This window comes from Streptomyces sp. HB132 (assembly GCF_016909575.1).
GTDB lineage: Bacteria > Actinomycetota > Actinomycetes > Streptomycetales > Streptomycetaceae > Streptomyces.
On record NZ_JAFBGA010000007.1, the window covers coordinates 57672 to 432191 of the forward strand.

A 374520-nucleotide genomic window follows, 5' to 3' on the forward strand; every position below is an offset into this window, starting at 1 on the left:
TCGCCGAGGCTCCGCGGACGCAGGGCACCGGCCTCAGCTTCCCGGCGGACCACGTGCTGTGGGTGACCGGCGGCACGCGCGGCCTCGGGCTGCTCACCGCGTGCCACTTCGTCGCCCGGCACGGAGTGCGCAAGCTGGTCCTCACCGGACGTGAGGAGTTGCCGCCACGCGCGGAGTGGGCGGCGCACATCGCCGAGGACGGCCCGCTGGGCCGCAAGCTGCGCCCGCTGGCCGACCTGGCCGCCCAGGGCGTCGAACTCGAGGCCGTGGCTGTCCCGTTGGACGAGAAGGAGGCGCTCGCCAAGGTCCTCGCCGACGTCAGACTGCGGCTCGGCCCGATCGGTGGCGTGATCCACAGTGCCGGCTTCACCGACTTCGGGAACCCGGCGTTCGTCCGCAAGCCGCAGACCGGCATCGCACGGGTCCTCGCACCGAAGGTGTTCGGGCTGGACGCCATGCTGGAGTGCTTCCGGGACGAGCCGCTCGGCCTGTTCGTCCTGTACTCGTCGGTCGCCGCCGCCGTTCCCGCCCTCGCGGTCGGCCAGAGCGACTACGCGATGGCCAACGCCTACCTGGACGCGGTGGCCGAAGCCCGCCCGTACGGCCTCCCCCTGGTCAGCGTGCAGTGGCCGAGCTGGAAGGAAACCGGTATGGGGGAGGCCCGCAGCGCCGCCTACCAGGCTTCCGGCCTCGCCTCGCTCACCGACGCTCAGGGGCTGGCCCTGCTCGACCGCGCGTTGGAGAGCGGCGCCCGGGTCGTGATGCCCGTACTGCCGCGCCCCGGCGCCGAGTTCAGTGCCGAGCGCCTGACAGCACGGCGCCTGGACGCCGCGCCCGCCGCACCGGCCACCGCACCGCGGCCTGTGGCCGACGCGGGCGCGGACGTACGCGCCGCCGTCGGTGCGGTCTCCTCCTGGCTGCTCGACCAGCTCGCCGCGGAACTGCGCTTCGACCGCGCCAAGCTGGCCGGCGACGTTCCGGTCCATGACTACGGCATGGACTCGATCATGGTCTCCCAGCTCGTCCAGACCGTCGCCCAGCGTCTGGACGTCTCGGTCGACCCGTCGGCCCTGCTGGAACACCCGACGGTGGACGACTTCGCGGCGTACCTCGGCGAGGAACACCGGACCGAGCTGATCGAGGAGTTCGGCGTCACGTCTCCCGAGGCCGAGGCACGGCCGCAGTCCACGGCCCCGGCACCGTCGGAAATCCCGGCCCCGGCATCCGCCTGGGACTTCGACACACCCCCCACCGTCGACCGGCACGGCACCACCCACCGCACCCCTGACCCCCGAGCCGACGCCGTAGCGGTGATCGGCCTCTCCTGCCGCTTCCCCGACGCCGACTCCGCCGACGCCTACTGGGAGCTGCTGCGGGAGGGCCGTACGGCTCTGCGTCCCGTCCCGGACTCCCGCTTCGGCCGCTCCCTCGGTTTCCACGCCGGGCTGCTGCCTGAGGTGCTGCGCTTCGCGCCCGAGCGGTTCCTGCTGTCACAGGCGGACGTCGAGGCGATGGACCCGCAGGCGCTGCTCCTGCTGGAGGAGGTCGACAGGGCCGTGCACCACGCCGGTTACCGCCCGGCAGACCTCAAGGGCCGCCGTGTCGGCGTGTACGTCGGCGGCCGGGCCACCCACACCCCCGACCCGGCCGCCCTGGAACGGGCCAAGAACCCGGTCGTGGTCACCGGCCAGAACTACCTCGCGGCCAACATCTCCCAGTTCTTCGACTTCCAGGGCCCGAGCCTGGTGGTGGACACCGCCTGCTCCTCCGCTCTGGTCGCGATGGACACGGCCGTACAGGCACTGCGTACGGGTTCCGTCGAGTCGGCCGTCGTCGCCGGTGTGAGCCTGCTGGCGGACGACCGGGCGCACCAGGTGTTCGGGCAGCGCGGACTGCTCAACCCCGGCCCGGAGTTCCACGCGTTCGACGGCAGGGCGGCCGGCCTGGTGCTCGGTGAGGGTGTAGGCGTCGTCGTCCTCAAGCCGCTGGCCCGGGCCCAGGCGGACGGAGACCGGGTGCTCGCCGTTCTGGAGGGCATCGCGATCAACAACGACGGCCGCACCGCCGGACCCGCCACACCCAACCTGCGCGCCCAGAAGGACGTGATGGCCGAGGCGCTGGCGCTCAGCGGCCGCGCGCCGCGGGACGTCGGCTGGGTGGAGACCAACGCCTCCGGCTCGACCGTCACCGACCTGCTCGAACTGAAGGCGATCGAGAGTGTCTACGGCGCCGGCCCGACCCGGTCGTCGCGGCTCGCGCTCGGATCGGTGAAGCCGAACATCGGTCATCCGCTCGCCGCGGAGGGCATAGCCGCCTTCATCAAGGTGGCCCTGATGCTGCACCACCGGCAGCAGGTGCCGTTCCTCTCCGGCCAGCAGCCCCTGCCGCACTTCGACCTGGACGCCTCCGCGATGCACTTCCCGAGAGAGGCCCAGCCGTGGCCCGCGGGCGCGGACCGGGCCGCGCTCAACTGCTTCGCCGACGGCGGCACCAACGCGCACCTGCTGCTCGCCCCGGCCCCGGCGGACCACCACGCCGCTCGGGCGCCGCTGCCGCAGCCCACGTCGCAACGCACGGTCGTCATCCGCAGCACCGCCTCCGATGCGCCCGGCGAACCTGCCGGGTCGACGGCGGCCGGTCTGTTCTGGGACACGTACCGGTGACCGCGGCCCTCGGGGCGCCCCCGGTGGCCGAGACGCCCACCGGGCGCCTGCCGGTGGTCTTCATGTTCTCCGGGCAGGGCTCGCAGTACTACCGCATGGGCGAGGAACTCTTCGCGTCCGACGAGGTGTTCCGCACGGCCCTGCAGCGGTACGACGCCGTCGCCGCCGGGCTGCTGGGCGAGTCGGTCCTCGCCCGGATCTTCGACCCCGCCCGGCGCAGGAACGAGCCCTTCATCGACACACGGCTCACCCACCCGGCGATCGTCATGATCGAACTCGCACTGGCCGATACCCTGCGCGCGGGCGGCATCGAGCCGGACCACCTGCTCGGCTCCAGCCTCGGCGAGTACGCGGCCGCGGTCGTCTCCGGCAGCATGGACGCCGAGACGTGCCTGGGACTGCTCGTCCGCCAGGCGGAGGCGCTGCCGGGGGGCCCGCGCGGCGGGCTGCTCGCGGTCATCACCCGCCCGGGCGGCCGGGACCGGATCCCCGCGCTGCCCGGCTGCGAGGTCGCCGCCCGCAACTACCCCGGCCACATCGTGGTCGCGGGCACCGACACGGACCTGGACCGCGCCGAGGCCGCCCTGCGGGCGGCCGGCGTGCTGCACCAGCGGGTGCCGGTCGAGTACGCGTACCACTCCAGCCTGATGGACGGCGTCCTCGCCGAGTGCCGGGCCGTCTTCGACGGGGTGACCTTCGCCCCGCCACGCATCCCCTGGGTGTCGTGCGTGGACGGACGGCTCGTCGAGCGTCCCGGTGCCGACCACTTCTGGCAGGTCGCCCGCAGACCCATCGAGTTCGAGGGGGCCATGGCCGCGATGCGAGCCCGCGGCGACTTCCTCTACCTCGACCTCGGCCCCTCGGGCACCCTGCACAACTTCGTCCGCGGCAACCTCCCGGCGGATGACCGCTCCCGTTCGCTGCCGCTCCTCAGCCCGTTCGGCCACGACCCACGGAACCTCGAACAGGCCCGGACGCTCGCGGCACCGGCTCCCTCCCCCTCCACCACCCCCATCACTCATCCACATCCGGCTCCGGTGACGGCGAAGACGGCAAGGAAGGCACACGGCATGAAGGTCTACGGTTTCCCAGGTCAGGGGTCTCAGCAGCGCGGGATGGGCAAGGCGCTGTTCGCCAGGTACCCGCGGGAGACCGCAACCGCCGACCGCGTTCTCGGTTACTCGATCGAGGAACTGTGCGTCCACGACCCGGAGCGCCGCCTGGGCCGCACCGAGTACACACAGCCTGCGCTCTACGTCGTCAGCGTCCTGACCTACCTCGACCGGCTCGCCGGGGACGCCGAGCCCGCCGACTACCTGATCGGCCACAGCCTCGGCGAGTACGCCGCCCTGTGCGCCGCCGGAGTCTTCGACTTCGAGACCGGCCTGCGTCTGGTGCAGCGGCGCGGCGCCCTGATGGCGGAGGCCGGCGGTGGCGGGATGACCGCGGTGGTCGGCTGCGACGAGGCGACCGTGCTCCGGGTGCTCGCCGACTCCGGCCTCGACGAGCTCGACATGGCCAACTACAACGCCCCCGACCAGTTCGTGCTGTCCGGTCCGGCCGAGCTCGTCGACGCCGCCCGCGCCGCCTTCGAGGCGGTCGGTGTCCGCGCAGTCCGGCTCAACGTCAGCGCGCCCTTCCACTCCCGTCACATGCGGGACACCGCTGCGGAGTTCGCCCGCTTCCTGGACGGCTTCACCCTGCGGAACCCGGCCGTCCCGGTGCTCGCCAACGTGGACGCGAAACCGTACGCCCCGGGTGCCGTCACCGCGACCCTGACCGCACAGATCACCTCCCCGGTCCGCTGGACCGACACGGTGCGACGGCTGATGGGCCACGGCGACTTCGATTTCGTGGAGCTGGGCCCCGGCCGTGTCCTCACCAACCTGGTCGCCAAGATCAGGAAGAACGCGGAGCCGCTGCCCACTCCAGCAGCGGGGGAACGACTCGAGGAGCCGCTGCCCACTCCAGGAGCGGAACGACTCGGGAAGCCCCTGCCCGCCGTTCAGTCGCCGGCCCCCGTGCGACCTGCGGTCCTGGCCGCCCCGGCAGCTGACACCCTCGGGGCTGCCGGCTTCCGCGAGCGGTACGGTCTGCGGCGCGCCTACCTGCTGGGCTCCCTTTACGGCGGCATCTCGGGCCGCGAGATGCTGGGTTCGGCCGCCAAGGCCGGGTTGCTCGGCTTCCTGGGCACCGGCGGCCTGCCCCTCGACGAGGTGGACGACCTGCTGCGCGGCCTGACCGGAGAACTGGGCCTGGGCGGCTCCTTCGGAGTCAACCTGCTGTACCGGCACGGCGCCCCCGAGGAGGAGTCCGCACTGGTCAACCTGCTCCTGCGGCACGGCATCGACCTCGTCGAGGCATCCGGCTTCCCGCTGATCACCCCGGCGCTGGTCCGTTACCGCCTCAAGGGCGGACGGATCATCGCCAAGGTGTCCCGCACGGACGTGGCCGCCGAGTTCCTGGCCCCGCCGCCCGAGCGGCTGGTCGCCCGTCTTCTGGAGACGGGCGAGGTCACCGCGGAGGAGGCCCGAGCGGCGGCCGGCCGGCCGATGGCGGACGATCTGTGCGTGGAGGCGAACGGTGGCTGGCTGAGCAGCACGGCCGACCTGCTCACCCTGTTGCCCGCCGTGCTGCGGCTCCGCGACACGACCCCGACGGGCGGCGACCGGGTGCACGTGGGGTGCGCGGGCGGCATCGGCACGCCCGAGGCCGCCGGGGCCGCGTTCCTGCTCGGCGCCGACTTCGTACTGACCGGCTCGGTCAACCAGTGCTCCGTGGAGGCGGCCACCAGCGCGGAGGTGAAGGACATCCTTCAGGAGGCCCGCGAGTACGACGTGGACAGCGCTCCCTGGGGCGAACTGTTCGACCTCGGCGTCCAGGCCCGCTACCTCAAGCGGGGGCTGTTCTTCCCGGCCAGGGCCTCCCGGTTGCACGAGCTGTGGCGCCGGTACGGCTCGCTCGACCAGCTGGACGACGAGACCAGGAGCCAGGTTCTCGACCGGTACCTGGGCGGCGAGGCCCCCGCGCCCGCGGCGGCGGGCAGTGCCCCCGAGCAGCATCTGGCCGCTGTGCTCCGCGGCTACTTCACACGCGCCTTCCGCCTCGCCGTCAGCGGTGACCAGCGCTCACGCGTGGACTACCTGGTGTACTGCGGCCCCGCGATGGGCGCCTTCAACCAGGCGGTCGCGGACACCGAACTCCACCCGTGGCGAGCCCGCACGGTGGAGGCCATCGCCGACGCCCTGATGGACGGTGCCGCTGCCCACCTCTCCGCACGCCTGGGCAGCTTCGGCTGACCGGGTCCCGTTCGGGAGACCCGGCGGTGGCGTCCCGGCCGCTCCGGGGACGGAACCCGAACCCGGCACTGCCGGTACCGCCGATCGGTGTGGCGGTACCGGCTTCAGGCCCGTCCCGGATGTGATGAGGTCGCTCGGGGCGGCGAACGGTGCAGCAGGGGCCAGGACCCGGCTCACTCGGGGACGGGGCGCGTACTCCGCGATGATCAGGGCAGCACCGAGCCGATCCACGCCGTCGCCTGCTCGGGGGTGGCACGGGTGTCGACGCCGAGGACGTCGATGGTGCCCAACAGGCCGTCGGGTCCGCGAACCTGGAGGGTTCTTCGGGCGTGACCGCCCGTCCGGGGATGGACGATGACGGCGGCCGGGGCTTCGGCGGGCCCGTAGCCGCTGCTGTAGGTGAGGAGTTGGTGGACGTCGGCCGCGCTCACGCCGTGGTGGTCGTAGCGCTTGTACTTGGCGTCCACGGGCAGCAGCCCGCGCCGCCCCGTGTCGCGTCCCGAGAGGCTGAGCAGGAGGTCGGGCCGGAAGGCCGAGACGTTGCCCAGGTCTCCGCGGACGGTGATGCCGGTGCCGCTCCCCCCGGGTACGGCGTGGCCGCCGCGCGGGCCGACGGCCTCGGTGCCGAGCCGGCGGACGACCGCTTCCCAGAGCGCGGGCATGGCGAGGAGGAGACCGTCCGCCGTGGTGCCGTGGTCGGTGAGCAGGTCGGTCACGCCACCACCGCGCAGCAGCAGGCGGGCCCAGGTGTGGGCGGGCCGATAACGGGCATTCAGGCGTGTGTAGTGGATGCGGTCCAGCGCGCGGAGGGCCGTGCCGGGGTCCGAGGCCCGAGGGAAGGCGCCGGCCACGCCGTGCAGGGCGCGTGCCAGGTCAGGATTGGCGGTCAGACCGAGCGCCGCCTTCAGCGCGCTCCCCAGAACGCGGTTGTCCCAGATGTCCGCCTCCCGGTCGAAGGTGCGCACGTGCAGCTGGTCCAGTTGCCCGTAGCGGTGGGTGGCCTGGGCGGAGACGTCCAGGCGCCCTCGGAGCACGGGTTCGACACTCCGGCGGCGTACGTAGTCCCGTCGCAGACCCTCCCGCAACAGTCGCTCACACTGTGCGAGCAGGGCCGCGACGACCAGGTCGGCATGACCGTCGGGGCCGGTGTCCCACCGTCTGGCCGTTACCGGGACAGGCGTGCCGAGGGCGTAGGCCAGCCAGCTCATGAGCTGCTCTCCCGGAACGGCGAACTTGGGTGTGATGACCACGCGGACCCGGTCCAGGACCAGGACTCCGACGGTCGCGTCGGCTTTGAGTCGCCACCCGGCGCGTTCCCTGGTCAGGGTGAGGGAGCCCCGTGACTGGAGGGCGTGCAGGCGGTCGACGTCCCGCGGAGTGAGCTGATCCGGCTCCAGCGGGGCGGACTCGTACTCGCCGAGCTGGACCGGGGTGCGGTCAGGCATCCGGGCCGGGAACGCCGCTGGTGAACTCGGTCGCCAGCGCGTCCGCCAGATCCTGAGGGGGCATGAGGAGCGCACGCCCGGTCCCGGGGTCGACCAGGCCGCCGAGGATGCGGTGCAGCAGCTCCGCCCGCCCGAGGCAGTAGTCCTCCAGGAGCGGGATCACCTCGTGGTGGAAGGCGGCCGCCAGATCCTCCTCGGTGGCGAGCGGCTCACCGTCGCGGAGCAGGTAGGCGTGCCCGATCTGGTGGTCGGCGTCCAGATGACGGGCGATACGCGTGTTGAGGGACTCGAAGAACGCGGCCAGGTCCAGGGGGCCGACGGTTCCGGAGACGGCGTCCGGGTCGGGACCCACGGGCAGGAAGGCGAAGCGGCGGCGGACCGCGGCGTCCAAGTGGCTGATGCTCCGGTCGGCGGTGTTCATCGTGCCGATGACACGGACGTTCGGCGGTACGGAGAAGCGCCGCTTGCTGACGGGCAGGGCGAGCGGCAGATTCCGCTTGTCGAGTTCGAGGAGCGTGATCAACTCCCCGAAGATCCGCGGCAGGTCCCCGCGGTTGATCTCGTCGATGACCAGCAGAAACGTCTGGTCGGGGTGTGCGACGGCCTGGCTGCACAGACTGTGGAACAGGCCGTCGGTTAGGGCGAGGGTGAGCCCCGGGCCGGTGGCACTCAGGTCCGGCTTGAAGCCCTCGACGAAGTCCTCGTAGCCGTAGGAGGGGTGGAAGGTGACCAGTCGGACACGGTCGCCGTGCAGCATCTCGGCCTGTGCCTCGGCACGTTGGCCGACGTCTGCGCCGAGCGCGTCCGCGCGCCCGTCCAGGGCGAGGGCGGCGCCGAGGGCCAGCCGGGTCTTTCCCGTGCCGGGCGGCCCGTGCAGAATCACCTGTCCCTTGCGCTCCAGGGCGTCGAGGACGGCCTGTACGTCCTCGGGCAGCGCGACGGGCGTGCCCGCCTGAGCCCGACCTGCCGAGGAACCGTAGCCCGGGCCGGCGTCGTCGCGCGCTGTGAACCTGGCGAACAACGGCGGGTCGACCTTGGCGAAGGTGGACCGCCACCCGTGCTGGGGCTTCTCCAGTTTCTGCGCGTGGGAGAGCTCCCAGACCACCGGGACGACATGGTGGAACTCCGACCGGTCGGGGTCGTGGCGGTAGTGTCGACCCGCCCGGTGGCCAGGACCTCGTCCACTCCGCGGTTGGCCACGACCCGGTCTCCCGCCTCCAGATCCCGGAAGGCAAGCAGCCGGCGGGCGAGGGTCAGGCTGCCGCCGCTGCCGCGCGGCCAGTGCGCGTCGAGGGCCTGCTTCAGCTCGGTGTCGCTCTGGTACTGGCCGAGATCACCGAGATCGTCCCACCCGACGCAGATGAAATCGCCGTCGCGGCACTCCTTCCACAGACGGCCGCGCTCACCGGGGGCGATCTTCCAGATGGTGCGTTGCCTGGGATTGAAGTGCTTGTACAGGAAGCGCATCACCTCCTGTTCCGTCCAGCCCTCGAACTCCGCACGGTTCCGCACGAGTTCCCGCAGTTGACGATTCGTGCGCGAGGCGGGGAGGCCGGCCCGCGCCTCGCCGCCGAGCAGTGCGACGAATGTCCGCAGATGCTCAGCCGCGTAGATCGGCAGGAAGTGCTGTGGGAAGTAGGTCGCCAGGGACTTCGTGACCAATGTCGGCCCGAACCTCAGCACCTCGAGGTCCTCCAGGGCCTCGAAGTCTCCCGCCCCGACGGCGTCGAAGGCGCGGACGAACTGACCGCGCAGTTCCGCCCAGGCCTCCTGCGGATCCATACCCCTCAGCGGAGCTGCCAGCCGCCATTCACCGGATTTGTGGTGGTACATGATGTGCTTCGCGGCGCTGCCACCCTTGATGCTTCCCAGATGGGGAGTACCGAACTCCATGAGCCGGCAGTACGTCGGCCCGGGCCCGTGCGGCGCGGCCTGCCCGAGGGCGTAGCGCTCCAGGGGTAACTCCGCCCATTCCTCCAGCGGAAACCGGGACAGCACCTGCTTGCGCTCGTCCTCGGCGGCCGACTCCGCGTCCGCCACGGCGGTCCGGTCGAACTCGGCAGCTGCTGTGCGTACGTCAACCCCATTCGTCATGGAGGCCATGATGCCGGAGCGCGAGACGGCGTTCCCGTCGCCCGGCGAAGTCGGGCGACTTCGTGCGTGTGACGCACGGGGCCGGCACGATCGGCAGGGCGAGGTCGTTCCTGGACAGCGAACGCCGCGGCGACGGGAGAGACGGTGCGGGACTGCATCTACACCCTCAATACGAACAAGGACACCCTCGACGGGGAGCCGGCCCGCAAGGAGACCATGCGTCGCCTCGCCCACGACGGCCCGAAGTGCGAGTTCTGGCTCAGCCGACATGACCGCATGGAGCCCGGCGACCGCCTGTGGTTCTTCTTCAGCCGGCCGGAGTCGGCGGTGGCAGTGACTACCAGCGTCAGGACCTGAACAGGGCCGCCGACCGCAGGGGGCGGTCCGCATTGAAGCCGAGAAGTCGGTGGCGCAGGGGCATCCGGTGCCGGTCGACGTTTCGGGTGAGGACGGCACACACGCGATGACCATCATCGCCCAGGAAGGTGACATGCTTCAGGTGTACGGCCCCTGGGGCTCGACCACTTGGGTCAGCGAGGACGACTTCATCAACGGCCACACGGGCAAGGCTTCCAAAAGTGATCTCCCCAACGCGTACAGTGTCTGTCCTCCTCGGTAGCAGGGGCGGTGTCGCGATCGCGGCGGCCGTGCTCCTCGCTCTCACCACAGGCTGCGGCTCGGGCGCAGACGAACCGGCCGGCCGCTCCGCGAGCGCCACGAGCCACCCGGTGAAGGACACCACCATCACCGCCGGGCAGGGCGAGCGCTTCACGCTCACCGTCGACCAGAACGCCTCCACCCGTGAGTACTGGTACCTGGTCGATCCCGGGCCCGACAGCTCGGTGCTGGTCAGCCGCGGCCGGGACTACGCGTCGGACTCAGGCGACGAGCCGGTGGCCGGAGCCGGCGGCCGGCTCACCTTCACCTTCGAGGCCAAGGGCAAGGGGACCACCCGGTTCACGCTGCTGCACTGCACGTTCACCACGTGCCAGGGCAACACGTCCACGCTGCCCCCCGAGACGACCGAACCCTCCGCCACATCGGCCACGGGGGCGTCCTCCGCCTCCCCGGTTCCCGAGCGCATCACCTACACGGTCACAGTTGAATGAACCGCAGCGGAGCGGACAGCTGAGACGAGTTAGCGCTGTACAAGGAGGCCCACATGGCGGATCCCGCTCGGGCCCCCCACGTCAGTCGTGGCAGCGGCATTGGACGATGTGGCGGCCGTCGGTGGCTTCTTCGCCCTGCGCGTCGGAGGCCGTGACGAGGGCTGGCGTCCAGTGGGCGACTTCTACAGCTATGGCTTCGCCGACCTGTCCGCCGTCGTGGCCGACCGCTATCGCGCCACCGAGCCGCGTGTTGGAGTCTCCATCGCTCACCTCGGACACGCGGCCCGTCTCTGGTCGCCCGTGCCGGCCTGCGCGCTGCTTCACGGAATCGTGTTGGATCTCAGGGCGTTGCAACGCGCCGACGACAGTTCGGAGCTCCGGTTGCCCCGGCCCGTCGGCTGGTACACCGACTCGCTTTCCGGCAGGGCCGAAAGTCTCTACGCCGAGGTGATGCACCACCTTCACGCCCTGTGCACCGGCCTGCGCGTCAAGGTCGCTCCGCGCCTGCTGGACGGGAACACGGCGTCCGCGCTGGTCGGGTCGGCCGGTGTGCTGCTCGCGGCCCACCCCCATCTGCGTAATCCGCTCACGGGACTCGTGACGGAGCTTCTCGGCATGGGGCGGCTTGCCGGTACCGGACACCTGACAGGCCCGGACCTGGCTTTCCACCGTCGCAGTTGCTGCCTCTACTACCGCACTCCCACAGGCACCAAATGCGGGGACTGCTGTCTCGCAAGCTGACCCCGACCTCACCGGCCGGTGGATGCAAGCGTGGAGGCATTCCGTCAACTGAGCCGAGAGCGCTGGGTCTTCCGCGAGTCCGGAGCGACAACTGAATGCGTGTGCGTTCAAGTGGAAGCCGGTGGGAATCCGGCGCTGACCTCCAACGGTGTGCGGTCCGCCCGGGCCGCGAGTCGGCCACCCGGCCGTCGGATGTGGGACGCGGGCGGGGTGGAGCCCGGTGTGTTTCCTCGAACTCGCCGTGAGGAAATGGACGATGGAGGCGACCACGTCCGGGCCGATCAGGTCGGCGGAAAATCCTTCGTACGCAATCTGCGTCACCGATGCGGGGCGACGGCTGAGCCGTGCCCGTGACGGCCCGTGCCGGAGGTGTCGCGTAACCCTGCACGGCGAACAGTTCCGGCGCCCGCCGCCCGGATCACTCCTCACCCCTGTGGTCGTGTCCGCAGCGTCATCGGGTCTCGCTCAACCCTCGCAGCCGCTGTCGTGCCCGTCGGTCAGAGGCCCCGACGGCGGTGGCGCCGGCTTGGCGGGGCTCTTCGTGCTGCTCGCCCTCGGGAGGCGGGCATACCGCCGGGGGTTAAAGGAGCGGCAAAGTGCGCACGTCAAGAGCGAGTTCTCGACGTCTCGGGGGCGGCTTTTGGCCGTTCTGTCGCGTGCCGGGCCGACGCCGCTCGCGCGGGCCGATGGTCACCCTAATCTTCTACATGCTTGTAGAAGTTCCTTTGTTCGCTGTTCGCCGCCCATGCCGTCGGTGGGGTGAGCAGTTGACTGTCCGTGTTCACTTCAGGAGGAAATATGGCGACGATCGATCTCGACAAGGTGTTGGACAAAGCGTGGGCGGACAAGAGCCTGCCCGAAATTCTGGCTGCCCCGGTCGCGGCGCTCAAGGGGGTCTCGGACCGGGATGGGGAACTGCTCGACGAGGCGTTCGGAGTGAAGACCGTCGCGGACCTCGCCGACCTCAAGTATGTCCGCTGGGCGCAGGCCTTGGCGTCGCTGGACACGACGGCCGAGTAACCGCGCTCCCTCACGGTGCCGCGGACTCCCCTCCGAGGTCGCGGTGCCGGCTGGGGGTTCAGCTGCTCTGCCGGTGCGACGTGGTGCGTGCGGCAGACCGGCCTCGTTCGCCACCAGCGGCAACCGCGGTCCCTGGTTCCGGGATCGCCCGATCCGGAAAGGCTCCTGCATGTTCGAAGTCCTGAAGAATCTCAAGGACAAGGCCGACGACCTCGCCGAAGAGCACGGAGACAAGATCGTCGGCGGCTTGGAGAAGCTGGGCGGCTTCGTCGACGACAAGACCGACGGGAAGCACAGCGACAGGATCGACTCCGCGGTGGACACGGCCCAGGATTACATCGGGAAGCTGGGCGAGCGGAAGGGCTGATCGGCATTCGCCGACACGTGGGGCTGCCGGACGCGAGACGCCCACAGGAAGACCGTGTGGGCGGAGATCACGCACCCGTCGTGAGCCGGACCGTCCGGCGGGCACTGCACGATCAGGAGACGAACGCCCGCAGGGACGCGGCGAACGCGGTCAGCCCCTCGATCATCTGTGTCGGGAGCGGCTTCTCGCCGAAGTGGGCGATCCGGTTACGGATATCCTTCACCCGCTTCAGGCGGCCGATGAACTGCTCCCGGGGTATGGTCAGCCACTTCAGGGGCTCCCAGTTGCAATTGGTGCGATCGGTGTTCGGGCTTCTTGTTCGTCCCGCGGTCCTTCAGCGGATGCTCCACGGTCGGCCCCGCCGCAGCGCATCCGCTCCCTCACGGTGCAGCGCGGTCACCAGTGCACCGAAGCAGTGCGGGCTCATCCCGGTGAACGGGCTATCCAGGACGGTTCCAATGCCATGCCATGATCACATGAGGCATCGCCAGATCGTTTCATTCGTGATCAGCAGTCCTGGGGCTGACCCTTGACCTCAGAACCAGGTGATCACTGCGCGACCGCGGCCTGAGCGGGGTCCAACAACTGCTTGACTGTTGTTCTGCGAGTCCGTCCAGCTCCGTACGCCGGCACGAGCACCCCGTACGAGGCCGCGCCAGCCACTTCAGAATGGCGCAGCTTTCACAGAACGTCTGTCCTCACCGCCCGGCCCTACAGGCCGTCATGATGTGAAGTTCTCCAGGTTGCCTGTTCGCCGCACATCCAGCGTTGCGCAATGAAATCCGCCACCCAGCGAGCGACCGTGGCGCCACGGAAGAGGTGCACAACTGATTCCCCTTTTTTCCAGAATGCGAATGAGTTCGGTCTGTGACTTCTCAACGACCGCCAATTCTGGAGAAATGCTCAGGAAGTTCATCCCGATCCAAGGTGAGCTGAAGGGGTAACCAGAATATCCGATATCCACCGGCTCCGGTGCCATAATTACTTCCCAGTCACGCAGAACCTTCGGAATCGTCTTTTCGCTGAGGCGTGCGGGGTTTGCGAGTAACAGCCCCGGACGGAGCGCAGCAATTGTCGTGTCGATATGCGTCGACTTGTAGATGTTTTCGCATCGATGGACGCGATAGCTGTCGCCAAGGGCGGATTGGAGCCATGTCGCCCCGTTCAGATTGCCGGAATCAGACACCAGGTAAAGGATGTCACGGCCAAGGCGCAGGCAGTTGGCGGCATCAAATACCGGCTCTTCCTCAAGAACTGCGAGTAGTGACCGGTCCGTCCTGTTGTAGCCGGATTCCCTCAGCTCCGGTTTTGGCGCCGAAATCCAACGCGCACCACTGTTCATGTACTCGTGGAGTATCGGACGATATGCCAGCGATTCGTACTGTCGCGAGCGCAGTGACATAGGCGTCTCGATTATGGTCCGTCCGACGGCCAGGAGCGTATCGCGTGGGCAAAACGCATGCATCCCGTCGGACTTCCAGTCCGGAGTAGCGTACTCGCGTGAATGGTCACGTACGACCGGCCGGCGGACCTTTATTCCCTGATCCTCCAGGAAGGAGATCAACCCGGCGATGTCTTCCTCGGCCTCAGCTATGCATCGAGGGTCGATGGGGCCCTCGGGAATCGCCGACAAGTCTGAGCAGCGGATGGTGTGTTGTCCCTTGTCGGAATGTGGAACGCGAGCCCCGAGGGCAGTGCCGACGATCACCTCCTCCAGAGGACTCCATTCATCGTGGACTGACACCGGCGAGTTGGTCGAGTTGGTCATGCGGACTCGTTCCCTTCAGTGGAGATGATTGGAAGGAGGGGAACAACGGGTCGGGATCAAGGGCCGACATAACGGGCATCGGGTCGCACGAGTGGCTGCCCTGTGGCTCGTTCCTCGAGGATATGTGCTATCCACCCCACTATTCGGTAGCAGACATGCAGTGGTGTGGACAGGTCGATCGGCAGTCCGAGCGACTCGTAAAGGAGTCCTCCGAACAGGTCATAGTTCGGCTGGGCGCCGTTCTGTTTGGAGCGTGCGGCGTCATACATCGCCATGACCTTTTCGAGGCCGTCGATATTTCCTTCATCCCGTGCAACCCGTGTTGCGACCTCCCGGTACGGCGCCAGGCGCGGATCGCCCGCTCTCCCGTAGATCGCATGTCCAATACCGTCGACCAGCGCGCCCGCGTCCAAGCGTCGCTCCACGTAATCCTTGACGCCATCCCGCCCTTTCAACCCCGCGAGCTGTGCATAGGATGTTTCCGAAGCGTATCCGTGGCGTGCACCCGAGAAGACTCCGGCTGCGGCGGCAACCGCTGCATGAACGGTGGTGTGAGCGCTGTTGGCCACCATGCAGGCGTAGGTTGACGCAGTAGTGCCGTTATCCGCGTGAATAATGAAATCCTGGGTTATGGCGTCAATGTTCCTCTCGCTCTTCGGGAGGCCGAACATGTGCAGCACGTTCTTCACGTGCGAGTACTCCTGTTTGGGTGCCACAGGCTCCTTCCCTCGGCGAAGCATGTGATAGGCGCCGAGCAACGTGGGCAGTTGAGCAATGAGATCCAGGCCGGCTTCTTCAACCTCCTCCGGGGACTGCACGGAGAGACCATTCCGTGCCGCGGACACCTCGGCATTGAGTAATGAAATTGCGGATACCAGAGCAGGCAGGGGGTGCGAGCCGACGCGCGCACAGAGTCGCAGGGCCTCCAAAGCAACCGATGGAGTAGCCCTGCGCAGTGCGAGCTGCTGCTGAAAGGCGGATTCCTGGGCATCGTTCGGAAGCTCGCCGCGCAGAAGGAGGTACGCCACCTGTTCGAATCCTGCACCTGCTGCCAGGAGGTCGTTCAGGTCGTACCCGGAGTAGGAAAGAGACCCGTTACCCACGTCGCTATGCGCTATGGATGTCTCTGTGACGAGCAAACCTCTCAGACTTCTATTTACTTGCCGCGATCCTGTGCGTCCTTGGACGAAAGCAAAGATGCCCTGGACGGAGCGCAGCTCATGGTCGTGCCCGGGGTCGATCCGTACGTTCAGTCGGGTTTCCAGGGCGGTCACGACACAGATATGACCCAGAGAATCCCAGCTGCCTGGGTCATGTAGATGTGAATGATCAGATATGGTGCCGCGACCTTCACCCAGAGCTTGCGCGACCAGAAATTTCACCTCGTCCAATGACATCGGCGAGGGAGGATTCGCGGTGGGGTGCACGGATTTCTTCAAGAGTTCCACTATCGCGGGGCGGTCGGTCTTGCCATTTACATTCAGAGGCATCGCCTCCATCTCGCAAATTTTTTGCGGGACCATGTAGGGTGGCAAAAGTTTTCCAGCGGCGGCAACAGTCACCGTGGATCCTGTTGTTGCGGCCACGATGCATTTCGGTTCCTCCGGCGGCCAGGGGACGGCGACCGCGTCCGTTGCGCCCAACGCCCTCAGTGCGGCCTCGGTGTCACCGAGCTCGATACGGTAACCATTGATCTTCACCTGATGGTCGTTTCGGGCGATGTACGCGATGGTCCCGTCACCCAGTACTTCGCAGATGTCTCCGGTTCTGTAATATTTCACGATCTCGCCGCATTCGGACCTGAGTAAGAAATAGTTGCTGGTCCGGTCACCGCTCAAATATCCTGAGAATATTTGTGGGCCTGCGATGCACAGCTCTCCCCTCTCGCCTGTAGCCACTTCAAGTCCCGCTTCGTCAACGACGGCGGCACGGTGCCCTGAGTACACCTGGCCGATCGGAACGAGACCGTTCACGCATTCATCCGGCGAGATGCTTGAATTCCATACATATTCCGAAACCGAGATCGTGGCCTCAGTGGGTCCGTACATATTGATTACGGTTGAATTGTGTGCAGAGCGCTGCCAGGAAGAAGCGACGTACTCCGGAAGTGCTTCGCCGCAGAAGAGGCTGTACCGCAGGCTTGGTAGGCTTTTCGGGCTCAGGGCTGCGCCACGTATGAGGGTCTTGGCTACGGACGGAACGGAGAGCCATACGCTCACCTTGTTCTCATTGATGAAGTGAGCAGGGTCAGAGATGTCTTGTGGACGCATGGTGATTGCGTAGGCGCCCACCTCCCATGCCACGAATGGTCCGAATATCGACAGGTCGAAAGTCGAATCAAAGGTGAGTGCGAAAATATCCCGGTGATCCACGGTATATCGCTGCACGGCGGAACGCACATACGTCCGCACGTTCTTGTGGGAAATTGGCACACCTTTGGGTCGCCCACTGCTTCCTGATGTGAACATGATGTAGGCGATGTCGGAAGATGTTGGTTGTGCAATGTCGCCGAGCGGAAGCGGGGCCGTTCTTGCGAGATCGGTCGAGTCGATCACGGTGGCGCCGATTTTTCGACTCAGCGTCTCGCCCGGATCGTTCGGAAGAATCACCGCTGGTTTGTTTATGAGGAGACCGTAGATCTCACTCAGTTCTCTTACGGTCGCGCTGTCGGCGATAATGATCGAGATGTTGGATTGTGTGATCATGTCCGCCAGCCGTTGAGCCGGGAACTTCGGGTTCAAGGGGACGAATGTCAGGCCTGCCAACAAGGAGGCAATTTTTCCCACATGCTCGACCGGGCCTGCATGAACAAAGATTCCCACGCGTTGTGCCGGCTGTGAACTGAGGCACTCGCGCACTTGCGAGGCCCAGCGGCGCGCTTCTTCCAGTAATTGCGCATACGACCATGCCTGACCGTCATGCATCAGAGCCGTTCGGTCGGCGTGTTCGCGCGCGTTCCTGAGGAAGCCGGAGGCCAGGCCGGTCACATCGCGTCCGGAAGGGTCTCGATCGAACGAGCCGTCGCCCATCTATCTCACTGCTCCCGTGTTGTCCTTCGCCCTGGTGCTCCGGTAGGCGGCGTCCCTGGATCGGCCCAGGCCCTGGATCCGATTTGCTTCGAGGCGTGGCGATGACAGCTGCAGCGGGGGCTGATGCGGGCGCCGTAGGAGAAGAGTCCCGGCAAAGTGGTGCGCTGACCATAGGCCGTTTGAACCGGTCTGTAGCTCGATGGGCAGACTCCGGAGTAGTCAGCTTCGGCTGCTCCTGATGGACGGCCAAGACCGTGAGGTGCGTAGGCCATGCTGAGCGCCCCTGATCGGAGCCCGCGTTCCGGGCAAGGGGGGTGAGGGGCTTGACGGGGTCATGTCCCGAAGTCCCACAAGCAGGTTCGAGATCCTTCGCGACTGCCGCCTCCGGGGAACGCGGCCCCGCCGCCTCGAAGCTTCTTGTGGAGACAGGACCCGTGTGCGTCGGGGCCGTCGTCCTGCTGGCGAGGTGACGATGATCACGAGTGCTCCTGAGGGGAGCGCTGCGTAGGCTTGCGAGCGTCGTCGAGGTGGAGGCCGGGGGAGCGGGCGAGGTCCCCGTCGAAAACTGATGATGCGTCAGGAAAGTCGGCAAGTGGTCAGCATGAGTCCTTGGAAGCCCGGGAACAGCTTCCCGCACATGCGAACCGTTGTAGAGTGTGGAAACAGCACTTGACCTGCAAAAACGCAGGCAGGGAGCCTATGCCCAGGAGTACCCCAATGCTACGAACGATGTTCAAGTCCAAGATTCACCGAGCCACCGTCACCCAGGCCGACCTGCACTACGTCGGTTCCGTCACGGTCGACGCCGACCTGATGGACGCCGCGGACCTGCTGCCCGGTGAGCTCGTGCACATCGTGGACATCGACAACGGCGCCCGACTCGAGACGTACGTCATCGAGGGGGAGCGCGGCTCCGGCGTCATCGGGATCAACGGCGCTGCCGCCCACCTCGTACACCCCGGTGACCTGGTTATTCTCATCAGCTACGCCCAGGTCGAGGACGCCGAGGCGCGTGCCCTTGTGCCGAGCGTCGTGCATGTCGATGCCGGGAACCGCATCGTCGCTCTGGGGGCCGACGCCTCCGCCCCCGTGCCGGGTACGCGCACCGAGCGCAGCCCGCAGGCCGTCCCCGCGCGGAGCTGATCCGCAGGGGGCCGAGCGGGGCCCGGTCGCGTTCCGAGCTGTTTCCGGGCCGGGTGAGGGCACCCGGGGCGAAGTCGCGGTGTGTGCGTGTGGACTCGGCAGGCGAGGGCAGCCGCACGGGGAGACGGTGGAAGGAGATCCACCCGCCGGATCCACCGTCCCATCCGCCCGTCCGGATCCACTCGTCGCATCAGGAGGACCGAGATGACGCACCCCAGCCCCGATCCCGTACCACCCGCGCCGACGCCCCCGCCCGTTCCCGGGCCGCCGACACCGGTGCCCTCCCCGCCACCCGTACCGCCGGGCCCCGTGCCGCCCGGCCCTGCGCCCGACCCGATTCCGCAGCCGCCGAACCCGAACCCCGAACCGGTACCCGAGCCGGAGCCGTCACCCCAGCCGGCCGGGTGAGCTGGGCTCCCGAAGAACTCCTGACGAAATGATCTTCGAGGTGACTGGATCGCTCCGGGACTGATCCGGGGGTGCGGGGTGGCTCGGCCGAAGCCATGGCAAGTCGATGACGAGTTGTGGGCGGTGATCGAGCCGCTGGTGCCCAAGGTTGAGCGCCGGACCCGGCACCCCGGGCGCAGGCGGCATCCGGACCGGCTCGTGTTCCAGGGCATGGTGACCGCGGCTACGACCACGACAAGTACCGCCGCCTGGTCTGGGACCTCGGCGTGAAGCCGGTGATCGCCCGGCGCGGCACCGGGCACGGCTCGGGACCGGGCACCCGACGCCGGGTAGTGGAACGCACATTCGCCCACCTGCACTGGTTCCGCCGTCTACGGATTCGTTGGGAGATCCGCTACGACATCCACGAAGCGTTCTTGACCCTGGGGTGTGCACTGATCTGCCGGCGACGGCTTGCGCCCCTGCCCGGACGGGCTGACCGATAGCGCGAGGGTGCTGTCGTCTCACTCCCAGCTGGTCTCCGGGATGTGGTTGTGCAAGTGCGTGCCCCATCCGTCGCGATCATGCCTGGAGCAGTGCTCGGCAACCATGCCTTCCCAGGACCGATCCGGCCACCACAGAGCTCCGTGCTTCTCATGAAGATGATCGTGGAGAGCCTTCAGCGCAACCGGATCCGTGACCCGCGTGAAGACGTGGAAAGGCCACTTCTTCCGCCCGGTGAAGATCCGGGTCTGCCTGATCTTCCACCTATCCATGAACACCTCCATGTCGAGGCCGACATCATGCGGCATCCGTCAGGATCGCTCCCGGCGGTTGATCATTCTGTCAGGGGTCCTGAGGCCCCTCGTACAGTCCGGTCAGCGCGTCGGCCCGACGCAGACCGCTCTCCGCCGCCACCGAGTCCAGTGACTGCGCCTCGCGCACGACGGCGAAGCGAAGTCCGCCGGTTTCCCCCGCGAAGCCGTACACCGCGGGTCGTGGAAGGCTGTTGTAGGCCCACGGCGTGGAGAAGTAGTACGCACCCGTGTCGTACAGAGCCACGAAGTCACCCTCCCGCAGCTCCGGCAGTTCACGGGCGTGGGCCACGACGTCCCCGGCGAAGCAGCACGGTCCCGCGATGTCCTGGACCATCGTAGGCCCGTTCCGGGGACGGCCCTCCCCGTCGAAGGCGCCGACCCGGAGCGGCCAGGCATCGGGCATGAACACGGTTCGGGTGGCGATCTGCGCCCCGGCGTGGGTGAGCGCGATGCGGCGCCCGCCCGCGTCCTTCGTGTATTCGACACGCGCCCCGATGAAGCCGTTCTTGGCGAGCAGGGACCTGCCGAATTCGGTGACCAGGTCGTAACGCCCGTCGAACAGACCCGGAGCCTCCGCCCGGAGCGCCGCCACGTAGTCCGTGAAGGAGGGGCGTGCCTCGTCGTCTGCGAAGTTGACCGGCAGCCCGCCGCCGATGTCGATCCCGGTGATCCGGCGCGCTCCCAGTACCTCGTTGATCTCCTCGGCGAGCCGGTACGTCTCGGCGATGCCCCCGGCGATGAGCTCCAGCGAACAGCCCTGCGAGCCGACGTGCGCGTGCAACCGGGTCAGCCAGGGGCGTTCGGCGAAGGTACGGACGACCCGCTCCCGCGCGCCGGGGTCACGAAGGGCCACCCCGAACTTCGAGGTGGCCGTCGCCGTGCTCATGGCGCCGATGGAGCCGCCTCCGATCTGCGGGTTGACCCGCAGGCCGAGGACCGAGGCCGAGCCGGGGGAGCGGATCTCCTCGATCCGGCGGATCTCACCGAAACTGTCCGCGTTCACGGCGACACCGAGCGCCAGCGCCAGCCGCAATTCGTCGCGGGTCTTGGCGGGCGAGTCCAGGACGATCCGTGCCGGGGGGAAACCGGCCTCGACCGCGAGCCTCAGTTCGCCGGGGCCGGCCACCTCGCAGCCCATCCCGGAGTCGGCGAGCAACCGCAGCACCGGGATCAGCGACGCGGCCTTCGCGGCGAAGGTGTGCAGCACCTTCACGCCCGGCTCGGCCGCGAACGCGTCCCGCAGCGCGGCGACCCCGGAGCGGATCCCGTCCGCGTCCAGGAAGCCCGCGAGGGGCCGCTTCTCACCGAGCAGTCCTTCCCTCACCGCGATGCGGAGTGCCTCGGCGAATCTGTCGGAGCGCGATGCAAGGGGGGACGGGGACCCCTCGGTCGCCGCGGAATCCGACGGTGGCGTACGGCGGATGTCGTTGATGGCAGCCTCGCAGGTCGGCACTTTCAGGCGATGAGGGGGACCACTGCCTCAGGCGTCAGCATCCTGAAGGTGAACGCCTGATGGAAGTAGAGCCGGATGCTCAGGGCGTCGTGGTCCAGATAGCCGATGGACAGGTCCTGGCCCAGGCACAGCTCGAAGTCGCCGCCTCGGGTGGAGAGCAGGACCCCGCCGGTGACGGCGGGAGCCCACAGGATCGGCTCGTCGAGCTGGCGGGCCAGATGGGTCGCCACCGGATAGCCGTGGTCGGAGGTCTCGGTCGCCTCCGTGAACGCGTCGGCGCCCAGCAGCAGCCGGTACGGCCCGTCGACCCCCGCGAGCCGCAACCGGGTCAGGGCCTGGCTCACGGCCGCCGGATAGTCGCGCGCGTCCGCGGGCAGCGGAAGCGGGGTGTGCGACGAGCCGTCCCGCAGGCCCGTGATGCCGGCCGCCGCGTATCCGTCGATCACCGCCATGTCCTCGGCGAACGCGCAGGTGCGTGCCGCGTCCTTCACCGGCTGCCAGTCGCTGTCCTCCGATCCGCGTTCCACGTCGTCGACAGCCGCTCTGGTCACGGTGAAGGGCACCCGCCACTCGATGACCGGTGTCGCCGTGCGGGCGCGGGCGATGACGTCGGGGGTGGGCGGGTCGATGTCACGGAGATGCCCGTCACCGATCGCCGAGAGCCGCGGCCCCTGAGGGTCGCTGACGTCCACGACCCGGCGGCCCGCCACATGACGGCTGAAGGTCCGCCGTGCCTCTTCCTCGATCTGGTCCCAGGCGGCGTCGGTGACGGGTGCGAGCTCACGGTGCAGGTTGTTCATCGCGGTGCGCTTTCTTGCAGGCCGCCGATGCGCAGCGAACCGTCGTCGGCCACAGCCCGGGCAGGGGCGCGCAGCTGCGTGGGCTGAGGCTCCGGGGCGACCGTCGTCCCTGCGGGGGAGGGCGGCGGCGGGGGAGCGTCCAGGAAGCCGGCGCTGGGGGCGTGGAAGAGCGTGCCGGTGACCGCCGTGGAGAAGTCGAGAATGCGGTCGTGGGTGCCGGGCGGGCTGCCCAGGAACATGTTGCCGAGCATCTGCTCGGTGACTCCGGGGTCGGCCGCGTAGCCGATGAAGTACGTACCGAACTCACCCTGTCCGAAGCTGCCGAAGGGCATGTTGGCACGCAGGATGTCCCGTCCGGTGCCGTCGTCCGCGGTGACGGTGTTCAGGGCGACGTGCGAATCCGCCGGCTTGACGTCGTCCGGGAGCTCGATGTCGGTGAACTTCGTACGCCCGATGATCCGCTCCTGCTCCTCGGTGCTCAGCCCGTTCCAGCCGGTCAGGTCGTGCAGGTACTTCTGCACGACGACATAGCTGCCGCCTTCGAAGGCGGGGTCCTCCGGACCGACCATGGCCGCCGCCCTCGCGTCGTCGCCCACCGGGTTCTCCGTACCGTCGACGAAACCGAGCAGATCCCGGTGGTCGAAGTAGCGGAAGCCGTGGACCTCGTCCACGACCTTCACCGCATCGCCGAGCCGTCCGAGGAGCTGGGAGGCCCACTCGAAGCAGACGTCCATCTGCTCGGCGCGGACGTGGAACAGCAGATCGCCCGGTGTGGCCGGCGCACGGTGGACGGGGCCCCGCAACTCCTGGAAGGGATGGAGCAGGGCCGGCCGGGGGCCCGCGAACAGGCGGTCCCAGGCATTCGAGCCGAAGCCCGTCACACACGCGAGTCCGGCGCTCGGCACCCGGAAGCCGATCGACCGCGCGAACGCCGCGAGATCGGGCAGCACGTCGCGTACGGCGGGTTCGCCGCCCGGCTCGATCGTCGCGACCAGGACCACGGCGGCACTGGTCAGCGGTGCTACGAACGGCTGGACCACTACGGGTTCCGGTACGGCGTCGGGCATGGGCGCACTCCGTGGACGGTGGAACGGGCTCCCTGCCACTTATCCACACCGCGCCCCCGGTCGCACGCCGGACCGGACCGGCCGGGCGACACCCCGCGTCCTCAGCCGGCGGCGGTCTCCGACCGGTCACCGCCCCATAGGGTGTGGAAGGACCCCTCGCGGTCCGTACGCCGGTAGGTGTGCGCCCCGAAGAAGTCCCGCTGCCCCTGGGTCAGCGCCGCCGGTAGCCGCTCGGCCCGCAGCCCGTCGTAGTAGGAGAGCGCGGCGGCGAAGCCGGGGGTCGGCACGCCCTGCCGCACGCCCTCGGCGATCACCGCACGCCAGTCGTCCTGCGCCGCGCCGATCTCCTGGGCGAACTGCTGGTCGGACAGGAGGCTCGGCAGGTCGGGGCGGCTGTCGAAGGCCGACCTGATCCGGTCCAGGAACGCCGCGCGGATGATGCAGCCGGCCCGCCAGATCGCAGCCACGCCACCCAGGTCGATGTCCCAGCCGTACTGCTCGCCGCCCGCCCTGATCTGGTGGAATCCCTGGGTGTACGACACGATCTTGGACGCGTACAGAGCCTGCTCGACCCGGTCGGCGAACGCCGCGGCCTCGGCCTCCGGGAGCGCGGCCGGTGCAGGGCGGGGCAGACCGCGCGCGGCTTCCCGGAGGTCGGCGTGTCCGGACAGGGAGCGTGCGAAGACGGCTTCCGCGATGCCGGACACCGGGACTCCCAGGTCGAGCGCGATCTGGACCGTCCAGCGCCCGGTCCCCTTCTGCTCCGCCTGGTCCTGCACCACGTCGACGAAGGGCTTGCCGGTGGCCGCGTCCGTGTGGGCGAGCACCTCGGCCGTGATCTCGATCAGATAGGAGTCGAGGCGGCCGGTGTTCCACGAGCGGAAGGTCTCCGCGATCCGTTCGGGGGAGTATCCCGCGACGGACCGCAGCAGGTGGTACGCCTCCGCGATGAGCTGCATGTCCGCGTACTCGATGCCGTTGTGCACCATCTTGACGAAGTGCCCCGCGCCGTCGGGCCCGATGTGCGTGCAGCAGGGCGTTCCGTCGTCGGCCTTGGCGGCGATGCTCTCGAGGAGGGGGCCGAGCGAGGTGTACGACTCGGCCGAACCGCCGGGCATCATGCTCGGCCCGTTCAGCGCCCCCTCCTCGCCCCCCGAGATACCGGTCCCGACGAAGTGGATCCCCCGCTCCCGCATGGCCTTCTCACGGCGCCGGGTGTCCTCGAAGTGCGCGTTGCCGCCGTCGATGAGGACGTCGCCGTCCTCCAGCAGCGCGGCGAACTCCTCGATGACCGCGTCGGTCGGCTTGCCGGCCTTGACCATGATGACGATGCGGCGGGGCTTCTGGAGGGACGCTACGAACTCCTCGGCGGTCTCCGCGGGGACGAAGTCCCCCTCCTTTCCGTAGGCGTCGACGAGCGCCCGGGTACGTGCCCCGGTGCGGTTGTGGACGGCGACGGTGTGGCCGTGACGTGCGAAGTTGCGGGCGAGGTTGCTGCCCATCACGGCGAGTCCGGTGACGCCGATCTGTGCGGTGGCTTCGGACGAGGGGGCGGTGGTCATGCGGTGATCCACTCCTGTGCGATCGACGAGCTCTTGCGCCGGGAGAGCCCGCGCCGGGGACGGACGGGCGGCGCCCGGGCCGGTATCCGTACGCAGCCCGGTCATGTTCGCATGCCCGGCCCGCGAGCGGCCGATGCGCGCGGGAGCGTGCCGGGGCGTGTCATGACGATTCACCACGCTCCGCGGACGGCCGTGCGCTCGCGGCGCCCGGTCCGGCTCGCCGGAAGCTCCGGCGAGCCGGACCGGGCGTGATCGCGGTGAAGGCGACAGGACTTCCCGGTCTCACCCGGTCCGTTCAGCCGCGGTGACCGTCTTCGCACCCACGGTGTCGACGAGGAAGCCACCGGACTGGTGGTGCCAGAGCTTGGCGTAGGCACCGTCGGTGTGCAGGAGTTCGTGATGCGTGCCCTGCTCGACGATGCGGCCGTGGTCGAGCACGATGAGGTGGTCCATCGCAGCGACCGTACTGAGGCGGTGGGCGACGACCAGAGCGGTCCGGCCCTCCATCAGCTGCCACAGCGCCTGCTGCACGAGGGTCTCGCTCTCCGAGTCGAGTGCGCTCGTCGCCTCGTCCAGCAGCAGCACGGGGGCGTCGCGCAGGATCGCCCTGGCGAGTGCGACCCGCTGGCGCTGACCGCCGGAGAGCTTGACGCCCCGCTCGCCGACCATCGTGTCGAAGCCGTCGGGGAGTTCGTCGGCGAACTCGGTCACATGAGCCGCGTCGGCGGCGGCGCGGATCTCTGCGTCGGTGGCTCCCGGGCGGGCGAAGAGGATGTTCTCGCGCAGCGTGCGGTGGAACATGGCCGGTTCCTGCGGGACGTACGCGATCAGGCTCCGCAGGTCCGACTGACGCAGACGGCTGATGTCCTGACCCCCGATCAGGATGCGCCCCGACTGGACGTCCGCCATCCGCAGCAGCAGCCGGGTGAACGTCGTCTTGCCGCCGCCCGACCGGCCGACGAGCCCGAGTCTCGTCCCGCTCGGTACGTCCAGGTCGAGCCCTTCGAAGATGGGCCGGCTCCCGCTGTGGGCGAAGGTGACGTGGTCGAAGCGGACGTCGGCGGACTCACGGCGCACCGGCTCGGGCGTCGGCGGGTCGAGCACGGTGGGAGGGGTCAGGAGCAGTTCGGTGAACTGGGCGGCCTCCGTCATCGAGCTCTCGAGACGACGGTAGATCTGGTTGAACTCGAACATGATGCGGGTCGAACCGGTGTAGTAGGTGAACGCGACCACGATCGCCTCGACGTTGCCCCCACCCGCCCCGAACGACACGGCGAGCAGCAGACCGAGGCCGTTGGTCAGCACGGACAGGGGCGCGACCAGTGTGTCGATGCGCAGGTTCCCGTAGTCCCACGAGCGCAGCGTCAGCCGTCGTGACTCCGCCACCCTGCACCGGTGCTCCGCAGCCTCCCGCTCCTCGGCCGCGAACGCGCGCACGGTGTCCATGTTCGTCAGGGCGTCGGACACGTGTCCCGAGACCTTGGCGATCGCTTCCTCGCGCTCGTTGACCAGTTTCTGCCGACGGCGGATCAGGGGGGCGGCGCACACGGCGGTCAGTGTGATCATCGTCAGCAGGCCGACGACCAGGAGAGGGTCGTAGTGCCAGAGGATCACCGTGCCGAACAACAGCGGGGCGATGCTGCCCACGACGTTGAAGGTGAGCGTGTCGACGAACTCCTCGAAGCGGGAGGCGAAGCTCAGCACTCGCTTGGTCAGCGAGCCGGCGAAGTTGTCCTGGTAGAACGAGGCGTCCTTGGCGAACAGCGCGTCCATGCCGGTGATGTACAGGTGCTCGATACCCCGGGCGTCGACACGGTTGAGGCAGTGCACTCCCACCCGCCACGAGGTCTCCGCCAGAAGCAGTACCGCGGTGAACACAGCTACGTAGGGGAGTGCTTCGCGTAGGCCGATGGACCCGTTCTCCGCGATCCGGCCCACCAGCTTGGCCACGACCAGCGGCGCCAGGTAGGTGATTCCTATGTTGCCGAGGGCGGGGAGCAGAAGTGCCGGAGCCGACAGCCCGCGTTGGCGGGACAGTTCCTTCAGATAGTGGCGGAGTGCGAGCCGGACCGGGCCCCCGTCCGGTCCGGTGCCTTGTGGATGCTGCGATCCCATGCCGACCTCATGTCGTTGCGCGGGCGGTTTCCCCGGGCCCGACTCGGTGGTGGTCTCCGCCCAAGGGCGCAGCACAGCACCGGGCGGAAGCGCTCACCGCGCTTTTCCCCGCGAGGGGCCCGGGGAAGGAAGTCTTCCGTGGCCGTGCGGTCGGCGTCCAAGCGTTTTCGGGAACAACGGCAGTACACCGGTGCAGTCAGGCCACGCCGTCCGCGCGCCGTCGCACCATCCGGCGCGCGGTGTTCGCGAAGAGGGATCGATCTGCCCCCGAGCACGGGGGCCCGGGACGGACAGGTGGCCAGCTCGCGCACAGGTGTGCGACAGTCCATGCCGCAGATGAAGCCGGTGACGGCCTCTGCCGCCGAGGAAGCCGGTAGAGAGCGGGACGGGGGCGGCGCGCCGGGCGCTCCTTGCCCTACCCGAACAGGTCCTCCTCCTCGGGGATCAGATGCATCGCGGCTTCCTCCGCGGACGCGGCCGCACCGTCGATTCCCACGTCCTGCGCGGTGAGCGTGGACGGCACGTGCCCGTCACCCTCCTGCGTGAGCCTGCCCGCGCGGTCCGTCCCCACTTCTGTGTCGTAGAGCTCCCCGTCGCCGTCCGCCAAGTCGCCGGGACCGTCCTGGGCGGGGTCGGAGTTCTCGGGAACCTCCCTGGTCAGGCGCCTGTCGAGGGACTCGCCCGTGTGCTGCTCGGAGGCGGTGGTGCCTTCGTCGTCGACCGCCCAGGGGCGGTCGGGCGGGGAGTAGCCCTCATCCAGGACGTCGGCGATCCCGGACGTGTCCAGGGTGTCCTCCAGGTCCAGCAGGTCATCGGGGTCGGAGGCCTCCAGCTCCTGCGGCTGGTAGACGTCGTCCCCCCGGTCGCTGTCGCTCATGGCGTGTCCCTTCCTCCGGGTCCCCCTGTACGCAATTCCACTCCGGTCCGGCGAGGGGCGCAACGGAAGACGGCTCGGAGGCATCAGTGACGCTGCATCAGATGACAATGAAAACGATTGTCGATAACGTGGGTGCGGTCGGGCCGGACGGCCCCTGTCGGGGTGGCCTCTGCCTGCCCGCAATCCCAACCGCACCGTGAAGAGGGGGAGTTCGTGGCTCATCTGTTGGTGGTCGAGAGCTGGATCGGATCGATGAGCAGGCTGCTGCCGCAGGCCCTGGAGGAAGGAGGGCACGACTTCACCTTCCTCACCCGCGACCTGCACCACTACCTCCGATCAGCGCCTGAGGGGACGCGGCATCCACTGCTCACTGCGCGTAATGTCGTCACGGCGCCCACCAATGACACCGGCTCGCTTCTCCCGCAGGTGGAGCGACTGCACGGTGCGCTGCACTTCGACGGCGTGGTCACTTCCTGTGACTACTACCTGCCGACCGCAGCCCGGATCGCCGCTCTGCTGGGCCTGCCGGGGCCCTCGGTCGAGGCTGTGGAGAACGCCTGCCGCAAGGACGCCACACGTCGTGTCCTGGCAGCCGCGGGTGTCCCCGGCCCCCGCTTCGCGGTGTGCGCGGACGGAGCGGAGGCCGCCGTCGCCGCACGCAGCATCGGATATCCGCTGGTGGTCAAGCCGGTGGACCTCTGTGCCGGCATGTTCGTACGCAGGGTCGACGACGCGGAACAGCTGGCCGGCGCCTGCCGGGCCCTCGTGGCCTTTCCGCTCAACGCCAGGGGACAGCGGCGAGCGCCCCACATCCTGCTCGAGGAATTCCTCCGTGGCCCCGAGGTGAGCGTCGAGACCGTCACGTGCCGGGGAGCCACCCATGTCGTCGGGGTGACGGACAAGAGCATCGGTGGGGCACCGGCCTTCGTCGAGACCGGGCACATGTTCCCCGCCGACCTCGACCCCGACGGCCTCGCCGCCGCCACCGGCACCGCGGTGCGCGCCGGGGCGGCGCTGGGACTCGACGACGTGGTGGCGCACACCGAGATCAAGCTGACGGCCGACGGCCCCCGGGTCGTGGAGGTGAACCCCCGCCCCGCGGGCAATCGCATCACCGAACTGGTCCGCCACGTCACCGGGGTCGACCTCGCCGCCGCCTGCGTCGACGTGGCGCTCGGCCGCGAACCCGACCTCCGCCGCCGCGACACAGGACTGCGCAGTGCGGCCATCGGATTCCTGGTCCCCGACACCCCGGGCACACTCGCGTCCGTCGAGGGCGTCGAGGGCGTGCGGAACGCCGACGGAGTACTGGAGATCCAGGTCGCCGAGTCGGGCCGCACGGTGCGAGCTGCGGACAGCAACAACGCGTATCTCGGACACGTCATGGCCGGCGACGCCACCGGGCTCGGCGCCCGGCAACGCGTCGAGACTCTCCTCGCCGGCGTACGCCCCCTCCTGGTGCGCTCATGACGACGGTCTCGCCCGCCCCGGCCCCCTGCTTCGACGCACTCCTCGCCCAGGCCCTCCACGGCGAACTCGGCCCCGATCCACGCACCCGCCGTACCGCCGTGGCCTTCACGACGTCCCAGGCCGTACGGCACGAGGGGCGGCGCGGCGGATACCGCAACGAGGTCCTCAGCCTCCGCGTCGACCGCGCCGTCGGCTCCTGTGCGGTGGAGCCGGGCACGCTTCCCGCCGGAACCGTCGAGGAGTGCGCCGGTGCCCAGGTGGCCGCGCTCCTCGCCCACCCGCTGCTGCCGGTCCGGGTCGCGGCACTGGACGCCTACCTGGCGGACGTCATGCCGCACACCCCCTCCCAGGGCGCGCACCCGGTGACCATCCCCGCCGGAAACTCGCTGGAGCGCTCGCGGGCACGGGCCGCCGCCGTCGTCGACCTGCTGGACGTGTCACCCGGCGGCACCGTCCTGGTGGTCGGGGTCGTCAACTCCCTGTTGGCCGAGCTGCGTCTGCGCGGGTTCACCGGAATCCCCTGCGACCTGAAGGGCGGAACCACCGAGTGGGGCGAGCCCGTCCGCACGGACGCCCTCCGGGAGGTCGGCGGCTGCGACGCGGTACTGGCCTCCGGCATGACGCTCGGCAACGGCACCTTCGACCCGCTGCGCCGCAGCGCCCGCGAGCACCGAAAGCCCCTGGTCATGTTCGCCCAGACCGGCAGTGCTGTCCTGCCCCGCTTCCTGGACGCCGGAGTGGCAGCGGTGTGCGCGGAGCCGTACCCCTTCTTCTGGCTCGACGGCGGGCCCGGCACCATCCACCGCTACCGCGCGGACGACGGAGGCACCTCGTGACCACGGCATCCCTGCCCGCCCTCGCCCCCAACCGCGAGCTCCTCGCCCTCATAGGGCGTACCCCACTGGCCAGGATCACCACCCGACTGCCAACCGAACACCCGGGGTTCTGGGCCAAGCTCGAAGGACATGCCGTCGGCGGAATGAAAGCGCGAGCGGCCGTCTCCATGCTTCTGGGTGCCGAGGAACGCGGCGAACTGCTCCCCGGCGCACCGGTCGTGGAATCGACCTCCGGCACCCTCGGTATAGGACTCGCCTTCGCGGGACAGGCCCTCGGACATCCCGTCGTGCTCGTCGGTGACAGCGAACTGGAGCCCCCCATGAGGCAGTTGCTCCGTTCGTACGGGGCGCGTCTCGAACTCGTGGACCGCCCCGCCACGCGCGGCGGCTGGCAGGGCGCACGCCTGGAGCGGCTGCACGACGTACTAGCCCGACTGCCCGGTGCCTACTGGCCCGACCAGTACAACAACCCCGACAACACCGCGGGTTACGCCTCCCTCGCGGCCGAGCTGGCGACCCAGCTCGACACCCTCGACATCCTCGTCTGCAGTGTCGGCACAGGAGGGCACAGCGCAGGGATCGCCGGGCCGCTGCGCAGGCACTGGCCCGGCCTGCGCCTCGTCGCCGTGGACGCCAACGGATCCACCATCTTCGGCCAGACCGCCGGCCCACGGCTGATGCGCGGTCTCGGCAGCAGCATCCATCCGCGCAACGTCGCCTACGACGCCTTCGACGAGGTCCACTGGATCGGCCCCGCGGAAGCCGCCGACGCCTGCCGGCGGCTCGCCCGGGGCAACTTCGTCAGCGGCGGCTGGAGCACCGGCGCCGTCGCGCGGGTCGCCGCCTGGGCCGCCCGCACCCACCCCGGGGCAGCGGTCGCCACCGTCTTCCCCGACGGACCCCACCGCTATCTCGGCACGGTCTACGACGACGACTTCATGACCGCCCACCACCTGGACCCCGGACGCGCGGCCGAGCACCCCGTCGACGTCCCGCACCCCCGCACCCCGCAGACCGGGGGCTGGACCAGGTGCACCACAGTCACCGACCCGCTCGCCGGACGAAGCGGCAGGCAGCCGTGAAGCTCACCCAGCACACCGTGAGGCTCCTCCTCGCCGAGCCCCTGCGCATCTCGCGATCGACCATGACGGCCCGCGACGCCGTGCGCCTCACCGTCGAACACGAAGGTCTCAGCGGCCACGGCGAAGCCGTCACCAGCGTCTTCTACGGACTCGACACACCTACTCTGCAACGCCTCGCGGCCCGGACCGGTGAGCGGCTCACCCGCTTCGCCGGACCGGAGACCGCGCTGCACGCCCTGCGCGTCGGCGAACTCCTTCCGCCCGGCACCCCGGCCGCGGTGACCGCTGCCACCGAGGCGGCGCTCCTGGACCTCGTCGGCAAGCGCACCGCCACCGCCGTCCACAGCTTCCTCGGAGCCCCCGTGGCGCCGAGAGCGGCCACGGCCCGCACGATCTCCCTCACCTCCCCGGGGAGGGCAGCCGCCCAGGCCCGCGGCCTGGCCGAGGCGGGGTTCTCCGTCATCAAGATCAAGGCGGGCGACCGGGACCAGGAGGCCGACCTGGACCGGGTGCGCTCCGTCCGCGCCGCGGCTCCGGCCGCCAGGCTCCTCCTCGACCCCAACGGGGCCTGGTCGGCGGGCCAGGCACGCGCGCTCCTGCCGCGGTTCGCCGATCTCGGCATCGAAGCTGTGGAACAACCCCTCGCCCCCGGCGACCCAGAAGCCCTCGCACGGCTCGCCGCCCACTCGCCCGTGCCCGTCATCGCGGATGAGGACGCGGTCACCTACGAGGACGCGCGACGGCTCGCCGGACGCGTCCACGGCATCAACGTCAAACTGGCCAAATGCGGCGGCGTGCACGCCGCGCTCCGTATCGCCGCCCTGATCGAGGGCAGTGGCACAGACCTGATGCTCGGCTGCCTGACCGCCAGCACTCTCGGGATCGCGCCGGCAGTCCACATCGCCGACCGCGCCCGGTGGACGGACCTGGACGGGCACCTCCTGCTCGCCCACGACCCCTGGACCGGAATCGGCGGCGACGACGGATTCGTCGGTGCCGACGGATCGCCGGGGCTCGGCGTGCGGCCCCGTGCCGAGGCGGGGAGGGCGGTCTCATGAGGACCTGGCACGAGATCCGCGGATTCCCGCTCGCCGTGCGCCTGTTGCTGGTCAACCAACTGGGGGTCAACACAGGCTTCTACCTGCTCATCCCCTACCTGGCCACCCACCTCGGCGACAACCTGGGCATGTCGGCGGCCGTCGTGGGCATCGTCCTCGGCGTACGCAACCTGAGCCAGCAGGGCCTCTTCCTCATAGGCGGCTCCGCCGCCGACCGGCTCGGCGCGCGAGGCGTCATCATCGCCGGCTGCGCGATACGCACCGTCGGCTTCGCCCTCTTCGCGCTCGGCGACGGACTGCCCGTCCTGCTCGCGGCCTCCGTACTCAGCGGAGTGGCCGGCGCCCTGTTCAACCCCGCTGTCCGCACGTACCTCGCCCAGGAGGCGGGGGAGCGCAAGGCGGAGGCCTTCGCCCTCTTCAACGTCTTCGCGACCACCGGGGCCCTCATCGGCCCCGTCCTCGGCAGTGCCCTGCTGCTCGTCGACTTCCGGGCCTCCGCGCTCACCGCCGCCGGAATCTTCGCCCTGCTCACCGTCGCCCAGGCCCTGGTGCTCCCCGCCCGGCGCGTGCCACCGGCCACGAGCAGCGTGACAGCCGACTGGCGCGAAGCCGTCGGCAACCGCGCCTTCCTCGTCTTCGCACTGGCCATGGTCGGCATGTTCACCCTGGAGAACCAGCTCTATCTCCTACTGCCCGCCGCGGCCCGGCAGGCCACCGGCTGGGACGGCGCCGCCGGACTCGTCCTCCTCGTGGGGACGATCACGGGCATCGCCTTCCAGCTGAGGATCACCCGCGCGCTCCAGGACCGGGGGAGCAGAGGTCACTGGATCGTCACCGGACTGGTGCTGATGGGGCTCGCCTTCGTACCTCCGATGCTCGTCGCCGGCACGGACACACCCCCGGACGGTGCCCCGGACGCCACTCTGCGCGCCCTGCCCGTGCTGGCCGGTGCCCTCCTCCTGCACCTGGGAGTCATGACCGCGCAGCCCTTCGTCATGGAGCTGATCCCCGGCTTCGGGAGGCAGGCGCTCACGGGGACGTACTTCGGAGTCTTCTACGCCGTCTCCGGCATCGCCGCGGCCGTGGGGAACGCGGCTGTCGGCTGGGCCATGGACACCGCCCGGCCGGGCGGTGACAGTCCGGCCGCGCTGATCCCCTGGGTCTGCTGCGTCGCCGCCGGACTCGCCTCGGCCGCCGCCGTCACCCGGCTGCACCGCAACGGCACCCTGCCCCGGAAACAGCCCGCCCCCGAGGCGGTGACGGCGTGAAGCACCGTACGGGGAACCTGCTCACCGACCGTCCGGAACTCTACGAGGCCCGATTCCCCGACCCCGAGCGCCTCGCCGGGCGCTGGGCGGAGGACCTCCTGCGACGGCACGGCGCCGGCCCGGCCGTCCTGGACCTGGGCTGCGGGACCGGCCGCGACGCCGCCCGACTCCAGAGCGCCGGACGCCGCGTCACCGCCACCGACCTCTCCGGAGCCATGCTCACCCACGCCCGTGCCCACCACCCGGGGCCGACGTACGTACAGGCCGATCTCAGCCGGTTCGATTTCGGTCATGGAACCTTCGACGCCGTGGTGTGCCTGGACAGCTCACTGCTGTACTGCCACACGAACGAACAGCTCGACGGCTTCCTGACCTCATGCCACCACACGCTGGCGCCCGCGGGCCTGCTCGTCGCGGAGATGCGCAACGGCGCGTACTTCCTCGGCCGGGACGAACCTCCCGGCACGCCCGCGGTCTCCCGCTTCACCTGGCAGGGCACGACGTACCGGTCGACCACCACGCTACGCGTGGACCGGGCCGCCCAACTCCTGCGGCGTACACGCCGCTGGGCCGCCGACGACGGCAGCCCGCCCGTCGAGGAGCACTCCGCGTGGCGGCTGCTCCTGCCCCAGGAACTGCGCCACTTGCTCACCGTCCACGGCTTCGACGTCCTCGCCCTGTACGACGGCCCCGGACCACGCACCGAACCGGTCTGGCAGCCGGGAGCCGACCCCGGGACAACTGCCGACGGCGACCGGCTCCACCTGATCGCCCGGAAGACGGTCAGGATCTCCGCCGGCCATTCAGCACACCCAGCAACAGGAGAACAGTCATGACCGCATCAGCCGACAGACAGACATATTTCCCCGGCCTGCGCAGGCGCGGCTTCCTCGCCGCTGCCGGGGGAGCGGTCGGCCTCGGCGCGCTCACGCTCGCCGGATGCTCCGGGGGCGCCGACACGGGGGCTTCCAGTGCCACCGGGGCTTCCAGCGGCAAAGGGGCCGGCACTCCCCGGCGCGGCGGGCGGGTACGCGCCGCCTTCGCCGGTGGCGGCGCGAGCGAAACCCTCGACCCGCACCTGGGCAACCTCTTCGCCGACGCCGCCCGCAGCAAGGCCGTCTTCGACAAGCTCGCGGACTACGGCGCCGACCTGTCCGCGGTGCCGCGTCTGGCCAGGACATGGGAGCCGAACGCAGGCCTCGACCGCTGGACCGTCACCCTGCGGAAGGCGGAGTTCCACGACGGCAAGCCGGTGACCGCGGCCGACGTCCTGTACAGCTACCGCCGGATCGCCGACCCCGACAAGGCCTACCGTGCCCGCGCGTCCCTCGAACCCGTCGACCTGAAGGCCAGCCGCGCGACGGGGGAGCGGACCGTCGAGTTCGTTCTCAAGCGGCCGACGGCCGAATTCCCCAACGTGCTGGCCGCCTTCGGCACCTACATCGTCCAGGACGGCGCGGCCGAGTTCGACCGCGCACCCATCGGCTCCGGCCCCTTCCGCTTCGTCTCCTTCAGCCCCGGGCGCTCCACCGTCCTACGGCGCAACGACACCCACTGGGACGGCGCCCCGCACCTGGACGAGCTCGAGTTCCTCGTCGCCAATGAGGAGTCCGCCAGGATCAACGCCCTCCTCGGCGGCCAGATCGAGTACGCCCACGAGCTCGCCCCCGCCACCGGACGCGCCCACGAGAAGGCGGGCGGCATAGAGATCGTCCGGCTGCGCAACAGCGCCATGCAGGCCTTCGCCATGAAGACCGACCGCCCGCCCTTCGACGACCCACGGGTCCGTGAGGCCTTCTTCCTCATCGCCGACCGTCAGGAACTGGTGAACGGAGCCCTCTCCGGTGCGGGAGAGACCGGCAACGACCTCTTCGGCAAGGGATACGAGTACTACGCGGACGAACTCCCGCAGCGCGAACAGGACATCGGCCGTGCCCGTCGCCTCCTCCGGCAGGCCGGTGCGGAAGGCATGAAGGTCACCCTCGACACCTCCGCCGTCGCCGCCGGCTTCACCGAGGCCGCCGGGATCTTCCGTGACCAGGCGGCACGCGCCGGAGTCACCGTCGACGTACGGATGGGCAGCAAGGACTCCTACTGGAAGGACATCCTCGACTCCGGCACCCTGTGCTGCTACCGCTCCGGAGCCATGCCCATCGAGTCCCACATCTCCCAGCGGCTGCTCACCGACTCCACCACCAACGCCACCAAGTGGCAGGACGCGAACTTCGACACGCTCTACCGGCAGGCCCAGTCCACCCGGGACACGACGGCGCGAGCCGCTCTCTACGGGCGGATGCAGCGACAGCTGCACTCCGAAGGAGGCTTCCTCGTCTGGGGCTTCGGCGACTGGATCCTCGGCACCGCACGCTCCCTGCGGGGCGTCGCCCGGGAAGCACCCGCGAACACCCTGGACTGGGCGCGATTCGACAAGGTCTGGCTGGCGTGAGCGCACTGCGTTCCTGGATCGCCCGCCGGCTGCTCCTCGGCGCCGTGCAGACCGCGGCCGTCGTGCTGCTGGTCTTCGCGCTCACCGAGGCGCTGCCGGGCGACGCCGCGGTGGCCTTCGCCGGAGACCAGCCCGACCCTGAGCGGATCGCGGCCGTTCGCGAGGCGATGGGACTCGACCGTCCGGCACACGAGCGTCTGGCCGACTGGGTCACGGGCCTGCTCCACGGCGACTTCGGCACCTCCCTCACCTCCGGGCGGCCCGTGTCCGGGTTCCTCGCCGACGGGTTCGTCCCCACCCTGATCCTCGCCACGCTCACGGTCCTGCTCCTGGTCCCGGTGGGAGTGGGCCTCGGTGTCCTCGCCGCCCGCCACGAAGGGCGCTTCACCGACCGGCTCATCAGCTCCGCGACGCTCGGCGTCTACGCGGTGCCCGAATTCGCCCTGGGAGTCCTGCTCATGAGCGTCTTCGCCCTGCGGCTCGGCTGGCTCCCGCCGACCGCCGTCGGGTACGGCACCGGGCTGCTCGAGCATCCGTCCGTGCTCGTCCTGCCCGTCCTGGTGCTGCTCGCCCGTCCCGTCTGTTCACTGGCCCGACTGGTCAGGGCCGGCATGATCGAAGCGCTCGCCGCCCCCTACACCGCCCATGCGGAGCGGTACGGGGTCTCCGGGGCCCGCATCCGCTACACACACGCCCTGCCCAACGCCCTCGCGCCCGCCACACAGCAACTCGCCCGCACCATCGACTGGCTGTTGTGCGGCGTCATCGTCGTGGAGGCCCTCTACGTGATCCCCGGACTCGGCACCGTCCTCATGAACGCGGTGGCCGACCGCGACATCCCCGTCGTGCAGGGACTCGCGGTGGTCTTCGGGCTCGCCACCGTCGTGCTCAACCTGGGCGCCGACCTCGTCACCCACCGGCTCGCCCCACGCTCGGAGGTGGCGGCGTGAAGCGGCTCCGCGGATACGGTCCGGGGCTGGCCGTTGCCGCGATCCCGCTCGGCCTCGCCCTGGCCGGGCCGTTGCTCGTGGGGGAACCTCCGGCCCGCGCCGCCTCCTTCACCCCGGGCGACGGTCACCTGCTCGGCACGGACTTCGTGGGCCGGGACGTCGTGCACCAGGTCCTGCTCGGCGGGCGGCCCGTGGTCCTCGTCGCGCTGGCGGCCACGCTGCTCGCGTACCTCGTCGCCCTGCCGCTGGGACTGATCAGTGCGCTCACCCACCGAAAGTGGCTGGAGGAAGTGCTGATGCGTCCACCGGACGTGCTTCTCGCCGTCCCCTCGCTTCTCATGATCCTGCTGGTTGCCTCCGCCTTCCCTCCCGGAGCAGCGGGCCTGGCCCTTCTGGTGGCCTTCGTCTCGATCCCGGACGCGGCGCGGATCGTGCGCGCGGCCGCGGCGGAGGCGGCCTCCCGGCCAGCCGTGGAGGCGCTGCGGATGCAGGGGGAGAGCTGGTGGCGCCTCGCCGTGGGATACGTGGGCCGGTCCATCCTGCGCACCCTGGCAGCCGACGCCGGGATCCGGCTGACCGGGGTGCTCTACCTGGTGGCCACCGCGGCCTTCCTGGGCATCGGGGTCGCCCCGGACGCAGCCGACTGGGCCGTGATGGTGGACCGCAACCGCACCGGACTGCTCATCCAGCCCTGGGCGGTCGTCGTACCCGCCCTGCTGATCGTCGCGCTCACCATGGGCGGCAATCTTCTCGTCGACGCCGCCATGGAGAGCCGCGAACCGCCCCGGAAAGGCCGTCGCACATGAAGGAGAACCCCGTGCTCGTCACCGTCACCGGGCTGACCGTCGAGGTGGAGGGGCGGACGCTCGTGGACCGGGTGTCGCTGAGGATCCGGTCCGGCACCGTCACCGCCCTGGTCGGAACGTCCGGCAGCGGCAAGACCACGACCGGCCTCGCCCTGCTCGGCGAATTCCCCGCCGGCGCACGGGTGACGGGCGAGGTGGCCGTCCACGGCGCCCGGATCGGTTACGTCCCCCAGCATCCGGCGACCGTCCTCAACCCCGCACGCCGCACCGGAGCGCTGCTGCTCGACCTGGCACGGCAGCAGGTGCGGGACCTGCCCCGCCCGCGGCGCCGTGCCGCGGCCCGCCGCCGTGTCGAGGAAGCACTCGCCGACGCACAACTCGACGATCCGCGCATGGTGTCGAGCCGCTATCCGCACCAGCTGTCGGGTGGCCAGCAGCAGCGGGTCGTCCTGGCGCAGGCGCTGCTCCTCGGTGCCCGCGTCGTCGTCGCGGACGAACCCACCACCGGGCAGGACGCCCTGACCAGGCGTCGCGTCGTCGACCAGCTGGCCCGGGTCGCTGCCCGCGGCATCGGCGTGCTGCTGCTCAGCCACGACCTCGACGTCGTACGGGAACTGGCGGACGAGGTGGTGGTGTTGCGCGGAGGCCGAGTGGTGGAGCAGGGCCCGAGCCACCGGATCCTCGATGCCCCGGCACACCCCTGGACCAAGGAGCTCCTCGCCGAACCGAGGACCCTGCCGTACGCGGACCCCGGGCACGCCGGTGCGGAACTGCTGACGGTCAGCGGGCTCACCGCACGACACCGGACCGGCGGAGCCCGCGAGCCGGTGCTGAGCGTGGACCGGCTCATCCTCCGCAGCGGCGAGTGCCTCGCCGTCGTCGGGCGTTCGGGGAGCGGCAAGACCACTCTCGGGCGCTGCCTCGCCGGCCTCCACCGCGACCACACGGGGCACGTCCTGCTCGACGGCAAGCCGCTGCCGCGCAGCCTGCGCGACCGAAGCCGCGAGCAGTTGGCCGCCGTGCAGTACGTCTTCCAGGACGCGCGCGCGGCCTTCGACGAACACCGGCCGGTCCTGGACCAGGTGGCACGCACGGCGGTGCGCCTGCGCGGTGTCGGGCGCCGGGAGGCGACGGCCGAGGCCCGAAGGGTGCTGGCGGACCTGGGGATTGACGACAGCCTCGTCCGGAGGCTGCCGGGCCGGCTGTCCGGCGGAGAACTCCAGCGCGCCGCCCTCGCCAGAGCGCTCCTGGCCCGGCCCCGGGCGCTGGTCTGTGACGAGATCACCTCGGGGCTGGACCCGGTGACCCGGCGCTCCCTGCTGGACCTGCTGGCCGTCCTGATCCGCCGGGAGGACGGTCCGGGCGTCCTGCTCATCACTCATGATCTCGACACGGCGGCACCCGCCACCCGCGTCGCCGTGCTGGACGCCGGGGAGGTGGTCGAGCAGGGGCCCGCGGAGCAGGTCCTGACCGCTCCCCAGCACCCGTTCACGGTGTCGCTGCTCGGGGCGTCGGGGAGACGGGGAGCCGCTGTACGCCCCTGAGGCGGCATCCGGTGGAAGCGTCCGGACACACACCCGGTCCGCGGGCCGTACCGACGTCACGTCGACGCGGCGTTCGGCGAGGGCCGGCTGACGGAACCGAGCCGCCCTCGAAGGTCAGGGCCGTCGTCATTCCGGCCACGGCGATTCGAGGACGGTCCGCACGAAGTCCCCGCGTTCGAAGCCGGGAACGTAGTGCTGGAGGACATCGGCCTTCACGTTGCCGAAGGTCGTCTCCGGCTTCGGGCGGACCCCTTCGGTGAACGCGGCGAGAATGCGCCGCTTGAAGTCCGGCCGTGGATGGAGCGCGACGACCGCGGCGCGGTCGGCATCGGAGAGGTCCTCGTAACCGATCCCCAGGACGTCGTACTCCACACCGGCGGTCACCAGCGCCACCTCCGGCTCCATGAAGGCCGGGATACCCGGTGTGGTGTGCAGGGCGACGGCCGTCCACACCCGCCGCACGCTGTCCTCGGGCACCCCACGGGACTGAAGGAAGCGCCGCGCCTCGTCCGCGCTGTCCACCTCGAAGCGCCGGCCGCTGGCGCGGAAGCGTTCGCCGAGCCCGAGGTCGTGGAACATGGCGCCGACGTACAGCAGTTCCGGGTCGAAGGAGAGATCCCGCCGGCGGCCCCGCAGGGCTCCGAAGAGGAAGACCCGGCGGCAATGGTGGTAGACGAGGTCGTCGGTCAGGTCGCGTACGAGCTCCGTCGCCTCCTTCGCGAGCGCCGTATCGGGTACGTGCACTCCGGCCGCCGTGGGCGGATCGGTTGTCATGGCGTCACCGGGCTTCCTGTGCGACGGACGGGGAGGGGCGTCCCCAGGATCGGCATCCGGAGACGCGTCGCCTGGTCCGACAGGCCGTGGGTCCCCCGAGTGATGCGCACACGGGGGAGGGACGCGGGTGTCGCGACGCAGCCCGGCGTGCCTCCACCGCTCGCAGCCCGATCGCGTTGCGCCGACGGTGAACTCACGACCCGTCATTGGCATGGACCTGCCTGTCGAACTGGACTACAGTCCGTGGCGGCAACCCTGAGAGCGCTCTCAGGCGGCTCTCGGAAGCTTCCTGTTCCACCCCCACGATGCTGGAACAACAGAAGGGGCACTCCCTTGAGACATACGACGATGGTGCGGACCGGTCTCTCCGCACTGCTCATCATCGGCACCTGGGCGACCGCCGGCCTGACCCAGGCCGCCGCAGCCGACCCCCGGTCCTCCGCCGAACCCCAGGCCTCGGCCGGGATCATCACGGCCATGCAGCGCGACCTCGGGCTGACGAAGAGCCAGGCCGAGAAGCGGCTCACCGCCGAGAAGGCGGCGACCGCACTGCAGGGAAAGGCGCGGAGCGCAGCCGGGGCGTCGTTCGGCGGCTCGTGGTTCGACGCCGACAGCGGCCGGCTGACGGTCGCCGTCACGGACAGTGCCAAGGCCGGTGCCGTGCGGGCGGCCGGGGCCGATGCCCGCGTGGTCGACCACACGGCTCGGGAGCTCGACGCGACCAAGGAGCGGCTGGACGCACTCTCCGCACCCAGCGGCGTCAGCAGTTGGCACGTCGACCCGCGGGCGAACGAAGTCGTGGTGAACGTCGTCGCCTCCGAGCAGGGTGACAACGATGTCCGCGCGTTCGTCGCGAAGGCGCGCGAGGCCGGCCCCGTCACGGTGAAGCAGACCGCCGAGGCGCCGCGGACCTTCGCCGCGGGAACGGTCGGCGGCGACCCGTACTACACCGGCAACGTCCGCTGCTCCATAGGCTTCTCCGTCCACGGAGGCTTTGTCACGGCGGGCCACTGCGGTCAGGCGGGCGGAGCGGTCCGGGGCTGGGACGGCTCGGCCATCGGCTCCTTCCAGGGCTCGTCCTTCCCCGAGAACGACTACGCCTGGGTGAACGTGGGCAGCGGCTGGTGGACCGTCCCCGTGGTCCTCGGCTGGGGCACCGTCTCCGACCAACTCGTCCGCGGCTCCAACGAGGCCCCGATCGGCGCCTCGATCTGCCGGTCCGGCTCCACGACACACTGGCACTGCGGCAACGTTCTCGCCAAGAACGAGACCGTGAACTACAGCCAGGGTGCCGTCCGCCAGATGACGAAGACCAGCGTCTGCGCCGAACCGGGCGACTCCGGTGGCTCGTTCATCAGCGGCGACCAGGCGCAGGGCGTCACGTCGGGCGGCTGGGGCAACTGCAGTGGTGGCGGTGAGACCTGGCACCAGCCGATCAACGAGATCCTCAACCGCTACGGTCTGACCCTTCACACGGCCTGACGGGTGACTCCGCCGGGTCGCGGTGACCCGGCGGGCACATGACCGGTCTGCTGCGGCAGCGGGGTGGACCCCTGTCGCAGCAGACCGGGCCGGCCTGAACGGCGTCAGGCGGGCCTTGCCATGCAGTGAAGTCCCCGTCACCGGGGCGAGGACACCGTGCCGCCGTCGTGCAGTCCGGCATTCACCCGGAACGCGGCGTTCCGTGGTGCGCGCACCGCCAGCGTCGGGCTCTCGGACACACCGCGTACGGAGCCCGTGACCTCGATCCGCCGAACAGCGCGGCTGCCGGCGGCGAGTACGTACCAGGCCCCGGTGGGGGACTTCCAGTGGGTGCCCGCGACGACGTGCTGGCCGAACCGGCCGCACAGGGCCGTGTTCCGGCGGTCGGACACCACTTCGCCCTGTGCGGAGGGAGACGCGGCGGGCGGGACGAACTGCACGAGGACGCGGCCCGGCCCGCGCCAGGTGTCCGCCCGTGTGCAGACCCAGTCCGCCGTGGACCGGGCGCCGGGCAAGCGCTGCTGTGCGAACTTCCAGTTGTTGACAGCCCGAACCCCTGAATCGCTGAGGTCCTGTAGCGAACACGCTGTACGGGCCCAGTCGAGCAGGCCGTCGGTGCTCGTGGCCTCGCGCGGCTGCCTCGCCGGGGCGCCCGATCCGGGCCTGGGTGTGTGGGTGAGGTGCGCCGGTGCGAGATCGCCGAGATCCGTGACGAGGAACGCGTGCTTCTCCACGATCCTCTCCGACGACCGTAGTTGCATCGCGGGCCAGGAGTCGCATGCTCCACCCCTCTCCGGGCGGGGCACCGCCGCGGTGACTCCGTCGCCGTTCACGTCCAGCGCCCGCGCCGGCGCGTCGGGCGCGAGAAGGTCCCGCGTCGCGGACTCCGCCACCCAGGGCGCCAGCAGATACCTCACCGACGCGCCGCTGCGGCTGACGGCGAGTGCCGCCGCTGTGGTGACGTCCGCGTCGTCGACCCGCGCGAAGTCCAGGGCGGGTGCTCCTTCTCCGGACAGCGGTTCGGCGTACCGGACGACGCGCACCCCACCGTCGTGGAACAGCACCACGGTCTCGTCGCCCACCTCGCCCGCGAACAGCAGCTGAGGGGGCTGGGCGGGGGGCACGACGGCCGTGCCGGGGGTGGTGGTCACGGCGACGTCTGCCGCGGGGCCGGCCCAGGTGCCGAGAGCCCGCCCCAGAAGCCCGGCGTCGTCGGTGCGGCTTCCACGGGGTGGCCAGGCGCTGAAGTCCACGCGTGAGGTGTCCGCCCACTGACCGGTCGGTGTCCGCACCAGACCTGCGGGGTCCAGGGCTCCGCCAGGCAGCGTCCTCCGCAGGGCGGAGACCTGCGGCCGGGCCCCTCCGGCTCCACCGTCCGCCGAGAGTGCCAGCCCGCCGGCCACCGCGAGGAGCACCAGACAGGCCGCACCGGCACGTCCGCGGTGCCGGCGGCGCAGTAGGTCACTGGGGCGTGTCTGCACCGTGCAGGGGTCGAACTCGCCCGACCGCAGCATGCGCCGGACCCTCTCGTGGTCGCTTCCGGCGACGAGCGCGGCGGCCCGCACGGCGTCGGCCGGGTCGCCCACGCCCGCCTCGGCGAGCAGCAGCCGGGTGCCCTCGGCGGGCAGCGACTCCAGCAGCCGCAGACCCAGCGCCGCACGGACGGGGGCCGGAACGTCCGCCAGGGCGCGGTCCAGGGTGAACTCGTCCATCCCGCCGGCCCGAGGAAACAGCCTGAGCCCCCGCACCACCGGGACCGAGGGGCGCAACGCCGCCGGTGCGGGCACCCGCTCCGGCCACCAGCGCGGCCTCCGCCCGTACGCCAGCGCGGACCGCACGACCCGCAGGCGGACCCCGGCGTACGCGGGTGCGTGCGTGGCGCCGGCCGCGGGACCGCCGGACCGGGGAGCGGGGATGTCCTCGGCAGGTCCAGGTGCGGAGCGCGTCCTGCCGTACAGGGAACGCTGCACCACGGCGTGTGCGGCGAGCACCCTGCGGTGACGGCCGAGGCCCGGTGGCAGCGTGAGGTAGGCCAGGCGTACCAGACGCGGGTAGTGCTCGACGAGCGCCGCCTCGGCCTCCTTCACCCCGAGGTGTGTGCCGGGACCGATGCGGCGAAGCGGCGAGGGATGGAGCGGCATGGGGATGAGTGCCTTCCGAGCCGTGGGCAGAGAACCGTCACCCCGGCAAACGAGCCAATCGTGTGACGGTCACATCGGCCCCTTACCCGAGGCGCAGCGTCCTCCGCCTGCAGGCCCCGGAGGATTCGGGCCCGTCGGAACGGCGGTACCCACCGCGCCGGGCGTTCCCACTCCACTCCGAGTTGCGACGACGGCCGCCCGCCCCGGGAACGCGCTCACGTCTGTCCCACGGCACGCTCAGAGAGGCCCCTCGGTACCCTCGTCGCCCGAGCTCAGCTCCTCGGCACGCAGTGCCAGGTCCTGAAGCACATCGGCGGACGTCACGTCCTCCTGACCGGAGTCGTGGATCTGCGCGAGCGCGATGAAGGCCAGGGTGAACGCGCCGACCAGCTGTTCGACGGCGCCGCCGACCTCGCGCCCCACCAGGGCGGCCATCTCCTCGACGGTGGCGTCGGCCGGGATGGCGATGTGCGGCATCGTCTCGTTGAGAAGGGTCGTCACCATGTTCCCCCCGGCGTCCAGGTCGCCGCCGCCCGCGTCCTCCTCGGCATGGCGCTGCATCTCGCCCGCCTCCGTGAGGATGCCGATCACTCGCTTGAGGACTTCACTCTGCTCCATACGGCGAGCATAAGCGCCGGGGCTCCCACGCCATGATCGTCCTCCTGCCTCGTCCACCGGGCCGTCGGAGGGCCCGCACCGGTCACCTGACGGCTCCTGCGGTGAGCCCGGCGACGAGGTGGCACCGCGGCGGCGGGATTCCCGCGAGACGGCCGTGCCGACGACGACCGAGGCGGCCATGACCTGGTTCCAGCAGACGGTCGCCGCGATCAGCGAGCGGGACGATATGAACCGGGGTGTTCCGGGAAATAGAACCCTTCCTCGCTTAATTCAAGACATAATTTAAAATGTGAAGAAACTGGATCGCCGAGTGTCGGGGCCGGGGTATGTTGCCGGGGCGAAGGGGGCAACATGGCTGAGCGCAGCAGACGGACCGTGCGTGACCTGCGAAGGGGCAATCGGGCGCGGATCCTGCAACGGTTGTACTTCCAGGCTCCGCTGAGCCGTCAGGAGCTGGGTCCCGCGACCGGGCTGAGTTCCGGGTCCATCAGCAACGTGGTCACCGAGCTGGCCTCGGAAGGGCTCCTGGAGGAGGCCGGCATCGTCGACTCCGACGGCGGGCGTCCCCGCACCCTGCTGCGGATCGCCCCCGGCGGTGGGCTCTTCGTGGGCGTCGACATCGGCGAAACCCGGGTGCGCGTCGAACTCTTCGACCTCGCCCTGACCGAACTCGCCCGCACCGACCGCCTCCTCGCGCAGCACGGTTACGACGTCGAGCGGATCGTCGGCCACGTCCGCTCGGGCCTGGCCGACGTCCTGCGTGACGCGGGGGCGGACCCCCGCATGCTGCTCGGCATCGGTATCGGGGTGCCCGGCATCATCGAACGCGAGGCCCCGGTGGCCGCGGGCGGTCCGGGCACGGTCGTGCACGGACCGACCATCGGATGGAGCGCCGTCCCCTTCGAACGGCTGCTCCGCGATGTCGTGGACGTGCCGCCCGAGGTGCCGTTCTTCATCGACAACGGCGCGAAGACGCTGGGGCAGGCCGAGATGTGGTTCGGCGGAGGCCGGGGTGCCGGAGCGGCCGCCGTGGCGCTGATCGGCTCGGGAGTGGGCGCGAGCGTGAACCGGGGAGACGTCCTCGACGAGGACGTCTCGAACGCGGCCCTGGAGTGGGGCCACACCACGGTGCGGCTACGAGGCCGCCGCTGCCGTTGCGGTTCCATGGGCTGCCTGGAGGCGTACGCGGGCGCCGAGGCCATGCGGGAACGCTGGCAGGAGGCGGGGGGTCCGCTGTCCCCGGAGACCGACGACGAGACCGCCCTCGCCGCGCTGCTCGCCGCCGCCTACCCGCCACGGGGTGGCGCCGCCCCGGACCCGGTGGCGGTCTCGATCCTGGACGAGACGGCCGAATGCCTGGGCGCGGCCCTGGCCGACCTGGTGAACCTCTTCCTGCCCGAACGCATCCTGCTCGGTGGCTGGGCCGGCCTGCTCATCGGCCCGCACCTGCTTCCCGAGATCCGCCGGTACACCCAGGCGTACGCGCTGCAACACGCGATCGCCCGCACCACGATCGACCTGGGACACCTGGGCCCGGACGCGGTCACCGTCGGCGCCGCGACCCTGCCCCTCTCCGACTTCCTGGCACGCGGCGGCACCCGCCCAGCGCTGCCGCCGCCCCTGCCGGGCGCGGCCCCGGACCGGGCGGCAGCCGCCCGCGGGCGGGCCGCGGGGGGCCGAGCGGCCGGGGCGTCCTACGCCGAGTACTGATCCGCACCGGTCCGGCCGGGCGGACGTACAGCACGGCGGGCAGTCCGGTTTCCGTGATCAGGCCCGGCAGCGGGTCCTCTGCGTGGGCCGACACGTCAGCGCCCCGTCGGCGCTGCCCTGTCGCAGATGCGCCACCACCTCGTCGCGGGCCCGCGAGGTCTCCGCGAACACCAGCACCGGGTGCATCCGCCGGGGACGCAGATGTTCGACGACCCCTGTCACCACCCGGCCGGAGAACGGGTCGGCGAAGACCTGAGCGGTGAAGGACCCCGCATGGGCGGGTCCTTCACCGTCCGGCTCCACCCCGGCGCCCGGCACCACCAGCGCGACGGCAGGAGGGGAGCAGCCGGGATGGAGGCTCTCCCGGAGCGCCCGACGAGGTCCGGCCTGGGCTCGCGGGGCTCGCCCCCCGGGGGTGGTGCGCCGGGTGCACGGGTGGCGCGTGCTGACTGTTCACTTGTCATCACCCTTTGTGTGCACATAAGTTGGCCGCTTGCGACGTGTCCTACAGCAGTGGGGGAGCCCGATCATGGCCGCGACCGGACGGCACCGCAGATACCAGCCCAGCCGTATCAACCGTGCTTCGCTCACGGTGACGGTGGGAGGCGCCGGCATCGCGCTCCCGCTTCTCACGGCTGCCTCGGCAGGTGCTGCCACGACCGATGTGTGGGAGAAGGTCGCCGCCTGCGAGTCGACCGGCAACTGGCACATCAACACGGGCAACGGCCACTACGGGGGACTGCAGTTCACCCGGTCGACCTGGGCGGCCTACGGAGGTACGGCGTTCGCCGCGCGGGCCGACCTCGCGACCAAGGACCAGCAGACGGCCGTCGCCGAGAAGGTGCTCGACGGGCAGGGGCCGGGAGCCTGGCCGACGTGTTCCGTGCGAGCGGGCCTGAAGCAGGGCGGGAGCACGCCCGACCTCGCCCCGCAGTCGAAGCGCCAGGTGGCCGCCGACGCCCGTCAGGACGAAGCGGCGGAGTCCGGGGCTTCGGAGAGGACCTCCCGTACCGCCGGGGCGGCCAGGACATCACCCACCGCCGTGCCCGGCCTGCGTGACTCGTACACCGTCGCGCGCGGCGACTCCCTCTCCGGTATCGCGTCCGCCGAACAGGTCGAGGGCGGCTGGCAGCGGTTGTACTCGGCCAACCGCACCGTGGTCGGTGCCGACCCCGACCTCATACTCCCGGGACAGCGGCTGACCCTCGACGTGGCTGCCGCGCCCCGCACGGCCCCCGGGCAGAAGGCCGAGCCCGAGCGCGCCACCCCGAAGGCCCGGGAGAAGGCCGAGTCACGGACCGCCGCACCCGAGCCCAAGGCCACGGAGAGGGCGACTCCCGCGCCCGCCGCACCCAAGGCCACGGAGAAGCCCGCGACCGCCGCTCGTGAGCAGGCGGCGAAGCCCGCCGCCAAGCCCGAGAAGAAGGCGTCCAAGCCGCGTACCGGTTTCACCGCCCCCGTGTCGGCCCGCACCGGGACTCCGTACCACCAGGCCGGTTCATGGTCCAGCGGCTACCACACGGGTGTCGACTTCCCGGTCCCCACCGGCACCTCGGTGAAGGCTGTTGCGTCCGGGAAGGTCGTCTCCGCCGGCTGGGCGGGCGCCTACGGCTACGAGATCGTCATCCGCCACGGCGACGGCAGGTACAGCCAGTACGCACACCTCTCCTCGCTCCACGTGCGCGAGGGGCAGCAGGTCGGCAGCGGTCAGCGCATCGCACGCTCGGGTTCCACCGGAAACAGCACCGGCCCGCATCTCCACTTCGAGATCCGCACCGGCCCCGGATACGGATCCGACATCGACCCCCTGGCCTACCTCAGGTCCGGCGGCGCCAGCGTCTGAAGGCTTCCCGCCGGGCCCTCTAAGTCACCCCGGCGGGCCGAGCCGGCAGCGGGCCGTCCGGCGCGGAACTCCACGCGCCCGCCACCGTGGTCCAACGGCAGGGTCAACGGGAGGGAGAGCGCCGTGGGCGCCGGAAAAGGGTCCGGAAGGACCGCCGCCCCCTGAGGCACGGCGGGCTTGGCCGGTTCGGGCAGCACGACCGTGTGAGGCGCCCCCGCACCCTCGGCCGGGACGTCGGCGTGCCCCTCCGGCGTACCCTTCCCGGCCCCCGCTCCCTCCGGCGTCCGCCGGCTGCTCCGCGCCCCTTCCCGCGTCCGCCGTCCGGCTGCCGGCCACTCCTGGCCGTTCCGCTCCGCACCCACCCGCTCCGTGGTCAGCAGCACCAGACCGGCCGCCGCCAGCGCGCCGCAGCCGAGTGCGAGCAGGGTGCCCGTCATGCCGTAGCGGAACTGCTCCCCGAACATGGTGATGCCCACGGCTGCGGCCACGACGGGGTTGACCACGGTGACCGTCGCCAGCGGCGCCGTCAGCCCCGCGCCCCGGTACGCCGCCTGGGAGAGCAACAGCCCCGACGCCGCGAGCCCGGCGATGACCAGAAGGGTCGGCAGGCCTGAGGTCACCGAGCCGGATGTCCACTCCACGGCCACCGTCTTCGTGAACACCGACGCGATGCCGAAGGCGACGCCGGCGCCGGTGGCCAGCACCACGCTGCGCAGCATCGGCCGGTGCAGTCCCCGGGCGAGGACCATCAGCAGCGCCACGGCGCCGAAGGTCCCGGCCGCGAGCACCAACTGCTCCGGTCCGGCCAGCGTGTGCGATCCCGCGCTACCGGTGAGGGCCAGCAACCCGGCCAGGCCGACCGTGGCCATCAGGGCGCCACGCCACGCGGTCCGCCCCGCCCTGCGGCGGACGAAGAGCGCCGCCATCGGAAGCGCGAAGACGATCGTCAGGGCTCCGAGGGGCTGTACGAGGCTGAGCGGTCCGTAGGCGAGCGCCACGACGTGAAGCACGGCTCCCACACCGTTGAGCGCCACGGCGACCCACCAGGCGCCGTTGCGCAGCGGTGCGTACGGGCGGCTGTCACCGGCCGCGGCCACGCGCTCCTGCACGATCGCGCCGGCCGCGTACGCGACCGCGGAGACCAGGGACAGCAGCACGGAAAACGCGAGGGAACTCATGTACACCACGATGTCCCGTCGGAACCGCCGCTTCGTCGTCCTTGAGGCGGCGATTCGGCGTACTGCTCCAGTAGTACGTCCAGCACTCCTGGGTCCTCCTCTCGACGGTAGTCCTCCTGGCCCGAAGGCTCAGAAGTTCGTCGCGGAGGTCACCCGGTGCTGTTCTCCCGCTGCGCGGGGTTTCCGAAATCCCCGTCGAACCGGGACTGTGCCCGGGGCGTGGCGCCGGGAAGTCGTTCAGGTGCTGAGCGTGAACTCGGCGCGGATGCGCTTCCCGACGGGCACCCGCTCGGCCGTGACCCGGTCGCAGAGGGCGACCACGATCTCCATGCCGTGACCGCCGAGGCGCGCCGGGTCCGGTGAGTACAGCACCGGGAGCGCCGTGCTGCTGTCGTACACCGTGACGCTGATGCGCCGCGCGTCGCCCTCCAACTCCAGGAGGTACGGACCGTGGCTGTAGCGGTCGGCGTTGGTGACGAGTTCGCTGACCGCCAGCATCAGGTCGCTGCGGGTGTGCTCCCCGAGGACCGCGAGCCACTCCGCCACCAGCCGCGCGAGGAATCGGTCGGCGAGCGCCCGGGCCTGCGCGATGCATCCCGGCTCGCCGTCGAAGACCTCAGCGGTGAGCAGAACCTCCGTGGACGGGGGCCCCTGTAGGGGGCCGTCCGACCGTGAGGTGGCCTGTTCGTTCATGTGCTCCAGCCAAAGCGCCGCAGGGGAGGTCTCAGACCTTTTCTCGCCGTTCGTCTACCCGCGTCGAGAGATCCCACTCCGGGGGATCCCTCCAGATCTTACGCACGCGGAGGCAACCGGACCACGCTGACGAAGAAGTCGTCGATCTGGCGCACCGCCCCGATGAACTGCTCCAGGTCGACCGGCTTGGTGACGTAGGCGTTGGCGTGGAGCTTGTAGCTCCGGAGGATGTCCTCCTCGGCCGACGAGGTGGTGAGCACCACCACCGGGATTAGCGCCATGTCGGGGTCGGTCTTGATCCGCTCGAGCACCTGCCGGCCGTCGTACTTCGGCAGATTCAGGTCGAGGAGTACCAGGTCGGGGCGCGGCGCATCGGCGTACTCGCCCTGGCGGTACAGGAAGTCCAGCGCCTCCTGGCCGTCGCGCACCACATGGAGGGTGTTGCGGATCTTGTTGTCCTCGAACGCCTCACGGGTCATCAGTTCGTCGCCGGGGTCGTCCTCGACGAGCAGGACCTCGATGGGCTTGACGTCGTCGTTCACTGGGTGTCTCCCGACCGGGGGGTGAGTGGGGCGGGGGCGAGCAGCTCCGCCGTGGTGTGCGTGGGTGCCTCAGGAAGTACGGGCAGGGTGAAGTGGATCAGTGTGCCCTCGGCCGGTTCCGGGTCCAGCCAGATCCGGCCACCGTGGAACTCGATGATCTTGCGGCAGAGGGAGAGCCCGATGCCGGTTCCCTCGTACTCGTCGCGGGCGTGCAGACGCTGGAAGATGACGAACACCTTGTCGGCGAACTCCGGCGCGATCCCGATGCCGTTGTCGGCGACCGTCAGATGCCAGACGTCGTCCTCCCGGACACACCCGACGGTGATCCGGCACGGCACGTCGGCGCGGCGGAACTTGACGGCGTTCCCGATGAGGTTCTGCCACACCATGGTGAGCGACGTCGAGTCGCCGAGGAGCTCCGGCAGCGGTTCCTCGCGGGCGATGACGGCCCCGGCGTCCTCGACGGCCAGGGTGAGGTTGGAGAGGGCCCTGTCCAGTGCCGCGTCGAGGTCGACCGGCTTCCAGCTCTGCTGCACCCGCCCCACCCGGGAGAAGGTGAGCAGATCGTTGATCAGTACCTGCATCCGCTTGGCGCCGTCGACCGCGAAGTCGATGTACTGAAGGCCGCGGTCGTCCAGCACCGAGCCGTACCGCTTCTCCAGCAGTTGGCAGAAGGAAGCGACCTTCCGCAGCGGTTCCTGGAGGTCGTGCGAAGCCACGTAGGCGAACTGCTCGAGTTCGGAGTTGGACCGTCGCAGCTCCGCGGTCTGCTCGGCCAGCAGCGTCTCCCGCTCCTGGGACTCGGCCAGCTCCTCCACCAGGCGCCGGCGCATGTCCTCGGCCGCCGCCGCCACCGCTCTGACGTCCGAGGGACCGCGGACCTCGATCTTTCCCGTGAAGGCACCCGACCGCACCTTGTCCGACGCCGCTCTCAGAGCGTCCAGCGGCCGGCCCACCATGCGGTGCAGCAGCAGGCTGAGGGACACGACCGTCAGTACGAAGCCCGCCACCAGAGCGATGAGCACCCGGTCCCGAGTGGTACGCGCGTCATCGAGCTGGGTGCGGGCGTCGTCCCGGGCGTCGTCCAGATGACGCTGCTCGACGGTGTAGAGAGCGCGCAGCGTGTCGAACTCCGACTTGCTCCGCAGGATCGGAGCGGACGACGCACCGGTCGGTCCGCTCGCCCGCACCGCGGCGATCAGCGGCTCCGCCTGCAGGGTCCGCCACTCCCGCGCGGCCTTCTCGATCCGGTCCAGGTCGTCGACGTACGGCTGCTCGTTCCCGATCAGCTCACGCACCCGGGCCAGCCGGTCCCGCTCGGCCCGCATGCCCGACTCGTAGGGTTCGAGGAACGAGGTGTCACCGGTGAGCGCGAAACCGCGTACGCCGGTCTCCTGGTCCAGGAGCGAGTTCTGCAACTGGAACGAGGCGGAGCGGGCGGGCTGGATCCGGTCCACCAGGTCCGTTGTCCGGTCGGAGATGCGGGACAGTACGAGCCCGCCCACGACGAGGCACCCGCAGACCACCAGGACGAAGCCGCCCAGGATCAGATGGACCCAGTTCTGCACCGAAAGCCGGGCTATCCGTCCGGGCCGCTCGGAGGTCGTACGCGTGGTGCTCATGAGTCGGCCTTCCAGCCCAGATGGAGAACGGCGACGTCGTCGGCCAGACCGCCGTAAGGAGAAGCGCTCTCGGTGGCCTCGGCGATCAGCGCGTCGACGAACGCGCGCGGTTCCAGGGCGCCGTGCCTGCCGGCCATGGCCAGCAGGCCGTCCTCGCCGAGCCGCGACTTGGGCCCCGTACGCCCCTCGAACAGACCGTCGGTGAACAGGATGAGCTCACTGCCCGGCAGGAGTTCCAGCTCAGTGATCGACCAGCGGCCGGCACCGGGCAGGAGACCGAGGGCCATGCCCGCGTCCGGCTCGACCCAGCCGACGTCCGTGCCGCGCCGCAGCAGCAGTCCGGGGTGCCCGGCCCGTGCGATGAACACCCTGTCCCTGCCGGGCGGGAAGACGAGCGTGGTCAGCGTGGCGAACACATGGGGATCGGACCGCTCGGCGACGAGTATCCCCTCCAGGAGACCGATCTTCTCGCGCTGCGTGACTCCGGTCAGCACGGCCGTGCGCCAGGCGACCCGCAGACAGACGCCGAGGGCGGCCTCCGCCGCACCGTGTCCGGACACGTCGCCGATCACCGCGTGCACCGCACCGTCGGCGGTCTGCACCACATCGTAGAAGTCGCCGCTCAGCAGACCGTGGGCACGTCCGGCCTCGTAGCGTGCGGCCACCTGGAAGCCGTCGTCCAGCAGCAGCGGGATCGGCAGCAGGGCGCGCTCCAGGCGGGCGTTCTCCTGGGCGATCAGCCGACTGGTCCGCATCGCGGCGGCAGACCGCTCGGCGTGCTTGCGCTGCAGGGCGTAGCGGACCGCGCGGCCCAGCACCTCGGGATCGATCCGGCCCTTGACGAGGTAGTCCTGGGCGCCCTGCGCCACGGCGGACAGCCCGGTCTCCGACTCGTCCAGCCCCGTCAGCACGATGACCGCCGCGTCGGGAGCGGACTCGACCAGCTGACGGACGGCGTCGAGGCCGTTCACATCGGGCAGATGCAGGTCCAGCAGGACACAGACGGGCGTGTGGCAGCCCAGGAGGAACCGCCGCGCCTCGGCGAGCGTCTTGCACCACGTGAGCGGGGCGTCCAGTTCGCTGTCGGTGAGCATCTCCTCGACCAGCAGGGCGTCCCCGGAGTCGTCCTCGACCAAGAGCAGGACCGCGTCCACGTCCCAGACGGACGTGTCGGTCGGTGCCTTCTGCTGCTCCGGAATCCCGTTGAGTTCCTGCACACGCGCAGAGGTGTCCAACGGCGACTCGGCCACACTCCACCCCTTCCGACGGACGGCTCACCCATGGCCGTATCGGCAGGAATCATATGTGACGGAGGCCCGGCACCAGGCCGGGCCTCCGGTGATCCGTGTGTGCGCCGCTGATCAGGCCTCGACGCTCATGCCCGCGCGCAGACGCTGGACGATCCTGCCCAGCAGACGCGACACGTGCATCTGGGAGACGCCGAGCTCCGCGCCGATCTGCGCCTGCGTCATCTCCTGCCCGAAGCGCATGTTGACGATCTTCCGCTCCCGCTCGTCCAGCTGCCGCAGCAGCGGGGCCAGGGCGTGCAGATTCTCGACGCTTTCCATCCCCGGGTCGTCCTCGCCCAGGAGGTCGGCGTAGGCGCGCTGGTCGCTGCCCGATTCGCTGTCGGCGTTCGGGGTGTCCAGCGAGCCGGCGGAGTAGCCGTTGGCGGCGACCAGGCCCTCGATGATCTCCTCCTCGGGGAGATCGAGGTGCGCCGCGAGCTCGGCGACCGTCGGATCGCGGTCGAGCTTCGCCGACAGCTGCTCCTTGGCCTTGGCCAGCTCGACCCGCAGCTCCTGCAGCCGTCGCGGCACGTGCACGGACCAGGTCGTGTCGCGGAAGAAGCGCTTGATCTCACCGACGATGTAGGGCACCGCGAAGGTGGCGAACTCGACCTCGCGCGAGAGGTCGAACCTGTCGATCGCCTTGATGAGGCCGATCGTCCCCACCTGGATGATGTCCTCGGTGTCGTCACCGCCCCGGTTGCGGAACCGCGAGGCGGCGAAGCGAACCAGGGAGAGGTTCATCTCGATGAGGGTGTTCCGCGCGTACTGGTGCTCGTGCGTGCCCTCCTCGAGGACCTGGAGCCGGTCGAAGAAGAGCTTCGACATGGCCCGGGCATCCTGAGGGGCCACCTTGCCGGCGTCCTCGATCCAAGGAAGCCCAGCCGTGTCGGAAACCGCTTCCGCCTCGCCGCACCGCGTGGCCGCCGTGCCGATCGCTTCGGTGGTTCGCGCTGACATGGCCGTCATGGTGTCGCCCTCCCTGGTGTCCGCTGCAGTGACGAGCGCATTCCCGGGAATCCGGAAGTAATGCCACCGGATGCCGAACTTTTTCGCGGAGATTCCAGGAAGGGCCGGATGAGCACCGTCGGACGTGACGCTCGGTGAGTGCCGGGGGTGTTTCCGTGATCGGTCACCGTCTCCGGCGTCGCTGCCGGCCGCACGACCGCGGGCGCGTAGCGGCTTCCCCCGGTGGGACGGGAGCCGGAAGTGGCAGCCGAACGGAGCAGCGCACGACTCGTGGCAGACTTGACCGGGGCATTCCGCCCGTGCGCGCCTGCCCTCGCCGGCTCCCGGCCGGATCACTCCCCACTTCGAAGCCCGACAGCGGCATGAGTGACGAGTGACAGAGGAACGGCAATGACGGTGACAGAGGACAGCCGAGAGTTCGCTCCCGGTATCGACGAGTTCGGTCCCGGTATCGACCCGGAGCGGCTCGCCGTCTGCCTGAGCGTGCTCGACGAGCTCGACACCATCGAGGTCGACCACCCTGACGCCGTCGCCGTGCGGCGCGCGACCGCCGGTATCTACCGCACCGTGAAGCAGCGTCGCCGCCAGGAGCGGCGCGCGGCCAAGACCGCGCACGACAAGGCCGTCACCGAGGCCACGGCGACCGGTTCCGCCGAGCGCATCGACGACGAGACGCAGGGCGTCCTCCCCTCCTCCTCGGCAACCGCCGAGATCGCGGGGATACTGCAGCGCCCGAGGTCCTGCTACATCTGCAAGACCAGGTATGTGGAGGTGGACGCCTTCTACCACCAGCTCTGCCGGCAGTGCGCCGAGGAGAACCGCAGCCGGCGCGACGCGCGCACCGATCTCACGGGACGCAGGGCCCTGCTCACCGGCGGCCGCGCCAAGATCGGCATGTACATCGCGTTGCGGCTGCTGCGCGACGGTGCGCACACCACCATCACCACACGCTTCCCCAACGACGCCATCCGCCGTTTCAAGGCGATGCCGGACAGTGACGACTGGATCCACCGCCTGAAGATCGTGGGCATCGACCTGCGGGACCCCGCCCAGGTCGTCGCCCTCGCCGACTCGGTCGCCGCCGAGGGCCCGCTGGACATCCTGATCAACAACGCCGCGCAGACCGTCCGCCGCTCTCCGGAGGCCTACGGCGAGCTTCTCTCCGCGGAATCGGCGCCGCTGCCCGCGGGCGAGCTGCCCACCGCCCAGGTGATCGGCACGTTCGGCAGCGGCTCCGTCGACCGTGTCGCGGCCCTGCCGGCCGCCCGCAAGGAGGGCGAAGGCCTCAGCGCGCAGGACGTCACGGATCTCGCGCTGGTGACGGGCTCCGCCTCGCCTGCCCGCATCGCCGCGGGTACCGCCATCGACGCCGGCGGCCTGGTCCCCGACCTCCACGACACGAACAGCTGGATCCAGACCGTCGAGGAGGTCGAGCCGATCGAGCTCCTCGAGGTCCAGCTCTGCAACTCGACGGCGCCCTTCATCCTGATCAGCCGCCTGCGCCCGGCGATGGCCAGGGCCGCGGCGGACCGCGCCTACGTCGTGAACGTCTCCGCGATGGAGGGGGTGTTCGGCCGCGGCTACAAGGGCGCGGGACACCCGCACACCAACATGGCCAAGGCGGCGCTGAACATGCTGACCCGCACCAGCGCCCAGGAGATGTTCGAGAAGGACCGCATCCTCATGACGGCCGTCGACACCGGCTGGATCACGGACGAGCGGCCGCACCCCGACAAGATCCGCCTCGCCGAGGAGGGTTTTCACGCCCCGCTCGACCTCGTGGACGGGGCTGCCCGGGTCTACGACCCGATCGTGCGCGGTGAACAGGGTGAGGAGCTGTACGGCTGCTTCCTGAAGGACTACGCCCCCGCGGGCTGGTGAAGCCCCGACCGGCTCCATCCGGTCATCACCTCCCTCACTTCCGCCTCCTGCGATGACAGGTGGCGCGGCGGCGGACCCCGTGGGTACGGGGTCCGCCGCCGTTCTGTTGGCTGAAAGTGACCCGGGCCACACGTTCTGTCGAGCGGGACGGCGCTCATTTGGTTAGTCTGAGGGGAACGGACGCCACCAAGGGATCCACGAAGCTTCCTCGGCCGTCCTGGGACAGGTCTGTAAGCAGTCCGCCGTCCCCCCCCGTACCCGGCGCCACCGCGACCGAACTGTTTCTGCCCCTGCCCCGCAGAGGGTGGTCGACACGGTTCTCACAGCCGTGGCGTCGCCACCGCCCGGGGAACGCGACACGAAGGAGTCCGCGGTGACACCTGAGATGACGAAGACCGAGACGCGCCCGACCGAGCTCACCGGAGAGCGGGCCCGCCGGCCCGAGAAGCTCCGGAACATCGAGGTCTGGGCCAGGTCGGCACCGATCAGACTGGCCGGCTACGAGGATGATCTGGCCGAGCCGCACATCCTGCCCGGAATCGACTGATCGTCCCGCCTCGGTCAGCGGTACCCCTTGCCCCTGCCTCCGTCTCCGGACGGGGGCAGGGGCCTTTCCCGGCCACCCGCACGACCCGCGTACGCCGTCGTCCCGGCCGGGGAGGAGAAGCGCACCAGGGCTTCACCGGCTGTCGTCCCCCTCTTACGGGACGCCTCCACGCGGCCGCGGCGGAACGGGTCCGGCCACCGGCCTCATGAAGTCCCGTACGTAGGTCCGGTCCCACCAGCGCCCGGTGTTCCGCAACTCCCGGCTGTCGGTGAACCGGTAGTGGAAGACCCGGGCCCGGATGTGGGCGGGCGGTCCGCCGGGGAACGGATTGTGGCCCAGCAGCCGCAGGGTGTCCCGGTCACCCCGCAGCAGCCGCTCGACGAACGGACCGAACCAGGTGCGGGCGTACGCGGGGGAGAGCGCGGCGAACCACATCATCCAGTCCAGCCGCAGATGGTACGGCGCGAACTGGCGCGGCAGCCTGCGCGGATCACCGGGCTTACCCCGGAAGCCGTACTCGAGCCACCGCGTCCCCTCGTGGATCACCGCCTCCTCGGTGCCCTCGACGACCACCTCGAGCCGCATCCTGCTGATGCTCCCGAAGGCCCCGTAGGTGTTGACCAGGTGCAGCGGGTCGTAGGACCGGTTCATCGCCTGGCGGCGCGAGAGGAGGTTGCGGGCCGGGCGGTAGCTGAGTGCCAGGACGAGGGCGGCGACGGCCATGACCAGCACCTCGTACCAGAGGGGTGACCCAGGCTGGGCGGGGGGTGGTCCTGCCACCGGTGACCAGTCGACCGCGGCCAGGGCGAGGACGACGGTGAGCCAGTTCAGCCAGGCGAAGTTTCCCGAGAGGATCAGCCACAGCTGGGTGACCACCATGAGCCCGGCCGCGACACTCGCGACCGGTTGCGGGGTGAACAGCAGGAACGGCACCACGAGCTGGGTGACGTGGTTGGCGGCGACCTCCACCCGGTGCACCGGCTTGGGGAGCCGGTGGAAGAACCAGCTCAGCGGCCCCGGCATCGGCTGGGTCTCGTGGTGGAACTCCAGACAGGTCAGCCGGCGCCAGCACTCGTCGCCCCGCACCTTGATGAGCCCCGCGCCGAACTCCACCCGGAAGAGCAGCCAGCGCAGCAGCCAGAGCACCAGCACGGGCGCCGCGGTGTCGCCGTTGCCGAGGAATACCGCGAGGAAACCCGTCTCCAGCAGGAGCGACTCCCAGCCGAAGCCGTACCAGACCTGGCCGACCTGGACGATCGACAGGTACAGCGCCCAGGGCAGCGCCCACAGAGCCATCGCCGCGCCGAGCGGGACGTAGGCGTCGAGGCCGGCCAGAAGGGCCAGTGACACCGCCACGCCCGCCCAGGCGACCAGTGCGAAGAAGCGGTCCGAGTAGTGGAGGCGGAACAGGCCGGGCGCGGCCCGCCACGAGGTGCGCCGCAGGAGGTCGGGTACGGGGAGCATGCCGCGGGAGCCGATCAGCGCCCGGAACTGCAGCGCCGCGGCGAGGAACGCGATCAGATAGACGGCGGCCAGCGAGCGCTGGAAGATCAGCCTGCTCAGCCAGTAGCCGTCTGCGGTGAACCACTCCATCGCCTCCAGTATCCGGCGGACTCCGCCCGTCAGGCGGCCGACACCGTCCGGCGCAGCACCTTTCCGAGTCGGCGTGCGTACCAGTGCTGGGCGAGCGGCACGAGAGGACCCGCGAGCCGTGCGTACCAGGAGGCGGGCCGTGAGAACGCCATCACGGTGAACCACACCGTCCCGTCCTCCGCCAGCTCCACCACGAAGCTCTCCTCGCCGCACTCCGGATGCCCTGCCCGGGTGCCGTACGCGAAGCCGGTGCGGTCCTTCTCGTAGGCCGTCCAGACCACCGCACAGGGGGCGGTGATGCGGAGCGGGCCGATGCCCGCCGATACGTCGACGGTGACTCCCGCGGCCGCCCGTACGGCGGAGGCCCGTACCCCGGCGCCCGCGGCACGGTGCATGCGCCACTCGGTGACGGCGGCGCCGGCGGCCTCGAAGTCCGCCCGGCCCCTGCCGACCGCGGCACGGTGGTGCAGATGGTTGTAGCCGTCCGGGAGCGGTCCGAGCAGGGTGGCTCCGGCCTCGGGGTACGTCAGGCTGCTCATGCGGTCCTGCCTTCCGACGGGGTGAGTTCCTGGAGCCGGCGCCGCGCGAGCAGCGCGCAGAGGGCGAAGCCCAGCGCGTTGCCGAGCCCGTGCGTGGCCGCCATCCAGGTCAGGGTGGGGTGCGGCAGTCCGGTGGCCTCGCCGAGTGCCCAGCTCAGCGCGAGCACCATCGTCACGGCGAGCACGCCGGCCGAGACGGCGAGGAGTGCGCCGGTGACAGGGTCCCGCCCGTCGGTGCGGGCGGTGCGCCAGGTCAGGAGTGCGACCGTCCACATTCCGGCGGTGAGCACGAGGGCTCCGGCCAGTTCGGTCCGGTCCCCGGTGAAGTAGCCGACGAGGACGAGCAGTGTGCCGAGCGGCACGCTGAGGGCGGCGAACCGGCCGGCCGTCCCGTCCTGCGCCCTGCAGACGAGACCGGCGACGAGTGCGGCGGCGAAACCGGCGAAGTGGAAGTGGGGCACGGTCAGCGCCAGGATGCCGAGCCCGAACCCGAACAGCTCGTGGCCGGAGCGCTCGGCGACGAGGGCGAGCGCGGCGACCGAGGGGGCGACCAGCGCGGTGAGCAGCGCGGCCTCCGCCGGGCGCGCGCTGCGGGTACGGGCGAGGCGTCGCGGCGCGTGCGTGGCGAGGAGCAGCGTCCCCAGGGCGTAGCAGAGCGCGAGAGCGGCGGCGACTCCACCGCGCGGCAGCCACAGGGACAGTGCGCCGGGCGCGGCGAAGAGCGGCCACATACGCCGTATCCGGTCGAGTGAGGGATCGCCGACGAGCCCCAGGCCCAACGGGACGATCACCACCATGCCCAGCATCACGATCAGCCCGACCAGTACGGACATCGTGCCCACCCCCTTCACGTGCACGGCACACAGGCGAATTGAACATGTTCAATTCGCTTTGCCGCTGAGCATAGAGGGCGCGGTGAACGTGTTCAAGGCGCCGGTACGGTCGAGGAATCGGACAAATAATGGCAGAGTGGCGCACATGGATGATCGGGGAGCGGGTGCCCTGTCGCTCCCGGACGACTGGCCCGCCCACCCGGACCTCAGCCTCGCCCTGAACCGAATGGGCAGTTTCGACTGGGATCTGGACAGCGGCCTCATGCACATGGACGAGCCCGCACTCGACGTGTTCGACCTTCGCCCGGACGAGTACGACGGTCATCCTGCCGGGCTCGCGCAGCGAGTCCCCGCCGACGAGGCGATCCGGCTCGACGGCATGGTCTCCCAGGCGCTCAAGAGCGGCCGCAACAACTACGGCGCGTACTTCCGACGGACGCAGCGCGACGGTTCCCTGTGCTGGACCCATACCCAGGGGTTCATCCGCCGGGACGGCACCGGGCGGCCCCGCCGCATCATCGGGATCATCCGGGACGCCACCCAGGAGCTGGCCGAGTCGACGGCACGCCGGACCGTCGACGAGGAACGGCGCCGCCGTACCAGCCTGGTCGAGGGCACCACGGCGGCCCTGGCCCACGCCCGGACGGTCAAGGACGTCACCGACGTACTCAAGAGCTCCCACGGCCTGGCCAACCTCGGCGCCACCAGTCTGGTCATGGGACTGCTCGAGTCGGGGCGCATCCACCTGGTGGCGGACGGCCCCGAAGGGGCGTACGTGCAGGGCACCCGCTACACCCGGACCGACGAGCCCTATCCGATGAGTGAGGTCATCCGCACACTCACTCCGCGCTTCATCGAGACACCCGAGGACTTCGCGACCTCTTACCCCGTCCTGTGGCCGCACATCAGCCACCTCGGCATCACCGCCGCCGCGTACATGCCGCTCATCGCCCAGGCACGCCCGATCGGCGCACTCGGGCTCCTCTACGGCAACAAGGCCGGCTTCACCGGCGACGAGCGGAACCTGCTGGTGGCTCTCGGCAGTTCGATCGCCCAGAGCCTTCAGCGCGCCATGCTCTACGAGCAGGAGCACGATCTCGCCGAGGGGCTGCAGCAGGCGATGCTGCCCCGCCGCATTCCCGAGGTGCCCGGGGCCCGGGTCGCCGTCCGTTACCGCTCGGCGCGGCTCGGCAGGGACATCGGCGGTGACTGGTACGACATCATCCCGCTGCCCGGCGGCCGGGTCGGCGCCGTCATCGGTGACGTGCAGGGGCACGACACGCACGCCGCGGCCGTCATGGGCCAGTTGCGGATCGTCCTGCGTGCCTACGCCGCCGAGGGGCACAGTCCTGCCACGGTCATGGCACGGGCCTCCGTCTTCCTCCACGAACTCGACACCGACCGCTTCGCGACCTGTACCTACGCGGAGGCCGACATGACCACCGGGGTGGTGCAGTTGGTCAGGGCCGGGCACGTGGACCCCGCCCTGCGCGACGTCGACGGGAGCTGCCGCAAGCTTCCGGTCGAAGGCGGGCTGCCCCTGGGGCTCTCCGCGGAGTTCGGCCGGCTCGAGTACCCGGTCAGCACCGTCGATCTGGACCCGGGCCAGACGATGATCCTCTTCACCGACGGAATGGTCGAGCTGCCCGGCACCGACCTCGACGAAGGCACGCGGCTGCTGGTCTCCACGGTGCGCGACGGACCGCACGACCTCCAGAGGCTGGCCGACCGGCTCTGCGAAGTGGTCGACGAGCGCGGGGGCGAGGACGACATGGCGGTGCTGCTGCTGCGCCGCAACGCCGCCCACGCCCCCCACCCCGGCGGCCGGCTCCAGCAGCACGTCGCGCAGAACGACCCGGAGGCGCTCACCTCCGCCCGTCACATGATCCGGGCGGCGGTACGCGCGTGGGGGGCGAGGGACCGCGCCGACGAGGTCGAGCTCGCGGCCGACGAGCTGATCACCAACGCGCTCATGCACACCGACGGCGGCGCCATCGTCACCATCCGGGTGCTCACCGGATCCGAACGACGTCTCCGGGTCGACGTGGAGGACCGCTCCAGCGCACTGCCGCGCCGCAGGGACGCGGGGGAGTCAGGAGTCTCGGGCCGCGGACTCATGCTCGTCGACCGACTGGCCGACATCTGGGGAGTGGAGTCCCGGGGCAACGGCAAATGCGTGTGGTGCGAATTCCTGATCCCGGAGCACCGGTAGCGCCGCGGCCGAGGCCGCGCGAGACTGTAACAGTACGTAACATGTCCATACTTGACCGTAACCGGCCCTGCGGGATTGACTTCGATCCCGCCGTACCGCCGCAGACGACGCGAGGCCCCGTTGAGTACCGAGCTCCTGGCACCTCTTGATCTGGCTTTCTGGCACCTTGAATCCGATGCGCATCCGATGCATCTCGGCGCACTCGCGGTCTTCGACCCGGTACCCGGCGTGGCCCCGGCAGACCTGCTCGAGCTGCTCGGAGCACGGGCCGCCGCCATTCCCCGGCTGCGGATGCGGGTCCGTGACGTCCTGCTGCCCGTCGGCGGCGCCGCTTGGTTCACCGACAAGGAATTCGACGTGCACCGGCACGTGAGGCGGGTCGTGCTCCCCGAGGGCGACTTCATGGCGGAGACGGCCCGGCTCGCCGGTGAACTCATGGAACAGCCGCTCGGGCGCGGCCTGCCGCCCTGGCAGATGTACCTCCTCGACAGCCCGGGGGACGGACCGTTCGCCGTCCTCGTGAAGCTGCACCACGCGCTCGCCGACGGGATGCGGGCCGTCGCCATCGGCGCCGGCATCTTCGACCAGATCGCCTCCGCCGGTGCCGGCCGGGGCACGTTGCGCCGCCGGGCGCCCGTGCCGCCCCGCTCCTGGCTGCCCCGCCCGTACAAGGCGGCGGGGCTGGCGATGGGCCGGCTCGGGGAAGTCGGCAGAGCGCTGGGAGTCGGCGCCTCCGTCGTACGCGCCAGCCGCCTCGACCTGCGGGCCACCACGCCCCTGACCGCGCGCTCCAGCGGCACGCGCCGGCTCGCCACCGCCGAACTCGACGCCGAAGCGGTGCAGCGCATCCGGCGCACCGCGGGCGGCACGTCCAACGACGTGCTGCTCGCTCTCGTCGCCGGGGCGCTGCGCCGGTGGATGCTCGAGCGGGGTGACCCGCTCCCCGGCACCGACCCCCGTGCCCTGGTCCCCGTATCCCGGCGCCGGCCCGGTGGAGCGGCCACCGGCAACAAACTCTCGGCCTACCTGCTCGGGCTGCCCGTCTCCGAACCCGACGCCCGGGAACGGCTGCGCCTCGTGCGCACGGGCATGGACCGGAACAAGGCGGCCGGGCCCCTGCGCGGCGCCGGTGCCGTCGCCGTACTGGCCGACCAGTTGCCCGCGCTGGCCCACCGGTTCGGAGCGCCGCTGGCGGGGAACGCCGCCCGGATGCTCTTCGACCTGCTGGTCACCAGCGTGCCCCTGCCGCGCTCCGCGCTCTCGCTCGGCGGCTGCCCGCTGCGTGCCGTCTACCCCATGGCGCCGCTGGCCCGTGGACAGTCACTGGCCGTCGCCCTGTCCACGTACGGCGGGCGGGTACAGGTCGGACTGGTCGCCGACGGGAAGGCGCTGCCGGATCTCGACCAGCTGGCCTCCGCGATCCACGAGGAGCTGCGCGACCTGCACGCGCTCGTCCCCACGGTGCCCGCTCCGGCGTGAGGGCCGATCCGCCGGAACCTGTTGACGTGACTGATTGATCCGATGAATAGTCCTGTACGGACCATCAGGGATCACCGGCGGGGGCGGCAGAGGCATGCGGCGCATCAGGCTCGGACGCAGCACGGTCGAGATCACCGAACTCTCCTTCGGGGCGGCGGCCATCGGCAACCTCTTCACGGAGGTGGGGCCGGATCAGGCTGCCGCCGCCGTCGACGCGGCCTGGGACGAGGGCGTCCGCTACTTCGACACCGCACCGCACTACGGCCTGGGTCTCTCCGAACGCCGTCTCGGCGAGGCTCTGCGTCACCGGCCACGGGACGCGTACGCGGTGTCCACGAAGGCGGGCCGCCTGCTCGACCCGCTGACCCCCGCCGAGACGGCGGCCCGTGAGGGGCTGTCCGACGGATTCGCCGTACCGCACACCCACCGGCGCCGCTGGGACTTCAGTGCCGACGGCATCCGCCGCAGCATCGAGGACAGCCTCCGGCGCCTCGGCCTCGACCGGGTCGACATCGTCTACCTGCACGACCCCGACGAACACGGGGACGCGGCGTTCCGCGAGGGGTACCCGGCGCTGGAGAAGCTCCGCGCGGAAGGCATGGTCGGGGCCATCGGCGCCGGCATGAACCAGACCGCGATGCTCACCCGCTTCCTGCGCGAGACCGACGTCGACGTCGTCCTCTGCGCCGGCCGTTTCACCCTCCTCGACCACAGCGCCCTCGACACCCTGCTGCCGGAGGCGGCCGCCCGGGGCCGCAGCGTCGTCGTCGGAGGCGTCTTCAACTCCGGGCTGCTCGCCGACCTGCGACCCGGAACGACGTACGACTACGCCGCGGCCCCCGCGGCCCTCCTGGAGCGGGCCCTGCGCATCCGGGACGTCGCCGAAGGACACGGCGTCCCGCTGCGCGCCGCCGCCCTGCGCTATCCGCTGCGTCACCCGGCCGTCGCCGGGATCCTCGTCGGAACCCGGTCCCCGGACGAGGTCCGCGACGCGGCGGCCCAACTCCGCAGACCCGTCCCGGACCCGCTCTGGGCCGACCTGCACGCGGCAGGGCTGATCTGACATGGCGCCCCCGCCGGTCATCGACGCCCACCACCACGTGTGGGACCTCGCGGTGCGTGACCAGGAATGGATCACCGGCGCGGAACTCGCCCCCATCCGCCGCACCTTCACCCTCGACGACCTGGAGCCCGAGGCACGCGCCTCCGGGGTGTCCGCCACCGTCCTCGTCCAGACGGTCACCGTCGCCGAGGAGACACCCGAATTCCTCGCGCTCGCCGATGGGAGCACGCTCGTCGCGGGCGTCGTCGGCTGGACCGACCTCACCGCGCCGGACATCGCCGACACCCTCGCCGCGCTCCGCGCGCTGCCGGGAGGCGGCCGGCTCGTCGGAATCCGCCACCAGGTCCAGGGCGAGTCCGACCCGGAGTGGCTGCTTCGCCCCGACGTGCTGCGCGGGCTCGGGGCCGTCGCCGCCGCCGGACTCACCTACGACCTCATCGTCCGGCCCCACCAGCTGCCGGCCGCCGCCCGTGCCGCCGCCCTGCTTCCCGGGCTCACCTTCGTCCTCGACCACGCGGGCAAGCCGCCGGTGGCGCGGCGTACGACCCACCCCTGGGCCGACGGCCTGCGGGCGCTCGCCGCGCTGCCCAACACCGTCTGCAAACTCTCCGGCCTGGTCACCGAGGCGGACCCGCGGGCCTGGACGGTCGATGACCTGCGCCCCTACGCGGACACCGTCATCGAGGCCTTCGGCCCGGCCCGGCTCATGTTCGGCTCCGACTGGCCGGTGTGCCGGCTCGCCGCCGGGTACGCCGACGTCCTGGGCACGGCAAGCGAGCTGATCGGCGGACTCGGCGACGACGAACGGCGGTCCGTCCTCGCGGGCACCGCGAAGCGTGTCTACCGGCTGCGGGAGCCCGGAGCCTGAACACGCGGCCCGAAGGTGCGCCGTGCGTCCGGCAGGCATGCGCGGGGCCCTTGCGGCAGGCTGGAGTCATGCCCGAACTGCCGGAAGTCGAAGCCCTGCGGGACTTCCTCGACGACCATCTGGTCGGCAAGGAGATCGCGCGCGTCCTGCCGCTCGCGATCAGCGTCCTGAAGACGTACGACCCGCCTCCCGGAGCACTCGAAGGCGCCACGGTGACCTCCGTCGCGCGGCACGGGAAGTTCCTCGACATCGAGGCCGGGCAACTCCATCTGCTCATCCATCTCGCGCGGGCCGGCTGGCTGCAGTGGAAGGACGGCTTTCCCACGGCCCCGCCACGGCCGGGCAAGGGCCCGCTCGCCCTGCGGGCGGTCCTCACCGGCGGCGACGGATTCGACCTGACGGAGATGGGGACCACCAAGCGCCTCGCCGTCCACCTGGTGCACGACCCCGCGGACGTGCCCGGGGTCGCACGACTCGGGCCCGATCCGCTCGCCGACTCCTTCGACCGGGACGCGTTCGCGACGGTGCTCGCCGGGGCCCGCAGACAGGTCAAGGGAGCCCTCCGCGACCAGTCGCTGATCGCGGGCATCGGCAACGCGTACAGCGACGAGATCCTGCACGTCGCGAAGATGTCACCGTTCAAACTCACCACCAGCCTCGGCGACGACGACATCACGCATCTCCACCACGCGATGCGCACCACCCTCAAGGAAGCGGTCGAACGCTCCCGGGGCGTCGCCGCGGGCCGGCTCAAGGCCGAGAAGAAGAGCAGCATGCGCGTCCACGGCCGCACCGGGCAGCCCTGCCCCGTCTGCGGCGACACCGTGCTCGAGGTGTCGTTCAGCGACTCGTCGCTGCAGTACTGCCCCACCTGCCAGACGGGTGGCAAGCAGCTCGCGGACCGTCGGCTGTCCCGCCTGCTCAAGTAGCGGTCCCGCTCCCCGGGGCGCCCTCCGGCCGGCCGGAGGGCGCCCCGGGGAGCGGCCCGTGCGCCCGCTCCGCGGATGGCGCACCACCACGCCGAACTCCCGCGGAGCGTGCACGCGCGGTACCTCGCCAGGCCCTCCTCGAGCCTGCGGACGTCGGCAGCCCCAGCACTCCGGTTCGCACGTGCCCCGGCTTGCTGGTGCAGTTCGGCGGCACGCATGGTCTCCGGTACGTGACGAACCCGTGAACCGGCCATGTCATCGCGCCGGTCGAGCATCTAAACTCCGGCCTCATGCTGCGCGTACTCGCCGTCGACGACGAAGAACCCGCTCTGGAGGAACTGCTCTACCTCCTGCGCGCCGATCCCCGCATCCGGAGCGCGGAGGGCGCCACGGGCGCGACCGAGGCGCTGCGCCGCATAGGGGGTGCCGTGGACGCCGGACCCGAGGACCCCTCGGCGATCGACGTCGTGTTCCTGGACATCCACATGGCGGGGCTGACCGGACTTGACGTCGCCCAGCTCCTGGCGGGTTTCGCCGCACCGCCGCTCATCGTCTTCGTCACCGCCCACGAAGGCTTCGCGGTGCACGCCTTCGACCTCAAGGCCGTCGACTACGTGCTCAAGCCCGTCCGCCGCGAGCGTCTGGCCGAGGCCGTCCGCCGCGTCGCCGAGCAGGTCGGTGAGCGCTCCGCGTCCGTCCACGACACGGCGGCCGACCAGGTCGCGGTGGAACTGGGCGGCGTCATCCGGTTCGTGCCCGTCGCCGACATCGCCTACGCCGAGGCGCAGGGCGACTACGCCCGGCTGCACACCGCGACCGGCAGCCATCTCGTCCGGGTACCGCTCACCACCCTGGAGGAGCGCTGGCGCTCCCGGGGATTCGTACGCATCCACCGCCGCCATCTCGTGGCCTTGAGCCGGATCGACGAACTCAGGCTCGACGCCGGCAGCATGAGCGTCCGCATCGGGGACGCGGAGCTCGCCGTCAGCCGTCGCCACACCCGCGCCCTCCGCGACCTCCTGATGCGGCAGACCGGCCGCTGACCTGCCCCTACCGGGCGGCGGCCCTTCCCAGCCGGGCCCCGGGCCGCCTACACTCCGGGCCCATGTCCGCAGAGAGCACGCCCCGGCGCGAAGTGGTCACGGGCGAGCCCCGCCGGGTGCGTCCGCTGCCCCGTTACCGGGCCCAGTCGGAGATCGACGAGCAGACCGCCCTGGGCGGTGCCTACGTCCGCTCCCTGATGCGCAGCCAGCTCCGCGCCGGGCTCACCGTCTTCGCGGTGCTCGCGCTCGTGGCCGGAACCCTGCCCCTGGTCTTCGAGGCGCTGCACAGCAACGTCCTCGTCTGGGCGGTGCTCGGTTTCACCACCTGTCCGCCGCTGACCCTCGCCGCCTGGTGGTACGTGCGCCGGGCCGAGCGCAACGAGCGCGACTTCGCCAGACTCGTGGAAGGCATGCCCGCACCGTGAGCGCACCCGGCCATCCGTCGGCTGTGGTGGCGGTCGCCCTCGTCGTCCTCGCCACGGTCCTCGTCGGCGGGTTCGGTCTGCGGATATCCCGTACCACCTCCGACTTCTACGTCGCCTCGCGCACCGTACGGCCGAGGCTCAACGCCGCGGCGATCAGTGGCGAATACCTCTCGGCCGCCTCCTTCCTCGGCATCGCGGGCCTGGTGCTGGTGCACGGCCCCGACATGCTCTGGTACCCGGTCGGCTACACCGCCGGTTATCTCGTGCTGCTGGTGTTCGTCGCCGCCCCGCTGCGCCGCTCGGGGGCGTACACCCTGCCCGACTTCGCCGAGGGGCGGCTCGAATCACGCCAGGTGCGCCGGCTGGTCAGCGTGTTCGTCGTCGGCGCCGGCTGGGTGTACCTCGTGCCGCAGCTCCAGGGCGCGGGCCTCACCCTGAAGATCCTCACCGGTGCGCCCGGCTGGCTCGGCGACGTGCTCGTCGCCTCGGTCGTGGTGGTGGCCGTCGCGGCGGGCGGTATGCGCTCGATCACCTTCGTGCAGGTGTTCCAGTACTGGCTGAAGCTCACCGCGCTGCTGGTGCCCGCGATCTTCCTGCTGCTCGCCTGGCAGGGGGACGGGCGCCCCCGTGTCAGCTTCGACGCACAGGTCTCCGTCTTCCGCGCAGACCATCCGCTCTACGCGACGTACGGACTGATCGTGGCGACCTTCCTCGGCACCATGGGCCTGCCGCACGTGGTGGTCCGCTTCTACACCAGTCCGAACGGCCGCGACGCCCGCCGCACCACCGTCGCCGTCCTCGCCCTGGTCGGACTGTTCTACCTGCTGCCCCCGGTGTACGGGGCGCTGGGTCGCCTCTACGCGCCCGAACTCATGCACGGCGGGGACGCCGACGCCGCGGTGCTGCTGCTGCCCGCCCGGGTGATCGGCGGCCTCGGCGGTGACCTGCTCGGGGCGCTCCTCGCGGGTGGCGCGTTCGCCGCGTTCCTGTCCACGGCGTCGGGGCTCACCATGGCCGTCGCCGGCGTGATCACCCAGGACGTCCTGCCCTCGCGGGGCGTACGACACTTCCGGCTGGCCACCGTCCTGGCGATCGCCGTGCCGCTGGCCGGCTCACTCGTCGTCAGCCGCGTCCCGGTGGCCGACGCCGTGGGGATGGCCTTCGCGGTCTCCGCGTCGTCCTTCTGCCCGTTGCTCGTCCTCGGCATCTGGTGGCGGCGGCTCACCCCGCCGGGCGCGATCGCCGGTCTGCTGCTCGGCGGCGGCTCCGCGCTGCTCTCCGTGGCGATCACCGTCAGCGGCGCGGTACGCCCGCCGGGCTGGCCGCACGCGCTGCTGGCCTGGCCCGCCGTCTGGTCCGTACCGGTCGGCTTCCTCGCGATGATCCTCGTCTCCCTCGCGACTCCTGGACGGATACCGCCGGGCACCAACGCGGCCATGACCCGCTTCCATCTGCCGGAGGCACTGACCTCGGGGCGCGTACGGTGACCGGGGCCGGTATCGCCGTCATCGCCGTGCTCGCCCTGCTGCTGTTCGGTACCGGCTTCCTCCTGGGGCGCACCGCCCGGCCCGTGCGCACGAGCGACGTGGGCACACCGGTCGAGCACGCCACGTTCGAGACCCTGCACACGGCGTCCCTCGCGGCGCCGCCCTTGCGCGCGGGCCTCACGGAGGAGAGCGCGCGCAAGGCGGCCCGCGGGCTGCGTTCACTGCTCGGCACCGACGCCCTGTGCCTCACCGACCGCGACCGCGTGCTGGTGTGGGACGGCGAGGGCGATCACCACGGCAAGGCTGTGATGCACCACGTGCGGGGGCTCCTCGCCAGCGGCAGGGACACCGCCTTCCACAGTGACTGCGGCGATGTCGACTGCCCGCTCCGCTGGGCCGTCGCCGTCCCGCTGACGGTCGACCACCGAGTGCTCGGCACGCTCGTCGCCTACGCCTCCCGGGAATCGGCCGTGCTGGCCAGGGCAGCGGGCGAAGTCGCCCGATGGGTCTGCGTGCAGCTGGAACTCGCCGAGCTCGACCGCTCCCGTACGCAGCTCATCGAGGCCGAGATCAAGGCGCTGAGGGCCCAGATCTCCCCGCACTTCATCTTCAACTCACTGGCCGCCATCGCCTCGTTCGTGAGGACCGACCCTGAGCGGGCCCGCGAACTCCTTCTGGAATTCGCCGACTTCACCCGCTACTCGTTCCGTCGGCACGGGGAGTTCACCACCCTGGCCGACGAACTCCACTCCATCGACCAGTATCTGGCGCTGGTGCGGGCCCGTTTCGGTGAACGGCTCTCCGTGACCCTTCAGGTCGCGCCGGAGGTGCTTCCCGTCTCGCTCCCGTTCCTCTGTCTGCAGCCTCTGGTCGAGAACGCCGTCAAACACGGCCTGGAGGGTGCCGTCAGCCTTCCCCGGACCCTCGATGCGGCCCGGGCCGGGGACGCACCCATCCGCGTCACGATCAGCGCGCTGGACGCGGGCGCCGAGGCCGAGGTCGTCATCGAGGACGACGGCATGGGGATGGAGCCCGAGCGGCTGAGGCAGATCCTGCGCGGCGAGGGCGGCACCTCCACCGGCATCGGCCTCCTCAACGTGGACGAGCGGCTTCGCCAGGTGTACGGGGACGACTACGGGCTCGTCATCGAGACGGGAGTCGGAGCAGGCATGAAGATCACTCTGCGACTGCCCAAGTACCGGGCGGGCGTCCACGGTTCATGACGGGCTGCCGTCCGCCGCTCAGTACAGATGCACGGCCAGGTGTCCCAGCGGCAGCCCCAGCCGCCAGGCCGGGGTCCACACCCGTGTCTCGCCTTCCTCGTCGTCCGCCTGCTCCCACGGCGGCGGACCGATCGCGTCGAGGTCCGCGGCCAGCAGTTCGGTCTCCTCCAGCCACCGCCAGGTGGCTCGCGCCAGCGCGAGGTCGGGGTCCGGGCGCCCGGCCGGAGCGGTCGGGCGCTGCAACGCGTCCAGCCGCGCGCAGACCCAGCGCCTCCACGCGGCGCCGTACGCCGTGAGCAGCCGCAGTTCGTCCACGCGCGCCACAGGGAGCTCGTCGGCGACCGCCCCGTCGGACAGGAAGATCGTCAGGGCGAGTGCGTCGCGTCCCGCGCGGTACTCGAGGGTCGTCGGCTCCATCAGGTCGCCGGTCACCAGTACCTCGTCGGCGATGTACTCGGAGTACATCCAGGCCATCGGGACCAGCAGCCCGTCCCCACCGGTTTCCTCGTGATGTTCGGGACGCATCCCGTCTCGCCTCTTTCGTCGACTCGGCACCGGGCTACACGCAGCATTGAACCGGGGGCACGCGCCCCGCGTGGGCAGAAGGGCAGGATCCGTCGGGAGATTCGAGGTGCGATGACCGCCGACCGCGGCGACGAACCGCATGTACGGCAGCAGTTGGGTGCCTACGTGCTCGATGCCCTGGCAGAGGACGAGAACGGCCCGGTCGCCCGGCACCTCCAGCGGTGCGGGGCCTGTGCCGCGGCCTACGTGGAGATCGCGGACGCGGTGTCCCTGCTCGCGCTGCTCAGTGCCGAGGACCTGCTCGAATAGCCGGGCAGGTTTCGGCTCAGCAGCCTCAGGGCGTAGTAGGAGCGGGACTTGACGGTGCCCGGCGGTATGCCGAGGGCCTGCGCGGTCTCGCCCACGCTGAGCCCCCGGAAATAGATGTGGACGAGCACCGCGCGGTGCTCGGGGCTGAGCGTGCTGACCGCCTCGCGCACATCGAGGGCGTGGACGGCCGAGTCCGCGGTGTCCTCGTAGGCGGGCGCGCTCTCCAGAACCACGTCGCTGACCTCGGTCGGCCGGGCCTGGCGCGACCGCCGGGCGTCGATGGCAAGCCTCCTGGCGACGGTGAACAGCCACGGGCGCATCGAGTCGTAGGGAGCGTCGAACGCCTCCGGGTGCTGCCAGGCGCGGACCAGTGTCTCCTGCAGGAGGTCCTCCGCCCGCTGCCGGTCGCCGAAGGTCAGCCCCAGCAGGAAGTGGAGGAGCGCGGCCCCGTGCTCCCGCTGCAGCTCCGCGAGGGCCCGCTCATCGGTTGTCGCAGTGGTCATCGTGATCGTCCCTTCCCGAAGAGGCCCTGGCGCCTCGCTCCCTGCCTGGCGTATACGAACGCATCGGTACGCGTGGGAACAGGCGGTGCACCGAGGTGTGCGCCGAGCGGTCGCACGGAGCGGCGAGTGGTGCGGTGAACGGTCGGCGGTCGGCGATACGGCCGATTCAGGTACATCGCCTTCTTTGTCCTTGACTCACCAGTATGAATATATGTGTATTCATATGGTCGAAATGATCCGAACCGGGAGTCGTCCAGATGACGAAGCGCATCCGACAGGGCGCGGCGGTCGCCATCGCCGGTCTGCTCGCCACCGCAACGGCCTGTACCGGCCAGCAGCCCTCGCCCCCCGGGTTCGCCGGGCGACAACTCTCCGCCGAGCCGGGGGTCAACGGGGCGGGCGCCGGGGGCGATGAGGGCGCGCGCACCTTCACGCTGCTGGCCTCGGGTGACATCCTGCCGCACTCCGTGATCATCGACCGGGCCGCAGCCGACGCCGGTGGCAAGGGCTACGACTTCCGCCCGATGCTCAAGGGCGCCGCACCCGCCGTGTCGGGTGCGGATCTGGCCATCTGCCACATGGAGACGGCGTACGGCGAAAAGGGCGGCCCCTACACCGGATACCCGTCGTTCAAGTCGCCGCCCGAGGTGGCGACCGCCCTGCGTGCCACCGGCTTCGACTCGTGCTCCACCGCCTCCAACCACACCCTCGACGACGGCGCAGAGGGAGTCGGACGCACCCTCGACGCGCTGGACCGGGCCGGCGTCGCCCACGCCGGATCCGCCCGCTCCGCCGCGGAGGCTTCCCGCCCCACCCTGCTCAGGGCGGGAAAGGGCAAGAACGCCGCGAAGGTCGCCCACCTCGCGTACACCTACGGCACCAACGACATCCCGCTCCCCGCCGGGCGGCCCTGGGCGGTCAACCTGATCGACAAGGACCGGATCGTCTCGGACGCCAGGGCGGCCCGCAAGGCGGGCGCCGACGTCGTCGTGGTCTCCCTGCACTGGGGCACCGAGTGGCAGGACGCCCCCGACGACGTCCAGCTCGCACTCGGCCGCGAACTCACGGCCTCCGGCAGCGGCGAGCGCCCCGACATCGACCTGATCCTCGGCACCCACGCGCACGTCCCGCAGGCGTACGAGAAGGTCAACGGCACCTGGATCGTGTACGGCATGGGCGACCAGGTCGCGGGTGCCATGATCAACTACGAAGGGGCACGGGACCCACGCGCCAACGAGAGCTCGATGGGCCGCTTCACCTTCGGGCCGCCGGCGAAGCCCGGGCAGCGCTGGGCCGTCGAGAAGGCCGAGTTCATTCCGCAGTGGTTCGATCCCACGGCGGGGCGCGTCGTGTCCCTCGACTCCGGGGCATCCTCCACGGCCGGGCCGGACCGCGGCCGGCTCGGCGGGATCCGCGACCGGATCCAGCGTGCTGTCCTGAGCCGTGGCGCGGCCCAGGACGGTCTCGTAGCGGGGAAGTGACGACCGGCGCTTCCTCGGGCGGCGCTACGGCACGACGGTCACCGGCCAGCGCCCGGCCTTCACGAGCCGTACCGCGACCGAGCCGATGAAGCGGTGCCCGGCGGACTCCGACGCGCCCACGACCACGGCGTCCGCCTTCAGTTCGTCGGCCGCGGTCACCAGGCCGTTGTAGGGGTCGCCGTGGAAGGTGTGGAACTCCCAGCGGACGTTCCATGTGTCCTTGAGCCGGTCGGTCGCGGACCGGATCTCGTTCACCAGTCCCTCCGCGACCTCCCCGGTGGCCTCGGCCACCGGGGCTCCCAGGGCGGCACCGGCGGACATCACGGGCTGGACGTAGACGAGGGCGAGCATCGCGTTCTGCCGACGGGCGAGGCCCGCCGCGTAGGCCGCGGCCCGCATCGAGGACTCGGACCCGTCGAGTCCCGCGACGATCACCTTGGGGCCGTCCGTGCCGCGCTCGAACCGGTGGTGTTGCTGGTCTGTCACGGCCCCGAGGGTAGTCGCTCCCGCTTGCCGTGCTCAGGGCGCCTCCGCGCAGGCCGGGGACGTCCCCACCGCCCACCGCCCGGGCGCTCCATCCATCGGGTGCAAAACATCCGATATCCGGTGTCGGCGGCAGGAGCGGGTGTGACTCCGTGCGAGCAGTTGGTCATGAAACATGATCAGATTCCAGTGGAAAGACGCGTCGTGCTGCGCCTCGCCCTCGCACTGGGGGCCGCCGCGGCGGTGCACATGATCGCGGCGGATCCTGCCGGGACGCCCGTGCGGCCCGGCGGCGAACCCCCGGCTCCGGCCCCGGCGGCCGGACCTCCGGCCGGAGCGCAGGCGGGCCCGGGCTCCTATCGCCTGCGGCCCATGACCTCGAACACACCAGCTCGCTTCCGCCCCGCCCCGCCGCCCGTCCGTACCCGGCCGTTCGAGAAGCTGCCCGAACCGGGGAGCGACGCGATGGTGCTCAGCTTCGACGACGGCCCCGACCCGAGATACACGCCGGACATCCTCGCCACGCTCCGCCGGTACGGCGTGCGGGCGATGTTCTTCGTCTGCGGAGAGATGGCGGCCGACAACCCCGACCTGCTGCGCGAGATGGCGGACGACGGGCATGTGGTCGGCAACCACACCTGGTCGCACCCTCTGGTCCCGAAGCTCTCCCGGGGCGCGATCCGTGAGGAACTGGGCAGCACCAGTGAGGTGATCGAGAGGACGCTGGGCGCTCCGCCGCTCTGGTACCGGGCTCCATACGGCGCCTGGAACCGCAATTCCTTCGAGATCGGTGCCGCGTTGGGCATGGAGCCGATGGCCTGGACCGTCGACACGCTGGACTGGACAACGCCGGGAACCGACACCATCGTCCGCCGGGTCGAGAAGGGTGCAGCGCCCGGCGTCGTGGTGCTGTCGCACGATGCGGGCGGGAACCGGTCCCAGAGCGTGGCCGCCCTGCGCCGGTATCTGCCTGCGCTGATCGGGAGGGGCTACCGCCCGACGGTCCCGCACCGCTCCTGACCGCCGGCGGCAGGAGCCCGCAGCGGCTACCGCGTCTCGACCAGCCGGGCGAACACCACCACGTTCCCGTCGTAGCCGTCGGCCTTCGAGTAGCCGCCGCCACAGGTGATGACCCGGAGTTCGGCCTGCCCGGTGTCGCCGTACACCCGGGCTCCGGGGAAGTCGTTCTTGGCGAAGACCTCCACGCCGTAGATCTCGAACACCGCGACCCGGTCGTCGTAGCGGGACACCTCGATCTGCTGGCCCCTGCTCAGGGAGCCCAGTCCGTAGAAGACCGCCGGACCGGCGAGGTTGTCGACGTGACCGACCATCACGGAGGTGCCGCGCTGGCCCGGGGCGATGCCGTTCTGGTACCAGCCGGCGAGGTTCGGGTCCTGGGCGGGGGGTGCCTCGATCCAGCCGGCCGGGTCGAGGTTCACGTCGACGACGGGTGCGTCGACCTGGATCGACGGAATCCGGATGCGAGCCGCGGGGGCGTATGCGAGCGGCTCCACGGAATCGCCCCCGGCCGCGGGGGGCACTCCCGTGTCCCGTGGGCCGGCCACCGAAGCCGCGGCGGCCGGCTGCGGCGGACCGGGGGAGGTCTCCACGCCGTTGCGCATGAGAGCGAGGCCGGTGAGCATCACCAGGGCGATCGCGCCCCACGGTGTGCGTCTGCTCCGCTCGGCGCCCCACTGGTCCCGGCCCATGGTTCTCCCTTCGTCGCGACATCGCCACGCTAGGCGGACGTCCTCGCGGCGGCGATCAGGGAAGGGCGAACGGGTGGCGGCCGATCGGACCCCGCCTGCGGCGTCTTCTCTTCGGAGTAATGAGCGGATAAAAATTCTGACGGTCCGTGACCTGCGGCTCCGTCAGGTCCCTCACGCGGTGGACGGCGTGTCGGTTCACCGGGTGGAGCAGTGCCGATGTGCGGCATGTGCGGTATCTGGTGAGGGTTCGTCATGGGAGGCGTTCTCGTCGACTGATCCCGGAGAACATGACTCCGGGGCGCTTCCCGCTGGAGGTTCAAAGATGCGTGCTTCACGCGCTCTCGCGGTGACCGCGACCGCATTCGCGGCGGTCGGGCTCGCTGCCCCGCTGGCCGCCGCCGGCGGCGGCCCGGGCAGTAACCCGAGCAACTTCCCGACCAATGTCACCGTCAACCCGTCCTCGGTCTTCCAGGGCGCCACGATGCAGGTCAGCGCGGAGGGCTGCGGGCGTTCCGGCGGCCGGGTGTGGTCGAACGCCTTTCCGACGGTCAACCTGTCGCCGGGCCGGGTCGGCTACGCCACGGCGCGTATCCGGGACAACGCGACGCCCGGTCAGTACAGCCTGTCCGTGAGGTGCAACGACAACGACAACAACTTCGGCGGCGGCAACGGAGGCGACGGCGGCCAGGGCGGCAACGGCGGCCAGGGCGGCAACGGTGGCGACCGTGGTCAGGGCGGCCAGGGCGGCCAGGGCGGCAACGGCGGCAACGGTGGCAACGGCGGCCAGGGCGGCGGCAACGGTGGCCAGGCTGGCGGTAACGGCGGGCAGGGTGGCAACGGCGGTGACCCGTCGGTGGCGACCGCGCGCTTCACCGTCCTCCACTCCCGTGGCGCGCAGGGCGGCCTCGGCGGCTCCATGGGCCCCAGCTCCGTCGAGATGCAGGTCGGCGGCGGCCTCGCCGCGGCAGCGGCCGTCGGCGGTGCCGTCTTCCTCGTCCGTCGCCGGATGAGCAATGCGGCGATCTGACACGTCGAACCTCCTTCCCGGCCCGATACGCCCGTCGCCCCGAGTCCTTGACCAGGACCCGGGGCGACCGTCGTGCGTCTGTATGCGGTGCTGAGCCGTCAGTGCTGACGGCTCGTGCGGCGCTTGCGCAGAACGTAGAAAGCACCCGCAGAAGCGGCCGCCACCAGCGCGGAGCCGGCCGCGATCTCCGCGGGATCCATCGTGTCGACGCTCCCGCCGAGACCGCCCAGCACACCACTGGGGGAGGCGGTCGAACTGGTCGTGGGGGCCGTGGTGGGAGTGGCGGTGGGGGAACTGGTGGCACCGCCGGTGATCGTCAGGTTGGCCGACCGTGTGGTGGTGCCGCAGCGGAAGGTCACCTCGTAGACGGCACCCTGCCGCGCGTCCCGGTCGACCGTGGCGGTGGCCGACCTGCCGCTCGGGATGGTGGTCGTGTCGAACACGCCCGAGAACGCGGTCGCTTCGCTGGTGCACCCCACGGCGCCGAGGGTGACCTGGCCCCCCGGCGCGACCCTCGACGGAGTGATGGTCGGCGTGAACGGGGTGGACGTGCCGCCGTTGAGCACATCGGCCGATGCGGCCGGTGCCATCAGGAAGCAGGCGGCGGCGCCCAGCAGGGCGACGGGTGCGACACGTATCGCGCGCATGGTGAATCCTCCGGGTCCCGAGGGGCAGTCGCGGAACGGATTTCCGCGAGGCATGGATGCACCTCGATGCCGGAAACGGTAGAAGCGCCGTATATCACCCGCGATCGGTGTCAGGCGAATGGGGCAGCCATGTCCCCCGGCCGGCGGACCGGCCGGGGGACATGGCGCGGCGGGTGTGCTCCTATCGGCCGGCGGCGTGTGGGAACAGGTCCACGAAGGGGGCGGTGGTCGCCGAGATGCCCCGGCCGAAGGGGGCGTCGAAGTCCCAGATCAGGAAGAGCAGAAAGGCGATCAGCACGCTGAAGAGTCCCGCCAGCAACAGTTCACGGAAGGTTCTGCGGATCTGAAGCGTGAAGATCAGCCCGACCGTGACCACGGCCCCCGTGATCAGGCCGAACCAGACGACTCCGGGCATGGTCGCACCCGCGTTCTGCCCCCGGGACCCCCGGGCGTCGTCGACGGCGGCCACCTGGTCCACCAGCGGCTGGTACGCCTGCCCCTCGTGGTCCGTTCGGGGCTTGTACTCCGTCACGTCGGCCCGCACCCTGTCGAGAAGTCTGGTGCCCTCCTCCGTGAGACTGCCGTGGTCCGTCATCGACCTCCATTCGTCGCCGACCACGTGGGAGACGTAGGCGTCGACGTCCGCGCGGATCCGGTCGCGGACCTCGGCGGGGTAGACGGCCGACCGTGCGCTCACCTCGTGCAGGGCCTGCGCCTCCAGGCGTACCGACTCCTGGGCGGCGCTACGGCCCTCCCACACGCCCGCGATGGCCAGGCCGAGCACGATCGCGTACACCACTCCGATCATCATCGTCATGTACTCGATCACGTCGGGAGTCTCGGACGGGTCGTCGTCCTCGGGGATGCGCCGGTTACTGAGGACGGCGATGGTCAGTACGACAGCGCATGCCGACGCCATAGCGATGGTCAGAACAAGCCATTCCGACATGGGTTCCCTTCTTCGGTCAGCGGGACGAGCGGGGCCGCAGCACGGCTACGGCGAAGACGGCGGGCGCGGTGATCAGAAGGGTGAGCGAGACCAATGACGGCCCGGTCCGTGGTGTCTTGCGGGGAGGCTTTCGGTAGGTGGGGAGCGCGACGGGGGCCTGGGTCGGTGGTGCGGGGCGCGCGGTGGGTCGCGGTGACGCGGGTTCCGGTTTCGGTTCCGGTTCGGGAGGTGCGGGTGCAGGAGGAGGCGGCGGAGGTGGTGGAGGTGGAGGAGGCGGTGGAGGCGGGGGTGGAGGGGGTGGAGGTGGAGTGGGTGGAGGGGGAGGCGGGGGAGCGGGTTCGGGCTCCGGCTCGGGTTCGGCGATGACCGCCCCGCACCGCCCCTCGCCCGCCACGGCGACGGACGAACCGCCGTCCCCCTGCCCGATGGAGGCGACCGCACAGTCGTCACCGGCCGCCGGCGACGGGGCGGCGAGCAGCAGGAGCAGGGTGGCGGCCGTCAGCCGCCATATGCGTGATCCGTACACGCCGGGGAGCATGTTCCCCTCAGCCGCCGTACACGCGGAGGGGGGAGCTGATTCCCCTGATGGAGGGGACCTTCGGCAATTCGCGTTTACGCCCGCCGAAACTCGTACGGGCTCTCGTCGAACGTGTGGGGACCGGTCGGCCGTACCTGGGGCCACGAACGGCGCGGTCTCGCGTCCCGGCCGGCGGAAGGACGGCGGGAGTCGACGCGAATGCCTGGCGGAACGCCTCGCTCGCGGTGACGGCGGTGGCCCTGTTGGTGCTGACGACGGCGTGCGGTCAGGAGAGGGCTACCGCGTCCTGCGACGGCCGGGCCGTGGGAAACGCGGCTCCCGCACAGCAGGCGGCCGATGGCGCGTACGGCTCGGACGGCGGTGACGGGTCCGACGCCGCCGCGGGCGGGGCGCGGGAGGAGGCCGGGCAACTCGCCGTGTGGGACAGCAGGAAGCTGGGCAAGGTGCTGACCGGTAGCGAGGGGTTCACGCTCTACCGGTTCGACAAGGACACCTCCGAACCACCCACGTCGAATTGCGATGGTGAGTGTGCGAAGGCGTGGCCCGCGGTACCCGCTCAGGGCGCCGAAGCGCCCGCGGGCGCCGATGGCTCACTGATCGGCGAGGTCACACGGTCCGACGGAACGAAACAGCTGACCGTCGGGGGTGCGCCGATGTACCGCTATGCCGAGTACTCCGGGCCCGGTGACGCCAATGGGCGGGGTGTCGGCGGGACGTGGTCGACGCCGGCCGGCGCCGAGGGGCCCACCGGCGGTCGGCAGACCGCCCTCGCCGGAATTTCCGTCCGCAAGGACCCGGAACTCGGAGACAGCGTCGTGGACGGGCGCGGCATGACGGTTTACCGCTTCCAGAAGGACTCGGCATGCCGATGAAGTCCGCCTGGGCGGGCGACTGTCCGAAAATGTGGCCGGTCGTCGCCCCCGTGCCGAAGAATGATGTCGAAGGAGTCGCCACGAAGGGAGTTCGTCAGCCTCGACCGTCCGGACGGCACCCAACAACAATCCCTCGACTGCCGGCCGCTCTGCAGCCTCTCCGGGGACGCGAAGCCTGCAGACACCAACGGCCAAGGCGTCGGGGGCAGATGGTACGCGGTCTCGCCCGAGGCGAAGCCGGCCGGAGCGCCCGAGTAGCGTTCGGACCCCTATGTGATTCCGGTCCGTCGCCGAATGCGTACACGCAGCGACGGGACGGCCGCACATGCCTCCGGTGTGTGACCAATAACGGATCTCTAATTTCCGTTTCCACTCGCTCTCCTGGCGGTCGATCAGTAGCCTCTGGTCCACACTGACCATGAACATGGCCGGATCGCCGTAGCGACTTGTTGGAGACATCGATGGAGCGTCCCGCCTGGGCACCGCAGGGCATTGACATCTCGGTGCCGAGCGTGTCTCGCATGTACGACTTCTACCTGGGCGGTTCGCACAATTTCGAGGTGGACAGGGAAGCGGCCCGTAAGGCCATGGAGTTCATGCCGGGCCTGCCGAAGGTCATGCAGGCGAATCGCGCCTTTATGCGGCGGGCCGTGCACTATGCGACCACATCGGGAGTCAATCAGTTCCTGGACATCGGGTCGGGCATACCTACCTTCGGCAATGTTCATGAAGTCGCCCAGGCGGCCGACCCCGAGGCACGCATCGCCTACGTCGACCACGACTCGGTCGCGGTCGCACACAGTCAGGCGGTACTCGAGGGCAACGAGCGGGCCATCATCGCCGCCGCGGATCTGCGGAAGCCCCAGGAGATCCTGCAGAACCCGGAGATCACCGCCCTCCTCGACCTGGACAAGCCGGTGGCGCTGCTCCTGGTGGCGGTGCTCCACTTCGTCGAGGACGCGGACGATCCGTACGAGGCCGTCGCCGAACTGCGCGACGCGCTGGCCCCCGGCAGCCTGTTGGTCCTGACCCATGCCTCGTACGAGGGGATTCCGCTCACCCAGGAGGTGGCGGGCGGGACGGTCGACGTCTACCGGACCATCCGCAATCCGCTGATCATGCGTTCCCGGACGGAGATCAGCGGCTTCTTCGAGGGGTACGAGATGATCGAGCCCGGGCTGGTCCCCATGCCCGAGTGGCGCCCTGAGTCCCGCGAGGCACTCGCGCAGGAGGACCCGTTCACTTATTCGGGCTTCGCCGGGGTCGGACGCAAGGCGTGAGCATTCCCGCCCAGTCGTCCGGCGCCCCGGACGCGGAACCCGACGGCCCCGAGGGCCGGCTCCGGAGATTCGCCACCATCTGGAGCCGGGCGATCTTCCCCTCCACGGCCACCTCCATGACCCGCCCGGAGTTCGAGAAGCATCTGCTGCCGCTCGCCCGGGAGCTCAGCGACATCCTTCACACGCGGGTCTTCGACGCGACCCCCGCGCACCGTGTGGGAGGCGCGCTGGTCGCCGCGCACTGCACGGATCCCGACGCTCTGAGCTCCACGCTCGGAGTCGTCGACTCCTACCTGGTCCTCTACTGCGGCGGCAACGGGCCGGTGGAGCTGTCCACCGAGGACAGTCGGGCCCGGTGCGCCCGGATCCAGCACGCGCTCGCAGGGGGCTTCACCCAGGCCCTGCGTGAGCGGACGCTCGCCGAGCAGGAGGCGATCGCCCGCTCGGCGCTCACCGCCCGCTCGCACGCCGAGCAGGCGCTCCACGCCACCGAGGCACGCTTCCGCGCCGTGTTCAAGGACGCCGCCGTCGGGATCGGCATCGCCGACCTCGAGGGAAACATCCTGGAGATCAACGACACCCTCACCCGGATGTTCGGCGGGCTGGAGCACCACGTCCGCAGCCACAAGGTGAACGAGTGGGTCCACCCCGAGGACTCGCCCTACGTGTGGAAGTACTACGACGAACTGGTGCGCGGCGAGCGCGAGCACTACAGCGTCGAGAAGCCGTACTACCGCAACGACGGCACCGTGCTGTGGACCAACCTCACCGTGTCGCTGCTGCGGGACCCGGAAGGGCGGCCGGAGTACCAGCTGGCCCTCCTGGAGGACACCACCGAGCGCCGGCTGCTCAACCTGCGGCTGCGCTACGAGGCCACCCACGACGCGCTCACCGGACTGCCCAACCGGACGCTGTTCTTCGAACGCCTGGAGAAGGCCCTCGCCCCTCGGGAGGGCATGCGCTTCGGGCTCTGCTACCTCGACCTGGACGGCTTCAAGGCGATCAACGACAGCCTGGGCCACGCGGCGGGGGACCGGCTCCTGGTCGAGGTCGCCGACCGGCTGCAGAGTTGTGCCACGGCCCCCGGTGAGATGGTCGCGCGGCTGGGCGGCGACGAGTTCGTGGCCCTCACGACGGGCCCGCACACCCAGGACGACGTACACGAGCTGGCCGGGCGCATTCTTCTGGCGCTCGCCACGCCCATCCGTCTGGACGGCCGGGAACTGACCGTACGCGGATCGGTCGGTGTCGTCGAAGGCCCTTCGGGCGAACGCACCGCCGCCGAGGTGCTGCGGAGCGCCGACATCACGATGTACCGGGCCAAGGCCGCGGGAGGAAACCGCTTCGCACTGGCCGACGCCGAGGCCGACGCCCGCGCCATCACCCGCCACGGACTGACCACGGCGCTGCCCGCGGCGCTGGACCGCGGCGAGTTCTTCATCGAGTACCAGCCGCTGGTGCACCTCGGGGACGGCAGCGTGCACGGCGCCGAGGCCCTGGTGCGCTGGTGTCATCCGCAGCACGGCGTGCTCGGCCCCGACCGGTTCATCCCGCTCGCCGAGCACACCGGGCTGATCGTGCCGCTCGGTCGCTGGGTCCTGGAGGAGTCCGTCCGGCAGGCGAACTTCTGGCAGGAACGGCACACCGACGGCGGTCCCCTGCGGATCAACGTCAACCTCTCCCCGACCCAGCTGCACCACCCCAACCTGGTCGCCGAGACCGTCGACGTGCTGGAACGCTCCGGTCTGGAACCCGGCGCGCTCTGCCTCGAGGTCACCGAGTCCGCACTGATCGGCGCGGACGACGATCTGCTCAAACCGCTGCGCCAGCTGGCGGAGATGGGTGTCGACATCGCGCTGGACGACTTCGGCACCGGCTACTCGAATCTGGCGAACCTGCGCCGGCTGCCGGTGAGCGTGCTCAAGCTGGATCGTTCCTTCACCCAGGGCATGCAGCACCACCCGGCCGACCCCGTCGACCTGAAGATCGTCGAAGGCATCGTCTCGCTCGCCCACAGCCTCGACCTCGCGGTCACGGTGGAGGGAGTCGAGACGGGCGCCCAGGCGGAGCAGTTGCGACAGCTCGGCTGCGACACCGCACAGGGGTGGTACTACGCCAAGCCGGGTGCCCCCGACCGGATCCACGCGCTGCTGCTGGCGGACGCGGTCTGAGGACCCCGCCCTCTCAGTCGCCGGCAGCCCGACCCCGCCCGTCGGCGGGCAGGGGCACGACCGGCGGCCCCGACCCCAGCAGCATGCGCTGCAGCTCGCGGGCCGCCCGCGGCGGTTCCACGTCGCTGCGGTGCGCCAGCGCGATCGTGCGCCGCAGGCCCGGCGAGGCCAGCGGTGTCGTCCGGAGGTCCTGACCGGCCCGTACGGCCACCATGCGGGGGACGACGGCGATGCCGAGGCCTGCCCGGACGAACCCGAGTACGGCGTCCATCTCGCCGCCCTCCACCGTGAACGACGGCTCGAAGCCCTCCGCCCGGCACGCGGCGACGGTCAGCTCCCGCAGGTCGTAGCCGTGCCGGAACATCACCAGCGGTTGGTGCGCGAGATCGGCGACGCGCACGGAGCCCTCTTGTCCGGGCGCGGGCCTGGAAGCGGACGACACCACCACCAGGTCCTCGTGCAGCAACTCCACCGTGGTCAGCGCGGGAGAGGCGGCGGGCAGCGGCAGCACGAGCAGTGCGAGGTCGAGCCCGCCCCGGGCCAGCTGCCGTACGAGGTCGTGGGAGCCGCCCTCCTCGATCAGGAGCTGGATGCCGGGGTGCGCTCCGTGGAAGGCGCGCAGCACATCGGGTAGCAGGCCGGTGCAGACACTCGGGGTGGCGCCGAGCCTGATCCGGCCCCTGCGCAGCTGTACGAGTTCCTGTACCTCGTGCCGTGCGGTGTCCGCGTCGGCCAGGATCCTGCGGGCGAGGGGCAGCAGCGCCTCGCCCGCGTCCGTCAGCGCGATGTTGCCGCGTGCCCGGCTGAACAGCTCGGCGCCCAGTTCGTTCTCCAGGGCCTTGATCTGCTGGGAGAGGGAGGGCTGGGACACGTGCACCAATTCGGCGGCCCGGGTGAAGTGCCGGGCCTCGGCCACGGCCACGAAGTAGGCGAGCTGTTGGAAGTGCATGGGACCGACGATAGCGAACTACATAGAGAGTACCTATGGAGATGAGTCGATCCATGACTTGGACTGATGGTGCCCTTCACCTCTAGCGTCGTGTCCATGGCATTGGCAACGCGGACGGACCGACGGCCGTCCATGACGCGTACGCTCTGGGACTCGTCCGTCGGCAAGAAGACGATCATGGCTGTTAGCGGTCTGATCATGCTGGGTTATCTGGTGGTCCACATGCTGGGCAACCTGAAGATCTTCTTCGGACCTGACGAGTTCAACCACTACGCGCACTGGCTCCGGACCCTCGGCGAGCCCTTCCTGCACTACGAGTGGGCGCTGTGGATCATCCGTGTGGTGCTGGTGGCGGCCGTCGTACTGCACGCCGTCTGCGCGTATCAGCTGAGCCGACGTGACCTCAGGGCGCGCCCGACGGCGTACGTCCACAGGAAAGCGCGTTCGAGCTATGCCACCCGGACCATGCGCTACGGCGGCATCATCCTCGCGCTGTTCATCGTCTGGCACATCCTGGACCTCACGACCGGAACCGTGCACACCGGAGGGTTCCAGTCGGGGCGCCCGTACCAGAACGTGCTGGACACCTTCTCCACCTGGTACGGCAACGTCATCTACATCGTCGCCGTGCTCGCCGTCGGCCTGCACGTCCAGCACGGGTTCTGGAGCGCGGCGCAGACCCTCGGCGTGGGCAGCGCGACGCGGGACCGCGTCCTGAAAGGCCTCGCCAACGTCCTCGCAGTGGTGCTGACGACGGGCTTCGTATCCGTGCCCGTCGCAGTGATGACCGGAGTGGTGAGCTGACATGCGCGACTACACGAACTATCGCACCGGCGAGCCCGTCGTCGACACGAAGGCGCCCTCGGGCCCCGTCGCGGAGCGCTGGGACACCCGGCGCTTCGAGGCGAAGCTCGTCAACCCTGCCAACCGCCGCAAGCACACCGTCATCGTGGTCGGCACCGGTCTGGCCGGCGGTTCGGCCGGCGCGACCCTCGCCGAACAGGGCTATCACGTCGTCCAGTTCTGCTTCCAGGACTCTCCACGCCGCGCCCACTCCGTCGCCGCGCAGGGCGGCATCAACGCCGCCAAGAACTACCGCAACGACGGCGACTCGGTGCACCGCCTCTTCTACGACACCGTCAAGGGCGGCGACTTCCGCGCCCGCGAGTCCAACGTCCACCGCCTCGCCGAGATCTCCGTGGAGATCATCGACCAGTGCGTCGCGCAGGGAGTCCCCTTCGCCCGCGAGTACGGCGGCCTCCTCGACAACCGCTCCTTCGGCGGTGTCCAGGTGTCCCGCACCTTCTACGCCCGCGGGCAGACGGGGCAGCAGCTCCTCCTCGGCGCCTACCAGGCGCTCTCCCGGCAGATCGCCGCGGGCAACGTCGAGTTGCACGCGCGCACCGAGATGCTCGACCTGATCGTGGTCGACGGCAAGGCCCGCGGCATCGTGGCCCGTGACCTCGTCACCGGGAAGATCGACACCTACTTCGCAGACGCGGTCGTGCTGGCCAGCGGCGGCTACGGCAACGTCTTCTACCTGTCGACGAACGCCATGAACTCCAACGCCACCGCGATCTGGCGCGCCCACCGCCGTGGTGCCTATTTCGCGAACCCCTGCTTCACCCAGATCCACCCCACCTGCATCCCGCGCACCGGCGACCACCAGTCGAAGCTGACCCTGATGAGCGAATCGCTGCGCAACGACGGACGCATCTGGGTCCCGAAGGCCAAGGGCGACGACCGGCCCGCGAACCAGATCCCCGAGGACGAGCGGGACTACTACCTCGAGCGCGTCTACCCGGCCTTCGGCAACCTCGTGCCCCGCGACATCGCCTCCCGCGCCGCGAAGAACGTCTGCGACGAGGGCCGCGGCGTCGGTCCCGGCGGGCAGGGCGTCTACCTCGACTTCGCCGAGGCCATCGAGCGCATGGGCCGGAAGAAGGTCGAGGAGAAGTACGGCAACCTCTTCGACATGTACGCCCGCATCACCGCGGAGAACCCGTACGAGACACCCATGCGGATCTATCCCGCCGTCCACTACACGATGGGCGGCCTGTGGGTCGACTACGACCTCCAGACCACGATCCCCGGCCTCTTCGCCATCGGCGAGGCCAACTTCTCCGACCACGGCGCCAACCGCCTGGGCGCCTCCGCGCTGATGCAGGGCCTCGCCGACGGCTACTTCGTCCTGCCGTCGACCATCAACGACTACCTCGCCCGCAACCCGCACACCGAGGGGATCGACGCCGGCCACCCGGAGGTCACCGAGGCCGTCGCCGAGACCGAGGACAGGCTCAACCTCCTCCTCGCGGTCGACGGCGACCGCACCCCGGACTCCTTCCACCGCGAGATCGGCGAACTCATGTGGGAGTTCTGCGGTATGGCCCGCACCGAGGAAGGACTCCGCAAGGCCCTCGACCGGATCCCGCAGATCCGCGAGGAGTTCTGGCGCCGCATCAAGGTGCCCGGCACCGGCGAGCAGTTCAACCAGTCGCTGGAGAAGGCCAACCGCGTCGTCGACTACCTGGAGCTCGCCGAGCTCATGTGCCTCGACGCCCTGCACCGCGCCGAATCCTGCGGCGGCCACTTCCGCGAGGAGTCGCAGACCCCGGACGGCGAGGCCGCCCGCCGGGACGAGGAGTTCTCCTACGCCGCGGCCTGGGAGTTCAGCGCCACCGGCGACGCCCCCCTCCTGCACAAGGAAGACCTCGTCTTCGAGTACGTCCACCCCACCCAGCGGAGCTACGCATGAAGCTCACCCTGCGCGTCTGGCGCCAGCAGAACGCCGAGGCGCCCGGCGCCATGGCAACCTACGAAGTCGACGGCATCTCCCAGGACATGTCGTTCCTGGAGATGCTCGACACCCTCAACGAGGAACTCATCCTCGGCGGGGACGAGTCCGTGGCCTTCGACCACGACTGCCGCGAAGGCATCTGCGGCGCGTGCAGCCTCGTCATCAACGGCGACGCCCACGGCCCGGAGCGGACCACCACCTGCCAGCTCCACATGCGGTCCTTCGACGACGGCGACACGATCGACATCGAACCGTGGCGCGCGTCGGCCTTCCCGGTCGTCAAGGACCTCGTCGTCGACCGCTCCTCCTTCGACCGGATCATCCAGGCCGGCGGATACATCTCGGCGCCCACCGGGACCGCGCCCGACGCGCACGCCACCCCGGTGCCCAAGCCGGACGCGGACTCGGCGTTCGAGCACGCCGAGTGCATCGGCTGCGGCGCCTGCGTAGCGGCCTGCCCGAACGGCTCCGCGATGCTCTTCACCTCCGCCAAGGTCAACCACCTGGGCGTGCTCCCGCAGGGAGCGCCCGAGCGGGAGACCCGGGTGCTCGACATGGTCGCCACCATGGACGACGAGGGGTTCGGCGGCTGCACCCTCACCGGTGAATGCGCCACGGCCTGCCCCAAGGGCATCCCGCTGCCGTCGATCACCGCGATGAACAAGGAGTGGCTGCGCGCCAACCGCAAGGTGCGCCGCTGATCCGTCCCGACGCGGGGAGTCAGCCCGTCCGCAGCGCCTTCGCCAGGTACGCGGCCGTACGGCTCCCCGCCACGCGGGCGACCTCCCGCGGCGTGCCGGTGGCGACGATCCGGCCGCCCCGGTCCCCGCCGCCGGGCCCCAGGTCGATCACCCGGTCCGCACCGGCCACCACCGCCATGTCGTGCTCGACGACCACCACGCTGTCGCCCGCCTCGACGAGCCCGTGCAACTGGCGCATCAGCACCTCCACGTCGGCCGGATGCAGCCCCGTCGTCGGTTCGTCCAGCAGATAGAGCGTGTGTCCCCGCCGAGTGCGCTGGAGCTCCGTCGCGAGCTTGATCCGCTGTGCCTCACCACCGGACAGCTCCGGCGCCGGCTGGCCCAGGCGCAGATAGCCGAGCCCCACGTCGAGCAGGGCCCGCAGGCTGCGCTCCGCCGCCGGGGTCCCAGCCAGGAACCCGGCCGCCGCCTCCACCGTCAGGTCCAGCACCTCGGCGATCGTGAGACCGCGCAGGGTGACGTCGAGGGTCCGCGGGTTGTAGCGCGCCCCGTGACAGTCCGGGCAGGGGGTGTACGTACTGGGCAGGAACAGCAACTCGACCGAGACGAAACCCTCGCCCTGGCAGGTCTCGCACCGCCCACCCGCCACATTGAACGAGAACCGGCCCGCCCGGTACTTCCGCGCCCGTGCCGCCTCCGTGTCCGCGAACAGTCTCCGCACGACGTCGAACAGACCCGTGTACGTGGCCAGGTTGGAGCGGGGCGTACGGCCGATGGGTCTCTGGTCGACCTGCACCAGCCGGTCCACGGCCTCCAGACCCTCCGCCGACGCACAGCCCTCCACACGCGCGGGTTCCCCGGCAACGTCCGCCGGCTGCCGGTCGGCCAGCACACCTGCCAGTACCTGGCCGACCAGGGTCGACTTGCCCGATCCCGACACCCCGGTGACGGCCGTCAGCACCCCGAGAGGGAAGTCGGCGTCGACCCCGCGCACATTGTGCCGGTCGACCCCACGCAGCCGGAGCCACCCGGAAGGCTCGCGCGGCTCACGGACGGGCGGCGGATCCTCGTCGAAGAGGAACCGCCGGGTCGCGGATCCGGTGACCCCGGCGAGGCCCGCCGGAGGCCCGCTGTGCAGGACGCGGCCCCCGTGCTCACCCGCCAGCGGTCCGACATCCACCAGCCAGTCGGCCTGCCGCACCACGTCCATCTGGTGCTCCACCACGAACACCGAGTTCCCCGCCCGCTTGAGCCTGCCGAGCACTTCGAGCAGGGGCTCCGTGTCGGCGGGGTGGAGGCCCGCCGACGGCTCGTCCAGCACGTAGACGACACCGAACAGCCCCGACCGGAGCTGGGTGGCGAGCCTCAACCGCTGCAATTCGCCCGAGGACAGGGTGGGGGCCGTACGGTCGAGGCTGAGATAGCCGAGCCCCAGTTCCGTGACGGGCTCGATCCTGGCGAGCAGGTCGGCGGTGAGCACCCGCGCCGTGTCACTCGCCCCACCCTCGTCCAGCAGCACCGCCGCGAGGGCGGAGAGCGGGAGCGCGACGAGGTCGGCGATCGTGCGGCCCGCGAAGGTGACCGCCAGGGCCTCGGGGCGCAGCCGGCTGCCCCCGCACACAGGACACGGTGCGCTCGTCAGGAAACGCTCCGCCTTCGCCCGCAGCGACCGGCTCCTGGAGTCGGCGAACGTGTGCATCACATAGCGACGTGCGCTCATGTACGTGCCCTGGTAGGGACGCTGGATGCGGCCCGCGTCGCGCACCGGATGCACCGTCACCACCGGCTGCTCGTCGGTGAACAGGATCCACTCCCGGTCCGCCGCCTCCAGCTCCCGCCACGGCCGCCCGACGTCGTACCCGAGGGCGTCCAGCACATCGCGCAGGTTCTTGCCCTGCCACGCCCCCGGCCAGGCCGCGATCGCACCCTCCCGGATCGACAACGACGGGTCCGGCACGAGCAGTTCCTCGGTGGTGCGGTGGATCAGCCCCAGACCGTGGCACTCGGGGCACGCTCCGGCCGCCGTGTTCGGCGAGAAGGAGTCGGAGTCGAGCCGCGCGGCACCGGGCGGATAGTCACCGGCGCGTGAGACGAGCATGCGGAGGGAGTTGGACAGGGTGGTGACCGTCCCCACCGAGGAGCGTGATCCGGGCGCCGAGCGGCGCTGCTCCAGGGACACGGCGGGCGGCAGACCGGTGATCTCACCGACATCGGGTGCCCCGACCTGGTGGATCAGACGGCGGGCGTAAGGGGCGACCGACTCGAAGTAGCGGCGCTGGGCCTCCGCATAGATCGTCCCGAAGGCCAGGGAGGACTTGCCCGAGCCCGAGACGCCGGTGAAGACCACGAGGGCGTCCCGCGGGATGTCGACGTCGACATCCCGGAGATTGTGTTCGCGCGCGCCGCGCACCCGGACGCACGGATCATGGGGGGTGGACATCGGCGGCACGGCTCCGTCGGGGATCGGTGGTGTGGGCATGCTCCTGCCGGTGATCCTCCCTCACAGATCAGGACCACCGGCAGGGTGGGCGCCGGACCTACACCATCGGGTCCATGCCGCGGTCGTTCATGGAGCTCTCCTGCTCGCTCTGCTCCCGCAGGCGGCGGGCCTTGTCCTGGAGCCGCTGCCGCTGCTCCGGATCGGTGGCGCGTTCCGCGGCCTCGTTCAGTTCCTGTGCCTTGGCGCGCAGCTGCCTCACACGGCCGCCGGACTCACCTGCAACACTCATGATCACTCCTGGATCTGTGGGGGAGCGGACACCTTCAGCGAAACAGTGGCGGGTCCCGCCTGCATCTCGAGCGGCGACGCTCCGCCTCCCGCCCTGCCTGCGTGCCACGGTGCGGGTGGGGGCGCGGCGGTTCATCACCGCGGCCCGAGGGGGAGGAGAGGCGTCCTGGGCCGTTCCGCGATGAGCGATGAGCAACGGCGCGAGGCGCTCGGGCGTCGAGGGTTCAGACGTCCGCCGGCGAGAGTTCCTTGTCGATCTCGCGGAGGAACGCGTCAAGATCGTCCGGTGTGCGTGAGGTGATCAGGGTCCAGCCCCCGGTGTCGTCTCTGACCACCGGCTCGTCGACCCACGTTCCGCCCGCGTTGCGGATGTCCGTCCGCAGTGAGGCGTAGGAGGTGAGGGTCCTGTCCCTGACGACATCCGACTCGACGAGCGCCCACGGGCCGTGGCAGATGGCCGCGACAGGACGGCCGGCCGTCGTGAACGAGCGGACGATGTCCGGCGTGGCGTCCTGCAGCCGAAGTGTGTCGGCATTGAGGGTCCCGCCGGGCACGAGCAGCAGGTCGTAGCCGTCGGGGTCCACCTCGGGCAGGGTCAGGGACGGCCGGACGGTCTCCCCGGGGTCCTTGTCCCCGACGAGCGTGCGGATGGGATCGTTCGACATCGCCGCGATGTCCACGGTCGCGCCGGCGTCCCGCAGATGCCGCACCGGGACGACGAGTTCGTCCTGCTCGACGCCGTAGTTGGTCACGATCGTCAGCACACGGCGTCCGCCGAGGTCCTGATCCGTCATGTACCCGTCCTTTCGTCGTGTCCGCAGGCCGCGGTGAGCCGGAACTCCGGGGCACGCGGGTCCGGGCCGATCCCGACGAGATGCCCCGGTGCGGACGTCAGCCGTTCTCGTCGAGCCGGAATCCGACCTTGAGTCCCACCTGGTAGTGCGCGATGCGGCCGTCCTCGATGTGGCCGCGCACCTGCGTCATCTCGAACCAGTCGAGATTGTGCAACGTTTCGGAGGCTCTTGCGACGCCGTTCCGGATCGCCGCGTCGAGGCCCTCCTCGGAGGTTCCCACGATCTCGGTGACCCGGTAGGTGTGATTAGACATCTCGTGTCCCCTTTCGGTGGTTCCACGGTGCCTCACTCCGGGGCGGAGCGCGAGGCGTCGGAGTGCGGGTCGTGGCACGGAGGGCTTGACCTGCCTATTGGTCCATACCAAAATCCGGTGCACACGCCCGTGCGAGCGCCGCCCGCAGTCCCCCCACCCGGGTCCTGTCGTGTTGTCGTGCCGTTCCGCGGAAGGTGACCCCCCGTGAAGATGCGCAAATTGGCCGGAGCCGTCGCGCTCGTTTCCTCCGTGGCGCTGAGCGGCTGCGGCCATCTTCCCGGCGCGGGCGCCGACACCAGGACGGTGACGGTGTGGCTGATGAAGGGCAGCGCCTCCCAGGACTTCCTCGACCGGTTCAAGGAGTCGTACGAGTCCGAGCACCCCTCGGTCGAACTCGACTTCGTCCTCCAGGAGTGGGGTGGAATCGGCCCCAAGGTGCTGAAGGTGCTCGAGGGCGACGACGCACCCGATGTCATCGAGGTCGGCAACACCCAGGTCGCCCAGTACGCCGAGAGCGGTGGGCTGCGCGATCTCACCCTCGAATCCCTTCGCGACCTGGGCGGGGAGGACTGGCTGCCGGGGCTAGCGGAGCCGGGCAAGGTCGACGGCGGTCAGTACGGAATTCCCTGGTACGCGGCCAACCGCGTGGTGATCTACAACAAGGACCTCTTCGCGCGGGCGGGCGTCACCGCACTCCCCAGGACGCGTGAGGAGTGGGTGGCCGTCACCGAGCGACTGAACGCGGACGGCCGCCAGGGCATCTACCTCGCCGGTCAGAACTGGTATGTCCTCGCGGGGTTCATCTGGGACGAGGGCGGTGAACTGGCCGAGGACAGAGGCGGCGAATGGGAAGGGTCCCTGGGCTCGCCCGCCGCCCTGCGGGGCATGGACTTCTACAAGACGCTCCAGGCACTCGGCAGCGGGCCCAGGGACGCCGACGAACAGTCGCCCCCGGAGACCGACGTGTTCGCCGGGGGCACGGTCGCCCAGATCATCTCCGTACCCGGCAGCGCCGCGCTCATCGAACAGCGGAGCCCCGAACTCAAGGGGAAGCTGGGATACTTCCCGATTCCCGGAAAGAGCGTGAAGAAGCCGGGTGCCGTCTTCACCGGAGGATCCGACCTGATCGTGCCCGAAGGCGCCGACCAGCGGGGCGAAGGCATCGAGGTCGTCAAGGCCCTCGCGGGGGAGAAGTGGCAGACGGAGCTCGCCCGCGCCATGAGCTACGTGCCCAACAAGCCCGCACTCGCGGGGGTCGTCGAGGGCCAGGAGGGAACCGCCGCCATGGCGGAAGGCGCCACCGAGGGCCGTGCCACTCCCAACTCGCCCCACTGGCCGGCCGTCGAAGCGGACAACCCCATCAAGCCGTACATGACGGCGGTGCTGGAGGGTGGCGATCCGGCGGAGGAGGCGAAGAAGGCCTCCGACCGCATCACGTCCGGACTGATCACCGGCTGACGAGAGCCGGGAGGAGCCGGCCGTCCCGCCAGCCGGGGATTCAGCCGTCGCACATCCCCCCGCTCCACAGCGGTCATGTCGAATCCAGCCGGTCACGGAAGAAGTAGGGGAGCCGGACGTCGCACTCCCGCGACGGCCCGGCCCTCCGCCCGCCGACCACGTCCCCGGAGACATCCATGACCGTGCTGCGCCTGTCTTCCCCCGCTCCCGTCGCCGTACCCGCGCCGCGACCCGCCGGCTCCCCCTCGGAGTACCGGGTGTCCCTCGCCACCTGCCAGGACGACGTACGTGCCGCCCAGCGCCTTCGCCATCTGGTCTTCGCAGGGGAGCTCGGCGCCCGGCTGGACAGCGCCGAACCCGGCCTGGACAGCGACGCCTTCGACGCGTTCTGTGACCACCTGCTGGTGCGCGAGGCGGCCACCGGAGAGGTCGTCGCCACCTACCGGCTGCTGCCGCCCGAGGGGGCCAGGCTCGCCGGCGGCCTCTACGCGGAGAACGAGTTCGACCTCGGGCGCCTCGGCCCGATCCGGGACGACCTCGTCGAGGTGGGGAGGTCCTGCGTCCATCCCGCCCACCGCGACGGCGCGGTCATCGCCCTGATCTGGGCCGGGCTCGCACGCTACATGGAGCGCACCGGCCACACCTGGCTGGCCGGCTGCTGCTCCGTACCCCTTGCCGACGGAGGGGCGCTGGCCGCCCGGAGCTGGGACACCGTACGGACCCACAACCTGGCGCCCGAGGAGTACTGGGTCACGCCCCACCGCCTCTGGGACACCACCGGCCACCCGGGCGGCGGCGCGGGCGGTCGCGCCGGACTGCCGCCGCTGCTCCGCGGCTATCTGCGCCTCGGCGCCTGGGTCTGCGGAGCCCCCGCCCACGACCCGGACTTCGGCGTCGCGGACTTCTACGTCCTGCTCTCGATGGACCGGACCGACCCGCGCTACCTGCGGCACTTCCTCTCTCTGGCGCCGCTGCGATGAGCTCCTGGCTGCCCCTCGGCCCCTGCACCCCGGCTGCCTGTGCGCGTCATGAGGGCGTCAGGCGGGCGCCGCTGCCCGCCGTGGCCCTGCTCCTCGCCGGGTGCACGGTCGCCCTCCTCGGCGTGCTGTCCGTGCCCGCGGTGCTGCTCCTCGGGCCGTCACGGCGCGACCGGCTCACCCGCCGGTGGGCCCGCGCGGTGGTGCGGGCCTTCGGCGTACGCGTACGGGTCACCGGGTGCCCGGTGGACGGGCCGCGGCCACCGGCGGGCGAGCTCGTGGTCGCCAACCACGTCTCCTGGCTGGACATCCCGCTCGTGGCCGCCGTGCTTCCCGCCCGGATGGTCGCCAAGAGCGAGATACGCCACTGGCCGCTGCTCGGACCGCTCGCCGCCCTCGGCGGCACGCTGTTCATCGAGCGGGACCGGCTGCGGGCCCTGCCGCACGCGGTGCGGGCCGTCGCCGGGGCACTGGCCGCCGGATCACGGGTCGCGGTGTTCCCCCAGGGCAGCACCTGGTGCGGCCGGAGCGGCGGCGGCCGTTTCCGGCCCGCCGCCTTCCAGGCGGCGATCGACGCCGGCTCCGTCGTCCGCCCGGTCCGCATCAGCTACCGGACCACGGAGACGAACGCGGCGGGGGCCACCGCGTTCGTCGGGGACGACCCCTTCGCCGCCTCTCTGTGGCGCGTGGTGACCGCCGCCGGACTCACCGCCGAGATCCGGGTCCTGCCGCCGGTACCCGCGGACGGCGAGCCCGACCGGCGGACACTGGCGCGCGCGGCTCAGTCCGCCGTCGCCAGCGAAAGGGCGAACCTGCCCCCGGCATCCGTCCACCACTGATCCAGCCGCATCCCCGCCGCGGCCAGCTCGTCGCGCACCCGCTCCTCACGGAACTTCGCGGAGATCTCGGTACGCAGCTCCTCGCCCGCCTCGAACTGCACCACGAGGTCCAGCTCCCGGATCTTGACCGTCAGCGCCCGGCGGGCGCGCAACCGCATCTCCACCCACTCGTGGTCCGCGTCCCACAGGGCCACGTGGGCGAAGTCGTCGAGCGGGAAATCCGCCCCCAGCTCACGGTTCACCACCGCCAGCACGTTCTTGTTGAACGCGGCCGTCACCCCCGCCGCGTCGTCGTACGCACTCACCAGCGTCGCCTCGTCCTTGACCAGGTCCGTGCCGAGGAGCAGCCCGTCCCCGGGCTCGAGCCGCGCCCGTACGGACCTCAGGAACTCGGCGCGCTCCTGGGGCAGCAGGTTGCCCAGCGTCCCGCCGAGGAACACCACCAGCCGCGGCCCGGGACTCCTGGGCAGCTCCAGGACATGGGTGAAGTCGGCGACGAGCGCGTGCACGGAGAGCCCCGGGCGCTCCGCGAGAAGTGCCTCGGCGGCGCCCGCAAGGGCACTCTCACTGACATCGACCGGCACGTACGTGTGCAGGTCGGGCAGCGCGTCCAGCAGGTGCCGCGTCTTCTCCGAGGAGCCCGAACCCAGCTCGATCAGAGTCCGGGCCCCGGACGCCGCGGCGATGTCGCCGGCACGGGCGATCAGGATCTCCCGTTCGGCACGCGTCGGGTAGTACTCGGCCAGCCGGGTGATCTCCTCGAAGAGGTCGCTGCCGCGCGCGTCGTAGAACCATTTGGGCGGCAGCGTCTTCGGCTGCCGCGTCAGGCCGCTGTGCACATCGGCGCGCAGCGCCGCGTCCGTCGCGTCCGCGGGCAGGGTGCGGGTCAGCAGGAAGGGACTCACGCGGTGGGCTCCTTGAGCGGGGTCAGCAGGACATCAGTGCGCGTCGCGGCCAGCAGGGTGCGGTCGGGGACCTCACACCAGTGCGGGTCGTCGTCGTAGGGTTCCGAGGCCACCACCGTGCGGCGGCCCGGTTCGTGGAGATACCAGAGGGAGTCGCCCCACGTGGTCGCCACGATGGTGGAACCGTCGGTGACCAGCAGATTGAGACGTGAACCCGGTGCGGCGGCGCCGACGTCGAGAACCGTGTCGGCGACCGCCTGCGCTATCTCGTCGCCCTGCTCCGTCCGGTGGAGCACCAGCGCCCAGATCAGAGCCGAATCACTCCGCGCGGCCAGGGCGAGCAGCCGCTCGGGCGGTAGGCCCCCGGCCAGAGGCGCGAGGGAGCCGGGCCAGCCCCGCACCGCGCCGTTGTGGCTGAACAGCAGACACCCCTCGGCGAAGGGCGCTGCGGCGGCCTCTCCGTCCGCCCCGGCGAACGTCGCGTCACGGACCGCGGCGAGCAGCGCCGTGCTGCGAACCACGCGGGTCAGATCGGCGAAGGTCTCGTCGCCCCAGACCGGCCCGGAGCGGCGGTAGCGTCCGGGCACGCGGTCCCCCTCCGCGTACCAGCCGACCCCGAAGCCGTCGGCGTTGACCGTGCCGGACCGCTGGCGCCGGGGCTCCCAGGACTGGCGCACCAGCCCGTGAACGGGAGAGGTGAGCACCTCCCCCAGCGCCACGGAGGGCCCGAGATAAGCGATATGACGGCACATCACGCATCCCTCGCCGTACGGAAACCGGAGAAGATCTGGCGCCGGACCGGGAGGTCCCAGTTGCGGAACGTGCCGCGGCAGGCGACCTGATCCACGGCGAACGAACCGCCGCGCAGCACCTTGTGCCCGGGGCCGAAGAACACCTCGGAGTACTCACGGTAAGGGAACGCCACGAAACCGGGGTAGGGCAGGAAATCGCTCGACGTCCACTCCCACACATCGCCGATCAGCTGGCCCGCGCCCGCCGCGGACCGCCCCGCCGCGTACGCACCGGCCGGGGCGGGCCGAAGATGGCGCTGGCCCAGATTGGCCCGCTCGGGCGTCGGATCCTCGTCGCCCCAGGGGTAGCGCATCGACCGCCCCGACGTGGGGTCGTGGCGGGCGGCCTTCTCCCACTCCGGCTCGGTCGGCAGGCGCCGGCCGGCCCAGCGGGCGTAGGCCTCCGCCTCGTACCAGCTGACGTGGAGCACCGGTTCGTCCGCCCGCACGGGCTCGGTGACCCCGAAGCGCCGGCGCAGCCACTGCCCGGCGTCGCGGTGCCAGGACAGGGGCGCGGCCAGACGGTGTTCGCGGACCATCGCCCAGCCTTCGGGCGCCCACCAGCGTTCCTCGGTGTAGCCGCCGTCCTCGATGAAGCGAACGTAGGCACCGCACGTGACCGGGGCGGTGTCGATGTGGAACGCAGCCACCTCCCGCCGGTGCGCGGGGCGTTCGTTGTCCAGCGCCCAGGGCTCCGTGGAGGTCCCCATGGTGAAGGGGCCCCCGGGGACCAGCACCTCGGTGGGGAGCGTGACCGGGCCGACGGGTTCCGGCGGCTCCGGAGCGCTGAGCACCGCAGGACCCGAGCGGAGCTGATGGGTGATCAGCATCGTCTCGTCGTGCTGCTGTTCGTGCTGGGCGACCATGCCGAAGGCGAATCCCGCCCGTTCCAGGCGGCGGCCCCCGCCGTCCAGTGGAGCGCCGCCGAGGATGTCCAGGGCCCGGCCGCGCACGTCGGCGGCGTAAGCCCGTGCCTCCCCGGGGGGCAGCAGAGGGAGCGAGGGCCGGCTCGCCCGGGAGTGCTCGAAGGCGTCGTACAGTCCGTCGATCTCGGGACGGATCGCCTCGCGGCCCCCCACGGCCCGGAGCAGCCACAGCTCCTCCTGGTTGCCGATGTGCGCCAGGTCCCAGACCAGGGGCGACATCAACGGGGAGTGCTGCGCGGTGAGCTCGTGGTCGTCGACGCAGTCGGTGAGCAGGGCGGTGCGCTCGCGCGCGGTGAGGAGTGCTGCCAGGGCGCGTTCGCGCAACGCCTCCGCGTCGAGTTCCTGGCCGGTGTGCGGTGCGGGAGTGCCAGTCATCGGAGCAAGCCCTTTCCGTACGGTGCCTGTGCCAAGTCGGGCAGGTCGTCGGCCGGACATCGGCCCCGGGCCACATAGCGCTCGTGGAAGGCGGCGACCGTCCCGATGACGTGATCACTCGCCCCGATCCTGGGCAGCGCCTCCAGCGCGGCCGTGAAGCAGGCCGCTGCCGCCGCCGCCAGCTCGGGATCGCTCAGCCCGTCACGGGCGGCCGCCGTCCAGAGCGGATTTCGGGGCGCACGCGACGGTCCCGCGGTCTCGGCCAGAGGTTTCACGGTGCGATACACGGTCTCTGCCGCCTCCGGGTCGTCGAACAGCGCGGTGGTGACGGCCAGGGGCACCAGCCAGCCGTCGGTGCCGGACTGGGCGTCGATCATGCGCAGTTCCAGATGCCCTCTCGGGCGCACCGGGGGGAACAACGTCGTGAGGTGATAGTCCAGATCGGCCCGCACCGGCGGCCTCGGTCCGCCGCCGCGGATCCAGTCCCGAAACGGCAGACCGTCCGGAACGGCCCAGGGACCGTCGTCGTTCCGTACGCACATCACGGACGTCGCGAGCACATGGGTGGCCCAGGCGTCCCGCGGCGCGAGACGGCTCTGCGGCGCGAGTGACCTGGCCGGGTCGAGATGGGTCCAGAGCGCCTGCCGGGTCGATCGCCAGCCGGTGCGCCGCCCCTGCCTGAACGGAGAGTTGGCGAACGCCGCCACCAGCACAGCGCCCAGCAGGCCGCCGAGCTGCCAGCGCCGCCCGTAGCCCAGCGGGCCCGGCTCCTCCTCGCCCGCGTCCAGGCAGACCTGCACGGAGGCGGAGGAACACATCATGGCGCGGCCGGCGGGACCCGACCGGTCGAGCGCGGCCTCCATCGCGTCGTACCGCGGCTCCTTGAGGAGGCGGCGGGGCGGATGCCAAGGGTCCACACCAAGGCCGGCCAGGGTCAGGCCGGCCCGCCCGAGAGTGTCGCGTACGGACGCGAGATCGGCGGACATGGTGTCGACGCACTCCATGAGGGAGCTCGCGGGCCGGGAACTGAGCTCCAGCTGACCGCCGGGTTCGAAGGTCAGGGCGGCGTCCGGCGGGGCCGCGCGCACGGCGTCGGCCGCGGCGCGCAAGCGGTCGTGGGAGACAGCGGCCTCGGGATGTTCACGGTCGTGGATGAGCCATTCCAGCTCCACACCGACCGTCCGGGGCGGTCCCGTCTTGAAACATATGCCGCGGAGCAGATCCTCCGCCTCTTCCTCGCCGAGGGGCGCCGCGTCCACGGGCGGGCCGTGCCGGCCGAGAGTGTCCGGGGGCATGCTGGGCCTCCTTATTCGGGTGCTTGCCTCCCACCCAAACCCTTACCGGGAGTTCGCACAAGGGTGCCCCTGCGCGACGAAAACCGGTTGCGTCCATGCCGCCGGGACGTCCAGCATGCCCCGTATGCACCACACGGGGGAGCGCCGATGAGCGCACGACTGCGCGGCATCGCGAGAGAGACCGAGTCCATCGTCCTGGCCGGGCGCTACCGCACGCCCGAGGGGCGCGAGGTGTCCATCGAGCGGGCCGTGGCCACCGCGCTCCCCGGCACCCGTCTGTACGGCCCCGAGCCCGTGCCCGTCGCCGCCCTGGACACCGGCCGCACCCCGGTCGTCGAGGTGACGGACGAGACGAGCCTGCGGGCGGCACGCCGGCTGACGGGCGAGTCGGCGGCCAGGGTCGCCGTCCTCAACTACGCCTCCGCCCGCAATCCCGGCGGCGGCTATCTGAACGGAGCGCAGGCCCAGGAGGAGTCCCTGTGCCGTGGGTCCGCACTCCACTCCACGCTGCTGCGCGCCCCCGAGTTCTACGCGCACCACCGCGCCGAGCGCAGCGCCCTCTACACCGACCGGGTCATCCACTCACCGGGCGTGCCTGTCTTCCGCGACGACCGGGGCAGGCTGCTGGAATCCCCCCATGCCGTCGGGTTCCTCACCTCGCCCGCGCCCAACGCCGGTGTCATCCGCCGCCGGTACCCGGAACTGGTCCCTCGCATACCCGCCGCACTGGCGAGCCGCGCCGAACGGGTACTCGAGGTGGCGGCCGTGCGCGGGTACCGACGGCTGGTGCTGGGTGCCTGGGGCTGCGGCGTGTTCATGAACGACCCTGCCGACGTGGCCGGCGCGTTCCAGGCCCTGCTCACCGGCGGCGCGCGCTTTGCGGGCCACTTCGAACAGATCGTCTTCGGTATTCCGGACCGCGATCCCGACTCGGCCGTCAGGGCCGCCTTCACCCGCGCGTTCGGCGGTCACCTCCAGCCGTAGCGCTCCCGCAGCCGCCCCACGACCAGGTCGTACCTCACCCGGTCCAGCGCACAGGCCTCGCGCCGCATCCCGTCCTCGTGCACCCGCAGCACCCGGTCCAGATCCACCCAGGACGGCCGTCCCGAGCTGTCCCACGGGCCCGCCCCCAGCGCGACCCACTCGTGGTCCCCCTCGTGCTGCTTGCTGGACAGCTGCACGGCCAGAAGAGTGCCTCTCTCCTCCCGGGCCACGACGAGAACCGGCCGGTCCTTGCCACGCCCGTCGCTCTCCTCGAACGGCACCCAGGTCCACACGATCTCGCCGGGGTCCGGATCGCCGTCCCGGTCGGGGGCGTACGACGTGCGGACGGGACCCACCTCGCGGGGTTCGGCCTCCGTGGTGGCGGCAGGGCCGCTGCGGCCGGGGAAGTCGGTCGTGCTGTCGCTGCTGTGATTGGTGTGCTGGAACGTCATCGCAACACCGTAGAACCTGTACGGCCCAGTTCGTGGAGCGGGTCGGGGAAACGGGCCGCAGGCTCGACCTCATGATCACCTTCTCCGGCGTCGCGCGCCGGTCCCGCGCGGCCCTCGTCACCGCGCTCCTCACCGCTGCCGCACTGTCCACCGCCGCCGGCGCGGCACCCACCTCCCACCCGGCACCAGGGCCCCCGGCCCGTCCCGCCACGCCGACTCCCCGGACGGTGTCGGCGTGGCTGCCCTACTGGGACCAGGAGGGCGCCTACCAGGACGCCCTGCTCCACGCCGACCAGCTGCACACCGTCAGCCCGTTCTGGTACGAGGCCGTCTCGGCCGGCCGGATCGACGCGCACCCCGGCGCGGGCGAGCGCCGCATCATCGACGGACTGCACCGGGCCGGGACCAAGGTCGTCCCCACCGTCATGGAGACGATGAAGTCCGGTGCCCTGGCGGCGATCCTCACCAGCCCCGCCCGCCGCACCGAGCACGCCGACGCGCTGATGCGCACGGTCGCCACCCGCGACTACGACGGCCTCGACCTCGACTACGAATCCATCGCGGCCACCGGCGACGCCACCTACGTCTCCGTGCGCGACGGATTCACCGCACTGGCCACCGACCTCTGCCGACGCCTGCACGCACTCGGCAAGCAGTGTGTGATCACCGTCTTCCCGAAGACGGCCACGACAGGCCGCATCTGGGACTACGCGGCCCTCGGGCGTGTCGCCGACCGGATCCGGATCATGGGCTACAACCTGCACTGGTCGGGCGGGGACCCGGGACCGCTCGCGGACACCCGTTGGTACGACGACATCCTGACCCGCGCCACCGCACTGGTACCGGCCGCCAAACTGGAGATGGGCCTCCCCGCCTACGGCTGGGACTGGCCGGCGGACAGCACGAGCACGTCCGCCACCAAGCACGTCACCTGGAAGGAGGCGGAAGCACTGCGCGCCGCGAAAGGAGCCCCCTACCGGTTCGACGAGGTCTCCGGCACCCCTTACTTCACCTACGACGACGGCACCGAGTCCCGCGAGGTCTGGTACCAGGACGCGCGCGGGGTCGCCGTCCACCTTCCGGTGCTGCGCAAGCACGGCGTGAGCGGCACCGCGCTGTGGGCGCTCGACTTCGAGGACCCCGAGGTCTGGCCGGTGCTCGCCGGCCGGTGACGCCCGCCCCGTTACGGTGCCCCGGCCCACGGGCCGGGCGAAGGGGTCTGCGAGACTGCCGGACGCCATGAGCCAGTTACCCGAGCAGCCCGCCGGCATGTCCCTACCGACCAGCGCCGACGTGGCGCGGCTCGCAGGAGTGTCCCGGGCCACCGTGTCCTACGTACTGAACAACAACGCGACCGTACGGATCAGTGAACCGACCCGTCGCCGGGTCAGGGACGCAGCCGCCGGCCTCGGCTACGTCCCGCACGCGGCGGCCCGGAGTCTTCGAGCCGGGCACACGAGGACGGTGCTGCTGCCCGCCGCGCAGGCGCCCGCCGGGCCCCTGTACCAACGGTTCCTGACCCGGATCGAATCCGATCTGCGCCGACTCGACTACACCGTCGTGCAGTACGGCAGCCTGGGTCTCGACCCCGACGAGGCCGCCAGGGCCTGGGCGGAACTCCGCCCCGTCGCCGTCGTGACGCCCGGCGGCATGGCCCTCACCCCGTACGGCATAGGAGTGCTCACCCGCTCCGGCGCCAAGGCCGTGATCACATTGGGCCCGCAACCGGTGGCCGGTGCGCACGCCCTCGTCATGGACCAGCGCGAGGTCGGCGGCTGCGCGGTCCGCCATCTGCTCTCCCGCGGACGACACGGGATCGGAGTGGTCATGCCGCAGGAACCGGGCCTCGCCCTGTTCGCCGAACCACGCCTGGCCGGAGCGGTACGCGCCGCGGAGGACTTCGGTGTGAAGGCCCGGATCCAGCCGCTGCCCCTGCGGTACGACGAGGAATCGGCGGCAGAACTCGCCGCCCGCTGGCGGACGCTCGGCCTCGACGCGGTGTTCACGTACGACGACGAATACGCGATGCTGCTGATGAGAGCGCTCCAGGACGCCGGTGTCGACGTACCCGCCGAGACCGCGATGATCGGCGCCGACGACCTGATGCTCGGCAGGCTCCTGCGCCCCCGGCTCAGCAGCGTCACCATGGAGCTGGCGTCGGCCCAGTCACCGGCGGAGATGATCGACCGGCTGGTGCAGAGCCCCGGCGGCGCGCCGGAACGTCACTATCTGCTGCGGGCCGCGGCGGTCGCACGGGAATCCAGCTGACCCGGCCGACCGGGTGTCGCGACGTGCGCCGCAGGCGCCACGTGTCTAGCGTCGAGACCATGAGCCATCCGCAGAGCTACGAGATCCTGCTGTTCCCGGAACCGGAGGAGTCCAGCAGCGGGGCACCCGCGCCCGGCACCGCCATCCGCTCCGCGGTCGTGGCAGCCACCGGGGACACCGGGACTTCGGGCTACCCGCGCTACGCGGGGGACGGCATGGAGGCGGACGTCGACCCGGCCTCGCACACCGTGGAGGCCCTACTGGTGGACGGCGCGGAACTGGACTACGGCCTCACGGTCAGGATCGCCGAGCGCATCGGCGGTACGCAGGAGGCGGGAGGGGAAGCGGAGGCGGCTGAGGCAGGAGACGGCGGCGGAGCGCCGCAACCGGCCGCCGGACACGACGAGGAATCCCGGAGTTCCCCCTCCGCTTCCGCCCAGGACCGGCCCGGAAACGGCCGAGCCGGGTGACCGCCCCATGACGAAGGCCCGGCCTGCGGCCGGGCCCTCATCACGTCCGGCGAACATTCGGAAGGACTACTGCTGCTCCGGCTGCGCTTGCTGTGCCTGCTGCTCCTCGACGGACTTGCGCACTTCGTCCATGTCGAGGTTGCGCGCCTGGCCGATGACGTCCTCCAGCGCCGCCTCGGGAAGCGCCCCGGGCTGCGAGAAGACCGCGACGTTGTCCCGGACGATCATCAGCGTGGGGATGGACCGGATCTCGAAGGCGGCCGCCAGTTCCTGCTGCGCCTCCGTGTCGACCTTGGCGAAGACCAGGTCGGGGTGGCGCTCGGAGGCCGAGTCGTAGACCGGGGCGAACTGTCGGCACGGACCGCACCAGGAAGCCCAGAAGTCGATCAGAAGGAATTCGTTGTCGCTCACGACCTGATCGAAGTTTTCCTTGGTGAGCTCTACGGTGCTCATACTTTCTTACCTCTTCCTGGGACCGTTCGGACCTGTCCGGCACAACGGTGGCGTCACTTGCGGTATTCCGCCTGCCCATGTGGCCGCGGCGCACACCCCCGAGGACACTGTTCCCATGACTGATACTGATGGTGCGCGGAGCAGTGAGTACGACGTCGTGGTCATCGGGGCCGGCCCCGTGGGAGAGAACGTGGCGGACCGTGCCAGGGCCGCGGGGCTGAGCACCGCCGTCATCGAGTCCGAACTCATCGGCGGTGAGTGCTCCTACTGGGCGTGCATGCCCAGTAAGGCGTTGCTGCGTCCCGTCGTCGCGCGTGCGGACGCCCGTCGTGTCCCCGGGCTCAGCGCTGCGGTGCAGGGGCCGCTCGACGCGGACGCGGTCCTCGCCCACCGTGACTACGAGACCTCAGGTTGGAAGGACGACGGCCAGGTCGCCTGGCTGGACAGCATCGGCGCCGACATCTACCGCGGCATGGGGCGGCTGACAGGAGTCAGGCAGGTGTCCGTCACGGCCGCCGACGGTTCGGAGCGGCACCTCACCGCTCGGCACGCCGTCGCCGTCTGCACCGGGAGCCGGGCCGTCGTCCCCGCCCTGCCGGGCATCGCGGACGTGCGGCCGTGGACGAGCCGCGAGGCGACCAGCGCCAAGGAGGTGCCCGGCCGGCTCGTCGTCGTCGGCGGGGGAGTGGTCGGCGTGGAGATGGCCACCGTCTGGCAGGGGCTCGGGGCAGAGGTGACCATGCTGATCCGCGGTGAGCACTTGCTTCCGAAGATGGAGCCCTTCGCCGGTGAGCTGGTCGCGGAGGCGCTGGCCGAAGCCGGCGCACGGATCCTGACCGGGGTCTCGACGACCGCGGTGAGCAGGGCCGGCCACGACGGGCCGGTCACCGTCGAACTGGACAACGGCGAACGGCTGGAGACCGACGAGATCCTCTTCGCCACCGGCCGCGCCCCGCGCACGGACGACCTCGGCCTCGACACGGTGGGTCTCGAGCCCGGATCCTGGCTCACCGTCGACGACAGCTGCCGCGTCGAGGGCAGTGACTGGCTGTACGCGGTCGGCGACGTCAACCACCGCGCACTCCTGACCCACCAGGGCAAGTACCAGGCCCGCATCGCGGGAGCCGCCATCGCTGCCCGCGCGCAGGACACCCCCTTGCTGGAGACCGGCCGCTGGGGTGCCCACGCGGCCACCGCCGATCACGCCGCCGTCCCCCAGGTGGTATTCACGGACCCGGAAGCAGCCTCGGTCGGCCTCACGCTCGCCGAGGCCGAGGCAGCAGGTCACCGGGTCCGCGCCGTCGACCACGACCTGGCCGCGGTCGCCGGATCCGGCCTGTACGCGCAGGGGTACAAGGGCCGGGCCCGAATGGTCGTCGACCTGGATCGCGAGATCCTGCTCGGCGTCACCTTCGTCGGACCGGGCATCGGCGAACTCCTGCACTCGGCGACGGTCGCCGTGGCCGGAGAGGTTCCCATCGACCGTCTCTGGCACGCGGTGCCCGCCTACCCGACGATCAGCGAGGTGTGGCTCCGGCTGCTGGAGTCGTTCAGGGGTTGAGAACCGCCGTAGCCGGCCTTGAGGACCTGCCGCGCTCCCCGGCAGGCGTGTCTCCCGAAGAAACCGCTGGGCCCGGTCGCTTGATCCGCTGAATCCCAGCGCATGCGCCGGGCCCGGACCCTGATGTCCGGACATGAACAAGGACGCTCAGCGACTCTGGTACTCGTCGCAGAAGTGGATGGCGGCCGTATTCACCGCATTCTCGGGCGGTCCCATGGTGAAGGCCCTGGGAGGCGGCCACCGCGAGCCGGCGTTCCTGAACCGCCCGAAACCCGCTCACCTCGCAGATCGGGCGGAGTTCGGCGCCGTCGAGTCGGGCGACCGCGGTGCGGTCGGTGTCCGGCGACGGACCGACGAGCGGACGCCGCGCCGTCGGCGGTGTCCGTCGCCGGCACCGCCTCGCCACCCGTTGCGATTGACCAGGATGTACCAGGCGGTGGTGTCGACGTCGTCGCCTCGGCGGGCGCCGGCTTCACCGTGGTGAGCAGGCGGGCCGCGAGGGTCGCCGCCACTACGGCGGCGACCCCGGAAGCGTCAACGATGTTTTCCTGCAGGAGCGGGAGAAGCCGCACCGTGGGCCGTCAGCGATCGGCCCGTTCGTCTGTCCCAGGTCCCATCAGGTGTGGGCCCAGCGTTGGTTGCTGCTACTCGAGCAGGAGTAGAGCTGGATCAGGGTGCCGTTGGCGGTACCACTTGCGACGGCGTCGAGGCAGAGGCCGGACTGGACGCCGACGATGGTTCCGTCGGAGTTGAGGCGCCATTTCTGGTTGTCGCCACCCCAGCAGCTGTAGATCTGGACCTTGGATCCGTTGCCGGTGCCGGCGGCGTCCAGGCACTTGTCGCCGTAGACCCTGAGTTCGCCGGTGTCGGTGTACGTCCACTGCTGGTTGGTGCCGTTGTGGCAGTCCCACAGTTGGAGCTGGGTGCCGTCGGTGGTGTTGGTGCCGGGCACGTCGAGGCAGCGGCCCGAACCGACGCTTTTGATCGTTCCGGAATCGGAAGGAGGCGTGGTGGAGCCGCCGTTGAGCGCGTTGAGGACGGCGGTGTAGGCGGACTTCTTGCTGCCGTCGCCGTTGAACAGCAGCGGCGTGTCCTGCGATCGCCAGGAGTCGGTGTCGCGCACACCCCAGACGGTGATGCCGAGGCAGCGCGGAACGGCCAGACAGTCGTTGGTCACGTTGGCGTAGGTCGTGGGCGGGGCGCCCTGGATGTCGAGTTCGGTGACGGCCACGTCGACGCCGAGGGCGGCGAAGTTCTGGAGCGTGGTGCGGAAGTTGCTGTTGTAGGGGCTTCCGCTGTTGAAGTGCGACTGGAAGCCGACGCAGTCGATCGGCACGCCGCGCTGCTTGAAGTCCCGGACCATGGAGTACATGGCCTGGGTTTTCGCCCAGGTCCAGTTTTCGACGTTGTAGTCGTTGTAGCAGAGCTTGGCCGCCGGGTCGGCGGCGCGTGCGGCGCGGAAGGCGGCCTCGATCCAGTCGTTGCCGGTGCGCTGCAGGTTGGAGTCCCGCCGGGCTCCCGAACTGCCGTCGGCGAAGGCCTCGTTCACGACGTCCCACTGGGCGATCTTGCCCTTGTAGTGGCCCATCACGCCGTTGATGTGGCCGATCATCGCCTGGCGCAGTGTGCTGCCGCTGAGGCTCTGCATCCAGCCGGGCTGCTGGGAGTGCCAGGCCAGGGTGTGACCGCGCACCTCCTTGCCGTTCTGCACGGCCCAGTTGTAGACGCGATCGGCGGCGGTGAAGCTGAACTGGCCGCGCTGCGGTTCGGTGGCGTCGATCTTCATCTCGTTCTCGGCCGTCACCGAGTCGAACTCACGACCCGCGATCGTCGTGTACGTCGAGTCGCCCAGCTTGCCGGAGGCGATGGCGGTCCCGAAGTAGCGGCCGCTCTGCGCCGCTGCGGCTCCGAGCGTGCTCTCGGCGGCGTGTGCGGCCGGCGGCGCGACCAGTGCGGCGGCCGTAGCGAGGACGCCTACGACCAGCGCCAGCAGGAGGCCGCGGATCTTTCGGCGGATAACGGGTCTGGTAAGGGCATACGAGCCCATGGCTGTGCCTCCAAGGTAGGGATCACGGAACGGCTGAAGCGCGCGGATGAAGTCGTCCTCTCCCGCGTCGCGGACGGAGGGCGGGTCGGAATCCGTGCCGCACGGAGTTCCCGGACACCGCTGTACAGGGACGGGACGATCCTCGAGACAGGCACGGAGGTACTCCATCGCGGCTCAGCCGGGGGACCGTCACGCGGCGTTACTCACCTCTCCCACTGCGTGAAGAGCCAGGATGCGCTGGTGCCGGTCTCACCGGAACGAAAAGGGGTGGCGCGGGTGCGTTTTCGGCGCGCGGATCTGCGGAGAGGTTGTGCGTGGATCTGCCGCGCGGCACGGACTTCTCGGATGTGGTTCGAAATGTCGAGCTGTGATCGGCTTCTCAGACAGGAATGATTGAGGCTTGACGATGCATCGTCAATACTCTGGGTGCGAAAATTTTCTGTTCCGAGTTCGAAACTTTCGAAGCCAAGCAGGTTGATCGGCGGATCGCCGTTGCCTTCTTCGGCGGGTGCGTCGACGGCGATATGGGTGGCGTGATGCGCCTCTTCGGCTGCGTGACGTGCGATGTTGTGCGGCACGGGCGTGCGCAACGTTTCGGCGTCAGCATCGATACGTGCGAGAGGTGTTGACGCCGCCCTGTGGCTCCCTATCATTCAGGTTGCTCGACCCTTCGGCCCTCTTTCGAGATTTCGAACACATCGCTTCGCCGCTCAGCAGGACAACTCCGGGTCGTGCCGCCCCTGTGGAGTCGAATGTCATGCACGCGCCATCGTTTGATTCGCGCATCGTCCGCCGGACCGTGCCACCCGGGCGCTCGGCCGTCCAAGGCCCCACCTCCGACGCCCGTGCCGCCCGGAGGCGTCGGGCGCCGACGGTCCGAGGGAAGGCCGGGAAGGGCCGGTAAGGCACAAGCGGTCTGCCGTGGTGCCCACGGGCCTCTGCATGCCGCACCGCACCGACAGTCCGGACGCCTCCCTGCGAGGCCGGCCGGAACCTGCCACTCAAGGTTGAGGAAGTGCCCATGTACAGAGGGATTTTCAGCCGCAGACATCCGTCCGCGTTGCTCGCCGCAGCGGTTGCGGTCCTGGCCGCCTTGGCGGCGCTGCTCGCCGCCATCCCGGCTCAGGCAGCCTCGACCGGCGCCTTACGCGGTGTCGGCTCGAACCGGTGCCTCGATGTGCCGGGTGCCGCCCAGGCCGACGGCACGTACCTGCAGATTCACGACTGCTGGGGCGGGACCAATCAGCAGTGGACGCTGACGGACGGCAACCAGTTGACCGTGTACGGCAGTAAGTGCCTGGATGTTCCGGGCCACGCCACGACGCCCGGAACCCGCGTGCAGATCTGGACCTGTTCCGGCGGTGCGAACCAGCAGTGGCGGGTGAACGCGGACGGTACGGTCGTCGGTGTGGAGTCCGGGCTGTGCCTGGAAGTTGCGGGCGCCGGCACGGCCAACGGCGCCGCGGTGCAGATCGGGACGTGCAACGGTGCCAACAATCAGAAATGGGCCGGTCCGACCGGGACGCCGCCGACCGACGGTCCGTGCTCACTTCCGTCGGCGTACCGGTGGACGTCGACCGGCGTGCTGGCGCAGCCGGCGAACGGGTGGGCCGCGGTGAAGGACTTCACCACCGTGACTCACAACGGCAAGCACCTGGTCTACGCGTCGAACGTGTCGGGATCTTCGTACGGCTCGATGATGTTCAGTCCCTTCACGAACTGGTCGGACATGGCGTCGGCCGGCCAGACCGGGATGAGCCAGGCCGCGGTGGCTCCCACGCTGTTCTACTTCGCGCCCAGGAACATCTGGGTGCTGGCTTACCAGTGGGGGGCGTCGGCCTTCGTCTACCGCACGTCGAGCGACCCCGCCAACCCGAACGGGTGGTCCTCACCGCAGCCGCTGTTCACGGGCAGCATCTCAGGCTCCGACACCGGACCGATCGACCAGACCCTGATCGCCGACGGCCAGAACATGTACCTGTTCTTCGCCGGTGACAACGGCAAGATCTACCGGGCGAGCATGCCGATCGGGAACTTCCCGGGGAACTTCGGCTCTTCGTACACGACGATCATGAGCGACACCAAGGCCAACCTGTTCGAGGGTGTACAGGTCTACAAGGTCCAGGGCCAGAACCAGTACCTCATGATCGTCGAGGCCATGGGTGCGAACGGACGCTACTTCCGCTCCTTCACGGCCTCGAGCCTGAGCGGGTCGTGGACCCCGCAGGCCGCGAGTGAGAACAACCCCTTCGCAGGCAAGGCCAACAGCGGTGCCACCTGGACGAACGACATCAGCCATGGTGACCTGGTCCGCGTCAACCCCGACCAGACCATGACCGTAGACCCCTGCAACCTGCAGTTCCTCTACCAGGGCAAGTCGACCACCGCGGGCGGCCCCTACGACCAGCTGCCGTGGCGGCCGGGTGTCCTCACCCTGCGGCGCTGACCCCGCCGGTTCACGGTGACCGTGGTGTGAGGCGGTCCGCAGGCCCGTGGTCGAGCGGTTCAGGACTTTGCGCACCACCCGATGAGCGGCGCTCACCGTCGCGAGGAACCCCAGCCGTGCGTGTCGGCCGGGGTTCCTCCCTCGGCTCCGGTTCAGTCGTCCTCGAAGAGGCCGAGACGTAGGGCCGGCCCCGCAGCTTGGCCGCCGTGCGGTAACCACGGAGCGAGCCGTCAGCCGACACGACCCGCTCGGGAATGCGCGGCCAGTTTTCTTGTCGAGGGGCTGTGACTCCGGTGGCCGCACCCTCCGCGACCGCCGTCGGTTCGCACGGGTTGCGGAAACCGGTCAGCTCCGCTCGAGCGGAGGTGAACAACGGGTGCCCCCGACAGCCATCGGTCCCTTGTCTCCGGCGCGGCAAGGTCGGCTACGGCGTGTCTTTCGCGGCGGCTGCTGGAGGCGTATCGCGGGTAGCAGCGGGCGTCGAATACGAGCCGGGGGCGGGCACGGGCAGATTCCGCGGAGCGACCGGACGTCCCCCTGGTGGCTGCGGACGCCGCACATCGGCGTTCGCGGCTTCTTCCGGTTGCGCCGACATGCGGAGCCGGATGTTCTCGGCCCTTTCGACCCACGAAGCGCGGCCGCTGTCGAGCGGAGCCCGACCCGGTGTACTGAACGCACGTTCTCACTTCTGTGACATGTCTCATGGATCTGTCCGAGGTATTTCGACTCTCTGATCCGTCTGGCCCAGGGTGAGGGCGGCGTGGTGAATTCTCGGGGCGATAGAACTCCTACGTGGTCCGGCTTGTTTTCCCTCACTCATGTGTGCACCAATGGGCCGGGCGTCCCCGAAGACGCGAGGGCGAAGTCAATCCAGTGACTCGCGAAGAGATCTGACACCCAGCAAGAAATGCAGACCTCCTGCCCGTGATCCGACGCGGCGGTGCGGTGCTGACGCTCCTGTGCGAATCTCCCTCACCGGTATCTGGATTCTGTATGCCGATTCGCTGAGGGGTAGTCAAAGGGCCCCCAATTCCTTTGTTGCGGAATCCTCGAGCGGATCGGAGGTCCTGACGGCGGGCTCGGGCAGCGCGCACCACACCACGTGACAACGACCGACACCGAGGTGAAGACAGCATGATGACCAACAGCGGGACAGCCACAGCGCTCGTGGGCGGGTACCTCCTCGGGCGCACGAAGAAGGCCAAGGTTGCCATCGGGCTGGGAATGTTCCTGGCCGGCAAGAAGCTGAGTCCGGACCCCAGGCAACTGGGGCGGCTCGTTGCTGGGAGTCCGCTCCTGAGCGGACTCACCGACCAGGTCCGGACAGAGCTGTTCGAGGCCACGAAGGCGGCGGCCGGTTCGGCGCTGACCAGCCGCATGAACCGCCTCTCCGAATCGCTCGGCGAGAGGGTGCGGGGGCTGGACGCACCGCCGACGGACGAGGCCGCGCACGACGGGACCGCGCACGCGGAGGCGCATTCCGACGGGCCGGGGCAGGACGAACCGCGCGAGCGAAGGCCGCGCAGCCGCCCCAGGACGACCGCAGCCAGGACGAGCGATGCGGTGACCACTGCTACGGGCCCGGCCGAGCGGCGCACCCCGACGACTCGCGGCAACGATGACGGCTCCCGCACGAGCGGCCCCCGGGGCCGCGGTGCGGCGCCGAAGACGCAGGCCGAGGCCGGCCCTACAGGTAAGAAGGCCGCGACGGCCAAGGCTCCGCGCTCCGCGCGCAAGAACCAGGAGGACGACCGTGGCTGAATCCACTCTCACCGAGCTCAGGAAGGCCGTGGCCGGCAGCCCCGCGGCCGACCGTCTCAAGGACGAGCTGAAGAACTACCTCGAGACCCGGGCCCAGCACACCGTCTCCCAGCTCGGGCAGAAGCTGGGCGAGGGTGTGACCGCGCTGGGCGAAGGCGGCCAGGGCGGGGGCATGCTCAAGAGCCTCACCAAGGGCGGTCAAGCGCTCGCGGAGGGCAAGTCACCGGCAAGGGCCGCACTCGCCGCAGGCACAGAGAATGTCAAGGACAAGATCAAGGGTGTCTTCGGCGGCGGCGGGAGGAGCGGCGGCGGCAAGTCCAAGTCGGTGCTGATCAGTGAGGACATCGACGTCGGTGTCCCTGTCCGTGAGGCGTACGACCAGTGGACCCAGTTCCAGGAGTTCAGCACGTTCGCCAAGGGCGTCGTCAGCGTCGACAAGACGGACGACACCTCCAGCAACTGGACGGTGAAGGTCGCCAAGTCGACGCGGAGCTGGAAGGCGAACGTCACCGAGCAGGTGCCCGACGAGCGCATCTCCTGGACGACGGAGGGTGCGAAGGGAACGGTGAAGGGCCTCGTCACCTTCCATCGCATCACCGATGACCTGACCCGCGTGCTGCTGGTGATCGAGTACTTCCCTGCGGGCCTCTTCGAGAAGACCGGAAACATCTGGCGGGCCCAGGGGCGGCGAGCGCGACTCGACCTGAAGCTGTACCGCAAGTTCATCATGATGCGCGGTGAGGCGAGCGACGGCTGGCGCGGCGAGATCCGTGACGGGGAAGTCGTCGTCGATCACGACCAGGCCGTGGAGGAGGAGAACCGCGCCGAGGAGGCCTCGGCGGACGAGTCCTCCGGGGCCGAGGACGGTGACGAGGACTTCGAGGCCTCCGGTGACGAGTACGACGAGTACGACGAGTACGACGGGGAGTCCGCGGAGGACGGTGACGAGGACTTCGAGGCCTCCGGCGACGAGTACGGCGAGGAAGACGGGCCGGCGGAGTACGAGGACCGGGAGTACGACTCCCACGAGGGACTGCCTGATGAAGACGAGGAGGAACAAGAGGAAATTATTCCGCGGGGCAGGCGTGCTTAGGCGGCCAGGAGTGGGGCACACGGAGGTGGCACGACAGAAACCCCACAGTCGCCGATGGCACGACAGCCCGGTTTTCACCTGGTACGTGTTGTGCGGGAGGCATACGAGGTGTGGTGTCGGTCAGTCGTGACGAGGGGCCTGTACACATCGAATATTCGTAGAGATCGGAACTGAAATGATTCTCCTTGGCGCTATTCTGCTCATCATCGGCCTGCTGGTCGGAGTCTCCCTGCTGACGACGATCGGTGGCATTCTCGTCGTGGTCGGAGCGGTTCTGTGGCTTCTCGGCGCGACTGGCCGCAAGGTCGGCGGGCGCAAGCACTACTTCTAGCATTACCGCGGCCGGACGGCTCGTGGACGGGAACGTCTGCACCGTCGGCTACGCCCCGGGCGTGCGGGGGAGGCACGCTCTCCGAAGGTCACGCGGTCGCCGGTTCCGCTCGGTGTGAATCCCCGTGCGAACGGCCGGACCGTACGTCCGCGTGATCGGGCGGTGCAGATTTCCGCCGACCGTGGACTCGACTGCGGCAGGCGCCGCCGCCTCCGGCGGCAGCGCCCCCGCAAGTCCTCCACACCCTTTTTCGCGTAGCCGACCGGCCGGCGGATGCCGACTGCACCCGCTACCCGGAGGGCCGGCGTGACGACGGGCCCGCCCCGGCCGAGGCCGTGGGCGGGCCCGTCGTCACGCGGGTGGACGACCGGCGACACCCATCAGCCGTGTGGAAGGCCCTGCTCGCCCTGCCGGCCACGAGCCGCTCAGCTGACCGGGAGCCGAAGTCCGGCCCACGATCGAACCTCTCGGTGCGACGACGGGTGCTTATTTAGTCCAACACCCGCCCCTCCTTTGTCCATGGGCGTGCTCACCCCGAGCGGCGCATCTTGGCGTGCACAGATGCCGTCAAGCTCAGGAGAGCGCGCATGCACGCACAGGAGCCCGGACCGCGGCGCAGGACCGTGGTGGCCGCCACCGCACTGGCGGGAGCGGGACTGGCCCTCGGCGGACCCGGCGCCGCGCTCGCGGTGCAGCGGGAGACCGTGCTGCGCTCCCGCGAACTGGAGGTACGCGTCGACCCCGACTTCCCGCGCGTCGTCTCGTACACCGAACGGACCGGCGGGGCCGTACTGCACGGGCAGGAGGAGCCCGTCACCTCCGTGCTGATCGACGGGACCGCCCGTACCCCGCGGGTGGCCTCACGCTCGGGCCACGACAGGGCGTCGTACACCCTCGCTTTCGACGGCGGTACCGAGATCCGGGTCGAGATCCGAGTCGCCGGCCTCAAGGTCGACTGGCGGGTCACCGGCATCACCGACACACCGGCCCTGCGCGTCGGCACGTTCGAGATCCCGTCGCTCGCGTTCCTCTCCGTGCGCAGCGACCAGCCGGGCGCCGCTGTCCTCGCCGCACGTGTCCAGCTCGACAAGGCCACGAGCGGCGACACCCTGATCGAGCTCACGCCAGGAACCGCGCCCGACGCCGCGCCGACGGGCTGCGCGTACGCCGTCGTCGCCCACGACCGGCTCGGCGGCGCCGTGGAGACCAACACGACGTACGACAAGCCCGGCAGTGTGCCGGGCGCCACCTGGGAGAACGGGCGGTTGTGGCGACAGACCGTCAGGAAGGACGGTTATGTCAAGGCACAGCTCGTCTGCGGGCAGTGGACGCACCGTGCGGCGACCGCACCCCTGAACGCCACCGAACCGCTGCCGTACGCCACTGTGATCATCACCGGTGACCGCAACGGCGACGGGGTGGTGGACTGGCAGGACGCCGCCATCGCCTTCCGCGACATCATGGTCGACCCGCTGGGCGCCGACGAGCAGCACCTGCGGGTCGTCCCGCACATCCCGTTCAACTTCGCCAGCCAGGCCACCAACCCGTTCCTCGTGACGCTCGACAACGTCAAGCGCATCTCTCTCGCGACGGACGGACTGCGCCAGTACACGCTCCTCAAGGGCTACCAGTCGGAGGGCCACGACTCCGCCCACCCCGACTACGCGGGCAACCACAACGAGCGCGCGGGCGGCCTCGACGACCTCAACACGCTCGTGCGCGAGGGACGCAGGTGGGGAAGCGATTTCGGTGTCCACGTGAACGCCACCGAGTCGTACCCCGTCGCGAACGCGTTCTCCGAGAAGCTCGTCGACAAGAGCGACGAGCAGTGGGACTGGCTCGACCAGAGCTACCGCATCGACCAGCGGCGCGATCTCGTCTCAGGCGACATCATCAAGCGTTTCCAGGACCTCAGGGACGAGACCGACCCCGCCCTGAACATGCTGTACATCGACGTGTTCCGTGAGTCCGGCTGGACCTCCGACCGCCTCCAGCGTGCCCTGCGCGAACAGGGCTGGCAGGTCACCACCGAATGGGGCCACGGCCTCGAGCGCTCCTCCGTCTGGTCCCACTGGGCCACCGAGACCGACTACGGCGGCGACTCGTCCCGGGGCATCAACTCCCGGCTGATCCGCTTCATCCGCAACCACCAGAAGGACGTCTTCGCCGACAAGTGGCCCACGCTCCTCGGCATCCCGCGCACCGGCAACTTCGAGGGCTGGGTCAACAAGACCGACTGGAACACCTTCTACCAGCAGATCTGGACCGACAGCCTGCCCGCCAAGTACCTCCAGGCCTACCCGGTCAGGACCTGGGGCGCCCACGCGATCACGTTCTTCGGCCCGACGAAGACGTCCGTGGAAGACACCGACGGCACCCGTCGCATCACCACCGACGGCCGTGTCGTGTACGAAGGGGGAAGTTATCTGCTGCCCTGGGAGCCGCGCGAAGCCACCGACCCGCACCGGCTCTACCACTACAACCCGGCAGGAGGCAGCAGCACCTGGCGACTGCCGCGCGGCTGGGCCGGCCGGTCGGAGGTCGCCCTGTACCGACTCACCGACCAGGGACGCGCGTACGCAGGTGCGTTGCCCGTCCGCTCCGGCCGCGTCACCATCGACGCCGAGGCGAACCAGCCGTACGTCGTCCACCGCACCCGGATGCCGGCGAACCCGGACCCGGAGTGGGGTCAGGGGACGCCGCTCCGCGACCCGGGCTTCAACTCCGGTTCCCTGGAGGGCTGGGACGTGAGCGGCTCGGCGTCGGTCGAGCTCAGCGCCCTCGGCGACTACGAACTCGTCATCGGTGCCGGCCCGGCCGCGACCGTCGGCCGGCGGCTCGTACGCCTCGCGCCGGGCACCTACGCCGCGTCCGTACAGGTGGAGGTGGGGGAGAGGGCCGGGGAGCGGCGACGAGCCGCGCTGACCGTGCGCACCGCCGACGGAACCGTCACCGAGAACTGGACGCACTCCTCCACCGCCGTCAACCTCGTCGCGGCGGACCGCAAGCACGACACCCGCTTCCAGCGCATGTTCACGTACTTCAGCGTGCCGGACGGCGGAGGCCCGGTGGACCTCATCCTGCGCACCGGGGAAGGGAGCGCCAGGGTCCGCTTCGACAACGTGCGGATCGTCGCCGCGCGGCGCACCACCAGGGCCGGAGCCGTGGCCTTCGAGGACTTCCAGCACGTGCCCCAGGGCTGGGGCGTCTTCGTCAAGGGTGACGCGGGCGGCTCGACGGACCCGCGTACCCACATCGCCCAGCGGCACGACCCGTTCACCCGGCGCGGCTGGAACGGCAAGGCCATCGATGACGTCGTCGACGGGACCCAGTCGCTCAAGTCGCGTGGCGAGAACGAGGGCCTGGTCCACCGCACCGTGCAGCACACCGTCCGCTTCGAGGCCGGCAAGCGCTACCGGGTGACCTTCCGGTACGAGAACGAGAAGGCAGGACAGTACGCCTGGATCACCGGGGTCGACACGCCGGCCTCCCGCGAACTCGACCGCAGGGACCTTCCCGTCGCCACCTCGCCGACCGTGCTGAGTTACGAGTTCACCGCACCGCCGGAAGGTGAGACCTGGGTCGGCCTGCGCAAGACAGGCGACGACGCGACCGCGGAGTTCGTCCTCGACTCCTTCGAGGTGCGCGAGGCGTGACGGGCAGGTGGGGACGAGCCACGGGGTGGGCGAGGTGGGCAGGTCCTGTGCCGGTCTCCTCGTCCACCCCGTGCGCGCCCCTCAGCCGAGGGTCAGCAGACGGTCGCCCGAGTGCTCCAGCTCCAGGACCCACACCTCGTTCGCACCCTCACGGAGCAAGGGCCCGGGAACGTACAGGGACTGCTGGGGTCCCACGTTCCAATAGCGTCCCAGGCAGACGCCGTTCACCCACACGAAGCCGCGTTCCCACCCCGGCAGAGCGAGCGCGGCGTCACCCGCGCCGCACACGTCGAAGGCTCCCCGGAAGAGACCTGCCGCGCCCGTTTCCGGAGAGCGGAACGGAACCTCTCCCAGCGCGTCCGCGCCCTCGAAGGCGTCCAGGGCCAGCCCACGCGCCCGTACGCCGTGCAGGTACTGCCGCTCGTGCAGGACGCCCCCCGTGATCCCCTTCGGCTCGGCGAGACGCGGCCCGTAGTTGATCCGCCCCAACGACTCCACCCACAGCTCCACCGACGCCGGACCGGAGACCGGCTCTTCCAGCCCGGTGTACGAACAGGCCTCGGCCGGGCCGCCGCCCAGCACCCCCGCCCGGGCGCCGTCGACGTACACCACCGCCCGGTCCCGCAGCCCTGTCACACCCAGCGGATACGGCCGGCGTGACCCCGGCACGTCCACCCGGTAGCGGACCAGCCCCCGGTCCACCCCCAGCTCCTCGAAGGTCGGCGGCATCACCCACTCGGCCTCCGGGCCGCCGAGCTTGTCCATGACGTCACTCAGAGGTGCCCAGTCCACGAGCTCCGCGCACACCGGACCGGTCAGGGCGGCCGGCGGAGCCGGCACGTCGGGGAGTGGGACACCCTTCTCCCGATGAAGGGCGAGGATGTCCCTGAACAGCCAGAACTTCTCCGTGGGACGGCCGTACTCGTCGATGGGGGCGTCGTAGTCGTAGGACGTCACGGTCGGCTGGAGCTCCCCGCCGTGCAGTTCCCCGGCACGGTTCGCCCCCGACCAGCCGCCGAAGTTCGTTCCGCCGTGCGCCATGTAGATGTTGACGGACGCGCCGCACCGAAGGATCTCCTCCAACGCCGAAGCCGCGTCGGCGGGATCCCGTACCACCGGCTCCGCACCCCAGTGACCGAACCATCCGCACCAGAACTCCATGCACATCAGCGGCCCGTCAGGACGGTGCCGCCGCAGTGTCGCGAAACCCTCCCGCGCACCCGAACCGAAGTTCGCCGTCGCCAGGACCCCCGGCACCGAACCACCGGTCAGCATGTGGTCCTCCGGCCCGTCGGACGTGAACAGCGGCACCGTCACACCGAGCTCGCGCAAGATTTCCGCGAGGCGGACCAGATACACTTGGTCGGAGCCGTAACTGCCGTACTCGTTCTCGACCTGCACCATGATCACGGGCCCGCCGCGGTCGATCTGTCGCCGCACCACCTGCGGCAGCAGCCGCCGGAACCACCGCTCCACCTGCCCCAGGAACTCCGGATCGCGGGTCCGCACCCGAGTGCCCAGCGGCCCCGTCAGCCAGTGCGGCAGGCCGCCGTTCTCCCACTCGGCACAGATGTACGGCCCCGGCCGTACGATCGCCCACAGCCCCGCCGCCTCCGCAGCGTCCAGGAACCGCCCCAGCGCCTCCACGTCGCGACCGCGCCCCTGCCGCGGCTCGTGGAGGTTCCACGGGACGTACGTCTCCACGCAGTTCAGGCCCATGGCACGCAGCATCGCCAGCCGGTGCCCCCACTGGCCCTCGTGCACCCGGAAGTAGTGCAGAGCACCCGACAACAGCCGTACGGGCCGCCCGTCCAGCTCGAAATCCGCCTCACCCACCGTGAAATCAGCCACGGTCCCCACCTCTCGTTCCGCCACCACCCCACCTCACCCCCTGGCGGCGGAGCCGTCCATGGACAAAGATCAGCGCTGTTTGGACACAACGGAACGCCGGCGAACCGGTGCGGGGAGGACACGGACCGGATGTACCACACCTGGATGCGCTATTTCACGCCCGGTCCCGCCCACCGGAAGCTGGGCCTGGTCTGCCTCGGAGTCGGCCTCCAGCACGGCACGCTGCCCCCGGTCGGACCCCGCACCCTCGACCACCACGTCGCGGTCGTCATCAGCGCGGGCAACGGCTGGTACCGCTGTCCCGACGGCAGGGACACCCCCGTGGCCGCCCCCGCACTGATCTGGCTCGTGCCGGGCATCCCGCATCACTACGGTCCCGACCCCGACACCGGGTGGGACGAGAGCTTCGTCGACTTCAGCGGCCCGGCCACCGCCCCGTACACCGAGCTCGGCTACATCGAACCCGACCGCCCGGTCGTCCCCCTGGCCGGCACCGCGACCGTCCGCGCCGCGGTGAGCCGCATCACGCGTGCGGCCCGTCACGGCAACCCCCTCCTGGAAGTGGAGACGGGTGCCGCCGTGCACGAACTGCTCGTCGCCCTGCGCCGCGCCCGGGCCGATGTCGGAGCCGACGGGGACCCCGTACTGAACGCCCTCGCCCGCGACGCCTTCCAGCCCCTGTCCGTCGCCGAACACGCCTCCCGTCACGGGATGACCCCCGCCGAGCTGCGCACCGCCGTACGACGGGGCGCCGGATGCAGCCCCAAGGCCTACCTCCTCGGTATTCGCCTCGGCCGCGCCAAGGAACTCCTCGCCGCCACCGAGCTCCCCGTCGCCGCCGTGGCGCGCCGCGTCGGCTACGACGACCCCGCCTACTTCTCCCGCCTCTTCACCCGCCGCGTCGGGATGGCCCCGGTCCGCTTCCGGGAGCAGCAGGGCCGCGCGGTCCCCGGTGGCTGGAGCCATCAGATCCCGGACCCCGAGCACCCTCCGACCATCTCCACCCCATCGACGCGAGCCCTCTGACCACGGTCTCCGAGGCCGGCGCGGCGGGCCGCCTCCTCGATGGTCAGCCGGCTGCCGCGGTCGAACGCCTCCGCGAACTCGGAGGCACCCAGGGCGGCCCGCGCCGAAGCGGTGATGCGGTCGACATCGGCGCGTTCGGCGGGTGGCATCGGCGCCCCGGCCCCGCGGCGTGCGGCCGCCGCCGCACCCAGCAGGACGGCAGCGGTGGTGGCGGTCGGCCCGTCGCGGTGGAGGGCCGCCGCACCTGCGAGGCCTTCCAGGGAGAGCGCGAGGGCACGGGGCTCGGCGAGGACGCGGGCGATCCCCAGCCCCTCCGAGTGGTGGGCCGCCGCACCGCTCGCGTCGCCGCGGAGCTCGGCGACGAAGCCGAGCTCGGCCAGGAGCAGGTGGTCGCCCGCCGGCGACGACACATCGGCGTGACCGTCGCGGAGGCGCAGCAGGTACGCCTCGGCCCCGTCGAGGTCGCCTGAACGGCGCGCGCCGAGGGCGAGGCCCATCCCGGCGTGGATCTCTCCGTACTTGTAGCCCTGCCCGACCGCGATGCGACGCGCCTGTTCGTGCAGGTCACGGGCGCGGTCCCAATCATGGGCGAGCAACGCGAGGCGGCCGAGTCCGGAGAGACGCGCGGACACCTCCGCCTCCAGCCCCAGCTCCCGCGCCATCCGGAGCCCCTCGTGCTGGCGGCGCTCCGCGTCCCCGTGGGCGCCCTTGATCTCGGCGAGCGCGGCGAGCGGGGAGACTGTCTGCAACTCGCCCCAGCCGTCACCCAGTTCGCGGAAGAGCAGGGCGCTTCTCACCCCGTCACGGCCGAGAGCCGCGAGGTCTCCGGACACCAGCGCGAGCGTCGCGCGCAGGCCGAGGGCGGCCGCGGTGCCCCACGAATCCTGTGCCGTGGTGAACAGGGTGAGCGCACGGGTGTTCAGCTCACCGGCCCCGTCCACGTCACCCGCGCTGAACAGGCCGTACGCGCAGAGCCACAAAGCACGCGCGCGCCGTACGGGATCGGGAACAGCGTCGCGGGTGGGGTCGCCCTCCCCTGCTGTGCGACTGATCGCCGTGAGGGCGACCGCTGCGCGATCTCCGGTGAGCAGTGCGAAAGCACCTTCCAACAAGACGAGTTCGTCAGGTGGGGAGGGGTCCGAACACGCGGCCAGCACTGATCTCGAACTGCGGCGGGCCTCGGTGAGGCGGCCACGCAGGAGCCACCACCAGGCCAGAGCGGTGACCAGCCGGACCGCCTCCTCCGGTTCGCCCGCGCCCGCGCGGCGCACCGCCTCGTCGAGCGCCGTACGCAGATTCCCCGCCTCGGCGTCCAGCCGGGCCAGCCAGGACCGCTGGTCGGCGCCGCGCAACCGCGGCTCGGCGTGTTCGGCGAAGGCCCGGTAATGGCGCAGGTGACGGTCCCGTACGGCGAGGAAGCCCTCCCGCTCACGCAGCCGCTCGGTCGCGTACGCGGCGACGGACTCCAGGAGGCGGTAGCGGGGGCCGTGGGGCCCGTCCACCACGACCACCATAGACCGGTCCACCAGCCGGGTCAGGAGGTCGAGCACCTCCTCCCGGGGCACATCGTCCCCCGCGCAGACCGCCTCGGCGCCGTCCAGGTCGCAGCCGTCGCTGTGCGCGGCGAGGCGGCACAGGACGATGCGCTCGGATGTGCCGAGCAGCTCCCAGCTCCAGTCGATCACGGCTCGCAGCGTCTGCTGACGCGCGGGCGCGCCGCGCTGCCCGAAGGTCAGCAGTCGGAAGCGGTCGTGGAGCCGGGCGGCCAACCCCCGCACCCCCAAGGCCCGTACGCGGGTGGCGGCGAGCTCCAGGGCGAGCGGAATGCCGTCGAGGCGGCGGCAGATCTCGGCGACGGCCCGACGCTCGGGCTCGTCCGGATCGCACGGGAAGCCGGGGGCAGCGGCGGCCGCGCGCTCCATGAACATCCGGACGGCGTCGGCGGGCCGCAGGGGCTCGACGAGGAACACCGCCTCGCCCGCGAGACGGAGCGGCTGCTGACCGGTGGCCAGGACGCGTAGTCCGGGGGCGGTGCGCAGGAGCAGCTCGGCGAGTTCGGCGGCGGCGTCGACGACGTGCTCGCAGTTGTCCAGCACGAGCAGGGTGCGACGGTCGCGCAGGACGGCGGCGAGGCGGTGCGGCAGCGAGGGAGCGGAGGAAACCGTGCCTGGCAGCGGGCGAGGCGCGTGATCCCGGATGCCGAGAGTGGCGGCGACGACCTGAGCCAGGTCCGCGGGGGAGCCCCTGCGGATGCCGGAGAGCTCGACGAGCCACGTCCCGTCACCCGGCTCACCGGCCTGCGCGCCGTCCCGCTCGGCGGTGGCCGCCGCCACGGCCAGCCGGGTCTTGCCGACGCCGCCGGGACCGGTGAGGGTCACCAGCCGCTTCTCCGAGAGGAGCCGGGAGAGCCGGTCGAGGGCCTGACGGCGGCCGATGAGGGGGGTAAGGGGGACGGGGAGGTTCGAAGGGGTACCCGGCCCGGCCGCATCACCGGCGCCCCTGGCGGCCGTGGTGGCCACGGTGCTCGCCGTACCCACTGCGGGTACGAGGGACACTCCCGGCGTCCCGGCAGCCCCCGAGCTCAGCTCCGGATCCTGCCGGAGCACCGCCGCGTGCAGGGCGGCCAGTTCGGGGCTGGGATCGACCCCCAGCTCCCCGACGAGCCGCGACCTCAGATCGTCGTACGACGCCAGCGCCTCGTTCTGACGTCCCGCCGCGTACAGGGCCCTCATCTGGACCGCGCGCAGACGCTCCCGCAGCGGGTGGCGCGCCACCAGGTCGGCGAGCTCCCCGGTGAGGAGAGCGTGGTCCCGCGCCTCCAGGCGTGCCTCCGCCTGCTCCTCCAACACGGACAGCCGCTGCTCCGCGAGGCGTTGCACGGCCCCCCGTACGAACCCGAGGTCCGCGAAGTCCGCGTACGCGTGCCCCCGCCACAGGTCCAGTGCCTCGGTGAGCAGCGCGGCCCGTGCGCGTGGGTCCCGGACGGGGCGGGCCTCGGTCACCAGGGCGCGGAACCGTACGGCGTCCACCTCGTCGGCGCCGTCGAGTCGCAGCAGGTAGCCCGGGGGCCGTCGAACCACCCGGTCCCGGCCGATGACCCGACGCAGCTGGGACACCTTGGCCTGCAAGGCGGCCCGGGGCTTGCCCGGAGGCATGTCGCCCCACAGATCGTGGATCAGCCGGTCGGCGGAGACCGGCCCCTCGTCGTTCGCGAGGAGGTCCGCCAGCAAGGCCCGGACCTTGGCCTCGGGAACTCCCGCCTCGCGCCCCTCGCCGTCCCACACCACCAGTGGCCCGAGCACCCCAAACCGCATGGGAACCAACGTACATGTGCGGGCTTCCGGCAGCGCCGGCCTCACCGCCCCCGCCCGCCCGGTCGTCGGCCGGTCCGAAGGTTTCCGGAGGTTTTCCCGAAGTGCCCCCGTACAGAGTCGTCCCGCGGGCGGCACCGAGCACCGGCGAGGAACGAGCACCCCTGAAGGGAGCGGCACCCAGGACCACGCCCCACCCGTCCCCTCGACGCCCCACCCCTTCCTTTTTCCTTCCGCAAGACCTGGAGCAGACCCCATGAGCACCGAACCCGACACGGCGCCCGCCGCTGCGGCGGCACCTGACCCGCAGAGCGGAGACGAGGCACGCGAGAGACTTCCGCTGGTCGCTCTGCTCGCCCTGGCCACCGCCGTATTCGTCACCAGCCTCACCGAGACCCTCCCCGCCGGTCTGCTGCCCGCGATGAGCCAGGACCTGCGGGCGAGCGAGTCCGCGACCGGGCAGACCGTCACGGTCTACGCGCTCGGCACCGCCCTGACCGCGATCCCGCTCACAGCGGCCACCGCGGGCCGAGGGCGCAAGGCGCTGCTGCTCACCGCCATGGGCGGCTTCGCCGTCGCCAACACCGTGACGGCGGTGTCATCCGTCTACGAACTGACGATGGTGGCGCGGTTCTTCGCCGGTGTCGCGGCCGGTCTCGCGTGGGCCCTCCTCGCCGGCTACGCGCGGCGTATGGCACCCGCCCGGCTCCAGGGCAAGGCCATGGCCGTCGCCATGGCGGGTATCCCCGTCGCACTCGCCGTCGGCGTGCCCGCCGGTACCTTCCTCGGTGACCGGCTCGGCTGGCGGGCGGCGTTCCTGTCGATGACGGCGCTCACACTGCTGCTCCTGGTGTGGATCGTCGCGGCCGTACCGGACTTTCCCGGGCTGGGGCGTGGCGAGCGGCCGAAGATGCTGCGTACCCTGCGTGTTCCCGGAGTGGCCCCGGTCCTCGCCGTCACGTCCGTCTTCGTTCTGGCCCACACCGTCCTGTACGCGTACATCGCCACGTACCTCGACGACCTGGGTCTGGGCGGCAGCACGGGATCGGTGCTCCTGGTCTTCGGCGCGGCGTCACTGGCGAGCATCTGGATCGTCGGCGCGCTCATCAACCGCCGGCTGCGCGGCCTCACCGTCGTCGGCGCCCTGCTGGTCGCACTTGCCGCCGCGCTCCTCGCCCTCCTCTCGGACACCACCGCACTGGTCCACGTCGCCGCGGTCCTGTGGGGTCTGGGATGGGGCGGCGTGCCCACACTGCTCCAGACCGCGGTCGGTGACGCCGGCGGCGAATCCGCCGACTCGGCGCAGGCGATGCTCGTCACGCTCTGGAACCTCGCGATGGCGGGTGGAGGCATCACCGGAGGCATCCTGCTCGACGTGGTCGGCAGCGAGTCGTTCCCCTGGACGGTTCTCCTGCTCCTGCTGCCGGTGATCGCGGTCGTCCTGTACGCCCGTCAGGCGGGCTTCCCTCCCCGGCGGCCGGTGGCTCAGACCCAGGCGGCAGGCGTGGACCCCACGTGACACCTCGCAGGCGCGGCGACCGGAGGGCCGTGGTTTTGGGGGTCCCCGCTCGTGTGCGCCGTCTCGCCCCCGGGCCGCCGCACACGTTGTCGCAGATCATTCGCCAGGGCGTGAACACCACATGAAGCAAGGCCGGTCGCCCTGTCCGGAGGCGGACCCACCCGTGTGCACGCTCTGAGAGGCACCACGCAATCACCCGTCCCGCTGCCGGACTTCGCAGGAGGAGACCGCACCGTGCCCACGACCCGAAAGAAGCAAGTGCACCTCGCAGTGCAGCTGCCCGGCATCAACAACGTGATCGTCTGGTCGGACCCACGCTCCGGGAGCCAGATCTCCATCGACTCCTTCACCCGGCTCGCGCAGACCGGCGCTCCGTCGGCCTGAACGGCTTCCGCCTGCGTCCCGGCGCCCTGCCGCACGATCTGACGGCGATCACCCGGGGACTCGTCCCGGAGCTGCAACGGCGGGGGGGCCCTTCCGAACGGAATACGAACACACCACACTCCGCAGTCACTTGCATCTTCCGCGCCCCGCCGGGCGCTTCATGAAGGCGGGTTGACGGGACCCGGAGGAGAGCAGCCCGATCCCGGGGCGGACACCGTGTGACGGCCCCCGGGCAGTCTTCCGTCGTCACGCGGATCCCGGTGCGAACCCCCAAGCAACAGGGCAGTGCGAGCAGCCTAGTTGATGGCCCGTCGGTTCATCGACCGACCTGCCTCCCGCCCGGCCGCCGGGTCACCGGTGGATCGATGCGGTGAGGCGTGGTGGGCGGGATGGGGGTGGGCCATGGACGCCATCGCGTGTACCCTCCCACCAGCCGTCGGCGTGGGCAGGTCCGTGGCGCTGGGGAGGGCTTGCGTTCTCCAGGTGTACGGCGTGGTGTCACGAACCCACCCCCGTCCGGTACCCCGGGACCGCTGTCCTTGGGGCGCCCCTGACACCCCACATCCCAGAGGTCGTCACCCATGACAGAGCTCGACCGCCGCAGGTTCCTGCAGATCGCCGGAGGCACCGCCGCCTTCACGATGCTGAACGAGAGCATCGCGAGGGCCGCCGCCATTCCGGCGCAGGGCAGCACGGGAACGATCCAGGACATCGAGCACATCGTCGTCCTGATGCAGGAGAACCGTTCCTTCGACCACTACTTCGGGGCGATGAAGGGGGTGCGAGGCCTCGGGGATCCCCGCCCGGTGCTCCATGACAACGGAAGGTCCGTCTTCCACCAGTCCGACGGGACGAAGGACGTACTCCCCTTCAACCCTCAGGTGGACGACCTCGGGATGCGGTTCCTCGAAGGGCTGGACCACGACTGGGCCGGCGGACACCGGGCCTACAACAACGGCAAGTACGACAAGTGGGTACCGGCCAAGACCCCCACGACCATGTCGCACATGACACGGAACGACATACCGTTCCACTACGCACTCGCCGACGCCTTCACCGTGTGCGACGCCTACCACTGCTCCTTCATCGGAGCCACCGACCCCAATCGCTACTACCTCTGGTCGGGCCACACCGGCAACGACGGGACGGGCGGCGGCCCGGTCCTCGGCAACCAGGAGGCCGGGTACGACTGGAAGACGTACCCCGAGCGGCTGGAGGCGGCCGGGGTCTCCTGGAAGGTCTACCAGGACATCGGCGACGGCCTGAACGCGGCCGGATCCTGGGGCTGGATCAACGACGCCTTCCGCGGCAACTACGGCGACAACTCCCTGCTGTACTTCAACAGCTACCGCGACGCCCAGCCCGGCAGCGCCCTGTACGAGAAGGCCCGCACCGGCACCGACGTCAAGGCGGGCGGCACCTACTTCGACCGGCTGCGCGCGGACGTGACGGGCGGAACCCTCCCGAAGATCTCCTGGATCGCCGCCCCCGAGGCCTTCAGCGAGCACGCGAACTGGCCCACGAACTTCGGCGCCTGGTATATCTCGCAGGTCCTGGACGCGCTGACGGCGAACCCGGCGGTGTGGGCGAAGACCGCCCTGTTGATCACCTACGACGAGAACGACGGTTTCTTCGACCACGTGGTACCGCCGTACCCGCCGGCCTCCTCGGCCTGGGGCCTTTCCACGGCGGACGTGTCGAAGGACCTGTACACGGGCGGCGGGGGTTACGAGGCGGGCGCGTACGGGCTCGGTCCGCGCGTGCCGATGATCGTGGTCTCACCGTGGAGCAAGGGCGGCTACGTCTGCTCCGAGACCTTCGACCACACCTCGGTGATCCGCTTCATGGAGAGGCGCTTCGGGGTGGGGGAGCCCAACATCTCGCCGTGGCGCCGTGCCGTCTGCGGGGACCTGACCTCGGCCTTCGACTTCGCCCGCGCGGACACCGCCCCCGCAGCCCTGCCCTCCACGGCCGGGTACGAGCCGCCGGACAGGAACCGGCACCCCTCCTACCGTCCGACCCCGCCGTCCAAGGGCGCGCTGCCGAGGCAGGAGGCAGGCTCCAAGCCGACGCGAGCCCTCGGCTACCGCCCGTACGTGGACGGCCGGGCCACCGTCTCCACCGGCAAGTTCACCCTGACGTTCTCCGGCGGACCCACCCTGGGCGCCCACTTCCACAGCACCTCGGGGAACCGTACGGACGGCCCCTGGCCCTACACCGTCGAGGCGGGCAAGACCCTAGCGGACACCTGGAGCACCAGTGGTTCCACCGGCAACCGGATCGATCTCACCGTATGGGGCCCGAACGGCTTCCTGAGGACCTGGCGGGGCCCCGCGAAGACCGCCGGCCCCGAGGTCACCGCCCGCCACCTGACAGCAGGCGGCAATCTCGCGCTCAGCATGACCAACTCCTCGCTGCGCGCGGTCAACCTGACGGTGACCAACGCCTACGGCGGTGCGGCCCAGACCTTCAAGGTCAATCCCGGTACGACCGTCTCCCACACGGTCGCCCTGCGTACCACGGCCCGCTGGTACGACGTCGAGGTCGTCTCCGACACCGACGCGACCTTCCTGCGCCGCTTCGCCGGTCACGTGGAGACCGGCGAAGCGGGGGTGTCCGACCCGGCTGTCAGGACGGACTGACACGGCCCCCGCCCACCGGGGGCCGGCCGACCGGTGCGGCGGTGGTCACCAGGTGACCGGCAGGGCGTGGAGGCCGTAGATGAGGGCGTCGTACTTGAAGGGAGTGACGTCGAGGCCGTCGACGGCCCGGAGGGTGGGGACGCGGCGGAAGAGAGTGGGATAGATGACCTGCAGTTCCATGCGGGCCAGTGGCTGGCCGACGCAGTGGTGGCTGCCGGCACCGAACGCCTGGTGCTGACGTGCGTTGCGGGTGATGTCGAGGCGGTCGGGCTCGGGGAAGACCGCAGGGTCGCGGTTGGCGAGCTCGCCGAGCAGGATGACGCCGTCCCCGGCGCGGATGGTGTGGCCGGCGATCTCGATGTCCTCCAGGGCGGTGCGGCGCCGGCCGAGGTGGACGATGGAGAGGTAACGCAGGAGTTCCTCGACGGCGTCACGGACGACGGCGGGGTCGTCCGTGTCGCGGATCAGGGCGAGTTGACCGGGGTGCTGCAGGAGCAGGAGCGTACCCAGGCTGATCATGTTCGCGGTGGTCTCATGTCCGCCCAGGAGGAGGAGCACACCCATCGTGGCGGCCTGGCGGCGGGTGAGTTCGCCGCTCTCGATCCGTGTGCAGAGGCTGGACAGCAGATCGTCGCCGGGCTCGACGAGCTTGCGGCCGACGAGCTCGTCGAGGTAGGTGGCGAGGTTGGTGTGGGCAGCCTGGCGTTCCTGGGGGGTGGCGACCGCCGAGACGATGGCCCTGCTGTTGACCTGGAAGAACTCGTGGTCCTCGTAGGGGACTCCGAGCATCTCGGAGATGACGAGGGAGGGGATCGGCAGCGCGAGTGACTGGACGAGGTCGGCCGGTTTGGGGCCATCGAGCAGGGCGTCGATGAAGTCGTCGGCCATCCTCTGCACGCGGGGGCGCATCGCCTCGACCCGTTTGATGGTGAACGCGCCGCTGACCATGCGGCGCAGCTGCGCGTGCTCGGGGTCGTCCATGCCGACGAAGCTCAGGTCGGCGCTGCCCGTGTGGGCGTGCGCAGGGTCCACGGGGCTGGGGTAGCCCGGCCTGGAGAACTCGACGCTCAGACGCGCATCGGACAGCAGCGCCTTCTGTTCGGCGTGCCCGGTCACGGCCCACGGGGTGCTGCCGCCCCAGGAGCGGACCGGGGTCAGCGGGCCGTACCCGGACAGCGCCCGCATCCCGGGTGAGGGGGCGAAGGGGCACTCCGAGGAGCGCGGCGGGGGGAAGTCGGGTATCTCGGGGGCGCCTGCTTCGGAGGTGGCTGGCGTGCTGGTCACGGTCTTCTCCGGTGGGTGGGGACGCCTCCGCCGTAGTGGGGGGCGGGAGGCGTGCGCGGGTCGGTCAGAGGTGGGCGGGCCGCGGAAGCGTGCGGGCTGAGGCCCTTGTGAGGCCGTCGGCGCCGCGACCGGGTTCAGGCGACGGGCCTCGAGCCCGTCGCCTGGAGCCGGTGCTGTCGATGGCCGGTCCGAGTGGGCGGGGCGTGCAGGGTGCCCGGCGGGAGCGCTCGGTCACCGCGGGGTGGCAGCGGCTGCGGGGGTGTACCTGTCGGTGAGGTGACGACGTTGCAGGCGGGCCTGTTTGGGCATGTTCCAGCCGAGTACGGCGACGGGGCCGCCCTCCCCGTCGTGGTACCGCGCGACGAACCGGCCCTGCTCCGTGCCACCTTCGACGATGTGCACGGTGGACGTCGGTGTGGGCAGCCCGTGCACCTGGATCTTGACGCCGAACTGGTCGGTCCAGAAATAGGGGACGGGGGTGTAAGGACGGTCCTCGCCCAGGATGTTCGCCGCGACCAGCACGGCCTGCTCGGTGGCATTCGTACGGTTCTCGGACCGCAGCGTCCGGTCGAGGGCCTCGTGGTGGAAGCGGGCCACGTCCCCGGCGGCGTAGATCCCGTCGGCGGCGCGGCAGCGCGAGTCGCACACCACGCCGTCCTCCAGTACCAGCCCGCTGCCGGCCAGCCAGTCGGTGGCGGGAGTGCTGCCGACCGCCATGACGACGAGGTCTGCGGGGATGGTCGCGCCGTCCACGGGACGGACACCGGTCACCCGTCCGTCAGCCGTTTCCAGCGCTTCCACCAGGGTGTCCGGGCGCAGTCGTACCCCGCGCTCCGTGTGCAGCGTGGCGAGCAGCTGGGCGACGTCGTGGCCCAACTGCGCCCGCATCGGTGCCGCCTGCGGACCCGTGAGCGTCACGTCGGCGCCCATGAGGCGTGCGGTGGCGGCGGTTTCGGCGCCGAGCACCCCGTCGCCGACGACCACCACCTTCTCGGCCTCCAGCAGTTCCCCGCGGAGCCGGGCGGCGTCGTCGAGGGTCCGCAGCACGTGAACGCCTGCCGTGCCCGACAGACCCGGCAGGCGCCGGGCGCGTAGTCCGGTGGCCAGCACGATGGCCTCTGCTGCCAGCTCCGCCCCGCTCTCGGTGCGCACGGTGCGTGCGGCGGCGTCGAGGGCCAGCGCGCGGTCACCGAGGACCAACTCCGCCTCAAGGGAGTCCAGTACGTCACGGGTACGCAGGTGCGTGCGCTCGGCGTCCCACGTTCCCGCGAGTACCTGCTTGGACAGGGGCGGCCGGTCGTACGGCACGCGGTCCTCGTCGCCGAGCAGCGTGATCCGCCCGCGATAGCCCTTGCGGCGCAGGCTCTCCACGACGGTGAGACCTGCGGCCCCCGCCCCCACGACGAGCACGTCCAACGGGGTGCTCACACGTCCTCATGGAGCTGGATGGCGGCTGCGGGGCAGATGTCGGCGGACTCCCGGACCGTCTCGTGCCGGTCTGCCGGAGGCGCGGCGTCCAGAAGGATGACGATGCCGTCCTCGTCGCGCTGGTCGAACACCTCCGGGGCGATCATGACGCACTGGCCGGCACCGCAGCACTTCTCCTCGTCGACGGTGATCTTCATGGTCTCTCCCTTGTCGTTGTTCCGGATCGATCTTGTTCTCAGGAGGTCCTCAGCGGCCGGTGGTGGGTGCGGCGAGCAGTCCCACCAGCGCGTCCTCCAAGGCGTCGGCGGTGCGCTCCCACGACATGCCTGGATCGGCCGGGTTCTCGGCCAGGGCGAGTTCGCGCTCCGCGCAGGTGTGGGTGATCAGGTGGCGTGCCATGTCCGCGCGTGCGGGGCGGATCTCGGGGGGCACGATGTCGTACAGGCAACGGCCCAGCCCCTGCAGGGTGCGGCGCAGGCTGTCGCGGGTGAGGGCCTCCTCCGCCACCAGCGCCCGCATCAGTGGGTCGGCCATCACCTGCATGGCGAACCGTGCCTGCCAGGAGGGGGCGCCGAGGCCGGCGAGGTGATCGGTCACCGGGCGCAGCAGGCAACGTACCCAGTCCCGCACGTCGGTGCTGTCGCCGACGGCCTCCACGTAGCGTCCGCGGATCACGTCGACGTGCGTGCCGTGTTTGCTCATGATGGCCCGCACGAGAGTCGTCCTGCTGCCGAAGTGGTAGCTGACGGCGGTGTTGTTGCCCTGGCCCGCAGCTTCGCTGATCTGGCGGTTGGAGACGTTCGACAGACCGTGCTCGGCGTAGAGGCGCTCGGCCGCCGCCATGATCGCCTCGCGTGTACCGGCGCCGCGGCCGGTGCGGGGCGGGTCGGCCGGCGGCCGCGTCCGCACCTCCTGGACTTCACCGATGGCTGCCTCCCTGAGTTCGCGCTTTCGATCACTAGACACCACGCCGCCGTTCTAAATCAATCGACTGACTTAATTCCGTGCGCGACTGACCGGAAACGTATCCAGGGCCGCCCGGGCGCCGCGTGACGTCGGTGAACCGGCCCGGAGTCGCACCCGGTTCGCTGCGCCCCCATGCGCGCTCTGTCCCACCCCTGCGGGCTGCTGAATTCTGTGGTGCGGCCGTGCGTGACATTGCAAAGTGTCACTAAGTGACATACTGTCGTTTGAGGACGAGCGGATGAGGGTGGCGAAGCGCCATGGCGACGACGAAGCGCGGTTCAGGTGCGATGAGTGAGCAGCGGCGTACGCGGCTACGGCTGGAGATCTCACGGGGGGCGGCACGCCTGTTCTGGGAGCAGGGCGTGGCTGCCACGAGTGGTGACCAGATCGCCGAAGCCGTGGGCCTCTCCACGCGGTCCATCTGGCGGCACTTCCGCAGCAAGGAGAGCTGTGCCGAGCCGGTCGTCATGCAGGGGGTCGTCACCCTGATGTCGGTGCTGCGCAGCTGGCCCCGGCAGAGTTCCCTCGAGGAGCACCTGGACGCGGAGCTGGTCAGGCTCCGGGACGGGTCGCCGCCCGTCGATCTCGCCGACGAGATGCTCGCGATGAAGATGATCCGGCTCGCCGACACCGAACCGGCCCTGCGGACAGCGTGGCTGATGGCCTGCGACCAGGCCGAGCACCAGATGCGCGAGATCATCGGTGATCGCCTGGGCCTCCCGGCGGACGACCTCACGGTACGACTGCACGCATCAGCCTCCGCGTCGGTCATCCGGGTCCTGGACGAGTACATCGGTGCCGCCGTCCTCGCCGGCGCGGACCTCACGGAGTTCGGCGACATTCCCGCCCTCGCCCGGCGCTACAGCCACGCGATCCGCACAGCCACGAGCGGAGTCGTCGGCGATCCCGTCGCCTGAGGACGTCCAGCCCCGCGGGGGCGCCGACCGAACCGTGAACACGCACACGTGCACGTACACGAATGGAGTTTCCCCATGGCCACGGTCCCGAACGAGGTTCCACACCTCTCCGTCGAGGATTTCTTCGCCCCGCCCGTCCGCATCGGTGCGTCGCTCTCGCCCGACGGTGCCAGGATCGCCTTCCTGGCACCGTGGCGGGACCGCCTCAACGTGTGGGTGCAGGAGACCGGTTCGGACGACGAGGCGCGGTGCGTCACCGCCGACGACAACCGCAGTGTGCACGTCTACCACTGGACGGACGATCCGCGGTGGCTGCTCTACGAGCAGGACGGCGACGGCGACGAGAACTGGCACATCTACCGGGTCGACCTTGAGGACCCCGAGGGCCGGGCCGTCGACCTCACCCCCTTCCCCGGAGCCACAGCCGTCGGATTCGAGATGACGGCCTCCCGCCCGGGCAAGGCGCTCCTGCACCTGAACCACAGGAATCCCGTCGAGTTCGACCTCTACGAAGCCGACATCGCCACGGGTGAGCTGATGATGCTGGCACAGAACCCGGGCCGGATCGCGGGGTTGATGCACACGCCCCGCGGCGACCTGTACGCCCAGATCTGGACCCCGGACGGGGGCATCGAGCTGGTGGAGTGCGACACCGTGACGGGGGAGCGGCGTCCGGTCGCCACGTTCGACGGTGCCGACTACCCCCTGGGTATCGCTCCCTTCCAGCTCACCCCCGACGGCACCGGAGTGTGGGCCGGCTCCAACCGTGACAGCGACACGACCCGCCTGGTCCGGCTCGATCTTGCCACCGGTGAGGAGACCGAGGTCGACAGTCACCCGCACCTCGACCTCGACACCCGTTCCTCCGTCTTCCCCACCCTGCCGTCACCCCTCATCCTGGACCGGGGGACCGGAGAGCTGCTCGGCGTGCGCTATCTCGGCGAGCGACAGGTCCTCCACGCTGTCGACCCTCACTTCGCCACGGTGCTGAAGAACCTGGAGAAGCTGTCCGACGGGGACCTGGCCGCCGTGTCGTCCGACCGCAGCGGAGAGCGCTGGGTCGTGAGTTTCACCCATGACCGCGACCCCGGTGTCACCTACCTCTACGAGCACTCCACGGGGAGGAGCCGCCTGCTCTTCCGGCCGTTCCCGCACCTGGATCCCGCAGCGCTGGCCCCGATGAAGCCCGTCACGATCACCTCGCGCGACGGGCTGGCACTTCCCTCCTACCTGACGCTGCCCGTGGGGGTGGAGCCCACCGGGCTGCCGATGGTGCTCCTGGTCCACGGTGGCCCATGGCACCGCGACAACTGGAAGTTCGACCCCACCGCCCAGTTCCTGGCGAACCGCGGCTACGCGGTGCTCCAGGTCAATTTCCGGGGCTCGACCGGATTCGGCAAGAGCTTCCTCAAGGCGGGCATCGGTGAGCTGGCCGGGAAGATGCACGACGACCTCATCGACGCCGTCGAATGGGCCGTCGACGAGGGCTACGCGGACCGGGACCGCGTAGCGATCTTCGGCGGCTCCTACGGGGGCTACGCCACGCTGGTCGGCGTCAGCTTCACCCCCGACGTCTTCGCCGCCGCCGTCGACTTCTGCGGCATTTCCAACCTGGTCACCTTCCTGCGGACCGTACCGGATTTCGTGAAACCGCAGCTGTTCAACAACTGGTACCTCTATGCGGGGAACCCCGATGACCCCGCGCAGGAGGCGGACCTGTCGGCCCGTTCGCCCATCAGCCGGGTGGACCGGATCCGCACACCTCTGATGGTGGTGCAGGGCGGTAACGACGTTCGCGTCGTCAAGGCCGAGTCCGACCAGATCGTGGAGGCGCTGCGCGCCCGGGGCGTCGAGGTCGAGTACATGGTCAAGGAAAACGAGGGCCACGGCTTCGTGAACCCGGAGAACAACATCGACATGTACCGGATGGCCGACCGCTTCCTCGCCCGCCATCTGATGGGCCGGCCGGACACGGCGTAGCCCTCGGTCACCGGTCCCCCCACTCCGGAGCAGGCCGCCGGAGGTCCGGCCGGCGGCCGTGTAAGCCGGTCAGCACGTGCAGAGAAGTCCCCCACCACTCAGTGAGTTGATTTCACATCATGACTGAACCCGTACGTCCCACCCGCCCGGTCACCGACTCGGCCACCCGCCAGGTCGTCGACCCTGCGGAGCCGCACCCCACCACGACCCCCGAGGCCGGGCAGACTCCGCTGGAGCAAATGGGCGGCGCCGCAGGGCTGGTGTACACGATGTTGCCGATCGTGGCCTTCGTACTCGCCAACGCCTCGCTCGGCCTGATGCCCGCCATCGGCACCGCCGTCGCCGTCGCACTGGCGCTCTCCGCACTGCGGCTGGTGCGAAAGGAGCCGGTCCAGCCGGCTCTCTCCGGTCTGTTCGGCGTCGCGGTCGCCTCGTTCGTCGCCTGGAAGACCGGATCGGCCAAGGGGTTCTTCCTGTTGGGCATCTGGTCGAACCTCCTCCTGGGCGGGGTCTTCCTGCTCTCGGTCCTCGTACGCCGCCCGCTGGCCGGAATAATCTGGGGTGCGCTCAACGGAACGGCCGCCACCTGGTTGAAGGACAAGCCGTCGCGGCGCTACTACGACATCGCGACGCTCGCCCTCACCGGGGTCTTCGCGGCCAGGTTCGTCGTGCAGCAGTGGCTGTACGAGGAGAACGCCACCGGCTGGCTCGCCTTCGCGAAGATCGCGATGGGCTACCCGCTGCTCGCACTGGCCCTCCTGGTGGTCGTATGGGCCGCCCGGAGCTCCGGCCGGCGGCTGAAGGCCCAGGCCACGCATCCGCCCGTCGCAGACGCCTGACCGGTATCAGAGGAGGGGGCTCACCGCCGGACGACGCCGGTTTCGCCGACACGAGCGACCCGAACCGCATGACGCCGTCGCGCGACACGCGCGGCTGCCCCACCGGAATCGCGGAGGACGAGACATGCGACTGACCCTGCCCCAGCAGTGCTACCTGCTCTGTTACACCGTGGACAAGGCCAAGTTCGAACTCACCGACCTGCAGGGACGAGGCCAGTTGCTGCGCGCCGCCGCGCTGACCGAACTGGCCCTCGAGGGACGGCTCAGCACCGAGAGGAGGAAGGTCGCACGACGCACCGCCGAGCCGCCCGGTGATCCCTTTCTCGCGATGGTGTGGCGCGATCTGCCGGAAACCCCGAAGCGCTGGCTGCAGTTCGTCCACAACAAGGCGCATGCGGCCGAGAAGCCCGTCCGTGAGCAACTCGCCGCGGCGGGTGCGATCACCGTCCGGCGCGAGAAGCGTCTGGGAGTGCTTGCCGTCGACCGGGTCGCCGTCAGCGACCCGCAGCCCGTCCTCGACCTGCAGGAGAGGGTGCGCGACGTGGTGCTCGGCGGTCCCGATCCGTCGGCGATCCCCCCGGGCGAGCTGACCATGGCGGTGTTCGCGGCGGAAGTCGAGGTGACCAGCGTGTTCACCGGAAAGGAGCGGCGGATGCACAAGCAGACACTCGCGACGCTCGCCGAGCGCTACGACGCCGCTGTTCCCGGACTGCGCAAGGCGTTGCGCGACTCGTACCTGTCGAGCAGGGCGGTCGGAGGCGGCTGGGGCGCATGAGAGCTCTGCGTGTGTGACGGCCCCTCCCCGCGCGTCAGCCGCGCGGGGGCCGTTCTCAACCGGACCGTATGCCCCACAGAGGTATACGGTCCGGAGTGCGGGTGGGGCCGGTGGACACTGGAACGGATGGGACGAGCGGCATGGGCCACAGCACGCATCACTCCGGTACCGGGCAGGGGCACCCCGTCCCCGGGAACGGCGGCCACCGAGGGCACCGCGGCGGCAAGGGCCACGGGGCATCCTGGCCGACGGCGGCGAAAGCGACGCTGCACTGCCTGACGGGGTGTGCCGTCGGGGAGATTCTCGGCATGGTCATCGGTACCGCCCTGCTGTGGGGCAACGTCCCGACCATGGTCCTCGCGATCGCCCTGGCCTTCGTCTTCGGCTACTCCTTCACCCTCTTCGCGGTGCTGCGCGCAGGGGTCTCCGTCAAGGCCGCGGTCAAGGTCGCCCTGGCCGCCGACACCGTGTCCATCGCGGTGATGGAACTGGTCGACAACACCATCATCGCCCTGACGCCGGGGGCGATCGACGCACACCTGTCCGACAGCCTGTTCTGGTATTCACTGTTGGGCGGCTTCGCCGTGGCGTTCATGATCACTACCCCGGTCAACAAGTGGATGATCGGCCGCGGCAAGGGTCACGCCGCGGTCCACGACTACCACTGAAGCGCACGGCGCCGTGCCGGGGCCCCGGGACAGTCCGGAATCCACTCGGCACGCTCTGCCCGGGGCGTGTCAGGCGTGGCGCCGGGTCCGGTATCAGGAACCCCGGCCGGCCCGGCTCATCAGGTCGAAGAAGGTGTCGCCGCGAACGATTTCGAAGGGGTCGCCGAGTAGATCCGCGAGTTCGGCGATGTCGCTGGGCGTCCAGCTCCAGGCGTTGACGGCGCCGGCGATGAACAGCGGCGCGGTGCCGTCCCAGTCCTCGATGTGCCGCAGCAGCCCGTCCCCGTACTCCGCGGCTTTCCCCTGTGGGAAGAAGTTGCCGATCACGTGCAGTCCCGCGGGGCGGATCCTGAGGTCGCCGGTCTCCCAGGACTGGATGACGCCGCGCAGCGGGGTGTTCTTCCGGTAGGAGCGGGCGACGCGCTCGTCGAACGGGATCCATCCGTCGCCCGCCGCGGCGCGCGGGTTGTACGCGTACACCAGGTCCATGCCGGTCCGGCGCAGGTAGCGTCCGGTGAGTTCGGTGTACGCGTCCAGGGCGTTCTCGGGCCAGGAGCCGGGATAGGTGTAGCCGGCGCCGGACGGGCCCGCGATCAGCAGGTCGTTCTCGGTCGCCGTGCTCCGGTAGTGCGCCAGCAGTGCGGGGCCGATGTCCGCGAGCAGCGGGCTGACGGTCCAGTTGACCGGTACGCGGCCCCTCTCCGGGGCGTCCCAGAGGTCCCGCATACGACGCTGGCAGTACTGGATGTTGTCGCCCTCGCCGACCGTGAGGGTGAGGTAGACGCGGTTGCGGAGCGCGGCTTCCGGCCTCGGCGGGGCCTTGTCCGAGACCTTCGCGGAGACGCCGGCGTGCACGGTGCCGTTCATGTAGTAGTCGGCGGGCACCACTTCGATGCCGTGCCGAGAGGCCCGGTCGACACCACCCCACTCTCCCGCCACGTCGTCGGAGAACCAGCCTGCGTAGGGGGTGGTGGGCTCGACCCGGCTGAAGACCTCGTCGAGGAGCGCCCCCGTCTCGCCGGAAGGAGGCAGCCAGAGGACCATGGCCCGGCTCGCGACGGCGTAGTCCCGGAAGTACGGGAACGGCTCGACCCTGGTCGGTGCGGTGGTGGTGGCGGAGACGAGGAACTGGTTCCACAGGTCGACCTCGACCATGAGCCGCTGCGTGCCGGCCGGCGGGGTGAAGTGGTAGACGAACGAGCCACCGCCGTCGCAGAACCGGTTGGCGTTCTCGCCGAGGGAGGAGTCCGAGCCGTCGAAGAGGTACGGCGCCTCGGCGGCGGAGCCCGGCGCGAAGGAGGCCGTCACCTGGTCGCCGTCGGCGGTCACCTTGACCGAGCCGACCGACGCCCCCCAGCCGTCGTCGCCGAGCGAGTCCTGGAATCGCAGGTAGACGCCCTCCCCGCCGGAGAGTTCCGGGCTCAGGTCGAAGGTGCGGACCCGCCGGTTCGACGCGTCGCGGACGCGCTCGGTCTCCCGTGCGAGCTCGCGCCACCTCACGTCGTCCGCCCGGACCGTCCGGGTGGGCGGCAGCCCGGCCAGGAGGGTGTGGGTGCAGCGTGGGAACAGGTGGTCCAGCTGCCAGCGGTACGTGGCGAGCGCGTCGTCCGCCTCGAAGCGGCCCCGCAGATCGCCTACCGTTCTCAGGCGGTGCTCACGGGCCTGTTCGGCGGTTGCGACGACGGCGCTTTCCAGGCCGGCCAGCGTGGTCGCCACGTTCACCGAGTCCGGGACGTCGGGGTCGTGCAGGATCGCGCCGCGTATCTCACCTCGGTAGCGGGCCACGAGGTCCAGCGCCTCGTCGTGGCGTGTGACCGAAGCGCCGGTGCCGGGCAGCCAGCGGAAGTCGACGCCGCCGGCGTCGAAGTTGAAGTAGAGGCGTGGACGGCTGCGGTTGACGACACCCTGAAGGGTCGTCAGCAGCAGTTGGTCGTTCCCGCCGAGGGAGCTGACGTCGGCGACGTCGAGCCGGGTGGGGCGGCCGAAGGACGGCAGGAGGGGGGCCGCGGCGCCGGCCCCCGTCGCGTCGGCGCGTCCGGGCAGACAGATCCCCAGCCCACCGCCCGCGAGGGCCGCTCCGCCTGCTTGCAGAAGAGTTCTCCGGGACACCATCGGCGATCACCACTCCTCGGGGAGAGACGGGGGCCTCGTGACATCGTTGTCAAACCATCGGAGAACGTATCCGCAGGGAGAGGTGTTGTCCATGGTGCGCACGGGAACACCTCGGACGAGCGCTCCCGTTCCCTGTCTCTGTGAGGCAGGCGAACAGCGCATTGACGGACAATCGTGGACCGGCCGACGGTGCCGGTCGTCGCGTCGACGGACCAGGAGAGTGCCTGTGCGCCTGTTGCTCACTTCCGACACGCACCTGCCCAAGCGGGCAGGGCGGCTGCCCGCCCCCGCTCCTCGCCGAGATGGACGCGGCCGATGTCGTGATCCACGCCGGTGACTGGGTGGACGTGGCGACTCTGGACCTGTTCGAAGCTCGCGCGAGACGCCTCGTGGGTGTCTTCGGCAACAACGACGGGCCGGAGCTGAGGTCCAGGCTCACCGAGATCGCGCGCGTGGAGTGCGGAGGGCTCCGCTTCGGCGTCGTCCACGAGACGGGGGCGTCGCAGGGCCGCGAGAAACGCTGTGCGGACCGCTTTCCCGATCTCGACGTCCTGGTGTTCGGACACAGCCACATTCCGTGGGACACCACCGCCCCCGGAGGGCTGCGACTGCTCAATCCGGGGTCGCCGACCGACAGGCGCCGACAGCCGTACTGCACGTACATGACCGTTGAGGTGGCGGACGCCCGGATCGTCGACGTGGAACTGCACCGCGTTCCGCCTGGTGCCTGACGAACCGCGCGGTGCGCGGCGCGGCCGGGAAGGGTCCACCCCGGCCGCGCCGCACGGCGTTCCGTACGGACGCCGGGCAGGTCACCAGTCGTGGACCGTCCCGTCGTGCAGCCTGTTGACCGGGAGGTAGGCCGCTTCGTACGGGTGCGCTGCCGCCAGACCCTCGTCCAGGTCCACCCCGATGCCCGGTGCCTCGCCGGGGTGCAGGTGGCCGTCCTCGAAGGTGTAGGCATGGGGGAACACCTCCTCGGTGAGCAGGGTGTGGCCCGAGTACTCCTGGATGCCGAAGTTGTGCACGGCGAGGTCGAGGTGGACGGCCGCGGCCATGCCCACCGGGGAGATGTCCTCCGGCCCGTGTATCGCGCTCTTGATCTGGTACTGCGCCGCGAAGTCGAGGAGCTTGCGCAGCGGAGTGACCCCTCCGAAGTGCGTGACGGCGGAACGTACGTAGTCGATCAGCTGCTCGGTGATGAGGGCCTGGTAGTCGTACACCGTGTTGAAGACCTCGCCGACGGCCAGCGGCGTGGTGGTGTGGCGGCGCACGACGCGCAGCGCCTCCTGGTTCTCCGCGGGCGTGCAGTCCTCGAGCCAGAAGAGGTGGTAGGGCTCCAGGTCCTTGCCGAGACGAGCCGCCTGGACGGGCGTGAGCCGGTGGTGCGCGTCGTGCAGGAGGGGCAGTTCGGGTCCGAACTCGGCGCGTACGGCTTCCAGCACGTTCGGCATGTGGCGCAGATAGGCGTCGGTGTCCCAGTCCTCCACCAGCGGCCGGGCCTGCTGGTGGAGCACCGGGGAGCCGGTGTCGTCCGTGCTCGACACGCCGTAGACCGCCTTCAGGCCGGGGATGCCCGACTGCACGCGGACGGCGGGGTAGCCCTCGGCGAGGCGGGCCCGGACCGAGTCGAGGAGCTCGGGGATGTCACGGCCGTTGGCATGGCCGTAGGTTCCCACGCGGTCCCGGCTCGCTCCGCCGAGGAGCTGGTAGAGGGGGAGGCCCGCTGCCTTCGCCTTGATGTCCCACAGTGCGACGTCGACGGCGGCGATCGCGGCCATCGTCACAGGTCCGCGCCGCCAGTAGGCACCCCGGTACAGGGACTGCCAGGTGTCCTCGACGCGGTGCGGGTCGAGGCCCACGAGCAGGGGCGCCACGTGGTCCTCCAGGTAGCTGACCACAGCCAGTTCACGGCCGTTCAGGGTGGCGTCCCCCAGGCCGGTGAGTCCTTCGTCGGTCGTCAGCTTGAGGGTCACGAAGTTGCGGCCGGGGCTGGTCACGAGGACCTTCGCGTCGACAATTTTCATGGGGGTACTTTCTTTCCGAATGCGGTGGTGAGGGTCGTTCAGCCCTTGGTGGCGCCGGAGGTCAGGCCGGCCACCAGGTATTTCTGTCCGAGGACGGCGGCGAGGACCACGGGGACGGTGATGAGCGTCGCGGCGGCCATCAGGCCGCCCCAGTCGGTGCTCGCGTACGAGATGAAGTTGAAGAGGGTCACCGGAACCGTCTGGGTTCGGTCGTCGGCGAAGATCAGCGCGAACATGAAGTTGTTCCAGCTGAAGACGAAGGCGAGCAGGGAGGCGGTCGCCGTACCGGGAGCCGCCAGGGGCAGTGCGATGCGCCAGAAGGCTCCGAAGGCGCTCAGCCTGTCGGTGCGCGCAGCCTCCTCCAGTTCGACCGGCAGGCCGGCGAAGAAGCTGATCATGATCCACATGATGAGCGGTACCGAGACGAACATCTGGCTGAGGATCAGCACGGTGTAGGAGCCGACAAGGCCCATCTGCGCGAACAGGTAGTACCAGGGGACGAGCAGCGAGATGGCCGGCACGATGCGCGCGACCAGGATCAGCGATCCGGTGCGGTGCATGCCGAAGCGTCCGACCGCCCACGCGGCCGGCACCGCGATGATCGCGGACAGCGCCGTGGAGACCACACCGACCAGAAGGGAGTTGCCCATGGACCGCAGGATCTGTCCTGCCTCGACGATGCTCCGGAAGTTCTCGAGGGTGGGACTGAACCACAGGCCCACGGACGGATCGGTCACCTGGACGTTGGTCTTGAACGCGGCGGCGAACATCCACACCAGGGGGAGCGCGAAGACGAGCGTCACGACGGTGATGGCGGTCCCGCGAAGCCATGACCGTACCGCGCGCCGGCGCAGGTGTGCCGCGACGGGTGTGGGGGTGACGGTGGCACTCATGCGGTCTTCCTTCCGCTCCGGCGGCGCAGCAGCACCACGACGCCGATGATGAAGAGCGTGAACAGGACCAGGACGGCGGCGGCCAGGCCGTACTCCTGGTAGTCGAAGGTGAGCCCGTAGGCGTAGACGTTCAGGGTCTCCACCTCGAAGTCCGAGCCGCCGCCCGCACCCTTGGTGGCGTAGAGGATGTCGAAGGTCTTGAGGGCGTCGACGGCGCGCAGCACCAGAGCGGTGGCCAGTGTCGGCCCGAGCATGGGCAGCACGACGTACCGGAACCGCTGCCAGCCGTTCGCCCCGTCGACGCGGGCCGCCTCCTCCGGCTCCTCGGGCAGCGTGGTCAGCCCGGCGAGAAGCAGCAGGGTCATCATGGGTGTCCACTGCCAGACGTCGATGAGCATGAGGGTCGGCAGCGACTGGCTGACGGAGCCGAGGAACTCCTGCCGGGGCAGACCGACTCCGGCGAGCAGGTGGTTGGCTATGCCGTTGGTCGGGTCGAGGATCAGCAGCCAGAGGATGCCGATCGCCACCGGAGTGGTGAGCAGCGGGATGATCAGGACCGTACGCACCCACCGCATGCCTCGGAACGGCTTGCGCATGAGCATCGCCAGGGCGAGACCGAGCGCCGTCTCCAGGACCACCGCACCGACCGTGAAGACCAGAGTGCGCTGCGCGGCGGGCCAGAACCTGCGGGTGTCACCGAGGGCGTCGGTGAAGTTCCGCAGGCCGACGTACCCCTTGCCCGCGTTCACCGCGCCGAACGCGTCGGTCAGGCTCAGGTTGACGGTGTAGACCAGCGGAAAGACGATCATCAGGCCGACGAACAGCAGCGCCGGGGAGAGCATCGCCCACTTCAGCCGCCGGTTGGCCTGTTCGAAGGTGCGAGGACGTCGCGCGGGGGCCGGTCCGGTGCCGGACGTGGCGGCCGGGCGGGCCGGGGAGACCTCGGTCGTGGACATCAGGACTCCTTGTGGCGGTTGTCGCGGACGAGGAAACCGGCGAACTCCGCATGGGCGTCACGAGCCACGGGCCGTACGTCGTTGCCGAGGATGCCCGCGACCAGCGGCCGCCCGACGATGTCCCGGGCCCGCCCGACCTGCAGTACGCGGGGCCTGTCGTAGCCGAGGCCCCGCTCCGCGTTGAGCCTCATCGCCTCCGCCAGGTCCGGCGGGAAGGAGGCCAGGGACGCGGGATCGGACCACACCGAGGTACGGGCGCCGGGGATGCCGTCCTTCTGGAGGGCTGCGGTCATCTCGCTCCCGGCGGCCCACCTGATGAACTCCCAGGCGTCGTCGCGCAGCAGGCTGAACTCGCTGATCCCGAGGCTCCAGGACGGGATGTTGTGCGGCCGGGCGCCGGCCGGTCCGGCCGGGAAGGGCGCGAAGCCGACGGTCTCGCGCACGGTCGACACCTTCGGGTCGAGGAAGCTGCTGTAGATCGCGTCGGCGTCGATGTAGAAGGCAGCCTTGCCCTGAGCGAAGATCGGCATGGCCTGTTCGAGGCTCATGTTGGTGGCACCGGGCGGCCCCGTCCTCGCGAGCAGCCCGCCGTAGTACTCGTAGGCGGCAAGGGCTTCCGGAGTGCCGATCCCCGACTTGCCGCGCACGACGAAGTCGCCGCCGTGCGAGTACAGGAAACTCGACCACTGGGATACGGCGCCGCTGCGCTGGCCCCGGCCGACGAAGCCGTAGAAGCCCCTCTTCCTGTCGGCGAGTTCCTGGGCGGCCGACATCAACTGCTCCAGGGTGGGCGGCGGTCCGCCGAGGTCCTCCACGAGGTCCTTGCGGTAGTACAGTGCCGGGCGCTCGGTCACCACCGGGACGCTCAGTACCTTCCCCCCGGACGAGGAAGCCTCGCGCGGGGCCTTCTGGAAGTCCGGCCAGGCGAAGCCCTCGTCCTGAGTGACGCGGTCACTCAGATCCGCCAGCCAGCCGTTGTGCGCGAAGAGCAGCTGCTCCTGGAGCGCGCGGACCATCATGACGTCCACGTCGGTACCCGATGCGTTGAGCTTCACGTTGTAGCTGCTCGCCAGCTGGTCAGCGGTGAGCAGGGTCATGGAGACCCGCCGCCCGATACGCTCCTCGAACTCCTCCGTCCGGCGCCGGATCGCCTGTGACCACACGTGGTTGATGGCCATGACCCGCAACGGGGTGTCGGACGACGGCCGCCCGCCCCCGGTCGTACACGCGCCGAGCGCCCCCATTCCGGCAGCTCCCGCGACTCCTGCCGCCAGCCTGCCGAAGGAGCGCCGACTGAGGAGCTGGCTGCTCGTGGACATCGTCGTCCTCTTCTCTCTGCGCTGTAGTGCCTCGTGCTCGCCCGGGCACACCGTGTCTCCGGGGTAGCTCCGCGTTCTGGTTCAACTGGTAGGACCAGTTGAACCAGAGGGACGTTAGCAGGAGGGACGCGCGTCGAACAGTCCTTTCACGGGCCGGATACGGCGGGGCGCCCGCGGACCCGTCGGCACCTGGAGCGGGGGATGCGGCCCTGCTCGGTGGCGACCGCGGGCTCTACTCGCCGGCCCTGCCGGTGCCGTACCGGTTCCCGGTGTCGTCGAGCAGCGCTTCGATGTGGTTGCGCGCCATGATGTCGACCTGGATGTCGAGATCCGGCCCGTAGGTGCGCAGACCGAGCATCAGGTGTTCACGCATGCGTTCACAGGCCAGGTCCGCGTCGCGCGCTTCGATCGCCTCGAAGATCTCGGGGTGGTGCGGGACGCCGGGCTCGCCGATCGAGGGGTCGGAGTTGGAACGCAGCATCATCTCGAACATCATCCCGCTGATCGACGAGAGCATGATCCTCAGTACAGGGTTCCTGCTCGCCTCGGCGATGGCGTCGTGGAACGCCATGTCGGCACGGGCCTTGACGACGACATCGCTCGCCGCCTCGAGGGTGTCCCGCGCCGACCTCAACGCCTCGATGTCCTCGTCCGTCGCGTGCTCGGTCGCCAGGCGTACCGTTTCGACCTCGAGCGGCAGCCGGGCTTCGATCAGCTGCCTGACGGTGGGCCGGCCGGCGCGGTACAACGCGTCGTACCCCCTGGCCTGCCCGGGCGTCTGCTCCCGCACGAAGGAACCACGGCCCGGCGCGACCTCGATCAGGTGCTGGGCCTCGAGTCGCCGCAGCACCTCGCGCACGACGTTCCTGCTGGCGCCGAACTGCGACGCGAGCTCGCGCTCCGAGGGGAGCTTCGTCCCGACGGAGATGTCACCGGACCGGATGTCGTGCTCGAGTTCCCGTGCGATCCGTTCCGTCAGCAGCCCACGCTGGGCGGGAGCCGCGGACCGGCCGGACCGAGCGGAGGAGGAAGAGGCGGACGGCTGCATCCCCGCAGCCTACAGGCCGGTCGGAGGCGGTACACGGCCGATCGGACCGCCGCCGGGGCGCAGTGCCGCCCACCGGTTACGGCCCACCGCCATCCGCCCCGCGCCGATCACCTCCTCGGGGCCGGTCGAGTAGGCGCCGAGGGCGGCGGGAGATCAGTCAGGACCGGGACGAAGGGGCGTTTTCGCCTACTGCCTCCCGGGGGCGGACGCACCGGCCCGGGTGGCGTCGGTTCCCCAGCTCGCGAGCAGCCGGAGTGCCTCGGCGGACGGGCTGCCCGGCTCCGCGTGATAGGCGACCATCGACTGTTCCGCGTCGTCGGGCAGGGCGAACGTCTCGAAGGAGAGCGCCAGCTCACCCACCAGCGGGTGGTGCAGCCGCTTGACGCCGTGGCTCTTCTCCTTGACGTCGTGCCTGGCCCACAACCGCCGGAACTCCTCGCTCTTCACGGACAGTTCGCCGACGAGCGCGGAGAGACGAAGGTCGTCGGGGTGGCAACCCGCGTCCATCCGCAGGTAGCTGACGATGTCCGAGGCCTTCTGGTCCCACTCCACGAACAGCTCGCGGTACTCCGGGTTCAGGAACACCAGGCGAGCCCAGTTCCGCTCCTGCGCAGGCAGCTGCGACCAGTCGCCGAACACCGCCGCGGCCATCCGGTTCCAGGCCAGGATCTCCGAACGCCGGCCGACGACGTACGCGGGAATGCCGTCCATGGTGTCGAGCAGCTGACAGAGGGTCCCACGCACCCGCTGCTGGCGCGCCGCCCCTCTCTTGCGGTGCTGCCTGGGCTTGGCGAGGTGTGTGAGATGCGCCTGCTCGGCATCCGTCAGCCTGAGCGCGGAGGCGATCGCGCCCAGCACCTCACCGGAGACGTTCTGCCCGTTGCCCTGCTCGAGACGTGTGTAGTACGCCACGGACACCCCGGCCAGCTGGGCCAGCTCCTCGCGGCGCAGCCCCGGGACCCGACGGTGCCGCCCGAGGTCGGGCAGACCCACGTCCTCCGGCTTCAGCCGGGCACGCCTGCTGCGCAGGAACTCGCTGAGCTCCGCGCGGCGGTCCAGGGTGTGCCCCGCATCGCCACCGTGAGCACGGTCACGCACATCACGCCGCTGGGGTTCAGGCTGCTCCTCCATGAGTCCAGTATCCACGGTCGTACGCACACCATCCTGACCCCACCAGTAGTAGGACCGGTGGACGTAGGCACAACCGTGGCCTGGGTGAATCCCGTGAGGTGGGGCAGGCTGGACGGCATGCCCGGACCGAAAGCTGCCGGGCGCAGGACCACTCCTTAGGAGAATTCCGGCATGACCTCTGTCGCTGCGTACGCCGCCCCTTCCGCCAAGGCTCCGCTGGAGCGCACCACCATCGAGCGCCGCGCGGTCGGCGAGTCCGACGTCCTGATCGACATCAAGTTCGCCGGCATCTGCCACTCGGACATCCACCAGGCCCGCGACGGCTGGGGCGAGGGCATCTTCCCGATGGTGCCCGGCCACGAGATCGCCGGCATCGTCACGGAAACGGGCCCCGGCGTCACCAAATTCGCCGTGGGCGACCGCGTCGGCGTCGGCTGCATGGTCGACTCCTGCCGCGAGTGCGACAACTGCAAGGCCGGCCTCGAGCAGTACTGCGTCAAGGGCAACACCGGCACGTACAACGCTCTGGACAAGAACGGCGACCCCACCTACGGCGGCTACTCCACGCACATCGTCGTCGACGAGAACTACACCGTCCGTATCCCCGACGGTCTGTCCCTGGACGAGGCCGCGCCGCTGCTGTGCGCGGGGATCACCACCTACTCCCCGCTGAAGCACTGGAACGCCGGCCCCGGCAAGAAGGTCGCCGTCGTCGGTATGGGCGGCCTCGGGCACGTGGGCGTGAAGATCGCGCACGCGCTCGGTGCGGAGGTGACCGTTCTCTCGCAGTCCCTGCGGAAGCGGGACGACGGACTGAAGCTCGGCGCCGACCACTACTACGCGACGAGCGACCCGAAGACCTTCGAGGACCTGAGCGGCACGTTCGACATCGTCCTGTCCACGGTGTCCGCGCCGCTGGACTTCGGTGCCTACCTCTCCCTGCTCAAGACCGACGGTGCGCTGGTGAACGTCGGAGCCCCGGAGGAGCCCATCTCGGTCAACCTCTTCTCCCTGATCGGCGGCCGCAAGTCCCTCTCGGGCTCCGGTATCGGCGGCATCCAGGAGACGCAGGAGATGCTGGACTTCTGTGCCGAGCACGGATTCGGTGCTGAGATCGAACTCATCGGCGCCTCCGAGATCAACGAGGCGTACGAGCGGGTGCTGAACAGCGATGTCCGGTACCGGTTCGTGATCGACACCGCGACGATCTGAGGCCCGTCGGCCACCGGCCCCCGCGAGGGGTCCGGCGTCGGGCCGTAACACCGGGTCGTCCGGCCCGAGGCAGGACTCCTCGGGCCGGACGACCCGCCGCGTTCGTCCCGACCCCGCCCCGTCATCCGTGGAACCACCAGGGCCCGCGCGCCCCCGCGCAGCTCGTCACGAACGCCGCTCGTACACCGCCACCCGCCGCCCGCGGACCTGCCGGTCCGTCACCACGACGAAGTGGCTCCGCAGGACGGACATCTTTGCCCTGTCCCGTTCGGCCGACACCGGACGAGCCACCGACGCCGCGTCCGTGACCAGCAACACCCGCTGCTGGGCCAGGAGATCGGTCCTTATCCGGTCCGGGCGGCCCTCCAGGCCCTTCAACGTCCCCGATGTCGAGGGGCTCTTCACCAGAGCGACGTCCCGCAGGCCGACGAAGGCGTGGGGCGAGACGAGCGCCGTGTCGCGCCGCGCCGCCGGTATGAAGATCACCGCGTCCCCGGCCTGCTTCAGGTCCCGTACGTCCTCCGCCACGGCCAGCACGTCATCGACCCGGCTCGCCGGCGAGCGCTTGGCCATCAACTGCGGCAGGAGCGCGAGCACCGCCACGACCGCCACTCCGGGAAGAAACCACGACGAAACCCGCGGGAACCCTGTGCCTAAGGCGCGTTGTGCCGCATCCAGTGCCGCGCCGATCAGCAGGGCCAGACCCAGCATGCTGAACAGCACGTAGCGGTCCAGGAACAGAGGCTGAACCATCGAGAGGCCGATCAAGCCGATCTGCGGCACCGCCAGCAAGGGCAGGCCCACAGCCGCGACGGACAGCTGGCCCTGTCGCGTCCGGTCCGCGAGGGCCCCGATCCCGCCGATCGTCAGGAGAACGGCGGGGCCGATCAGCATGTGCCACGTCAACGGTGGTATCCAGGACACCTGATCCGACTGTCTCCGACTGAACAGGATCAACGGTGACGCGGCCGCGACAGCGACCGCCGAGGCAGCCGCCCAGCGCATCCACACCTCGCGTCCGGCCCGGGCGCGGACGAGGGTCAACAGGTGTGCCGGAAGCACCAGCAGGGACAGCCAGTTCAGCAGCGCGCACACCAGCACCGTGCCCGCGTACGCTGCCCACCGATTCGGGCGGCCACCTCCGTCGAGCACGGTCACCAGCAACAGGGTCGAGATGCCGGCACCCATGACGACCAGCGCGTACGGGCGGCCTTCCTGGAGGTAGAACTGCACGGCCGGAATCAGCCCGAAGGCAAGTCCCGCCGTCAGGCCCACTCCTGAACCGGCCAGCCGGCGGCCGATGACCGCCACACACGCCGCAGCTACCGACATGGCCAGCACGGAGGGCAGGCGCAGGGTCGTCGTGCTGGGCCCGAAGCACTCGAACAGGCCGTGCATCAGCAGGTAGTAGAGCCCGTGCACCGAGTCGACCTGTCCCAGCATCTGCCATATCTCAGCACTCGACCGCTGTGCCACCTGCCAGGTCGCGGCCTCATCCCGCCACAGCGTGTGGTGTCGCGACAACCCCCACAGGCCGAGGACGAAGGTCCACAGCAGCGGGAGGACCCAGACGGACGAACGGTGCCGGTACACGGCTATATGGGAAATCATGGAGACTTTCAGTCGTGCCGGGCGGCAAGGGGGTCCCGGAAGTCGACCTCGGTCTCACGCCGTCCGCCCCCGGTGAACAGTCGTGTGTGAGGAAACTATCCCGGGACACAGCTCATCCGCCACGCAGGCATCCACCGCATCGACGGGCCATACGCGGGCCGAGCCGGCGACGCGCCCACACACGGCGATCAGCGGCGTCCGCGGGCAAGGCCGAGCAGCGGGTGTCCGGGCGCACCGGCGACGCCTTCCGGATGCCGCAACCGTTGTCGCCCGGTGAGCCTGCCGGGGCTGCGGCCCCGGTTCGGGGGCGGATCGCCTCCATGCACCTTCCCGCCATCCGCCCGTGGTGGGTTTCGGCCGCACCCCGGCCCGGACCCGCACGGCCCCGCAAGGGCGAAGTCCGCACTTTGAACTCGCAGATGACAAAGTGTGGACTTTCTCAGCAGAAGTCCCCTAGCGTGGCGGCGCCACCGTAGGCGTATTGCTGTTTCGCGGATCAGTACAGCCCGACCGGAGTGCGACCCCCTTCTGGAGGACCGATGCATCCACGGCTGCTCTTGCGTGCCCGAAGACGACTCACCGCCCTGCTCGTCGGAGGCTTTCTCGCGGGAGGTGTCTGGGCCGGCCCTCCGGCCGCCGCCGCGCCCGACGACATCCCGCCCCAGGAACCGGGCGTCACGCTGCGCGTCTTCGACACCCAGGTGCCACTCAGCTCCCTGTGTACGCTCAAGCCCGGCCAGACACCCAACCACGACAAGCTGATGTCCACCGTGGACTGGTCCACGGTCGACGACTTCGGTGGTTTCGCCGACAACTTCGTGGCCGAGGCCTCCGGCTATCTGGTCGTCCCCGCCGACGGGACGTACACCTTCCGCCTCACCAGCGACGACGGCTCACGGCTCACCATCGATGACCGGGAGGTCATCGACCACGACGGTCTGCACGGCGCCGAGCCCAAGGACGGTTCTGTCCAACTCGACGCCGGGTCACATCCGTTCAAGGTCGATTACTTCGAGCGGGGCGGCGAGCAGCAACTGACGCTCGCGTGGAGGCCGCCGGGTGCGACGGAGTTCGGAGTCGTGCCCCGCGAAGCCCTGAGCACCGACGCAGGGGTCGTCCGGGTCACCGCACCTGGCCGGAAGGAGTGCGAATCCGGCACGGACAGCCCCGGTGACGGTCTGCCGCTCGCCGGTGTGCGCCCCGACCTGGACCTCACCGATCTGCGCCCGGACGGCTTCGAACCGCAGGTCACCGGCATGGACTGGCTGCCTGACGGACGTCTGGCACTTTCCACGTGGGGCGGCTCCGAGAGTCGTACCGGCGAGGTGTACCTCCTCGACCACGTCAAGGGTGCCACCAGCCGCGACAAGGTGACGGTGAAGAAGGTCGCCGAGGGGCTTCGGGAGCCGATGGGCGTCAAGTACGTCGACGGATCGCTGTACGTGTCGCAGAAGCACGAGCTGACACAGCTCATCGACAATGACCAGGACTTCGTCACCGACGAGTACCGCACGGTCGCCACCTGGCCGGTGCTCTGGCTGCCCCAGAACGAGATCGCCAACTCACCCAGTACACCACTGCACCTGAAGGAGGGCCGGTTCGCCGGCCAGATGCTGATCGGCGACGTCACCTACGGAGGTCTCCAGCGTGCCTACCTGGAAAAGGTGAAGGGGCAGTACCAGGGGGCGGTCTTCCGCTACACGCAGGGACTCGAAGCGGGCGTCAACCGCATCACCATGGGGCCCGACGGCGCGGTGTACGCGGGTGGTCTCGGCGCCGACGGCAACTGGGGCCAGGAAGGGAAGCTGAAGTTCGGTCTGCAGAAGCTCACCCCGAACGGCGGCAACACCTTCGACATCAAGGAGATGCGTGCGGTTCCCGGCGGTTTCGACCTGGAGTACACCCAGCCGCTGTCGGAGGAGACCGCCGCGGAACTGACGTCCCGCTACCGGGCAGAGCAGTGGCGCTACACCCCGACGTCCGACTACGGGGGGCCGAAGGTCGCCGAGGAGCGGCTGGCCGTGCGCTCGGCGACCCTCGCCGACGACCGCAGCACCGTGCGGCTGCGACTCGACGGGCTCAAGCCCGGCCGGGTCGTACACCTCCGTTCGCCGCGACCCTTCGCCTCCGCGTCGGGCGAGGCGCTGTGGAGCACGGAGGCCTGGTACACGCTGAACGCCCTGCCGGGCAAGCAGCCGGCGGCGGCCACGCTGTACGAGGCGGAGGAGGCCCGGCTCACCGGAACGGCCGGCTTCGACACCGATCACACCGGGTACTCGGGCAGCGGCTTCGTCGACCGCTACGGCACGGAGGGCAAGGCCGCCACGACCTTCGACGTGACGGTCCCCAAGGCGGGCGACTACGACGTGAACCTGCGCTACTCCAACGGACCCGACCCCTTCCGGGGTACGAAGTCCCTCTCCCTCCACGTCAACGGGAAGAAGCTGAGACAGACGAAGCTCGCCTCGACCGGCAACTGGGACACCTGGTCGACGCGGACCGAGCGGATCCGCCTGCACGCGGGACCCAACACCCTCTCGTACCGCTTCGATCCCGGCGACACCGGCCATGTCAACCTCGACCTCGTCACCGTGCTGCCGCACGGTGCCCCGGTACCCCTCTTCGACGGCACCGCCGCCTCCCAGGAGCAGTGGCAGCACACGGACGGCCGGCGCGTCGAATGGCCGCTGTCCGCCGAGCGCTCGATGGAGGTGTGCTGTGGTGACATCCGCACCAAGGACGCCTACCAGGACTTCCGACTGCACGCGGAGTTCCGGGTGCCGCTGCTGCCGGACGAGGTGACCGGCCAGGACCGCGGCAACAGCGGGATCTATCTACAGGACCGCTACGAACTCCAGATCCTCGACTCGTACGGGGACACCACCCCCGACACCGACGAGGCGGGGGCCATATACCAGAAGAAGGCGCCGGACATCAACGCTGCCACGGCTCCGGAGACGTGGCAGACGTACGACATCACGTTCCGCGCGGCGCGCTTCGACGACAGCGGCGGCAAGACCGCCGACGCACGCGTCACAGTGGTGTGGAACGGACGGACGGTCCACGACGACATCGCGATCGACGGACCCACCGGCGCCGGTCTGCCGGAGGGCCCGTCGGCCGGAGCGATCCGTCTCCAGGACCACGGCAACAAGGTGCGGTTCCGCAACATCCGGATCGAACCGCTGAGCTGAGCCGGCCTCCGGCTCCGCTCCGACGCGGGGCGCCTGCGAACCGCGGGTGCCCCGCGTCGCTCTGCCGGTGCCCGCCGACGGCGGGTGCGACCGGGCGAACGCCCGACGCCACCCCGGGGCCCGGGTCAAGCGGGCGGGGCGTCCGACGCACTCCAGGCGGTCGCGATTCCTTCCAGCCATGCCGGAGGCAGTTCCGCGAGCTCCCATTCCGCCCGGAGCGCTGACGGTGCGCCGGTGAGGCGTTCGAGTACGGCGATGCTCGTCGGGGAGTGCAGGAGGGAGTAGCGGCCGTGGACCGCGATGCTGCTGCGTGGCCCGTACCGTGCGTACACCTGGGTCAGCCGCTGTCCATGGGACTCGGTGAACCGCTCCAACTGCCCGGCGTAGCCGACCCGTCCCACGACTCTCATCGTGCCGAGTACGGCGGTGAGGACCTCGTCCGACACCTCGGGGTCGAGGTCCGAGGTGTCCGTGAACGTGAGATAGAGCGGCGTCACGGCGACCTTGGCACGCTCCACGTCCACCCTCCCGACGGGATGATGGCCCCCCGCGCCGACGTCCACCGGACCCGACATCGCGGGGCCGATGGCGCGCTCAAGGGCTTGCCCGGCGACGCGGACGAGCTCGTCGCCCACCGCTCGGGCACCGTCGTGCCAGCCGACGGCGTACGGATCCCCGCTGCCGGCCGGGCCCCCCGCCGCCTTCCCGACCTCGCTGTGCGCGTCCGTGATCGCGCCGGCCTCCACGAGGGCGATCAGTTCGTCGGCCTCTCCCCGGAAGACTCCCGCACGGCCCAAGAGCTCGAAGAGGGTCTCCTTCGCGTTCAGCACGCTGGCGGGGTCCAGCGGGTTCCGGCCCGTTTCGGCGGTGTCGATGGTGTCCCCCTCGTCGGCCTCGGTCTGGTGTCTCACCCTAGTTCGAGCAGGCGGTGTGCGGGCGGCTGCCGTCGAGGCGTCGCAGTCCTGATCGCCTGGCTCGCCCTGAACATGCCTGCGACACCCGCTGCGGCCGACGCCGCCGAGGGGCGACGGCGGGTGCGGAAGTGGTTTGAGGACGCTGCTCGTGGCACCAAGAAATGTACGCACCTCCGGTCTATACCAAACCCTTGACAGGCTCGGCGTTCATTCCTTAAATCACGGAGTGAAGTAAGTGCTTCCGTTCCTTCGCTCCCTGTCGGCTCGATGCGGGTGCGCGGGGGAGTGTTCGATGTGGTGCCTGCCCGATTCGCCTGGATCTGACATGTGCACGTCAGTCCACCACGCTCCCTGAAGGGAGAAGGCATGAGTTCTCCGCGCTTGCCTCGGCGCCTGGTTCTGTCCCTCGTCATGGTCCTCGGCCTCGCCTCACTGTCCACCGGCCTGGCGCAGAGCGCGCCCGCACCGGCCGCGGACACCACCGTCGCGGCCGCACCGGCCGCCGTCACCTTCTCGGACGAATTCAACGGGCCCGCCGGCTCCGCCGTCGACGGCGGGAAGTGGCAGACCGAGACCGGCGACAACGTCAACAACCACGAACGGCAGTACTACACGGCGGGCAGGAACAACGCCGCACTCGACGGCCAGGGCAACCTCGTCATCACCGCGCGCAAGGAGAACCCCGGCAACTACCAGTGCTGGTACGGGCGGTGCGAATACACCTCGGCCCGGCTGAACACGTCCGGCAAGTTCACCACCACGTACGGCCGGGTCGAGGCGAGGATGAAGATCCCCCGCGGTCAGGGCATCTGGCCCGCCTTCTGGATGCTGGGCAACGACATCGGTCAGGTCGGCTGGCCCGCCTCCGGCGAGATCGACATCATGGAGAACGTCGGATTCGAACCCTCCACCGTGCACGGCACCCTGCACGGTCCCGGCTACTCGGGCAGCGGAGGCATAGGCGCGGGCTACACCTTGCCCGGCGGGCAGGCGTTCGCCGACGCGTTCCACACCTTCGCCGTCGACTGGAGTCCGAACGCCGTCACCTGGTCCGTCGACGGCACGGTCTACCAGCGTCGGACCCCGTCCGACCTCGGCGGCAAGCAGTGGGTCTTCGACAAGCCGTTCTTCATCATCCTCAACCTGGCGGTCGGCGGCTACTGGCCGGGCGACCCCGACGGAAGCACGGTCCTCCCGCAGCAACTCCTCGTCGACTACGTCCGCGTCAGCTCCGACAGCGGCCAGCCGGGTGGCGGCGGTCCCATCACCGGTCTGGCGGGCAAGTGCGTGGATGTCGCGGGCGGTGCGGTGGCGAACGGTACGGCGGTGCAGTTGTACGACTGCAACGGAACGGCGGCGCAGCGGTGGACCGTGGGAGGCGACGGCACGATCCGGGCACTGGGCAAGTGTCTGGACGTGGCGTCGGGTGGCACTGCGGACGGTACGGCGGTGCAGCTGTGGGACTGCAACGGTTCGGCGGCCCAGCAGTGGGCGACGCCGGCCGCCAGGGACATCGTCAACCCGCAGGCGAACAAGTGTCTGGACGTCAGTGGAGGGAGCAGCGCCAACAGCTCCCGACTGCAGATCTGGACCTGCACCGGCGCCGCCAACCAGAAGTGGACGGTGACGCGATGAACTCGGAGTCCACGGTCGGCTCACCCGCCTGACAAGCACGCGGCCGAAGCCCCGGCCCCGTACGCCGTCGCGCACGTCGCGCTGAGGGCGTACGGGGCGTACGGGGCGGAGGTGGTGCGGGAAGCGCCGACCCGATGCCGCGGGCCTCGCGGCCCGGCGTGCGGCACATGTGCGACCGGCCCGGGCACGCGCCGGGCCGGCGTCAGCGAGCGCGCTTACCGGTGGCCGCCTTCTTCGCCGTGCGTCCGGTGTTGGCCGTCTTCTTCGCCGGGATCACGCGCGACGGACCGGCCTTGGCGGCTGCCTGCGTCTCGCTGGCGGCGTCCGCCGTGCTGAGCGCCCCGGCACCGTTCTCCAGGTGGGCGCGGACGAACCACTGGAACTGCTCCAGCGAACGCAGGTGCTCGATGAGCAGGTCCTCCGTGACCGGGTCGACGGAGGCGGCCTTCGCCGCGGCCTTCCTGTGGTCCTCGATGATCCCCGTGTAGACGAGGTCGAGTGCGCCGAGGTGGGCGATCGCATCGGCTCTGCCCACGCTGTAGTCCTTCCACGCCCGCTCGGCGACGAGCACGCCCGCGGTGCCGTGCGGCACACCGCCCAGGGCCGAGATGCGTTCGGCGGTCGCGTCCGCCATGTCACGTACCGCCAGGGTCTGCGGGTCGAGCATCTCGTGCACGGCGATGAAGTGCGGGCCGGTCACATTCCAGTGAATGTGTTTCAGGGTGAGCGCCAGGTCGTTGAGTGCGTGCAGGCGCATCGTCAGCAAGTCGATCACCCGCCCGCCCTCCTTGGTGCTCAGGCCTGGCACGGTGTAGCGCGGGCTGGAACTCTGAGGCGGCATGACGCTCCTGGGACGAGGGGACGGTCCAACTCTCTTCATCTGCCACCGGGGCCGGAGCATGCACGCGTCCTGACACCGGATACCACTTGACCGGCCCTGCCGAAAGCGTCCCCTCAGGCCCGGTCCCCGCCGGTCGTCACGCGCGTTCCACGCCGCCCGGGGCGGCGTCCGGGGAGAGAGGCGGTGCCGGGTCCGTGCCGAGACCGCGGCGGTCGTGCCCGAACAGGGGGACCAGGGAGATCGCCACCGCGCCGAGCGCGGCCGTCACGGCGAACGTCGTGAAACCGAGGCTCGCGTCGCCACCCGCGAGGACCGCACCGCCGAGCGTCGGGCCGACCACCGCGCCCGTACGGCCTATGCCCGTGACCCAGCCCAGGCCGGTGGCGCGTTCGCGGGGCGCGTAGACACGGATCCGGTGCGAACGGCCCTCCCAGCGCAACTCGAAGCCGTCGTGGACCAGCCCCTCGGCATCCAGCCTCGCGGCCGCCGCGGCCCCGCGGAGGGCGTCGACCGTGGACTGTTCGAGAATCCCGGCCCGTTGACGCCGTTCGACATGGGCGCGGTCACGGCTCTCCAGGACGACGCAGTCGACGCCCGCCCGGTGGAGCAGGCGGGACAGCAGCAGCCCGGCCGGGCCGCCGCCGATGATTCCTACGGTCGTGTGCACCGCTGCTCTCCTTCGCCATGGGGGAGTTCGCACCCCTGGGGCCGACGGCACGCCGGGGCGGACACGCGCCGCCCAAGCCGAATGTTCGCATGGTGAAAGTTCCTTCACTTCATGTCCGGAGTCTGTAACCAGGATCGATGCCCTGTCAACGGTGCGTCCGGAGGCGTGCGGACGGCTGGGCCGACCCGGTCGCCGAGCGACCGGGCGGGCGAACACTATGAACGCAACGGCCGCAGGGGTGGCCCCGCAGGTCGCGTCCTTCCTAGCATCCCGGCTCGCAGCGCAACTCGGCGCAGAGCACCTGAAGGAGCTCACTCTTGAACGTATTCGACGCGCCCGCGCATGCTCCGCGACGGCGCTCGGCGGTGGTGGCCGCGGCCCTGGCGGCCCTGCTCCTCGGCACGCTCGGCGAGTCCTCCGCCGCCGCCCGGGCGAGCACCGAGGCTCCCGCCGTCGCCGAGTGCCCGGCCGATCTCGCGGGGAAGGCCACGTGCTACACCGGCCAGGACGGCAGCGGGGCGTACTACACGATGGCGGTGCCCACGCGTTGGAACGGTTCCCTCGTCGTGCACGCCCACGGCGGTCCCGATCTCGGCGACACCTCGGACCCGTCCCGCAGTGCCGGCGACCTGGAGCGCTGGGCGGTCATGGTCGACGAGGGATACGCCTGGGCCGGGTCCTCCTACCGCCGCGGGGGTTACGGGACACGAATGGCCGCAGCCGACACGGAGAACGTGCGGCGGTTGTTCGTCTCCCGGTTCGGCCAACCGAAGCGGACGTACGTCCACGGCCAGTCATGGGGCGGCAACGTGGCCGCCAAGGTCGCGGAGACCTACGGAGCCCGCTCCGGCGCCTACGACGGTGCCCTGCTGACCAGCGGTGTGCTCGGGGGTGGTTCGCGCGGGTACGACTACCGTGTCGATCTGCGGGCGGTCTACCAGTACTACTGCCGTAACCACCCTCGTCCCACCGAGCCCCAGTACCCGGTGTGGCAGGGTCTGCGCGCGGGCTCCGTCATGACGAGCACCGGGCTCCGGGCCCGTCTCGAGGAATGCACCGGCTATGCGTCACAGCCCACAGACCGGACCGCACTGCAGCAGCGCAACCTGAAGGACATCCTCGCCGTCACCCGCGTTCCCGAGCGGGCACTCGAATCGCACCTGCGGTTCTCGACCTTCACCTTCCGCGACATCGTGTCGGGCAGGCTCGGCGGCCGCAACCCGTTCAGCAACCAGGGTGTGCGGTACTCCGGTTCACACGACGACAAGGCACTCAACGCGGGCATCGAACGCTTCTCGGCCGACCCCACAGCACGCCGCGACCTCTCCTACGACAGCGACCTGACGGGCAAGGTCTCCATCCCCGTCCTCACCCTGCACGCGATCGACGATCCCACCGCCTTCGTGGAGCACGAATCCGCTTACCGCGCCACCCTCGAGGGCGCCGGCACGGACGAGCACCTCGTGCAGACCTACACGACCGAGACGGAGCACAGCGCGCTGAGCGACTCCGAGTACGCCAACTCCGTCTCCGCCCTCGACACCTGGGTGCGCTCCGGCCGCAAGCCGACCCCGGGCTCGATCGCGGCCTCGTGCGAGTCCTTCGACCGCGTCCATGCGGGCGGGTGCTTCTACAGTCCCCGTTTCCTCCCTCCGTCGTACGCGTCGAAGGTCCGGCCCCGGCCGGGCGGCCTCTCCTGGCCCGCCATGACCGCGGCCCAGGAAAGGAAGTGGAGCCGGATCGCCGATGTGGGGATCGCGCCCTGACGGACGCCCTCACTCGAAGCCGACGGGCCGTCCCGCACCAACCCAGGAGCGGGGCGTCCCGGTGCGCCGTCCCAGGAGGCCTTCCGCATGGCGAGACGGTCGGGCATCCGGAGTGGGCCCGTCCGTATATTCGTACGCATGTCTGTATCGGCCCTGTCGCTGTGCCTCGCGCTGTTCGCACATTCGGCGTGGTGCGTCGACGACGGACTCTGTCGCGGCTGAATACCCGGCCGGCGGCGCGTGCCGCGCCGCCGACCCCACCGCCGCCGTCCGTCGAGCATCATCCGGAGACCTCTCGTGACCACCGCGCCCCCCGCCGGGTCCGCCCCGCCGCGCGCCCTGCCAGCCCTGCTCGTCCCGTCGCCCACATCGGTGCCGCAGCCCGAGCCGCCACCCCTGCCCCCGGTGCGCAGGACCCCACTCGTCGTGTCCGCACTGCTGGCCGTGGCACTCACCGCGTACGTGTGGTTCACCCACGGCGCCAAGCCCGGCGTACTGCTCGTGCTGGGGCTCGGTCTCGGCGTAGCCCTGTTCCACTCCCGGTTCGGCTTCACCTCCGCCTGGCGCCAGCTGATCGCGGTCGGCAACGGCAGCGGTCTGCGGGCGCACGCGCTGCTGCTCGGCACCACGGCCACGCTGTTCGCACTGATCATCGGAACGAGCACCGGCCTGTTCGGCTCGCAGCCGGCGCCCTCCGCAGGGTCGCTCGGAGTCGGCCTGGTCGTCGGTTCGCTGCTCTTCGCCGTCGGGATGCAGCTCGGCGGTGCCTGTGCGTCGGGCACCCTCTTCGCCGTCGGCTCGGGGCAGACCTCGGTGCTGCTGACCCTCGGCGGCTTCATCGCCGGCGCCACGCTCGCCGCCTGGCAGTTCGACCTGTGGAAGGACCTGCCCGCCTGGGAGCCGGTAGTCCTCTCCGAACACCTCGGCCGGTTCGGATCGTGGGCGGTGACCATCGCCGCGCTGCTGCTCGTGGTCGTGGTCACGCGACGCGTCCAGGCCCGCCGTAACCCGCCGCCCCTCGGAGTCGTGCCCTCGGCACGCACCGCGGCCGTACGGGTCATCCGCGGATCGTGGCCCCTGGCCGTCGGCGCCCTCGTGCTGGCCGTGCTCGGCGCAGGCGTGCTGATGGTGTCCGGCGGCGCCTGGGGTGTCACGAGTGCGTTCAGTCTGTGGGGATCGGAACTGGTGGGCGCGCTCGGCGGCCACCCGGAGAACTGGACCTGGTGGCGGCAGGCCGGGAACGCGGAGATGCTGGCGGGCCCGGTACTGGCCGACAAGACCAGCCTCACCGACATCGGCATCATGATCGGTGCGGCGGTCGCCGCGGCGGCCGGCGGTACCTGGGCGCTGCACCGGGGGATTCCGTGGCGCACGGCCGTCGCGTCGGTGCTCGGCGGTCTGCTGATGGGCATCGGCGCGCGACTGGCCGGAGGCTGCAACATCGGTGCCTACCTGGCGGGCATCGCCTCGGGCAGCCTGAGCGGCTGGGTCTGGGGCGCGGTCGCACTGGCCGGAACCTGGATCGGACTCCGGCTGCGCCCGCTGTTCGGCCTCGGCAACCCCAAGCCGGGCGACGGCGTCTGCTGATCGCGTCGGACCGGCGGCCCGGCACGCCCGGCCCGGCCGTCCGGTGCACGCGCGGCCGGGCCGGGCCGCCAGGGCCCGCGCCTCGGGGCCTCCTTTACGATCGTCCGCGTGTGCGCAAACGTCATAGTCGCTGAAGACGACGCGAAACAGGCCGAGCTGGTCCGCCGTTACCTCGAACGCGAAGGCCACGCGGTCACGGTGGTGGCGGACGGCCTCTCCGCCCTGGAACAGGCGCGGCAGGGGGCGCCGGACCTGCTCGTGCTCGACGTGATGATGCCGGGGGCGGACGGACTCGACGTGGTCCGCATCCTGCGAGCGGAGGAGCGGGAGCTGGCGGTGCTCATGCTGACCGCGCGGGCGACGGAGGACGACCTGCTGCTCGGACTGGACCTGGGCGCGGACGACTACATGACCAAGCCCTACAGCCCGCGGGAGCTCATGGCGCGTGTGCGCACGCTGTTGCGGCGCACCCGTCGGGACGGGGGGCGCGACGACGGTCATGTACTGCGGGTGGGAACGCTCGCCGTCGATCCCGCGCGCCACGAGGTGGCGGTCGACGGAGCCGAGGTCGACTGCACACCGGGGGAGTTCCGGCTCATCTCCGCGATGGCAGCCGAGCCCGAGCGGGTCTTCACGCGTGAGCAACTGCTCGCAGAACTCCACGGGTTCGACCGGTACATCAGCAGCCGTACGGTCGACGTGCACATCATGAACCTCCGCAAGAAGATCGAGCGTGCGCCCCGGCGCCCGGCCCGGCTGCTCACCGTCTTCGGAGTGGGCTACAAACTCGTCGACCCGCTGAAGGGGACCCCACGTGCTCCGCGCTGAGCGGGGCGCCCAACGCCTGCGCCTGCGCAAGAGCCTCCTCGGCAGGCTGCTGGCGGTGTCGGCGCTCGTCGCGGCCTGTTCGGTCGCCGCGACCGCGTGGCTGGCCGTGCAGACGACGTCCGGCGCGATCGAGAAGGAGCAGGGCCGCAACCTCGCCGCCGACACCCGCGTCCTCGACGCCCTGCTCGCCTACGCGGCCGAACACCCCACCTGGGACGGCGTGGACGCCACGGTCGACGAACTCGCCGACGCGTCGGACCGGCGCATCACACTGACGACGCAGAGTCGCGAGACACTCGCGGACTCCGCGGACGCCTCCCCGCCACCACCGGCCCTGCCTCCCCAGGCATCGGCGGTCGTGGACCCGCTGTCCGTGGCCGCCGTGCCCTCCGGATCGGAATCCGGGTCCGGATCAGTGACGGTTGCGGCACCCGGCACGGACGGAGCGCAGCACCCGGGGACCGACCGGGTCGACGCGAGGGCCGTAGGACCGTTCAGGCTCTCCGCGACCGAACGTACGTCGCTCAGGCGCACCGCCGACGAGACGGTGCGGTGCCTCAGCCGGTCCGGCATCGCCTCGGACGTCGTCGAGGGACCGAGCGGTCGGCCCCGGATCCAGGTCGTGGGCAACGATCCCGACCGCATACGCGGCAGCCGGTGCGCGACGGAAGCCCTGGACAGCCCCACCGCGACGGAGACGAAGGCGCTCACCGCGCTCAACGAGCTCGTCAACGCCTGCCTGGGCCGGCAGGACCGCGAAGCCGTACGGCTCGACCTCGACCTCTCGTGGGACACGTACCGGCCTCCGTCCACGCCGGCCGTCTCCGAGCCGAGGCCCGTGCCCAGCATCAGCGTCAGCGCCCCGCGTGAGGCTGTGCCGACGGAGCTGCCCACCGCCTCGCCCGTGGACAGCGAGGTCGACCGCGACATCGCCTCGTGCGTCGGCATCGCCCGCCAGGAGCAGCTCAGTTCGTATGTCGCCTCGCCCGCGTTGCTGTTCATCACCGACCCTGGCGGCGGTGCCGTTCCCGGTTTCGAACTGTCCCCCGGGAACACGGCGAGGATCACCGGGGTCGCGGCGCTCGTCCTCGCACTCACCGTCGGCGCCTCGATCCTCGCCGGGGTCCGTCTCGTACGGCCGCTGCACGCACTCACGGGAGCGGCCCAGCGCATGCGGGACGGTGAGGAACCGTCACACGTGGAAGTGGCCGCCGACAACGAGATCGGCCGGCTCGCCGCCGCCTTCAACGACATGTCGGCCCACCGCGCCCGCCTGGAGGAGCAGCGCAAGGTGATGGTCAGCGACGTGGCGCACGAGCTGCGCACCCCGCTGAGCAACATCCGGGGGTGGCTGGAGGGCGCCCAGGACGGAATCGCGGACGCGGACGCGCAGTTCGTCTCCTCGCTCCTGGAGGAGGCCGTGCAGCTGCAGCACATCATCGACGACCTCCAGGACCTGTCGGCGGCCGATGCGGGCGCCCTGCGTCTGCACCCCGAACCCGTGCGGATCGAGGATCTGCTCGCCCACGCGGTGGCGGCGCACCAGGCGCAGGCCGACGCCGCCGGGGTGCGCCTCACCGTGACCGGTCCGCAGGGCGGCACACCGGTTCCCGCACTCACCGCCGACCCGGTCCGGCTGCGGCAGGCGATCGGCAACCTGGTGTCCAACGCCGTACGCCACACCCCCGAGGAAGGACGGGTGACGCTGCGCGCGTACACGGCCTGCGGCGGGGGTACGGGCGAAGAGGTGGTGGTGGAGGTCGCAGACACCGGCAGCGGTATGGCGGCAGAGGACCTGCCGTACGTGTTCGACCGGTTCTGGCGCGCGGAGAAGTCACGAAGCCGTCGCACAGGGGGCAGTGGCCTGGGGCTGGCGATCGTCCGCAAGCTCGTCGAGGCGCACGGTGGAACGACGGCCGTGGCCAGCACGGTGGGCCAGGGATCGGTGTTCACACTGAGGCTGCCGACGGCCGGCCCTGATCCGATGAACACGGTGGTCTGACAGCTTCCTCACATCTTCACTCCAGTCTGTGGGCATGCCCGGCGCCCGACGCGCATCCGTGCGCGGGCACCACCAACGCCGAGCTGGAATCGGAGTTCTTCATGTCCCTTCGCCCGACCCTGCGCACCGCAGTCCTTGCCGCTGTCGGCCTCGGCGCGGTCCTGCTCCCGTCCGGCGTGGCCGTCGCCGACGACACGCCCACGCCGGTACCCGCCGAGCGCACGGAGACCCCCACCACGGCGCCCGAAGGCGCCGAACGCTCAGAGGCGCCGACCTCGGCCCCGGCCGTTTCCGTGCCGGCCGGCCCGATGCCGCGGGGCGGTGTCGATGCCGGGGAGAGCCCGGCCGCGGAAGCCGGCGGCACCGCGCTGTACGGTTCCGCGGCCGGCGCGGTACTGCTCGCGGGCGCCGGCGCGTTCGTGATGCGCCGCCGGTCCGCACAGCGCAACGGCTGATCCCTGACGGTGGCGCCCCTCCCCGCGCGGGGAGGGGCGCCACCCGCCGTTTCCCCTCCCGCCTCAGCTCGCCCACTGCACCGGAGCAACTGATGTCCCTCATACCGAAATCGTCCTGGCGGACCGCCGTGTCCGTGGCGGCAGCCGGCCTGCTGCTCGCCCCCGTCACCGGCTGCGCGACGGACGATGCGCCCCCGCCATCCGTCAGGACGGGCGCAGCGGCCCCCAGGCCCTCGGAATCCCCCGGGGCGCCGGCGCCGACGCGGCTGACGGTCCCGTCGCTGGGGATAGACAGCACGCTGATGCGGCTGGGGCTCAACGAGGACGGGACGGTCGAGGTGCCGCCGGCCGAGAAGGGCATGACGGCCGGCTGGTACGCGGGCGGGGCCGTGCCCGGCGAGCCCGGCGCCGCCGTGCTCATCGGGCACAACGACACACGGTTCGGCAAGGCCGTCTTCCACGACCTGCACACGATCGCCAAGGGTGCGGACATCGCCGTGTCCGGTGGGGGAGGGGAAAAGAAGCACTTCACGGTCACCGGAACGGAGACCGTCAGCAAGAAGACCTTTCCCACCCGGAAGGTCTACGGAGCCACCGATGAGAGCGTGCTTCGGCTGATCACCTGCGACGGAGCCTTCGACGCCGCCGGCCACCCGGTGGACAACCTGATCGTGTACGCGACGCTGCGCTGACACGACTCCGGGCCGGGTGCGCGTCCGCGGCGGAACCGGAGCGAGGCCCGGTCGACCGCCGTCCGCCACTTCGCCCACGACGGCACCGGCCGTCCCGGCCACAAGGCACAGGGCAGCTTGTCCCGCCGCGTCGTCCGGCGGGACAAGCTCGACCGGAGCCGGCAGATCACCATCCGACGTGGCGCCGAAAGCGGCCAGTTCACGCCGGAGCTCAACCAGATGATCCACGGCGCCGAGACACCCGTCGGCGGTGCGGGACTCGCCGCACGCGGACGTTTGTGCCGACTGGTGACGAGGGCGGTGTCCGCCCGAACTCTTGACGAGTACACGCATGCAGGCCAAGAATGATCGCGCAGTGCGCATGACAACGTTGTCTACGTTTCGAGAGGCGCTCATTCCATGAGATGGACCCACTGGATTCGCGGTGCGGGGGCGGCGGCCGCCACAGCCGCCCTCCTCGGCGGCGCTGTCGCCGCACCTGCCGCGGCGGACGGAGGGGGGCATGCCGAGCGCGGTCGGCTCACCGATCTCGTCAACCCGTTCATCGGAACGGAGAACGAGGGCAACACCTATCCGGGTGCCGCGGTGCCTTTCGGCATGGTGCAGTTCTCGCCCGACACCGGGCACAACACGGGCTACGACTACTCGGAGACCCACATCAGGGGCTTCTCCACCGTCCACATCTCCGGCGTGGGCTGCGGCCTGGGCGGTGACCTCCCGGTCCTTCCCACGACCGGTGACATCACCTCGACGGACAACGCCACATACGCTGCCGAGTTCAGCCACGACGACGAGAAGGCGAGCCCCGGCACCTACAAGGTGGGCCTCAAGACGGGCATCGAGGCCGAGCTGAGCGCCACCGAGCGAACGGGCGTACAGCGCTACACCTTTCCCGCCACCGACAAGGCCAACGTCCTGATCAACGCCGGCCAGTCGCTGCACAGGACGGTGAACACCGAGGTGGAGATCCTCGACAGCCGCACCGTGCGTACGGCCATCACCGGAAGCGGCTTCTGCCAGGACACCAAGCCGTACACGGTGTACACGCTGACCCGCTTCGACCGCCCCTTCACGACCTCCGGTACCTGGAAGGGCGACACGGTCACGGAGGGCTCGAAGTCCTCGTCGGCGGCCGCCGAGCGCAACGGGGCCTTCCTGCGCTTCGACACGACCAAGGACCGCACCGTCGAGGCGACCACCGCCATCTCGTACGTGGACGCCAAGGGTGCGGCCCTCAACCTCCGCGCCGAAGGCGGCCGTTCGTACGACCGCGTCGCGCGCGCCGCGCAGGCCGCGTGGGAGGACCGCCTCGACGACGTCCGCGCGAAGGGCGGCAGCGAGACGCTGCGGCGTACCTTCTACTCGTCCCTCTACCGCTCGTTCCTCGCACCGAACATCGGTAGCGACGTCGACGGCCGCTACACCGGCTGGGACCAGAAGATCCACCGCGCCAAGGGATTCACCTACTACCAGAACTGGTCACTCTGGGACACCTACCGCACCCAGGCCCAGCTCCTGTCGCTGCTCGCCCCCCACGAGTCGCGCGACATGGCGATCTCCGTCCTCAAGATCGACGAGGACAGCGGCTGGCTGCCCAAGTGGGGCTACGGCACGGTCGAGACGAACATCATGACCGGTGACCCCGTCACACCGTTCCTCACCAACGCCTACCAGCAGGGCCTGCTCAAGGGGTACGAGGAACAGGCCTACCGCGCGCTCAGGAAGAACGCCGACGGTGTGCCCCCGGCCGACTCCGCCCCCGTGGGCCGCGAAGCCAACAAGGAGTACCTCGCCGACGGCTTCGCGCCTTACATCAAGGGCCGTGCCCACGTGAAGCCTGGCGACTCGGACTACGACCACGGTGCCTCCGCGACCCTGGAGTACGCCCTGTCCGACGCGATGCTCGGGCAGATGGCGAAGGAGCTGGGGCACGAGGAAGACGCCGCGCGGTATGCGGAGCGGGCGCAGAACTACCGGAAGATCTTCGACAGCTCGACGGGCTTCTTCCGCGCACGGGACGCGAAGGGGGACTTCACGGGCCCCGTCGACCCGGCACAGAGCGAGGGCTTCCACGAGGGCACGTCCTGGCAGTACCAGTGGCTCGTCCCGCAGGATCTGCCCGGCATGGTCTCCCTGATCGGCGGCACGCGGGCGGCGAACGAGCGTCTCGACTCGTTCTTCGCGTACGAGCAGTTGCTGCAGGACCCTGCGAAGACCGCCCGCGAGGTGTGGGTGAACGGGCCGTACGACTACTACAACGCGGACAAGTACAACCCGCAGAACGAGCCCGACCTGATCGCCCCCTACACCTACCTGTCCACCGGTCAGCCCTGGAAGACGACCGACGTGGTGCACGCCGCGCTCACGCTCTTCACGGACACCCCGACCGGCATGACCGGCAACGACGACCTGGGGACGATGTCCGCCTGGAACGTCCTCTCCTCCATCGGGATCTTCCCGGTCCAGCCGGGCACCGACACGTGGAGCCTGTCCACCCCCGTCTTCGAGCGGGTGGACCTGACCCTCGACCGGCGCTACTACCCCAGGGGCAGCCTGACCGTTAAGGCTCCGGGCACCTCCGACTCGTCCCGCTACATCCAGTCGGCACGGACCGACGGGGCCGCGTACGAGAAGACCTACCTGACCACCGAAGACATCCGCGACACGCGCGAGTTGTCCTTCGAGGTCGGTACACAGCCCTCGCGGTGGGGCACATCGGCGGACGCGGCGCCGCCCGCCCTGAAGTGACGCGCTGAACAACCGGGACGCGCACGGGACCCGCCCCTCGACGAGGGGCGGGTTCTCCCGTTCCGCCGTGAGGCGCTCAGCCGTTGAAGCGGTCCGGATCGAACCCGGTCCGCTCGTCCCGGTTCAGGGCGCTGATCTCACCGATGTCCCCCTCGGTGAGTTCGAAGTCGAAGAGGTCGAAGTTCTCCTCGATGCGCCGCAGCGTCACCGACTTGGGGAACACGATGTCCCCACGCTGCAGGTGCCAGCGAAGGGTCACCTGGGCCGTCGACTTGCCGACCCGCTCCGCGATACGGACGAGGGTCGGATCGTCGAGCACCTTGCCCTGTGCGATCGGGGACCAGGCTTCGGTGGCGATACCGTGTTCGGCCCCGAAGGACCGGACCGCGTCCTGGGTGAGGTAGGGATGCACCTCGATCTGGTTGACGGCGGGCACCACCACACTGTTGTCGAGCAGCCGGCGCACGTGGTTGGGCTGGAAGTTCGAGACCCCGATGGCCTTCACGCGTCCCGAACGGTAGATCTCCTCCAGGGCCTTCCAGGTCTCGACGAAATCACCCTTGTCGGGGAGAGGCCAGTGGATGAGGAAGAGGTCCAGGTAGTCCAGCCCCACCTTCTCCATGGTGCCTTCGAACGCCTGGAGGGCGTCGTCGTAGGCATGGGCGTCGTTGTCCAGCTTGCTGGTGACGAAGATGTCGGCCCGGTCGAGACCGGAGTCATGGACCGCCTGGCCGACCTCCTTCTCGTTGCCGTACATCTGCGCCGTGTCGATGTGGCGGTAGCCGGCCTCCAGAGCCGCCAGAGTGGTCTCGCGGGTGTCCTCCGGGGGAATCTGGAAGGTCCCGAAACCGAGCTGGGGGATTTCCACGCCGTTGTTGAGGGTGATGGCGGGTACTGCGGGCACGGATGACTCCTTGTCGTCGATGTTCAGGGTTGTTGCAGCTGCTCCGGACGCCGTGGGCCGTTCTGTACGGACGACGCGGACGTCGCCGCACCGCATCGCACCGGCGTGTCACGCCGGTGCGCGGCGGCGGTTCAGCCGGCGATCACACAGCCCCGCCTCCGGCGGCAGGATCCGGGCCGGGTGCCCGTTGGGTGGTCGACCATGGCGGCTCCACCCGCTCGGCCACGCCGAGCCGTACGCGCTGATCCGACACGAAATCTCCCGGGCGACGGTTGAGGTGTGTAGCGGAACACTGCATTCCGCCCTCACTGCGGCGTACCCGACATCAATCGGGGCAAACAGGTTGATACGGCTGAATGAGGAAACCCTGTTCGGGCTGTGTCCGGGGCGCTGCGCCCCGCACGAGGCCACAGTCGTGCGCGAGATGCGCTCTCCGGCGCGTGTCCGTCGTGTGCCGCCCCGAAACCTGCTGCCGGGAGCATCCGGGATGCGTGGTGGTCGGCGTCCTGGTGACCGCGGCCCCGGGTGTGCGGGTTCTAGACGCGGCCGATCCGTCGGATCTCCTCCAGCGGATACGGGGTCTGCCTGCTCCCGCGTTGGAACGTGCGATTGAAGTCCGAGATCACCGCGGCGATCGGCGCGAGCCGGGCGATGATCGCCGCGGCCTCTTCCGGGATTCCCGTGGGGCGCTTGCCCTCCGCATAGGCGCGCACCAGGGCGTGGCGGCCGTCCGCGTCCTCCCTCCGGTATCCGAAAAGAGCGGTGACCAGCCAGTTCACGAAATACGTGGCGGTGTAACAGCGGTCGTAGGTCTGATGCCGTTCGAAGAAGTCGGACTCGACCTGCGACAACTCGAACCCGGAGGAAACGGCGAGTCCGTAGTCCGTGAAGTAGAGGCGCCGGCCATCGGTCAGGATGTTCTCGAAGTGGGCGTCGAAGTGCAGGAGCCCACGGCTGTTCATGAATGAGGTGCCGGCTGCCAGGTTCCTCTCCACCATGTCGCAGGCCCGGCCGGCGGTCCGGGCGCCGGCTTCGACCTGGGTGCCCAGCCATTGGTGCACGTTCCGCGGGATGTACTCCAGGAACAGTGCGACACTCGCCGAGGCCTGTTCGAGGGCCCTGATCCGGCGGCGTACCTGCGATCCTCCGCCCCAGTACGCCACGGCCCCTTCGACGTCGGCCAGTTCCTCGGGCAGGGGCGTCGAGTCGGGCAGCACTCTCCAGTGGTACATCAGGGGGAAGCCCTCGTATTCCCCCGCGAGCACCCAGTTCGTCGTCATGGTGTGCACGGCGAGTTCCCTCCAGGCCCCGAAGCCCGGCCCTCCGATGCTGCCGATGCCGTACTGGCAGAACACGGGCAACTTGAACAGATTCGCCGTGGAACGGACGTGCTCGGGTTGCCGCTCCAGATCGGTGAGGGGCACCCGCTTCACGAAGACCGGCGTGCCGGCGACCTCCATCAGTGCCGACTTCCCGCCGATCCCGGATCCGATCGGCACGGCGGTGTCCACGAGTTCGGCCAGGGCGCGATCACCGCACAACGCCAGGGACGTGGAGACGGCACTGTATGTGCCCAGGCGCGCACGGTGCGACATGTCGGGAACTTTCACCGCACCTCCGTCTCGGCGCCGGCGTGAAGGGGTTCGGGAGGTACGCGGGCGGCAGATGCGAACGCACCGGCGAACACACCCTACGTGAGGGCTGGAGCGGAAGGGCCGGCTTCGCACGCGCCGTTTCGCGCTCAGGTGCCCGGCTGCGGGCGCTGACCGGCCCAGGGGTGACCTCAGCTGTTGAAGCGCTTCGACACCCTTCTTGTGGTCAAGGGCCGCCCGGGCTCGATGCCGCAAGGCCGTCCCTGGTCGCAGGACTCGCCACGGTCATCGTCCCCATCTCCCGATGCCGACTTCCCGACGGGCCTATTGACACCCTTCCCCACGACTGCCATCTTCGAAGCGCTTCAACGATCTTGGCCCGGGGTTACGGTCCTGGCCTGAGCCCCGAGGACGGACGATGGCGTACTTCGACAATCCCGTGATCCCAGGCTTCAGCCCGGATCCGAGCATCTGCCGCGTGGGCGAGGACTACTACGTGGCGACGTCCAGCTTCGAGTACGTACCCGGGGTGCCCCTGTGGCACAGCAGGGACCTCGTGCACTGGCGGCTGATCGGGCACGCGCTGGACCGCCCGTCGCAGTTGCGTCTTCCGGACACGGCCCCGGCCTCGTGCGGGGTGTACGCACCCACGCTCCGGCATCACGACGGCCGCTTCTGGATGATCACGACGGTGGTGGCCGGTGCGGGCAACGTCCTCGTGACCGCCGAGGATCCGGCCGGCCCGTGGTCGGATCCCGTGCCGGTGGGCATACCCGGCATCGACCCCGATCTGGTCTGGGACGACGAGGGGAACTGCTGGTGCGTGTTCTCCCACGACGGCATCCGCGCGGTGCGCATCGAGCCGGAAACGGGTCAACTGCTCGGCGAACCGGTGCGGATGTGGTCGGGTACCGGGCTCCAGTACCCCGAGGGCCCGCACCTCTACCGGGTCGGTGACTGGTGGTACCTGCTGCTCTCCGAAGGTGGCACGGAACGCGGACACGCGATGTCGATCGCCAGGGCACGCTCCCTGCAGGGACCGTTCGAACCGCATCCGGACAACCCGGTGCTGTCCCACCGCAGTACCGGTCACCCGGTGCAGAACACCGGCCACGGTGATCTCGTCGAGGCGCACGACGGGACGTGGTGGATGGTGCTCCTGGGCACCCGGCCCCGCGGCGACACACCGCAGTACCACGGGATGGGCCGGGAGACCTTCCTCGTGCCCGTGCGGTGGGAGGACGAGTGGCCGTTGCCGGGACCGCTGGAACTCCGTGCCCCGGCGCCGGAGCTGGCTCCGCACCCCTGGCCCGCCGAGCCGCACCGTGACGACTTCGACGCCCCGGCTCTCGCACCCTGCTGGGTGTCGACCAGACGGCACGAACCGGACGCCGTACGCCTCGACGAGCGGCCCGGGCAGCTGGTGCTGCATGCCCGGGCGAACAGCTTGGACAAGCCCGGTGCGGTGTTCGTGGGACGGCGCCAGCGCGATGCGGACTGCAGTGCGCGGGCCCGTGCCGACGCCGGTGAAGGAGGCAGGGGAGGCCTGGCCGTACGGCTCGACGAGGCACACCACTACCAGGTGGAGACGGAGGACGGCACGGTCCGCGCGGTCGCCCGCATCGGTCCGTTGTGCCAGACGGTCGCCGAACGGGCGATCGCCTCGGGTCCGCTGACGCTGCGGATCGACGTGACCACCACGGATGTCCTGCCGCCCACCGTCACGACACGGCCTGCGGACGTCGAAGCCGACGTGCTGTCCGGGCTCCGCGTCGGCGGGCCCGACACCCTCCGCCTGGGATACGAGACCGAGGACGGACACTTCGAGGTCCTCGCCGAACTCGACGGCCGCTACCTCACCACCGAGGTCGCGGGTGGTTTCACCGGCCGGGTCGTCGGCATGTACGCGACCCGCGGCACCCCGGCCTTCGATTGGTTCGAGCTGCGGCCGGTCTGACCCGGTCCGCGGCCTCGCCCCCGACGGCGTACGGGGCGAGGCCGCGGACGATCAGCGTGCCGGCGTGGCCTCCAGCCACTGCAGGACCTCGGGCGTGACCGGATCGGTGATGTCGGTGAACTCGTCGTGCCTCTCGAGGAACTTCGCCACGTACGGACAGACGGGCACGATCCGCTTGCCCTCGCCCCGTACGTGGTTCAGCGCCTCCTGCACGAGGACGGAGGCCAGCCCCCGGCCCGCGAAGGCGTCATCGATCTCGGTGTGGAAGAACACGCGCTGCCCGTCCCGGTCGCGGTAGGCGGTGAATCCCGCGATCACCTCGTCGGTCTGGATCTCGTAGCGGTGCCTCGCGTCCACGTTCCGGACGATCGGGGTGGCGGCTCGGGTCATCAGGTGCTGCCTTTCGGGCGAGTCGGGGCGCCACGTGACGAGAGGGTGGCGCCGGACGATCGGTGACCGCAGCATCATCCCGCACGGGCCCGCTGCTGACCGGCGAGGCCCCGCCCGCCGAGCACGCGGAGGACTTCGCCCACGGCGCGTCAGCCGACGGCACACCCGAACAACGACCGGTGGGACCGGCCCGGACGGCATGCCTCGTCAGGCCGTCGGAACCCCGGATCACGCGCGGTCCGTCAGGACGCCGGTTCGCCACCGCCTCCGGGCACATGGATCAGCTCCCTCCGCTCTTTCTGTCCGCCATCCGGGTGGACTCCGCTCCGACCGCGCCGCGTCGCGGGCAGGCATAGGGCGTCCGCGCCTTACGTGGCTGGAAGCACCGGTGGACGCATGAAGCGGACAACCCAGCGAAAGGGGCTCTCCATGCTCGGTCCACGGGCGGCGCACGCAGGGACCGGCGGAGTCGCCGGCCCGCCGACGGGTACCGGCGGTCGCACGGACTGCCGCGCGGACCCCGGGCCGGACGCGGGCACCGCCGGTGAGGCGGCCTCAGCCGTCGGGGCCGTCCTCGAGGAGTACCTGCGCGGCAGACTGCGGGAGGCCCGGCGGGTCGACGCGGTGTTCGCCGAGGAAGTGGCCTCCCGGGTCGCAGCGTTCGTCCTGCGGGGCGGCAAACGGCTGCGGACCGCCTTCGTCTGGTGCGGGTGGGTGGCAACCGGCGGCGTCGGCGACCCCCTGACACCGCTGCGCATCGGCGCCGCCCTCGAACTGCTGCAGACCTGCGCCCTGGTGCACGACGACGTCATGGACGAATCCCCGGTGCGCCGGGGCGCGCCCGCCGTGCACGCGGACTTCGCGCGGCAACACCGGGCGGGCCGTATGCGCGGTTCCGCTGCCTCCTACTCGGCCACCGCCGCGGTGCTGGCCGGAGACCTGGCGCTGGCGTGGGCCGACGACCTCTTCACCGAGACCGCACTGACCTCGCCGTACGGGGAGCAGCTGCACAGGGAGTGGCAGGCGATGCGCGGCGAGATGGTGGCCGGGCAGTACCTGGACATGCGGGCGCAGGCGACCGGATCCTCCGATCCCGCCCAGGCCAGGAACATCGCGACGCTCAAGAGCGCGCTCTACACCGTCGAGCGGCCGCTCGCCCTGGGCGCCTCCCTGGCGGGTGCCGACGCCCGCACCACGGACGGGCTGCGGGCCGCCGGACGATGTGCGGGACTCGCCTTCCAACTGCGTGACGACCTGCTGGGCGCGTTCGGTGATCCGGCCGTGACGGGGAAGCCCGCGGACGAGGATCTGAGGGCACGCAAGCTCACCTGTCTCCGCGCGGTCGCTCTCCGGCTCGCCGCCGAATCCGGCGACACCGAGGCTCTGGCCGTACTCGGCCCCGGCGACGCGGGGACGGGCGCAGGCGCGGTCGAGCGGATGCGCGCCGCTCTGGAACGTACGGGCGCACGGGCCGTCGTCGAGGAGGAGATCGCCGGCCTCTCGGCGTCGAGCCTGCGTCACTTCGCCGCCGTCGGAGCCGATGCCCGAGCGCGGCGGGAGTTCGCGGTGCTGGTGGCCAGGGCCGTGGGCACCGTGCCCGACGGAGAGGGGGAGAGCGCATGAGGACCGTGGCGGGCCCCACTGACCACGTGGTGGTGGTCGGCGCCGGCCTCTCCGGCCTCGCCGCCGCCCTTCACCTGCTGGGCGCGGGCCGCAGGGTCACCGTCGTCGAGCGGGCCTCCGGGCCCGGGGGCCGGGCGGGACGCCTCGAACTCGGCGGCTACCGGATCGATACGGGACCCACGGTGCTGACCATGCCGCACCTGGCGGACGAGGCCTTCGCCGCCGTCGGGGACAGCCTCCACCGCCGGGTGGAGCTCATCCCGCTGGACCCCGCCTACCGGGCGCACTTCGCCGACGGCAGCCGGCTGGACGTCCACACGGACGGCGACGCCATGGAGGCCGAGATCCTGAGGTTCGCCGGGCCGTCGCAGGCCGCGGGATACCGCCGTCTGCGTCAATGGCTCGAAAGGCTCTACCAGGCGCAGATGCGCCGCTTCATCGACACCAACTTCGACTCGCCCTTCAAGCTGCTCCACCCGGACCTCGCCCGGCTGGCGGCCCTGGGCGGCTTCGGCCGGCTCGACCCGCAGATCGGCAGATTCCTCACCGACCCGCGGCTACGGAGGGTGTTCTCCTTCCAGGCGCTGTACGCGGGAGTCGCCCCGGCCCGCGCGCTCGCCGCCTACGCGGTCATCGCCTACATGGACACGGTCGCGGGCGTCTGGTTCCCGAAGGGCGGCATGTACGCCCTTCCCCGCGCCATGGCGGACGCCGCAGCCGACGCGGGAGGGGACTTCCGCTGGTCGGCCGAGGTGGCCGGACTGGAGCGAGCCGCCGGACGGGTCCGGGCCGTACGGCTGGAGTCAGGCGAGCGGATCGCCTGTGACGCCGTCGTCCTGACACCCGATCTGCCTGTCGTCCACGGTCTCCTCGGGCGGGCACCCCGGCGTCCCGTGCCCTTGCGGCACGCGCCGTCGGCGGTGGTCTTGCACGCCGGTACCAACCGCACCTGGCCCGGCCTGGCGCACCACACGCTCTCCTTCGGCGCCGCCTGGGAGCGCACCTTCGACGAACTCACCCGGACCGGAAGTCTGATGAGCGATCCCTCGCTGCTCATCACCCGGCCGACGACGCACGACCCGTCACTCGCCCCGCCCGGCCGGCACCTGCACTACGTCCTGGCCCCGTGCCCCAACACCACGACAGGCCCGTCGGCGGCCACCTGGCACGGACTGGGACCGCGTTACCGCGACAGTCTCCTGGCCGAGCTGGAACGCCGGGGACTGGACGGCTTCGAGGAATCCATGGACCAGGAACTGCTCGTCACCCCGATGGACTGGGCCGCCCAGGGCCACGCGGCGGGCACCCCGTTCTCCGTGTCGCACACGTTCGCTCAGACCGGCCCCTTCCGGCCACGCAACCTCGTACGCGGCTACGACAACGTCGTCCTCGCCGGGTGCGGAACCACACCCGGGGTGGGCGTGCCGACCGTGCTCGTGAGCGGCAAGCTCGCCGCAGCCCGCATCACGGGCCTTCCCCACGCGACGGGTGTGCGCCGTCGTTCCCCCCTCCTCGAAGGGCAGAGCACATGAACGGCCGTGAGCTGGACGCCGCAGGAATCACCGGGCCCGCTCTGCGCGCCGCCTACACCGGATGCCGGCGGCTCAACGCACAGCACGGCCGCACGTACTTCCTGGCCACCCGGCTGCTGCCGGTCGAACGCCGCTGCGCCGTCCACGCGCTGTACGGCTTCGCCCGGTGGGCCGACGACATCGTGGACGACCTGGACCGACGGCAGCCTCCCGGGGAACGCGACCGCCTGCTGCGTCGGCTGGAGAGCGACCTCGCCCACGGCCTGCGCTCGGGAGGCGGCGAGGAACCGGTGGTGAGGGCCGTGGCGCACACCGCCGAGCGGTACGCCATCGACCACGGCCTGTTCGCCGACTTCCTGGCGTCCATGCGCAGCGACCTGACCGTCACCGACTATCCGACGTACGCCGATCTGCGTGCCTACATGCACGGTTCGGCGGCGGTGATCGGCCTCCAGATGCTGCCCGTGCTCGGGACGGTCGTGCCCCGGGAGGAGGCGGCCCCGCACGCGGCCGCTCTCGGCGTGGCCTTCCAGCTGACCAACTTCCTGCGGGACGTGGGCGAGGACCTGGACCGCGGCCGCGTCTACCTGCCGGCGGACCTGCTCGCCGCCCACGGCGTGGAGAGGCCCCTGCTCGACTGGAGCCGCCGCACCGGACGTCACGACCCGCGCGTCAGGGCCGCGTTCGTCGAAGCGGACGCGATGATCCGGACGGTGTACGAGGAAGCGGCGCCGGGCGTCGACATGCTGGAGCCGAGGGTACAGCCCTGCATCCGAACCGCGTTCGTGCTGTACCGGGGGATCCTGGACGCGATCGCCGCCGACGACTACCGGGTGCTGCACCGTCGTGCCGTGGTGCCGCGCCGGCGCCGTGCCCTCACCGCCGCCGGCGGGCTCGTACGGATCATGGGCGCGCGGATGCGGGCCCGGCAGGCGGTGGCGTCGTCGGGCGCGGTCGCGGGGGCGGAGGGTTCCGGGCGATGAGCGAGCCGCGCCGAAGGACTCCATGGACGTCACCGCTGCGAGTGCGGCGCGCACCCGGCTGGGAGCGGCAGGCCCCGACCTGGCGCGAGGCGAAGCCCACAGTGATCGCCGCAGCGCTGAAGCGAGCCGCCGCCCGCCCGTCCGGCAACTGGTACGTCGCCGGGGCCTCCCGCGACGTCGGCGCGCGGGACCGCCCGTACGGCCGGACGATCGCCGGGACGGAGGTCGTCCTGTGGCGCTCCGAGGACGGTGAGCTGCGCTGCGGCCCGGGGGAGTGCCCGCATCTGGGGGCCCCGCTGCGCGACAGCAGGGTGGTGTGCGGGACGCTGCTGTGCCACTGGCACGGTCTCGCCCTGGACGGCGGGCCGTTCGCCGGATGGGAGCCGTATCCGGTGTACGACGACGGCGTGCTGGTCTGGGTGAGGCTCGACGCCGCCGGGGGCGAAAGCCCGCTGGAGCGCCCGGCCGTGCCGGTGCGGCCTGTGCCGGGGGACGCGGTGGACGCGGTGTACACGGCGGTGGGGCGGTGCGAACCCGAGGACGTGGTCGCGAACCGGCTCGACCCCTGGCACGGATCCTGGTTCCACCCGTACGCGTTCGTCGGTCTGAAGGTGGCCGGTACCCCTGAGGACGGCGGGGACGACGCGTTCGCCGTCGACGTCTCGTTCAAGGTCGCCGGCCGCCTCGTGGTGCCGGTCCGGGCCGTGTTCACCGCCCCCGGACCACGCACGGTGGTCATGCACATCACCGGCGGCGAGGGTGCCGGGTCGGTCGTGGAGACCCACGCCACGCCGCTCACCGCACCCGGCGCCACCCACCCCCGCACGGCGGTGGTCGAAGCCGTGGTCGCAGCCTCGGAGCGGCGGGGCTTCGCCCTGGCGCGCGCCGTCGCGCCCGCTCTCCGGCCTCTGATGCGCCGGGCGGCAGGCCGGCTCTGGCGCGACGACCTGGCGTACGCCGAGCGCCGCTGGACGCTGCGGAGCGCCGGGCGCTTCCCCGGCTGAGTCTCAGCGTCGCGCGGCCAGGCCCGCGAGGGCCCGCAGGACCGGCGACCGCCCGGCGCGCGGGACGGTCCAGAGCACCTGCCCCCGGATGCCCCAGCCGGCGAGAAGCGCGTTGGCGGCGAGGAAGCCGGAGGTCGCCGCGCGTTCCATCAGAGCGACGGGGAGGCCGGTGCGGACCATGTCGCCCGCCACCGTGACACGGGGATGAGGCGTGCGCACGGCGGGCCGGCGATGATAGCCGCCCACGGAGAAGAGCGGGCAGTCGTCGCGCCATTCGTGGTGGGCGTCGACGACCCCCGCGTCCGTCGTCTCGGGATACACCTCGTGCAGCCGGTCGAGCATCCGGCGCTGGATCTCCTTCGGTTCGGCCCTCCGATCGACGGCGTAGGCGTGGAGTTCGACAACGGAACCGCCCGTCCGCGCGGCCCACCGGGCCGATTCGCCCTCCCAGCGGTCGAGGACACTGACGTTGTCGAGCCCGTCGAAGCCACTGGTACCGAGGAAGCCCGCGCGGTCCTCGCGCACGGGGCGGTCCAGCCAGAGACGGGACACGAGGAACGGGGGCGCCGTACGCGTGGCGGCGATGTCCGCGCGCCAGGACTCGTCTCCCAACTCCTCCGAGGCAGCGACGAGATGGCGCAGGCCGCGTGGGTCCAGGGCGAGGACCACGGCCTGGTGGCGGTCCGCCGCTCCTTCGGTGTCCACGGTCAGGTCCCCGTCGGCGGCCGGGCGGACGCGGTGGACCTGAGTGCCGGTACGCACCCCGGCGCCCAGCCGGCGCAGAGAGTCGCCCAGAGGCTCCCAGAGCGCCTGCGGGAACGGTTCGCGCGGCACGTCGAAGAGGAGGCCCTCGGACGACCCGAGGAAGTAGATGTGGAACATCAGCAGCAGTTCGGCGGCCGACAGTTCGCGAGGGTCGGAGAAGAAGCTGCGGGAGAACACCTCGAAGGCCAGGTGGTGGGCCGCCTCGGGGAAGTTGATCCGGTGCAGGAAGTCCTCGGCGCTGACCCCGTCGAACCGCTCGTACACCTCGGGTACCCGGATGTCGAGCAGGGGCAGTGCCTCACGGGGGTTCATCGCGGCGAGGTCGTGCCATCCGAACGACGGGCTGAGCGCGACGAATCCGAGCGCGCTCCACGGCGGGGTCCGCGGCACACGGGCGAAACTGTCCGCCATCCCGTTGCGGTGCCGCAGCGGGTAGTCCGCCATCGGGGCCAGCGCCGACAGCCCGGGGTCAGCCCGGCGCAGCAGCCCGCGCAGGTTGTAGTACTGGCGGAAGAAGGCGTGGAACCCGCGGCTCATCGTCGCCGCCGACCCGTCGGCAAGGCGCACCGGCCACCCGGCGAGACGTCCGCCGAGGCTCTCCCCCTGTTCGTACAGGGTCACCCGGACACCGCGTTCGGCGAGCGCGGTCGCCGCCGCGAGACCGGCGATCCCGCCGCCGATCACCGCGGCCGAAGGTGCGTCGCCGGTGAGGCGCTCGCGTCCGGGTCCGGGCATCAGCACCTCTGCCCGGCTGTCGCGTCCGTGCCGCGTGGCGTCGACGCGGCGCCTGCGGGCACTCATGACGCCACGGGCCCGGCGGAGGCCACGCCGCCCCCGGCGAGGAACACGTGGACGATGCCGGTCTGCCAGCCGCCGACCGGCACGGTCCGTACGAAGGGGAACCCGGCCCGGGAGATCCGTCGCGCGAACACGGGTGCCGTATCGAACGCGAGGACACTGCGGTACAGATGGCGGTACAGCTCGCGGTCTCCGGTCAGTGTGCCCGCCGGGACGATGACGCCCCGGCAGACCGTGTTCCACACGGCCCGGTGCACGGCCGAACCGCTGAGGCTGTACTCGTGTACCAGCAGACGGCCTCCGGGGCGCAGAAGGGCGCGCACGGCCTCGAGCACGTCACCCGGGGCGGCGACGTTGCGGAACAGGTAGGCCGCGAATACGGCGTCGTACGAGCCGTCGTCGTCGGTGGTGCGGAGGTCCTCCGCGCAACGGTGCAGGAAACGGACGTTCGGGGGCCAGCGTTTCGCGCGCGCCTGTTCCAGCATGCCCGCGGAGGCGTCGACCGCCGTGATCCGGGCGTACGGGGCCGCCCGGATCAGAGCCCGCGTGGACGCGCCCGTCCCGCAGCCGAGATCGAGGACCCGTAGCCCCCTTCCACCACGAGGCAGCCGCAGACGGTGCGCCGAGCGGAGGAGTCCGGAGCGGTAGCCCGGATTCAACCCCGTGAGCCGGTCGTACGAGTGTGACGCGTGATCGAAGGCGCGTGCCAGGTCGTGGTCCCGCAGGAGGGTCATCAGGAGCTCTCTTCGGATCGGCCGGTGGCCCGGCGGGCGAGGAAGGGGACTTCGGCCGCGGTGCGGAGCATCGGGCCCACGGGTGTACGCAGACCGATCCCGAACTCCTCCCACGGCGTGCTCCCGCCGTCGAGGAAACGCAGCAGCCGCTCCATGGGGACGCGGCGGAACAGGTCGGTGAAGAAGCGCGGCCCGTCCACGCGCCCGGTGTCCAGGGCCCTGAGCAGCACGGCGTCCATGGCCAGAGCTCTGCGGCCGTGCGGTGGCGGCACGCCCGGGCGTCCGTCGCGCAGTGCGGTGGCGATGGCCCGGCTCTGGCGCTGGACGGCGGCGAACGTGTAACCGGTGGCCGGGCGGGTCGCGCCCCCGGCGGCTCCGATGCGGAAGACGGCGCGGCCGGTCCGGCGGGGGAAGCGCGCGTCGGTCATGGGGATGACACCCTGCTCGGCCGACTCCACGGTGAACCGGCCGAGCCGCAGGACGCCCGCGCTGTACTGCCGCAGAGCGGCCTCGTACGCCGCCGTCGTGAGCGGGGCACGGGAGAACTCGGTGTATTCCACCAGCGCCCGGTCCGGTGCCAGCGGCAGGACGTAGCCGAACGCGAGGCCGTGACGGGGCTGCGGCACCCGGAAGTCCATGAGGTCCGCCACCTGGGGTTCGAAGCGGGGGGCGGCGGTGCGCACGAACCAGCCCCGGAAGTGCTGCAGCAGTATCGTGCGGTGCGGCGGTGCGCCCGGCACGGGCCGCGAGTCGAAGACGTACCGGCCGCGGAGGGTGAGCGGTCGTCCGTCGGCCGTGGTGCAGCGCACCTCGGCGCCGTACGGTGCGTCGCGTACCTCGTGGGCCGTCGCGCGCAGGACACGGGCTTCCGGGGCCGCCGCCAGGCGGGAATGGACCAGCTGCTCGAAAGGGCCCGACCGCACCATGCGGTAACGCAGCGGAGACGGGTCCGACCCGACGGCGCTGCCGTCCGGCCCCCGCACCCGCAGTCGCTGCCACGACGCGACGACGGCCTCCTCGAACTCGCCGGTGCCGGCCTCCCAGTAGCACCAGGTGCGCTCGGCCGGGCGGAGGGGCCCGTCGGGTGCCTCGACCAGCGTCACTCCCGTGCCGGTCCTGGTGAGCCAGTGGGCCAGGCAGAGCCCGGCGGCGCCGCCGCCCACGACGACGGCGTCGTCCACCCGACCGTGAACGCCTCCGGTCACCTCGTGGGAGTCCGTGCCGCCGCCCGGTCGGCCAGTACCTCTCGGGCCGCCCTGCTGCCGGAGGCCAGCGCGCCCTGCACGGACCCGGTGGCCCGGTAGTCCCCGCTCACGTACCGCCCGGGTGCGAAACGCGTCGTGCGGCTCAGCGGCCAGGGAGGCCGCATGGCCGGCAGGGCGCCCTCCACGGTGTAGGCGGCGACCGTGTCCCAGCTGCTCGTGTCCGTGTCGTACAGCTCGGCGAGCCGGGCCCGGACCGTCCTGTCCCCGCCCGGAGGTCCGGCGCCCAGGACGGAGGTCGACACCAGCGTGGTGCCCGGGGGCGCGTAGGTGGGGGCGACCTCGGTGAGCACGCAGCTGTTCAGGACAGCGAGACCGCTGTCGACGACAAGGGTCGGTTCGGTCAGGGGTGACCGGTCCGCCGCGTGGTAGTACGTCGTCACCGTACGGCTGTCGGGTACCGGCAGGCCCGGCAGCAGGCGCGCGGCCGTGACCGAGTCGGTGGCCACGACGACGGAGTCGGCCGGCCGCTCGCAGCCGTCGGCCAGGAGCACCCCGGAATCCGTGACCTCCGCGACGGCCGAACCGAGCCGGAGGGTGCCATCCGGCAGCCGGGCGGCGAGCTGGGCCGGCACGGCGCCGATGCCCCGGGCGGGGAGGCAGAGCGTGCCGCGTGCCATGCTCCGCCAGACCAGGTGGAGGAAGCGTGCCGAGGTCTCCAGGCCTTCCTCCAGGAACACCCCGGACAGGAACGGCCGCAGCAGGTCCTCGATCGCGCGCGGTGACAGCCCGGCGCGGACGAGCGCCTCCGACGCGGTGCGGTCCCTCGTGCGGCCCAGACGCTTGGCGGGAAGCAGCACGTCACGGGCGGTGAGTGCACCGAGGGCGGCGAGGTCCCGGGCCGGGAGAACCCTCCCGGGCAGCAGCTGGGCCGCGTCCCCCGGCCGTCGGGTGGGGTCGGTGACGCGCACCCGCCCCGAGGGCGTCCGTGCGATGAGACCGGGCGTGAAGGGCCGCAGGCGCAGCGCGCGCAGGTCGACGCGCTTCTTCACCTGCGGGTAGGAGGTGTTGAAGACCTGGAAGCCACGGTCCAGCAGGAAGCCGTCCCTGCGGTCCGTACGCATCCGGCCGCCCACTCCGTCGGAGGCCTCCAGCAGTTCGACGCGGAGTCCCGCGCCGCACAGGTCGAGTGCGCAGGCCAGTCCCGCCAGGCCTGCGCCCACGACGACGGCGTCCGGCGGCGGTGGGTGCTGTCGGTTCGTCATCCACGTCCCTCGGTTCGGTCCCGTACGGCTGACGGTGCGTCAACCCGATCACGTTCCGGGCTCCGAAGCGAGCAGCCGCCACGGAGACCGCCTCTTCGGGTGACTCGGGTGCCCTGTCCGGAGGTCTCTTCACCCGCGATCGGGATGCGCCGCGCCGCGGGACGCCCCGCCGGGGGACCCGGCCGGACGCCGCCCCGCCCCGCGTGGCTCTGCGGCTCGTAGGGACGTGGCCACGGGCGCCCGCGAGCGGTCGGCCCCCGGACAGCCGACTGCCGGCGGTCCGGTTCCCCCGTGTGCCCGCCGGCAGTCCCGCACGCTCTCTGTTACTGCGGCCGTCCCAGCGCCCAGCCCGACACATCGGCCAGACGCCCGCGCCACAGGGGCAGTCGCAGGGACCCCGTACCGCCGAAGACCATCGTGGCGTCCCTCAGATGGATCCAGCGCGGCAGCTGCGAGGTGGCCTCGCCGGCCCCCAGCTCCCTTATCCCCTGGTCCACCGTCTCGGGGAACTCCGCGATCAGGTTCGCGCCCTCACCCTCCACCTGGCGGAGGCTCCGTGCCCAGTCGGCCTTCCACGCCTCGTGGCCGATCACGTCTCCGTGGAGTACGCCACCGGCCAGCGTGAGGGTGATCGGCAGACTGGAGCGCAGCTCTCTGTCCAGCAGCTGGATCAGCAGTTGCAGCTGCAGATCGGGCACCGGCTCGGTCACCACCGCAGCTGCAGATCGGGCACCGGCTCGGTCACCACCGCAGCTGTCTGCGGCCGTGTCTCGACAAACTCGCTCATGGACCACTCCCTTCACCTGACAAATGGCAGGTGACACCCCGTATGCCCCCGTCCTGAGCCGTCACACCACCGGAAATCGGGTGATTGGCGCACCGGCTCAGGGCCACCCGTACGTCACTGCACGCACACAGCGCGGCTTCAGCCGATACGTGGGCGGCCGACCCGCCGCGCGTGAGACACGGGTGCGCCACCCCTCCGTGTGGTGGCGCACTCGTCCGTGTGTGTCAGAGCCAGCGGCGGATCGGCAGGACCGCAGCCTCCCGCACCCTCTGCACCGGTGAACGGCGCTTCCACCGATGTCCGTCGATGAGGGTGCTCCGCTCCACGTCCTCCTGGAAGTGACCGTCCAGCGTGGCGGTGAACTCCCGGTCCAGGACCGCGAGCATCACCTCTTCGTCATGCTCGAGCGAACGGCGGTTGAAGTTCGTCGAACCGATCAGCGAGGCGACACCGTCCACCGTCAGGACCTTGGCGTGCAGCATGGTCGGCTGGTACTGGTAGATCTTCACCCCGCAGGCCGTGAGCTCCTCGTAATGGTGCTGACCGGCAAGCTGGCACACCCGCTTGTCCGTGTGCGGCCCGGGGAGCAGGATCTCCACGGTGACCCCCCGGCGGGCGGCCGCGCACAGCAACCCGATGAAGTACGGGTCGGGCGCGAAGTACGCCGTGGTGAGCCGGACCCGCTCCTCGGCGGACTCCAGCACGACGCGCAGCAGGGTCTGCATGTCCTGCCAGCCGAATCCGGCCGATCCGCGGACCACCTGTACGACCGCGTCGCCAGGCTGTGTCGCGGCGACGAACCGGTCGCGTTCGGTGAACAGCTCGTCGTGGCACTCCGCCCAGTTCTGCGCGAACGCCGCGGCCAGACCGTCCACCGCGGGGCCGTGGACCCTCACGTGGGTGTCCCGCCACTCGTTCTCGTTGCGGGCGTCACCGCACCACTCCTCGGCGATCCCGACTCCGCCGGTGAACGCCGTCTCCTCGTCCGTGATGAGGACCTTGCGGTGGCAGCGGTGGTTCTGCTTGAGCGGCGAGAGGTACAGGGGCTTGCGGAACCACGCCACCTCCACCCCGGCCTCGTCCATCAGCGCCAGCTGGCCCTTCTCGATGAGCCGGGAGCCGAATCCGTCCAGCAGCAGCCGCACCCTGACTCCGGCGCGAGCCCGCTCCGCCAGTGCCTCGGCGAAGTCGCGGGCGATGTCACCGCGCCAGTACACGAACGTCATCATGTCCACGGTGTGCTGCGCTCCGCGGATGGACTCGAGCATCGAGGTGAAGATCTGGTCCCCGTTGCGGAGGGGGACGAGTTTGTTGCCCTCGGTGGCGGCGATGCCGATCAGGCGCTCCAGCCGCCGGCGCAGCCGGTGCGCGCGCTCCGCGTAGAGGGCGTCGTCAGGTCTGGGGTGCGTGGACCGCTGGTCTATGTGGCTGGACATCTCTCACCTTGTGTACTGAAAGCGACGGGGCACGGCGACTGTACTCCCGCGATGTAACGGACGCGGGAACACGCTCAGCCACCCGCCGGACGCTCCTTCCTTCCGGGACCGGCAGCTGACGGGACGCCGACGGCGTTCCTGACCGCGCAGTTCGGTGCGGCAGCCGGGCTTCGACCTGCCGCTGGTCCGGGGCCGTGTACGGGGCGGCACCACGGGCCGGGCCCGACGTCAGGATCAGGCCCCGGGGTATGCGCTGCCGGAGAGCGGACGCGCAAGATGGGTCGCGTTGACCGCCAGGGTGCGGGTCGTTGAGGCGACTGCCTCCGGCGGGCCGTCAAGGTCCTTGTAGTCCGCCCCCTGCTTGGCCTCCCCGACCCAGTAGGTGACAGCTCCCGGAGCCAGCGAGAATCCAGGTCGTTGAGGCCCTGGAACAGATCGGAGCTGACCTCGTGAGCACCGTCCTCGTTGCCCACCACGGCTGCCGCGGCGACCTTGCCGTACGTCGGCAGACGGCCGTGTCCGTCGGTCTGGGACAACTCGGCGTCCAGTCGCTCCAGGATGCGCCGGCAGACACTTGATCGAGGGGTGGCCCAACCAGACGGGTGTGGCGAGGAGGACGATGTCGGCCACCATGACCTTCTCGCGCAGGGCGGGCCAGGCGTCACCGTCGCCCATGTCGAGCCGGACTCCCGGCCGGATGTCGTGATCGGCCGCGTGGACCACCTCGCCGGTTCACTCCGAGGCTCCCGAACTCGGCCATCACCTGTTCGGCGATGGGTTGGCTGCTGGAGGGGGCGGGTGACGGGCGGAGGGTGCACACGAAGGCCAGGGCGCGCATCTCGGGGGTGCCGCTTCGGGGCCGGGGTCGGACTCATCGGGTTCGGCGCCACTGTGCCCCGCGGACGCCGGGCCCACTCCGTGCAGCCGCGGAGACGACCCGTACGACACGTCCGTGGCGGCGCACTCCCGTGCCGCGACGGCCCGCGCGGGCGGAGGATGCTCAGAACTCGACGGAGGCGGCTTTCCGGATCGACGCGTTCATGTTGCGTTCCATCAGCCGCAGGGACGCCTGCGCCAGGTCCCGGTGGATGTGGGCTACGGCGTCGTCGGGGACCGTCACGTCAAGATGTCGGATATGCGCGTCCAGGGCCGAGTAGAGGACGCACTGCTCGGTGACCTGACCACAGAGCACCACACGGTTCACGTCCAACTGCGACAAGAGGTAGCTGAGCGGAGTCTCGTAGAAGATCGAGTGTCTGGCCTTGATGACGAACAGCGAATCGGCGTCCGGCAGCACGGGCTCCACCAGACGGCGGTGGGGCCCCGCCAGTGTGGTCTCGATGATCTCGCCGTGATGGGATCGCCACTGCCCGAAGTTGTCGTTCACGTAGATCACCGGTACACCCCGGTCCCGCGCCCGTCCGATGAGACCCACGATGTGGGGGAGCGCCTCGCGCACGGACGGAATGAGGTGCTCGGCATCCGGGTGGCCGTACGTGTTGAGCATGTCGATGACGATGAGGGCGCTTCTGCTCATGATTGCCTGCTCTCACCGCGCTGTGACGCGCGCAGTCGCTACGGGGCCGTGCCGTGCACGGCGTGCGGGTGGCCGCCCCGCATGACGGCACGCATCGGTCCGCGAGCCGCCCTGATCACGGCGCGGGGCTCTCCCCGTCCTTGCATACATGAATTGTCCGCAAGGTCGGGTCGGCCGGGTCAGGAACGTTCATCCCTGGCGGCCTTGACCGACAGGGAGCTGCCGCAGGTGGAGAAGAAGGTGTGCTCGGCATGCACCGCGTCGGCCATCAGTTCCTGGGCGCGCCGCAGGACTCCCGAGGTCCGGCGGCGGCCGTCCAACCCGCCGAAGGCCAGCATGTCACCGAGGAAAACGGCATCCCCGAGTACGTCACGTACCGAAGGTGCGGCACCGCGCGCCTGTTTGTGGCCAGGAGGGGAGAAGCCCAGCCGGCCCTTCGCCTTGTAGTCCGCCAGGGCATCGAGCACGGGTGCTTCGTGATGGTCTTCGCTCATGTGGGGCGCCTTCCCTCCGGTCCCGGGGTGATCAGGTCAGGGCAGCGGCGTTCCGCCGGTCGCGTTCATGATCTCGCCGGTGATGAACGACGCGTTCGACGAGGCGAGAAAGACATAGGCGGGTGCCATCTCCGCAGGCTGGGCCGGCCGGCCCAGGGGGCTCTGCTTCCCGAATTCCTTGGTGTCGGGCAAGGTCGCCGGAATGAGGGGCGTCCAGACCGGCCCGGGGGCGACCGCGTTGACGCGGATCCCGTCGGACGCCAGCATCTGGGCGAGTCCCTGGGTGAAGGTGACGATGGCGCCCTTGGTCATGGCGTAGTCCAGCAGATGAGGACTGGGCTTGTACGCCTGCACCGAGGTGGTGTTGATGATCGAGCCGCCGGCCGGGATATGGGGCAGGGCGGTCTTGCACAGCCAGAACATGCCGTACAGGTTGGTACGCACCACACGGTCGAACTGGGAGGTCGAGATGGCGCCGATACCGTCGGGCTGGGACATCTGGTAGGCGGCGTTGTTCACCAGGATGTCGATCCGTCCGAACTCGGCCACAGCCTGCTCGATGAGGGCCCGGCACTGCTTCTCGTCACGGATGTCGCACTCCAGCGGAATCGCCCTGCGGCCCGCCTGCTCGACGAGTCGGCAGGTCTCCTGCGCTTCGCCCTTCTCCTCGGGCAGATGGGTCAGCACGACGTCCGCCCCCTCCCGTGCGAAGGCGAGGGCCACCGCGCGTCCGATGCCGGAGTCGCCCCCGGTGACGACCGCCTTGCGCCCGACGAGGAGCCCACTTCCCACGTACGAGTCCTCGCCGTGGTCCGGTGGCGGATCCATCGGCCCCGTCCAGCCCGGATGCTCCTGGTCCTGCTGCGGGAACTCCGGCTGTGGATGGCGCCGTGTCGGGTCCTGCGGCTGCCCGGTGTCAGTCATCGACGTCTCCCTCTTCATGGCGGGCATGGAGTCGCGCACGCCTCGCCGCGTGCCCCCGAGGCGGTCGGTCAATCATCCCGGGCGGACGAAGAACAGGCATGTCGAGCGGACCGGCCCCGGCGGAGCCGTGGAGAAGGTAATTTCGAATCATGAGTTCCATGATCGAGCCAGTCGCGGGCGCCCAGCGGGGTGCCGGCCGCCTTCTCGCGGTCAGTGATCTCCACGTGGGGATCGCCGACAACCGCCCCCTCGCCGACCGGTTGCACCCGTCCTCGGACGAGGACTGGCTCATCGTGGCAGGGGACGTGGCAGAGCAGCCCGAAGAGATCGAACGCACGCTCGAACTGCTCGCGGGGAGATTCGCCCATGTGGTGTGGACCCCCGGGAACCACGAGTTGTGGACCGTGGACACGGACCCGGTCCGGCTGCGTGGCCAGGCAAGGTACGAGCACCTCGTCCAGGTGTGCAGAGAGCTGGGCGTGACCACGCCCGAGGATCCCTATCCCCGGTGGCAGGGTGCGGACGGCCCCGTTGCCGTCGCGCCCGTGTTCCTGCTGTACGACTACACCTTCAGGGTCCCCGGAACGGCGACCAAGGAGGAGTCACTGGCCCGCGCCCACGAGGCGGGTGTCGTCTGCACCGACGAGTACCTGCTGCACCCCGACCCCTATCCGACCCGGGACGACTGGTGCAGGGCGCGGGTGGCCCTCACCGAGAAGCGTCTGGCCGGGCACGACCCGGAGGTGCCCCTCGTGATCGCCGGGCACTGGCCTCTGCTGCGGGAACCCACCTCCGTGATGTGGTATCCGGAGTTCGCCCAGTGGTGCGGCACGGAACTCACCGCCGACTGGCACCGCCGTTTCAATGTCGCAGCCGTCGTCTACGGTCACCTCCACATCCCGCGCACGACCTGGCATGACGGTGTGCGGTTCGAGGAGGTCTCGATCGGCTACCCCCGGGAGTGGCGCAAGCGTGGCCACCCGCGAGGGCTGCTGCGGCAGATCCTCCCCTACGAGGAGCGGCCCCCGGCGGCGGGAACCGCTGCCCCGTGACAACGGAAGGCCGGGTCGGCCGGGGAGCGGTGTCAAGACTTCCGCTCCCCGGGTCCTGGCTGCCGGCGTCCGTCACCCCTCGTGTTCCTGCTCCTTCGCGGGCTCGGATCCGAGCGCGCCGGTCATCGCGTCGTTCATCCGCAGATGCGTGGCCGCCTCCGCGTCCCGGCCCTGACGTTCCAGGGTGCGTCCGAGCATCAGTCGCGCGTACTCCTCGACGGGGTTGCGCTCCAGCACCTCACGCAGTTCGGCCTCCGCCTTGGCCAGCCGGGCCGAGTGGTAGTAGGCGCGAGCCAGCAGCAGCCGCGGCGCCACCAGGTCCGGCGCCTCCTGCACCAGGCCACCGAGGATCCGGGCCGCGGTCAGGTACTCCTTCGCCTCGAAGAACAGCTGCGCGCGGTCCCAGCGGTCGGCGGGCGTGCCGAACTCGTAGTAGACGTCTTCCACTTCTCCTCCTCGGGCGTGATGCCTTCGGACGCGTCAACACGACGAAGTAGTTAAACATTCCACTAAATTTTCGGCGTGGGACCGGCGCTCCACGGTCGTACGGGAATAGGTTGTGCGCCATGAGCAATCTCGATCGCCAGGCCGCACTCTCCGTCTGCGGAGGACGCGGCTTCGTCGTCGCCGAACCGGTACGTGAACTCCTCGCCCCGCGCCGCGTCCAACTGGGCGAGTCCACCGAGGTACGCAGACTGCTGCCCAACCTGGGGCGCCGCATGGTCGGTGCCTGGGCCTTCGTGGATCACTACGGCCCTGACGACATCGCCGACGAGCCCGGGATGCAGGTGCCACCGCACCCGCACATGGGCCTGCAGACGGTCAGCTGGCTGCACGACGGGGAGGTCCTGCACCGCGACAGCCTGGGCAGTCTCCAGCAGATCCGGCCGCGGGAACTGGGCCTCATGACGTCCGGAAGGGCCATCAGCCACTCCGAGGAGAGTCCGAAGCCGCACGCCAGATTGCTGCACGGTGCCCAGCTCTGGGTTGCCCTGCCCGACGCGGACCGGCATGTGGAGCCGCACTTCCAGCACCACACCGAGCTGCCCACCGTCACGGCCCCGGGCCTCACCGCCACCGTGATCCTGGGCGAACTCGACGGAGCCGTATCGCCGGGCAAGGCCTACACGCCGATCGTCGGAGCGGACCTGGCCCTGACCGCCGGCGCCGAAGCCCGGTTGCCGCTGGACCCCGACTTCGAGTACGCGGTGCTCTCGATGTCCGGTGAAGCCGAGGTCGACGGTGTCCCGGTCCTGCCCGGGTCGATGCTCTACCTCGGCTGCGGCCGCACCGAACTGCCGCTGCGCGCCGCTTCCGACGCCGGACTGATGCTTCTCGGCGGCGAGCCGTTCGAGGAGGAGATCGTCATGTGGTGGAACTTCATCGGGCGCTCCCACGAGGAGATCGAGGACGCCCGCCAGGCGTGGGCGGCGGGCTCCCGTTTCGGTGAGGTGCACGGCTACGACGGCGGCAGGCTGTCTGCTCCCGCACTGCCGCCCGTGGCCCTCAAGCCGCGTGGGCGGGTGCGCTGAGATGCAGTGAAGTGTGTGTGAGGACCGGTGCACTCCGGGCGGACACGAGGTCCGCCAAGCGGTCGACGGCCCTTAACCGCCGCAGTGCCGGCTCCCGGCCGAGTGGCCCGCCACCGAGCCGGACCCCTCCGGTCCCGGCTCTCTCCAACTTGCCGGCACGGCGACACCAGCCCGCGCACCCTCCCGTCAGCCGCGCCGGGCCGGGTCCGCAGCCCGCGGATCCGCCGGGAGATCCGCGCCGACATCCACGAAGCGTGTTCTCGTCCTCGGATGCGCGCGGCATCGCACCATCCGGTGAGGACTGCGCCCGAAACAGGCGAGGTCTTCACCCTGGCGCCGGACGTCGAGGGATCGGCGTCCGTTTCTCCACCGTCGTCCGGGACGGAGACATCGCAGGGAGGCCCCATGAGGACGGTGACCCGGCCAGGAGCGTGCACGGAAGCGCTTGCGTCGGAACCCCCGACGGCGGCATGTCACCGGTGAGCGACGACCGCGACGGGGCTTGAGGCGTGGTGGAGGACGTTGTGGGTGACCGGTCCGACATGGGGGCCCACCGAGGACCTGCGGATGCGTCGTCCGACGACGACGAGATCCGCGCCGGCTCCGCTCTCCAGGATCTGGCCCGCGGCTCGGCCGGTCGTCACCCGTACGTCGACGCGGACGGCCGGCCACCTCTGCCGCCAGGGCGCGATGAGGTCGCTCAGCTTCGCCTCCACCTGGCGTGTGAGCTGATCCGTGACCGCGGGTTCGTAAGCCATCCCGGAGCCGTACAACGGGGGAGCCGCGGCACTGTGCAGCACACACAGCGGGCACGCGCGGTGTGCCGCCTCCTCGAAGGCGAACGCGAGGGGGGCGTCGCTCGGCCGGTCGGTGTCGATTCCTACGACGACCGGACCGTACGCACCGTGGCCCCGCGCCTCGCGCTCAGCCTCCTGCGTCCCGCGTACGAGTACGACGGGCCGCTCCGACCCCCGAACCACCGCCAGGCCGACGGAACCGAGGACGTGACCGGAGACGGTTCCCAGCCCCCGGGACCCCAGGACGAGCATCTCGGACGTGGGGGCCACTTCGGTGAGCGCGACGCCCGGCGGACCGTCGACCGCCATCGTGCTGACCCGCAGGTGCGGATGAGCCCCGCGCAGTGCGTCCGAGGCATCGGCAAGGAGCGCCTCGGCCCACCGCTCACGTGCGTCGGTTCCGCCGACGCGGAAGCCGACGGGGGACGGCCCCTCCTCGCAGTGGACGAGAAGGAGGGGCCGTTCCCGCAGGATCGCCTCCCGCGCGGCCCAGTGAGCCGCGGCGGCGCTCTCGGCGGATCCGTCCAGACCGACGGCGATGCTCTGGTTCATGAAGGGCCTCCTCGCCCTCTGCCGAACCCGCTCAGTTGTCCGGGGCCAGTGCGTGCCCCGGGAGCCCGCACCCCGGCGGCCCGGTCACCCCCACTGTCGGCGCTCGGGCCGGGCGGGGGAAGGGCCGTGCGGACCTGTTTCAGGACCGAGAGGCCGCGGTCACTGCTGTACCCGGCGTGACGTGACCGGTTACGCGGAACACGGGGCCACGACGCTCCACCCGCCCGTTCGCCCACGGCCCCTCCGCGCCCGACCGCGGTGGCACCCCGGTCGTGTGCGCCGGGGGCGGAGTGGTCCCGGTCGGGTGCCGACCGGCCCAAGCGTCGCGACGTCCCCGTTGGGAGTGTGGTGACAGGCGCTTCGAGCAGCGGAGAGGGACGACGTCATGAAGGCACTGGTTTTCCACGGCGAGGGGCAGAAGTCCTGGCAGGACGTCCCCGACCCCGGCATCCAAGACGCCGGCGACGCGGTGATCCGTGTCGACGCCGTCACCATCTGCGGAACGGATCTGCACATCATGAAGGGAGACGTGCCCGAGGTGACCCCCGGCACCGTCCTCGGCCACGAGGCGGTGGGCGAGGTGGTGGAGACAGGAGGCGACGTGCGGAGCGTACGGCCGGGCGACCGGGTGCTGGTCTCCTGCATCAGCGCCTGCGGCCGCTGTCGCTTCTGCCGCGAGAACCGCTTCGGGCAGTGCCTGGGCGGAGGCGGCTGGATCCTGGGCCACCTGATCGACGGCACACAGGCCGAATACGTCCGTGTGCCCTTCGCCGACCTCTCCGTCCATCCGCTTCCCCATGCCGTGAGCAGCGAGGACGCCGTCCTGCTCGCGGACATATTCCCGACGGCGTACGAGGTGGGCGTGCTGAGCGGGCGCGTGGGGCCGGGCGACACGGTCGTGGTCGTCGGGGCAGGCCCCATCGGGCTCGCTACCATCGCGACCGCCCGCCTGTACACCCCGCGCAGAATCATCGCGGTCGACTTCGCACAGTCGCGGCTGGAGGCCGCGCGCGCCATGGGTGCGGACGTCACCGCAGGGGCCGACGAGGACCCCGAGATTCTGGTCGGCGATCTGACGAACGGTCTGGGCGCCGACGTGGTCGTCGAAGCAGTCGGGGTTCCCGAGACCTTCGAGCAGTGCATGCGGATGGTGCGACCCGTCGGCAGGGTCGCCAATGTGGGCGTGCACGGCAAACCGGCGGCGCTTCACCTGGAGAGCCTCTGGTCGAAGGACGTGACCATCACGACCGGACTGGTGGACACCTGTTCCACCCCGCTGCTGCTGGAGATGATGGCGGCCGGCCGGCTCCCCGCGGCACCCGCGCTGGTCACGCACCGCTTCACGCTCCCGCAGATGGAGGAGGCGTACGACGTCTTCTCCGGCGCCGCCGGCACAGGTGCGCTGAAGGTGGTACTCGGCGCGTCCTCGCACGACGAGGTCTCGGTGCCCGCCCAGGCTCCCTGAAGGAGCGCTGCCCGGCCGGCCAGCCGGGCTCAGGCGGCGAACCGGCGAACGCCGGAAGCGGAATCAGCGGTCCGTTTGCTCGCGGTCGTGCGCCTGTGTCGCGATGACCGCGGCCTGCACCCTGCGCTCCACGCCGAGCTTCGACAGCAGACGGGAGATGTGGTTCTTCACCGTCTTCTCGGACAGGTAGAGCCTCTTGCTGATCTGCCGGTTGGTGAGCCCTTCACCGATGAGGTCCAGGACCGCGCGTTCCCGGTCGGACAGCACCGACAGCCGTTCGTCCCCCTCCGGGTGCGCCGAGGCGGGAGAACGCAGCGAGCGCATGAGGTGGGCCGTGGTCGTCGGGTCCAGCATCGACTGCCCGGTGGCCACCGTTCGCACGGCCGCCACGAGATCCACTCCCTTGATCTCCTTGAGCACGTAGCCCGCGGCGCCCGCCATGATGGAGTCGAGCAAGGCCTCCTCCTCGTCGAACGACGTCAGCATGAGGCAGGCGAGATCCGGCATGCGCGAACGCAGTTCCCGGCAGACGGTTATCCCGTCGCCGTCCGGCAGCCGGACGTCGAGAACGGCGACATCGGGGCGGAGCGCCGGACCCCGGGCAACGGCCTGCTGCGCGGTCTCCGCCTCTCCCACCACGGTGAGATCCGGCTCGGAGTCGAGCAGGTCACGCAGGCCGCAGCGCACCACCTCATGGTCGTCGAGCACGAAGACCCGGGTGAGTCCTTCTCCAGCGACACCGGCCCGTTCGTCTGTCATTGCTGCCCCTGTACCCGTCGTGGCACCACGACGCGCCACGTGAACCCGTTGCACGGCCAGTATCCCTCCGTGTAGCCGGTTCGGCTCGGCACGTCGGTAGCACGGTCCGTTCCTGCCCCTGCCCGGAGGGCGCGGCTTCTCCCTGCCGGTCATACGGTGGTAGGCGAGGCAGTTCCCCGGCGTCACAGGAGGGTGGCCGTCGTGAGTGAAGGCGATCCGGGCGCCGACGCGTGGACACACGCCCAGTCGCGGACGCATGAGCTGCTGAGCCGGCTCCAGGCCCGCCTGGACGCCGCCCGTGTCTCCCAGGACCAGATCCACAGCCTCCTGGAGGCGGTCCTGTCGGTAGGCCGTGAACTCGAACTCTCGCAAGTCCTGCGCCGCATAGTGCAGGAGGCGACCGTCCTCGTCGACGCCGAATACGGCGCCCTCGGTGTGGTCGGTGAGGACCACCGCCTCTCGGAGTTCATACCCGTGGGCGTGGACGACGAGCAATGGGCGGCGATAGGCGCGCTGCCCGTCGGGCACGGCCTGCTCGGCGAACTGATCCGCCACCCGGAACCGCTCCGGCTGGCCGAACTGGCCGCGCACCCGTCGTCGTACGGCTTCCCGCCGCATCACCCGCAGATGCATTCCTTCCTGGGCGTCCCGATCCGCGTACGGGGGCAGGTCTTCGGCAACCTCTACCTCACGCAGAAGCGCGGTGCCCGGGAGTTCGACGCGGAGGACGAGTCGTTGCTGCTCACCCTGGCCGTAGCCGCGGGCATCGCCATCGAGAACTCACGACTCTACGAGGAGTCCTGCCGCCGTGAACGCTGGCTGGCCGCGGGCTCCGAAGTCACCAACAGTCTGCTGTCGGACTGCCCCCGGGCCGAGGTGATGGCCCTGATCCTCAGGCGCGCACGAGCGAACGTGTCCGCGGACCTGGGGCTGATCGCGATTCCTGTCGAGGGCGCGGGCAAGCTGCGCATCGCGCTGGCCACCGGTGCCGAGGCGGAAAGGCATCACGGGTCGTTCGTGCCCATGGGGGCCGGCTACCTGGGCACCTCCTTCACGCGTGCGGGGGCGTCGGAGACCACCGACATCGAGAACGACCCACGCAGCCGGGACGAAGCCGTGCGTTGGGCCGGCTTCGGGCCGGCGGTAGCGGTGGCCATCGGGTCGGGAACAGCTGTCCGAGGCGTGCTGCTGCTGGCCCGCAAGAAGGGCAGCACACCTTTCTCCGTCGAGGAGTCGGAGCCGCTGACGGCATTCGCACGCCAGGCCTCGCTGGCCATGGAACTGGCCGAGCGCCGGAAGAACGCGGAACAGACGGCCGTCCTGGAGGACCGGGACCGCATCGCCCGTGACCTTCACGACCTGGCGATACAACGACTGTTCGCCACCGGGATGACACTGCAGGGCGCACAGCGGTTCGTGACGCATCCGCAGGCGGAGCAGCGGCTCCGCAGGGCGGTGGACGATCTGGACACGACCATCAAGATCATTCGTTCCACCATCTTCGGACTGCGCACGCACGACACGGGCGGCGCCGCCCCGCCGGGCCTGCGCAGCAGGATCGCGCAGGCCGTCGAGGCCTCCACGGTGCCTCTGGGCTTCGCGCCCGGTCTGCGGATCGAAGGACTCGTCGAGACCCGGGTTCCGGGACCTCTCGCCGACCACGTGGTGGCCGTACTCGTGGAGGCACTGAGCAACGCCGCACGGTACGCGACGGCGGGCTCGATCGACGTGCATCTGCGCGTCACGTCCGAACTGCTCACGCTGACGGTCACCGACGACGGCGTGGGCATCCCGGTGGGCGCGGTGTTCAGCGGGCTGGACAATCTCCGCGAGCGTGCCCGGGCAGCGGGGGGCGGCCTGTACATCGGCGCCCCGGACGGCGGTGGCACCAGACTGACGTGGACCGCCCCAGTGGCTCCGGGAGCCGCCCACGACCGGCCCGCCCGGTGACTTTGCCGACGCCTTGGACGCGGCCGGAGCCGGGCGCCCGGAAGGCGTCGGAGGGCCGCCCGGGCACCCCTGGGGTCCGGTCGGCCCTGTGATCCGCTGCTGTGCCGATGGGACCGTGGCAGGAGTGGAAGGTATGCGCGGACAGGGACGTGAGGACCATGGCATCTCCCCCTCTGGTTGTCGGTGTGGACGGAAGCGAGCCCAGTATCCGTGCCGCTGAGTGGGCAGCGGACGAAGCGGTGCGCCACGGACTGCCCCTGCGTCTGGTGTACGCGTCCTTGTGGCAGCGCTACGAGGGGGCCGCTCTCGCGGCCCGGCTCTCGCGTCCCGACGGACAGGTGATGGCCGAGAACATCCTGGGCGCCACGGCGGAACGGATACGCCTTCGCGCGCCGGACCTGCACGTCACGACCGACGTCCCCCACGAGGACGCCGTCGACGCGTTGCTGAGGGAAGGCGCGGAGGCCTTCGCTCTGGTCACCGGCTCGCGAGGGCGGGGCGAGTTCACCGGTCTGTTGCTCGGATCGGTGAGTCTCGCGGTCGCGGCGAGAGCCCATGTACCCGCCGTGGTCGTGCGCGGCGACAAGGCCGGGCTGGACGGCGCACACGGACGGATCCTGCTCGGTGTAGGAGACACCGACGTCGATTCGGCAGCCGTGCGATTCGCCTTCGCAGAGGCGCTGCTGAGGCGGTGCGAGCTGGACGTCGTGCGCGCGTGGCGCTGTCCGTCCCATGAGACGGCAGACCATCCGCTCCTGGCCGACGACTCCGCCCGATACCACGAGGCGCAGGCCTCCGAACTGCTCGACGAGGCCTTGGCGGCAGCCGCGGGCGCTCACCCGGGAGTGCCTGTGCGGCGAGTCGTCACGGAGGGCCCCGCGCGGAAGGTTCTCACCAGCCGTTCGGCGGTGGCCGACCTGCTGGTCGTCGGAGCGCACCGGCGGCACCGCCAGTTCGGCATGCAGCTCGGCAGGGTCGCCCACACGGTCCTGCATCACGCGGCCTGCCCCGTAGCCGTCGTTCCCGACAGCGAGAGCGCTTCGGAAGGAACAGTGCCATGAACCGCCGGTCTCCCCACCGTGTGGACGATGTGATGACGAAAACGGTCGTCGCCGTGGGACTTGACGCCCGCTTCAAGGAGATCGTGACCGCCATCGACCAGTGGCAGGTCACCGCCGTGCCCGTACTGGAGGGCGAGGGCAGGGTGGTGGGGGTGGTGTCCGAAGCGGACCTGCTGGCCAAGGAGGAACTCCGGGACACGGACGCCACCATGATCGGCCAGCGGGAGCGCCTGGCGGACTACGCCAAGGCCGGAGCAGTGACCGCCCGCGACCTCATGTCGTCGCCCGCCGTCACCGTTCCCTCGGACGCCCTCCTCCCCGAAGCCGCCCGGCTCATGGCCCACCACAAGGTCAAGCGGCTCCCGGTCGTCGACGGGAACGGAGTCCTCAAGGGAATCGTCAGCCGGGCCGATCTGCTCAAGGTGTTCCTGCGGACGGACGAGGAACTCGCCGACGAGGTGCGCCATGAGGTCGTCGACCGCCTGTTCCCGATCTCGCACGGGGACATCCGGGTCGAGGTGACCGAAGGACGTGTCGTGATAACCGGATCCGTCCGTGACGCCGCACTGATCCCCGTCGCCGAGCGGCTCGCCGGAGCGGTGGAGGGCGTGGTGGATGCACAGTGCCACCTCAGCGGGCCGGCCGCGGCGACGACGCCTTGACCCGGCTGCGGCGGTCGCCCGCCTCTGCCGAGGCTCGGGCGCCCGCGGCGACACTCATGCCGAGGCGTGGGCCCGCCCAGGCGACCGGACGGGTCAGTGGGCCTGCGCGGCCTCACGGACGGGTCAGTGGGCCTGCGCGGCCTCGGCTCTTACGACACGGATCAGTGGGCCTGCGCGGCCTCGGCTCGTACGACGACCACGGGACACCTGGCGTGCTGAGCGCAACGCTGGCTCACGGAGCCCAGCATGGCCCGCGCGAAGCCGCCACGCCCCCTGTTGCCGACGACAAGCAGCTCCGCTCCTTCCGAAGCCTTGACCAGGACCTCCGACGGATCGCCCTGCACCAGCATCTCGTGCACCTCGGCGGGCTGTACGTCGCCGAATACCGCGCGGATCCCCTCGGCGAAGCGGAGACGAGCGCGCTCCAGGTCGAATCCGGCTTCCGTGGCCGGTCCGGCCCAGCCGATCTCGGAGGGGGTGTCCCAGGCGCACACGGCCTCGACGACCGCTCCGGTGAGCTGAGCATGGTCCGCCGCCCAGCGGAGGGCCTGCTGGGAAGGGACGGAGCCGTCGACGCCGACTACGACACGAGGGGTGGTTTCCCTGCTGCTGTCCATGACCGCCTCACCGCTTCTCGGGGTCCCCGCTCGTCCACACTGCCCGGGCTCCGGGCGCCGCGCCAGTGGAGACGGCGTCGTCCCGGCCGGGTCGCCGGCGTCGGGCCCCGTGAAGACGGCGTGGGCTCCGCCGCGCCTGGCCCCGGAGACGGTGTCCTCTCCGCCGCGCCGCCGGTATCAGTACGGTGTCCGCCGCTCGATGTCGAGCACGTCGCTCACCGCTCGACGAGGCGTCGGGGGTACGAGCGGGCCGTACCCCAGCCGGAGCAGCATCTGAGGGAACGCCGACGTCGCGGACGAGCGGGGATCGCGCAACAGCCAGCGCAGCTCCGTGCTCTCGACGGCCTGCGAGTTGAGCGAGGTGGACAACCCGTCCAGGGTCGCCTGCAGAAGCACACGCTCCAGGGCCTGGCCGGCGAGCAGCCAGTCCTGCGGGCGGTCGGCGGACGTTCCGAGCACCGCGAGGCAGGGATACCGCTCGAACACCGCCGACGCACGGCCGGGGTCCGGGCGTCCCACGGCGAAGTCCCGTACCGGCGCCCTGCCGTCGTGGCGGTGCGGCCCGAAGGCATAGCCGGGTATCCCGGCGGAGTCACCGGCGCCGGTTCCTGTCCATCGAGCGATCTCGTCCCGGACGTCAGGAGAGAGCGACTCGTTCTGCTCGGCCTCCCCGACCACGTCGAGCACCGCGTCGACCTGCCAGTCACTCAGGACGGACATGCTCGCGCCCTCGGACCGTGCCGCCCCCCGCAGGCCGTCGAGGAGGGCCTCGGGGACCGACTCGTCCGTGAAGGGCTCGCGACTGCTGTGCCGGCGGGCGATCGCCGGGTACAGCGTCGCCAGGGTGTCCGTCCCGTCGTGCTCGGTGAACACTGCGGTGGCGGCCAGACCGGGATCGGCGGGATCGGGTAGCAAGCGGACACGCGCCGACCATCCCGCGTGTGCGGCAGCCACGCGGAGATTGAACAGCGCGGCACCACAACTGATGTGCATGCCGCGGTCGGCGGGGTCCGTGCGGGGCATGGAGCGCGTCGGGTCCATACGCACATCCAGCACGTTCACGGCCGGTGTGTACCTGAACCGCCAGGGCTGGGCGTTGTGCATGGACGGTGCCATGGTGGCGTCGCCGATCCACGCGCTCACCGCCGCGACGTCGGCATGTCGAGTCGGCATCGGTGTTCCTTCCCGACCGGTTGTCATACGTGAGGGACCACGGCGACGGGGCAGGCGGCATGATGGATCACCGCGTGCGCCACGTGTCCGAGCCGGGGGCCCATCGGATGCCTGCGCCGGCGGCGGCCCACCATCAGCAGCCCGGCGCCGGGCGACGCGTACACCAGTTCCGCGCCCGGTGTCCCGACCACGGCCCTGGCCTGGACCGTCACATCCGGAAAACGCTCCCGCCACGGCGCGACGGTACGTTCCAGCGTGTCCGTGATGTGGCCTGCGAGTTCGTCCCCGAGCCCCGGATCGGCGGTCTGGGCGTACGAGTACGTCGCCGGCAGGGACCATGCGTGCAACACCCGGAGGCGGCTGTTCCTCCGGGCCGCTTCGGTGAAACCGAACGCCAGCAGCCCCTCGTCGGCCCCTGCCTCCTTCAGGTCGACACCGAGGACCAGTTCCTCGCCCCCGGGAGCGGTGCCGTCGTCCACCGCGTCAGCGGGGTCCTCGCTACGGACGAGCACGACCGGCCGTTCGGACGCGGCGACGACCGGCAGCGAGGTGGAACCGACGAGAAAGCCGGCCAGGGCGTTCAGTCCCCGTGAGCCGAGCACCAGCAGCTCCACCCTCCCGGGTGCGTCGACCTCGGCCATGAGCGTCCGAGTGGGGTTGTCACCGGACAGGTTGTCCGTGGTGATGTCCAGCCCCGGCCGGTCCAGCCCGGCCGTCCGCGCCGCCTTCTCGAGCAGCGCCTCGTCCTCCTCGGACTGCTGCGGCGGGACGGGTACCTCAGCTGTGAGGGGCCACTCCCGTACGTGAATGATCCGGAGGGGCAGCTGCCTCAGGGAGGCCTCACGCGCGGCCCATCTCACGGCTGCGAAACTCTCCGGCGTCCCGTTCAGTCCTGCTGTCACATTGCCCGTCATGGTGATCGCCTCGCAGTGGTGGAGGGGACGCCGCGGATATGCCGCGGCGGTTCGGCCTCCCGCGGAGTTCCGGTGCTCATGTGCCCCCCTGCGTCCAGGCCGCTCTCCGTTTCCCGACGCCCTCCTCCAGACGGAGGCGGACGTCGGAGGTCAGGTCCGAGAGGCGAGCGGACACGGCGGGCACGGGTGGTTCCGGTTCGCCGATGCTGCGCGCGGACCGGGGGAGAGCGGCAAGATCGGCCACGAACCGTTCGTGTGCCGCGGCCAGGGTGTCGGGGGCACCTGTGCGGTGTCCCGCGGACATGACCGTGACCAGCAGCGGCTCACGTCCCTCGGGCACGTCCTCGTCCGCCAGCGCGATCACATCCCCCGCCCCGGGGGAGCGGAGAACCTGTTTGCGTCCTGGCGCGGTCACCTTGGAGGTGGAGAGCTTCATCACCGGCCGGCCGGCGTACTCCACCAACTTGTACGCCGTATCGAGGTACGGCGCGTCGGCCGAGGTCCCGACCTTGGTCCCGACGGCGTAGATGTCGATGGGTGCGCCACAACGGACCAGGTGGTCGATGCGGTACTCGTCGAGACCGCCACTGGCGATGATGGCGACGTCCGCCAGCCCCGCACCGTCCAGGATGTCGCGCGACTGCCGGGCCAGGTCTGCGAGATCACCGCTGTCCAGCCGGATCGCCGACCCCGGGCCTCGCCGCAGGGCGTTCAGGACCCGAGCGGCGGTCACGACGCCGTCGGCCGTGTCGTAGGTGTCGACCAGGAAGGTGACCGGACCGGGACGGCCCCGCGCGAACGCCGTGAACGCGGCCTCCTCGTCGCCGAAGGCCTCGATGTACGAGTGCGCCATGGTGCCGGAGGCCCGGGTGTTCCAGCGGAGGGCCGCGGCAACGTTGCTCGTGCCGGTGAAGCCGACCATCGTCCCCAGCCTGGCCGCCTGCATCCCGGCGTCCTGCCCGTGCGCGCGGCGCAGGGAGAAATCGATGACGGGGTGCTCGGCCGACGCGAGCACGCATCGTGCGGCCTTGGACGCGACGGCTGTCTGATGGCTGACCTGATTCAGCAGCCAGGTCTCCACGAGTTGTGCCTGTGGCAGGGGCGCGGTGACTTCCAGCAGCGGCTCCCCGGACAGGACCGTCCTTCCTTCCGGCACGGCACGGACCTCCCCCTCGAAGCCGAGGCCGATCAGCGGTCGCACATCGGCGGGCGGGCAGCCGAGCGCCGTCGCGAAGTCCTCCGCGTCGTCCGGGGTGACGCGAAAACCGCTCAGGAAGTCGAGAACCGGCTCCAGCCCCGCGCTCACCAGAAAACCGCGGCCCTCAGGCAGCCCGCGTACGAAGAGGCTGAACGTGGCGTCCTCGGTCAGTCCTTCCCGCAGGTAGGAGAGGGCCATCGACACCTCGTACAGATCCGTGGTCGTCACGTGCGACACGGCGCTCACCCCTTCTCCCCGATTCACGCAAGGTGACGGAGCGGCCGTCACGGCAGGAGGGTCTCTGCTCACCTCTCCAGCGTTCCGCGGAGCCACGGCCCGTGTGAAGGGCCGATCGGGGCATCCCCGGGGAAGAACGGTCCGGTACGCTCCCGCGACGACGGCTCTTCGTGATTCGGGGTCCGCAGGTCGCACGGAGCCCACGACCGTCCGGCCGGTCAGGCGCGTCGCCGCTCATTCCGCGCTCCCTGCTGCGTGCCACGCCCCCTGCGCGCGGTCGTGGCCGTCACGGTCGCGGAGGTCGAGACGTATGTCGACGACACCCTCCACCGCACGGACGGCACGGGCGATCAGCGGGACCAGCGAACGATCGGACAGGGTTCCGCCCAGGACGACCACGCCGTCGGACACCTGTACGCCCATGCCGGCGGCAGCCTCGATCCCGCCCAGCACGCCGAGTGCCTCCGAGGCGATGTCCTCGTCGGACCGCAGGAAGACCTTCAGCAGATCACCCCGGCTGACGACTCCTTGCAACAGCCCGCTGCCGTCCACCACGGGCAGGCGCTTCACATGCCGCCGTGCCATGATCCTGGCCGCCTCCGCTATGGTCGCGTCCGCGTGCACCGTGACGGCCGGGCTGGACATGAGCTGTTCCGCGTAGAGGGCGTCGGCCTTGCCGACGTCCATGGGGGGAGGGTCACCGGGCGCGGAGGTCGCGGCAGGACGGTTCTCCTCCTTGGGCAGGAGATCGGCCTCCGACACCACACCTATGACCCGCCCCTCGCCGACGAGAACCGGCAAGGCGCTCACCTTCCACTCGTCCATCAGTTCGACGATGTCCTTGTACGAGGCCCGGCTCCCGACGGCGACGGCGGTGTGTGTCATGAGGTCGCTCACGGTGTGAGGCGAAACAGTCATCACAGGCTCCCCTGATAGGGCACGCGGGGTCCGGTCCCCGCGTCGTCCGGATCGACCGGCCGTGGTTCAGGCACGTCGACTCCACTGCGGTTCCACCCTGCTCCACTCGGTCTCCCAGCCGGCTGCGCGCCGCCTGTTGCACACGCCGCGTACGCCCAGCCCCGCCAGGACCCCGACACCCGCGACGACGGCCGCGCTGCCCGCTCCCTCCGCCAGCGCCCCGGTCCACACGTCACCGTTTCCGGACGGGGCGGAGGTGATGTGACCTCGACGGTCCAGCCAGAGGCTCGTGTGCTCCCCGCGCTGGGTGCCCACGGGCACCGGCGCATTTTCCGTGACGGGTGCGCCGGAGGCGTCGGTCCAGCGGACCGGCACCGGCACGCGCTCGGTGCGGCCCGACTCGTCCGCCCAGGGAGAGGGGCGGGTGGCGTCCCTCAGGACCAGGGCACGTTCGAGATGACGGTCGGCCCGCTGTTCCGAAGCCACCGACCGTTCGTGGTCGTAGGCCGCCCAGCCCTGTGCCACGCCGATCAGCGAGGCGCAGCCGACGACCACGGCGCACAGGACCAGCAGCAGCCTCGCTTCGAGGACGTCGATCCGCCGACGGAGCGGGTGAGCGTTCCACCCCCGCTTCCAGATCGCTGAGGACATGGCGTCACAGTCTTTCCGGTGATGCTCCGGTCTCCGCGGCCGCGACAAGCGCCCTTCCGAGATGCCGTTGCCGTCACAGATGCCTTGGTCGACGGTCTCTCCCGAGTCTGCGCGCGGCGACGGAGACGCTGAAGGGCCGTCCGACGCACGGCGGAGGGCCGACCGGCCCCACCTCTCCGCCGCGGCAGTGACAGCACCGGGCCGCCCCCTGACGGGAGGGGGCCCGAACGACCCGGCGGGTTGCCCCGTCCGTCTCTCGCACGATGCGCACGACGCACCGAGACTGGAAGAGGGATCCGCTGCGGCACTTTCGGCCGACGAGGTTTGCAGAGGTGATTGCGGTGCACGCGTTCGTCTATCACGGCCCTGGCCAGGGGCTCTGGGAGTCCGTCGACGATCCGGCGATCGAGCAGCCGACCGATGCACTTGTGCGGGTCGAAGCCACCACCGTGTGCACGGGTGACCTGCTCACGCTCCGCGAAGGCGCAGCCGATGTGAAGCCGGGCACGGTCCTGGGGCACGAAGCCGTCGGCGAGATCGTGGAGGTCGGACCCGAAGTGCACGCCGTGGCCCCGGGTGACGAGGTGATCGTGTCCTCCATCTCCGCCTGTGGTCACTGCGTGAGGTGCAACGAAGGAGCGTACGGTCAGTGCGCGTACGGGGGAGGGTGGCTCCTGGGCCACGAAGTGAACGGCACCCAGGCGGAGTTCGTCCGCGTTCCCTTTGCCGACCATTCCACGCACAAGCTGCCGTACACCCTGGACAGGAGTACCGCCGTGCTGTTCTCCGAGGTCCTGCCCGCGGCTTTCGAACTCGGGGTGCGCAACGGAGAAGTCGGCCCCGGTGCGGTGGTCGCCGTGATCGGGGCAGGGCCCGTCGGGCTGGCAGCCCTGGTCATCGCGGGGATGTACACCCCCGCCAGGGCCGTCGTGGTGGACCTGTCGCCCCGTCGCCTGGACATCGCCGCCGGCCTGGGGGCCGACGCGGCGGAGCTCCCGGGGAAACTGATCGCGGAGCTGGCGGAGGGCCCCGGGGCCGATGTGGTCATCGAGGCGGCGGGAAGTCCCGACAGTTTCAACCTGTGCACCCGAGCCGTGCGTTCGGGTGGTCACATCGCCAACATCGGTATGCACGGCGCCTCGGTGACCCTGCATCTCGAAGAACTGTGGCGCAAGAACGTCACGATCAGTATCGGCCAGGTCGACACGTCGTCCACGCACTGGCTGCTCAAGGCGCTCGCGCCCAAGCACCTGGACTCCCTGTCACGGCTCATCACCCGGAGACTCGACCTCGCCGAGGCCGGTCGCGCCTACGAGATCCTCTCCACCGCCGTCGAGGACGGCGCGCTGAAGACGGTCCTGCTGCCCGCGTAGTCCGCCCGGCGGCCGACCGCCGGGCGGCGCGCGAGCGCCGGGCCGGCGGCGACGGCGGTGCACCCGCCGAGGCCGATGACCTGGGCGGCCACGTGGTCGCCGTCCGCGCGGACCATGACGTCACCGGCCGTCGGCTGGGACGCTCCACGCCGTGGTCGAGCCCGGATTCCGGCGCCGAGGGTGCGGGGCCTTCCGACCCGCGCGGTGCGGGCACACGGCACGTTGTCGCCCTTCGCGCTTCACGCCTCGCCCAGCCGATTCGGGCAGCGCCACCGCGCAGGGAGCGGCCGAGGTGGTCGACCCCAGCCTGGAATATACCCCCGGGGGTACAAATGTTACGGTGATTTGAATACCCCCGGGGGTAATTTTGAGCGTAAGGAGTATCGGCGTGTTCTTCATCGACACCATCGAGCTGGAGGGCCTCGGTAACCGCAGCTACCTGGCAGGGGGCGAGCGGACGGCGGTCGCGGTGGACCCGCCCCGGGACATCGACAGCGTGCTGGGCGCCGCCGCCCGTCGGGGAGTGCGGATCTCCCATGTGGTGGAGACCCACATCCACAACGACTACGTGACGGGCGGCCCGGAGCTGGCGAGGATCACCGGAGCCGCGTATCTGGTCCCGGCCGATGCCCGGGTCGCCTTCGCGAGGGTGGCTGTCGCCGACGGGGACGCCTTCGACGTCGACGCCGGTCTCACGCTCGCGGCCATGGCTACGCCCGGGCACACGCCGCACCACACCTCGTACGTGCTGCGGGACGGAGGGCGCCCGGTGGCGGCGTTCACCGGCGGATCGCTGCTGATCGGCACCGTGGGACGCCCCGATCTGGTGGAGCCGCGGCTCACCGAGCACCTGGCCCGTGCCCAGCACGCCTCGGCCCGCCGCCTGGCGTCCGGGCTGCCGGACGACACCGCTGTGCTGCCCACGCACGGCTTCGGCAGCTTCTGCTCCTCCGCGCAGGCGGACGGTGACTCCACCACCATCGGCAGGGAGAAGTCCGCGAACGCTGCTCTCACCACGGACGTCGACACCTTCGTCACCGACCTGCTGGCCGGCCTGGAGGACGTGCCGGCGTACTACGCGTACATGGGCCCGGCCAACGCGGGCGGACCCGCGCCCGTCGACCTGACACCCCCCGCCCTCGCGGACGCCGGGGAGATCGCGGGACGGCTCGCGGCGGGGGAGTGGGTCGTGGACCTGCGTAACCGGGTCGCCTTCGCCGAGGGGCACGTGGCGGGTTCCTTCAACTTCGAGGCGGACGGCAAGCTCGCCACCTATCTGGCCTGGATGATCCCGTGGGGCAAGCCGGTCACCCTGCTCGCGGAGTCCGCCGAACAACTGGCGGCCGCGCAGCGGGAACTGGTCCGGGTCGGTGTCGACCGTCCGGCCGCCGCCGCCACCGGCGGCCCCGAGGTCTGGCTGCGACAGGGGGAACGGCCGGCCTCCTTCGCGCGGTCCACGTTCGCGGGACTCGCGCAGGAGATCCCGAGGCCGAGTCCGATCGTGGTGCTGGACGTGCGCCGCGACTCCGAACGGGCCGCCGGGTGGATCAAGGACTCGGTGCACGTTCCGGTCCACGAACTGCACGGCCGCCTCGACGAAATCCCCTCGGGCGCGGTGTGGGTGCACTGCGCGGGAGGCATGCGTGCCGGCATCGCGGCGTCCCTGCTCGACGCGGTGGGGCGGGACGTGGTCGCCGTCGACGACGGCTTCGACGCCGCGAAGAACGCGGGCCTCACCGTCGTCACCGCCTGAGTTGGCGTACCCATGAGAAAGGAGACGGACGGGATGTCCCTGTTCCGGAAGAACGGCACACGCCTCTCGGTCGACGAGGCCCGCAGCCGTACCGGTGGCGATCGGTGCGGCGAGGTCCTGCTGGACGTGCGGGAGGAGTCGGAGTGGAGGGCCGGCCACGCTCCGGGGGCGGTGCACGCCCCGCTGACCGGGCTGGTCGCCGGAGCAGCGCTTCCTCGGGTGGCGGGGCGCCGCGCGCTGGTGGTGATCTGCCGCAGCGGGCACCGCTCGCAGCAGGCGGCGAAGCTCCTCGCGGGGCGGGGTGCGGACGCCGTGGACGTCGAGGGCGGCATGAAGGCCTGGGCCGCCGCCGGGCACCCCGTCGTCGACGAGCGCGGGAACTGCGGCTCGATAGTGTGAGCACCCTGATCCTCGCGCTCTTCGCCGGAGCCGTCATCGGTCTCGCCCTCGGGGCGCTCGGCGGTGGTGGAAGCGTCCTGGCCGTTCCGGCCCTGATCTACCTGCTCGACTTCTCGACGGCGTCAGCCGCCTCCGCGAGCCTGATCATCATCACGGCCACCTCGGCCACCGCCCTCTACGCCCATGCCCGCGACGGGAGCGTGGCGTGGAGGACGGGAGCGCTGTTCGCCGCGTCCGGCGTCGTTCCGGCGTTCCTCGCCGGCGCCGTCTCCGGCCGCGTCCCCGAAACCGCGCTCACCGCGGCGTTCGCGACGGTCGCCGCCCTCGCGGCACTGCGGATGCTGAGGCCGTCCGGCAACGAGCCACCGGAGAGGACCGCGCCGGTCAAGGCGGCCGGTACGGGGGCAGGGCTCGGTGCGGTGACGGGCTTCCTCGGTGTGGGCGGGGGCTTCCTCGCCGTGCCCGCCCTCGTGGGCGTCCTCGGGCTGCGCATGAGGCAGGCGGTGGGCACCAGCCTGCTCGTCATCACGGTCAACTCCCTCGCCGCTCTCACCGCGAGGGCGGGAACCGGCGGCGACCTCCGCTGGGAGGTCGTCGCACCCTTCGCCGGCGCCGCGATCCTCGGTGCCTGGGACGGCAAACGGCTCGCCGCCAGGATCACCGGCACGGCTCTGCAGCGGATCTTCGCCTGTGTACTGCTGGCGGTGGCGGCCCTCATGCTCGTCGACGTGCTCGTCTGACCACGGAGGCCGCCCGGACCTCAGGCGAGGGAGAGGAACAGCTTCTCCAGCCGGGCGCGCATCTCGTCCCGGTCCTCCTCGGAGCGGAGGCCCTCCTCGACGCCGGTCAGGCACTGCTGCAGCCCGGTGGCGATGATCGCGAACCCGGCCCTGTCGAGCGCGCGGGAAGCGGCCGCCAGCTGGGTGACGACCTCTTCGCAGTCCCGACCCTCCTCGATCATCCGGATCACCCCGGAGATCTGACCCTGGGCCCTGCGCAGTCGGTTGAGGACCGACTTCAGTTCGGCTCCCGCCAGGTCAAGCTCCACCACGACAACTCCTCATGAAATACCCCCAGGGGTAATGTACTCCCCATTCGGGGCATGGTCGAGGACAAGGATGGCACCTGCCATGACCACCCCGCCGGGACGTTCGTCCTGAGCGGACTCCTCCTCGGTCTCCTCGTCCACCCCGCGGTCCGGACACTGCCCCCGGGCGCCGCCGCCGGACCGGTCCCCTCCGCCGCTCCGCCCGCACCGTAGCTGCGCCACGGCCGCCGGGCTCACCGGACTTCCCCACAACCGCCGCGCGCGGCCGAAGTGCAGGGCACACTGGCCGAACCGCGCGATCGCCGGCACCTGGAACGCACCGTCTCGGAACTGCCGGACCCCACGCACGAGCCACGGACGCCGGCTCGGCGTACGTCGTCCACGCCCGCGCCGCGCGTCCGGCAGGCACGGCGCCCGGTCGCTCGGCGTCCCGGCCGGTCCGGTCGCGAATGCCGCCGGTCATCTCACGCGTGCCGTGCCGGGGCTCGCCGCGCTGATCCGCGTCCGGCCGACGACGCTGTACGGCTGCGCCGAGGCCTCCGCCTCGGTCAGTACGGCCGCGAGGGTGGGAAGCACCGCGGCAGGCTCGACGCCGGGGTGGAGCCAGATCCGTGTATGGACGTACAGACGTGTCCTGTGCGCACGGATGCCTACGCGGCACCGCGCGACTCCGTCCACCGCGGCAGTCCGCCGGGCCAGCGCGTCGCTCAGCGCGTCGACGTGCAGAAAGCCACCCGGTGTGGGCAGGCGCAGGCGGTGTGGACCAGTGCCGCCGCACTGGCTGACGAACCACCGGGCGAGGAGCAGCGACAACAGGGTGGTGGCGGCGACGACCGCGGGCGTCCACCAGGCGAAGGCCCTGAGACCCGAGAGGTACGCCCGGTCCACCAGCGGACTTTCGTACGGCACGTCGGGCCACCAGCCGGGCAGCCGGCCCGCGATGGACGCCTCGGTGCCGGCAAGCAGTGCACCACCCACCGCAAGTGCCAGGCCGACCGAGGCCAGTGTGATCCTGTTGACGGCCCGCCGTGACTGTTCCATCAGGTCTCTCCTCGCGTCGGGGCCGGTTTCCGCGTGGTGCCGTCCACGGCGGTGTCCGCCGCCGGTGGTTGTTGCCAGGCCGGTTCGGGCCTGACGTCGACGCGCACACGCGGGGCGCGCCGCAGCAGGCAGCCGTCGACTGCCCGGCGGACAGCGGTGGTCGCTTCCCTGTGCGCGGTCGCGCGGTCACCGAAGGCGAGACCGGCCCTGACCGCGATACGGCGGCGACCGACCCGAACGTCCGCATGGCTGATGCCCGCGACGTCAGCCACCGCGTCACGGACCGCGGCGGCGAGCGCCGAGCGGTCGAGAGCCGCGCGCGGGCCGCCGGCTGTTGAAAGCGTCACGAGGCGACGGCGTCCGGGGGTGACCGCCACGACGATCAGCGCAAGGCCCAGCAGTGCGGCGGCGGCGCCGCCCAGGACCACGGGCATGCTGCCCGGACCGGAGGTGGACAGCCCGTCCAGGAGGCCGATGCGCCAGGCTGCGGCCGGCCGGTGTTCCAGGTGTACCCGGATGACGTCGACCGCCACCGCGCCGAAGGCCGCGGCGGCCCCCGCCGCGACCGCCGCCATCGGCAGCCGCCGCGACGACCACCATCGAAGGGGAGTCCGCCGGGCAGGCCCTCCCGCCGACGACGCGTCACGAGGCAGGGGAGCGTTCGCGACCAGGGAACGGGCGTGCACCCGCGTACGTGTGACGTCGAGCCCGGTCAGCTCCCGGGTGCGTGCGGTGACATGTTCCTGGACCCGGCGCACCGTCCGCGCCACGGGCGCCGGATAAGGGACGGTGAGGCCGAGCGACACGTCCGTCCGGCGCCCGCGGACGACCGCCGAGACGCGCGTGGCCGCAACGCTCCTGCCCGGCAGGGCCTCGGTGACAGCGCGCCCGGCGATCTTCCGGACCACCTTGTCGGACACGGTGGTGGTTCCGCGCTGCGACGGGAAGCTCATCGACGGTTCCCTCCGAAGGCGTCCCGCAGATCCTCCGGCCGGCCCCCGCCGTCGAGCCAGTGGCCCACCGCGTAGCCCACAGCCCCCAGGGCGGCGACGAGGAGGAACGCCCCGAAGCCGCCGAAGTACCCGGCGAACGCCAGAGCCATACCCACGATCATTCCGACGACCGGCCTGCTCATCCCTTTTCCATCCCTCTCACCCGTCCGCCCGGCCTTGCTCCGTCCGCTGCGCCGGCGGTCACTCCACCCGGGAGTCCACCGAGACGCCGTCGCCGTCCTCGTCGGGCAGGTGCACGTCGTTGACGGTGACGTTGACCTCGACGACCTCCAGGCCGGTGATCCGCTCCACGGCCGCGATGACGTTCTCCCGCACGTCGCGGGCCACGTCGGTGATCGCCACTCCGTACTCGACGACCAGGTCCACGTCGATGGCGGTCTGCCGCTCCCCGACCTCGACCTTGACCCCACGGCCGACGTTGGGGCGTCCGCCCGGTACCCGGTCGCGAACAGCGCCGAGCGTGCGCGAAAGACCGCCACCCATGTCGTGCACACCCGGAATCTCCCGTGCGGCGCTTCCGGCGATCTTCACCACGACGACGTCGGCGATGGACGTCCTGCCGCGGGTCGCGGCCGGCTCGTCGGCCCCCGTGGCGCCCCCTGTCAGGGCTGTGGTTCCCTGCGCGCTCCTCGAGCCCTGCGGGCCGGATGCGTTCTTCGAAAGCGGGGCCGTCTGCGTGGTCATGGGCAAGTCCTCCTGCTGCGTTCCGTGAACTGCTCTCACACCTGTAGAACCGGCCGCGTGCCGTCCGTGACGCCGATCTTTGAAAATCTTCTTCTCCACCGCCGAGCGGTCCGGCGATTCGGGGGCGGGTCCGCCGGTCTGCTGAACTGCTGCGTAACAACCAGGCGTGGTCGTGTGTCCAAGCTGACGAGAGCGACCGAGAGGAGCCGCCCAGTGCCGGGGGCCCGCAGACAGACCGCATCCGCGGCCGCAGAGGACCGCAGCGTCACCGATGACGCCCTGCTGGCCGTGCGGGCAGCCGAAGGGGACGAGGAGGCGTTCGCCGACCTGGTGCGCCGCCACGCGCCCGCGCTGGTACGCATGGCCACACGCATGCTGGGGAACGTGCCTGAGGCGGAGGACGCCGTGCAGGAGGCCCTCATCAGCGCATGGCGCAAACTGCCCGAGTTCCAGCGGCAGTCGACCTTCGGCACGTGGGTGTACCGGATCGTCACGAACCGTTGCCTGAACGTCCTGCGCGCCCGCAGACCCGTCGACCCGCTGGACGCGGCGGGGCAGCTCGCCGCGCCGGACCACACCGCTTCACCGGTCCGGATCGCCGAGTCGCACGCGGCGGTCGACGAACTCCAGGCAGCGCTCTCCTCACTGTCGCCCGAGCAACGTGCCTGCTGGGTGCTGAGGGAGTGGGACGGCCAGTCCTACGAGTTCATCGCGGAGGCCGTCGGAATCAGCCAGGAGGCGGTCCGGGCCCGAGTGTTCCGTGCACGACGATGTCTCACACAACAACTGGGGGCCTGGCGATGACCACCCACACCGACCCTCCCCACGAGCCGCAGCCTCACGAGGGGGACGACGAGCAGCTGCCCTGCGGCCGTTCGCTCCTCGACGTCTGGGACACCTGGGAACAGGGGACGGCCGATCCCCACGCGCCGGGCTGCCCCCATTGCCGCCAGGCTGTGGAGGAGCTCGAGGCGCTGCAGTCCTCCGTGCGACGCCTGCGTGAGGAACCGCCTGCGACCGAGCCGTACGACACCCTCGCTCTGACACAACGGGTGATGGACGTCGTCCGCCTGGAACTGCGGCCCGGGCACCCGCTGCCGCTGGGCGAACCGGACGAGGACCTCTGGATCATGGAGGCGGTGGCCGCCCGAACCGTCCGTGCCGCAGCCGAGACGGTCGCCGGCGTGAGCGCGGGATCGTGCAGGATCACCCCCGCGCAGTCAGCGGCTCAGGATCCCTCCCGGATCGACGTGCTCCTGGAGATCCGTGCTCCCGTCACCGCGGAACTGCAGGAGCTCGGCGAACGAGTCCGTCGGCGCGTGCTCAGTTCGGTCCACGACCGGTTGGGGATGGTCCTGACGAGCATCGACATCCGGATCACCGATCTGACCGATGCGACCGACAAGCCCGAGGGAGGGCGCAACCGATGACGTGGAACGCCGAACACAGGGCGCTCACCGACGAAGTCGCCAAGGCGGTGCTGGCGGTGGAGGGCGTGGCCTTCCTCAAGCCGGGGGTGGCCCGGCAGCTTCGTACCGCGCTGGCGCCCGAAGCGGAGTCGGCGAGTGCGCGCACCAGCGGTCTGAGGGTGAGGCGGAAGAACAGCGGGTGCCCCTGGAACGTCGCCGTCCAGATCGTCTCCCTGCGCGAGGCCCGGGCGGTCGATGTCGCCAGGGCCACCCGCACGGCGGTCGAGGCATGCCTGGCGGCGAAGTGCCCCGAGGAGCCGCCGGCTCCGGCCCACATCACCGTGACCGTCACCGGCCTGCTCTGATTCTCTCCCCCGGTGCCACGCCGGCGCCCTCCGGCCCGCGGTGTGGCACCGAGTCGTCGGGCGCCGGAGGGCGGTCCGTGTCACCGTGCCGAGCCGCCTTCCCTCCGCCGCAGGGAAGGCGGCTCGGCACGCGCGGCGCACACCCACGGCCCACGAACTCGCCCGCCCCGACCGGTGACACCCTCACCACTCGTCACCGGCGTCTCGGCAGGATGTCGGACGCCAGTCGGACGGAGAGGCGAAGGCCACGAAGGCCGCCCCCAGCGGCCCGGCAGCACCAACACGCCGCTCTCGCTCACCCCCCGACGCGGATAACTCGACCCGCGGGTTCAGCGGCACCGTCCGACGGGCGCGCGCCTACGCCAGGGCACTGACCGCTGCCGAGTCGGCCTCCCGCTCCAAGCTGACCCGCGCCCAGCTCCGACATAGCCCCCCTGTCCGGCAAGGCAGTCACGGCCCCCTTCGCGTGGCCCTACGACCCGGCGCCCGGAGCGGAGTACTTCCTCCCGCTGTCCTTCAACGGCCACCTGCGACCGCGGCGACCGCCCCGTCCCGCTGCGCCGGGGCGGGAGTGGTCAGGAGAGGCACCAGTGGCTAATAGGGTGACCCGCATGTCTGTCACGCTGAGCTCCACCAGGACACGCGCCGCACTCCGCACTTCGGCGCGCGTCTCAGGCGAGTTGCTTCTCGTCCTTGTCATGGCTGCGGTGGCGGTGTGGCTGATGGGTCGCATGTGGTCGGTCATCTGGCCGCTCATAGTGGGCCTGCTGCTCACCACGCTGACGTGGCCCGCCGCGCGCTTCCTGCGCCGGCGCGGATGGCCTCCGGCCCTCGCCGCCTCGCTCGTGACCGTGCTCTTCCTTCTGATCGCCGCAGGAGCCGTGGCACTGATCGCGGTACCGGTGGCCTCCCAGTCCGGGGAGCTGGCCGACGGAGTGGTCGAGGGCATCCAGCAGGTGCGGGAATGGGCCTCGGGGCCGCCGCTCAACATCGGCGACGACCAGATCACCGGTGCCTTCGATTCCGCGACCGCTCGCATCCAGGACAGCGTCGGCAGCATGGTCACCACGGTCGTCACCGGGGTGAGCACCGTGGTCAACGGCGTGGTCACCGCCGTCCTGGCGGTCTTCCTCATGTTCTTCATGCTCAAGGACGGCCCCCGCTTCCTCCCGTGGCTCGCGCGTCAGCTGCCCGGCCGGCTCGCCGGTGACGTTCCCGCCGTGGCCGAGCGCGGCTGGGCGACCCTGGGCGAGTTCGTCCGTTCCCAGGCGTACGTCGGTCTTCTCGACGCCGTCCTCATCGGTCTGGGGCTGTGGATCGTAGGAGTGCCGCTGGTGCTGCCGCTGGCGGTGCTGACGTTCGTGTCGGCGTTCGTGCCCATCGTCGGAGCGCTGTTCGCCGGCTTCGTCGCCGTCCTCATCGCCCTGGTGTCGAACGGACCGACCGACGCGCTGATCATCCTGGCCGTCATCGTCGTGGTGCAGCAGCTCGAGGGCAACGTGTTCCAGCCGATGATCCAGAGTCGCGGGCTCGGCCTGCACGCCGCGGTGGTCCTGCTGGCGGTGACGCTGGGCGGGAGTCTGGCCGGGATCGTGGGCAGCCTGCTCGCCGTCCCCGTCGCCGCGCTGGTCGGGGTCGTCTGGAACTACATGCGCGAGCAGCTCAGCGAGCCGTTGCCGGAGTCGGAGCCGGAGCCGGAGCCCTCGCCCGTGACGGGTGTCGGGGGCTCTCCTGCCTGAGGCCGTCCGTGCCCGCGGGCGCCGCGACCAGGTCGCCGACGTCGCCGACCCCTTCCCGCACGGGCGCTGACGACGCCGCCGGGATGGGAGAAGCAGACGGGATGAGCCGTGCGGAGCCTGAGCGACCCAGGGGTGGCGACAAGTACTGAGGCGGCCGTCGGGTCCGGCGGCAACCCGGCCCGCCTCAGCATGGATCGTCCGGCCTACGTCCGGCCGGGAGGCCGGTCGGCGTCGGTGATGCGGTCGATCCGGTAATAGTCGGCGACGCAGTCACCGGGCCAGTAGGAGAGTTCCCGCCGGCTGAACGGCTCCAGCATCTGGCTGATCACGAGCCGTTCGTACGGGAGGACTCGGGCACCGGCGCTCGCCCCCGCGCGCATCCGCCGGTCCTGGGCATCCCATTTCCCGGCCCGCGCACGCATGTCCGCGTCGAGGTCGAGCAACGTGACGGCCTGGCCGAAGCAGACCACGACGCAGAGCACCGCGCACGCCGCCTTCAGAGGGCCGGTCCGCCGCGCACGCCGCCGGGCCGCCACCCCCAGCAGCGCACCCGCTCCGACAAGCAGGACCACGTACACCAGGAGGTAGTCGTTCCAGACCCGGTTCGAGCTGGGAGCACTCACCCGGTCCTGGAACACCGGATACGCGATGACCGTGCAGAGGTAGCCGGACACGAGGAGCGCGGCTAGGCCGGCGCAGGCCGTCAGCGGCCACCGGGCGGGCAGGACGACGACCGCGCTCCTGTCCGGACGCCGGGTCAGCAGTCCCAGGAGCACGCCCACCCCGATCGCTCCGGCGTACTGCCAGTTGGTGACCACGCTGTGAGCGATCTCCGCGAACCCGCGCAGCGAGGCCGCGAGGTTCTCCGGAGCGATCAACGACGTCGTACCCGCCCCGAACCGTTCCCGCCGGGTGTGCGAGCCGGGAGAGGTGATCAGGACGAGTGTCCCGGCCGTGACACCGGTGATGCCCGCCGCACACCAGAGGCGGGTGAAGCGCACGGACGGGCCGGTGGCGCCGCGGCCGCTGAGGAGGGCGGTGACCAGCAGCACCGCCACGACGATCGCGGTCTCCTCCGACAGGGTGCCGATGGCCAGACCCGCGCAGAGTACGAGGGCGAGGGCCGCACCCCTGCCCCGGCGCGAGCGGGCCGTCAGGAACGGGATCAGCGCGGCGCAGGCCAGCACCGGTGGCATCGTGTGCGAGACCGACGCGGCCGGCCAGTAGAACGTCTTGTACGTGTTGGGGGTGGCGAACAGGAAGAGGGCGGTCGCCATGGCCGCCACCAGCAGCGGCAGCCCGCGCGGCACGGTGAACCGCCCGCGTCGCAGCGCGGCCACCGTCGCCGCCCACAGCACTGCGAGCGTGAGCACACCGCTGACCAGGCCGAACCACTGGTGGCCCGCGACCTGGAACTCGGCATAGGCGCCGACCAGCACCGCGTTGGTGACCCGGCCGTTGTCGTCGAAGTAGAACCGGCTGATGAGACCGGTGACGCCGTCGTCCCGCACCACGGGCAGGAAGCACCAGTCGTCAGCCCCCGGCCGGACCCACCTGCCGAACCACGCTGCCGCGGCCAGCAGGACGAGGGGTGGCAGGGAGAGCGCGGTCACCCAGAGCGAGGTGCGCGGCCGGGTGTCGTGCTCCGGCGGCGGCGTCACGTCCCGCGGGTCGTCGACGTCATGCCGTGGCATGGCTCCGGGGCGCGCCGGCACCGCGGGCGCACGGTCCGGGACCGGGGAGTCCGGTGTGTTCCCGGGCACCGCGCTCACCGGCGGTTCTCGGGGGACGGGAGGGGGTGCGCGGGGACGGGCACGCCGACCGCCCGTTCCGATGGCTGTCGGGCCACCCCGGCTGCCACGGCCGCCCCGTCCGACGGGGCTGCCCCGGCGGACGCGGATGCCTGGGTACGGCCCGACAGGATCGCCCACCGGGCCAGCAGGAAGGAGACCGGGGTGACGAGGACACCGGCGACGAGGGCGGCCAGGTTCTTGTCCACGCCGAGAGCGCTGACCGCCCCGTGGAGGAGCGCGCCCGATGCCACGAGACTGACGATGCTCGACAGGGGATAACGCACGAACGCCTGCCACGTCGGCTTCGTCCGGCAGGTGACGTAGGAGTTCAGCAGGAACGAGCACACGATACTGACCCCGTAACCGAGGACATGCGCGGCCAGATAGGGAATCCATCGGTTCAGAACGGCGTACACAGCGAAGTAGACGGCTGTGTTCACACACCCCACCAGGACGAACCTGCCGAACTGGCGCGCGGTGCGGGGCCGCGCGGGGGCGAGCTCGTTCAACTCCGTGATGACCGGGGGAGGAGGACGGTGCGACGGCGCCGGACAGTCCCCGTCGGTCTCCCGCACCACGTACGGCGGGCGGTGCTTCGCCTCCTGGTAGATGCGGCCCACGTATTCGCCGATGACCCCGAGCGTGACCAGCTGAATACCGCCGAGGGCCACCACGGCCGTCAGCAGTGTGGCGTAGCCCGGCGTGTCGGCGCCGCGCAGGACAACTGTCACCACGGTCCACACCGCGTACACCAGTGCCGACAGGAACACCCAGAAGCCGGTGTAGATGGCCAGGCGGAGCGGACGGTTGTTGAAGGACAGGAGCCCGTCGATGCCGTAGTTCAGCAGCCGCCTGTTTCCCCATTTCGACCGGCCTGCCACGCGTTCGCTGTTGCGGTAGCGGAAGCTGACCGTGTCGAAGCCGATCCAGGAGAAGATCCCCTTCGAGAAGCGGTTGCTCTCCGGCAGGGACAGGACGCTCTCCACCGCCCGCCGGGACAGCAGGCGGAAGTCCCCCGATCCGTCGAGGAGCTCCACGTCCACGCAGCGGCGGACGACCGCGTAATAGGCGTGGCTCAGTGTGCTGCGGACCAGGCCCTCACCCGAGCGGTCACGACGCGGGATGACCTGGTCGTAGCCGTGCCGGTGCAGTTCGAGCATGCGGGGGATGAGCTCGGGAGGGTGCTGGAGGTCGGCATCCATGATCACCACGGCGGCACCCCGCGACATGCGGAGACCGGCGAGTATCGCGGCTTCCTTGCCGAAGTTCCGGCTGAACGCCGTGTAGTGGGTCCGTTCGTCCTGCGCCGCGAAGGAGTTGAGGAGCAGTCGTGTGTGGTCGAGACTGCCGTCGTCCACGTAGCAGATCTCGAAGGTCTCTCCCAGCCCCTCCAAGGCGGCGACCAGAGCCGCGTGGAAGGACCCGATGCCCTCGGCTTCGTTGAAGCAGGGCACGACGACCGACAGCTGGAGGCCGGTCACGCGACACCTCCGGACGTCCCCTCTCGGGACCTCGATTGCGGATCGCTCAGTTACACCACCCTCGCCCATCCAAGGCCGCGGCCCCTCGCCATCCGCTCCGAACGCGCGGACCGTCGCACTCTTTCGCACGAACGGCGGACCGGTGGGGCTGACGCAGCCCGCGGGACGGGCGGAGCGACGGTGCGTCGAGCCTGCACCGATACGAAAACCCCCCTGGCAGGACGCCCCCGCGCGGGCTCACGTCCGGCGGCTGAGGGCCGGGGCCGCGGCGACGCCGAAGCGGACAGTGCCGTGTCCGTCGAGCCGGGTCATCGGTGGCTCAGCACATTGACCACCCGGCCATTCGGGTCACGGACGAAGAACCGGCGTACGCCCCACTCCTCGTCCCGCAGGGGGCGCACGATCTCCGCGCCGCTCTCCCGGAGCACGGCATAGGCCGCATCCACGTCGTCGACCTCCACGCTCATGTCGGGCACGACCGGCGCGGTCCTGTCGTGGCTCATGAAGGTGATCTGCGCCGTGGGATTGTCGGGGGACGCCATCGTCATGACCCATCCCTGGTTCATGAACTCCTCGAAACCGAGGAGTTCGTAGAAGTCCCGGCTCTCCTCCATGGCCTTTGACCGGATGTCGGGCACGACCCTGCGGACGGACATGGGCAACTCCTTCTGACGGGCGCGCGTGTACGTGTCGCTGATTCTCTCCGGAGAGGCGCCGTGCCGAGCCCGTCGCGACGCGCCGCGCCGCGGAACACGGTTCCCCGTGATCGATGCCCGGGGCGGGCACCACCGGCCGGGCGACCGGGCAGGGCACAGCCGCCCGGTGTCAGCGCCGCGTGCGGACCAGCAGGTAGAAGAAGTACGGCGTACCGATGACGGCCGTCATCAGACCGGCGCCGAGCTGCGCGGGTGCGATCACGGTGCGCCCCGCCAGATCCGCGAGGCAGACCAGTACGGCACCGAGCAGGAGCGAGACCGGAACCACCCGCACGTGCCGCCGTCCGACCAGGGCGCGCGCCGCGTGCGGCGCGACCAGTCCGACGAAGCCGATCGTGCCGGCGGCCGCGACGGCGGTGGCGCTGAGCAGCACCGCGGCCACCAGGAAGACGAGACGCGCCCGGGGGAGCCCGAGGCCGAGAAGCCTCGGAGTGTCCTCGTCCAGTGCGACGAGGTCCAGCTCCCGTCGGCGTACCACCGCCAGCACGATGCCGACGGCGAGAACGACGGCCACCGGCAGCACATCGGGCATGTTCCGCCCGTAGGTGGACCCGGACAGCCAGGTGAGGGCCTTCGTCGTGTCGAAGGGGTCGCTGAGCACGATGACCAGACTGATCAGTGCCGCGGCGGCGGAGGAGACCCCCATCCCGAGCAGGACCAGCCTGTTCTGGCGGAAGCCGCCACGGGCGGCCAGTCCGAATACGATCGACGCGGCGACGGCGGCCCCGGTGAAAGCCGCTGCCGCGACCTCCCACGAGCCGGGGGACTGCGCGACGGTGACCAGTAGGACGGCGCCGAGACCGGCACCTCCGGAGACGCCCAGGATGCCCGGTTCCGCGAGCGGATTGCGGGTCACGGCCTGCACCAGGGTGCCGGACAGGGCCAGCGCGGCGCCCGCGAGGAGCGCGGCCGTCACCCGGGGCACCCGGGTGTCGAGGACGAAGGTGACGACCCGCCCGGCCCTGCCCTGCGCCCAGTTCACGACGTCGCCGAGCAGCAGTTTGGAGTCGCCGAGGAGTACCGCAGCGACCAACACGCCCACGAGTACGGAGATGAGCACGACCACGGTGACGAGGAACGCCCTCCGCCCCGGGATCCGCAGCCGGTCCGGCGCGTCCGCCGAGGCCGTGTCACGGGTGCGGAGCGCCATCACGACGAGGAACACCCCACCGACCACGGTGGTGACGACGCCGGTCGGCACCTCGACGGCGAGGTCCGCGGGCACGGTCGCACGCAGCAGCACGTCGGAGAGGAGGACGAGCGCCGCACCCACGAGTCCTGCCACGGGCAGGCTCACCCGCGAGCGGACGAGTCCCCGGAAGCGGCGGGCCAGCGGCCGGACGAGCGCGGGCGCGCAGAGGCCGACGAAGCCGATGGGTCCGGCCAGGGTGACCGCCGCCGCGGAGAGCAGGGTGGCGAGCACGACGGTGGTGATCCGCGTCCCGCGGACGGAGACGCCCAGCCCGCGGGCCGCGTCGTCACCCAGGGCCAGGGCGTCCACGCGTCGTGCGACGAGCAGCAGTCCGATGAGGCCGGCGGCGACGACCGGGGCCATCTGCAGGACGCCGTCGAACCCGTTCTGCCCGACGCTTCCCTGGTTCCACGCGAAAAGACCCTCGGTCTGCTCCGGGTACAGGAGCAGGAGCGCGTTGGTCATCGCGTTCAGCCCCAGAGCGAGCGCGCTGCCCGCGAGGACCAGGCGGACGGTGCCCTTGCCGAGCCCGGACAGCCCGAGCACGACCGCCGCGGCGGCGAGCCCGCCGACGAACGCCGCGCCGGAGGAGGCGAGGAGCGGGAGGGCGGTGCCGCTGACGGCCACCAGCCCGAGCGCCAGGTAGGAGCCGGCGTTCACGGCGAGGGTGTCGGGTGAGGCGAGCACGTTCCGGCTGACCGCCTGGAGGGCGGACCCGGCCATGCCCAGCGCCAGTCCGACGAGGACGGCGGCCACCATCCTCGGCAGCCGGGACGCGACGACGACGGAGGCGTCCCCCGCCTCGGCGTTCCCGGTGAGCGCGTTCCACACCTCCGACGCACCGACGTCAGCGGTGCCCTGGGTGATGTCGACGGCGGCGAGGACCGTGACCAGCAGCACGAGCGTGGCCGTCACGGCGGCCGCGCCCGTCGTGGCCGCGGCGGTGCGGTCACGGCCCACCGCGGTCTTGTCGATGACGGCCACGGCGCGCTACTTCGTCAGCGCGTCGACGAGGGAGTCGGTGTACGCCTCCATGGAGAGGGGGCCGCCGAACATCCAGACGCCGTCGGGCAGCCGGTGCACGTCGCCGCCCTTCACGAAGGGGAGCGACTTCCAGACCGCGTTCTTCGCGAGGGGGCCGGTGAACGCGTCGCCGTCCGCGTCGTTCGCGACGTAGGTGAACTGGACGTCGCCGAGGCCGGTGAGGCCTTCGACGTCGGTGGTGGCGAGCCCGTAGCTCTCGTCGCCCTTCACGGTCCAGGCGTTCTTCAGGCCGAGCTTCTCGTTGACGGCCCCGAGAAGCGAACCGCCGGTGTAGGCGCGGATGGAGACCTGGTTCGACGCGACGTAGCCGTCGGCGGAGGCGATCTCGGCGCCGCCGAGACCCGCGTCCGCGAGGGCCTTCCTGCCCTCGGCGAGACTCGCTTCGAAGTCCTTCTTGAGGGTGTCCGCCTCGGCCTCCTTGCCGGTGGCCTTCGCGATGAGGTCGAGACCGTCCGTCATCGTGCCGATCTGGTCGGCGGCGTCGGCGGCCGTGATCTCCAGGACGGGGGCGACCTTGCGGAGCTGCTTCACCACCGCGGGCGAGAGGTCGCTGGTCGCGACGACGAGGTCGGGCGCGAGGGCCGCGACGGTGTCGATGCTCGGCTCGCCGCGTGTGCCGATGTCCTTGGGGTCACCGGTGAGCGGGGCCGCGGTGTTCCACGCGGTGTAGCCCTTCACGTCCGCGACGCCCACGGGTGCGACTCCGAGGGACACCAGGTCCTCGACCACGTTCCACTCGGTGGCGACCACCTTGGTCGCGGGGCCGTCGAGGGTGACCTTCGTGCCCTTGGTGTCGGTGAGCGTGATCTTCCCGGCGGGCTTGTCCGCGGCCGCGGAGTCGGCGGAGGAGGGCTCCGTGGTCCCGCAGGCGGCCAGGGAGAGTACGGCGACGGCGACGGAGGCCGTGGCGAAGAAGTGGCGTCTCATGGGGAGGTGCTGAGCCTTTCGGATCTGGAGTGGTGCCGGCCGATCGCGCGGGTGCGAAGCCGGCCGGTCGAGGGATCGGTGCCCACGTCGATGCGGATGCCGTAGACGTCCGACAGGAGTTCGGGCGTGAACACGTCCTCGGGCACACCGTCGGCGACGATGCGTCCGGCGCGCAGCAGGGCCACGCGGTCGGCGACGGCCGCGGCCTGGTCGAGGTCGTGGAGGACGACGCCCACGGCGATCCCGTGGTCGTCGGCGAGATCGCGTATCAGGTCGAGGAGTTCGACCTGATAGCGGAGATCGAGGTAGGTGGTCGGCTCGTCGAGGAGCAGCACTCCCGTCTCCTGTGCGAGACAGCTCGCGAGCCACACACGCTGGAGCTGTCCGCCGGAGAGCTGTTCGACACCACGGGCGGCGAGGTCCTCCACGCCGGTGAGGCCGAGCGCCCGGTCCACCGCGGCGGTGCCGCGCGGGTCCGGCCGGCCCCAACGGCCCCGGTAGGGGTAGCGGCCGAACTCGACGACGTCCCGGACGGTCAGTCCGCCCGGCGTGGACCGGGACTGCGTCAGGAGTGCGACGCGGCGTGCGAACTCGCGGGCGCCCAGCGCGAAGCCGTCCGTGGCCTCGTCCGTTCCCGCATCGACCGTGAGCGAGCCGGTGCGCGCCGTCTGGAGTCTGGCGAGCGTGCGCAACAGCGTCGACTTCCCGCTGCCGTTGGGTCCCACGAGTACGGTCACCTCGGCGGGCCGCAGGGTGATGGCCGCAGCGTGCACGACGTCGACCCGGCCGTACGCCACGGTCACCCCGTCGGCGGTCAGTCCATGGCCACGCGCACGCGGCACTCCGGCGACCACGGGGGCAGCCTCAGCACTGGAAGTGCTCTCACCAGCTCTCATGACCTTAGGTTAGCCTGCCCTTAGAGGCTGGTCGACGCTGCCCTCCCCTGAGAGAGGGGAACCGTCCGGCTCCTGAGCGCGGGTGATGGCGCCCGGCCATGGCTCGGACCGGGCGCGGACCCGGCGTTCGAGGCCCTCGGCGGGCCTGCTCCGGTCGATGCGGATACCTCGGTCGACCGCTTGGGGAGGCCCAGGGACTGCGGGGGTGCGGCATTCAGGCCCCGGCGCCCAACACTGCGACCCGCACGGGTTGGCCCTCGGAGCAGGGGCTGACGAACCCTCAGTGAAGTGAGGCTAACCTGAGCACACAACGAGGCGTCGGGGTGTCCGTGTTGGAGGGCGGCGTGCACGGTGTGCGCACCGTGCCTGTCGACAGCTCGGAGGGGAGCCCCGCTCGCCCGCATCGCAGCGGCAGCCCCTTTTCTTGGCGTGCCCGGCCTCCGGATTCCCCACACGACGGGAGCGACATGTCACAGGTTCCGCCTGACGACGCACCACGTGCGTCAGGCCGCAGGCCCCCCGCACTCGCCGCGCCGCCCCGACGTCGGCCGGAGGCGAGCCCTCGGTGAGCGGCACGGACACCCGCGTCGCCCCGGCCACCTTGCGTACGGCGGCGGGCGGCGAGTCCGGCCGTTGGCTCGCCGCCCGGTGTCGTGAAACGCCGTGGCTCACGGCGGCCACCGTGCTCACCACGGTGGCCGGGGCGGCTCTCCAGGTACTTCCGGTCCTCCTGATCGGCCGAGTGGTCGACGGCGTGGTCCAGGGCGACGGGCACTCGGTCCTGGTCAGGACCGGCGTTCTGATGGTGGCGGCCGCGCTGCTCGGCGCGGCCGCCACCGCGATGTCGACGTACCTGATCGGGCGGCTGGGTGCTGAAGTGCTCGCACAGTTGCGGGAAGCCGCCGTCCGGGCGGTTCTGGGGATGCCGAGCGCAAGGATCGAGCAGGTCGGCAGGGGTGACGTGCTGTCCCGGGTCGGCGACGACGTGGCCGTGCTGTCCAGGGGCATCCGCACGGCCGTCCCCACGGTGTTCACGGCAGGCGTGCTGGTCACCATCGCCACGGTCGGCATGTTCGGGCTCGACTGGCGGCTCGGCCTGGCGGGTGCCGGCGCGCTGCCCGCCTACGCCCTGGCCCTGCGCTGGTACCTCCCCCGGTCGGCCCCGCTCTACCGGCGACAGCGGGCAGCCCAGGGCGAACGGGCGCAGGCGTTGATCAGCGGTCTGAACGGGATCGACACCGTCCGGGCGTACCGACTCGAAGGCGAATTCCGCGAGCAGGTCACGGCCAGGTCGTGGCGCGTACGTGATCTCGGCATCGAGGTCTTCCGCATCTTCGGCCGGTTCGTAGGCAGGGAGAACCGGGCCGAGTTCATCGGGCTGGTCCTGATTCTCGTGGTGGGGTACGTCCTGCTGGAGACCGGCGCCGCGACCCTGGGCGAGGTGTCGGCGGCGCCGCTCATGTTCCACCGGCTGTTCACTCCGCTGGGAGCCATCATGTTCACCTTCGACGAGGCACAGAAGTCGGGCGCGAGCCTCACCCGGTTGGTCGGGGTGCTGGGGGAGCCCGCAGAGGACCGGCTGGTGGGCGACGCCTCGGTGGCGTCCGCGGACGCCACCGAGTACCCGGTGGAGGTGGAGGGGCTCACCTTCCGCTATCCCGGCTCCGAGGAGCCGGTTCTCCGGGACGTCAGCCTGACGATCCCGGCCGGCGGTTCGCTCGCCCTGGTGGGCGCCTCAGGCGCGGGCAAGTCGACCCTGGCCGCTCTGATCGCGGGCATCGGTACCCCGCAGGCCGGTTCGGTGCGTGTCGGGCCGGTGGACCTCGCCGGCCTCGACGAGGCCGGCGCACGGGCTCTGGTGAGCATCCTGACGCAGGAGACGCACGTGTTCTCCGGGCCGCTCGCGGACGATCTGCGGCTGGCCGCACCGCAGGCGAGTGACGCCGAACTGACGGACGCGCTGCGGACCGTCGGCGCCGATCAGTGGGCCGACGCACTCCCCGACGGCCTGGACACCGTGGTCGGCGAGCGCGGTCAGCGCCTGGACACCACGAAGGTCGCCCAGATCGCCCTGGCCCGGCTGGTGCTGAACCGGGCGCCGGTGGTGGTGCTCGACGAATCGACGGCGGAGGCGGGCAGCGAGGGTGCCGCCGAGCTGGAGAGGTCCGTGCGGGCCGCGTGCGCGGGCCGGACCACACTGTTCGTGGCGCACCGGCTGACCCAGGCGACGGCGGCGGACCGGATCGCCGTGCTGGACGCGGGACGCGTGGTGGAGGAGGGAACCCATGAAGAGCTGGTGGCCCTGGGCGGACCGTACGCGCGCCTGTGGCGTGCCTGGCGCGAGGGCAGTGAGACTCCGCCTGGCTCGGGCCGGTCCAACTCTCCTGCGCTGTGAGGACGCTGTGTCCTCGATGACGGATCCCACCGCTCGCTCCGCCCCGCTGTCCCGCACGACCCCGGACGGCCCGCGCGGGCGGACGGACACCACCGCGAAGCGGTCCTGCGATCCGCGACCCGCTCACCCTGCGAACCCCGGAAGCGACTGCCGGCGACTGTGATGACGACTCCTTATCCGCAGCGGCCCCGCCAGGGGGCCGACATCCTCCGGACCGCACTGCGCCGCAACGCCGGTGCCATGACCCGGGGCACCGTCCTGATGGGCCTCTACCAGGCAGGTGAGACCGCTTTCCCCATCGCGCTCGGCCTGATCGTCGAGCACTCCTTGCAGGAGCGCAGCCTCGGCTCGCTCGGCCTGTCCGTCGGTGCGCTCGCCGTGATCATCACGACCGTTTCCCTGTCGTGGCGGTTCGGGATGCGCGTCCTGCAGGAGGCCAACACGACAGAGGCGCACCGCTGGCGGGTGCGGGTCGCGGCCTGCGCACTCCAGCCGGTGGCCGGGGACGTCGATCTGAAGTCCGGCGAGGTGCTGACCATCGCGACCGAGGACGCCGATCAGACCGCCGACATCATCGAGGTGGTGCCGCTGCTGATCAGCTCGCTGGTCGCGGTGCTCGTCGCGGCGGTCGCGCTGGGCCTGGCCGACGTCCGGCTCGGCCTGCTGGTCATCGTGGGAACCGTCGCGATCCTCTCGGTCCTGAGCGTCATGTCCAAGCGGATCGGCACCGGCACCCGGGAACAGCAGGCCCGCGTGGCACGGGCCGGCGCCAAGGTCGCCGACCTGATCACCGGCCTGCGCCCGCTGCACGGGTTCGGCGGCAACCACGCCGCGTTCACGTCCTACCGTGAAATCAGTACGGACGCGAAGCGCCAGGCGGTCACCGTCGCCAAGGTGAACGGCGCGTACGCGGGTACCGCACTGGCCCTCAACGCGGTCCTGGCCGCCGCCGTCACGCTGACGGCGGGCTGGCTTGCCTTCGAGCACCGGATCACGATCGGTGAACTCGTCATGGCCGTGGGACTGGCGCAGTTCGTCATGGAACCGCTCAAGCTGTTCTCGGAGATGCCGAAGTACGTGATGACGGCGCGTGCGTCAGCCGAGCGGATGGCGCTGGTCCTGTCCGCGCCGCCGATGGCGACACCGGGGCGGGGCCGCCCCGCCGGGGGCGGGGGCCTGGAGATCGACTGCGTGCGTCACGGGTCCCTGCGCGAGCTGAAGTTCCACGTGAGCGCGGGCGAGTTCGTGGCGATCGCCGCCTACCAGCCGCGAGCGGCGGCCGACCTCGCGGCGATCCTGGCCGTGAACGTCCCGCCCCACGCGTACGGGGGAGCGGTACGGGTCGGCGGGCAGGAGATCGCGGACCTGGCGATCGAGGCGGTCCGCGAGCACATGCTGGTGAACCCGTACGACGCGGAGATCTTCGCGGGCACCCTCCGTACGAACATCGACCCGTCGGGCACCGGCCGGGCGGTCCCCGAGGCCGTGGAGGCGTCCATGCTGACCGACGTCGTGGCCCTCCACCGCGAAGGACTCGACCACGGCGTCCGCGACCGCGGCGCCAATCTCTCCGGGGGGCAGCGCCAACGGCTGTCCCTGGCCCGCGCCCTGGCCGCCGACAGCGACGTGCTGGTTCTCCACGACCCGACCACGGCTGTCGACGCGGTCACAGAACAGCTCATCGCCCGCAATCTCGCCGAGATGCGCCGGGGCCGCACCACTGTCGTGATCACCAGCAGCCCGGCCGTCCTGGACGCCGCCGACAGGGTGCTCGTCCTCGACGACGGCGTCATCACCACAGAGGGCACCCACCGCACCCTCCTTGCCACCGACGAGGCCTACTGCCGTGCGGTGGCGCGGTGAACGGCCCGAAACAACGGCCACGGAGGCCTCACGCCAAGCCTTCGGCGTTCCACGGCGGTTGAGGCCGGGGTGGCCGTGACCAGCGGTCGGGCTTCGCGTTCCCCCGGAAGGCGAGCCTGGCGCGAACGGTCTTGCCGGGGCCCGCACCGCGGGTCACGGTCAGCTCGGTGGTGAGGTGGCGGACCACGCGCCGGCCGAATCCCCCCTGCCACCGCCCAGGTCGGGAGCGCGCTCGCGCGGGGGGACCGGGCTCGGGTCACTCACCGCGGCGGTCACCGAGTCCTCGGTGGCCAAGAGTTCGAGTGTGCGGCGGCCACCGCCGTGACGCAGGGCGCTGGTCGTGAGCTCGGACACCACCAGGACGAGGGAGTCCGCCGTCGTGGGCTCCGGAGCCGGGACGGGACGGTCGGTGAAGGCGCGGCAGTCGTCGCGGGCCCGCTGGACGCTGTCCGAGCTGTCGCCCTGCACGAGGGGCACGGTCCGGTGTGCTGATGCGAGGGCGATCGTCCGGTCGTTCATTCGGTTTCACACCATCTGTTGTCTGTTGTGTCGTTTCGCGGTGTCTGGCGGCCTGCCCTCCCGGCTCGCCTCCATTCCTCCTGCGGTCCCGGAGCTCCGGGCGAGACTCTGGGTATGCCGGCTGAGTACGGGCACTCAGGCCCGCCGCGCGCTCCCGGACCACGATGGGATCACCACTTTCCGAGTCCAGGAGTACGTGTCGCATGCTCAGTCGCCTCGCCCATGCCCTGGTACCCGCCGTCGGTCGGCTGACGGTCACCACCGACAGCCGTGCCGCCTTCGCGCAGGGGAGCATCATCGCCGCCAACCACAGCTCCCTTGCCGACCCCGCCGTGGTCCTCGCGGCCCTGCGCCGCCTCGGCGTCGAGCCTGCCGTTCTGGCCGCCGCCGGTCTCTGGCGCATCCCCCTGCTCGGCCGTGCGCTCGCCCGTGAGGGACACATCCCCGTACACCGGCACGACGAACGCGCCGGTGACGCCCTCGACGGCGCCGCCGAAGCCCTCGCCCGGGGTCGCCTCGTCCTGATCTACGGCGAGGGCGGCATCCCGCTCCGCAAGGACGCGGGAGAGGCCGCCCCGGAAGCCTTCCGCAGCGGACTGGCCCGACTCGTGCACCGGACCGGAGCCCCCGTCATCCCACTGGGACAGGCCGGCTCCCGCCGTATCACGTCGGGCAGTTGGGCCAAGCAGATCGCGGGCCTGGGCACGGCCCCGCTGCGGAGACCCGGCCTCCATGTCCACGTGGGGGCGCCGATCACGCTGACGGGCGACCTGCCGAACCGCACCGTCCACGCCCGTGCGGCGGTGACCGCCGCGTGGCGGGAGGCTGCCGAACGTCTCGGCGAGCCCATCACCCTCGCCGCGTGAAGGTGGGACAGCGGCGGAGAGCTGCCTCGGCCGGGTACGCCCCGGGCATCCGGGGCGGGCGTCATCGCGTCACCGCGGCGGGTCGCTCCGGCCGGGCAGCGTCCCGCCGCGGATCGCGCGTGGGGAACCGCCGAGTTCGCGGTGGCACGCCTTGTTGAAGGCCTGGAGGTCGCTGATGCCCACCGAGCAGGCGATCGCCTGAATCGACATCGTCGACTCCCGCAGCAGGTGATCGGCGTGGTCCAGGCGGCGATTCCGGATGTAGGCCGCAACGGTCGAGCCGGTCTCGGCGCGGAAGAGGCGCGTCAGGTGGCTGTGGGAGACCCCGCTGCGCCGGGCGATCTCCGGCACCGTCAGCGGGGCGGCGAGATTGGCCTCGATATGAGCCATGGCCGAAGCGACCGCTCCGTGGGCGCCGCCCGGACGCTCACGTCCGGCAAGTCGCACGACCCGCCACAGCACCGTCCACATTTCGGCCGTCGCCTGGGCCGGTGCCCCCGGTTTGGCGGCGAGGGCCCGGCGCAACAGCCCCGAGACGACAGGGGCCTCCGTTCCGGCGTCCTGCATGACAGGCACCCGGTGGCACTCTCCGGCGTCCGCCACCTGCAGATGGGCGTACAGGTGTTCCGACCGGCCGCGGTAGTCGAAGGTCGCCTCGGTTCCCGGCGGGATCAGGCTCACCCGGCCGGGCCCGATGACATGCCGCCTGCCGCCGACGGTGAGGTGCCCGGTGTACCCGTACAGGTGCAACTGCCACAGGTCAGGCAGCCGGAAGACGTCACGCAGACCGCTGACGCCGTGCACGCCCACTCCGATGTTCACCACGCCGGGAGGTTCGGCCAGGGACAGCGAAACCCGTTCCATGACGAAAATCTACCAGTGGAGGGCGAACAGGACCCATGTCCTGACCGCGGCGTGATCCTACGGTTGCCACATGACGACCAGAGCACACCTTCTGACTTCGGTCCAGGTCGCACGCTTCGTCGCGAGCGGATCCCTGCGCATGGACGCGGTGGTGCCGCCGGAGATGAACGAGCAGGCGGTGGGGGTCCTGGACGCGGGGATACCTCCGGTGCCCCACGGGACGCCGCTCGCGGAGGCGTTCCCCCCAGGATCCTTCGCAGAGCGGCTGACCTCGCTGCCGACCGTGGCCGGAGCGATCCGGAGCCTCGTGGGTCCTGAACCGACCGTCGACCACCACGCCGTCCACGTACGGGAACCGCACCAGGGTTTCGCCCAGCCGCTGCACGGCGACGCCATCATCGACGTTCGTCCGGACGCCTTCGACATCCAGCTCATGTACTACCCGCACGAGGTCACCGCGGACATGGGCGGCACCCTCAGCGTGCCCGGCAGCCACCTGCGCCGCACCAACGAGACCGACACGGGCCGCTACCAGAACCTTCGGGGCCAGACCCGGCTCGTGTGCCCGGCCGGCACGGTCGTCCTCCTCCACCACGGCATCTGGCACGGCGGGCGCCGGAACGACAGCGACGTGCCCCGGTACATGTTCAAGATCCGGTTCAACCCGACGGTGCCGCAGGTCCGGCTCTGGGACACCGACGACCTCGGCGACCCGCAGGTGGAGAGCGAACTCCGGGCCGGCTTCGACTGGTACGAGGCGGCCGCCGGCCGTCTGGAGGTCCACAACCGGGTTCTCCTCTGGCGGGCGCTCACCGGCGACGACACCTTCGACATCGACTACTGGGTCACACGGGTCAACAACCGGCCGGCCCTGGGGAGCCACGCATGAGACAGCAGGTCCTGATCCTCTTCCTGGCCAACTCGGCGCTCGACGCGGACGTGGTCGGCTGGTCCGCCTACGACGGCACCGGCCGGACCCGTCCGACCACGGGCGACGGCGACGAGCCGCCCTACGGGACCGGCCTGGACGCCCTGCTCGACGGCTGGCGCCTGATCCAGGCCTCCCAGCTGATCCCGCCGCAGCCAGGACACGAGTACGACACGTCCTTCCTCAAACACGAGTTCATCTTCGAGAAGCTGCACCAGGACCCCGGGACGGAGGAGGCCTGATCGCGGAGGGGCAGGCCGTGCGACGGGGCCTCGCGGGTGCCCCGTCGCACGAGTGGGACCTGCCACCGTCGAGGACACCGGAGCGGCCTGCGGTGCGGGCGCCGGGAATCGACCTCGGCGCGGAGGCCGGGGGTGGCGACCCCGCTGCGGGCCGTTCGCGGACGGCATGTCGCCCAGGAATGGGACGGGTTCGGCTCTCCCGGACCGAACGCGTCGTGGCCGGCGGCTTGCACGCCGCCCGGCAGCCTCCGGAATCATGGGTCCGGGCGCCGCACCACGCACACGGCCCCATGACGCGAACGAGAGGACCCCGTGGCCGACCCCAGGAACTACATCATCGAGTCGTTGGACACCGGGCTGCGGCTCATGCGGCTCTTCCTCACCCATGACACCCTGTCGGTCACCGAAGCGGCCCGTGAGCTGGAAGTGGCCCGCTCCACCGCGCACCGCGTGCTCAGCACCCTCGAGTCGCGCGGCTTCGCGACCCGCGACACCTCGGGCCGGGGCTACTCCGCAGGACCCGAGCTGGTCACCCTGGGCCGCCCGGCCGGATACGACCCCGGGACCAGGGCCCGCCTCCAGGTGGTGCTCGACGCGGCCGCGGCGGCGACCGGGGAGACGATCAGTGCCGCCGCCCTGATCGGCGACCAGGTGATCATCACGGACGGCCGTGAGTCGCCGCACCCCGTGCGCGCCGTGCTGGAGACCGGCCGTGCCCACCCCGCGCACGCCACCTCGGCGGGCAAGGTCCTGCTCGCCCGGCTGACCACCGATCAGGTATGCGCCCTCTACCCGCAGGAGCGGCTGCCCGGGGTCACCGGCCGCACCCAGACCTTTCGTACCGGGCTGCTCGCCGAACTCGCCGGGGTCCGCGCCCTGGGCCGGGCGGAGAGTGCCGGCGAGTCGGTACCTGGGATGAACGCCGTCGCCGTGCCGCTCGCGGGCAGCAGTTGGCGCGACAGGCTCGCCCTGATGGCAACCATGCCGGCGGACCGTGGCGGTGAATCCGAACTGGCCCGCCACGCCGTGGCGCTGCGGAGCGCCGCGGTGCTGCTGCCACCCCCGTCCGCCTGAACCGCGGCCAGCCCGTTCCGCCACGCCGCTCTGCCTTCACCGCATCCGGAGGGGAACCGCTCACCTACGGGCACGCGTCTCTCCATCCTCCCGGCAGGCGGCCATCCGGACCTGAAGCCGGTGCCGTTCCCGCCCACTCCGTCTCCGCGGCCGACGTCGCGGTGACGGTCGGCGCGATGGGTCCGACCGGTCCCCGTCGCAGGTCCGGCCGCTCTCGCGCTACCCCCTGTACGACCGCCGGACGGTCCGTGACGCACGGGCGGGTACTCCCTGGCCGCCCCCGACGGCCCACCGGATGAGCGGAGTTGGCGACGTACCAGGCTTGCGCAAAAGTCTGGAAGAACTTGCAGAGATCCTTGACGACAGCACATACGGAGCGGCAGGCTCCCAATCGTTCCCCCCACGGCAGCCCGGCGCGTGGCTGTCTTCGAGGGCACAGCCGTGCCCTGTCGTCGAAGGAGCCGCACATGCAGCACCGATCCCGCCTGATCGGCGGAACACTGGCCGGAGTCATGACAGTCGCCGGGCTCACCACGCTCGCCCCCTGGCAGTCACAGGCGACGCCGCCGGGCGAAAAGACCGTCACCGTCACCATGTTCGAGCGGCCGTACGCGGAAGTGGCGTCCGCCTGCACCGGCACGCTCGGCCCCGCAGGATACGGCTACGTGCAGGTGTCACCCGCCACCGAGCACATCCAGGGCGACCAGTGGTGGACCTCGTACCAGCCGGTCAGCTACAGGATCGCGGGCCGGCTGGGTGACCGTGACGCGTTCGCCGGCATGGTGAAGGCATGTCACGCCGCCGGCGTCAAGGTCATCGCCGACGCCGTCGTCAACCACATGGCCGCCGGTTCCGGGACGGGCACGGGCGGCACGGCTTACACGAAGTACGACTACCCCGGCTACTTCGAGGATGCGGACTTCCACACCTGCCGCGCCGACATCAAGGACTACGCGAACCGCGGTGACGTACAGAACTGCGAACTGGTCGGGCTGTCCGACCTGGACACCGGCAAGGACGAAGTCCGCTCAACCATCGCCGCGTACCTCGACGACCTGCGGTCGTTGGGAGTCGACGGCTTCCGCATAGACGCGGCCAAGCACATGGCCGCCGACGATGTCGCCGCCATCAAGGGGAAGATGAGCGATCCGGGATTCTGGGTGTCGGAAGTCATCCACGGGGGTGGCGAAGCCGTGCAGCCCGAGGAGTACGCGGGTATCGGCGACGTCGACGAGTTCCGGTACGGGGGGCACCTCAGGAGTGCCTTTCAGGGGGGCGGCCTCGCGCAGCTGAGGTCCGTCGCCGAAGGCAAGCTGAGCAGCGCCTCGGCGCGTACGTTCGTCGACAACTGGGACACCGAACGCAACGGGTCGACGCTGACCTACAAGGACGGTTCGGCCTACACCCTCGCCAACGTCTTCATGCTCGCCTCACCGTACGGTTCCCCGAACGTGTACTCGGGCTACGAGTGGTCCGACAAGGACGCCGGACCGCCGAGCGGCACAGACGGCTGGACGGACACACACGCTCAGCGGGCGATCACCGGACTGGTCGGTTTCCGCAACGAGGTGGGCCCGGCCGAGCTGACCGACTGGTGGGACGACGGCGGGAGCGCGATCGCCTTCGGCCGTGGTGACAAGGGATTCGTCGCCGTCAACAACGGGGACGGTGCCCTCGCCGAGACCCTCGCGACCTCCCTGCCCGGTGGCACGTACTGCAACGTCGCCGCGGCGGCGCCGGACGACTGCGACGGCAACACCGTCACGGTCGGCTCCGACGGCACCCTCCAGGCAGAGGTGCCGGCCCGCGCGGCACTGGCCCTGCACACCGGAGCCCGGACGGACTGACACACGACCGGGACACACCTCACACGGACGACGGCGCGCAGGACGGGCATGCTCCGCCCCGCGCGTCGTGGCCGGACCGGTCCACCGAACCGGAGCCCTGCCACCCTCCCTGAACCGAAAGGCGCGACCAGCTCATGCGCAAGCCGACCGACGTTCTCGTGCTGGGTGGTGCGGGGGTGGACACCATCGTCCATGTCCCCGAACTACCGCTGCCCTTCGCCGACAGCTACATGATCCGGCCGGGCATCGAGACCCGCGCGGGACAGAGCGGGGACTTCGTCGCGCTCGGGCTCCACTCCCTCGGCCTGCGTACGCACCACCTCGACATGATCGGCCACGACCACGAGGGCGACCTCGTCCGCGCCTTCCACCGTGACCGCGGCATCCCGCTGACGGAGGTCCTCCTGCCGGGCGGCACCAAACGCGCGGTCAACCTCGTCGGTCCTGACGGGCGACGGCTGTCCCTCTACGACGCCGCCCGGTCCGGCGACGCGGACCGCTTCGAGGAGTCGACGGTCCGCGAGCTCGCCGCGGGCACACGCCACGCCCACGTCGTCATCACGCACCCGTGCGCCTACACCCTGCCGGTGCTCGGTGAGGCCGGTGTGACCATCTCCACCGACCTGCACGACTGGGACGGCGTCGACCCCTACCACGAAGCGTTCGCCCTCCACGCGGACCTCGTGTTCCTGTCCACCACCGCGCTGTCCGATCCCGAACGCACCATGCGCGACATCGCGGCACGGGGGAGGGCCCATATCGTCGTCGCGACCGCGGGTGCCGACGGGGCGTACCTGCTGTACGACGGCGAGCTGACGCACACGCCCGCCGCCACACCTCCCGCTCCGGTGGTGGACTCCAACGGCGCAGGCGACGCCTTCGCCTCCGCGTTCCTCCTCGGCCTGCTGAACGGCGAGCACCCGGGACGCTGCGCACTGTACGGGACCGTGGCCGGCGCCCACGCCTGCACCGTGTCCGCGACGCGTACCGACGCCATCGGCCGGGATGAGCTTCTCGCCAGGGTCACCGGGATCGAGCGGCAGCGGACGGCGGATCTGCGGGGAGACGCCCAAGGGCCCTTTTCTCAGGGCAGCACGCGATAGGCCACCGTGGGTGACGGAGTCCGCTTGTCGCGACTCCACCTGCTCCAGGTGCAGGGGCGGTACCCCGTCGAACAGCCGTGTGCCGGCGCCGAGGGTGAACGGCACGATGCGCAGCCGCAGCTCATCGATCAAGCCCGCCGCGAGGTACTGGTCGACGGTGGTCGCGCCCCCGTGGACCGAGTGCCGCCATCCATCGGCTGAGGACCGCGCGGCTGGTGGGTGAGTACGAAGACCGGTGCGCGAAACGGCAGATCATCGCCCCACCAGCCCTTCCACCGCCGGTCCCACGCGCCGCGTACGGGCCCGAACATGTTGCGCCCCATGATGAAGGCTCCGACCGTGGTCAGGCGGTCGAGCTCGACCTGCCGCTGCTCAGGGGTCTCGAACATCCAGGCGTGCAGTCTGCCGCCTCAGCCATCGCTCGCATCGTCACCGAACGGACGCTGCTCGGTCTGGTCGGGACCGGCCGCGTACCCGTCGACGGAGACGGAGAGGTCGCAGATCACCTTGCTCGGACGCTCCGTCACTGTGCCGTCCTCGTCGTGGGGCGTTCGGCCGTCCGCGCGGTGGGCCGCCGATCCGTTCACTATCGAAGGCACACCGCATCGGGCGCGCGAACTCGCCGTTTCGAAAGAATGTCGGAACAACGGAAACGGTCGAACGTTCTTCGCCGTGCAACGGGCCCCGGAGGACTTGCCGGTGACAGGCCGACCCGGGGGACGGGCCTCCGGGCCGGTGAAGGAAGATGAGCGGTGGATCTTCCTTCCCGATGTCTGACACCTGGAGACAAGAGTGACCGGCCGCGCCCATTCCCTGTTCTTCCGCCGTGGGCGCGTGGTCGCCGGTGTTGCGACGGGCCTCGCCTCCGCCCTCGCGGTGGGCGTGCTGGCGGGCTGCTCCGCCGAGGGCGGGGAGTCCGGCGCCGCCGAACTCCCCCTGCGGACCAAGGCTGCCGACGTCCTCCTGCCGACGGCAGGCATGATGTTCGACTATCAGATCGGGGGCGGCTACACGCCGCCCGACGGCGTGCGGGCGGTGTCCCGCGACCGCGAGGACGAGTCGGTACCCGGTCAGTACAACGTCTGCTACGTCAACGCCTTCCAGGTCCAGCCCGGCGCACTGGACTGGTGGCAGGACACCCACCCGGACCTCCTGCTGCGCGACGGTGACGGGGAACTGGTCATCGACGAGGGATGGGGCGAAGCTCTCCTGGACACCTCCACGGCCGCCCGGCGCACCCAGCTCGCGGAGATCGTCGGGAAGTGGATCGACGGCTGCGCGAAAAACGGCTTCCAGGCGGTGGAACCGGACAACCTCGACTCCTTCGAACGGTCGAAGGGCAAGCTCACGCAGGATCACAACGCCGCGTTCGCGAAGGCACTTGCCGCGCGTGCCCACAGCGACGGCCTGGCGATCGGCCAGAAGAACACCACCGACCTGCTCGACCGCCATGCCGCGATCGGCTTCGACTTCGCGGTGACCGAGGAATGCGCCCAGTTCGACGAATGCGATGCGTACGCCGACGCGTACGACGACCGGGTCTTCGCGATCGAATACGAGGGTGAGGGCGACGTGGGCTTCGACGAGACCTGTTCCGCCTGGGGCGACAGGATCTCCCTCGTCCTGCGAGACCTCGATGTGCTCCCCGCGAGTGAGAAGGGGCACGTGTTCCGGACCTGCTGACTCCGGCGCCTTCGCACCGCAGGCCCGGGGGCGCGCATTGCGGTTTTATGTGGGCAAGTCACCCGGTGGCTGTGTGTGCTGCGCTCGGCACACAGGGTTTCGGTCATGCGTGTGGTCAAGATGATGAATCCAGCCCAGGTCAGCCGTGCGTGAGCCTGGTGGGCGGAGCCACATAGCCGGTGACCTTCGCGGGAACCCGGTGACACACCAGTAGCACCGGCCAACAGCCCAAGGACAACCGGAGACACGGGTACTTCGGTCGGCTGACACTCGGGCGTGTGCATTCGGACACGAAGATCTCGAAGTCGTCCAGATGGACCGGGCCTGCTTCGACCCGAGCACCTGACCGTGGGCGAGGTCGTGTCAGCCTGTGGCCGAGGCCGGCCCGGCTGGCGTAGGCGCACCGGGGCCGCCCTGGCCGGCCGCGCGGCTCCAGGCCGTCTCGCGCAGCAGCCGGAGGCCGTTGAGGCCCACGATGACGGTGGAGCCCTCGTGCCCCAGTACTCCCAGCGGGAGCGGCAGATGACCGATGAGGTCCCATGCGACCAGGACGGAGATGAACGCGCCGGCGACGACCAGATTCTGCACGACCAGCCGGCGGGTCGCCCGGGAGAGGGCGACGACCGCGGGTACGGTGGCGAGTTCGTCGCGGATGATGACGGCGTCCGCGGTCTCCAGGGCCAGATCGGACCCCGCCCGCCCCATCGCGATTCCGACGTGGGCGGCGGCCAGCGCGGGTGCGTCGTTGACTCCATCGCCCACGACCAGAACCCTGCGCCCGGCCCGCTCCTGCTCGCGGACGGCGGACGCCTTGTCCTCGGGGAGGAGCCCGGCCCGTACGTCGGTGATGCCGGCCTCGGCGGCCAGCCGGGCGGCGGCGCGGGGATTGTCGCCGGTCAGCAGCATCGGGGTGCAGCCGGTCAGAACGGCCAGCGAGGCAACGGTCGCCGCCGCGTCGCACCGGATGCGGTCGGCGATGCCCAGGACACCGACCGGCAGGCCGTCACGCAGGACGAGCACCGCGGTGCACCCGGTCTCCTCCATCGCGGCGGCCGAGGCGGCGGCCCGGCACGCCGCGGGTGAGCCGGTGTCACGAAGGAGCCGGGCGGGGGAGCCGACGGCGACGCGGCGGCCGCCGACGGTGGCGGTGACACCCGTACCCGGGGCCGAGGTGAACTCCGAGGCGGGGAGCAGGGGGAGCTTTCGCTCCCGGGCGGCACTCACGACGGCGCGGGCCAGCGGATGCTCGCTGGGGTCCTCCGCGGCGGCGGCCAGTGCCAGCAGCCTGTCGCCGGTCAGCCCCGCTCCAGGCAGGGGACGGATGTCGGTGACGCGCGGGGTGCCCTTCGTGAGGGTGCCGGTCTTGTCCAGCGCGACCGCGTCGGCCTGTCCGAGGCGTTCCATGACGACGGCGGACTTGACGAGGACGCCGTGCCGTCCCGCATTGGCCATGGCGGAGAGCAGGGGTGGCATGGTCGCCAGGACCACGGCGCAGGGGGAGGCCACGATCATGAACGTCATGGCGCGCAGCAGGCTGCCGGTCAGGTCGTCGCCGAAGGCGAGGGGTACCAGGAAGACGGCCAGGGTCGCGGCCACCATGCCGAGCGAATAGCGCTGCTCGATCTTCTCGATGAACAGTTGGGTGGGGGCCTTGGTCCGGGAGGCCTCCTCGGTCATGGCGACGATGCGGGCGATCACCGATTCGGAGGTGTCCCGCTCGACGGCGACCTTCAGTGTGCCCGTACCGTTCAGCGTCCCGGCGAACACCTCGTCCCCCGGCTCCTTGGGCGCGGGCAGCGGCTCGCCGGTGATGGTGGCCTGATCGACCTCGCTCGCACCGTCGAGGACCCGGCCGTCGGCGCCGACGCGCTCACCGGGCCGGATGCGGATGACGTCGCCGACCACGAGGTCCCCGGTGGCGACGCTCTCCTCGCCACCGCCCGCCGTGACGCGGGAGGCGGTGGCCGGAGCGAGGCCGAGGAGTCCGCGGACCGCGTCCTGGGTGCGCGCCGTGGCCAGCGCCTCCAGTGCGCCGGAGGTCGCGAAGATGACGATCAGCAGCGCCCCGTCCATCACCTGCCCGATCGATGCGGCGCCGAGCGCCGCCACGATCATCAGCAGGTCCACGTCCAGCACCTTCTCCCGGAGCTCCCGCAGGCCCGACAGGGCCGGCTCCCAGCCCCCGGCGGCGTAGGCGAGCGCGTACAGCGGGCCCCACGCCCAGACGGGGGCACCGGCCAGCTCCAGCGGGAGCGCGAGCAGGAACAGCGCCAGAGCCGCGCCCGCCCAGCGGGCCTCGGCCAGCGCGAGGACGCGCGTCCGGCGCCGGGGGACACCGCCCGGCTCGGCTGACACGCTGCGCGAGGGGCGCGGAAGGACATCGGCGGGCATGACGGAACGACCCCTCAAGGGTGGTGGGAACGACGACGCCCTCACCGTACAGGAATACCTGAACAGGTCTTCATGTGTCATCCGTAGAATGGGCGCCATGGGTCACGGACGCGACGAGCAGAGCACCGCCACCACCCGGGAGCGCCTGGATGCCGTGGGGGCAGCAGGTGTCGCCTCGACCCTCCAGGCGCTGGCCACGCCCTCCCGGCTGCGGATTCTGGCGCGCCTCCAGGAGGGGCCCTGCGCGGTCGGTGACCTTGCCGAGGCGGTGGAGATGGAGCCCTCGGCCTGCTCCCACCAACTGCGCCTCCTGCGGAACCTGGGGCTGGTCGCGGGCGAGCGTCAAGGGCGTTCCATCGTGTATTCGCTGTACGACCACCACGTCGCCGAACTCCTCGACCAGGCCCTCTATCACGTCGAGCACCTGCGTCTCGGACTTCGTGACATGCCCGCCGAGACGGCAGCGGCGGCGCCGGGGCGCTGAGTGCCCGGCGGCGCGGGAATCTCGTCGCGCCCGCAGTGTTGAACCCTGTGTGAGCTCCTCCCTTGCATCGACCCGCTTCTCCTTCCTGGACCGTTCCCGCACCCGCGAGGGACACGACGCCCCGCAGGCGCTGCGCGACACCGTCACGCTGGCGGGCACGGCCGAGGCCCTCGGCTACCACCGCTTCTGGGTGTCCGAGCACCACAGCGTTCCCGGCGTGGCCGGTTCGGCGCCGACGGTGCTGGCCGCGGCCGTCGCGGCCGCGACCTCCACCATCAGGGTCGGGACCGGCGGGGTGATGCTCCCGAACCATCAGCCCCTCGTCGTGGCCGAGCAGTTCGGAGTGCTCGCCTCTCTCTTCCCGGGCCGGATCGACATGGGGCTGGGGCGGTCGGTCGGCTTCACCGACGGGATCCGCAGGGCTCTCGGCCGGGACAAGGAGGACGCCGACGCCTTCGCCGGGCAGCTCGCCGAGGTCCTCGGATGGCTGGACGGCACTCAGCAGACCCACCCCCAGGTCCATGCCCTTCCGGCCGAGGGGCTGCGCATCCCCCCGTACGTCCTGGCGACCGGCCGGGGCGCCACCATCGCCGCCGGGGCCGGTCTGCCGCTCGTCGTGGGTGATCTCCGGGGCCGCGACAAGCTGATCCGGGCCGTCGAGGCCTATCGCAGTGGCTTCCGGCCCTCGGTGTGGGGCCGTGAGCCCTACGTGATCGTGGCCGGGACCGTGGCGCTCGCCGCCACCGAGGAGGAGGCGCGGCGACTGCTGGTTCCCGAAGCCTGGTCCATGGCGTACGCGCGCACCCATGGCACGTTTCCGCCGCTGGCGCCGGCCGAGCGGATCGAAGCGCTGGCCATGACGGAGAAGGAGCGCGCGCTGTTCGAGGACGGACTGCGCGGACATCTCGCGGGGACCGAGGACGCCGTGGCCGCCGGAGTCGAGGCGGTGGTCAGGGAGACCGGCGCGGACGAAGTGCTGGTCACCACGAGCACCTACGATCGTGAGGCGCTGGTGGACTCGATGCGGCGGCTCGCGGGTATCGCGGGTATCAGCTGAGTGGCCGGTCGCTTCCGGGGTGACCGAACAACAGGTCGTACCCCGGGGGCAGCTGCAGTAGGAGGCGCTGGAGCAGTTCCTCGCCCGAGGCGTCGGCCACCACACTGAGCACCGCGCTGGTGTCCCAGGCCGCCGTCCGCTCGCTCGCGCCCTCGATCCAGGCGGACACTGCGCGTACGAACCGCTCGGAGCTGAGTGGTTCGGCGGCCTGCAGGGGGTTCAGGAGAATGAGCGCGAACGTCTCGGGAAGCCGGGCGGCCAGTTCGTTGCGCTCCTCGCCCACCAGGTGCGCTCCGAGCAGTGCCAGCACCACGCGCGACGCGCGCTCCGCCTCCAGGGCCGATGGGTAGGCGCCGCGTTCCTGCACGGCCTCCAGGAACGCCTGCCATCTCATGTACGTCACCGGGCCCCCTTCGCGGAGCGCGAGCGGAGAGCGGGGCGGGGGAGGGGAAGCCCGTGCCCCGCCCTCCGCGTATCCACCGTATGTCGCCTCATTTCCGGTATTAACACCGGTCGGCGGGGAGGGCAAGCGGGGCGCGGTCCCGCAGCCTCCCGAGTGTTCGGCTCCGGAAGTCCTTCGGGGGCGATCACGGTGTCGGCGCAACCCAGCGTTACTGCGGACGATCGGCCGTGTACCGGTCGGGTCCGGCCCGCGCGCGACAACGAGCGGGCGGATCAACAGAGTTCGTGCCGAGTGCCGGCGGTGACGGATCGGAGCTTGTCCGGGTTTGCCACGTTGTGGATGGTCGAGATGCGGCCCTCCGGGTCGAAATCGAGGGTGATCGTGGCGATCACGCGGTCCGGGCCGCGGAAGACCACCCCCGGGCCGCCGTTGATCCAGGTGATCTCCGCCCGCATCTGCCCGGGCTCGATGCCCCGGTAGGTCACGGTGCCGAGCGCGGCGAACCAACCGGCCACGGTCCCCAGGCCGACGACCGGCTTGAGGGCCTGGCGGACCTTGCCGCCGCCGTCCGTCCACAGCGTCACGTCCGGGGAGAGCACCTCCCTGAGGGTGTTGATGTCGTCGCCCGTCGCCGCCGCGAAGAAACGCTCGGACTGAACGGCACCACGGCAGGCCGGCGCAACGGCTCGGCGCGGCTACGCAGCCCGCGCGCACCCACGCCCCCGGCGAGCAGAGCCAGGCCCTGGCCGCTCGGTCACGGGGCCTCACCGGAAGCGGACCCCGCCCGGTCACCGCTCGACATCTGAGCGGTGACCCACACGACCGGCTCGGAAGCCGGCTGCCGAAGGGGTTCAGGGACCGACCGCCAAGCCGCGCCCCTGGTCATTCCATGGGGTAGATGTCCCCGCTCGCCATGCCACTGACCTGCACGCTCTGCGATTCGAGTCGGAGCGCCTCGTCCTTGAGGCGCCGCCGTTCCGCAGGGTCGGCGGCCTGCTCGGCGGCCTTCTCGAGGTCCTTGGCCCGGCCGCGCATCTGCTGGAGACGGCCCCGGACATCTTCTGACTCGCTCATGATCACTCCCTGGCGCTGGGCGGAGCGGACTCCTCCACCGAACCAGGCACCCGGGGGTGCGCGCATCTCAGCGAGAGCGCCGTGAGCGCGGAGTGACCGTGAGGAGTGAGGTCCTACTCGAACCGCGTCAGGTCTCCGGCCCCCCGGCGTACGACCTCCAGCTCGCCGCCGGAGAAGTCGATGACGGTGGTCGGCTCGGTCCCGCAGTCACCGGAGTCGAGCACGACGTCCACCACGTGGTCGAGACGCTCCTTGATCTCCCAGCCCTGCGTCAGCGGCTCCTCCTCGTCCGGCAGGAGCAGCGTGCTGGACAGCAACGGCTCACCGAGCTCGGACAGGAGTGCCTGCGTGACGGTGTGATCGGGGATCCGGACGCCGACGGTCTTCTTCTTCGGGTGGAGCAGCTGGCGCGGCACCTCTTTGGTGGCGGGGAGGATGAAGGTGTAACTCCCGGGCGTCGCCGCCTTGATGGCGCGGAACACGTCGTTGTCGACCTGGACGAACTGGCCGAGCTGCGAGAAGTTCTGGCACACCAGGGTGAAGTGGTGACGGTCGTCGAGGTTACGGATCGACCGGATGCGGTCGATCCCGTCACGGCTGCCCAGCTGACATCCCAGGGCGTAGCAGGAATCGGTCGGATACGCGACGAGGGCGCCGGACCGGATGCTCTCGGCCACGTTGGTGATGGTGCGGCGCTGGGGGTTCTCGGGGTGCACGTCGAAGTACTTGGCCATTGGGCGAGTCTACGGCCTCGGGGCCTTTGCCTTCCGCTCACCGCTAGCCGGCACGGGGAGGCACGGCGCGCAGTGCGGTCAGGGTCTGCGGCCGACCTCGCCGCTTCCGGGAACGCTGCTCTTCTTCCGGACAGCACCGCGCCTCCGGGGCCCGTCTCGACGAGGGGTCCGGGGGCGCGGTGCCTGCGGCGGGCGGTCAGGCTCCAGAGGCGTCCAGCATCGCCGTGCGCTCGACGACCTTGACGCGCTCACGGCCCTGCTCGGCGCCCAGAGCCTGCTCGTGGGCGTCCAGCCGGTGCCAGCCCTCCTTGGTGGTGTACCGGATCCCGCGCTGCTCCAGGAAGTCCACGACCGCGTCGGGCCCGGGCTGCGCGGGGGCCGGCAGCCGTCCTGCGGCGTGGTCCTCCAGCAGGCAGGCCACGGTTTCGTTCGCGTCGCCCTTGGTGTGCCCGATCAGGCCGATCGGACCGCGCTTGATCCATCCGGTGACGTACACCGAGGGCATCGGCTGGTCACCGGCCAGAACACGTCCGGCCGCGTGCGGGACGGTGCCGGAGACCACGTCGAAGGGCAGCTTCGGGAGCTCCTCCGAGTAGTAGCCGACCGCGCGGTAGACGCTCTGCACGTCCCAGTCCGTGTGGCGGCCCGTGCCCTTGACGTTGCCGGTGCCGTCCAGCTCCGTGCGCTCGGTACGCAGGGCGACGACGCGGCCGTCCTCGCCGACGACCTCCACCGGGGACTCGAAGAAGTGCAGGAACAGCTTGTGCGGGCGGTCGCCCACGTCCCGGATCGCCCAGTTCTCGAGCGTGGACGCGACCATGTTGGCCTGCTTGTTCTCCCGCCGGGTGGCGATCGACCCCTCGTCGTAGTCGATGTCCTCGGGGTTGACGATGACCTCGATGTTCGGCGAGTGGTCCAGCTCGCGCAGCTCCATCGGGCTGAACTTCGCCTGGGCGGGCCCGCGCCGCCCGAAGACGTGCACCTCCAGAGCCTTGTTCGCCTTGAGCCCGTCGTAGACGTTCGCGGGGATCTCGGTCGGGAGCAGCTCGTCCGCCGTCTTGGCGAGGATGCGTGCCACGTCCAGGGCCACGTTGCCGACGCCGAGCACGGCGACCTTCTCGGCCTCCAGCGGCCAGGTGCGGGGAACCTCGGGGTGCCCGTCGTACCAGGCCACGAAGTCCGCCGCGCCGTAGGAACCCTCCAGCTCGATCCCGGGTATGTCGAGGGCGCGGTCGGCTTCGGCGCCGGTGGAGAAGATCACGGCGTCGTAGAAGGACCGCAGGTCGTCCAGGCAGATGTCGTCCGGGTAGGCGACGTTGCCGAAGAGCCGCAGCTGCGGCTTGTCCAGTACCTGGTGGAGCGCCTTGACGATGCCCTTGATCCTCGGGTGGTCCGGAGCCACTCCGTACCGGATCAGGCCGAAGGGAGCGGGCATGCGCTCGAACAGGTCGATCGATACGCCCGGCTCCTGGGCGGCCTCGGACTTGAGAAGCGCGTCCGCTGCGTAGATTCCGGCGGGACCGGCTCCGACGATGGCGACGCGGACGGGGCGTGTCATGGAGTGTTGTTCCTTAGGGCGGACGAGCAAGGGCAGAGTGCAGCGGGGTAAGGCTTGGCTTACTCCGCTGCCCCTACGGTACGGCCTGTGCGCGCGAGTCTCTGGGGCGGGGCGGGTGGATTTTACGAAAATAACTGGACGTATCGGCTGGTAATGGTCGGGATTCCGTGAGTGGATGCCGCCCCTGCCGTCTCACGCGGGTCCAGGGAATGAGACGGCGGGTGGTGGGCAGACTGTACGCCGGTGTCTCTGCAGGCTCCCGGTCCACGACGGAGCCATGATGGGCACACGACCGCAGCACTCCGACGAGAGGACAGGTGTCATGCCGATCGATGGCGAGTACGAGCCGAGCCCGACGACGTGGGTCCGTGAGCAGGTCGAGCTCATCGAGAGCTCCGGCGGTACGCAGGGGACCACCCTGCGCGGCATGCCCGTCATCCTTCTCACGACGCGCGGTGCCAAGAGCGGCAAGCTCCGCAAGACCCCGCTCATGCGGGTCGAGCACGACGGTGAGTACGCCGTGGTCGCCTCGCTCGGCGGGGCCCCCAAGCACCCCGTCTGGTACCACAACGTGCGCGCCGACCCGCAGGTGGAGCTGCGGGACGGGACGGCGCTGCGCGACATGGTCGCCCGCGAGGTCACAGGCGAGGAGAAGGCCCTCTGGTGGGGCCGCGCCGTCGAGGCATTCCCCGACTACGCCGACTACCAGGACAAGACCGACCGGGAGATCCCCGTCTTCGTGCTTTCCGCGGCTGCGAAGGGCTGAGGCCGGGAGCGGACCGGCCGGAGCCGGGGCATGCGGGGGAACCTGCTGCCCGGGGCCGGTCCGCTACCAGGACAGGCCTTCGACCGCGGAGGCGATCCGGTCGCGCTCCCAGGCCCCGTCCGCGACCAGCACCCGGTACCGGCGGGTCAGGGTCGCCCCCGGTTCCAGCACCAGCTCCTCGTGGAAGGCGAACGAGGGGGCGACCGCCGCGAAGGTGGAGTTGCGCACGAACCAGTGGGCCGGATGCGTGCCGTGTTCGCCGCTGTGGTCGTTCTCGGGGGAGTGGACGAAGACGAGCGTCGCGTGCCCGTCCGCCTCGTCGTGCTCACCGCTGTACGCGAGCCAGGGGGCCTGCTGCCCCATCATCTCCGGCCCCTCGGCGTCCGGGGCGATGATCCGCCCGTCCCGGAAGGCGCGCGGCCCCCGCCAGAAGAGGCCGGTGTACCCCGCGGCCGGCCGTCCGTGCGTCGTCGGACTGCCGAACCGCAGCGGTTCCCCGCGCCGGTTGGTGACCGAGGACGACCACGTCAGCGCCCAGCTGCCGGTCAGGGCGTCGACGTCGTGCACCTCGATGCGGCGCGTCTCCTCGGCCCAGAGCTCCCCGCCGTGCGGGTGCCACGTCAGCCGTTCCGAGAACCTGACCCCGTCCTCGCGCACCGACACGTCGTCGAAACCGGCGTGCGCCATGGACCCGACGCGCTCCGGGAGGGCCAAGTACCCCTCGCCGTGCACATAGCTGTTGCCGCCCCACAGGTTCGCGCCCGAAAGGTGCGAGGCGGTCAACTGTAGGCCCTTGTGCCAGCGGTGGTCGTTGGGCCGGTACCCGGTCACCACCCGCCCGGACAGCGTGCGCAGAGGATGGATGTAGGGCTTGGGGGCCTCCCACGCGTCCTCGGCCCGGTAGACGTAGCGCAGCAGTTCCACCCCGCTTCCCGTCGCCGTGACGGAGAGGTGGTCACCGTGCCGGTGCACGAGCTCCATGGTCCGTCTCATGCCGGGACCTCCGCAGACCGCTCCCGATGCTCCGGGGCCCAGCCGGGAGCGTTGCCGTGCAGCGCGCCGTAGAAGGGGTCGCCGGGACCGATCTCCCCGGCCCGCACGGTCGACCCGGTGAAAGCCGCCTTGTACAGAGCGGCGACCAGTTCGAGGCTCTTGCGGCCGTCCGCGCCGCTGCTCCGCGGCCTGCGTCCGGCCCGCAGGTCCGCCAGCAGGCCCTTGAGCTGCGCCTCGTGCGAGCTGGGCACATCGGGCCCGAAGTCCCGCCAGGCGTCCGCCTCTTCGGACGTGACCCCGGGCGCCGGTGTGATCCGCCAGTCCGCGTTGCGATGCCCGTACAGATGAACCAGTTCGACCGTCGCCCGTTCGCAGTCGATCCGGATCCGGCTGACCTCGTCCGGGCTGAGCACGCTGTTGACCACCGTGGCCATCGCTCCGCCCTCGAAACGGATCAGCGCGGTGGAGACGTCCTCCGTCTCGACGTCGTGGACCAGCCGCCCCGCCATCGCGCGGATCTCGGCCCACGGGCCCAGCAGATCCAGCATCAGGTCCATCTGGTGGATGCCGTGCCCCATCGACGGGCCGCCGCCCTCGCTGCTCCATGTGCCGCGCCAGGGCACGGAGTAGTACGCCTCGTCCCTGAACCAGGTCGTCTGGCAGTGGGCCACCAGCGGCCGGCCCATGGCTTGTTTGCCGAGCAGGTCCTTCACGTGGCGGGATCCCGAGCCGAAGCGGTGCTGGAACACGATCGCCGCGTACGGGCCTGCGCCGTCGGGGCCCTCGGCCGCCTCGATCGCGTCGAAGTCCTCCAGCGACGGGCAGGGCGGCTTCTCGCACCACACCCAGGCCCCGGCACGCAGAGCGGCCACGGTCTGGTCGCGGTGGAAGCGGGGCGGGGTGGCGAGAGTGACCAGGTCCGGGCGCTGCTCGGTGAGCATCAGGCCGAGGTCGGTGTACGGGTGCGCGATCCCCGCGTCGGTGCAGAACGCCGCCACCGCCGCCGCGTCGATGTCGACCGCGGCGACGATCTCCAACGGCTGCCCGGCGCCGAGGGCGGTCAACGCCGGCAGATGACTGCCGCGCGCGATCGCACCCGTGCCGACGATCGCGACCCGCACCGGCTCCCGGCGCGAAGTATTGCTGGCCGTGACAAACACCCCTTCGGCTGAGGAAAGAGGCGCCCGCCGGACAGCAAGCGCTTTCTCCCGGGAAACCTAGGCTCCGCGCGTGAGGCGGGTCAAGGGGTGCGGGCGGCGCGCTCGCGTCAGGCCTTCAGCAGTCCCGGAAGTCGCCTGAGCTGCACGGCATGCTGGAACGGGCCGCCGCCCTCATGGTCGTTGAAGTCGTACACCTCGATCTCCTTGTCCGCGTGTGCGTACGCGTTGTACGCGGCGAACACGGTGGACGGCGGGCAGGTCAGGTCCTCCATGGCCACGGAGAACAGCGCGGGTGCCCGCCCCCGTGCGGCGAAGTGCACCCCGTCGAAGTAGGCGAGTGTCCTCTCCGTCCGCTCGGCCCGGCCCCGGTGCGTCTTGAGGTAGTCGCCGATCTCGCGGTACGGCTTGCGGTCGGTCATCCGGGTCGCCCGGGGGAAGTCGCAGAGGAACGGTACGTCCGGCGCGACGGCCGCCAGGTCGGGCACCAGCCCTCCGACTGCGAGGGCGAGGCCGCCGCCCTGGCTCGCGCCGATCGCAGCGGTCCGCGAGGCGTCGGCCAGGTGGTGCGAGCGTGCCGCCTCCACCGCGCGCACGGCATCCGTGATCACCCTGCGGTAGTAGTACGTAGCCGGGTCCTCGATGCCCCGGGTCATGAATCCCGGCAGGGAGGGGCCCGAGCCGACGGGGTCGGCGGTGTCGCCCGGGGCCCAGCCGCTGCCCTGGCCGCGGGTGTCCATCACGAAGTGGGCCATTCCGGCAGAGGCCCAGAGCAGGTGCGCGTGGGGCAGGCTCCGTCCCCCGCCGTAGCCGATGAACTCCACGACCACCGGCAGGGGTTCGGTGGTTCCCGCGGGAAGTACGAACCAGCCCTTGACGGGGTGGCCGCCGAAGCCGGCGAACGTCACGTCGTACACGTCGACCGTGACGAGGCCCGTGCCGGCGCGCAGCTCGAAGCGGGCGTCCAGATCGTGGGTTCTCGCCTCGTCGAGCGTGTCCGACCAGAACGTGTCGAAGTCCTCGGGCTCCACCGACCGGCTGCGGTAGGTGTGCAGTTCGTCGAGAGGCAGGTCGAAGAGGGCCATGCGGAACCGCCTTGGGTGTCAGGTGAATGAATGGTCACACCGTACGGCGGTCTGCCCGAACGTCAACCGGCTCTCGCATCGCGGGAAAACGCCTTGCCGGTCCGACCGGCTGCTGCGATTCTTCCGGCATGTCCGAGACTCCGGCCCACAGTTCACGTCAGGTAGCGGCACTCTTCTCGGGTGGGCGCCTGACGGCGATCCCCCGCAAGCCGGCCCGCCGCGAGCAGCTGCTGGAGCACCTCGCGCGCACGCTCTTCGAACGGGACCGCGTCTACACGGAGCGCGAGGTCAACGACGCTCTGCTCGCGGTGCACGAGGACTGCTCCGCCCTGCGCAGGTACCTCGTGGTCGCCGGGCTGCTGGAGCGGCCCAGGGACGGCAGCAGCTACCGGCGCGGCCGGTGACCTGCTGGTCGTCCCGGCCGCGTTCATGGGGTGCGTCCGGGCGGGTGTGACGCGCCTGTCCGGCAGCGGTGCGCGACCGGGGCTTCGCCGCCTGTCAGTTGAGGGTGTCGGGGTCGGGGCCGGTACGCATGCCGCGGTCCAGGCCCGCGATCGCGTCCATGTCGGCGGCCGAGAGCTCGAAGTCGAAGACGTCGATGTTCTGCCGGATCCGTGCTGGGGTGACCGACTTCGGGATCACGACGTTGCCGAGCTGGAGGTGCCAGCGCAGAACCACCTGTGCCGGAGTCCTTCCGTGGCGCGCGGCGACGGAGAGGATCGTCCCGTCGTCCAGGAGGGCGCCCTGGGCCAGCGGGCTCCACGCCTCGGTGGCGATGCCGTGCTCGGCGTGCACCGCGCGCAGCTCGCTCTGCTGGAGCCCGGGGTGCAGTTCGATCTGGTTGACGGCGGGGACGAGGGGGCTCTCCTCCCGCAGTCGGCGCAGGTGCGCGGGCTGGAAGTTCGAAACGCCGGCGGCGCGGATCCGGCCGTCGGCCAGCAGCTTCTCCAGGGCTTGCCAGGTGTCGGCGTACAGGTCACGGGCCGGAGTGGGCCAGTGGATGAGGTAGAGGTCCACATGGTCGAGGCCGAGCAGGTCCAGGCTCGCGTCGAAAGCGGCGAGTGCGGCGTCATGTCCCTGGTCCGCGTTCCAGAGCTTCGTCGTGACGAACAGCTCCTCGCGGGGAATCCCCGACTCGGCCAGCGCGCGGCCCACGCCCGCCTCGTTGCCGTAGACGGCCGCGGTGTCGATGGAGCGGTAGCCCGCCTCCAGGGCGCCGGTGACCGCGGCGGTGGTTTCGTCGTCGGGGACCTGGAAGACACCGAAGCCGAGCTGCGGAATCGTGACGCCGTTGTTGAGCGTGACGGTGGGGACCGTGGACATGGCTGTGCCTCTCACTGGTGTCGGACCACGTAGATCCGCACACGATGGTTACTGGCGTCAACAATAATTGCGCACGCGGGTTAAGCGCAAACGCCGGGTTAAGTGCAAACGCCGGACAGTCCTCTGTGGTGCTTCGTCACTCACTGCGTGCCGTATGTGTGATGGCGCCGGGTGCCCGGCCGTCAGCGGTCCCTCGCGGACGCCCGGGGCGGTATGCGCGAGGGCCGCGGACGGCCGCAATTCGATGATGTGCTGAACTGTCCGGGAAACAGCGGACACAGGAGAGTTTCTTTGAGCAGCTATCGCCAGCCCGGCGTCGTCTTCACCGACCGATGGTTCACGGTCCCGCTCGACCATGACGATCCGGACGGCGAGACCATCGAGATCTTCGGCCGCGAAGCCGTGGCCGGCGACAGGGGTGCGGAACACCTGCCCTGGTTGGTCTATCTGGAAGGCGGCCCCGGATTCGGCGCGCGCCGCTTCGTCGGGGCGGAGGCCTGGCTGGGCCGGGCCGTGCGTGAGTTCCGTGTGCTGCTCCTGGACCAGCGCGGCACCGGCCTGTCCACCCCCGCCAACCGGCAGACCCTGCCGATGCGCGGTGGCCCGAGCGCACAGGCCGACTACCTCGCCCACTTCCGTTCCGACAGCATCGTCCGTGACTGCGAACTGATCCGCCCCCGGCTCGCCGGCGGCGCGCCCTGGACCGTCCTGGGGCAGTCCTTCGGTGGCTTCTGTGCCGTCCGCTATCTGTCGGCCGCCCCGGAGGGGCTGTCCGCCGTCCTGATCACCGGCGGTCTGCCCTCCCTGGACGCGCATGCCGACGACGTATACCGGGCCGGATACCCGCGCATCGAGCGGAAGGTCGCCGCGCACTACACGCGTTACCCGCAGGACGTCGGGCGTGCCCGCGCGATCGCCGCGTACCTCGCCGAGCACCGCCCGGACAGCGCCGGGCACACACTGACGCCCGAGGCGTTCCAGTCCCTCGGCATCATGCTGGGTTCCGGCGGCGGCAGTCACCAGCTGCACTACATGCTGGAGAACGCCTTCGTCGAGGGCCCGCACGGGGCCGAGTTGTCCGACGCCTTCCAGGAGGCCATGCGGACGGCCGCCTCGTTCGCGGGCCACCCGCTGTACGCCCTCATGCACGAGGCCATCTACGGCCAGGGCGCGCGGCCCACCGACTGGGCGGCAGAACGCGTCCGCGCCGAGTTCCCGCAGTTCGACGCCGCCGCCGCACTGGCGGGCGACGGCCCCGTGCTCTTCACCGGAGAGAGCATCCACCCCTGGCACTTCGACGTCGATCCCGCGCTGCGCCCCCTGCGCGAGACGGCGGAGCTGCTCGCCGCCCGGACGGACTGGCCGGCCCTGTACGACGTCGAGCGGCTGGCGGCCAACGAGGTTCCGGTAGCCGCCGCCGTCTACCACGACGACATGTACGTGGACACCGGCCACGCACTGCGCACCGCATCCTCGATCCGAGGCCTGCGTACGTGGGTCACCAGCGAGTACGAGCACGACGGCCTGCGTGCGGGCGGCACCCACGTCCTGGACCGGCTGCTCGCCCTCGTGCGGGGCGAGAGCGACCGCTAGCCTCTGCCGGATCCGTCAGCCCTGGAGAGCGTCCAGTGTGGCGTCGAGGTCGGCCGCCGACTGCGGCGCGCGGTTGTACGGCAGCTTCGCGAGGGCGGCGGCCATGCCGCACGAGTTGCTCACCGCGGAGTAGACGAGACCGGCGCCGATGCCGGCCGACAGCCACCGCGCCGCCGGGAGGCGTCGGCCGGCGACCAGGCCGGCCACCACGAGGGAACCGGCGGCGAGGCGCACCTGGCGTTCCATCGGCCAGGTCGCCCGGGCGCCCACCGGGCGGTCCAGTCCATGGCCGTCGCCCTCCCAGGCGGAGGTCCCGCCGGACAGGGTCGCGGCCTGGATGTCGGCGTCGGCGAGGATCTCGCACGCCCTGGTGGACCGCACGCCGGATGCGCACACCACCAGCAGGGAACCGCGCGCGGAGGCCGACTTCAGGGCGGGCACCGCCTCGGGGAGCCGGTCGAGCGGAATGTTCAGGGCGCCGGGCACGTGCCCGGATGCGTACTCGCCGGGAGCCCGGACGTCGATGACGGTGAAGTCCTCCAGCCTGGCTGCGGCCTCGGAGGGGGAGAGGGATGCGGGGCTGATCACGGGCGGGAATCCTTTCGGTCGCCGGAGTGGGGTCGGTCCGCGGTGGTACTCACCGCGATAACCCCAATAATACCCGTAGGGGTATATCTGTGTGGCGCGGCCGGTCGTACTGCACGTCCGACCGGAGCAACTCCCTGCCCCTGCCCCGAGCCGCTTCCGGAATGCACGCATCCGCCTGCGTTCGCCGAATAGCCTGCCCGGCATGACACAGCAGCTGGAACCCATGCCCGCGGACTGGCGCCGTGCACTGGCGGTGGTCGCCCACCCCGACGACCTGGAATACGGCTGCGCCGCCGCCGTGGCCGGATGGACCGACGAGGGGCGCGAGGTCACCTATCTCCTCGCGACCCGCGGTGAGGCGGGGATCGACACGATCGCCCCCGATGTCTGCGCTCCGCTGCGGGAGCGCGAGCAGCGGGCCGGCGCCGCGGCCGTGGGCGTCGCCTCCGTGGAGTTCCTCGACCACCGTGACGGCGTCATCGAGTACGGCACCGCGTTGCGCCGCGACATCGCCGCCGCGGTCCGCCGCCACCGGCCCGAACTGCTCATCACCCTCAACCACCGCGACACCTGGGGCGGCGTCGCCTGGAACACCCCGGACCACCGAGCGGTCGGCCGCGCCACCCTGGACGCCGCGGGTGACGCGGGAAACCGCTGGATCTTCCCCGAGCTGCGCGAGCAGGGCCTGGAGCCGTGGGACGGGGTGCGCTGGATCGCCGTGGCGGGTACCGACCGGCCCACCCATGCGGTCGACGCGACTTCGGGTTTCGAGCGTTCCGTCCAGTCGCTGCTGGCGCATCGCACCTACATCGAGGTGCTGACGGAGGAAGACCCGGAGGCGTACTGCCGTGCGTTCCTGACCGGCGCCACCGCGGCGGCCGCCGAACGCTTCGGCGGCCGCCCGGCCGTCACCTTCGAGGTCTTCGCCCGCTGAACCGCCCGGCCGGCTCGGGCCTGCTCCCCGCCCGGGCCGGCCCCGTCGCCGAGGTCGCCGCTCGACCCGCCGCCTCGGAGTGCGGGGCACCTGATTGACAAACGGGATTGCTGATTCTGCAATGGAGGTCATGAAGGAACAGAATCAGGACGATCCCGAACTCGACGCCGTGCTCACCGGGGTCGGTCCGCGGCTCCGGCGGCTGCGCAAGGACCGGGGTGTGACGCTCGCGGGGCTTTCAGAGGCCACCGGCATCTCCGTCTCCACCCTGTCGCGCCTGGAGTCCGGTGGGCGGCGCCCCAGCCTGGAGCTGCTGCTTCCCATCGCCCGGGCCCATGAGGTGCCGCTCGACGATCTCGTCGGGGCCCCTCCGGTCGGCGATCCGAGGGTCAAGGCCAAGCCGATCGTGCACGGTGCGAAGACCTCGCTGCCGCTCACCGCCCGGCCGGGGGGTCTGCAGGCTTACAAGGTGGTGCAGGAGGCGGCCTGCACCGAGGTGCCCGAGCAGCGCACGCACGAGGGCTACGAGTGGCTGTACGTGCTCAACGGCCGGCTGCGGCTCAAGCTCGCCGATCACGACCTCGTCCTGGCCCCCGGGGAGGCCGCCGAATTCGACACCAGGCTGCCGCACTGGTTCGGGCCCGCCGGCGACGAGCCGGTCGAGTTCCTCAGCCTGTTCGGACCGCAGGGGGAGCGGATGCACGTGAGGGCCAAGCCGAAGCGGTCGTGAACGGGCCCCGGGCCGACGTGCGCCAGGTGTTCCCAGAGGGGCAAGCGACCGCTTAGTATGCGCCGGAGCAGTGGTAATGCCGACAGTGTTGTGGAGGCCCCTCATGCAGGCATGGCGAGTGCACCGGAACGGCGAGCCGAGCGAGGTGATGGAGCTCGAGGAGACGGACCGCCCGACCCCCGGGGACGGACAGGTGCTGCTCAAGGTGCGCGCGGCGAACATCAACTTCCCCGATGCGCTGCTCTGCCGCGGCCAGTACCAGGTGAGGCCCCCGCTGCCTTTCACCCCCGGAGTGGAGATCTGCGGCGAGACGCAGGACGGGCGCCGGGTGCTTGCCACCCCCAACCTCCCGGAGGGCGGCGTCGCCGAGTACGTCGTCGCGGACGAGGCGGCCCTGCTGCCGGCCCCCGAAGCCCTCGACGACGCCGAGGCGGCCGCACTGCACATCGGCTACCAGACCGGCTGGTTCGGTCTGCACCGGCGGGCACAGCTGCAGGCGGGTGAGACGCTGCTGGTGCACGCGGCGGCGGGCGGCGTCGGCAGTGCCGCCGTGCAGCTGGGCAAAGCCGCCGGCGCCACCGTGATCGGAGTCGTCGGCGGACCCGAGAAGGCCGCCGCCGCCCGCGAACTGGGCTGCGACCTGGTCATCGACCGCCGGAGCGAGGACATCGTCGCGGCGGTCAAGGAGGCCACGGCCGGACGAGGCGCGGACGTCGTCTACGACCCGGTCGGCGGGGACGCCTACGCCAAGTCCGTCAAGTGCATCGCCTTCGAGGGACGCGTCGTCGTCGTCGGCTTCGCGAGCGGCGCCATCCCCACGCCCGGCCTGAACCACGCCCTGGTGAAGAACTACTCGATCGTCGGACTCCACTGGGGCCTGTACAACTCAAAGGATCCAGCGGCCGTCCGCGCCTGTCACGACGAGCTCACCGAACTCGCGGCGCGGGGCGTCGTCAAGCCGCTGATCAGCGAACGTGTCCCCATGGCGGACGCCGCGCGAGCCGTGCAGCGGGTCGCCGACGGCACCAGCACGGGACGCATCGTCGTCCTGCCGTCGGGAGGTGCCCGATGAGCGCGGCCCTCGACGCGGCGCAGATCCGCGGTCTCACCCGGGAACTGCTGGCCGCACACCCTCCGTCCACCACCGGCCGCACGGAGTTCCTCGAGGCGCGCTTCGACGCCGGCCTGGCGTGGGTGCACTACCCCGTCGGGCTCGGCGGACTCGACGCCCCTCGCTCGCTCCAGCCCGTCGTCGACGCGGAACTGGCCGCTGCCGGAGCTCCCGACAACGATCCGCGCCGCATCGGCATCGGTCTGGGCATGGCCGCGCCGACCATCCTCGGATTCGGGACCGACGAGCAGAAGCGGCGCTTCCTGCGCCCGCTGTGGGTGGGTGAGGAGGTGTGGTGCCAGCTGTTCAGTGAGCCGGGAGCCGGATCCGACCTCGCCGCGCTCGGTACGCGCGCGGTCAGGGACGACGGGGGTGACTGGGTGGTCGACGGGCAGAAGGTCTGGACGTCCAGCGCCCACGTGGCGCGCTGGGCGATCCTGATCGCCCGCACCGACCCCGACGTCCCCAAGCACCGTGGGATCAGCTACTTCGTCTGCGACATGACCGACCCAGGCGTCGAGGTGCGGCCGCTGCGCCAGATCACCGGCGAGGCCGAGTTCAACGAGGTCTTCCTCACCGGCGTGCGCATCCCGGACAGCAGGCGCCTCGGTCCGGTGGGCGACGGCTGGAAGGTCGCCCAGACCACCTTGATGAACGAGCGCGTCTCCATCGGAGGGGCTCGCATCCCGCGTGAGGGCGGGATGATCGGAACCGTCGCGAAGGCCTGGCGCGAAAGGCCCGGCCTGCGCACCCACGACCTTCACCAGCGGCTCCTCACGCTGTGGGTCGAGGCCGAGGTCGCCCGGCTCACGGGCGAGCGGCTGCGTCAGCAGCTCGTCGCCGGACAACCGGGCCCCGAGGGCTCCGGCATGAAGCTCGCGTTCGCGCGCCTCAACCAGGAGATCAGCGGGCTCGAGGTGGAACTCCTCGGTGACGAGGGCCTGTTGTACGGAGACTGGACCATGTGCCGCCCGGAACTGGTCGACTTCACCGGACGCGACGCCGGCTACCGCTACCTGCGGTCCAAGGGCAATTCCATCGAGGGCGGTACGAGCGAGGTCCTGCTCAACATCGTCGCCGAGCGCGTCCTCGGTCTGCCCGTGGAGCCGCGCAACGACAAGGACGTCGCCTGGAAGGATCTCGCCCGATGACCGCACAGACCGAACCCGCCCAGGCACCCGACCTGCTCTACTCGGAAGCCGAGGAGGACCTGCGGTCCGCCGTGCGCTCCCTGCTCGCCGACCGGGCCGACGCGCCGACGGTGATCGCCGGGATCGAGTCCGACACGCCGTACGACCTGCGGCTTTGGGAATCCCTCGCCGCAGGGATCGGAGCCGCCGGACTGCTGGTCCCCGAGAAGTTCGGCGGCCAGGGTGCCACCCACCGTGAAGCCGCCGTGGTCCTGGAGGAGCTGGGGCGCAGCGTCGCTCCGGCCCCCTACCTGACCAGCGCCGTCGTCGCGACCGAGGTGCTCCTCGCGCTCGGTGCCGACGACGGGCCGACCGTCGAACTCCTCGGCGAACTGGCGGCGGGGCGCAAGGTGGCCGTACTCGTCCTGCCCTTCGCCACGGCCCCCGCCGACGGAGCCTCGGCGATGACCGGGACCCTGGGGCGGACCGTGACCGGCGTCGCGGAGGCGGCGGCGGCCGACGTGCTGCTGGTGCCCACAGCGGAAGGGCTGTACGCGGTGGAGGCCCGCGGGGAGGGTGTCACCGTCCAGCCCCACGTCCCGCTCGATCTGACCCGCCCGCTCGCCGCGGTCACCCTGGACGGGGCCTCCGGCACCCGGCTCGCGGAGGCGGGACCCTCGGCCGCGGCCGTGGGTGCCGGGCTTCTCGCCGGTGCCGGTCTGCTCGCGTCCGAGCAGCTCGGACTGGCCGAGTGGTGCCTGGCCGAGACGGTCCGGCACACCCGCGAACGCCACCAGTTCAACAGGCCCGTCGGCTCGTTCCAGTCGCTCAAGCACCGGATGGCCCAGCTCTGGCTGGAGGTCGTCTCCGCGCGAGCCGCCGCCCGCAACGCCGCGGACGCGCTTGCGGCCGGCAGCCCGGACGCTCCGCTCGCGGTGGCCGTGGCACAGGCCTACTGCTCCGGGGTCGCCGTGCACGCGGCGGAGGAGTGCGTCCAGCTGCACGGCGGAATCGGGATGACCTGGGAACACCCCGCACACCTGTATCTGAAGCGGGCCAAGGCCGACTCGATCGCGTACGGCACCGCGGGACGGCACCGCGAGTCCGTGGCCGGGCTGGTGGAGCTGCCGGCTCCGTGAGCCGGACACCGGGCGGGGACGCGCGCGCTCATACGTGTCCCCGCCCCGCCCTGCGGGGTGCCCGGAGCGCAGCGGAGGGAAACAGCAGGCGCGGTGCGGTCGGCGCCGGGACGACGGCTGTTCCAACTCTTGGCAGGTACCTGACTTTGTGGGGGTCCGTGCCTCCATACTCGTCGCGTCCCCCCGCCCGCTGCACCCCCACGACCGCCTCAGGGAGACCCCATGGCGCACCTGACCCGTCGCAGAGTCTTCACCACCGCCCTCGCCACCGCCGCCGCGGGCGCGCTCATCCCCACACAGGAAGCCGAAGCGGCCGCCGCCCGCCCCCGCGGTCCCCGCCCGCTGGCCAGGGCACACGCGCACAACGACTACCTGCACCCGCGCCCCCTGCGCGACGCGCTCGCGCACGGATTCACCAGCGTCGAGGCGGACGTCTTCCTCGTCGACGGCGAACTGCTCGTCGCCCACGAGCCCGAGAGCCTCGACCCCGCACGCACCCTCGTCTCGCTCTACCTGGACCCCTTGCTCGACCTGGTCCGCTCCCACCACGCCGGACACCGCGGCGCGCTGCAACTGCTGATCGACATCAAGGCGGACGGTGCCGCCGCCTACCTCGCTCTCGACCGGGTGCTCCGTCGATACCGCCCCATGCTCACCCGCTCCGTCCACGGCCGGGTCCGTACCGGCGCGGTCACCCCCGTCATCTCGGGAGACCGTGCCGCCCGCGTCCCGATGGAGGCACAGACCACCCGGTACGCCTTCTACGACGGGCGACCGGACGACCTCGGCACCGCCGCACCGGCCTCCTTCATCCCGCTCATCAGCGGCAACTGGTCCACGAGCTTCAGCTGGCGGGGGGCCGGCTCCTTCCCCGGTGCCGAACGGGACAGGCTGCGCACCCTCGTCTCCGGAGCCCACGCTCGCGGGCAAAGGGTTCGTTTCTGGGGCACCCCCGACACTGCCGGTCCGGAACGCGACGCGTTGTGGACCGAACTCGTCGCCGCTGACGTCGACCACCTCAACACCGACGATCTGGCAGGGCTCGAGACCTTCCTCCGGCGACGCGAGCCCAGCAGCCGCGGAGGCGGCTGACCGGCGTGCCGATCTCTGCTCCCGGTCACCGTCGGTCAACACCCGTTCGGCGGACACGCCAGTGCGCCGAACGGTCCCTCCGCTGCGCCACACTGGCGGCCGAATGCCGCAATTCCGGCGCGGCGGAGGAGGTTGGCCATGGCCATTTCGATCTCAGTGGTGCTGCTTCTGCTGCTCCTCGCAGTGATCTTCCTGCGTAACGGCGGGCTCAAGGTCTCGCACGCGATCGTCTGCGCCCTGCTGGGTTTCCTTCTCGCGGGTACGAGCATGGCTCCCACCATCCACGAGGGGATCACCGCCACGGCGAACGTGGTCAGCGGCCTGAGGCCCTGATTCCGCACGCACCGTCCGGGTGCGGGAGAATGCAGGTCCGATCGTCGCACAGCGCCGCACGGGGCCGACCGGGGCGATACCGTCGTCCGCAGGCCCCTGCGCGTGCCTCGTGACATGGCTCGGGACCCGACAGCCCCTGGCCACGCACCTGGAGAACGCACCAATGTCCTTCCCGCCCCCCGGACGGCACTCGGGCGCAGCCCACCACGAGTACTGCAACAACGCCCTGTGCTGCCGCTGCCAGCAGCGGCAGTGGACGACGAAGCTCGGCGACGAGCGCCTCTGCGGTCCGTGCGCGGCCTGCTGTCGCGACTGCGGCCGGGCGCCCGCGCCCCACCTGGACGGGCTCGACGACGGGCTCTGCGCGGAATGCCGGGGCCAGTGCGGCCGATGTCAGCGGGCGTTGCCCGCCGAGGGACCCTGCGGCTGCCGCAAGTGGCGCGAGCGCGCGGGGGGCGACCCGGTCAACTACATCCTTCAGGCACTCCCGCAACCGCTGGTCCAGGCGCTCGGCCACCGGCACCCCCGTACCGTGCACGACCTGATCCACCGGGAGCTCGCCCGGCGCACCCCCGACCAGCTCCTGGAGCGGCTCGAGCGCCGGTGGAACGTCCGCTGGTCCCATGCCCTCCACGAGAAGGACGAGGACGGACGGCGCCGCTGGGCACCGCAGGAGATCGCCGAAGCGCTCGTGAGCCCCGGCCACTGCGCGAACCCCCAGTGCGAGGACGGCTACCTGCTCGCCACCGACACTCCGTGCGGTCAGTGCCTGCGCCCCACCCACCGTTTCGTCACGTCGGTGGCCGACCGGACGGCGACCTCGGACCACGCCCGCGCGGCCGCCGCGCAGATCCGGCGCGCACTCGTGGAGAACCGATCCAGGAAGCCTGGCAAGCGGCGGCCGACGAACTGAGCGGCTCAGCCCTTGCCGAGCGCGCCCCGCACCAGTGCCGCGGCGACCACAGCGGGATCCCGGCCCTCTGCCAGTTGCGCGAGCCGGTCGGGCTTGGTGGGAAGGCCGAGCCGCTCCGCGCCCTGCAGGGCTTTCGCGTCGAGGTACGGCGCCTGACCGGGCCACACCGTCTGCACCTCGCGCAGGAAGATGTCGGCTCCCGCAGGCCCGATCCCCGGAAAGCGCCGGAGCGCCGAGCGCAGCGCTTCCGTCTTCCCGTCCGCCTCCTCGCGCAGCCGCCGGAGATCTCCGCCGTACGCGTCGAGGAGGAGCAGGGCACCGTCCCCGAGCTGGGTGGCCGTCCGTTCGTCGTAGCGGCGGTAGCCTCCCTCGCCCAGCGCGTCGACCCGCTCCTGCCAGGTGGCGTCGGCCATGTGGCGCGGCGTGCGCAACCGGTGGGCGAACAACGCCCGCGCCGCGGCCACCGCGATCTGCGCACGGATACGCGCGCTGAGCAGATGGCTCAGGACCAGCAGCTGGTACAAGGGCTGAGGGGCGTCCCGCAGCCGGATACCCGCCTCCGTGGCGAACGTGGTGCCGTGTCGCTCGAGCAGCGCGTCCAGAGTCCCGCGCGCCGTCACGTGAAACCGAAGACGCGCGCGATGAAGTACCCGGCGACGACAGCCGAGCCCAGCATCACCACGGTCGCCCAGAGAACAGGGTGTTCCCAGATCCCCCCGTCGGCGCGCTCGACGTGTGCTTCGCTTATGCAGCCCTCGGCAGGAGGCGTTTCCCCCGGGGGCGTGAGTGAGATAGCCATGTCTCCACCTTCCTCCCGAGCGGCCGGGACCGCGAGGCGGTACCGATGGCGGTGCGTCGTACGTCCGTACGGAGTCCGACCGGTCACTGAAGCGCTGCGGGACTCCGTAGCGGGGCACCCTCAAGGAATGCCTGCAGTCTCCGCGCCCGAGCCCGTCGTCAAACTCGTCCAGCGCACCACCGAGCCCGCCGCGGCCCAGACACTGCGGTCGACGGCCGCCGCGGTCATCGCCTTCGCGGTGGCCCAGACGGTTCTGCCCGCCCCGCATCCCGCCCCTCTCACCGCGCCCCTCACCGCCCTCCTCGTGGTCCAGGTCACGCTCTACGCGACGCTCACGACGGGGATCAGGCGCGTGAACGCCGTGGTCGTAGGGGTCCTGATCGCCAGCGGCTTCAGCTCGCTGGTGGGCCTGAGCTGGTGGAGCCTCGGGCTGACCATCTTCACCTCACTGCTGATCGGACGACTGGTACGGGTCAACGAGTTCGTGCCCGAGGTGGCGATCAGCGCGATGCTGGTCCTCGGCGTCTCGCAGGTCGCCGCCACCGCATGGGGGCGCGTGCTGGAGACGCTCATCGGTGCCGGCGTCGGCCTGCTCTTCAACCTCCTGCTGGCACCGCCCGTCTGGGTCGAATCGGCGGGCGCCTCCATCGGCGGCCTTGGGGAGCGGATGGGAAGGATGCTGCGGGCCCTGGGCGAGGAGATCGGCGGCAACCATCCCGTGCGGGAGGCCGCCGCGCGCCTCCACGAAGCGCGCCGCCTGGACCACGACATCGTGGAGGTGGACGCGTCCCTGCGGCGGGCCGAGGAGAGCTTGATGCTCAACCCCCGTGTCAGGCAGGGGCTGCTGCACCGCGTGGTCCTGCGGACCGGACTCGACACTCTGGAGATCTGTGCCGTGGTGCTGCGCGTCCTGACCCGGACGCTGACCGACCTCGCCAAGGCACGTACCGAGGAGACGCTCTTCCCCGCGGACGTGGCCACGGACCTCAGGGAACTGTTCGGGCACATGTCCGACGCCGTCGAAGGGTTCGCGACGATGATCACCACTCCTATGGCCGAGAGCGGGGAAGAGGCGGAGGAGCGCCTGGCCGACGCGCTCGCCCGCAGCCGCGTGACGCGCGACCGCGTGGCAGATCTGCTGCTGGAGGACGTCCAGGAACACCCGCGGCAGTGGCAGCTGCACGGCGCACTGCTCGCGGAGGTCGACCGCGTCCTCGACGAGCTCGACATCGACAAGCGTACGGAGCGCCTGGCCGAGGAGCTGGACCGGCGTTCGGCCGAGGCCCACGAACGCCGGCCCCGGCTGAGGGAGGTGTCCCGTAGGTTGCGCGGGGCGACGCAGTTCCGGGTGCGGGCCGGCGAATGAGTGCGTCAGTCCGCCGCGCCGTTGCGCTCGTCCGGCCGCGTGCGGCGTCGGTGGCTGGTGTCGCACCAGGGGTACATCCGGCTGCGGCGGCACATGCAGACGGCGACGGCGAACCGGTCCGAGACGGCCACACTGCCGTCCGGACAGGTGATCTCGACGGGCCCCTCGACCAGCAGGGGCCCCTCGTCGCCGAGGGCGATCCGGCAAGGGCGTTCAGGCTTGTTCGGCACGGATGACCACCAGTTCCTCCGCCGTCTCTCCTTCGTCCACCAGCCCCGTGTCCCGCAGCCAGCGCAGTCTGGAGCGCAGCACGGGTCCGAGGGGCACGAGCGCGCGGACACTTACCTGGGCCCGTAGCCCGGCGTCCGAGAGGTGCCGCAGGGTCACGTCGCTGTCGCACAGCCCCGAGTGCACCAGGAGGAGCCGGCCTCCGGGGCGCAGCGCGGCCGGGGCGGTCGCACAGACCCGGTCGAGGATGGCGCGGCCGTCGCACCCGGCCTCCCAGGCCCGCGCGGCGCCGTGCCCGGGCAGCCGGCCCACGGGCGACGGAACGTAGGGCGGGTTGCAGATCACCAGGTCGTAGGACCGGCCGGGCAGAGACGCCAGGAGGTCGCTGCGCTGCACGGTGATCCGCCGACGGTGCAGCAGCGCGTTCAGCCTCGCAGTCACCACCGCCCGCCGCGCGATGTCCACGGCCGTCACACGCGCACCCAGCTGGGCAGCGCGCAGAGCGAGCGCGCCGCTGCCCGTCCCGACGTCCAGCACCTCGGTGCCGGGGGCGATGGTCTCCTTGTTCAGCGCGGCCATCAGCAGGCGGGTGTCGTGCTGGGGCGCGTACACACCGGGGAGGGTCATCAGCCGGGTGTTACGGGTGTCTTCAGCCGTGTCTGCGGACATCTGCCACTCCATTCGTTGCCGGGCGGGCTCGCGGATCAGGACGGGGTTCAGGCTTGCCAGTCCGCGAGCAGCCGTTCGCCGAGCCGCTCCTCGAGGTACGAGGTGGCGATGATGCCGAAAGCGATGTCGGCCGCCAGCTCGGGCTCGTCTTCGAGCAGCCCGCCGATCACGTCCCGGCGCACCACCTGTTCGTGCACCGCGTCCGCTTCGACGTGCTCCGTGTAGAAGAACTCCGCCGCCGGGCCCGCACCGGTGCGCTTCATGGCGTGGGCCAGACGACGGGAAGCGGGGGAGGAAGTGATCTCGACGGCGGCGAAGTGGCCCACCAGCGCTCCGCGCAGCCTGCGGTGCAGGCCGAACAGCGACATCTGGTTGACGAGGGTCAGCATGGGCGCGGAGCCGTCGTCCAGATACCCCCCGTAGGCGGTGTCCAGGCCCAGATCGGCCATGAGGCCGGCGAACAGCTGAGCGTGGATGCGGTCCGCGCGCCCGGCGCCGAACTCGTCGTACTCGATCGCCGCCATGCCTGCCTTGGCCCGTCCACCGAGCCGGGGCAGCACCCAGGCGTGCGGGTCCGCCTCCTTGAGGTGGTAGAGCGAACGCTGCATGGCGTAGTCGCGCAGGTGGCGCAGTTCGCCCCGGTCCTCGAGGAACCAGGAGACGCCGGATCCTCGGACCGGTTCCAGGAGCAGGCCGTCCAGGATGTCGTCCAGACTCGCGTTTACCGTGGCATCGTGGCGCAGTGCCGTGAGGAAACGTTTCTCCAGGGCGGCGCGTACCGCGAGCAGAGGCGGGTCCCACTCCAGCTCGGGGCGCACACCGGTGAACCCGCGATAGTGCAGCTCATAGCACACGTACAGGGCGAGCTGCAGGTCGTCGCCGTAGGGCTCGGCACCCCAGGCGGCACCCGGATCCGGCAGCGCACCGTCGCCCCGCAGATATCCGATCACCCCCGCGGAGAGCACTCCGCGCGGTCGGGGCAGGAGAGGGCCTGTGCGGTGACGTGACATGGGTTTCCTCCTGCCCCGACATGCCCCGGATTCACACGGGCAACCGTGATCGACTGTACGCCGGACAGGCGCGACCGGCCTGTCCTCACCCGCGCTACCCGATGTTCTTCTCCGTCGTCCAGTGCAGCAGCCGTTCCACCGGCCAGGAGGTGATGACCCGCTCCACGGGCACCCCGCACTCCTCGGCCCGCGCGCACCCGTACAGCTGCCAGTCCAACTGTCCCGGCGCATGAGCGTCGGTGTCGATCGAGAGCAGAGCACCCGACGCGACAGCTTGCCGGAGCAGATCGCGCGGCGGATCGAGCCGCTCCGGACGGCAGTTGATCTCCACCGCGGTCCCGGCCTCGGCGCACGCCGCGAACACCCGGTCGGCGTCGAACTCCGACTGAGGGCGCTTCTTCCCACCCAGCAGCCGCCCCGTGCAGTGCCCCAGAACGTCCGCGTGCGGGTTGCGTACGGCGGCGAGCATGCGCCGGGTCATCGCCGCCGCGTCCATGCGCAGTTTCGAATGGACCGAGACGACGACGACGTCCAGTCGCTCCAGCACCTCCGGGTCCTGGTCGAGCGATCCGTCATCGAGGATGTCGCACTCGATCCCGGTGAGCAGTCGGAAGGGCGCCCACCGCTCGTTGAGCTCCGCCACGACGGACAACTGGTCGAGGAGGCGCTCGGTCGAGAGACCGTTGGCCACGGTCAGCCGGGGGGAGTGGTCCGTGAGCACCGCCCACTCGTGGCCCAGCTCGATCGCGGTCCGGCCCATCTCCGCGATCGGGCTCCCTCCGTCGGACCAGTCGGAGTGCATGTGGCAGTCACCGCGGAGGGCCGCGAGCAGCGTGTCACCTCCCCGGGTCAACGGTGCCGACGCCTCCTCCTCCAGCGCTTCGAGATAGGCGGGTGTCGCGCCCTCCACCGCCTCACGGATCACCTTGGCCGTCTTCGGGCCGATTCCGCGCACCCTCTCCAGCGAACCCTGTGCCACCCGCTCGGCGACCTCCGACGCGTCCATGGCGCCGACCGAGTCAGCTGCCGTGCGGAAGGCCTTGACACGGTACGTGGCTGCCTGGGACCGCTCCAGGAGGAACGCGATGCGCCGCAGGGCGTCTCCCGCATCCATCGTCAGGGCCTCGGGGTGTGGTCGGGGTGCCCGTGCGTACGGCGGGCTTCCTTCATCTCAGCCTCGTACACATGGCGCCGCCCTCCGACGAGTTCCTGACGCACCTGCTCCTCGACCGCGACGAACGGCCGGTAGTACGTGTCGTCGTACGCCTCGACCAGTTGGAAGGTCCAGCGGCCGGGGATGACGTTGCGGCCCAGGATCTCCCGCTCCACCAGGTCCGCCTGCTCCGCGTGCCCACCCATTCGGAGCAGCTCGACCGCCCGGTCGAGCGTCAGGTCCGCACCGCCCGTGAGCTGATGGAACCCGTAGAGCTGCCCCCGGGCACGCTCCACCTTCTCCAGCGCTTCCGTCAGTGCCCCGAGCGCCTCGACGGTCGTGTCACCGGTCCCGGGCGGCCGTACCTGCTCTTCGTCGGGCCCGCTGGGGCCAGGGCGCTCGTTCATGCCTACGACTCTGACGCGTCCCGTGCGAGGCGTCCCGCCGGAACGCCGAAAGGGTGAGTGGTCCGCCGGGGTCCCGGCCGACGTCGAGATGCGCCGTGACCGATCCTGATGAGACTGGGTCCCATGGCAGAGAATCGTCGCGCCCGTTCCGGGCAGACAGCGAAAACGGCAGCCCCCCGCTCATCGTCCCGGCGCGGCCCCGAGCACGCTGCCCGCGCTGCCTGCGAGAGCTTGGAAAGACTGATCTGCCACGCCGCGGAGGGGGTGTCGGCCGTGCGGCGGAAGGACGACGGATGGTGCGTCGTCGTCGACGTACTCGAAGTCCCTCGCATCCCGGACACCACGAGCCTGCTTGCCTCCTACGAGGTGCAGATCGATGAGCGGGGCGAACTCATGGAGTACAGCAGAGTCCGCCGCTACCGGCGTGGCTCCGCCGACGAATGACCCGTTTCGCCTCTCACCCGGAAGGACGCCCCATGACCACGACCATGTACGCCGACGAAGTCGCCCCGTGCCCGCCGAGGGCCGGAACGCTCTACGACGTTCTGGAACTCATCCTCGACCGCGGCATGGTCATCGACGTGTTCGTCCGGGTGTCGCTGGTCGGCATCGAGATCCTCAAGATAGACGCGCGCATCGTCGTCGCGAGTGTCGACACCTACCTGCGCTTCGCCGAGGCGTGCAACCGGCTCGACCTGGAGCGCGACTCGGGCAGCACCACCATCCCCGAACTGCTCGGCGGGGGAGTGGCCAAGTCGGTCGGCAAGCGCAAGGTGCGCAAGGCCGCCGAGTCCGTCGGTGACACCGTGCGCAAGGCGGTGGGCAGCGGCGACGAGGACGACGGCCAGGAGGATCGGCCGAGGAAGCGCCGGGCACCCGCACGCGACGGGGCGAGCCGACGCCGACGCGCGGAGGCCTGAGCCGTGACCGAGAACGGCGTGTACGTCTACGCGTTCATCCCGGAGGGTGGGGTGCTGCCGGCCGACATGGTCGGAGTGGGCAGCCCTCCGGCCCCCCTGCGGCTGGTGGGAGGGGGACGTGTCACCGCGGTCGTGAGCAACGCCCCACCGCAACTGCGCGCCAGGCGCAGAGACCTGATGGCTCACCAGGAAGTCCTCCTCCGTCTCTCGGACAGGGGGCCCGTTCTGCCCATGCGGTTCGGCGCCGTCGCACCGGACGAGGAGTCCGTACGTGCCCAGCTGACCGGATCGCAGGCGGAGCACCTCGCCACGCTGAGCCATCTGGAGGGAGGCGTCGAGATCAACCTCAAGGCGCTCCCCGCCCAGAACGCCCTCGCGGCCGTCGTCGCCGAGGAGAAGAACGTACGACGGCTGCGCGAGGCGGTCCGCAGACGCCCCGACTACGAGGCGAACGTCAGGCTCGGCGAGGCCGTCGCCACCGCTCTGTCACGCCGGGCAGCCGACGCGGGGAAGAAGGTCCTGCACAGGCTCACGCCCATGGCCCGTGCGGTGGCCGCCGGGCCGGAGGTCCACGGCTGCGCACTCAACGTGTCGTTCCTCGTCGACCGGAGCGAGAGCGACACCTTCCGGGCCACGGCACAGCGGTTCGCCGACGTGCATCGCGACCACGTCGAACTCCGCGTCGCGGGGCCGCTGCCCTGCTACAGCTTCGTCTCTTCCCGCGCCCCCCGGACATCGGTCGCGGGGGGCTGAGATGGGACTGTTCACCGGCCTTCTCCTGCTGCCCCTCGCACCGGTCCGCGGCGTCGCCTGGGTTGCGGAGAAGGTCAACGATGTCGCTGACCGCGAGCTCCACGACCCCGGCGTGATCCGGTCTCAGCTCGCCGCACTGAACCAGGAGCTCGAGGACGGAAACGTCGGCCTGGAGGAGTTCGAACGTGAAGAGGAGGAGCTGCTCGACCGGCTCCATGCCGGACGAGTCCGCCCCGCGCCGAACCATCGAAGGTGACTCAACTTATGGAAGATCAGACGAAGGTGACGCTCGCAGCAGCTGTGGTGGGCGGATACGTACTCGGAAGGACGAAGAAGGGCCGTCTGGCACTCTCCGTCGCGACCTATCTCGCGGGCAGGCGCTTCGGCCTGGAACCGCGCCAGCTCGCCGCCGAAGGCATGCGCAGACTGGGTGAGATGCCGCAGTTCGCGGAATTGCAGGACCAGCTGAAGGGTGAGGTCCTCGATTCCGGCAGAAAGGCTCTGACGGCTGCGGCGGACCGGGGCATGAACTCGCTCGCGGATGCCATCAGCGACCGGACCGCGCGGCTGGGGGAGTCCGGCCGGCGGGACGAGGAAGAAGAGGACGAGGAGTACGAGGGCGAGTACGACGAGGAAGAGCCCGAGTACGAGGACGAGGAGTACGAGGACGAGGACGAGGAGTACGAGGAGCCGGAGGAGGAAGAGCCGGAGGAAGAGGAGGAAGAGCCGGAGGAAGAGGAGGAAGAGGAGGAAGAGGAGGAAGAGGAAGAGCCCGAGGAGCCGCGGCCGAGTGCTCGCGGGGGCGAGTCCTCCGGAGAGGCACCCAGGGGCAGGACCGGCAAGAAGGCGGCGGCGAAGAAGCAGCCCGCCGCGAAGAAGACTCCCCCCAAGAAAGCCCCGGAGAAGTCCGCATCCAAGAAGTCCGCGGCGAAGCAGCCTGCCGCGAAGAAGGCCGCTGCCAAGAAGGCGGCACCGGCCAAGAAGGCGCCTGCCAAGAAGGCAGCACCGGCCAAGAAGGCACCGGCCAAGAAGTCGGCACCGGCCAAGAAAGCAGCACCGGCCAAGAAGGCGCCTGCCAAGAAGTCGGCACCGGCGAAGAAGTCGACGGCCAAGAAGAACGCTTCAGCCAAGAAGACGACGTCATCGAAGCGAGCCGCGTCCCAGCGCGGCGGACGGCGGAGGTAGGCAGTCATGGCCAGGACGGACAAGGACGAACCCGAGGCGGAGAGCTCGGGCATGGACCGCCTTCGCGAGGAGCTCTCCGGCTTCGTCGGGGCACAGACCGAGAAGCTCGCCCAGAAGGCCGGAGACAAGCTCACCGGGCTCACAGGGCAACTCACCGACATCGCCGACAACGGCGGTGGGCTGCCATCGATCGCGTCTCGCGTCATGCAGGGCGAATCCCCGGTGAAGGCCTTCGTCTCGGAGAAGGCCGGGAATGTGAAGGACAAGGTCGTGGACAAGGCCAAGGAAGCGTTCGGGGGTGGTAAGGGCAAGAGCAAGCCCGGCGGAGGCAAGTCCATGAACATCATCGAAGTCCTCGACGTGGGCGTGCCCTTGCGTACCGCTTACGACTTCTGGACGCAGTACGACCAGTTCAGCAGCTTCACGAAGGGCGTGCAGAGCGTCTCGATGGACGAGGAGATGTCGAGCGACTGGAAGGTCAAGATCGGTCCCTCCTCCCGCAGTTTCAAAGCGACGGTCCAGGAGCAGGTGCCGGACGACCGCATCGTGTGGACCTCCGAGGGGGCCAAGGGATCCACCCGTGGCTGTGTCAGTTTCCACGAACTGGCGCCGAGCCTCACCCGGATCGTCCTGGTGGTGGAGTACTACCCGTCGGGGTTCTTCGAGAAGACGGGCAATCTGTGGCGGGTACAGGGCCGCCGCATGCGACTCGACTTCAAACTCTTCCAGAAGTACGTCACCCTCAGCGACGAGGAGCCCGAGAGCTGGCGCGGTGAGATCCGCGACGGTGAAGTCGTCGTGTCTCACGAAGAGGCTATGGAGAAAGAGGAAGCCGAGGGCGAGGAGCCCGAAGACTCCGAGTCCGAGTACGAGGACGAAGAGGAGCCGGAGGACGAGGGCGAGGAGTACGAGGACGACGAGGAGTACGACGAGGACGAAGAGGAACCGGAAGAGGAGGACGGCGAAGAGGAGCCCGAGGACGCCGAGGACGAGGAAGAGGAAGAGGAAGAGGAGGAAGAGGAGCCCGAGGACGAGGAGGAGGAAGAGGAAGCTCCTGCACGCCGGAAGCCTCGGCGGAAGGCGTCACGGTGACTGATCTCGAACTCGAGCAGCAGGCGTACCCCATTCCGGGGCCGCCGAACTCCAACCTCGCCGACATCCTTGAACGTGTCCTCGACAAGGGCATCGTCATCGCGGGTGACATCAAGATCGACCTGCTCGACATCGAGCTTCTGACCATCCGGCTCCGCCTGTTCGTCGCATCCGTGGATACCGCGAAGAAGGCAGGAATCGACTGGTGGGAGACCGATCCGGCGCTGAGCTCGCGGGCCGCGCGCAACTCACTCCTCGACGAGAACCGTGAACTGCGCCAGCGCCTGGAAGCGCTTGAGTCGAAGACCGACGAGAGTCGAACGACCGATGAGACGTCGGACGAGTGATCAGGCGTGGGACGAGTGATCAGGGTCGGACGACCGATGAGCAAGGAGGATCGAGCCACATGACGGAACGGGGACCCCAACAGGCGGCGGATGAGAGCGCCCTGTACGTATTCGCGGTGTGTGACACACCCGACCCGGCGGCCTTGGGCCGCCTTCCGGGTGTCGCGGAGGGCGCACCACCGCGCCCGCTGCGGTTCGGCGGGCTGACCGCGATCGTTCAGACCGTCCGAGCGGCCGAATTCACGGACGAGGCGTGGCAGGCCCGGATGTCCGACCCGGACGACCTCGAACGCTGCGCACGCGCACATCACGACGTCGTGTCCGCCGTCGCCGTTTCATGCCCCACCGTTCCCCTTCCTCTGGCCACTCTCTACCACGGCGACGAGCGTGCCCGGCAGGCACTCCTCGGCGAGACCGGGCGGTTCCGCGCTGTTCTGGAGCGCACCGCGGGCCACCGCGAGTGGGGTGTGAAGGTCTACGCACCCGGATCACCGGTGCCGGACCCGAAGCCCGCTCCTCTCCGGGCGGAGACGCCTACCGCACGCTCACGCCCGACCCCCGGAGCCGGCCTCGCCTATCTCGAGCGCAAGCGAGGCGTGCAGGCGCAGCGTGAACGGCGGCACGAAGACGCCCTGAGGGTCGCCGAAGCCGTGGACGCCGCGTTCCGGAACCTTGCCGCCTCGGGGCGCAGGCTGCGGCTGCACTCACCCGAGCCGGCTGGACAGGGCCGCGTACAGGTGCTCAACGCCACCTACCTGGTGGCGGAGCACCGCACAGCGGAACTCGACGCGCTCAGCCGGACACTGCGGGACGAGACCGGTGCCGGGATCGAACTCTCCGGGCCGTGGGTGCCGTACTCGTTCGTCGGCGAGGTGTAGGCGTGCGACGCGAAGTGGTCCCCTGGGACAACCCCGAGCCCCTGAGCGGCCCCATCGGCGTCCCGCTCGTCGACCTGCTGGACCGGGTGCTGGCGACCGGCGTGGTGATCAGCGGTGACCTCGTGATCGCGATCGCGGACGTCCCGCTCGTGCGGCTGTCACTCCACGCCCTGCTCTCCTCCGTCAACGAACGTGTTCCGGCCCCCTGGGCGGACGGAGGCCCCCTGTGACGACCTCGCGACTCGACGTCGACTCCGACCGGCTGGGGCGGGACCTCGTGGCGCTCGTGCTGACCGTGGTGGAACTCCTGCGGCAACTCATGGAACGCCAGGCCATCCGCCGTATCGATCAGGGGGACCTCACCGACGGCCAGGTGGACGAGATCGGGACCACGCTGATGCTGCTCGACCAGCGGATGGCTGAGCTCTGCGAGCAGCACGGGGTACGTCCTGAGGACCTCAACCTCGATCTCGGCCCGCTGGGGACTCTGCTGCCCCGGGATTGACGTACGGCGCGGACGGACCTCGACGGCAGCGGATCGGTGGGGCTCTGGGCATGGTGCCGATCAGGGCATATCCTCACTTATATCCCCCCTCTTCGAGGAGGGGTGCTGCGATCGGAGGCAGCCATGATCATCATCGGAGCCATCCTTCTCATCCTCGGCCTGGTGACCGGCCTGGGGGTCCTGTGGACCATCGGGATCATCCTGCTCGTGATCGGACTCGCCCTGTGGCTCCTCGGGGCAGTGGGGCACGCGGTCGGAGGCCGCCGGCACTACTGGTAGACCCCGGCAGTCCCGCACAGGACATGTCCCGAGGCGCGGTCCGCGCCCGTGCCGTGTGATCGATTGGCGGGCCTGGCCGGTCCGTCCTAACGTCGATGAGTGAACGTTTCGTTCGCTGAAGACGTACGGCACACACAGCTATGACCGGATCCCGAGCGAAGTCCGCGCCCCTTGCCGAAACCCCGGAGCGGGGCCACGGCAAGGGCATAGCGCTGTTCATCATCGCCTCCTGTCAGCTGATGGTGGTGCTCGACATCACCATCGTGAACATCGCCCTGCCGCACATTCAGACCTCGCTCGGCTTCTCGACCGAGAACCTGTCGTGGGTCATCAACGCCTACACCCTGACCTTCGGCGGGCTGCTCCTGCTCGGAGGGCGGCTGGGGGACATCCTCGGGCGCCGCAGGGTCTTCGTCTTCGGCGTGCTGCTCTTCGTGCTGGCCTCGCTGCTGGGCGGCCTTTCGCAGGAGTCCTGGCAACTGCTCGCGGCACGAGCGCTCCAGGGCGTCGGCGGTGCGATCGCCTCACCGACGGCGCTCTCCCTCATCACCACGACCTTCCGCGAAGGACCCGAGCGGAACCGGGCGTTCGGCGTGTTCGCCGCCGTGTCCGCCGGCGGAAGCGCGATCGGCCTGCTCGCAGGCGGTTTGCTGGTGGAGTGGCTCGACTGGCGTTGGGTCCTCTTCGTCAACGTGCCGATCGGCCTGCTGATCGCCCTCGCGACGCCTCGTTACATCAAGGAGTCCGAACGCCACGCCGGCCACTTCGACCTTCTCGGGGCGCTCACCTCGACGCTCGGCATGGTGCTGCTCGTCTACGGGTTCATCAGGGCTTCCGAGGACGGCTGGACCGACGCCCTGACCATCGGTGCCTTCGTGGGCGCCGTTGTCTTCCTCCTGGTCTTCCTGGCCGTCGAGCGCCGTTCGAGGCAGCCCATCACCCCCCTGCACATGTTCGGTGACCGCAACCGTGCCGGTGCCTACGGGATGATGCTGAGTCTGGCCGCGGCGATGTTCGGCATGTTCTTCTTCCTCACCCTCTTTGTGCAGAACATCCTCGACTTCAGCCCGTTGCGCGCCGGGCTCGCCTTCCTGCCGGTCAGCGTGATCATCGCTATCAGTGCGGGTCTCGCCTCGCAGTTCCTGCCCCGATGGGGTCCCAAGCCCTTCATGGTGGTGGGCGCGATCCTGGCGGCGGTGGGGCTCGGCTGGCTCACGATGACCGATGTCGACAGCACGTACCTGGGCAGTATCCTCGGCCCCATTCTCGTCTTCGGCTTCGGCATGGGCATGCAGTTCGTGTCTCTGACACTGATGGCGGTCTCAGGTGTCGCGCCCAGAGAGGCGGGAGCCGCGTCCGGGGTCCTCAACGCCACCCAGCAGGTAGGTGGTTCGCTGGGACTGTCCATCCTGGTGACCGTGTTCGGTACGGCGAGTCGCAACGAGGCGACGGACCAGATACCCCGATTCCTCGCCGAGGCGACCCCGGCTCAGCAGTTGGAGTTCCGCAGAACGGGGGAGCTCCCCCCGCCGTGGGGCGACCAGGTACTGGCCTCGGGTGTCTCGAGCGCGTTCGTGGCCGCCGCCGTCTTCTCCGTCGTGGCCGCGCTGATCGCACTGCTGGTCATCCAGGTCCGGTCCTCCGACCTGGATCGACTGCGGGGCGGAGGGGCCGCGGGGCTGCCGGATGCCGGGGGAGCGGGAGGCTCCGATGCGGCGGAAGGAGCACCGGACGGGGGCCGCGCCGACAGCGGAGTTCCCACTCGCGAACGAGGTGCAGGCGAAGGTCCCCCTCCACCTGGATGAAGGGGCGCCGTTCGGCGGAGATTTCCCCCGGGGCCGGACCCTTCGCGCCGGCGTCTGCCACGGGCGGGGCTCAGACCAGGTTGACCAGACGGATGAAGCGCACCCAGTCCCAGTTGACCCCGGGATCGGTGTGGTCGCTGCCCGGCACCTCGTGGTGGCCGATGATGTGCGCGCGGTCCTTGGTCAGACCGTAACGGTCGCAGATGTCCGCCGTGAGCCTCGCCGAGTGTTCGTACATCGCGTGCGTGAAGTACGAGGGCTGATCGACCCATCCCTCGTGCTCGATCCCGATGCTGCCGGTGTTGTAGTCCCAGTTCCCGGCGTGCCAGGCGATGTCGCGCTCCCGCACGCACTGGGCCACGAAGCCGTCGCCCGAGCGCACCACGTAGTGGGCGGAGACTTTTTTGGCCGGATTCTGGAAGATGCCGATCGTCTCCGTGAACGTCTGCTGGGCGACGTGGATGATGACGCGGTTGACCGGATACACCGAAGGTCGGCTCGAAACGGTGTAGTTGGACGTTGAGGCCGGGGACCACTGGGCCCCCGGGTAGTCCGTGACCGCCGTAGGAGCGGCCACCGCCCGGACGGAAGCCGGGAGGAGCGCCGCGGCTGCGGAGACCGCGGCGCCCTGAAGAATCCGTCTGCGCTGCATCAGCACTCCTGGGGGTGGGGGGTGTCCCGTCTACGGCACAACACGCGCCGCCCCACCGTACGGTTCCGCGCGGACCGAGTCAGGAGTGCCGGGTGCCCCCCCGTCAGGAACCGGACAGCAGGCCGGCCAGGGCGGACGCCGGATCGTCCTCCGCCGGCCCGGCCGGCACCCACCGGCCCCGCTCCTTGGCGTACGGCCACCATCGCCCCTCGCGCCCGTACCGCAGCTGCGCACCCGAACCGACCACGGTCCAGCGGTTGCCGGCGGCCCGGAACTGCGGAGCCTCGCCTTCCTCCCAAGCCCCGGCGAGCTGTGCCCGGGCACGGGCGAGGTTGTCCGGACCGGGCAGCCACTCCTCCTCACACACGGCCAGCCCGGCCGGCCCGCCGAACCGCCACGCCCGCACGGCGGTGTCGAGCCCGCTAGGGCCGCGGCCGGCCGCCGTGCCCAGACGTGCGGCGAGACGGGTGCCGGGCCGGCCTTCGGCAGCCAGCCGCACGGCGTCCTGCCGCGGTGTCAGCGCCTGTGCCGAAGGCTGCTGTTCGTGACCCGGGGTGAGCGCCTCCGCCAGCATGGTGAACGCCCGTACGGCGCTGTCCGCCGCCAGGAACTCAAGAGCCGAAGGGTCGATGCCCGCGCCCGGGGCCGTCTCCGTGTCGAGCGACGGCGACATGCCCGGTTCCGCGGGCAGGGGCGGGGGAGGGGGCAGCGCAGGCAGAATGCCGCGTGCCGCGAACGCCTCGTCGGCCCGCACCCCCCGAGCCGCCGGCTCGACGGCCGAATCCTCGGCGGACGCGTCGTCGTCCGGTCCCCGGACGGCACGAGCGGCGCTGCGCGCCTGCAACTCGTCGAGCAACCGACGCTCGTCGCGGCCCCGCAACAGCAGCAGCACGAAAGGATCCTGGTCGAGCAGGCGCGCCACCTGATAGCACAGGGCACCCGAGTGCGGACAGTGGTCCCAGGCCTCGCAACTGCACTCCGGCTCGAGGTCGCCGATGCCCGGCAGCAGATCGAGGCCAGCGGCGGCCGCGTCCTCCACCAGATGCGTCGGCATCTCACGGTCGAGGAGGGCAGCGATGTGCCCGGAGCGCTCGGACGCCATGTCAAGGAAGCGGCCCCAGTCCGCCTCGCTCAGCTCCTGGAGCAGTACGTCACTGCGGTAATCCGTCGAATCGCGATCCCGCACGACCGCGGTCAGCCGGCCCGGCCGGACGGACACCGCGCCGACCCTGCCCTCGCGGGCCAGCCGCCGTCCCGCTTTCAGCTGCTGACCGTCGAGCGCCGTGTCCTCCAGAGCCTTCAGCCACGCCCGCCCCCACCAGGACGAGGCGAAGCCGCGGCCCTGTGCGGGCGGCAGAGCGGCGAACGTACGCTCCGGCTCGTAGCTCCCGTTCATCGTGCGCCCCCTCGCAGTTCGACCAGCTCGGCCAGTTCCGCATCGCTCAGTTCCGTCAGCGCGGCCTCACCGCTGCCGAGCACCGCGTCCGCGAGGCCCTGCTTCCGGGCCAGCATGGCAGCGATCCTGTCCTCGACGGTGCCCTCGGCGATCAGCCGGTGCACCTGCACCGGCTGGGTCTGCCCGATCCGGTACGCACGGTCGGTGGCCTGGGCCTCCACTGCCGGATTCCACCAGCGGTCGAAGTGCACGACATGACCCGCCCGGGTGAGGTTGAGCCCCGTCCCCGCGGCCTTGAGCGACAGCAGGAACACCGGTGCCTCGCCCGCCTGGAAGCGGGCCACCATCGTCTCCCGCACCGCGACCGGGGTACCGCCGTGCAGGAGCTGGGTGCGGATCCCGCGTGCCGCCAGATGCTGCTCCAGCAGCCGCGCCATCTGCACGTACTGGGTGAACACCAGCACGCTCGCACCCTCGGCGAGGATGGTGTCGAGCAGTTCGTCCAACAGCTCCACCTTCCCCGAACGGGCCACGATCCGCGGCCTTTCCTCCTTGAGGTACTGCGCCGGGTGGTTGCAGATCTGCTTGAGCGCCGTCAGCAGTTTCATGACCAGTCCGCGCCGTGCGAAACCGTCCGCACCGGCGATCGCGTCCAACGTCTCGCGTACCACCGCCTCGTACAGACCGGTCTGCTCCGCGGTGAGTGAAACGGCGCGGTCCGTCTCCGTCTTCGGCGGCAGCTCGGGTGCGATGCCGGGGTCGGACTTGCGGCGACGCAGCAGGAACGGACGTACCAGAGAGGCGAGTCGCCCGGCCGCGGCCGGGTCGTCGCCGCCCTCCACCGCGCTCGCGTAGCGGGTACGGAACGTGCCCAGCCGGCCGAGCAGTCCGGGGGTCGTCCAGTCGAGGATCGCCCACAGTTCGGAGAGGTTGTTCTCCACCGGGGTTCCGGTGAGGGCGATGCGGGCCCGCCCGCCGATGGTGCGCAGTTGCTTCGCGGTCGCCGAGTGCGGGTTCTTGACGTGCTGCGCCTCGTCGGCGACGACCATGCCCCAGGAGCCCTCGGCCAGCCGCGCCGCGTCGAGACGCATCGTGCCGTAGGTGGTCAGGACGAACTCGCCGTCCACCAGGCCCTCCAGAGAGCGTGAACCGCCGTGGAAGCGGCGTACGGGAGTGCCGGGGGCGAACTTCTCGATCTCCCGCTGCCAGTTGCCCATGAGGGAGGTGGGACACACCACGAGTGTGGGGCCCGCGGCCGAAGCGATGCCCTGCCGGTGCAGGTGGAGCGCGATCAGCGTGATCGTCTTGCCGAGTCCCATGTCGTCGGCGAGGCAGCAGCCGAGGCCCAGCGAGGTCATGGTGTGCAGCCAGTTCATGCCCCGCAGCTGGTAGTCGCGCAGGCTCGCGTCGAGCGCCTTGGGCTGTCCAACTGTCCGGCGGTCGCCCGTCTCAGGGTCGGCGATCCTCTCGCGCAGCTGCTCGAGCCAGCCCGTCGCGGCCACTTCCACCCGGTGGCCGCCGACGTCGGTGGTTCCGGTCAGAACGGCCCCCAGCGCGTCGATGGGGGTCACCTTGCGGTCCCGGGTCTCCCGGGCGCGCCGGGCGTCCTCCGGGTCGAGGAGAACCCACTGGTCACGCAGTCTGACCAGCGGTCTGCGCGCCTCGGCCAGACGGTCGAGCTCCGCCCTGCTCAGGTTCGTGTCGCCCAGCGCGAACCTCCAGTCGAATGCGAGCAGCGCGTCGGCCGACATGAAGGACGGCGTGTCCGACCCGGAGCGTGCGCTCGTACCCCTGTCCTCCGGCGGGCCGATCACCGCTCGCGCGGTGAGCTTCCTCGTCAGCTCCTTGGGCCAGTGCACCTGGACACCCGTCGCGGCGAGGTCCCGGGACGCCGGGCCCAGCAGCTCCGCGATCTCCTCGTCAGCAGGCTCCACGGCATCCGGGACAGCGGCCGACAGAAGGGGTGCCAGCGGAGGCCAGGCGCGGGCGGCCCGTCGCAGGGCGAGCAGGGCGTCCATCCGGGCGCGGGGACCGAAGAGCGACGCCGCGGGTGAGCGGTCGGCCCACACGTCCGCCGCGTCGGCTACCTGGGCGGGGTCCTGGACGCTGTGGATCTGCAGGACCGCGCGGAACGAGGGCGTGCGGCCCGCGTCGTCCCCGGCGTCCTCCGCGTGCGCAGCGTCGGCGAGCCCCGATACCTCGACGCGCAGCGAGAGCCGCACGCCGGCGTCGTGGCCGGCCGCCACGTCGGCCGCCCACGGACGCAGCCCGGGCAGATGCGCCGCAGCCGGGGCGGCGAACGCCGCTGAGCCCGACACGAGTTCGGCCGCGGGCGTCCGCGGGATCGTGTCCACTACCGCGTCGAGGAACGACCGCAGCAACGACTCCGGCTCCGCGAGCAGCAAGGGAGCGGCCGTAGCGTCGAGCGGCACCGCGTGGGCTTCCGGCGGCATGGATGCCGCCAGTACCCGGATCCGATCGAGATCGTCCGCGGTCAACGGGCCGGCACGCCATGCGTCGTGGTCCGTCGGACTCAGCCCGGGCAGCAGCAGTCCGCGTGCCACGAGTTGGAGCGCCAGCACCCCGGCCGCACCCCAGAACGCCGAGGACGGGGAGGCGTGGGCGCCCGCCCGCGCCCGTGTGAGTACCGGCAGTGCGTCCCGCACGGGCAACAGCAACGCCGGGACCACGTACGGGCGGACGTCGCTGCCCACGACCGTCAGCTCCGCCGGACTCCCTGGATCACCAGGAGGGGTGCTACCGTCCGCATTCCAGAACGCGATCAGGCCGGTACGGGCCGGATCCGCGGGGAGGAAGACTGCGGAGCAGCGGGACAGTTCAGAGAACTCGTTGGGTGTTGCCGCAGGGAGCCTGTGCACAGCGATGTCAGATTCCTCAAATTTGACTAGTGAGCCCGGGGTCGCCGAGGGTACTCCACCCACGGCCTGTCCCGGGAGAAATGCACTGTGATCCACCTCACTCATTTCTGCCTTCTGAAGCTTGGGGTACAGCCCGCACCACCGCCGGACACGGGGGATTCCCCCCGCACGGCCGGGGTGATGGCGCCATGGTTGCCGCAGGCCCGCCCTCCGTACGTTTGACGAGGTCAGCGCAGATGCCCAGAAACCGGAGACGTCATGCCCCAGGCGGCAGCAGCCACCGTTGCGCAGCACACCCGCGACGGATCGGAGAGTCCGGAGAGCCCCCAGGCCACCGGCAGTGATTTCGCACCGCTCCTGAAGGCCGTCAGGGGGCAGGGGCTCCTGGGGCGGCGCACCGGCTGGTACGCGGCAGGGATAGCCGCCAACCTGGTCGCTCTCGGAGCTGTGGTCACCGGCATGGTCCTCCTCGGCGACACCTGGTGGAACGTGTTCCTCGCCCTGCCGCTGGCCATCCTGTGGACCCGCACGGCCTTCTTCGGTCATGACGCGGGCCACGCCCAGATAACCGGGGGCCGCAAGGCCGGCCGGATCGTCGGCCTCGTGCACGCCAATCTCCTCCTCGGAATGAACGAGGCCTGGTGGAACGACAAGCACGTGCGCCATCACGCCAACCCGAACCACATAGACAAGGACCCCGACGTCGGGGTCGGAGCGCTGGTGTGGACCCAGAAGCAGGCCGCTCAGCGCGAGGGATTCGCCCGCTGGCTCACCCGTAACCAGGCGCGGCTCTTCTTCCCGATGCTGCTCCTCGAAGGCATCGCCCTCAAGATCTACGGCTTCCAGTTCCTGCGGCGGCAGCCCGTCCGTGAGCGCGCACTGTCCGCACTTCTGCTGACCTGCCATCTCGCGCTGTACGCCGCGCTGCTCCTGACCGTCATGTCCCCGGCCAAGGCCGTCGTCTTCGCCTTGGCGCACCACGCGCTGTTCGGCCTCCACCTGGGCATGGCCTTCGCCCCGAACCACAAGGGCATGGAGATGCCCGACCCCGACGGCGAGCGCTGGGGGCATCTGCAGCGCCAGGTCCTCACCTCGCGCAACGTGCGGGGCGCCGTCCTCACCGACTGGTTCCTCGGCGGCCTCAACTACCAGATAGAGCACCACCTCTTCCCGAGCATGCCCCGTCCCCACCTGAGGCTGGCCCAGCCGCTCGTGAAGGCGCACTGCGAGTCGATCGGGATGCCGTACGCGGAAACCGGCATCGTCGAGTCCTACCGGCAGGCGCTGCGGCACATGCACGAGGTCGGCGAGCCTCTCCGGTAGAAACCGCCGGGACGGTGTCCCGCGGCGGAACTGTCAGGGGAGCACAGGCGTTCTCCAACCAGGAGCGGCTCCGGCCGCGGAGGAGGCATGGATCATGTCCAACGGTGCAAAGATCGCCATCGGGGGAGTCATCGCGGCAGTCGTCCTGATTCCGTTCATCGGATTCTGGTGGTCGCTGCTGGTCCTCATCGGCGTCCCCACGCTGGGATACCTGATGCTCGACCCGTCACAGAGGCGCAGGCTTCGCAGGATCAGTCGCAAGGAGATAAGGCGCTGAACGGCACAGTCACGTCGGTGAGCAGCAACGGGGCGTACTCCTTCACCAAGCCTGCCAAGGAGACCATCACGCTCCTGGCCGGACTCGGTGTGGAGGGCGACGTGCACGCCGGTGTCACCGTCAAGCACCGCTCCCGGATCGCCCAGGACCCGACGCAGCCCAATCTGCGGCAGGTGCACCTGATGCACCAGGAGCTCTTCGCCGGGCTCAGGGACGCGGGATTCGAGGTGGGGCCGGGCGACCTCGGGGAGAACGTCACCACCAGCGGGATCGATCTCCTCGCGCTCCCTGTGGGGACCCTGCTCCGGCTCGGCGACGAGGCGGTCGTCGAGGTGACCGGTCTGCGTAACCCGTGCCTGCAGATCGACAACTTCCAGGAGGGGCTGCTCCGGCAGGTCGTCGGCCGTGCTGACGACGGCACCGTCGTCCGGAAGGCCGGCATCATGGGCGTCGTCAGGACGGGCGGGGTCGTACGCCCCGGTGACGCGGTCGAGGTCCGGCTGCCGGCCGAACCGCACCGTCCGCTGGAGCGTGTGTAGTACGCACGGGCCGTACCGGGCAGGTCCCGGCGGCCCGTGGGTACGGAACGGGATCAGGCCGGCCGGACGGCAAGTTCGTCGAGCGACCTCAGCAGCCCGGGCAGTTCGGGGCCGCGGCCGACCGGCATGATCTCGCCGGGCTCCTCGTCCAGCAGGACGAACGCGATGTCGTCGGTCCTGGCCACCAGGGACCAGCCGGGGCCGTCGGCCCGCAGCGTACGGGCCCCGTCCGGGGCGAACGCCGAGCGGATCCGGCCGGGCGGGGGCGGGGAGCCGACATACGCCCGGGCCGCTTCGAGAGCTTTGCGCACGCCGGGATGCTGCCCCGGTCCACCGGGTTCAGCCCGGCTCCCGTCGTCCCCTGTCCGAGCCTCGCCGGCAAGGGGTTCACCCTCACCGTTCGCCGCGGGCTCGGCGGAGCCTCCGAACGCGGTCTCGTCGTCGACCTGTTCGCGCCACGCCGCCCACTGCAGAGCGATCTCGTCCGCGCCGAGGCGCCGTTGCGGAGGCCCCCAGACCTCGGTGTCCGGCGGCGTCAGCGGAGCCGGACCGTCCGGGGCCGACGACGGATCGTGCGGCTCGGGGACGCCGGGCGCGGCGACCGCCAGGGCGAGCGGCCATCCCGGGAGCGCGCAGACCACCGAGCGGTCGTCGGGGGAGAGGTCGTACTCCATCCCGCAGTCCCACGAAGAGATGGCCACCGCCACCAGCGAGACGTCCTTGACGACCACCGTCCAGCGTGCACCGCCGCTGTCCTGGCCGAGCACGAGCCCGTACCCCTCGGCGTACGGCTCGAGCTCCAGCGTGGCGCACGCGGCCACGTAGTCGTCGCCGAGCACGCTGGGGAACTGCGCGGGAGTCAGCAGCACCGCGGTCAGCACAAACAGCGCGTCGTCGTCGGCGACCGTGTCGTCCGTCCCTGCCACAGCACCCACCCTCATCCCTGATCGCTTGGTCCGTCGGCGCACCTTAACTACTCGGTAACCCTGTCGTCGAGGCCCTGACAAGCGATGACGGCCACGGACCCGCAGGAGGCAGCGGCCCGCCCGGCACCCGTCGTGCTGTGGTGCCGGCCCGCCCCGCCCCCGTAGGGTTGTGACTCCGGCCGACGTGGGGGGACAGCATGGTGAAGCGCTACGCGCGCCTGAAGGAGATCCAGCGCCTGGACCCGGAGCGGGACTTCCTGGAGATCTACCGGCTCACCGTCTCCTACGAATTCCCCTGGGACATCACCCGCGCTCTCGAACTCGCCCTGTTCCGCACCTACGCAGTGCCCGGCATCGGCCGGCTGCTGGCACAGACGGCGGAACTGACGGAACGCCCACAGAAGAGGTACGACGACACCGCGCTTCTCCTCGACACCGTCGTCGAGCACGGTTTCGACAGCGAGGCGGGCCGTACGGCCGTCCGGCGGATCAACCGGATGCACCGGAGTTACGACATCAGCAACGAGGACATGCGTTATGTGCTGTGCACGTTCGTCGTCACCCCCAAGCGCTGGCTCGACACGTACGGATGGCGCAAGCTGTCCGGTCACGAACTGCGCGCCTTCGCCGCGTACTACCGCACACTCGGCGGCCGCATGGGCATCCGGGACATCCCGCAGACGTACGAGGACTTCGAGCGCGCCCTGGACTCCTACGAGGACGAGCACTTCGGCTGGGACGAGGGCGCACGCGGGGTGTCCGACGCCACCCTCGCCCTGATGGGCTCGTGGTATCCGCGTCCACTCGCGCCCCTGGTGCGCAGGGCCGGCCTGGCGCTGCTCGACGACTCGCTGTTGCGGACGTTCCGGTACGGGCGCCCCGGGCCCTTCGCCCGGGGGCTGACCCGTGGCGCCCTGCGCCTGAGGGCTCGCGCCGTCCGCCTCCTGCCGCCGCGCACCGCACCTCACTACGCCCGCCAGAATCCCGAGATCAGGAGTTATCCGGACGGCTACGAGGTAGGCCGGCTCGGCACCTTCCCCACGCCGGGCGTGGGTGGTTGCCCCGTACCGCACAGCCGGGCATCGGACGCACCGTCCGAGTGAGCCGGAGACGATCCTCCGGGACCGCGGCGGCTACCCGGTTCGCAGGGGGAGGGCCTGTGGAACGGCGGCTCAGCCGGTCCGTACGGCCAGCGCCAGGAAGCGGCTGTCCTCGTCGGTGTAGGTGTCCAGGCGCCAGCCCGCGTCTGTCAGCAGGGACGTGAGACCGGGCTCGGCCCTGAGATCGTCGTCCGAGAGGGGCCTGGCGTGCCGCGCTGCCAGAGCGGCACGCCCGATGGGGTGGAACAGCGCGAGCCGACCGCCCGGGCGCACCACCCGCGCCAGCTCCGAGAGCCCGTGCCTCGGGTGCGCCAGGTGCGAGATCAGGCCGGCCGCGAAGACGGCGTCGAGAGTTCCGGTGCGCAGCGGAAGCCGTGCGACATCCGCCAGCAGCAGGGCGCCGCTCGCCGCCCTCCCCGCTCGCCGGGCCGCGTCGAGCATCGCGGGCGTCAGGTCGGCCCCGATCACCGTCCCCTCGGGGCCGACGGCCGCACGCAGGGCCGGCAGCGCCCGGCCCGTACCGCAGCCCGCGTCGAGCACGGTGCCGCCGGGACGCAGACCCAGCTCTCCGGCGGCGGCGGCGTAGGCGGGGCCGTCATCGGGGAATCGCGTGTCCCATCGCGCCGCTCGCACGGAGAAGAAGTCCTGTACGCGTGCGTGGTCATCGGCCATACGGACATGATCGCGTAGTCCGCACCCGAGGGAAACGGTGCACACCGTCGAACGGCGCTCGAGTGGGACGAGGTCTCGTTGGTGACCGGTCGGAGCCGGCACGGCCAGGCGTTACGCCCGCCGTCCTGCGCGACGCTCGTGACCATGTCTTCCACAAGGGCGTCGTCCACGGGATCGAACACGCCGGACATACGCATAACGCGCCTCTTCTCGACCCGGTAGGCCGCATGGCCGCTCTGCCCGGGAGGGCGGCCCGGCAAGGTCATCCGGTCCCACGAAGTGCTTCGCACGCCCGCCCACGGCGGCGGGAGGACCGTGGCGGGAAGCAACGCCCCCGGGGTGGACAGGCGCTTGCCCGCAGGGGAGCCGTACGCAAGGCTTGCGCGAAAGGCGTGGAACGGATGAACGGGGAGGACGAGCACATGGCGCTGGACCGGGGACTTGACTGGCTTCTCGATGATCTCACCAGCCGGGTGGAGTACATCCAGCACGCGCTGGTGCTGTCGAACGACGGGTTGGTGACCGGGGCGAGCACGAGCCTGGCCCGAGAGGACGCCGAGCACCTTGCAGCGGTCTCGTCGGGGCTGCAGAGCCTGGCCCGGGGGTCGGGCCGCCACTTCGGGGCGGGAAGAGCACGCCAGACCATGGTGGAGTTCGAAGAGGCGCTGCTCTTCGTGACGGCGGCGGGGGACGGCAGTTGCCTCTGCGTGCTGACTGCGGCCGAAGCCGATGCCGGCCAGGTCGCCTACGAGATGACTCTGTTGGTCAATCGGGTAGGTGAGCACCTCGGTGTGACGGCCCGGCAGGGCGCCGAGAGCGTGGACCGCCTCTGACCCGAACCACCCTCAGGCTCCTTTCGCCTCTGACCTGCGGCTTCTGTCAGTACTTGCAGTTATCCACAGGCCCGGCGAGGCGTTGCTCCCCCGGCTAATGTGATCACAGAGAGTATGCGAACTCATGGGGGAGGAAGATCATGACCGTTGGGGAAGCCGCCCGCACGCACACGGCCGAGTCGAACACGCCGGTGTGCGTCTCCGCCGCCCGCGCGGCCGAGGCGCTGTCCTTGAAACGAGGAGAGTTCGACCTCGCCGTCCACCTGGGGCTGATCGGTGCATACCAGGCGCCGGGCACGTCCAGGCCACGATTCCGGCAGCGGGAGATCGAACGGCTGCGCGCTCTGCCGGGGTTCCCGGACTCGCTGAAGGACCGGGTGCGTACGGCGGGGACCTCGGAAGGGGCCAAGTTGCTCGGGGTCAGCCCCGTGCGTTTCACCGGCCTTGCCCGCGTCGGGTGCGTTACTCCCGTCGCGTTCCACCTGAATCGCTACCGCGCGGTGGTCTGGCTGTACCTGGTGGACGAGCTCCTCACCTTCGCGTCGAAGGAGCCCGATCTGATCGCGGGCGGGAGCCCGGTGGGGATGCGGACCATGTTGGAGGCCGGCACCGACTGGCGGGCCCGCAACTGGCGTTCACGCAGGATCGACAGGCTTCTGAGCCGTGCGGAGGACCCGTGGGTGCGAGCGGCCCTGCAGGCATCCGCCCTGGACCCGGTTCAGCTGGCGGAGGTCGTGGAGGATCCCTACGAGCGCGCCTACCTCGCACGAGTGCGGCCGGAGTCCGCACCCGGACGACCGGCGTCCGAATCCGGCAGGGAGGCGATGGCGAGGCTGATACTGGCGGATGATCCGGACGAAATCCTGTGGCGCCGGGTGAACTTGACGCTGGAGATCGACCGGGCGCGGGAGATCCGAGTCGCTCCGCGCCCCGGATACGGCCCGTCGCTGTTCCGGCCGTCACCGACACCCCCCGTCCCGGGCCGGGGTGTGTCGGACCGGTCGATGCCGGAAGGACCAGTTCCGGGCGGGCCGGGAGCTGCCTCCGGGCAAGTCGGCCGGCTGGCCCGCCGCTCAGGTAGGAGGCGCGCTCCCGGGCGGGGGCTGCTCGATCGGATCGGCCTGTGGCGGCCTGGGCCCAGGGATCACTAAAGCGCTTGCACGGCTCCGTTCGTGTGAGCATCGTGGTCCCCATGCTGATCAGAGAAGCCACCGACGAGGACTGGCCCGCGATCTGGCCGTTCTTCCACGACATCGTCGCCGCGGGCGAGACCTTCACCTATCCGACGGACCTCGGCGAGGACCTGGCCCGGGGCTGGTGGATCCTTTCGGAGCCGGACCGCACGGTTGTCGCGGTGGACGACGCCGGGACCGTCCTCGGCACCGCCAAGATGAACAGCAATCACATGGGCAACGGCTCGCACATCGCCAGCGCCAGTTACATGGTCGACCCGGAGCGATCCGGCCGGGGTGTGGGCAGGGCCCTGTGCGAATACACAGTGGACTGGGCACGTACGGCGGGATACAGGGCGATGCAGTTCAACGCCGTGGTGGAGACGAACACCAACGCCGTGCGGCTGTACCGCTCCCTCGGCTTCGAGGTCATCGGTACCCTGCCCGAGGGGTTCAACCATCCCGAACAGGGCTATGTGGGACTGCACATCATGCACAAGCCCCTCTGAAACACCCTCACCCCCAGAGCGAAGCGTACGTGAGTGCAGCGGCTTCCGGCCATCCTGACGTGTCCGTGATGTCACAAGTAGCGGCGTTGTGTGCATGGTTGATGCATCACTGAGACATGGGGCGGTTGTGCCCCCTGGGATGGGGGGCAGTACTGTGCGCCCCACCGCCATCCCAGCGGTGTACTCGTATGAAGGAAGAATTCATGACCATACCCAGGAGATCGTGGCGTGGCGCGGGAGCTTTCGCGGCCGCCGCGATAGTCGGCCTGGCAGGCGGGGTCATCTCCGCAGGTCCGGCCGCAGCTCACACCCCCAAATGGGACGTGACCTGCTCCGAAGTCACGCTCAACCTGACGGCCTACTCGGACCGCGCCACCAATGAGGTGACCGTCTCCGTCGTGGGCGGCGAGGATCTGCTCGCCAAGACCGAGTTCGGCCGGGAGTTCCGCACGGAGACCCCGATTCAGCTCCCGAAGCACGACAAGGAGCTGACCGTCCGCCTCGTCGTCAAGGCCGGGGACGACGAGCGCTACTCCTTCAAGGAGGAGAAGACCGCCGAGGTGTGCGAGGACGACTCCCCGTCGCCCACCCCGACCGAGGCTACTCCTTCGGAGACCCCGAGCACGGAGCCGTCCGCCTCGGAGACCCCCGAGCCGAGTGCGACGCCGAGCGAGACCGCCACGGAGACCGCGCCTGCTCCCGCGGAGCCGAGCAGCAGCGCGCCGGACCTGGCCGAGACCGGTTCCTCTTCCGCCACGCCCATCATCGGCGGAGCCGCTCTCGCGGTTCTGCTCGCCGGTGGCGGCATCCTGTGGTCCGTCCGTAAGCGCCGCACCGCGCAGCACTGACGACTTGGAAGATTCGGCCCACCGGTGGTGAAACGCCGGGGGGCCGGCCGGGGGCGTACCGCAGCAACTCCGTTGCGGTGCGCCCCCGTGCCGTACGCCGCACGATCATGAGGCGGGACCGATCTCGCACCAGACGGCCTTGCCCTCTCCCCGCGGCTCGACGCCCCACCGATCGGCGACCGCGTCGAGGAGCAGCAGACCGCGCCCCGAGGTGGACGTCTCGCCCGGCGCCCGGCGTCGCGGCCAGACACTGGAACGGTCCTGGACCGACAGTCTGATGCGTCGAACGGGCTCCGGCAGCACCTCCAGCGTCAGCACCGCCCCGCCCTCCGTGTGCAGCAGCACATTGACCAACAGCTCCCCGGTGACCAGCTCCGCGTCGTCGGCCAGGGCGGCGAGACCCCACTCGTTCAGCGCCTGACGCACGATCGACCGCGCGTCCGACAGCCCCTGCGGATCCGCCTGATGGATGTACTGATGCAGCCGGGGAGCCTTCGGTGAACCGAGGTCCGGGCTGCGCCGAAGGACCAGCAGGGCCACGTCGTCGCCCGAACCCCACCGCTCCCACAGCCGGTCGGACAGGTGGTCGGCCAGCGCCTCCGCACCGTCGGGCCCGTCACTCACCTCGTGGATCAGCGCCGCGACCCCTGTGTCGACATCGGCACCCGGTTCCTCGACCAGCCCGTCGGTGTACAGGACGAGTGTCTCGCCGGGTACCAGGTCGAGACGGGTCTCCGGATACTCCTCGTCACGGAAGTCCGTGGAGATTCCGAGCGGCAGACCTCCGCGCACCTGAGGGACGCCGACCCGCCCGTCGGTGTGCCGGATCAGCGGGCCGAAGTGCCCGGCGCGGGCCACCCGCACCGCCCCCGTGGCGAGGTCCACCTGCGCGTACGTCGCCGTCGCGAACCGATCGGTGTCCAGCTCGGCCAGGAAGCGGGAGGCCCGCGCCAGTACGGTCGCCGGGGGGTGCCCTTCGGCGGCGTACGCCCGCAGTGCGATCCGCAGCTGGCCCATGATGGCCGCGGCGTGTGTGTCGTGCCCCTGTACGTCGCCCACCGCTACGCCGATCCGGCCCTTGGGAAGTGTGATCACGTCGTACCAGTCGCCGCCGACCTCGCGGCCGCTCCACGCCGCGTGGTAGCGGACCGCGATCTCGCCGCCCTCTATCTCCTGGATCCGCCGCGGAAGCATGGCCGACTGCAGCCCCGTGGCGAATTCGCGTTCCTCGTCGAAGAGGATCGCCCGCTGCAGCGACTGGGCCACGATGGCGGCCAGTCCCAGACACAGGATCCGCTCGTCCGCGCTGAACACGGTGCGTTCCCGGTAGAAGAGCGCGAGTCCGCCCAGCGAGCGGGCCTGAGCTATCAGCGGAAGGTAGGCGACGGCGCGGAAGTTCAGCTCCCCGATATGGGGTTCGAGTACGGGATAGCGCCGGATCAGCGAGGCGAGAGAGGTGATGAACCGGGGTCGCCCGCTGAGGATCGTGTCCCCGAGGGGAAACGTCGCGTCCAGCTGCCCGGAGCCCAGGCCCTCCAGAACTTCCACCGAGTCACCGCTCAGGGCGATGATCCTCAGTGCGGAGTTCTCGACGAGCCCGAGCGCCAGTCCGTCCGCACCGATTCCGACCAGGCCACCCGGGCCGGTGAGCGCGGCGGTGACGTCGTCCACGGTCACCGCGCGTGACATCGCGGCGGTGGTGCGCTCGACGATGCTCGTCTGGCGGCGGCGCCGCTTTTCCAGATCGAGAACGAAGGCCGAATGGGTGACCTCGGCCGTCGCATCCCGCACCAGACCGATGACTCGGTGTGCCCGGCCGTCCTCGGACCGCATGATCCGCGCCTGGATATGGGTCCACTGGCTGGTCCCGTCGTCCAGGTGCATCTGGAAGTGGACGCTGTAGGAGTTGCTGCCACCCGAGACCGCCTCGTCGATCGTGGCTTCCAGGCGCGCCCGATCCGCCGAGTCCAGCCGGTCGGCCACGGTCGACGGCGACGCCTCGAAGGTCGCCGCGTCCATGCCGAAGACCGTCAGCCCGGCTTCGTCGATGGCCAGGGTCCGGGCATCCAGATCCCATTCGAAGCTGCCGGTACGGTTCAGCGCGAGGCGCTCAGCGACCCCGGTCTCGCCGGCGGCCCGCCGTTCGATCCGGAGCCGCGACGATGCCTCGTCGTCTGCTCGCCGTGAAGAGTCGGTCATGCATGCTCCGGAGGTCGTCCGGCGGGGCTGCTGGACGTCGCGGCCCGTAGGTACCAATTGTCGAGGCCGCGAAGCGGGAGTGCCACAGCGATATCAGGCGACCCGGCTCCGGCGCCCGCCGACGGCCGTCGCAGAATGGCACCCGGAGATCGTCCACGGCTGACCGGAGCGCACACATGATCGATGACGAGCCCGTCCTGCTGCACACCGAGGGTCACGTCCTGCACATCACGCTCAACCGCCCCAGGGCCCTGAACGCGCTCACTCACTCCATGGTGCGCGGCATCGACGAAGCGCTCACCCGGGCTGCCGCCGACGACGCGGTCTCGGCGGTCGTGATCGGCGGAGCCGGCGGACGTGGCCTCTGCGCCGGCGGCGACATCCGGTCGATCTACGAGGACGCCCGGGCGGGCCGCAGCGCCTCCGTGGACTTCTGGCGTGACGAGTACCGCCTCAACGCGCGGATCGCCAGGTTCCCGAAACCGTACGTGGCGCTCATGGACGGCATCGTGATGGGCGGCGGCGTGGGCGTCTCCGCCCACGGCGACGTCCGCGTCGTCACCGAGCGCTCACGCGTCGCGATGCCCGAGACCGGAATCGGCTTCGTGCCCGACGTAGGGGGCACCTACCTGCTGGCCGCCGCACCCGGAGAGCTCGGTACCCACCTCGCACTCACCGGCAGGCCCGTGGACGCGGCCGACGCCATTCTGTGCGGGCTGGCGGACCACTTCGTCCCGTCCCACCGCCTGGCCGACCTCACCACCGCCCTGGCCAGGACCGCGACGCCCGCCGACGTGGCGGACACCGTGGCCCGCCACGCGACGGCGGCCCCTGGAGGGGAGCTCGCAGCGCACCGCGCGTGGATCGACGACTGCTACGCCGCCGACACGGTCGAGGAGATCATCGACCGACTGACGGACAGCGGAGTCCCCGCTGCCAAGGAGACCGCCGCCGCACTCCTCGCCGTCTCGCCCACCGCACTCAAGGTCACTCTGGCCGCTGTACGCCGTGCCGGAAGCCTCGGCAGTCTGGAAGCCGCCCTCGACCAGGAGTTCCGTGTCTCCTGCCGGGCCTTCACCGGACACGACCTGCTGGAGGGCGTGCGCGCACGCATCATCGACAAGGACCGTGCTCCGCGGTGGAGCCCCGCCGAGCTGGCCGATGTCGGCGCCGCCGAGGTCGCACGCCACTTCGAGCCGCTCGGTGAGCAGGAACTGGGCCTGGCCCCGAACTGACCCACTCCTGTGCGCAAACGTCCGCGCGCTCCCCGGTCCTGTCCGCCGGCCGACGGACAGGACCGGGGCCGCTCATACGCCCACGGCCAGCTGGTCGGCGGCCCGGTCCCATGCCGCGGGATCCCCCCGCGGCGTGTAGTGACGCAGTTCCTGGGTGCGTGCCACCAGCCCGCGCATGTCCGTCAGCCCGCCCACCATTCCGTGGGCCCGCGCCTGGAGCAGCACATTGCCGAGCGCGGTGGCCTCTGCGGGCCCGGCGGTGACCGGCAGGCCGGTCGCGTCGGCGGTCCACTGGCACAGCAGCTCGTTACGCGAGCCGCCGCCGACCAGGTGGATCCGTGTCAGCTCGCGGCCAGCCAGCTCGGCGGCCTCCCGGAGCGTTCTGCGATGTGCCAGCGCCAGGCTCTCCAGGACACACCTGACATATCCGCCAGGGCCGTCCGGGGGCGCCTGCCCCGTCCGGATGAGAGCGGCGTCGATCCGGGACGGCATGTCTCCCGGTGCCAGGAACACCGGATCGTCCGGGTCGATCACGCAGGCGAACGGCCGTGCGCGCGCCGCTCCCGCGAGAAGACCCGCGAGGCCCGTCGACGTACCGGCGCGCTCCCACGTACGACGGCACTCCTCGAGCAGCCACATGCCCATGATGTTGCGGAGATAGCGCACCGTGCCGTCCACACCGCGTTCGTTGGTGAAGTTCGCGGCCCTCGACTCCTCGGACAGTACCGGCGCGTCCAGTTCGAGACCGGCCAGCGACCAGGTTCCGCACGACACGTACGCGAACCCCGGTCCGACGGCGGGGACCGCGGCCACCGCGGACGCAGTGTCGTGGGACGCGACGGTCGTCACCTGCGTGCCCAGCGGCAGCCCGGTGAACCCGGCCACGTGCGGAAGCAGCGTACCCGCCGGTACGCCCGGTTCACGCAAGGCGGGGAACAACGAACGTTCCAGCCCGAGCCGTTCCATCAGGGCATCGGACCAGCAGCCCGTGCGCGCGTCGAACAGGCCGGTCGTCGACGCGTTGGTCACTTCCGCGCCCACCGACCCCGTCAGCCAGTACACGAGAAGATCCGGCATCAGCAGCAGCGTCCGGGCCGCCGGCCACTGAGCTGTGGAACGGTGGGCGGCCAGTTGGAACACCGTGTTGAACGGCAGATGCTGCAGTCCGCCGACCCCGTACAGCTCCTGTGCGTCGCAACGGGCAAGCACCTGCTCGGCAGCGGTGGTGTTGCGCCCGTCGCGGTAGTGGAACGGCAGGCCGAGGAGCGATCCGTCGGAGTCCAGGAGCCCGTAGTCGACGGCCCAGGTGTCGATGCCCACCGAGGCGACGGGGCCACTGTCCGCCGCCGAGCGCAGCCCGTCCAGCATGCCCTGGTACAGGGCGAGTACGTCCCAGTGGAGCCCGTCGGGCAGCTGGACCGGCGTGTTGGCGAAGCGGTGCGTTTCGGTCAGCACCAGCTCGTCGGGGCCGACCCTGCCGGTGATCACCCGGCCACTGGTGGCGCCCAGGTCCACCGCGGCGAACACCGGGTCGTGTCGTGAAGTCGCAGACATGGGGAATCTCATCCGATCCGGGCGGAGCCGCACCCCGGGTGCTCGCGTGACGGCGCCCGGGGCGCGGCAGGGTGGTGCTCAGCGCAGGAACGCCGCCGCCACTCCGGCGTCGACGGGAATGTGGAGGCCGGTGGTGTGGGTGAGGTCCCCGCCGGTCAGGGCGAATACGGCGTTGGCGACATGCTCGGGGAGCACCTCGCGCTTGAGGATCGTGCGCTGGGCGTAGAACTCGCCCAGCTTCTCCTCCTCGATGCCGTAGGTCGCCGCACGCTGGGCCCCCCAGCCCGCCGCGAAGATCCCGGATCCACGCACCACCCCGTCCGGGTTGACCCCGTTGACCCGGATTCCGTGCTCGCCGAGCTCGGCGGCCAAAAGGCGCACCTGGTGCGCCTGGTCGGCCTTGGTGGCCGAGTACGCGATGTTGTCGGGGCCGGCGAACACGGCGTTCTTGGACGCGACGTAGATGATGTCGCCGCCCAGCCCCTGGGCCCGCATCATCCGTGCCGCCTCCCGGGAGACCAGGAACGAACCGCGCGCCATGATGTCGTGCTGGAGGTCCCAGTCCCGTGCCGAAGTCTCCAGCAGGGGCTTGGAGATGGAGATCCCGGCGTTGTTCACGACCAGGTCCACGCCTCCGAAGGCGAGCGCGGCGGCCTCGAAGGCGTCGACGATCCGCTCCTCCGACGTCACATCCACCGTCACCGCAACGGCCTTGTCCGGGCCGCCGAGCTCCTCGGCGACAGCCTCCGCGGTCACCGGGTTCAGGTCAGCCACGACGACACAGGCGCCCTCCGAGACGAGCCGGTGCGCGATGGCCCTGCCGATGCCGGACCCCGCACCGGTGACGAGGGCCACGCGCGTGGCCAGTGCCTTCGGCTTCGGCAGCCGGCGGAGCTTGGCCTCCTCCAGCTCCCAGTACTCGATGCGGAACTTCTCGGACTCCTCGATGGGCGCATACGAGGAGACGGCCTCGGCACCCCGCATCACGTTGATCGCGTTGAGGTAGAACTCCCCGGCGACCCGGGCGGTCTGCTTGTCCTTGCCGAACGAGAACATGCCGACACCGGGTACCAGCACGATTGCCGGGTCGGCCCCCCGCATGGCCGGCGAATCGGGCGCGGCGTGGCGCTCGTAGTACGCGCGGTAGGCCTCTCGGTACTCCGCGTGGAGTACGCCGAGCCGGCCCACCGCCTCCTCCAGCGGGGCATCGGCAGCCAGATCCAGGACCAGCGGGCTGACCTTCGTGCGGAGGAAGTGGTCCGGGCAGGAGGTGCCGAGAGCGGCGAGACGGGGGTGCTCGGCGCGCGACAGGAAGTCGAGCAGGGGCGCAGCGTCGGTGAAGTGCCCCACCTGGGGGTGGTCCGTGGACGCCAGCCCGCGGACCACCGGGGCGAGGGCGGCTGCCCGCTCCCTGCGCGCACCCTCCTCCAAGGCCTCCCGGCCCGGGAGGACAGCGCCGAAGGGCTCCGCCCTGCCGTGGTCCTCGAGGAACTTCTCGGCCGTACGGATCATCCAGAGGGCGTTGCGTTCGCACTCCTGAGAGGTCCTGCCCCAGGCGGTGATGCCGTGACCGCCCAGGATCACACCGACCGCCTGCGGACGGGCCTCCTTGACGGCCGCGATGTCGAGCCCCAGCTGGAATCCGGGACGGCGCCAGTCCACCCATGCGACCTTGTCGCCGAAGCACTCGGCGGTCAGCTTCTCGCCGTCGGCCGCGCACGCCAGCGCGATCCCGGAGTCCGGGTGCAGGTGGTCGACATGTGCGGCCTCGACCAGCGCGTGCATCGCGGTGTCGATCGACGGGGCCGCACCGCCCTTGCCGTGCAGGCAGTAGTCGAACGCGGAGACCATCTCGTCCTCACGATCCACCCCCGGGTACACGTCCTTGAGCGCTCGCACCCGGTCCAGTCGCAACACGGCGAGACCGGCCTCGGTCAGCGTGCCGAGGTCGCCGCCCGAGCCCTTGACCCAGAGCAGTTCGGTACCGCCACCGGTGACGGGGTCGGTCTCCGTCGCCTTGGCAGAGGCGTTGCCACCGGCGTAGTTGGTGTTGCGGGGGTCGGCGCCGGTCCGGTGGGCGCGCTCCAGGAGCGCGGCGACTTCGGCGTGCGTCGCGGACGTCATGAGAGTTCCTTCTGGAAGAGGTGACGGGCAGGTGCGGCTGGACGTGTGAGGCCGGGGGAGTGGGGCTCAGGCGCCCCAGCCGGCCTGCTCGCCGCCGACACGGTCGGCTGCGATGCGCTCCTGGTTGCCGGAGGCTAGGTAGGCGGCGAACGGGTCGCGCGCCAGGCCGAGCTCCTCGCGGACCTCGGCGAGCAGCGGCCGCACGTCCGTGTTGAACGCGTCCATCAGCACTCCGTTGGACGCCAGGACATCACCGGAGCTCTGCGCTTCGGCGAGCGCCCGGGCGTCGATGAGCAGTGCCTTCGCGGTCGCCTCCTGGACATTGGTGACCGAGCGGATGACCGCCGGGATCTTGGCCTCGATGTTGTGGCACTGGTCCAGCATGAAATTGACGTTGGTCCTGGCCTCGAGTCCGCCGTTCTTGACCACCTCGTGCATGATCCGGAACAGCTGGAAGGGATCGGCAGCCCCTGCCATCAGGTCGTCGTCGGCGTAGAAACGGGAGTTGAAGTCGAAGGCGCCGAGTTTCCCCTCCCGCAGCAGGAACGCCACGATGAATTCGATATTGGTGCCAGGTGCGTGATGGCCGGTGTCGACGACGACCTTGGCCTTCGGGCCGAGCTTGAGGCAGTGGGCGTACGAGGTGCCCCAGTCCGGGACGTCGGTCGTGTAGAACGCGGGCTCGAAGAGCTTGTACTCCAGCAGCATCCGCTGGTCGTCGCCGAGCCGCTCGTACACCTCTGCGAGCGACTCGGCCAAGCGGTCCTGGCGGCCCGCGATGTCGTCCTGGCCCGGGTAGTTGGTGCCGTCCGAGAACCACAGCTTGAGATCGGGCGATCCGGTGGCGTCCATGATGTCGACGCACTCGAGCAGGTGATCGGTGGCCCTGCGGCGGACCTTCGGGTCCGGGTGGGTGACGGAGCCCAGCTTGAAGTCGTCGTCCTGGAAGACGTTGGAGTTGATCGCACCGATCCGCAGCCCGAGCTCCTCGGCGTACCCGGTCAGCGCCGCGTAGTCCTCCACCCTGTCCCAGGGGATGTGCAGCGACACCTTGGGAGCGACCCCGGTGTAGGCGTGCACCTGCGCCGCGTCCGCAAGCTTCTCGAACGGGTCACGCGGGACGCCCGGCTGTGCGAAGACCTTGAAACGGGTCCCTGAGTTCCCGTAACCCCAAGAGGGCGTCTCGATGACCTGAGACTTCAGAGCTGCCTTGACGGCCGACACATCAGACATGAACACCTCGTAAGCAGAGTCATCCGGCGACCCTCAGGATCGTGGATGTGAATCGTTTCATCCGACCGTACGCTAGGTTTGGGCACTGCTGCTCGTCAAGCAGTCAGCCAGGTTTCTTCGCGATTTGAATCAATTCATCCCCGACGGCAAGGGGTTTACGGGCACCTGTGCCTGCTCGACGAGCTGTTCCGGGACGACAGGTGGACACTGAGTGCGTCGGAGGCCCGCTCCGGCGTCACGCACTGTGCGGTGATGAAGCACCTCGTGCCGCCGGAGTCGGCGGGCCTGATCGTCAGGCGACGACGGGGGTGGGAGGAACCCCGTTTCCTCAGCCCGATGCCCATCAGGGTCGTCCGCGACCGGTGGGTGAGCAAGTACGCCGAACCCTGGGCGGGCCGGGCTCAGCGACCTCAGGAGCCGACTGGAGATTCCCATGGAGAAAGTCTTCGAGATATACATCCGCACCACTCCCGAGCGTCTCTGGGAGGCGATCACCGATCCCGAGATCAGGAGCAAGTACAACTTCGGCGCCCGCGTCACTTCGGACTGGACCCAGGGCTCACCCTTCGAGATGGGAGCTCCCGGCGCTCCGGGCCCGCTCGGGGAGGGACGGAATCTGGAGGTCGAACCGCCGCGCAGGCTCGTCCAGAGCATGGTGGCGCTCTGGAGCGACGAGGTGAGGAACGAGGGCGCGACCCGCATCACCTGGGAGATCGAGCCCATCGGCGACTCCTGTCGGCTGACGATCACGCACGACGAGCTGCGAGAGGGCGCCGACGAGGAGTTGTACGGCGGATGGCCGATGATCCTCTCCGGCCTGAAGACCTGGCTGGAGACCGGAGAGCTGCTCACCACCCCCGGCTCGCTCCTGTACAGCGGTCAGTGACCGGCGGCCGCCTCCGTGTCGTGACGCCCGGCCGTGGCCGACCCCTCCGGGGCGGGGCGACACGACCGGAGGAAGCGGGCGACCCTCAACCCGTGGGACTCGGCTGAAGCTGCCTCACGAGAGCGAAGAGCCTGTCCTCGTTCCCCGCGAGGCCCGCGCTCCGCAGCGCCTCGTCGGCTTCCTCGATCGGGAAGGCGAGCAGCGGCATGTACAGAGGGGCTTCGCTCGGGTCCGCGAGCGCGGCGCGCGTGGCAGCGAGTAAACGGACGTACGCCTGGGCCGCGGCGAGTTCTTCCTGGTGCATCTCATCTCTCCCCGTCAGAGGTGTCGTACCGTCAAGCATCTCTCAAGGGTCTGACAATCCGGGTGCCGTCACTGGGCAGGGCGGTCAAGTACGGTGCGCGGTCCCGGTTCGACTTCGAGGAAACGCCGTCGGCGCGGCCCTCGGTATGACAGCACCGTCCAGCCCAGCCGCTGCAACACCCCGGCACAGCCGGCCAACGCCTCCTCCTCGTCGCGCGCCGCTCCGCTGCCCGGCGGGCCTGCCCAGTCGACCCGTACCGAGCCCGGCGCCTCGCCTTCGCTCACCCGGTAACCCGTGGAGGTGCGCTGCCCGGACGCGTCGACCGTCGACGGGGGTATCAGGGCGGCCTCCAGCGCCAACGCCACGGCCCGTAGCGGTCGGTGCAGCTCCCAAGGGGCCGGCGCACTCTCGGGGGCCGCGCTCCCCGCGCGGGTGAGCCGCCTGATCTGCAGCAGCCCGTCGAAGGCGGTGCGCACCTCCCCGGCACGGTCGCCGGACGCGTCGGGAGCCGCCGCGGGCCCGTCGCCTGTCGCGGGCTCGAAGCCCCCCTCCTGCGGCGCGCTCATGTCCTGCCTCCCTCGCACCCGTGTCTCACACTCCGCCCAGTGTGCACCCGCCCACCGACAGCCTCGGCTGCCTCCTTCGCCCACGCGTATGCTTTGCGGATACCGCAAACCGGAGGACTCAGGTACGTGCACCACGACGACCCGACCGCCCTGCCCCTCGTGGAACGGGGCGCCCTGCGCGCCGACTGCGCGAAGTGCTTCGGGCTCTGCTGCGTCGCGCTGACGCTGACCGCGTCGGCGGATTTCGCGATCAACAAGGACGCGGGGACCCCCTGCCCCAATCTGGCGGACGACTTCCGCTGCGGCATCCACACCCGGCTGCGGCCCGAAGGCTTCTCCGGCTGCACCGTGTACGACTGCTTCGGCGCGGGTCAGAAGGTCTCCCAGGACACTTATGGCGGCCGGGACTGGCGGTCCGACCCGGACACCGCGCAGCAGATGTTCCAGGTCTTCCCCGTGATGAGGCAGCTTCACGAACTGCTCTGGTACCTGACCGAGGCCCTCACCCTGCCGGCGGCCGAGCCCCTGCACCCCGACCTCCGCGAAGCTCTTCGCACCACCGAACGTCTCACCGGTCTGCCCGCCGGTGAACTCGCGGAACTGGACGTGTCCGCGCACCGCGACAGCGTGGCCGGCCTCCTGCTCCGCGCCGGCGAACTCGAACGCGCCACCGTCCCCCGGCGCAGGAAGCGGAGCCAACGTGGCGCCGACCTGATCGGGGCCCGACTCCGAGGCGCCGATCTGCGCGGAGCCGAACTGCGAGGCGCTTACCTCATCGCTGCCGACCTCCGCGGAGCCGACCTGCGCCGGGCTGAGCTCATCGGCGCCGACTTCCGTGACGCCGACCTGTCGGACGCCGACCTGACGGGCGCTCTCTTCCTCACACAGGCGCAGCTGAACGCGGCGAAGGGCAACACCGCCACGAAACTGCCGGATTCCCTGACCCGGCCCGCGCACTGGTCGCCGGGCGGACCCACCAGCGCCTGAACACCTCGGTCGGCCGCCGCATCCGTTCGATCCGGCGTCCGGCGTGGACGCGTTGACCACGGCTCCGCGGCCACCAGACTGATCGGTTCAGGATGCCTCCCACGCCTCCGAGGAGCACTACGCCCACCTGCGTACCGGAGCGCGTCACCCGCGACGCGGCTCGTTCCCCGTGGGGTCGGCTTCCGAACCGTCCTGCTCCAGTGCCGCTTTGAGGCGCTCCAACGTGGTCCGGATGTTCCCGCGCTGGAATTCCGCGAAAGTGTGCCCGCGTGTCGCGATCCGGTCGAAGGCGTTGGCGAGAAAGTCGGGCCACATCCGTCGGTTGTCCGTCCAGGTCTCCGTGATGCGGGTGAAGCCGTCGACCGCTTCGAAGCGGTACTCCCACAGCGCGATGGAGCCCGGCAGCCGAGGACGCCGCATACCGATGGCGTGCACGCGAAAGGCGAACCGCTCGCCCGGGTCGGCAGCCGTCACCGTGCACCTGGTCGTCCATCGGAAGAAGCCGCGCTTGTTGCGGCCCTCGAAGACCATGCCGACATGGGCCGTCCGGTGCTCCCCGAGTATCCTCGCGCCCCGGTTCTCCGGACTCCAGCGACCCATCGCGGTGGGGTCGCTCAGCTCCGCGTACGCGGTGGACGGCGCCACTCGGATCAGGATGCTGTCCGATACGGACATGGTGCGGGGCATGACAGGTCTCCTTGTCCTCGTCCGGCCGAGGCAGATCGAGCGAGCCGGACGGGCCATGTGTGAACGGTCGGCGGTTCTGGTTCGTGGGACAGTGTGGCTCACACGCACCGGCGTTCGGAACACCGGACCCGAGGCGGCCCTCACCACGGCGGCCGCCCGCCGGCCTTCGACCGTGACGTCCACAGGCAGCGCGGCGTGGCGGAAGGACGCTTCGTGCGCCGGAAGATGGCGCGGTATCGCCACCCGCGACGACGGCCCGCCGAGTCCCACGAAGCATCAGTCACCTCGCTGCACTTCTCGAGCCGGCCGGCTTGCTCCTCCTGCCCCTCTCCCGTGATGCCGCCGAGGAGAGCACCCCGATCAACGCCTGTCGAGACCCTGCCTGTCGAGACCCGGGCGCTTCGGGACATCGCCCATGGTGCAGAGCGCCGTGACCTGCTCCTCCAAACAGCTCAGGGCCCTCGTGAGGGAGAGTTGGTCGATCCGCTCACAATGGAGGGTGTGGACAGCGGCGCCGAACTCTCCCAGAGGTCGTTCAAGATCCACATCAACCCTTGCTTCAACGATGCACCCGGTCGAGGTGATGGTCGCGCCTGCCGAGAACCGCAGCTCACTGACCTCCGAATCGCCCTCCGCGAAGAAGCCGAAGCAGCGCTGGAGCCTCAGTTCAGGTCCCGCGGCGTGCTGTTCGATCAAGATGCCGGGCGCCAGCCCGGACTCGTCCCCGAAGTCGTAGGCGAGGTAGAGCTCAGTGGTGAAATCATCCAACTGCCTGTGCAGCCTGTGCATCGTCGTCAGCAAGAGGACCGTGCTTTCGGCTTCTTCCACGCCGGTGACGTTCATCATCGGTGAATCATCACCCAGGCGTGGAAGCACCGGCACGTGAGTTTCGCTCACCGGGCCGCACCGTCCCTGCACCGTTCCAACCCCAACCGCACGATCAGCGACCCTTTGACGGCACGGCACGGCACGGCACGGCACGGCACGGCACGGCACGGCACGGCACGGCACGGCACGGCACGGCACGGCCCGGATCGTGCCGCACGACGGTCCGTTCATGGACAGACGCACTGTCATGCGGGCCAGGGCGCCAACGGTGCGAGAGCCCTGCTCCTCCGGTGGCCGAGCCGGGAACGCAGAGACCGATCCTGGCATGCCGAATCGGTTCAGCACCCGGACGACGGATGGGAGAGCTCCTGGCGGGCACGCATGGGAGAGAGGAACGGAATCGAATGCCCCACATGGAGGTGCCCGTGCTGCACGGCGTCGATGTCAGCGCCTATCAGACGGACTTCGAGACGGACGGTCTGGACTTCGTCTTCGTCAAGGCGACAGAGGGCCGCTCCTACGTCAATCCGAGACTGAAGGACCAGGTGAAACGCGTCAGGGACGCCGAATGCGTGGTCGGCTTCTACCACTTCCTCTGGCCGGGGCACGCGAAGGACCAGGCGGAGTACTTCCTCGACGCGACACCGGAGCGGCAGGGGGACCTCCTCGCCGTCGACTGGGAGCAGACGGGCGAAGGGACGCGCGCGAGCAGCGAGGACAAGGACCGCTTCATCCATGAGGTGAAACGGCTGAGGCCCCACCACCGGGTGCTGCTCTACTGCAACCGATCCTTCTGGATCAACCACGACACGAGTTCGTACGCCGGTGACGGACTCTGGATCGCCGACTACGGCAAGGCGGCGGCACCGCGGATCGAGGCGGACTGGCGTATCCATCAGTACACCGACGACCCCCTGGACAAGAACGTGGCCGACTTCCCCTCCCGGAAGGCGATGCGCGCCTGGGCCACGGCCTGAAGGAGAAGCGCGGCCACCAGAGCGCCAGGCGCTCGTCAACACGGGTACCGAAACCATCGGCCAGTGGAGTGTCCTTTGCCAGCCACTGGTGCAGTGCGCACGGAGATGACCTGCGGTACCGAGGCGGGGAGTCCATCCTGGTCGCCGAGTCCGCAATCGGCCGTCGACCGAAGGAGTGCCGCAGTGACGACGAGGAGTCCCTCAGTATCGGCGGAAGCCGATGTCGCCTATCAGGACGAACTGCCTGTACGGCGTCGGCAGCCGGGCAACGTCGTCATCCGGTGGCTGACCACCACCGACCACAAGACGATCGGCACGCTGTACCTGACCACCTCGTTCGCCTTCTTCATCGTCGGTGGCATCCTGGCGCTCGTCATGCGCGCCGAGCTGGCCCGTCCGGGTGATCAGATCATCTCGAACGAGCAGTTCAACCAGGCGTTCACGATGCACGGCACGATCATGCTGCTGATGTTCGCGACGCCGCTGTTCGCCGGCTTCGCCAACTGGATCATGCCGCTGCAGATCGGCGCGCCCGACGTGGCGTTCCCCCGGCTGAACATGTTCGCGTACTGGTTGTACCTCTTCGGCTCGCTGATCGCCGTATCCGGCTTCCTCACCCCCCAGGGCGCGGCCGACTTCGGCTGGTTCGCCTACTCCCCGCTGAACGACGCGGTCCGCTCGCCGGGTGTGGGCGCCGACTTGTGGATCATGGGTCTGGCCTTCTCGGGCTTCGGAACGATCCTCGGTTCGGTCAACTTCATCACCACGATCATCTGCATGCGCGCCCCCGGCATGACGATGTTCCGCATGCCGATCTTCACCTGGAACGTCCTGCTGACCGGTGTCCTGGTCCTGCTGGCCTTTCCCGTCCTGGCCGCCGCGCTGCTCGCGCTCGAGGTGGACCGGAAATTCGGCGCACTCGTCTTCGACCCCTCCAACGGCGGCGCACTGCTCTGGCAACACCTCTTCTGGTTCTTCGGCCATCCAGAGGTGTACATCATCGCTCTACCGTTCTTCGGCATCGTCTCCGAGATCATTCCGGTGTTCAGCCGCAAGCCGATCTTCGGCTATGTCGGCCTGATCAGTGCGACGATCGCCATCGCCGGCCTGTCTGCGACGGTGTGGGCGCACCACATGTATGTCACGGGCGGCGTGTTGTTGCCGTTCTTCTCCTTCATGACGTTCCTCATCGCGGTCCCCACCGGGGTGAAGTTCTTCAACTGGATCGGCACGATGTGGAAGGGCTCGTTGTCCTTCGAGACACCGATGCTCTGGTCCGTCGGCTTCCTGGTCACCTTTCTCTTCGGTGGTCTGACCGGCGTCATCCTGGCCTCACCGCCGCTGGACTTCCACGTCTCCGACTCGTACTTCGTGGTCGCGCACTTCCATTACGTCGTCTTCGGCACCGTGGTCTTCGCGATGTTCGCCGGATTCCACTTCTGGTGGCCGAAGTTCACCGGCAAGATGCTGGACGAGCGGCTCGGGAAGATGACGTTCTGGACGCTGTTCATCGGCTTCCACGGCACCTTCCTGGTGCAGCACTGGCTGGGCGCCGAGGGCATGCCGCGCCGTTACGCGGACTACCTCGCCGCCGACGGCTTCACCACCCTGAACACCATCTCGACGATCTCCTCGTTCCTGCTCGGACTGTCGATGCTCCCGTTCATGTACAACGTCTGGAAGACCGCCAAGTACGGCAAGAAGATCGAGGTCGACGACCCGTGGGGCTACGGCCGTTCGCTCGAATGGGCGACCTCCTGCCCGCCCCCGCGCCACAACTTCCTGACACTGCCGCGGATCCGTTCCGAATCCCCGGCGTTCGACCTTCACTATCCCTCGATCCGTGCCCTCGAAGAAGAAGTGAACCGCCCGCACGAATCCGTCACGGTGGCGCCCGGGGACAAGCAGGAATAGGACTCAGGGGCGACGGCTCGATGAGAGGAGGACCGCGTGAAGCCGGACAAGGAGAGCGCTCGGGGCCTGGCTCAGGTCGAGGGCTACCTGCTCTGGAACGCCGAGGTCGACGAGGCCCGCCGACGGGCCCGCAGCTTCACCGACGCCCTGCCCTGGCTCACCACCGCCCAGCGTGAGGACGTCGAGCGCGTCTACGTGGCGGACAGGGTGGAGGCGTGCAGGGACACGCTCACAAGGATCGCCGGCCGTGCCATGGAACTCCGGGGTGAGTACACCGCACGTTACGACCGTCTCAGGGCCCGCTGCGTGGCGTTGTCCGTCCTGACCGTCGGCTTGCTGGGCGGCACCTGCGCGGGCCTGACGTTGATCAGCCGCTGATTCCGGCCTCGGGTGTCCGGGCATGCGTCCGTGCACCCGAGGCCGGTGGTGCACGGGAGAGAACGGCGCCCTGTGATCGCAGACACCGGAAGCGGGGGCTCACCGAGCCGGGACCGCCCACGCCCGCTCGAGCTCGGAGAGGTGTGCGGCGAGCAGTCCCGCGTGCGACCGGGGCAGCTCGGCGGCCGGGTGGGCCAGCTCCACCGCACACGCCGTCGTGGTGTCGATGAGCCGCTCCACAGCACCGGCCACACCCTCGGACCCGGCTGACTGCCTCGCCACCGGAGGGAGCTCGGCGGCCGACAGATCGATCGCCGTGCGTGCCGCCGCCAGCGACCGGTAGGCGTCCCGGCGCAGCGCTCCCCTCCCGGCGTGATCCTCCGGGGCGTTCAGGACGTGCCCCAGATAGCGGTGCGCCGCCCTTACCGCCGCGTCGAGGGCGGCCCTGACGGAGTGGCCCCGCCGGCCCGGCAGCGGAAGGTGTCCGACGAGCAGCACCGTCCCACAGGCGAGGAGGGACTCCACCACCCGCCCCCAGGAGGCGGGGGGTTCACCGCCCAGGAGGACGAGCGCCAGGACGAGCACGGTCACCGCCGCCGTCTGCACGGCGAAGTGACGGGTGGCGACCGGAAGGAACGCGCCGCAGAGAGCGACCGTCGCGACCAGCGCCGACGGCCCGGGAACCAGCATGACCACGAGGCCGAAGACCGCGGCGCCGACGACGGTCCCCACGGCACGGCACACCACCCGGGAGGCCAGCGGCCCGAGATCCGGCTTGACGAGGAAGACGGTGGTGGCGGGAAGCCAGTACCAGTGCTCGTGATGCAGCCACTGCGCCACCACCGTGCTCGTCGCGCAGCACACCGCCACCCTGAGACCGTACTCACGACCCGCAGCGCTCCACGCCCGGCCGAGGACGGAGGAGTACGAGCGCCTCCTGCGTATGCCCGGCCACGCCCCGGTGGGGCGGTCGAAGTCCGCCGCGGCGCGCAGCAGGGCGTCGTCGAGGGCTCGTAGCCCGGCGTCCGTCCGGGCAGGAGCCGACAACGGTCCGCAGGTCCCACCGCTCCGCACCGCCGCTGCCAGCCTCCGGGGGCCTTCCGCGACCCTGGCCGGCAGAGGGTTCCCGGCCCACGCCAGCGCGGTCGCGGCCTCGGCGAGCGGGAACGCCGCCGCGTACCGGGCGTGCAGCCGACGCTCGGCCGAAGAGCTCGCGTAGCGCCGTAGTCGTGGACCGGCCAAAGCGTCCTGGGCCTGGTCGAGCGCGGCGCTCAGCGCGGCGCGCCGGGCGAGGGCGTGCGGGCCGCCCGATGCCCGCAGGAGCCGGGCCACGGCGTCGTACACTGCGGCGACCGCCTCCCGTTCCCCGTCGAGCCGGTACGGCTCCCCGCCCGGCCCGCCCGGTGACGGGAGGACCAGCCGGAGCAGCAGGAGCCATCCAGCACCGGCCATGAAGAGCAGTGCACGCAGCGGGCCCGGCTCAGGCAACGGCATGCCGGCCCCGATCACGACCGCGACCAGCAGCTGTGTGCCGCACGCCGAGGCGACAGGACCCGTCGAACTCAGCGCGCCCGCGACGAGGCCCAGCAATCCGAAAAGGAGTGGCAGGACGACCAGGGACCGGCCACTGCCCACGGCCGCCGCGATCATCGTGCCGATCAGCAGGCCGGCCGAGCCCGCCAGAGCGGGGAAGCCGAGCCGGGCGACGGATGCGCGGCGGCTGCCGGGCCGGTCGTTGATCCCTGCCAGCATCGCCCCGAGGGCGGCGGGGACCCCGGCGGTCGGCCGCTCGGCCAGGACGGACACGAGCAGGGGCAGGGCCGCCAGCGCTCCGCGCAGGACCGCGTTCCACGGCACCGGGCCGCGCTGGGCGCGAAGTGCGTGGGCGAGCCAAGGGGGAAGCCGGGTGGCAACAGAGGAAGGCGTGGGCACCGTGCTCCTGTCCGCAGGGGAGACGTCGTCGCCGGCGGACACCTTCGGCCTGGGCTCGGGCTCAGCCTAGATCCTTTGTGTGCGGGGGGTGCTACCCGCTCGTTTCCGCAACATGACGGTTGACCTGACGTCCGTCGTCAGAGGGCGGTCGCGAAGTTCTGGGTCCACACCGGGCCTCCGGACGAGTCCACTCTCCCGATCCCGATCTCCTTGAAATCGCAGTTGAGGATGTTCGCCCGGTGCCCTTCGCTGTTCATCCAGGCATCCATCACGGACTCGGCGGTCCGCTGGCCCTTCGCGATGTTCTCCCCGTACGTGCTCCAGCGGTACCCGGCAGCGGTGATGCGCGTGCCGGGGTCCGTGCCGTCCGGCGAGGTGTGGGAGAAGTAGTCCCGCGCCACCATGTCCGCGGAGTGACTCGACGCGGCCTTCGCCAGCGCGCTGTTGCCGCTGACCGGCCCGCATCCCTCCTTCGCCCGCTCGGTGTTGACCAGCGCGATGACTTCCTGTGTCACGGACGGGGCCGACGAGGCCTTCGGCGCCGCAGCCGGTTTCGAGGAGGGCGTGCGCGGTGCGGGAGCCTTCTCGGGAGCGACGGTGGCGCTCCGGCTCCGGGATGCGGACGGGGATTTCGTGACGGACGGCGACGGCGATGCCGACGAGGGCGAGGGGGAGCGAGTGGGGGACGTGGGGGAAGTGGACGGGGAGGACGGCGCGCTCACCGGTTCCGAAGGCCCGGCGAGCGGAGCTATCGCGGTCGCCGGGTCGTCGCCCGTGTACAGGTGTACGGCGGCCCCGCCGCCGCCCAGCACCGCGACGGCGGTGAGGCCGGCGACGACCGTGGTGCGGCGGCGGCGCCTGGCGCCGTCCCGCCGGCGCTCGGCACGTCCGGGACCGGACAGGCCCGCTGCGGCGGGCAGGAACGCCGAGGGCAGGAACTCCGCAACCGGACCTCCTGCGGTCGCCGCCACGGGGACGAGGACGAGCCCCACCAGCAGGCCCTCCGCCGGCACCAGGCCGGACCTGTGCCCCGCGCACACCGTGCACTCACGGGCATGACGAGCCAGGCGCTTGCGCCACAGGGCGGACGGCACAGCGTCCCATCCGGCCGTCAGGTCCTCGAGCAGGACGCAACGAGGATCCGCGGTCAAGGCGCGCACCACCACCCTCGCAGCCTCCAGCCGCTCCTTCATCCGCTGGACGCGCACCGCGGTGTGCTGGGGAGACAGGTCGAGGGCGCTCGCGACCTCTGCCCGGGACAGCTCGCCTGCCGTTTCCAGCCACCACAGGGACACCAGTTCGCGATCGTCCGCGTCCAGCCACCGAGTGGCCTCGGCGGCCTCTCGTCGCTGGCCCGTCAGACCGAGCCTGACGATCGTCAGCTCGACGAAGTCGGCAGCCGGATCGACGAGTTCGTACGCGTCCTCCATCCGGTCCGCGGACGTCTCGCCGACCCGGCGCTCGCGCCAGTGCTCGCGTATCTCGTTCATGGTGATGGCTACGAACCATGACCGGAAGCTTTTCGGAGTGCGAAGGGAGGGCAGGCCCCGGAGCATGCGCAGCACACTGTTCTGGACCACGTCGTCGACATCGGCATGGCCGTTGAGCGCCCGGCCCACGATGTTGTAGACGAGCGGAAGGTAGGACGCAACGAGCCTGTCCTGCGCCTCGGGGTCGCCCCTCTGCGCGGCTTTGATCAACGCCGTCTGGCCGGTCTCGCCCATGGTGTGCTCACTCTTCCGGGATCCTGTTCCGTCACTTCCCACACTCGGGAGACGCCGTGCGGCGGGGACGATAACAGGAATCCGGTCAAGCGCTCGAGATTCGCCCACGGATCCGGGCAAAAGCAGTACCGGGCCCGACGACGGAACGATCCGCCGGCGGGCCCGGCACCGGGCGACGGTCAGACGACCGGCCTGGGCATTCCGTGATCAGGAGCGGGGCGGGTTGTCCGGGTCACGATCCGAGCCGAACTGCTGCTTCAGCTTGTCCTGGCCCGTGTCGACGTGCTTGCTGTACTTGCCCTGAGTGCGGTCGTCGATCATGTCTCCGGCCTTGTCGACGCCCTTTCCGGCCTGGTCCTCGTGGCCCTTCAGCATTTTCTTGATCTTGTCCAGCGCGGACATGGCGGATCTCCCTCGCTCGGCTTCCCCCACCACTCCAGGGTTACCGCACATCGCCGCGTCCGCATCCCCGAGCACGGCCGGACGCGCTCCGGCGGGCCGCGGACGTGTGAAGGTCGGCCGGCTGGGCAGATACCGGGTTACCTGGAGGAGGTGGTGGCCGTGGGCCGCATCCAGATCGTCCGCCGTCCGCAGCCCCCAGCGGGACCGCCCCCGCTGGACCTGCGCACACCGTCCGGACGGCCCATGCCGTACTGAGCTCCTGAGCGGTGCAGCGGCTTCCCCGCGGCGGGACGCCTGCCCTCGGCGACCGGAGCGTAAGCTCCGGAGGCATGATCGACCATTCGGCGCACGTCACGTCCGCCCGACAGACGAACTGGGCCGGCAACATCACCTTCGGCGCGAAGAGACTGCGCACCCCCGCCTCGATCGCCGAACTGCAGGACATCGTCTCCGCCGGAACGGCCGTCAAAGTACTGGGTACCGGTCATTCCTTCAACACCGTCGCGGACACCCGGGGTGACCTGATATCCGTCACGGGCCTGCCCAGATCGGTCGAGATCGACCGGGAGGCCGGCACCGCGACGGTCAGCGCCGGTCTGCGCTTCGGCGAGCTGACCGGCACCCTGCACCGCAGCGGGTTCGCACTGCACAATCTCGGCTCGCTGCCCCATATCTCCGTGGCCGGAGCATGCGCCACAGGCACCCACGGTTCGGGCATGGGAAACCGCTCCCTCGCAGGTGCCGTCAGGGCGCTGGAACTCGTCACCGCGGACGGCCGGATCGTGACGCTGAAACGGGGCGACGCGGACTTCGCCGGTGCGGTCGTCTCCATGGGCGCGCTGGGGGTGGTGACCCGACTGACCCTGGACCTCGTGCCCGCCTTCGAGATCCAGCAGTGGGTGTACGAGGGGCTCTCGCAGAAGCAGGCGCTCCACCGGTTCGACGAGGTGATGTCGCGGGCCTACAGCGTGAGCCTCTTCACCGGCTGGCACGGCGGCCCGATCGACCAGGTGTGGCTCAAACACCGGGTGGAGGACGGGGGGCCCCGCACCGTTCCTGACCGGTGGCACGGAGCGACGCTCGCGCAGGGGCCCAGGCATCCGGTCCCTGGCGTGGCGGCCGAGCACTGCACGGAGCAGCAGGGTAAAGCCGGCCCGTGGCACGCCAGGCTGCCCCACTTCCGCCTCGAATTCACCCCGAGCAACGGGGAGGAACTGCAGTCGGAGTACTTCGTCGCCCGGCACGACGCCGTGGCGGCCTACGAGGCCCTCGACCGGATCCGGCAGCGGTTCTCGCCCCTGCTCCAGGTCGGGGAGATCCGCACCGTGGCCGCCGACGACCTGTGGCTCAGTCCGGCCCAGGGGAGGGACTCCGTGGCGTTCCACTTCACCTGGGTGCCGGACACCGCAGCCGTCACGCCCGCCCTCGGGGCCATCGAGGAGGCCCTGGCTCCGTTCCGCGCCAGGCCGCACTGGGGCAAGGTCTTCACCACGCCGCCGGACACACTCCGGGAGCTGTACGGCCACTACGCCGACTTCGAGCGCCTCGTCGAACGGCTCGACCCCACCGGCACGTTCCGCAACGCGTTCCTGGCGCACACCTTCCCCCGCATCGAGTGAGAGGTGTTCGCGCCTTTCCCGCACGCCCACCGGATCGGCTGACGGCGTGCCGTGTCACAGCTCCCGATCGGTGCTCAAGAACCGTGGGGGCTCTCCCCCGCACGGCCCGTCCGCCACCCGCCGCCCCGCCGCGCCGTCGCCCGCAAGCCCCCCGAGTCCTCTCGTTCGGATCAGGCTCGGATCCGAACAGAAGACCTCAGGGGCTATCCCAGCCGCTCCGCGGCCCGCTGGAGGCGCCCCCTCCCGAAGGCCGTGGCGAGAGTTCCTCGACCAGGGCGGCCAGTTCCTCGCACGCCACCTCGGTCTCATGACGGATGTTGTTGTGCTCGGTCACGATCGCCGCGAGGAGGAGCGCGGTGAGCGCGATACAGCCGTTGAGGACACACAGGTTGAGCATCACCTCGAGCACGGAGTGGTCGGCGAACGGTCCCACACCGTCGGTTCCGGCGATGATCGCCATGACGGACATGAAGAGGGAGCAGGGGGAGCTACCGGCCAACTGGAAGCGGAGTGCCGCCCAGACGAGCACCGGGAAGAGGAGGTAGATCATGGACAGCGAACTTCGGGTCGCCAGGAGCGTCGCCACCACGGTGACCACCGCGAGTGCCCCCGCTTCCGCCCACCGGTCGTCGACCTTCGGCAGGCGCGCCTTGCGCAGGACGAGCAGCAGCGGGGTGACCATGAGCACTCCCATCGCGTCTCCCGCCCACCAGGCCGACCAGACCGACCAGAACTCCGCCGCGGGCAGATCGCCGCTCAGCATCTGAACCCCGGTGCCCACCGTCGCGCTGATCACCATGCCGCCCAGGGCTCCCAGGAAGACCAGGGCGACCCCGTCCCGCAGCCGGTCAAGTTCGGTGCGGAATCCAGCCACGCGCAGGGCCAGGAAGGAACACAGCGGCGCCAGAACGCTGCCCGCCGCGATGACCGGGCCCGAGAACGTAAGGCCGTCGCCGACCGTGATGACGGTGAGGAGCGCACCGAGCGCGATCCCGGGCCAGATCCGGGGACCCAGGTACAGCAGCGAAGCGAGTGCGATCCCCGAGGGCGGCCACAAGGGAGTGACGACCGAGCTCTCCACCTCGACCGGCCTGAGGAGGCCGGCCCGTCCGGACACGTAGTAGGCAGCGGCGATGCCCAGCATCTGCAGGACGAGCACGGCTCGGCGTCTTGTTCCCTCGCTGCGGATCACGGGTCCCATAAGACACCGGCGGTGAAAGGAGGCCGATGTGACACGCACGGCAGCCGGACGTCCTTACCCGGCCCGTGCGGAGGTGTTCTCGTGGCGCAGGACGAGGACGGCAGCGTCGTCCTCGTGGCCCGTGAACACTGCGGCGTGGAGCACTCGGTCCGCCAGCTCCTCGGCGTCGGCGCGGTAGTGGGCGCTCACCAGACGCCTGATCCGGTCCAGACCGTCGTCGATCGTCATCGAAGGCCCTTCGACGACTCCGTCGGTGAGCAGGACGAAAGCACCCTCGGCATCAAGAACGCGCCGGGTCACGGGGTAGTGCTGGTGCGGTTCGACGCCGAGCGGGAGGCCGCCGGCGTCGGCGGTGACGCCCGAGCGTCCGTCGGCGGTCGCCCAGACAGCGGCGACATGGCCCGCGCGGGCGCTTTGCAGCTCACGGGTCAGCGGATCCAGCCGGAGGAACGAGCACGTCGCGAAGAGCGCTGAGTCCATCGATATGATCAGATCGTTCGTCCGGCGCATGAGATCGCCCGGATCAGCGGCCGATCCGGCGATCGCGCGCATGGCGATCCGGACCTGCCCCATGAAAGCGGCCGCGTCCACGTCATGCCCCTGGACGTCTCCTATGGCCAGAGCGAGTGCCCCGTCCGGCAGCAGGAAACCGTCGTACCAGTCGCCGCCGATGTCCAGCCCGTCGCGGGCGGGAGCGTAGCGAGCAGCGGTCCGGAGTCCGGGGAAGCCGGGCAGCGCCGTGGGCAGCATGTTGCGTTGCAGGGCCTGTGCCAGTTCGACGCGGGCCTGGTGCAGCTCCACCTCCCGCCGGGCACGGGCAGTGAGGTGCTGCAGAGTGCTGAGCAGGTCCTCGGCGCTCGCGGACCGGGGAGTTCGACGCCGGTTCATGGGCCGCTCCGCGTTCCGATGGTTCCTGCATCATATTTCGGCACCGGGACTCCTGCGAGCGCTGCGCGGATGCCCGCGCGGTGGGCGTCCGTACGGTCGGTCAGGTCAGCTGACGGCCCGGCCGAGGGAGACGGTGAGACGTCCCAGGGTCTCCTGCAGAGCCAGGATCTCCTGGACGGACAGGCCTGTGGCCGCGAGGATCGAGCGGGGGACCGGCAGGGCGCGTTCGCGCAGCTCCGCGCCGTCGTCGGTGAGGTGGACGGTGACCGACCGCTCGTCCGCAGGGCTGCGCTCGCGCCTGACGAGACCGGCCGACTCCAGCCGCTTCAGCAGCGGCGACAGCGTGCCGGAATCCAGGCGCAGCCACTCGCCGATCGTCTTGACCTGCTGCGGGCCGTGCTCCCAGAGCACCATCATCGCCAGGTACTGCGGGTACGTGAGGCCGAGGTCCCTGAGCGCTTCCCGGTAGAAAGCGCCGAACGCGCGCGAGGCGGCCTGCAGCGAGAAGCAGACCTGGTGGTCCAGCTTGAGCAGTTCCGTGTCAGGCAGCTCGGTCAGGTCCGGGGTCGGTAGTGGCGTCATAGGTCCAGAGTAGCCTGCCGCGTATCATTTAGTTGTGCACAATTGAATTGTGTGTCACTCTCTTGGGGGTGGCCGGTCCGCAGCCACCGCCGTACGAGAGAAGGGCACCTCATGGACGCGCTGTACACCGCTGCCGCCACCGCCAACGGCCGCGAAGGCCGGGCAGTGAGCTCGGACGGACGGATCGATCTGGCGCTCGCACTGCCGCCGGCCCTCGGAGGCAACGGGGAGGGCACCAACCCCGAGCAGCTTTTCGCCGCCGGCTATGCCGCGTGTTTCGCCAGTGCGATGAGCTCGGTCGCCCGCGAGATGAAGGTCGACACCAAGGACGTCTCGGTGACGGCCGAGGTCTCGATCGGCAAGGACGATTCGGGCTTCGGTCTCGCGGTCGTCATGCGCGTCGAGCTGCCTGAGGCGCTCGAAGGCGAGACCGGTCGACGCCTGGTCGAGGCGACGCACGCCTACTGCCCCTACTCCAAGGCCACGCGCGGCAACATAGAGGTCGAGCTCGTCATCGAGTAACGGACGGGGGCATCGAGTAACGGACGGTTCCCCACCCGTTACCGGGTGGGGAACCGATTCTGCAGGGGCGGCAGGAGTCGAACCTGCGGCATCCGGTTTTGGAGACCGGCGCTCTGGCCTCTGAGCTACACCCCCTCGGCGGACTCAGCCTCGCAGTAGCCCGCGCCCGCCGACAACCGGATTTCCGGTGGCTGCCTCCGTTCCCCGGGTCCGCCCCACGGCGGTCGAAGGCGAACGCGTACACTCGGCTCCCGTTTCCGCTGATTGGCGGGCATAACCGATTGATAGGCAGTTCACGTGAGTTTCACAGAGGCATCCGACGCACCGATCTACGCCGGTCTGGTGGAGGAGCAGGGCGACGTTCCGGCCGAGGTGCGGAGGGTGGCCGAGGAGACCCTGCAGGAGGTGGAGAGCGTGCTCGACTTCAGCGCGGTGCGCGCACCTGCCACCGCCCGCTGAGCCGGGCCCGGATCATGCCCCGGGCCCTGGCGCACCAGGGCCGGATCATGTCGGCCGACGTGGGCAGGATCATCTCCGGCGCCCCCTGGTTCCCCATCGTTCGGAGCACCGCGTGACCATCAGCCTGCACCGCTCAGCGGCCGTCCTGTTCCAGGGCGACAGCATCACCGATGTAGGACGGCTCGTGGAACGGGACTGCCCTCTCGGCAACGGCTACGCCCGGATGGCGGCCGAACGCGTGCGATCCGCCCGGCCGGACAGCGGTATCACATTCGTCAACCGGGGTGTCAGCGGCGACGGCGTCTCGGATCTGCGCGCTCGATGGCGTGAGGACACCCTGGACCTCGCGCCGGACGTGGTGTCCGTCCTGATCGGTGTGAACGACACCTGGCGCCGCTACGACTCCGGCGCCGTCACCTCGGTCCGCGCGTACGAGAACGACTACCGGACCATCCTCACGCAGGTCCGCGACGAACTCGGCGCCCAGCTCATCCTCATCGAGCCGTTCCTCGTGCCGGTCCGGGACGAACAGTGGGCCTGGCGCGAGGACCTCGACCCCCGGATCCAGGCGGTCCGACGGCTGGCCGAGGAGTTCGGAGCCGCGCTGCTGGCGGCGGACGGCCTGCTCAACCAGGCGGCGCGCGCCGCCGGGGGCGCCGAATGCATCGCGGGTGACGGAATCCACCCCACCCCGCTGGGGCACACGCTCCTGGCGGAGGCGTGGACGGCACTGGCCGGCCTCTAGCGTCCGGGGGACCCCAGCACGGGGATCCTGGCCCAGACGGTCTTCCCGGTCCTGCCGGGCCGCGACCAGCCCCAGGAACTGCTCAGAGCATCGATGATGCGCAGACCCCGCCCGCGCTCCAGCGACTCGTCCGCCTGGCGCAGGACGGGCATCTCGGGGCTGGGGTCGTTCACCGCGCAGACCAGCGTCCCGTCCTGGCGGGCGAGGCCGAGCCGGGCGGCCTGCCGCCCGGCGTGCTCCTCGCCGGGATTCAGCCCGTGGCAGACCGCGTTGCTCATCAGCTCGCCCGCGACGAGGGCGACATCGTCCGCACCGGAGTGCAGCTCCCAGCGCTCCAGAGCCTCGCGGACGAAGGCCCGTGCCTGCCGCAGGCTCTCCGGATCCGCGCCGAGGCCGTGCGTGGTGAACCCCGGGGCCCCGATCCCGAGATCCCGCGCCAACTCGTCGTGAGGATCCGGATCCGCGCTGTCCCCGGCCGGACCGGGCACGAGTGCTGCCCCTCCGTGACGTGGTGTGTTCTCCGCGTACATGAGCGCTGATCGCCCTCCGCTGAAAGCCGGTCAGGGGTGCCTTGGGGGCCGGATGACCACTAGTATCCTCGCCGTCCGCGCACTTGGTGCAATTGCAGCCGGAATTGCACCCAGGGGTGTGAGCGGGAGACACCTGTTCACCCGGTGCGGGGCCCCGGTTGCACACCGGGAAGCATCAGCGCAACGAAAAGGAATGGACCGCATGCAGCACATCGACAACGGCGTCCCCGCCAACTCCCTCACCGGCGTGGAGTGGAGGAAGAGCCACCACAGCAACCCCAGTGGGAACTGCGTGGAGATGGCCCGGCTGCCCGGCGGTGCGGTGGCCGTACGCAACTCCCGCCACCCCGAAGGACCCGCGCTCGTGTACACCCGCGACGAAGTACACGCGTTCCTCGCGGGCGTCAGGGACGGCGACTTCGACGTCATGACCGGCTGAGCGAGCGGCGGAACGGGCCGAAAGGCGCGGCGTTTTCGAATCGGCCGGGCCTTTGTGGGGCTCCTGATGGCACACTGGCGTCACGACGTCAGTCCTCAGGAGTCCGCATGCCCGGCATCGAACCGCTACAGCCGTCACGGAGGCCGACCCTCGCCCCGGCCCTGGGGGCAAGCCCCACGGCGTTGCGTCTGGTTCTGGGCGCGCAGCTCCGCCGGATGCGGGGCGAGGCGGGCATCACTCCCGAAGTCGCGGCGGACCGGATCCGGTGCTCGACGGCGAAGATCAGCCGGATGGAGACGGGGCACTCCCCGTGCAAGGAACGCGATGCCGCCGATCTCCTGGCGCTGTACGGCGTGACCGATCCCGCCAGGACGGCCGAGTTCATCGATCTGGTGCGCAGGGCCGGGCAGCGCGGATGGTGGCGCAACTACGCCGACGTGCTGCCGGACTGGTTCGAGCCCCTGGTCGGCCTGGAGGAGGCCGCCGCGTCGATCCGTACGTACGAGGGGCACTACGTTCCGGGGCTTCTGCAGACGGCCGACTACGCCTACGCGGTGGTGCGTTCCGGACACGCCCTCGAATCGGAGGAGGTCACCCGGCGCCGCGTCGAACTGAGGATCAGGCGGCAGCAGTTGCTGCAGCGACGTGATGCGCCGAAGCTCTGGGTGCTGCTTGACGAGGCCGTGCTGATGCGCCCCACGGGTGGCGCCCGGGTGATGCGCGAACAGCTTGCCCACCTCATCGAGATGACGGACCAGCCTCACGTGATCGTGCAGGTGGCCCCTTTCGAGGTGACCGCCCATACGTCTCCGGGTAACGGCATCACGTATCTGCGGTTCGCGATGGAAGGGTTGCCCGATGTCGCGTACATCGAGCACCTGACCAACGCCACGTCCGTGAACAAGCAGGAGAGCACGGACGAGTACCGGTGGATTCTGGACTCGCTCAGTGCCCAGTCGCCGAGCCCGGCCGAGAGCCGGGGCCTGCTGAGGCTGGCGCTCGAGAGGTACAGCTGAAGCAGCCAGCCCCCCGAGGGCTCCACCTGTTGTGCTCGGTCAGGGAGACATTCTCCTGATGACGTGCGACCCGGTGCAGCCGGACATCTCCTACCGGCACAGTCCCGTGGTGGACACCTGGAGTGCGCAGATCCCGCAAGCGGATCCGAACGCCTGATGAGCTGAGGCTCGTCAGGGGCCGGCCAGAGTGCCGCTTTCGTCCCTACGTGTTCGACGGCCAACTGTCCTAACGGAGCGCCGGCCGTCAGGAGTCCGCAGCCGCGCCGGTGCCGTCACTTCTCCTCAACAATCACGAGCCTGTCGATCACCAACCGACCCCGAAACCGGTGGACATACGCTGTCCTCGCTAAGGTTCTGGCACGACTTCCGTGATTGGGGACAATCCGTCACGGCTACTGGACGAGCGGGGAGCGTGGTGCTTGCCCGTGGTGCGTGCCGTGATCGGCTGTGGCTGGCTGAAAAGTGCGGAGAGGGGGAGGGGCAGTGGAGAGGTTCACCGTCGAGCCGTCTCGGGTGGTCGACTTCGTGGAGCACGTGCGGCGACGCCCAGCGAGGTATTTTCTCGTTGATCAGGGGAGCCCCGAGCTTCCCACCGAGGTCCTGCAGGCGGTGGCCTGGGACGCGCTGCACCGTCCCGACGGCAGGCATGGACAGATCAGTGTCGAGATCGGATCTGATCTCAGCTTCACAGTGGAGAGCGATCTACGCCCCGGCGCCGATGAACGGAAGAGGCTTCTTCCGGGATTCTTCGGTTCCCTGCTCGACATGTTCGACATGCAGCGCTGGGCTCCCTCCGCAGCTGCCGCACTCAGCGTCCGCACGGTCATCGAGGTGTGGCTGGATGGCCACGGCTATCGCCAGGAGCTGGTCGGGATGGAACCGACCGGTCCCAGGGACGAGTTCACAGCACCGAAACCGGTCGGGACGCGGACCACGTTCCACCTCGATCCTTCATTCTGCGGTCCGGGCGAGGCCATCGCCTGGGCGCTGCGGCCCGAAGAACTGCACGGAGAAGCATGCAAGGAACATCCCTCACCCACGACGTTCCCGATCTACGATCTCCGCTCGGAAGCTGAGGAGTCACTCAGCGAGTAGGACTCGTTCTCGCAGAAGGTCGAAGCCGGCGCGGCCGAACATCTGGCGCTTGAGCATCTTGATCCGGTTGACGTGTCCTTCGACCACACCAGAGTTCCAGGACGGGGTCGGACCGGCGATGACCGCGTCGCGGTCGATGCCTGCTGCGAGTGTGTGGAGGCTGGGCAGGTCGTCCTGGCGGACGGCGTCGAGCCATTCGGGGAGTCGTTCGCCCTGGCGCTCGGTAAGTATCCGGGCGAAGGACCGGACGTGGGCGGTGAGAGCGTCGAGTTCGGGGCAGCTGGCCAGCACAGCCTTGAGCCTGAGCTGCACGATCTCCGTGAGCGTTTCCGGGCGGCTGATAATCCAAACCCTTACGAGCTCGTGCACGAGGTCGTAAGGCGGAGGAGGAGGCCGGCCTTCCTCGACGTCGCCGAACCCAGCGGCAACCGTGTGCCAGTCGGTAGGTCCGGCAGGACACACCCGGGGCGGCTGCCGGCACGAGCACCGACTACGCCGCGTTCTCCAGCCCGGCATCCGGGCACTGAGCCTCCGAGTACCCCCGCGCCCGCTGGTTCGCGATACCGCCCGCAGGCGGTGGTCCGGGCCGCAGGGGTGATCCGAGGCGGATCGGGAGCAACACCGCTCGTCGCCCGAGCTACGGGAGCGTTTCGGGGGCGGCTACCCGAGCACCGCCACCGCCACCGCCACCCCGCCGTCCGGGGGAGGCATCACCACTTTCGGCCGACGCCGCCGTACTCGATCCACTCCCGGGTCGCCTGCTTGGGAGCCAGATCCGAATCCGGCCGCCACGTCGACACCTCCACCAGGCCCGGCTCCAGCACGTCGAGGCCCTCCAGGAAGCCGTGGACGTCGTCCTGCTGACGCACCCGCCCCCACTGGTTGCCGGTGCTCTTCGCCATGAAGTCCGTGACGAAATCGCGAGTGGCCGCGTCCTCGCTCACGAGCTGACACACCACCAGGAAGCTTCCCGGCGCGAGACGCTCCGCCACGCGGCGCACCAGCCCCTTGGGGTCGTCCACGTCGGGAATGCAGTGCAGCACGGACACGAACAGGGCGGCCACCGGCTCATCGAAGTCGATGAGCCGGCGCACCTCCGGGTGGCCGAAGATCCCCTCGGTGTCCCGCATGTCCGCCTGGATGACCGCGGTCCTGTCGTTCTCCTCGAGTATGGCCTTGCCGTGCGCCAGGACGATGGGGTCGTTGTCGATGTAGACGACCCTTGCCTCGGGGTCGACGAGCTGGGCAACCTGATGGACGTTGTCCTGGGTGGGCAGGCCGGATCCGTGGTCGACGAACTGGCGGATCCCGTACTCGGACGCCAGGTGGTGCACGACGCGTCGCAGGAACCTCCGGTTGTTCACCGCGAGCACCTTGGTGCTCGGCACGTGCTCCAGGAGCTGCTCACACGCGACTCGGTCGGCGGGGTAGTTGTCCTTGCCGCCCAGGTAGTAGTCGTACATCCGCGCGACGCTCGGCACGTTCACATCGATGTTCTTCGGAATGGAGGTGTCCCCGTTGGTCATCCAGCGCCTCGCGGTTCAAAGAGAGTGAAGTCGGTGTACGAGGGGTCATGCTAGGTATCCGGCCGGGAGGCTGACAGTCCTCGGGGGAGTGAGGGAAGACCGCAGGGCATCGAATCAGCCACACGGAGCCGAGGGAAGAACACGTGCACTCCCTGGTCTGCCTCACCAAAACGATCGGTCCGGGCGCCGCTTCCGGCAACTCTGCCTGATAAAACGCCTAATGCTGCGTTCCGGTGGCGGTGCGCAACGCTCCGCGCGGGTCGTTCCGAGCCCGGTCCAACGCGGCTGAAAAACGATGGCCGCCATCTCCGCGTGCCCGTGCCGCGATGAGCCGGAATCAGGAGCCCCGGACCGCGTCGGAGGGATCGTCGCCGGAGCGAGGCGGTCTATCGTGGGAGGCATGTCCGCCCCCGAACTGATCCGCATCGTCTCCCGCGATTCACCCATGGCCCTCGCCCAGGTCGAGCGTGTCAGGGCCGAGCTCGCGGCCCGCCATCCAGCCACCGCCACCGAGGTCGTCCCTGTGAGGACCACGGGCGACAAGTGGATGGGAGATCTCTCGAAGGTCGACGGCAAGGGAGCCTTCACCAAAGAGGTGGACGCCGCTCTGCTGGCGGGGGAGGCGGACTTGGCCGTCCATTGCGTCAAGGACATTCCTGCCGACCGCCCGCTGCCGGCCGGCACGACGTTCGCCGCGTTCCTCGAGCGTGACGACATCCGCGACGCCCTCGTCCACCCGGGCGGACTCACGCTCGACCAACTCCCCGACGGCGCACGCGTCGGCACCTCATCCGTTCGCCGGACCGCACAACTGGCGGCTTCACACCCACACTTGAACTGCATCCCCTTCCGGGGCAACGCTAACCGGCGGCTGGCGAAGCTTGCCGCAGGAGAGTCCGACGCTCTCCTCCTGGCGGTCGCGGGGCTCCATCGCATCGGCCGCCCCGACGTCATCAGCGACATCCTCGCCCCGGAGACCATGTGCCCTCCGATCGGCGCGGGCGTTCTCGCCCTGCAATGCCGGGAGGACGACACGGGGACGATCGATGCCGTCAGCATGCTCAATCACCCAGGGACCTACCGGGAGATCACGGCTGAGCGCATGTTCCTGCACGTTCTCCAGGGGCACTGCAACTCCCCGATCGCCGGGTACGCCACAGCACATCGCAACGGAGACCTCTCCCTGCGCGCCTGTGTGTTCACCCCCGATGGTAAGACCGTCCTCAACGCACACGAATGGGCAGGTCCGCTGGACCCCGCCACCCTCGGCACCTCCGTGGCCGTGACCCTGCTGCGCCAGGGCGCACGTGAGCTGATCGACACCATCGCCCACTGATTCACCGGCACGCCGGTCTCGACGCCCTCCAGGCGGCTACGGAAGGGCAGGCTCCCGATCGGGGCGTCCCGGCTGCATGTCTCCTCCAGGCCGAGATCCGCGCAGGCCCGCACCAGGGGGGCAGCTGCTCGTACGTGCGCACGCGAGTCGTTGCCTCTCCGGTCGCGGAGAGAGGCGGCGCCCGCACGGAAATGCGCCGCACGAGCAGCGTCTCCGTGCCGGTCGTGTCGTGCGCCGGGAAGGCCGGGAGCACCCTTTCTGATCACGTACTGCCTTGACGCACTGTCCGAAGCCGGCCCCGGGCCGGGTGCAGGGAGTCCGGGACGAAGATCTGCTGAAGCTGCGTGCTCCGTACTTCACCACCGGGCCCGCAACTGCAGGGCCATCGGCCGCGGAGCCCGTCCCCACGCCGGCTGCGTGCCGTCGGAATTTCGCATGGACAGGAACCACCCTGGAACGGCACCCGATTGCCCGCAGAAAACGTCTGCCCGGCTGCCGAGGGGCGGAGAAGCGCTGATCATGGGAGTCAGCGTCATCCCGGATGCGCCACGCCGCGTGCCGCGCCCGACGTACGCGAGGAGACCCCATGGCCCGGTTCGAGGCGACAGTCGACATCAACCGCCCCGTCGCAGATGTGTTCGCCTTCCTCGCGGACGGCGAGAACGACAGGAAGTTCAGCCCCCGCGTCCAGGACATCTCGAAGTCACCAGCCGGTCCGACAGCGGTCGGCACCGTGTTCCGCAGCACGGTGAAGGACGCCGGTATGACGACCCGGCGCGAGTTCCGGATCAGCGAGCTGGTCACGCCGACGCGTATCCGCTGGAACGAGCAGTCGGCCAACCTCGTGACGGCCAGGGAAGGCGGTTACGACCTCGAGCCCCTTGCGGATGGCCGAACGCGAGTACGGATCTTCAATGACCTGGAGGGCCACCGCGTGGGCAAGCTCCTCGTCGGACTCGCCGTCGCTGCCGCTCGGAAGGACGCGCCGGCCTTCGGGCAGCGTATCAAGGCCGCGGTGGAAGCCTCATGACCCCGCACCGGCCCGAGGCGGTGCGTAGGAGAGCTCCCACGCACCGGTCCGCATAGGGTCGTCGCCATGGTGCATGTACTGAGCAGCAGGGTATTGCTGAGGCCCGGCGACCCGGAGACCTCCCGCGACTTCTACGGACGGACGCTCGGGCTGCCCGTCTACCGGGAGTTCGGCACCGGCTCCGACCGCGGAACGGTGTACTTCCTCGGCGGCGGCTACCTCGAGGTGTCAGGGCGTTCGGAGGCGTCACCGACCGAGACGCTCCAGCTCTGGATGCAGGTCGCCGATTGCGCGGCCGCGCACGAGGAGGTGGCGGGCCGCGGCGCACACGTCCTCCGCCCGCCGCTCCAGGAGCCATGGGGTCTGATCGAGATGTGGATCGCCGATCCGGACGGCCACCGGATCGTGCTGACCGAGGTCCCCGCCGACCACCCGCTCCGCTATCGCCCCTGATCGGGAACCGCGCCGCTCTCGGAAGTACTCCGTGCCGGCCGGCGAAAAGAGCACGGCCCGCCGCGTTGCCGGAGGTGCTCGTTCTGCTCACCGACCCCGCCCCGGAGATCCGGCGGGACTCGGCCCACCTGCTCGGTGTCTGCGGCAGCCCCGGTGAATACGTGTTGCCGGCACCTTCTTCGCTGCTGGCAGACGGAGGCCGATCCGGTGGCCCGACTCGACCTGCTTCTCGCGCTGGGCCGAGCGGTCGAACGTGAGCCCGCCGGGGTACATGCCGCTGGTGTCTTCGATCTGCTCCGCGAGTTGCTCGACGCCCCTGAGCGACAAATGCGGCTGGCGGCCGTCCACGCGCTCGCTCCGGCCGACCGCGACCTGCCGGTACGCAGGCTCGGCGTCCCGCTCGATGCGATCCGGGCCCCGAGTGTCGAACTATGGCGTCACACCGCTTCGGTCGAGGCCGGCGTCCAAGGCGTTCACCACTGGACGGGGGCGCTGTCCACCGGACCGTCGCCTGCCTTCGCACTGGGTCTGCTGGACGAGCATCCCGATGTCGAGCAGCGGATCGGGGCCCTGAACCAGGTAGGCGCCCTGCTGATCCGATGGCGCTCGCCGAGTGCCCCACTCCTTCCGGGTATCGCAGCGCGTCTCGACGACCCCGTCACGGAGGTCCGATTCCGAGCGGCTGAGCTGATGGCCTGTCTCGGCCCGAAGGCGATGGCTCACTCCGACCGGATCGCAGCGCTCCTCGACGACACCGCCGCCCGAACCACCCGAGCGGGGTCGACCGTAGCCGAGGCCGCGCTGTGGGCGCTGGCCCGACTCAACGATGCGCGCTGTCTGCCTGGGCTGATCGAAGCGATGGCCGGCTCAGGATCCGGCTTTGCCTCGACTTCCTCCTACTATCCCGCCACCATCGGCCTCCACCACGTGGTCCTCCCCAACCTTGAAGAGATACTGAGTTTCCTTCCCGATCATGCCGAGCCGCTCCTGGGCCCACTCGGTGAGAGGCTCGTTGCCGCCACGGACGAGCACGTGGTCAGTCGGCTGTGCAAGGTGCTCGCGGACTGGGGCCCCGCTGCGGAGGCAGCGGTCCCTCAACTGCTCGGCCTCCTGGAGGACGACCGTACCTGGGTGGTGGCAGCGGAAGCGCTGGCAGGGATCGGACGGGCGGGCAACGGGGCACGGGACCTGCTGTTGGCCCGAACCGCCCCTCGCGAAGAACACGCAGAGACAGCCGCCTGGGCCTGGTGGAAGATCGGTGGCGAGCCCGGGCCGGCTCTCGAGGTGATCGGACGTGCTGCAGGGGAGAAACGCATTTCGCGCGCCTCCCTGCGCACACTCGCCGACCTCGGCCCGCACGCCGCCGGCTACGCGGACCGGCTCCGGGGGCTGACCGCCGACTCCGACCACTGGATCAGCGTCGAGGCGGCGCACGCCCTCTGGGCCGTGACCGGCGATACCGCGACCACCGTCCCGGCCATGACGGCGGCCGTGCGGGCTCTGGCCGATGGCACCTGTCTGACTGTCGCACTTCCCGCGCTGCGCTACCTGGCGCTGACCGGCCACGCCGCCCGGCCGGCCGCGCAGTTGCTGCGCGACGTACCGTTCCGTGATCAGCGGCTCAGCAGCAACGGCGGCTGGCGGGGATTCACCCAGGACGAAGCCGTCCGTGCCGCCCTCGACGAGCTGTACGCCGCGTGTGACTCGCCTGCGGTGACGGCAATTCTGCGCTGCTGAAGCTTCCCAGGGATTCGGTGGCCGGAACGGGAGGGACGTCGGACACCGCAGATGCAGTCTCCCGCCGATTCGGTCGGTAGGCGATGCGCATGCCGTGCCGGTCGGCCAGCGGCGGCTCCACGCGGGCGACGGCTGGACCTCCGTGGGCGCACAGCCGACCGCCCCTTCCCGCCGCCGGATCGCCCGCGCCGTGCACCGCCTCGTCGCGAACAAACCGAGTGAAGGCCGGGCGCCACGCCGACCGGCGCACCCGCCGACTCCGGGCGCGCACGGCTCGAACGACGACGCGACCTGACATCCGCCGGGCGGACACCGACGTCGCACGCCGCCGGTCGCTCCGCCAGGGCCGATCCGCCGTGCGCTCAGGCGGTCAGAGCTGGAATTCCGCAGGGGACAGCTGCAGCGCCGTACACACCTCGCGGAGGATCATGTGCTCGGCCTGGGAGAAGTTGCCGTCGGCGCCGGCGATGACGATGCCGGTCTGGAGTACGGCACGGGCCTCGGTCGGCTTCTTGGCGGTCTTGACGATCTCCTGCATCGCGTCGGCCTTGCCCTGCTGGAAGTTGAGGGCCAACTGGTCCACGTGCTTGTTGAAACGCTGACGCAACTGCTCGGGCGGGAAGTTCTGCAGGACCTCGTTGCCGAGGATCATCGACTCCACGTGCTGCCGCTCGGCCTGATCGACGTAGCCGTCCGCAGCCGCGACGAGTGCGCACATGGCCATGCTCGCGTCCCGGTATGCCCCGCTCTTCAGCTCCGTCTTGAGGGAGGCGAGCTGTGACTTCAGCGTGCTCACCAACTGGGCGCGCGACCCACCGCCGGACCCCTGTCCACCACTGCGTCCGGCTGCCGGTCCGCGAGCTCCTTGCGACTGCTGCAGAGTCCTGGCCTGATCCTTGAGCCGGTCCCACACTGCCATTGAGGTCACCTCGGTCTTCGTCTGAGTTGTCGGTCACAAGCCGTGCGTTCACCCAGCCAACGGCCGATCACGGGTAAAGGTTCCGCAAAGTGCCCGACGTGTTTCCTGATCGCGATCGAGCCTCCCGCATGCCCGAGCGCAGTGAAGAATTGAGGCGCGGACCTGCACCGGCTCACCCGGGGCCGGCCGCGTCGCGCAGCCACCACCGCGCCCGTCGCCATCCACCGGCCGGCCCGTGAGGTCAACACCTGCTCGCCGTCCGCGACGAGTTCGCCGTGCGATGCAACCATCCGGGTCCCTCGAGGGTCACATCAAGCAGGAGCAAAACGCTCTCAGGGACACAAGGGGGAAATATGCGTATTATCCGTCATGTCGCAGCTGTCGGGGCGTTCACCGCACTGGCGGTCGGCAGCACCGTCGCGTTCGGTGCCACGGCCTCCGCCGCCCCGAACGTCACGCCCCAGGGAGTCTGTGGCAAGGCATACAAGACGGTGAACTCGGTTCCCGTCGGCTCGCTGGGCACCGTCTACCTGACGTACAACTCTTCCAACGGCATGAACTGTGTCGCGACCATCCGCGCCAACCCGGGCTCGGCGAAGTACATGTCCACGTACATCTACGTACCCGCGACCGACGGGTGGGCCGGGGACGACGGGAAGTTCACGTCGTACGCGGGACCCGCCTACGTCTACGGCAAGGGCTACTGCGTGAGCTGGGGCGGCAGCATCGACAACGTGTACGTGTCGGTGGAGAACTCCAACTGCGCCACCCTGAAGGAGCAGCGGACCACCGAGATCCGCTGACTGCCCTTCGTGTATCTCCGCAGCTACTCCGCGCGGCCGTCAGGCCTCGCGGCCTGAGCTGTCGGTGTGTCGTCCGGAGGCGCCGTACCTGTTCCGGGTACGGCGCCTCTGCCGACTGCACAGGCGTAGGCCGTGTACGGAGGAATTCGGGATCGCCGACCTGCGTCGCCGGCCCCCGGCACCGGGGGACGGAACCACGGGCTCCTCCGCCTTCGCACAACCGGCCGGCCGAGGGGCCCGAGCTCAGAGCCCCGTCACCTTGGCGCCGGCCGACAACTCGTAGACCAGAGTGACCGTGCGGTGGCCGTTGGGCGGGACGGAGACATCCCAACGGGCGATGCCTTCGGCATCGATCGCATCGGGCGCGGGGGAGCAGGTCTCCTTCCGCAGGCGCACCTCCACGGCCGAGACCTCGGAGACCGGCAGCCGCTCCCGTAGGACGACCACACGGTCGCCCCGCTCCCCGGGGGAGCAGAACCGCGACAGCTGCAGGTGGACCGTGCGGGTGATGACCGTTCGCTGACCGATTCCGGCGGTGTCCCGTGACTCCTCGGCACGCCGGACCACCCGGTGGTCGTCACAGCTGCCGAAGGCAAGATCGACAGAGGCGCCGGGGGGAGTGAAATCGAGCGTGCCGCGGCCGCTGAACCCACTGTCACGGATCAGATCCACGGGACCGGCGAGCAGTGCGTGGCCTGCCGCGTTGTCGAACCTCACCACCCGGGTGACCAGCGGAGACAGCTCAGGCGAGCAGGAGTATTCGCTACGGGCGGCGGTGGCGAAGGTGGACACCGGCACCCGTTGCGCGTGGCCGTCACTCGCCACGGAGACCGGCGCCGGGGACCGCAACACCCGAGCCTCACCGCCGTCGTCCACCCCTGGCAGGCCGAGAACCGGAGCCGCCGGGCCGAGGCTCCCGATCTCCTCCTCGCGCAGTTCCACGCCCAATGTGCGGCGCTCCGTGACGGAACGGCCCGTGAGCGTGAGCCGGTCCTCCACAAGGCGCGGCGGCTCGGCAGCGAGCGCCGAGCGGGCCGTCGACAGGGTCAGCCGCACGTCGGACCAGTCCTCGCCGGTGCGCTGCCAGACCATCGCGTCGGTCTCCAGCGTCAACGAGTCACCGTCGAGCACGGCCCGGTAGGCAGGGCGCCACAACGCACACGGGGTGAGGTGGCTGACGTACAACTCGACCCGCCCGGCGACCGCTGATTCCACTGTCAGTTCGACATGGCCGACGAGTTCGGCGGGCTCCTCCTCGGACACGCGCAGCGCCTGTTCGATCTGTGTGAGTTCGATGTCGAGAACGGCGAGTCCGGCCTCCACGGTGCGCATGTCCTCGCCGTTCGAGGCGCGCTCGACGTCGACGCGGTCCAGCTCGCCGGTCCAGCGTGGTCTGTCGGTCTCTCCGCGGCCGGCGCCCTCGCCGATGTCCCGCAGGAGATCGGAGGCGAGTCGGTCCAGCAGGTCCTGGCGGCCACGCAACCGGTCGCGCTCCTGCTCCAGGGCCAGGTGATCCCGCGTGAGGGCGTGGGCCCGCCGACGCAGAGCGGAGTCGTTGTCGGCCGGCTCCCTCCGCGGCGTCCACGTCCGGGTGATCCGCGCGTCGAGTACGGCCGCCGGGTGCCCGGAAGCCAGTTCGGCGTGGAGGGTCCGGTCGACGGCGAGCGCACTGACCGGCCCGAGGCGCAGTCGCTGGACGCCCGCCTGCAGATCGAGCACGGCGGCGCGCTCGACATGGGCGCGATCCTCCAGACAGGTCACGGCCGTGACGGGAAGGGGAGTCGGCTTCGGGATCGTGGTCATGGGGCGCTTCAGCTCCTGCGGTTGCCGCCGACGAGGGCCTTGCCGGCCGGCACTCTTATCTCGTAGCCGCCGTCGAGCACGGCGGTACCGCCTGCGGGCAGGTCCACCCGCCACAGGCGGGTGCCCGGGGCGTGAAGATCCGGCCCGGCGCCCTCTTCAGGAGCTGACCAATCCGCCCGCTCCTCGATCCGGACATCAGGTTCCGAAGTGACGGGCACCCGCTCGCGAACCTCGATGCTGACGGGCCCGGCCAGGCGGTTGGCCAACTCCACGTGGACGCGGTGATCGAGCACGGTGGTGCTGTTGCGCAGACCGGAAGTGGACTCACGCAGGTTCGTACGCCGTGTGACCTGGATGCCCTCCGCCGGGCCGAGGCCCACCCGGCGCACCTCGCCGGGAGCGAGCGTGGGCAGCGCCGCGGTCAGCAGGTAGTCACCGTCGACGGAGACCTCGACCGGGCCGGCGAGGAGCGCCCGGTCGGTGGCGTTGCGAAGAACCGATGTCGCGTAGACGGTCCGTTCCAAGGCCGGTGCACAGAGGTACTCGGTGTGCACGCCGACCGCGATCTCGCCGATGGTCACGGTGTGCCACGTGCCGTCCGACGGGATGTCGGCGCGCGCGGCGGTGTCGAAGCGGTGATCGAAAGAACCCGCCGACTCACGGACCCGCACAGCGTGTCCGGGCAGCGGCAGTGAGGCCACCGATTCCGCGCGGCGACGGTACTCCGTCGCCACGGGGTCGAAGGGGGTGCCGGGAAACAGCCTGCCCCTGCGACCTCCCTGCTCGTCGGGGCCGCACAGGACGAGGCCGGCGTAGTCGAGTTCCGCACCGCTCGGCTGCGGCGGACCAGCCGTCGGTGCCGGTGACACCGGCGGAGCGGCTTTGCCGAGGCCCGCAGGAGCAGAGGGAACGGGCACGGCGGACGGCCTGCCACCGGGTCCCGGCCCGTCGCCCGTACGGGCACGGGCCGACCGGCCGGGCACGGGCATGTGGCCGACGAGGTGCTCGGGGGCCGCGCCTGGTGCCGGGAGCGCCGGAGGAGCACCGTAGGCCTGAGGCGCCGGGGGAGGAGGCCCGGATGCGGAAGCCACCGGCACGGCGGTCGCGGACGGCTGACGGCGCGCCGCGTCGTAGTCGGCGAACAGACCGGCAAGACCTGCCGGCGGCTCGCGCCAGCCAGTGGGTGCGGAGGGCGGCTGACTCCGGCCGATCCGGATGGAGCGCAGCCTCGGCAGGCCGGTCCCACGCCGCAGGTCGGCCGTGGCCAGGCCCACGGACACGCCGGTCCAGTCCTCTCCGGTGCGTTGTGCAACCGACGCGCGAAGCGCCAGGCGGCCGGTGCCGCGCCCTTGACCGCAGGAGAGCCGGTAGGCCGGTACCCACACAGCACCCGGTACCGCGTACTCGAGTTCCAGCTCGACCTCGGCATCAGGGTCGTCGGTGGCGGAGACATCCACGATCACGTGAGCCGCGACCGTGGTCGCCAGGTGTGCTGACGGCGCGTCGGTGGACGCGCGAGCGAGCCTGTCCACGGCGATGTCGAGCTCGTGCTCGGCCCGGCGCAGCGCATCCTCCAGTTCGACGAGGCGGGTGTGCAGACCCGTCAGCCGTTCGTCCACGAAGTCGGCGAGATCCAGCCACGCGTCCACGGGCGTGCGACGATGCGCGTCTTCACGTTTGCGGGCCGGCGCGACGGGGCGCAGAGCCCCGACCTCTTCGATCAGGTGCAACTGCTGGTCCCGGCGCCCCCGCGCAGCCGTGCACTCGTTGCGCAGCCGCTCCACCTCGTCCTGCGAACCGTCGGGCGTGAGCGGGCCGAGCGGCTCTGCCTCGACCACCACCCGGGCCTCATTGACGGACACCCCTCGGGCACCTGTGACGCGGGCCCGCAGCGAGCCCGGATCCAGAGAGCGCGGCAGCCCCGTCACCCGAACCCCGCCGTCCGGCGGCACACTGCCCTTGGCCAGACGCCTGCAGAGGGCGCCCTGTTCGTACACCACCACAGAATCGAGGATCGACCCCCACCTGTGCGCAGCTTCTACCGTCATGCCTTCCGCCCCCTGCCGTGCCCAGCCGAGTCTACGCCGGAGGCGCCCAGCGCATCCTCGTCACGCCCCGGCGCCCTGCGCACCCCCGTGCCTGCGTCCTTCTCCGGCTCGCCGACGTGACGCCTCGCGTTCCGTACACCCAGACACGCTTGAACCGCCGGTTCGTCGTGGATGCCGAACAGTTCGTCGTAGCGATCGAGCAGGGCCCGCATCTGCGCGCGTCCGACTCCGGCTCGAGGCGCACGGAGCCGACGGCCGGTCAGCCGGAGCCGCTCCCGGCCTCTTCGGACCTGGCAGGCACCCCACTGCCGAGCTCCCAAGCCTCGATGTCGCGGTAGTGGATCGGCCCGCTGCTGCGGCCGACGTTGCTACCGACCAGATGCAGACGTTCGGCGGGCCACGGTCTCCCGGTGAAACCGGCGAACCCTTCGGCGATCTCCGCCGCCGAGGACCGATCCCCTCGACGCGCCCGGGCCAAGGTCAGGTGGGGGCGCAGGGGCCGGTCCTCGAGGGCGATTCCGCAGTCCTTGACCGCGGTACGCACACCGGTGGCGAGCGTGTGCAGTTCGTCGAGGTCACCCTCGACTCCGCTCCACAGCACACGGCCGTCGAAGATTCCGCTGCCGCGCAGTGCCAGGCGGGGAGGCCGGTGGGCCGCGGCGAGGGCGGCGAGCGGCCGGCGCAGCACCGCAACCGTCTCAGCCGGCAGCTCCCCGAGGAAAGCCAGGGTGATGTGCCAGTCCTCGATGCGGTTCCACCGCATGTGAGGGTGTGTGCCATACGCGAGGTGCAGTTCCCTGGCCAGTTCCTCCTTCGCGTGGTCGGGTGGGGCGAGGGCGATGAACACGCGAACGGTCGCGGGCGGAGTCTGTTCGTTCACACCGGACTTCGTATCATCCGCGGGTGCGAGCGGCTGACCAGGTACCGCTGTACCCGACGTGCGGCATCGGCGCGGTAGCCCATCGCACTGCAGAGCCCATCCGTCCGACGCCGGGACGAGTCGCTGCGTGCGGCTCGCTGAATGGCTCCGGGTGAGGGTGACTTGACCGGGCGGGCGTCGTTGAGCCGGTGATCGATATCGGACGGTGAGTTCGGGGTGCTGATGGAGAAGGCTCGGCAGAAATGCTCCCAGGCGGGTGTGACGCTCCTGTGCGCTACCGCGACGGTCTTTATGGCCGTGACGGGCTGCGGCGGGGGCGGCGAGAGCGACGCCAAGCCGTCCCCGGGCACACCGGCGGCTGTTGCCCCCGGCACACCGGTGTCCTCCACCGCGTCGGCCCCTCCGCCGCACGGCGGGACCGACACGACGACCCCGGCCGAAGTGCTCAGGGTGTACGACCTGATGTGGATGGAGCGGGAGAAGGCGTACCGGGGGGCGTCGGTGGACGGGACGGACCTGAAGAGATACATGACGCCCGACGCATTGAGCGCGCTGGAGGCAGATCTGCTCAGCATGCACGAGGAGAACACAGTGATGCGTGGTGCTCTGGGTCACGAGCCTGTGGTCTCCACGCTCGCTGCCGACGAGCGGCCCCCCACAGCAACGGTGAAGGACTGCGTGGACCGGGCGAGGTGGCAGACCCTCGATACGACGACCGGCTGGCGGATTCCGGCACCGGCCGATCAGCCGTCGCGGTACGTGGCCACGACGAGGATGGAGCGCGGAGACGGGAAGCGGTGGACGGTCACCGAGTACACCGCAAACAGAAAACGCTCGTGCTAGGGCTGCCGTCAAGAATCCCGTCCGTGTGAGATCCGAGGGGCGGCCGGTCGGCGGCACTCCCGCAGTGACCTCCAGAAACCGTGTCAGGATCCCTGCGCGTCCCGGGTCCATGAACAGGCGGCAGCCGCAGCGTCATTCATGTGGGTACGACACTGCGGCGGCATCCCCTCAGCCCTGCGGATCCCGGACCGGCCCAGCGCGCATCACAGGGGAAGCCGCTGTGACCGGGCAAGATCAAAACCTTTCAGCCACCTACGGCCTTCGCCCCGGTGCCCTCGGCGACCGGTGCGTCCAGGGGGCGGGCGAGACCGACCACGCCCTCGTCGAGGCGCTGCAGATGACGCAGCACGCGGAAGGTCACCGTCCCGGATGGTGGCGCGACGGATCCGTCGCCCCGCAACGTCGACGCGATGCTGGCACCTGCCCGTACCTTGCCGGCGGCCCCCTCGTCCCCGACATGGGCGGCGAGCACCTCGATGTTGTGGGCGATCCGCTGCCCGGCCCGGTGCAGCCGTGGATCGGCCGCCACGGTCTTGCTGTGCGGGACGAGTTCGGCGGTCGCCGCGAGCGCGCGGGCGTGGTAGGCGCATGTCTCAAGAAGCGCCACCAGATAGCGGACGGTCTGTCGTCGGCCGCGCAGCGGGGTGATCGGATAGGTCAGCGGGCCGGTGGAATCGCGCAGTTCGTCCAGAGCCGTGTCCAAGCCACGGGCCTTGCTTAGCAGGTCGGACGCAGGGCCGCCGCTGAGCTGCTCCACCGATGCGGATGCGACATCGCCGAGCCGGTCGAGAACGGTTCCCAGCAGTTCGTCGGTACGGCGGTCCGTGTGTACCGGCAACACCAGCACGGCGGCGATGATGCCGCAGGCGGCTCCGATCGCGGTCTCCTCGATGCGCAGCACCAGCACGTCGAAGCTGTACGAGTTCAGCAGCGTGTACAGCAGGCCCAGCATGGCCGTCACGAAGAAGGACATGACCGCGTACGACAACGGTGCGGTGAAGAACATCGCGAAGATGAAGACGAGCACGAGCGCGAACGCGACCCAGGTGTGGTCACCGACCAGTCCCGCCAGCGCGACACCGGCCACGGCGCCGAGCAGGGTGCCGAGGAGCCGACGGTAGCCCTTGACCAGGATCTCGCCGGTCGAGGCGGTGTTCAGGAAGACCACCCAGCAGGTGAGAACGGCCCAGTACCAGCGCTGGGTGGAGAGGAGCTCACCGCCGACGATGGCCAGGACCGAGCCGACCGATACCTGGAAGGCCGCTCTCGTGGTGGGACGCTGCAAGCCCTTGCGGTCGCTCTCCCCGGACTCTTCGGACGACGCGAGTGCGATGTCTTCGGCGTCGAACTCCTCACGGGAACGAGTGGTCGCCGGCGAGTCGTCGGACTCGTCCTGGGGTCCGTCCAGCGCGAGTCGCAGACCCAGGACGGATCGGGCGGCCTCGCCGATACCGCGGAAGGCGTCCTGGATGCCCGCGGGCGCGGACGGAAGCCTCTCCTCGTCACGGTAGCCGAGCAACCTGTTGCGAATGTGGGCGACTGCGATGCCCCCGTCGTTCGAGGCCGTTCGGCTGACCAGGAGGTGCAGAGCCTTGAGGTCGCGGCGCAGGGCCATGGTCGCGTCGTCCTCGGCCGGCCTCCAGTCCCCGGTGAGTGGCACGGGTGCGTGCGGCAGATGAAGGGTGAGGGTGTCCGCGCGCTCCGCGCTGCGGGCGTTCAGCAGCAGCATGCCGAGGCGTTCCGTGGCGATCTCGGCATCCGCGACCCGTCGTTGCAGCAGGGCCGCCTTGTCCGCGTCCTCCGTCCCTTCCTCCAGCCGCCCCTGGATCATCAGGGCGGCCTCGTGCAGCCGAGCTGTACGCCGCCGCATGTCGTCGAGGACCCTCTCCAACTCCTCCGGCCCCGCGTCGAGCAGTTCGATCTGCATGGAGACGAGTTGCGCGACTCGCGTCCGAAAAGCGTCGCGCAACCGGTTCAGAACGCGTCGGGGAGTTTCCGGGACGACGGCGAACCGCGCCACCGCGCTGCAGCCGAACCCGATGGCCAAGGCCAGACACAGGGCCGGCAGGGAACTCGTCGAGGCCCCTACGAACAGGGAGAGGAAGTAGATCTGGAAGCCGATGAGTCCCAGCGCGGTCCCACGATCACCGAACCGTCGACAGTAGACGGCGGCGAAGATGAGGGCCACGAAGAACGCGTCGCCCACGATGACCTGGGAGGCCAGCAACGCCGCCAGGGACGTCGCGGCGAGCGCGACCGGCAGACCCAGAGCGAGGGTGATCGCCTGGTCGCGTACGAGCGTGTCCTTGATCGCGAAGGTGGCGGTCATCGCTGTCATCGCACCAGCGACCATATGGGTCACATCGGTGTCGAGCAGGGCCAGGACCACCAAGGTGCCGGCGATCGCCGAGACGGTCCGCAGTCCGGCCGTGAGCCGCAGCAGCCCCGGATCGGACGCCGCGAACCGATCCCACAACATGGCCCCGCCCCGCCGCCGCACTGCCCTCACCCTGCGCTTTCTCTCGCCAACCGCCTTGATGCACGTGCCGTTCAGCATCGCACGGCAGGGAACACATGGACCAACTCAGGTCCAGGCCGACGGGTCCCGACAGCCCGGGTCGAAGACAGCCGGCCACCCCCGCCCGCACGCACCGGAACGTCCAGGGGCCGCGGTTGGCCCCGCCCGCTACGACACGGAACGCGAACCCGGACGCGTGCGCCGCCCGAACCCGGGCATGCGCGGTGCATGGCAATCCTGAGGACAGTCGCCCGCCCTTTGCTCGCCTCCGCCTTCATCTCGGGCGGGCTCCGCACACTTCGAGACCCTCACTCCGTGGCGGCCCTGGCGGATCCGGTGGCCCAGCCCATCGCGGGGCGCGTCCCGCAGTTGCCGAACGACACGACACGACTCGTACAGATCAACAGCGCAGTCCAGATCGGAGCCGGCGCACTCCTTGCGGTCGGCCGCCTTCCGCGAGCGTCCGCTCTCGCGCTGGCCGTCTCGCTCGTTCCTACGACTTTGGCCGGGCACGCCTGGTGGAAGGTCGAGGACCCTGAGGAACGTGCCCGTCAGCGCGCCCGGTTCGCCAAGAACCTTTCGCTGTTCGGCGGTCTCCTGATCGCGGCCGCGGACACCCACGGCAAGCCCTCACTGGCCTGCCGCTCGCGTGCTGCGGCCACGGCCGGCGCCCGCAGCGCCCGCAAGGGCGCTCGCGTGCTGCGGCCACGGCCGGCGCCCGCAGCGCCCGCAAGGCCGGACACGCGGTGGGCACCACCGTCACGGACAAGGCGCACGGCGTCCGGTCAGCTGCCGATGCCGTCCGAGATCACCTGCCTGTGTAGCTCTCGAGCGACAACGTGCGTCGACGGGTGGGGATGTCACTCGTCGTCCGGAGACCGGTCGACTGTTGAGGAGGAGCGTCAGCATCCGTCGGGCCCGGGCTCGCGATATCCACATGCTGGTGCGGTCCGGCCCGTGGCAGGTGGACGGGAGGCTGATCCGGAAGGCCGATGCCGCGTAGGCGTCCGGGTGCCGTCCGTGCCGAGGAGTGGCGGACACGCAGACGTGTTCCCCTACGCCGGATCCATGGTGTTTCCGCAGCGACTTGCTCAGCGATCCCGAAGTCGGAGGGGGAACGGCTGTGGACGGCAACGGTGGCTGCCGCCTCGGCCGAGTGCCGGCGGTATGTGGATCGGCCAGGCCGTGTTCCGCCCCATCCGGTCTCGTGGGTGACCGAATTCGACCGCCGCAGCGGTCCGCTCAGGGGGACCTCACGCCGACGAGCCCGCAGGGTGCCTCCGGGTGGTGGCGTCAGCACCTGTCTCAGGACTGATGACCTGGTGGGGCGGGAGCCTTGAGATGTACAAACAGTCGCCTCCCGCTCTTCGGTACGGGCGCGGGGGAGGCGGGGCGAGTCGGTGCCGGTCTCGATGGTGCTGTCCGCCGAAGGTGCTGCGCAGAACAGGGGATGGAGGCGGGCGGCGCGTCATGCTGCTGGAAGGCAGGAGGGGGCGCGGCTTCGAGCGGGTCGCTCCGGCTGCTTCCGTCGTGGCATCGGAACGCATGAGGAGAGTACGCACGGACCGGCTGTTGGGGTCTGCGCGCCGTTGCGCCCGGAACGTCCGATGAGACTGCCGAGGCGCCGTCCCACTCCGGGCCACGAGATCCGAGAAGGACAAGATCCGGACGTCGGAGCACGGGGGACAGCCATGTGCGGGATTGTGGGTTTCTCCCGTGTCCCGGCCGGCGCCCGGAACGACAGGCGCAAGCCGAGCCCGGACCGGGCAGTCCAGCTCGGTGTCATCGAAACTCAAGGGGCGGCCGAAGCGGCCACGTGTACTTCTCGCCGTGAACAGCCGGGCGCCGGAGGCGACCGTGCGTCGCAGAGCACCGCCGAACAGAGCGGCCAAGGGCGGATCAGGCCAGCATGCCGGCGCGGAGCTTGCCGAGGGTACGCGTCAGGAGACGCGAGACATGCATCTGGGAGACGTCGAGCTCGGCTCCGATCTGGGCCTGTGTCATCTCCTGGCCGAAACGCATCTCGATGATGCGTCGCTCGCGGTCGTCGAGCTCCTCGAGGAGCGGGGCCAGGGCGTGCAGATTCTCCACCGTCTCCATGGCGGAGTCAGGCTCGCCCAGGACGTCGGCGAAGGTTCGGGAAGCCGTGCCTGTCGTCTCACCGGTGTCGGTCGGCAGGTCGAGGGATCCGGCGGTGTAGCCGTTCGAGGCGATGATGCCCTCGATGACCTCGTCCTCGGTGCGGTCCAGGTATGCGGCCAGTTCCTTCGCCGTCGGATCACGGTCCAGCCGGGTGGCGAGCTCGTCCTTGGCCTTGGCCAGTTCCACGCGGAGTTCCTGCAGCCGCCGGGGTACGTGCACGGCCCAGGTGGTGTCACGGAAGAAGCGCTTGATCTCGCCGACGATATAAGGCACCGCGAAGGTGGCGAACTCGACCTCGCGCGAGAGCTCGAACCGGTCGATGGCCTTGATCAGACCGATGGTTCCTACCTGGGTGATGTCCTCCATGTCCCCGCTGCCCCGGTTGCGGAAGCGGCGCGCGGCGAACCGGACGAGAGAGATGTTCATCTCGATGAGGGTGTTGCGCGCGTACTGGTACTCGTGCGTGCCCTCCTCCAGGACCTGCAGCCGCTCGAAGAACAGCGTCGAAAGGGCCCGTGCGTTCTGGGGGGCCACCTTGCCCGCGTCCTCGATCCAAGGCAGCTCGCCTATGCGCTCCGGCGAAGCCTCCAATGCCTGCAGCCCGTCGGTCACTGCGGCTTCGGCGGTCTGTTGAGTATTCATGTGTTGCCACCCTCCCTGGTCCTGAGCGCTCTTGCTGACGAGCCCCTGCCCCGCCCCCACGAGCCCATGCGCGATGACGCGCTTTTTCTTGCTGTGAGGAAACAGTTGTCTCTGGACATCGTAGAATGAGCAGCGCCCTCCACCGGCGCGATCCCTCCGGGCGCGCCATGCTGGATCGGGTACAGGCCCCGTACGCTGGAGGCCGGCCCGGGCCCGAGGGCGGTCCGGGGTTTCGGCGCAGCACGATGAGAAGCAGGATCACGTGGACAGATACGCAGCGGTCGAGCGAGAGCTGCGTAAGGCCGCTCCCCATCTGCTCCTCGACGTCATCGCGGTGGCTCTGCGGGAGCATTACGCCGTGCAGAGCGTGGAGCTGCGGCTTGCCGACTACGGCATGACCACGCTCCAGGTGGTGTCCGAGGCGCCCCTTGCCGAGCCGGTGCACGTTCATGGCAGCCCGCAGGGCCGGGCCTTCGGTGCCCAGCAGCCCTATGTGGAGCCCAGGACCGCCCGGTCCGGACCGGGCCCGCAGAACACGCATCTGCCGGTTACCGTCCGGGGTGACCGGCTCGGGGTTCTCACCGTCACCGGGGCGGAGGACGGCTTCTCCCCGGCGGACCTTGCGGAGATGCAGCAGATCTGCGAAGCGCTCGGTCACGAGATCCTCGTCGCCGAACGGGACACCGACCTCTACCTTCTCGCCCGCCGGGCCACGAGGCTGACCCTCGCCGCCGAGATGCAGTGGCAGTTGCTGCCGGGGCGCTCGGTGTCCCGCCCCGAGTTCAGGCTGGGCGCCCATCTGGAGCCCGCGTACGCCATCTTCGGCGACAACTTCGACTGGTCGGTCTCTGCCCATCACCTCACCCTCACCGTCACCAACGGCATGGGCACGGGAATGGAGGCGGCCCTCCTGACCAATCTCGTCGTCAGCGCCTTGCGCAACGCCCGACGTGCCGGCCTCGATCTCGCGGGTCAGGCCAGCCTCGCCGACCAGGCCGTCTACGCCCAGCACCGCGGCGCCCTCCATGCGGCGGTCCTGCTCCTCCGCTTCGATCTGGCGACGGGGGAGGTGGAGGCCGTGGACGCGGGATCCCCGCGGATGTGGCGGCTGAGGGGGCGCAACGTCGAGTCGGTCGACTTCGACGCGCAGCTCCCGCTGGGCATGTTCGAAGAAACGGAATACGTCACGGAGCGTCTGCGCGTCGAGCCCGGCGACAGACTGCTGATCGGCAGCGACGGTGTCTACGACAGCGCGTCGGCGGCAGGCGAACGCTACGGGGAGCGCGCGATCGCACGATCGCTGTCAGCGCACCGCTTCCTGCCGTCCGAGCAGGTGCCACTGGCAGTACTCCGAGACCTGCGGGACCACCGAGGTGCCACCCCGCTGGACGACGATGCCCTGGTGGTCTGCCTGGACTGGTTCGGCCGGCAGTCGTCCACCGGCGACACATCTGTCTGATTTCGGCCTGCGGGCGGTCGACCGGCCTCTACCCGGTTGACCGCAAGGGTCTCGCTCCGCCGCTGTCCTTCCCGGAGGACGCGGACGCGTTGCGGAAGGCCCTGAGCCCGTCGAGGAGCGAGCGGCGTGCCTTGGCGGGCATGGCGTCGATCGTGGACATCAGCACCTCTTCCCGGCGCATACGCAGGTCGACGAGGTATGCCTTGCCGTGGCTGGTCAGCCTGAGCTCCAGCTCCCGTCGGCTCACCGGGCTGGGGGTGCGTTCCACGAATCCGGTGGCCTGAAGCCGGTCGCACAGCCTGCTGACCGAGGGGGAGGCCGAGCCCAGGGCCTCGGCGAGCATGCGCAGGTTGATGCCCTCCTCCCGGTCCAGCGTGTACAGCACGCGGAGCTGGGAGGGGGATACCGGGCCTGTGGGGACGGCCTCGCGTCCGTGCTCCCAGAGGACTTCCAGGAGTTCCACGAACTCGGAACCCTCACGCGCCGCATCCCGGCGCCGGTGGTCGGGTTCGGGGGGCAGGCCCATTTCGATGACACTCCGTTCCGGCATTGGCTCACTCGTCCGTCTGGCCACCGGACCGAGCAAGCGAGCCGGGCACTGATGCGCTCGTATGGAAAGCCAGGGCGAGATCTCCGGGACACGCGCGTGGCCCCGGACATCGTACCTCCGTCCGCCACGGTTCCTGTGAGCGGCGCCCACCCTGATATGTTTCCGCATGACAATAGTTGTCGTGGGGTAAGGTTCCGCACTCGACAGCCCACGCGTGATCACCCAGCGGTCACCGCCGCCCCCGGCAGGGCGGCTACCGCTCCCCGGCCTGGAGCACTGAACCCCATGACGCAACGCCCGAGCCTCACCCTCACCGTCCGGCAGCCGATGGATTCGACCGCCGTCCTCACCGTGGCGGGCGAGATCGACGTCGACAGCGCGCCCGCCCTGCGGACCAGAGCACTCGAACTGATCAGGCAGGGCAGCTCACACCTGGTCCTCGACATGGCGCCCGTGGAGTTCTGTGACTCCTCCGGACTCAATACGATGATCGGCATCCTGCGGTTTGCCAAGGACCGGCACGGATCCCTGTCCTTGGCCGCCGCGCCACCACACCTCACGAGGCTGCTCGACGTCACGGGAGTCGGTGCGCTGATACCGGCGCTTCCCAGCACCGCCGAAGCCCTGACCCTCATAGCGAGGCCCGGCAACACGCCGGAAGAGTGCGGGACCCGTTAGACGGGCCGAGGCGCACCGCCCCTGTTCGCCCCGCCGCCGTTCGGTCCAGCCGTGTGCGGGACAGGGCGGGGGCCACGTAGGCGAACGACGACACCCCGTAGGTCACGAGGGCGAAACGTACGACACGTAACCCCACGCCCACGTGTTCGAAGGCCAGGCCGTCGCCCACGCGTTTCCGCTAGGGGCCGCGCCAGAGGTTGGCGAACGCCGTGTTCTCGATGGCACGCTTCTGACGTTCCGCCTCCAGCTCCATCACCGCGTCGTTGACCGCCACGAGGACGGTCGTGACAGCTTCGTCATCGATATCCGGCTCGTCCTCGGACTGTCCGTCCCGGATCCCCACGGCAGAGGCGAGCGCGACGAGAACGGGCTCGCTGTCCGCCCAGCGGCTCAAAGCCTGGCGACGAGCGGGCGAATCGACCGGTTCCACGCGTTCGGCTCCGAACGCCGATCGGCCCCGCCGCTGCTGATGGAGGAGACCCTCTTCTTCGAGAGCCGTCTGGTACGCCGCGGAGAGATCGTGCCCTCGCCGCCACAGCCAGTCCTCGACCCGCTCGTACGGCGCCTGACCGGCAAGAGCCGACCACGCCTCACCCAACAGGCGATCGTCCGGCGACTGCCGGCCCGGGACGATCAGATCGCCGTCCAGGGTGACGGTGTGCGCCGATGAGAGGAGATCGATCAGTTCGGCTCCCGCGAGCGCGAGCGACAGGTCGCCCTGCCCCACGGAACGATCCGGGTCCACAGCGATGATGAACAGGTCTTTCGCCGCAGTCATGAACGGCTCCCCTCGGTCTTGTCTACACCGTGATGCCACTACCGGCGCGAGGCTGCCCCTCGTACGCGCAGTTCCAGTATCACTCCCCGCCCAGCCACCCATGCCCTGCCGTCCGGGAGGGGCCTCGCCCGTCGAGAACCACGACCGACAGGCACACGCGACGCGAGACCTGGGCTCGGGCCGGGAGTGCGAGCGGACGCGGCGCCGTGGGGGAGGGGGCCAAGCCGGCACGCGCCGCGCCCCCGGCATCGGCCGGGGGCGCAGCGCGTGGGTCGGGGTGTACTCCGGGAGATCAGGCCTTGTCCTGCATCGACCGGCGTGCGGGGTTGCCCTGCTGCGCAGCCTTGGGGTCCTTCTCGCCCGCCTTGGCGCGCACCCCCTTCTCGATGCGCTCACCGAGCGTCCTGTCGACGTTCGACCAGTACTCGAAAGCCCGCAGCAGCACCGGCTCGGTGACACCGTTCAGCAGGTGGCCGACGACGTTGTCCACCAGCCGGTCCCGCCCCGCGTCGTCGAGGACCTTGCGCACCATGGTGCCCGCCTGGCCCCAGTCGTCGTCCTCCGCGTGGGAGACGTAGGCAGCCCGGGTGATGTCGCCGTCGGTGTGCCAGCTCGGCGGGTTCCCGTAGCGGTCGGTGTCGGCGGCCGGGCCCCCCTTCGAGTTCGGGGCGTACACGGGATCGGTGGTTTTCCGGTACGCCATCGCCCCGTCCTTGGAGTAGGTGCGCACCGGCGCGACGGGGGAGTTGACAGGCAACTGCTGGTAATTGGCCCCGATGCGGTGGCGGTGCGCGTCCGCGTACGAGAACAGCCGCGCCAGCAGCATCCGGTCCGGGCTCGGGCCGATGCCCGGGACCAGGTTGTTCGGCTGGAACGCCGCCTGTTCGATCTCGGCGTGGTTGTCGGTGGGGTTGCGGTCCAGAGTCATCCGCCCCACCTCGACCAGCGGGTAGTCGCCGTGCGGCCACACCTTGGTCAGGTCGAACGGGTTGAACCGGTAGTCGACCGCGTCCTCGTACGGCATGACCTGGACGTACAGCGTCCAGCTCGGGAACTCGCCGTCGCGGATGTGCTCGAACAGATCACGCGTGTGGTAATCCGTGTCGGCGGAGGCCATCTGGTCGGCCTCGTCCTGGGTGAACGTCTCGACACCCTGGTCGGTCTTGAAGTGGTACTTCACCCAGAAGCGCTCGCCCTGCGCATTGATCCACATATAGGTGTGGGAGGTGTAGCCGTTCATGTGGCGCCACGTACGCGGGATGCCGCGATCCCCCATCAGCCAGGTGACCTGGTGGGCGGACTCGGGCGAGAGCGTCCAGAAGTCCCACTGCATGTCGTGGTCGCGGAGATTGTTGTCCGCGCGACGCTTCTGGGACCGGATGAAGTGCTGGAACTTCATCGGGTCCTTCACGAAGAACACGGGGGTGTTGTTGCCCACCATGTCGTAGTTGCCTTCGCTGGTGTAGAACTTCACCGCGAAGCCGCGCGGGTCGCGCCAGGTGTCCGGGCTGCCCCGCTCACCGGCGACGGTGGAGAAACGGATGACCAGGTCGGTCGTGGTGCCGGGCTGGAAGAGGGCGGCCTTGGTGTAGCCGCTGACATCTCCCGTCACCTCGAAATGCCCGAAGGCGCCGCTGCCCTTGGCATGCGGCTGACGCTCGGGGATGCGCTCCCGGTTGAACTGAGCCATCTGCTCGATCAGGTAGGAGTCCTGCAGCAGGATCGGACCGCCCGGACCGACGGTGAGCGAATGTTCGTCGCTCTCGACGGGGGCGCCGGAGTCACTGGTGGTCGGCTCGTGCGAGGTGTCGGTCACTTTCTTTCCCCTTCGTCGTGGGGTACGAGTGCGAAACGTCGGCGGGCAACGGACATGGGGTGGCACATCGACGTCGAGACCGGACCTGGATCCCCGAACGGGACGGCCATGCCACCCGGCGTCTGCCCGCTTTTCTGGCATCGCCGCACCAGTAACCGTAATCAACATAGTTAAACCTGGACAAGCGGGCCATCGGAGGCGCGCGTTCACGCACGCCTCATACGCATCCGCCGCATAGGCCCGGAACGATCGACGGTCGGTGACCGCCGGCGCCGGAGGATCCCCGCTCGGGGGCACACGTCCCAGGGTCCGGACGTCGCTCAGGCGCACCCGACAGCCCGCAGGGCTCCTCGGCCTGCCGACCGGTCCTGGCCCGCGCGAGGGCCAGGACCGATGGCGGACCACGCAGGCGAAGAACCCGGCCCGCCCCTCTTCGTCCATTGGGAGCTGGACGGTCTCTCCGCCGTCATGTCGTCATCGGTACGGACAAGCGTCCGCTGCACCGGCGGCTCCCCCGGATCCGCATCCTGACCGAGCGATCCGGTGGGGGGCCTCTGATCCTCCTGCCGCGGGCACTGCGGTACAGCACGTTCGGGCGCAGCGGCACTTCCGGTGCGGTGGCGTCATCGAAGTCGTCTGCCGGGTTCCGGGTCATCCCGATCAGGCGCGTCACCGCCCGCGACCGATGGTCGGCGGCTGTTGCGGCAGCGAGAATCTCGGGGAGCCAAGGCTGTCGAAGCCGTTGGCCATGACTGCCCGCGCGGCCTCGGTGGCATCGCCCCGGCCCCGGGCCGAACGGGCGAGCCTCCAGCCGATCTCCACGCCTGTGAACGGCACGCCGTCATCCACCTGGTCCAACCCCGCGAAGCCGATGGACTCGCGCGCGGCCTGAACCTCGACCGCCCACCATCCGTAGCCTCGCTGGTCGAACTCGGCCTGGAACCGGGCCACGGAGGCATCGCCCTTCCGCACTGGTGAGCACGTCACCCAAGCGCTCCCGGACCTTGGGACCGGCGTTCACCGCCGCCCATTGGTCCGAGGTCGGAGTCACACCATCGACGAAGGGTGAGACGGTCGGTACGCAGTCCGGTCATGCGGCCCGGCCGAGGTGCTTCCGGCTCCCGAGCAATCCGTCTGCCAGTGGTGTCCCCGCTGAGAGCACCACCGAGACGCCGCATCCGGCAGGACCGATGAGGCGAGGCACCTACCGCAATCCTGGCGGCGGTCCGGGCCTTCGTCGCCCGGTCGAACCAGATCGACAGCCGCCGGCCCGGGAGCGGCGTCCCGCGAAGGTCCACCGCGCCCGGGCTTCCACGACACCTGCGCCCGGATCAGCTCGGTGCGCAGGCCCGGCCGTTCAGCTTGAACGATCCCGGATCCGGTGCCGGGCCCGCAGTCGAGGTATTGAAGCCGAAGTCGACCGCTGCCCCCGGTGCCAGGGTCCGGTTCCATGACAGCGGCCTGGCGCTGACCGTGCGGCCGTGCTGTGCGAACTCCGCGCTCCAGGTGTGGCTCAGTCGCTGGTCGCCGGACAGCATCCAGGTCAGCGCCCACGGCGAGACCGGCTCCGAGCCGGTGTTCTCGACACGGACCGTTACCGTCGAGCCGCTGTTCCACGGGTGTGAGGAGTAGGCCACCTTGCACGTGCGGGCCGGGCCCGGCTGCCCGCCCTCGCCCGCGTCGTCCAGGTAGGAGGCGATGAAGGCCAGCGGCGCGTTCCAGTTGATGGTGATCTCGTTGGTGGCCCAGGAGCCGATGTCGTCGATGTAGCACATGGCCGGAGCGCATCCGCTCAGTTTCTCCGCCGCGACCGGATCTCCGGAGGCGATCGCGGTGAGGTTGGGCCCGCCCGCCACCGCACCGGGCGCGGGGTTCGGCAGAGCGGAATCGTTCTGATGCGCCCAGAAGCGGTGGTGCTGGTTGTGGGAGTCGCGCTCGCCGTAGCCGGTGACATACGACTGGTTGAGGGGATTGCGGCCCAGGAGATAGTCGGCGCCGCTCAGCACCGCGTCCTGGTAAGCGGCTTCGCCTGTCAGGTCGTGCGCCGTTGCCAGCACGATCATGTTGTTCAGGACCTGACTGTTGGATCCCCAGACGTAGTCCTCGCCGGAGGGGGCGTACGGGAGCCCGTACGCCTGCGTGCGGGACTGCGCGGCGTAGCGGTCGGCGGCCGTGGTGACGACGGAGCGCACCTCACCGAGCTGCGCCGCTGTCAGACCGTTCGGCACGGTGGCCAGGGTCAGCACACCCAGCCCGCCGGTGGAGCCCCACGAGATGCCGCCGCCCGCCGGGAAGACCGCGTCCGTGTCACCGTGCAGGGCGGAGGAGAGCACCGCCTGGCGGTAGGTGTCCTTGCCCGTCGTGGTGAACAGTTCGGCGGCCGCCCAGTAGAACTCGTCCGAGACGTCGTTGTCGCTGTACGTGCCGCCGCCGGTGCCGTCGTTCGGATCGGCGAGCACGTCCGGGTGCTGCTTCGCCGCGGCCCAAGCGGTCTCGGCGGCCCGCAGGCAGCGGTCGGAGAAGTCCTCGTCGAAGGGGGCGTACAGCCGGGCGCACTGGGCGGCCGAGGCGGCGAGGTTCAGCGTGGCTGCCGTCGACGGGGGATGCAACTCGCGTTGCTGGGGGTCGAGATGGGGCTTCATCGGCAGCCCGGTCCATTCGGCGTCGTGCATCTTGTGGTGCGCCATCCCCGCCAGCGTCTCGCCGGCCGGGACCTGCATCCTGATCAGGAAGTCCATCTCCCAGCGCGCTTCGTCCAGGATGTCCGGCACCCCGTTGTCGCGTTCGGGCACCCGCAGCTCATCGTCACCGAGCTCTGCCGCCTCGGCGTCAGGAGCGGTCAGGGTGCGCTCGTACGTGGACATCAGCTGGGCCACCGAGATACCGCCGTTGACGACGTACTTGCCGTGGTCGCCCGCGTCGTACCAGCCGCCCGACACATCCAGCCGGTAGTCACAGACCCCAGGCTGGCAGGGGACGTCCCTGTCGCCCTTGTTGGGTGCCACACCGATGTGGCCGGCCGGGCGCGCGTACTGCTCACCGACGAGGTCCGCCTCGATCGGGGTGCCGCTGCGGTTGTGGTAGAAGTACGCCAGCGCGTCGGAGCGCAGCCCGTCGTACAGGTCCCCGCGGATCGAGAACGGTTCGCTCACCTCGCCGTCGACCTCCACGGTGTAGCGGTCGCCCGCCGTGGTGAGGCCACCGAATTCGAAGGTGTGGACCCGCTGACGTGAGCTGGGGTCCTCGCCCTGCGGAACGGTCGCCCCGGTGGCGGCCGTCGAGCCGTCGGCGGCCTTCACCGTCCACGTCAGCGGCGCGTCGGCATCGGTCACCACGGTGCCGCCCTTGGGGCCGTGGGGCAGATACCCGACCTGGTTGACACGGACGGGCGATCCGGTGTCCGGTACGTACACGGGGGGTTCGGCCCCGCCCCGCAGCGACACGTCGTCCAGGCAGAAGACCGTGGCACGCTCACCGCCGCCGATCTGCAACTGCACCGACGCGGCAGGCAGGTCCACCGAGGCCGTGAACGTACGTGTCACCTGCGTGACCTCCGTACCCACCGGGTCCGCGGTGGCGAGCACCGTCGTGTACGGGTCGACCGCCTCCTGGACCCGTGTCTGGACGGTCAGTGGCACGGCCGAACTGGCCGTGTAGGACAGCTGGTAGCTCTCGCCCGCGACGATCGGGACGTCGTTCTGGCCGATGATGACGTCCCAGGCGTTGGACGTACCGGCGGGCACCTCGGCGCACAGCCGGCCGTCCGACACGGCCGACGGCGCGTTGTCCGTCCACCACCACGGTGCGGTGCCGGCGGCGAAGTCACCGTTGGAGATCTGCTCCGGGCCGGGTTCGGCTTCCAGTGCACCGGCCGTGCCGTGCATCGCCAGCGCCGCCACGAGCAGTAACGCGGCAGCGGAAATCCGGGACACGCGTCGCCCGTGCCAGGGGCGAACGCGCACGGGCCGTGCGGAGGGTGGTGAGGAATGCACCGGGAAGGCCTTTCGTCGACAGATGCGGGGCGTGGGGAGCGGGGGTCGCGGAGCAGTGGGGCATCCTGAAGTGGGAGCGCTCCCATTCGCATTGTGGAGGTGGATCGTGTATTCCGCCAGGGGCATGACAGAGACGGCGGGTCCCGGGCCGAGAGGCCCTGGACCCGCCGCACACGGAGGCGCCTAGACGTACGGGATCTTCACGACCGCCGCGTCCGTGCCGGTCTGCACCTGGGAGGTGCCGTTGCCCAGCGCGTTCCAGATCTCCAGGCGGACCGTGCCGCCCTTGAGATCGCCCAGGCTTCCGGTCACCGCCGCGGCGCCCACGGCCTGGGAGTACTCCTCCCACCCGGTGACCGGGTCGGTCGCGAAGTAGCGGAAGGTCTCGGACCGGTCGACCGTTCCGTCGCCGGTGAGGTCGTAACTGATCCTCACCTGAGGGGCGAGACCCACCTTGGTACCCGCGTCGACCCGAAGACGGAAGGCGGTCGACGCGCCCGCCGCGAGTGTCCCGTCGACCTTCTTGATCTCGTAGACCGTCGGCTTGTACGGCGTACCGTCCCGGTTGACGCCGTCGGCCGAGGCCAGTGTGTCGGCTCCGGCCGCGCCGTCCGTGGCGGTGGTGAGGGTGCCGCCGGACTTCAGCCGGAAGGTGTTGCCCGTGGACGGACCCGGTTCCTCCGGGTCCGGATCGCCGCCACCTGTACCCGTCCCGGTGGCCGTCGAGCGGGCGGGAACGGAGAGCGTCGCGCCGTCGGAGAAGGTGACGGTGCGGGCGGTGGATCCGTGGTTGTGGGCGCTGTACGTCCGCACGCCGTTCTTGGTGAAGACGGCGGAGGTCGGGATGTTCCCGCTGACCGTCATGTCGGGGGCGCCCAGGCTGTTCAGCGTGGTGATCCAGTGATACGTGTGCGCCTTGGACTCGCCCTGCTCCGGGGTGTAACCCGCGTTGCCCGCGTCCCACTTGGCGTTCGCCGCCGCAGGATCGGCCAGCGACTCGAACTGCCACAGGAGGTCCCGCCACTCGACGGCCGGACCGCCGTTCTCCCGCTCCATCTCGGCGATGTTCCGCTTGATGGCGGCCTTCTCGCGGGCCAGGTGCAACGAACCCCCCGTGACCGGAAGGACGTTGATGCCGTGGATCTCCTCAGGGTTCGCGGTCCACCAGGTGGAGTACGCGCCGCCGCTGCCCCACACCATGCCGACCGTGTCGTGCCCGAAGGAGCTCGGGAAGACCTGCTGGTCGGCGTCGAACCAGTACTGCGTGATCGCCTCCGACTCGGTGGTCAGCAGGTAGCTGCCGAGGTCGCGCAGCCCGGTGTCACCCGTAGCCGCGCCCCACAGGACGAGGCCCGCACTGAGGTTGATGGACTCCGAGGAGGACTCCTGATTGTTGCCCGCCGCGAAACCCTGGTGGCCGGAGGCCCAGCTGTGGCCCGCGTACACGTCGAAGCCGCGCAGGAACGGGTACGCGGTGTCCGTGCGGCTGGGGTTGGCGGTGTCCCGCACCAGGGTCTTGACCATGGCGCCCCAGGCGGAGTCCGCAGCCCACGCCTGGTCGTACTGGGCGACGATCGCCGCCGCGTACACGTAGTAGCTGTAGTGGAAGTGGTGGTCGTTCAGCTCCGTGTCACTGCCGTACGAGGCCGGGTAGCCGGTCAGCGTCTTCCAGTCCTTGTCGTAGCTGAACTCAGCTGCGCCGCCAGCCGTGAACCACTCCTGGAGGCGGCCCTTCATCAGGCCGAGCAGCTTGTCCCGGATCCCCGGCTGGCCGATCTGGTCGGCCACGGGCACCAGTTGGGCGAGACGGCCGAGCGCCTTGCCGGTCCAGTACGTGTCACTCGCCCCGGAGAACGGATCGGAGGCGTTCGCCACCTCGTTCAGGTAGCCGGTCAGCCGCGCCTTGTCGACCCCGCTGGACGCGGGCAGGGCGGGCAGCACGCCCTGGTTCTTCTGGCTGGTGGTGAAGGAGGCGGACTCCCGGACCTTCATGGTCCCGCGCGGGGAGACGTACGTGTACGGCGTGAGCGCGTCGGAGGTGTGCAGCCACTGGTGGCGGTACAGCGCCTGGAGCGTGCCGCGTTCGGTGCCCTCCTTGGCCTCCGTGGTCAGGCTGTAGGTCGCCTTGACCGTGCCGCCGGTGGACTCCCAGGCCACCTTGGATCCGGTGACGAAACTGAACGCGTACTTCCGGTAGGTCGCGAGCGCGTCCGTGGACGGCAGCACGGCGAGCGAGAAGTAGTCCTTGCCGCCGAGCCCGGCGGTGATCGCCGTGCCGGAGACGTTCCAGTCGCTCCCGGTCGGGGCGAACAGGGCGTAGTGGTGGCCCGCGACCGTGATGCCGAGGACGTTGCCGTTGTCCGCGAAGACGGTGGGGGTGCCGGCCGTGGTGATCCGGGCGTCACCGCCGGAGCCCTTCGCGTACACGAACGGCATGCCGTGCCCGATGGTCGTGCGCAGGGTGCGGGTGCCGTCCGCCCAGTAGGGGGTGACCGTCCAGTCGGACCAGTCGTCGGCCTTCGTGTCCGGGGAGTTCAGCCCGCTGAGGCCCACGGTGAGGTCGGCCTTGTGGGCGTATTCGTACTGGCGGCCCTCCCCGACGACCGCGGGGGTGGTCGGGTAGCCGACCTCCAGTCCGCCGGAGGTCGCCTGGTAGGTCAGCGGGTGCCCGTACATGGGGGTGGAGTACGGATTGTCGCCGTAGCGCTGGTAGGCGAGGGAGGACCACCAGTCATTGGTGGGGACCGGCTTGTTCTTCGCCGACGCCGTGACCTTGGGGGTGACGGGGGCGCCGGTGTTGGTGGTGGGACCTGAGGTTCCGGCGGGGCGGCTGTCTGTGTAGCTGCCGGAGCCTGCTGGGATGGTGGCGGCTGCCGCCGGGGGCGCGGCAGGTCCTAGACCTACGGCGGCCAGGGCGACGGCCAGGATCGTCGCCGCTGCGGGTCTGGAGAGGGAGGCTTGCACGGGCAGCACCTCGTCACGTGGGGGCAGAGAGCGCCTGAGAGCGCTCTCACGTGCCACGGAACGTAAAACCTGTGAAAGGTAAGTGTCAATAGAGTTGACACACTGGGGAGTTGGGTGTCACGCAACGTCGCCATGTGTTCGGGACTTGACCGGGGGAGGGTGCCCGGCATGCGCTCCGGGCACAGGTTGTGAGGGCGCGGGGCGGGTGCGGACCGGAGAGCCTGGCGTCGTGGGGGAGCGGCGGCCGATACTGATGCCGGATCGTCCTCGGCCTTCGGGTGTCTCGTGGCGGTTCTGGGGTCAGGCCCGTTCCTTCCGTGACCAGTTCGGTGGCCTGCCGTGAACCAGTGGTGGAGAGCGCCGGGGGCGAGGGCTCGAGCGTGACTCCGTCGACTATGCGGCGCGCCGGAGTCGACCCGATCGGGTCATGAACGCTCGGGGCGCGACTCTGCGGGGCGTCCGGTCGAGGTCTGTGCCGCCAGGAGCGGTGTCCGACCGCCGCTCGCTGCGGGAGGCATCTGCGCGGGGTGAACGCGACCTCGTGCTCGGCCACTTTCCCACCCTGTGCCGGTACCGGGGTTTCCAGGTGGTGGTGTCGAGAGTCCGTTGCGCCCCACCACAGCGATGGCGGCCTCGAGGTCACCCGGAGGCCAGCTGCTCCGCTATCTCCTTGACCCATTCGGCGCTTCTCGCCGGGTCGTTGAGGGTCTCGGCCCACGCCCCCGGCTCCAGCTTGTGCTTGGCGGGGCCGGCTTTGAGAGCGATGAGCAGGGCCCTGGCGGACTCTCTCATCTCGGCCGTCGTGTTGCCGCTCCCGGAGATGTCGGGACCCGCCGCCAAGGCGTAGATCTCGCGCGCCATGGCCTGACGTTCGCCCTTCGACACCTTCCTCCAGAACTTGAGGGCATGCTTCAGCGACTCCTTGCGGGACGCGGCCTCCGCCGGGGTCTCGCCCTCCGGCGCCCAGCGCTCGGGATGGTGGACCTCTTCGTAGCGCTTCGTGGCGGCCCTGAGCGCCTTGTACATGGTGACGCCGAGGACGAGGCCGGCCCCGGCCCCGGCGAGGCCCCATCCGACCGGGTTGCTCGCCAGCCCCACTGTTCCCGCCGCGACCGCCGTCACGACTCCGGCCGCCGCCTTGGTGGACTCGCCCCCGCCGCCGACCGTCTCCTTGCCCATCTTGGCGAGCTGTTTCTTCTTCGCGTACCCCTGCACCGTGCTCAGCATTTCCACATCCCTTTCGGCGCGCTGGAGGCTCTCGGCGGCGTCACGGGCTTCACCCATCGCCTCCCAGGCGGCGTCGACGGCCTCGGAGACGAGCTCCAGCCGCCCCTGACCCTCATGGTTCCAATAGGCGTCCAGCGCGACGTAAGCCTCCGCTGCGGCCCAGTCGGCGTGCTCCCGCGACTCGTTCAGCCGGGCCAGCGACCCCGCGTGGACGACGTGAGGGTCTCCCAGATTCTTGACCCGCTTGTACTTGCGGGCCGCTCCCCCGACGCGGAAGACGGACCGCATGCCCTTGATCGCGCCGATGGAGGCGCCTGCGATACCGCTCGCCTCGGACGCCACCGCGGCGTCCGCCGCCTTCTGGATCTTGGTCACCTCCTTGGCGATGGCGGCGCTGTAACTCGCCGAACCGGCGGCGCCGACGACCGTGTCGGTCCCCTTGGTCCTGGCCTTCTTCTTCGCCGTGTGGTGGCCGGCCCCGGTCTCGTACTTCCTGGCGTCCTTCATGTTCTTGTACGCGTCCATGCCACTGACCACGGTGCCGGCGGCCTCCGTCAGGAGGTTCCCCGACGCGGCGGAGGTGCCCGACGCGGCGGCGGAGTGCTTGAGGCCCTCGTTGGCCGCGACGGCGGCCTGCTGGGTGAAGGCCGCGTTCGTGGGGGTCTGGAATCCCTTGACGAAGGTGTCGATGGGCTCGAGATTCTTCTTGAACCTGTCGAGGAGCCCGGCGATCCGGTCGCGGTAGTTCTTCTTCCTCGCGCCGGCGGACGCGTCGTTGTTCTCCGCCGTCTTCCCTCTCGCGGTGTCCCGGGTCCGCTGCACCGCCGCGGCCATGGCCCGGTTGCCGACACGTGACTGCAACTCGAGGAACGCGTGCTCCGTGGAGCGCGCGGACGTGCTCTTGATCCGGCTCCCTTCCCGATGCTGCCGGGCCGACGTCAGGACTGCCGCGGACTGCCGTCCAGAGGTGCGGTGGATCGGGGTGCTCATGGATGTGCCTCTCCAGTACCGGGCCGGGCGAGGCGAGGGTAGCCAGGCTTGACCAACGGAAGGGGTGCAGCGGGGAAACTCCTCACGGATGCTGTGGGACGCGACGTGGTGGATGCGAAGGAGCGTCGCGACACCTGATCGTGGGGGTCGACGAGGAAAGGCATCCCGGCGCAGTGCACCGAGGCCTTCGACGTGGAGAGCCCGGCGCACCGATCTGCCCGGCAGGGCGAACATGCTCCTTCGACCGGTCGAGGATGCACGGGACAGGCGTACGCTCCCGCGCGCCGTCCTCCTCACATATGGCGCGGCTTGCCGCCTGGTGGAAGCATGGAAGTGGTGCTGGGCGCCACTTCAAGCCTTCGCGAGGAGGGGTGGTCATGGCCAAGCGTCTGGTCGTCTGCTGTGACGGCACATGGAACTTCGCCGATCAGCCGAGCAAGACGAACGTGGCCAAAGTCGCTCTGTCCGTGCGCCAGGGGGCCACCGCACAGAAGGAACAGCGGGTCTACTACCACAGCGGCGTCGGCAGTCGGCGATGGGAGCGGCTGCAGGGCGGGGCCTTCGGTATGGGGCTCTCACGCAATGTCGCTGATGCCTACAGGTTCCTCGTGGAGACCTACGAACCGGGCGACCAACTGTTCCTCTTCGGCTTCAGCCGGGGCGCGTTCACCGCCCGGAGCCTGGCGGGGCTGGTGCGCAACAGTGGCATCCTGCGGCGGGAACACGCCGACCTGATGCAGGAGGCGTGGTCGCTCTACCGGGATCGAATCGAGCAACCGAACGGCGCGGCATCCACGTTGTTCCGACGTTCGTACGCGCGCGAGACGGGGATTCGCTTCATCGGGGTGTGGGACACCGTCGGGGCGCTGGGCATACCGCTACCGGATGCCGCTCTGCTCCATCCGCTGGTGAACCGGTTCAATCACCGCTGGGAGTTCCACGACACCCAGCTGAGCGGTTGGATCAAGGGGGCTTTCCACGCGCTGGCCATCGACGAGAAGCGCTCGGCGTTCCAACCGACGCTGTGGCACCAGCGCCCCGACGCCGCACGGCAGGGGCAGGAGCTGAAGCAGGTCTGGTTCGCCGGTGTGCATTGCGATGTCGGGGGCGGCTACAAGGAGGCGGGACTGTCCGACATCACGCTGCTGTGGATGGTGGACCAGGCCAGGCGCTACGGGCTGGAGATCGACGACGACGCGCTCAGCGCGGCCGGGCCGAAAGTGATGAGGCCGGAGAAGAGCATCGACTTCCGGGTCGCTCCGGATGGAATGATCCGGATGCACGAGTCCCGCAAGGGCATGTACCGGTTGGCCAAGGTCCGTCACCGGCCCGTGGGCAGCGCGGTGAACGACACGCACGAGCCCGACGGGAACGAGTACCTGGCGATCCCGGCCAAGGAGCGCTACGACCGCGACACCGACTACCGTCCGCCAGAGCTCGGACGGTATCTCACCACCCGGGAGCGAATCCGGCTGGAGCCGGTCCTGCTGCTGGACCTCGCAGGCCTGCCGCCGGTGACGACTGCCGCGACCGCACCGGGGGCCCGCCGCACCAGCTGAGGGGGTGACCGCAGCCCCTGGTGACGGGTCGAAGCATCACCCGATACTCAGTCGTTGTCCGAGGAGGAATGGTGGGGGTGCACATCGTGCCCCGCGCACACCTTGTTCCGAAGCAAGGCGCCCCGCCTTCAGTCGAGCTGCCGTACGGGCGCTGCGAGTCGGCCCAGGTGTTCGCCGTACCCGCCCTGAGCACGGGCCGCAAGACGCGCGGAGGTGAGCACCGGGAAGCGTCTGGTTCGCAGGACGCGATGACCGCCCGCCTCCAACGCACCTACGAGCGCATGGTCCTCACCCGTGGCCACCGTGGGGTAGCCCCCGCAGCGCAGGTACGCATCGGCTCGCACACCCAGGTTCGCGCCGTGCACATGTGAGTGAAGATCAGGCCGGCCCGGGTGATGACCGGCCTCCTCGTACTCCCGAACATGACGATGGATCACTTCGCTGAGCGCGGGGTGCCATCCCTGAGGGCGGACGGTACCCACCACCGCGTCCCAGCCCTCCTCTACGCATGCACGCTGGTGAGCGAGCCAGCCGGACGGTACCTCACTGTCGGCGTCGGTCGAGGCGATCCATACATTGCGCGGGTCCAGGTTGAGAGTACGCAAGGCGATCCTCGTGCCCTCGGCTCTGGCCCGCCCGGGGCTACGTGCGTCGAGCGGGGCGATCAAAGCGCCTGCCTGACGTGCCACCGATTCGGTCGCGTCGGTACATGCGTCCGCTGCGACCACCACCAGGAGTCGGGTGCGCGCGAGGGCGGGGTGACGGCCGGCGCGGGACACGGCGGCCAGAGCGGCGCCCAACAGCGCCTGCTCGTTGTGCGCCGGTATGACCACGGCCATGGCCAGGATCCCTTTCACACGAGTCCCTCGAAGGCGGCGGGCGAGGCCGGTGCCGCCTCACCCGGCAGGACTTTGCTGAAGGTCTGCAGGACGAAGTCATCCTCCTGATGATCGGTCCGAAGCATCAGCCCGGGTTCAAGGGCGAGCCGGTCGGCCACCTGCGCGCCGGTGTGCAAGTGCTCCGGCACGGGATGGTTCCAGTGAACGGTGACCAGAGTCCCGCCCGGCTCGAGCGAGCCGACGGCCCGTGACAACAAGGCGTCCAGTCGCGTCGAATCGAAGTAGTAGAGCAGTTCGGAGAGTACGACGAGGTCGAATCGCCCCTCGGGCCACTCCTCGGGAACGGCCAGCCGGGCCACCTCCACCTGCCCGAGGTCCGCCGTGCGCCGCCGGGTGGTCTCCACCGCCGAGGCCACCCGGTCGGCGGCGAGCAACCGCTCGCACCGCGCAGCCAGGAGCCGCGTCAACTGCCCTACCGAACATCCGGGTTCGAAGGCGGAACGGAAGAAAGGTCTGGGCAGCGAGGCCAGAGTGAGCGCGTACTTGCGCTGCTCGTACCAGCGCTCCTGGAGGTGCCAGGGGTCGTCCTGACCCCGGTACATGCCCTCGAAATATCCGGCGGGGGTGCTCACAGGAACACCACCTCGCGGGGACGCAGATGATGGGCGAGCTCCTCGGGCGGCAGGACTGCGGCATCCTCCGCTTCCGGCCCCAGAGGCCCGATCTGCGAGACGAAGGCATCGACCGCCTGCCGCTTCCGGGCCTGGACACCGGTGGACAGAGAGAGTCGTGCCGCCCGGCCCCAGGGCACGCGGGGATCATCGGGACGCGCCCAGTGCCACATCCAGACGGGGTATTCGGCGAAAGGCGCGTCAGCCTCGCGAGCCGCTGCCCGCGCCGCGCGGCCGGCCGCCTCGTGGTCGCTGTGCACATCGCCCGCCCACGGAGCCGCGACAAGGGCCGCTCCCGAGCACAGCGGGACCAGGGCCCGTCGCACATCATCCTCGTGACGGTCGACACCCGAGTCCGGGATCCGCAGCCGTACGACCTCGGCGTTCCGGGCGCCGAGCCGGTCGAGGGCGGTGCGGGTCTCCTCGGCGCGGACCCGGACCAGTTCGTCGGCGCGCACGGTCTTACTGTGCGGGTGGGAACCCTCCCCGTCGGTCACGGACACCACGGTGAGCCGGTGCCCGGCGTCGGCGAGCCGAGCCATAGTGCCGCCGAGACCCAGAACCTCGTCGTCGGGATGGGCCGCCACCACGACCACCCGGCTGCCCCGGGAAGGCAACGGGAACTCGGGCAGGTCTTCCCAGCCCGTCCAGGCCTCCCAGACGCTCTCGTCGGTACCGGGGGCCTGAATGGCGTCGGAACACGGCGGCGGACCGTCGGCGTGTGTGGTCACTTCTCCTCCCGGCCGCTGACCAGGGCACCGAGTTCCGCGAGGTTGCGCTCGGCATGGTGTTGACGGATGTAGACGGTCAGGTCGGCGACGTCGCGCGCATGGCGCCGGTCGTGGCACAACGGCCCCGCTCCAGTCGCACGGCCCACATGCCCGAGCGTGCGATCGCAGACCGCCTCGATGAAGCCCCTTACGCGCAGGCTGCGCAGCCTTGCCTCACCCTTGACGTCCAGGGGGTCGGCGTCGATCTCGGCCGCCGCTGCCTCCAGGAGCAGGTCGGCTGCCCGCAGGTCGATGTCCACCGCGCCGAGGTGGGCGTCCGTGTGAGGGCCGCTCCCGCGACGGGCCGCCGCGCCCAGGACGCGGGCGACGGCACGCGCCCCACCCAGCCAGCAGGCAGCCACTCCGATGCCACCGTGCTGGAATCCGGGCCGGTTCAGGTACTCCTCGACGCCTCCGACCGGTTCCGCTGCCGCGGAGTGGAAGCGGACGTCCGGTGTGTCGGAGCCCGCCATGCCCAGTGCCTGCCAGCTGCCCCTCACCGGCTCGAAGGCCCCTTCTGTCAGCGGCACGGCGAAGAGCCGCCGGCCGTCCTCGGCACGTGCGGTGATCAGCGCGTGGGTGCAGCTGTGTGCTCCCGAGCAGTACTGCTTTAGCCCACTGACGTCCCACCGCCCGTCGTCGCGGCGGACGGCGGAAAGTGCTTCTCCAGGGGGCTCGGCCGCCCACACCCCCCAGCGCTGCCCTGTAGCGACGTTGGGACCGGCCAGTTCGGCGAGGATGGCCGTCGCGTCGACGTGGCCCTCCACCAGCCGGGCGAGACACAGATCGTCCTCAGCGACGGCCCGCAAAGTGGCGAAGCGGTCGGCGGTCGCGCCGCTGCCCGGCAGCGGAAAGCTCAGCTCGCCGGTTTCGATGGCGGAGATCGCCGAGGTGAAGCGAGTCGCGGTTTCCTCCCGCAGGGCGCGGGCGTCGAAATCAGCTGCTTCACCGGATCCAGGCTGAGGATCGGGTACGACGGGGCGTCGTACGGCGTCCAATGTCATTCGCGTGTCCTCCGTTCGTCCGGCCGGCCGTGTCTCCGCCCGGCCTGGCTCCTGTGCCCGGTGACGGGCGATTCACGCCGAGCCCTCCGGGACGGTGCCCTCCCGGACCGGAGGCACCGTCCCGTACTCGTGTCACCGGGAGCACGGCCGGGGCGCCGGACACCACGCCGATCATGACTCCACGATCGCCCCTCGGTGCGGCGACGGCATGCGGAGACGCCCGGAAGGAGCCCGCCACGACCGCCGACGCCGCGCAGGCCGCGCGCACCGGGCCCGATGGCGGGGGCACGCGCCAGGCGAACCGTGTACTGCTGACGACGACTGAGCCGGCCCGCGCCACCGCCGCGAGCCCCGGCCGACGGGGCGGCCCGGCACATGGGCTGGGGAGGGTGCGGCGGGAAGCCAGTTCTTTCTGCCCAGTGCCGCGCGAGCGACCGAGCAGCAGTCTGTCCGACGCACGAGCCGACGCTTTCTTGTCCAGCCATCGGGCGACGACGCGGACACAACCCAGCCTGGTGATCTGATCAGGCGCTGTTCTTATCCGGGTTCTCCTGCGGCGTCGCGGTTCGGCGTCAGCGTGCCCCCTGCCTCAACCTTCTTCCCGTCGTGGTGCTCACCACGGTCGCCGACGCGTCACCGGCCCTCGACCTCGCGGAGAATGTCGGAACCAGCAGTCCCAGGAGACCCTTGCCGGGGCGTGTCCCGGTGTTCACGGTCGACGTGAAGCAGGCGCCTCGCCGAGAGGGCTGAGTGTGCCCCATCAGCCCGGGGTGCGGGTCGGTCAGCGCCCGAGTGCCTCGGCCAGTTCCCGCTTGTTCATCGTGGAGCGGCCGTCGATACCGCGCTTGCGGGCCTCGGCGTACAACTGGTCCTTCGTCGGCCCCTGGGCACCCTTGTGTGACCGCTCACCACCTCGCTGGTAGGCGGACTTCTTGTCCCGTGTCGACGTCTCGCTCGCCGTGGCGGACTCACCCGAGCGGGCACGCTCCTTGTTCACCGTACGGGCCGCGATCTCCTTGGCCCGGCCTTCGGAGGTGCCGCGCTTCTCGGCACTGTCCTTGATGTGTTCGTACTGACGCTCACGCTTGGCGTCGGAACCTCGCGGCATCGCGCTCTCCTTCCGTACGTGCGCTGCCGGTGTACGGCCTCGCCTGTTCCTCGATCGTCCTTCGGGTACCCGAGGCTGTGGTCCCTCACCCGGAACAAGGGGTGCGTCCGACCACACGACGCCTACCTGCCTTGGGGTACCCGTCATGGGAACCCGCTTCCACCGAGCAGTGATCCGGGTCAGGGGACGAGCAGGGTCTTGATCATGCCGTCGGCCTTCTTCTGGAACGTCTCGTACGCCTGGGGGCCCTCTTCGAGCGGCAGGTGGTGAGTGGCGAAGGTGTCGACGCCCAGCGGGTCGTCGTCGACGAGCAGCGGCAGCAGGTCGTCGACCCAGTGCCTCACGTTGGCCTGGCCCATGCGCAACTGGATCTGCTTGTCGAACAGTGTGAGCATCGGCATGGGGTCGGCGGACCCGCCGTACACGCCGGAGATGGAGATGGTGCCGCCCCTGCGCACCGCGTCGATCGCCGCGTGAAGAGCGGACAGACGGTCGATGCCGGCGTTCTCCATCAGGCGCTGCCCGATGGCATCGGGCAGGAAGCCGACAGCCGTGTGTGCCGCCTTCGCGATCGGCGAGCCATGGGCCTCCATGCCGACGGCGTCGATCACAGCATCCGTACCGCGCCCCTGGGTGAGGTCCCTGACGGCGTCGCCGATGTTCTTTCCGTACCGTCGCACGTCCAGACATGTCGCGCCGTACGAGCTCACCCGGTCGAGGCGCTCGGGAACGAGATCCACGCCTACGACCAGGCCCGCGCCGCGGTGGAGCGCGATCCGTGCCGCCATCGCCCCGATCGGCCCGAGGCCGAGCACGGTGACACTGCCGCCCGGCGGAATGGCCGCGTACTCCACTGCCTGCCATGCCGTCGGCAATACGTCGGACAGGTAGACGAACCGGTCGTCCGACGGGCCGTGCGGGACCTTGATCGGCAGATCGTTGCCGAAGGGCACGCGCATGTACTCGGCCTGGCCGCCGGGCACCTGCCCGTAGAGCTTCGTGTACCCGAACAGAGACGCACCCGTGCCGTGCTCCCGCACCTGGGTGGTCTCGCACTGGGAGTACAGCCCGCTCTCGCACATGTAGCAGTGGCTGCAGGAGACGTTGAAGGGGATGACGACCCGGTCTCCGGGTGCGAGGGAGGTGACCTCCGGACCGACCTCTTCGACCACGCCCATCGGTTCGTGCCCGAGGATGTCACCGGGGTCGAGGTAGGGGCCGAGTACTTCGTACAGGTGCAGATCGGAGCCGCAGATCCCAGTGGAGGTGATCTTCACGATGATGTCCGTGGGATCCTGAATTTTCGGGTCCGGGACAGTCTCGACCTTCACATCCCGCTTCCCCTGGTAGGTCAACGCACGCATGATGGCGATCCTCTCGACGACGGGATTTCCCTGTTTCACTGGACGCCCGGACGCTCGCTCAACGAATGCCTGAATGCTTGCGGCTCCGAAGTCGAACGCTGAAGACGTTCTCTCAGGTGCGGCGCTCTTGTCGTACGCGTCGCCCCTTGCGGTCGCGGTGGGTGAGCCGGTTCTGAAGGTGGGCCAGCGCACCGAGGTGCTGCCCGCGCAGGGCCGCCCTCGCGGCGTTGGCTCCGGGCGCGCCGTGAACTCCTCCTCCGGGGTGCGCCGAGGCGGAAGCGAGATAGAGGCCCGGAACAGGGGTCTCCGGGCGGCCGGTACCGGGGGAGGGGCGGAAGACCAGTTGCTGGTGCATGGCCGTGGTGCCGCCGTTGATCGCGCCCCCGTAGAGGTTGGCGTCCATGCTCTCCAGTGTGGGCGGTGCGAGAATTCGCCGCGCCCTGATGAGGCTGCGAAATCCGCGTGCATAGCGTTCGACCTGGACCTCGAGGCGGTCAGCCATGAGCTCCTGCTCCCGGGTGTCCCATGCGCCGGACAGCCCGTCGCCCCCGGCGTCCCCCCGGACACGGTGCGGAACATGGGTGTATGCCCAGGCGGACTCCGTGCCCTGGGGCGAGCGGCTGGGATCGGTGGTGGTCATCTGGCCGAAGAGGGCGAAGGGCTGGTCGGGGACACGGCCCATGGCGATCTGCGCGGCGAACCGAGTGAGGCCGTCCACCCCTTCTGCCAGATGAACGGTTCCGGCCTGCGCGGCCTCCCCGCAGTCCCAGGGCACCGGGCCGCTCAGCGCCCAGTCGACCTTGAACGTGGCGAAGTCCCACTGGAAGCGCTGCAGGTCGCCCAGCAGCCGTCCAGGTAGGTGCCGTTCGGCTACCAGAGAGCCGAAGAGATTCGGCGCGGACACGTCAGCCAGGACCGCCCTGCGGGCGGGCACCTCGTCGCCGCTCTCGGTGCGGACGCCCACGGCCCGCCCGCCGCGGACCACGACCTTGGTGACCGGTTCGCCGCAGCGGAGGGTGCCCCCGCGGCGTTCCAGGCGGCGGACGAGAGCGCCGGTCAGTGCCCCGGATCCTCCGGCGGGTACGGGGAAGCCGTAGGTCTGGCCGAGCATGGACATGAGCCAGCCGAAACCACCGCTGCCCGCCGACTCCGGGGAGAGGTCCGCGTGCAGGGCGTTGCCCGCCAGCAGGAGTCTGCCGCCCTCGCCTCGAAACTCCTCCTCACCCAGCCGCCGCACCGGCAGCACCATCGTCCTGGCCAACCGGAGCCCGCCGGCCGCGCGTAGCCGCAGCGCCAGCCGGGCCCCGGCGCGGAGCGGAGGAAAGGGGGTGAACAAAGCGTCGATGATGTCGGGGCGCAACGCCTCCCATACCTCCCGCAGCTCCATCCACGCGGCCCCGTCGCCGGGCGCGAACGCCTCCAGGCTCGCGGCGGTCTCGTCCAGGTCACGGCTGAGAACCGCGCAGCGGCCGTCCCGCAAGGGATGGGCCAGCACCTTCGGTGCGTGGCTCCAGGCCAGGCCCTCCCGCTCGAGATCCAGGCCCGCCAGAACCGGCGACGCGGCGGCGAGGGGGTAGAAGGAGCTGAAGAGGTCACTGACGAAGTCCGGGTCGACACCGCGGTCGTGACGGACCGCTCCTCCAGGATCCTGCTGAGCCTCCAGGACCTCCACGCTCCAGCCCGCGTCGGCCAGGAGGTTCGCGGCGACCAGCCCGTTGGGGCCCGCCCCGATCACTACAGCGTCCGGCATGACTCGCTCCTGGCTCGGTGGGAGGCTCCGCACCCGGTAAGCGACCGCTTCCGGTCTCGGTGCCGGTTCAGGTCCCGCGCGGCCGCAGACGCCCAGGGCCGGCGCCGACCGAGCCCTCGACGTCCTCACACAGTCGGGCGAGGCGTCCGAGCATCGCGCGGTGCCGTACCTGTTGCGCCATGTCCAGGAGGCCGTTGTGCAGGGCACCTCCCGGACCGCGCAGCGGGTGCTCGTCGAAGATGAGCAGTGTGTGCTGCCCCCAGGGCCGCAGTTCCATCGCGATCCTTGCGGTTCCCAGTGGTCCGCTGTCCGCTTCCAGTTCGAGGACGGCCGTCGGTTCGCTGCGGCGCACGACGGTCCGGTTGTGCAGGGTCAGCGGCCCGAGCTTGATCTCGTAGCGGAGGGCCGCCCCCACATCGGGCCACTGTCCCTCGTCGAGCTCGGCCCTCGAAGTACCGACGACCCAGTCCCCATAGCGCTCGGCGTCGGACAGGACCCCCCAGACGTCCTCGGGCGGTTTCCTGATGAGGCGGTGCCGTACGGCCATGCGTTCCTCCGCCGTTCGAAGTGCCGTTTTCCTTGCTGCGCCTTCCCACGCTAGGCCCCCGTACTCACTCCCGCGCGGGGACGGACAGCCAGTCGGTGCCCGCAAGCGACTGCGCGGCGGCACCGCGTTGTGGAGGCTTGCACAGCACAGCCGGCCACGGCGGACGAGGTCATGGGGGCGCTGCTCCCTGCCGAGGGGTGGGCCGGTTCAGGGACGAACAAGGTTTTGATCACGCCGTCGGCGTGGTTCGCGGCTGCGTCAGCGGACTCATTTCCACAGCCGGCCTGCGATGAGAAGTTCACATGGTCTCGCCCTCCCTCTGGAAGAGACGGCGGGGCCGTGATGACTCTTCGGTATGAACTCACCGCCACGGACCACAGGCGGGTCGGCTTCTCACCGCGACACATTCCGAAGTGGTCGGCCCCACCCCTCGAGAGCTGCTCCGCCTCCCAGGCTTCCCGCGCGGCACTTCAAGGACGGCCCCCTTTCTCCGCCGGCACCGAACCCGTGCCGACTGCACTGCCGGCGAAGCCGGGCGGCCGGAGGGTCAGTCCTCGATACCCGCGGCATGCAGGGCGCCGACGATGAGCGCGTACCTCTCTGCGGCCTCCGGATACCGCTCGGCGCCTGCGCGGGCCCCGCTCAGCGCCTTCGCTGTAGGTGCCGCACCTCGGGCGAGCAGTTGCTGCGCCATCTGCACCTGCCCGAAGGCAGTCGCCCACTCAAGGGGTGTCTTGTCCTTCATCACTCCGTTGATGTCCACTCCACGGCGCAGGAGCGCGTCCACGGTCTGCGGGTGCCCATGCTCCGTGGCCGTCGCTGCCAGTACCAGTGGCACATAACCCATCCTGCCCTGGGTGCCGGTGGGGGCGCCGGCGTCGAGGAGGACCTCCACCACTGCCGTGTGCCCGCACAAGGCAGCCAGGCACAGTGGGGTCAACTCGCCGTACTCACCTGCCCGCTGCCCCAGATCAGCTCCCGCAGCAAGGAGCACCCGAACAGTCTCGGTGTGCCCAGCATGCACCGCGAGATCCAGCGCGGTACGCGTACGCCCGGCGGTGAACGGGGCATCCACCTCTGCACCAGCACCCAGCAGCTGTACGACCGCGGTCACGTCGCCGTCCCCTGCAGCTCGTGCCAGCTGATCCGCTATATCCATACCTTGATCATGCCTGGCCGTCCGGCTCGGACGGCTCACAGGTGCTCCCATGCGTGGTGGCGGACCGGCAATCGGCATACCGGAAGTCCGCCGACCTGACCTTTCGGGTGCTGATGCGAGGGCGCCGGTGCGAGAGGACACCTGCCGTGACCGATTGCTGACGACGCCGGTAACGCCGACGCCCGGGGTGATGACCACCCTCCCCGGTCATCGAGCCGAACTGACCACTTGTTTCGCCATCCGGGAGCGGATCACCGGCGTCGCCGGCCTGCCGCGACCAGAGCGCACAGAGCCGGAACCCATCAGACACTCACTCCGTGGACGTGGCAGCGCCCGGTCGAGGAATCCCGCTCGGGCACAGGACCCTTGCTTGTTGAACTTTCACTCAATCTGTTAGGTTCGAGCATAATCTTGAAAGTTCAAACAATCTTTGTTGTCGACAGAAGGACCCCCCATGCTTGCCTCCCCGACCGTCCACCCCGCCGCAGATGTGCCCTCCGGAGGCTCCCGGCCCGGCACCCCCTCGCTCCGCGCATACGACGCGGGGCTTCTCCTGCTGCGGCTTGCTCTGGGCCTGACTGTGGCGGCGCACGGTGCGCAGAAGCTCTTCGGCTGGTTCGGTGGTGGCGGAATCACGGGTACGGGTCAGTTCTTCGAGATGAGCGGTTATCCCTCCGGCGAGACCATGGCTGTGATCGCCGGGCTCAGCGAGATCTTCGGTGGGCTCGGACTCGTCGCGGGCCTGCTCACCCCGCTCGCAGGCGCCGTCGTGTTCGGCACGATGATCAACGCCTTGGCCGTCAAGTGGGGCGGCGGCTTCTTCGCTCCCGATGGCGTTGAGTTCGAGCTTCTGCTGACTGCCGGCGCGGCGGGTCTGGCGCTGACCGGACCCGGCCGGATCGCCGTGGACCGCTTCCTTCCCTGGCTGCGAGCACACCGCCTGGGTTACGGTGCGGCGGCGGTGGCGCTCGGTGCGGTGACCGCCGGCCTCGTGCTGCTCATTCGTAACTGAGGGCTCGGGCCGGCGTCCGCTCAAGGGGCATGTGGGGACGCACCGCGTCCCCACGAGCGACTCGTGTGGTGCGAAGCCAGGGCGTGGCTGCCCATGACCGCCTGGGCCTGGGCGGCCCTTCTCGGCCTCACCGGGGCCACCTTGCCCGCCGGCGCCAACGCGATGACCGTGACCGCCGTCGGCGGCGCGGTTCCAAACGGCAGGTGGCGACACTCGTACCGACTACTCCGCAAAGCCGCAGGCGCGGAGTGAACGTCCGAGTCCTCGCCGACCTGGCCGACGAGGAGCCATGGGCCGTGCGGCGCGGGGTCAGGAGTTGCGTGGCTTTACCAGGACCGATTCGTAGGCGAGGAACACGAGCTGGGCGGGGTCGCGGGCGTGGGGCGAAGAACTCGTCCGAAGCGTAGATTCAGATTCAGCCCTCGGTCTGCTCGCCGACGACGACGCCCAGGTCGACCACGCGTGACCATCACGCCCTACACGCTCGCACCCCCGCCGCATATCCTGGACACGGTGCCCCCACCCGGGAGCGTGCTCACCACGCAAAAACGGGTTCACGGATGGTCAATAACAACGAAAAGGGGCTGCCGTCATGAGTTCGCTGCTGAACGAGAGCGACCTCTGCCACGAGAGCGCAGTGGTCCTGCTTGTCCTGCTGGCAAACTCCGACGAACTCGACTGCGTCCGCCAAGCACTCGACAGGACACCGCGCCGCCGCGGCAAGCCCTGCTACGAACGCGACGGACGCATGGTCGGCAACACCGACCTCGATGGCCACGCCGAAGCCGACCCCTACAGCGGCCTCCAGCACCGCCGCGTCTTCTTTTTCTTCCTCCTCCCGCACGGCTGCGACGCCAATCCCGACCGCGAAGGCGTCCCGGCGAAGCCGTCGCCCCCCACCATCGAACTCCGCCGCGGTGGAGACAAACCCCACGCTCCCAACGCGATAGCAGCTGACCGTCGGACAGGCACAGCCACGCCCGCCGAAAAGGGAACAAACTCATCGTCTTCGTCGGCGCTGATTCAGTACCCCTCGGGCCGGAATCGTCGAGCCAACCGAAAGGCGCATTGGATATGACAGGGCAAAACGACCGATGGGCAGAGCTCACCGGCGGGCAAACCGGAGAGAAGTACGCTCAGCGCTTCGCGCAGCTTGCCGAATCGGGCTACGACGTCCATGGCGAGGCCGCCTTCTGTGCCGCCTTGTTGAAGCCCGCCGCCCGGGTCCTTGACGCCGGCTGCGGAACCGGTCGGATCTCAAGCCGGCTTGCCGAGTTGGGCCACCGCTGCACAGGCGTAGACATCGACTCCTCGATGCTGGCCGTCGCCCGCCGCGACGCCCCCACGCAAGAGTGGGTCCTCGGCGACCTGGCCCGCCTGAGCACTCTCGGCCTGGAGCCGGGCTTCGACCTGGCGCTCGCCGCGGGAAACGTCATTCCCCTGCTGGCCCCTGGCACCGAATCAGCGGTCGTCCGGCAACTGGCCGCGATGCTGCGCCCCGGTGGTCTCCTGGTAACGGGCATGGGCCTCGACGCGGCGCACCTGCCGCTGCCGGAGCCGCCGGTGACCCTTGCCGAGTTCGACGACTGGTGTGCTCAGGCCGGACTGACCTTGCGACAGCGCTACGCCACCTGGGGCGGCGATCCCTATCACCAAGGCGGTGGGTATGCCGTCAGTGTGCACTGCCTCTCCGCCATGTGAGTCCACACCCTGCGCTTCCGTAGTACCACGCCTTGCCGGCCGTCGACTGCCCGCCGGGCGGCTCGTGCCAGCAGTCGGCGGTCTCTGACAAACGGCGTCAGGAACTGTTGGTGATGGTGACGGTACCCACGACGCCACCTCCGGCGACCTGCTGACTGAGACGTTTCCTGACCTGGTACAGCCACCGATGACCACTTGGAGTCGACCAGGCACGGGTACGTCGACTCCGGGACTGGTCACGATGCGGTGGCTGACCTGCGTGTGCGGTCGCCCGTGCCTGCCGGCGCAGAGCGGTAACTTGATCGACCAAGTCACCCGGCAGGTCGGCTGTCGGTTTTTCCTCGTCGGCGGGGTCGTCGATGGGATCGACGTACTCTGCAATCGCGCACCGGGTGGCGCCCCTGTACCAGGCACTACAGCCCGTGGTTGCGGGCCAGGTGCACGACGGGGCGGCCGAGGGGCGCGGATTGTCGCTCCGAAGGGCGTCCACCGGCGAGTGGACGATATCGAGCAGCCGCTCTTTCAGCGGCCTCGTGAACTCGATGACGGTCTGCAAGCCAGCGGCCCGAGGCTGGACGCTGGGATCTGGGCGCGGGTAGAGCGGCTGACCGCCCCACCCGGACCGTGAGGCGCTTGTCGGTGAGCGCGACAGCGAGCGCCACGTCCAGCAGACGGCAAACTGCGGTTCCCCACGCAGAAGCAAGTCCAGCCGGCGTGTTAAGCGGTGCGCTCCTACGAATGCGGAGGACGCTGCTGAGGGCCCCGGGCGGCCCTTTTCGCGGGGTGTGTCAAACCACGTCCGAGGGTTACAACATGCAAGATCGCAATTATGAACAAATGGCTGAAGTGTCGCAGTTCCGAGTCGGGATCCTGGGAACATCGCGAGGGCATCCAGGCACGCATCAGCGAGTTGCGCGCGCTCCTCAACGACCGAGAGGAAGCACATCGGGGGGACGATGAGCCTGAGCGCGGGAGGAAGGTGAAACTTCTCGAGGAGGCCCGGGGAGAACTGGATAAGGCGGAGGAAGCCATCTCTCCCATGCACTCTCCCAGGTATAAGAACGCGGCTCACGTCATCGTCGGGCGGATCCATATCGACGCCGCGCACAACATGCTGCTGCGGTTGTCGAGAAAATCCGAGGTGCTGCCCATGCTGCCGGGCGTGCTGGCCTTCTTGCGCGAGCACCTGCTGCCCGGTGATCCGCGGCGGATCGAGGCGGAAAGGATCGCACGGTCAGTTTCGGAAAAGAATCCTCCGTCGGAGGTGGAGCGTGAGATTCTGCTTGAGGCGATGGGCGTGGCCCGCCAAGCGAGAGTCGACGAGGCCATGCGAGTGCGCAGCTTCGTCTACATCGTCTGGTGGATCATGCTCGGCTTGACCGCACTGGCCGTCCTCATCACGATTCTGGGGTTCGTCGACCCTGCCGCGGTCCCGCTGTGTTTCACCCCCGAGGAGCCCAACGGATCCGCGAAGGTAGCTGTCTGCCCGGTCGAGATGAACCGCATTCCGAAAGGCACAGACCCTGCGAAGACAAGGGAGTTGGTGGCGGGCGCCGCCCAGGGGGCGGACTACCTGATCGTCGAATTGGTAGGGCTTGTGGCTGCAAGCATCGCTGCCGCTGCAGCACTGCGCCGCATGCGGGGGACTTCGACCCCGTTCGCTGTGCCTCTGACTCTCGCGCTGCTCAAACTGCCGACTGGGGCTTTGACGGCAGTGCTGGGGATCTTGCTCATGCGTGGCGGGTTTGTGCCTGGGCTTACCAATCTGGACTCGTCAGCTCAGATCATTGCTTGGGCTGTCATTTTCGGATACGCGCAGCAGGTCTTCACGCATTTCGTGGACAACCAGGCGCAGTCCATTCTTGCCGCGGGGGGTTCCGGTGCCGCGACCTCTGCAGTTCCGAAAACGCCTCTGGATCTAGGCGATGGCGAATCGTGACGTCTGAGGGCGTGGCGAACGGCGTCTTTTGCGTCCTGTCCACTGGTCTTGGTCGGAGGTCGGGTGCGGGCAACCCGACGCGGTCGCGCGCTCCGCTCGCGGTGGTCGCAGAGGCCAGTGGGGCCTCCAGGGACCACTTTCCGTCCACGGCTCACGGCCCGCCCGGTGCGCTACACGGTTGTGTAGGGGCCGGCGCTACCTGAGGTCAGGTTCGTCAGCGGGATCACCAGCGTGTTGGTGCTGCCGAGCCTGCTGGCGCCGAGTTTCGGCACACACCGAAAGTCTGGCCGTGATACCACGACACCTACTATGCCGCCTTCGTACACAATCGCCACGGCAACGACGTCGAGGCGGTCTGTGAGCGTCCCGGACAGTACTGCCTGTGGGCGCCCAGGCCTATCTGCATGCCAGTGGCCTGCACTTACGCGGACGACGATCGCTACGCGGCCGAGAAAGCTGGGTGAATGTCGATGAGTGAGGAAACGCCGAGGTCGAACCGGCGATGACGCAGCTGCGCCTGCGCGATCCACTCCTTGCAAACCCGGCCCTCACCGCCGAGCTCATTGCTCAGCTGGCTTGCCTCACCGATGACATCGCGGCGCGGGGTGCGTCTCGGAAAACACCCCCGCTTCCACGTCCATTTCACCCCCACCGGCTCCTCTTGGATGAACCAGGTGGAGCGGTGGTTCGGCCTGCTCACCGACAACTCATCCGCCGCGGCGTCCACACCTCCGTGAAGGCACTGGAGGACGACATCACTGCGTGGATCGACACCTGGAACGAGAACCCGCGGCCCTTCACCTGGACCAAGACCGCCGACGAGATCCTCAATTCCCTCGCCGACTACCTCACCAAAGTCGGAACCACCGACCAGAAAACAGAGCAGAACTAACCCTCAGGATTTCTGGCGCATCACACTAGACAGCGTCGTACTCCGCCCGCACCCAGGCCAACTGCGCGTCGCTCAGCGGGGGGTCGAACCCGACTGGGAACATCAGCATCAATGGTTGCGGCCACATGTTCTCAGCCCCGTGCTCTTGGCAGTGCAGAGCGATGACATGTGGCCCTTCCCCACAGGACTCGTGCCAGTAGGGGCGGTCATGGGCCTGGCAGAAGTACCCGAACCTGGAGCAGTCGTCCTCATCGCTGGGCTCGTAGAAGCCGGGGTCACGGACAATCTGGGTCACCGGCTCCTGCCGATTGAACCTGGGGATGGGCCGGGGATCACGCCACAGTAGTCGAGGAGGAAGCATGAACTCATCCTGCACCGAGGCCGTCCCGTTCGGACCACCGGGTCGTTGGTCCGTTCATGTCGTTGACTGATGTGCAGTGGTCGGCGCTCCTCTCTCCACGGTGTGACTCCATGCCGGTCACAGCATGCCGGGGGCTCCCGGAGTCGCGCCCTGCGGCGGGGCGTCGTACACAGGGAACATGAGCGACGAACGGACATCGTGGCATCCGGGCGAGGTCGTGCCGGAGAGCGGAATCGACATCCCGAGTTCAACCTCAGTAACCGGTCAACAGAATCCTGTCTCCTCAGTAACCAACGAAGCCAGTGAGACGCAAGAGCGCTGCGATCGCGAGGGCGGCAGGGATGACATACCACCACTTCCGCAGCCATCCGGCCTTGGCGAAGACCGAGGTGAGTAGCGTCATCAGAGCAGAGAAGACCAGCCCGATGGCGCCGGCGACCTTGTAGTTGGTGACGGCTTGCTGGTCCCAGGGCCCATCGGGTTCGACCAGGTAGGCGGTGAACACGACGTACCCGGTCACCAGGGTCACCACGATCAGAACGGTAGAACAGACGCCGGCCCCCAGCCGTCCAGGCGCCCGAGCACGTTCCTCGTGCGCTCTGGTGGATGCACCAGCGTCTTGATTCACTTCAGTCCTCCCCGCCGCGTCGTCCAGTTCATTGTCGATCCCTCGACCCTATGCCTGGGCACCCACCAAACCCATCGACGAGGTATCGGACGGTCAGTTCCGACATCTGTGCGCGGATCGTCTGTCCCGGAGGGATGCCAGCGAAACCGTTCCCCAATCTGAGCTGGGGGCGAGGCACTCCGACGCGATCAAGACGTTCTCGGCGGGGTCCTTTATCGACGCCTGTTCCAACGTGAGCGCGAAGGCGGCCAGCGGGTCGACGGCCTGGCGTATGTAGCGGTGGGCCGTGGCGATCCCGATGCGGAAGCCTGCGGCAAGACGCGCGTAGGTGTCACCGCAGCGCAGGTGGGTCAGGACGAGCACGGCCTGTTCGGCCACAGGTCAGGCGCCGCCAGCGTGAACCGATCCGATAGATCGATGCCGGAAACAGGTAGACGAGCACGCGAAAGCCTCTGGCGAGCTGGTGATCTTGGTCGTGGACCCGTCCACCAGGAGTTTGCCTCATGCCCGCCGCCGGGGCTGCCGGCTCAGCCACCCGTCAGGTCGGAAGAGGTTCAGGGGGAGAGAAAGTCATGCCCAACCGGAGGCGGGACGCCCATTGTGGGGCAACCAAAACGGTAATGTGCCCTTATCCCTCCGGTACGTCGCAGGTTTACTTTCCGTACGCAGAATCCGTTTGGCGTGGTGGTCAACTGGCCCTCGGTGTGGCCTGACCGATGATTTTCCGCGCCGTGGTGGTACATACGCCGAATACCGACTCACGGGAGGCTGACGCCATGCGGAAATTGACCTTCGGCATGAACATGAGCCTGGACGGCTACATCGCCGCTCCCAGCGGCGACCTCGGCTGGAGCGTGCCGAGCGACGAGTTGTTCCAGTGGTGGTCCGACCGGGTGGACGCGACGGGCCTGGCGCTGTACGGGCGCAGGCTGTGGGAGACGATGAGTTCCCACTGGCCGACCGCCGACAAGCAGCCGGGTGCCACACCTGCGGCGATCGAGTACGCCGGCCGCTGGCGGCGCATGCCGAAGGTGGTGTTCTCCTCTACGACCAGCACGGTCGACTGGAACACCCGTCTTGTCACCGGCGATGCGGTCACCGAGATCACCAGGCTCAAGGCCGACGACGGGGGTCCCATGGACATCGCCGGTGCCAGCCTTGCCGCGGCGGCCATGCGGGCTGAGCTGATCGACGAGTACGCGATCGTCACCCATCCGGTACTGGTGGGCGGCGGCACGCCGTTCTTCGCAGCTTTGGACAACTGGGTGAACTTGAGCCTGGTGGAGACCCGAACGTTTCCCGACGGTGTGGTCCTGACCAGGTATGAGACCAGGCGCTGAGTGCCCGACGGCGGATCAGTGCGGGCTTCGGGCCTCCCGAGGTCACCGCAGACGATCCGCCCGGAAAGGGATCCCCTGACGGACGACCGAACCGTTGGTCAGTCATGTCGGCCCCGAAGGCTGGAGGCCCCGTTGCGGAGCCAATGAGACGGAAACGGTAAGGAACGGAACCCGGGCTAACCGTCGTTGAGTCTCGCCCTCCACGCTCGTGATCATGGCAAAGGAATTTGCGGTGCATACGCCGGAACGAGACTCCGGTCCGTGGCACACGGACTTCTGCACCGAGCCGAGTGTCCCGTCATCACAGTGCCGGGTGGAAGCTGACGCATCCCCGGGGGGAACGGGCCGTCCCGCGGGATGCGGGCCGAGTCGGGGAGCCGGAGAGAACTTCCGCGGCTTACGCCCCTATGCCGTGGGCAGAGCGCAAGAGCGTCATCAGTAGATCGCCTCTGCTGATGCCCCTTCCAACGGGTCATCACTGTCCACCACAGGCAGACGCTGCACCTCTTGTCGGGCAATGCTCAGGACTTGTGGATCAGCCCTGCGGAAGGAGGCGTTACAGCCTCCTCGAGCCCGCAGAGTCCTGGGTGGATCTCCTGTGCGATGCCGCCGCCCGGCGCGGGATGCGTGCACCCGTCCTCGCGGTCGGCGACGGCGCAATAGGCTTCTGGAAGGCCCTGGCGCAGGTGTGCACCGAAACCCGCCATCAGCGGTGCTGGGTTCACAGAACGGCCAACGTACTCAACGCCGCGCCGAAATCAGCCAGCCCGGTGCACGCAAGGCATTGCAGGACATCAAAAACGCCGAGGATCGCCAGCACGCCGTCAAGGCGGTCGCCGCATTCGACAAAAGGTACGGCGTGAAGTGGCCCAAGGCGGCAGATCACCGACGACGTCGACCAACTGCTGGCGTTCTACGATTTTCCTGCCGAGCACTGGGTTCACCTGCGCACGACGAACCCTGTCGAATCGACCTACGCGAGCAGCTGACCTGCTAAGGGCGAGTACCCACCTTCCTGCAACAGCCCACACGTGGAAATAGGCCGTCCGAGCCCTGCGAGCGGGCCGATCGGCCCTCCCACAGGGATCGAACGCGCAGCGGTCGCCGGGATCGCTAAAGGGTGCCGAAGGTCCCCCTCCGCTTTCAGCAAGCGCGCGGCTGATCGTATGCACCACTAAAAGTCTCCGTGCGTCTCCGGAAATTCTCCTGCGCCTGGGACCTAGAGCGTCGAGACGGGGAAAATTGGTGCAGCGTATCGATCAGATCGCCAAATGGCATGCCGCTTCAGTGATCGTTGTAGGGGCCTCTGCCCCCGGCCAGGCCGGAATATTTCATCACTCCCTGAAATGTTTCGTGCTCAGAGACTTGGTCAGGCATGCACGGAGAGTCATCGTAGTTGTCCCGCAGTCGCGGGTTCCCGACGCATGAACGGCACTCCGAAACCAAAAGAGAGAAAGGGCAGGTGTACAACGAGAACGCATCCTGTCCCGAGACCGAGGGAAGCATGACCTGCACAGCCTTCAGTCGTGCCATGCACTTGCCGTATAGGAGTGAATGATGGGCCAACTTACCGTCGCTGACCTGATGACACCGTCGGTCGTCAGCGTTCAGCGCGGCACCACATTCAAGGAGATCGCGCGGCTGCTCAGCGAATCGAGGATTACCGCTGTGCCCGTCGTGGACGACAGAGGCCGCCCGGTGGGGGTGGTCTCCGAGGCTGACCTCCTGCGCAACCGCAGCGCCGGCGTCGCACGGAACGCAGCCGCGCTCATGAGCCACCCAGCCATCACAGCCAAGCCTCTGTGGAACGTGGTGCACGCCGCTCGCGTGATGGACGAAAACAAGGTCAAACGTCTCCCCGTCATCGATGAAGACGGCCGCCTGGTAGGAATCCTGAGCCGCAGCGACCTCGTCCAGGTCTTCCTGCGCCGCGACCGTGCGATCCAGGAGGAGATCCTCGAAGAGGTGGTCACCCAAACGCTCAAGCTCAGCCCCTCCGCGTTGAACGTGGAGGTGTCCGAGGGGCTTGTGACGTTGAGTGGCATCGTGCGGAACCATGGCGACGTACCCGTCCTCCTGCGGCTGTGTCAGAGCGTCGACGGTGTGGTGGACGTCGTCAACCGCCTCTCACCTGCAGAAGATGTTTGATCGGGTAGGCACTCGCCGGCGAGGAGGGAGAGGCCTCTGCGCGGGACCGCATACGTTCGGATTCCTCCGTGGGCGTTGGCAGTCGGTGATGGCGTCACCGTTTTGGGTCAGGGGTGGTGTACGGCCGCATGGCTGGACCCTGACCGCGCAGCCCCTGGGGGCCAGACGGGTAGACCAGGGAGTGGTTCTCCGGCGTTCCCTGGCCTGCCGTGGCCGCCACGGTAGCCCGAAGCAAGTGGTGTCACGACACTGCCTCGGGACCTGCGGAGAACTGCGCCACAGAGCGAACAGGTTGGCACAGCATGCTTCCACTCCCTCGCCCCGGAAGGCCTTTGTGGGGGTGCCGCGCCCGGGACGCCTGTTGATCAAGGGATCGATTGTTCCGGGTGCCGGGACGGCGCTTGGCCCTGCGGATGCACGGCTGGCGTGCGCTCCCGCCGCTCTCCCTTGCTATTCAAAAACTGAGTTGCGCTACTGAACCCGCTTCTTGCACTTCTGCGTCAACGAGGGCAACAACCGTCGTGATGCTCAAAGCAGAAGCTCCGGCGGCCAGTGCAGGCAGGGCGACCGCGACCAGAAGTGCGACGACTGCACCCAGAAGACAGCGGAAGGTGACACTGTCAACGCCTCGTGACCCCTGCTGAGCATGAGAATCGTTAAAGCGCTCGACCTGCGTGGTCGAAACCGTCGGCAGCGTCAGGCGTCCCGAATTTCGCCTTGGGCGACTTCCACATGGTGATGCAGGCTCACCAGCCCGGCGGCAGCTGCAGCACCGGTCGCGGCCGAGAAGGCCAGCAGCAGGCCGACCGCTGCGACGGCAAGTCTGCTCGGGGCAGGTACAGGTTGGAGCAGGGCTTTCACGCGCTGCGGGACGGGCCCTCCCGCGGCTCCTGCCGCGAAGAAAGGGCGGCTGGCCCCGCTGCCGGCGGCTCCTGCGAGGGCTGCGCGGCCGATGGCGCGGGCAGTGAGGTTACGATCGCCGACCGCGTGCGCGGCGGCCTCGTCAGCGACGCGTTCGACCGCCAGCGCGATGGCGTTGCGCAGTGCACTTGTGGCGGGAAGGCACCGGGTCGTGAGGTCCGCAGCGGCAAGGAAGTAGTGGTGGCGGCCGGTCAGGTGGGCGCGTTCATGGGCGAACAGGGCTTCTCGCTCAGGTCCCTCCAGGGTGCGCAACATGCCGGAGGTCACCACGATGCGCCCTGGTTTCCCCGGGAGGGCGTAGGCATCGGCTTCGGGCTGGTCCAGGATGCTGAGGTCTCCCGCTGAGGGTACGTTCCGCAGTTGCGCGTGTGCGGTGCGGTAGTGCCGCAGCTGACGCAAAGCCGACCGAGTCATGGCTGTGGCGCAGACGAACAGTGTGCCGACGGCGAGAGCGGCAATCGGATAGGCGACGACTGCGGGCACGATGTTCAACGGGTGGATCAGATGTTCGAGGCGACCGACGGCAGTCACGGTGAGCGTGCCTGCGAGGAGCAGACCGCCCAGTGCCGCGAGCCAGCTGACCGCCAGTACGCACGCTGTAGCGGTCAGCGCCCACATCGCGGCCGCAGGCCGCAGGCGGGGAGCGGCCCAGCGTACGAGCGTCGGCGCCGTAAGGGGCATCAGTAGCGGCACGATCAGGGCCGCGATCACTGCCCACCACCATCCTCCAGCAGGTCGCGCAGTATGCGTTCGTCCTCGGGGCTCAGGTCCGAGACGAATCGGGCCAGCACGCTGTGGCGGTCAGTGTCCTTGTCGAGTTCGTGGTGCATGCGCCTGGCGGTCATGCCGTGGGTGTCCTGGACGGGAAAGTAGGCGAATCCGCGGCCGGAGCGCTCCCTGCCGACTGTCCCTTTCTCGAAGAGGCGGGACAGAATGGTTGTCACCGTGGTGCGAGCCAACTCCATCGTGAGGCTGCGCTGCACCTGACCGGCGGTCCGGGGGGCGTCCGCGGCCCACAGGGCCGCGAGCACACTTGCCTCCAGCTCCCCCGACCCTCTGCGCTCGGCAGCACGCTCCGCCATCGTGTTCCTCTCGTCCGCTGACGGTCTACAGTGATGTAGACCGTCTACGTGATTGTAGTCGACCAGTCGTTCCATCCGGCTGCCCAGCACTCATCCAGCGAGAGGCCACGTGCTCATGGCCGTATCTGTCCTAGCCTTGTCTCCACTCGCGGTGAACCTCCTCGATACCCAGTCGCTCCTGGCAACCTTCGGCATTCTGGGAATCGCCGTGGTGATGTTCGCCGAGACCGGGCTACTGCTCGGCTTCTTTCTACCTGGCGACTCCCTGCTCTTCACCGCCGGCCTGCTGTGCGCGGGAACCGCTGACAAGGGCCCAACACTGTCGCTGCCCTGGGTCCTGGTCGCCTCGGTGGCCGGCGCGCTGGCCGGTGCCCAGTGCGGCTATCTCATCGGACGCCGAGCGGGCGCAACGGTCCTCGCCCGCAGCAGGTCCAAGCGCCTGCACGACGGCGCGGAGCGCGCCAAGGAACTGCTGGAGCGATACGGCCACGCCAAGGCAATCGTCCTGGCCCGCTTCGTCCCTGTGGTGCGCACGGTCCTCAACCCGCTCGCAGGGGCGTTGAACATCCCTGCCCGGGTGTTCACCCTCTGGCAGGTCGTCGGTGGCCTGGTCTGGACTGTCGGCCTCGTTCTGGCGGGATACGCCCTCGGCTCCTCCATTCCCGATGTCGACCGCTATCTCCTGCCGATCATCGCCCTGATCGTCGCCATGTCTCTGCTGCCACTGGCAGCCGAACTGCTCCGCTCCCGGCGGACCGCCAAGCACCGAAACGAGGCACCCTGATGCATCTCGCATACGATGGCTCGACCATCGACGGCCTTACTTACCTCAAGATCGTCGGCCTCGCCGGCAGGGCACCCGACTGGGTCGACAGCCTGGTTGCCAGTTGGTCTACCTACGGACTGGCAGTATTTGCAGTGCTGATGTTCGTCGCGTGGTGGCAGGCTCGCCGCGCAGGAACCCCGGCCGCAGTCACCGCCCTGGCCGTCCCGCTGGTCACCGTCCTTGCCTTCGGCGTCGACTCCCTGCTGAAGCTGGCCGTTCATGAGAACCGCCCCTGCCGGCAACTGCGTGTCCTCACCCTTGAAGCGTGCCCCGCACCCGGCGACTGGTCCTTCCCCAGTAACCACGCCGCCATCGCCTCGGCAGCCGCCTTCGCGCTGCTGCTCGTGTCACGCAGACTGGGTGTCATCGCCCTGACGGCGGCGGTCCTCATGGCGGCCTCACGGGTGTGGGTGGGCGCCCACTACCCGCACGACGTCATCACCGGGTTCGCCGTCGGCGCCCTCGTCGCCTTCATGGCGATCTGGGCGGTGCAGCGCAATCAAAGCGTGCTCGCAGCACGGCTGGGAAACGGCCCGCTGCGCCTCCTGCTGACCGTAGCGTGACACCCGCTGCCACGGCCGTCGTGCCGCGTCTCACGGTTCTCCATATCGCTGTCCGGCTACCTGCCGCCGCGCGGCTGAACTCGAGCATCAATCCGACGTCACGACCGCCCGCACCCTCAACGCATTGATGCCCCTGACTTCCCCTCACCGCAGTGGTTCCGGTGAGCCTCGCCTCACGCGCTTGCCGAACCTGAACTGCCTGTTGCCATCACCGCACGAGCGCATTCAGCCGACGTGATGTCCAGAGGCTCGGAAAGGGTAGGGGCCGTGTTGTCGGTCATAGCTTTCCCTCAGTGACCTGAACGTCGCTTCGACGTTCCCTTTCTGCAGCAGAGCAGATGTGGGGCATGACGATGAGGGATTGGGAACCGGGACACGATCGAGCGCCCGTGGGTCCGGCAGCGATTCGCGAAGAATGGGCGCTTCAGCAGCGGCGAACCAGTGTGAAAGTTCCGCAGCATCCCACGCGCTGCACAACGGAAAGTTCGTGGCAGTCGCAGTGGCGCTGATGGTATGTGCAATCTCGGCGCTGCTGAGGAAGTGAAACCACGACCCGCGCCCGTGCCCCTCCAGCGACCGGCGGCACAAGCCCCTCAGGCATCCTGTGTCCACCAGGCGGCGCGCCGTGAGCTGAGATTGCGCTCAGGTCCGAAACTGGTACCCGAACCGGCACGCCCAGCCAGCGCGGCCCCCCTGCCGAGGCCACCCTTTCGATTTTGGCAGGCCAAACGGGTAGCTTGCAATCGGTCAAGGGTGTACTTTCGCCTGCCCCTGGGGGAACACCGATTAAATAATCCCAGGGATTTTCCGCTGTGCGGTGCAAGAGGCAGCGCTCCGACCCCTCTGCGGTGCAGCGCACCGCTCTGGCTGCTCGGTCAGGAGAAGTGTTTTGGTGACTCCTCAACTGTCGGTGGTTGTTCCGTGCTTCAACGAGGCCGCCGTCATCGAAAGGTTCCACTCAGCGGTCGATGAGGTCCTCGGCCCATCGGGGATCGACTTCGAAATCTGCTATGTGGACGACGGTAGTACCGACCGCACACGGGACATCATCGATGGCATGGGTATCGCGGACCGCCGCGTCAGGTACTCGGTGCTGAGTAGAAATTTCGGCAAGGAGGCCGCGATGCTCGCCGGTCTGCGGATGTCCCGCGGGCAGGCAGTGGTCATCATGGACGCGGACCTGCAGCATCCTCCAGAGCTCATTCCGCGGATGCTCGCCCTTCACCGACAGGGGTACGACCAGGTCGTTCCGCAGAGAGACCGTGACGGTGAGAGCACGGTGCGAACCCTGTCGAGCCGCGGATACTACGCTTTGGTGCGCCACCTGATGGATGTAGAGGTGCTGGACGGCGCCGGGGACTTCAGGTTGCTGTCACGCCAGGCGGTGGACACGGTGCTGTCGCTGCCTGAGACCAACCGGTTCTCCAAGGGGATCTTCTCCTGGATCGGTTTCACGACGGCCACGTTCACCTACCAGAACGCTCAACGGTTCGCAGGCAGCTCGAAATGGGGCGGGCGCCGCCTACTCAATTACGGCATCGACGGGCTGCTGTCCTTCAACAACAGGCCCCTGCGACTGGCCATCTATGCAGGATTCTGGTGCCTTCTCGCCGCGGGCGTCTTCGCGGCGTGGGTGGGATCCGACGTTGCACTCCACGGGGCAACCGTCCCCGGCTATGCGACCCTCCTGATGGTTGTTGTAGGGGTGGGCGGAATGCAACTTGTCACCTTGGGGATCATCGGTGAGTATGTCGGCCGCATCTATCATGAAGTAAAGCGACGCCCACCATTCGTGGTACGGGAAACGGACGAGAGACCCGCCCCCAGGCCTCACCCTCCCCACCCCGGGCCGATTATTGCTCCGGCAGGCCGTCCGACAACAACACGGCAATTTGTGACGTTCGTGGCGATCGGATTCGTCAATACTTCTGTCTACCTAAGTATCTACGCCGTCTTGAACCCTTGGATTCCGTACCTCGTGGCGCATGTTTTCGGATATGTGATCAGCATTATCGGCTCCTTTCTGCTCAACTCCTACATCACCTGCCGAACCCGCCCGACCTGGCGGGCCTTCCTCAGGTATCCGCTGTCCAGTGCCTTCAACCTCACCGCCTCCGGCGCCCTTCTCTACGTAGCTGTCAGCCGATTTGGAATGGACAAGAACGTTGCCGCACTCGTCGCCGGAGTCCTCGTCACCCCGGTCTCTTTCCTGCTCGCCCGCTGGGCCATCAACTCCGGCCGACGGCCGACGGACACCACAGGAACGAATCAGAACACTGCTGCCGAGGCGAAGCAGAACACCCCCACCTTCAAATAGCGCCACCCCCGCGGACAGCGAGAAACCCACTCCGCCAGCCCTCCAGGCGGAGAAGACCAATCCCGACGCCCATCGGCCCAAGAATGCGGCGAGTCCAATCATCGCCTTGCCCCGCCTCGCCGCGACAGGAATGGGGCTGCTGCCCCTGCTTCCGCTGTTCCTCTTCGGCGGAGCTTCCTGGTTCGCGCGATGGGTACGCCCAAGTGGCGACGAGTGGTGCTTCCTGCCACTCGTACGCGACGAAGGCTTCGTGGCTCTGGTGGACCAGTTCTACTCCACGGACAACGGCCGGATCGCCAACGGCGTGCTCGTCGCCTCCTACGCCACCTACGGCGTCGCGGGCCAGCAGTGGTACGCGGCGATCAGCTCGCTCGTGATACTGGCTCTCCTCTGGGCGTGGGCGATGGCGCTGCTCCGGTGCGCCCAATGGCAAGTGCCCCGCGGCCTCCCACTGTTCTCGGCAGCCATGCTTCTGGCCGTCTTCTGCTTCAGCTCTGTGAACACGTACAAGACCTTCTTCTGGCCGGCCTCGTCGGTTTCCCACACCTTTCCTCCCGTCCTCGCCGCTGCCGCCACGATCCCGGCCCTGCTGGCAACATCGAGACGAGGAAGGACCGCCGCCACCGCGTCCGCGTTCGTCCTCGGAACAGTCATGGGCACCCTGTCCGAAGAGACCTCAGTAGTGGCCCTCACCCTTCTCGCCCTGGCACTGTTACTGGGCCCCAGACTCTTCCCGGCAGGACGGCTCACTTTCGTGAGGACGTGGTGCGCCACCGCCGGAGCGGGAATCCTCATCGGTACCACCCTCCTCCTCACCTCACCCGGCTCACACAATCGGCGCACACGCCACCACGCGGACTCCATGTTCGCGCCCGAGTCGCTCTCAGCTTCGCTGCGGGGCTATGTGCACATCCTCTACACCTTGCTGACGAGCTGGCAGTATCTCGGCGTGGTCGCTGTAGGAGTGCTGATTGGTGTCCTGGTCCGCCGCGCGGACGGTCGCGTCCCCCAGCCCGACCACAGAGCGCCCCTGCTGCTCAGCTTCGGAGCAGCGGCTCTGCTCCTCTCCGGATACGTATGTACCGTGATCGCCTATCCCGCGTTCGGTCCCTCGGTCGCCACCGCCAACCGACTCTGGAATGACTTCCTCTTTCTTCTCCTCCTCCTGCTTGCCGGCGTGGGAGGCCTACTCGGGAACGTCACAGCCCGGCGTTATCGCCTGCATGTGAAGTCGGTAGCCGCAGGTGCGGTGCTTGCGTGCGTGGGCCTCACAGTCGTACTTGCCTTCTCCCTGCGCGCCCTGGAGCCGGACATGCGCGAGCGAGCCGAAGCATGGGACACGCAGGACCGTCTGCTCCGACACCAGGCGGCGGCTGGGGCGACGGTTTTGCCCTACACGCCACTTGTCGTCAGCAAGATGTCGGAACCGTTCGGTAGCAGGGGGAAGCGGCCTTGGCCTGCCTCGTGCGTCGCCACTTACTACCGGGTGGAAAAGGTGACGGATGGAGGAAACGTTCCACGCTGATGAGTCGCCGACGAGGTTGCCCTTTGAGCCCCGCAGGGCGATGCCGGTTGGCCCGCAAGCCGCAGTGTGCTGCCGTTCTGCATCCGCGGGCCCTCATCCGCAGTGGGGAGCGGCATTCCGTGTTGCGGCTCCCGGGAACGGATAGGGGTCCACTGGGAGCCGCGACTGGTCGATGCGCGGCTGTTGGCGCGGCGAAGCCGGGCGCGTCACTGCTGTCGCCCTCTTCTAGGAGATCCCTTCGCGGCGACACACTGCCAGAGGCGTACGACTCAGCCGGAAACGGACGATCGGTCACATCGAACGCCCCGTGAACAGCCCTGCGGGGCGTTCGATGGCGAGCAATCCAACGGGGGATGGACTGCTCGGCCCAGCAGTGTGGCGAGGGCCCCCGGGAGCGGCTCCTGGGGCCGTGCTGGTCGAACGTCGCCCCCTGGACCCGTTGGCCGTTCGGGGCGGTTGAAGATGGACCGTACGACGCCCGCCCGCTGGGCTCCTATGGGCCATGAGGGGCGATCAGGTACGCGCAGGTCGTACGCCGCTCAGCCGCGAGGCCTACTGAGGAGTTGCAGGCCAAGACCGGCCAGGCCAACGGCAAACTCAAGGGGAGCCGCCGGGTGCACTATCGGCAACGAGCGGCTCACCGCCGAGGCCACACCGATCAAGCCAAGGGCGACGCCCGGCAGGCTGAGGAGAAGATCAAGGACGCCCTGACCGACAGACGTGGTCGACAGACCCGGCCCCGCGGATCCGCGACCCGTGCGGGGCCGCGCCGAATCCGGGAACAGTACGCTGCGCCCGGAGGGCCCTGCGTGAGGCCCGCGTTGACACAGGTTCGCACACAGGGCGACGCCATGCCGAGGTCGAGCGTCTCCCCACGGTTTTACCCCTCTGCACGGGTCAGGAACAGGCATGACCGGGCACGGCCCGTGCTCCTGTTCCCGCACACGGCGGGTCAGCGACCGCCCGCCTGCCGCCTACCTCGCACCGCATCCCCCAGGAGCTGACCCGATGGGTCCCACAGAGATCAACGGCATCCCCGCGCACCCGCTGCTCGTCCATTTCGTCGTGGTGCTGGTGCCTCTCACCGCACTGGCTCTGCCGGCCTGTGCCCTGTGGCCGTCAGTGATGCGCAGGCTAGGTCTGTCTCTGCCCGTCTTGGCACTGGTGACCTTGGTCGCCGTTCCGCTCACCACCCATGCAGGAGAATGGCTCGCGGAACGCGTGAACGAGAACGCACAGCTGGAACGGCACACGGAGATGGGGGACGGACTCCTGCCGTGGGGCGTGGGCCTATTCGTCATGGCAACGGCACTCTGGTGGACCTACGTGCGCGTCGGGACGCCCTCGACCCCGGAGGCGAACGGGTTGGTCGCCACGAGCCGGAAGCGCGCCACGCTCGTGCGGATCGCCGCCGTCCTGCTCTCGCTCGTCGTGGCGGTCGGAGCGATCGTGCACGTCTACCGGATTGGCGACTCGGGAGCCAAAGCGACCTGGGGAGCGGGCGAGCCCACACTCCCCGTTGCCCGCATGAGTGCCTGACCGGTGCTGGTCCGCCTCCCGAGCGCACGCCCGACCGGGTTGCTCCGGGCAACCTGCTGAGTGTCCGCACGCGCTGTCCTGTCGTGTCGCGGTGAACGCTCGGCGCAGTCGTGTGAACCGCCGTCGATGACGCTCAGTCGGTGGCATGAGTGAACGAACGGCGCCTGCACCAAGCCGTGCCCAGAACCGGAAACAGGGGAGAGACGCAGTGACGGCGACCTTCACACTGGGGCGGATCGCGGGAGTCCGGATCGGTGTCCACTGGAGTGTGCTGATCATTGTGGGCATCATCACGCTGGGTCTCGCGCAAAGCCGCCTTCCCCGGACGTATCCGGGCCACAACCCGACGCTGTACTGGGCAGCGGGCCTCGCGGCCGCCGTAATCTTCTTCGCCTCGCTGCTCGCTCACGAACTGGCACACGCCGTGCTGGCGCGGCGCAACGGAGTACCCGTGGACGACATCGTGCTGTGGCTACTGGGCGGCATGGCCCGGCTGCGGTCGGAGGCGTCGAGCCCGGCGGCGGAACTGCGGATCGCGGGTGTCGGCCCCCTGGTCAGCCTCCTACTGAGTGGCATGGGACTGCTGCACGAATAGGTGACACCTGACCTGGCTTGCTGAGAGGCGGCCTGGAAGGATGTCGCAGTGCCCAAGCCGTATCCCAAGGAGTTCC

The 374520-nt window shown here is 70.2% G+C and carries 327 protein-coding genes, 1 tRNA gene, 16 pseudogenes and 1 riboswitch (1 of these 345 cut by a window edge); of the genes and pseudogenes, 179 read left to right on the plus strand and 165 right to left on the minus strand.

Annotation, left to right across the window (positions count from 1 at the left end; all coding sequences use genetic code 11):
* Both JOC24_RS17295 and fabD read left to right on the plus strand, forming a co-directional pair.
* Window positions 1-2663, plus strand: partial view of a non-ribosomal peptide synthetase gene (locus tag JOC24_RS17295; protein ID WP_205021218.1) — the end only. Its footprint begins 15292 nt before the window's first position; 2663 of the gene's 17955 nt are visible here — the last part of the coding sequence; its start codon lies off the left edge, out of view; the stop codon is at window positions 2661-2663.
* On the plus strand, window positions 2660-5962 hold the full coding sequence (gene fabD, locus JOC24_RS17300) for an ACP S-malonyltransferase (protein ID WP_307792714.1): 3303 nt from the start codon (window positions 2660-2662) through the stop codon (window positions 5960-5962). The genes JOC24_RS17295 and fabD overlap by 4 nt, the downstream gene beginning before the upstream one ends.
* A gap of 206 nt (window positions 5963-6168) precedes the next feature.
* Here the strand turns inward: fabD and JOC24_RS17305 are convergent, their stop codons facing one another.
* The 3 genes from JOC24_RS17305 to JOC24_RS33290 are packed head-to-tail and all read right to left on the minus strand — an operon-like array spanning window position 6169 to window position 9501.
* Entirely contained in the window at window positions 6169-7407 is a 1239-nt protein-coding gene (locus JOC24_RS17305) for an McrC family protein (RefSeq protein ID WP_205021219.1), read from the minus strand.
* Window positions 7400-8290: an McrB family protein gene (locus JOC24_RS33285; protein WP_307792715.1), complete on the minus strand. Its 891-nt coding sequence runs from the start codon at window positions 8288-8290 to the stop codon at window positions 7400-7402. Before JOC24_RS33285 ends, JOC24_RS17305 begins: the two co-directional genes overlap by 8 nt.
* Window positions 8287-9501: a hypothetical protein gene (locus JOC24_RS33290; RefSeq protein WP_239580598.1), complete on the minus strand. Its 1215-nt coding sequence runs from the start codon at window positions 9499-9501 to the stop codon at window positions 8287-8289. The genes JOC24_RS33285 and JOC24_RS33290 overlap by 4 nt, the downstream gene beginning before the upstream one ends.
* A gap of 144 nt (window positions 9502-9645) precedes the next feature.
* Between JOC24_RS33290 and JOC24_RS17315 the strand changes: the two genes are divergently transcribed.
* The 6 genes from JOC24_RS17315 (at window position 9646) to JOC24_RS17340 (ending at window position 12738) form a co-directional block, all read left to right on the plus strand.
* Window positions 9646-9858: a hypothetical protein gene (locus JOC24_RS17315; RefSeq protein ID WP_205021220.1), complete on the plus strand. Its 213-nt coding sequence runs from the start codon at window positions 9646-9648 to the stop codon at window positions 9856-9858.
* A 67-nt stretch (window positions 9859-9925) separates the two neighbouring features.
* Window positions 9926-10120, plus strand: a complete 195-nt coding sequence (locus tag JOC24_RS17320) for a hypothetical protein (protein ID WP_239580599.1) — start codon at window positions 9926-9928, stop codon at window positions 10118-10120.
* A 109-nt stretch (window positions 10121-10229) separates the two neighbouring features.
* Entirely contained in the window at window positions 10230-10610 is a 381-nt protein-coding gene (locus JOC24_RS33295) for a protease inhibitor I42 family protein (RefSeq protein ID WP_307792716.1), read from the plus strand.
* Between the two features lie 87 nt (window positions 10611-10697).
* Complete coding sequence (locus JOC24_RS17330) at window positions 10698-11351, plus strand: (2Fe-2S)-binding protein (protein WP_205021222.1); 654 nt, start codon at window positions 10698-10700, stop codon at window positions 11349-11351.
* A 63-nt stretch (window positions 11352-11414) separates the two neighbouring features.
* A riboswitch (cobalamin riboswitch) is annotated at window positions 11415-11552 on the plus strand.
* A 597-nt stretch (window positions 11553-12149) separates the two neighbouring features.
* Window positions 12150-12371: a hypothetical protein gene (locus JOC24_RS17335; RefSeq protein ID WP_205021223.1), complete on the plus strand. Its 222-nt coding sequence runs from the start codon at window positions 12150-12152 to the stop codon at window positions 12369-12371.
* 169 nt (window positions 12372-12540) lie between these two features.
* On the plus strand, window positions 12541-12738 hold the full coding sequence (locus JOC24_RS17340; protein ID WP_205021224.1) for an antitoxin: 198 nt from the start codon (window positions 12541-12543) through the stop codon (window positions 12736-12738).
* 340 nt (window positions 12739-13078) lie between these two features.
* Here JOC24_RS17340 and JOC24_RS33300 read toward each other — a convergent pair.
* The 3 genes and pseudogenes from JOC24_RS33300 to JOC24_RS17355 form a co-directional block, all read right to left on the minus strand.
* A pseudogene (locus tag JOC24_RS33300) lies at window positions 13079-13203 on the minus strand (IS5/IS1182 family transposase); the annotation flags it as partial.
* A gap of 256 nt (window positions 13204-13459) precedes the next feature.
* Window positions 13460-14506 carry an inosamine-phosphate amidinotransferase 1 gene (locus tag JOC24_RS17350; RefSeq protein WP_205021225.1) on the minus strand — a complete coding sequence of 349 codons (1047 nt, stop codon included), beginning with the start codon at window positions 14504-14506 and terminating at the stop codon, window positions 13460-13462.
* Between the two features lie 56 nt (window positions 14507-14562).
* Window positions 14563-17535 carry a citrate/2-methylcitrate synthase gene (locus tag JOC24_RS17355; protein ID WP_205021226.1) on the minus strand — a complete coding sequence of 991 codons (2973 nt, stop codon included), beginning with the start codon at window positions 17533-17535 and terminating at the stop codon, window positions 14563-14565.
* 717 nt (window positions 17536-18252) lie between these two features.
* Between JOC24_RS17355 and panD the strand changes: the two genes are divergently transcribed.
* Window positions 18253-18678, plus strand: coding sequence for an aspartate 1-decarboxylase (gene panD, locus JOC24_RS17360; protein ID WP_205021227.1), 426 nt, complete (start codon window positions 18253-18255; stop codon window positions 18676-18678).
* 486 nt (window positions 18679-19164) lie between these two features.
* Window positions 19165-19571: pseudogene (locus JOC24_RS17365) on the plus strand (hypothetical protein).
* 18 nt (window positions 19572-19589) lie between these two features.
* Here JOC24_RS17365 and JOC24_RS17370 read toward each other — a convergent pair.
* The 7 genes from JOC24_RS17370 to JOC24_RS17400 form a co-directional block, all read right to left on the minus strand.
* Entirely contained in the window at window positions 19590-19877 is a 288-nt protein-coding gene (locus JOC24_RS17370; protein ID WP_205021228.1) for a hypothetical protein, read from the minus strand.
* A 34-nt stretch (window positions 19878-19911) separates the two neighbouring features.
* On the minus strand, window positions 19912-21306 hold the full coding sequence (locus JOC24_RS17375) for a type III PLP-dependent enzyme domain-containing protein (protein WP_205021511.1): 1395 nt from the start codon (window positions 21304-21306) through the stop codon (window positions 19912-19914).
* A 32-nt stretch (window positions 21307-21338) separates the two neighbouring features.
* Complete coding sequence (locus tag JOC24_RS17380) at window positions 21339-22136, minus strand: family 1 encapsulin nanocompartment shell protein (protein WP_205021229.1); 798 nt, start codon at window positions 22134-22136, stop codon at window positions 21339-21341.
* Window positions 22133-23203 (minus strand): Dyp-type peroxidase, encoded by a 1071-nt coding sequence (locus JOC24_RS17385; protein WP_205021230.1) that lies wholly within the window; start codon window positions 23201-23203, stop codon window positions 22133-22135. The genes JOC24_RS17380 and JOC24_RS17385 overlap by 4 nt, the downstream gene beginning before the upstream one ends.
* 101 nt (window positions 23204-23304) lie before the next feature.
* Window positions 23305-24765, minus strand: a complete 1461-nt coding sequence (gene gndA, locus JOC24_RS17390; protein WP_205021231.1) for an NADP-dependent phosphogluconate dehydrogenase — start codon at window positions 24763-24765, stop codon at window positions 23305-23307.
* A 282-nt stretch (window positions 24766-25047) separates the two neighbouring features.
* On the minus strand, window positions 25048-26880 hold the full coding sequence (locus tag JOC24_RS17395; RefSeq protein WP_205021232.1) for an ABC transporter ATP-binding protein: 1833 nt from the start codon (window positions 26878-26880) through the stop codon (window positions 25048-25050).
* Window positions 26881-27295: 415 nt separating this feature from the next.
* Complete coding sequence (locus JOC24_RS17400) at window positions 27296-27757, minus strand: DUF5709 domain-containing protein (RefSeq protein WP_205021233.1); 462 nt, start codon at window positions 27755-27757, stop codon at window positions 27296-27298.
* Window positions 27758-27970: 213 nt separating this feature from the next.
* On the opposite strand from JOC24_RS17400, the gene JOC24_RS17405 reads away from it, so the two are divergent.
* The 10 genes from JOC24_RS17405 to JOC24_RS17450 are packed head-to-tail and all read left to right on the plus strand — an operon-like array spanning window position 27971 to window position 39217.
* Window positions 27971-29227 carry an ATP-grasp domain-containing protein gene (locus tag JOC24_RS17405; protein ID WP_205021234.1) on the plus strand — a complete coding sequence of 419 codons (1257 nt, stop codon included), beginning with the start codon at window positions 27971-27973 and terminating at the stop codon, window positions 29225-29227.
* Window positions 29224-30063: a Rossmann-like domain-containing protein gene (locus JOC24_RS17410; protein ID WP_205021235.1), complete on the plus strand. Its 840-nt coding sequence runs from the start codon at window positions 29224-29226 to the stop codon at window positions 30061-30063. The genes JOC24_RS17405 and JOC24_RS17410 overlap by 4 nt, the downstream gene beginning before the upstream one ends.
* On the plus strand, window positions 30060-31145 hold the full coding sequence (locus JOC24_RS17415; protein ID WP_205021236.1) for a PLP-dependent cysteine synthase family protein: 1086 nt from the start codon (window positions 30060-30062) through the stop codon (window positions 31143-31145). Before JOC24_RS17410 ends, JOC24_RS17415 begins: the two co-directional genes overlap by 4 nt.
* Window positions 31142-32203 (plus strand): enolase C-terminal domain-like protein, encoded by a 1062-nt coding sequence (locus JOC24_RS17420; RefSeq protein WP_205021237.1) that lies wholly within the window; start codon window positions 31142-31144, stop codon window positions 32201-32203. Before JOC24_RS17415 ends, JOC24_RS17420 begins: the two co-directional genes overlap by 4 nt.
* A complete protein-coding gene (locus tag JOC24_RS17425) occupies window positions 32200-33471 on the plus strand; it encodes an MFS transporter (RefSeq protein WP_205021238.1) in 1272 nt (423 codons plus the stop codon). The genes JOC24_RS17420 and JOC24_RS17425 overlap by 4 nt, the downstream gene beginning before the upstream one ends.
* A complete protein-coding gene (locus JOC24_RS17430) occupies window positions 33468-34307 on the plus strand; it encodes a class I SAM-dependent DNA methyltransferase (protein WP_205021239.1) in 840 nt (279 codons plus the stop codon). Before JOC24_RS17425 ends, JOC24_RS17430 begins: the two co-directional genes overlap by 4 nt.
* Complete coding sequence (locus tag JOC24_RS17435; protein ID WP_205021240.1) at window positions 34304-35917, plus strand: ABC transporter substrate-binding protein; 1614 nt, start codon at window positions 34304-34306, stop codon at window positions 35915-35917. The genes JOC24_RS17430 and JOC24_RS17435 overlap by 4 nt, the downstream gene beginning before the upstream one ends.
* On the plus strand, window positions 35914-36867 hold the full coding sequence (locus JOC24_RS17440) for an ABC transporter permease (protein ID WP_205021241.1): 954 nt from the start codon (window positions 35914-35916) through the stop codon (window positions 36865-36867). Before JOC24_RS17435 ends, JOC24_RS17440 begins: the two co-directional genes overlap by 4 nt.
* The gene (locus JOC24_RS17445) at window positions 36864-37673 is read left to right on the plus strand and encodes an ABC transporter permease (RefSeq protein ID WP_205021242.1); all 810 of its coding nucleotides are present in this window, start codon (window positions 36864-36866) and stop codon (window positions 37671-37673) included. Before JOC24_RS17440 ends, JOC24_RS17445 begins: the two co-directional genes overlap by 4 nt.
* Complete coding sequence (locus JOC24_RS17450) at window positions 37670-39217, plus strand: ABC transporter ATP-binding protein (protein WP_205021243.1); 1548 nt, start codon at window positions 37670-37672, stop codon at window positions 39215-39217. Before JOC24_RS17445 ends, JOC24_RS17450 begins: the two co-directional genes overlap by 4 nt.
* A 126-nt stretch (window positions 39218-39343) precedes the next feature.
* Here the strand turns inward: JOC24_RS17450 and JOC24_RS17455 are convergent, their stop codons facing one another.
* Window positions 39344-39991, minus strand: a complete 648-nt coding sequence (locus JOC24_RS17455; RefSeq protein ID WP_205021244.1) for an HD domain-containing protein — start codon at window positions 39989-39991, stop codon at window positions 39344-39346.
* Window positions 39992-40339: 348 nt separating this feature from the next.
* Between JOC24_RS17455 and JOC24_RS17460 the strand changes: the two genes are divergently transcribed.
* Window positions 40340-41473: a S1 family peptidase gene (locus tag JOC24_RS17460; RefSeq protein ID WP_205021512.1), complete on the plus strand. Its 1134-nt coding sequence runs from the start codon at window positions 40340-40342 to the stop codon at window positions 41471-41473.
* 137 nt (window positions 41474-41610) lie between these two features.
* Here JOC24_RS17460 and JOC24_RS17465 read toward each other — a convergent pair whose 3' ends face one another.
* Together JOC24_RS17465 and JOC24_RS17470 are read right to left on the minus strand one after the other, a co-directional pair.
* The gene (locus JOC24_RS17465; protein ID WP_205021245.1) at window positions 41611-43614 is read right to left on the minus strand and encodes a hypothetical protein; all 2004 of its coding nucleotides are present in this window, start codon (window positions 43612-43614) and stop codon (window positions 41611-41613) included.
* Between the two features lie 237 nt (window positions 43615-43851).
* Window positions 43852-44232, minus strand: a complete 381-nt coding sequence (locus tag JOC24_RS17470) for a hypothetical protein (protein WP_205021246.1) — start codon at window positions 44230-44232, stop codon at window positions 43852-43854.
* A 351-nt stretch (window positions 44233-44583) separates the two neighbouring features.
* Between JOC24_RS17470 and JOC24_RS17475 the strand changes: the two genes are divergently transcribed.
* On the plus strand, window positions 44584-45942 hold the full coding sequence (locus JOC24_RS17475) for an ROK family transcriptional regulator (protein ID WP_205021247.1): 1359 nt from the start codon (window positions 44584-44586) through the stop codon (window positions 45940-45942).
* Here the strand turns inward: JOC24_RS17475 and JOC24_RS17480 are convergent.
* Window positions 45938-46275, minus strand: a pseudogene (locus tag JOC24_RS17480) (LacI family transcriptional regulator); the annotation flags it as partial. The gene JOC24_RS17475 and the pseudogene JOC24_RS17480 sit on opposite strands and share 5 nt — an antisense overlap.
* Before the next feature lie 196 nt (window positions 46276-46471).
* Between JOC24_RS17480 and JOC24_RS17485 the strand changes: the two are divergent.
* A complete protein-coding gene (locus JOC24_RS17485; protein ID WP_205021248.1) occupies window positions 46472-47785 on the plus strand; it encodes a peptidoglycan DD-metalloendopeptidase family protein in 1314 nt (437 codons plus the stop codon).
* Here the strand turns inward: JOC24_RS17485 and JOC24_RS17490 are convergent.
* From JOC24_RS17490 to JOC24_RS17515, 6 genes are all read right to left on the minus strand, one after another.
* Window positions 47755-48963, minus strand: a complete 1209-nt coding sequence (locus tag JOC24_RS17490) for a DMT family transporter (protein ID WP_205021249.1) — start codon at window positions 48961-48963, stop codon at window positions 47755-47757. The two genes, JOC24_RS17485 and JOC24_RS17490, sit on opposite strands and share 31 nt — an antisense overlap.
* 237 nt (window positions 48964-49200) lie before the next feature.
* Window positions 49201-49656 carry an ATP-binding protein gene (locus tag JOC24_RS17495; protein WP_205021250.1) on the minus strand — a complete coding sequence of 152 codons (456 nt, stop codon included), beginning with the start codon at window positions 49654-49656 and terminating at the stop codon, window positions 49201-49203.
* 98 nt (window positions 49657-49754) lie between these two features.
* Complete coding sequence (locus tag JOC24_RS17500) at window positions 49755-50198, minus strand: response regulator (RefSeq protein ID WP_031095289.1); 444 nt, start codon at window positions 50196-50198, stop codon at window positions 49755-49757.
* On the minus strand, window positions 50195-51820 hold the full coding sequence (locus JOC24_RS17505) for a sensor histidine kinase (RefSeq protein WP_205021251.1): 1626 nt from the start codon (window positions 51818-51820) through the stop codon (window positions 50195-50197). The genes JOC24_RS17500 and JOC24_RS17505 overlap by 4 nt, the downstream gene beginning before the upstream one ends.
* The gene (locus tag JOC24_RS17510; RefSeq protein WP_205021252.1) at window positions 51817-53070 is read right to left on the minus strand and encodes a PP2C family protein-serine/threonine phosphatase; all 1254 of its coding nucleotides are present in this window, start codon (window positions 53068-53070) and stop codon (window positions 51817-51819) included. The genes JOC24_RS17505 and JOC24_RS17510 overlap by 4 nt, the downstream gene beginning before the upstream one ends.
* A gap of 111 nt (window positions 53071-53181) precedes the next feature.
* Entirely contained in the window at window positions 53182-54078 is an 897-nt protein-coding gene (locus JOC24_RS17515; protein WP_205021253.1) for an RNA polymerase sigma factor SigF, read from the minus strand.
* A 390-nt stretch (window positions 54079-54468) separates the two neighbouring features.
* Between JOC24_RS17515 and JOC24_RS17520 the strand changes: the two genes are divergently transcribed.
* Window positions 54469-55959 (plus strand): SDR family NAD(P)-dependent oxidoreductase, encoded by a 1491-nt coding sequence (locus tag JOC24_RS17520; protein ID WP_205021254.1) that lies wholly within the window; start codon window positions 54469-54471, stop codon window positions 55957-55959.
* A gap of 373 nt (window positions 55960-56332) precedes the next feature.
* Window positions 56333-56506, plus strand: coding sequence for a hypothetical protein (locus JOC24_RS17525; RefSeq protein WP_205021533.1), 174 nt, complete (start codon window positions 56333-56335; stop codon window positions 56504-56506).
* Window positions 56507-56659: 153 nt separating this feature from the next.
* Here the strand turns inward: JOC24_RS17525 and JOC24_RS17530 are convergent, their stop codons facing one another.
* From JOC24_RS17530 to JOC24_RS17540, 3 genes are read right to left on the minus strand one after another with little or no spacing between them, the layout of a single operon-like run.
* Window positions 56660-58099, minus strand: coding sequence for a lipase maturation factor family protein (locus tag JOC24_RS17530; protein ID WP_205021255.1), 1440 nt, complete (start codon window positions 58097-58099; stop codon window positions 56660-56662).
* A gap of 29 nt (window positions 58100-58128) precedes the next feature.
* Window positions 58129-58638 (minus strand): DUF1990 family protein, encoded by a 510-nt coding sequence (locus tag JOC24_RS17535; RefSeq protein ID WP_205021256.1) that lies wholly within the window; start codon window positions 58636-58638, stop codon window positions 58129-58131.
* Window positions 58635-59471, minus strand: coding sequence for a YndJ family protein (locus JOC24_RS17540; RefSeq protein WP_205021257.1), 837 nt, complete (start codon window positions 59469-59471; stop codon window positions 58635-58637). Before JOC24_RS17540 ends, JOC24_RS17535 begins: the two co-directional genes overlap by 4 nt.
* 145 nt (window positions 59472-59616) lie before the next feature.
* Here JOC24_RS17540 and JOC24_RS17545 point away from each other — a divergent pair, with 145 nt between their 5' ends.
* The 9 genes from JOC24_RS17545 (at window position 59617) to JOC24_RS17585 (ending at window position 70200) form a co-directional block, all read left to right on the plus strand.
* On the plus strand, window positions 59617-61683 hold the full coding sequence (locus JOC24_RS17545) for a SpoIIE family protein phosphatase (protein ID WP_205021258.1): 2067 nt from the start codon (window positions 59617-59619) through the stop codon (window positions 61681-61683).
* 120 nt (window positions 61684-61803) lie between these two features.
* Window positions 61804-63162, plus strand: a complete 1359-nt coding sequence (locus JOC24_RS17550; protein WP_205021259.1) for a wax ester/triacylglycerol synthase family O-acyltransferase — start codon at window positions 61804-61806, stop codon at window positions 63160-63162.
* Window positions 63163-63256: 94 nt separating this feature from the next.
* Window positions 63257-64225 carry an aldo/keto reductase gene (locus JOC24_RS17555; RefSeq protein WP_205021260.1) on the plus strand — a complete coding sequence of 323 codons (969 nt, stop codon included), beginning with the start codon at window positions 63257-63259 and terminating at the stop codon, window positions 64223-64225.
* A gap of 1 nt (window position 64226) precedes the next feature.
* The gene (locus tag JOC24_RS17560) at window positions 64227-65093 is read left to right on the plus strand and encodes an amidohydrolase family protein (protein ID WP_205021261.1); all 867 of its coding nucleotides are present in this window, start codon (window positions 64227-64229) and stop codon (window positions 65091-65093) included.
* Between the two features lie 68 nt (window positions 65094-65161).
* Window positions 65162-66022, plus strand: coding sequence for an Fpg/Nei family DNA glycosylase (locus JOC24_RS17565; protein WP_205021262.1), 861 nt, complete (start codon window positions 65162-65164; stop codon window positions 66020-66022).
* A gap of 290 nt (window positions 66023-66312) precedes the next feature.
* Window positions 66313-67065, plus strand: coding sequence for a LytR/AlgR family response regulator transcription factor (locus JOC24_RS17570; RefSeq protein WP_205021263.1), 753 nt, complete (start codon window positions 66313-66315; stop codon window positions 67063-67065).
* Window positions 67066-67127: 62 nt separating this feature from the next.
* Window positions 67128-67490 (plus strand): hypothetical protein, encoded by a 363-nt coding sequence (locus tag JOC24_RS17575; RefSeq protein WP_205021264.1) that lies wholly within the window; start codon window positions 67128-67130, stop codon window positions 67488-67490.
* Window positions 67487-68977, plus strand: a complete 1491-nt coding sequence (locus tag JOC24_RS17580; protein WP_205021265.1) for a sodium/solute symporter — start codon at window positions 67487-67489, stop codon at window positions 68975-68977. Before JOC24_RS17575 ends, JOC24_RS17580 begins: the two co-directional genes overlap by 4 nt.
* Window positions 68974-70200: a sensor histidine kinase gene (locus JOC24_RS17585; protein WP_205021266.1), complete on the plus strand. Its 1227-nt coding sequence runs from the start codon at window positions 68974-68976 to the stop codon at window positions 70198-70200. The genes JOC24_RS17580 and JOC24_RS17585 overlap by 4 nt, the downstream gene beginning before the upstream one ends.
* An 18-nt stretch (window positions 70201-70218) precedes the next feature.
* Here the strand turns inward: JOC24_RS17585 and JOC24_RS17590 are convergent, their stop codons facing one another.
* Window positions 70219-70725, minus strand: a complete 507-nt coding sequence (locus JOC24_RS17590) for a hypothetical protein (RefSeq protein ID WP_205021267.1) — start codon at window positions 70723-70725, stop codon at window positions 70219-70221.
* Between the two features lie 111 nt (window positions 70726-70836).
* Between JOC24_RS17590 and JOC24_RS17595 the strand changes: the two genes are divergently transcribed.
* Window positions 70837-71034 carry a zf-HC2 domain-containing protein gene (locus JOC24_RS17595; protein ID WP_205021268.1) on the plus strand — a complete coding sequence of 66 codons (198 nt, stop codon included), beginning with the start codon at window positions 70837-70839 and terminating at the stop codon, window positions 71032-71034.
* Here the strand turns inward: JOC24_RS17595 and JOC24_RS17600 are convergent.
* A complete protein-coding gene (locus JOC24_RS17600) occupies window positions 70968-71537 on the minus strand; it encodes a sigma-70 family RNA polymerase sigma factor (protein WP_205021269.1) in 570 nt (189 codons plus the stop codon). The genes JOC24_RS17595 and JOC24_RS17600 overlap by 67 nt on opposite strands.
* Before the next feature lie 257 nt (window positions 71538-71794).
* On the opposite strand from JOC24_RS17600, the gene JOC24_RS17605 reads away from it, so the two are divergent.
* Window positions 71795-73018, plus strand: a complete 1224-nt coding sequence (locus tag JOC24_RS17605) for a CapA family protein (RefSeq protein WP_205021270.1) — start codon at window positions 71795-71797, stop codon at window positions 73016-73018.
* 24 nt (window positions 73019-73042) lie between these two features.
* Here JOC24_RS17605 and JOC24_RS17610 read toward each other — a convergent pair whose 3' ends face one another.
* Window positions 73043-73504, minus strand: coding sequence for a universal stress protein (locus tag JOC24_RS17610; RefSeq protein ID WP_205021271.1), 462 nt, complete (start codon window positions 73502-73504; stop codon window positions 73043-73045).
* Window positions 73505-73669: 165 nt separating this feature from the next.
* Here JOC24_RS17610 and JOC24_RS17615 point away from each other — a divergent pair, with 165 nt between their 5' ends.
* Window positions 73670-74521 (plus strand): polysaccharide deacetylase family protein, encoded by an 852-nt coding sequence (locus JOC24_RS17615; RefSeq protein ID WP_205021272.1) that lies wholly within the window; start codon window positions 73670-73672, stop codon window positions 74519-74521.
* A gap of 26 nt (window positions 74522-74547) precedes the next feature.
* On the opposite strand, the gene JOC24_RS17620 is transcribed toward JOC24_RS17615, so the two are convergent.
* Window positions 74548-75210, minus strand: coding sequence for a class F sortase (locus JOC24_RS17620; protein ID WP_205021273.1), 663 nt, complete (start codon window positions 75208-75210; stop codon window positions 74548-74550).
* 322 nt (window positions 75211-75532) lie between these two features.
* On the opposite strand from JOC24_RS17620, the gene JOC24_RS17625 reads away from it, so the two are divergent.
* Window positions 75533-76237 (plus strand): hypothetical protein, encoded by a 705-nt coding sequence (locus JOC24_RS17625; protein ID WP_205021274.1) that lies wholly within the window; start codon window positions 75533-75535, stop codon window positions 76235-76237.
* 98 nt (window positions 76238-76335) lie between these two features.
* Here JOC24_RS17625 and JOC24_RS17630 read toward each other — a convergent pair whose 3' ends face one another.
* Together JOC24_RS17630 and JOC24_RS17635 are read right to left on the minus strand one after the other, a co-directional pair.
* A complete protein-coding gene (locus JOC24_RS17630) occupies window positions 76336-76884 on the minus strand; it encodes a hypothetical protein (RefSeq protein WP_205021275.1) in 549 nt (182 codons plus the stop codon).
* A gap of 181 nt (window positions 76885-77065) precedes the next feature.
* Complete coding sequence (locus tag JOC24_RS17635; RefSeq protein WP_205021276.1) at window positions 77066-77833, minus strand: bestrophin-like domain; 768 nt, start codon at window positions 77831-77833, stop codon at window positions 77066-77068.
* Window positions 77834-78595: 762 nt separating this feature from the next.
* Between JOC24_RS17635 and JOC24_RS17640 the strand changes: the two are divergent.
* The 3 genes and pseudogenes from JOC24_RS17640 (at window position 78596) to JOC24_RS17650 (ending at window position 82694) form a co-directional block, all read left to right on the plus strand.
* Window positions 78596-79501, plus strand: a pseudogene (locus JOC24_RS17640) (SCO0930 family lipoprotein).
* 203 nt (window positions 79502-79704) lie between these two features.
* The gene (locus tag JOC24_RS17645) at window positions 79705-80523 is read left to right on the plus strand and encodes an SAM-dependent methyltransferase (protein ID WP_205021277.1); all 819 of its coding nucleotides are present in this window, start codon (window positions 79705-79707) and stop codon (window positions 80521-80523) included.
* On the plus strand, window positions 80520-82694 hold the full coding sequence (locus JOC24_RS17650) for a putative bifunctional diguanylate cyclase/phosphodiesterase (RefSeq protein WP_205021278.1): 2175 nt from the start codon (window positions 80520-80522) through the stop codon (window positions 82692-82694). Before JOC24_RS17645 ends, JOC24_RS17650 begins: the two co-directional genes overlap by 4 nt.
* Before the next feature lie 13 nt (window positions 82695-82707).
* On the opposite strand, the gene JOC24_RS17655 is transcribed toward JOC24_RS17650, so the two are convergent.
* Window positions 82708-83643 (minus strand): LysR family transcriptional regulator, encoded by a 936-nt coding sequence (locus JOC24_RS17655; RefSeq protein ID WP_205021279.1) that lies wholly within the window; start codon window positions 83641-83643, stop codon window positions 82708-82710.
* A 96-nt stretch (window positions 83644-83739) separates the two neighbouring features.
* Between JOC24_RS17655 and JOC24_RS17660 the strand changes: the two genes are divergently transcribed.
* The 3 genes from JOC24_RS17660 to JOC24_RS17670 are packed head-to-tail and all read left to right on the plus strand — an operon-like array spanning window position 83740 to window position 87141.
* On the plus strand, window positions 83740-84447 hold the full coding sequence (locus JOC24_RS17660) for a succinate dehydrogenase (protein WP_205021280.1): 708 nt from the start codon (window positions 83740-83742) through the stop codon (window positions 84445-84447).
* 1 nt (window position 84448) lies between these two features.
* Complete coding sequence (locus tag JOC24_RS17665) at window positions 84449-86398, plus strand: fumarate reductase/succinate dehydrogenase flavoprotein subunit (RefSeq protein ID WP_205021281.1); 1950 nt, start codon at window positions 84449-84451, stop codon at window positions 86396-86398.
* On the plus strand, window positions 86395-87141 hold the full coding sequence (locus JOC24_RS17670; RefSeq protein WP_205021282.1) for a succinate dehydrogenase/fumarate reductase iron-sulfur subunit: 747 nt from the start codon (window positions 86395-86397) through the stop codon (window positions 87139-87141). Before JOC24_RS17665 ends, JOC24_RS17670 begins: the two co-directional genes overlap by 4 nt.
* Window positions 87142-87160: 19 nt before the next feature.
* On the opposite strand, the gene JOC24_RS17675 is transcribed toward JOC24_RS17670, so the two are convergent.
* From JOC24_RS17675 to JOC24_RS17690, 4 genes are all read right to left on the minus strand, one after another.
* Window positions 87161-89581, minus strand: a complete 2421-nt coding sequence (locus JOC24_RS17675) for an excinuclease ABC subunit UvrA (RefSeq protein ID WP_205021513.1) — start codon at window positions 89579-89581, stop codon at window positions 87161-87163.
* A 97-nt stretch (window positions 89582-89678) separates the two neighbouring features.
* A complete protein-coding gene (locus JOC24_RS17680) occupies window positions 89679-89870 on the minus strand; it encodes a DUF6381 family protein (RefSeq protein WP_147960976.1) in 192 nt (63 codons plus the stop codon).
* A gap of 223 nt (window positions 89871-90093) precedes the next feature.
* Window positions 90094-90663, minus strand: a complete 570-nt coding sequence (locus tag JOC24_RS17685; RefSeq protein WP_205021283.1) for a type 1 glutamine amidotransferase domain-containing protein — start codon at window positions 90661-90663, stop codon at window positions 90094-90096.
* Window positions 90664-90760: 97 nt separating this feature from the next.
* Complete coding sequence (locus JOC24_RS17690; protein ID WP_205021284.1) at window positions 90761-90976, minus strand: dodecin; 216 nt, start codon at window positions 90974-90976, stop codon at window positions 90761-90763.
* Between the two features lie 204 nt (window positions 90977-91180).
* Here JOC24_RS17690 and JOC24_RS17695 point away from each other — a divergent pair, with 204 nt between their 5' ends.
* From JOC24_RS17695 to JOC24_RS17705, 3 genes are all read left to right on the plus strand, one after another.
* Window positions 91181-92434 carry an extracellular solute-binding protein gene (locus JOC24_RS17695; protein ID WP_205021285.1) on the plus strand — a complete coding sequence of 418 codons (1254 nt, stop codon included), beginning with the start codon at window positions 91181-91183 and terminating at the stop codon, window positions 92432-92434.
* A 176-nt stretch (window positions 92435-92610) separates the two neighbouring features.
* Entirely contained in the window at window positions 92611-93414 is an 804-nt protein-coding gene (locus JOC24_RS17700; protein ID WP_205021286.1) for a GNAT family N-acetyltransferase, read from the plus strand.
* Window positions 93411-94250 (plus strand): lysophospholipid acyltransferase family protein, encoded by an 840-nt coding sequence (locus JOC24_RS17705; protein WP_205021287.1) that lies wholly within the window; start codon window positions 93411-93413, stop codon window positions 94248-94250. The genes JOC24_RS17700 and JOC24_RS17705 overlap by 4 nt, the downstream gene beginning before the upstream one ends.
* On the opposite strand, the gene egtD is transcribed toward JOC24_RS17705, so the two are convergent.
* The 4 genes from egtD to egtA are packed head-to-tail and all read right to left on the minus strand — an operon-like array spanning window position 94193 to window position 98542.
* Window positions 94193-95155 (minus strand): L-histidine N(alpha)-methyltransferase, encoded by a 963-nt coding sequence (gene egtD, locus JOC24_RS17710; RefSeq protein WP_205021288.1) that lies wholly within the window; start codon window positions 95153-95155, stop codon window positions 94193-94195. The two genes, JOC24_RS17705 and egtD, sit on opposite strands and share 58 nt — an antisense overlap.
* Entirely contained in the window at window positions 95152-95907 is a 756-nt protein-coding gene (gene egtC / locus JOC24_RS17715) for an ergothioneine biosynthesis protein EgtC (protein WP_205021289.1), read from the minus strand. The genes egtD and egtC overlap by 4 nt, the downstream gene beginning before the upstream one ends.
* Window positions 95907-97247: an ergothioneine biosynthesis protein EgtB gene (gene egtB / locus JOC24_RS17720; RefSeq protein WP_205021290.1), complete on the minus strand. Its 1341-nt coding sequence runs from the start codon at window positions 97245-97247 to the stop codon at window positions 95907-95909. The genes egtC and egtB overlap by 1 nt, the downstream gene beginning before the upstream one ends.
* The gene (gene egtA, locus JOC24_RS17725; RefSeq protein WP_205021291.1) at window positions 97244-98542 is read right to left on the minus strand and encodes an ergothioneine biosynthesis glutamate--cysteine ligase EgtA; all 1299 of its coding nucleotides are present in this window, start codon (window positions 98540-98542) and stop codon (window positions 97244-97246) included. Before egtA ends, egtB begins: the two co-directional genes overlap by 4 nt.
* A 147-nt stretch (window positions 98543-98689) precedes the next feature.
* Here egtA and JOC24_RS17730 point away from each other — a divergent pair, with 147 nt between their 5' ends.
* Window positions 98690-99526, plus strand: a complete 837-nt coding sequence (locus tag JOC24_RS17730; protein ID WP_205021292.1) for a TIGR02452 family protein — start codon at window positions 98690-98692, stop codon at window positions 99524-99526.
* On the opposite strand, the gene JOC24_RS17735 is transcribed toward JOC24_RS17730, so the two are convergent.
* Entirely contained in the window at window positions 99511-99978 is a 468-nt protein-coding gene (locus tag JOC24_RS17735) for a type II toxin-antitoxin system PemK/MazF family toxin (protein WP_205021293.1), read from the minus strand. The genes JOC24_RS17730 and JOC24_RS17735 overlap by 16 nt on opposite strands.
* Before the next feature lie 71 nt (window positions 99979-100049).
* Between JOC24_RS17735 and JOC24_RS17740 the strand changes: the two genes are divergently transcribed.
* The 3 genes and pseudogenes from JOC24_RS17740 to JOC24_RS34030 form a co-directional block, all read left to right on the plus strand.
* Complete coding sequence (locus JOC24_RS17740) at window positions 100050-101150, plus strand: glycosyl hydrolase family 18 protein (protein WP_205021294.1); 1101 nt, start codon at window positions 100050-100052, stop codon at window positions 101148-101150.
* A gap of 67 nt (window positions 101151-101217) precedes the next feature.
* On the plus strand, window positions 101218-102246 hold the full coding sequence (locus JOC24_RS17745; protein ID WP_205021295.1) for a LacI family DNA-binding transcriptional regulator: 1029 nt from the start codon (window positions 101218-101220) through the stop codon (window positions 102244-102246).
* 59 nt (window positions 102247-102305) lie between these two features.
* Window positions 102306-102554: pseudogene (locus JOC24_RS34030) on the plus strand (hypothetical protein); the annotation flags it as partial.
* Window positions 102555-102782: 228 nt separating this feature from the next.
* Here JOC24_RS34030 and trxA read toward each other — a convergent pair.
* Window positions 102783-103169: a thioredoxin gene (gene trxA / locus JOC24_RS17755; RefSeq protein ID WP_205021296.1), complete on the minus strand. Its 387-nt coding sequence runs from the start codon at window positions 103167-103169 to the stop codon at window positions 102783-102785.
* A 115-nt stretch (window positions 103170-103284) separates the two neighbouring features.
* Here trxA and JOC24_RS17760 point away from each other — a divergent pair, with 115 nt between their 5' ends.
* A complete protein-coding gene (locus JOC24_RS17760) occupies window positions 103285-104730 on the plus strand; it encodes a dihydrolipoyl dehydrogenase family protein (protein WP_205021297.1) in 1446 nt (481 codons plus the stop codon).
* A 616-nt stretch (window positions 104731-105346) separates the two neighbouring features.
* On the opposite strand, the gene JOC24_RS17765 is transcribed toward JOC24_RS17760, so the two are convergent.
* Window positions 105347-106777, minus strand: coding sequence for an endo-1,4-beta-xylanase (locus JOC24_RS17765; RefSeq protein WP_205021298.1), 1431 nt, complete (start codon window positions 106775-106777; stop codon window positions 105347-105349).
* Between the two features lie 203 nt (window positions 106778-106980).
* Window positions 106981-107355: a hypothetical protein gene (locus JOC24_RS17770; protein ID WP_205021299.1), complete on the minus strand. Its 375-nt coding sequence runs from the start codon at window positions 107353-107355 to the stop codon at window positions 106981-106983.
* A gap of 443 nt (window positions 107356-107798) precedes the next feature.
* Here JOC24_RS17770 and JOC24_RS17775 point away from each other — a divergent pair, with 443 nt between their 5' ends.
* The 5 genes from JOC24_RS17775 (at window position 107799) to JOC24_RS17790 (ending at window position 116064) form a co-directional block, all read left to right on the plus strand.
* The gene (locus JOC24_RS17775; RefSeq protein WP_205021300.1) at window positions 107799-109223 is read left to right on the plus strand and encodes a non-reducing end alpha-L-arabinofuranosidase family hydrolase; all 1425 of its coding nucleotides are present in this window, start codon (window positions 107799-107801) and stop codon (window positions 109221-109223) included.
* A 1134-nt stretch (window positions 109224-110357) separates the two neighbouring features.
* A complete protein-coding gene (locus JOC24_RS33310; protein ID WP_239580601.1) occupies window positions 110358-110984 on the plus strand; it encodes a hypothetical protein in 627 nt (208 codons plus the stop codon).
* Entirely contained in the window at window positions 110977-112077 is a 1101-nt protein-coding gene (locus tag JOC24_RS17780) for an SRPBCC family protein (RefSeq protein ID WP_307792717.1), read from the plus strand. Before JOC24_RS33310 ends, JOC24_RS17780 begins: the two co-directional genes overlap by 8 nt.
* A 175-nt stretch (window positions 112078-112252) precedes the next feature.
* Window positions 112253-112408, plus strand: coding sequence for a hypothetical protein (locus JOC24_RS17785; RefSeq protein ID WP_205021302.1), 156 nt, complete (start codon window positions 112253-112255; stop codon window positions 112406-112408).
* Between the two features lie 587 nt (window positions 112409-112995).
* A complete protein-coding gene (locus JOC24_RS17790) occupies window positions 112996-116064 on the plus strand; it encodes an endo-alpha-N-acetylgalactosaminidase family protein (RefSeq protein WP_205021303.1) in 3069 nt (1022 codons plus the stop codon).
* Window positions 116065-116145: 81 nt separating this feature from the next.
* Here JOC24_RS17790 and JOC24_RS17795 read toward each other — a convergent pair whose 3' ends face one another.
* Window positions 116146-117915: a glycoside hydrolase family 35 protein gene (locus tag JOC24_RS17795; protein WP_205021304.1), complete on the minus strand. Its 1770-nt coding sequence runs from the start codon at window positions 117913-117915 to the stop codon at window positions 116146-116148.
* Window positions 117916-118044: 129 nt separating this feature from the next.
* Between JOC24_RS17795 and JOC24_RS17800 the strand changes: the two genes are divergently transcribed.
* On the plus strand, window positions 118045-118941 hold the full coding sequence (locus JOC24_RS17800) for a helix-turn-helix domain-containing protein (protein WP_205021305.1): 897 nt from the start codon (window positions 118045-118047) through the stop codon (window positions 118939-118941).
* Here JOC24_RS17800 and JOC24_RS17805 read toward each other — a convergent pair.
* Complete coding sequence (locus JOC24_RS17805; RefSeq protein WP_205021306.1) at window positions 118881-122255, minus strand: BTAD domain-containing putative transcriptional regulator; 3375 nt, start codon at window positions 122253-122255, stop codon at window positions 118881-118883. The two genes, JOC24_RS17800 and JOC24_RS17805, sit on opposite strands and share 61 nt — an antisense overlap.
* 253 nt (window positions 122256-122508) lie before the next feature.
* Between JOC24_RS17805 and JOC24_RS17810 the strand changes: the two genes are divergently transcribed.
* The 4 genes and pseudogenes from JOC24_RS17810 to JOC24_RS17820 all read left to right on the plus strand — a co-directional run bounded on the left by JOC24_RS17810 (window position 122509) and on the right by JOC24_RS17820 (window position 126797).
* Window positions 122509-123771, plus strand: a complete 1263-nt coding sequence (locus JOC24_RS17810) for an MFS transporter (protein WP_205021307.1) — start codon at window positions 122509-122511, stop codon at window positions 123769-123771.
* 234 nt (window positions 123772-124005) lie between these two features.
* Window positions 124006-124155 (plus strand): hypothetical protein, encoded by a 150-nt coding sequence (locus JOC24_RS17815; RefSeq protein WP_205021534.1) that lies wholly within the window; start codon window positions 124006-124008, stop codon window positions 124153-124155.
* Window positions 124134-124330 (plus strand): annotated as a pseudogene (locus tag JOC24_RS33315) (FMNH2-dependent monooxygenase); the annotation flags it as partial. The gene JOC24_RS17815 and the pseudogene JOC24_RS33315, both read left to right, overlap by 22 nt.
* 406 nt (window positions 124331-124736) lie before the next feature.
* Window positions 124737-126797 carry a phosphocholine-specific phospholipase C gene (locus tag JOC24_RS17820; protein WP_205021308.1) on the plus strand — a complete coding sequence of 687 codons (2061 nt, stop codon included), beginning with the start codon at window positions 124737-124739 and terminating at the stop codon, window positions 126795-126797.
* A 45-nt stretch (window positions 126798-126842) separates the two neighbouring features.
* On the opposite strand, the gene JOC24_RS17825 is transcribed toward JOC24_RS17820, so the two are convergent.
* The 4 genes from JOC24_RS17825 to JOC24_RS17840 all read right to left on the minus strand — a co-directional run bounded on the left by JOC24_RS17825 (window position 126843) and on the right by JOC24_RS17840 (window position 130352).
* Window positions 126843-128081, minus strand: coding sequence for a cytochrome P450 (locus JOC24_RS17825; protein ID WP_307792718.1), 1239 nt, complete (start codon window positions 128079-128081; stop codon window positions 126843-126845).
* A gap of 231 nt (window positions 128082-128312) precedes the next feature.
* Entirely contained in the window at window positions 128313-129509 is a 1197-nt protein-coding gene (locus tag JOC24_RS17830) for an NAD(P)/FAD-dependent oxidoreductase (RefSeq protein ID WP_205021309.1), read from the minus strand.
* Entirely contained in the window at window positions 129506-129706 is a 201-nt protein-coding gene (locus tag JOC24_RS17835; protein WP_205021310.1) for a ferredoxin, read from the minus strand. Before JOC24_RS17835 ends, JOC24_RS17830 begins: the two co-directional genes overlap by 4 nt.
* A gap of 49 nt (window positions 129707-129755) precedes the next feature.
* The gene (locus JOC24_RS17840) at window positions 129756-130352 is read right to left on the minus strand and encodes a TetR/AcrR family transcriptional regulator (protein WP_205021515.1); all 597 of its coding nucleotides are present in this window, start codon (window positions 130350-130352) and stop codon (window positions 129756-129758) included.
* Window positions 130353-130732: 380 nt separating this feature from the next.
* On the opposite strand from JOC24_RS17840, the gene JOC24_RS17845 reads away from it, so the two are divergent.
* The 5 genes from JOC24_RS17845 (at window position 130733) to JOC24_RS17865 (ending at window position 135654) form a co-directional block, all read left to right on the plus strand.
* Window positions 130733-131392, plus strand: coding sequence for a TetR/AcrR family transcriptional regulator (locus tag JOC24_RS17845; protein ID WP_239580602.1), 660 nt, complete (start codon window positions 130733-130735; stop codon window positions 131390-131392).
* A gap of 75 nt (window positions 131393-131467) precedes the next feature.
* Entirely contained in the window at window positions 131468-133372 is a 1905-nt protein-coding gene (locus JOC24_RS17850) for a S9 family peptidase (protein WP_205021311.1), read from the plus strand.
* Window positions 133373-133491: 119 nt separating this feature from the next.
* Window positions 133492-134211: a DUF3159 domain-containing protein gene (locus tag JOC24_RS17855; RefSeq protein WP_205021312.1), complete on the plus strand. Its 720-nt coding sequence runs from the start codon at window positions 133492-133494 to the stop codon at window positions 134209-134211.
* Between the two features lie 124 nt (window positions 134212-134335).
* The gene (locus JOC24_RS17860) at window positions 134336-134986 is read left to right on the plus strand and encodes a GOLPH3/VPS74 family protein (protein WP_205021313.1); all 651 of its coding nucleotides are present in this window, start codon (window positions 134336-134338) and stop codon (window positions 134984-134986) included.
* A gap of 140 nt (window positions 134987-135126) precedes the next feature.
* Entirely contained in the window at window positions 135127-135654 is a 528-nt protein-coding gene (locus JOC24_RS17865; protein ID WP_205021314.1) for a DUF4396 domain-containing protein, read from the plus strand.
* A gap of 93 nt (window positions 135655-135747) precedes the next feature.
* Here JOC24_RS17865 and JOC24_RS17870 read toward each other — a convergent pair whose 3' ends face one another.
* On the minus strand, window positions 135748-137766 hold the full coding sequence (locus JOC24_RS17870; protein ID WP_205021315.1) for a GxGYxYP domain-containing protein: 2019 nt from the start codon (window positions 137764-137766) through the stop codon (window positions 135748-135750).
* Between the two features lie 226 nt (window positions 137767-137992).
* On the opposite strand from JOC24_RS17870, the pseudogene JOC24_RS17875 reads away from it, so the two are divergent.
* Window positions 137993-138497, plus strand: a pseudogene (locus JOC24_RS17875) (metallophosphoesterase).
* A gap of 81 nt (window positions 138498-138578) precedes the next feature.
* Here JOC24_RS17875 and manD read toward each other — a convergent pair.
* The 6 genes from manD to JOC24_RS17905 all read right to left on the minus strand — a co-directional run bounded on the left by manD (window position 138579) and on the right by JOC24_RS17905 (window position 145140).
* Window positions 138579-139793, minus strand: a complete 1215-nt coding sequence (manD, locus tag JOC24_RS17880) for a D-mannonate dehydratase ManD (RefSeq protein WP_205021316.1) — start codon at window positions 139791-139793, stop codon at window positions 138579-138581.
* Between the two features lie 38 nt (window positions 139794-139831).
* Entirely contained in the window at window positions 139832-140686 is an 855-nt protein-coding gene (locus JOC24_RS17885; protein WP_205021317.1) for a carbohydrate ABC transporter permease, read from the minus strand.
* Window positions 140683-141642: a carbohydrate ABC transporter permease gene (locus JOC24_RS17890; RefSeq protein ID WP_205021318.1), complete on the minus strand. Its 960-nt coding sequence runs from the start codon at window positions 141640-141642 to the stop codon at window positions 140683-140685. Before JOC24_RS17890 ends, JOC24_RS17885 begins: the two co-directional genes overlap by 4 nt.
* The gene (locus JOC24_RS17895) at window positions 141642-142961 is read right to left on the minus strand and encodes an ABC transporter substrate-binding protein (RefSeq protein ID WP_205021319.1); all 1320 of its coding nucleotides are present in this window, start codon (window positions 142959-142961) and stop codon (window positions 141642-141644) included. Before JOC24_RS17895 ends, JOC24_RS17890 begins: the two co-directional genes overlap by 1 nt.
* 232 nt (window positions 142962-143193) lie before the next feature.
* Window positions 143194-144009, minus strand: a complete 816-nt coding sequence (locus JOC24_RS17900; RefSeq protein WP_205021320.1) for a FadR/GntR family transcriptional regulator — start codon at window positions 144007-144009, stop codon at window positions 143194-143196.
* 186 nt (window positions 144010-144195) lie between these two features.
* Entirely contained in the window at window positions 144196-145140 is a 945-nt protein-coding gene (locus JOC24_RS17905; RefSeq protein ID WP_205021321.1) for a helix-turn-helix domain-containing protein, read from the minus strand.
* A 171-nt stretch (window positions 145141-145311) separates the two neighbouring features.
* Here JOC24_RS17905 and JOC24_RS17910 point away from each other — a divergent pair, with 171 nt between their 5' ends.
* The gene (locus tag JOC24_RS17910; RefSeq protein WP_205021322.1) at window positions 145312-146352 is read left to right on the plus strand and encodes an NAD(P)-dependent alcohol dehydrogenase; all 1041 of its coding nucleotides are present in this window, start codon (window positions 145312-145314) and stop codon (window positions 146350-146352) included.
* A 165-nt stretch (window positions 146353-146517) separates the two neighbouring features.
* Here the strand turns inward: JOC24_RS17910 and JOC24_RS17915 are convergent, their stop codons facing one another.
* The gene (locus tag JOC24_RS17915; RefSeq protein ID WP_205021323.1) at window positions 146518-147963 is read right to left on the minus strand and encodes a glycosyltransferase family 39 protein; all 1446 of its coding nucleotides are present in this window, start codon (window positions 147961-147963) and stop codon (window positions 146518-146520) included.
* A 539-nt stretch (window positions 147964-148502) separates the two neighbouring features.
* On the opposite strand from JOC24_RS17915, the gene JOC24_RS17920 reads away from it, so the two are divergent.
* The gene (locus tag JOC24_RS17920; RefSeq protein WP_205021324.1) at window positions 148503-151157 is read left to right on the plus strand and encodes a family 16 glycoside hydrolase; all 2655 of its coding nucleotides are present in this window, start codon (window positions 148503-148505) and stop codon (window positions 151155-151157) included.
* 125 nt (window positions 151158-151282) lie between these two features.
* On the opposite strand, the gene JOC24_RS17925 is transcribed toward JOC24_RS17920, so the two are convergent.
* Window positions 151283-152068 carry a hypothetical protein gene (locus JOC24_RS17925; RefSeq protein ID WP_307792719.1) on the minus strand — a complete coding sequence of 262 codons (786 nt, stop codon included), beginning with the start codon at window positions 152066-152068 and terminating at the stop codon, window positions 151283-151285.
* A gap of 369 nt (window positions 152069-152437) precedes the next feature.
* On the opposite strand from JOC24_RS17925, the gene JOC24_RS17930 reads away from it, so the two are divergent.
* Window positions 152438-153706, plus strand: a complete 1269-nt coding sequence (locus JOC24_RS17930) for a glycoside hydrolase family 16 protein (RefSeq protein WP_205021325.1) — start codon at window positions 152438-152440, stop codon at window positions 153704-153706.
* Between the two features lie 202 nt (window positions 153707-153908).
* On the opposite strand, the gene JOC24_RS17935 is transcribed toward JOC24_RS17930, so the two are convergent.
* Entirely contained in the window at window positions 153909-154547 is a 639-nt protein-coding gene (locus tag JOC24_RS17935) for a Dps family protein (RefSeq protein WP_205021326.1), read from the minus strand.
* 409 nt (window positions 154548-154956) lie between these two features.
* A pseudogene (locus JOC24_RS33320) lies at window positions 154957-155214 on the minus strand (FAD-dependent monooxygenase); the annotation flags it as partial.
* A 317-nt stretch (window positions 155215-155531) separates the two neighbouring features.
* On the opposite strand from JOC24_RS33320, the gene JOC24_RS17945 reads away from it, so the two are divergent.
* The 7 genes from JOC24_RS17945 (at window position 155532) to JOC24_RS17975 (ending at window position 165292) form a co-directional block, all read left to right on the plus strand.
* On the plus strand, window positions 155532-156980 hold the full coding sequence (locus JOC24_RS17945; RefSeq protein WP_205021328.1) for an alpha/beta hydrolase family protein: 1449 nt from the start codon (window positions 155532-155534) through the stop codon (window positions 156978-156980).
* A gap of 297 nt (window positions 156981-157277) precedes the next feature.
* Entirely contained in the window at window positions 157278-158567 is a 1290-nt protein-coding gene (locus tag JOC24_RS17950; RefSeq protein ID WP_205021329.1) for a YeeE/YedE family protein, read from the plus strand.
* 108 nt (window positions 158568-158675) lie between these two features.
* The gene (locus JOC24_RS17955) at window positions 158676-159395 is read left to right on the plus strand and encodes a response regulator transcription factor (RefSeq protein WP_205021330.1); all 720 of its coding nucleotides are present in this window, start codon (window positions 158676-158678) and stop codon (window positions 159393-159395) included.
* Entirely contained in the window at window positions 159382-161397 is a 2016-nt protein-coding gene (locus JOC24_RS17960; RefSeq protein WP_307792720.1) for a sensor histidine kinase, read from the plus strand. The genes JOC24_RS17955 and JOC24_RS17960 overlap by 14 nt, the downstream gene beginning before the upstream one ends.
* 101 nt (window positions 161398-161498) lie before the next feature.
* Window positions 161499-161852 carry a hypothetical protein gene (locus tag JOC24_RS17965; protein WP_205021331.1) on the plus strand — a complete coding sequence of 118 codons (354 nt, stop codon included), beginning with the start codon at window positions 161499-161501 and terminating at the stop codon, window positions 161850-161852.
* A 92-nt stretch (window positions 161853-161944) separates the two neighbouring features.
* Complete coding sequence (locus JOC24_RS17970; protein WP_205021332.1) at window positions 161945-162544, plus strand: class F sortase; 600 nt, start codon at window positions 161945-161947, stop codon at window positions 162542-162544.
* Window positions 162545-162943: 399 nt separating this feature from the next.
* Complete coding sequence (locus JOC24_RS17975; protein ID WP_205021333.1) at window positions 162944-165292, plus strand: GH92 family glycosyl hydrolase; 2349 nt, start codon at window positions 162944-162946, stop codon at window positions 165290-165292.
* A 76-nt stretch (window positions 165293-165368) separates the two neighbouring features.
* On the opposite strand, the gene JOC24_RS17980 is transcribed toward JOC24_RS17975, so the two are convergent.
* Together JOC24_RS17980 and JOC24_RS17985 are read right to left on the minus strand one after the other, a co-directional pair.
* Complete coding sequence (locus JOC24_RS17980) at window positions 165369-166196, minus strand: aldo/keto reductase (protein WP_205021334.1); 828 nt, start codon at window positions 166194-166196, stop codon at window positions 165369-165371.
* Window positions 166197-166732: 536 nt separating this feature from the next.
* The gene (locus JOC24_RS17985; RefSeq protein ID WP_205021335.1) at window positions 166733-167791 is read right to left on the minus strand and encodes a protein kinase family protein; all 1059 of its coding nucleotides are present in this window, start codon (window positions 167789-167791) and stop codon (window positions 166733-166735) included.
* 415 nt (window positions 167792-168206) lie between these two features.
* Between JOC24_RS17985 and JOC24_RS17990 the strand changes: the two genes are divergently transcribed.
* Entirely contained in the window at window positions 168207-169745 is a 1539-nt protein-coding gene (locus JOC24_RS17990; RefSeq protein ID WP_205021336.1) for a glycoside hydrolase family 43 protein, read from the plus strand.
* A gap of 51 nt (window positions 169746-169796) precedes the next feature.
* Here the strand turns inward: JOC24_RS17990 and JOC24_RS17995 are convergent, their stop codons facing one another.
* Window positions 169797-170135 (minus strand): GNAT family N-acetyltransferase, encoded by a 339-nt coding sequence (locus JOC24_RS17995; RefSeq protein ID WP_205021337.1) that lies wholly within the window; start codon window positions 170133-170135, stop codon window positions 169797-169799.
* Between the two features lie 429 nt (window positions 170136-170564).
* Between JOC24_RS17995 and JOC24_RS18000 the strand changes: the two genes are divergently transcribed.
* From JOC24_RS18000 to JOC24_RS18015, 4 genes are read left to right on the plus strand one after another with little or no spacing between them, the layout of a single operon-like run.
* Window positions 170565-171758 carry a polyprenyl synthetase family protein gene (locus JOC24_RS18000; protein WP_205021519.1) on the plus strand — a complete coding sequence of 398 codons (1194 nt, stop codon included), beginning with the start codon at window positions 170565-170567 and terminating at the stop codon, window positions 171756-171758.
* A complete protein-coding gene (gene crtI / locus JOC24_RS18005; RefSeq protein ID WP_205021338.1) occupies window positions 171755-173290 on the plus strand; it encodes a phytoene desaturase family protein in 1536 nt (511 codons plus the stop codon). Before JOC24_RS18000 ends, crtI begins: the two co-directional genes overlap by 4 nt.
* Entirely contained in the window at window positions 173287-174273 is a 987-nt protein-coding gene (locus tag JOC24_RS18010; protein WP_205021339.1) for a phytoene/squalene synthase family protein, read from the plus strand. The genes crtI and JOC24_RS18010 overlap by 4 nt, the downstream gene beginning before the upstream one ends.
* The gene (locus JOC24_RS18015; RefSeq protein ID WP_205021340.1) at window positions 174270-175277 is read left to right on the plus strand and encodes a DUF5914 domain-containing protein; all 1008 of its coding nucleotides are present in this window, start codon (window positions 174270-174272) and stop codon (window positions 175275-175277) included. Before JOC24_RS18010 ends, JOC24_RS18015 begins: the two co-directional genes overlap by 4 nt.
* A gap of 3 nt (window positions 175278-175280) precedes the next feature.
* On the opposite strand, the gene JOC24_RS18020 is transcribed toward JOC24_RS18015, so the two are convergent.
* The 10 genes and pseudogenes from JOC24_RS18020 to JOC24_RS18060 all read right to left on the minus strand — a co-directional run bounded on the left by JOC24_RS18020 (window position 175281) and on the right by JOC24_RS18060 (window position 185219).
* Entirely contained in the window at window positions 175281-176843 is a 1563-nt protein-coding gene (locus JOC24_RS18020) for an FAD-dependent oxidoreductase (protein WP_205021341.1), read from the minus strand.
* Entirely contained in the window at window positions 176840-177574 is a 735-nt protein-coding gene (locus JOC24_RS18025; protein ID WP_205021342.1) for a methyltransferase domain-containing protein, read from the minus strand. Before JOC24_RS18025 ends, JOC24_RS18020 begins: the two co-directional genes overlap by 4 nt.
* Window positions 177574-178755, minus strand: a complete 1182-nt coding sequence (locus JOC24_RS18030) for a lycopene cyclase family protein (RefSeq protein WP_307792721.1) — start codon at window positions 178753-178755, stop codon at window positions 177574-177576. Before JOC24_RS18030 ends, JOC24_RS18025 begins: the two co-directional genes overlap by 1 nt.
* A gap of 20 nt (window positions 178756-178775) precedes the next feature.
* Window positions 178776-180041, minus strand: coding sequence for an NAD(P)/FAD-dependent oxidoreductase (locus tag JOC24_RS18035; protein ID WP_205021344.1), 1266 nt, complete (start codon window positions 180039-180041; stop codon window positions 178776-178778).
* A 323-nt stretch (window positions 180042-180364) separates the two neighbouring features.
* The gene (locus JOC24_RS18040) at window positions 180365-180739 is read right to left on the minus strand and encodes a hypothetical protein (RefSeq protein ID WP_307792722.1); all 375 of its coding nucleotides are present in this window, start codon (window positions 180737-180739) and stop codon (window positions 180365-180367) included.
* A gap of 313 nt (window positions 180740-181052) precedes the next feature.
* Window positions 181053-182264: a phospholipase D-like domain-containing protein gene (locus tag JOC24_RS18045; protein ID WP_205021346.1), complete on the minus strand. Its 1212-nt coding sequence runs from the start codon at window positions 182262-182264 to the stop codon at window positions 181053-181055.
* 234 nt (window positions 182265-182498) lie between these two features.
* Window positions 182499-183102: pseudogene (locus JOC24_RS33325) on the minus strand (flavodoxin family protein).
* A 162-nt stretch (window positions 183103-183264) separates the two neighbouring features.
* Entirely contained in the window at window positions 183265-183801 is a 537-nt protein-coding gene (locus JOC24_RS18050; RefSeq protein ID WP_205021347.1) for a cysteine hydrolase family protein, read from the minus strand.
* A 197-nt stretch (window positions 183802-183998) separates the two neighbouring features.
* A pseudogene (locus JOC24_RS18055) lies at window positions 183999-184295 on the minus strand (ornithine decarboxylase); the annotation flags it as partial.
* A 36-nt stretch (window positions 184296-184331) separates the two neighbouring features.
* A complete protein-coding gene (locus JOC24_RS18060; RefSeq protein WP_205021348.1) occupies window positions 184332-185219 on the minus strand; it encodes an SDR family oxidoreductase in 888 nt (295 codons plus the stop codon).
* 158 nt (window positions 185220-185377) lie between these two features.
* On the opposite strand from JOC24_RS18060, the gene JOC24_RS18065 reads away from it, so the two are divergent.
* Window positions 185378-186271, plus strand: a complete 894-nt coding sequence (locus tag JOC24_RS18065; RefSeq protein WP_239580603.1) for a metallophosphoesterase family protein — start codon at window positions 185378-185380, stop codon at window positions 186269-186271.
* A gap of 72 nt (window positions 186272-186343) precedes the next feature.
* Here JOC24_RS18065 and JOC24_RS18070 read toward each other — a convergent pair whose 3' ends face one another.
* Window positions 186344-186718: a tetratricopeptide repeat protein gene (locus JOC24_RS18070; protein ID WP_205021350.1), complete on the minus strand. Its 375-nt coding sequence runs from the start codon at window positions 186716-186718 to the stop codon at window positions 186344-186346.
* A 119-nt stretch (window positions 186719-186837) separates the two neighbouring features.
* On the opposite strand from JOC24_RS18070, the gene JOC24_RS18075 reads away from it, so the two are divergent.
* Complete coding sequence (locus JOC24_RS18075) at window positions 186838-187803, plus strand: pirin family protein (RefSeq protein WP_205021351.1); 966 nt, start codon at window positions 186838-186840, stop codon at window positions 187801-187803.
* Between the two features lie 473 nt (window positions 187804-188276).
* Here JOC24_RS18075 and JOC24_RS18080 read toward each other — a convergent pair whose 3' ends face one another.
* Window positions 188277-189152, minus strand: coding sequence for a universal stress protein (locus tag JOC24_RS18080; RefSeq protein WP_205021352.1), 876 nt, complete (start codon window positions 189150-189152; stop codon window positions 188277-188279).
* Between the two features lie 385 nt (window positions 189153-189537).
* On the opposite strand from JOC24_RS18080, the gene JOC24_RS18085 reads away from it, so the two are divergent.
* A complete protein-coding gene (locus JOC24_RS18085) occupies window positions 189538-190617 on the plus strand; it encodes an alcohol dehydrogenase catalytic domain-containing protein (protein ID WP_205021353.1) in 1080 nt (359 codons plus the stop codon).
* A 63-nt stretch (window positions 190618-190680) separates the two neighbouring features.
* Here the strand turns inward: JOC24_RS18085 and JOC24_RS18090 are convergent, their stop codons facing one another.
* Window positions 190681-191376: a response regulator gene (locus JOC24_RS18090; protein ID WP_205021354.1), complete on the minus strand. Its 696-nt coding sequence runs from the start codon at window positions 191374-191376 to the stop codon at window positions 190681-190683.
* A 201-nt stretch (window positions 191377-191577) separates the two neighbouring features.
* On the opposite strand from JOC24_RS18090, the gene JOC24_RS18095 reads away from it, so the two are divergent.
* The 3 genes from JOC24_RS18095 (at window position 191578) to JOC24_RS18105 (ending at window position 195049) form a co-directional block, all read left to right on the plus strand.
* Window positions 191578-193326 carry a sensor histidine kinase gene (locus JOC24_RS18095; protein ID WP_205021355.1) on the plus strand — a complete coding sequence of 583 codons (1749 nt, stop codon included), beginning with the start codon at window positions 191578-191580 and terminating at the stop codon, window positions 193324-193326.
* A gap of 158 nt (window positions 193327-193484) precedes the next feature.
* On the plus strand, window positions 193485-194387 hold the full coding sequence (locus JOC24_RS18100; protein ID WP_205021356.1) for a universal stress protein: 903 nt from the start codon (window positions 193485-193487) through the stop codon (window positions 194385-194387).
* Window positions 194384-195049, plus strand: coding sequence for a CBS domain-containing protein (locus JOC24_RS18105; protein WP_205021357.1), 666 nt, complete (start codon window positions 194384-194386; stop codon window positions 195047-195049). The genes JOC24_RS18100 and JOC24_RS18105 overlap by 4 nt, the downstream gene beginning before the upstream one ends.
* A gap of 161 nt (window positions 195050-195210) precedes the next feature.
* On the opposite strand, the gene JOC24_RS18110 is transcribed toward JOC24_RS18105, so the two are convergent.
* The 6 genes from JOC24_RS18110 to JOC24_RS18135 form a co-directional block, all read right to left on the minus strand.
* Window positions 195211-195666 carry a universal stress protein gene (locus JOC24_RS18110; protein ID WP_205021358.1) on the minus strand — a complete coding sequence of 152 codons (456 nt, stop codon included), beginning with the start codon at window positions 195664-195666 and terminating at the stop codon, window positions 195211-195213.
* Window positions 195667-195843: 177 nt separating this feature from the next.
* The gene (locus tag JOC24_RS18115) at window positions 195844-196839 is read right to left on the minus strand and encodes an Acg family FMN-binding oxidoreductase (RefSeq protein WP_205021359.1); all 996 of its coding nucleotides are present in this window, start codon (window positions 196837-196839) and stop codon (window positions 195844-195846) included.
* A 23-nt stretch (window positions 196840-196862) separates the two neighbouring features.
* Complete coding sequence (locus JOC24_RS18120; protein ID WP_205021360.1) at window positions 196863-197753, minus strand: universal stress protein; 891 nt, start codon at window positions 197751-197753, stop codon at window positions 196863-196865.
* Window positions 197754-197829: 76 nt separating this feature from the next.
* Window positions 197830-199188 (minus strand): nicotinate phosphoribosyltransferase, encoded by a 1359-nt coding sequence (locus JOC24_RS18125; protein ID WP_205021361.1) that lies wholly within the window; start codon window positions 199186-199188, stop codon window positions 197830-197832.
* 234 nt (window positions 199189-199422) lie between these two features.
* Window positions 199423-200106 (minus strand): CBS domain-containing protein, encoded by a 684-nt coding sequence (locus JOC24_RS18130; RefSeq protein ID WP_205021362.1) that lies wholly within the window; start codon window positions 200104-200106, stop codon window positions 199423-199425.
* 66 nt (window positions 200107-200172) lie between these two features.
* Window positions 200173-200757 carry an Rv1733c family protein gene (locus JOC24_RS18135; RefSeq protein ID WP_205021363.1) on the minus strand — a complete coding sequence of 195 codons (585 nt, stop codon included), beginning with the start codon at window positions 200755-200757 and terminating at the stop codon, window positions 200173-200175.
* 341 nt (window positions 200758-201098) lie between these two features.
* Between JOC24_RS18135 and JOC24_RS18140 the strand changes: the two genes are divergently transcribed.
* The 4 genes from JOC24_RS18140 to JOC24_RS18155 all read left to right on the plus strand — a co-directional run bounded on the left by JOC24_RS18140 (window position 201099) and on the right by JOC24_RS18155 (window position 205022).
* Window positions 201099-202130: an alcohol dehydrogenase catalytic domain-containing protein gene (locus JOC24_RS18140; protein ID WP_205021520.1), complete on the plus strand. Its 1032-nt coding sequence runs from the start codon at window positions 201099-201101 to the stop codon at window positions 202128-202130.
* 388 nt (window positions 202131-202518) lie between these two features.
* On the plus strand, window positions 202519-203883 hold the full coding sequence (locus JOC24_RS18145; protein WP_205021364.1) for an MBL fold metallo-hydrolase: 1365 nt from the start codon (window positions 202519-202521) through the stop codon (window positions 203881-203883).
* A gap of 33 nt (window positions 203884-203916) precedes the next feature.
* Entirely contained in the window at window positions 203917-204282 is a 366-nt protein-coding gene (locus JOC24_RS18150) for a rhodanese-like domain-containing protein (RefSeq protein ID WP_205021365.1), read from the plus strand.
* Window positions 204279-205022 carry a sulfite exporter TauE/SafE family protein gene (locus JOC24_RS18155; protein ID WP_205021366.1) on the plus strand — a complete coding sequence of 248 codons (744 nt, stop codon included), beginning with the start codon at window positions 204279-204281 and terminating at the stop codon, window positions 205020-205022. The genes JOC24_RS18150 and JOC24_RS18155 overlap by 4 nt, the downstream gene beginning before the upstream one ends.
* A 20-nt stretch (window positions 205023-205042) precedes the next feature.
* On the opposite strand, the gene JOC24_RS18160 is transcribed toward JOC24_RS18155, so the two are convergent.
* On the minus strand, window positions 205043-205330 hold the full coding sequence (locus JOC24_RS18160) for a metal-sensitive transcriptional regulator (protein WP_205021521.1): 288 nt from the start codon (window positions 205328-205330) through the stop codon (window positions 205043-205045).
* Window positions 205331-205384: 54 nt separating this feature from the next.
* Between JOC24_RS18160 and JOC24_RS18165 the strand changes: the two genes are divergently transcribed.
* Window positions 205385-205543, plus strand: coding sequence for a hypothetical protein (locus tag JOC24_RS18165; protein WP_205021367.1), 159 nt, complete (start codon window positions 205385-205387; stop codon window positions 205541-205543).
* A 246-nt stretch (window positions 205544-205789) separates the two neighbouring features.
* Here JOC24_RS18165 and JOC24_RS18170 read toward each other — a convergent pair whose 3' ends face one another.
* The 4 genes from JOC24_RS18170 to JOC24_RS18185 are packed head-to-tail and all read right to left on the minus strand — an operon-like array spanning window position 205790 to window position 208068.
* On the minus strand, window positions 205790-206371 hold the full coding sequence (locus tag JOC24_RS18170) for a hypothetical protein (protein WP_239580605.1): 582 nt from the start codon (window positions 206369-206371) through the stop codon (window positions 205790-205792).
* Window positions 206371-207324: a DUF6286 domain-containing Asp23/Gls24 family envelope stress response protein gene (locus tag JOC24_RS18175; protein ID WP_205021368.1), complete on the minus strand. Its 954-nt coding sequence runs from the start codon at window positions 207322-207324 to the stop codon at window positions 206371-206373. Before JOC24_RS18175 ends, JOC24_RS18170 begins: the two co-directional genes overlap by 1 nt.
* A complete protein-coding gene (locus JOC24_RS18180) occupies window positions 207321-207506 on the minus strand; it encodes a hypothetical protein (RefSeq protein WP_205021369.1) in 186 nt (61 codons plus the stop codon). Before JOC24_RS18180 ends, JOC24_RS18175 begins: the two co-directional genes overlap by 4 nt.
* Window positions 207507-207564: 58 nt before the next feature.
* Window positions 207565-208068, minus strand: coding sequence for an Asp23/Gls24 family envelope stress response protein (locus JOC24_RS18185; protein ID WP_205021370.1), 504 nt, complete (start codon window positions 208066-208068; stop codon window positions 207565-207567).
* A gap of 213 nt (window positions 208069-208281) precedes the next feature.
* Between JOC24_RS18185 and JOC24_RS18190 the strand changes: the two genes are divergently transcribed.
* From JOC24_RS18190 to JOC24_RS18205, 4 genes are all read left to right on the plus strand, one after another.
* Window positions 208282-208872 carry an RNA polymerase sigma factor gene (locus JOC24_RS18190; RefSeq protein ID WP_205021371.1) on the plus strand — a complete coding sequence of 197 codons (591 nt, stop codon included), beginning with the start codon at window positions 208282-208284 and terminating at the stop codon, window positions 208870-208872.
* Window positions 208869-209498, plus strand: coding sequence for an Asp23/Gls24 family envelope stress response protein (locus JOC24_RS18195; RefSeq protein ID WP_205021372.1), 630 nt, complete (start codon window positions 208869-208871; stop codon window positions 209496-209498). The genes JOC24_RS18190 and JOC24_RS18195 overlap by 4 nt, the downstream gene beginning before the upstream one ends.
* Window positions 209495-209842: a hypothetical protein gene (locus tag JOC24_RS18200; RefSeq protein WP_205021373.1), complete on the plus strand. Its 348-nt coding sequence runs from the start codon at window positions 209495-209497 to the stop codon at window positions 209840-209842. The genes JOC24_RS18195 and JOC24_RS18200 overlap by 4 nt, the downstream gene beginning before the upstream one ends.
* A 611-nt stretch (window positions 209843-210453) precedes the next feature.
* Window positions 210454-211581 (plus strand): AI-2E family transporter, encoded by a 1128-nt coding sequence (locus tag JOC24_RS18205; protein ID WP_205021374.1) that lies wholly within the window; start codon window positions 210454-210456, stop codon window positions 211579-211581.
* Between the two features lie 203 nt (window positions 211582-211784).
* Here the strand turns inward: JOC24_RS18205 and JOC24_RS18210 are convergent, their stop codons facing one another.
* The 6 genes from JOC24_RS18210 to JOC24_RS18235 all read right to left on the minus strand — a co-directional run bounded on the left by JOC24_RS18210 (window position 211785) and on the right by JOC24_RS18235 (window position 219630).
* A complete protein-coding gene (locus JOC24_RS18210) occupies window positions 211785-213275 on the minus strand; it encodes a DUF6056 family protein (RefSeq protein ID WP_239580606.1) in 1491 nt (496 codons plus the stop codon).
* 74 nt (window positions 213276-213349) lie between these two features.
* Complete coding sequence (locus JOC24_RS18215; RefSeq protein ID WP_205021375.1) at window positions 213350-214855, minus strand: glycosyltransferase; 1506 nt, start codon at window positions 214853-214855, stop codon at window positions 213350-213352.
* Window positions 214856-215163: 308 nt separating this feature from the next.
* Window positions 215164-215511, minus strand: a complete 348-nt coding sequence (locus JOC24_RS18220) for a VOC family protein (protein ID WP_205021376.1) — start codon at window positions 215509-215511, stop codon at window positions 215164-215166.
* A 169-nt stretch (window positions 215512-215680) separates the two neighbouring features.
* Window positions 215681-217747: an iron ABC transporter permease gene (locus JOC24_RS18225; RefSeq protein ID WP_205021377.1), complete on the minus strand. Its 2067-nt coding sequence runs from the start codon at window positions 217745-217747 to the stop codon at window positions 215681-215683.
* A gap of 6 nt (window positions 217748-217753) precedes the next feature.
* Window positions 217754-218734, minus strand: coding sequence for an ABC transporter substrate-binding protein (locus JOC24_RS18230; protein WP_205021378.1), 981 nt, complete (start codon window positions 218732-218734; stop codon window positions 217754-217756).
* Window positions 218731-219630 (minus strand): ABC transporter ATP-binding protein, encoded by a 900-nt coding sequence (locus JOC24_RS18235; protein WP_205021379.1) that lies wholly within the window; start codon window positions 219628-219630, stop codon window positions 218731-218733. Before JOC24_RS18235 ends, JOC24_RS18230 begins: the two co-directional genes overlap by 4 nt.
* A 565-nt stretch (window positions 219631-220195) precedes the next feature.
* On the opposite strand from JOC24_RS18235, the gene JOC24_RS18240 reads away from it, so the two are divergent.
* On the plus strand, window positions 220196-222025 hold the full coding sequence (locus JOC24_RS18240) for an ABC transporter ATP-binding protein (protein ID WP_205021380.1): 1830 nt from the start codon (window positions 220196-220198) through the stop codon (window positions 222023-222025).
* A gap of 162 nt (window positions 222026-222187) precedes the next feature.
* Window positions 222188-223888, plus strand: coding sequence for an ABC transporter ATP-binding protein (locus tag JOC24_RS18245; RefSeq protein ID WP_205021381.1), 1701 nt, complete (start codon window positions 222188-222190; stop codon window positions 223886-223888).
* A 159-nt stretch (window positions 223889-224047) separates the two neighbouring features.
* On the opposite strand, the gene JOC24_RS18250 is transcribed toward JOC24_RS18245, so the two are convergent.
* Window positions 224048-224407 carry an ATP-binding protein gene (locus JOC24_RS18250; RefSeq protein WP_307792723.1) on the minus strand — a complete coding sequence of 120 codons (360 nt, stop codon included), beginning with the start codon at window positions 224405-224407 and terminating at the stop codon, window positions 224048-224050.
* Between the two features lie 203 nt (window positions 224408-224610).
* On the opposite strand from JOC24_RS18250, the gene JOC24_RS18255 reads away from it, so the two are divergent.
* Window positions 224611-225273 carry a lysophospholipid acyltransferase family protein gene (locus tag JOC24_RS18255; RefSeq protein ID WP_205021382.1) on the plus strand — a complete coding sequence of 221 codons (663 nt, stop codon included), beginning with the start codon at window positions 224611-224613 and terminating at the stop codon, window positions 225271-225273.
* A gap of 69 nt (window positions 225274-225342) precedes the next feature.
* Here JOC24_RS18255 and JOC24_RS18260 read toward each other — a convergent pair whose 3' ends face one another.
* Window positions 225343-226137, minus strand: coding sequence for an AraC family transcriptional regulator (locus JOC24_RS18260; RefSeq protein WP_205021383.1), 795 nt, complete (start codon window positions 226135-226137; stop codon window positions 225343-225345).
* A 70-nt stretch (window positions 226138-226207) separates the two neighbouring features.
* Between JOC24_RS18260 and JOC24_RS18265 the strand changes: the two genes are divergently transcribed.
* The 5 genes from JOC24_RS18265 to JOC24_RS18285 all read left to right on the plus strand — a co-directional run bounded on the left by JOC24_RS18265 (window position 226208) and on the right by JOC24_RS18285 (window position 231331).
* Window positions 226208-227026: a phytanoyl-CoA dioxygenase family protein gene (locus JOC24_RS18265; RefSeq protein ID WP_205021384.1), complete on the plus strand. Its 819-nt coding sequence runs from the start codon at window positions 226208-226210 to the stop codon at window positions 227024-227026.
* Window positions 227023-227307, plus strand: a complete 285-nt coding sequence (locus JOC24_RS18270; protein WP_205021385.1) for a hypothetical protein — start codon at window positions 227023-227025, stop codon at window positions 227305-227307. Before JOC24_RS18265 ends, JOC24_RS18270 begins: the two co-directional genes overlap by 4 nt.
* Window positions 227308-227619: 312 nt before the next feature.
* Window positions 227620-228381 (plus strand): IclR family transcriptional regulator, encoded by a 762-nt coding sequence (locus JOC24_RS18275; protein WP_205021386.1) that lies wholly within the window; start codon window positions 227620-227622, stop codon window positions 228379-228381.
* A 467-nt stretch (window positions 228382-228848) separates the two neighbouring features.
* Window positions 228849-230228 (plus strand): alpha-amylase, encoded by a 1380-nt coding sequence (locus tag JOC24_RS18280; protein WP_205021387.1) that lies wholly within the window; start codon window positions 228849-228851, stop codon window positions 230226-230228.
* A 134-nt stretch (window positions 230229-230362) separates the two neighbouring features.
* On the plus strand, window positions 230363-231331 hold the full coding sequence (locus JOC24_RS18285) for an adenosine kinase (RefSeq protein WP_205021388.1): 969 nt from the start codon (window positions 230363-230365) through the stop codon (window positions 231329-231331).
* Here the strand turns inward: JOC24_RS18285 and JOC24_RS18290 are convergent.
* Window positions 231313-231858 (minus strand): annotated as a pseudogene (locus JOC24_RS18290) (dihydrofolate reductase family protein). The gene JOC24_RS18285 and the pseudogene JOC24_RS18290 sit on opposite strands and share 19 nt — an antisense overlap.
* A 265-nt stretch (window positions 231859-232123) precedes the next feature.
* Between JOC24_RS18290 and JOC24_RS18295 the strand changes: the two are divergent.
* The gene (locus tag JOC24_RS18295; protein ID WP_205021389.1) at window positions 232124-233014 is read left to right on the plus strand and encodes an endo alpha-1,4 polygalactosaminidase; all 891 of its coding nucleotides are present in this window, start codon (window positions 232124-232126) and stop codon (window positions 233012-233014) included.
* A gap of 363 nt (window positions 233015-233377) precedes the next feature.
* Here the strand turns inward: JOC24_RS18295 and JOC24_RS18300 are convergent, their stop codons facing one another.
* Window positions 233378-235405, minus strand: a complete 2028-nt coding sequence (locus tag JOC24_RS18300; RefSeq protein WP_205021390.1) for a heavy metal translocating P-type ATPase — start codon at window positions 235403-235405, stop codon at window positions 233378-233380.
* A 97-nt stretch (window positions 235406-235502) separates the two neighbouring features.
* Here JOC24_RS18300 and JOC24_RS18305 point away from each other — a divergent pair, with 97 nt between their 5' ends.
* Window positions 235503-235889: an ArsR/SmtB family transcription factor gene (locus JOC24_RS18305; protein WP_205021524.1), complete on the plus strand. Its 387-nt coding sequence runs from the start codon at window positions 235503-235505 to the stop codon at window positions 235887-235889.
* A 49-nt stretch (window positions 235890-235938) separates the two neighbouring features.
* The gene (locus tag JOC24_RS18310) at window positions 235939-236946 is read left to right on the plus strand and encodes an MsnO8 family LLM class oxidoreductase (RefSeq protein ID WP_205021391.1); all 1008 of its coding nucleotides are present in this window, start codon (window positions 235939-235941) and stop codon (window positions 236944-236946) included.
* Here the strand turns inward: JOC24_RS18310 and JOC24_RS18315 are convergent.
* From JOC24_RS18315 to JOC24_RS18335, 5 genes and pseudogenes are all read right to left on the minus strand, one after another.
* Window positions 236939-237340 carry a DUF2267 domain-containing protein gene (locus JOC24_RS18315; RefSeq protein WP_205021525.1) on the minus strand — a complete coding sequence of 134 codons (402 nt, stop codon included), beginning with the start codon at window positions 237338-237340 and terminating at the stop codon, window positions 236939-236941. The genes JOC24_RS18310 and JOC24_RS18315 overlap by 8 nt on opposite strands.
* A 281-nt stretch (window positions 237341-237621) precedes the next feature.
* Window positions 237622-238002 (minus strand): annotated as a pseudogene (locus JOC24_RS18320) (RNA polymerase subunit sigma-24); the annotation flags it as partial.
* 229 nt (window positions 238003-238231) lie between these two features.
* Window positions 238232-238423, minus strand: coding sequence for a DUF6381 family protein (locus tag JOC24_RS18325; RefSeq protein ID WP_205021392.1), 192 nt, complete (start codon window positions 238421-238423; stop codon window positions 238232-238234).
* A gap of 113 nt (window positions 238424-238536) precedes the next feature.
* Window positions 238537-239157: an L-threonylcarbamoyladenylate synthase gene (locus JOC24_RS18330; RefSeq protein ID WP_205021393.1), complete on the minus strand. Its 621-nt coding sequence runs from the start codon at window positions 239155-239157 to the stop codon at window positions 238537-238539.
* A 196-nt stretch (window positions 239158-239353) separates the two neighbouring features.
* Window positions 239354-240715, minus strand: a complete 1362-nt coding sequence (locus JOC24_RS18335; protein ID WP_205021394.1) for an FAD-dependent oxidoreductase — start codon at window positions 240713-240715, stop codon at window positions 239354-239356.
* A 322-nt stretch (window positions 240716-241037) separates the two neighbouring features.
* Between JOC24_RS18335 and JOC24_RS18340 the strand changes: the two genes are divergently transcribed.
* Window positions 241038-241481: a nitroreductase family deazaflavin-dependent oxidoreductase gene (locus tag JOC24_RS18340; protein ID WP_205021395.1), complete on the plus strand. Its 444-nt coding sequence runs from the start codon at window positions 241038-241040 to the stop codon at window positions 241479-241481.
* 63 nt (window positions 241482-241544) lie between these two features.
* Here the strand turns inward: JOC24_RS18340 and JOC24_RS18345 are convergent, their stop codons facing one another.
* The 3 genes from JOC24_RS18345 to JOC24_RS18355 form a co-directional block, all read right to left on the minus strand.
* Window positions 241545-242474, minus strand: coding sequence for a DUF6807 domain-containing protein (locus tag JOC24_RS18345; protein ID WP_205021396.1), 930 nt, complete (start codon window positions 242472-242474; stop codon window positions 241545-241547).
* The gene (locus JOC24_RS18350) at window positions 242471-243595 is read right to left on the minus strand and encodes a Gfo/Idh/MocA family protein (protein WP_374104506.1); all 1125 of its coding nucleotides are present in this window, start codon (window positions 243593-243595) and stop codon (window positions 242471-242473) included. The genes JOC24_RS18345 and JOC24_RS18350 overlap by 4 nt, the downstream gene beginning before the upstream one ends.
* Before the next feature lie 146 nt (window positions 243596-243741).
* Window positions 243742-244716: an acetylxylan esterase gene (locus JOC24_RS18355; RefSeq protein WP_205021398.1), complete on the minus strand. Its 975-nt coding sequence runs from the start codon at window positions 244714-244716 to the stop codon at window positions 243742-243744.
* A 128-nt stretch (window positions 244717-244844) separates the two neighbouring features.
* Here JOC24_RS18355 and JOC24_RS18360 point away from each other — a divergent pair, with 128 nt between their 5' ends.
* Window positions 244845-245120 carry a DUF2087 domain-containing protein gene (locus JOC24_RS18360; protein ID WP_205021399.1) on the plus strand — a complete coding sequence of 92 codons (276 nt, stop codon included), beginning with the start codon at window positions 244845-244847 and terminating at the stop codon, window positions 245118-245120.
* Between the two features lie 94 nt (window positions 245121-245214).
* Here the strand turns inward: JOC24_RS18360 and JOC24_RS18365 are convergent, their stop codons facing one another.
* On the minus strand, window positions 245215-246039 hold the full coding sequence (locus tag JOC24_RS18365; RefSeq protein ID WP_205021400.1) for an aldo/keto reductase: 825 nt from the start codon (window positions 246037-246039) through the stop codon (window positions 245215-245217).
* A gap of 291 nt (window positions 246040-246330) precedes the next feature.
* On the opposite strand from JOC24_RS18365, the gene JOC24_RS18370 reads away from it, so the two are divergent.
* Window positions 246331-247632 (plus strand): alpha/beta fold hydrolase, encoded by a 1302-nt coding sequence (locus JOC24_RS18370; RefSeq protein ID WP_205021401.1) that lies wholly within the window; start codon window positions 246331-246333, stop codon window positions 247630-247632.
* 15 nt (window positions 247633-247647) lie between these two features.
* On the opposite strand, the gene JOC24_RS18375 is transcribed toward JOC24_RS18370, so the two are convergent.
* Window positions 247648-248220, minus strand: a complete 573-nt coding sequence (locus JOC24_RS18375; RefSeq protein WP_205021402.1) for a rhodanese-like domain-containing protein — start codon at window positions 248218-248220, stop codon at window positions 247648-247650.
* 202 nt (window positions 248221-248422) lie between these two features.
* Here JOC24_RS18375 and JOC24_RS18380 point away from each other — a divergent pair, with 202 nt between their 5' ends.
* From JOC24_RS18380 to JOC24_RS18415, 8 genes are all read left to right on the plus strand, one after another.
* On the plus strand, window positions 248423-249154 hold the full coding sequence (locus JOC24_RS18380) for a PIG-L deacetylase family protein (protein ID WP_205021403.1): 732 nt from the start codon (window positions 248423-248425) through the stop codon (window positions 249152-249154).
* A 130-nt stretch (window positions 249155-249284) separates the two neighbouring features.
* Entirely contained in the window at window positions 249285-249884 is a 600-nt protein-coding gene (locus JOC24_RS18385; protein WP_205021404.1) for a helix-turn-helix domain-containing protein, read from the plus strand.
* Window positions 249885-249987: 103 nt separating this feature from the next.
* Window positions 249988-250956: an NADPH:quinone oxidoreductase family protein gene (locus JOC24_RS18390; protein WP_205021405.1), complete on the plus strand. Its 969-nt coding sequence runs from the start codon at window positions 249988-249990 to the stop codon at window positions 250954-250956.
* Window positions 250953-252146, plus strand: coding sequence for an acyl-CoA dehydrogenase family protein (locus JOC24_RS18395; protein WP_205021406.1), 1194 nt, complete (start codon window positions 250953-250955; stop codon window positions 252144-252146). The genes JOC24_RS18390 and JOC24_RS18395 overlap by 4 nt, the downstream gene beginning before the upstream one ends.
* The gene (locus JOC24_RS18400; RefSeq protein WP_205021407.1) at window positions 252143-253264 is read left to right on the plus strand and encodes an acyl-CoA dehydrogenase family protein; all 1122 of its coding nucleotides are present in this window, start codon (window positions 252143-252145) and stop codon (window positions 253262-253264) included. The genes JOC24_RS18395 and JOC24_RS18400 overlap by 4 nt, the downstream gene beginning before the upstream one ends.
* Window positions 253265-253486: 222 nt before the next feature.
* Window positions 253487-254356, plus strand: coding sequence for a phosphatidylinositol-specific phospholipase C/glycerophosphodiester phosphodiesterase family protein (locus tag JOC24_RS18405; protein ID WP_205021408.1), 870 nt, complete (start codon window positions 253487-253489; stop codon window positions 254354-254356).
* A gap of 138 nt (window positions 254357-254494) precedes the next feature.
* Entirely contained in the window at window positions 254495-254689 is a 195-nt protein-coding gene (locus JOC24_RS18410) for a hypothetical protein (protein WP_205021409.1), read from the plus strand.
* A gap of 163 nt (window positions 254690-254852) precedes the next feature.
* Window positions 254853-255602 (plus strand): hypothetical protein, encoded by a 750-nt coding sequence (locus JOC24_RS18415; RefSeq protein WP_205021410.1) that lies wholly within the window; start codon window positions 254853-254855, stop codon window positions 255600-255602.
* Between the two features lie 5 nt (window positions 255603-255607).
* Here JOC24_RS18415 and JOC24_RS18420 read toward each other — a convergent pair whose 3' ends face one another.
* Together JOC24_RS18420 and JOC24_RS18425 are read right to left on the minus strand one after the other, a co-directional pair.
* Window positions 255608-256222, minus strand: coding sequence for an endonuclease (locus tag JOC24_RS18420; protein ID WP_205021411.1), 615 nt, complete (start codon window positions 256220-256222; stop codon window positions 255608-255610).
* Window positions 256219-256401 carry a DUF6480 family protein gene (locus JOC24_RS18425; RefSeq protein ID WP_205021412.1) on the minus strand — a complete coding sequence of 61 codons (183 nt, stop codon included), beginning with the start codon at window positions 256399-256401 and terminating at the stop codon, window positions 256219-256221. The genes JOC24_RS18420 and JOC24_RS18425 overlap by 4 nt, the downstream gene beginning before the upstream one ends.
* Before the next feature lie 127 nt (window positions 256402-256528).
* Between JOC24_RS18425 and JOC24_RS18430 the strand changes: the two genes are divergently transcribed.
* A complete protein-coding gene (locus JOC24_RS18430; protein ID WP_205021413.1) occupies window positions 256529-257767 on the plus strand; it encodes an FUSC family protein in 1239 nt (412 codons plus the stop codon).
* A gap of 5 nt (window positions 257768-257772) precedes the next feature.
* Here JOC24_RS18430 and JOC24_RS18435 read toward each other — a convergent pair whose 3' ends face one another.
* The 5 genes from JOC24_RS18435 to JOC24_RS18455 all read right to left on the minus strand — a co-directional run bounded on the left by JOC24_RS18435 (window position 257773) and on the right by JOC24_RS18455 (window position 261234).
* Window positions 257773-257997, minus strand: a complete 225-nt coding sequence (locus tag JOC24_RS18435) for a CDGSH iron-sulfur domain-containing protein (protein ID WP_205021414.1) — start codon at window positions 257995-257997, stop codon at window positions 257773-257775.
* Window positions 257981-258664 (minus strand): HemK2/MTQ2 family protein methyltransferase, encoded by a 684-nt coding sequence (locus tag JOC24_RS18440; RefSeq protein WP_205021415.1) that lies wholly within the window; start codon window positions 258662-258664, stop codon window positions 257981-257983. The genes JOC24_RS18435 and JOC24_RS18440 overlap by 17 nt, the downstream gene beginning before the upstream one ends.
* Before the next feature lie 47 nt (window positions 258665-258711).
* Window positions 258712-259674, minus strand: a complete 963-nt coding sequence (locus tag JOC24_RS18445) for an iron-containing redox enzyme family protein (protein WP_205021416.1) — start codon at window positions 259672-259674, stop codon at window positions 258712-258714.
* A 94-nt stretch (window positions 259675-259768) separates the two neighbouring features.
* Entirely contained in the window at window positions 259769-260788 is a 1020-nt protein-coding gene (locus JOC24_RS18450) for a PHP domain-containing protein (RefSeq protein WP_205021417.1), read from the minus strand.
* 2 nt (window positions 260789-260790) lie between these two features.
* A complete protein-coding gene (locus JOC24_RS18455; protein WP_205021418.1) occupies window positions 260791-261234 on the minus strand; it encodes a hypothetical protein in 444 nt (147 codons plus the stop codon).
* A gap of 123 nt (window positions 261235-261357) precedes the next feature.
* Here JOC24_RS18455 and JOC24_RS18460 point away from each other — a divergent pair, with 123 nt between their 5' ends.
* The 12 genes from JOC24_RS18460 (at window position 261358) to JOC24_RS18515 (ending at window position 268998) form a co-directional block, all read left to right on the plus strand.
* On the plus strand, window positions 261358-261678 hold the full coding sequence (locus JOC24_RS18460) for a gas vesicle protein GvpO (RefSeq protein WP_205021419.1): 321 nt from the start codon (window positions 261358-261360) through the stop codon (window positions 261676-261678).
* Between the two features lie 32 nt (window positions 261679-261710).
* Window positions 261711-262154, plus strand: a complete 444-nt coding sequence (locus JOC24_RS18465; protein WP_205021420.1) for a gas vesicle structural protein GvpA — start codon at window positions 261711-261713, stop codon at window positions 262152-262154.
* Between the two features lie 3 nt (window positions 262155-262157).
* On the plus strand, window positions 262158-262907 hold the full coding sequence (locus JOC24_RS18470) for a GvpL/GvpF family gas vesicle protein (RefSeq protein ID WP_205021421.1): 750 nt from the start codon (window positions 262158-262160) through the stop codon (window positions 262905-262907).
* 1 nt (window position 262908) lies between these two features.
* On the plus strand, window positions 262909-263163 hold the full coding sequence (locus tag JOC24_RS18475) for a gas vesicle protein GvpG (protein ID WP_205021422.1): 255 nt from the start codon (window positions 262909-262911) through the stop codon (window positions 263161-263163).
* An 8-nt stretch (window positions 263164-263171) separates the two neighbouring features.
* The gene (locus JOC24_RS18480) at window positions 263172-264092 is read left to right on the plus strand and encodes a histone protein (protein WP_205021423.1); all 921 of its coding nucleotides are present in this window, start codon (window positions 263172-263174) and stop codon (window positions 264090-264092) included.
* A gap of 6 nt (window positions 264093-264098) precedes the next feature.
* The gene (locus tag JOC24_RS18485; protein WP_205021424.1) at window positions 264099-265184 is read left to right on the plus strand and encodes an SRPBCC family protein; all 1086 of its coding nucleotides are present in this window, start codon (window positions 264099-264101) and stop codon (window positions 265182-265184) included.
* Complete coding sequence (locus JOC24_RS18490) at window positions 265181-265531, plus strand: gas vesicle protein (protein ID WP_205021425.1); 351 nt, start codon at window positions 265181-265183, stop codon at window positions 265529-265531. Before JOC24_RS18485 ends, JOC24_RS18490 begins: the two co-directional genes overlap by 4 nt.
* A 59-nt stretch (window positions 265532-265590) precedes the next feature.
* Entirely contained in the window at window positions 265591-266409 is an 819-nt protein-coding gene (locus JOC24_RS18495; RefSeq protein WP_205021426.1) for a GvpL/GvpF family gas vesicle protein, read from the plus strand.
* Between the two features lie 2 nt (window positions 266410-266411).
* Window positions 266412-266639 carry a gas vesicle protein gene (locus JOC24_RS18500; RefSeq protein ID WP_205021427.1) on the plus strand — a complete coding sequence of 76 codons (228 nt, stop codon included), beginning with the start codon at window positions 266412-266414 and terminating at the stop codon, window positions 266637-266639.
* Window positions 266636-266914 (plus strand): gas vesicle protein K, encoded by a 279-nt coding sequence (locus tag JOC24_RS18505; protein WP_205021428.1) that lies wholly within the window; start codon window positions 266636-266638, stop codon window positions 266912-266914. The genes JOC24_RS18500 and JOC24_RS18505 overlap by 4 nt, the downstream gene beginning before the upstream one ends.
* Before the next feature lie 123 nt (window positions 266915-267037).
* On the plus strand, window positions 267038-267193 hold the full coding sequence (locus JOC24_RS18510) for a DUF6131 family protein (protein WP_167359481.1): 156 nt from the start codon (window positions 267038-267040) through the stop codon (window positions 267191-267193).
* Window positions 267194-267333: 140 nt separating this feature from the next.
* Window positions 267334-268998 carry an MFS transporter gene (locus JOC24_RS18515; protein ID WP_205021429.1) on the plus strand — a complete coding sequence of 555 codons (1665 nt, stop codon included), beginning with the start codon at window positions 267334-267336 and terminating at the stop codon, window positions 268996-268998.
* 70 nt (window positions 268999-269068) lie between these two features.
* Here JOC24_RS18515 and JOC24_RS18520 read toward each other — a convergent pair whose 3' ends face one another.
* The 3 genes from JOC24_RS18520 to JOC24_RS18530 form a co-directional block, all read right to left on the minus strand.
* The gene (locus JOC24_RS18520; RefSeq protein ID WP_205021430.1) at window positions 269069-269650 is read right to left on the minus strand and encodes an N-acetylmuramoyl-L-alanine amidase; all 582 of its coding nucleotides are present in this window, start codon (window positions 269648-269650) and stop codon (window positions 269069-269071) included.
* A gap of 103 nt (window positions 269651-269753) precedes the next feature.
* Entirely contained in the window at window positions 269754-271046 is a 1293-nt protein-coding gene (locus JOC24_RS18525) for an SWF or SNF family helicase (protein ID WP_205021431.1), read from the minus strand.
* Window positions 271043-273925 carry a DEAD/DEAH box helicase gene (locus JOC24_RS18530; RefSeq protein ID WP_205021432.1) on the minus strand — a complete coding sequence of 961 codons (2883 nt, stop codon included), beginning with the start codon at window positions 273923-273925 and terminating at the stop codon, window positions 271043-271045. Before JOC24_RS18530 ends, JOC24_RS18525 begins: the two co-directional genes overlap by 4 nt.
* A gap of 258 nt (window positions 273926-274183) precedes the next feature.
* Here JOC24_RS18530 and JOC24_RS18535 point away from each other — a divergent pair, with 258 nt between their 5' ends.
* From JOC24_RS18535 to JOC24_RS18545, 3 genes are all read left to right on the plus strand, one after another.
* Entirely contained in the window at window positions 274184-275248 is a 1065-nt protein-coding gene (locus tag JOC24_RS18535) for a fatty acid desaturase family protein (RefSeq protein WP_205021433.1), read from the plus strand.
* 94 nt (window positions 275249-275342) lie between these two features.
* On the plus strand, window positions 275343-275525 hold the full coding sequence (locus JOC24_RS18540; RefSeq protein WP_205021434.1) for a hypothetical protein: 183 nt from the start codon (window positions 275343-275345) through the stop codon (window positions 275523-275525).
* Window positions 275522-276064: an MOSC domain-containing protein gene (locus tag JOC24_RS18545; RefSeq protein WP_205021526.1), complete on the plus strand. Its 543-nt coding sequence runs from the start codon at window positions 275522-275524 to the stop codon at window positions 276062-276064. Before JOC24_RS18540 ends, JOC24_RS18545 begins: the two co-directional genes overlap by 4 nt.
* A gap of 53 nt (window positions 276065-276117) precedes the next feature.
* On the opposite strand, the gene JOC24_RS18550 is transcribed toward JOC24_RS18545, so the two are convergent.
* Window positions 276118-276990, minus strand: a complete 873-nt coding sequence (locus tag JOC24_RS18550; protein ID WP_205021435.1) for a hypothetical protein — start codon at window positions 276988-276990, stop codon at window positions 276118-276120.
* A gap of 197 nt (window positions 276991-277187) precedes the next feature.
* On the opposite strand from JOC24_RS18550, the gene JOC24_RS18555 reads away from it, so the two are divergent.
* A complete protein-coding gene (locus JOC24_RS18555; RefSeq protein ID WP_205021436.1) occupies window positions 277188-278093 on the plus strand; it encodes an oxygenase MpaB family protein in 906 nt (301 codons plus the stop codon).
* A 69-nt stretch (window positions 278094-278162) separates the two neighbouring features.
* On the opposite strand, the gene JOC24_RS18560 is transcribed toward JOC24_RS18555, so the two are convergent.
* On the minus strand, window positions 278163-278762 hold the full coding sequence (locus tag JOC24_RS18560; RefSeq protein WP_205021437.1) for a class I SAM-dependent methyltransferase: 600 nt from the start codon (window positions 278760-278762) through the stop codon (window positions 278163-278165).
* A gap of 422 nt (window positions 278763-279184) precedes the next feature.
* Here JOC24_RS18560 and JOC24_RS18565 point away from each other — a divergent pair, with 422 nt between their 5' ends.
* The 4 genes from JOC24_RS18565 (at window position 279185) to JOC24_RS18580 (ending at window position 282124) form a co-directional block, all read left to right on the plus strand.
* The gene (locus JOC24_RS18565) at window positions 279185-279595 is read left to right on the plus strand and encodes a roadblock/LC7 domain-containing protein (RefSeq protein WP_205021527.1); all 411 of its coding nucleotides are present in this window, start codon (window positions 279185-279187) and stop codon (window positions 279593-279595) included.
* A 140-nt stretch (window positions 279596-279735) separates the two neighbouring features.
* A complete protein-coding gene (locus tag JOC24_RS18570; protein ID WP_205021438.1) occupies window positions 279736-280746 on the plus strand; it encodes a DUF6397 family protein in 1011 nt (336 codons plus the stop codon).
* Window positions 280747-280787: 41 nt separating this feature from the next.
* Window positions 280788-281276, plus strand: coding sequence for a GNAT family N-acetyltransferase (locus tag JOC24_RS18575; RefSeq protein WP_205021439.1), 489 nt, complete (start codon window positions 280788-280790; stop codon window positions 281274-281276).
* Between the two features lie 203 nt (window positions 281277-281479).
* On the plus strand, window positions 281480-282124 hold the full coding sequence (locus JOC24_RS18580) for an LAETG motif-containing sortase-dependent surface protein (protein ID WP_205021440.1): 645 nt from the start codon (window positions 281480-281482) through the stop codon (window positions 282122-282124).
* Between the two features lie 105 nt (window positions 282125-282229).
* On the opposite strand, the gene JOC24_RS18585 is transcribed toward JOC24_RS18580, so the two are convergent.
* Entirely contained in the window at window positions 282230-284323 is a 2094-nt protein-coding gene (locus JOC24_RS18585) for a SpoIIE family protein phosphatase (protein WP_205021441.1), read from the minus strand.
* 176 nt (window positions 284324-284499) lie between these two features.
* Here JOC24_RS18585 and JOC24_RS18590 point away from each other — a divergent pair, with 176 nt between their 5' ends.
* Window positions 284500-285558 carry an enoyl-CoA hydratase/isomerase family protein gene (locus tag JOC24_RS18590; protein WP_205021442.1) on the plus strand — a complete coding sequence of 353 codons (1059 nt, stop codon included), beginning with the start codon at window positions 284500-284502 and terminating at the stop codon, window positions 285556-285558.
* 72 nt (window positions 285559-285630) lie between these two features.
* On the opposite strand, the gene JOC24_RS18595 is transcribed toward JOC24_RS18590, so the two are convergent.
* From JOC24_RS18595 to rhaI, 3 genes are all read right to left on the minus strand, one after another.
* Complete coding sequence (locus tag JOC24_RS18595; RefSeq protein ID WP_205021443.1) at window positions 285631-287112, minus strand: rhamnulokinase; 1482 nt, start codon at window positions 287110-287112, stop codon at window positions 285631-285633.
* Between the two features lie 78 nt (window positions 287113-287190).
* Window positions 287191-289236, minus strand: coding sequence for a bifunctional aldolase/short-chain dehydrogenase (locus JOC24_RS18600; protein ID WP_205021444.1), 2046 nt, complete (start codon window positions 289234-289236; stop codon window positions 287191-287193).
* 66 nt (window positions 289237-289302) lie between these two features.
* Window positions 289303-290469: an L-rhamnose isomerase gene (gene rhaI / locus JOC24_RS18605; protein ID WP_205021445.1), complete on the minus strand. Its 1167-nt coding sequence runs from the start codon at window positions 290467-290469 to the stop codon at window positions 289303-289305.
* A 433-nt stretch (window positions 290470-290902) separates the two neighbouring features.
* Between rhaI and JOC24_RS33335 the strand changes: the two genes are divergently transcribed.
* Complete coding sequence (locus tag JOC24_RS33335; protein ID WP_239580609.1) at window positions 290903-291355, plus strand: SRPBCC family protein; 453 nt, start codon at window positions 290903-290905, stop codon at window positions 291353-291355.
* A gap of 85 nt (window positions 291356-291440) precedes the next feature.
* Here the strand turns inward: JOC24_RS33335 and JOC24_RS18615 are convergent, their stop codons facing one another.
* Together JOC24_RS18615 and JOC24_RS18620 are read right to left on the minus strand one after the other, a co-directional pair.
* A complete protein-coding gene (locus JOC24_RS18615; RefSeq protein WP_205021528.1) occupies window positions 291441-291659 on the minus strand; it encodes a hypothetical protein in 219 nt (72 codons plus the stop codon).
* A 68-nt stretch (window positions 291660-291727) separates the two neighbouring features.
* Window positions 291728-292225 carry a hypothetical protein gene (locus JOC24_RS18620; protein WP_205021446.1) on the minus strand — a complete coding sequence of 166 codons (498 nt, stop codon included), beginning with the start codon at window positions 292223-292225 and terminating at the stop codon, window positions 291728-291730.
* A 126-nt stretch (window positions 292226-292351) separates the two neighbouring features.
* Between JOC24_RS18620 and JOC24_RS18625 the strand changes: the two genes are divergently transcribed.
* Window positions 292352-293212, plus strand: coding sequence for a pentapeptide repeat-containing protein (locus tag JOC24_RS18625; protein ID WP_205021447.1), 861 nt, complete (start codon window positions 292352-292354; stop codon window positions 293210-293212).
* 144 nt (window positions 293213-293356) lie between these two features.
* Here JOC24_RS18625 and JOC24_RS18630 read toward each other — a convergent pair whose 3' ends face one another.
* Window positions 293357-293899: an SRPBCC family protein gene (locus JOC24_RS18630; protein WP_205021448.1), complete on the minus strand. Its 543-nt coding sequence runs from the start codon at window positions 293897-293899 to the stop codon at window positions 293357-293359.
* Window positions 293900-294259: 360 nt separating this feature from the next.
* Complete coding sequence (locus JOC24_RS18635; RefSeq protein WP_205021449.1) at window positions 294260-294796, minus strand: hypothetical protein; 537 nt, start codon at window positions 294794-294796, stop codon at window positions 294260-294262.
* 356 nt (window positions 294797-295152) lie between these two features.
* Here JOC24_RS18635 and JOC24_RS18640 point away from each other — a divergent pair, with 356 nt between their 5' ends.
* The 3 genes from JOC24_RS18640 (at window position 295153) to JOC24_RS18650 (ending at window position 297996) form a co-directional block, all read left to right on the plus strand.
* Window positions 295153-295704, plus strand: coding sequence for a GH25 family lysozyme (locus tag JOC24_RS18640; protein WP_205021529.1), 552 nt, complete (start codon window positions 295153-295155; stop codon window positions 295702-295704).
* Window positions 295705-295887: 183 nt separating this feature from the next.
* A complete protein-coding gene (gene ctaD, locus JOC24_RS18645) occupies window positions 295888-297618 on the plus strand; it encodes an aa3-type cytochrome oxidase subunit I (RefSeq protein WP_205021450.1) in 1731 nt (576 codons plus the stop codon).
* Window positions 297619-297654: 36 nt separating this feature from the next.
* Complete coding sequence (locus JOC24_RS18650; protein WP_205021451.1) at window positions 297655-297996, plus strand: hypothetical protein; 342 nt, start codon at window positions 297655-297657, stop codon at window positions 297994-297996.
* A gap of 99 nt (window positions 297997-298095) precedes the next feature.
* Here the strand turns inward: JOC24_RS18650 and JOC24_RS18655 are convergent, their stop codons facing one another.
* The 3 genes from JOC24_RS18655 to JOC24_RS18665 all read right to left on the minus strand — a co-directional run bounded on the left by JOC24_RS18655 (window position 298096) and on the right by JOC24_RS18665 (window position 302054).
* Window positions 298096-299928: an FUSC family protein gene (locus JOC24_RS18655; protein ID WP_205021452.1), complete on the minus strand. Its 1833-nt coding sequence runs from the start codon at window positions 299926-299928 to the stop codon at window positions 298096-298098.
* A gap of 137 nt (window positions 299929-300065) precedes the next feature.
* Window positions 300066-301652 carry a sigma-70 family RNA polymerase sigma factor gene (locus tag JOC24_RS18660; protein ID WP_205021453.1) on the minus strand — a complete coding sequence of 529 codons (1587 nt, stop codon included), beginning with the start codon at window positions 301650-301652 and terminating at the stop codon, window positions 300066-300068.
* A gap of 207 nt (window positions 301653-301859) precedes the next feature.
* The gene (locus JOC24_RS18665) at window positions 301860-302054 is read right to left on the minus strand and encodes an antitoxin (RefSeq protein WP_205021454.1); all 195 of its coding nucleotides are present in this window, start codon (window positions 302052-302054) and stop codon (window positions 301860-301862) included.
* 329 nt (window positions 302055-302383) lie between these two features.
* Between JOC24_RS18665 and JOC24_RS18670 the strand changes: the two genes are divergently transcribed.
* On the plus strand, window positions 302384-303673 hold the full coding sequence (locus JOC24_RS18670; RefSeq protein WP_205021455.1) for an FAD-binding protein: 1290 nt from the start codon (window positions 302384-302386) through the stop codon (window positions 303671-303673).
* 196 nt (window positions 303674-303869) lie between these two features.
* Here the strand turns inward: JOC24_RS18670 and JOC24_RS18675 are convergent, their stop codons facing one another.
* The 3 genes from JOC24_RS18675 to JOC24_RS18685 all read right to left on the minus strand — a co-directional run bounded on the left by JOC24_RS18675 (window position 303870) and on the right by JOC24_RS18685 (window position 306344).
* Window positions 303870-304865 (minus strand): MASE1 domain-containing protein, encoded by a 996-nt coding sequence (locus JOC24_RS18675; protein ID WP_205021456.1) that lies wholly within the window; start codon window positions 304863-304865, stop codon window positions 303870-303872.
* Window positions 304866-304928: 63 nt separating this feature from the next.
* A complete protein-coding gene (locus JOC24_RS18680) occupies window positions 304929-305762 on the minus strand; it encodes a PP2C family protein-serine/threonine phosphatase (RefSeq protein ID WP_205021457.1) in 834 nt (277 codons plus the stop codon).
* A gap of 105 nt (window positions 305763-305867) precedes the next feature.
* On the minus strand, window positions 305868-306344 hold the full coding sequence (locus tag JOC24_RS18685) for a MarR family winged helix-turn-helix transcriptional regulator (protein ID WP_205021458.1): 477 nt from the start codon (window positions 306342-306344) through the stop codon (window positions 305868-305870).
* A 111-nt stretch (window positions 306345-306455) separates the two neighbouring features.
* Here JOC24_RS18685 and JOC24_RS18690 point away from each other — a divergent pair, with 111 nt between their 5' ends.
* Window positions 306456-306866, plus strand: a complete 411-nt coding sequence (locus tag JOC24_RS18690) for an organic hydroperoxide resistance protein (RefSeq protein ID WP_205021459.1) — start codon at window positions 306456-306458, stop codon at window positions 306864-306866.
* Between the two features lie 62 nt (window positions 306867-306928).
* On the opposite strand, the gene JOC24_RS18695 is transcribed toward JOC24_RS18690, so the two are convergent.
* Window positions 306929-307001, minus strand: a tRNA-Trp gene (locus tag JOC24_RS18695).
* Between the two features lie 162 nt (window positions 307002-307163).
* Between JOC24_RS18695 and JOC24_RS18700 the strand changes: the two genes are divergently transcribed.
* Both JOC24_RS18700 and JOC24_RS18705 read left to right on the plus strand, forming a co-directional pair.
* Window positions 307164-307325 carry a hypothetical protein gene (locus JOC24_RS18700; RefSeq protein WP_205021460.1) on the plus strand — a complete coding sequence of 54 codons (162 nt, stop codon included), beginning with the start codon at window positions 307164-307166 and terminating at the stop codon, window positions 307323-307325.
* A 112-nt stretch (window positions 307326-307437) separates the two neighbouring features.
* Entirely contained in the window at window positions 307438-308070 is a 633-nt protein-coding gene (locus tag JOC24_RS18705; protein WP_205021461.1) for an SGNH/GDSL hydrolase family protein, read from the plus strand.
* On the opposite strand, the gene JOC24_RS18710 is transcribed toward JOC24_RS18705, so the two are convergent.
* Window positions 308067-308558: an ATP-binding protein gene (locus tag JOC24_RS18710; protein WP_307792724.1), complete on the minus strand. Its 492-nt coding sequence runs from the start codon at window positions 308556-308558 to the stop codon at window positions 308067-308069. The two genes, JOC24_RS18705 and JOC24_RS18710, sit on opposite strands and share 4 nt — an antisense overlap.
* 244 nt (window positions 308559-308802) lie before the next feature.
* Between JOC24_RS18710 and JOC24_RS18715 the strand changes: the two genes are divergently transcribed.
* The 3 genes from JOC24_RS18715 to JOC24_RS18725 all read left to right on the plus strand — a co-directional run bounded on the left by JOC24_RS18715 (window position 308803) and on the right by JOC24_RS18725 (window position 311150).
* Window positions 308803-309039, plus strand: a complete 237-nt coding sequence (locus JOC24_RS18715) for a DUF397 domain-containing protein (RefSeq protein ID WP_205021463.1) — start codon at window positions 308803-308805, stop codon at window positions 309037-309039.
* A gap of 107 nt (window positions 309040-309146) precedes the next feature.
* Window positions 309147-310055, plus strand: a complete 909-nt coding sequence (locus JOC24_RS18720) for a helix-turn-helix domain-containing protein (protein WP_205021464.1) — start codon at window positions 309147-309149, stop codon at window positions 310053-310055.
* Window positions 310056-310538: 483 nt separating this feature from the next.
* A complete protein-coding gene (locus tag JOC24_RS18725; RefSeq protein ID WP_205021465.1) occupies window positions 310539-311150 on the plus strand; it encodes an ATP-binding protein in 612 nt (203 codons plus the stop codon).
* Here the strand turns inward: JOC24_RS18725 and JOC24_RS18730 are convergent.
* The gene (locus JOC24_RS18730; RefSeq protein ID WP_239580611.1) at window positions 311136-311666 is read right to left on the minus strand and encodes a transposase; all 531 of its coding nucleotides are present in this window, start codon (window positions 311664-311666) and stop codon (window positions 311136-311138) included. The two genes, JOC24_RS18725 and JOC24_RS18730, sit on opposite strands and share 15 nt — an antisense overlap.
* Before the next feature lie 194 nt (window positions 311667-311860).
* On the minus strand, window positions 311861-312676 hold the full coding sequence (locus JOC24_RS18735) for an SAM-dependent methyltransferase (protein ID WP_205021466.1): 816 nt from the start codon (window positions 312674-312676) through the stop codon (window positions 311861-311863).
* A 400-nt stretch (window positions 312677-313076) separates the two neighbouring features.
* Between JOC24_RS18735 and hemC the strand changes: the two genes are divergently transcribed.
* The 4 genes from hemC (at window position 313077) to JOC24_RS18755 (ending at window position 317232) form a co-directional block, all read left to right on the plus strand.
* Window positions 313077-314012: a hydroxymethylbilane synthase gene (hemC, locus tag JOC24_RS18740; protein ID WP_205021467.1), complete on the plus strand. Its 936-nt coding sequence runs from the start codon at window positions 313077-313079 to the stop codon at window positions 314010-314012.
* Between the two features lie 586 nt (window positions 314013-314598).
* Window positions 314599-315042 carry an SRPBCC family protein gene (locus tag JOC24_RS18745; protein WP_205021468.1) on the plus strand — a complete coding sequence of 148 codons (444 nt, stop codon included), beginning with the start codon at window positions 314599-314601 and terminating at the stop codon, window positions 315040-315042.
* Window positions 315043-315108: 66 nt separating this feature from the next.
* Entirely contained in the window at window positions 315109-315495 is a 387-nt protein-coding gene (locus JOC24_RS18750) for a VOC family protein (RefSeq protein ID WP_205021469.1), read from the plus strand.
* A 207-nt stretch (window positions 315496-315702) separates the two neighbouring features.
* Window positions 315703-317232, plus strand: coding sequence for a hypothetical protein (locus JOC24_RS18755; protein ID WP_205021470.1), 1530 nt, complete (start codon window positions 315703-315705; stop codon window positions 317230-317232).
* Window positions 317233-317602: 370 nt separating this feature from the next.
* On the opposite strand, the gene JOC24_RS18760 is transcribed toward JOC24_RS18755, so the two are convergent.
* A complete protein-coding gene (locus JOC24_RS18760) occupies window positions 317603-318151 on the minus strand; it encodes a tellurite resistance TerB family protein (protein ID WP_205021471.1) in 549 nt (182 codons plus the stop codon).
* A gap of 353 nt (window positions 318152-318504) precedes the next feature.
* Here JOC24_RS18760 and JOC24_RS18765 point away from each other — a divergent pair, with 353 nt between their 5' ends.
* Window positions 318505-318954 carry a spore-associated protein gene (locus tag JOC24_RS18765; RefSeq protein WP_205021472.1) on the plus strand — a complete coding sequence of 150 codons (450 nt, stop codon included), beginning with the start codon at window positions 318505-318507 and terminating at the stop codon, window positions 318952-318954.
* A gap of 243 nt (window positions 318955-319197) precedes the next feature.
* Here the strand turns inward: JOC24_RS18765 and JOC24_RS18770 are convergent, their stop codons facing one another.
* From JOC24_RS18770 to thpR, 3 genes are all read right to left on the minus strand, one after another.
* Window positions 319198-320757, minus strand: coding sequence for a mucoidy inhibitor MuiA family protein (locus JOC24_RS18770; protein WP_205021473.1), 1560 nt, complete (start codon window positions 320755-320757; stop codon window positions 319198-319200).
* 8 nt (window positions 320758-320765) lie between these two features.
* The gene (locus JOC24_RS18775; protein ID WP_205021474.1) at window positions 320766-322805 is read right to left on the minus strand and encodes a DUF4139 domain-containing protein; all 2040 of its coding nucleotides are present in this window, start codon (window positions 322803-322805) and stop codon (window positions 320766-320768) included.
* 259 nt (window positions 322806-323064) lie between these two features.
* Window positions 323065-323685, minus strand: a complete 621-nt coding sequence (gene thpR, locus JOC24_RS18780) for an RNA 2',3'-cyclic phosphodiesterase (RefSeq protein WP_205021475.1) — start codon at window positions 323683-323685, stop codon at window positions 323065-323067.
* Window positions 323686-324135: 450 nt separating this feature from the next.
* Here thpR and JOC24_RS33340 point away from each other — a divergent pair, with 450 nt between their 5' ends.
* A complete protein-coding gene (locus JOC24_RS33340; RefSeq protein WP_239580612.1) occupies window positions 324136-324528 on the plus strand; it encodes a hypothetical protein in 393 nt (130 codons plus the stop codon).
* A 244-nt stretch (window positions 324529-324772) separates the two neighbouring features.
* Here the strand turns inward: JOC24_RS33340 and JOC24_RS18790 are convergent, their stop codons facing one another.
* Entirely contained in the window at window positions 324773-327007 is a 2235-nt protein-coding gene (locus JOC24_RS18790) for an FUSC family protein (protein WP_205021477.1), read from the minus strand.
* A gap of 267 nt (window positions 327008-327274) precedes the next feature.
* On the opposite strand from JOC24_RS18790, the gene JOC24_RS33345 reads away from it, so the two are divergent.
* The gene (locus JOC24_RS33345; protein ID WP_239580613.1) at window positions 327275-328261 is read left to right on the plus strand and encodes a DoxX family protein; all 987 of its coding nucleotides are present in this window, start codon (window positions 327275-327277) and stop codon (window positions 328259-328261) included.
* Window positions 328262-328945: 684 nt separating this feature from the next.
* Here the strand turns inward: JOC24_RS33345 and JOC24_RS18800 are convergent.
* Window positions 328946-329830 (minus strand): SigB/SigF/SigG family RNA polymerase sigma factor, encoded by an 885-nt coding sequence (locus JOC24_RS18800; protein WP_205021478.1) that lies wholly within the window; start codon window positions 329828-329830, stop codon window positions 328946-328948.
* A gap of 262 nt (window positions 329831-330092) precedes the next feature.
* Here JOC24_RS18800 and JOC24_RS18805 point away from each other — a divergent pair, with 262 nt between their 5' ends.
* Window positions 330093-331289, plus strand: coding sequence for a PP2C family protein-serine/threonine phosphatase (locus JOC24_RS18805; protein ID WP_205021479.1), 1197 nt, complete (start codon window positions 330093-330095; stop codon window positions 331287-331289).
* A 28-nt stretch (window positions 331290-331317) separates the two neighbouring features.
* On the opposite strand, the gene JOC24_RS18810 is transcribed toward JOC24_RS18805, so the two are convergent.
* The gene (locus tag JOC24_RS18810) at window positions 331318-331815 is read right to left on the minus strand and encodes a MarR family winged helix-turn-helix transcriptional regulator (protein ID WP_205021480.1); all 498 of its coding nucleotides are present in this window, start codon (window positions 331813-331815) and stop codon (window positions 331318-331320) included.
* Window positions 331816-332124: 309 nt separating this feature from the next.
* On the opposite strand from JOC24_RS18810, the gene JOC24_RS18815 reads away from it, so the two are divergent.
* A complete protein-coding gene (locus tag JOC24_RS18815; protein WP_205021481.1) occupies window positions 332125-332517 on the plus strand; it encodes an STAS domain-containing protein in 393 nt (130 codons plus the stop codon).
* A gap of 178 nt (window positions 332518-332695) precedes the next feature.
* On the opposite strand, the gene JOC24_RS18820 is transcribed toward JOC24_RS18815, so the two are convergent.
* The 6 genes and pseudogenes from JOC24_RS18820 to JOC24_RS18845 form a co-directional block, all read right to left on the minus strand.
* Complete coding sequence (locus JOC24_RS18820) at window positions 332696-333295, minus strand: GOLPH3/VPS74 family protein (RefSeq protein WP_205021482.1); 600 nt, start codon at window positions 333293-333295, stop codon at window positions 332696-332698.
* Between the two features lie 292 nt (window positions 333296-333587).
* Window positions 333588-335111, minus strand: a complete 1524-nt coding sequence (locus tag JOC24_RS18825; RefSeq protein ID WP_205021483.1) for a catalase — start codon at window positions 335109-335111, stop codon at window positions 333588-333590.
* A 466-nt stretch (window positions 335112-335577) separates the two neighbouring features.
* A pseudogene (locus tag JOC24_RS18830) lies at window positions 335578-336205 on the minus strand (GNAT family N-acetyltransferase).
* A gap of 237 nt (window positions 336206-336442) precedes the next feature.
* Entirely contained in the window at window positions 336443-339034 is a 2592-nt protein-coding gene (locus JOC24_RS18835; RefSeq protein ID WP_205021531.1) for a glycoside hydrolase family 9 protein, read from the minus strand.
* A gap of 252 nt (window positions 339035-339286) precedes the next feature.
* Window positions 339287-342067, minus strand: coding sequence for a glycosyl hydrolase (locus JOC24_RS18840; protein WP_205021484.1), 2781 nt, complete (start codon window positions 342065-342067; stop codon window positions 339287-339289).
* 639 nt (window positions 342068-342706) lie between these two features.
* The gene (locus JOC24_RS18845) at window positions 342707-344284 is read right to left on the minus strand and encodes a hypothetical protein (protein ID WP_205021485.1); all 1578 of its coding nucleotides are present in this window, start codon (window positions 344282-344284) and stop codon (window positions 342707-342709) included.
* 377 nt (window positions 344285-344661) lie between these two features.
* Between JOC24_RS18845 and JOC24_RS18850 the strand changes: the two genes are divergently transcribed.
* The gene (locus JOC24_RS18850; RefSeq protein ID WP_205021486.1) at window positions 344662-345843 is read left to right on the plus strand and encodes a DUF2235 domain-containing protein; all 1182 of its coding nucleotides are present in this window, start codon (window positions 344662-344664) and stop codon (window positions 345841-345843) included.
* Between the two features lie 128 nt (window positions 345844-345971).
* Here the strand turns inward: JOC24_RS18850 and JOC24_RS18855 are convergent, their stop codons facing one another.
* The 9 genes from JOC24_RS18855 to JOC24_RS18895 all read right to left on the minus strand — a co-directional run bounded on the left by JOC24_RS18855 (window position 345972) and on the right by JOC24_RS18895 (window position 355055).
* Entirely contained in the window at window positions 345972-346682 is a 711-nt protein-coding gene (locus tag JOC24_RS18855; RefSeq protein WP_239580614.1) for a glycosyltransferase family 2 protein, read from the minus strand.
* Window positions 346683-346696: 14 nt separating this feature from the next.
* Window positions 346697-347314: an SAM-dependent methyltransferase gene (locus JOC24_RS18860; RefSeq protein WP_205021488.1), complete on the minus strand. Its 618-nt coding sequence runs from the start codon at window positions 347312-347314 to the stop codon at window positions 346697-346699.
* Window positions 347311-348084: a PIG-L deacetylase family protein gene (locus JOC24_RS18865; RefSeq protein WP_205021489.1), complete on the minus strand. Its 774-nt coding sequence runs from the start codon at window positions 348082-348084 to the stop codon at window positions 347311-347313. Before JOC24_RS18865 ends, JOC24_RS18860 begins: the two co-directional genes overlap by 4 nt.
* The gene (locus JOC24_RS18870; protein WP_205021490.1) at window positions 348081-349127 is read right to left on the minus strand and encodes an acyl-CoA dehydrogenase family protein; all 1047 of its coding nucleotides are present in this window, start codon (window positions 349125-349127) and stop codon (window positions 348081-348083) included. The genes JOC24_RS18865 and JOC24_RS18870 overlap by 4 nt, the downstream gene beginning before the upstream one ends.
* 781 nt (window positions 349128-349908) lie before the next feature.
* Window positions 349909-350235, minus strand: coding sequence for a plasmid stabilization protein (locus tag JOC24_RS18875; protein ID WP_205021491.1), 327 nt, complete (start codon window positions 350233-350235; stop codon window positions 349909-349911).
* Between the two features lie 179 nt (window positions 350236-350414).
* Window positions 350415-351599 (minus strand): alcohol dehydrogenase catalytic domain-containing protein, encoded by a 1185-nt coding sequence (locus JOC24_RS18880; RefSeq protein ID WP_205021492.1) that lies wholly within the window; start codon window positions 351597-351599, stop codon window positions 350415-350417.
* 112 nt (window positions 351600-351711) lie between these two features.
* Entirely contained in the window at window positions 351712-353349 is a 1638-nt protein-coding gene (locus tag JOC24_RS18885; protein ID WP_205021493.1) for a phytoene desaturase family protein, read from the minus strand.
* Between the two features lie 67 nt (window positions 353350-353416).
* Window positions 353417-353896: an SRPBCC family protein gene (locus JOC24_RS18890; protein WP_205021494.1), complete on the minus strand. Its 480-nt coding sequence runs from the start codon at window positions 353894-353896 to the stop codon at window positions 353417-353419.
* A gap of 547 nt (window positions 353897-354443) precedes the next feature.
* Entirely contained in the window at window positions 354444-355055 is a 612-nt protein-coding gene (locus JOC24_RS18895; protein ID WP_205021495.1) for an ankyrin repeat domain-containing protein, read from the minus strand.
* Window positions 355056-355509: 454 nt separating this feature from the next.
* On the opposite strand from JOC24_RS18895, the gene JOC24_RS18900 reads away from it, so the two are divergent.
* From JOC24_RS18900 to JOC24_RS18920, 5 genes and pseudogenes are all read left to right on the plus strand, one after another.
* Window positions 355510-356067: a DoxX family protein gene (locus JOC24_RS18900; protein WP_205021496.1), complete on the plus strand. Its 558-nt coding sequence runs from the start codon at window positions 355510-355512 to the stop codon at window positions 356065-356067.
* Window positions 356068-356659: 592 nt separating this feature from the next.
* Window positions 356660-357145 (plus strand): DUF6009 family protein, encoded by a 486-nt coding sequence (locus JOC24_RS18905; RefSeq protein ID WP_374104507.1) that lies wholly within the window; start codon window positions 356660-356662, stop codon window positions 357143-357145.
* The gene (locus JOC24_RS18910) at window positions 357142-357768 is read left to right on the plus strand and encodes a class I SAM-dependent methyltransferase (RefSeq protein WP_205021497.1); all 627 of its coding nucleotides are present in this window, start codon (window positions 357142-357144) and stop codon (window positions 357766-357768) included. Before JOC24_RS18905 ends, JOC24_RS18910 begins: the two co-directional genes overlap by 4 nt.
* A gap of 829 nt (window positions 357769-358597) precedes the next feature.
* Window positions 358598-359707 (plus strand): hypothetical protein, encoded by a 1110-nt coding sequence (locus JOC24_RS18915; RefSeq protein ID WP_205021498.1) that lies wholly within the window; start codon window positions 358598-358600, stop codon window positions 359705-359707.
* Between the two features lie 620 nt (window positions 359708-360327).
* A pseudogene (locus tag JOC24_RS18920) lies at window positions 360328-360599 on the plus strand (IS630 family transposase); the annotation flags it as partial.
* Between the two features lie 644 nt (window positions 360600-361243).
* Here JOC24_RS18920 and JOC24_RS18925 read toward each other — a convergent pair.
* Both JOC24_RS18925 and JOC24_RS18930 read right to left on the minus strand, forming a co-directional pair.
* Complete coding sequence (locus JOC24_RS18925) at window positions 361244-361492, minus strand: hypothetical protein (RefSeq protein ID WP_205021499.1); 249 nt, start codon at window positions 361490-361492, stop codon at window positions 361244-361246.
* Between the two features lie 315 nt (window positions 361493-361807).
* A pseudogene (locus JOC24_RS18930) lies at window positions 361808-361988 on the minus strand (transposase family protein); the annotation flags it as partial.
* Window positions 361989-362364: 376 nt separating this feature from the next.
* Here JOC24_RS18930 and JOC24_RS18935 point away from each other — a divergent pair.
* The 3 genes from JOC24_RS18935 to JOC24_RS18945 all read left to right on the plus strand — a co-directional run bounded on the left by JOC24_RS18935 (window position 362365) and on the right by JOC24_RS18945 (window position 365076).
* The gene (locus JOC24_RS18935; RefSeq protein WP_205021500.1) at window positions 362365-362928 is read left to right on the plus strand and encodes a dihydrofolate reductase family protein; all 564 of its coding nucleotides are present in this window, start codon (window positions 362365-362367) and stop codon (window positions 362926-362928) included.
* A 455-nt stretch (window positions 362929-363383) separates the two neighbouring features.
* Window positions 363384-363791, plus strand: coding sequence for a transposase (locus tag JOC24_RS18940; RefSeq protein WP_374104508.1), 408 nt, complete (start codon window positions 363384-363386; stop codon window positions 363789-363791).
* Window positions 363792-364485: 694 nt separating this feature from the next.
* Window positions 364486-365076, plus strand: coding sequence for a CBS domain-containing protein (locus tag JOC24_RS18945; protein ID WP_205021501.1), 591 nt, complete (start codon window positions 364486-364488; stop codon window positions 365074-365076).
* 696 nt (window positions 365077-365772) lie between these two features.
* Here the strand turns inward: JOC24_RS18945 and JOC24_RS18950 are convergent.
* On the minus strand, window positions 365773-366708 hold the full coding sequence (locus JOC24_RS18950) for a M56 family metallopeptidase (RefSeq protein ID WP_205021502.1): 936 nt from the start codon (window positions 366706-366708) through the stop codon (window positions 365773-365775).
* A complete protein-coding gene (locus tag JOC24_RS18955; RefSeq protein WP_205021503.1) occupies window positions 366705-367079 on the minus strand; it encodes a BlaI/MecI/CopY family transcriptional regulator in 375 nt (124 codons plus the stop codon). Before JOC24_RS18955 ends, JOC24_RS18950 begins: the two co-directional genes overlap by 4 nt.
* Window positions 367080-367194: 115 nt before the next feature.
* Between JOC24_RS18955 and JOC24_RS18960 the strand changes: the two genes are divergently transcribed.
* The 7 genes and pseudogenes from JOC24_RS18960 (at window position 367195) to JOC24_RS18985 (ending at window position 374444) form a co-directional block, all read left to right on the plus strand.
* Complete coding sequence (locus tag JOC24_RS18960; protein ID WP_205021504.1) at window positions 367195-367863, plus strand: DedA family protein; 669 nt, start codon at window positions 367195-367197, stop codon at window positions 367861-367863.
* Window positions 367863-368468 (plus strand): phosphatase PAP2 family protein, encoded by a 606-nt coding sequence (locus tag JOC24_RS18965; RefSeq protein ID WP_205021505.1) that lies wholly within the window; start codon window positions 367863-367865, stop codon window positions 368466-368468. The genes JOC24_RS18960 and JOC24_RS18965 overlap by 1 nt, the downstream gene beginning before the upstream one ends.
* An 889-nt stretch (window positions 368469-369357) precedes the next feature.
* Window positions 369358-370785 (plus strand): glycosyltransferase, encoded by a 1428-nt coding sequence (locus JOC24_RS18970; protein WP_205021506.1) that lies wholly within the window; start codon window positions 369358-369360, stop codon window positions 370783-370785.
* 106 nt (window positions 370786-370891) lie between these two features.
* Complete coding sequence (locus JOC24_RS18975; protein WP_239580615.1) at window positions 370892-372310, plus strand: DUF6056 family protein; 1419 nt, start codon at window positions 370892-370894, stop codon at window positions 372308-372310.
* Between the two features lie 512 nt (window positions 372311-372822).
* Window positions 372823-373026 (plus strand): annotated as a pseudogene (locus JOC24_RS33350) (CsbD family protein); the annotation flags it as partial.
* Between the two features lie 292 nt (window positions 373027-373318).
* A complete protein-coding gene (locus JOC24_RS18980) occupies window positions 373319-373849 on the plus strand; it encodes a DUF2231 domain-containing protein (RefSeq protein ID WP_205021507.1) in 531 nt (176 codons plus the stop codon).
* 208 nt (window positions 373850-374057) lie between these two features.
* A complete protein-coding gene (locus tag JOC24_RS18985; protein WP_307792725.1) occupies window positions 374058-374444 on the plus strand; it encodes a site-2 protease family protein in 387 nt (128 codons plus the stop codon).
* Window positions 374445-374520 lie beyond the last annotated feature (76 nt).

Excerpts from the sequence above, each read along its gene's own strand:
- JOC24_RS17935 (WP_205021326.1), bottom strand. The coding sequence starts at position 154,547 with ATGCCGCCTCAGAGTTCCAGCCCGCGCTACACCGTGCCAGGCCTGAGC.
- JOC24_RS17975 (WP_205021333.1), top strand. The coding sequence starts at position 162,944 with ATGAGATGGACCCACTGGATTCGCGGTGCGGGGGCGGCGGCCGCCACA.
- JOC24_RS18660 (WP_205021453.1), bottom strand. The coding sequence starts at position 301,652 with ATGGGCGAGACCGGCCAGACGGCGTTGATCAAAGCCGCGCAGAGGGGC.
- JOC24_RS18340 (WP_205021395.1), top strand. The coding sequence starts at position 241,038 with ATGCCGATCGATGGCGAGTACGAGCCGAGCCCGACGACGTGGGTCCGT.
- JOC24_RS17455 (WP_205021244.1), bottom strand. The coding sequence starts at position 39,991 with ATGACAACCGATCCGCCCACGGCGGCCGGAGTGCACGTACCCGATACG.
- JOC24_RS18255 (WP_205021382.1), top strand. The coding sequence starts at position 224,611 with ATGCTCAGTCGCCTCGCCCATGCCCTGGTACCCGCCGTCGGTCGGCTG.
- JOC24_RS17460 (WP_205021512.1), top strand. The coding sequence starts at position 40,340 with ATGGTGCGGACCGGTCTCTCCGCACTGCTCATCATCGGCACCTGGGCG.
- JOC24_RS18590 (WP_205021442.1), top strand. The coding sequence starts at position 284,500 with ATGATCGATGACGAGCCCGTCCTGCTGCACACCGAGGGTCACGTCCTG.
- JOC24_RS18220 (WP_205021376.1), bottom strand. The coding sequence starts at position 215,511 with ATGTCCGTCCGCAGGGTCGTGCCCGACATCCGGTCAAAGGCCATGGAG.
- JOC24_RS18850 (WP_205021486.1), top strand. The coding sequence starts at position 344,662 with ATGGCCAAGCGTCTGGTCGTCTGCTGTGACGGCACATGGAACTTCGCC.
- JOC24_RS33345 (WP_239580613.1), top strand. The coding sequence starts at position 327,275 with ATGGCAATCCTGAGGACAGTCGCCCGCCCTTTGCTCGCCTCCGCCTTC.
- JOC24_RS18855 (WP_239580614.1), bottom strand. The coding sequence starts at position 346,682 with ATGGCCGTGGTCATACCGGCGCACAACGAGCAGGCGCTGTTGGGCGCC.
- JOC24_RS17340 (WP_205021224.1), top strand. The coding sequence starts at position 12,541 with ATGTTCGAAGTCCTGAAGAATCTCAAGGACAAGGCCGACGACCTCGCC.
- JOC24_RS18065 (WP_239580603.1), top strand. The coding sequence starts at position 185,378 with ATGATCGAGCCAGTCGCGGGCGCCCAGCGGGGTGCCGGCCGCCTTCTC.
- JOC24_RS18300 (WP_205021390.1), bottom strand. The coding sequence starts at position 235,405 with ATGCCCGCCGATGTCCTTCCGCGCCCCTCGCGCAGCGTGTCAGCCGAG.
- JOC24_RS17305 (WP_205021219.1), bottom strand. The coding sequence starts at position 7,407 with ATGCCTGACCGCACCCCGGTCCAGCTCGGCGAGTACGAGTCCGCCCCG.
- JOC24_RS17560 (WP_205021261.1), top strand. The coding sequence starts at position 64,227 with ATGGCGCCCCCGCCGGTCATCGACGCCCACCACCACGTGTGGGACCTC.
- JOC24_RS17730 (WP_205021292.1), top strand. The coding sequence starts at position 98,690 with ATGAGCGCACGACTGCGCGGCATCGCGAGAGAGACCGAGTCCATCGTC.
- JOC24_RS17905 (WP_205021321.1), bottom strand. The coding sequence starts at position 145,140 with ATGGAGGAGCAGCCTGAACCCCAGCGGCGTGATGTGCGTGACCGTGCT.
- JOC24_RS17350 (WP_205021225.1), bottom strand. The coding sequence starts at position 14,506 with ATGACCAACTCGACCAACTCGCCGGTGTCAGTCCACGATGAATGGAGT.
- JOC24_RS18575 (WP_205021439.1), top strand. The coding sequence starts at position 280,788 with ATGCTGATCAGAGAAGCCACCGACGAGGACTGGCCCGCGATCTGGCCG.
- JOC24_RS17635 (WP_205021276.1), bottom strand. The coding sequence starts at position 77,833 with ATGTCGGAATGGCTTGTTCTGACCATCGCTATGGCGTCGGCATGCGCT.
- JOC24_RS18535 (WP_205021433.1), top strand. The coding sequence starts at position 274,184 with ATGCCCCAGGCGGCAGCAGCCACCGTTGCGCAGCACACCCGCGACGGA.
- JOC24_RS18735 (WP_205021466.1), bottom strand. The coding sequence starts at position 312,676 with ATGACCAACGGGGACACCTCCATTCCGAAGAACATCGATGTGAACGTG.
- JOC24_RS18335 (WP_205021394.1), bottom strand. The coding sequence starts at position 240,715 with ATGACACGCCCCGTCCGCGTCGCCATCGTCGGAGCCGGTCCCGCCGGA.
- JOC24_RS17760 (WP_205021297.1), top strand. The coding sequence starts at position 103,285 with ATGACTGATACTGATGGTGCGCGGAGCAGTGAGTACGACGTCGTGGTC.
- JOC24_RS18565 (WP_205021527.1), top strand. The coding sequence starts at position 279,185 with ATGGCGCTGGACCGGGGACTTGACTGGCTTCTCGATGATCTCACCAGC.
- JOC24_RS17665 (WP_205021281.1), top strand. The coding sequence starts at position 84,449 with ATGCGCGACTACACGAACTATCGCACCGGCGAGCCCGTCGTCGACACG.
- JOC24_RS18230 (WP_205021378.1), bottom strand. The coding sequence starts at position 218,734 with ATGAGACGCCACTTCTTCGCCACGGCCTCCGTCGCCGTCGCCGTACTC.
- JOC24_RS18405 (WP_205021408.1), top strand. The coding sequence starts at position 253,487 with ATGGCGCACCTGACCCGTCGCAGAGTCTTCACCACCGCCCTCGCCACC.
- JOC24_RS18620 (WP_205021446.1), bottom strand. The coding sequence starts at position 292,225 with ATGAGCGCGCCGCAGGAGGGGGGCTTCGAGCCCGCGACAGGCGACGGG.
- JOC24_RS18355 (WP_205021398.1), bottom strand. The coding sequence starts at position 244,716 with ATGGCCCTCTTCGACCTGCCTCTCGACGAACTGCACACCTACCGCAGC.
- JOC24_RS17810 (WP_205021307.1), top strand. The coding sequence starts at position 122,509 with ATGAGCACCGAACCCGACACGGCGCCCGCCGCTGCGGCGGCACCTGAC.
- JOC24_RS18670 (WP_205021455.1), top strand. The coding sequence starts at position 302,384 with ATGATCGACCATTCGGCGCACGTCACGTCCGCCCGACAGACGAACTGG.
- JOC24_RS18890 (WP_205021494.1), bottom strand. The coding sequence starts at position 353,896 with ATGGCCGTACGGCACCGCCTCATCAGGAAACCGCCCGAGGACGTCTGG.
- JOC24_RS17685 (WP_205021283.1), bottom strand. The coding sequence starts at position 90,663 with ATGACGGATCAGGACCTCGGCGGACGCCGTGTGCTGACGATCGTGACC.
- trxA (WP_205021296.1), bottom strand. The coding sequence starts at position 103,169 with ATGAGCACCGTAGAGCTCACCAAGGAAAACTTCGATCAGGTCGTGAGC.
- JOC24_RS17505 (WP_205021251.1), bottom strand. The coding sequence starts at position 51,820 with ATGAGCACCACGCGTACGACCTCCGAGCGGCCCGGACGGATAGCCCGG.
- JOC24_RS18730 (WP_239580611.1), bottom strand. The coding sequence starts at position 311,666 with ATGCCGGGCTGGAGAACGCGGCGTAGTCGGTGCTCGTGCCGGCAGCCG.
- JOC24_RS18540 (WP_205021434.1), top strand. The coding sequence starts at position 275,343 with ATGTCCAACGGTGCAAAGATCGCCATCGGGGGAGTCATCGCGGCAGTC.
- JOC24_RS17930 (WP_205021325.1), top strand. The coding sequence starts at position 152,438 with ATGAGTTCTCCGCGCTTGCCTCGGCGCCTGGTTCTGTCCCTCGTCATG.
- JOC24_RS18110 (WP_205021358.1), bottom strand. The coding sequence starts at position 195,666 with ATGGACAGCAGCAGGGAAACCACCCCTCGTGTCGTAGTCGGCGTCGAC.
- JOC24_RS17450 (WP_205021243.1), top strand. The coding sequence starts at position 37,670 with ATGAAGGAGAACCCCGTGCTCGTCACCGTCACCGGGCTGACCGTCGAG.
- JOC24_RS18980 (WP_205021507.1), top strand. The coding sequence starts at position 373,319 with ATGGGTCCCACAGAGATCAACGGCATCCCCGCGCACCCGCTGCTCGTC.
- JOC24_RS18060 (WP_205021348.1), bottom strand. The coding sequence starts at position 185,219 with ATGACTGACACCGGGCAGCCGCAGGACCCGACACGGCGCCATCCACAG.
- JOC24_RS18940 (WP_374104508.1), top strand. The coding sequence starts at position 363,384 with ATGCCCCTTCCAACGGGTCATCACTGTCCACCACAGGCAGACGCTGCA.
- JOC24_RS17400 (WP_205021233.1), bottom strand. The coding sequence starts at position 27,757 with ATGAGCGACAGCGACCGGGGGGACGACGTCTACCAGCCGCAGGAGCTG.
- JOC24_RS18080 (WP_205021352.1), bottom strand. The coding sequence starts at position 189,152 with ATGAACCAGAGCATCGCCGTCGGTCTGGACGGATCCGCCGAGAGCGCC.
- JOC24_RS17490 (WP_205021249.1), bottom strand. The coding sequence starts at position 48,963 with ATGAGTTCCCTCGCGTTTTCCGTGCTGCTGTCCCTGGTCTCCGCGGTC.
- JOC24_RS18205 (WP_205021374.1), top strand. The coding sequence starts at position 210,454 with ATGTCTGTCACGCTGAGCTCCACCAGGACACGCGCCGCACTCCGCACT.
- JOC24_RS17860 (WP_205021313.1), top strand. The coding sequence starts at position 134,336 with ATGCGACTGACCCTGCCCCAGCAGTGCTACCTGCTCTGTTACACCGTG.
- JOC24_RS17765 (WP_205021298.1), bottom strand. The coding sequence starts at position 106,777 with ATGGGCTCGTATGCCCTTACCAGACCCGTTATCCGCCGAAAGATCCGC.
- JOC24_RS17990 (WP_205021336.1), top strand. The coding sequence starts at position 168,207 with ATGGCGTACTTCGACAATCCCGTGATCCCAGGCTTCAGCCCGGATCCG.
- JOC24_RS17385 (WP_205021230.1), bottom strand. The coding sequence starts at position 23,203 with ATGCCCGACGCCGTACCGGAACCCGTAGTGGTCCAGCCGTTCGTAGCA.
- JOC24_RS18210 (WP_239580606.1), bottom strand. The coding sequence starts at position 213,275 with ATGCCACGGCATGACGTCGACGACCCGCGGGACGTGACGCCGCCGCCG.
- JOC24_RS33290 (WP_239580598.1), bottom strand. The coding sequence starts at position 9,501 with ATGACGAATGGGGTTGACGTACGCACAGCAGCTGCCGAGTTCGACCGG.
- JOC24_RS18715 (WP_205021463.1), top strand. The coding sequence starts at position 308,803 with ATGCAGCACATCGACAACGGCGTCCCCGCCAACTCCCTCACCGGCGTG.
- JOC24_RS18390 (WP_205021405.1), top strand. The coding sequence starts at position 249,988 with ATGCAGGCATGGCGAGTGCACCGGAACGGCGAGCCGAGCGAGGTGATG.
- JOC24_RS17705 (WP_205021287.1), top strand. The coding sequence starts at position 93,411 with ATGAGCTCCTGGCTGCCCCTCGGCCCCTGCACCCCGGCTGCCTGTGCG.
- JOC24_RS18560 (WP_205021437.1), bottom strand. The coding sequence starts at position 278,762 with ATGGCCGATGACCACGCACGCGTACAGGACTTCTTCTCCGTGCGAGCG.
- JOC24_RS18345 (WP_205021396.1), bottom strand. The coding sequence starts at position 242,474 with ATGAGACGGACCATGGAGCTCGTGCACCGGCACGGTGACCACCTCTCC.
- JOC24_RS18485 (WP_205021424.1), top strand. The coding sequence starts at position 264,099 with ATGGCCAGGACGGACAAGGACGAACCCGAGGCGGAGAGCTCGGGCATG.
- JOC24_RS18815 (WP_205021481.1), top strand. The coding sequence starts at position 332,125 with ATGACGCAACGCCCGAGCCTCACCCTCACCGTCCGGCAGCCGATGGAT.
- JOC24_RS18170 (WP_239580605.1), bottom strand. The coding sequence starts at position 206,371 with ATGGAACAGTCACGGCGGGCCGTCAACAGGATCACACTGGCCTCGGTC.
- JOC24_RS18630 (WP_205021448.1), bottom strand. The coding sequence starts at position 293,899 with ATGCCCCGCACCATGTCCGTATCGGACAGCATCCTGATCCGAGTGGCG.
- JOC24_RS18885 (WP_205021493.1), bottom strand. The coding sequence starts at position 353,349 with ATGCCGGACGCTGTAGTGATCGGGGCGGGCCCCAACGGGCTGGTCGCC.
- JOC24_RS17920 (WP_205021324.1), top strand. The coding sequence starts at position 148,503 with ATGCATCCACGGCTGCTCTTGCGTGCCCGAAGACGACTCACCGCCCTG.
- JOC24_RS17840 (WP_205021515.1), bottom strand. The coding sequence starts at position 130,352 with ATGGCGGCGGCCGAGCGCCTCTACGCCGAGCACGGTCTGTCGAACGTC.
- JOC24_RS18130 (WP_205021362.1), bottom strand. The coding sequence starts at position 200,106 with ATGACTGTTTCGCCTCACACCGTGAGCGACCTCATGACACACACCGCC.
- JOC24_RS18510 (WP_167359481.1), top strand. The coding sequence starts at position 267,038 with ATGATCATCATCGGAGCCATCCTTCTCATCCTCGGCCTGGTGACCGGC.
- panD (WP_205021227.1), top strand. The coding sequence starts at position 18,253 with ATGCTACGAACGATGTTCAAGTCCAAGATTCACCGAGCCACCGTCACC.
- JOC24_RS18105 (WP_205021357.1), top strand. The coding sequence starts at position 194,384 with ATGAACCGCCGGTCTCCCCACCGTGTGGACGATGTGATGACGAAAACG.
- JOC24_RS18100 (WP_205021356.1), top strand. The coding sequence starts at position 193,485 with ATGGCATCTCCCCCTCTGGTTGTCGGTGTGGACGGAAGCGAGCCCAGT.
- JOC24_RS18415 (WP_205021410.1), top strand. The coding sequence starts at position 254,853 with ATGTCCTTCCCGCCCCCCGGACGGCACTCGGGCGCAGCCCACCACGAG.
- JOC24_RS17865 (WP_205021314.1), top strand. The coding sequence starts at position 135,127 with ATGGGCCACAGCACGCATCACTCCGGTACCGGGCAGGGGCACCCCGTC.
- JOC24_RS17995 (WP_205021337.1), bottom strand. The coding sequence starts at position 170,135 with ATGACCCGAGCCGCCACCCCGATCGTCCGGAACGTGGACGCGAGGCAC.
- JOC24_RS17555 (WP_205021260.1), top strand. The coding sequence starts at position 63,257 with ATGCGGCGCATCAGGCTCGGACGCAGCACGGTCGAGATCACCGAACTC.
- JOC24_RS18765 (WP_205021472.1), top strand. The coding sequence starts at position 318,505 with ATGCGTATTATCCGTCATGTCGCAGCTGTCGGGGCGTTCACCGCACTG.
- JOC24_RS17470 (WP_205021246.1), bottom strand. The coding sequence starts at position 44,232 with ATGGAGCAGAGTGAAGTCCTCAAGCGAGTGATCGGCATCCTCACGGAG.
- JOC24_RS18520 (WP_205021430.1), bottom strand. The coding sequence starts at position 269,650 with ATGCAGCGCAGACGGATTCTTCAGGGCGCCGCGGTCTCCGCAGCCGCG.
- JOC24_RS18395 (WP_205021406.1), top strand. The coding sequence starts at position 250,953 with ATGAGCGCGGCCCTCGACGCGGCGCAGATCCGCGGTCTCACCCGGGAA.
- JOC24_RS17630 (WP_205021275.1), bottom strand. The coding sequence starts at position 76,884 with ATGCGCGCGATACGTGTCGCACCCGTCGCCCTGCTGGGCGCCGCCGCC.
- JOC24_RS18330 (WP_205021393.1), bottom strand. The coding sequence starts at position 239,157 with ATGGCCAAGTACTTCGACGTGCACCCCGAGAACCCCCAGCGCCGCACC.
- JOC24_RS18165 (WP_205021367.1), top strand. The coding sequence starts at position 205,385 with ATGGTCGAGGACAAGGATGGCACCTGCCATGACCACCCCGCCGGGACG.
- JOC24_RS17900 (WP_205021320.1), bottom strand. The coding sequence starts at position 144,009 with ATGCAGCCGTCCGCCTCTTCCTCCTCCGCTCGGTCCGGCCGGTCCGCG.
- JOC24_RS17485 (WP_205021248.1), top strand. The coding sequence starts at position 46,472 with ATGGCCGCGACCGGACGGCACCGCAGATACCAGCCCAGCCGTATCAAC.
- JOC24_RS18480 (WP_205021423.1), top strand. The coding sequence starts at position 263,172 with ATGGAAGATCAGACGAAGGTGACGCTCGCAGCAGCTGTGGTGGGCGGA.
- JOC24_RS18135 (WP_205021363.1), bottom strand. The coding sequence starts at position 200,757 with ATGTCCTCAGCGATCTGGAAGCGGGGGTGGAACGCTCACCCGCTCCGT.
- JOC24_RS18680 (WP_205021457.1), bottom strand. The coding sequence starts at position 305,762 with ATGAACCGGCGTCGAACTCCCCGGTCCGCGAGCGCCGAGGACCTGCTC.
- JOC24_RS17855 (WP_205021312.1), top strand. The coding sequence starts at position 133,492 with ATGACTGAACCCGTACGTCCCACCCGCCCGGTCACCGACTCGGCCACC.
- JOC24_RS17595 (WP_205021268.1), top strand. The coding sequence starts at position 70,837 with ATGACCGCCGACCGCGGCGACGAACCGCATGTACGGCAGCAGTTGGGT.
- JOC24_RS17870 (WP_205021315.1), bottom strand. The coding sequence starts at position 137,766 with ATGGTGTCCCGGAGAACTCTTCTGCAAGCAGGCGGAGCGGCCCTCGCG.
- JOC24_RS17680 (WP_147960976.1), bottom strand. The coding sequence starts at position 89,870 with ATGAGTGTTGCAGGTGAGTCCGGCGGCCGTGTGAGGCAGCTGCGCGCC.
- JOC24_RS18800 (WP_205021478.1), bottom strand. The coding sequence starts at position 329,830 with ATGAATACTCAACAGACCGCCGAAGCCGCAGTGACCGACGGGCTGCAG.
- JOC24_RS17545 (WP_205021258.1), top strand. The coding sequence starts at position 59,617 with ATGGATGATCGGGGAGCGGGTGCCCTGTCGCTCCCGGACGACTGGCCC.
- JOC24_RS18935 (WP_205021500.1), top strand. The coding sequence starts at position 362,365 with ATGCGGAAATTGACCTTCGGCATGAACATGAGCCTGGACGGCTACATC.
- JOC24_RS17805 (WP_205021306.1), bottom strand. The coding sequence starts at position 122,255 with ATGCGGTTTGGGGTGCTCGGGCCACTGGTGGTGTGGGACGGCGAGGGG.
- JOC24_RS18245 (WP_205021381.1), top strand. The coding sequence starts at position 222,188 with ATGACGACTCCTTATCCGCAGCGGCCCCGCCAGGGGGCCGACATCCTC.
- JOC24_RS17790 (WP_205021303.1), top strand. The coding sequence starts at position 112,996 with ATGCACGCACAGGAGCCCGGACCGCGGCGCAGGACCGTGGTGGCCGCC.
- JOC24_RS18200 (WP_205021373.1), top strand. The coding sequence starts at position 209,495 with ATGACGTGGAACGCCGAACACAGGGCGCTCACCGACGAAGTCGCCAAG.
- JOC24_RS17670 (WP_205021282.1), top strand. The coding sequence starts at position 86,395 with ATGAAGCTCACCCTGCGCGTCTGGCGCCAGCAGAACGCCGAGGCGCCC.
- JOC24_RS18585 (WP_205021441.1), bottom strand. The coding sequence starts at position 284,323 with ATGACCGACTCTTCACGGCGAGCAGACGACGAGGCATCGTCGCGGCTC.
- JOC24_RS17605 (WP_205021270.1), top strand. The coding sequence starts at position 71,795 with ATGACGAAGCGCATCCGACAGGGCGCGGCGGTCGCCATCGCCGGTCTG.
- JOC24_RS17435 (WP_205021240.1), top strand. The coding sequence starts at position 34,304 with ATGACCGCATCAGCCGACAGACAGACATATTTCCCCGGCCTGCGCAGG.
- JOC24_RS18260 (WP_205021383.1), bottom strand. The coding sequence starts at position 226,137 with ATGGAACGGGTTTCGCTGTCCCTGGCCGAACCTCCCGGCGTGGTGAAC.
- JOC24_RS17515 (WP_205021253.1), bottom strand. The coding sequence starts at position 54,078 with ATGACGGCCATGTCAGCGCGAACCACCGAAGCGATCGGCACGGCGGCC.
- JOC24_RS18020 (WP_205021341.1), bottom strand. The coding sequence starts at position 176,843 with ATGAGTGCCCGCAGGCGCCGCGTCGACGCCACGCGGCACGGACGCGAC.
- JOC24_RS18820 (WP_205021482.1), bottom strand. The coding sequence starts at position 333,295 with ATGACTGCGGCGAAAGACCTGTTCATCATCGCTGTGGACCCGGATCGT.
- JOC24_RS18845 (WP_205021485.1), bottom strand. The coding sequence starts at position 344,284 with ATGAGCACCCCGATCCACCGCACCTCTGGACGGCAGTCCGCGGCAGTC.
- JOC24_RS17895 (WP_205021319.1), bottom strand. The coding sequence starts at position 142,961 with ATGTCCACGAGCAGCCAGCTCCTCAGTCGGCGCTCCTTCGGCAGGCTG.
- JOC24_RS17660 (WP_205021280.1), top strand. The coding sequence starts at position 83,740 with ATGGCATTGGCAACGCGGACGGACCGACGGCCGTCCATGACGCGTACG.
- JOC24_RS17740 (WP_205021294.1), top strand. The coding sequence starts at position 100,050 with ATGATCACCTTCTCCGGCGTCGCGCGCCGGTCCCGCGCGGCCCTCGTC.
- JOC24_RS18750 (WP_205021469.1), top strand. The coding sequence starts at position 315,109 with ATGGTGCATGTACTGAGCAGCAGGGTATTGCTGAGGCCCGGCGACCCG.
- JOC24_RS17845 (WP_239580602.1), top strand. The coding sequence starts at position 130,733 with ATGGCGACGACGAAGCGCGGTTCAGGTGCGATGAGTGAGCAGCGGCGT.
- JOC24_RS18250 (WP_307792723.1), bottom strand. The coding sequence starts at position 224,407 with ATGAACGACCGGACGATCGCCCTCGCATCAGCACACCGGACCGTGCCC.
- JOC24_RS18525 (WP_205021431.1), bottom strand. The coding sequence starts at position 271,046 with ATGAACGGGAGCTACGAGCCGGAGCGTACGTTCGCCGCTCTGCCGCCC.
- JOC24_RS17565 (WP_205021262.1), top strand. The coding sequence starts at position 65,162 with ATGCCCGAACTGCCGGAAGTCGAAGCCCTGCGGGACTTCCTCGACGAC.
- rhaI (WP_205021445.1), bottom strand. The coding sequence starts at position 290,469 with ATGTCTGATGTGTCGGCCGTCAAGGCAGCTCTGAAGTCTCAGGTCATC.
- JOC24_RS17985 (WP_205021335.1), bottom strand. The coding sequence starts at position 167,791 with ATGTCGCACCGTGCGCGCCTGGGCACATACAGTGCCGTCTCCACGTCC.
- JOC24_RS18150 (WP_205021365.1), top strand. The coding sequence starts at position 203,917 with ATGTCCCTGTTCCGGAAGAACGGCACACGCCTCTCGGTCGACGAGGCC.
- JOC24_RS17800 (WP_205021305.1), top strand. The coding sequence starts at position 118,045 with ATGTACCACACCTGGATGCGCTATTTCACGCCCGGTCCCGCCCACCGG.
- JOC24_RS18775 (WP_205021474.1), bottom strand. The coding sequence starts at position 322,805 with ATGACGGTAGAAGCTGCGCACAGGTGGGGGTCGATCCTCGATTCTGTG.
- JOC24_RS17335 (WP_205021223.1), top strand. The coding sequence starts at position 12,150 with ATGGCGACGATCGATCTCGACAAGGTGTTGGACAAAGCGTGGGCGGAC.
- manD (WP_205021316.1), bottom strand. The coding sequence starts at position 139,793 with ATGAAAATTGTCGACGCGAAGGTCCTCGTGACCAGCCCCGGCCGCAAC.
- JOC24_RS18880 (WP_205021492.1), bottom strand. The coding sequence starts at position 351,599 with ATGCGTGCGTTGACCTACCAGGGGAAGCGGGATGTGAAGGTCGAGACT.
- JOC24_RS18465 (WP_205021420.1), top strand. The coding sequence starts at position 261,711 with ATGACCACGACCATGTACGCCGACGAAGTCGCCCCGTGCCCGCCGAGG.
- JOC24_RS17910 (WP_205021322.1), top strand. The coding sequence starts at position 145,312 with ATGACCTCTGTCGCTGCGTACGCCGCCCCTTCCGCCAAGGCTCCGCTG.
- JOC24_RS17395 (WP_205021232.1), bottom strand. The coding sequence starts at position 26,880 with ATGGGATCGCAGCATCCACAAGGCACCGGACCGGACGGGGGCCCGGTC.
- JOC24_RS18280 (WP_205021387.1), top strand. The coding sequence starts at position 228,849 with ATGCAGCACCGATCCCGCCTGATCGGCGGAACACTGGCCGGAGTCATG.
- JOC24_RS17570 (WP_205021263.1), top strand. The coding sequence starts at position 66,313 with ATGCTGCGCGTACTCGCCGTCGACGACGAAGAACCCGCTCTGGAGGAA.
- JOC24_RS18175 (WP_205021368.1), bottom strand. The coding sequence starts at position 207,324 with ATGAGCTTCCCGTCGCAGCGCGGAACCACCACCGTGTCCGACAAGGTG.
- JOC24_RS17575 (WP_205021264.1), top strand. The coding sequence starts at position 67,128 with ATGTCCGCAGAGAGCACGCCCCGGCGCGAAGTGGTCACGGGCGAGCCC.
- JOC24_RS17535 (WP_205021256.1), bottom strand. The coding sequence starts at position 58,638 with ATGAGCAGCCTGACGTACCCCGAGGCCGGAGCCACCCTGCTCGGACCG.
- JOC24_RS17465 (WP_205021245.1), bottom strand. The coding sequence starts at position 43,614 with ATGCCGCTCCATCCCTCGCCGCTTCGCCGCATCGGTCCCGGCACACAC.
- JOC24_RS17520 (WP_205021254.1), top strand. The coding sequence starts at position 54,469 with ATGACGGTGACAGAGGACAGCCGAGAGTTCGCTCCCGGTATCGACGAG.
- JOC24_RS18595 (WP_205021443.1), bottom strand. The coding sequence starts at position 287,112 with ATGTCTGCGACTTCACGACACGACCCGGTGTTCGCCGCGGTGGACCTG.
- JOC24_RS18440 (WP_205021415.1), bottom strand. The coding sequence starts at position 258,664 with ATGTCCGCAGACACGGCTGAAGACACCCGTAACACCCGGCTGATGACC.
- JOC24_RS17785 (WP_205021302.1), top strand. The coding sequence starts at position 112,253 with ATGATTCTCCTTGGCGCTATTCTGCTCATCATCGGCCTGCTGGTCGGA.
- JOC24_RS18045 (WP_205021346.1), bottom strand. The coding sequence starts at position 182,264 with ATGTCCAGCCACATAGACCAGCGGTCCACGCACCCCAGACCTGACGAC.
- JOC24_RS18285 (WP_205021388.1), top strand. The coding sequence starts at position 230,363 with ATGCGCAAGCCGACCGACGTTCTCGTGCTGGGTGGTGCGGGGGTGGAC.
- egtC (WP_205021289.1), bottom strand. The coding sequence starts at position 95,907 with ATGTGCCGTCATATCGCTTATCTCGGGCCCTCCGTGGCGCTGGGGGAG.
- JOC24_RS18570 (WP_205021438.1), top strand. The coding sequence starts at position 279,736 with ATGACCGTTGGGGAAGCCGCCCGCACGCACACGGCCGAGTCGAACACG.
- JOC24_RS18905 (WP_374104507.1), top strand. The coding sequence starts at position 356,660 with ATGAGTTCGCTGCTGAACGAGAGCGACCTCTGCCACGAGAGCGCAGTG.
- JOC24_RS18580 (WP_205021440.1), top strand. The coding sequence starts at position 281,480 with ATGACCATACCCAGGAGATCGTGGCGTGGCGCGGGAGCTTTCGCGGCC.
- JOC24_RS17820 (WP_205021308.1), top strand. The coding sequence starts at position 124,737 with ATGACAGAGCTCGACCGCCGCAGGTTCCTGCAGATCGCCGGAGGCACC.
- JOC24_RS17625 (WP_205021274.1), top strand. The coding sequence starts at position 75,533 with ATGCGTGCTTCACGCGCTCTCGCGGTGACCGCGACCGCATTCGCGGCG.
- JOC24_RS17835 (WP_205021310.1), bottom strand. The coding sequence starts at position 129,706 with ATGAAGATCACCGTCGACGAGGAGAAGTGCTGCGGTGCCGGCCAGTGC.
- JOC24_RS18305 (WP_205021524.1), top strand. The coding sequence starts at position 235,503 with ATGGGTCACGGACGCGACGAGCAGAGCACCGCCACCACCCGGGAGCGC.
- JOC24_RS18515 (WP_205021429.1), top strand. The coding sequence starts at position 267,334 with ATGACCGGATCCCGAGCGAAGTCCGCGCCCCTTGCCGAAACCCCGGAG.
- JOC24_RS18790 (WP_205021477.1), bottom strand. The coding sequence starts at position 327,007 with ATGTTGTGGGATCGGTTCGCGGCGTCCGATCCGGGGCTGCTGCGGCTC.
- JOC24_RS18910 (WP_205021497.1), top strand. The coding sequence starts at position 357,142 with ATGACAGGGCAAAACGACCGATGGGCAGAGCTCACCGGCGGGCAAACC.
- JOC24_RS17615 (WP_205021272.1), top strand. The coding sequence starts at position 73,670 with ATGAAACATGATCAGATTCCAGTGGAAAGACGCGTCGTGCTGCGCCTC.
- JOC24_RS17965 (WP_205021331.1), top strand. The coding sequence starts at position 161,499 with ATGTCCCTTCGCCCGACCCTGCGCACCGCAGTCCTTGCCGCTGTCGGC.
- JOC24_RS18365 (WP_205021400.1), bottom strand. The coding sequence starts at position 246,039 with ATGTCCACGGTCCCCACCGTCACGCTCAACAACGGCGTCACGATTCCG.
- JOC24_RS17530 (WP_205021255.1), bottom strand. The coding sequence starts at position 58,099 with ATGGAGTGGTTCACCGCAGACGGCTACTGGCTGAGCAGGCTGATCTTC.
- JOC24_RS18555 (WP_205021436.1), top strand. The coding sequence starts at position 277,188 with ATGGTGAAGCGCTACGCGCGCCTGAAGGAGATCCAGCGCCTGGACCCG.
- JOC24_RS17355 (WP_205021226.1), bottom strand. The coding sequence starts at position 17,535 with ATGGGCGACGGCTCGTTCGATCGAGACCCTTCCGGACGCGATGTGACC.
- JOC24_RS18945 (WP_205021501.1), top strand. The coding sequence starts at position 364,486 with ATGGGCCAACTTACCGTCGCTGACCTGATGACACCGTCGGTCGTCAGC.
- JOC24_RS18900 (WP_205021496.1), top strand. The coding sequence starts at position 355,510 with ATGCTTGCCTCCCCGACCGTCCACCCCGCCGCAGATGTGCCCTCCGGA.
- JOC24_RS18895 (WP_205021495.1), bottom strand. The coding sequence starts at position 355,055 with ATGGATATAGCGGATCAGCTGGCACGAGCTGCAGGGGACGGCGACGTG.
- JOC24_RS18720 (WP_205021464.1), top strand. The coding sequence starts at position 309,147 with ATGCCCGGCATCGAACCGCTACAGCCGTCACGGAGGCCGACCCTCGCC.
- JOC24_RS18270 (WP_205021385.1), top strand. The coding sequence starts at position 227,023 with ATGAGACAGCAGGTCCTGATCCTCTTCCTGGCCAACTCGGCGCTCGAC.
- JOC24_RS17600 (WP_205021269.1), bottom strand. The coding sequence starts at position 71,537 with ATGACCACTGCGACAACCGATGAGCGGGCCCTCGCGGAGCTGCAGCGG.
- egtB (WP_205021290.1), bottom strand. The coding sequence starts at position 97,247 with ATGACTGGCACTCCCGCACCGCACACCGGCCAGGAACTCGACGCGGAG.
- JOC24_RS18770 (WP_205021473.1), bottom strand. The coding sequence starts at position 320,757 with ATGACCACGATCCCGAAGCCGACTCCCCTTCCCGTCACGGCCGTGACC.
- JOC24_RS17700 (WP_205021286.1), top strand. The coding sequence starts at position 92,611 with ATGACCGTGCTGCGCCTGTCTTCCCCCGCTCCCGTCGCCGTACCCGCG.
- egtA (WP_205021291.1), bottom strand. The coding sequence starts at position 98,542 with ATGCCCCCGGACACTCTCGGCCGGCACGGCCCGCCCGTGGACGCGGCG.
- JOC24_RS18010 (WP_205021339.1), top strand. The coding sequence starts at position 173,287 with ATGAACGGCCGTGAGCTGGACGCCGCAGGAATCACCGGGCCCGCTCTG.
- JOC24_RS18955 (WP_205021503.1), bottom strand. The coding sequence starts at position 367,079 with ATGGCGGAGCGTGCTGCCGAGCGCAGAGGGTCGGGGGAGCTGGAGGCA.
- JOC24_RS18965 (WP_205021505.1), top strand. The coding sequence starts at position 367,863 with ATGCATCTCGCATACGATGGCTCGACCATCGACGGCCTTACTTACCTC.
- JOC24_RS18075 (WP_205021351.1), top strand. The coding sequence starts at position 186,838 with ATGAGCAATCTCGATCGCCAGGCCGCACTCTCCGTCTGCGGAGGACGC.
- JOC24_RS17735 (WP_205021293.1), bottom strand. The coding sequence starts at position 99,978 with ATGACGTTCCAGCACACCAATCACAGCAGCGACAGCACGACCGACTTC.
- JOC24_RS17970 (WP_205021332.1), top strand. The coding sequence starts at position 161,945 with ATGTCCCTCATACCGAAATCGTCCTGGCGGACCGCCGTGTCCGTGGCG.
- JOC24_RS18690 (WP_205021459.1), top strand. The coding sequence starts at position 306,456 with ATGGACGCGCTGTACACCGCTGCCGCCACCGCCAACGGCCGCGAAGGC.
- JOC24_RS18745 (WP_205021468.1), top strand. The coding sequence starts at position 314,599 with ATGGCCCGGTTCGAGGCGACAGTCGACATCAACCGCCCCGTCGCAGAT.
- JOC24_RS18025 (WP_205021342.1), bottom strand. The coding sequence starts at position 177,574 with ATGACCCTCCTGCGGGACCACGACCTGGCACGCGCCTTCGATCACGCG.
- JOC24_RS18015 (WP_205021340.1), top strand. The coding sequence starts at position 174,270 with ATGAGCGAGCCGCGCCGAAGGACTCCATGGACGTCACCGCTGCGAGTG.
- JOC24_RS17425 (WP_205021238.1), top strand. The coding sequence starts at position 32,200 with ATGAGGACCTGGCACGAGATCCGCGGATTCCCGCTCGCCGTGCGCCTG.
- JOC24_RS17620 (WP_205021273.1), bottom strand. The coding sequence starts at position 75,210 with ATGGGCCGGGACCAGTGGGGCGCCGAGCGGAGCAGACGCACACCGTGG.
- JOC24_RS17540 (WP_205021257.1), bottom strand. The coding sequence starts at position 59,471 with ATGTCCGTACTGGTCGGGCTGATCGTGATGCTGGGCATGGTGGTGATC.
- JOC24_RS18325 (WP_205021392.1), bottom strand. The coding sequence starts at position 238,423 with ATGAGCGAGTCAGAAGATGTCCGGGGCCGTCTCCAGCAGATGCGCGGC.
- JOC24_RS17775 (WP_205021300.1), top strand. The coding sequence starts at position 107,799 with ATGTACAGAGGGATTTTCAGCCGCAGACATCCGTCCGCGTTGCTCGCC.
- JOC24_RS17380 (WP_205021229.1), bottom strand. The coding sequence starts at position 22,136 with ATGAACAACCTGCACCGTGAGCTCGCACCCGTCACCGACGCCGCCTGG.
- JOC24_RS17915 (WP_205021323.1), bottom strand. The coding sequence starts at position 147,963 with ATGATTTCCCATATAGCCGTGTACCGGCACCGTTCGTCCGTCTGGGTC.
- JOC24_RS18760 (WP_205021471.1), bottom strand. The coding sequence starts at position 318,151 with ATGGCAGTGTGGGACCGGCTCAAGGATCAGGCCAGGACTCTGCAGCAG.
- JOC24_RS18380 (WP_205021403.1), top strand. The coding sequence starts at position 248,423 with ATGACACAGCAGCTGGAACCCATGCCCGCGGACTGGCGCCGTGCACTG.
- JOC24_RS18265 (WP_205021384.1), top strand. The coding sequence starts at position 226,208 with ATGACGACCAGAGCACACCTTCTGACTTCGGTCCAGGTCGCACGCTTC.
- JOC24_RS18870 (WP_205021490.1), bottom strand. The coding sequence starts at position 349,127 with ATGACATTGGACGCCGTACGACGCCCCGTCGTACCCGATCCTCAGCCT.
- JOC24_RS33335 (WP_239580609.1), top strand. The coding sequence starts at position 290,903 with ATGGAGAAAGTCTTCGAGATATACATCCGCACCACTCCCGAGCGTCTC.
- crtI (WP_205021338.1), top strand. The coding sequence starts at position 171,755 with ATGAGGACCGTGGCGGGCCCCACTGACCACGTGGTGGTGGTCGGCGCC.
- JOC24_RS18475 (WP_205021422.1), top strand. The coding sequence starts at position 262,909 with ATGGGACTGTTCACCGGCCTTCTCCTGCTGCCCCTCGCACCGGTCCGC.
- JOC24_RS18315 (WP_205021525.1), bottom strand. The coding sequence starts at position 237,340 with ATGAGATGGCAGGCGTTCCTGGAGGCCGTGCAGGAACGCGGCGCCTAC.
- JOC24_RS18450 (WP_205021417.1), bottom strand. The coding sequence starts at position 260,788 with ATGGATGCGGGAGACGCCCTGCGGCGCATCGCGTTCCTCCTGGAGCGG.
- JOC24_RS18425 (WP_205021412.1), bottom strand. The coding sequence starts at position 256,401 with ATGGCTATCTCACTCACGCCCCCGGGGGAAACGCCTCCTGCCGAGGGC.
- JOC24_RS17370 (WP_205021228.1), bottom strand. The coding sequence starts at position 19,877 with ATGCCGCATGATGTCGGCCTCGACATGGAGGTGTTCATGGATAGGTGG.
- JOC24_RS18495 (WP_205021426.1), top strand. The coding sequence starts at position 265,591 with ATGACGGAACGGGGACCCCAACAGGCGGCGGATGAGAGCGCCCTGTAC.
- JOC24_RS18195 (WP_205021372.1), top strand. The coding sequence starts at position 208,869 with ATGACCACCCACACCGACCCTCCCCACGAGCCGCAGCCTCACGAGGGG.
- JOC24_RS18090 (WP_205021354.1), bottom strand. The coding sequence starts at position 191,376 with ATGACAGACGAACGGGCCGGTGTCGCTGGAGAAGGACTCACCCGGGTC.
- JOC24_RS17675 (WP_205021513.1), bottom strand. The coding sequence starts at position 89,581 with ATGTCCACCCCCCATGATCCGTGCGTCCGGGTGCGCGGCGCGCGCGAA.
- JOC24_RS18810 (WP_205021480.1), bottom strand. The coding sequence starts at position 331,815 with ATGGGCCTGCCCCCCGAACCCGACCACCGGCGCCGGGATGCGGCGCGT.
- JOC24_RS17655 (WP_205021279.1), bottom strand. The coding sequence starts at position 83,643 with ATGCACTTCCAACAGCTCGCCTACTTCGTGGCCGTGGCCGAGGCCCGG.
- JOC24_RS18915 (WP_205021498.1), top strand. The coding sequence starts at position 358,598 with ATGAACAAATGGCTGAAGTGTCGCAGTTCCGAGTCGGGATCCTGGGAA.
- JOC24_RS18460 (WP_205021419.1), top strand. The coding sequence starts at position 261,358 with ATGGCAGAGAATCGTCGCGCCCGTTCCGGGCAGACAGCGAAAACGGCA.
- JOC24_RS17890 (WP_205021318.1), bottom strand. The coding sequence starts at position 141,642 with ATGTCCACGACCGAGGTCTCCCCGGCCCGCCCGGCCGCCACGTCCGGC.
- JOC24_RS18115 (WP_205021359.1), bottom strand. The coding sequence starts at position 196,839 with ATGCCGACTCGACATGCCGACGTCGCGGCGGTGAGCGCGTGGATCGGC.
- JOC24_RS17645 (WP_205021277.1), top strand. The coding sequence starts at position 79,705 with ATGGAGCGTCCCGCCTGGGCACCGCAGGGCATTGACATCTCGGTGCCG.
- JOC24_RS18000 (WP_205021519.1), top strand. The coding sequence starts at position 170,565 with ATGCTCGGTCCACGGGCGGCGCACGCAGGGACCGGCGGAGTCGCCGGC.
- JOC24_RS18050 (WP_205021347.1), bottom strand. The coding sequence starts at position 183,801 with ATGAGCAGAAGCGCCCTCATCGTCATCGACATGCTCAACACGTACGGC.
- JOC24_RS18235 (WP_205021379.1), bottom strand. The coding sequence starts at position 219,630 with ATGAGAGCTGGTGAGAGCACTTCCAGTGCTGAGGCTGCCCCCGTGGTC.
- JOC24_RS18180 (WP_205021369.1), bottom strand. The coding sequence starts at position 207,506 with ATGAGCAGGCCGGTCGTCGGAATGATCGTGGGTATGGCTCTGGCGTTC.
- JOC24_RS18385 (WP_205021404.1), top strand. The coding sequence starts at position 249,285 with ATGAAGGAACAGAATCAGGACGATCCCGAACTCGACGCCGTGCTCACC.
- JOC24_RS18960 (WP_205021504.1), top strand. The coding sequence starts at position 367,195 with ATGGCCGTATCTGTCCTAGCCTTGTCTCCACTCGCGGTGAACCTCCTC.
- JOC24_RS18615 (WP_205021528.1), bottom strand. The coding sequence starts at position 291,659 with ATGCACCAGGAAGAACTCGCCGCGGCCCAGGCGTACGTCCGTTTACTC.
- JOC24_RS18430 (WP_205021413.1), top strand. The coding sequence starts at position 256,529 with ATGCCTGCAGTCTCCGCGCCCGAGCCCGTCGTCAAACTCGTCCAGCGC.
- JOC24_RS18035 (WP_205021344.1), bottom strand. The coding sequence starts at position 180,041 with ATGACGAACCGACAGCACCCACCGCCGCCGGACGCCGTCGTCGTGGGC.
- JOC24_RS33310 (WP_239580601.1), top strand. The coding sequence starts at position 110,358 with ATGATGACCAACAGCGGGACAGCCACAGCGCTCGTGGGCGGGTACCTC.
- JOC24_RS17410 (WP_205021235.1), top strand. The coding sequence starts at position 29,224 with ATGACGACGGTCTCGCCCGCCCCGGCCCCCTGCTTCGACGCACTCCTC.
- JOC24_RS18410 (WP_205021409.1), top strand. The coding sequence starts at position 254,495 with ATGGCCATTTCGATCTCAGTGGTGCTGCTTCTGCTGCTCCTCGCAGTG.
- JOC24_RS17495 (WP_205021250.1), bottom strand. The coding sequence starts at position 49,656 with ATGAACGAACAGGCCACCTCACGGTCGGACGGCCCCCTACAGGGGCCC.
- JOC24_RS17690 (WP_205021284.1), bottom strand. The coding sequence starts at position 90,976 with ATGTCTAATCACACCTACCGGGTCACCGAGATCGTGGGAACCTCCGAG.
- JOC24_RS17850 (WP_205021311.1), top strand. The coding sequence starts at position 131,468 with ATGGCCACGGTCCCGAACGAGGTTCCACACCTCTCCGTCGAGGATTTC.
- JOC24_RS18400 (WP_205021407.1), top strand. The coding sequence starts at position 252,143 with ATGACCGCACAGACCGAACCCGCCCAGGCACCCGACCTGCTCTACTCG.
- JOC24_RS17590 (WP_205021267.1), bottom strand. The coding sequence starts at position 70,725 with ATGCGTCCCGAACATCACGAGGAAACCGGTGGGGACGGGCTGCTGGTC.
- JOC24_RS18360 (WP_205021399.1), top strand. The coding sequence starts at position 244,845 with ATGTCCGAGACTCCGGCCCACAGTTCACGTCAGGTAGCGGCACTCTTC.
- JOC24_RS18185 (WP_205021370.1), bottom strand. The coding sequence starts at position 208,068 with ATGACCACGCAGACGGCCCCGCTTTCGAAGAACGCATCCGGCCCGCAG.
- JOC24_RS17885 (WP_205021317.1), bottom strand. The coding sequence starts at position 140,686 with ATGAGTGCCACCGTCACCCCCACACCCGTCGCGGCACACCTGCGCCGG.
- JOC24_RS18665 (WP_205021454.1), bottom strand. The coding sequence starts at position 302,054 with ATGTCCGCGCTGGACAAGATCAAGAAAATGCTGAAGGGCCACGAGGAC.
- JOC24_RS18120 (WP_205021360.1), bottom strand. The coding sequence starts at position 197,753 with ATGACGGGCAATGTGACAGCAGGACTGAACGGGACGCCGGAGAGTTTC.
- JOC24_RS18445 (WP_205021416.1), bottom strand. The coding sequence starts at position 259,674 with ATGTCACGTCACCGCACAGGCCCTCTCCTGCCCCGACCGCGCGGAGTG.
- gndA (WP_205021231.1), bottom strand. The coding sequence starts at position 24,765 with ATGACCACCGCCCCCTCGTCCGAAGCCACCGCACAGATCGGCGTCACC.
- JOC24_RS18685 (WP_205021458.1), bottom strand. The coding sequence starts at position 306,344 with ATGACGCCACTACCGACCCCGGACCTGACCGAGCTGCCTGACACGGAA.
- JOC24_RS18085 (WP_205021353.1), top strand. The coding sequence starts at position 189,538 with ATGAAGGCACTGGTTTTCCACGGCGAGGGGCAGAAGTCCTGGCAGGAC.
- JOC24_RS18600 (WP_205021444.1), bottom strand. The coding sequence starts at position 289,236 with ATGACGTCCGCGACGCACGCCGAAGTCGCCGCGCTCCTGGAGCGCGCC.
- JOC24_RS18455 (WP_205021418.1), bottom strand. The coding sequence starts at position 261,234 with ATGAACGAGCGCCCTGGCCCCAGCGGGCCCGACGAAGAGCAGGTACGG.
- JOC24_RS17475 (WP_205021247.1), top strand. The coding sequence starts at position 44,584 with ATGGCTGAGCGCAGCAGACGGACCGTGCGTGACCTGCGAAGGGGCAAT.
- hemC (WP_205021467.1), top strand. The coding sequence starts at position 313,077 with ATGTCCGCCCCCGAACTGATCCGCATCGTCTCCCGCGATTCACCCATG.
- JOC24_RS17745 (WP_205021295.1), top strand. The coding sequence starts at position 101,218 with ATGAGCCAGTTACCCGAGCAGCCCGCCGGCATGTCCCTACCGACCAGC.
- JOC24_RS18875 (WP_205021491.1), bottom strand. The coding sequence starts at position 350,235 with ATGCCGCGAGGTTCCGACGCCAAGCGTGAGCGTCAGTACGAACACATC.